Below are 461,373 nucleotides of genomic sequence, written 5' to 3'. Positions count from 1 at the left end.
CTTCGGCGCTTTCGGGTCTTTATACTTCTCGTTAACGGCGGCGGTAAGTTTGTTAAATTTATCCTGCGAGATGAGTCCCTGATCCAGCTGACGCTGATACTTCGCCTGCAGGTCATTACGGATTTGTGCGTTGGTGCGGGCGTTTTCGAGAAACTTATCCGCCTCAGTATTCGCAGCAATCTGCTCTTTATTAAATTCCCGCGCCTCTGCCCCGATTTGCTGCACAAATCCCAGGAGAGTGTTCGCGCTTTTATTAATATTCAGCCAGTTATTTTGCGTCTGCTGCGACTGGTCATTCATCTGCTGGTTGATGGTGTCAAACACCGCAGAGCCGGTTCCGAACTGAAATGCAGGCAGTTTTGCTGTGGTTGCATTATCTGCGACATGATCGGACCAGAATTTATAATCCTTAATCTTGTTAATCAGTCCCTGCCAGTAATCCGAAAGCGTATCGATATCGCCTTTTGCATTCTCGGTAAACTGCGCCTGGCTGCCGCTGAGTGAATCAATAATGAGTTTTGTTGCGCCTGCTTTATCGCCTAAATCAACCATATGCTTCACCTGCTCATACAGCGCAAGGTTGGCAAAATTATACTGGCTGTTGATGTCGATAAAGGCTTTCAGCGGATCCTGCGGAATTTTCCCGAGCTGGTTAACCAGATCCTCAACACTCTGGCCAGTGTTTTTCGACATAGTGAGCGCTGTCTGGCTCACCAGACGGATCTGCTCAATGGACAGGCCGATGCCCGTCGCCTGCGCCACCGTTGCGGCAACGGCAGACTTACTGGCGTCAGTACTTCTGGCAATCGACGACGACAGGCGGGTAAGACTGTCACTGGTCTGCCCGCTGATATTCCCGGTGCGGGCCAGCGCCTGATTATAGGCGGTGGACTGCTGGCTGCTCCGGTACAGATCCAGTGCCAGCAATCCGACGCCGGTAGCCAGCGCACCAATACCGAGCGTGACGGGGTTGATCAGGCCGACCAGCGTGCGAAGGTAATCACCGACGCCCGTCAGCGCCCCGCGCACGGAACCAAACTGGTCTTTGATCTGCCCGCCCTGCTGTAAAAGGATCAGAAAGGGCGACTGCCCGCCAGCGAGCTGCGTTGCAATGTCCGTAAACTGCGCCGGCAGGCTCCTCATGGCGGCATTATACTGCCCCACGGATACCCCGGCTTTCCTGGCTGAAATTTCCTGCCGACTGAATGCCTGCTGAACCTGCAACGCCGCATCATTAGCCGCATCGCCCGTCCCTTTTAGCTGACGGCGGGTGTAATTCACCTGCTCGGTAAATTTCGCATTATCAATATCAAGACTGACAACGAGATCACCCACTGGCTGGGCCATAACGTTTTCCTCCGGATATCCCCTCCGCAAGATGCATCATTGTTTCGTCATCCTGTTCAGGGAAAGGTTTTAGGGGGTTAAGAAGACTGAAATCAGCAGGGGTAAGACCGTGGTCTTTGCACATCATGTCGACGACAAGATGGCTCAGGCAGGCGAAGTGGTTATCGAGCAGATCATTACTGAAAAGCTGAACGCGGTAAAAATCCCCCCACTCTGCCAGTTCAGTGGAAGACATTGCAGAAAGCATCGCGCGCCAGTCCGGCCTGCCAAACTCGCGCGCCAGCTTCATCACGAAATTCAGCTCACTGGCGTGGACTTTTCCGGTGTGGCGTTTTCTTCCCCGACGGACTCATCCTCATCAGCGCCTTCCTTTGCAGGGGGAAGCATCTGCGACATCTCCAGCACAACAAGTTCTGCCTGGCTGATTGCCGGAAGCGGCCATGTGGACATCACCTGTTGCTGCAGCTCATCAACCGACGGGCCAGTGATATTGGCCTGCCAGCGTGACATGGCCACCAGCCTGGACGCGACTTTTACGCCGACAATAGAAGCCATCTGTGTGCGCAGGGCCTCATCACCATCAGCCGGGATCTCCTTTGAGACGGTGGCGAGATAGCCAATATACTCAATGCGCTGAAGTGCGGAGAGTTCATAGAGAACGGTCTCTTCGCCGTTGAACTCAAATGTTACAGTTTTCAGAAACATGGATTACTCCGTGGGCGGGGCGTATGCCCCCGTGATCAGGAAACGACAATCTGAAGCTGCGCGACAAGCTGGCCGTCATTGGTCATCACGATGATGTCCGCCATACCGGCCGATTCGCCTTTATAAGTGAGTGTTGAGCCATCTGCGGTAACCGTCACGATGGCCGGATTACTGGAAGCGACACGGAAGGATTTATCCGTGGCGCCAGCCGGTGCAACAGTAACCGTCGCGGTGCCGCTATCCCCCACATTAATGGCATCAGTGGTCTTATCCATCGTCACGCCGGTGACGGCGACAACAGGATCACGCTGGTCTTCCGCCAGAGACGGTTTACCGTTATTGGTGATTTTCGCCGTACGGGTAATAACTTCGTTGGAGGGAATAGCTTTGCCAAGGCTGCTGGCCCACCCTTTGAACACGTCAACAGTGCCGTTGGGATACTTAATTTTGTACACACGCTCTTCACCGTTGTTAAACCAGTTAACCAGATCCTGTTGTCCGGATTCTCCCGGCTTCCAGGCCAGCGTAAAACTGGTATCACCGGCTGATTTTGTTCCCTGCGCCGTGGACGACCAGTCGGCATCCTCATCATCGAGGTAACTGTCGTCGTAGGACTCTGCCGTCATATCGCCCGGTGTCAGCTCTTTAATTTTCGCCAGCCGGGTCCAGTCGATATCGGACAGCGGATTGGCGTAGGGATCGCCGATCCCGTTATAGATCCACAGCGTTGTACCGGCACCCTTAACCGGTTCAGTAGGCGATTTCGCCATAATTCAGTCCTCACATTTGGTAGGTAATTGAATATCTGAGATCAACCGATCCCCAGGTCGTGGCCTCATCATCACGCTGATAGTCATAGCCGACCGGCAATAACGTTTCGGTAAGCGAGTCAAGCGCCGGAATATCAGCCATCACAGGATGAATACGGCTTTCAACCCAAGTGTCCAGCGCGGTGTCGGGCTCTGTTGCCTTGAGAAATACCTCGATATGCAGCTCCGCACTCCACATCTCGCCATCCAGCTGCGACTCTGAGCACTCGGCACCGGAGATATACACAGCGATCGCAGGTAAATCAGTGGCGTCAATAAAGGCGGGCCGCCCGTCAAAAAACGTCGTGCCGGGTGGTGCTACCTCCCTGAGAGCGGTAATGACCGAGGAACGGATTTCGGTATGAATCATTTGAGAATGAGCCTCAGCTGGTTTTTGAGTGCGGCGGCCATCTCCTTCGGCAGATCCGATTCATGCAGTGCACGGACCTCCCTGCCAAAGGCATCAGTCAGTGGAGCCGCAAGGGGGATGCTGACCACCTCTATCGGGTAACGGTTTTTCGTTGTACGCCTCAGCACATGCCAGCGACCGTTAGCGAGTTGCTGGATAAAGGCACCCGGAAACGAATATTTCCCGATCCGGAGAATGCTGCTGGCCCCACGGGCATCCTTTTTGTTGCGGGACAAACGCACGCTGGCAGTACCCAGTTTGATGGCAGGCAAATTGCCACGGTTGACGCGGATGGTCGCCACGGGCTTCCGGACGGTGGCTTTTTTGACGCGGGCGCGTTGTTTGATCAGCTTCTGGGGAAGCTTCTCAGCTGCGGCCACGGTCCTGACACTACGGGATACAGCCCGTGAAGCAATACGGTTAACCGCCTGGGCAGATGCACGCGGAACGGCAGTTTTGCTGATGCTCTCCAGATTTTGTATCGCCTGCTCAAGCCCTCTGATGGACATTTGCGCCTCCTACTCAATCCAGATTTGCGGCTTGTTATTGAAGGCCTGGTGACGGGTAACGCGGTATTGCTCTCCTCTCCAGGTAACGACATCGTCGCGCCGGGGCTGATACTGGTCGCTGAACACAACCAGTGAAAGCCCCTCGCCCAGCACCGGCCCCATCTCAGCCATAAACTGGCTTTCAACCGCATCATAATCGTTGCCGTTGATGGTGACAGTCCGGCCCATTTGCCGGGTGGTCGCCGCATCCATGCGCGCCACCATCTGATCAAAGGGATTAGACATTAATGCTGACCAGTACGGTCGTACTGCCAGCCACGGCAGGCTCCCATGCCTTACCGGCCGGTACTGCACTGGTTTCATCAAGCTGGATCTGGCCGTCTTTCAGATAAACCGCTTTGCCCTGGGCGATATCGTCAGCCGCCAGTTTGGGCAACGCCATAACCCCCTTTGCACAGCCATCACCCGTTTCACCAGGTTTAATCGTGGTGATGGCCACAGCAACCATGTCACCAACGGTAACCGGCGCGCCACTGAGAATGGCATCCGTCCCACTGTTGGTTATCGAAATGGTGTGTCCATCCTGAATATGATTTTTCATAAAGGTCCTCCACGGCTCCGGGTGGGGCCGTATTGCAGGCATAAAAAAAGCCCTGACGGGCTGGGGAGTTTTAAACGTGGTTATTTACCGGAAGACTTCACCAGGCCGCGATAATCCAGCGGCGCCACACCGGCATCGATGCGGACCTTGTTGACGATACCGTCAGAGGTGAAGCCTTCCATCTGGTCAAGGTACGGCGTATCCACACCATTGAGATACGCCACTTCGATGGTGTCTGTACCCTGCGCAGATGCCAGATACCACGCAGCTTTATCCGCATCATCAAGACGGGGCTCGCCAACGATGTCGGCGAAATTCTGCAACGGGTTGTTTACCCCGGAGTTGGCATCGGCACCTTTAACGCTGGACGATCGAATCGTCTGGCTGGCGAGCGTTTCCAGAGCCGTCGGCACAAGCAGGAATGCCGGGCGGATATTCAGGGAATGTTTCGACTCGCTGTCTTTCTGGGTACGCATCAACTGTCGGGCCGCATCAAGGCTCGCGATACTTATAGCGCCTGTGCTCAGGTTATTGTGGTCGGCGTGGAACAGCGCAACGCCATCCGAAAGTTTCGGGTTCGACGTCAGTACCTTATAAACCAGATCACCGATGGTGGATTTCGCCGCGCGCCCCATTTTTTCCGGAATGCCCGTGAGCTGGTTCAGATCGTCATTGATAATCGCCTGGCGGGTAATGGAGAAAAGCTTACCGTAGGTCGCCAGCGCAATCGGCTCGCCCCGGTCGCTGGTCGTGCCGTATTTATATTCAGCACCTTCGCGAACCTGCGGTAGCGCAGAAATATCATTGAGGCCGACGCGGTGAGATACTTTGAAGTCGGACAAGTCCCCCTTTTTCGTCCAGAGCTGGAAGGTTTCTTCGGACGCAGCCCATCCCGCCAGCAGCGACTTGTGCGCGACATCCAGCAGGATGTTACCAAAATCAGAAGTGCTGTGAGTAAAGGCCATCCCCACCATCTGCATCGGATTCAGGGATGCAACACCCACACCACGCTCGGTCAGCGACATGCGCGCCAGCTCACGCAGTGTCATGCCGTTGAACACATTTTCATTATCACGTTTTTCGTATCCGGCGCGAACCATCAGCGCCTGACGCACGCCGTCACCCACAAAATTGCCGTTCCCGGCATAGATATGTGCGGGCGCCGTTTTGTTGGAGGGGGTGGCGGTTTTTCCCAGCTCGGCCAGCAGCAGGTCTTTGGCCTGCTCGACGGAACATTCAGGATCCGCAACACATCTGGCCTGAAGCTCCTGGTGTTTACCGCCAAACATCGCGAAAAGATCGCCGATGCCGTTAACACGGGCTTTCTGCTCCGCGAGCACCTGCGCGCGAATGGCCGTTTCGTCAGCGACCGCAGGGGCTGACGGGGCGTTTTGCGGTACCGGATTTTCGCGCTGAGTACTGTTGCGCGGCGGCACGATCATATTACGAATGCTGCTTGGCATCTTTTCAAATTCCTCGATACGTTTGGAATGGATACAGGCCATCGCCTGCAATGACGGGGTAACCTGATCGGCGAAACCGAGGGCAAGGCACTCCGTGCCATCCATCCAGGTTTCGTCTTCCAGTAAGGCGGCGATCTCTTCACTGGATTTGCCAGTTTTCTGTGCATAAGCCGGAATAAGCACGGATTCGACCTTATCAAGCAGGTCAGCGTAATCGCGCATATCGTTGGCATCACCCCCTGCAAAGCCCCAGGGCTTATGAACCATCATCATGGTGTTTTCCGGCATAATGACGGGATTGCCGACCATCGCAATGACGGAGGCCATCGATGCAGCCAGACCATCAATGTGAACAGTGATGGACGCACCGTGATGCTTCAGCGCATTAAAAATGGAGATGCCGTCAAAGACATCGCCACCCGGTGAATTGATGTGAAGATTAATGAGGCTGACGTCGCCCAGCGCCTTTAAATCGCTGACAAACTGTTTTGCCGTTACCCCCCAGTAGCCAATTTCGTCGTAAATAAAAATATCAGCTGTGCTGTTCCCACTGGCCTGCATACGGAACCAGGAGTTACTTCTTGCGCTGGCTTTCGGACGGTGGGGCGCCCGGTTCTTTGACTTCGGCACTGGTGCCTCCTTTATCGTTGGAAGGGTCTGTATCAAACACCAGCCCCAGTTCTTTGTTTTCATCGATTTCTGCCTTCCGGCGCGCTTTGACATCGTCCGGATTGCGCCCGCTGGCACGCACCCAGTCAGATTCCGTCGCCGCGCCACCCCTGATTTGTGTTTTCCAGGCGTTTGCCTCTTTGACCGGGTCAATCCACGGCATCACCGGGCCGGAATAAACCGCGTTATAAAGCGTGTCCATGTCCGTGCCGCGCGGTACCGTGATTTCGCCGGAGGCCACAGCCATTTTCAGCCAGGCCCGGTACATGGGGCGGGTTATCGCGCCAATAAACCAGTTCTGCAGGATGAGATAGCCATCTGTGGACTCCACCAGCTCCTGCCGCTGCGCGCTGTAGGTGCCGTTGTAGTTTCGTGCGGTACTCGAAAAGCTGAGGCGGGTTCCGGCGGCGACGGCACGCAGCTGCCCGTTGCGGAATGTTTCCAGGTTCGGATTGGGGCGGTCTGATTTAATCATGCCAATCTCTTCACCCGGTTGCAGGTCGTCATACAGCATGCCCGGCTGGATCATCAGCTCGCGGTCATCCTTTCCGGCGCTGTCTTCGTCGTAGCTTTGCCCGTCCCCTTTTTTGATATACATCCCCAGCGCGGCGGCAATCCGGGCGGCAATCAGCTCCGAATCCTCATACTCTTTCAGTGCGCTGAGCCGCATCAGCACGCCGGAGAGCAACGAATTGCCACGGGTCTGATGTAGACGGCGGGTATACTTCAGGTGCAGCATGTTTTCTGCATCAACGTTCTTCGTATCGAGTTGCTTCCCGGTAACGGGCAGGATTTTATAAACCTGGTACGCTTTCGGGCGTCCCCAGTCATCCAGAAAAACGCCCTGGCTCAGTTTCAGGGATTCGTCACTGGTCATCGGGACAAAATCCGCCTCAAGCGCCTCAAGCCAGAACGGGATCCGTGCAGACGGAACAAGGCTGTTGCCGGTACCGCTGACCATCTGGGCAAACACTTCACCATCCCTCAGCCAGCTGCGGAGCATGAGCCGCTCCAGCATGGGGCGGGTAAACTGGCCGGTGACCTCAGGCTTAACGGACCATTCGGCAAATTTTTTACGGATATCCACCACCAGCTTTTTGGCAATCTTCCCGTTGCTCATTTTCGGGTGAGGCTCAACAACGATCCCGTTGGCACCCACAACCCGCTCTTCGAGCTTGTCGAAGATGCCGATCACCAGATCGTTATTGTTATCCAGCCAGCGGGCCTGCTCACGCAGAGAGGCCGCCCCCATCTGGCTCAACTGGTTAGCCGAGCGATTTTCCCGGCGGGCCTTGTGTGTCCGTGACGGCCGGGCCGCCTCGTATGCCTGAATAACTGCCCTGGCCCGCAGCCGTGACGCTTTCCATGCCGGAGAAAATATGCCGATTGCATCGTCCAGAATGGTCATCCGAACCTCGCCAGTTTGTAGCCCGGATTGCCCCGGCGCTTGTTACTGATGGTGGCCAGACGACGCTCCCATTCCTGCCGCCCCTTGCGGATCTCAGCAAGATTTTCAAAGCTCATCTGTTGCCCGTTAAAGGTGATGGACTTGCCGCCCAGCACCGCCATTTCTGCGTCGGTATAACGCTGGATCATGGCCTCAATATCACTCTGGTTCACAGCCAGCCTCCTGACGTAGCCCACGGATTGTTTTCTGTTTCAGATTGCGGCTTCTTGCGCCGGGTTTTGGCTACCGGATCGGGTGTCGCAGTCGCCGGGGATGTCGCTTCGCCAGTTTCCGGCGGCGCGTCCTCCAGCCACGTTTCCCGCCGTGCCCAGTCTGGCGCATCCGGCCATTTAATCTTTTCGTAGCCGTGAAGGATCGCCAGTGCATCGGCGTAGACCAGCAGGTCAAAGGCTTCGTTCGCGCCTCGTCCGGGTTTGCTCCATTTGCCATCAGCAGAACGCTCCTCATAAGTCAGTTCGTCGTAAAACCACGCTCCCAGCCATTCAGGAAAATGGACGTAACCCGGCCCCGGCGAGTCCCGCCACAGGGCGTTATTCACACGATCCTTAAGGGAGTCGGTCTGGAGCAGATAAAGCGGAACATCACCGGCGGCTTTAGCCCGGCGCGCGGTCCTTCCGGTGTTATCCGGAAAAGTCCGGGAGATCAATTTAGCCCGGCGCTGGCTGTCCCCTTTGAACAGGAACACCCGTTTGCCAAGGCCTTCCCGGCGGCACTTACGCCAGAATTTGTACGCGTTGTCGGTAACACCATCCTCCCCACCGGAGTCAACGGCCATTGCCATAAGCCGCATGCGTTTTGTCGGGTCACTGGCAAGCGGCCAGGATTTTTCAAACACATCGCTCAAAAGCAAATCCCAGTCCTCCGGGTAACCCGACGGGTCAACCTGATAACTTTCACCGTCACCGTTAATGCGCAGTGACTGGCGGATGTTGTAGCGATCAACAATCCAGCGCTCACCCTGCGCACCGTAGCCCATGACCTGAACCACGAAACGGCGGTTTTTCCCGGCCTGCACATCGACGGTTGCCGCAATAAAACACACGCCATCCGGGACGGACCGTTTCGGTACAATCTCCGCCCGCTGCTCCAGCAGTTCGCTTTTACGCTGCTCCATGCTGGCGCGCGGGAGATAGGGCCGCCCAAAGTCGGTGTTTACCACCGTTTTTAACGTCTCTTCGCTCTGTGTTGCTTCATACTCCTGCTCTGCTGTCAGGAATTTGTAAATCATCTGCGCCCACGTCTGGTAAGCCGCTGCCGGTCCCTCCATCCAGAAGGAAGCAATACGTGAGCGACGCGGTTCGCCATACCGGTTACCGTCCCGGTCTATTTTTTCCCCGTCGCGAAGCCAGACATGCCGGATGTTCAGATCGCGCTTCATCTCTGGTGTAATTTTTCCCTGGCATGCCGGGCACTGGAGATAAGCGGCTTCACTTGCCAGAACGGGATCAGGCGATTCCCTGTAGCCGGTCATATTGGCAATTTCTGGCTGAAAATATTCGTGGCAATGCGGGCACTGCCAGTACAGGCGACGGCGATCGCCACGGTTGAACAGGGACAAGATGCCGGTTGTTGGCGGCGCTTCATGTGCGGTTGCTGGTCGCCATTTTGTGTCGCGAATGTCGCGCCCGGGTGAACTTTCCACGAGCGTCATGCCGCCGGACATAAACGTGGTCGTGCGCTTTGAACCGAGGGAAAATGCATCGCCCTCCCCGTCAATGTCTTCGGGGAAGCGGTCATAGTCGGTTAAGGCCACGCTTTTATAATCCGACGATGACATGATATTGACCGATGGCCAGCCGAGTTTCAGGTAGTTACCTGCCCGGAATGTCCGGTCATGGACATTGTTGTCATTGCGGCGGGGACTCAGCCGTGATTTAACCTCCGGGCTGCAGCGGAAGGTGCGGTCGAGGCGTTTCTTGGAGTGTTCCCGCGCTTTCTCCTCTGAAACCTGAATCACCAGCATGTCCGCCGGATCGCAGACGATGTTATATACAATCCAGCCATCAATCAGGCCGATGGTTTTGCCGGTTCGTGCAGGCCCGACAAACACCACCGCATCGTATTCCCTGGACGCAAGGCAATTCATCGGCTCGATAATATAGGGAGCAAGATTAGGATCCCACGGAACGGAGTTACCCGCGCCCATCGGCACACGCATGTATGAACTGACCGCATCAGCCACCTTCATACGACGCGGGGCACGTAAAATGCCGGAGACATCGCGGCGGATCACCCTGGCAGATGCCCGTTTGGCCATCAGTCCTCCTCTGGCTCTTCCTCCTCTGGTTCGGCGTCCATCACTTTTTGTGCCACCTGGTCGCGCAGATCATCAATCACGCTCTGCACGCGGGAGACCGCAACCGGCGTCAGCGCGCAGTCGCGTTCAAGGATGTCCGGGAGTGTTTCAAGCACCATAACGACGGCTTTCGCCATTAATGAAAACTCACGGGCAACATCTTCAGCCGGTATGAGCTGCTTTGTATCGACCTCGAATTTCAGCCGCTCGTTTTCAGCTTTCCAGTGTGCAAGCCGGTCGCCTGGCGGCATATCCTCAAGACTGGCGGATACCGTCGGGATCATCAGTTCGCACAGGATGTCAGTGACGAGATAAAGTTTTAGCTTGCTGTTACTGCCGGGGGCCGGGCTGACATTTTTCAGCCGCGCGGCGACTGTCTGGCGGTGCACGCCGGTGATACCCGCGAGCTGGTTGATGTTGAGCTTTAACGCTGCAATTTCCTGGTCCATGATGGTGAACACTTTTTGAACAATTCGACATCATTGAAAATCGGGCAGATTAAAAATCAATAACCTGCGCACATGATGATGATGACCATAGATCACGAAAACCAGCCGCTTTCCGCGACCTCGCCGCCCCGTGGCATGGACCCCCTCCGGGAGTACCTAAATGATAATTATTCGTATTTAAAGTGAGATTTGACATAAATAACACCATTTTGGACGTTTAGACGGCCAAAAAAAACACCCAACCGAGTGCGATACAGACGTCCAAATGGCAAAACCGGATTTTTTCTGTTGGATCACCAAAGTCAGGCAGGATCGTGGTTATTTCCTTTCAGATATGTGCCTGTCGCATGAGACAACCGCCCGAGAAAACAGCATTACCCAGGCTCACGGCTGAAATACTCTCGGTTGTTTAACGCATGGGAAGCGCAATAAAAAAGCCACTAACGAATGCCAGTGGCTTAGGTTCAGTTATTTTTTCAGTGCTGTCTGTATCACATCGGCTAATGCTTCAATTTTTTTTGTTACGTGATCTAAATCGTAACCAGACTTCGCTCCGCTGAATGCAGTTGCCGCTGACACAGAAGCTTTTGCAATTTCTAGTGCTGCCTGGACAGCAAGTAATCTTTGTCGTTTAGAATGGCCTTCTTCTTCGGTTGTAGCTGTACCATCAAAATAACCTTCAAGCATATGACCTCCTTTTATAAACGGAGGTTACAGATTACGCCTAAGATTTATCTCAATAAAGCATTATCACAGACACTCAGTAAATGCCTGCTGTGATCCAATTATTCTTTATTGAATTTTAGTTTATTGAAATGCGCAATCGCATTTTCCCTTTTTTCTTGTTCTAATTCCTGCCTTTTCAATTCAGCTTCTTCCGCGCGCACTTTGGCAGCTTCAATTTCTTCAGTTGCCTTTTTGCAAATTTCATTTAATGAATCGATTTGATGTTGCATTTCTTCAAAGGGGCATTGGACTACAACCCAATTATTTTGAAGCCTAACGTTACGCTTCATCATATCCATAGACTGCCTATGAAGAGCTAAGAACACATCCTGCCACCCCCTATCTGGTATACCATCCAGCTCGAAATAGCGTTCCCCCATATTAGGACTTGTACTACTAATTTCTTGATTAATTCCTATTATTTTCATAAAAACCTCTATTTAAAAAAGGAAATTATTATATTGCTTATAATCTAATGGCAGTGATCGATATCACATTTGTGAGAGTTTTTAATTACTGGCACTGCTCTCTTATATACTGCTGCAAATAACCGACCTGCTTAGTCACTACGGCGATACGCTCTCTGAGGATGAAATAATCCCGTTGAGCGGAGTCTGTAAGTCTGGGGCTGGTTGCATCGCCCACGCCGCCGGTGCCGGGCGCTCCGTCCTTTCCACAGGTGGCGTTGAGACGCAACCTACGCTTGCCATCAGCAACATCGCGTTCAAGCTGATCAATAGTGGCCTGTGCATTTGCCAGTTCTCCGGTATATTTCGCATCCAGCGCAGCAACTTCACGCTGACGCACCTGCATATCTGTGATAGTGTCCTTAACCAGCTTCAGATCGCTGGTGGATTTATCACGCTGCGCTTTGTAGGCGAGCGCGTTCTCACGGTAGTGATTAGCGAACAAGGTGAGCACTGCCACCAACGCTATGGCCGATAACTGGAGCCAGTAGCGCTTTAACAATGCCTCAATCACGATATGAACAGAGCGAACTCCGCCTCACGGCGACGGGTCAGTCCGGCAAGCTCCCTACCACCGGCTTGATTCCAGCGCGGAAATTCATCCGCTGCGCCATCGTAATCACCGGCATTTAGCTTTTTCAGGAGCGTGGACCTGGAAAGTGCGCGCGATCCAAGATTGTAGGCAAACGACACCAGCGCATCAAACTGCCCCTGAGTCAGCTTCACCTTCACCAGTTTCGACACGTCATTTTCGTAACTTACCATGCCAATTTTAAGCAGGCGCTCAGCGGTTTCAGGCTTGATGACCATCCCCTTAGAGATAGGTTTACCGTCAACCGGCTGCGTCCAGCCATAACCAATCGTCCACACGCCGACGCTGTCCTGATATGCCGTAAGCCGCAGACCTTCAAACTGCTTAATTAAGGCGATCCCTTTACTGCTGATTTGCATCATCCACCCCTGCTTTTCTGGCGGCGAAGCGTTTGATGAAGCCGCCGATAAAATCTGTTCCAACGTAGCCAATAAACACACTGGCGATATACGACAGGTTTTTAGCCAGACCGAAGAAATCCAACAGGTCACGGGCAAACCAGGCGATCATCGCGCACATGGTGGCATCGATAAGCGTTTTCATTATTGGTCCGCCGTTATAGCGTCCCCGGAGATACGCCATTGCAAACGCCAGCATCGCGCCAATACCCTGCTCTTTTGCAGCCAGTAGAGCAGCAATGAAATCTTGTTTGTAAGGCATTTTCATAGTCTCTCACCTCCGATTAGACGGGGTGCTGTGATGGTTAAATTCTTACACCCTATCTCTTCAGTAGAAGTGAGGGTTTGATATGGCTTGCTCAGTTATAATTAAAAAGTTCTCTAAACTAGCCATTTAATTAGTTATCGAAATATGGCGTCCTTTTGTGCTCTCTGTTATCTTCATTTTCATAGGGTTACTCTCCATCATCTTAGCTAGTGAGATAGCGAGTAATCCAAGAATCACACCTAAAATTACATTTCAAAACCAGCCAAATAAGGATCGATGATGAGTATGTTGACTGAGATTACTGACGGCTTACCTGAGGGCTATGTTTTAACGGCTCAAATCATTCTCAATGATGAAATTGAAGTTCTTAGCATTACTACCGAAAGCTGGAAGGAAGATTCAAACTCTGGACTTTACTACCGAGTAGACCCGGCAAACACAAATACCAATACACAAAGACATATACATATAGCAGCTAAAAAACACACTTCGTCAAAAGATAAACAAGTTTCATGGAATCAAGATGCTTCACGACACGACGCCCATAGCTTTAATGATAGTTTTACAAAAAGAAATGCTGCGGAGAGACTTGCGAAAAAAATATTAAATATTGGCCCTAATGTTTCGTTAGAAGCATACCAAGATGACGAATTAAGCTCCCTCATTTTAGAAAGCGATAACAATAATGTCGACCAAGTAAGTATTTATAGAATTAAAATTGAGTGATTTATCTTACAATAAAAAACCCGCTCAGCGGCGGGTTTTTTATATCTCGAGTTCGTGAAGAATGACCTGCAACACTCGCCGCTAATTTTAAAACGAACGGTGCTTATCACCGTTCTTAACCCTCTCGCCAAAACCTACCAAAATATAGCACTGATTTATGAAATCCCTCAGAGCCGAAGCGAGGTTTTAAAATCATTTTAAGTTCGTGTCTAAGTGACCACTCTTAACACGTTAAATCAAAAAACGCGGACCGCACTAGAACATTTTTGATTTTTTTCTATAAATACCACCTCATCCATCTCAAGCCGGATATCTAGCATAGAAAGGCACCCCTCGATAAAACCTTCAGCCAGCATCATTTCGATACGGATCTGTTTCTCGCTCTTCTTCCGGTTCTTCGCCATTTTGCGCTTCGAGATCATGTAAACGTAATATCCCACTAGCAAGTGGTAATCATAGGGGCGTTTTTTTATCAGCCTTGCCATGCAACCTTCGATAATCAACCCATCATTGTCAGAACATGTAATCCGCGTTTTACTGGTCTGTGGCAACAAACCTTTGAACCCTGCGGCAATAGGCGAATAATCCACATTGCATGAATCACTTGCTGCCCATGCCCCCCACAGTTCCAATATCTTTTGAATATCGCGCATCAATTATCTCCACTTCACGCCAGAACGCCGAGCGCGAATGCCCGGTCCAGCAATTTGATGATTAACTCCGGCTGTGTGCCGTATTTACGTTCGAACGCAGCTACTCCGGCGTTACCGTGCAGTTCATCGTGATGTTGTCTACAGAGCGGGATGGTGAACGCATCATGTGCTTTAGTGCCAGTTCCGCCCTGCCCCCAGCCAATAAGATGATGTGGATCGTCGGCAGGGTTGCCGCAGCATTCGCAGGGTTGAGTTTTTACCCATTCAAGGAATTTCGGATTTTCCCATCGACTGCGCTTGGGAAGTCTGAAAAGCGTTTTCGGAGCCACAGGATCAACAATCAGAGACACCACGGGCTTTTCGCGTACTGGTTCAAATCTGGCATCCAGAAGCTCAGTAACGCCGGGGGCAGATGCGTGTTTGGCAAGAATGCTGGTGGTCGGAACTGACGGGACAATGTCACTTTCACGCATAACATCTGGTGCGATCAGTGCCGGAAGTTGTAACGCCTTCCGAGCCATATCCCCTGGAACCGCTGACAATACATCCCGGCAAAACGCCCACCAGCAAAGCTCTGGCAGCGTTAATTCATGATCATCCCTGAAATGAAGAAAGCCACGCGCGGCGCGGATAACATATTCAGCGGCATTTTTACTGGCTATGGCAGAAAGTTGATCGAGAGACTGCTCGCGCAGCTGGTTATCGCAACTCCAGCAAAGCCGAACCGCCGCTGGTGGGTAACGCAACGTTACCATCTCAGAGTGGTGATAGTCAGAGTGCGGCCACTGGCAACCGGCACGCATTCCGCGTAACCAGTATTCAACACCGTCTACTCCACCAGCAGCAGCAATAACTTTTTCGTTGGAAAAAAAAGGGGCCAACGCAGGATCTGCAATCAAAGGCTGGTGTGCAGGTGGAACTTCACCGCTGGGTAAGTGGGCCATATTGGCTGGCTCCATCTCCACCAGCACGCGTCCGGATGCAAAGAGCGACATCAGATGTTTGCCGGGTTCCAGTAATACGATGCCCATTTCCCGTGATATGGCAGGCTTCAGGAGAATGCGCATAAAGCATCCTCCTCGATAATAATCTGGCCAGATTCACCCCATAGTTTTGTAACCCGTGAATCCCAAATGTGCGCATCGTTTTCGAACAAAGCATCAAGGAGCGCTTTCTCAAGGTTGTCTTTGTCAGGTTTCACCTGGTGTGGCTTCCCGTTCATCTCAGCACGCTTCTTTTTGCTCCAGCTCGCAGGCATCGGCAGAATAAAGGTGATGTGCGCCCCGGCAGCGGGCAAGACGACGCCACGGATCCGAACCTCATCGCGAAACGCACGATAGCGCATCACCTCCGGTCTTTTTTTCCATTTGTCAGAGCGGGTCATACGGGGTTTGCCCATCGGCACAATAGGATAAATCATGAGCGCCCCCTGAATTTTGAGTCACCGCGACGGGGCGCTTTATCTTCGGGCAAGAATGCGCTGACGATCCATGAGAGATAGTCAGGCGATAGGGATTTCTCCGTCTCGACGCCTCTGGCTGTATATCGAGCAACAAGCTCTTTAGCCTGGCTTTCTGTCAGATCGGTGTGATGAAACCAGCCTTTTTTCATGCAGCCTCCCGGTGGAGACAGCAGAAATCGCTGGCGCTGATTAGCGTCAGTTTAATGATGCAATTTTGTGGGGTTTTCTGCGCCACGGTTTTTCCTCCGGGCGCAGCAGGTTGCCAGTTGTTCAGGCTGGCGGAGGCAATATATCAGAGTTTGGGGAAACACGGTAACCAGCACGTTCAAGCATCTGAATAAACAGGTTTGGAGTACCAACTATTTCTGAAGGGGACATGGGCCTGAAGCTATATGTCTCCCCCTGCCTGTACAAAAGCGCCTTACAATTTGCAGGCATATCAAACGTAAACACCACAACCCCATCATCCCGACGTACCAGATCGTAACTGGTCAAAACATCACTTTCCACCCATTCCCCTTATGCGCCCAGTGGCGCAGACATTCCTATTGTTCTGGCTCAGCATCAGCAGCTAAACCACACCGAGGAGTCCTTGCCAATGCGATGAAGCAACCGCCAAAATACTGTTTATACATACAGTATTTAAATCAGTGGTACATTTCAACACAAATTAAGAGAATGATATTTAAGATTTTTTTATTTTGGCATTGCTACTGTTATTGTGTGAAAAGCAAACAAATTGAGATTAACTGCTTGATTTTTCAAAAGTGGTGGACAATTAACAAGTAAGTTTGCTTAACACTTAAGCAGTCAATCAGATCGATTTACCATTCGCGATTAGCAATATCTGTCCTATTCCCGGTTGATTAAGCCATGTCAACGATTCAGAGTAAGTTCGCATCATTTAAGGCGCAATCCGATTCATTAGACAGTACGGATTTTAAGGTCAGCAACTAGGAATGCTATAACCACATCCCGATGGTCGACGCGGTAGGTTGCTAAATAGCCACTCGTCTCAAAACTTGGGGGCGTCAATTCCTCGCAACCACAATATGAGAGTTGTGGCAATGTTTCATGCTCAAGCATACTCCTAACGTAATCAAGGATAGGTTTGATCTCTTCTGCATATGAATAGATAACATGAAAATAGATGAAGCAAGTCCCGTATGAAAGCAGCTTGTCAAAATGGTACTTAATGTTTGTCCGGTCAACTCCTTTACAAACGAGTGCTTCATAAATAGATATTTCTTGCCCAGAGACCCTGATGACTGCATCTCTTTCGCCGGGATTGCCTTTTGCAGTTATTCCGCCGAGAGACTGATCAGCAACATCCCACTTAGCTATTGCGAGAGATGCGCCTAGAACTTCTCTGACCGCACTATTAAGATCGTCTTCGAACTTTGCTTCATCCAGTGCATTTCCCCTGGGGCGGAGCATTCCTACCATACGTTGTAGTGAAGCAACAGCTTTGGATACTTCTCTAACAAGATATCCACTAAAACCGAGCCCTGGTGGACCTAGAACATCTCCCACTTGGGCAATCGGTAGCTGGGCTAATTGCTGTAGAGCGGTACGAATGGATGACACAGAGTCGACAGAAACAGATGCAGAAGCAACTCTTGAAGCAAGGCGGTCTTCTTGTAGCTCCTTCTTAAATTCGACAAGACGCTTGTTGTCTTTCTCAAATTCGTTAATGGCTGCATCAAGGATTGCCATCGCTTCAGCCTCATGCCCCATCTCATATTTTGCTCGTACTACTACCATTTCTAATTCTGAGTTACGCACTTCACTGCGACGTTGAGCTACGCTTTCTAAGGCCGCCGCAGGTTTTTGTAAGGCGAGCAACAGAATTGCACGGTTAGCAATTAATATATCACTTGCCAATTTGTTATTAGCATCAGCAACGCTATTAATTTCCTCAAGCAGATGTTCTCCGGCTATCTTGTCCTCCCCGATCAGCGGATGAAGGGTGGGCCCAATTATATTTTGGATAGCGACAGCAAAATAGTTATCTCTGTATGTTGTGCTTGCTCCTGGTTTTGATGAAAGACGCCTCAATGCATTCCGGGCACTGACAAGATCTCCATTCGGGCGCAAAAGCTGAGAAGTCGCTCTGTAAAACTCCAGTTGTTCATCAGCTTGCCGAGCTATCGTCTGAACTAACGTGGGAGGAAACGTCGCGTTATCCAGAGCGGTCCAATTTTCCTCTTTTAAAAATAGCCGGAGCTCAAGAACAAAAAGGGCAAGCCAAAACTGCTGTGGCGCGTTGTTTAAATCCGGCCTGATACTCTCCAGATGTTCGCGGGCGAGATCGTACTCCCCAGCAATTAATAAGGTCTCGATACGATGGTGTATCTCAGTCCAAGTCCAGTAATTGGATGCTTCACTTGGTTTGAGTTGCAGCAACCTTGCTTTGATACCTGTCTTCGCCGTAGCTGGCAGATACTGGCAAAGCTCGGCGAGAAGTACAGGATCGTCTGATTGCGCGAATACCTGTAACAAGTCTTCCTGATTGCTCTCGTCCAATTGACGCCAGGCGGAAGCAAGATCCTGGGCAGGTGACCCTTCTTCCTGAATTCGAAAGTGGTTGGGGCTATATCTGTCCGTAAGGGCACCAATTCGCCCTTTTTCATCATGCTCAATAATACTCTTCGAGATAAGTATTTTAAGGGCTTCGCAGAGAACGGGTGGTACATATTCATAAGGCCAGTCAGAGACTGCACGTGCGATCAGTCGTATATGTGTCCTCATGGTCCGAGCAACAGACGATCGCACGGTAAACTGATTATCGCTCGACGCCCCATGGATAAGCTCCATGCTGTCAAATGGAATCAGAAATGCATCACGCTCAGTTGCGACTTGTGCGCACGCAGCCGCAACGAGGCGGCTTGCCATTTTTGAGGATAACTCTGCTGCGTCTGTCCAATCCAGGTTTTGCTTACGCGCAAACGATGAATAAAGAGCAATCACTGGCGTAATTGCAGCATCCGACACCAATGGGAGACTATTTACTGCATCAAGTACGCCTGAAAAACACACTCTGGGTACATTGTTCTCATATGCCGCATGATCCACAAGGTGTTTTAGCACTTCGGACTGGACTTGTTCATTTTGCTTTGCGAACATTCTCAGGAGTTGGCGCCCAATGACTCGCCTAGGATCCGCAATAGCCCGTTCAAATCGCATGCTATCTTTGTAGCACCACATTATTAAAGATGCGCACTCCTCAAGGCTTATCGAATTGGTGTCTAAATGGTAAGCAATAAGTGACAGGGAATCCTGGACGGCAAATGTTTTAGTCTGAGCCTCACGATATCTACTAAGATCAGTGTTACGCTCAGAATGTTGCCGCCATTCCACCGTCCATTTAGCCGCCAGACAGACTGCGGGAGGGAATAAAAGCATATCCACTAACAATTTAGGTTCGGTATCGACACGGAGCTTCAATTGTAACAACGCCATGGGATGCTTTATCGCGAACGACAAAAGCGCATCCGCTGCATCCATAATCCCTTGTCCGATATCGATCTTTTCAAGTTCGGAACATAACAAAGCAAACGCAATGGAGACCATATTAGGGCCATAGCTTTGCATCATGAACCGGTCTAACATGAGGTATTCGACTTCTCGACTTGCAAGCCAATCAGCTCGTTCTATTAATGTATACGGAGGCATCTTTTCCGCAATATATGCAAACCTCAAGTGACTATCAGAAATCGTATACATCTCCCGCATTACTTTCACATAACGTGCAAGATCACGGTCCCATTCACCCCAAAGCGTCTGACGTTTTAGTACACGGTGTGCTGCTTCACGACAGAGCCGCTGATGCGAAGGCGACCAACCACTGTCCCATATCCCATAAACTCCAAAGATATGGCACCATGCAGTCCACTCAAGAAAAGCGCTGTCTAAAGCGTCTATATTTGCCTCTGTTAGTGATAGCAAAGGAGCATTATCGTCTTCTTCAGGTGCGTACATCTGTATTGAAGGCAAATGATTTTGCCGATTAATAAGATCGGTAGGGCAAATCTGCTCCCACAATCGACCCATGAACCACTCGGGATTTCCAATCGGAACGTGTTTTTCGAGTAAAGACTGATCGTTAATTCTTTCTACGAGCGTAAGAACTGCCGTAGGTTGCAGGTTAGTCTTTGGAACTAACCGAGGCTTGCTGAGCCCTTCAAGGAAATTTTTCGTGCTATTGCTTGGGTAGGTTATTTGAGAAATTGCTGTTGTGGGAGGTTGCTGCATAAGCCATCGGCCACCATCAAAGAGCACCCAACCCATACTGACGAGATCTTCGAAAATCGGCCCACCATCTGCCTTCCGGTATTCTGAATTGTTCCAGTTTTTTGCCAAGTCTTTATCTTCACCGGGATATTCCAAGCGAAAATGCTCACATAGATCGAGCAGATCCACTTCGTTTATCACTTCCCCTTCTCCAAGAACGGCGCGGGAATATATGGGGATCGTTAACCAGCGCGAGAACATTTGTTTAAGTTCACGTCGAACATTTATCGGTGCATACATGCCCTCCATCGAGGACACTTCTTCAAATCCGTCCATTATATATTTTCCTTAAGAACCGGGATTACATCCACATGCTGCAATTTAAGCCATTAAAAAAATTAAATGTAAATTGCATCCAGTCCTGCTTTAGAAAAACACTTATAATTAGTTTATAAGGCCCTTAGCTATTTTTTATATTATAAATATAATAATGAAACACAAACCAAAGAACTTCACTGTAACTTTCAAACCGCTGGATTAGCAGGAGATCGAGAGCGGTCGTCATTACTAACCAGTAGTTCTGAGCGGATATCATAAGAAGTTTTTCCTGCTCAACGTTACAACGACGGGCTCACTCATCCCAAGTAAGTTATCAATCGCCCGATTTCTCTGCCAGTTCGAAGCCTATGTTGACAAAATTTTTATAGTTCCTTTGTCATTAGTCAAACTCGTTAGTTGATTAAACCTGCCTTTTTGCGGCGTTTGTATTCTTCCCTCAGCAGTTCCGCTGGGGTTGGTCCACCAGGATTTTTAGGCCCAGCCAGTTGGCGCCGAACAGGTGGAATTGAGAATCCGTTCTGGATATGTTTCGCCCACTTCGTAAGTAATTTTTCTGCCAGTTTTATTAACTCCTTCTCGGTCATCTGACGCTCTACTCCCGTTCGCCGCATTTCGATGCAAATGTGGTACAGCACTGGTTGCGGCCAGGGATATTTATCACTGCCGGAAAAGCGGTACGACTCGTTGCGCCAGCGTTTGTATTCAGCCATCACCGCATCCGGAGTGAGACCAAACGGGTTAGCTCCGCTCTCCGAAACCAGGGCAACAAATTCAGCCAGGTCGGGTGGCCACGTGTTTCCGGCAGCACAGCGCTCCATGCACTGATTGCACACCAGAGTGATTTGCTTCTCAGTCATTGAACCGATCTGCGCAATCCACATAGCCGAAGGTTCCGTCCCGTTCTTCTGAGTCCATCGGTTCGAAAATACCTCCCCCATGACCTCCCACAGGCGCCATGCCGTCCGCGTCGCCTGCAAATCCGTTTTCTTGCTCCCAGCGTTCTCTGGCTTCTCGTATCTGCTGAACAGCTCTGGATGCTGTTGGTTCTGCTCGTACTCCCGCATGGTTTTTACCTCCGGTTTCAGGTTGTTTTTTCGATCTCACCAGCACGACGTGCCGGGCAAACTTCTGCTCCCACTGGATTTGGGCAAAAACTTTGCTTTCCGATTTCCAGTAGGCAGAGAACTCAGCCAGCTCCGTGGGCAGATAATCAGGCTCCGGCAGTTGTATTCCCCACTGGGCGGCGCGCTGACGAAAATCTCTGGAGGGCAGCCAGTGTTCGGACATCGTGAATTTTCCGATCGGCTCATTGACGCCCTCCAAGTAACGGGGTGGCGTTGTTTCTTCCTGGGGAGCAACTACTAGCTCGCCCGCGTTAAGAGAGGGGTTTTCTTTTAGATCTGTATCTGTATCTGGATCTTTATTAGTTGAATTGCCGTTACCATTCTGTTCGAACGGACTTTCAACACCCGTTGAACGCTCGTTACCGCTGCGTTGGTCCTTCGTTGATTTTTTCGCTTTTCTCGCTCTCGCTGAGGCTTTACCGGCTGCTGACTTCTGATTTACAGAGGAACGGACAGCCTCCAGATCTCTTTCAATCCGTTCCTGCACCCACTCGGTGCCGTTGTCGTTGAAAAACTCTTTTAACGAGGCTTCAACGGCGCTCCAACGCTCGTTGCTTAGCCGTGCGATTTTTGCCAGACGGTTTTTGGGGATTGCTCGCCCTGTCTGCCAGTAATTGAACATAAGGAGCAAGTAGGCCCCATGCTCCTCCGTGGACAAATGCATGGTGTCCGCCAGGTAGTCAGCAATGTAAAGTTGCATGTAAGGCAGCGCGGCCATGATTACTCCTGATGCCCGGTTTCCCGGACGTGATGGTCATTGGTAAAAACTCGAATCAAAAACATTGCGGTGCCAGAGTGCTGAGCAGCGCCAGAGCTGGCTCGGAGATTTCACGAGGAAGCATTGCATAAAGGGACGTAGCGGCTTCCCATATCTCTTTTTCCAGTCGATGCACTGGCGCGCCGAGTAGCTTTGCCTGGTGCGCTTCCCCACATTCTTTAATTGCGCTGGCCACCAGCTCCGCTTCGGTTTTACCGGATCGGAGACCAAACTGTCGGGCAATTTCGATTGGCATTGCGGCTGCAATAGCGGGTAGGAGATGCATTACGTTGCGGTTATATTTTTCAGAGCCACCATCGTTACGGAGATACCGGAACAGGTTCAGCTTGTTGACCGTGATCCCTCGCCCACCGATGCGCTGCCATTCCTCAGCCACCAGCCTGGCAATAGTTTCCTGTGCCTGCCCCGGTAAGGTTTTCTCCCATACGCGAACAGCATCAAATACGCTCAGGCGTTTCATATTGTCGCGGCGCTGCGGTTCAATCTGATTTTTTGATTTCAGAGGTGCAAAGGAGTGTTGGTTAAGATTGGATATACCGATCGTTTGCATTGCTAATCCCCTCCTACAGGCGGAAATACACTATCCAACGTGCAGGATCGCCCAAGTTCATTCAGCTTCTGCACGATCAGACGGCACTCTGGTAGCCCTGGATTTCGAGTGCCGTTTTCATAATTGGAAATACGGGATTGTCGCCAACCAAACAGTTGGGCCAGTTGCTCCTGGGTTAACCCGAGTGCTTGGCGCTCTCTGGCAATATTGTTCATGTTTTCCTCTCGTCTGATGTTTAACCGAATTAAACACAAGATGTGTTAGAAAGTCAAGACGATACGTATTTTGTTTAAAAACACGCTACGTGGTAAAAAGCAGAAATGAACATAAACACCTCGATTGCCTTAAGGCTGAAGCAAATCCGCGAACAGAAAGGAATTTCGCAAGCGAAGCTCGCTGAATTGTGTGGGTGGGTGCAGTCACGTATAGGTAACTATGAGGCTGGGCGCCGAAATATTGGTGTCGATGATGCTATTACCATTTCCAATGCTCTCGGCATTAGCCCTTCCGAATTGATTTTTGGAGAAGATCATACGGAGAGCTGGTTAACACCAAGACATCGAAAACTGCTTTCTCTTTTTGATCAACTTCCTGAAGCTGAGCAGGACAGAATGATCGATACATTTCAGATACGTTTGAAAGAGATCGACGATTATGTCGAGCGATATCTTCGCGGGCGATTTAAAGCAGCCGACGAACAATAGCTACAGCCCTAGAAATACATAAAACCAGCCTCTGAGCTGGTTTTTTTACGCCCATTTCCCCCGCATCAACTCCCTAATCGCTATCACGCGAAAATAAAACACATGACGTGTTGACTTACAAACACAATATAGGTTTAATTACTAACACAGAATGACATTATCCATCCAGGCAGGACGCCCATGTAAGTAGCTGCCGGCGGCATATGAAACACCGGATGAGATGGCTTTTTTACTAACACGCGCAGCAGGTAGTACACGTTCCGCTAGCCAGCGTTACCGGCAGAAAAAAAGCGCCCATAGGGCGCTTAGCTCTTTAAAAATCTGGATGTCCCAATCGCAACTACCAAGCACCTCGATCGTTGAAGTGATTTGCAATTGTTCTTTTTTGGGGATTCTTCGCCGCCGGTGTTTTATCCATTTTAAATTCCGCATGACAGGATGGACAAAAATGTACCCAGAAAGAAGCTTTCGCTGCTTTATCAATACCCGGCTGAAGCATAGATATTTTCTTTTGCTTAAAACAATTTGGGCATGCATTCACAGTTATTTGCGAACTACCCACAACAAGCTGCTTCGAGTACACCAAAGAACCAGCCTCCGTTTGGTGAAGTGCATAACCTTCAGACTCGGATTGAAAGTCTTCAAATTCTGTAATTTTTGCTTTGAGAAGCATTACGTCTTCGTCACGAGAGCGGATCGCATCGCCAAGAGCAAAGCATTCCGACTGAAGAGTTAGAAGCTTGCTTTGAAGTTCAATTGTTGCAGTTTTAACTTCAGCATCAGTTTTAGCGTCACTGATTAATTTGACGAGACTCGCAGTCTCCTTGATAGCGGCCATAGCCGCCGAAAGTTCAGCGATCACGTTGAATACTCTTCTTGTCGTTGGGGATGTCCAGATTAACCGAATCCTTGTCGTTGGGGAATGACCAGGAGCCACTGAGCCTGATGTGGTGAAAAGACAGGCACAACTCAACAGGAGATAACGATGATCGACTATGCACGCAGGAAAATTAGCTGTCAGGCAGTCCGGCTAAATCTGGCTGATGTATTGATCCGGAAGCTGTGCTATTTCCTAGCGCAGAAAGGAAACCCGGAGATAAAAGCGTGAACACTCTTTTTTATTTGGTGATCTCTGTCTGCTCCATTACAGGCGAATGCTTTGATGCGCCTTTAGGGCTTTATCCATCGGAAGCTGATTGTCGTAGCGCAGCTGCGGAACAGGCAGTTCAGGGGGAATGTCTTCCTTATCGCAAAATGGCTGACGACCAACAGCCAGCAGTGAAGATGTAAGCGAGTTTTGATCAGCGTCTAACCGGAGTGAATTATGGAATTTGGACTTAAACGAGTAATTGCCGCAGTCCGTGTGGTTACAGCCTTTAAGCGCATTTACAGCGGTGAACCAGTCACTATCACCACTCTTAGTTCAGAGGTGAAATTGTCCGTGTCATACCTCGAACAGATTTTCGCTAAACTTCGCGCTGCGGGAATTGTCACCAGCCAGCGCGGCCCGGGTGGCGGCTATTTTCTGGCACATCCCGATGAGGATATCAGCGTTGCGGCAGTGATCCGCGCCGTAACCAACATCCCCGAAGACAGTGATTTCCAGCCTGTACTGGAAACCCTCGAAGATATCTCCGTAACACGACTTGCTGCCCGGCAAAGAAAACGCCTGGCCGCATAAAGCACAAAACCCGCGCAAGGCGGGTTAAGTACCCGGTCAGCCGACCAAAGCTTTCCGGAAACGAGTTTTGACCAATGACCAACCGCAGGCGGCTGACATCAGCTGCCGGGTATCTTACAACCCAAAGGAACCCGAACGCAATGAACACCTATGCATTCCTTATCAAAGCTAAAGCAAAATCTGACGCGAAAAATCTGTTCTGCTGGCTATCTGCCAAAACCGACGCACGCGCGGATCGAGAAATACTCAATATCCTGGAAGATGCTGGCATAGAAGTTGGCCGGGGACACAACCACCAGTTACCTGTGCGAACAAACTGGTTTGTCGTTGACGACCTGCCGGAGGAAGGTACCCTGGATGAAACCTGGTGTGATCGTTATGAGCTTGGCGACGACGGTCTTTCATGGCGGAAAATCGTCAATATAGCAGCACCAGCACCAGCACCAGCACCAGCACCAGCACCAGCACCAGCACCAGCACCAGCACCAGAAAATTTGAATCCGGAGATGGGCGAAACGCAACCAGGAACGCTATATGAATCAGCGCAGCCCCCGGTTGCCGGAGATTCTGATATTACTCCTGACGATGACGCAAACACGGAGTACCCGGTCTCGCGCCTGCGCCTTCCTCAGCGCATTATCGCGCAGTATCTCAGTGACAAATTCCGCCACCACGTCACCATGTCACAGCGGGTTGAGATTGGTGCGATGGAACTGGACAGCGGCAATAGTCATGTTCAGAACCTGCTCCTTGCCACACGAAACATCCCCGGCATCGAGAATCTGACAACACACGAACTATGGAAGTTAACCAGCGCCATCAAGTCAGTATTCCCGGAAGAAAAACGCCATGAACTTGCTGTTATGGTTCAGTTCGTTCAGGCATGGTCTGACACCCATCATATTGATCGTGGTCTGCTTGTGAAAGAGTGGGCTGCCGGCAAGCGCATAACTGCCATTCAACGAACAGACAGCGGTACTAACGCAGGCGGCGGGAACGCAACCGACCGTAATACCAGCTATGTCCATACGCTTGACACGCTCGACGCTGAGATTGCAGCCGCTACCCTGCCGATGGATTTCGATATCTACAATATCCCGTTATCTATCCACCGCCGCGCCAAAGACATTGTCGCGGGCAAAGAAAGCCCGTTCAAAGAATGGTCGGCAGCACTGCGCAACACTCCAGGGGTGTTGGACTATTCCCGCGCAGCTATTTTTGCTGTTGTACGCTCCGCTCCTGAAAATATCACCCACTCACCGGAAAAGCTTCGCACATTCATCAATACGTATCTCACGGAGAGCGACCACGAAAAACCAACGGAAGAAATGCTTACGGCGGCGCGCCATATAGACAGCATTGCTGTCGTCGCCGACGTGATTCAGGGAGCCGAACCGATTGAAAGCCTGGATAAACTTTCTGCTGAATTCTCTGTGGTTGGAAAACAAGTGGTAGAGAAAATCATCACGCAGCAGGAATCCACATCACCAGTGGCAAACCTGGGTAACGGTATTTATTCAGTTGAATCACTCGTCAGAGAAACTCAGCCAGCGGAGAAACCAGCAGATGTGCAGATGGAAAAAACTGTCAGTGATGAAACCCCAGTTGTTGCTGAAATTCAGGAAAGCCAAACAGCAAATGTGCCAGATGAAAGCGATGTTGCAGATGGTAAACCCACAACTCCGTTAAATATGGATGCCGTTCATCAAAATGCTGAGGTTTTTTTCACCCATCTGATGGTAGATATAGAAGCGATGGGATCAGGCCCTAATTCCCCAATAGTGGCGATTGCCGCCATATTCTTCGACCCGGCCACCAGCAGAATGGGAGCCGAGTTTTATCAGGCAGTCAGTCTGTCTTCCTCCATGTCGTTCGGCGCGCAGCCGGATGCCGACACTATTATCTGGTGGCTTAAGCAATCTTCCGAAGCCCGATCTGCGATTACTACTGATGACGCGTCAGGGTTGCTTGAGTCGCTCGAATTGCTGGCAGACTTTATCGCAGAGAACTCAGCAAATGGCAGCAATACAGTCCAGATATGGGGCAATGGCGCCACATACGATAACGTGATTTTGCGCCGGGCATTTGCGTTGACCGATACCCCCTTTCCCACACCGTTCTGGAATGATCGGGACGTCAGGACAATTGTTGAACTTGGAAAGGCTGTCGGTATAAACCCTCGCTACACCATCCCCTTCGAAGGGGAGCAGCACAACGCTCTAGCCGATGCCCGCCACCAGGTTAAATACGTTTCCGCCATCTGGCAGCGCCTGACAGCAAACTGATTTTCGAAAATCACTATTAAACCAACCGGCCAGTTAATATTTTCTGGCCGGTCATTAAGAGAGATGACCGATGCATGAACTTACGCTGTCGCCTGAGGAAATTGTAGAAATCACTGGCTACTCGCGCTATACGCATCAACAACGTCAGTTACGCTGCCACGGCATTCCATTCACCACTGATGGGCGTAACCGTCCGATCGTTTTGCGCCGGAACTTAGCTCCTGGTCTTACTGAATTACCGAAGGTTGATGAATATGTTGCAACAGAACCTGACTACGACGCAATCAATGGGCCGACCACGAAAAGATCCAAAAGACAAGCACCTGCCTCCACGGGTAACAAAAAACAAATATAGCTATGTATGGAAGCCAAAAGGGACAACGCTGAGTATAACTTTGGGGAAGATCCGAGAAACGAGCATGTCCAGGCTGTGGGAAAATTACGAGAAAGCTAAAGCCGAGCGCCACGACGTAATGACATTCGAAAGGCTCTGGAGTTTATTTATTTCCAGCCCATCATTTTGCGAACTGGCTCCACGCACGCAGCTGGACTACCGGCAGTACCATAAAAATCTGATCCCTGTTTTCGGAAAAATGAGAGCCGATGACATCAAAATAGAAATGGTCCGTATTTATATGGATCGTCGCGGCCAGCGCAGTATAAATCAGGCCAATCAGGAACTGGGGGGAATGTCTCGTGTTTTTGGGTGGGGATTCGAGCGGGGTTATGTGAAAGGAAACCCATGCAGAGGGGTGAGAAAATTTACCCTTAAAGCGCGTGAGGTTTACATTACCGATGAAGAATATCAGGCAATTTATGACGAAGCGGTAACTGCAATGAAGGCTGCTATGGAAATTGCTTACCTGTGCGCCGCGCGTTCTTCTGATGTTCGCGCTCTTACCCTGGGTCAGTTGTCAGACGAGGGCATTTACATTCAGCAAGGAAAGACAGGGACAAAACAGATTAAAGCCTGGACGGAACGTCTGCGTAATGCCGTCGATCTGGCAAGAACGCTGGGAGGGGAAAAATATCTCATTTGTAGTTCCAAAAAAGAGATGTATTCCAAAAGTGGTTTTTCAGATCTCTGGGAAGATGCCCGCGCGCGCGCCGGTGAAAAGCTCGGGCGAAAACTGATCTGCACATTCCATGATCTGAAAGCAAAAGGCATTTCCGACTATGAAGGCTCGAGCAGAGACAAACAGATCTTTTCTGGTCACAAAACCGAAAGTCAGGTGCTGGTATACGATAGAAAAGTTAAAATCACTCCAAGCCTTAATGTTAAAAACCTACCCACAAAGCATCAAAAGCACTAGATGTTGTGTTTTTTTTTATTTTTTCTCAATATATTGACAATAAGTATAGCCCTTAAACATAAGGGCTTTTGTGTTTGCCAACTCCATTCCAACTAATTTGCTCATCTTTCCGCTCTTGCATTAACACGAATGGCTATCTATCTTTCTCCTTATCAAACGATTACAAAAAAGCGTGAATTTATTATTCATCAGACAGAGATTTTTTCTACAAATACTGTTGAAAATATCTCTCAATGTGGTTTAATGCTTACTAGTCCGCATTGGACCATAAGGAGTAGAGGAGATGAATGTTACCCAACTTGGCCGTTTTCTCAGAAAAGTACGTATAGATCGTGGGCAGAGACTCAACGATATGGCTGAAGAGATGGAAATGAGCGTTGCCCAACTCTCAGCAATTGAACTTGGTAAAAGGAGTATCTCAGAAAAGGTTAAGCAACGACTTATTACTTTTTACTCGGCTTTTTGTAGTGGTGAAGAAGAAGTTGCAAGGTTGGTTGATGTATCACAACCATCCTTTAAAGAGGACTTTGAAAATGCAGGTGATCTGCAGCGAGAGCTTTTTATAAGTTTCGCTAGAAGTTATAAGGCATTACCAGAGGAACAAGCCCGACAATGGCTTGATGAACTGAATGAGATAACTTTGAAGAAATAAAGAAGGATGAAGAGCATGCGGCCTCGACAAAGAATCTTAGGTAATAAAGTAGCTCCGCTGCTTAGCGAGAGCATAATGAATAAGGCATTTGAGGCCAGATCCCTCATCCAGCGTGTTCTTCAAAATAATGCACCCTATTTAGACCCTTTGCATTTTTTGGAGAAATTACACGATGCTGAGCTTATTTTTTTAGAGGTTGTTGAAAATGATGAACTTCCCAATGAGTACGCCATAACTATACCGTCTCAACGAATCATCAAATTACGATCTGATACGTACAGTTCTGCCTTTAAAGGTGAGCCACGCAGTCGTTTTACCGTTGCCCACGAACTGGGACACCTGCTATTACACGCAAATACAGTGCCTCAGTTCGCCTTCTCTCAAGCACCATCAAATCACCCTTATACAGAGGATGTAGAATGGCAAGCAAATGAATTTGCCGGGTGGTTGCTGGTTGATCCCTCATATAAAGATTTACTCAAAACACCAAGAGCTTGTAGCATTGGTTTTGGAGTAAGTCTGGATACAGCGAGGCACATGCTTGAAAAAATTAAACGGCTTTGAGGCTAATCCAAATGAATTAACCTCCTAGCCGTAACCAAGAATACTGGGGAGTAAACTGCCCTCTCCGTATCCGAAGGTGACGAGTACTTCTTGATGTGGTAATCCGGAGTGTAGTCGTTCACCTTCGGCCTGTAAAGGCAGAAGTGAGATTCAAACTTATGACCAAGAATCTGAACGAGGCCGTTCCGGAAGGAATGGTGGAAGTATTCACCCCTTACATCACCATCAAAGGTAAGCGTATCTACAAAAAAGACGGCGGGATGTTTCACTTCTACGCCCCCCCGCGAAAATGAAGGGGATAACCCCAGACCAAAAGAGAGCTTCGGCTCTCTTTTTTTGCTTTTTTAGAGTACCCTAAGGCTTGGATATACTAACCGAATATACCAACATCATACCAAGTGTGACTTGTATCGTTGAAAGGTTTTTTCGTAAGTGCTTGAATAATGGCGGAGAGAGGGGGATTTGAACCCCCGGTAGAGTTGCCCCTACTCCGGTTTTCGAGACCGGTCCGTTCAGCCGCTCCGGCATCTCTCCGTTCAGATGGTTGCCATGATGCCAGGTAATTTGGCATTTTAACAGACCCTGTCCCGTTAATTTGGTTCAAGTGGCGAGTTTGCGAGCAAAACGATGATTAAGTGGCCCTGGAAAACAAAGGACTCCGCTGATGAGGCGGCGTTCCCGTGGGAAGAAGCACTAAACGCCCCGGTATTAGCAAATTTATCGCCTGATGAGCAGGTTAAGCTTGTTCAGCTTGCGCATCGCTTTTTACAGCAAAAGCGGCTGGTTCCCTTACAAGGATTCGATTTAGATGCCTTAAAGAGCGCGCGCATCAGCCTGCTCTTTTGCCTGCCCGTGCTGGAACTGGGCCTCGAATGGCTGGATGGTTTTCACGAAGTGTTGATTTACCCGGTTCCCTTCGTGGTGGACGATGAGTGGGAAGATGATATCGGCCTCGTGCACAACCAGCGCATGGTGCAATCCGGTCAGAGCTGGCAGCAGGGGCCGATTATCCTTAACTGGCTCGATATTCAGGATTCGTTTGATGCTTCGGGTTTCAATCTGATTATCCACGAAGTTGCGCATAAGCTGGATACGCGTAATGGCGACAGAGCCAGCGGCATCCCGCTGGTCCCGCTGCGTGAAGTGGCTGGCTGGGAGCATGATTTACGCGCCGCCATGGATAACATTCAGGATGAGATCGATCTGGTGGGAGAAAGTGCAGCCAGCATCGATGCCTATGCCGCAACCGATCCTGCAGAGTGCTTCGCCGTGTTGTCGGAATATTTCTTCAGCGCTCCCGAACTCTTTGCGCCGCGTTTCCCGGCATTGTGGCAGCGCTTCTGCCACTTCTACCAGCAGGATCCGCTCAGCCGTCTGCGTGGCCAGAGCGGCGGTTACAGCGAAGGGATAAACCAGGTACATTAAAACAGCACGTTGAGCTTTAATTAGCCAATTGAATCAGCGGGTTAAATTTAGTGTTGACACACCAGTACGGGGCCAGTACTATGCGCCCCGTTCACACGATTCCTCTGTAGTTCAGTCGGTAGAACGGCGGACTGTTAATCCGTATGTCACTGGTTCGAGTCCAGTCAGAGGAGCCAAATTTAAGAAGCCTGCTTTTGAAGCAGGCTTTTTGCTTTTCAAGGCCGCATTCCTTACTTACCCGCGCTGCGTCCCACTGGTCAGGCGTTAGCCCTGCCCTTTTTTTCCTTCACAGCCGGATAATCTTCTGCGCCGCCAGCTTCCCTGAGTTAAATTCCCCTTTCATGCATCCTGCTTTCCAAAAAGGTTTTCACCTCGCGACGGGCGCTGTAGTCTCATTAGCGGCTTTTACTTTGCTGCATGCGATGTGAGTAACCTTTTCCCTATACAAAAAACTAGAAAAATTTGGAAATTTGAGGAACGGACAGGACAATTATGGATTCCACGCTCATTACAACCCGCCCCGATGAGGAGACCCCTTCTCTCAACCGTGCCCGTCGTGCTGCCTGGGGTAGCTTTGCCGGTGCGGTCGTCGACTGGTATGACTTTTTACTCTATGGCATTACTGCGGCGCTGGTGTTTAACAAAGAGTTTTTCCCACAGATCGATCCGGCAATGGGCACGCTTGCCGCCTTCGCAACCTTCGGCGTCGGCTTTTTATTCCGCCCACTGGGCGGCATTATTTTCGGCCATTTCGGCGATCGTCTGGGCCGTAAACGCATGTTGATGATGACCGTCTGGATGATGGGCATCTCCACGGCATGCATTGGTATTTTGCCTTCGTTCGCCACCATTGGCTGGTGGGCGCCCGCTTTACTGGTTACCCTGCGTGCACTCCAGGGCTTTGCCGTTGGCGGTGAATGGGGCGGCGCGGCATTGCTCGCCGTTGAAAGTGCGCCCGCAGGCAAAAAAGCGTTTTACAGCAGCGGCGTGCAGGTGGGATATGGCGTTGGTTTGCTGCTCTCCACCGGGCTGGTGTCCCTAATCAGCAGCATGACCAGCAACGCACAGTTCCTCAGTTGGGGCTGGCGTCTGCCTTTCCTGTTCAGCATTGTGCTGGTGCTCGGCGCATTGTGGGTGCGTAACGGCATGGAAGAGTCCAGCGAATTCGAACAGGCGCAGGCTCAATCCGCAAAACAGCAGAAAAAACGGCTGCCGGTATTTGAAGCGCTGGTTCGCCATCCCGGCGCGTTTTTGAAGATTATCGCCCTGCGCCTGTGCGAACTGTTGACCATGTATATCGTGACCGCTTTCGCGCTGAACTACTCCACGCAAAACCTGGGTCTGCCGCGCGAACTGTTTTTAAATATCGGCCTGCTGGTCGGCGGGATCAGTTGCCTGACAATCCCACTGTTCGCATTGCTGGCGGATCGCTACGGACGTCGCCGCATCTATATTACCGGCGCGTTACTCGGCGCACTGAGCGCGTTCCCGTTCTTTATGGCGCTGGAAGCGCGTTCGATTTTCGGCGTCGTGTTCTTTTCACTGATGCTGGCGAATATCGCCCACGATATGGTGGTTTGCGTGCAGCAGCCGATGTTCACTGAAATGTTCGGTGCAGGATACCGCTACAGCGGCGCGGGAGTGGGCTATCAGGTTGCAAGCGTGGTGGGTGGCGGTTTTACGCCTTTTATCGCCGCCGCACTGGTGACCTTCTCCGGCGGCGAATGGCATTCGGTGGCGATTTATCTGCTGGCAGGTTGCCTGCTTTCGGCGCTAACCGCGATGTTGATGAAAACACCGCAACGACATCAACAATAAGGAAGGAAAGACGCAGCCGTTTATGCGCTGCGTCTTTTTTTTAAATCTGGTAATCAATCACCGTTTCATCCGGCTCCATTACCTGGCGCTTGATATCGTCTACGGACAACCCGGCATTACACAGTTCGATAAAACGCCACACGTAATTGCGCTGTAGCTGACCGCGCTTCAGCCCCAGCCACACGGTGTTGGCGTCAAACAGATGCTGCGTATTCAGTCGTACCAGCTTACCCTCTTCATTCTCGCCGCTCGATTGTTCTGCCACCAGCCCGACACCCAGCCCCAGTTCGACATAGGTTTTAATCACGTCCGAATCTTGTGCGCTAAGCACCACATCAGGGATTAACCCCTTGCGGCCAAAGGCTTCATCGATACGTGAACGCCCGGTGATCCCCTGGCGGTAGGTAATCAACGGCCAGCGGCTGATATCTTCCAGCGTTAGCGGCGAGCACTGCACCAGCGGGTGATCCTGCGGAACCAGTAAGCTGTGATGCCAGCGGAACCACGGGAAAGCCGCCAGCGAACTGTCGTTGCTTAAGCGTTCACTGGCGATACCGATATCCGCTCCGCCGTTATGCAGTAGCGACTCGATTTCCTGCGGCGTTCCCTGAATCAATTCCAGGCGGACTTCCGGGAACAGCGCGCGGAACGCTTTGATCACCGACGGTAGGCTGTAACGCGCCTGCGTATGCGTGGTGGCGATAGTCAACACGCCGGAAGTGTCATTGGTGAAGAGATCGGCGAGCCGACGGACGTTGCTCGCCTCATTGAGGATGCGCTCGGCAATCACCAGCAGTGCTTTACCCGGTTCGGTCATTCCCAGCAGCCGTTTGCCACGACGGATGAAAATCTCAATCCCCAGCTCTTCTTCAAGCTCGCGGATATGACGGCTGACGCCTGACTGCGACGTGTAAAGCATGTTGGCGACCTCGGTCAGGTTGTAATCCCGCCGCGCCGCCTCGCGGATTATTTTTAATTGCTGGAAATTCACCCTTTCCTCCAGGCCGATCAGACATAACGCTATTGTTAAAGTCTGTGGCCTGGCAGAACAAATAATAAAAACCAGCATCTTATTCCATTAAGGAATAATCATTAGCTCACCAACTGCAACTCATGGCTTTCCATGGCCGGGCGACTGACTAAAGACATTAAAATATCTTTTACTGCCTGCGCTTGTGGTGACAGCGAGCCGCGGGCCGAAACATTCAGCGACAGCGGCAGGTTCATTGATGGTGTGGTAATACGCGCCATCCAGCCGTTGGTTGCGCTGCACAGCGAACGCGCGGCTGATTCCGGCAATACGGTAACGCCCATTCCGCTGGCGATTGCTGCGGTCAGCGTGGCAATGGATTCGATTTCGCCAATGATTTTTGCCGTCAGGCGGCGCAGAGAGAACGCTTCATCGACACGCAGACGTACAGCGCTATAGTCACGCGGCAGGAACAGATTCATTTCAGCGACCGCGGTTAAATCCACGCTCTGCCCCGGGCAATCGCGGGTACCCACCAGATAGAGGTCTTCTTTCAGCAGCGGCAGGCTATTGATCCCCGCCCCCGGCGCGCGCTCATACAGCACCGCCATATCCAGTTGACCACTCAGCAATTTATCATTCAGCACTGCGCCGCTGTTTTCATGCAGATAGACCGCCACTTCAGGCAGCTCAGTACGCACAGCCTGTAATAATGGCATGGTGACCGAAGACGCTGCCGTGCCCGGCGCAAGGCCGATGGAAACCTGGCCGCGCAGACACTGGCCAACGTTGTTCACCGCCAGTTGTGCCTGTTCGCACTGACGCAAAATCATCCGCGCATGGGTATAGAGAATTTTCCCAGCTTCCGTGGGCGTTACGCCCCGTTTAGTGCGGATCAACAACTGCTGATCCAGCTCACCTTCCAGAGTGGCGACTTGCTGACTCAGCGCGGGCTGCGCAATATGCAATACTTCGGCTGCCTGAGTCAGGCTTCCAATATCGACGATTTTTACGAAGTATTTCAGTCGTCTTAAGTTCATTTTGCCTCCTGTAAGGGATACCAATGCCAACGCCGGTTGTTATGATGTCGGAGGAGTTGCAATATGCTTGCCAGTTTTAGTTAGGGGTTAAATTAACGCTTAACAGGCTGGATAATAAGAGTTTCTAATTACAACGCAGGGTATTATCACTGAAACAACAGTTTGCGATCTGCCCCATTAGGGGTATTTTGCACCATGCCGGTGCAAATGCGGGTTTATTGAGCTGATACACGCACAGGTTGCCGAAATTGTCAGCAAACGAACGCGCTCAGGCGATCCACCCTTTGACAAGCCCGGGCGCGGCCGATAATATGCGCCCCGTTCACACGATTCCTCTGTAGTTCAGTCGGTAGAACGGCGGACTGTTAATCCGTATGTCACTGGTTCGAGTCCAGTCAGAGGAGCCAAATTTAAAAAAGCCTGCTTACGAGCAGGCTTTTTGCTTTTCATTACGGGCATTACTCTGCCTGGGGCCTTCATTAACACATTTATTCGAAGCAACGTGACGTTACTGTCCAGCGTTCGTCAGCAGCGCGATATCTTCCGCACTGAGTCTCATCTCGACGGCAGCCGTCGCAACTTGATCTGCTTCCTCTGCATCGGCAACCGCAAATGGCCCAAATATTGGTGTCGCCACGCCGGGCTGATTCATTAACCACGACAGCGCCACCGCAGCCGCAGGAACACCATATTTTGCCGCGATGGCTGCCTGCGCATCCAGGATGGCAAAGCCGCGCGGGGTAAAATAGTTGGCAATCTCAGCGGAGAGCGGGTTATCAATAAGGTCGTTAAGGGTTCGATATTTCCCGGTCAGAAACCCATCAGCCAGGCTGGTATAAGGCAATGCGGCGATATTTTCTTTCACCACCAGATCCTGCAGGGCGCCTTCGTAAACGGAACGGTCGAAAAGGTTATAATTCACGGCTAAGGCCTGATAGCCCGGGAACCCTTGCACAGCCGCTGCGCTAAGTATCTGCGACAATTGCGCCGCCGTGAGATCCATGCCGCCAAGCGCAAGGATTTTTCCCTCTTTCAGTAAGGAATCATACGCCCCCAGCGTTTCGTCAACGAGCGTCTCGCTGGTCGGCCAGGGAAAAAACGCGATGTCAATATGATCCGTTTGCAGCGCTGTCAACTGATCGTTGACGTCCTTGATGATCGCGGCTGCCGGGAAAGTATTCTTTCCTGTGGCATCCAGCGTCGCGGCCACCTGCTGTATAAATTTTAAGGGGAAACGGGCCACGGGAGGACGAACTGTTTCAATAATAGTTGATATGGAGTTTGGTAGAGCTTGCTCGTCCTGATTATCTGGCTCTGCCTGCACCAGCGTTGCATTGGCAGCAGCGATTCCCATTGCCGTACGCCCTGGATTCAGAGTTTCCATGAGTTTATTGAAGCTCGCCGCTGTCCTGCGTTGTAATTCTTTACGCTGCTCCGGCGTCATGGGCTCTTTACTGTCGACGTGCGCAACGCCATTATGGACGACTCTCCTACCGCGATAGTTCGCTGTTGAGGGAACAAAAGATTGCATAAATAGTTTCCTTATTTTTTGTGCAAAGTAATCCTGACATGCAATGGTGCTGAATACGCGCCATGCAGCCAGTCAGCATCTTCTGCACGGCCGGAAAGATGCTGCGCCGTAGCGGAACACATCACAGCAGGGATGAACGCCAAACGTTCTGCCAGTTGTCTCTGTCTCATTACGGTCTGCTCAAAAAATAGTCACCCGAATTTCCTGCATCAACGCAAAAGCCCCGGGATTCGGACGACTCACGTCTGTTTATAAGAATGCGATTTTTCAGGCTTTTCCCCTTCCGCTCAGGAGAAAAAAGGTATCCGGCTCTGCGTGATCCACGCGCCGCCTAAATAGCCAGGTCGCTCAAAAAGGCGCTGGATGCGCAGAAGCCAATGGCTTCCGATATCATTCAGCAGATCCCGCCGTTACCCTCCAACCCGGCAATAACGTGGTGTGCCCATAGACTCCTTCTGTGCTCAAACTAGAGGGTGGATTTGTCTACGGGCTCGGGGTACTCCAGTCTTGTCCGTTTCTCAGAGGCCAAAATTTTTGGTGATTAATGAAGGAAAAGGTGACTCACATCGGGCGCAGAGAGGTTAACGTCGCACCATATTGATTTGCTGCGTCACGAATGCGCTGCGGAAATACTCGCGCAACGCCGCCATCGCCGGGGTGAAGTGGGCGTCATGACGCCATGCCAGGCCGACGCTCATCGGGTGCACATGGTTCACCAGCGACCGGGTCTCAATGCGCCGCCCTTCCAGCGACCACGGGCGATAAACCAGGTCCGATAAGATAGCGATCCCCGAACCATTAGCCACCATGCTGCGCACCGCCTCGACCGAACTGGTGCGCAGGATAACGTTGGGGCTGGTTCCGGCCTCTTCCCAGTAGCGCATGGCACTGTCTGCGGCTTCATCCACCGTGAGCATAATGAAAGGTTCCCCGGCCACATCCTCCAGCGTCACGTGTGATTTTTCACATAACGGATGCCGCGATGGCAGCCACAAGCGGCGCGTAGAATTAAACAGGGTTTCGGCATAAATCGACTGATGGCGTAAATTGCCCGTCAGCACCAGCGCCATATCCAGCGTCTGGTCAACCAATCCTTGTTCAATATCCTGCCGCTCATACTCAAACAGCTGGATATCAATGTGCGGGTAATCCTGCGCCAGCCGTTGCAGATGGAACGGCAGAAAATAGCCTATCACCGTGTAACTTGCCGCCAGGCGTAGCGTGCCACGCACACCCGTGTCATTAACCGGCATGCTACGCACGGCATTCTCCACGGTCTGTAACACGGTATAGGCATGGTTAAGAAAATAGTTCCCGTAGTCGGTCAGCATCATGCCGTGCACCGAGCGGGTAAACAGCTTCTTGCCCAATAGCTGCTCCAGTTCCTGAATCGCCCCGGTGACCGCTGACTGCGAAATATTAAGATGCACGGCCGCCAGCGAGATCTGCCCCATTTCGGCGGTGGCAACAAAATAACGAATCTGGCGTAATGTCAGCATCTCTGAGCCTCTTTTTATTTAAGCAACAATGTTTGCCGGTGAGCGTTCTGTTTTTCTGATATCAGACTATCTAAAAATAATACTTTTCGGATACAAATAAATCTTCATATAGTGAATTAACCCCCAAACGTAAATAAGAAATCATTATGATGAAAACGGTCGATATCAACTCCGATATAGGAGAAAGTTTTGGCTCATGGATAATTGGCGATGATGTTGATAATGAGCTTATGACGATAATAAGCTCCGCCAATATTGCCACCGGGTTTCACGCTGGCGATCCCAATATTATGCGAAAAACCGTCGAGTCGGCCAGAAAAAATGGCGTGGCGATTGGCGCACATCCGGGATTTAATGATTTACAAGGATTTGGTCGCCGCCATTTATCTATTCCGATGGACGAACTGGTTAACGACATTATTTACCAACTGGGTGCCTTGCGGGAATTCGCACGTTTATACTCCTTGTCTTTGCAGCATATTAAACCGCACGGCGCGTTATATATGCACCTGGCGCGGGATGAAACGGCAGCGCAATGTTTTGTTGCCGCTCTGCATCAACTCGACGCCGGCCTCTATCTTTACTGCATGGCGGGTTCCGCCGTCTGGCAGGCAGCGCAGCGGCTGGAACACCCGGTAGTCACCGAGTTTTACGCCGACAGAGAGTATGACGATCAAGGGTTTATTGTCTTCACCCGCAGTACCGGGCGTCTTAGTGTGCAGGCGATCACCGAGAAAGTGTTAATGGCCTGTCTGGAGGGGAAAGTCAAAACCGTTACCGGCAATACCATCCCGATTCGTTTCGATTCTATTTGTATCCACAGTGATACGCCCGGCGCACTGGAAATTATCAGCTCGGTAAAAATGGCGCTCATTAATGCAGGTATAAACGTCTGCTCACCGGGTATGGTTTAATCATTCCCGCTTATCTGGAGAGAAATACGATGTCTGATGTTGAAATTATTTCGCCATTGCCGGGTATTTTTTATCGGCAACCCTCACCGGAGGCTGCACCTTTTGTTAAGGATGGCGATAAAGTCGAACCCGATACCATTATTGGTTTAATTGAAGTGATGAAGCAGTTCAGTGAAATATTCGCCGAAACTCGCGGCATAATAAGCGCCATCACCATACAAAATGGTGATGCCGTCGAACCCGGACAGGTGATCGCCATAATAAAAACCGATAACGAATAATCACTGCGGAGGATTTATGACGGGGAAAATAAAAAAATTATTGGTCGCCAACCGTGGGGAAATAGCGGTGCGTATTATTCGTGCTGCGCAAACACTGGGGATCCCAACGGTGGCGGCATGCAGCGAGGCGGACAGTGAAAGCCTCGCGGCAAAACTGGCCGATGAGGTGTGCATTATCGGCCCGGCACCAGCCGCGCGCAGTTATCTCAACATTAATGCCTTACTGGATGCCGCCGCGCAAACCGGTGCAAATGCGATCCACCCTGGCTACGGTTTTCTGTCGGAAAATGCCCAATTCGCCGAGCGGGTTGAACAGGCCGGGTATATTTTCGTCGGCCCCGACGCGCAAACCATTCGCGTGATGGGCGATAAAGCTGCAGCCCGTCGCACAGCAGCAGAAGCCGGTGTGCCGGTCGTTCCCGGCTCCCGGGTGCTGGAAACGGTGCAGGCAGCGCAAGTTCGCGCCAGCCAGATCGGTTATCCCTGCCTGATTAAAGCTGCAGCCGGCGGCGGCGGTCGTGGTATCCGCGTGGTAGAAAATGATGAGGCGCTGGCGCGGGAATTCCCCGTGGCCCAGAGCGAATCGAAAGCCGCTTTTGGCTCCAGCGCCGTCTACCTTGAACGTTTTATAGCCCGCGCCCGCCATGTTGAAGTGCAGATCCTCGGCGATGGCGAGCGGGTGATCCACCTGTTCGACCGCGAGTGCTCGTTACAGCGCCGTCGGCAGAAAATCTTTGAGGAAGCGCCCTCGCCTGCCCTGAGTCCTGCCCAGCGGGCCGCGCTCTGCGACAGCGCAGTGCAACTGGCGCGGCACCTACGCTACCGCGGGGCAGGCACGCTGGAATACCTGTTTGATGAAACGCGCGGCGAGTTCTGGTTCATTGAAATGAATACCCGTATTCAGGTGGAACACCCGGTAACCGAGATGGTAACGGGCATCGATCTGGTGCAGTGGATGTTACGCATCGCCAACGGTGAACCGCTAACGTTGGCGCAGTCGGATGTGCAGCTGAGCGGCAGCGCTTGCGAAATGCGCATTAACGCCGAAGACCCCGACAAGAACTTCTTCCCTTGCCCTGGCCGGATAGAGGCGGTGGTGTGGCCGGGTGGAGAAGGGATCCGTGTCGATAGCCATGTCTTCAGCGGTTACAGCATTCCCCCGTGGTATGACTCCTTGCTGGCGAAGGTGATTGCCTGGGGCACCGATCGTGCCGACGCGCTGGCCCGCGCCCGCCAGGCACTCGGCGGGCTGGAACTGCGTGGCATCAAAACCACCGCCCCGCTGCATCAATGGCTGCTGCAACACCCACAGTTGCAGGCGGGAGAATTTACCACCACCACCCTCGAGCAGTGGCTGGCGGAGCGCGACAGCGCAGCAACGCCCCCGCTACAGGAGAGCCGTCGCTATGGCCAATAATCCGATTCGCTACTCCTTTGGCGGAGATGAGCATCTTTTTGCCGAAATTGACCAGTCAATGTCGTTAAATGCTTTTTTCCACGGCCTGACGCTGACGCGAGCACTGGAGGCATGCCAGCTCCCCGGTGTGCTGGATATTTGCCTGGCGAACGCCTCTTTCCAGGTACGCTTTAACCCGGACGTGCTGGCACCGCAAACGCTGCTTGACAAGTTGCAGGCGCTGGAAGCCGATAGCGAAGCCGACGCAACGCTGGCGACACGCATTATTGAGGTGCCGGTGCTGTACAACGATCCGTGGACACACGAGACGTTAATGCGTTTTCGCGATCGCCATCAGGCACCGGAAGGCAGCGACCTCGACTATGCCGCACACATCAATGGTTATGCGGATAAAGACGACTTTATTGCCGCCCACAGCGGTACACCGTGGTTCGTGTCGATGGTGGGTTTTGTCGCTGGGTTGCCGTTTATGTATCAGATGGTCGGGCATGACAAACAGCTTCAGGTACCGAAATACCTGCGCCCGCGCACTGATACGCCCGGGTTATCCCTCGGTCATGGCGGCTGCTTCGGCTGTATCTACTCGGTGCGTGGCGCTGGCGGTTACCAGCTCTTTGGCATCACGCCAATGCCGATCTATGACCCGGCGCAACGTCTGCCGTATCTGCAAAGCGAAATGGTGTTCTTCAAAGCGGGCGACATTGTGCAGTTCCGCGCCATCGATCATCAGACTTATGACGACATCAGCGAACAGGTAAAAAAAGGCATATTTTCCCCGCGCATTCGCGATGTGACATTTGTGCTTGCAGACTTTGTCGCCGATCCGCAGGGCTATCCTCAGATGTTGAAAAGGGGGTTGTATGACCATCAATGTGATTAAGCCTGGCCTTGCCACCACGGTTCAGGATGCAGGGCGGGAAGGCTATTACCACCTGGGCATTCCCCCCTCCGGCGCGTTGGATCCGTATTCGATGCAGATGGCGAACCTGCTGGTGGGTAACGCAGCCGATGATGCGGTGCTGGAGATGACGCTGCTCGGCCCGGAGTTACATTTTTCCAGCGATGCGCTGATCGCGGTGTGTGGCGCGGCGATGACGCCGATCGTTGACAATCAACCTGCGGCTGCGCACAGCGCGCTGTATATCCGCGCCGGGCAACATCTGCGCTTTGCCCCTGCCCGCCAGGGAAGCCGTGGCTATCTGGCGATTGCTGGCGGCCTTGATGTGCCGCGCATACTGGGAAGCCGCTCGACTTATACGCTGGGGGCGCTGGGAGGCTTTCAGGGGCGGCGACTGGCAGCGGGTGATGTGTTGAACGTGCAGCCAGTAAACGCAGATCGCTTCCGCCGCGAGGGGAACACTGTTCCTGAGGTATTGCTGCCGGTGCTGGAGAAATCCGTCACTCTGCGACTGGTGCCGGGTCTCTATATCCACCGACTGACGGATGCCGCGGTCGATACCTTCTTTGCTGACGACTGGTATGTGAGTACCGAAGCCGACCGCACGGGCTACCGTCTGAAAGGCGGGCAGCCGCTGGCGTTTAACCCACGGACGCCACCGTTTGGCGCAGGCTCCGATCCCTCCAATATTGTCGATGCCTGCTACCCCATTGGTTCCGTTCAGGTACCGGGTGGGCTTGAGCCAATTGTCCTGCTGCGCGATGCGGTATCGGGCGGCGGCTATATGACGCTGGGGACCGTTATCAGCCCCGATCTGGCCATTCTTGGTCAGTTACAACCGAATCAACACGTCCGCTTTATGCCTGTGACGCTGGAAGAGGCGCTGGTTGCCCGCCGCCAGTCTCAACAGCGACTGGCGCAACTGGCGAACGTGTTGCGTTAACCTGCCCGGGGCTTCGCCCCATGGCATCAATTTGCTTGCGTGTTTCAGGAGGTTGCTATGGCTTCAGCTCCACAATCCCGCTCGGCGGAAAATGTTGGTCAGTCAGCGCTGCCGGAGCCGGCGCGCATGGGGAAATTCTCCCTCACCATGGCGTGGTGGGCGGTGTGCAGCGCCGTGTTTTACATTGTGGTTGGCGCGTCTTTGGCACTGGCCTACGGGGCGATTAACGCCATTATCGGTATGGCGTTATCCGTTATTTCCTATGGTTTGATTAATGGCGTGATCAGTCGTTTTGCCATTCGCAGCGGCTTGTCTGTCGCCCAGTTCTCACGCCGCCTGTTCGGGCGGATGGGGGCATCGCTGGCGACGCTGATCTTCTTCTCTACGGCGATTTATTACGCCGTGTTCGAAGGCTCGGTGATCGCCTTCGCCCTCAACCACCTATTCCCGGGTATGGTCTACTGGGCAGCAGCGGCACTGGTGGTGATCTACAGCGTGCCGCTTATTTTCGGTAGCGTTCAGCACTGGCTGGATAAATTCAACGGTGTACTGCTGCCGTTTTACCTGGTGGGGTTGCTGGCGACGATCGTTGTTTCCGTGATGCATTACGGCTACCAGGCAAACTGGCTTGAGTATGGCCCGGCCAACCCTTCACGGTGGGGTTGGTGGAACTGCTTCACCTATTACATGGGCGTATGGGTATTGATGATGTACACCTTCGACTACGCCCGCTTTGGCCGTGAGGAAGACAGCCAGTATCACGCACGATTTAACTTTGGTATGCCATTTTATCTGGTCACCTTTTTCCTGAATGGCGTAGCGGGAATTTACCTCGCCAGCAGTCTGCACGACAGTGGGGCGCTCAGTGAAACCGCCGTTGTAGTGGCGATATTAAATCTGCTGGGTATTGCCGGGCTGGGTTTTGTCTGGGTGACACAGACACGGATCAACACGGCCAACTATTACCTGGCTACCGTCAATATGCAGGTCTTCTTCCACAGCTTGTTTAACCTCAAATTACCGAAGCTGGTCTGGGCCTGTGTGGTCGGTGTGGTGGTGTACATTCTGATGCTGGCGGATGTGTTCGCTTGGCTATTGCAGGCGCTGGCTTATCAGGGGGTATTTGTCGTGGCATGGGTAGGCGTGGCGCTGGCCGGGATTGCCCACAATGTACCGCACGACCATGAGCATGAGGCAATTAATCCGATAGGCGTGGGCGCGTGGTTTATCAGCGTGGCGCTGGGGATTGTGCTGATGCAGGGGCCAGCGTCACTGGCCTCGTTCTCGGCGGTGGTGACCTTTGTCTCAGCCTGCGGTTTGTACACGCTGTTCAATCAGTGGGCGCGGATAAGTGAAAATAAACTGCTCAAGCCCCGGCGTTCAGCCAGCGTCCGCCGCTGACAGCAGCGGAAAGCAGAAAGCAAAAAGCTCGCTAAAAGCGGGCTTTTTGTCTGCATTTATCAGTAATATCCAGGCATCAGCTCAGAATAGACTTCCAGGCTGGCTAAACAGCAAAACCGACTTATCTCTGGCTTTTAGCGCGTGCAGTAACGTCACCAGCATACGTGCGCCTGAAGCGTCATCCGGCGTGGCGCAACCAACAGCGGATGGACTATCGCGCGTGTGGAAGATCAGACATTCCCTCTATTATCCTCTTCCACTGCCTGACTGATACGTTGCAGGATATCCGGAAAAGCGGACTGCACACGGTTCCAGCTGGGGATGAAGGGTTTCTCGTTCGGCCGTTTAATAAATGCCTCCCCTGCTTCCAGGATGGCCTGGGTGAACATTTCCACTGCCGCCTCTTCAACATGCCGGTCAAAACTGAGGCCATTCATTATGGCTTCGTGGTTGTAGATCTCCATCATATCCAGCGCATTGCGATAGTACGTCGCTTTCAGCACGCGAAATGAATCACTGGTAAGGGGTACCCCCATGGTTGCCAGCTTGCGCAGCAGCGACTGCACAATGTCATTACTCATGCGCTTTAGCCCGCCGGTGCCATCTTCCTCCGCCAATGGCTGATGCTTGTGATCGTAATTATCGGTGATTTCGACCTGACAAGTCTGACGCGTGGTGTAGTTCCTGTAGATCTCTGATAACACGCCAATCTCTAATCCCCAGTCGCCGGGGATCCTGATGCCGTTCAGTACACGCGTGCGCATGGCGAACTCACCTGACAGCGGATAACGAAAACTGGTGAGATAGTCCAGGTATTCAGAATGGCCATACACTTTTTGCAGTGAACGCAAAAGCGGACCAACGAGCAAACGACCGACGCGCCCATTCAGTTTGCCGCCCTCAGCCCGGGCGTAAAACCCCTTGCAGAACTCATACTGAAACGCCGGGTTGGCCAGCGGATACAGCAGGCGCGCCAGCATTCCGCGCTCGTAGGTGGTGATGTCGCAATCATGCAATGCTACGCAGTGCGAGCGATCGGAAGCCAGCGTATAACCCGCACAGAACCAGACGTTGCAACCTTTGCCTGGCTGCTCTGGTGCCAGCCCTTCTTTGCCCAGTTCGTCAGCCAGGCTCTTAAGGCGGGGGCCGTCATTCCACAGAATACGATGCCGCTGCGGTAGCCGGGAGAAAAATTCGCGCGCAAAGAGGAACTGCTGGCGATCGGCGCGATCAAGGCCAATCACAATCTCTTCCAGCCAGGGGACTTTCGCCAGCTCATTGACGATATTATCCATAGCCGGGCCCTCCAGCTCTGAGAATAACGCAGGCAGAATCAACCCCATTTTTCGTTTTTGGGCAAAGCGAACCATTTCCTCTTCGAGGGATTCGACACTCCGGCGGGTAAGATTGTGAAAGTTAGTCAGTACACCATTCTGGTAAAAATCACTCATTGTTTATCCTCCGCTCTGGCACCCATTGCAGGGTTTAATAAAAAATAATCCAGCCCCTCACGCCAACCTTCCGGGCCAGCAAGGGTGGTGTAATAAACGTGTTCTTCGTCAGCACGCGGCAACACCACAGGTTTTGTGCCTGCTCCCTTAATCACTACCGCATAATCGACGCGCGTCAGCATGGGTATATCGTTCGGGCCATCGCCTAAACCCATCGTGATCCGTGGTTTGCCCTCCTGCTGTTCAAGCTGTTGCTGCAACCAGATCAGTGCATGGCCTTTGTCACAACCTTCGGGCATGACATGCCAGAAACGTCCACCGCGGGTTAAGGCAAGCCCATGCCTTGCCAGCGCAATGCGGAAATCCTCGAGCCGTTGTTCATCATCTCGCCAGAGCAATACTTCCGACGCATCGCGCAGACGGCTCAGGTGTGCCTCCGCCAGCGTCAGGCCTGTAGCGTCAGCGACATCCGCATCGCTTAGCTCATGAAAACCGGTAAAACAGAACCGGCTCCTGAGCGCTTGCAGACTCCGGCATAGCGCACGGTACGCCGCAGCGGGAGCGCCGGTTCCTGTCGCCTCCCCCGCCATCACAATGCGCGCACCGTTTTCAGCAATAAATGGCGAACCCGCAATACCGAGCTGTTCCTGTAGCGGAACGATTTCCGCTGCGGTTTTGCTGGAACAGATGATGACCGGGATGCGAAATTGTTTCAGGCGTGCAAGCCACGGGCGGGCAGCATTCCAGTTGTAGTCGTGATGATCCAGTAATGAACCATCAAGGTCGCTTACAATCAGCAAGGAAGAATCAAGAGAGAGCATCATTACTCCTTCTGGCATACCCAGAGAAAACGAGTTAACGGCAAAATATCGTCTTGTGGCAGCCTGGCGGTCAGCTGCCAGCAGGTCGAGGCATAACATTCTCTGTTTCCCCCTCTTCGCCTGCGCGAATGGAGTCGGCGCGCGAGTGTGGTGACCATGAGCGCACAGGGGGATTGTTGTTTCGTTCAGGGCGCCCGTTGCGAAAACACTATCCCAGGATAACGAAATATATGACTGGAGACATCACGGAAAGTTCTCTATTCGCTTATTGAGCGCATGTTCTTCAAAAAGGGATATTTTATTGCTTTATATTTTCTGCTGAGAGCCGGCACGGCACAATCAAGCCAATCTTTTTTAGAATCAACCGATTAATGAGTGAAAAATATTGATCTCAGGTTTTCAAATAAATAATGTTGCTACCGGAAGAACAGACGATTTATTTTAACTGTGCTGATGCTAAAAAGCCCGCATATATCGCGGGCTTTTTGCTTTTCATTACGGCATTAATCTGCCTGGGGACTTCATTACACATTTATTCGAAGCAACGTGACCTTACTGTCCAGCGTTCGTCAGCAGCGCGATATCTTCCGCACTGAGTCTCATCTCGACGGCAGCCGTCGCAACTTGATCTGCTTCCTCTGCATCGGCAACCGCAAATGGCCCAAATACTGGTGTCGCCACGCCGGGCTGATTCATTAACCACGACAGCGCCACCGCAGCCGCAGGAACACCATATTTTGCCGCGATGGCTGCCTGCGCATCCAGGATGGCAAAGCCGCGCGGGGTAAAATAGTTGGCAATCTCAGCGGAGAGCGGGTTATCAATAAGGTCGTTAAGGGTTCGATATTTCCCGGTCAGAAACCCATCAGCCAGGCTGGTATAAGGCAATGCGGCGATATTTTCTTTCACCACCAGATCCTGCAGGGCGCCTTCGTAAACGGAACGGTCGAAAAGGTTATAATTGACGGCCAGCACCTGGTAGCCAGGCAGCCCTTTTGCATCTGCGACGCTGAGGATATTTGTTAATTCAGCCGCGCTGAGATCCATACCGCCAAGCGCAAGAATTTTGCCCTCTTTCTGTAAGGAATCATACGCCCCCAGCGTTTCGTCAACGAGCGTCTCGCTGGTCGGCCAGGGAAAAAACACGACATCGATATGATCAGTTTGCAATGTGCTCAGCAGGTTATTAACGCCCTGGACGATCGCGGCTGCCGGGAAAGTATTCTTTCCTGTGGCGTCCAGCTTCGCTGGCGCTTGCCGTATAAATTTTAAGTAATACTTCTTGGAGCGAATAACGGACCGCATCTTGTTTCGTACTGCTGGCGTTCGACGATCGGAAACATCAGATTCTCTTTGCCGCAAAGACATATTAGTAGAGACTAAAAGATTTGCCTTACCTGCTTCTGTACTGTCCATGTACACATCAAATCTTGGATTTGCGATGACGTTTTTGAGTTTCTCGACCACATCTTTAGTAACCACGATTTTGCCGTACACAACACCATCCCTGACATATCGTCTACCACTACGAAAAGTACTTACTTCGGGAATATCAGACATAAATAGTTTCCTTATTTTTTGTGCAAAGAAAACCTGGCTGCACGGCGCTGAATACGCGCCATGCAGCCAGACAGCATCTTCTGCACAGCCGGAAAGATGCTGCGCCGTAGCGGAACACATCACAGCAGGGATGAACGCCAAACGTTCTGCCAGTTGTCTCTGTTTCATTACGGTCTGCACCCAAAAAATAGTCATCCAGATTTCCTGCATCAACGCAAAAGCCCGGGGAATCGGACGACTCACGTCTGTTTATAAAAATGCGATTTTTCAGGCTCTTCCCCTGCCGCTCAGGAGAAAAAGGAGCATCCGGCTCTGCGTGATCCACGCACCGCCTAAAGATTCACCACCTGCTGCCGATAAATTCTGTGCAGTTATATTCACAACTGTTCTTTGGTTGTTTTTTCACAACATAGGATGATCGAAATGGACCCGATGCAAATTGCCTCGCTGGCCAGCAGCCTGGACTCTTATCAGCTTAATAGCGAGGTCAGTACGCTGGTGCTCAAAAAGGCGCTGGATGCTCAGAAGTCAATGGCTTCCGATATCATTCAGCAGATCCCGCAGTTACCATCCAACCCGGCAATTGGTCGTAATATCAATACCACGGCCTAACCCGGTCTACCTGCAGGCGCGAAAGGGAAGCCACTGCGCCGGTCGGTAAAATACCTCTGCAAGGCCCGTCATTGTGCGGGCCTTTTTCCTGCTCTTCGCTTGCTTAGCTTTCACAAACGGCGTAGCCTACAGCGAATTAAAACCGATCGGTCTAAATTATGAGTAGCGAAACGGCAGTGCTGACAAAACCCCGTCGCGGGCGGCCGCCAAAGGTAGAACGCGATTTCACGGATACCCGCCAGGAACTGATTCGTTCCGGCCTCGAAGTGATCACCGAAACCGGCTATTTGTCGGCTGGAATCGATGCGGTGATCAAAAACATCGCCGTGCCAAAAGGCTCGTTCTACCACTGCTTCAAGAGCAAGCAGGAATTTGGTACGGCGGTGATCGACGCCTATGGCCGCTTTTTCGCGCATAAACTCGACAAGTTTTTACTCGATACACAACTCGCTCCGCTGCAACGGATAGCAGCCTTCGTGCTCCATGCCGGTCAGGGGATGGCGAAATATGATTTCCGCCGCGGTTGCCTGGTCGGCAACCTGCTACAGGAAACACCGCTTTTACCGGAAACCTTCCCCGAACGCCTGCAGGCGATCCTCCTGGAATGGGAAAGCCGCGTCGCACGCTGCCTGGACGAGGCAAAACTGCGCGGAGAACTGGCGACAGATGCACCAGCCAGTGAACTGGCGCGCCAGTTCTGGTCCGGCTGGGAAGGCGCAGTGATGCGCGCCAAACTGTTCCGCTCTGTGGATCCCCTCAACCAGTTCTGGGCATTCTTCCGGCACAGTATTACAGCTAAATAACACCTGCACAGGACGGCAAAACAGCCGAATAATCAACGTTATCCGACGAGGAAAACGCAGTCATGAAAGCATTAGTTCTGGAACAGCTTGAAAATAAAACCCTGGCGGAAGTCAAAGACGTGGCGCTGCCCGCGCTGGCCGAGGGCGATGTCCGGGTCGATATTGACTGGTCCAGTCTCAACTACAAAGACGCGCTGGCCATCACCGGTAAAGGCAAAATCATTCGCCAGTTCCCGATGGTGCCGGGCATCGATTTTTCCGGCCGCGTCAGCGAAAGCCGCGACCCGCGCTTTGTGCCGGGCCAGGCGGTCATTCTCACTGGCTGGGGCGTGGGTGAAAACCACTGGGGCGGCCTTGCAGCGCAGGCCTGCGTGAAAGGCGACTGGCTGGTTCCCCTGCCGGAAAGTTTAAGCGCACGTCAGGCGATGATCATCGGTACCGCCGGTTTTACCGCCATGCTGTGCGTCATGGCATTGCAGGAAGCCGGGGTGAAACCGCAGGATGGCACGGTGCTCGTCACCGGAGCCAGCGGCGGCGTGGGTAGCACCGCCGTGGTACTGCTGAAAGCGCTGGGTTATACCGTTGCCGCCGTTACCGGCCGCGAATCGACCCACGATTTCCTGCGCCAGTTGGGTGCTGACGAGATCCTGCCGCGCAGCGAATTCGAACAGACGCGCCCGCTGGAGAAACAACTGTGGGCTGGCGCGGTTGATACCGTCGGTAGCCATGTGCTGGCAAAAGTACTGGCGCAGACTAACTATGGCGGCTGCGTGGCGGCCTGCGGCCTGGCGGGCGGTTTCGATCTACCGACCACCGTGATGCCATTTATCCTGCGCAACGTGCGTCTGCAAGGCGTAGATTCCGTTATGGTGCCGACGGCGCAACGTCCGGCGGTCTGGGAAAATCTCGCCCGTATCCTGCCGCAAAGCTACTACCAGCAGGCGGCAACTGAAATCGCGCTGGAGCAAGCCCCGGCAACTGCCGCGAATTTCCTGCAAAACAAAATCCAGGGCCGCACGCTGGTGAAAATCAGCGGCTAACCCCTTTCCCGGCGCGCACTGTTGCGCCGGGCACTTCCCCCGTTTCCTCTGAATCCCCGCCCGCGCGGCTTTTGTTTCACATTCCTGTGACATACTATCGGGAACCGCCGCAGAAGCAGACAAGGAGATAATGATGAATAAAGGTGCACACCTGACACCGGAGCAGGCGCTGGATCAACTGGAGGCGCTGTACGACCGCTCGGTCAACGCACTGCGCCACGCCATTGGCCGCTATATTGAAAACGGCGAACTCCCGGTGGCTGAAGCCCGCGCACAAGGGTTGTTCGTCTACCCATCGCTGTCGGTAAGCTGGAATGGCAGCGCGACAAAACCGCCTAAAACCCGCGCTTATGCCCGCTTCACCCACTCCGGCTGCTACACCACCACCGTCACCCGCCCTGCACTGTTTCGTGCCTATTTACTCGAACAATTAACATTACTGTGCCAGGACTACGGCGCGCAGATCGAAGTGGGCCTCTCAGCCCATGAGATCCCCTACCCGTATGTGATTGATGGTTCCGAGCTGACGCTGGATCGCTCGATGAGCGCCGGTCTGACGCGCCACTTCCCGACCACCGAGCTGGCGCAGATTGGCGATGAAACCGCGGATGGCCTGTTCCACCCGACCGAGCTGTATCCGCTATCGCACTTTGATGCCCGCCGCGTGGATTTTTCGCTGGCGCGCCTGCGCCACTACACCGGCACGCCGGTCGAGCATTTCCAGCCGTTTGTGCTGTTCACCAACTACACCCGCTATGTGGATGAGTTTGTGCGCTGGGGCTGTAACCAAATCCTCGATCCAGAAAGCCCCTATGTTGCGCTCTCCTGCGCAGGCGGGCACTGGATCACCGCCGATACCGAAGCGCCGGAGCAGGCGATTTCCGATCTGGCATGGAAAAAACATCAAATGCCGGCCTGGCACCTGGTGACCGCAGACGGCCAGGGGATCACGCTGGTGAATATTGGCGTCGGGCCGTCAAACGCCAAAACCATCTGCGATCACCTCGCCGTGCTGCGCCCGGATGTCTGGCTGATGATTGGCCACTGCGGCGGGTTGCGTGAAAGCCAGGAGATTGGCGATTACGTGCTGGCGCACGCTTATCTGCGCGACGACCATGTGCTGGATGCGGTGCTGCCGCCGGATATTCCGATCCCGAGCATCGCCGAAGTACAGCGTGCATTGTACGACGCCACCAAAGCGGTGAGCGATATGCCAGGCGAAGAGGTCAAACAGCGCCTGCGTACCGGTACTGTAGTGACCACCGACGATCGTAACTGGGAGCTGCGCTATTCTGCCTCGGCGCTGCGTTTCAACCTGAGCCGCGCCGTGGCGATTGATATGGAAAGCGCCACCATTGCCGCACAAGGTTACCGCTTCCGGGTGCCTTATGGCACGCTGCTGTGTGTGTCGGATAAACCATTGCACGGCGAGATCAAACTGCCCGGCCAGGCAAACCGTTTTTATGAAGGGGCAATTTCCGAGCACCTGCAAATTGGTATTCGCGCGATTGACCTGTTGCGGGCGGAGGGCGATCGCCTGCACTCACGTAAGCTGCGCACTTTCAACGAACCGCCGTTCAGATAAGAAAAAAGGACTCACTATGCAAACCCCAACACCGTTACAGGCGTTACGCGACCAGCTCGTCGCGCTGGAGCTTGACGGTATCATTGTGCCGCGCGCCGATGCGCATCAGAGCGAAGATTGCGCCCCGCACGATAATAAATTGCAGTGGCTCACCGGCTTTACCGGCTCGGCCGGTCTGGCGCTGGTACTGCGCGATCGCGCGTTAATGTTTGTCGATGGTCGCTACCAGGTGCAGGTGCGCAGCGAAGTGGATCTGCATGCCTTTGAAATCCATCACCTGCACAACGAGCCGCTGGAGCAGGTTCTTGCTTCGTTGCCTGCGGGCAGCCGCATCGGTTTCGAACCGCTGCTGATGGTCAACAGCCAGTTCACCGCTCTTGACGCCACGCATTGTGAACTGGTGGCGCTGGCGCACGATCCGTTCGCTGCCATCTGGCGCGATCGCCCGGCGGCACCCTGCGGCGTGATCCGTGAAATGCCCGTCGCCATCAGTGGCGAAAGCAGTGCCGATAAACGCGCGCGTATTGCACAAGTGCTGGCGGCGAAAGGGGCAGATTATCTCGCCATCACCCTACCGGATAATATTGCCTGGCTGCTGAATATCCGCGGCTCCGACATTGCGATGAACCCGGTGGCGCACTCTTTTGCCCTGCTGGGCCGTGATGGCACAGTGGAGTGGTTTGTCGATTCACGGAAAACAGCCGCGCTGTCTGCTGAACTGAAGGCCACGCTGACGCTCAGCGATTTCGACGCCTTTCTGCCGCGCTGCCAGCAGATTGCGCCGGGTAAACGCATCCTGCTCGACGGCGATTTTGCCCCCGTCGCACTGCGTTTTGCTATTGAACAACAGGGCGGCGAAGTGCTGTGGAGCGCGGATCCAATCACCTTTATCAAAGCGCATAAAAACCCGGTTGAGCTGGCGGGCTACCGCGAAAGCCACCAGCAGGATGGCGCCGCGTGGGTGAATTTCCTGGCGTGGCTGGCGCAGGAAGTTCCGGCGCGTGAAGTTGCTGGCAACCCGGTCACCGAACTGGAAGCCCAGCAGAAACAACTGGAATTTCGCCAGCAGCAGGCCGGGTTTATCGAGCAGAGTTTCAGTACCATTTCGGCCTCTGCCAGCAACGCCGCCATGTGCCACTATCACAGCAGCGAAAAAACCAACAAAGCCATTACTCGCGCGAACTTCTACCTGAACGACTCCGGCGGCCAGTACCAGAACGGCACCACTGACGCCACGCGTACCCTGTCGTTTGGCCCGCTGGACGCGCAGCAGCGCCTGCACTACACCGCCGTGCTGAAAGGCTTTCTGTCGATGTTTACCCTGCAATTCCCTGCCGGTACGCACGGCCATCAGCTTGACGCCTTTGCCCGCCGCGCGCTGTGGGATCTGGGGCTGGATTTCGATCACGGCACCGGACACGGCGTCGGCCATCAGTTGCTGATCCACGAACAGCCGCAGCGCATTGCGAAAAAGGTCAACCCCTGGCCGCTCAGCGCCGGTAATATTATGACCATTGAACCGGGTTACTATCTGGCGGATCGCTACGGTATTCGTATCGAAAATCAGGTGGAAGTGGTGGAAAGCCAGCCCGGTTTCTGTCGTTTCTCGTCCCTGACGCTGATCCCCATCGATTTGAGCCAGGTGGAGTGGAGCCTGCTGAGCGAACAGGAGAAGCAGTGGTTGGATGATTATCACCAGCAGGTGCGTGAAACGTTGTCGCCGCGGGTCAACAGTGACGCCCGCGCGTGGCTGATTGCCGCCACCGCGCCGCTGCGCGTGCAGGCAAGCTAACTCATGGCGCCGGGGCAACCCGGTGCTGATGGCTGCTGAACGCCGAAAAGCATGAGCATTGGTTCAGCGATATTGTTCACGCCAGGAATATCATTAATGACTCGCCCACATTCAGCACTGAATTATCAGACGCCGTCAGAGCTTGCGGTACAGTGGCGAAACGGGAAATTAGACAGTAATAGAGCAGATATTACTAACTGATCGTTGTATCTGATACTGGGATCTGGTCATGGGATGAGTAAAAAAATAACCCATAAATTCCATGATATTTCCCGTCATAGCCTCACCATCGATGTTTATTAACAAATAATTATCATTGGTTTTTACATATGGAACGTAGTTTGTTTCAGTCATGATAGTTTTCCATTCAGCCATAATGGCGCGCAGAAATGAGCGCTCACATCCCCCCCACATAACATCATGATAAATACATAAATTTATTAATTAAATTCAAGTGAAGATAAAACTGCACCCTCTGCATGGCTGGAATAAAGAATAATATGGCTGAAATTAATAATGCGGACAGTCTTCCAGCACTTTAAATTACCATCTCTTAAATGCTTATGATTATCATTATCACATGTGGTGATTTTTCAAGAGCTCTTGGGGTTGGAAAAATAAAAAATTGGGGAGATAGTATGAGGAAATACAGAATTTCACCTATTAGTATAAGTTTGATATGTCTGATTACACCGCTTTCTTTTTTCGTTAACGCTACAGATAATGATAATACAATTATTGTCTCAGCAAATGCCAATGGACAAGCCAATAGTACAGAACAAGCACCAGCATCAGTTACCTCAATTTCCCAAAATCAATTAGAAAAGAAACCGTATCGTGATATTGCGGATATGCTCCAGGGGATTCCGGGTGTTACGACAACCATCGGTGGAGACCATAAAGAAATAAATATACGTGGCATGGGTTCTGCATATACGCTATATCTTATCGACGGAATGAGAATTGACTCCAGAGATAGCAGTCGATTATTTGATGGTTCTGGTCAGATGAATGCCTGGATTCCTCCTGTTTCCGCTATTGATCATATAGAGGTTATTAGGGGACCGATGTCATCGCTTTATGGTTCTGATGCAATTGGTGGCGTAATTAACATTATTACAAAGAAAAACGCAAAAAAATGGCAGGGTAGTATCGGAAGTAATTTGACTGTACAGGAACATAGTGATTCCGGTGATATTTTTCAGAATGATTTTTTTGTTACAGGACCATTAGTAGATAATATCCTTTCAATGCAAGCCTATGGTAGTTATTCAAAGCGCGATGAAGACGAAATTTATAATGGTTATCGCGGCAGCAAAAGAGAAAACGTGACAGGAAAAGTTACCTATACGCCTACCGATGAACAAGAGGTTTCGCTCACTGCTAACCATACACAGCAGGATATTAGCCAGATGGTTGGAAAATCCATCAGTCCGGAGTGTACGTATTACTCTGGCTGCCCTTCTGATTTTCGTAAAAAAGCAGAGGTAAATCGGTTCTCTGTCAATCATGTGGGCTACTGGGCTATTGGTAAGACTGACTCGTATATCCAGAGTGAAGATTACTCTATTAACTCACAGGATATTGATTTGAAGAATATTAATATGCGTTCTTCACTCTCCTCAAATATAGGGAGTCATATTCTTACGTTTGGTGGTGAGCTAAGCATTAAGAAATTACATGACGGTTATTCAAACCAGATTTCTGATTTAACGAATCTAAAACGGACAGAAAAATCTCTCTTTCTCGAAGATTCATGGATGACAACCGAAGACTTTACCCTGACAACAGGGGTAAGACTGGATCACGATAATCAATTTGGTGATCACTGGAGCCCACGTATGTATGGCGTGTGGAATGTAGCTCCGGACTGGACAGTAAAAGGAGGGGTAAGCAGTGGTTTTAAAGCCCCAGGAATCACTGAAACAGATCCACATTTTGGTTCAGTCTCCTATGCGGGTGATGTTTATGGTAATCCTAACCTTAAACCTGAAAAATCAATCACGCAGGAACTTGGTCTCTTATACAACAACGACGAGGGATTATCTGGAGGTGTGACATTATTTAATAATCAATTTAAAGATAAAATAACAACAACTGCATGCCCGTCTACCCAATGCGATCCTGTTCCCAACCCATATGGGGCATATCCGCTAACATATAATAATGTAGGGAAAGCGGTTACGAGAGGGGTTGAGGCTGATCTTAATTTTCCTGTAAATGATAAAGTAACCGTTGAAAATAATTATACATATACATATTCACAACAAAAATCAGGTGAGTATAAAGGAAAACCGCTGACAAAACTTCCCAAACATCAATTTACCAGCACGATAAATTATCAATTAAATGAGTCAATTAAAACCTGGCTTACAGTGAACTTCCGCGGAAAAGATAGTGATAATGTGGGTGGAACGGAGCAAGCAATATTACCAATCAGAGCCCCATCTTTTGCATTATTCGATTTTGGTACAGATTATAGTGTGAATAAAAATATAGATGTCAAAGCTGGCATCTCGAACCTGTTGGATAAGAAAATCAGATATGATAATTACGGATATACTGAGGATGGAAGACGCTTCTGGGTTGCAGTAAACTACGCCTTCTGATGGTGAAAGAGGGTTAATAACCCTCTTTTAAATTAAATTCTGAAAGAATTATTATTTCTAATGTTAGCATCCTGGAATTCCTTATAGTAGCTTAATGGTGGTTTGCCCAAAACTTTTTTGAACATAGTTACAAAACCACTGGTATTTTCATATCCTAAATCAAGAGCAATTGTGGTTATACTATCCCCCTGAGAAATCCTTTGGAGCGCAATGACAATGTGGAGTTGCTGTTTCCATCTGCCAAAGCTCATTCCTAGTTCCTGATGGACAAGTCGGGTAAAACTTCTTTCGCTCATATTAATTTTATTTGCCCATTCCTTGAGTTTTAAGTTATCCCCTGGATTTTTTATTAACATATTGGCTAAAGAATAGAGGCGAGATTCAGAAGGCATAGGAAGGCTCACATCCATTTTTGATGATATTTTTATCTGGTCAACTAAAATATCAATAATTTTTTGCTCCGACGGCTTTATTAGTTCGTGATTAAACCCGGACGCATATATTATTAACTCACGTAAAAGTGGAGAGACAGATAATGTGCTACATTCGGAAGGTAATCCCTTAATTAAGCTGGTATCTATAAAAATACAATAACAATCTGTATTACCACTCCCTCTTGTCGAATGGAGGACATTAGTAGGTATCCATATTGCACATTGAGGCGGGATCAATCTGATACAGTTTTTCACTTCGCAAATCATCGTGCCTTTGACTGAAAAAAGAAGCTGTGCTTCGGGATGTTTGTGTGGTTTCAATTCCCAGTCATCAGAGATACTCTCTGATTTCATTGAGAAGACAGGTAATAAAGGATTTATGAATTCTGAGGGTGTATGGTCTAACGTTCTCACTGGAATTGTCTCCACCAATGGGCACTGTCTGGAATACAGATATTATGCCATTTGTTTTAATATCGAGCCAGTACAAAAGGTGTTTTTATATTTTAAATCTTAACTAAAATGACATTGTACTTAATCACTGGTAAATCTCTTGTTACTCCTGTCAGACTGCATCAGTATCATTTAGTATTTTTATTGTGAAGATTATTTTTAAAATTTGTGCACGCTGTGCATTCTTACTTACATTTGGCCGAGAAAGATAAAGACCTGGCTTGATTATAAAGTTATCATTATTACCTCTAATATATGAGGTGCAATTTTTTAGTCGTTATGTAACTCAAGCGTTAGTCTTATCGGTGTATGTTTTTTTAGGGCAAAATATTTATGACTGCTTTTTTCCATGATCTGCTTATCTGGATTGAAAATAATTTACATACCAATCTTAAAATAGAAAACATTTCAATTAAATCAGGTTACAGTAAATGGCATCTCCAGAGAATGTTTCATAAATATTTTGGAATAAGTCTTGGGAGATACATTCGAAACAGGAAAATTACAAATGCAGCCCTCCTTATAAAAATGAGCCAGCTCCCGATGGTAGAAATTTGTGTTGAAAGCGGTTTTAGTTCCCAGCAAACATTCACTCGTTTTTTTAAGAAGTACTATGGCGTAACTCCGGGTTACTACCGTAAGACTCGATTTATATCCAGCTCTTTTTTTCAGAGAAACCTCGCTATGTCCTGGAACTTAACAGTTAAACATGAGAATATTATATTTGAGCATAATATTGTTTCTTCTATTCATAATAGAAGAAATGATTTTAAAGAAGAACAGCAAGAAGTTGTCCTTTCACAAAGAAATGAAAGTATTGAATCTCTTTTCTATAAAAAATTAACTCGTTTCATTTTAGATTTATACGAAAAATTCGTAATTTCTTCCTGCAGTGAATCAAACCATTTGACTATAACTGCTGGGTTCAAGAAAACGTTGTCAGTAAAAGATCCTGTGATTTTATTTACTGCTGGAGATGCTACGCTCTCTTCGGCTGTTACATATAATGAGTTTATAAGGTTTTATTATGAAGGATATATATCTGATTTAGAAAATTTTATAAATTATGTATATTTTAATTATATGCTAGAGAACAAAATAAAAAGAAGAGACTCTGATCCTGATTTTTTCTCTGGCTGTTTTTTTGAAAAAGAGAATAAAGGTGGTTTAAAAGGATATTATTATATCCCTTTACCAGATAAGTGTTATTTAGAGGATGATAAATAAATATTATTCCTTTCTTCTATGGCTTGCTCGTTTTTATATGAAAAAGAAAATAATTATAAACTACAAGGGCAGGCCAGAAGTAAACCAAATATTTTCATTTTATAGTGTCAATTAACCTATATGTTAGACGTCCATTATATTCATCCCAACGTCGTTCAAGAACGCCTGCAGTATAGAGATCTCTTGTGACTCGATAAATTACACTCAGCGCAATTTTATGACTTTCTTTCATCAGGGAATATATTTCGGTAACCTGGAGAAATTTATTCTTGTTATTTTCCATGACATGGATAACATATTGCCTTGGTACTGTTTGTCGTAAGCGTTTTCTCGTTAACATCATTAATTACTCTGTTCTTTTTCTTTCACATGAGTGGCGAATTTGGCTAAAGTGAAAGTGCATTAATCTTGTTATTTTATATTGTTAAGTAAATTATTGGCTTTGACTATTGCACTATCCTTATCAGAAACAATTAGCATAGGATATCCCCAAAATTTTGAAAATGCTTTCACAAAACCTTTTAATATAATGCTTTGTTTGTTTTCTGGTACTATTTGAATTTGTGCGATTATATATTTCTTCACACTGACTCTGTTTTTCTTAAGCCATAATGCCAATTTCATTTTTTCTTCTTTTGAATGTTCGTGTTGTTCTTCATCCTCAAATTCTGTCGCGCTTATTATGACGAAAGGTATTTTCTTGTCTAAAATTTTTTCTAGCTGAACAAAACTGTTATCGTAAGCTTCGCTTTGAGAACTGCTATTCTCCATTTGGTCGACTTGTATCAGCCATACGAGAGGGAACTCCGATTCATCAATACGTAACATTTTTCTTGCCCTTCAGAAGTAAACATAATGAGATAGATTATCATTTCCTTTATTTGTAATATTATAAATTCCAGTCATCCTGTTACAGGATCCGGCCTTATCAATTGAAAAAAACCAGTCCCCGTTCTTGCAGGTACTGCGCTGATTTCATTATGAGTATTTCGTGATTGCTGATACAGACCGTGTGAATCAGAGGCTTTAAAAGGCTTACGAGAAGGTTTGAAATTGCGGAGCAACTGTCTGCACGCGCAGCGCGCGGTAAACGCTGAAAAGCAAAAAGCCTGCTCGAAAGCAGGCTTCTTAAATTTGGCTCCTCTGACTGGACTCGAACCAGTGACATACGGATTAACAGTCCGCCGTTCTACCGACTGAACTACAGAGGAATCGTGTGAACGGGGCGAATATTAGCGACGCCCCTGGGCCTTGTCAAAGCCTGATTTGCCTTTTTCGGCGCGTTTGCCGAATTATTCTCCAGATTGTGCAGAAATGGCGCCTTTCTGCGGCTTTGGGTACTTCCATAGCCACCGGCCGCTCGCCATGCGCCAGTAGAAAAAGACGCCGCGTACCGCCCAGTCGAGGAACATTCCGAGCCAGACACCAATCACACCCATACCGAGCATGATCCCCAGCGTATATCCTGCCACCACCCGGCAACCCCACATTCCAAGCATGGAAACCCACATGGCGAAACGGGCGTCGCGCGCGCCTTTCAGGCCCGCAGGCAGCACCCACGACGCCGCCCAAATCGGCATAAACGCCGCATTGAGCCACAGAAGCACCTTAACCACCTCTTTTACATCCTCTTCCTGGGTATAAAAGGCGGCGAACAGCCCGGCAAAAGGCGCGGTACCCCAGGCAATGGCCGTCAGCAACAGTGTTGAAAGCCAGAAGACATGGCGTAGCTGGCGTTCTGCCTGGCCGATCTGCCCTTTACCGAGGCGCTTACCGGTAATAATGGTAGATGCGGAACCGAGCGCGTTCCCAGGCAGGTTAATCAGCGCCGCCACGGAGAAGGCAATAAAGTTACCGGCGATGACGTTGGTCCCCATACCCGCGACAAACATTTGCGTTAACAGCTTGCCGCCGTTAAACAGCACCGACTCGATACTGGCCGGAATGCCGATCCCCATCACTTCCCAGATAATGGAGAAGTTGAGTTTTTCGAAGTAGCTTTTCAGCGAGATACGCAGCGACGGGTTAAAACCAATCATCAGTACCCAGATAATCGCCACCGCGCCAATATAGCGGGAGATGGTCAACCCCAACCCTGCACCGGCAAAACCCATGCCTTTCCAGCCCCAAAGGCCATAAATCAGGATGCTGCTGATGATGATGTTGAGGATATTCATCCCGCCATTAATCAACAGCGGGATTTTGGTATTGCCCGCGCCGCGCAGCGCACCGCTGCCAATCAGCGCAATGGCCGCCGCCGGGTAGCTGATAACGGTGAGTTCAAGGTAAGTTAGCGCCAGCGCTTTAACTTCGGCCGTCGCCGCACCGGCGATAAAGTCGATGATTTGCGTGCCAAAGTAGTGGATCACTGCCGCCAGTACAATGGCGAACAACGTCATGATCACCAGCGACTGCCGGGTTGCCGCCCTCGCCCGCTCACTATCCAGTTTGCCGAGGCTGAAGGCCACAACCACCGTCGTCCCTAAATCAATGGCGGCAAAAAAAGACATCACTACCATGTTGAAGCTGTCCGCCAGGCCGACGCCCGCCATCGCTTCTTTACCCAGCCAGCTCACCAGAAACGTGCTGAGCACGCCCATCAGCAAAACACAGGTGTTTTCCAGGAAGATAGGTACGGCAAGGGGGGTGATTTCTCGCCAGAATAATACACGGTAACTTTTACGTTTTCTGTACCAGGGCGTCCGCATGACGGCCTGGCGTAAGGGAGTGACAAGGTTCAAAATGGTCCTTAGCCGCGAAAGATGAAATCACATTTCAAATGATGAGGGAGAAACCCTGATCCTGCAAAGTATTTACGCCGAAATCGGTGTTTATTAGATCAATCTGACGAGGGATTCAGCAGTCAGGTGGCGATCGCTAAAATGAGGTTTGACAAAAGATTTTTCGCCGCTAAGATAAGCCTCCACACGATTCCTCTGTAGTTCAGTCGGTAGAACGGCGGACTGTTAATCCGTATGTCACTGGTTCGAGTCCAGTCAGAGGAGCCAAATTTAAAAAGCCTGCTTTCGCGCAGGCTTTTTGCTTTTCAGCGTTTACCGCGCACCGCGTGTGCAGACAGTTGCGAACCTCATCACAAAACCGTATTTTGAATACTCCTCGCCCGCTGGGTATTTATCGCTTTGATTGTTGAGGGAAAAATGGAATCGTTATTTGTCTACGGCACGCTGCGTCCTGGCTGTTCTAATGCACATATCCTGGAAAACATCGGCGGTGAATGGCTGCCGGGCTACGTCACCGGTACGTTTTACACGCATGGCTGGGGAGCCGCCGCCGATTTTCCTGGCATCGTACTGGATGAAAACGGCGCACAGGTGCACGGTTACCTGTTTTTGTCCGACAACCTGACTGCGCACTGGCCAATGCTGGATGAATTTGAAGAGGGCTACGACCGCGTTTTGGTTGAGGTCACCACTGCTGAGGGCACGCGCGTCAGCGCATGGATTTACCAGCTGCAGCCACGAGCCGAATAACCTGCTGGCTCCCGCACAGGGCCGCATCAGCGGCCCTGAACTCTCCACCTGTCAAAAAGCCACGCAGTTCGTCTGCCGCACTCACCGGCACATCCCGCTGGATAAATGTGCCAGGCTGTTAAGCGGATATAACATGCCCTTTCGAGGACGACTCAATGATCACACTATGCAACGCCTGCGGCACCGCCTATGAGAAAAACGATGCCCATCCGCAGCAGTGCAAAATCTGCGACGATGCCCGCCAGTTTGTCCCCGTAACGGGGCAAAAATGGATCGATTTCCCGGCCCTTCTTGCCGGGCACAGCAACAAGTGGCAGCAGCACAACGCCGATCTTTTCAGCATCCAGACCGTGCCGGAGTTTGCCATTGGTCAGCGCGCTTTTCTTCTGCGCACGGCAGAAGGCAACATTTTGTGGGACTGCATTGCCACGCTCGATGACGCCACAAAAACGCTGATTACCGCGCTGGGCGGGCTGAAAGCCATCGCCATATCGCACCCGCATTTTTACACCACCATGCAGGAGTGGGCTGCCTGGTTTAACGCGCCGATTTACCTGCACGCCAGCGATAGCGAGTGGATCATGCGCGATAGCCCCTTCATTCAACGCTGGGAAGGCGACGCGCTATCGCTGACCGCTGACGTCACGTTAATGCGTCTCGGCGGTCATTTTGCGGGCAGCAGCGTTCTGCACTGGGCACGCAATGACGGCATAGTGTTTACCGGCGACACCGTGCAGGTTGCGCCAGGCGCTGATGCCGTCTCCTTTATGTGGAGCTACCCCAATATGCTGCCGCTGCCGGCAGCAACGGTCAGCGAGATGACGCGCCGCCTGAGTACCGTCAAATTTACGCAACTCTATGGCGCCTTTGCAGGCAAAGAGATAACCGAGAACGCCGCCGGGATCGTGCGTCGCTCAGGGGAAAAATATCTCGCCTGCCTGCGTTAAGGCTTCAGAGCGCGTGCGTTATAAAATGCGCAATCCTCTCTGTAAGCGCTTGCGGCGCTTCGAGCGGCAGCAGATGCCCGGCGTCAGGGATGATATGCAACGTCGCCTGCGGAATCCGCGGCAAAAGTTCGGCCTCCAGCACCGGGCGGCGTTCCACCTTATCCTGCTCGCCCAAAATCACCATCGCAGGTACCTTAATTGCAGCGACGTCTGCCGTAATATCTTCCGCCATCATCACGTCCGGCCAGGCTTTTTTCGCCTGCGGGCTGCCTTTCAGGCTGTCTTCAATCACCTGCTCCCGCTGTGCGACGCTCAGTTCTTTCGCTGTCAGCACATTATCAATCACGTATCCGACCGATTCACGGGACGAATAAGCGCTGGTTAAAAGCGTGCGTTCTTGCGGCGAAAGGCGCATCGGCGAAGGGGGAGATGGCGCGACCAGGATCATCCCTGCAAGGCCGGTCGGTTGGTGCGAGGCAACAAGCTGCGCCACCTTTCCCCCCATCGAATGCCCCACCAGAATATAGCGTTGCAGGTTAAGCGCACTGATGACCGCCTGCGCATCCGCCGCCAGCGTCGCCAGCTCATAGCCGCTTTCCGGTTTTGCAGATTCCCCCCAGCCGCGATGGTCGATGGCTACCGTCCGGTAGCGCTCCGACAACGCCCCGGCAACCGTATCCCAGGTACGCGACGAACCGCCGTAATAGTGTAAAAAGACCAGTGCCAGCTCCCCGCTCCCTTGTTGCGTGACCTGAATTTGCGTGCCATTGACGTCGAGTTTCATTGCATAGCTCCTCTGTTTTACGAGTCAGCAGCGTAAACTCCATCACAGCATTTGATAATTCCCTGTAAAGTAGCGAGAGTCGATAACATGAGTATTGAATGGTAAAGAAATGGATCGGTTAACCAGCCTTGCTGTTTTTGTCGCTGCCGTTGAAGAAGGCAGTTTTGCCGCCGCTGCGAGACGTTTTGGCCTGTCTGCGGCCATGGCGGGCAAACACGTCAGCGCGCTTGAAACCGAAGTGAATGCCCGGCTTCTGCAACGTTCAACCCGGCGATTAAGTTTGACCGATGCCGGTCAAATCTATTACGAGCGCGGCAAACAGATCCTCGAAGCGTTTGAGGATGCAAACCGCGCAGCGGGCGATACCCAGGCCACCGCACGTGGCACCTTGCGCGTTACCGTTCCGGTCACTTTCGGTGAGCTTCATGTCGCACGCGTGGTGGCTCGCTATCTGGAAGATCACCCTGAAGTGGATGTGGAAGTATTGCTGGAGGATCGCTATATCGATCTGCTGGATGCACGCGTAGATGTGGCTATCCGGATTGGCAGACTTAAATCCCCGCAGCTTGTTACGCGGCAACTGGCGCCCTGTCGCATGGTTATCTGCGCTTCGCCTGGCTGGCTTTTGCGGCACGGCACTCCGCAAACGCCGGAGGATTTACGCCATGCTGCGCGGCTGGCTTTTAGTGAAGCGGTCTCAGAAGGGAACTGGACGCTTTTTGATCAACAAAAACACGCGCACGTCATTGATGGGCCATGCAGGCTGACGGCAAATAATCTGCAGTTACTGGTGGCATCTGCGCTGGCCGGAACGGGGATTGTCTATGGGCCAACCTTTGTTTTTGGCGATTATATCCGCCGCAAGGCCTTGATCCCGTTGCTGCCGGATTACACCGCCAGCGATTTAGTTATTCAGGCGGTTTATCCGAGTGCGCTACACATTCCCATGAAAGTCCGTCGTTTTGTCGATTACCTGGCCCAGGCTTTTGGCGACAATCCCCCCTGGGATCGGGCCTGATAGTTGTCAAAACGGCTTTGCCCCTCTACAAGAGACGTTTCAGGCCTGCAATAGCGCTTCAACAAAGGTGGAAAACTGGCGGGCTTTGGCGGTGGCCATCCGCCCGCCGGGAAAAACGGCCCACAGATCAATATCGGGCAGCGTCCACTCATTGACGACGCGTTCAACCTCTCCCGTCGCAATTTCCTGCGAAAACATCCAGTCTGAAGCGATGGTAATGCCCATGCTTGCCAGTACAGCGGCTCTGACACCTTCCGCTGCGCTTAAATGCAGCCGTCCTCTGAGCACCACATTTTCCACTTCATCACCCCGTCTGAAGTGCCAGCTATCATTCACCTGGCTAAACACCAGCGCCTCATGTTGGCTAAGTTCCCTCGGGTGTGTTGGATAACCGAAGCGGGATAAATAGTCCGCCGTTGCCAGTACAGAACGTCGCGACGTTGCCAGCTTACGCGCCACCGCCCCAGAATCCTGCAGGTTGCCCATGCGCAAACAGATATCAATCCCTTCAGCAATCAGATCGATTGGACGATCGTCGAGCCTGATATCAACCTGCAATTCCGGGTGCTGCTGCATAAAATGTGGCAGAAAGGGAATGACATGTAATCGGGCAAAGGTGGGCGCGGCAGCCACCCTCAGAATGCCCGACAGGCCTTTATCTGCGCTGCGTGCGGCGATTTCTGCTTCTTCTGCCTGCTGCAGGGCAATCCTTACGCGCTCGTAGAAACGCAGACCCGCTTCCGTGGGGGTCAGGCCATGCGTAGTACGCAGCAACAACCGTACATCAAGATGCTTTTCCAGTTGAGCAATCGTCTTGGATACGGCTGGCTGGCCGATATTCAAAATCCGCGCGGCGGCGGAAAAAGACCCGGCATCAACGACCTGAACATACATCTGCATCGCCTGAAAGCGGTCCATCATATTCCCCCGTGGAATAGCAATTATCACATTTAGCCATCTGCCATTACCCACCGACATTAACAGATACTCTACCTCAACGACAGCGGGCAGGAATTAACCCTCCCGTTTAAACGCCAAAGGGGATTAAACCCGCCATTCTGCCGGAGGAGCCTGAAACCCTATCTGCACGCCCCGCGGTGGTGTGCGCCGTTGCAAAACTGATTGCTTTAACCGAAAACTGATAACCGAGGAATCACTATCATGGCCCGTTTCGAAAATTACCGTCATCACTTTACTCACGCGCGCCTTACCCGCTCAGCCAGCGGAGTGCTTGAAGTTATGCTGCACACGGAAGGTGGCTCGTTGCTGTTTAACGGCCACACCCACGAAGAATTTGTCGAACTGTTTCATCAAATTGGCGCCGATCCGGATAACCGGGTGGTGATCCTGACAGGCGCAGGTGAGGCATTTATGGAAAACATCAGTCCTGATGGTTTCGATTTCTTCACCCCTCGCGGCTACGACAAGATTTATCGCGAAGGTAAAAAGGTGCTGATGAATCTGCTGGATATTGAAGTACCTGTGATAACGGCACTGAACGGCCCTGTTCGCCTGCATTCAGAATACGCTTTACTGTCTGATATCGTGCTGGCCACCCCTGATACCGTTTTCCAGGACAAGCCGCATTTCGAATTCGGTATTGTACCGGGGGACGGCGTCAATCTCTTATGGCCGGAAGTCATCGGCAGCGTGCGCGGCCGTTATTTTCTGCTGACGCGTCAGGAGCTGGATGCAGCGACGGCCAAAGAGTGGGGGGTGGTGAATGAAATTCTGCCGCGAGACAGGCTGCTGACGCGCGCGCATGAACTGGCAGAATCGCTTGCCGCATTGCCGCCGCTGACGAGCCGTTACACCCGGATCGCGCTCACGCAGAAACTTCGTCGCATCATTGATGAAGGTGCCGGTTACGGCCTGGCGCTGGAAGGCATCAGTGCTGCCGATGTGGCATTACAGGCGGCCATTGCGCCTTAATCCATCCCGATAATTTCTACTCATCCGGCGCATCATAACGCCGGATTTTGTCATTGCGTATAGCGGAGGAGTCGATGAATCAGCAAAAAACGTTTCTCATTACTGGAGCCAGTAAAGGTATCGGTTACGCATTATCTGCACGTCTGGCCAGCGCCGGACATCATGTTATCGGGATTGCCCGCCACGCTCCTGAACAGGGTTTTCCGGGGCAATTTATTAGCCTCGATCTTGCCGATACCCCGGCGGTACAACGGAAATTCAGCGAGATAAATGCGGCATTCAGAGTGGATGGCGTCATCAATAACGTCGGGCTGGTGCGCCCGCAGTGGCTGCCTGATGTCACGACAGATGCGCTTGATGAGGTCTTGCGGGTTAACCTGCATCCCGCACTGCTGGCGGTTCAGAGCGCGTTACCGGGGATGCGCGCCCGCGGCTGGGGGAGAATTGTGAACATTGCCAGCCTGACAATACTCGGCGTACCGCAGCGGACATCCTATGCCGCCGCCAAAGCAGCATTAGTCAGCTTTACACGTAGCTGGGCGCTGGAGCTGGCTACGCAGGGGATCACCGTGAATGCGGTGGCGCCCGGGCCGACAGAAACAGCGCTGTTCCGGGCCAACAACGCGCCCGGAAGTGAAGGTGAACAGCGCTACCTTGCCAGTGTGCCAATGAAACGTCTGGGCCAGCCCGAGGAGATAGCCGCAGCCGCGCAGTTCTTGCTGAGTGACGATGCCGGATTTATTACCGGGCAGACACTCTACGTTGATGGTGGCGCATCAATAGGCGTATCGCAGATATAACGCAGCGCAGACACCTCAACGTGATGTTGAAAACGAAGAGAAACCAAAATATCAGCGATGTTTAGGTGAACAGGCATATAGGAAACGACAAATCGGGCAACCATAACGTGCCCGATTTGTTATTCATCACCGCTGCCAGGCGGGGAAATCAATATAACCGCGCTCATTACCACCAAAAAACGTTTCGCGTTGATAAGGCGTTAACGGGTAACCATATTGAATACGTGCAGGCAAATCCGGGTTAGCGGTAAATAAGCGGCCAAATGCAATTAAATCGGCATCCTTCGAGGCCAGCATCTGCTCCGCTGCTTCGGGTTTGAAACCGCCAGCGGCGATAATCGTGCCGTGGTAAAACGCGCGTAACTGATGGCTGGCAACAGGTTCAGCATAATAGCCACTGTCACGATCTTCCGGGCCCACAATGCGAGGCTCAATAATATGCAGGTAAGCCAGAGCCGCATCATTCAGCTTTTCGGCCAAATAACGGAATGTAGCCGCCGGATCGCTGTCACGCATATCGCCATAAATGCCACTGGGCGAAATACGCACCGCGACGCGCCCTGCCCCCCAAACATCTGTTAGCGCAGCCACAACCTGCAGTAAAAAACGCGTTCGGTTTGCCAGGCTTCCGCCCCATTTATCCCGGCGTAAGTTAGTGCCATCCAGCAGAAATTGCTCCGGCAGATAGCCGTTCGCCGCATGGAGTTCAACGCCATCGAAACCAGCAGCTTTCGCGCGTTTCGCCGCAAGCCCGAACGCCGCAATGATGCCGACAATTTCACGCTCTTCAAGCGCCCTGGGTTCAGGGAACAGTTTCCCTTCATAGGTTCCATCTTCATTTTTGACCATGCCGTAGGTATCCCGCGCTATCAGTGCAGAGGGCGCGACCGGATCCTGCCCTTCGGAGAGTTCCGGCAAGGACTGGCGTCCTGGGTGCCAAAGTTGCAACACAACCTGCCCACCTTGTTCATGCACCGCATCAACAACACGTTTCCATCCCGCCTGTTGTGCAGGATTAAAAATACCTGGGGCATCAGCATACGCATTCGCGAAAGGTGAAATCGCCGTCGCTTCCGCAATAAGCAGGCCTCCCCGGCTGGCGCGCTGGCGATAATACTCGACCATTAAATCTCCGGGTACACCGCCATTATCCGTGCGCATCCGCGTGGTCGGCGCCATGACAACACGATGTTGAAGACGGAGTTTTCCTGCCGTAACAGGGGTAAATAATGCGTTCATTTTGTCTCTTCTCTGCTGGAATGGTGAACGAAGCATAAAGAGACACGCAGAGACCAGAAACCGCCGCGCGGGCATAACCGCTATGCTGAGCTGGAATGTAGGCTGGGAGAATTCACTGACGGTTGGAGGCTAAGCGAACCCGTTTTAGTCCCGCGCATTTTTGCGTTAGCCACCCGCCAATGCCTGGCTGCACCCGCTTCGTCAGTCTGGTATATCGCTTCCGCCCTCACCACGCGCAAGGTATCCCTGTTTGCCCTAAAGCTTTTTGCTTTCAGTCCGATAGAGATATTCAAACTCAACAAGGGCGAGATTATGAAGAAAATCATTCTGGCGGGTCTGCTGTGCTGTATTTCGCAAATGGGCCACAGTGCTTCGTTTAATTGTGAGAAAGCCGCAGGTTTTGTCGAACTTACCATTTGCTCCACGCCCGCGCTCTCCGGGATGGACAGCCAGCTTAACGCGCTCTATAACCAGCTACTTCAGCAGCAGCCGGAAAATAAAGCCCTGCTGCATAAATCCCAGTTGTCATGGCTGAAAGATATTCGCAATAAGGCAACGACCATTGAGTCACTGCAAACGGCGTATCAGTCACGCATTCAGGATCTGCAAACGCTGCTGGGTAACAACACTGCAGCCGTGCAGGCGAAACCCGATCCTGCGCCGGTTGCCCCGCAGCCCGCACCGGTTGCCGCCAAATCGGAACTTGAAACGAAAGCTGAAGCGGGCGATATCGCTGCGCAAGCCGCATGGGGAATCGAGCTCAGCAAAGGCACGGCGCAGCAAAAAAGCGAAGCCATTCACTGGCTGGAATCCGCAGCGGCGCAAAAAAATCCGGCGGCCATGCAGCGGTTGGGTTTTCTCTATACCTACGGGAAAAGCGTTACCCGGGATGTTGATAAAGGCGTGGCGTTAACCCGCGCAGCAGCCGAAGCCAACGATGCGAACGCGCAAATTGATTTGGGTTACAACTATGCCAACGGGATTGGCGTTGAAAAGGATTATCAGCAAGCGCTGGCGTGGTATGAAAAGGCAAAAGCCAATGGCAGCCCTTTAGCAGAGAGAAATATCGCGGCGATAAAATCCAATATGGAAGAAGAGGCCAAATACCGCAATGGCTATACCGCAATCGTGACCTGCGGCCCGGTTACCGCGCCGGGATACGTTGATAACTGCTTTAACGACAGCGACCTGAAAATCACCAAAGACAATATCACCACGCTTTATAACATGAGCAGCGGCAACTTCCCCAGCGCGGCCGGGGAAGCGTTCTCCGACGGATTACATATCAAATTGCCGGAAAGCTTTAGCGTCTATGCGCAAAACAGCATGGATAACGATGTGTTAATGGTGAAGATTGTCAAAAATGACAGCGGTAAAGTGGTGTTCCAGGATCAAGCGTCAAAATACGGCGTGATTAGCGTCAGAAACTAAGCGGCAAAGGGAAAATGCGACACTCCGGCCTCTTCTTGAGGCCGTTTTTTTGCCCAGCATCCTGCGAAACGCTGCGCGCTATTCCGCCAGCAGTGATTTCAACCGGTTGAGCCAGAATTCCGTGTCGTTCAGCAACTCGCAACTGAGGTTTTCAATGGTCATGTGTTGCGCCATTGAGGCGCGGCGCAGCAAGCTGTAGGCATCGTCTTCTTCCAGCCGTAGCGCGTGCATAACCCGCAGTTGCGCGGAAAACAAAAATTTACGCGCTCGCAGCCGCTCCTCCTGCCGCCTGAGTTGCGCTTCGAGCTGGTTGATGTGCGCGGCATGATTAAGCGCCAGCGTAAAGGCGGTCATCACACCATCAAAACGTACCGGTTTACGCATATAGCTGTCGATCTTCTGCTCGGCAATCCACTGTAAACGCGATGGCGTTTCAATGGCGGTAAGCGCAATCTTTGGCAGCGCGGGCCAGGGGAGCAGGTTCGTGGGGTTAAACAGGGTCGAGTTATCGCCGTCGAACACCAGCAACTGCTGCTCAGCCAGTTGGCTCTCGTCAGGAAACGCCGCACAAAACAGCCCCTCAATGCCTATGCGGCTAAACTGCTGCGCCAGATGGTGGTTATCACGATCGGAACAGCCGATCACACACACTTTTAATCCGCGCATCTGCACATTTTTTCGGCTCATGCGCTGCCTCCGCGATGCGTGAGGCTCGCGAGATCCACCCAGGCCAGCCAGGGATCGGGTTTCACCGCGGCATCGGCCTGCCAGAAACTCTCCAGCCTGCCGTTGTGACAGCGCGCCAGATGTGGAGTCAACCAGCAGTGATTATTGTCGGCGTCGAGGCGAATTTGCCCGGCTGGCGAATCCATCTCGTCCTGCAATACCGCATTGCGCACGCCTTCAACGTCGGCATTGCCGTGGCGCACAATGGCTCTTGCCAGCAAATGTCCGGCCAGCCAGGCGCTCTCACTGTCCACCGACGGCGAAACATGCTCACCAAAGCGCTGGCGGTAGCTGCTCAGAAAACGCCGGTTAGCGGCGCTGTCAATCGACTGAAACCAGCTTGCAGAGACCAGATACCCCTCTAACGCCTCTGCGCCTATTAACTGCACTTCCGGCTCACACAGTGTCAGGCTTAGCTTCAGCACCTCGTTTAACCACGGGTGCTGCTGACAGGCCTGGTGCCAGGCGCGGTAAAAACTGTAGGCGCTTTTGCCAACCATGGTGTTCAGGAGCACTTTCGGGCGGCAGGCGATAATATCAGCGATTAACGCATCCACATTTTCGTCGCCCAGCGGCAGTAATTTACTCTGCACCACGCTGCCGCCTGCAGGGATCACGGCCTCACGGGTGATGCGATCCATCTCCCAGGACCAGACATAGTTAGAGCCGATGTGATAGATCTCCGCCGCCTGCTGCTGTAACAGCCAACTGAGCATCGGCAAGATATGCTGATTGGGGGTGGCGCCAAGGTAAATCACGCTATTACTGCTCTCAAACCCTTCATAGCGCGCGGAGTGCCACAGCAGCGCATTTGCGCCTTCGATCAATGGCAGAATGGTTTTACGCGCCGCAGACGTGTAGCAGCCGATCACGTGACGCACGCCGTGGCGATAGAGCAAGTCGTGGCAATAGTCGTAGTAGAGATCCAGCGAACCCTGCGGATCGCGGATTATGGGAGCAAGGGTAAATTCATGGGCGGGATTGGCGTTTATCTCCTCAATCGCCAGCAGAATGCCGTTGAGCATCTCGCGCCCGATAACCGCATAATCGCCTGAAACAGAATAGAGAATACCGACCGGAATAACGCGTTTAGGCAGCGGCTGAGTGGCAGACATAATGGCTCCTGAATCAACGCGGCCCGCAGGCCGCGTCTGTGGTTCATCGCGGTGGTTGAGCAACCAGCGCCGTGTAGTAATGCGGCTGACGCATCAGCACCAGGTCTTTACGTCTTACCACATGATCGGGGTAGGTGGTACCGGCTGAACCCGTGGAGATATCCAGCACCGCCAGCCCTTTCGCGCCTGTGGCTTTCGCTTCTTTACGCGGAAAGGCAAAGGTATCCGGGCCGAATACCCCGCTCAGGCCAACGCTTTCTCCTTCAGCGGCTGGCCAGTTGGCAAAAGCCAGCCAGACATTATTCTCACCCGCGCGAACGCGCGGCAGCAGCCAGTGGTAAGGATCGGCACCGCGCGGAATCGGCCAGACATGGGGGATCGCCGTGCCCGCGTGCGCCAATGGCGCAGGTGTATCAAGCTGCGCCGGGCACGCGATGATGTCGCAGCCTTCCAGCGCCAGAATCCGTGCGGCTTCCGGCACCAGCAGATCTTCGCCCAGCAAAATACCGACCCGCCCGCAGGGCAGATCGCAGGTCACCCACTGATTGCCTGCGCAGGCCCATTGCCGATCCTGTTCGCTGACATGAATCTGCCGGTAGTGCGCACTCAACCCGCCACTGCTCACCAGCACCGCACTGTTATAGCACTGCTCCCCTTCCCGCTCGGCGAACCCCGCAAGCAGCGCGATATCCAGTTCCATCGCCAGCGCGATCAGCGCTTGTACAGGCGCATCATCCAGCGTCAACGCGTAGCGGCTACCGTCACCACCGGTCAGCGCGCGTTCCGGCAATACCAGCAGTTCTGCGCCGCCCAATTTCGCCTGTTCAGCCCAGTGGCGAATCTGCGACAGATTGGCATCAACATCGTTTTGCGGGCGAAACTGTGCCACCGCAATACGGGACGCTTTGCCATCGGGCAGTGGGTTACGCCCGTATAAGCCAAAAAAGTCCTTTGGATTCCACTGGAAAGTGTTGGTCATCAAACGCTGATACAGCTCAGGCCGACGCTTATTCAGTTGCGGATTCTCCTCAGGCAGGGGTAATTCAGCGCTGAGTACCCGATCGCCGCTGTCACAACTGGCCAGCAAATTCCCGTGGCTATCCACAATGCAGCTACCGCCGCTGAACTGCACGCCCCGCTCCCAGCCCCAGCGGTTACTTTCGATCAGCGCGCAGCCGTTCTCCCAACCGCGCGTGAGCCAGTAAGGCGCAGGCGTACGCTCGGCCAGCCAGTTGCTGATGTGGCAGATAATTTGCGCGCCGCCCAGCGCAACCAGCCGGGCAGTTTCAATAAAGTGAATATCCATGCAGATCAACAGCGCGATATTGCCGATCTCCGTGTGAAAGACCTGATGTCCGCTATCGCCGTTAGCCGCCCATTTCGGTTCCGAGATATAAGGGTGCGTTTTACGGTGGACGCCAATCACCCCCTGCGGCCCGACCAGAACGGCGCTGTTATAGTAAAGGTCAGTTACCGGATCCCGCTCCGGCATGCCAAAGACCAAAAAGCAGTTAAACTCGCGCGCAACGGCAGCAAATGCCTGGCTGGTGGCGCCGTCTGCCGTTTCTACATAAGGGGCGACTTCCGCGCGATCCAGCCAACAATAGCCGGTGGTCGCCATTTCCGGCATAACGATTAAGCGCGCTCCATCACGCGCGGCCTGGGTTGCTAATGCCAGCAGACGCGTGACGTTCTCCTCTTTTCTGAACTGCGTTGGTTCAAACTGGATGGTTGCAACGTTGATGCGCATTATTCTGCCTCCTTGCTCAGTAACGGATTAAATACCGGTTTCGGCCCCTGATAAGCATCAGAAGGTTTCCAGTTGGTTTGCATGTCCTCAGGGAAGGTTTTGAAGTAATAGCTGCCGCGAGTGGCCACGCTGATAGCAACGTGCAGCACCGGGCCAACCAGCATGGCGATAAACGAGGCGTACACCATCGGATACAGGCCCAACACGCCAGCCGCACCTATGGCAACCGCAACGCACAGCGCAATCACGCCGGACGGATTCCACATCCGCAGATACTCTTTGCGGAACTCCACAAAATCGGATGGCGCAAGGTGCAGCACTTTGCGGCAGATAAAGTAATCCGCAAGGATAATAAACACCCAGGTGTTGGTGAGAATGCCGGTAATGGAGAGGAAAGTGCCGGTATATTGCAAGATATTGCAGATGTAGAAAACTACGCCGAGCAACCAGACCAGCAACATCCACCACTGACGTCCCGGGCGATAGTTAAACGCCATATCCATGGTATTCGACAGTGCAATCGACCCCGAGTAGAGATTGAGCACGTTAATGCGGATCTGGGTAATCACCGCAAATAACACGCCGGTCAGACCAATAATCAGCGGGAAGACGAAGCCCGGATCGAGCGCCAGCGACCAGACATCTGCGCCCTGAATATGCGGCATCAAGGTGTAGGCCATAAACGCGCCAAACAGCATAACCACCACAATCGGGATCAGCATCCCCAGCATGATGGTGGCAGTGCCTTTATGGCTAATACCCGGACGGGCAAAACGACCGTAATCAGTAGCCATCAATCCCTGAAAGACAATCTGCCCGTTGGCCATATTCATCACCAGCCACAGGGCGTTACTGTCGATCTCCCCTTTTGGCTGCCAACCGCTGAAGCTAACCGCCGGATAGTGGTGGGTTAATTGCCAGATACAGAAGCCAAACAGCACAATGAAAATGGGAACGCCCCAGGTTTGCAGAAATTGCATGGATGACATGCCTTTCCAGACAAACCAGATGGCGGCCAGCCCCATCAGCGCAAAGATGGCGATGCCGGTAAACGAGTTGACCGGCACGCCCGCATAGTTGGCGATGGCGTGAGAAACAATGGTGCCTTCGAACAGGAAATAGAAGATGAAATTGACGGCGTAAATCAGCGACGTGAAGGCCGATCCCATATAGCCGAATCCCAACCCGCGCGTCATCAGATTGAGTGAAAGTCCCTCTTTGCTCGCCATCTTCATGATGCAGGAGCCAATGATGGTGGCGAACACCACCATATAACCAATCGGCAGCAGCAACATGGGCCAGCCGACCTGATAGCTCATGTCCGCGCCAAGGCTGAACCAGAACATGGCGGTCGAGTTGCCGAGCAGCACCAGAATAATGGCCGGAATTGGCCAGCGATAGTGCGACGGCACGCGGCCAACTGCGTAATCCTCAACGGCTTCTGCTTCAGTGATATCTTGTGGACCCTGAAACCATGCTTTTAACTTGCTCATAGATTTACTCCAAAAAAAAGCCCCGCCGACAGCATTGCCGGCAGGGCTTCTTCGCCTGAAATCGATGTACTGGAGTGGCTCATCGCCACAAGCCGCTTGCCAGGCTACGGTGCCTGTTCCTGCCATGCAGGATGCGGTATCGTTGAGAAAGCAATTGATGTGCCAGCTTTTAAAAACCGCAGAGAAAGCGGCTAAAGGGGCAGGATGGCGAGGTGAATACGCATTATGTCAGTGCAGCACGCACTATCCTGGTACAACGGCGCGTTAGTTCGGCAAGGTGCCCCGCTTTTTAAATGGATATCCCTGAATCACCAGCCAGCAACAGAAGAGTCACGCCAACAATCAGGCGGTGATTATTTCCGTGGTTTTACGTCGGTATGTAAATCATCAAAAGGCTGGCGGAAAAATGTCTTTCTGTATTTATGCGGCGGCAGTTGATATTTTTTGTGAAACGCCCGGGTTAATGATTGCTGAGAATCAAAGCCATATTTCATGGCCAGATTGATTAATGACTCATTGGAGGTAATTAATTGCTCGGCAATTAAACTTAGCTTTCTCTCCCTGATAAACTGCCCCAGATTCTGGCCCGTTTCCGCAAAAAACAGTCGCTGTAAGTGCCATTTTGAATAGCCGGATCTGGCTGCGACATCATCAATTTTCATTGGCGACTGGATATTGCGATTAATCCACGCGATTACGTTGATGATAAGTTCTTTTCTGTGATTCATAGCGTTAAACCCAAAGTGTGCACAATAGTGACCAGCAACGTTATGGCGTAATCAACACGCTCGCGGACAACCCAGCCACCAGATCAATTCCTGCCGGTAAGGTGTCGATATGAATGCGCACCGGAATACGCTGCGCGAGCCGCACCCAGCTAAATGTCGGTTCCACGTCCGGCAGGCCAAGCCCGCCCGTTTCGTCATTGCTGTCACCGATCCCGTGCCCGATACTCTCAACATGGCCGGTAATGGCAGGCTCAAACCCCATCAACGCTATCTGCGCACTGTTTCCCACACGAATATGGCGCAGTTTGGTCTCCTCGAAATAACCCACAACCCAGAAACTGTTCGCATCGACGACGGCCACTTTTGTTTCGCCAGCGGTGGCATAGTCGCCAGCGCGAAGCCGCAGATGCGTGACATAGCCGGCAACCGGCGAGCGCACGGTGGCATGGGATAAATTAAGCTGAGCCAGTTCCAGCGCGGCCAGCGCGCCATGGTAGTTCGCCACCGCAACGTTCGCCGCACTGTCTGTTTGCTGTAAATCCTCGCTGGCGATCACGCCCTTGAGGCGCGAACGTCTTGTCGCCGCATCCTGGCGCATTAACATCTCATGGCGTTTTGCCTCAACGTCAGCCTGCGCGCTGGCTACGGCCAGCTTCAACCAGCGCGGATCGATGGTATAGAGCACATCGCCACGATTAACCCACTGATTATCTTTGACTTGCACACTGCTCACCGGCCCGGAAACCTCCGGCGCAACCTGCACCACATCCGCGCGCACCCGGCCATCGCGGGTCCAGGGTATTTGCGCATAATGTTTCCACATCATAAAAGCCAGAAGTGTTGCCACCGCCACTGCGCTTAATGTCAGCGCGTAGCGTCCAAACAGAGAGAGAAACGATTTCATACGGATAACCACCCCAGCGCATTCAGCCCCTGGATAAGCAGGGAAAAGGTAACGATATAGATTGAGAACCCCATCAGCGGGCGATAAGGCAAACGCCGGTAAAGCCTGCTGAAAGAGAAAAGCGGCACGCACAGCAAGGTAAAGACCAGGGCCAGCAGCGCGACGATCAGCAGCCCGGGGAAAAAGACACCGCCAATATTCATGTCATTGATCATCGACTTGCTCCCCGTTCTGCTCCTGCAATGCACAGTACAAATCAACCAACCTGCCAATGAATTGCTGCGATTGTTGCTGCCCGGCAGGCAAACAGAGGCCAATCATTGCGGCAATACGCTGGCGCAAAATAGCGGCATCTGTTGCGTTGCCAGGCAGGTAAAACAGCTCATTGAAGGCTTTATCCGTATCGCCTCCCACCGGGGAATAACCACGGCGCAAATGCATCACGCCGAGGCCAATCCGCAGATAGTGCAGCATCTGGTTAAGCGTCTGCGCGGGCGATTGCCTGCTCCGCTGCAAGCGCGGAAGTAACAAGGCGGTCCTGTCGATCATTAAATTGGTCCAGTGCGTCTCATCGGATTTAAACGTCCCTTTCACGCAGCGTCGTATATCGCGACGGCAACGCTTCAGCAGACGGTTTATCGCCGCGTCTGCCTGCACGGTTTGCAGCAAGCTCATACCGATCACGGCAAAACCTGTCGCGGCAAATAAAGCGATGGCGGTGTTAACAGCCACGGCGAAGTCTCCGCTGTAGTGGGGACCTAACTCGCACAACACCGGCAGCGTGAGGGTGATCCCCATAGCCATAAACGTGGTGGGCGGCCGCGCCTGGAGCGATCCGGCCAGCAGATAGGCTGGTGCAAACACCGCGACCAGCACACTGAATTCAGTGACATGTGGAAGAAGGGCAAAGCTGTAGATCAGGCTTATCAATACGCCCCAGAAGGAACCAATAATGTATTTCACAATATGCGGAGCCGGCGCATCGAAACTGCCAAACAAGGTGCAGCAGACGCCAAGGATAGACACTGCCGTGCCGCCATCAGGCCAGGCTGAGAAAATCCACACCAGACAGCCGCTCACGATTATCACGAATGCCCCCAGCGCAGTGCGTGCAGCCGCAAGATGATCGCGATGGAAAACGTAGCCTTTCACCGGATGGTCTTGCACCTGCTCTGGCGCGGGTTTCGAATGATGGATGGCCCCGGCAAGCCGCTCGCATTGCTGTATAAGGAGGATCGCTTCTGTCAGATGACGGGCAAAGCTCGCTTGCATGGCATCTTGCAACGTTAGCGCGTGCTGATCCTGCTGCGCCGTTAACTGCTCGCTGCGTAGTCTTAGCGTCTCTGCCGTGATTTTTCGTTCCCGCTCATCCTGACAGGCGAGCCAGCTCTGAACATCACCCAGCAGCTTGTGCAGATCGTCCGGCATCGCCTCAATCATCTGCAGGCGATCGCGTAATTCGCAGATCACAATTAACAATCGGGCCAGCTTGTCATGCAGGGCATTTCTGGCGTGGCGGATCGGTACGGAGAGGGCGAAGTCATAGGGAATGTGGTGGCTGACGCCCTGAAGATATTGCAACGCCAGCGCCAGATGCAGGCTATTTGCCGCCTTATCGGATTTACCTGCTAACGCGTCGGCAAGCGTTTGTCGCGCCGAGCGCAGCGTTTCCGATAATTTGCTGTTGAACAGCCCGGATATCCGTTTTGGCAGCACATAGCGGTGAAGAAGTGCCGCGCAGAGGATGCCAATCATGATCTCCTGCACCCGAACGATGGCGGTGTCAAAAATCGCGCCGGGCTGCATTACCGCAGGAAAACCAATCAGGCTCGCGGTGTAACCCGCTAAAACAAAAGCGTAAGCGCGGGGTGTGCGTTCAAGCAGCGATAAGTAAAGGCAGAAAGTGATCCAGCCGGTCAGCACCACGCTGCACACGATCGGCATATTCACAAACGTGGGCACAATCAACACGGTCGCCGCAGCACCAATGACTGTTCCGGCCAGGCGATAAAGGGATCGGCTGAGTGAAGCGCCAACCGAGGTCTGCGAAACAATATAAACGGTAATGATTGCCCAGGAAGGCCTTTCAAGGCCGATCGATAAGGCGATGTAATAAGCGAGCATCGCTGCGGCAAAGCTCTTGATGGCATACAGCAACGCATTGGCGTCATTTTGCAGCGTCAATGAAGCCATTACGACGTCTGCGCGGTGGAACACGTTAGATACAGCCCGCCAAAAGCGGCAGTGACAGAAGTTTATTTTGTTCATGCCGGGATTATTACCGACTTGCACACTCGCTTAAATACTCTATTCTGTCAAAAAATCCCTAAATGTTGCCAACACGATGAAGACCAATGATGCCACGCAAGTGTTTGATCCTGACGCCACAGCCTGTCCGGCCGTTGCACGTCATCTCGAGTTCGTTGATTACGCCGCCGAAGTGCCCGTGCATACGCACCGTAAGGGGCAACTAATTATTGCGCTATATGGCGCTGTTATCTGTCGCGCAGAAAATGACATATGGATCGTGCCGCCGCACTGCGCCGTCTGGATCCCGGGCGGGATCCCGCACAGCGCTAAAGCGACCTGGAACGCGCATCTTAATTATTTATTCATTGAACCCGGTGCCGTAGCACTCCCGGAGAAGTGTTGCACGCTGGCGATCTCGCAGTTGATTAAAGAATTAGTTGACCGTTTAACCCGCGAGGGCATTGATTACCCGGCGGATAGCCACGTTGCCAGGCTCACCCGGGTGACGCTCGACGAATTAGCCACCATGCCGCAGCAGAAACTGAGCCTGCCTGTCTCTGCGAATCCCAAAATACGTACCATGGCCGATACGCTGGTAAGCCAGCCGGAAGATCGCAGCACATTTAAAGAGTGGGCGAAACGGCTGGCGATAAGCGAGCGTTCGCTGGCGCGATTGATGCTGCGTGAAACGGGGCTGACCTTTGGGCGCTGGCGTCAGCAACTCCATTTAATTATTGCGCTACAGGAGTTAGCCAGCGGCGTATCCGTGCAAAACGTGGCGGCTAAATTGGGGTATGAATCCGTGAATGCGTTCATCACTATGTTCAGGAAAACGATGGGCAGTACGCCTGCGCACTATTTTGCCGAACGGAAACTAAGCGCACGCTAATGCCGATTTCGTGCGCGAAGCGGCCGGTAAAAACAGGGGGCTGACGCGCCGATCAGAATAAACGCAACCGCTATTACACATCCAACAGCCCTCTTTCGTTAAAGGCGTCATATTTCAAAACCTCACCCGTCATTCGCCCTTCCCAACGGGCGATAAATGCCCGGGTGTGGGTTGCCGCAAGATGCGCTGTCAGTGCCTCCTGATTTTGCCAGCGTTCAGATATCAGCACGCTTCCGGTCACAGGGTCATCGACAGCGGCATCATACGAGAGGTTGCCTTCACCTTTTCGCACGCGTTGAGCCAGTAATTTTATATCGCCCATAAATTGCGGTAAGCACGCGGGTTCAATATGGATATAGCCGGAGACGATGAGCATAACGCTTTCCTTTTTCTGCCTTCTCCCGATCGCCATGCCGGGCAAATCGGGGAAGTGATTAACAGTTTGTCAGCACAATTTTGCCCTGAATACTTCCTTGTGCAGCACGCTGATGGGCAGCCGATGCCATGGCTAACGGCCAGGTGCTATCAATAACCACCCGGATAACGCCTTTTTCCAGCAGACGAGCGGCTTCTGATAACTGCGTGCCACTGGAGCGAACTTGCGTTGATGACACCGTAATATCTTTTTTGGCGGCCTCACTCCATGCAGAAAACCCCAGAGGATTAACCAGAAATAACGCACCGCCGGGCTTTATACAGCGCAGAAAGCGCTCCATATTTGCGCCACCCACCGCATCAAGCACCAGATCAACATTGCTTACTACGCTCTCCGGTGCTGTTTTGGTGTAATCGATAAACTCATCCGCCCCCAGATCGCGTAACAGCGCCTCATTGCGGGAAGAGGCCACGGCAATAACCCGCGCCCCTTTCCAGCGGGCGATCTGCACCGCAAGATGCCCCACACCGCCCCCGGCACCATTGATCAGCACGGTCCGGCCCTTTAATGGCACGGCTTTATGAGGAAAAGCCTGGAAAGGATTCGCTGCGTCATGCCCCGTTTCGACAAGAAACTGCCAGGCCGTGAGGAGTGACATCGGCGCTCCCGCCGCCTGAACATGGTCAATTCCCTGGGGTTTTAATGCCAGCTCGGATGAAGGAACGCTGACATATTGCGCGTAGCCGCCACTGCCCTCCATTAACTTTTGCGGAAAGCGCACCATCGAATAGACCTCATCACCCGTGCTGAACCCGGTCACATTTTTACCGACCGCAGCGACGACGCCTGATACGTCCGTCCCCAAAATGAGTGGAAATTTGGGCTCCGGCCACCATTCAGGCGGCAGTGCGCGATAGCCGTCACGCAGATACCAGTCTGGTGGGTTAAGGCTGGCGGCCTGCACATGCACAAGAACCTCGTCGCTGCCCGCTACCGGCCTGGGGGTCTCTTCATACAGCAGGTTTTCCGGCCCGCCAAACGCATGGAGTTGTACTGCTTTCATCATTTCAGTCATCACAATCTCGCTCTAAAAGTGCTCAGGTGTCAGAGCATACGACGAATATTCCGGATTGATAATGAGGCTGAATTTCGCTTTAATTATGCCATGAAGGAACAAATGGCTTTTGAAAGACTCACCGGTCTCATTGCATTCGCTCGTGCTGGCGCGCTGGGCAGCTATACTGCGGCTGCCCGCTCGCTTTCCGTTTCGCCTTCCGCCATCAGTAAGAGTATTCAGCGGCTGGAGAAGCACCTCGGTATCACCCTGTTCACGCGAACGACGCGTTCGCTGGTTTTAACTGCCGAAGGCCGTGAACTGCACGAACGGGCGTTGCGGTTGTTACGGGATGCGGAAGAGATCGAACAGGTAGCCAAACGCACGCGCGCGGAACCCGCAGGTACATTGCGCATCGCGGCGTCGTTACCCATTGGCATTCATTTAATTGCCCCCGTTCTGCCACAATTTTGCGCGCTTTACCCCAAAGTGAAGATTGACCTGCGCTTAAGCGACCAGATGGTAAACCTTGTTGATGAGCATATTGATATTGCCATTCGAATGGGTGAGCTTGCGGATTCCAGCCTCCTGTCGCGTCACCTCCCGCCCTATCAGATAGGTTGTTATGCCTCGCCTGAATATTTAGCCCGTTGCGCACCTCCGGAACATCCCAATGGCTTAGTCGGGCATCAAACAATTAATCTGCGTTACCAGAATACGGGGCAACTTTTTCGCTGGCCGTTCCGCGTCGGAGAGCGAGAAATTGAGATTGTGCCTTCGTCAGCGGTCATTGTTGATGCAAGCGAAGCCGTCATCGCCGCTGTTGCTGCCGGGGCCGGAATAGGCATGGCCGCGAACTTTATGGTGGCTTCCCTGGTGAGGGATAAAAAGTTAGTGCCCGTACTGGCAGGTTTTGCGGTCGAGCGAGGCAATATTTCGGCTGTCTGGCATGAAAGCCGTCGTTCTAATCCCGCGGTACGCGCCTTTCTCGATCATATGCTTAAACATGTTTAAATGATCGCAAGCCGGTTATTGCTGACTATGGCTGGCGCATGTTTTAAGCCTGCAAACAGAACAGGCGGCATGGCTTATCTCCGTTCGCTCCGGGAAAAACCGCGACGTATTTCTGCACGCCGTAAAAGATGAGCGGGAATACCATATCCACAGCGCCGATACATCGCCCGGCCGATAATATAAAAGCCTGCTATGCGCAGGCTCTGAATGTTTAAGTTATTACCACCACACTTCCGCCTGGACGCCGACGGTAAACTGGTCGCTTTTCGCATCGGCAAATTCAAACTGGCTGATGCCATTATCGTTCACCTTCAGATACGTCCCATAGAAACGAATTTCCGGGCGAGAGGTCAACAGGCTGGTATCCACTTTCAGCGCATGATAGATCGTGGTTTTATAACCGGATTCATGATATTCATTGCCGCCGGTCTTATTTTTCTGATCGAACCAGGCAAGCTCCACGCCAGTTTGATTAAAGTTATCCCAGATATACGCCGGGCGAACTACCGCACGAACGGAATTAAAATCAGTATGCGCACCGGTATTGTAGTCATAAATATCATTACCGTGCGCATAGACCAGCGCATGGGCCATAATCACATCTGGGCGTAAATAGTTCTCGCCTTGAGAAATCACGCGGAAGGCTTTGCCGTAACTATGCTCGCCATAATACTGATCGTTATAACCGTACGTCGGGTTGGAATCTGAAATTAAGGCAAAACCGCTGGCGATGGAATTATCCGCGCCCTGGAGCGTTAATTCGTTAAATCCGCCGTCGTTAAACTTATGCCGCAGAATTAAACCGCCATGCCAGGCATCTTTGACGCTGTAATAGCTGCCGTTATCTTCATTTTTATGATTGCTGTCGGTTTCATTAGGCATCGCATAGCGCGCAAACACTTCCAGCGTGGCTTTCTCCCACAGCGGAATATCTTTATAGCGCACCTCTGCGCTGTTGGCGTTAACCTGCTGCGTAGCGCCTGAGGTCGCATAATCGACCGCGTGGGCGTTAACATCTTCTCGCGTAACGGCCACATTCAGCTTGCCGGGGCCAAGCTGCCAGTTCTCGATGCCGAGGCCGGAACCGGCGTTCGTGCGATGGCTTTTCCAGTCCAGCATCTGAATTTCATATACCGGCAGGTTATGTTTACCGACCCAAAAATCCGCTTCCGGCGCAAACGGCAGGAACCCTTTGATTGTCAGGTAGATATCCGAGAATTGCAGGAGATTTTCCGAAGTGCTGTCGAACCAGCCCGCGCTGTATTGCTGGCCAACGTTGCCATCCAGCATGACCACGGCTTTTGCCACCTTGCCGCCGGCATCGTAGACTTTCTGCGACAATTGCAGGTCGAACCAGGCGCTGTTTTCCTGGCCGAATCGCCCCAGAGAACCAATGGCGTAAGACTTCGGCGCACCGCGCGTTCCGGTCGACCAGCCGGAGCGAAAGTAGCCGGTATAACTGAAGCCGAGATCGTTTTTCACATATTTACTGATGTCCGCCAGCGTCATCTCTTGTGCCGGTGTCGCGCCGGTAACCACGGCAGAATGCGCTGGCGTAGGGCCGATCGCCGCAGGCGTTTTATCGGCGGGTGTATTACTGGCGACAGCGTTCGTTTCACGGGCAGTATCCGGCTGCCTGTCGAAGCGGGCTTTATAGTGCCGCAGCTCTTGTTTCGTGGCCTGTAATTCCTGTTGGTTTTCCGCCAGTGCTTTTTCCAGTAATTCCAGACGCTGTTCAATAGTGAGTTTTGCAGCGGCAGCGCTGGCGGAAAACAGCGCAGAGGATATTAAGAGAGCAATCCATTTCAGTTGATGCTTTTTATTTATCATCTTTTTGTTCCTGTTACCCCTGGTAATAAATGGGTTGGTTAACACGAGCTGGATAGATATTCAGGCAAGACAACTCCGCCTGATGAACTGAATCGACATCGGGTAATTAATTATCTGAACCAGTAAAATGAACGGCTGGTTATTTTCCGCAAACGGCGCATCGCTAAAATCATCCATTGCGGAAATCAGAGCCGTTCGTGAAATATCCCGTAACGACTATCAGGGCATTTCACGTCTTACCTGAACTGACAGGCCATCGGTATTTTTATGCGTTCGCGCCTCCTGAGGAAAATCCGATATCATTTCAAAACTCCAAAAAAAAACCTGAATCATTTTTCCCGGCAGTCAATGCTCAGAAAAACGATTCAGGTTTTGCCCGTATTGATCAGAGAATAATACGGTAGCAATCCAGTTTGTCCTGCGACAGGATACTGGCTTTTATTTCACTGACAAGCGACGAATCACTCCGTCGCGTTATTTTGTGAACTCACGCAATATTTCACGCCTGTTTTTTCATATTAATCGCGCCAGCCCATAGCCGGGGCCACATGTTTAAGGATCGATTCGATAACATGCACGTTATAATCAACGCCCAACTGATTCGGCACGGTCAACAATAAGGTATCGGCTTCGGCAATCGCCTCGTCCTGTTTCAGCATTTCAACCAGTTTTTCCGGCTCTGCCGCGTAGCTACGGCCAAAAATCGCGCGGGTTTTCTCATCAAGGAAACCCACTTTGTCCTGATCGTTGCGGCTGCTGCCGAAATAAGCACGGTCGCGATCGTCCATCAACGCAAAAATGCTGCGGCTAACGGAAACACGCGGCGTACGCTGGTGCCCTGCTTCCGCCCAGGCCGCACGATACGCGCGGATCTGCTGCGCCTGCTGAATGTGGAACGGCTCGCCGGTTTCATCATCTTTCAGCGTCGAGCTTTGCAAATTCATCCCCAGTTTTGCTGCCCAGACCGCAGTTGCATTCGAACCTGCTCCCCACCAGACGCGTTCGCGCAGGCCCGCAGAATAGGGTTCCAGACGTAAAAGCCCCGGCGGATTCGGAAACATCGGCTGCGGATTTGGCGTGGCGAACTCTTCCCCCTTCAGGATCTCCAGCAGCGTTTCAGTGCGATGACGCGCCATGTCGGCCTCGCTTTCGCCTTCGGCGGGTTGATAACCGAAATAGCGCCAGCCATCAATCACCTGCTCCGGCGACCCCCGGCTGATCCCCAATTGCAGGCGACCGCCGGAAATGAGATCCGCCGCGCCTGCGTCTTCGGCCATATAGAGCGGGTTTTCATAGCGCATATCAATAACACCGGTGCCGATCTCGATATTACGGGTTTTGGCACCGATGGCCGCCAGCAGCGGGAAAGGAGAACTGAGCTGACGAGCAAAATGGTGGACGCGGAAATAGGCGCCGTCCGCGCCCAGCTCTTCAGCGGCAACCGCCAGATCGATGGATTGCAACAGTGCATCAGCGGCTGAGCGAGTGGCGGATTGCGCTGAAGGCGTCCAGTGACCAAAGGTCAAAAATCCGATCTTTTTCATGGCTTCGGGGGTCCTTTTAGGAAAACGTGGCAGGCGGAATATATTTACGTCGCATATCGATATATGTGCCGCTTATCCTGCCTTTGACTCCCCCTACTCTACGCACTATCTGATACAAATAAATATCATTTATTTAACATTAAGCATCAAATTAATTGATGGCCGCTGCGGGCTGGACAATTAATCCACCGCCAAGCTGTTCAATCAGCAAAATATTCTGGTCCATCATATCGGCTTGCAACTGTGCGACGCTGCGATCTGACGCCAGCAGTTGATCCTGCAATGAGAGGACGTCCAGCCACGGTCGCAATCCGGCTTTAAACTGGGCGGAAACGTCGTCCCACGCGCTGTGCGCGAGTTTATCGGCAGCTTCCGTTTGTGCAATCTGCTGCTCCAGCGATTTCAGATTCACAATAGAGGTGCTGATATCGCCCAGTGAGGAAATCAGCAGGCTGTTATAGTGAGCGACCGCCAGATCCCACTCTGCGTTGCTGCCTGCCAAATCCGCCCGCCGTTTTCCGCCGTCGAAAATCGGCAGTGAAAGCGTTGGCCCGACATTGAAAAACCGGCTCGGCGCGCCGACAAACGCATCGCCGAGAAGATTGCGCGTCCCGGCTTCGGCAACGAGGTTGATATTGGGGTAGAACTCGGTTTTCGTGGCTTTAATCTGTTTTTCCGCCGCTTCAACACGCCAGCGCGCGGCAACCACATCCGGCCTGCGCCCGACTAACTCCGCCGGAATCGTCGAGGGCAGTGTCGTTTGCATTGCCGGGTTGCTCTCAGACGGTTTCAAATGGTGCCAATAATCGGGTCCCTTGCCGACCAGCGTGGATAACTTAATTCCCGCTGCGGTGACATTTTCCTGCGCCTGTAATAATGCGGTCTGCGCATCTTTATCGTTAGCCATTGCCTGTTTATATTGATATTCCGGTGAAATACCACCGTGATAAAACTGACGCTGGATGTCACTTATTTTTGCCAGACGTTCAGCATTGGCGGCCGCTATTTTTTCCAATTTCCAGGCGACATTTAAACTATTCCATGCGCGGGCAATATTGGCCGATAAACTGAGCGCGGCGGCTTGTTTATCCAGCTCCGCTGCTTTGGCCTTGCCTAATGCCGCCTGCCAGGCCGCTTTCTTGCCGCCCCATAAATCCAGCGTGTAGCTGGTGCCGAGCGAGGCAGTACGCAGCGTGCTGTAAGTTTTGCCCACCAGCAAAGGATCATCGACGCGTGCGACGCGGGAACGGGTAATGCTGGCATCCATATTAATATCAGGCAGTTGCTCTGCTCTGGCGCTGACTACCGTGGCATTGGCCTGGTCGGCGCGGGCGTTCACTTCCTGCAGGCTGGGGCTGGACGCCAGCCCGTCGCGGATCAGCACATCAAGTTGCGGATCGTTAAAACGCGCCCACCAGTTGCCTTTGGGCCAGTTTGCCGGGCTTAACGTGACCTGCGACAGCGTATTTTTCGCCGCCAGCGAATCCGGATTTAATATTTTATTGTGCGTGTGCAGCCCTTCAGAGGTGGCGCAACTGGTTAATGCCAGAGAAGCCAGTAAGGCCATGGCTTGTTTATTTACTGCCGGAGTTCTCATTATTTTATTGCCCTGCTGCCGGAACATGAATAATCAGGATATGAAGGTCTATCCTACCGTCCGTCCGCAGCGCCCAATATTGACATTCCGTGCGTTGAAATAAAAGGAAATAACAAAATCACTATTCCCCAAAAATAAAAACATCAATAATCCGCAATCACTTCATTTTGTGGATTTTATTTTTCAGGATATTTCGCCAATAAAATAGCGCCGCTTACAGGCGCTGTTTATCGATCTGCCCGGGCTGGTTACTGATATTCACCGGCATTCCCGAACGGCGTTCAAGCTCGGCAGACGCCCGGCCGACATTGACCTCATCGCCCTTCATCAGCGCATGCAGCACCGGCGTGGCCGGTAGCGGAACTTTATTGCTGGATTCAAATTCCGTGCGATTACGCGAGAGCGGTTCGTGAACTTCCAGCCAGCGGCTGCCGTCTGGCTCGGTGGTCATTTTCACCGGTTGATCGATAACCTGCACGCGCGTCCCGAGCGGAACGTTATCAAACAGATATTTGATATCCGCATTACGCAGGCGAATACAGCCCTGGCTGACGCGTAAACCGATACCGAAGTTGGCATTAGTACCGTGAATGGCATACAGCTTACCGATATAAATGGCGTACAGCCCCATCGGGTTGTCCGGCCCGGCGGGCACAAAAGCGGGCAAGGTTTTCCCCTCGGCAGCATAGGCTTTACGGGTGTTTGGCGTTGGCGTCCAGGTCGGCCCCTCTTGTTTACGTTCCACTGCGGTAACCCAGTTGCGCGGCGTTTCGCGCCCCGCCTGACCAATGCCAATCGGCAGGATCTCCACCGTGTTGCTCTCTTTCGGGTAATAGTAGAGGCGCATCTCCGCAACGTTGATGACAATGCCTTCACGCACCGTATCGGGCAAGATGATCTGCTGCGGAATAATCAGCTGTGAACCCGCTTTCGGTAGGAACGGATCAGCATCGGGATTCGCTTCCAGCAAATTGCTCAGCCCCTGTCCGTATTTCGCGGCAAAGGCTTCCAGCGGCAACGTATTGCCCTGCTCGATAGTGATGATTTGCGGGCTTCCCACCAGCCGGCTGCCCTCGGGCGGCAGAGGGTAGCTGACCGCCAGCGCAGCGCGGGTTGAGATCAGGGCCAGCAGGCAACAAAGCAGTTTTACGCGGCGCATAGCGGCACTCCTTAAAAGCAGCGAAGATAGGATAAGCATAGCCCGTTTTGCGCATTTTCTGCTTTTTTACAGCACGTTATGACGCAGCGAGAAAACGAGTACTCCCGGTTTATCGCGCGTGGTGAATACGCTGCGCGCAATAAAAAACCCCGCCGCAGCGGGGTTTGGGTTCAGAACATCACGGTCAGGCTTTGGCGCGGCTGGCGATGATCTCGTCCGCCACATTGCGCGGCGCTTCCGCGTAGTGGTGGAACTCCATGCTGTAGGTTGCACGCCCCTGCGACATGGATCGCAGCGTGGTGGAGTAACCGAACATCTCGGCCAGCGGCACGTCGGCGCGGATGATCTGGCTGCCGAAGCGCTCTTCCATGCCCTGCACCATACCGCGACGGGAAGAGAGATCGCCCATAATGTTACCGGCGTACTCTTCCGGCGTTTCCACTTCCACATGCATCACCGGCTCCAGGATGGCTGGATCCGCTTTGCGCGCGCCCTCTTTGAAACCAAAGATCGCCGCCATGCGGAACGCCATTTCCGACGAGTCGACATCGTGGTAGGAACCGAATGTCAGCGTCGCTTTCACATCCACCACCGGATAACCGGCCAGCACGCCGCTGTTCATGGCTTCGCGCAGCCCTTTTTCCACAGATGGAATGTACTCGCGCGGCACCACGCCGCCTTTGGTGGCGTCTTCAAAAACAAAGCCGCTACCCGGCTCCAGCGGTTCAAGCGTCAGCACCACGTGGCCATACTGCCCTTTACCACCGGACTGGCGAACAAACTTGCCTTCAATGTCTTTCACGGTTTTACGCAGCGTTTCACGGTAAGTCACCTGCGGGCGACCAATGTTCGCTTCTACGCCGAATTCACGTTTCATACGGTCGACGATAATCTCCAGGTGCAGTTCGCCCATACCGGAGATGATCGTCTGGCCGGACTCTTCATCCGTGTGCAGACGGAACGACGGGTCTTCAGAAGCCAGCCGTTGCAGCGCGATACCCATTTTTTCCTGGTCCGCTTTGGTTTTCGGCTCGATAGCCAGCGAAATTACCGGCTCCGGGAATTCCATACGTTCCAGCGTGATCACCGCATCCGGATCACTTAAGGTATCGCCGGTGGTGACATCTTTCAGCCCGACACAGGCTGCGATATCGCCCGCGCGCAGTTCATCCACTTCATGACGATCGTTGGCATGCATCTGCACGATACGCCCGATACGCTCTTTCTTCCCTTTCACCGGGTTGTAAACCGCATCGCCTTTTTTCAGCACGCCGGAATAGACGCGGATAAAAGTGAGCTGGCCGACATACGGGTCGGTCATCAGTTTAAACGCCAGCGCCGAGAACGGTTCCTCATCGTTCGGGTGACGTTCTGCCGGCTGGCCTTTTTCATCCACGCCCTGAATGGCAGGAATGTCCAGCGGTGATGGCATCAGTTCGACAACCGCATCGAGCATGCGCTGCACGCCTTTGTTTTTAAAGGCGCTGCCGCACAGCATCGGCTGGATCTCCCCGGCGATCGTGCGTTTGCGCAGACCGGCAATGATGTCAGCTTCGTCCAGCGAACCGGTTTCCAGATATTTATCCATCAACTCTTCGCTGGCTTCCGCCGCCGCAGAGACCATTTTTTCCCGCCACTCCAGCGCGGTTGCCTGTAATTCTTCCGGCACTGGCGCGTAGCTGAAAACCATACCCTGCGTGGCGTCATCCCAGATGATTTCACGCATTTTGATCAGATCCACGACGCCGGTGAAATGCTCTTCAGCGCCAATCGGGATGACAATCGGCACCGGGTTGGCTTTCAGACGATCGATCATCATCTGCACCACGCGGAAGAAATCCGCGCCGGGACGGTCCATCTTGTTGACGAAGGCCAGACGCGGCACGTGATATTTATTGGCCTGGCGCCAGACGGTTTCCGATTGCGGCTGCACGCCGCCTACCGAGTCATACACCATCACTGCGCCATCGAGCACACGCATGGAACGTTCCACTTCAATGGTGAAATCCACGTGCCCGGGGGTGTCGATAATGTTGATGCGGTGCGGCTCATAACTTCTGTCCATACCGGGCCAGAAGCAGCTCACTGCCGCGGAAGTAATGGTGATCCCGCGCTCCTGCTCCTGCGCCATCCAGTCGGTTGTTGCCGCGCCATCGTGTACTTCCCCCAGCTTGTGGCTCATCCCGGTGTAAAACAGGATGCGCTCGGTGGTAGTGGTTTTACCGGCATCGATATGCGCGGAGATACCGATGTTGCGATAACGTTCGAGGGGGATGGGTCGGGGCATGATGCGTCCTTAGTCATTTGACTGTCAGTTTGCGGCCGGAATTGGCCGCGATTCATTCACGGGGTGTATCATAGTACAACTGTACGAGTATATTCGAACTATTTTTGCTATTATTACGATTGGTTGGGCCACGATTGAGGTCGTGGCTTTAAAAATCGAGTTTGCGTATAGTACCGGCCCGGCCGTGACTTTCTTAAGACAGGCCATCGCCACACAGGAATATTATGATCGCTAACCACCCAGAACGTGAGCAATTCCGCCTGGAAAATGTGCTCTTCGCCCTCGGCAATCCGCTGCGCCTGGCGATGATCAAACGGCTCGCCGATGGTGCTGAACTGAGCTGCAATACGTTGCGGCCGCAGGATGTAGCGAAATCGACCATGACGCATCACTGGCGCGTACTGCGCGACAGCGGCGTGGTCTGGCAGCGCCCGCAGGGGCGGGAAAATATGATTTCGCTGCGCCGGGAAGATCTGGACGCCTGCTTCCCGGGGCTGCTGGATACGCTGTTGCGTATAATGCTGGAATAATCCTCTGTAGTTAACAGTGTGTCTCAATGAACTTAACGCAAATATTAAGCATCATTTTCTGATGTTTGGTATTTGCATTTTTAATATATCAACGCGAGGATAGAAAATATCTCCTTAAGGGTATACTGTAATAAGGTTTATTGATCCCCCCTGTTAATATGGAAGAGCTACCATGACGGTAAACAATCATCTCATAACTAATCTTGAAGAATATTTAAAAGCGCCAAAACCAGAATATGCATTTCTTATTGATGGTAATTGGGGCGTGGGGAAAAGTTTTTTTCTCGCAGAATTCATTCGAAAATACACAACCGTCAATAAGTATAAAAAAATCATAACCATTAGTCTTTTTGGTTTTAAATCAACATCATCAATTGATGAGGCGATATTTAAAGGATTACATCCAATACTTGGTCACGAGAACACGAAACTGGCGGGGAACATATTAAAAGGCGCGTTAAAGTTAGGATTAAAAGTAGATCTCGGAGAAGGCACCAATGACAAAAAAAGCATAAATATAAACTTTGATTTTAACAAAACATCTTTTTTCGATAAATCGCTTAATAAAAAAAACGCTCAAGAAATTATTCTTGCACTCGATGATTTTGAACGTACCAATATTCCACTAAAAGAATTATTAGGTTATGTTAACCAACTGGTTGAAATTTCCAATGTGAAGGTAATACTGGTTGCAGACCAAACTAAATTAACATCCACGCAATATGTTGATGAAAGTACTATCGCTACATATCGCAACTTTAAAGAAAAGACCATTGGTAAAACATTTTATGTTCAACATGATGTAACAGAGGTTCTTAATTCTTTTTTGAAAAGCATCGAAAGCAAGACGCTAAAAAACCATATTGAAATCATAAAAAAAACACATGAACGCTCCGAATATAACAACCTCAGACTATTACGTCAGACTATCGAAGACTTCAATATTTTCTCCAAAAAAATCGATCAAAAATACTTAAAGAACACAGAGTTTACAGATATCCTTATTAATTTATTTTTCTCATTCAGTCTTGAAATAAAAAGGAATTGCCTTACTCAGGAAGAGTTTCTGGAAAAACTAAAAAATATTGATACCCATAACAAAAAATATAGCATTGATAATGCCATTCTTTATTCTCATGATATTTGGCGGGAAATTCTTTTTAATTCAAACTGTGAGGAAGTTGATAATGCTACTTCTAAACTCTATTTTTTCCAGGCAACAGAGCAAGTAACACAAGTAAAAGCAGAGCTCCCGACATGGAAAAAACTCATCCATTATAATGAACTAGAGGATGATGAATTTGATTCTTTAATACATCAAGTTAAAGAAAGTTTCCTCTCCGCAGAGGAGAAAACTCTTTTTCTATTTTTCCGCGAACTCGATCTTCTGTTGTTTTTCATAAAACTAAATTTTATAGATGATATACGTGAGCAACTAGAAGTCCATGCAAAGACAAAAATTCTTGAAATACTTGAATCAGAAACCACCAAACAGGAATTGCTGAATATGCCTGAAGGTTATGACCGTTCAGGATATAATTTCTTTAGCAGACAAGATCCATTATTCATCAAACTTTTTCAGATCTCTATTAACAAGAAAGAAGAGATAATCATAAAAGATAAGGAAAATTTAAGTAAGCTTTTTACAACCTCGGTTACCAATGCATTTACAACAATGGATAAGGAAAAACTTGAAGAGTTAATACTGAATGAATATAAATTTAAACCATTATTCCATGTTGTTCCGCCAGAATCATTTTATGACATGCTGCTAAAATGTGATAACAAGTGGCAAAACCATCTCCTTTTTTTACTCGAAACACGATATTTCTCGTGGGATACATTAAACAACCATCGTCCGGCAAGTTTTATGACCAGTGAAAAAGATTTTTGGGAAAAAATCTGCGATCTCCTGCAGTCCGGGATCGCGTCGCTAGAAGGTAACAAGATTAAGAAATATATTATTCAGGAAAAGACATTGCCCTTGTTTGAAAAAATCCGCCAGCAATTAAATTAACGTTATATTTTGCACCCTAATGATGATATTAGGGTGCTTTCTTCTGCGTAGCAAAATCACCCTTTGGTTTCCGGCAACACAATATTACTCGCCGCCAGCGTGCCCATCTTGTGGTAAATCGCGCAGGCTGCATCTACCAGTTGCATCGCCAGCGCCGCGCCGCTGCCTTCACCAAGACGCATACCCATATTGAAATAGGGCTCGAGGCCTAAATGTTCGAGCGCAATGCGCGCGCCTTTTTCCGCCGAAAGATGCGACGGAATCATATATGGCTTCACATGCGGAGCAATGCGACAGGCGGCCAGCGCCGAGGCGTAAGAGAGGAAACCATCGAGCACCACCGGCAAACCGCAGGTTGCCGCGCCGAGGATCACCCCGGTCATGCCGAGCAGATCATAACCACCCACTTTCGCCAGTACATCAAGGCCGTCGGCCGCATCCGGCTGGTTCACCGCAATGGCTCTGCGCACTACCTGTGCTTTATGCCCGAGCAGCGTTTCCGGCAGATTGGCACCGATACCGACCACCGATTCCGGCGCTTCGCCGGCCAGCACGCTGACAATCGCCGCGGCTGGCGTGGTGTTGGCCATCCCCAGTTCGCCGACACCAAACAGCGTCACACCCTGCGCTGCCAGCTCGCGGGTATAGCGCATCGTTTCCAGCAGCAGTTCCTGCGCCTGCTCGCGGCTCATCGCCGGGCCGCTGGCGATATTCCCGCTGCCGCGCGCTACCTTCATGTTGACGAGGCCCGGGATCGGATCGGCATCAATACCGACATCCAGCACGTGCACTTTCGCCCCGGCCTGCGCCGCCAGCACACAGACGCCCGTGGTGCCCTGCGTCATGTTTGCGGCCTGAATTGCGGTCACCACCTGCGGTGAAATCGCCACCCCTTCATGCCAGACGCCGTGATCGGCGCACATCACCACAATCGCTTTTTCAGCGATCTGCGGCGCGCCATTCAACCCCTGCATACCGGCCAGTTGTACCGCTAATGCTTCCAGTCGCCCCAGGCTACCAGGCGGCTTCAGTAAACCATCCAGATGAACCTGGGCCTGCGCCATCGCCACGTCATCAGGTACCGGAATGCTTGCCAGTAATGTCGTTAATGTCTGCATGCTGTTTCTCATTATGTTGTGGGCTGGTTATAACAGCGCCAGAAGAAAAATCAGTTCGCCTAACTCAATAGCTGCGCCGAGCGTATCGCCGGTCTGCCCGCCAAGCGTGCGCTTCAACATCTGCCCGAGCAGAAATACCGCCGCCAGAGTCACCAGCAGCGCCACGATCCCTTTCGCGCCCAGCACCCCGATCGTGACCAGCGCGGTAATGATGAGCGTGACTGACGTATCGCGCCCCGACACTTTGCCGATAAACAGATTGCCGAGCCCCTCTTCACGGGCGTAGCGATGACCGAACATCAGTAGCACCGCGCAGCCGCGCCCGGCGGCACAAGCTGCCGCAAGTGCTGCGATCATCGGCGCGTCACGCAGTTGCAGTTCGCTAAGAGTGAGGATTTTCGCTGCCAGCACAAACACCAGCGCCAGACCGCCATGCGTGCCGAGACGGCTGTCGCGCATGATCTCCAGCATCCGCTCGCGCCGCCGGGCGGAAAAGACACCGTCGCAGGTATCGGCAAGGCCATCAAGATGGAAGCCGCCGGTCAGCAGCGCCAGCGCCAGCACGCAGAACAGCGCTGCCAGCGGAGCGCCGCACCACGGCTGCAAGATCACCAGGACGCCGCCGCTGATGGCCCCCAGCAGCACGCCGACCAAGGGAAAAGTGACAATCCCGCGCACATAATCGGCGACATCCAGCCCCTGCACCCAGCGCTCCGGCACCGGCAGACGGCTGATAAATGACAGCGTGGCAAAGAATAATTTCATTTGATTTTGACTCCAATCCCGGAAACCACCAGCCAGACGTGATCCGCTGCCTGCGCCAGCCGCTGGTTGACGCGCCCGGCAATATCGCGGAAATGCCGCGCGAGGCGGTTTTCCGGCACAATCCCCATCCCCACTTCATTGGTGACCAGCACCACCGGCGACGGACAGGCCGCACAGGCGGCTATCAGCGCCTCAATCTCCTGCTGCACCTGCGTTTCCAGCGCGGCGTAATCCCACTGTTCCGGGTCACTCTCGCCGCCAAAGGCAAACAGCAGATTGGTCGTCAGCGTAGTGATGCACTCCAGCAGCACAGCTTCGCGGCTATCATTGTCGGGTGTAATGATCTCCGCCAGTTGCTGCCAGCGCTCTTCGGTACGCCAGTGGGCCGGACGGCTCGCCCGGTGGTGCGCAATCCGCGCTGCCATCTCCGGATCAAAGATCTGCGAAGTGGCGATATAGAGTACGCGGCTGGCGTCTGCGACCAGCGACTCGGCGTGGCGGCTCTTGCCGCTGCGCGCGCCGCCGGTAACAAGGGTTAACATGTTGGCTCCTGATGTTGCTGCATAATCTGGTAGATACGATCGATATCGACATGCTTGCGCATGGCGTCGGCGAGAATATCAAACTGCTGCGCTTTATAGTCGGCATAATTTACGGCGATATCGAGCGGCCCCAACCCTTTACGCTCACGCAGGCCGTTCAGCAACGCGCGGGTAAACGCATCGCTGTCGAACAGGCCGTGCAGATAAGTGCCAAACACCAGGCCGTCATCGCTGACCGCACCATCCGCCACACGCTGTCCGTTTTTCTCTAACCACAGCGCCGGGCGGCAACCGCTTTGCAACGTTGTTTCGCCCATATGGATCTCATATCCGCGCAGTGCCAGCCCGGCGCAGTTTGCCAGCCAGCCGGGCAGTGTCTCCTGCAAACGGGCCTCAACAAGCGTGGTGGTTTTATCCTGTGCGAAATGGGTCACGGTATTGAGCAGCCCCAGCCCCGGCTGAGTACCCAGCCCGGATTCCACCTCGTCGACGATCGTCTCGCCAAGCATCTGGTAACCACCGCAAACGCCGATCGTCGGTACGCCCGCGCGATGCCCGGCCAGCAGCGCCTTCGCCAGCCCGCTTTCGCGTAACCATTGGAGATCACTGAGAGTATTTTTACTGCCCGGTAAAATCACCAGATCCGCGCCCTGCAATGCATCGGGCGAGCGCACGTAGTGCACGCGCACATCCGGCTGCGCCGCCAGCGCGTTAAAATCGGTGAAGTTGGAAATATGCGGAAGCTGCACTACCGCAATATCCAGCGCCCGCTCGCTGGTGCTCAGGTATTTGCCACGTTGCAGCGCCACGCCGTCTTCATCTTCGAGATCGACCTCCAGCCACGGCATCACACCGATCACCGGAACGCCCGTCAGTTCTTCAATCTGTTTTATGCCCGGCGTCAGTAGCGCAACGTCGCCGCGGAATTTATTGATGATCACCCCTTTTACTCGCCAGCGTTCATGCGGCTGGAGCAGCGCCAGCGTGCCGTAAATGGCCGCAAAAACGCCGCCGCGATCGATATCCGCCACCAGGATAACCGGGCAGGCTGCCATCTCCGCCATGCCCATATTGACGATATCCCGATCGCGCAGGTTGATCTCCGCCGGGCTTCCTGCCCCTTCCAGCACCAGCGCGTCGTACTCCTGCGCCAGGCTTTGCCAGACACCCATAATCTGCGCCCGCAGGCGCGGTTTGTAGTCGTGATAACTGACGGCATCCATGTCGGTCGCCACTTTGCCCATCAACACCACCTGCGCTTTACGGTCGCTGGTAGGTTTAAGCAGTACCGGGTTCATACGCACATCCGGCACGATACCCGCCGCTTCCGCCTGGAATATTTGCGCGCGCCCCATCTCCTGGCCATCCGGCGTGATACCAGAATTGAGCGCCATATTCTGCGATTTAAAGGGGGCAGTTTTCAGCCCATCCTGATAAAAAATGCGGCACAGTCCGGCCACCAGCACACTTTTACCGACGTCTGAGGCGGTGCCCTGCAACATAATCGCCAGCGTCATGACGCCTCCTTAACCCGCATCGCCCGCATGCGGGCATAAAATTCATCTTCACTTTTACACAGCGGCAAACCCAGCTCGCTGTGCAGTTTTACCAGCCACGGCTGCGTCAGACCGGCTTTCTCAACCAGCGAACGGTGGGCAAACACCTCGCCGGGCGTTCCCTGCGTCAGGCATTCGCCATGATGCAGCACATAGACTGCATCACAAATTTCATAAATTAAATCAATATCGTGGCTGGAGATCACCACATGATTCCCCTGCGCGACAATACGGCGGATGATCGCCATCATCTGCGCGCGCCCGGCGGGATCAAGACCCGCAGTGGGCTCATCCAGCAGCAGATATTTTGCCTGCATCACCAGCGCGCCAGCGATAGCGACACGCTTTTTCTGCCCGTGGCTCAGGCACTGGATTGGCTGCTGACGGAAAGATTGCGCATCCACCAGCGTCAGGGCGTCATCGACGCGGCGCGCGATCTCCGCTTCCTCCACGCCAATGTTGCGCAGGCTAAAGGCGATGTCGCTGTCGATATCGGTATAGAAGATCTGCTGATCCGGGTCCTGAAATACAGTAGTCACTTGCTGGCGCAGCGCCAGCAGCCCGCGCTTGCTGTAATCGAGCGGTTTTCCCTGCCACAGCACCGCCCCTTTTTGCGGGCGCAGGATACCGCTCAGGTTCATAAATAGCGTCGATTTACCGCAGCCGTTCGCGCCGATCAGCCCGGTCACCGGCTGGCGGGAAAAATCGAGCGTCAGCCCTTGCAGCGTCGGCACATCCTGGTAGCTGAACCACAGATTTTCACATGCCAGCATGCCTTGTCCCTACAGGTGAAAATCACCCTGATAAAGTTTGATATCCAGCGTGGTTACCAGCGCTTTGTAGCGCAATAGCACGCGGGTAAATAACAGGCTCACCAGCATCGCCAACGAACGGTAGCTCAGCGGCAAGGTGCGATAACCAAAGCGCAGTGTCTGCGCACGATGAAGCGCCGCCGCCTCTTCGAGCAGGATAAAAATAAAGCGCCAGGTGAGCAGGATCTGTTCGGTCAGCAATCGCGGCACGCGCCCGCGTTTGAGCAAGACAATCAGTTGCGGAAAGGTCAGATTGAGCACCAACCAGAAGGTTGCCGCCAGCGCGGCGAGACTGCGCCATAACGTGCTGTTGGCTGATGCCAGCCCCTGCGGCGTTACGCCGATCCAGACGCTGCCCAGATGCACACCATACAATAACTGCTGCGGCTCACGCGTCACGCTGAACAGAATCGTCACCACGCCAACCAGCAAAAAGCCCATCGGCAGAGCCATCCAGCGCAGCCAGCGCCAGAGCGAGACGCGCAGCAGCCAGCAGGTGAACATCGCCAGCGCCACCAGCAACACGCCCTGCCCGAACGGCGGCAGAGAAAAGGCCAGCACCATCATCAATAACCAGAACAGGAATTTACGCTCCGGCGCCACGTGAAACCAGCGGCTCTGGTAGCTCAGCCGATCAAGACCGTTTGCGATCACGCTGCCTGCCTTTCATATAACCGAGGATGTAGAAAATGACCGCTGCGCCAATCGAGCCTTGCAGGGTAAAAAGCAGGCTTTCAACTTCGCCGCTCGCTGGTTCATACAGCGGCTGGAACCACGGCTGGTAATGGGGTGCAATCGCCAGGATCTGGCTTTCCGCCTGGTTATCGGAACCCGCATATTCACCGCCGTGATTGATAAAGAACGGCAGCACCATCAGGGCGATCACCATCGCCAGCAGAATCAGGGTCTTTTTCATCTTAATGCTCCCTTATGGGGATCAACTGTCGTTTGGTGAGCTGATCGTAAATCATCACCGTCAGCAACCCTTCCGCGATGGCAATCGGAATTTGCGTCAGGCAAAAAATGCCCATAAATTTCACGATCGAGCCGGTTGCCCCAGTTTGTGGATCCGGGAATGCCACGCCCAGTTGCACCGAAGTAATAAAGTAGGTCGCCAGATCCGCCAGCATGGCGCAGAGAAACACCGCCACATCGCGGCGGAAACCCGCCCGGCAGGCCAGTTTCCACACCATATAGCCGACAACGGGACCAATGACCGCCATCGACATGCCGTTGGCTCCAAGCGTGGTCAGCCCGCCGTGCGCCAGCAACAGCGCCTGAAACAGCAGCACAATCGCGCCAAGAATCGCCACCACGCCGGGGCCAAACAAAATTACCGCCAGCCCGACGCCGGTCGGGTGCGAACAGCTTCCGGTCACCGACGGAATTTTCAGCGCCGACAGGACAAAAATAAACGCGCCGCACAACGCCAGCAGCACTTTCTGATTGGTATCGTCCGCCACAATACGACCCAGGCGCACCAGCCCATACCCCAGGCACGGCAGAAACAACATCCACCACGCCAGCGCCCACATCGGCGGCAAAAAGCCCTCCATAATATGCATGGCGAAGGCCTCCTGCGGCACCATCATCAGCAGCAGCGCCGCGGCAAGCCCGCTGCAGGACAACTGTTTCAGTTGTTGCGTTTTCATCTTCTCTCCCACTGTTTATTCACCAGAATGGTCGAAAAATAGGGCAGCGGCTGGTCATCGCCAACCTCGCTAAGCTGCCGCCAGCACTGCTCGCCGGGCAGAGTGGCTTCCGCCATCATCAGGGAATGTTCCAGCAGCCCCGCTTGCGCCAGCAACGCTTTGATACGGGCAAAACGGCCATAGACTTTCATCAACACCAGACTGTCGTGTTGCTGCAATGCCTGGCGGATTTCATCTTCCGGCGCGGTGCAGGACACCACGCCCAGCGACTGTTGCTCCATCGCCAGTGGCACCTGCGCACGCGCGGCAATGGCGGCAAACGACGTGACGCCTGGTACAATCTCCAGCCACTGCGGCTGGCCAAGCCGTTGCAGCAGGAATACCCAGGTGCTGAACAACATTGCATCACCGAGGGTAATAAACCCCACCTGTTTACCGGCCTGGACTTCCGCTGCCAGCGCAGCGGCGACGTCGTCCCACACCGCCTCTTTTTCCGCGCTGTCAGCACTCATGGGAAAGTGGCAGCAGCGTACTTCGGTCTGCGCACCGAGGTACTCGCGCACAATGGAAAGCGCCAGGCTGTCGCCGCCTTTGCGCCCGGCCGGGGCATACAGCACATCGAGCGTCCCAAGAATGCGCGCGCCGCGCACGGTGATCAGATCGGTAGCACCTGGGCCGGTACTCAGCGCGTAGAGTTTGCCGCTCATGCTGCGGCCTCCATTGCCTGTGCCAGCGCCTGATGCAGATGCTGGACGAACATCGCACGCACATCGGCATTCTCGCCTAAGCCCTGTAACCACGGCGTCGCGGCAATACCGACGCGCTCAAACTGCGTCTTCCACGAATCATCGTCATCGGACGCCATGTCGTTGATCGCATGGTCGCCTGCCACCAGCATCAGCGGCATCAGGTGCACCGCTTTCACCCCTTCATGACGCAGGCCGTCGATCAGCAGATCGATTTCCGGGTAGCTCTCCACCGCGCCAACCCGCGCCGGAAAACGGTACGCTGCCATCATATGGTCGAGGCAGGCATAAGCGGCAAAAGCGTGATGGCTGGCGCCGTGGCCCATAAACACCACGCGCTCATCGGCCGCGACCTGCGGCATCTGCCGGGAGAGCGCCTGCATCAGATGCAGATAATCGTCGTGGCTGCTGAGCAGCGGCGCGCCAATCACCAGCCGTTTGAACAGCGGGCGCAGCGTCTGGACTTCACGAACGATTTTTTCGTATTCGTCGCCGTTGATAATGTGCAGCGACTGGATCGCCACATCCTGATACCCCTGCTCTGCCAGCTTTTGCAGCGCCTCCAGCGGCGTGTCGATATGCAGGTTGTCGCGCTGTTTGAGCTTGCGAATGATCATCCCGGAGGTAAAAGCGCGAAACAGCGCACGATCCGGGCAGCTCGCCGCCAGATCGCGCTCGCAGGCGACGATGTTCTTTTCACAGGTGTCGCGATAGCTGGTGCCAAAGCTCACCACCAGAAGGGCTTTCTTCATTCTGTTCTCCTCACTGTGCCGCCAGCCAGCGTTGCAAGCGTCCGGCAAAGTCATCCTGACTGTTGAGTAACTCATCGCCCACGACCTGCGGTTGCGGCCGGGCAATCACAATGCACGGGATGCCAGCATCCAGCGCAGGTTGTACTTTTTCCAGATAACCGCCTTCCGCGCCGGAGGCTTTGGTAATCATCACCTCAACGCGGTACTGGCGATAAAACGCGGCGTTAAATTCAGCGCTAAACGGGCCGCACAGCGCGAAGATCTCTCCCACGCCAAAACCCAGTTCTGCACACTGCGCCAGCACATCCGCCACGGGCAGCACCCGCGCCAGCAGCGTTTTCCCCGGCAATCCGTCGCGCCAGCGCGCCAGATCTTTGCTGCCGGTGGTCAGCAAGATGCGATCACCCAGGTTACGGGCTTTGTCGCAGGCTTCCTCCAGCGTGGAAACATTGAACAGCAGCGAATGTTGCAGCTCCGGCTGTTGTTCCGGGCGCTGATAACGGCTCAGCAATACCTGCGCCGCGTTGCAGGCGTGGGCAATATTGCGGCTGACCACGTCGGCGTAAGGGTGCGAGGCATCAATCACCCAGCGCGTACCGTTCTGTTTGAGCCAGCTAACCATCTCGCCCATCTCCAGCCGCCCGCAGCGCACCTGGCCGCGAATGTTGCCTGCCAGCTGCGCGCCGGTCGGCGTGGCAACCGACAGCGTGTAACGCACTCCGGCTTCATCCAGTTGCTGGCAAATCAGCCGCGCATCGCTGGTACCGCCAATCACCAGCACCTCGCCTGCCGTCACAGGGTGTAACCTCGTGGGGTAATCATCAGACCGTTTTGCACATAGGTGGCGCGGTTACCGACAATCACCAGGCTGGTCATATCGACGGGTGCAAAATCCATCTCGCCGAGCGTGGTCAGCCATTTTTCCTCTTTCTTGCGCCCGGCGGATTTCACCACGCCCACCGGCGTATTGGCGCTTTTGCTCGCCGCCAGCAGTTCGAATGCTCGCGCCAGATGCCCTTCGCGGCCACGGCTGCGGGGGTTGTAGAAGCAGATAACGAAATCCGCCTCGCCCGCCGCGACAATGCGTTTTTCGATAACCGGCCACGGCGTCATCAGATCGCTCAGGCTGATATGGCAGAAGTCGTGCATCAAAGGTGCGCCCAGCAGCGCAGCGGCGGCGATGCTGGCGGTCATGCCCGGCACCAGCCGCACCTCCACATCCAGTTGTTGCTTGTTGACCAGTTCGAGTACCAGCCCTGCCATGCCATAAATTCCGGCGTCGCCGCTGCTGACCAGCGCCACGTTATGCCCGGCCTGCGCCAGCTCAATTGCCGCCTGGCAGCGCTCAATCTCTTTGCACATACCGGTTTTGATCACCTGCTTATCGCCGGTGAAGGCTTTAACAAGGTGCGTGTAGGTTTTGTAACCCACCACAATTTCCGCTGCCTGTAGCGCGTCGATGGCCTCCATGGTCATCATTGCCTGTGAGCCGGGGCCAATCCCGATTACCGTTAACATCAGTGCGAAACTCCCAAAGTAATTGTCACGCCCTGCTCCCGCAGGGTCTCACCAACCAGTTGCCCCTGGCTCATCAGCCAGGCTGCCGGCCCGGAAACACTCCCCACGCCCGCGGTCTGCCGGACAAAGTCCGAGGCCGGAAAGCGATGCTCGTGCTCACGCAGCGCCTGCGCGGTAAAAATTTCAAACGGCACCCGCAAGCTTTCCGCCAGTTGCAGTAACCCTTTCTCATCCTGCTTTAAGCTGATGCTGCCAATCGCCCGCAGCGCCAGCGGATCGAAGGCCTGCGCCTGCAACTGGCGTTGCAGTAACGCCGACAGCAAGGCAAACGGCGTATCGCGCCGACAGCCAATGCCCGCGACCACGCGCTTTGGCACCAGCTTGAACACCGGCACGGGCAGCGCAGGCAGTTGCGCCCGGAGGGAGACGCAGACCAGCCCGTCCATTTCCGGCAGAGCGTCAAGGCGCGTGACGGGGATAAAACCTCGCGTGTCGCAGCGTGCCACTTCCGCACGCAGCGCCTCTTCACACCACAGGCCGATGCGTTTACCGCTGACCAGCATGTGGTTGATGGTTTTTACCGCCGCGCGAAAATCGTCCATCCGCGCATCAAGCTGACAGGCCAGCGTGTCCAGCGCCGCCAGTTCGTTTACATCGGTCGCCGTGGTAATCACCGGATCGGCATCCAGTACGCCCGCCAGATAACGCGTCAGCGCATTCCCGCCGCCATAGTGGCCGGAAAGCAGACTGATCGCATGCTGGCCGCGTTCGTCAATGACGATCACCGCCGGATCGAGAAATTTGTCGTTGACCAGTGGGGCAATCGCCCGAACGGCAATGCCCGTTGCGCCGATAAATACCACCGCCGGGTAGTGGCAAAAGGCCTCGCGCAGGGTCTGCGCAAAGCTGCCTGCAAAGGGCTGAAAGCCGTCGGTGAGCAGCTTCTCGCTGGTAAAACAGGTCATCGGCAGCGCCGCTTTCAGACGGTTCGCCAGCGCCACGCCGCCCGGCGTCAGGCAGAACAGTGCAATCGATTCAGGCTTTACGGTATTCATGGCTGAAATCCGCCGCATACAGCCGCGAGTAGTGGTACTCCTCGCCAAGAAATGCGCCAACGAGAATCAGCGCAGTTTTACGGATGCCGGCTTCACGCACTTTGTCGCCGATATCGGCCAGCGTGCCGCGTACCGTCTGGCTCTGTGGCCATGTGGCTTTGTAGATCACCGCCACCGGCGTGGTCTGCGGATAGCCGCCTTCAATTAAGCGCTCCGCCACGCGGTGGATGCGCTGCACGGAAAGGTAGATCGCCATCGATGTCTGATGGCTGGCGAAGGATTCAAGCTGCTCGCGCTCCGGCACCGGCGTACGCCCTTCCAGGCGGGTAATGATCAGGCTCTGCGACACTTCCGGTACGGTGTACTCAACGCCCAATTCTGCCGCTGCGCCGAGAAACGCGCTGACGCCCGGCACGACCTGCCAGCGGATGCCGCGCCGGGTCAGTTCCTCACCCTGCTCGCGCACCGAGCCGTAAAGCGAAACATCGCCGGTTTGCAGACGCACCACGACTTTCCCGGCTTTCACTCCGGCTTCCATCAGGTCGATAATTTGCTCAAGATGCAGTTCGGCGCTGTCATGGCATGCCGCATCAGCGCAGGCATACTCCAGCAGCTCGGTGTTAATGAGCGATCCGGCGTAAATCACCACCTGAGCCTGTTGCAACAGCCGGTAGCCTTTCAGGGTGATCAGTTCGCGATCGCCCGGCCCGGCGCCGACAAACCAGACCGTTTGTGCATCAGCGTTATCAGGCATGCTGCTTCTCCTTTTCGCAGGAAATCAAAAAGACAGGATTATTCGCTTTGAAGTAATGACCGCTGCCCAACCCGGTGAGCAGAGAGACCTGGAGCTGCTGGCAATCCAGCGCAGCAACCCGCAGGGTATGCAGGTGTGAGAGCGCGCTGTTAAGGTTCTCCTGCAAAATAAAGGTCATCACCAGCCGTCCGCCGGGGTGAAGCTGCGCCAGCGACCAGTCAATCAATTGCGCCAGGTTGCCGCCGCTGCCGCCGATAAACACCGCATCGGCGAGCCGCTCGACAAAGAGCGGCGCAACGCCGGTGACGATGGCAATATTGCGACAGCCAAAGCGCAGGCAGTTATCTTCCAGCAGGCTCAGCGCCGCCGGATTACGCTCGATGGCGGTGACCTGCAAGCCAGGGTGCGCCAGCGCTGCTTCAATGCTGACGCTGCCGGTACCCGCGCCGATATCGATCAAGTGCTGCGCGCAATGCAACTCCAGCTTCGACAGCGCCAGCGCGCGCACCGCCTCTTTGGTCATCGGCACCTTTTCACCACGGATAAACAGCTCATCTTTCATTGAGGATCACCACCACATTCATCGCATATTCGTCCTGTACTTCCGCTGGACGCAGCCGGTGGATGCGCTCATCGTCCAGGCCTAAGTTTTCACCGATCACCAGCCAGCGCTTTTCCGCGCCGCGCGCCAGCAATGCCTCTGCAATCGCTTTTGGCCCACACTTTGCGTCAGTGACCATCGCCACTTTGTGGGCGCGGGCTAACGCGTCGAAATCCACTGCCCGCCCGTGGCTGCTGGTGAGCCAGATGTCATTCATATCGATGCCCGTACGCGCGCAGAGATACTGCACGGCGCTGATACCGGGAATAATGCGCAACTGCCCGATACCGAAATGCGCCACCAGCCGGCTGCCGATGCCGTAAAACAGCGGATCGCCGGAAGCCAGCACTACCACGCGCCGCTGCTGTTGTTGCTCAAGCCACGCCAGCAGGCCGGGAATGTCGGCATCCAGTACGCGGACGTCACCGCGAAAATCGGCAAACTGCGCCAGGTGGCGTTTGCCGCCGACCAGCACGTCGGCCTGTGCCACGGCCTCCAGCGCCTGCGGCGTCATCAACGCGAGGTTCCCCGGCCCCATGCCGGCAATGGTCAACATTTCAGATCTCCGGCAATCTCTTCAACCGGGCGATTCGCGCCCAGCACTTTGTTATCAAAAGAGAACAGCACCGCATCACACTGCGGCGGGTTTTGCGTGAAACGCAGCATCTGCGCAATGCGCAGGCAGATCCGCTGCGCCAGATGCGTGTAAAGATGGCTGAACCCGGCAGCATCGATGTACTCCATTGCCGCTTCGGTGGTGTCGCAGTCGCTGACCTTCAGCAGCAGATCATGCGGCGCGCCGAGCAGCGCCAGGTGTGCGACCAGTGTCTCCATCCGCGCATCCGCGATATGGCTGTGGGTATGAAAAATACCGGCGGCGATTTTCACCAGCTTGCCGGGATGGCCGACCAGCACGATCTGCCGGTAGCCCAGACGTACCGCCTCTTCAATCATGTAGCCAACGAAGTTGCTCATCGTCACGACCAGCTCGCCGGAGACGCCAAGCTGCTCACGCACGAAGCGTTCGCCGTGGTTGCCCGGGACGAGGATAACCCGTTCCATTCCGCCCGCGCGTTTTAGCTCCAGCTCCAGCGACAGCGAGCGTTTCCAGCTCTCTTCCGACATTGGCGTCACGATACCGGTGGTACCGATAATCGAAATACCGCCAAGAATGCCAAGCCTGCCGTTGTAGGTTTTCTTCGCCCGCTCTTCGCCTTCCGGGGCGAAAATTTCCACCTGCGCGCCGCGCGTGGGGCCAATCACTTCGCGGACAGCGGCTTCGATGGTCTGGCGCGGCGTGCGGTTGATCGCCGCTTCCCCCACAGCGAGACCAATACCTTTGCGGGTGACGGTGCCCACGCCTTCACCGCCGCGCAGAACAATCTGGTCATCCTCGGTGAGCGTGACGCGGGCAAAGATCAGCATGCCGTGGGTGGCATCCACATCATCGCCGCCGTCTTTGCGAATGGCGGCAATCGCCTGCTGGCCTTCAATGTGCGGCGATTCCACATTCAGATGCAGGGTGACGCCGGAGGGGGTAACAATCGAGACCTGGTGAATAATGTGCTGGCGCAGCACCATCAACGCCGCGACTTTTGCCGCTGCGGTGGCGCAAGAGCCGGTGGTATAGCCTTTGCGCAGGGCTTTACCGTTGTGCCACACCGGATCGTCGAAGGCCTGGCTCATTGCGCCGCCTGCAAGTGATAGAGCAGCGCATTAATAATTGCCGCCGCCACATTGCTGCCGCCCTTGCGACCATGCGCGGCAATGGCGGGCAAACCGCTCTCTACCAGTGCCGCTTTCGATTCCGCAGCGCCAACAAAACCGACCGGCACGCCAACCACGCCGCTGACCGGCACCTTGTGTTCCAGCAGGCGGAACAGGGCCGTGGGCGCATTGCCGAAAACAAAGATTTTCTCTTCCGCTTCCGTCAGCGCGAGATCGACCGCCGCCATCGAACGGGTGATACCCTCCTCTTTGGCTTTTCGCACCACGCGCGGATCGGAGATGTAGCAACGCACTTCGCCGCCGAACTCCGCCAGCAACCGCTTATTAATGCCGGAAAGCGCCATTGTGGTGTCGGTATAAAGGGTGCAGCCTTGCGTTATCGCCCCGCACAGGCGTTGCAGCGCATCACTGGAAAACCACAAAATATCGAGCCAGTCGAAATCAGCGGTGGTGTGGATGACCCGTTTGGTTACCGCTTCATGCAGCGGGCTGGCAAAACGAAAATCGGGGCGGGTTTGCTGGATAATCTCGCCGATAATGACAAAACTTTTGGCTTCAATCGCCTGCGGTTGTTGCAAATAATCCATCGTCTTCATCCTTATGCGCCCGCGAGGGCAAGGTGTATCAGCGCAAACAGTGCCAGCGCCAGCGTGGCGGCAAGCCACATCATGCGAATGGTGCGGGGAATGTCATCCGGCGTGATGGCGCGGAGCTCATCGCCAATCCACGGTTTTTCGACCCGCTGGCCGAAGTAGTCATTTGGCCCGCCAAGCCGCACGCCAAGCGCCCCGGCCACGGTACCTTCCGGCCAGGCGCAGTTGGGGCTGCTGTGGTTGCGCCGATCGCGAAAACCGATACGCAGCGCATTGCCCGCGTCATTACCTGTGAGCCAGGCCGCCATACTGAGTAACAGCCAACTCAGACGCGCCGGGATAAAGTTGGCGACATCATCCAACCGCGCGCTGACCATGCCGATCGCGCGGTATTTTTCATGCTTGTAGCCCACCATCGAATCGAGGGTATTGACCGCTTTGTAGGCCATAGCCAGCGGCGCGCCGCCGAGCAGTAAAAAGAACAGCGGCGCGATAACGCCATCGACGGTGTTTTCCGCGACGGTCTCCACTACCGCGCGGGTGATTTGCGGCGGCTGGAGCTGCGCGGTATCGCGACCGACAATCCACGACAGCTTTTCGCGGCTTTCGGCAAGCGAACCGAAGCGCAGCGCCTGCTCCACTTCCCGCGCCATATCCGCAAGACAACGTGTGGCAAGTAGGGTGTAAATCATCCACACCTCTACGCACCAGCCGAACCACGGATGGATTATCTGCGCTAGCGCGAGCACACCCCAGGCAACGCTCCAGGTGATGCCCACCACCAGCAGCCACATCACACCGCCGCCGATGCGCAGCGCGGTATCGCTGCGGCACACTCGCCGGACGGCGCTTTGCACCAGGTTAATCAGTGCGCCGATCCAGCGCACCGGATGCGGCCAGTACGGCGGGTCGCCAAGTAAGCGATCGAGCAGAAATGCGACACACCAGGCCAGCAGCGTCATGACGCCCTCCTTGCGGCTGCAAACCAGTGTTCCAGCATCGTTGGACGCTGGGCGAAATGCAGGTGTAAATAGCTGGCAAAGGTATTGCCCACCTGCCAGCCGCCCTGCCAGCGCTTCAGCACTTCGCCATCGCGCGTTTTATGGCACGCCAGCACGGCATCGACGCGCGGAGTGAAATCGGAATAGTGAAACTCGTGGCCGCGCAGGGTTTCCCCTGCGCCAGCGAGTAAGGTCTGCTGCGTTGCGCGGGCTTCGCAGTAGCCAAAGCGGGTGAGCTGACTGCCCATCCGGCTGTGACCAGGGATGGCGCCGACCATCGGCCACTCCTCGCCTGCGGCATCCAACAACGTATCGCCGAGATACATCAGGCCGCCGCACTCGGCATAAATCGCCACGCCACGCCGGTGCGCGGCGAGAATGGCATCCCGCATTGGCAGGTTTGCCGACAGCGCGCGCGCGTGCAACTCAGGATAGCCGCCGCCCAGCCACAGCATCTGGCAGGTGGGCAATTCATGGTCATGCAGCGGGCTAAAACGCACGATGCGCACGCCAGCGTGTTCAAGCAGTTGCAGGTTATCGGCGTAGTAAAAGTTGAAGGCTTCGTCATCGGCCAGCGCCAGCGTTAACCCTACGCCCGCCTCTGGCGCGGGCATGGCAGGAAACTCCCCCTGCGGCAACGCGGTTGTCTGGCTCAGGGCAAGTAAGCGGTCAATATCAAGCGTCTGTTCCAGGCGTGCGGCAAACTCCTGCCATGGCTGCGCGTTAACGACCGACTCGCGGGCAGTGACCAGACCAAGATGACGTTCCGGCAGCGCCACGCCGGGAGCAACGGGAACATATCCCAGCACCGGCAAATCGCAGTAATGTTCAATGGCGTGTTTCAGCAGTTGAAAATGGCTGTCGCTGTTTACCCGGTTGACGATCGCGCCGGCAATGCGCAACTGCGGGTCAAAGTGCTGAAAACCCATCACCGTGGCGGCAATGGAGGTGGATACCGCTTTGCCATCAACCAGCAGGATCACCGGAAGCGCAAGCTGTTTTGCCAGCGCCGCGCTGCTGCAATAATTGGGGTCGGTGCCGTAGCCATCGTAAAGCCCCATCACGCCCTCAATAACAGCGACATCGGCGGCGGTGAAATGCTGGCGAAACAGCGCATTTAACACAGGCGGCGAGATCATAAAGCTGTCGAGATTGCGGGAAGCCACGCCGGTAACGGCGCTGTGCCAGGCGGTGTCGAGGTAATCCGGCCCCACTTTGAAGGGTTGCACGCGTAGACCGCGACGTTGCAGCACGGTGAGCAGCCCAAGCGTGACGGTGGTTTTCCCACAGCCGCTGCCGGTTCCGGCAAGGAGAAAGGCGCTGCGTCTGTCTGACATTCCTGTAACCCCGTAGCGGGCAGGAAGAACGGAGCCAGGATGCGTGTTGACCCGGTCTTTCGACCGCACGCTACTGAGCAACCCACTTCCCACCGAAGTTGTTGATAATGTCCATCAGGCCGGTCTTCTGGCTTAGCGTCATCCTCACCCGTCCTTCCCGATCTTACGATCAGTGGCGATTACGGGGTCGTCAGCATTACAGCAGCGGGGGCTGCGGGGGATTTACACCCCCTTCCCAGCCGCAAAATACATTTGCGGCAAACCTGACAGATTTTTAATCACGGTACGTCATTACTACCCTGATTTTTCCCTGACGTACTATATCGCAGCAGGGAAATAAAAACGGGTTCAGTTTATCTTTGAGAAAATAATAATTTGTTGCGCTATGACAATTTATTGCTCACCCTTTTCATCCACTTCCAGGATATTAAGGCTTCAGAGGGTTCTCAAGCGCATCCGGAATAACAAAATATTGCTAACGGAAATTTAATCGCCTCATAATTTGCAATATTTTGCAGACGAAATGCCTGCGACATCAGTTGCCAGGGCTGGCGAAATACATTGCAGAAATAACGGAACGGCGAGAAATCTACATTGCGCGAAATTCTGGCGTTCGCGAGGTCGAAGTGACACTATCCGGACTTTAATTATAAAGGGAGTTACAGCGTGGCGTTGGCGCACTGTCCCGCATCGTGCGGTGAAATAATCCAGGGCTGGATCCTGGGAGGTGAAAAACTGGTCTCCTGTCCGGTGGACTGGTACAGCAGTGTCGAAGTTACCCACGGCAAACCTCGGTTGGATGAACGACCACTGGTGCGTCGTATGGTTAACCAACTCCTGGCGCACTGGCAGCTACCAGCCACACTGACGCATGCATTACGCATCGAGTGCCGCTCTACCATTCCACTGGCCAAAGGCATGGCCAGCAGCACTGCGGATATTGCCGCCGCCGCCGTGGCAACGGCCCGTCATCTTGAGCAACCGCTGGACGAGAAAACCCTGGCGCAACTGTGCGTGGCACTGGAACCGACCGACAGTACGATCTTTTCGCGCCTGACGCTGTTCGATCACAATACCGCTGCAACGCAGATTACCTGCGGCGGTTTGCCGGAGTGTGACGTGCTGCTGCTTGAAAGTCCGCTAACCCTGACCACTGCCGCTTATCATCGTCTGCCACGCCAGCAGGCGCTGCTGGAAAATGCCCATACACTGGATAATGCATGGCGCCTGTTGCAGCAGGCCTGCGTGGAAAATGATGCCGCGCGGCTGGGAGAAGCCGCGACGTTAAGCGCGATTGCCAGCCAGGCGCTGCTGCCAAAACCGGCGTTTCCCGCCCTGCTCAAGCTGGTGGAGCGCTGCGATCTGTATGGACTGAATGTTGCCCACAGCGGAAGTGTGGTCGGGCTGTTGCTTAATAGCCAACGCCATGATGTGGAAAGCGTTCGTCGGGAGTTGAAAGAGACCGGGTTGACGGCGCATTGGCCGCAAAACTATCTGCTGAAAATGGTGGCAGGGGGCGTGCTGGAAGGGTGAGAGGCGCGCCTCTCACCACTCGCTGGAAGCGTTATTCCGCTTTTGGCTCAATCGGCTTCAGTTCGCCCATAGTTTTGAGTTTTTTAGAGATTTCGCGGCGCTCTTTCGACAGTTCAGCGTTTTTGATGATGTAATCATCCACGCGATCTTCGTAGTCGGTCTTCATGCTGGCGATAATGCCCTGGATCGCTTCCACGCTCATACCCGGTTTAATGTAGTCGCTCAGGTTGTCCAGCAGCAGCACGCGCTTCTGGTTATCACGGATCTTCTTCTCCACGTCCTGGATTTCACGCTGCAATTTATTTTTGCGGCGGAACAGACGCACAAACTCCAGAACATCCTGGAATGAAGGCTTACTTGTTTCCATTTTTACACCCCTGATAATGTGAGATTCGGATTCGTTAAAGCAACCACCTTAGAGGCAAACCTACCCAATGTGGTCGCATAAGACAATGATTTTTCCTGGTGGCTATCATAACCGCAAATGTAGCTGAATCGAAACAACCCAACAACGCCATCGGGTTATCTGGCCGTTATTTGCGCAACGCCCGGCAAATCAAATGTGACAGCAGCTCCAGTTGACGGGCCAGCTCCATGCTTAGCCAGACGTAACCGTGAATCGAGGTTTCAGCCAGCGCATCACCTTTATGTTCACTGCTCAATTGGCGCAATTCCGCCACAATCTCATTGAGCTTTTCAGTGTTGGCCAGAATCGGCTGCGGGTTGCCTTCATACAGCGCATGCGCAATGGTCAGCAGTGTTTGCTGGGTCATCTGCTGCGTATCCCGCAACGTATGCGCGTTGATCATCACAAAGTGGCTGGTTCGTGAGCTCCAGTGAGCATTGATTTGCAACTCCAGCATGCAGACCATATTGCGGCTGACGGTCTGGATGGCTTCGAAAATCGCCTTTTGCAGATGTGTCTCTTTGCAGGCAGGCGCGATCAGCCCGCGCATCTTCACCACGTCGTTGAGGATTTTTTGCAGATGTTTTTCCAGCCGCGGCCGTTCAACCAGGTTACGGGAGAAACCGGCCTGATAAACGCGGTTGAAGGCGGTGACGTAGTTGGCCATCTGGATACGCCAGTGCAAAAAAGCCCGCTGCGGCCAGATCCCGGTAAACAACATCGCCAGCAGTGAACCGATAATCACATCGCCGCTGCGCCACAGTGCCGTATGCATATCACCTGGCGGCGCGCCAACCACCACCGATAACGTAATGCCAATGAGCAGCGCCTGGTAAGGCTTTTTGCCCAGCGCCAGCCAGCCACAGAGAAACATCGCCACCGCGCACCACAGCAGCATCACCGGCAGCGAGAGCAGCTCCAGTTTTAGTGCCACCAGCCCCAGCGCCGCACCCAAAATTGTGCCACCAATGCGTTCAAATGCGCGCGGAACCACGTTTCCCCAAAAGGAGATCGGCCCCATCAGCACCACCAGCGTGATCAGTGGCCAGGTTCCCTCCGGCACCTCCAGCAGACGGATCAGCAAAAAGGTCAGAATAAAAGCCAGCGCGATACGCACACCATGTACGACACGATAATGGCGGTAAAGACGAATTTCGAAAGGACTGAGTGATTTGTCGCGACGCACAGTCGCTTCCCCCGATTGAACCGACAAAGGCGCAATTGTAGGATTTTTCGGACTCAGATAGCACCCTCTGCGATAAAAAAAGAGGCGACAGCGCTTCCTGTTGCCTCTTCCGGTTAATTTATCGCTTACAGAATTTTCGACTCAACCGGGATATGCATGTCGATTTCCCAGTAGCCATCCTGCTGTGCATCGTTCAGGTAGACTTCAAAGCAGGGACCCGCGGCAATTTGCACAGATTGATCGCTAAGCAGTTCATCAAAGAAGAGATCCCAGCACGCTTCAAACTCTTCGTTGTACACCCTCGCCTGCGCCACGGCGTACTGACCGCCCGGAATGTCGGTGAGGATCACCCCTTCGCTGTTTGCCGGGATTTGAAAGTCAGCATCGACGGTGATAGCAACGTCCGCGCGCAGCTTTTCCGGCGGCACTTCGTCAGGGTTATCGTAATAAGCGCACACCCACTCCAGCGGTGCGATCTTATTGCTGTCGACCCACATCATTAGCTGTTTAAAACCCTGCTTCACCGTCACATCCCAGGGCCCGACCAGATGGAACCCGGCGATACGACGTTTTTCCAGTTGCTTCACGTTGTAGCTCATGTTGACTCCCTTACCGTTACTGTGTGTTTATACAGTATAGCGCTCCGACGATCGCCTGGCATGTCGGAGTCATCAATTATGCGAGCAGACTCGCATCACCGCCACTCTGCCCGCACGCGCGTTACCCTTTGTGATGAAGCCAGTCGCTCAGACGCGAGAACAAGCCGCCTTTGCCGACACTTTCCAGCGTGACCAGCGGCCAGTGAGCGATCAGTTGGTCGCGATCGTAGAGTTGAATCTCCCCTACTTGCTGATGCGCAGCCAGCGGCGCATCCAGCTCTTTACTGCTCAGCACATACTTCGCCTTGACGTTCTGCACTTCTGCTTTTGGCAGCACCAGCCAGTAATCCTGATCCGTACCAACCGCAATTTGCTCTTTATCGCCGTACCACACGCGCTCGCTGCCGACTTTTTTGCCGTTACGCAAAATTTCGACGGTATCGAAGTTTTGTTGTCCCCAGTGCAGTAATTTACGCGCCTGCTCTTCACGGCCTTTCGGACTGTCCGCGCCCATAACCACCGCAATCAGGCGGCGTTGACCGTCAACACTGGAGGCAATCAGGTTGAAACCCGCACCCGAAGTGTGACCGGTTTTCAGCCCGTCGACGTTGAGGGTTTTGTCCCACAATAACCCGTTACGGTTTTGCTGGGTGATGCCGTTCCACGTCAGGCTTTTTTCGCTGTACATATGGTAGAAATCCGGCTCGCCGTGAATGATGGCGCGGGACAATACCGCCAGATCGTAGGCCGAACTGTGCTGTCCTGGTGCATCCAGCCCGTGGACAGTTTCGAAGTGGGTGTCGCGCAGATTCAGCTTCTGCACATAATCATTCATCATGGCGACAAACTGCGGCTGGCCGCCCGCAACATGATCGGCCAGCGCCACGCAGGCATCATTACCGGAATCGACAATCAGACCACGGCTCAGATCGCGCACGGTCAGGCGGTCGCCGGGTTTCAGAAACATCAGCGATGAACCGTCAAAAACCGGGTTGCCTTTCGCCCACGCATCCTTCCCTACCGTCACCACATCATCCGCGCTGATACGATGGCTGTCGATCGCCCGATCCACTACATAGCCGGTCATCAGTTTGGTCAAACTCGCCGGATTACGCTGCTGATGCTCGTTGCCCGCAGTTAAGATTTGCCCGGTGGTGTAATCCATCAATACCCAGGAGCCAGCCTGAATAGCTGGCGGCTGTGGGGCAAAAGGTAAGTCGTCGGCCTGCGCGTTATGTACGCAAATCGCCAGCAAAGAAGCAGCAAACAAACGGCGTTTCAATGAAATATCCTCAATAGCATCTAAAATCGCTGTCCTTTTTACGGAACTTCGCGTGTCGTTACCTGGTTAAATTGCAAAAAAATGTGACACAGATCGGTTTTAACGCGCTGTTTTTGCGAGGTTCTGCGGAACAGTGACGGGTTTTTCTTCGGCACACAGGGTGGGATGGTTTACCATAAGCGACATATTTACTGACAGGATGAGCAACTGGTGTCTGATTCCGCCGCAACGCCCACTTTTCTCTTTCACGATTACGAGACTTTCGGTACCAGCCCGGCGCTGGATCGCCCGGCGCAGTTCGCCGCGCTGCGTACTGATGCCGATTTCAATGTCATCGGCGAGCCGGAAGTTTTCTACTGTAAACCAGCGGATGATTACCTGCCGCAGCCCGAAGCAGTGCTGATCACCGGTATAACGCCGCAGATTGCGCGCGCCAAAGGCGAGAACGAGGCCGCGTTCGCCCGGCGTATTCACGATCTCTTTACCGTACCGAAAACCTGCGTACTCGGTTACAACAATGTGCGTTTTGACGACGAAGTCACGCGCAATATCTTTTATCGCAACTTTTACGATCCGTACGCCTGGAGCTGGCAGAACAACAATTCGCGTTGGGATCTGCTGGATGTAATGCGCGCCTGCTACGCCCTACGCCCGGACGGTGTCAACTGGCCGGAGAACGATGACGGCCTGCCGAGTTTTCGCCTTGAACATCTGACGAAAGCCAACGGTATCGAACACAGTAATGCCCACGATGCGATGGCCGATGTGTACGCCACCATTGCGATGGCGCAACTGGTTAAAGCAAAACAGCCGAAGCTGTTTGATTATCTCTATAGCCACCGCAACAAGCAGAAGCTGGCGGCGCTGATCGATGTTCCGCAGATGAAGCCGCTGGTGCACGTTTCCGGCATGTTCGGCGCGTGGCGCGGCAATACCAGTTGGGTTGCGCCGCTGGCCTGGCACCCGGAGAACCGCAACGCGGTGATTATGGTGGATCTCGCGGGTGATATGTCGCCGCTGCTGGAGCTGGATGCCGATGCGCTGCGCGAGCGTCTGTATACGCCAAAAGCGGATCTCGGTGAGAGCGCGGCGGTGCCAGTGAAGCTGGTGCATCTGAATAAATGCCCGGTGCTGGCGCAGGCCAATACGCTGCGTCCGCAGGATGCAGAGCGGCTGGGCATTAACCGCCAACAGTGTCTTGATAACCTGCAAATTCTGCGTGACAACCCGCAGGTGCGGGAAAAAGTGCTGGCCATTTTTGCCGAGGCAGAACCCTTCGTGCCGTCAGAGAATGTTGATGCGCAGATCTACAACGGCTTTTTTAGCGATGCCGATCGCGCAGCGATGAAAATCCTGCTCGAAACCGAGCCGCGTAACCTGCCCGCTCTCGATATTACCTTTGCCGACGGGCGCATTGAAAAGCTGCTGTTTAACTACCGGGCGCGCAACTTCCCTGGCACGCTGGATGAAAACGAGCAACAACGCTGGTTGCAGCATCGCCGTAACGTCTTTACGCCGGAGTATTTGCAACAGTACGCCGAACAGATCCAGGCGCTGTTCCAGCAGCACGACGGTAACAGTGAAAAGCAGGCTCTACTGAAGGCGCTGTGGCAGTACGCGGAAGAGATTGTCTGAGCACGAGTAGACTGTCCTTGAAGCATAAAAAAACCGGAGGCCTGGACCTCCGGTTTTTTGTCTCTGCGTAAAGCGATTTACGCGATGTCTTCGTACTGCGGCACCGGGTTGCGGAAGCTGCGGGTAACACAGGCCAGATAGACCAGGCCGATTGCGCCCCAGATGAGACCCAGAATCATTGAGCTCTGCTCAAGGTTGATCCACAGCGCCCCCACCGTCAGCGCACCGCATACCGGCAGAAGCAAGTAGTTGAAGTGATCTTTCAGCGTTTTGTTGCGTTTTTCACGGATCCAGAACTGCGAGATCACCGACAGGTTCACAAAGGTGAATGCCACCAGTGCACCAAAGTTAATCAGCGCCGTTGCCGTTACCAGATCGAATTTAATCGCCAGCAGTGCAATCGCGCCGACCAGCAGAACGTTCCACGCCGGGGTACGCCATTTCGGATGTACATAGCCGAAGAAACGGGACGGGAACACACCGTCGCGGCCCATTACATACATCAGACGGGAGACGCCCGCATGCGCCGCCATACCGGAAGCCAGGACGGTAACGCTGGAGAAGATCAATACGCCCCACTGGAAGGTTTTACCGGCAACGTACAGCATGATTTCCGGCTGCGAAGCGTCCGGATCTTTAAAGCGGGAGATGTCCGGGAAGTAGAGTTGCAGGAAGTAAGACGCTGCGATAAACACCACGCCGCCAATCAGCGCTGTGAGGAAGATAGCGCGCGGGATCACGCGTTCAGCGTCTTTGGTCTCTTCAGACAGCGAGGAGATCCCGTCAAAACCGAGGAACGAGAAGCACAGGATGGTTGCGCCAGTGATCATCGGCACAACGTGCGCACCTTCAGACCAGAACGGACGGGAGCTGACCAGCGTGCCCGCGCCTTCACCGTGTGAAACGCCGTAAATGATCAGGCCGACGATGACCGCGACGATGCCCATTTGCAGGATCACGATCAGGGTGTTGAAGTTCGCCACGGTCTTGATGCTACGCAGGTTAGAGATGGTCATGAAAGCCACCAGCGCGACCACGAAGAGCCACGACGGTACGGACGGCACCAGCGCTTCGAAGTAAATTTTCGCCAGCAGAATGTTGATCATCGGCATGAACAAATAGTCCAGCAGCGATGACCAGCCGACCATAAAGCCGACAGCCGGAGAAATAGATTTCTGTGCGTAAGTGTACGCAGAGCCTGCGGACGGGAAGCGGCGCACCAGCTTACCGTAGCTCAACGCAGTAAAGAGGATGGCGACCAGCGCAAACGCATAAGCGGTTGCGACGTGACCATCGGTCAGGCCGGAGACGATACCGAATGTATCGAACAGCGTCATCGGCTGCATATAGGCAAGGCCCATCATTACAACCGGAATTAACGTAAGCGTCTTACGTAATTCCACGCGAGAGGTTTTTGGAGTAACGTTATGCGACATGGCTATCCCCCAGAACGGTGTATACCGCCGCAAAAGCAAAAAATTGCCCCATTTGTGTTCTTTCCTCAGCGACAACGACTGTCGGTTTTTAAATGTGTATCTATCCGGTACGAAGCCCGGCCTCTTTTATTGAATGACGTTTTTGCCCGCAAAAAAAATAACCGACGGATTAAGGTCGGTTACTCTCTATTTTTGCAGCGGCACATTTTGCACCAGATTGAGGCGCGATGACAATACAGTGCAAGCCAACTCACTGCATTGGTGCATCCAGGTGCCTGATTTTTAAGCTTTCAATGAACTATTAATCATACTAATAGCATTTTTTGCACAAAAAATGTCATGACAGCGGCATATTAAACGGATCGGGGTAGAGATAGTCGAAGCCCAGCTCATTACAAATCCGGCTGCCATCAATCACTTTGCCCTTCTCGTGGGAGGTTGATTCGAGAAAATGCGGCGGAGCCAGTCCAAGCTGGCGCGCCATCTGCGGATAAAAGCTTTCCCGCGAGGGATGAGACGGCGCACAAAGGTTGTAGATGTGTCCGCCTTTTGGTGCCTGCAACAGCAGCGTGATAGCCGCAATGACATCTTCCAGATGCACCAGATTAACGCCATGCTGGCCGTCGGGCGCTGTTTTCCCGGCGAGGAATCGCCCCGGGTGGCGTGCAGGCCCGACAAGCCCGGCCAGGCGCAGAATATCAACGGAAGTCCCCGGCAAATTGTGCAGCCAGTCTTCCAGCTCTTTCAGTACCCGCCCGCTGGCCGTCACCGGCTCGCGCGGCGTACTCTCTTTCACGACACCCGTTGCATCGCCATATACCGACGTGGAACTGGTAAAGATGATGCGCGGAATACGATACGCCAGCGCGCTATCGACGATTTCCTGCACCGCCTGCAAATAGAACTCTTCGCCAGGCCCGCTGCGCCGTGCGGGAAGTGTAATCACCAGCGCATCGACATTCATCAGCGCGTCAAGATCGTCCGTATCACATACCAGTTCCGGTTCGAGATTCAGCAAATAACTTTCGATACCGCACATACGCGCAGCTTCCACACCATCGGGGCGAGTTTTGCTGCCGGTCACCTGCCAGCCCCGCGCCATTAATGATAATGCCAGCGGCATGCCCAGCCATCCTAACCCGACAATAGCGACCTTTTTCATGCTTCCTCCCCTTCCTTTCCGGCACCTGACTCTTCAAGGCTACGCCAGCCAGCGACAACTGACAATTCATACAATGTATATGAAATGAATGAATGATTAAAAAAGCCCTTGCGTTTGTCAGCTAAAGTGGTTTAGGTTAATCAACATTATGTGAATAAGCATTCATTGAGAATTTTATGACCCGCGTTCAATTTAAACACCACCATCATCACCATCATCCTGACTAGTCTTTCAGGCGATGTGTGCTGGAAGACGTTTGGATCTTCCAGTGGTGCATGAACGCAGAGAAAGCCCCCGGAAGATCTTCTTCCGGGGGCTTTTTTTTGAACCAAATTCAGCAGGATAACGAGGACAACAGAATGTTAGATAACACGCGTTTACGCATAGCTATTCAGAAATCCGGCCGCCTGAGCGATGACTCTCGCGAACTTCTGGCCCGCTGCGGCATTAAGATCAACCTGCACACGCAGCGTCTGATCGCACTGGCGGAAAATATGCCGATCGATATTCTGCGCGTACGCGATGACGACATTCCGGGGCTTATCATGGACGGTGTCGTTGACCTGGGCATTATTGGCGAGAACGTGCTGGAAGAAGAGTTGCTGACCCGCCGCGCGCAGGGCGAGGATCCGCGCTACTTCACCCTGCGCCGTCTCGATTTCGGCGGTTGCCGTCTGTCGCTGGCCACGCCGGTGGATGAGTCCTGGGATGGCCCGGCAGCGCTGGATGGTAAACGCATCGCCACTTCTTACCCGCACCTGCTGAAACGCTATCTGGATCAGAAAGGCGTCTCTTTCAAATCCTGTCTGCTGAACGGTTCTGTTGAAGTTGCCCCGCGCGCCGGTCTGGCCGACGCGATTTGCGACCTGGTATCAACCGGCGCCACGCTGGAAGCTAACGGTCTGCGCGAAGTTGAAGTGATTTACCGCTCGAAGGCGTGCCTTATCCAGCGCGACGGCGAGATGAGTGACGCCAAACAGCAACTGATCGATAAATTGCTGACCCGCATCCAGGGCGTTATCCAGGCCCGCGAATCGAAATACATCATGATGCACGCGCCGAGCGAGCGTCTGGAAGAAGTTGTCGCGCTGCTGCCAGGCGCTGAACGCCCAACCATTCTGCCACTGGCGGGTGACCAGCAGCGCGTGGCAATGCATATGGTGAGCAGCGAAACCCTGTTCTGGGAAACGATGGAAAAGCTGAAAGCGCTGGGCGCCAGCTCTATCCTGGTTCTGCCGATTGAGAAGATGATGGAGTAAGGCCATGAGCTTCAATACCGTAATTGACTGGAACAGTTGTAGCGAACAACAGCAACGCGACCTGCTGATGCGCCCGGCTATCTCAGCCTCGGAGAGCATTACCCGCACGGTGGTGGAGATCCTTGATAATGTCCGCGCGCGCGGCGATAACGCGCTGCGCGAGTACAGCGCCAAATTCGACAAAACACAGGTTGATGCGCTGAAAGTCACCGCTGACGAAATCCGCGAGGCCAGCGCCCGACTGAGTGACGAACTCAAGCAAGCGATGGCCGTGGCGGTGAAAAATATCGACACCTTCCACAATGCACAAAAATTGTCGACCGTGGATGTGGAAACACTGCCAGGGGTACGCTGCCAGCAAGTGACCCGCCCTATCGCCTCCGTCGGCCTGTATATTCCCGGCGGTTCGGCTCCACTATTCTCCACGGTACTGATGCTGGCGACACCAGCACGTATCGCCGGATGCCAGAAAGTGGTGCTCTGCTCACCGCCACCGATTGCCGATGAAATTCTCTATGCCGCACAGCTGTGCGGCGTGCAGGAGATCTTTAAAGTCGGCGGCGCGCAGGCCATTGCGGCGCTGGCTTTCGGTACTGAATCCGTACCGAAAGTTGACAAGATCTTCGGGCCGGGCAATGCCTTTGTTACCGAAGCCAAACGCCAGGTGAGCCAGCGTCTCGATGGCGCGGCCATTGATATGCCGGCTGGCCCTTCCGAAGTGCTGGTGATTGCCGACAGCGGCGCAACGCCGGATTTTGTCGCCTCCGATCTGCTGTCGCAGGCGGAACACGGCCCCGATTCTCAGGTGATCCTGCTGACGCCGGATAGCAACATGGCTTCCCGCGTTGCCGACGCCGTTGCACGTCAACTGGCGGATCTGCCGCGTGCAGAAACCGCGCGCCAGGCGCTCTCTGCCAGCCGCCTGATTGTGGCGCGCGATCTGGCGCAGTGCGTGGCGATTTCCAATCTCTACGGCCCGGAGCACCTGATTATTCAGACCCGTGACGCCCGTTCGCTTGTCGACGGCATCACCAGCGCGGGTTCGGTGTTCCTCGGCGACTGGTCGCCGGAATCGGCAGGTGATTACGCTTCCGGCACCAACCACGTTCTGCCAACCTATGGCTATACCGCAACCTGCTCCAGCCTGGGGCTGGCGGATTTCCAGAAACGCATGACAGTGCAGGAACTCTCGCGCGACGGTTTTGCGCGGCTGGCCAGCACCATCGAAACGCTGGCGGCGGCTGAACGTCTGACCGCCCATAAAAACGCCGTCACCCTGCGCGTCAAGGCGCTGAAGGAGCAAGCATGAGCATTGAAGAACTGGCGCGTAAAAACGTACGCGAACTGACGCCTTACCAGTCTGCCCGCCGCCTGGGCGGCAAAGGGGATGTCTGGCTGAACGCCAACGAGTTCCCGACGGCAGTACAATATGAACTCACGCAACAGACGCTGAACCGCTATCCGGAGTGCCAGCCGAAAGCGGTTATCGAAAATTATGCGCAGTATGCCGGAGTGAAACCGGAGCAGGTGCTGGTCAGCCGTGGCGCTGATGAAGGCATCGAACTGCTGATCCGCGCCTTCTGCGAACCAGGCCAGGATGCGGTTCTGTTCTGCCCGCCAACTTACGGCATGTACAGCGTCAGCGCCGAAACGCTGGGTGTTGAGTACCGTACCGTGCAGGCGCTGGCAGACTGGCAGCTCGATTTGCCGGCTATCGCCGACAAACTGGACGGCGTGAAAGTGGTCTATGTTTGCAGCCCGAACAACCCGACCGGACAGATTATCAAGCCGCAAGATATGCGCGTCCTGCTGGAAATGACGCGTGGTAAAGCCCTTGTGGTAGCCGATGAAGCCTATATTGAATTCTGCCCGCAGGCGACGCTGGCCGGCTGGCTGGCGGAATATCCGCATCTGGTGGTGCTGCGCACGCTGTCGAAAGCCTTTGCGCTGGCCGGTTTGCGCTGCGGTTTCACGCTTGCCAATGAAGAGGTGATTGCCCTGCTGCTGAAAGTGATCGCCCCTTACCCGCTCTCTACGCCCGTGGCCGACATCGCTGCGCAGGCGCTCAGCCCGCTCGGTATTGTGGCGATGCGTGAGCGCGTGGCGCAGATCCTCGCGGAGCGCCAGTATCTGGTTAGTGCATTAAAAGATATTCCGTGCGTTGAACAGGTATTCGACTCGGAAACGAACTATATTCTCGTGCGTCTGACAGCCTCCAGCACGGTGTTTAAATCTTTGTGGGATCAGGGCATTATCCTGAGAGACCAGAACAAACAACCTTCTTTGAGCGGCTGCCTGCGCATCACTATCGGCACCCGCGCAGAGAGCCAGCGCGTCATTGACGCCTTACGTGCGGAGCAAGTATGAGCCAGAAGTACCTGTTTATTGACCGTGACGGAACACTGATTTCCGAGCCGCCGAGCGACTTTCAGGTCGACCGATTCGACAAGCTGGCCTTTGAGCCAGAGGTAATTCCGGTGCTGCTGAAGCTGCAAAAAGCGGGTTACCAGTTGGTGATGATCACCAATCAGGATGGTCTGGGCACCAGCAGCTTCCCGCAGGCTGATTTCGATGGCCCACATAACCTGATGATGCAGATCTTCACCTCGCAGGGGGTGAATTTTGAAGAGGTACTGATCTGCCCGCATTTTCCTGAAGATGGCTGTGACTGCCGCAAACCGAAAGTGAAAATGGTGGAACGCTGGCTGGCGGAACAGGCGCTGGATCGCGCCAACAGCTATGTGATTGGCGACCGCGCAACCGATATCGAACTGGCGGATAACATGGGGATCGGCGGCCTGCGCTATCACCGCGAGACGCTGAACTGGGCGATGATCGGCGAGCAACTGACGCGCAGCGATCGTTATGCTCACGTCGAACGCACCACCAAAGAGACGCAGATTGATGTCAAAGTGTGGCTGGATCGCGAAGGCGGCAGCAAAATTCACACCGGCGTCGGTTTCTTCGATCACATGCTGGATCAGATCGCCACCCACGGCGGTTTCCGCATGGAGATCACCGTTAAAGGCGATCTCTATATTGACGATCACCACACGGTGGAAGATACCGGCCTGGCGCTGGGCGAAGCGCTGAAACTGGCGCTAGGCGATAAGCGCGGCATCAACCGTTTTGGCTTTGTACTGCCGATGGATGAGTGTCTGGCACGCTGCGCTATGGATATCTCCGGCCGTCCGCACCTGGAATATAAAGCCGAGTTCACCTATCAGCGCGTGGGCGATCTGAGCACCGAAATGGTCGAGCACTTCTTCCGTTCGCTCTCCTACACCATGGCATTGACCCTGCATCTGAAGACCAAAGGCAAAAACGACCATCATCGTGTGGAAAGCCTGTTTAAAGCCTTCGGCCGCACGTTGCGTCAGGCAATTCGCGTGGAAGGCGATACCCTTCCCTCCTCAAAAGGAGTGCTGTAATGAGTGTGGTGATCCTTGATACCGGCTGCGCCAACCTGAATTCGGTGAAATCCGCCATTGCCCGTCACGGTTATGAACCGCTGGTGAGCCGCGACCCGGATGTGGTGCTGCGCGCCGACAAACTGTTTCTTCCCGGCGTTGGTACAGCGCAGGCGGCAATGGACCAATTGCGCGATCGCGAACTTATCGATTTGGTGAAAGCCTGCACCCAGCCGGTGCTCGGCATTTGTCTTGGCATGCAGTTGCTGGGACGTTTTAGCGAAGAGAATAAGGGCGTCGATTTGCTGGGTATCATCGACCAGGATGTGCCGAAAATGAAAGATGTCGGCCTGCCGCTGCCGCATATGGGCTGGAATCAGGTCTATCCGAAAGCGGGCAATCGCCTGTTCCAGGGCATTGACGATGGCGCGTACTTCTACTTTGTTCACAGCTACGCGATGCCGGTCAATGAAAACACCATTGCCCAGTGCCAGTACGGTGAAGCATTCACCGCCGCCGTACAAAAAGATAACTTTTACGGCGTGCAGTTTCACCCGGAACGCTCTGGGCGTGCGGGTGCGCAACTGCTGAAAAACTTCCTGGAGATGTGATGATTATTCCCGCTTTAGATTTAATCGACGGCACGGTGGTGCGTCTCCATCAGGGCGATTATGCGCAGCAGCGTGACTACGGCAACGATCCGCTGCCGCGTTTGCAGGATTATGCAGCCCAAGGTGCCGAAGTTCTGCACCTGGTGGATTTAACCGGGGCGAAAGATCCAGCTAAGCGCCAGATTCCGCTGCTGAAAACGCTGGTCGCCGGGGTGAATGTTCCGGTACAGGTCGGTGGCGGCGTGCGCAGTGAAGAAGATGTTGCAGCCCTGCTTGACGCGGGCGTGGCGCGGGTGGTGATCGGTTCTACCGCCGTCAAATCTCCTGCAGTCGTAAAAGGCTGGTTCACCCGGTTTGGTGCGGACCGGCTGGTGCTGGCGCTGGATGTACGTATTGATGAGCAGGGTACGAAACAGGTGGCAATCAGCGGCTGGCAGGAGAACTCCGGCGTTACGCTGGAGACGCTGGTGGAAACCTACCTCGCCGTGGGCCTGAAACATGTGCTGTGTACGGATATTTCCCGCGACGGTACGCTGGCCGGTTCCAATGTTTCGCTGTACGAAGAGATTTGCGCACGCTGGCCGCAGGTGGCGTTCCAGTCTTCCGGCGGTATTGGCGATATAAATGATATTGCCGCCCTGCGCGGTACCGGCGTGCGCGGCGTGATTGTTGGACGCGCGTTGCTGGAAGGTAAATTCACTGTGAAGGAGGCCATTCAATGCTGGCAAAACGGATAATCCCTTGTCTCGACGTGCGTGATGGCCAGGTTGTGAAAGGCGTGCAGTTTCGCAATCACGAAATTATTGGCGATATTGTTCCGCTGGCGAAACGCTATGCAGAAGAAGGTGCAGACGAGCTGGTATTTTATGACATCACCGCCTCCAGCGATGGTCGCGTTGTGGATAAGAGCTGGGTTGCGCGCGTCGCGGAAGTGATTGATATCCCCTTCTGTGTGGCTGGCGGTATTAAATCTGCCGATGATGCCGCCAAAATTCTCTCGTTCGGCGCGGATAAAATCTCCATCAACTCTCCGGCGCTGGCCGATCCTGAGTTAATCACCCGACTGGCTGACCGCTTTGGCGTGCAGTGTATTGTGGTGGGGATTGATACCTGGTTTGATGCCGCTAGCAGCAAATACCACGTAAATCAGTATACCGGTGATGAAAGCCGTACCCGCGTGACAAAATGGGAAACGCTGGACTGGGTGCAGGAAGTGCAGAAGCGCGGCGCCGGGGAAATCGTGCTGAACATGATGAATCAGGATGGCGTGCGCAACGGTTACGATCTTGAGCAGTTGAAAAAAGTGCGTGCGGTGTGCCATGTTCCGCTGATTGCTTCCGGCGGTGCAGGCACCATGGAACACTTCCTGGAAGCGTTCCGCGATGCGGATGTTGACGGTGCGCTGGCCGCTTCTGTCTTCCACAAGCAAATTATTAATATTGGTGAATTAAAAACGTACCTGGCAGGCCAGGGCGTGGAGATTAGGGTATGTTAACAGAGCAACAACTGGCCCAACTGGACTGGGAAAAAACCGACGGACTGCTGCCCGCCGTGGTGCAACATGCGGTTTCCGGCGAAGTGCTGATGCTGGGTTATATGAATAAAGAGGCGCTGGCGAAGACGCTGGAAAGCGGTAAAGTGACCTTTTTCTCCCGCACCAAAGGACGTTTGTGGACCAAAGGGGAAACCTCTGGCCACTTCCTCAATCTTGTTAATATTGCCCCGGACTGTGACAACGATACCCTGCTGGTGCTGGTGAACCCAATTGGGCCGACCTGCCATACCGGCACCTCAAGCTGCTTTGGCGATAATAGCCATCAATGGTTGTTCCTGTATCAACTTGAAGAGCTGCTGGCATCGCGTAAAACCGCCGACCCGGCCAGTTCCTATACGGCCAGACTGTACGCCAGCGGCACCAAGCGTATCGCGCAAAAAGTCGGGGAAGAAGGTGTGGAAACGGCGCTGGCGGCGACCGTACACGACCGCGAAGAGCTGACGAACGAAGCTTCTGACCTGATGTATCACCTGCTGGTGTTATTGCAGGATCAGCAGTTGGATCTGACGACCGTGATTGAGAACCTGCGCAAGCGGCATCAGTAAGGCGTAAAAAAACCGGGCGCTGCCCGGTTTTTTATTGCCCAGTTGGATGCCGTGAAAGCTGTTTGTTTACGGCTTCACCTGATAAGCCCTGATGGCATTGCGTGCCAGTACGAACCCCGCACCAATCACCCCTCCCAGTAACGTGGCCAGCACCAGCGTCAACGCTTTTTTTGGACTGTCACGGAAGGCGGGTAGTGATGGTTTCATTACATAGCGATAGGCATGAATAGTTTTAGGATCGACAGTAATTGCCTGCAAATCCAACAAATTTTGACGGGTTTTAAAGTAATCATCAGAGAAGACCAGCGGTCGGGATGATTCATTCTTAATCATTGATTCCAGCGCCGTACTGCCAAGCAGGAACATGTTATCCTGAGAAATATTCTCCGCCTGCTGAACTTGCGGAGCCTGCACACCCGCTTCCTTGGCAACCGTGAGCGCCTGTGCAATCTGTTTAATCCGCAGATCTTTTTGTTCCTGCGCCACTTTTTCTTGTGTGGACAAAGATTCCATCAGATTTGAGGTTTGCGCATGAATATTGCTTCGCAAGTCTTCGACCAGCTCTTTACCGATTTTTTGATCGATTTGCTCAATATATTGCGCTAGTTTCTGCTGAGCTTCTTTAGCCGTTGAGCCAACGTAGGTCACTTTCAATGGTAATGGCTGCCCCTTAACCGAGGCGGCAATCGTAAGGTTTTCCGGCTCTTCCTGGTTCTTTAGCGTCTCCGTCAGGGCGGAAAATGCGGCATTAAAACGCGTGATGACACGCTGTTGAATATCGTTGATATCAAAGTTAGGTGTATTAATTATTACGCTCATGGCGTTCGTATAAGCAGCAATCTGCCCAGCGTCAGGCGAGCTGATCACCGCGACTGATGTCCATTTCTCTTTTGCAATGTTTATATAAGCAACAGCAAGGATAATGCTCACCACAACGAACATTGCCACAAGCCACTTCCCACGCCAGACTTGCAATAAAAGATCAATTAAATCAATCTGTTCCTGCGTATTATTTTGCTCAGTCTGGTGGTTATTTTTTTCGTACGTCATAGCAACCTTAAATAAGACATGCATGAAAAAATATTATAGTGCGCGAGTGTAGGCCCCCCTGTTTTTTTTTCTATAGGATAATATTTAAAAAATGTTTATCGTTCATTTTTTGTACCAGCTGATAAATTCTTTAACTTATAGCGATTAGCCTGTGAGCATCATACAATATGCGAATTGTATTAGATGTCATAAAGGATGAGAGATGAAATTTCTGGTTACCGGCGCGGCCGGCTTTATCGGCTTCCACGTCAGCGAGCGCCTTTTGCAGGCTGGCCACCAGGTTGTAGGGATTGATAATCTCAATAATTATTACGATGTGAGCCTGAAACAGGCACGCCTGGATCTGCTGGCCTCGCCCGGCTTCAGCTTCCACAAGATTGACCTCGCCGACCGCGAAAATATGGCACAGCTATTTGCGGCCGAGAAATTCGACCGGGTGATCCATTTAGCGGCGCAGGCTGGCGTACGCTACTCGCTGGAAAATCCGCATGTTTATGCCGAATCGAATCTCATTGGGCATCTGAACGTACTGGAAGGTTGCCGCCACAATAAAGTACAGCATCTGCTCTATGCCTCCTCCAGTTCCGTTTACGGCCTGAACCGTAAAATGCCCTTCTCCACAGATGATTCCGTTGATCATCCGGTTTCGCTGTATGCGGCCACCAAAAAAGCCAATGAGTTGATGTCCCACACCTACTCTCACCTTTACGGATTACCGACTACCGGTTTGCGTTTCTTCACCGTTTATGGCCCATGGGGGCGCCCGGACATGGCGCTGTTTAAATTCACCAAAGCGATGCTGGAAGGCAAAAGCATCGACGTTTATAACTACGGCAAGATGAAGCGCGACTTCACTTATATCGATGATATCGTTGAAGCGATCGTCCGTATGCAGGAGGTGATCCCGCAGGCCAACCCGGGCTGGACGGTAGAAACCGGTACACCAGCCAGCAGCTCTGCGCCTTACCATGTCTATAACATCGGCAATAGCTCGCCGGTGGAATTGATGGATTACATTACGGCGCTGGAAGAGGCGCTGGGCATTGAAGCACAGAAAAATATGCTGCCGATTCAACCGGGCGATGTGCTGGAGACCAGCGCGGACACTCAACCACTGTACGACACAATCGGTTTTAAACCGCAAACCTCGGTTAAAGAAGGGGTGAAACGCTTTGTTGAGTGGTACAGAGACTTTTATAAAGTATAAAAAAACGGCCCTTATGGGCCGTTTTTATTTTTCGTCTTTAGTCGTTACCGAATAAATCACGGGTATAGACTTTGTCCGCTACATCAGACAGTTCCTGCGCCATACGGTTGGAGATAATCACGTCAGCTTCCTGCTTAAACGCCTCCAGGTCGCGCACTACGCGGGAATGGAAGAATTCATCTTCCTGCATCACCGGTTCATAAATGATGACCTGCACACCCTTCGCTTTAATGCGCTTCATGATGCCCTGAATGGACGACGCGCGGAAGTTATCGGAACCGCTCTTCATGATCAGGCGGTAAACGCCGACCACTTTCGGTTTACGCGAGAGAATGGAATCGGCGATAAAGTCTTTACGCGTGCGGTTAGCATCAACGATGGCCGAAATAATGTTGTTCGGCACTGACTGGTAGTTTGCCAACAGCTGTTTGGTGTCTTTCGGCAGACAGTAGCCGCCGTAACCAAATGACGGGTTGTTGTAGTGGTTGCCGATGCGCGGATCGAGACAAACGCCTTCAATAATCTGGCGGCTGTTCAGCCCCAAGCTTTCCGCATAGCTGTCCAGCTCGTTGAAGTAAGCAACACGCATCGCCAGATAGGTGTTGGCGAACAGTTTGATCGCTTCGGCTTCCGTAGAGTCGGTAAACAGCACGCGAATATCTTTTTTAATCGCCCCTTCCTGCAACAGCGCGGCAAAACGCTCAGCACGTTCAGAACGCTCGCCGATGACGATACGTGACGGATGCAGGTTATCGTACAGCGCTTTCCCTTCCCGCAGGAATTCTGGTGAAAAAATGATGTTATCCACGCCGAATTTTTCGCGGATTGACTGGGTAAAGCCCACCGGAATGGTGGATTTGATAATCATCACCGCCTGCGGGTTAATGTCCAGCACATCGCGGATCACCGATTCCACGCTGCTGGTATTGAAGTAGTTGGTTTTCGGATCGTAATCCGTCGGGGTGGCGATAATCACAAAGTCGGCGCCGCGATACGCTTCCTGCTTGTCCGTGGTGGCACGGAAATTCAGCGGCTTATTCTGCAAATACTCCTGGATTTCCTTATCAACGATGGGAGAAATCTTCTGGTTAAGCATATCAACTTTGGATTGCACGATATCCAGCGCGACGACCTCATGGTTCTGCGCGATCAGAATCCCGTTTGATAGCCCAACGTAACCTGTTCCGGAGATTGTTATTTTCATTCGATAAGCAACTTTTGTGAGTGTATGAAACCGGAGATGACGAATCTGTCGCCACCCACTTAATATCAATAACTGTTGGGGTTTTTACCTCTTCTGTTGAGGGACTGTCAAGGCGACAACCAGCCTGCAACAGCGGCGTTGATGCGAAGTTTAATGTCGAAATGTCAACAAATTAAAGACGAGTGCCCTGAAAAGCCGCGCTGCGGCCGAAAAAAAGCCCGGTTACGCTAACCGGGCTTGTATTCATCAAACGAATGATTTCAGATTAATCCAGCCACTCGGTGTGGAAGACGCCATCCTTGTCAGTACGTTTATAAGTGTGCTGTAGTGGAAGCACACATTTTTTGAGATTTCCGGGCCTTGTGCCATCAGCCCATATTCTTCCGCCGTTAGGTTATTCAGGGATTCATGGGACCACTCACTGTTGTATGACAGCAGCCAGCGATCTGTGATTTCCCGTACTTCGCTCAGTGTTCTGAATAGGTGACAAGCCAGTATTTCCATGCGGTATGTCGGGTTCAAACATTCTATAAAGGCATACTGTGTTGCTTACGTGACCTGAAAAATTCCTATGTCACGTTATGGTCCTCAGCCTACTGTCCTGCACCAAGTAGACGAGTACTGGCCCGTTATCCATCCGCATCGTCATCGGATAACCCCGTTTTGCCACCACCCCGTCCAGACCCCTGAGTACGCGCCGCGTCGGGATATTCAGGTCGATCTCTGTCGCCGACGCTTCACACTCAAAATCATCCACCATAAGGAGGGTCCAGAAGTGTCTGCCGCAAACCAGTACAGCGTGCACAAAATCAACAGGCCAGATCTGGTTAAGCGTATCCGGCATCGCTAGTGGTGCCGAATTACGGACATGCAGATGTTGCTTGCCCTTGCAGCGAACATTTAGTCTCAGCAGGCAATAAATCCAGTAAACATGTTTTTGGTTGCGGATAGCACTCAGCCGCTTCAGTCAGCGCCAGGAGTACCGGCTCATCACAACAGGTATCAGGCTAATAAAAGTAGACCGTCCTGCTCAGCGATAACTTTCATTCAGATAGCAGGCAAGTTCAAACTTTATAGCTGTTTTTAAAGCTTTTTCCCGATAACGCCTTTTAACGTACGATTTCCCAGACTCATCATCGGCAATCATCTGTTTAATACGCGGCTCCCATACTCCAGAACTTTGATCTTTTTAATATCAGCGGCTTCCATCACGCCATATTTCGCTTTCCAGTTGTAATACCAGGCATCTGCTATTTCTACTTCGCGGTCAATATATTAGACAGTTCGTCCGACCTCGACGAACTGGAGAACAGCTATGATCTGGTACTCAGTAAATAGGGCTTTACGCATGGCAATGTCCTCAGCGGACATAATCAGCATATCAGGAGATGCTCCGAAAGAGAACGGTACGAATTTAAGAAATATTTACAGTTCTTCCACAAACAGATGTGACAGAAAAAGATTGTGAAAGGTCAGTTAATAAAATGAAGAATGATGTAGATCATCCTTATAAAATAAAAATTCAACTCTAATAAAATTAGTCCCTCTCATTTTTAACATACAATTTAACAATTTTTTTACCATGAAAAATAAATGGTTTCTCTATATAAAAATATGTCATTATTGATACCAAATATGTCGTAACATAGCTTACCAAAAACAAAAAAGGTATATACCTATCGGATACATTTAAATATTGAGCTATTCGCAGCAATGTAAAAATGACAACACCATGCATAATATATATGCTATAACTGGCTTCCCCCAAAAGAACAAAAATCCTAAATTTCAGTACCCCCCAAAGATCCGCTCCTTTACTGAGCAACAATAAGATCAAGAATATAAAAAAATTAATGTAACTTGAAGTATCATACACAGCCTCACCTGTCTTATATCCAAAGAAGAGTATATACCCAACAGAAAATAGCAATAACACATCAGCAACTTTTTTACTTATGATTATTTTGTTTTTAACTTCCCAGACCAACATTCCAATCACAAAATGCAAAAAAGCAAAAGGTCTCACATAGAAAGAAATTTGTTGTACTAGTCCAGGTAAGAGATAAATGATGAGAAAAATCAAACCAATAGTAAAGGCTGTAGATCTGTTTTTCCTCCCTAACATCCATAGAATAGGTAAAGAGAAATAAAAACCCCATTCATATACAAGAGTCCAATAAACCCCTGCCGTAGCTACCCAAGCACTACTAATTCCATTAAATTGCTTTTTAGTATTGTTTAAAAAATCGAACCAGTATATTAAGTCATAACTTATATGAGTATTCCTCTCTGACAGCCACGCATAGAATGAGTAAACAATAACTATACATATGACGTTGATTATTATTAATGGAACGATCCTAAAAAATCTATTTATAAACAAGGATATCCAATTAGGATTATCATCTTTACTAACCTTTCCCCAAAAGAGAAATCCTGTTATTGAGAAAAACATAGCCACACCGATCATTGCATAAAAAGAGAGTATAGGTGTGGTAGTCATCCATTTTGGCCCCCGTATATGATGATACATATAAATAGAGTGACTAAACATCACTGATGAGGCCAAAAAAAACCTAATTGAATCGAGCTGGATATTTCTTGATTCGACGTCCACATTATATTTAAAAAAAACACTAAACATAGCACTAATAAACAATATGCTTATTAAGAAAAACAAGATCTGATGTTGCTCTAAATATATCATCTTTATCGCAGCCGTATATTATATAATTATATCACCCATAATCAATCATCCCCCTCTGACAGGGAGGTTTTATTAAAACAAAATATTTTCTACAATGCCTCCTAAATTCCATGATCAATATAAAAATCATTTGTAAAATCAATTTATTAATTATAATATAATAATCTACATAGTAACAACACAGCTAAAACCATTTATAAAGCACTCATCAAAATAATATTTCACTGTCTCAGTTAACTAACTAAAAAATCCTATTTAAGAGAAAAACAAAATACTGAGCATTACTTGCATGCCGAAAATAACTGATTCACAGTGATATTAAAATTTTGTCATGTATAGGAAGAAAGTTATTGTCGATCACTATACTTTATTAGAAAGCCTTATCCAAAAAACCACAAATACCCCTAAATTGAGATTAACATCATCCCCTATTCCTAGACATAGTGTTCTCATTTAAAATAGTTATATTCCATTATTTAAATGGTATATTATATTCAGAATTCATATTTTTATCTGGATATATTTTTATTTCAATTTCTTTTTTGGTAATACCATTAATTAGTAATGTTCTTGAGATCCCCGACCCCATATATATCGGGAAAGGCCAGTTATCATTATCATCTCCTTTTGGCACATGGAGTACGACTGAAGTTTGGCCGTCCCTTTCAGCCTTAATAATTTGAGATATAATATTTTCGCCAACATCCTGAGCCGTTGCGAAAGTTAAATTAAGGTTCTGTGATTCCATTAATGTGTTTTTTGCTGAAGTTGCTTTATTAAGAAGGCACAGCACTAACAATGGTAGCAATGTTGAAATCCATTTATTCTTTTTACATGCAGATGAAATAAAAATACAGGTTACTAATAAGGGATACATATAAACCCCCCACATAGCAACTGGGCGCCCTGCATAAGATGGAGATGCTTTTGCACAAACTAAGATTAAAGCGACAAAAGAAAACACCCAGGAAATTACTGATACCCAATATGTATTCTTTATCTCAGGTAATTTCTTTCCATGTCCAAAAGAGAAAAAGTAAACACTGATAATTAAACTAAAAATTAAGAAACCACCAAATAAAAGATCAGTGCCATATAGAAAATGAATTAAATTACTTATACTTTTCCCTATTGCTAAATCACTCTCTTCAATCTGAGATGCCCTGCCACCATTCATTTCATAAACAGCAGAAATAAACCACACACCCAACACAAAAATATTAAATTGATTATCTCTGAAAATATTGGATTTACATTTAATATTTGCCAATATACTGATAAGGAATTTTGTTCCACAGTATGAGGCCAAAACGATACTAGCAAAAATACTCGAAAACACGCACAAGTAAGTCACAAGTACAAGAAACAAAGGTTCTCCATTTAACAAACGAGAGCAGAATGTATTATTTACATCCTTTCTCATAAGGTAAATCACAAATGAACCATTCATTAACGCAGGCAATACATAATGATAATAACAAGTTAAATTAATCTCCCATAGCAAGTATGGGCTATTATCCGTAGATTTGAACATCCCAAAAAAATACAAAAACACAATAGATGTTATTATCAAAGACAATCTACTATCTGTAGCTATTTTTTCCTTCAGAAAAAGGTGTAATTGTATAAGAAAAAAAGTAACTATAGAGGATGTAACAAAAGCAGTAATAACCGCAATACCAAAGAAGAAGTTAACTCCGAAGGGTTTCAAAAGGAAAGAAGAAAAATATCCAACAAATGGAAGCAATAACTCAGGGACAACTTTGATAGGATTGAAACCGTGCCACTGAGGGTATGCTGCACGTGACAAAGACAGTCCTTTCCAATCATCACCAGAAATAATAGTAATTGGGTGAATTACAGTAAAAAAGAACATTAAGAAAACAAATATAAAAATAAAAAAAACCATTACTGGATTTATTTTCACTAAATTATTACTATTCATTTAACATTACCTATAGATTTCAGGTCCATCGTGGATAAATAACTCCAGCACAGCCAGTAGGTGTCAATACTAAATTTTATATACTCGCAAATATCCCACTAGAAGCTTCAAGAAACATTAGTCATGAACTGAAAACAAAGTATTTATTTAAAATGTAGAAAACAATTGTATACGAGGCCATCGCGAAAATCTGTGAAAAATAGATATTAATCGAGGAAGACAAAAACCACAACACCAATTGATTAACCATAAAGGCTATAAAGAAACAAATGATAAATTTAATGCTCCTTTTCCTTAATTGATTCGTTTTACTGAACACAAATGTTGCACTAAGAATAAAAGAACAGACCAATCCAAATGCGTAACTTATTGCATTAGATATAGCAGGAGAAAGTTCTATAAATTTATAGCAGATAAAAAAAACAAAATATCCAACAAGTGTATTGATAATTCCTGATGTAATAAATCGCGTAAAGGTATTATTTATTTTCAAAACCATTTTTCTTTGCAAGGATATACATAGGCCTATTTTTTGTTTCATCATAAATTCTGCCGACATATTCGCCAAGAATGCCAATTGAAATTAATTGAACCCCACCCAAAAAAAGGATAGCGATGAATATCGTTGCCCATCCTTCAACCCACTCATTTGTCATTAAACGAATATATACACTATAAACAATCCCGATAAGTGCAATAAACGAACATGCAAAACCAAATAAAATTGATAATTGAAGTGGTTTTTTTGAAAATGATAGAATTCCGTCAAAGGCAAACTTAATCATTTTCCTTAATGGATATTTACTTTCGCCAGCAAAACGCTCTGATCGCCTATAATTAACTGACGTTTGTCTAAAACCGACCCAACTTACCATGCCACGTACAAATCGTGATTTTTCAGGCATGTTTTTCAACTGCTCAACAACTTTCTTATCCATCAGACGAAAATCACCCGTATCCAACGGAATAGGTACTTCTGACAGTTTATTCAACGTACGGTAGAAGTATTTCGCCGTAAGAAGTTTAAATTTTGACTCTCCATGCCTATCAGTCCTTGTGCCATAAACAACATCATAACCTTCAAGCCATTTATCAATCATCTGATCAATGACTTCAGGAGGGTCTTGTAAGTCCGCATCAATTAGAACAACTGCATCACCAGACGCAAGATCAATGCCAGCAGATACTGCTATCTGATGACCAAAATTTCTTGAGAATGAAGCTGTCTTTATGACTTGATGAATGTCGCACAATGTCGATAACTTCTCCTCTGTATGATCACTACTACCATCATTAATGAAAATAATTTCGAACTTAAATTTTTTATGTTGTTCAATAAAATCAAGTAACCTCTTAGCGGTAACCTCAATAACATCTTCTTCATTATAACATGGAACAACGATTGATATTGTTTTCACTCTCCCACCCTACATTTATATATAATTAAGACATTGAAAATTTTACTGACAATAACATTTATTATTCCCCCGCCTCAACTCCGCCATAATGAACCCTCCTCCAATATATAAAGGCAGACATAAAAAATAAAATTTTTCATATACCATCTCAAGAATTATAGATATTATTTCGTTTTCATAAATGAGTTTATCGAAAATAAATCCTGAAGAAATCCGTATAGTTTCCTTCTGCAAGTTAACTCCACACACCTATTTTCAGAAGGTATCGACATACTCTCTCATTACTATTTCTTGAGGTGTACCTAATGCTTTATTCCAAATAGGAACTTTCAATTTTTCATACAAAAAGCTGAAAGATATAATACTCTACAGCTCAGTTAAAAAATACTGTTTCATATTTCTTTATGAATAAACTTTTTTGATAAGACATAACCTGAGTCTACTACTCCACTAAACAAAACAGGAATAATCAGCATGATCGCTTTTTAGGATTGCTTTTTTATCGGCGGATAAGGTTTCAAAATATACCTAAATGCTGATATAGCTCTTTAATCCTGATTTAATGACTTCACAGATAGCAGCCTCCACACTGCAGAAAAATAATCACTATCGAATGGAAGCAGAGCATTCTTATAATTATTATCATAGTGTGCTCACCCCACGACTGAAGACATATCCTGTCCTCACGACGGAGTCTGCTCGAGGGCCTCCGGGCTGACACCGCCGAGGTAAGTGTGGTGGCGCACCCGGTAATAAAACGCTTCAATGTAATAAAGATATCGGCGCCAGCCAGATCCAGGGTTTTATAGATCCGTTTTCTGATACGTTCTTTCTTCAGTAAACTGAAAAACGATTCAGCGACTGCGTTATCCCAGCAGTTGCGACCCGGCTCATACTCGGGGCCAGATTATTGGCTCGACAGAAGCGCTGCCAGTCGTAACTACCATACTGACTGCCCTGCTCCGAATGCACAATGGTGCCACTTGTCGGTTTGTACTGCCACACGGCCATCACCAGCACCTCCAGCGCCAGTTCAAATGAGAGAGTGAGTTTCAGACCAGCGCACTATAGATCATCGCCAGATACAGCTAGCCCTGCCAGGTACGGATAAAGATAAGACCTGGTTGGCCCCCAGGGTGGTAAACTGGCGCTACACACACTTAGGGACAACACCGGAGGTCTGCCCGATTCCGTTGAGATCAGCATGAACCCGTCGGTAATCGTAAACACCTCAGCTCAATGAATATGAATCACGGATGAGCACCAGCTGACGCTGATTATATTTATCCCGCGCTCAGACCGGGTTATAGAGCCACGCTTAGTACCCGACCAGGGCGACATTTAGTATCCGACACATCGTCATGCCCCCGATAAGGCACAGTATTTATTGATAAAGCGTAAATTCAGTCTGGCGTGCCGCGCAGCCTTTTTCAGGATATCCTGTTCTTCTTCGGTGCGCTTCAGTTGCGCCCGGAGTTTCAGGATCTCGCTTTTAGCTTCCAGTAAATCCCGGGCATGCTGCTCGCTGTTATCAGGTTTGATAGCCCGTAGCCAATTGTAGAGGCTGTGCGCAGAGACGCCCAGACGGTCAGATACTTCGGCGACGGAATAACCGCGTTCCGTTATCTGACGGACGGCTTCTTCCTTAAATTCAGGTGTAAATCGTGGTGTGCCCATACGCTCCTCCTATGCTCAAACTATAGGGCAGGATCGTCTACCGGGGCGGGGTCAGTCCACAGATATGAGTGCATTTGAGCTAAGTGTAAATAATGTATCATTCGATACAACTAACAAGTTATGAAATTGTGGAGTTTCTATCTTTAATTGCTTTGCAATAGCCTGAGCCTGACTTAAAATATGCAAACGATCATTTTTTTCTGTTTGACAATTTTTTCAATAGAACTGATTGTATCTTTCAACTCATTTGTTCTGGCCTTTATATTAGCATCCAAGTCACCATCGGCATCGGTTACTATTGTTCTATCGATTTTTTTCAAATAATTATTAAGGTTGGTCTGTGTATCCTGGAAAGTTAGACCGACATAGCTAATCTTTATTCCATCGCTTTGGTCTTTGTTTATTTCTTCACTTGAGAGCTCTTCCTTTATCCTGATTCTGTAACTGCATATATAATGTAACAACTCAACTTTGAAATCATTTGAAGGAACTGTCCTGGATCTCTTTTATTGATGGGCCAGCCCTTGGATATATAAAATTTTCAATTTGTCTATGTGCAGCAACCTGCCCTGAGTCTGAAAGTGTAACGATTGCTGTTGATGTTCATTTTACCTATGCAGCAAAGGCATATAAAGATTTTACAAGCAACAACAAAAGATCGTTTTTTTAACCCATAGCTGTTTGATGATATCAGAGAGATCAAATTGAGTACGCTCGTCATTGACTAATAATACACTCTAGTCTTTGCTCATAATCACTTTCCTGCGAGCTAAAAAACATCTAATAAAGGGATTAAACTATCCAAACATCATTATAAATACCTACGATGTCAAAAGGTCTTACAGGAAAAAACTTAAACCTACTACAATCGAAATATCATAAGTATACTCTAAAAAAGCCCGGGTAACCGGGCCCATCAGTAAATATATTACCTAAAGTAGATTAATCCAGCCATTCGGTGTGAAATATGCCGTCTTTGTCAATGCGTTTGTAGGTGTGTGCACCAAAATAATCACGCTGAGCCTGAATCAGATTAGCAGGCAGCACTTCTGCACGATAGCTGTCGTAATAAGCAATAGCCGCGGAGAACGTCGGAGTTGGGATACCATTCTGCACAGCATAGGCTACAACATCGCGCAGCGCCTGCTGATAGTCATCTGCTGCCTTTTTAAAGTAAGGTGCCAGCAGCAGGTTAGCTATAGATGGGTTCTGCTCGTAGGCATCAGTGATTTTCTGCAGAAACTGAGCACGAATAATGCATCCAGCGCGGAAAATTTTCGCGATTTCACCGTAGTTAAGATCCCAGCTATATTCTTCAGAAGCAGCACGTAACTGAGAGAAGCCCTGAGCATAAGAAACGATTTTTCCCAAATACAGAGCACGACGAACTTTCTCTGCGAATTCTGCTTTATCGCCACTGAAGGTTTTCGCCTGCGGACCACTCAACACTTTAGAAGCGGCTACACGCTGCTCTTTCAGGGAAGAGATGTAACGGGCAAATACAGATTCAGTGATAAGAGACAGCGGTTCACCCAAGTCCAGAGAGCTCTGGCTGGTCCATTTGCCAGTGCCTTTGTTTGCCGCTTCATCCAGGATAACGTCTACCAGGTAGTTACCGTTCTCATCTTTTTTGGTGAATATATCTTTGGTGATATCGATCAGGTAGCTGTTCAGCTCACCTTTGTTCCAATCAGTAAAGGTGGCGGCCAGCTCTTCGTTAGTCAGGTTCAGGCCCTGTTTCAGCAGAGAATAGGCTTCTGCAATAAGCTGCATATCTCCGTATTCGATACCGTTATGAACCATTTTCACATAGTGGCCAGCGCCATCTGAACCAATATAGGTGACACAAGGCTCACCATCTTCGGCTACAGCAGCAATTTTGGTGAGTATAGGCGCAACCAGTTCATAGGCTTCTTTCTGACCGCCAGGCATAATGGACGGGCCTTTCAGCGCGCCTTCTTCCCCACCAGACACGCCAGTACCGATGAAGTTAAAGCCTTCAGCAGACAGTTCGCGGTTACGGCGAATGGTGTCCTGGAAGAAGGTGTTACCGCCATCAATAATAATGTCGCCTTTGTCAAGGAACGGTTTCAGGGATTCGATAGCTTTATCTGTGCCTTCGCCAGCTTTAACCATCAACAGGATACGACGTGGAGTTTCCAGAGATTCAACGAACTCCTGCACAGTGTAGTAAGGCACCAGTTTTTTATCCGGGTTCTGGGCAATCACTTCCTCGGTTTTTTCACGGGAGCGGTTGAAAACGGAAACGGTGTAACCACGGCTTTCAATGTTGAGCGCCAGGTTGCGCCCCATAACGGCCATACCGACCACGCCGATTTGTTGTTTGGACATTACAAACTCCTGTCTTGGTGATAATCACTGCGGTGCAATGCAGCTGAATGTATCTATGATGTTAACTCAAGCCTGCTGTTTGTGGATAGCCTTTGGTGCTCTTACCCGACGGTAGTAATAGTTCAATCGTTACCAAATAACTCTCTTGTATAAACTTTCCCCCTAACCTCACGAGGTCCTCCGAGATACGGTTACTCATGATGGAATCGAATTGTTGCCAGAATACCGCAAGGTCCCTAACAACCTGCGAACTCAAAGAACGTAGGTTCTTTGAGCTCTAGTGCGTAAACAATCACAGGAATACCTTTAGCCTTGATACACTTCATAATGCCTTGAATGGACGATGCCCGGTAATTGTCAGAACCACTTTCATGATCAGGCGATACACACTCACTAGTTTTGGATCCCGGGCAATAAATAGTATCGGCTATGAATTGTTTACGGGTGCGATTTGGATTCACAATCGCACTAATCAGGTTGTTCGGCGCAGGGTAGTAATTTGCCAGAAGCTGCCTGGTATCTTTAGTTAAGCAATAGCCACCATAACCGAAGGATGGCGGACTGCTATAATAACTTCCACTACGAGAATACTGTCCTCTCAATAAGTTGGGGAGAATTAAGCCCATGGATTCTGTGTAACTGTCCAGCTCATTCAAATATGCCCCCTCCTCACCAGATAGATGTTGGCGAACGTCTTAAGGGTTTCTGTCTCTGTGACATTGATGTACAGCACCAGCGCATCCTTTTTATTGCCTCTTCAACCAACAGCGCGGCAAAAGTCTCAACTCGTTGTAAGCATTCGTCAATCACGCCCGTATATAAATTGCAGTACAACATTTTGCCTTCGCGAAAGAATTCTGATGATACTGGTATTGAGATAGTTTGTTACTGGAACGTAATATTTGTTTCAAAGGCCAACATAGCCAGTACCTGTGATAACGATTTTCATAACTATATCAATACTCAATAAGCACCATTTCTATTGAAGACAACTTTGACTGTTTTAAACAAGATCGCTATATCATTCCAAAGTGACCAATTCTTTACATACCAAGAATCAAAGTAAACTCTGGTTTCATAATCAACATCGCTGCGTCCACTGACTTGCCATAATCCAGTCATGCCAGGCTTTGTCATTAAATAATAATCTGCGTCATCGTCATATCTTACTAACTCTTCAGAAATAATAGGTCGAGGACCAACTAAACTCATTTCACCTTTCAGTACATTAAAAAGTTGTGGCAACTCATCCAAACTTGTTTTACGGATAAAATTACCAATAGGTGTTACACGAGGGTCGTTTTTGAGTTTAAAATCTCTCTCCCACTCTAGCCTTGCATCTGTATTTGATTTTAGCAAATCATCTAAAACCTCTTGAGAATTTATTACCATCGACCGGAATTTGTAACATGGAAATTCTCTTCCATGCCTACCGACCCGCATATGCCCATAAATTGCTGGTCCACCGTCACGCGTAACTTTGTACCAAAGATAGAAAAAGAGAGGAGCACATAATATAACTATCAGCAATGAGCAAATAATATCAAAGCTTCGTTTAAGGAATCTTGATGTCCTCTTAGCAAGATTATTGTGAACCCGAAGAAGCATAACTTCATGGCTAAAAATAAAAGACATATCAGTACTATACAAAGGTAGCCCTCTAAGTGAAGGAACCACCGTAACAGCTCGGCAATCATGCTTCGATAATTCTCTAAGCCAATAGGCAGTCCGGTAACCTTCATCTACTTCAAATGCAATAATAAATTGCGTCTCCGTTACATTAGGAATCTTCCAGAGATCATGAACACTCTTAACTATAGGGGTATCAACTAATTTGCTCTCTTTGCTGTTCTCATCATAAAACGCAATAACATTAAATCCCAGCATTTCTTCACTTTGGAGGGCTAAGAATGCTTCCATCGCATTTTTACCACAACCTAGAATAATGGTGTCTTTCTGCCAAAGACCAAATTTATTTAACAAATGTTTAGTGATTGTTCTGAATAGAGGAATTAAAGTAATAGCAAAGAGCCAGCAAAAGAACCAAATGTAACGGGAAAATTGCCATTTGGAAAAGGCTATCAAGGCTAAATCAAATATCGCAAATATTGCAATAGTTCGTATAATTTCTTTCAGTTCAAACCAAAAAGGTTTTCGGTATGAATAATGACGTAATCTAACCCAAAACCACCCCACACAAATGAATGCAAGCATGTAATGAGAGGTCATTCTGGCTTGTATTTGTTCGGTAGGAATAAAACGATTAAGATCACCAAAGATCCAATGAACACAAGCAATAGATAATGTAAGTGAAATACTAAAAAAGAAGAAATCAGATAAAGCAAGACATATTTTACATATATAATTTTTCATGTGGTTAGTGAGTTTTATCATAGGGGAACCTGCATTATTGCAAAATCATCTTGCTAGAGATATTTTATATTTCCAAGAACCTGATCTACCAATTTTCGAGCATGCAAACTACTCGATGATTCAGCATAGCAGCGTAGTTCAGGCGCATTACCAGAAGGTCTCAAATGAATAATCGACCCATCGTCTAACGTTAGCCTAACACCATCAGTTTGGTCTACATTCTGGATATTTCTACCATTAATTCCCAGCCTGCGAATAAAAACCTCAGGTAAGACTAACGCTTCCTGCAGTATCCGAGAACTATTACTTTGCGGAAAATTCTGTAGACGATCAGAATGTGTATATCTCTCTGGTAAATCAAGAATAAGCTCAGAAATAGATCTATGTTGCGCAGCCGCAATAACTATAACAGCAGGAAGAACAGCATCACGAGTAGGCAATGAATCCACTGTTACATTGTTGTAAGTGATATTACTACCTAAAAGATAACCACCATTCGCCTCAAATCCTGCTACATTTACAAATTTGCTTTGAAGCTTGGATAATGCATCTATGACATAAGGAGAACCAATTCGTGTCAACTCGACTCGTTTAAAAAAATTACTCTTTTGTACTGCAGTATTACAACTCACAGGAATTGCTACTGCTTCAATATGTAATTCGCGTGAGCACAGCAAACCAAGGATATCACCTCTCAGCCACTCACCTTTTTCATCAGCTAGCATGGGGCGGTCGCCATCTCCATCAGTTGAAAAGATCGCGTCTAAATGATGCTCCTTACTCCATTGCAGTGCCTTAGATTTATCTTCTTCTGTTACCGCTTCGGTATCAATAGGAACGAATTCATCGCTACGAGCCAGTCTAATAACCTCTGCACCTAATGCGGTAAAGATTTTATGGTATATCTCACGCCCTGCACTAGAATGCTCATAAATACCAATACGCTTACCTGAAAGTAAATCTGAATTGAAAAGTGAAGTATACCTCTCAATATAAATTGCCTCTGCATCAGAACATAATTCTAATTTTGGCAATGTAGCAGGCATATTGAAATCAACAGAAGCTTTAGTGATTTCAATTTCATCTAACTTAGTAATCTCACCATCCTTTTTATAAAATTTTAACCCATTACGATCAAATGGTATATGGCTACCAGTAACCATTATGCAAGGGATTTTATTTTTTCTTGCAACAAGAGCTAAAGCAGGTGTTGGTAATACTCCATAAAATATAGGCTCTATACCAGATTCATAAAGTGCCGCTGCACATGCTTGAGCCATAGAATAACTACTGGGACGGTTATCAATACCAAGGGCAACAGTAGTAAGGGATGATTCTTTCTTGAGAAGATTTACAAAAGCATGAGTAAATGCCATACACACAGCAGGAGTAAAATCTTTTACTAACCCTCTGGCACCACTAGTACCAAATACGATACCTGAATTTGAAATCACATGTATGGTATTCATTATCAACTTCGCTCCTTGTAAAATCAGATATGAATGATGTCATCATCACCAAAGTAAGTTCCAGATTGAATTTCAATAACTTCCAATGCATATTCACCAATATTAATTAATGTATGAAGCTCACCAATTGGAATATATGTTGATTCATTTTCTGATAAAATATATGTCGTATTACCTTTCACTACTTTGGCTGTTCCAGATACAACAATCCAATGTTCTGCGCGATATTCGTGGCGTTGCGAAGAGATTTTACCACCTGGCTTTACTGTTATGCGGTTAACTTGATAACCTTCCCCATGATCGATTGATTGTATTTTACCCCATGGTTTATACTTATCATGGTGATAGATATGCTCTTTCCGGTTATTATCTTTTAAATAACTAACAACTTGCTTCACATCCTGGACACTATTTTTATCCGCAATAAGAATAGAATCTTTGGTTTGAACAACAACAAGATTATCAACACCGACTGTAGCAATAAATAAAGATTCAGAAGAGATATAATTATTTGCACTGTCAACCAGAAAAACATCCCCCTTTATAACATTATTATTTTCATTTTTTTTCGATATATCCCATAAGGAAGACCATGATCCTACATCAGACCAACCAGCATCCATCGGGATGACAACTGCTTTATTAGTTTTCTCAATGACGGCATAATCTATTGATTCGCTTGAGCACAGTTCAAACGAGTCTTTATCAACACGGATGAAATTCAAATCAAATTGAATGTTAGAGAAAGCAGCGCTACAATGTTCAAATATATCAGGGCGATATTTTTCAAGTTCTTTAAGATATTCACCTGATTTAAACATAAACATGCCACTATTCCAATAGAACTCGCCTGATTTTAGGTATTCACAAGCTGTCGAAAAATCTGGCTTCTCGACAAACTTATCTACTTTATAAACCGCGTCTGAGTCTGATAACTGGTGGCCCCGGTGCACATATCCATAGCCAGTTTCAGGATGGGAAGGTACTATACCAAATGTTACTAATTCATCATTTTCTGCATGCGAAACAGCTAATTCTATTGCATCTAAAAATGCATTGTTATTCTCAATGACATGATCCGCTGCTAAGACTAGCAAAATAGAGTCGTTACCATACTCCGTTACTGCAAAAAGAGCTGCCAACGCAATTGCTGGTGCTGTATTTTTTCCGACAGGTTCTAAAATAATATTCCTATCTAAGGCATCAATATTTAGAAGTTGCTCAGCCGCAAGAAACCGATGAGCCTCATTACATATTACTATTGGTTTTTCGACAGAAAGCCCACCTAACCGTAACACTGTATTTTGCAGCATTGAATATTGATTATTCAATGATATGAATTGCTTAGGATATAACTCTCGGGATAAAGGCCATAGACGGCTTCCTGTACCACCCGCCATGATTACTGGAATGATCTTTTTCATACCTCAAATATATCTCCTAAAAAAAGTCCTTTTTCGACTTATTGAATTCTCTCCATTTATTTTCAACATAATCGCTAAATTCAATATCAAATCTTTTCTTTGAAAATTTTTCTGCGTTTTTACGACAATGAAGCGGAATGAAACAGTCCCTGTTATTCTCGAATATGTTAACTGAATCAACTAGTGACTGCACTGATTGTTCTCGGAAAAGAACCCCCGTCGGATCTTGGATTCCTAATGGAATCACTGTTTCTAGAACCCCTCCTTTTCCAAAAGCAATAACAGGTGTTCCGCATGCTTGAGCTTCCACAGGAATGATTCCGAAATCCTCTTCTGCAGCAAATACGAATGCCCGCGCATTTTGCATATATTTTTTTAATACTTCAAATGCACAGTAACCAAGAAGTTCAACATTAGGAGTTGCTTTAGATTTTATTTTATTGAATTCAGGTCCGTCGCCAATCACAACAAGTTTTTTATCAGGCATTCTAGCAAAAGCATCAACAATGAGATCAATCCTCTTATATGGAACCATTCTTGATGCAGTAAAATAATAGTCCGATTTTTTCTCTGTAAAAGAAAACGAATCGACTGCTACTGGGGGATAAATTACATCTGCATCTCGGCCATAAACTTTTTTAATACGCCGAGCAATGAATTTTGAATTAGCAACAAAAAAATCAACCCCATTGGCAGTCCTGTAATCCCAAATTCTTAATTTATGCAACAACCATTTCGCTAGCCAGCCTTTCATTCCTGTAGATAATCCTGATTCTTTTAAATATTGATGCTGCAAATCCCATGCATATCTCATGGGTGAGTGAACATAACTTATATGAAGTTGATCTGGCCCTGTTAAAACACCTTTTGATACTGCATGTGAACTAGAAATAATAATATCGGCTGCGCTTACATCTAGTTGTTCAATTGCCAATGGCATAAGAGGGAGATATTTTTGATATGATTTTTTCGCTCTGGGAAGATGTTGAATGAATGTCGTTATTGCCTTTTTATTATGAAAATGAACTCTTTGTTCATCAGTTAAAAAATCTATTACTGAATATAATTCCGCATCGGGATAATTATCAAGTATAGCAGCTGAAACCTGCTCGGAACCGGCATAGCTTTGTAACCACTCATGCACCAATGCAATTTTTTTATCTTTGCTCATTTTATCCCCAGAGAACCTGCAACTTTATTTACCACATTAGTCCATGTATATAACGCAGCTCTAGCATAGCCTTTCGAGATTAAATCTTTCCTTAACTCTTCGTTATTAACTAATTTTTCTATCCCTGATTTAATCTCACTTACTGACTCAGGGTTGACAAGAATTGCGCAATTATCAGCAATCTCAGGTAAACATGTCGTTGTTGAAGTTAATACGGGTGTACCGCATGCCATCGACTCTATAACAGGCAAACCAAACCCTTCATAGAGACTGGGAAAAAGTAATGCCTCAGCCCCTTTATAAAGAGAAGGTAAATCCTTTTCATCAATATACCCAAGAAAAATTACTCTTTCACGAAGTCCTTTACCATTAATAAAATCTTCTAATTCATTATTACTGTGACCAGTAAAAAAAAGCTTAATATGAGCATCAATCTCAGCTAAACCAAAAGATTCAATAATTCGAAACTCATTTTTATGAATCTTCCTATTACTGACAGATAATAAATATTTACCTTCAAATGGGTATGGTATTACATTTGAATTATATCTTTCATCAACTCCATTACCAACGTTAATTACTTTATCAGGAGATACTCCGCTCCACTCCAGGATTCTCCCCCTAGAATATTCAGATACAGTAAAGATATATTTTGCTTTATGACAGCCTCTTAGGATTATTTTATCGTAAAAAAATCTCTTTAAGACAGTTTGATTTTCAAGCCTGTCTATATGATTTAAGTCATGGATTGTGAAAATGAAAGGGCAGCGTGAAAAAAATGGAGGTATATAACCAGGAAAAAAAACACAGTCATTATGGTTATATAAGAACAAACATTTCAATGTATTGATCATACATGCAAAAGGTGATGCAGGTTTCGATGTAAATTTAACTATTTTGATCTCTTTTAATCTTACAGAGATTTCATTGTAAAACCGACCAATACCACCATGCTTATCCCATGATGAATCCATTATAATCATCTATGTTTTCCTTTATCTTTACTAATTAATTCACAACTAACTAGAACTGAATTCCATTTTTGAAGAATCACTTCTTTAGAAAATTTCCTTTGGGCTAATGAAAAACTATTTTCACCAAATTTCTTTAACTTTTCATTATTCAGTATTAATTCAGACACTCTAGCTCGAAACTCATCTTTATTATCCTGTTCTATTATAAAGCCATTATAACCGTTTTCTATTATGTCTGAAATCCCAGGACTACAATTATAAGATATAAGCGGTATTCCAGAGAGAGCCCCTTCTATTAAACTCAGAGGTAATCCTTCAAACCTTGAGGTTAATATAAGCAAATCAGTTTTTTCAAGGACAGAATCGAGTGAGTTATATTTACCCATAAAATTCACTGAATCACACAACTCAAGGCTTTTAATCTTATTTTTAATTAACTCGACGTCGTTTCCTGTGCCATATAAATCGAATCGCCACCCATTGAAAACATTATCTCTGATGAGACCAGCTATTATCTCAAGTGCGTGACTTAATTGTTTCTGTGAGTTATCAATACGACCAATATATGCAATTCGTTTGTTTGAAAAATCACTTTTCATCCTGGCCGTTACATGGCAATAGTTAAATATATATTCACCATTTCCACTTTTGTAATGTGATTGATACGACCTCATATCTTCTTCTGTTAAGAATATTACCCTCTCAAATAATTTGTGATATTTATCAAGATAAAACCTAGTAACTTTTCCACTTATGAAATGAGAGAATCTAAAATGCGCCATTAAAATTGCAGGGCAAGGTAACGACGCTGTCATTAACTTGACAGAGGTAAAAATACACAGGGTTGGGTTTAAAGATTTAATTAGAGATACAGTTTTCTTTTTGTAAATCAGGTCCACCAAATTATATATAGTATCACTATATTTCAATAGTACTATTTTTTTATGAAGGAAATGTACTTTTATTTTGTCTGATATATAGTGATTAACACGATGTTCTGATTCAACTTCCTGATAGAGAGATATTATATGAACTTCATTATTGGTGCTATCGGATATTAAATTAGCCTGATCAATTGTAGCCTTTTCGGTACCACCTATCCGATAAATAGATTGCAATATAAAAACTAATTTCATAATTAAATCACCAAATTAAATTCATCTTAATTTTTAATAAATCTTCTAATGAGGAGTTTGCCGTATCGTACCAGATTCAATATTGTCAGATTTAAAAATAATTCCTTAACTGTTATTACTTTCACATAATTGTATAAGTAATTCACTTTCAGATTCTTAATATTTGATGATGTTAGCATTTCCTGATATTTACCTAAGATTATTTCAAGTGCCTTCTTAGCATTATTGCTGCGAGATACTCTTGGTAAATCATGTTCCAAATGCATTATATAAGTTAGTTCACCCGAGTTGTAACCCTGTCCGAATGCAAGCGATAATCTTATCCAGCATTCATAGTCCTGCCAGGCTGGTAATTCTTCATCAAAACCTCCTATGCTAGTCATGAATTCTGTTTTTGTTAACACCTGATTACCTATTACATTCTCATTGAACAGCATCTCTGACGTTATGACTCCAGCCTTTGTATATCCAGCGCTAACAGATTTTTTATTAAGAATTTTTACTCCAGTTGAGATAAAAGAATATTTTTCATACTTTTTATAAATAGTAACCAGTCTTTCAATACGGTCTGGAGTAAACTCATCATCATCATCAAGACCGGTAATAAACATCCCTTTTGCAACAAAAATTGCCTTGTTTCTTGCAGCACAGGCCCCTTGTGGTATATTGCTCTTTATATAAAAAACATTTAAATTTTTTTTTGATAATTCCGTAATATACTCTTCGGTAGCATCAGTCGAACCATCATCCGATACTATGATTTCTATATTTTTATACGTTTGACTTAGGACCGATTCTACCGCTCTTTTCAGCATATGGCATCTGTTGTGCGTTGGTATATAAACTGATACTAATTCATTCTCCATTTATATTGTCTCCTGATTATCATCTATGCAAAATAACTTTTACTAACTGTCTTTATTCAATAATTCGTCATTTCTTTGTGAATATATAATGTAAACCAAGAGACAACAATGAGGGGATAATATCTGCCTTTCAGTTAATGTGGTAAGTATGGTTATAACTATTATCGACATTTCTAAAAAATCAAATTTAATTCTTTGAATCCTTCTTATAATTAAATAGATTGTTAACATTGATAGTAGAATCCCATTCGTATAGAAATATGCGACATAGAAAAAATCAATCGGAGTAAATGAGTCAATGTCGATACCATAGAGTAAATCAGGAGCTCCCATGTTCACATATAATGTATTTCCCAGACTCAATCTTCCAGAAAGGAGCACATTCAAATCAGGTACACTTGGATCGTAATTTTTTATCGAATGGAACTGAAAGAATATTATTCCGACGACGAGCAATGTAATACTAAGAAAAAACAACCTCCTAAACGCTGCCCTCGGATATAAAGTACTTGAAATGACTCCCGCCAATAATATTAGCAACAGGGCTGCAGATGTTCGCGATTTTGTCATTTCAATCAAGAAAAAGCCACAAATAATAATCAAGGTAGATAATGTGAGAAATGTAATTCTCCCTCTCGACCTTTCTTTCAAAAACCAACATACTGACATGCAAATTGTGAGTATTAACATTGCAGCAATGTTGGGATTATAAAATCCAAAGGTTGCCCTTATGCCATATACCTCGTCAGGTGCGTATAATGGATATTCAGTAAAGAATGTGAATGGGAGAACAAGTAATATATTAAATATATTCCCTAATAGTACTATCCCGGCAGTTTCTTTTGAATTTAGCCTTTTACATATCACTGCAAAGTAAGATAATGCTAAAATTGAATACCCAGCTGTTGTTTTTGATTGTAGATAGGTATATATAAAAAAAACGAAAATAATTATATAAAAAACTACTTCCTTACTATCCAATCTTGTTAAAGCATAGATAAAACAACATAAAAATATCAAACTATAAAAATACTTTAGAAAATCCAAGATTGCGTCATCTAATGCTAGTTGTGTAATAAAAACCTTTGAACAAAAAGCAACATACGCCAGGAAAAATAATATTATCCATGTCATATTATCTTGTTTTACCATTATTATCCACCTGGGTGCTATAATTTAATCATCACTTATTTTTGCAAACCTTTTCAAAGTACTCATCAACATGTTTAATCATTTTATCATTATTTGAAATTGGGAAACCACAATATCCAAGCATATAGGAAGTCATCTTGTTAAATTGTCTAGAAACTACACTCTCCTGGACATGTCTAATAGTATTAGAAACATTCAGTGCTGCCGTTGTATGTTTTATTTCCTGTATCTCGGCTAAAGCTTCAGCGCAAACATATACATTACAATTCGACTTTTCAACTACCTTACTAAACCATATATCATCAGTTTTTGGTGCAATTATCTTATAATCATTAATATTTAATAAAGCCTCGTCAATATTGCTCTTAGATAAAATACAACCACCGATACCAGTAATAATAAAATTACTATTTAACAATGCATTCCGATTTTCAATCCTGCAAAGATTATAGCTTTTATTTTTACCAAAAAAATTTTTCTGTTTGATCCTTACTCTTGTGGCCACAACATTTTTCTTATTACACTTCATATATGCATCATAAAGTTTTGCTAACCAGTGTTCTCCATATATAACATCATCATCTGCATACACAATAATATCATCAATATCAGCCTCCCGCAGAACCGGTATCATTTTTCTATAGGGCCCAATATTACTAGTAAATCGTACTTTTATAATGTTTTTTATACTATTAAGCTGTGCCACCCATTCCGGCGCTTTATCAAATCCACCATCAGCTAAATAACTATCATGCGAAATCCATAAATTTATAGCATCTGGTGTAACTGACTGATTTATTAGAGACCACAGAGTTGCTGAACATAATGAAGAACGCGAAAACGTTGTGGTTATATTTACACTAATCATTTTTTATTCTCGACTTTACCCAACGACGGATATCACTAGAAAGTAAAATAATTGAAACACTAAAACTTGCAATACCACCAACAATCGATATAACTAAACTCAGCACTTCAATATTTGTAACACTGATGTTTCTTATTAAAACAAGAACTAAAATCATCAGCGCATTTGAAATAAAAATACAATAGGATTTTTTAAATAAATCCCAGAGATTTCCCCCGATAATTTTCATCAAAAAATGCATCGCGGGGATAAAATTGATGACATTAGCTATAAAATAAAGTTTCGCGAATGTAATAATGTCATACTGGACGCCAATAATGAACGCTGACACTTGCAAAATCATGCTCAGAATTCCAAGAGTCATAAGCATGTCTGTACGAGCTTTTGCCATGAAAACTGTACCAGAAGTACTAAGCACAGACTGAACTATAGCAGTTGGTGCCAACCATAGCAGAATTTCTGATGTAAGATGCCATTGTTTACCAAATACTATCGCTACAAATGATTCCCTAAGTACAGCCATTCCGCTCATTAAAGGCACAACAATTAATAGGATTATAAAGACACAGTCCAAATATGTCTTTCTTATTTTGACATTATCATCCTGATACTTACTCAATATCGGGAATAGTGATCGCCCAGCTATAAAAGTGAGACTTTGGAGAGGAAAAAGCATTACTCGATATGCAAGACTGTAAGCACCTAAGATATATTCTGACATATAACGGCCGATAATCATATTGTCAGAATTACGAGTAAAATAGTTAATGAAGTTAAAAAGAGATAAGTTCGCACTGAAACCAAATATTTTTCTCAACTCACTAAAATGAAATGCCTTTTTTATATTTGGGCGCCAAGTGGAACCAAACCACAGCTGAATCGCTGATAACAAATTTAAGACAAGAGCTTGTGCAACTAAACTGAACACACCAAAACCATAATATGCCATTAACAGTGCGATGACGACCGATGCTAGTGATGATGTAATTTCTATAATAGCTATCTTTTGGAATTTAGACTCTCTTTCCAGCAATGCCAGATGAGCAGCTGCACTACTAGAGAGTGGGAATATGAGTGATATTAGTAATAACACCGCAGATAATTTTTGTTGATGGAAGAACATTGCTATAAGCGGAGTGAATAATACTATAACAAAGGCTATACTAATTCCCATAAAAATATTAAGCCAAAACACAGCATTAATTAGGTCATCGCTTATTTCTTTACGTTGAATTATTGCTGCCGCGGTTCCAAGATCTCTAATCAGTGAGCCAAAATTGACAACAACTAATGCCATTGCCATTATTCCATATTCATCTGGTGATATTAGGCGAGCAATGTAAACTAAGTTCACTAATTGTACTAAAATTTTAAAAAGCTGCGAGAACGCCACCCATTTCGCATTATTAAATAAATTCATTGAGTATACTCAAGTGCTCAAAGATGCATAGATAAACCACGCTACCGCCCCTGGCTCAACAGCTACCAGTGCACTATCATCTTCAAATTATATTGCGCTACAAAAGGAAAATGCGAAGGTCTACATACCTACCACGTCAGTAGCCACTTCACACAATTTTATTGGTTAGCTATCAGGCTCCATATGAATCAGGAAGATTCCAAAGACAACATCTCCTCAGAGCTCTTACGGAACTTCTGCCCTTCTTTCAAGTTACGTAGGCCATAGTCCACAAATGCCTGCATATAGCCCATTTTCTTGCCGCAGTCATAGCTTTGGCCTGCCATCAGGCTAGCTTCAACAGGCTGAGTTTGGTTTGGTTCGGTTCGGCAATGGCATCAGTGAGCTGAATAGCCCCCGACCCGGAGAGCCAGAATCGGCCAGATATCGGCAGAGAGCACATAGCGACCAACGGCCATCAGACCTGAACCCAGTACCTGAAGTTCATCTGACTTCTCGATAAAGCCCACAATACGGCTGACTTTATCTTCCTTTTCAAGTGACTTTTCGGTTTTGATAATAGAATATTGCAATATATCTCCGTCCACACGTTTTGCCAGCACCAGGCTGCTGCCGTGCTCATTGAAGCGCGCAATCATGGCAGCAAGGTTGCAACGCAACGGGCCGGCACCGACTGACTGGCATTGTTAATCACTACTCCTGGCAGAACCACAATCAACGGGTTTAGCCAAAGGTTGGTTAGGTGTGTGCACGTAATGGAATAACCCAGCACCAAGCAGTTGCGCCTTGCGAACGTTTATAATAGTAACGCCTGGCGGGCCTTCAGAAAGCAATTGGCGGTTTACTCGCTGTTCCAGCAGAGCTTCAAGCTCAGAAGAAGTATCAAAGTGGTTTTCTACGGCATTCTTTGAGGAATGAGTAACCGGAACAATCTCTTTGATCCCTGTGGACACAATTTCATCGACAATACACTGAATCATGAGTTTATCGATGATAGTTAGCATTTCTTTATGAATTGCCTTTGTGGCTGACAGCATTGCCATTCCCAAACAGCTACAGGAATGATGACCTTCAGATTACTCATATTGACTCCTACCTCATCTGGTTGAGGAATTATAGCAATCTGGCACCAGCACGCATTGTTAACAGTACCAGGCTCGTAATCGTAGCGTCCGGCACCATCGAAATAAATTGAAAATTTATTTTTCAGGATTAACCGTACACGGAATAACCAGATGACAGGTTATATGAGCAAAATTAGCCAACGGCTGCGCGCCATGGCGTAGCAACGCAAAAAGTTGATGTGTTATGCAATTCCACCCTGGCCTGTTGAATATCCAGGTTAGTAATCACTACAGACGAAGTGTCGTTACCGGAAGAAATTTGAAGGCCGCTCAAGGAAGTTTTGCCTGATGATTATCCAGCCGCTCGTAATTCAATTTGAAAGTCTGTAAAATGAATAAATATTTGCTACGCACAGCGCCGTAACCCATTTATTTTTAATTACCAAAAATCTACAATTGATTGATCATTTTATTGATTATAATTAAGATATAAATATCGAAGGGATAACCAGAACAGAGAATTATAGCAGCAAGTCCGGTTTGCTGTATTATAAATAATGGAAATCTGGTTGTATTTATTGGTTACTTTTGCGAATTCGATCGGATTAATTACTTTCCCGGTTTGCAACACGGAAATCAGGCCACCATTGTAGCATCAACTTACGCTCATCCTGCGCTCCACTTTGTGTATTTGTGCTGCACGTACCGAGTTAACCTCCATATGACTCACCTGTTGTTCTACAGCTTCAATAGACCCTAATCAGGACTTGACTTGATCAATGAATTACAAGCCTTTGTAGGGCAAACATGCCCACAAACATCTCCCTTAGTGTCATAGCCCATTACCCACAACGCATTATCCGCCGTGTTCACATTCATTGGCTTATAAGGGTCATGATCGCCAATTAAAATCAGTTCGTAATTACCGCTGATCTCTTTAATCTCTGCCACAAGACTGAATACTTGACGATAAAGCGGAACCAAATTAGGTGTACGCATTTTTGAACCTCGCTGCGGATGCTTTACACCTTCCAGTGACTCACGCTCGGGGGTCACTTTGCGGATTTTATAGATGATGCAGTTATCCACTACCAGCGTACTGGCTTCCGATCGCCGGTATCTGCTGATACTCGCAATTCATATTGAATGTCGCCGTTTATTGCCATATATTTTGAGAATGATCAAGCTTACTGACTTCACTGACAGGAAAAGGATGGGCTTATTCTAAGGTTATAACGTTCTCCAGAAACGAATATGGCTTTCATCTTTAAAATGCTTAGCCATTTCCATTGTTTCATCTCAGCGCGAGAGTAAATAATGATTTTTTAGGATGATTTTCCCCCATCAACATGCGAACAAATTTATTACAGAACGCCCCAGTACCATTGGTAACAAGAATTACTTTATTATCAAAAACGTCATTATACTGTACAAAAATGTTAGACGTTATTGCCCGTCAGGTTTTCACTCAAAAAAGTGAATGTTATTCCAGAGGGGTTGTGCTTTGTCTTTTTCAGACAGATTAAACTGGCCGCTAAGCGGCCAATCAATCCCCAAAGTTGGATCATCCCATCGAATGCCACGCTCAAATTCTGGAGCATAATAGTTTGTTGTCTTATAAAAACATTCAGCGACATCACTAACGACCAGGAACCCATGGGCAAAACCTTCTGGAATCCAGATTTGCCGTTTATTTTGTGCTGATAAATTCACCCCCACCCACCGACCAAAACTCGGCGAAGTTTGGCGAAGATCCACTGCAACATCAAATATTTCACCGACCACACACTGTACTAACTTCCCCTGAGAATAAGGGGGCAATTGATAATGCAAGCCACGCAGAACGCCTTTCGATGATTTTGAATGGTTATCTTGTACGAATTCAACTTTCCTTCCGACAACCTTTTCAAAAGTTTTCTGGTTATAGCTTTCCAAAAAAAAGCCACGTTCATCACCAAAAACTTTTGGTTCAAAAATCAGCACATCGGGAATTGTAGTCTGGATAACATTCATTCTTAATGACCTTTAATCATTTTCAACAGATATTGTCCGTATGCATTTTTTTTCAATGGTTCTGCCAAAAATTTAACCTGTTCTGCATCAATGAAATTTTTGCGATAGGCTATTTCCTCAAGGCATGAAACTTTAAGTCCCTGACGCGCTTCGATCGTTTGAATAAAGTTACTGGCTTCTATCAGGCTCTGGTGCGTTCCGGTATCAAGCCAGGCATAACCGCGTCCCATCATCGCCACTGACAGGCGTCCCTGAGCCAAGTAAAGACTATTGATATCCGTTATTTCAAGTTCGCCACGCCGAGAAGGTTTTAAACTTTTTGCCATAGCCACTACGTCATTATCGTAAAAATACAGCCCCGTCACCGCATAGTTGCTTTTAGGTTCAGCAGGTTTCTCTTCCAGGCTAATTGCTGTACCCGCCGCATCAAACTCGACGACACCATAGCGTTCAGGATCGGTAACATGATAGGCAAAAACAGTCGCACCGCTTTCCTGGTTGACCGCTGTATCCATCAGTTTCGGCAAATCATGGCCATAGAAAATATTGTCGCCCAGCACCAGTGCGCAAGGATCGTTACCAATAAATTCTTCACCGAGGATAAATGCCTGCGCCAACCCGTCCGGGCTTGGCTGAACTTTATAGTGCAGGCTTAATCCCCACTGGCTTCCATCACCAAGCAACTGTTCAAAACGGGGGAGATCCTGCGGCGTGCTGATGATCAGAATATCGCGAATCCCGGCCAGCATTAGTGTAGACAGGGGATAATAAATCATTGGCTTATCGTAAATCGGCAACAGTTGTTTGCTCACAGCCATTGTTACCGGATACAAGCGGGTTCCCGAGCCGCCCGCCAGTATGATTCCTTTACGTGTTTTCATTTCGTATTCCCGCGCAAAAATGCCTGCCCAGAGGCATTAAGAAGTTAATTTGACGTTGCAGCAAAGAGCTCAGCAAGCATGCGTTTTACGCCGTTCTCCCATGGAGGCAGAACAAGACCGAATTCACGCTGGAATTTTTCTGTATTGAGGCGCGAATTACCCGGACGCTTCGCTGGAGTTGGATAAGCTTCTGTAGCTATCGGGTTAACTTTATTAAGCGCCAGCGTTAAACCTGCTTTCCGCGCCTCGTCAAACACCATTTGCGCGAAGGCGTACCATGTTGTGGTTCCCGCAGCCACCAGGTGGTAAAGCCCGGCGACCTCCGGTTTACTCATTGCAGTACGAATCGCATGCGCCGTACAGTCAGCCAGTAATTCAGCGCCGGTTGGCGCACCATACTGATCATCGATAATGGAGAGCTCTTCGCGGTCTTTCGCCAGTTTGAGCATTGTTTTGGCGAAATTATTTCCTTTGCCCGCATAGACCCAACTGGTACGGAAAATAAGATGCTGAGGGCAATGTTGCTGGACGGCGTTTTCTCCCGCCAGCTTGGTCTCGCCATAGACATTCAGCGGCGCGGGTACATCCGTTTCACGCCAGGGTTTGTCGCCGGTGCCAGGGAAAACATAATCCGTAGAATAGTGCACCAGCCAGCCACCGATTGCGCCAACTTCACGCGCAATGGCCTCGACACTGGTTGCATTCAGCAGTTGCGCAAAATCACGCTCTGATTCAGCTTTATCCACGGCAGTGTGCGCAGCGGCATTCACCACCACATCAGGGCGAATACGGCGAACGGTTTCGGCCACTTCGTCCGGCTTACTGAAATCACCGCAATACTCTGTAGAGTGAACGTCAACAGCAATCACATTGCCAAGAGGCGCCAGCGCACGTTGCAGCTCCCAACCTACCTGCCCCGTTTTACCGAATAATAAGATATTCATGATTAACGCTTCTCGTAGTTCTGTTCAATCCAGCTTTTGTACGCGCCGCTTTTAACGTTCTCAACCCAATTCTGGTTATCGAGGTACCACTGCACTGTTTTACGGATGCCTGATTCAAAGGTTTCCTGCGGTTTCCAGCCCAGTTCGCGACTGATTTTCTCTGCGTCAATAGCGTACCGTCTGTCGTGGCCTGGACGATCGGTAACATAGGTGATTTGATCGCGATAGGAACCAGTTTTCGGCACGATCTCATCGAGCAAATCGCAGATCGTATAGACGACATCAAGGTTCTGTTTTTCGTTATGGCCGCCAATATTGTAGGTTTCACCGGCCACACCCTGAGTCACCACGGTATAGAGCGCACGGGCGTGATCTTCAACGTACAGCCAGTCGCGGATTTGATCGCCTTTGCCGTAGATAGGCAACGGTTTGCCTTCAAGCGCATTAAGAATCACCAGCGGGATCAATTTTTCCGGGAAGTGGTAAGGACCATAGTTATTGGAACAGTTAGTAACAATGGTAGGCAGACCATAGGTACGTAACCAGGCGCGAACCAGATGATCGCTTGAGGCTTTTGACGCAGAGTAAGGGCTGCTCGGCGCATAGGCGGTTTTTTCAGTAAACAGCGGTAACGGCTGACCTTGCGGTTGCTCATCTAGGTGTGGCAAATCGCCGTAAACTTCATCTGTCGAGATATGATGAAAACGGAATGCTTTTTTTGCCGCATCTGTCAGCGATGACCAATACGCGCGAACCGCTTCCAGCAATACGTAGGTGCCTACAATATTGGTTTCAATGAAGGCCGCAGGCCCGGTGATAGAACGGTCAACATGGCTTTCCGCAGCCAGATGCATTACTGCATCCGGCTTGTGTTCATCCAGGATACGCGCCATTTCTGCAGCATTGCAAATATCCGCACGCTCAAAAAAATAACGGTCGCTATCCGAGACATCTGTAAGAGATTGAAGATTTCCTGCATAGGTCAATTTATCAACATTAACCACAGAATCTTGCGTGTTATTAATGATATGACGAACCACTGCAGAGCCAATAAAGCCTGCGCCACCAGTAACCAATATTTTCACGAGAATTGTCCGTACTTGCTATGCAATATTTTGAACTAGATGAACGGGCGAAAGAGAGAAGCCAAATAATTTTAGGCACGCTACCGCCCCAGGCTCTTCAGCTACCTGTTAACTGATCGAAACTACCTTCTATTTTTGCCGCTAACATGTGTCGTTAACGTAATTTCTGTTTTGCCATCCGGCACAAAATGGTAAACGGCTATTCTCTACCGAAACAGGCCCTGAAACAAGGAAAAATCTTGGTTCTGGTCGTATAATAACCCCGCAAAAACAGTATTTTACTTGTTGATTTAATAGTAAAAATAAATAAAGGCAGTAAGAATAACCTGAGAATGAAGCTCCTCATAGCGACTCTTTACTGCCTTATAAACTCGCGCTGCAACTGCAACGTTTTAATTGCTTATTGTGTAAGTAATTTCTTAATACTATCGCGGAATTTCTGACCTTCTTTCAGGTTGCGTAAGCCATACTGTACAAAGGCCTGCATATAACCCATTTTCTTACCGCAGTCGTAGCTCTCGCCGGTCATCAGCATTGCATCGACAGACTGTTTTTCCGCCAGTTTGGCAATCGCATCGGTCAACTGGATACGGCCCCAGGCACCCGGTTCAGTTTTTTCCAGCTCAGGCCAGATATCCGCAGAAAGCACATAGCGCCCCACGGCCATCAGGTCAGAATCCAGCGTTTGCGGCTGATCCGGTTTTTCGATGAACTGAACGATACGGCTAATCTTGCCTTCGGTATCCAACGGCTCTTTGGTCTGAATCACGGAGTATTCAGAAAGATCGCCTTTCATGCGTTTTGCCAGTACCTGGCTGCGGCCAGTTTCCGTGAAACGCGCCACCATGGCGGCAAGGTTGTAGCGCAGCGGATCCGCCGTGGCGTTGTCCAGCACGATATCCGGCAGCACAACTACAAACGGGTTGTCGCCAATAATCGGGTGGGCACAGAGGATAGAGTGGCCCAGGCCCAGCGGCTGCGCCTGACGCACGTTCATGATCGTTACGCCCGGCGGGCAAATTGACTGTACTTCCGCCAGCAGCTGGCGCTTAACACGCTGCTCCAGCAGCGCTTCCAGCTCATATGAGGTGTCGAAGTGGTTCTCCACAGCGTTTTTAGACGAGTGAGTAACCAGAACGATTTCTTTGATCCCTGCAGCAACAACTTCATCGACGATATACTGAATCATCGGCTTGTCGACAATCGGCAGCATCTCTTTTGGAATGGCTTTCGTGGCAGGAAGCATATGCATTCCCAGCCCTGCTACCGGAATAACTGCTTTCAAATTAACCATTATTTCTATCCACCTATAATAATTGGACGAAGTATAAACCTTTAACCTGGTTTCGCCAGCAAGTTAGCGACCAGGATCGGTAAAAAGTCTTATGTTGCGTTATGACTGTCCAGATCAGGCCAACGATGTAATCCTAACCCCCCAGTTAAATCACCAGGATTTATCGTAAAAGCCCGTAATAACCGGTTATAACCGCTTCGCCGGTAGTCGGAAGTTCAAATTATCAACATTCACCACATGCTGATCGACCCTGTCGATATCCACCGAGCTTTGCCCGTTTTCGTTAACTGCGTGAATATTCGCCAGTGACAACAGCGTGTCCTCCTTGGCCATAAAACGTCCGCGCACATCTTTGCGCAAGTCAAAATTGAGTTTCAGCGCCGGGCCATTGGCTGCATCTTGCATTACATTGATATTTCGCAAGAAAAGATGTTGCGGCTTGTTATGCAACTCGAGCGTCGCATGCTGCATTTTTAGGTTCGTGATCGCCACAAACGACGTTGCATTACCGGACGATATCTGGATACCGCGCAGTTTATATTTGCTGCTGCTGTTATCCTGCTGAATATCGTTGAGTTTAAAGTTCTGCGGAATGGATAAATAATTCCCTTTGATTACACCATAACCAATCAACATTCCGGCACTATTGACCATACTGACGTTATCAATAACAAAATTATCGCAGCCGTAAATGGCGACCGTGGCATTATCCAGGCCCGCCTTTTTGCTGAAATCGGGGGTGATATTTTCCGCTTTAACGTTGCGGATAATGAAATGTTTGCCGTTCTCGACATGTACCAGCTGGCGGCAATTACTGCCGGTAATATTGGCCACAACGAAATTTTTAACCGCCTGATCTTCCGGGTAGTTATTGTCGTAGGTGCTGCCCGCCAGCCCGATACCGATGCCCCAGTTAATCTTGCCGTTGGTACAATCAATATTTTTGATGACATGGTCGGAAATGAGGATATTGCGATCGTTGATGGCCACATTCCATTCGATGGCGTCGCCCTGCAAATCGCTGAAACGGCTATTCGTGATACGCGCGCCGTCCAGTTGATTATGATAACCCTGGCGCAGGATGCCGTAGTTAGCCTTGCTGACAGTGATATTATCTATCAGTAAGTTACGCAGCGTGCTGTTATTTTTACCGCCAATATAAATCTGCATGATCGGGCCGTAGCCGCTCATGCTGACACCCTGGATAACGCAGTTGGAACCGCGCACATCCAGCGTAATGTTATACAAGCTTCCGCCTTTCTCACCGATAACGCGGCTCCCATCCTGCAAGACAAATCGTCCGCGTCCACTGCCCTTCAGCGCGCCGCGTATTAACAGGGTTTTACCCGGTGGGATAAAGATCCCGGTATTGATATTTTCACACACCAGCCCGGCGGGAATTTCTACCGTTTGCCCCTCGTTAAAGGCTTTATTTAACGCCGCGGGCCAATCGTTGTGATCATAATCGCTGATGCTGACGGACTCATTGCCTCCCAGCGCACGCGCGGCTGGCGAATGCAGTAATGGAAGCGCTGCCAGCGCAGAGCCGGCAGCGAGAAAAGTGCGGCGTGAAAGCGGTGTTGATGCTTTTTTTGCGCTCATAAAACCTCGATTCAAAGCGCCTGCAACAGGCTGGCAAGCTGCTGATTGATGATCTTTTGATTAAAGTCGGTTTCGACTTTTTCCCGCGCACGCGTCACTACCGGCGCTAAATCCTGGCCCTGCATCGAGCCAAACGCGGCAAGCCGCTGCGCCAGCGCCTGAGCATCGTTTTCCGGCACCAGCCAGCCGGATTTACCGGCTTCAATCAGCTCCGGAATGCCGCTGTGCACCGTCGAAACCACAGGAATGCCCACTGCCATCGCTTCCATCAGGGCAACGGGGATTCCTTCCATATCGCCATCCGCGCCCGTCACCGAAGGCAGCAGAAAAACATCCGCTTCATCGAGCATGGCCTTGACTTCATGACTCGGTTTGAAGCCCGGCATTTCAATCACATCTTCCAGTTGGAACTGTTCGATCAACGTGCGCAAACGACGTTCCCACGGACCGATACCCAGAATGCGATATTTGAAATCGACGCCGCGTTCCTTCAGCAGGCGACAGGCTTCAATCGCCACATGCAGCCCTTTTTTCTCGGTAAGACGCGCCACTGAGATAATTTGCAGCGGAGTGCCCGGCGTTCTAACCGGGCGCAGGCTAAAGCGCGCCATATCGACACCCATACGCGAAACCGCGATTTTTTTCTCCGGGCATCCCATATTTTTCAGCCGGCCCGCCCACAGTTCGCTGATCGGCAGCATCAAATCCCCGCGCTGGAACAGTTGCTGATACTCCGGCGTATAGTGGTTCAGCACATCGCGATGGGAAATATCGATACCGTGGAAAACCGTAGCGATTTTGCCCTTCAGCACCCCAAGTTCGCGCAGTTTTGCCGCCGTAACGCCTGCGGGGCCAAAGTGAGCAATAAAAATGTCCGCCTTGAAGCTACGCGGCGCGAGGGCGCAAATCGCCGGCAGGATCAGGTTACGCGCCTCGTTACCATAGCGGCTGATATTCAGCGCTTTCCAGGTTGCTGATTTCCACATCCCGCGCGCCATTGCCTGCGCACGGTAGCCCAGCTTCGCCATACGTCCTTCTGGTTCCGACAGCAGCCAGCGGGTTTTCTCCGCCAGCCGGTATTCGGTGTACGCTGCGTGGGTATTGTTCATATCGCCCTTTTGCAGAGCGATGATTTCCACCTCAAACCCCATATTGATAAACGCAACAATCTGGTTGAGGACAAAGGTTTCGGAAGATAATGGAAACTTCAGCAAAAAGAAGCTGACTTTCATTTCACCCCCTGTACGCGATCAAGCACCGATTTCACCATTTTCATGCCCTGCTCGCGTTCAGCCGCGACCGCCGTTGCCAGACGCTGGTTAATGGCAGGCAACTGCCCCAGCGAATCGGCGACCATCGACGCCAGTGAACCATCCAGCAAATGACGAATATCGACCGCCATTTCTGGCATGCCCAGTTGCTGCATGATGCCCGCTGATTTGTGTTCGTAGTTGATGGCAATCGCCGGGGTGCCAAAGTTCATTGAGATGATCGCCGAGTGCAGACGCGTGCCGACAGTTAAATCGCAGGCGGCCAGCAGTTTCCCCATCTCCAGATCGCTGAGCTCATCCATCACCACATGGTATTGCGACGGATCGTTAACGTACTGGCGCAGGTTGAGCGCCACCATACGGTCATCTTTGTTGTAGCTGTCGATACCGGTACAGGTAGAAAGCGCAACCACCTGGTAGCCCGCATCGATAATGCGGTTGACCACTCCGGCAAACGCCTGTTCGTAGGCCTGCTGCGTGGTATTCAGTCGTTTGTCGAATGGCGCCAGTTCACGCAGGGTAATCGCAACGGTTTTCTGTTTTGCTGCCAGATCCAGCCAGTGTTGCACCGCATAGCTGGCAACAAAATCGTGCTGATGGTGATCCACCAGCCAGGCGGTATCCACGCCCTGCTCCACTTTCTCCGTAGTGATGCTGCTCTGCTTCATCAGATTCAGACTGACGGTTTCACGCAGGATCAGCGCATCACAGTGACCGAAAACATAATTCGCCAGTTGGTTGAACGCTTCATTCTGGAACGGACCGACGCTGTGACCAATCATATAAAGCGGCTTTTTCGCCATGAAAGTGCAGAGCGCATGTTCAAATTGCGGCACGCCATAGAGATCGACAAAGAACGAACCGCCGACCTGAATAATCGCGTCGTAATCGTTAAGCCTGCGAACAAAATCGGTAAAGCCCTGCGCGATGGCAATATTGCGCAGCTTGCCGGTGTCCGTCACGCGTGAAAGCAGCACCTGGTGCTGATAGCGACGGCGCAGCACTTTCTTCACTCGCCCCATCAGACCGGCGGCGTTATTGTGCTCTTTCATCTGGCTGTAGAGCGGATCTCCCATCACCGGGCGGTTTAATAACCACGATGAACTCACCGGATAGCGGCTCATCACGTCAACGTCTGCATCAGGATTAAGCAGGGCAATCGCATCCAGCAATCCGCGTAAAATTGCGCTGTCACCGCGGTTTCCGCAGGTGTGATTGCCAAGGATCAATAATTTCATAGCGACCTCATAGGTTCAAAAACGTTTCTTATCCTGCGCGAAGCAGCGTTTTAAGTTTCTCGCTGCGGCAAAATTGGCGCTTCATCTCCACCACCAGCGCGTTGCGCGAGACAATCAGCATCACCGCGAAAGCCAGTACGCCCGCCGCGACCTGTACAGCCAGCATGGCGGCCAGCGGCATATGCCCGTTCAGCGCCAGCCCGAGGCCATAGCTCACGACCAGCGTCGGCAGCGATAAATAGAACGGTAGCCACAAGCTGAGGATGTACTGGCGATAACTGGAACCGAGCACCGGTTTGATCATCACGAAGTAGCTCAAAATGGTGTTGATGATTTGCACCAGCAGAAAACCCAGCGTTACGCCCAGCGCGCCGGCCAGATGGCCGCCGATGATAATGGCGGGAATAAAGAGAAACGTTTTGAAGACATTAAATTTAAAACTGATATCCACCCGCGCTTTCGCCATCAGCAGCGAACCGATAGGGTTACCGACCGCGCGCAGTAGGCCAACAATACAGAGCAATTGCAGGATCGGGATAATGCTGTTCCACTTGTCGCCAAAGACCAGCGGTACAAAGTTGTTCGACACCACCATCAGCCCCAGCAGGATCGGGAAGTTGATGATCCCCACCACCGACAGCAGCTTGTAGAAGTTAACGCGCAGCTTCTCCGTATCGTCCTGAATTTTGGCGAAGGCCGGGAACAGTACGCGGGTGATAATCGGGTTGAGCTTCATTGGCGGCACCACCGCCACGTTGTACGCCAGGTTGTATCCCCCGGCGACGCTGGCGCCGAGGATACGCGCCAGCACTAACGTGGAGAGGTTGGTGTTGACATAGTTAATGATGCTGTCAGCCGTCAGCCATGCGCCAAAGCGCAGATTTGAACTGACCGACGCAAGGGAGAAATGCAAACCGGGGCGATAGATCTTGCGGCCAAAATAGCCGAACAGCAGTGTACGAACGGCGCTGTTGACCAGATAACCGAGGATAGCAGTCATCGCCAGCGGCCAGTAAAAGGCGCTGATCACCGTAAAGCAGAAGCCCGCCATTACCGACACCGTTTCAATCGCGCCAATCTTGTTGAACTCCAGCTCTTTCTGCATCAGCGCACGGAATTGCTGACCGTGCGGGATCACTACAAAAGCGAACGACAGGGTTTTGATCAGCGGTGCCAGATCCGGGTTATGCAGGACGCTGGCAATAAAGTTGCTCAGCGAAAAAACCAGCAGGCAAACCACAATCCCCAACCCAACGTTCAACCAGTACAGGGTGGTGAGTTCCAGGTAGCTTATCTCTTTGCGCTGAATAATGGAGTTAGCAATACCAAAATCCGACAGCGTATCCGCCAGCGCGATAATCACCAGCGAGACGGTCAGCAGACCGAACTGGTGATTATCGATAATGCGTGCCAGCACCGTCATCTGCACCAGCCCCAGGCCGATGATGGTTAAAGTGGCCATCGCTGACCACTTCGCACCGCTGATGGTTTTTTCTCTCAGGCTCATGACCGTTCCTTTAATACGCCGCTTTATTAATAAAGCCTTTAAAGATGGTCAGAAAAACGATTTTGATGTCGAACCACAGACTCCACTCGCGGATGTACTCCAGATCGAACTCAACGCGTTTTTCCATTTTTTCCAGCGTGTCGGTTTCGCCGCGCCAGCCGTTAATCTGCGCCCAGCCGGTAATGCCCGGTTTCACTTTATGGCGCAGCATGTAACCCTCAATCAGCGAACGGTACTGCTCGTTGTGCGCCACCGCATGCGGGCGCGGGCCAACGATAGACATGCCGCCGAGCAGCACATTAATGAACTGCGGCAGTTCGTCGAGCGAGGTACGGCGCAGGAAGCTCCCCACTTTGGTTACGCGCGGATCGTTCTGCGTTGCCTGAGTCACCACTTTGTCGTTTTCCATCACTCTCATGGAACGGAATTTCCAGACTTTGATTGGCTTACCGTCCATGCCGTAACGGGTCTGACGGAAGATAATCGGGCCGGGAGAACTGAGTTTGACCGCCACGGAAATCGCCAGCAGTACCGGGGAGATCAGCAGCAGAATCAGCGACGAGAGCACAATGTCTTCAAGGCGTTTCAGAATGCGGTTCACGCCGGAAAGCGGTGTGTCGTACAGCGGAACTACCGGCACGCCATTCATCTCTTCAATCCGCGAATGCAGAATATTGAAGGTGAAGACATCCGGGATCAGGATCACTGAACAGGTGGTGTCCGCCAACTGACGCACCAGTTTTTTGATGCTGGCCGCATCATTCATCGACATCGCGATATAGACGTTGTGAATTTTCCCCGCTTTCGCATCATCAACCAACTGGTCGAGATTACCGGCCCAGCCAGTGGTGATACCGCCCGGTTGCGGATCGTGGTACACCCCCACCACATCGAATCCCAGCCAGGGTTCATTGCGAAAACCTTCCAGCAACGCCTGGCCCATCGGCATATCCCCCGCTACCGCAACGCGGCGCGTGTTATAGCCCAGGTTCCGCAGCCAGCCTGCGCCAAAACGGATCACCGCGCGGCTCAGCATCAGCCCCATACTGGTTAACAAATACCAGGGGAGATAGATCATGAAGGTGTTATCGAAATCGTTGTTGAACGAGAGCAGGCCCGCGCTGAAAATCAGGCTGAGCGTCCAGTTCTGCAACAGTAGGGTCAGTTCAGTAGTGATTTTTACCCCTCGCCAGGAGCGATAAAAATCGGTCATCCCGCCAATCATCTGGAAGACAACGAGGGAGAGCAGAGCCATCAGCAGATGCATGTAGAAAAAGGGCAACGCATTCAATTTGCACACCAGCCACAGTCCACCGAACATAATGGTGATGTCAGAGAATCGCTGCACGATTGAGATTAACGATGCATTCGTTTTGGCCCGGTCGCGCTTTTTTAGATGAGTCATCGTTTTACCTGCCTGTATGTTGACTCTCCCCACACCCGGGGGAGAGCAACGCCGAGATTTACTGATTCAACAGCGCCAGAATTTCCTGCGTTCGTGCCTCCATCAGTGACACATCGCGACGCGACTCAACGTTCAGTCGCACTACCGGCTCGGTATTGGATGAACGGAGGTTAAAACGCCATTCAGGGAAGGCGATGCTGATGCCGTCGGTACGATCGATCTCCAGTGCGCCGGGCGTAAAGTGCTGCTCAACGCGCTGGATAGCCGTGACCGGATCGGCAAGTTTGCTGTTGATTTCACCGCTCGCCGGGAACGCAACCATTCGATCGCTGACCAGCTCGGCGAGAGTTTTACCTTTCAGGCACAGCAGCTCAGTGACCAGCAGCCACGGGATCATGCCGCTGTCGCAATAAGCGAAATCGCGGAAATAGTGGTGCGCGCTCATCTCGCCGCCATAGATGGCATCTTCAGTACGCATACGTTCTTTAATAAATGCGTGCCCGGTTTTGGACATTACCGGCGTGCCACCCGCGCGCGTCACCACATCCACCGTATTCCAGGAGAGACGGGGGTCGTGGATGATTTTGGCGCCAGGGTGTTTTTCGAGGAACGCTTCCGCCAGCAAACCAACGATGTAGTAGCCTTCAATAAAGCGCCCTTCACCATCGAAGAGGAAGCAGCGGTCGAAATCGCCGTCAAAGGCGATCCCCATGTCGGCGTGATGTTCCAGCACCGCGTTGCGGGTATCCGCGCGACACTCCGGCAGCAGCGGGTTAGGAATACCGTGTGGGAAAGTGCCGTCCGGTTCGTTATGCACCTTGATAAAGGTCACCGGCACGTTCAACGCTTTGAAACGGGCTTCAATGGCATCCACTACCGGGCCAGCCGCGCCGTTACCGGAGTTGATTACCAGTTTCAACGGCTTAAGGTTAGCCGGATTGATATAGCTCAGCAGATGATCGACATACGCATCGCGCAGGTTGATCTGTTCGTAGCTGCCGCGTTTTTCCGCATCCACCGGCGGAAAGTCATTGGCTTCCGCCAGACGCTGCACATCGCGCAGCCCGGTATCGCCGCTGATCGGGCGCGCGCCTTTGCGCACCAGTTTCATGCCGTTATAGTCCATCGGGTTGTGGCTGGCAGTCACTTCGATGCCGCCATCCACGCCGAGATGGAACGTGGCAAAATAGATCTCTTCGGTACCGGAAAGACCGATATCCAGCACGTTGACGCCCGCATCCTGCAGCCCCTTCGCCAGCGCCAGTTTCAGCGCTTCACTGGTCTGACGCACGTCGCCGCCCAGCACAATCGTTTGCGGCTTCAGGTATTCACCGTAGGCGCGGCCGATACGCCATGCGATATCTTCATTCAGTTCTTCGCCCAGCTTTCCACGGATATCGTAAGCTTTAAAACAGGTTAATTTTTCCATCATTACCTCTTCTTAAGGCAACAGTCAGCCTTGACCGTAAAATGGCCATTTGTTATTGATTCGTTTGTTTTTTCTGCCGGACGGTTAACACCGCGTCCGGCACTGGCTTTTAAACTCGCCCGTAGCGATCCGCAAAGCGTACGATGTCATCTTCTTCCAGGTACGAACCCGAACGAACTTCAATCAGATCGAGCGGAATTTTCCCGGGGTTTTCCAGACAGTGGCGCGCGCCAAGCGGGATATAGATTGATTCATTCTCACCGAGTAATTTCACTTCATCATTGATGGTCACTTTCGCCGTTCCCGCCACCACTACCCAGTGCTCTGCACGGTGATGATGCATCTGAACGGAGAGCCCCTCACCCGGCTTCACGGTGATGCGTTTCACCTGGTAGCGTTCGCCGGTATCAATGGAGTCATATTTGCCCCAGGGGCGGTAAACTTCACGATGGATATGGTGCTCGTGACGTCCGTCGGCTTTGATTTTCTCCACCACTTTTTTCACATCCTGCACCTGATTGCGATCGGCAATCAGCACCGCATCTTTGGTCTGTACCACCACCAGATCTTTAACGCCGACGGTCGTGACCAGCCCGGACTCCGCATACACGTAGCTGTTTTGGGTGTTATGGCTGATGACGTCGCCGTGATGGACGTTTCCCTCCGGCGTGTGCTGGCTGATTTCCCACAGCGAAGACCAGGAGCCGACATCGCTCCAGCCGGCATCCATCGGCACCACCACCGCATCCGCCGTGCGTTCCATTACCGCATAGTCAATCGACTCTTCCGGGCAAGCGAGGAAGGCTTCTTCGTCAACGCGGACAAAATCCATATCCGGATCGGCGGCCTGCATTGCCTGTTCGCAGGCGCACAAAATATCCGGGCGATATTTATTCAGTTCTTCAAGGAAGCGACCGGCGCGGAAGAGGAACATACCGCTGTTCCAGTAATATTCGCCGCTGGCAACGTAACCCTGCGCGGTTTCCAGATTCGGTTTTTCAACAAACTGCGCCACCTCGAAGGCAACGGAATCGGCCTGACCAGCGCAGACGCCGCCGCGGCGAATATAGCCATAGCCCGTTTCCGGCAGATCCGGCACGATGCCGAAGGTCACCAGTTTGCCGCTCTGCGCATATGGAATAGCGTCGCGAACCGAGGCGCGAAACGCCTCTTCGTTCTGGATCACATGGTCGGCCGCCAGCACCAGCATCAGCGGATCGCTGTCCGGGTTGTGGCGTTTTATCGCCAGCGCCGCCAGCGCAATCGCCGGGGCGGTATTACGGCCAGCCGGTTCGAGAATGATGTTCTCGGTCAGCTTGTGCAGTTGACGCAGCTGCTCGGCGACGATAAAGCGATGTTGTTCATTACAAATCACCACCGGGCTTTCACACTCGACACCATTCAGGCGGCAGACGGTGGTCTGCAACATGGTGAGATCGCCCTTCAGGCAGAGAAACTGTTTAGGGTAAAGCACGCGGGACAACGGCCACAGACGGCTTCCGGAGCCTCCGGCCATCACTACCGGATAGAGTTGTGTTTGACTCATGATTTATCCCCATTCCCGTCAAAATTCAGGCGGCCTTCGTGCTGCGCGCTTTCGCGGGCGTGTACGGGCTTCACGGAACTTTCCGGGCTGATATCAGCAATAAACTGGTTTAATACGCTCTCTTTTTCGAGCGTGCGTTCGGCATATTCACGTGCCACCGTGTTGTTTTTGGGCAGCGCCAGCGCGCGCTCAATGCCCCAGGTCAGCGCCTCGACCGATTCCGGTTCCACGCAGACCGCAATGCCAGGCTCTGCCCGGCAGAGTTGCCCAAGCTCAGTGCTCTCTTCGGCAGTGATGACTGCATTACCGCCCACCGCCAGAATGTTGGTCAGCTTTGACGGCAATACCGCATCGGCCGCGCCGCGTTTCTGGATAACCAGATGGCAATCGCCCATTTTCAGCAGCGCCGGCAGCGCGTCGTACGGCTGCAACGGGAAGAAAATCACGTTATTCAGGCCACGTTCACTAACCTGTTTTTCCAGCCGCGCCTTTCCACCACCCTGACCGACAATGACAAACAGCCACGGATGGGTGTGTAACTGCGCAGCGGCTTCAATGACGTTTTCCAGCCCCTGCTTCTCGCCGATGTTGCCGGAGTAAAGAATGATTTTTTTGTCATCCGGCAGACCGAGGTTGCGGCGCAGTTCTGCAACATTTGCTTCGCTGACATCGCGAAAACGCGCCACTTCCGACCAGTTCGGGAAGAAGATGATTTTGTCGGCGTCCACCCCTTTCTCGCGCGCTTTATTCATCATTGAGCGAGAGATGGTGGAGACGTTATCGACGTTATACAGATTGCTGCGTTCAAACGCGGTCGCCAGCTTCGCCACGCGGCCGCTTTTACCTTTACCCGCCATCCCCAGACCGAGCATGGCGTCCACTTCATAATCCTGAATATGCAGCACGGTTTTCGCGCCGCTCAGTTTCGCCAGCAGGCGCATCCCCGGCGTGCAAAACAGCGTTGGCACCACGCCGATAATGCGGTCCGGCTTCCAGCTACGCTGCGCCATCAGCGGGAAAAAACTGCTGAGGGCAAAACTGCCCAGATGCAGTAAACGCTTCAGGGTCGATGGCTGTTTTGGCACATACAGTGGGCAACGCCACACCGTGGCGGCACCCTGCTCTTTACGCCAGCGCCAGGCGCTGTAGTGATCGCCGACTTTCCATTCCGGATAGTAAGGCGGCGCGGTGATCACGCGCACTTCATGGCCCTGACGGGCCATCCATTCCACCATTTCGCCGGTGTACTTACCGATCCCGGTCAGCTCCGGCGAATAGTTGATGCCATAGACCAGGATCTTCATAAGCCCGGTACTCCCTGCGCGTCGAGGAAATAGGCGCGGCTGTTGTCATGCACCAGCGGGTCGGCAATCAGCGACTCCGGCGTCCCCCAGCGATAGTCATTGTGCTGATCCGGCGGCAGCGCGAGCGTCTGCTCGTCCACGCGCAGGCGGAAACCCAGCACAATGTAGTGGGTAGAAAAATCGCTACCGGAGAAATTATCGTCATAGAAGTGCTGCCAGACGCCGTAAAACTCGCCTGCAGACATCGGCAGGCGCAGCCCCAGTTCCGCCAGGGTCAGCCGCTCGAAAGCGGCCGCCAGCGGCTCGTCCTTTTGCACGCGTCCGCCCGGCACAAACCAGTATCCCTGGGCCGGACGGTTAGTGCGCTTGCCGAGCAAAAACTCGCCGCGTGAGTTTTCCACGATCAAATCGATGGAAATCAGCGGGGTGGAGCGCACCACCGTGGCAAAATCTTCCTGACTCAAAAACATGCCTACCCCCGGAACCGGTGCTGGTTTTCAAGGAACCACTGGTAGGTGCTCGCAAGCCCTGCTTCCAGTGAGATCTCGTGATACCAGCCAAGCTGATGCAGACGCGTCACATCCAGCAATTTGCGCGGCGTACCGTCCGGCTTGGTGGCGTCAAACACCACGCGGCCTTTGTAGCCGACAACGCTGGCCACGGTCTGCGCCAGTTCGCGAATCGTGCAATCCACACCGGTGCCGACGTTGATATGCGACAGCATCGGTTCGGTGTTCTCTTGCCACACTTCGCGCGCCAGCTCCTGAACATGGATGCTGGCTGCCGCCATATCGTCCACGTGCAGGAATTCACGCATCGGCGTGCCGCTTCCCCACACCACCACGTCCGGAGCGTTCTCCTGCGTCGCTTCGTGGAAGCGGCGCAGCAGCGCCGGAATCACGTGCGAATTGCTCGGGTGGAAGTTGTCGTGCGGACCATACAGGTTGGTTGGCATCACCGAGCGGTAGTCGCGGTCATACTGGCGGTTGTAGGATTCGCACAGTTTGATACCGGCGATCTTGGCAATCGCGTACGGCTCGTTGGTCGGCTCCAGCGTCCCCTGCAACAGTTCACTTTCCGCGATCGGTTGGTGCGCCAGTTTCGGGTAGATGCAGGACGAACCAAGGAACAACAGCTTGTTCACGTCATGCTTATGCGCTGCGTGAATGATGTTGCTCTCAATCATCATGTTTTCGTAGATGAAGTCCGCCGGGTAGGTATTGTTCGCCACAATACCGCCCACTTTTGCCGCCGCCAGGTAAACCTGATCGATAGCGTTGCTGGCGAAAAAAGCATCGACAGCAGCAGAATCCAGCAGGTTCAGCTCTTCACGGGAGCGCAGTACCAGTTCAACATCCGCACGTTGTTCGAGCTGGCGAACAATGGCTGATCCCACCATCCCGCGATGGCCAGCCACGAAAATACGTTGTTTGGTCATGCTTAAGACTCCAGCGCGATGGCAACCTCGTAACCGTGGGCTTTAAGCAGTGAGTGTTTTTTCGCTGCTTCCAGATCTTTCGCCACCATCTCGGAGACCATCTCCTGCAGCGTCGTTTCCGGTTTCCAGCCCAGTTTTTCGTGTGCTTTGGTCGGATCGCCCAGCAGGGTTTCCACTTCCGCAGGACGGAAGTAGCGCGGGTCAACGGCGACGATTACATCACCCGGTTTCACGCCCGGTGCGTCATGGCCGGTCACAGAAACCACAATGCCCTTCTCTTCTACGCCGGTGCCTTCAAAGCGCAGTTTGATACCCAGTTGCGCTGCCGCCATTTCGACGAACTGACGCACGGAGTACTGCACGCCGGTGGCGATAACGAAGTCTTCCGGTTTTTCCTGTTGCAGCATCATCCACTGCATTCTCACGTAGTCTTTCGCATGGCCCCAGTCACGCAGGGAGTCCATGTTGCCGAGATACAGGCAGGATTCCAGACCCTGAGCAATGTTGGCGATCGCACGAGTGATTTTACGGGTTACGAAGGTTTCGCCGCGACGCGGAGATTCATGGTTGAACAGAATGCCGTTGCAGGCATACATGCCATAAGATTCGCGGTAGTTGACGGTGATCCAGTAGGCGTAAAGTTTGGCAACTGCATACGGAGAACGCGGGTAGAACGGCGTGGTCTCTTTCTGCGGAATTTCCTGCACCAGACCATACAGTTCAGAGGTTGATGCCTGATAGAAACGGGTTTTCTTCTCAAGGCCGAGGAAGCGAATCGCTTCCAGCAGACGCAGCGTACCCATCGCATCCACGTCGGCGGTGTATTCCGGGGACTCAAACGACACGGCCACGTGGCTCATCGCGCCCAGGTTGTAGACTTCATCCGGTTGAACTTCCTGCAGAATACGGGTCAGGTTGGATGTATCCGTCAGGTCGCCGTAGTGCAGATGGAACTTCGGATTGCAGGTGTGCGGATCCTGATAGATGTGATCCACACGCTCGGTATTGAATGAGGAAGCACGGCGTTTAATACCATGAACTTCATAGCCTTTTTCCAGAAGCAGTTCTGCCAGATAAGAGCCATCTTGCCCGGTTACGCCGGTGATGAGAGCGACTTTAGACATAATTTATTTTCCTCAATAGTCCCTGTTAGGGAGTTACCTTTTCAACGCGTTCGCGCGTCACCACTGCGGGATTGCCACGGCAAATTGCATTTGCCGGAAGCGATTTAAAAACACTGCTGCGCGCACCGACTACCGTCCCGTCGCCGATGGAGACGCCTGGCGCGACAAAAACATCCGTCGCCAGCCAGCACTTCTCACCAATCACGATTGGCGTCGCATTAATATCGAAGTGCGCGCTCTGATAATCGTGACTGCCGGTGCACAAATAACATTTCTGTGAAACCACGGAATTTGCGCCGATGGTGATATCGCCAAGGGTGTACAACACCGCGTCATCACCGACCCAACTGTAATCGCCTAATGTTAATTTCCACGGGTAGGTAATCTTTACCGATGGGCGAATAACCACGCCCTTACCAACCTTTGCGCCAAATAAACGCAAGAGGAATGCACGCCAGCGATACAGCACCTGTGGAGACCAGGCAAATAATGTCGCCTGTACCGCCCACCACAGTTGAACCTTAATAGCATTGCCGCCCCGAAAGCCTTTCGGCACGGAGAATCCTTGTAAATCCTGCATCTTTTTTCCCTATATTTGAGCGTTATGCTTTGTTATATAAGGCCTTTGCTTTGCCAGTCGTCCGCAGGCGCAATATATATGACAATTGCGCCCAAAAACCCGGGACTCGTAATATCGTGCGCTGAACTTTGCGGGCATCCTGACATAATTCAACGTTATTAGAGGTAGATACGCCGCCCATCGAAAATTCAGATACCAGCCCTTTCAAACGCTTGAAAGGAAAACCGGCTTTAAACATTCTGGCCGCTAATGCGTAATCGGAAGAGACTTTAAACTGCAGATCGTAGGGGTATGTTTTAAGACCATTCACCGGGAAAAATATAGCCTGATGGCTGGCCGGCAAGCTGTGGTAAATATACCAGCCATGTTTGGCGCTACGGCGTAATTTGTTACCGTCGCCAAAATCCAGCAGCGCATCGCCAATATACATGGCGTTTTCGTTTTCTTCATCTAACTGGCGAACAACATCCACAATTTCCTCATGGAAAATATCGCCGGAATTCAAAAACAACGCATAGCGTCCCGTCGCCATGTCAATGCCTTTATTCATGGCATCATAAATGCCTTTGTCACGCTCGCTGATAAAACGTAAATTGTATTGTCCGTTGAGACTTTTCAGAAATTCCGCAGTACCATCCTGCGAGCCGCCGTCAACGACAATCCATTCGAATTCGATATTCTGCGCTTTCGCCAGGTGAGCCAGAGACTGCCAGGTCTTCATCACACCTTCATAATTGCGAAACGCGACAGTAATAACACTTAGCAGCATATGACCCACCTTTTCATGAATTCACGATATTCAGCGCTTTACGCAGAATAAACGGACAAACAATTAAAAACGCATATTCCGGGCTAAAAATTGACCCCGTAAAAAACAACGATATAGGCGTAAACAGGTAAAGCTGTACGCGAAAATTCTGATTATTGCCAAAGGCATTTACCATCATTTTCCCAACTTTGAACAAATACCATCCTGTCAGCAATACTGCGAACCATGAGAAATAAATGATCAGCAGATACAACCCATTGTCTATTGTTTTCCCGACATCTGCACCGTTAAAGATTCCGAATGATGCGACATATTCATAAAGTGAGCCAAATCTTACTACCCCATCAATATTGGTCAGTGAATATCCCACCATCACCAGCGGACCGATAATACGGTAATAAGAAGAAGAACCTTCTGTCCCTAAATCGCCGATTCGTTCTGCAATATAGGGGAAAGCAAACACCACACCGACAATAAACACAGCAAGTGAAATAATTGCCAGCGGCAACTTTTTACGTATCGCCTCTTTGTTCAGATACTGGAATGCCCACTCCAGCAAATAAAACAGGATAAAAGTCATTACCCCAGAGAACGATCCCGAAAGTACTATCCCTGCCAAAATCATAGCATCGGTCTTCGGCGTTTTGATACCAAACTGTTTGATACTGAGCCAAATTGAGATTAATGCCAGAGCGAAGAATGCCGGTTCGAAATATAACGCGGTAGTACGCTTACCGCCGAACTTGATAAAATTCAGCACGTAACTGTTGCTGTAGATGAGGTATTTAGAAATACTCTCCATCAAACTACTTCCGCCGGTGAGAATAATCTGAGCCATTTCCATCGCTGCAAGCATCACCACCATTGCCACGACCACATAGAAGAATCGCAAAATCTTGCGGTAATTATGGGGTGATATGGTTTTAAAGCGGATGCTCCACACCATGCCAACAATGACCACAATGTAAACAAACAGCATGGTTGAAGTGACATATTTGCTGGCATCCAGCGATTTACCAAAAATAAAGTTAAACAGCGTTAACCCGGCTCCTGCCCCCAGCGCAATCATCAACTTTTTCAGATTGATTTTGTCGAGGTAGAGCAACAGCAGCAGCGGCAAAAACGTCACGATAGTGATCGGGAAACTCTCACCGAGCTGCATGATCTTCACGTTAACCAGCAGGTAAATTACCGGCAGCAGCAGGTAACTACAGACTCTGATAGAACGAGACATATTCCTCCAGCATCTGTTGTCCACTGTAGGCCTGGCGGCTGCGCGCACGAAATGCGTCGAGGCTTTCGCCAAACACCGCCTGTGCAATTTCTGCTTTACGGCACTGCACCAGCGGCAGCACCTCCTGTTCGGCAAAGGTTTTACCGCCGGATTTCTGCAATACTTCGCGCGCCGCATCGCTGTGGGTGGCAATCACCGGCACGCCAATGGAGAGCGCTTCGCAGAGGATCAACGGGTAGTTATCCACCCGGGATGAGAAGACCAGCGCATCCATCTGATTGAGTTCACTCATCAATTGGCGCTTGTCAGTCAGAAAGCCGTGGTTGACAACGTTTTGCCCCTCAAACGGCGAAAACTTGCCAAAGGTATGCAGTTCTACGCGATCACCCAGCGCCATGATGTCGCGCACCAGTTGCTGGTTGGTTTTACCGTCATAGCGCAGATCATGGGCAACGACGGCGATTTTCGGTTTCCCTTCGGTAGCTTTTACCGGCGCGAGTTCAGCCAGTATCGCCTCGGTGGCGACATCGATACCGTTATTAATAATGTTGCAGCGCCCTGCGCCATAGAGGCTGTTAAAAGCGTCCGCCACATGCTGGCTTGGAGAGATAAACTGGCAGCCCAGCGCCAGCATATCGTTAAACAACTGGCGCTTGCGGTTGACCAGTTGATGCGCGCGATCCACCTTCACCGGCGGATAGTTGCTCAGCGTCGGGCATTTGCGGCAATTCTCTTTCCAGCCTTCGCAGCCGTCGGTAAAGGCGCAGCGCCCGGTTACGCTCCAGTGATCGTGCAGCGTCCAGACCAGCGTGACATCAGGTTTGTGCGCTTTCACTTTCTGGCAGAACGCCACCAGTTCATCAAGGTTCAGCCAGTAGCTGTGCATCACGTGAAAGTGCAGCACCACCGGCCCTTGCGTGCGGGTGACGGTGCGATAAAGGTTATTCAGATTGCCAAAAACATCGCGGTTAAACAGGCGGAACAGCGCGAGATTAGCGATGGAAGTCAGACGCGGCGTCTGCTTGTAAACCTGCGGATAGTTATCGTGACTGACACTTTTTTTCCCGCCTTTGCCGTAGCCATAAATAAAACGTGACTGCATGCCCTTCTGCAGCGCGCGCTGGTGCAAATCCAGCGCCACGCCCGCAGCGCCGCCTTCGGCAAGGCGGACATTGAACTGTAAAATATTCATTTGATCACCTTCACGCGCGCTTTCTCACCCACTACCAGCGCGTTATCGGGGATGCTGTCGAGTACGACGCTTCCCGCGCCGATAGTGACATTGTTGCCAATAGTAATGTCGCCAATGATCACCACATTCGCGCCCAGCTCGACATTGTTGCCAATCACCGGGCAGGCCAGATTATCGGCACCACGATTACCAATGGTAACGGCGTGGCGAATCGTGAAATCATCACCCGCGACCACATTTTTATTGATCACCACCGCGTAGCCGTGATGGATAGTGAAACGGCGCCCGATGGTCGCAGCAGCCTGGATTTCGTAGCCAAACAGACACTCGGTGACAAAGCGATAGAGCAGGATCGCAGGCGCAGCCCACAGGTTGTTGATGACATGTTTCTTGCGCCACACGGAGCAAAAGTGGGCAATACGGTAGGCCGCAACCATGCAGCAGGGGCGCAAACTCCAGTGGTTTGCGCGAAAATCTTCCAGTCGCATTATTTCCCCCGCAGCCCGTCAGCCAGTCGTTTACCGTTACGCAGCGAGAACAACGTCAGCAGCGTGCGCCAGGTCATGCGCTTATTGCGGATCTGATACAGCGTAAACAACTGATATTTTTTACTGGCGCGATCGAACTTGTTTTTATGCTTCCGATAAAAGTGGAAGTAGCCAGAGAATTTCTTCGGCGACGAGGTGATTTGCATTTCGCCGTGATTAACGTGCAGGATCTGCGTGGCTTCTTCAATCTTCCACGGTTCGCCATACTCATCCACCATGCGCAGGAAAATATCGTAATCCTGCGCCGCTTTCAGTTGCGTGTCGAACAAGCTCTCTTTGAAGCGCCAGGCCCAGGTAAAGACCTGGTTGCCGACGATGTTGCGCTTCCAGAACAGCTTGCGCGAGAACGGGGATTTCGGATACAGCGGCAGACTGGTCGGTTGCGCATAAACCTCGCCCTGGCAGAGATAATCATTGGCATAGAGAAACGCACGAGTGTTAAGCAGATGTTTGTGCGCCAGAAAAACCGACAGCCGGTTCGGCGTCCATTCATCGTCGTCGTCAATGCCGGTAATGTACTGCCCCTGCGCCTGTAAAATCGCTTGGTTACGTACCGCGCAGGCACCCGAGTTATAGGGGTTGCGCGTATAGCTCACGCGCGAATCACCCAGCTCCTCAACAAACTGCTGCAGTTGTTCATACGCGTCGGAACAGTCGTCCACCACGATCATTTCCCAGTGCGGGTAATCCTGGCGCAGCACCGATTTAATGGCGCGGATCGCCAGCTGTTGCCGGTTCCAGGTTGGCATATAGATAGAAATTAATGGGTTTGCTGTTGTGCTCATGATGCGATCCCTAATGCGTTCAACATGCCACGTTCGCCCCCACGTCTGCCCTCCCCCCGGACGGAGGGAGAGCAGTTCGTGCTAAAGATTGAAGTGAGGGACTGGTTATTTCGAATCGGACTTGTATTCGTATTCGTAGTAGCCGTAATCCTGATAGCCGGTCGCGCGGCGGAAAATCGAGTTCAGGATCACGCCCTTAACCTCAATGCCGTTCTGTTCAAAGCGACTCAGGCTGGTCTGGATCTCTTTCAGGGTGTTCACGGCGTAGCGAGCCACCATCAGCGTGGTGCCGGCATGGCGACCAACAATCGCCGCATCCGTCACCGCCAGAATTGGCGGGGTGTCGATCAGCACCAGGTCATAGTGACTGCTGGCCCATTTCACCAGTTGCGTAAAGCGTTCGCTCATCAACAATTCGGACGGATTCGGCGGCACCTGGCCGCGCGGAACCAGATCGAAGTTGCCGATGGAGGTCGGCTTGGCGCAATTCTCAACCGACCCTTTTCCGGCCAGCACATCGGATAAACCATTAATGTTATCGGTGCCCAGCAGTTCGTGGGTGTAGCCTTTGCGCATGTCACAGTCGATCAGCAGCACACGTTTGTTCGTCTGGCTGATCACTGCTGCGAGGTTGGCGCAGACAAAGGTTTTACCAATGGAGGGGCTGACCCCGGTCATCATCAGCACATTATTCGTGGACTGCATCATGGCGAAGTGCAGGCTGGTACGCAGACTGCGCACCGCTTCAATCGCCAGATCCGTCGGGTTACCCACCGCCAACAACTGGCTCTGCTTATAGCGCTTCACGCCTTTAACGGTTTTGACGCTATCCCGCGCTTTCTGCCATTCGGAAAGCGGGATGCTGGCATACACGCTGATACCGTGCTCTTCGAGGATCTGCGGGCTTTCCACGCCACGATTGAACAGCGAGCGCAGCAGAACGCCAACCACGGAAACAATCAGGCCAAGAATAATACTGCCGAGAATGATCAACGCTTTCTTCGGCTTCAGCACGCCAGGCTGGGTGATCGCCGGGTCAACAATACGCACATCGCCCACGGTACTGGCCTGGGTAATCCGCAGCTCCTGCTGTTTATTCAGCAGTTGCATATAAACCTGCTGGCCGGATTCGACATCACGCGTCAGGCGAACAATTTCCTGTTGCGTTTGCGGCATCGCGGTAATGCGGTTATTCAGCTTCGCTTTTTCATCTTCCAGCGCTTTGCGTTTTTCCAGCAGCGTGCGGTACGCCGGGTGAGCTTTGGTGTACAACTTGGAGATTTCCGCTTCGCGGAAAGTCAGTTCGTTCAACTGCGAGTCGATGTTGACCATCGAATCGAGCACCGATTTGGCTTCCAGCGGCAGATCGACAGAGTCTTTGGTCTGGCGATAGGTGTTGAGCTTATCTTCTGCGATATCCAGATTGTGGCGCACTTCCGGCAGCTGTTTATCAAGGAATACCAGGCTCTTCGCCGCTTCCTCGGATTTACGCTCGATATTTTGCTCAAGGTAATTACGGGTAATGCTGTTCAAAATAGCGCGGATCTGATCGCGGTCTTCACCGGTATACGTCAGGCTGAGCACCCCGGTATCTTTACCGTTCTCCACCACCGTCAGGTTGTTTTGCAGGTTGTTAATCATCCCCAGCGTGGAGAATTTAGTGACGGTAAACTCGGAGTCATTCGAGGCAAGAATGTCGCTGACCATCATGGTCACGCCCTGTTTGCTCAACAACTTGCCGACTTCACCTCGCGCCTCAAAACCGCCATCGCTGGTTAACTGATACTGTTTTGGGCTCAGTACTTTCAGCGTAAAGGTCTGCTGATTCATCCCGGCAGGCAACGTAAAGGTGGTGACTTTCACCGTCTCGTTCTGCCGCCCCATCAGCCGCTCCCAGCCGGTACCGAACAGCGGGAAGGTGTTTTTCACCACGGAGATGTCGAGATCCAGATCCTCAACGGTTTTGCCCAGCACCAGACGCGACTGAATAAGCTGGATTTCTGCATCTGACGCCGGTGGCTTGTTCGCCAGGGCGCTGCTGATATCCTGCACCAGTGAACTGCCGGTGTTTTGTTCGATTTGCACCAGTGAATCGGCGCTGTAAATGGGTGTCGCAAACAGGCAGTAGACAACCGCGATCAGTGCAAACACCGAGGTGATGCCCAGTACCCACCAGCGAGCTTCAATGATAGTGCCGAGCAAACGGCCAATATCGATTTCGTCATTGCCCACCACCGGGGCAGCAGAATGCGAATGGTGTGTTTTCTCTGTCATTATTATCCCTGCTGAGCTTGCAATGCCTGCGCCCACTGGCGGGCAGACTGGTCAAGTAAGGTGTAAACGGCTTCAAAAGCTTCACGACTTTTACGATACGGGTCGGGAATTTCTCGTTCGTTATCCCAGTGGCCAAATAACATGACCTTGCCGCGCATCTCCGGAGCAATCTCACACAGGCTGGCGATGTGGCGTTTTTCCATGACCAGAATCAGGTCATATTCACGACACATGGCACCGGAAACCTGCCGCGCGCAATGTCCCTCCAGAGAAAGTTGATTGTCTGCCGCTACGCTCACCGCGTTAGCATCCGCGCCACGTCCGACCAGCGCGCCCAGCCCTGCCGATGCCACTGTTAATCCGGGCTGGTATTTTTTCAGCAGTCGCTCTGCTGTTGGGGAACGACAAATGTTCCCCACACAAACCACCAGAATTTTGTTGAACATAGTCATTGCAAGTTTTGGATATCGTTGGCCGTGTTGGTCATGTAGCGAACGCCACTGATTGTCGGCAACAACTGGTTGATAAGACGATTCCAGCGCGCCACCGGCGCAGTCGTGACGTACACCACGTCATACGGCTGGAGTCGGAAATTCGTCGCCATCACCAGAGAGGTGGCGTCCGACATATCAAGCTGGTAGATATTGGCAATCTTGCCGCTGCGATCGCTCTCGCCGCCTTTCAACGGACGGATAACGAAGATGCCGCTGGCGTTGGAGGTCGTCAGGTCGATACCTTCGGCCTGGCCAAGGGCTTCCGTCAGCGTCATGCCGCTGAAGTCCATTTTGAGCGTGCTCTGTTTTTTCACTTCGCCCATCACGAATACTTTCAGATCGTCATTACGCGGTACAAAGAGGATATCGCCCGGATAAAGCAGGCGGTTCTGGCTGAGGTCGCCATTCTGCATCAGGGCCTGGAGCGAAATGCGCTGCTCTTTTCCCTCGTGCGTGAGCACTACATTGCGCCAGTCGGCGTTGTCGGTCAGCCCGCCCGCCGCGTTGATAGCGTCCAGTACGGTAAGCGGCACGTTGGTGATCGCCTGCTGGCCGGACTTGAGGACCTGGCCGGAGATATAGGCTTTTTGTGAGCGGAATGCGGCGATATTAACGTCCACCTGCGGGTCAGCAATGTACGTCGCTAAACGGCTGGTAATATCACTGCGGATCTCGGCGAGGGTTTTCCCCACCACCTTTACTTTCCCGACATAGGGATAAAACATGGTGCCATCAGGCTGCACCCAGTTGCCTGTGTCGCTGGAGCTACGATATTGACCCGCTGGCGTGGTTAATTCCGGGTGATCCCAAACGGTGACATTCAATACATCCCCTGGCCCTACACGATACTGGTAAGCCGCAATTTCACTGTCGAGGGACATATTTGGTTGAGCGACATTAACACGCGGGCGCAATTGTTCAATCAGACGTGGTGTTAAAGGATAAACATTCACCATGCGGTCTAAATCAAAGTCTGCATCCTGCTGTTTAATCACATCCTTTCCCATCGTAGTCATATTGCTACCGGGGAAAACAGTGCAGCCACTCATCATGCTTATGGACACCAATAATGGCATCAATTTCATTTTAGATTTCATCATTGATTAATTATCACTTTGGCAGAGTAATTATCCTGTGCGATTTATATAAGCGCTCAAGTTGTACACAGAATCAGAATGCAGTTAATTACAAAAGAATATAACTGGCATCAATCCTAAAAAGCGTTTATTCAACCACATGCGATTACAGAATAATCCAGGCTGATTGACATACCCACAGGCACGCTACCGCCCCTGGCTTTCAGTTACCAATTCACTGAACATCTCTAACTCATTGATAGTTATCCCTTAAAGGCCTTCAGGTTGCAATGAACCGCAGACCAGAAAAAATACGGCAGGAATCGAATTTGTAACGAATAACGATGACGAAAATAACATCGTTAGTATATTTGAGTGATGCAGGGAGAATTGTTGCAGCTAAGCGAATAGCAGGCAAGGCACCAACCCTGATAAACATATTTTTAAGAATAAGTTTAAGAACAAACTTTTCGAATTTTAAGACTAACCGTATATTGACAATCTTTGTATATGGAATTACTTATGCGAAATATCCTAATTTGCTAATTTTTCACTTATAATTAATCACAGTAACAATAAGGAAATTGAATTTATACATATTACCCATATCCAATAAATTAAGAATAATCGCAGGCTGGCATTGCAATTTCATCCAGCTTTATCCATGATCGCACTGTGACAATTGTCATATCACAGAAGGTGTTACGTTTACGATGGAATGGATTGCCGATCCATCAATCTGGGCCGGGCTGGTCACGCTGGTAGTGATCGAGCTGGTACTCGGTATTGATAACCTGGTTTTTATTGCGATTCTTGCGGAAAAATTGCCTGCGGCGCAGCGCGATCGCGCCCGTGTGACCGGGCTGCTGCTGGCGATGTTAATGCGTCTGCTTTTGCTGGCCTCAATCTCCTGGCTGGTGACACTCACCAATCCTCTGTTTACGGTGCGCGGCTTAAGCTTCAGCGCGCGCGATCTGATTATGCTGCTCGGCGGCCTGTTTCTGCTGTTTAAAGCAACGGTGGAACTGAATGAGCGCCTGGAAGGCAAAGACAGCGACAATCCAACGCAGCGGCGTGGCGCGAAATTCTGGGCCGTGGTCACCCAGATCGTGGTGCTGGATGCGGTCTTCTCGCTCGACTCGGTAATCACCGCCGTCGGCATGGTTGACCACCTGGCCGTGATGATGGCCGCCGTGGTGATTGCCATTTCCCTGATGCTGTTGGCCAGTAAATCGCTGACGCGCTTCGTCAACAGCCATCCGACGATTGTTATTCTCTGCCTCAGTTTCCTGCTGATGATCGGTTTTAGCCTGGTGGCTGATGGTTTCGGTTTTCATATTCCGAAAGGTTATCTGTACGCCGCAATTGGTTTCTCGGTGATGATTGAAGCGCTGAACCAGCTGGCTATCTTTAATCGCCGTCGTTTTCTCTCCGCCAACCAGACGCTACGCCAGCGCACAACCGAAACGGTGATGCGCCTGCTCAGCGGGCGGAAAGAGGATGCTGAACTGGATGCCGATACCGCCTCGATGCTGCGCGATAGCGACGACAGCCAGATCTTTAACCCGCAAGAGCGGCGCATGATTGAGCGGGTGCTGAACCTCAATCAGCGCTCGGTCAGCAGCATCATGACATCGCGCCACGATATTGAGCATATCGATCTCAGCGCGCCGGAAGCAGAGATCCGCGCCCTGCTGGATAAAAACCAGCATACGCGCGTGGTGGTTACGGGCGGCGATGCTGAAGAGGATCTGCTTGGCGTTGTTCATGTGCTCGATCTGCTGCAACAATCCCTGCGCGGCGAACCGCTGGATCTCAAGGCGCTAATCCGTCAGCCACTGGTGTTCCCGGAAGCGTTGCCGCTGTTGCAGGCGCTGGAGCAGTTCCGCAATGCCCGCACCCACTTCGCTTTCGTGGTCGATGAGTTTGGTTCCGTGGAAGGCATTGTCACTCTCAGTGATGTGATGGAGACCATCGCCGGGAATCTGCCGAACGAAGTGGAAGAGATCGATGCCCGCCACGATATTCAGAAAAACAGCGATGGTAGCTGGACGGCCAATGGCCATATGCCGCTGGAGGATCTGGTGCAGTACATCGCGCTGCCGCTGGATGAGAAGCGCGACTACCACACCATTGCCGGCCTGCTGATGGAGTACCTGCAGCGGATCCCCAAACCTGGCGAAGAGGTACAGGTGGGCGATGTTCTGCTAAAAACCCTGGAAGTCGAGAGCCACCGCGTGCAGAAGGTGCAAATCATTCCGCTGACGCGTGACGAAGATCCGGACTACGAAGTGTAAAGGGCTACGCTTTAACCACCGTCACCCCACGCTGGCTGAACGGGGCCAGCAGGCGATCGTCCGTCTGCGCGTCCACCACCAGCGTGTTGATAAGCGAGATATCGCCGATCACCCACGGCGATGCGCTGTTCAGTTTCTCCGGCGAGGCCAGAACCACGGTCTCTGCCGCCCTGTCGGCCAGCGCACGCTTGATACGCGACTCCTCAAAATCTCCGGTGCTGAGACCCGCTTCCACATGTACACCGGTCACCCCCATAAAAAAGAGGTCAGCGCGTATCCGGCTAATAGATTCCAGCGCGCCTGCGCCAACGTTGACGATCGAATGTTTGTAGAGATGGCCACCGATCATCACCACGTCAATCAGCGGATGCTGTGCCAGCCCAACGGCGATACTGGGGCTGTGTGTTACCACGGTAATGCGTAAATCCTGCGGGAAATGCGTAATCAGTTCAGAGGTCGTTGTACCGCCATCAATCATAACCACCTGCCCTGCTGAGACGAGCTGCGCGCCTTTCTGCGCGATCCGCCGCTTGGCGTCCGATTGCAAATGTTGCCGCTCGGCAAATGTCACCGTAGCGGCGGAAGATGGCAGTGCGCCGCCGTGCACACGCTGTAACAACCCCTCCGCAGCCAGCTCACGCAGATCCCGCCGCACGGTATCTTCCGAGATGCCAAACCGTTCACTGAGTGCCTTCGACAGTACCTGCCCTTCTTCAGCAAGCTGGCTGAGGATCAATTGCTTACGTTGTGGGGTGAGCATCGCGTTACTCCTTTTGCACGAAATATCTTGATCATGCACGAATGTGCACGCTATGCTGCTATCTTACCCGCACAGGAGCTGATATGTCATCTGAAAATGCACAAATACGCATTATTGCGTCGATGCCCCTCGCTGAAGACTGGGGAAAACTGACCAAATACACCTTTGATTACCGCCGTCATGACGGTGGGTGGCAGCGCCAGACCCGCGAGGTGTATGACCGCGGTAATGGCGCGGTGATCCTGCTATATAACCGCAGCAAGCGGAGCGTGATCCTCACCCGACAGTTTCGCTTACCGCTTTTCGTCAACCAGCACCACGGCTTTTTGCTGGAAGCGGCCGCAGGTCTTCTGGATGAGCTTGAACCTGAGGAGCGCATCCGTCACGAAGCGGAAGAAGAGACCGGCTACCGGCTGGAACAGGTGCAGAAAGTGTTCGCGGCGTGGATGAGCCCCGGCTCCGTCAGTGAAAAACTGCACTTTTTTATTGCCGAATACGATGACAGCAAACGCACCGGAAACGGTGGTGGCGTGATCGAAGAGGGAGAGGATATTGAAGTGGTGGAGATGGATTTTGCCACCGCGCTGGCAGCAATCCGTACGGGCGATATTGCCGACGGCAAGACCATTATGCTGCTGCAATATCTGGCGCTGGAAGGCATTTTATAGCCTGGCAGCGCCGTTGTTTATCCGGCCAAACTGGCCGGATAGTTACATCTTCTCAAGCAGCTTTTTCAGGTCTTTGCTGTTTTGCGAGTCTTTATTACGATCGGCCCAGTCGTTGAGACGACGTTTCGCTTCGTCCTGCAAATGTTTACGCAACACCTGGTCCACTTGCAGGCTATAGTTGAGAGCCTGCCATTTACCGTAAACGCGCAGTGGGATCGGCGTTGCTTTCAGGTAGTCGATCAGCGCGCTATCACCTTCCCACCCTTCCAGCACCCGGACATTGAAGCGTGTATCAGCCTGCTCCTGCACCAGATCCATCTTGCCTTCCCCGGTGAGCGCCAGCAGCGCGGAGCTACCCTGCATATCGCTGAAGGTCATTTGCCCGTTATCCAGCGACAGCTCGGCGCTGAAATTATCCAGCCGGGTGGCGCTATCAAAATTATCTTTCGCCTGTACATCGCTGCTGCGCGCCACCGCCTGTTGCACCAGTTGCTGGAAGTTAAGCCCTTCCATACGACTGTTTTTCAGTTCGATGTGCGCCTCCCCCTGCCAGTCGCGGCGGAAAGATGCGGCATCGATATCCGGACCGCTGAAATCGCCAGCCATGGTCAGGCTGCCGGTCAGCGCAATCGGGTAGTTAAACGCTTTCAGGATATTGCCAATCTCAATGCCCTCCAGCCGCGGCTGGAATTCAGCATGAGGCTGCTTGCCGCGCACATCCAGCGTGCCAGGCAATGATATTTGCCCGCTACCCATTTTGCCCTGCAACGTCGGGATAGCCAGCAAACCGGCATTATTGCTGAACTGGCCGCTGACATCGGCAAACTGCATACCGCGCCAGCGTACGTTTTTCGCGGTGATGCCGATTTGCGCCGTAAAATCGCGCAGTTCGTTGTACTGCGGCGTATCCGCCCCGCTGGAAATCACCGGGCGCGGCAGGCGGTTTTGTTCCTGTCCCTGTGGCGTCGCGCCGTCACCGCTCAGCGTCACTTCCGGCGGCAGCAAGTTATCCAGATTGAGATTGTCGAACTGCACATCGAGCGCCCAGACTGGCTGTGTACCAAACGTTACGCTTCCCTTGCCGGTAAAGGCGCTGTCATTCGCGCTCAGACTGACATCATTCAGCGTCAGCCGCTGCGCCACACCTTGCCACTGCGCTTGCAGCGTGCCCGCCCCGCTAATGCCCTTCGGCGGCGTATCGCCACCCTGAAGCTGCCACTGCAACTTATCGATAGCGGCGCTGACATTACGCGGATAGTCGCGCGCATCCACTTTCGCGTTAAATGAAATCGTCAGGTCGCGCTGATTGCGGTTAACCCGCCCGGAGAAATCCAGCGTTGCCTGATATTGCGCATCCTGCTCCATTTGCAGACGAATATCGCGTACCGTCACCGGTTCATCGGTGCCGCGCTGGAAGACCAGCAGGCTATCCACAACCTGTAAACGGGCAATATCCCATGACCAGCCGCGATCTGATTCTATCTGCGGCAACGAGTTGCCATGCGGCGCTACCGGCGCATTTTTTTCCGGTGCCGCTTCGCTTTGCGGAGTGAGCTGGATCACCGCACCCTTCAGCATCACCTGTTTCACCTGTAACTGGTGCGACAGCAGCGGCCACAGGTTGACATCAAGACGCATATTATCGGCTTTCACCACCGGCATTTCCGCGCCGGGGGCCGTTAACGTAACGCGGCCAGAGAGGATGCTAAGCTGCGGCCAGACGTGCCAGCGCAGCGGGCCATCAAGCTGTAGCTGATAGACGCTCCGCGCCTCCACCTGGCGCACCATGTAAGCGCGGAAATCGTTCGGATTGACCAGTAACACTAATGCCGAAAGGCCGGCAACCAGCACGACCAGCAAAATCATCAGTGTTGTTAACGCTCTTCTCATCACATCCTCAATGGAGATCAGTCAGTCTTTATCAATGCGGCTGGCAACCGCGCCTTGCTGATCGCGATACTTCGCATCTTCACGTCGATTGTATGGACGATCGGCCGGCCCGGAGAGCGGCTCAAAGCTCAGGGCACCAATCAGCATGCCCGGTCGCAGCGCCAGCGGCAGCTTGCCTGAATTATAGAACTCCAGCACGATACAGCCCGACCAGCCGGGATCAATGCGGTGCGCGGTCACGTGCACCATCAACCCCAGACGTGCGAGGGAAGAGCGCCCGTCCAGCCAGCCAACCAGATCGGCTGGCAAGGTAACAGATTCATAGGTCACCGCCAGCGCCAGTTCGCCCGGATGCAGGAAAAACGCCTCGCCTTCATCGAGCACAATCTCGTCGCTCATTACCCGATCAAGCGCCGCGCTGACTTCATGCTTCGGGCCGCTGAGATCGATAAACGCCGCCGTGTGTCCGCTGAACGTGCGGAATTTATTGCCGAGGCGGACATCCACCGTCGCCCCGTTAATCCGTTCTACCGGCGGACGCGGGTTAATAGCAAGCCGGCCATCATTCAGCCAGGCTTCAATATCGCGGTCACAAAGACGCATGGCGCATTCTCCTTAATAGTGCGACACGCCCCTGAGAAATCAGGGGCCGGACTTAACACTCAGTGCTATAGCCTAACATGTATTATTCAAAAAACTGGCTGATTTTGGCTTTCAGGATATCGATGGCGATGCGGTTTTTACCGCCGCGCGGCACGATGATGTCGGCGTACTGCTTGGAGGGTTCAATAAATTGCAGGAACATCGGACGCACGGTTTTTTGATATTGCGCCATAACCGAGTCCATTGAACGGCCACGCTCGTTAACGTCGCGCTTGATGCGGCGCATCAGGCAGATATCCAGCGGCGTATCAACGAAAATGGAGAAATTCATCTCATCGCGCAGGCGTGAATCAGTCAGCAACAGGATCCCTTCCAGGATGATCACTTTTTTCGCTTCAATGCGGATCGTTTCTTTAGTGCGCGTATGTTCCACATAGCTGTACACCGGTAACTCAATGGCTTCGCCGCGCTTGAGCGACTGCAAATGCTGGAATAACAGACTATGATCCATTGCACTGGGGTGGTCATAGTTGGTTTTTACACGCTCTTCCATCGACAGATGGCTTTGATCTTTGTAGTAGCTGTCTTCTGGAATAACGCCAATGTGTTCATCACCCACCTGCTCGCGCAGTTCACGATACAGCGTGCTGGCGATAAGACTTTTACCTGAAGCAGATGCGCCGGCGATGCCGATGATGACGCACTGATGAGACTGATCAGTCATAAATTTAGCGACCTGATTAACCTGGAGTAAAGGAAGGACGACGCCGAAGCGTCAAACGCGGCAATTATAGGGATTTCACCGTCGTGATACCAGCCGAATCCTTAGCGGAAACCGGGAAGGTAAAAAGCGGCTCGCTTTTGCCCGTCAGGCTGACCTGTCACCCATTAAAACGCGCAAAATTAACCCGGCGGATGTGTTTTTATTACTGACTAAGTAATTAATAACATTATGATGTCAAATTATGAGCGCCCGGCATAGGAATTGTAAATTGTTTGTACTAGCATAATCCAAAATTCAAATTTCACTCTCCGGGCGCGGTTCCGGGCGTCACAGGGTTGCGGATAAAGCGGTAATGAAGAAACAACACCAGCGCGTTTTGGTTACCACCCCACATCCTGGGCTGCGACTTCTCAGTTTAGGGCTGCTCTCTTTCATCTTTACGCTCTTCTCGCTGGAGCTTATCCGTTTTGGCACCGTTATCGCGCCGCTGTGGTTTCCCACCGCCATCATTATGGTGGGATTTTACCGCCACGCCGGGCGGATGTGGCCGGGCATCGCGCTGGTCTGTGTGCTGGGCAATGTCGCGGCGTCAGCCATGCTCTTATCGGCCAGCGCAGTCGATCTACGTTACACTGTCGTCAATGTTATCGAGGCCGCAATAGGCGCGGTGCTGCTGCGCAAATTGTTGCCCTGGTATAACCCACTGCAAAATCTCGGCGACTGGCTGCGTCTGGCCGTCGGCAGCGCGATTATCCCGCCGCTGGTCGGCGGCGTGCTGGTTTGTCTGCTGGTGCCTGGCGACAATATTCTGCGTACTTTTCTGGTCTGGGTGCTGTCGGAATCCATCGGCGCACTGGCGCTGGTGCCGCTCGGCCTGCTGTTTAAACCGCACTACCTGTTGCGTCACCGTAAACCTCAGCTGCTGCTGGAAACACTCGTTACGCTCTCTGTCACGCTCGGGCTAAGCTGGCTGGCGCTGCACTATCTGCCTTGGCCGTTTACTGCGGTTATTGTACTGCTGATGTGGAGCGCCGTGCGTCTACCGCGGGTTGAAGCCTTTCTCGTCTTTCTGATTACCATCATGATGGTCTCGCTGATGATTGCAGATGATCCCTCTCTCATCACCATGCCGAAAAACAACGTGATGATGAATGCGCCGTGGCTGCCGTTCCTGATGATCCTGCTGCCAGCGAACGTCATGACGATGGTGATGTATGCCTTTCGCGCCGAGCGCAAACACATTATTGAAAGCGAAGAGCGTTTTCGCAATGCGATGGAGTATTCCGCCATCGGGATGGCGCTGGTGAGCACCGAAGGACAGTGGTTACAGGCCAACAAAGCGTTATGCCAGTTCCTCGGCTACAGCCAGGAAGAACTACAGCAGATGACCTTCCAGCAGCTCACCTGCCCGGAAGATTTAAACAGCGATCTGGAACAGCTTGAGCAACTGGTACGCGGCGACATCTCTAGTTACTCCATGGAAAAACGCTATTACACGCGCAGCGGCGAGCTGGTATGGGCGCTGATGGCAGTTTCCGTTGTCCGCCACACAGATGGCACTCCGCTCTACTTTATCGCCCAGGTCGAAGATATTAACGATCTGAAGCAGACCGAGTGGGTTAACAAGCGCCTGATGGAGCGCATCACGCTGGCGAACGAAGCGGGCGGGATTGGCATCTGGGAGTGGGAGCTTGAGCCGGACATTATCAGTTGGGACAAGCGCATGTTCGAGATGTACGAAGTGCCTCCCCACACGAAACCGACATGGCAATTGTGGTTCGAGCGCGTGTTACCGGAAGACAGGCCGGAGGCCGAACGCATTATCCGCGACGGGCTGGCGGCGCGCATGGCCTTCAAACTGGAGTTCCGCATTAGCGTCAAAGGCGGTATTCGCCATATTCGCGCGCTGGCGAACCGCGTGCTGAACAAGCATGGCGAAGTCGAACGCCTGCTCGGCGTCAATATGGATATGACAGAAGTTAAGCAGTTGAACGATGCGCTGTTCCAGGAAAAAGAGCGTCTGCACATCACACTGGATTCCATCGGCGAAGCGGTGCTTTGTACCGATGTAGAGATGAACGTCACTTTTATGAACCCGGTAGCGGAAAAAATGAGCGGCTGGATGCAGGAACAGGCTATCGGCCAGCCGTTGCTGACGGTGCTGCGCATCACCTTTGGTGATAATGGTCCGCTGATGGAAAACATCCACAGCGGTGATATGTCGCGTTCGGCCATTGAACAGGATGTGGTACTGCACTGCCGCACCGGCGGCAGCTTCGACATTCACTACAGCGTAACCCCGCTCAGCACGCTGGATGGGCAACATATCGGCTCTGTGCTGGTAATTCAGGATGTCACAGAATCCCGCAAAATGCTGCGGCAGTTGAGCTACAGCGCTTCGCACGATGCGCTGACCCATCTGGCGAACCGGGTCAGTTTTGAAAACCATCTCAAACGTCTGTTGCTGACAGTACAGGAATTCCACCAGCGTCATGCGCTGGTGTTTATCGATCTTGACCGCTTTAAAGCCGTCAACGATACCGCCGGGCACGCGGCAGGTGACGCCCTGCTGCGCGAGATCGCGTCGCTGATGCTCAGCATGTTGCGCTCGACCGATATTCTTGCCCGCCTTGGCGGCGATGAGTTCGGTTTACTGCTGCCGGACTGCAATGTCGAGAGCGCACGCTATATTTCCGGGCGTATTGTTGAAGCCATCAATGACTACCACTTTACGTGGGAAGGCCGTTTGCACCGCATCGGCGCCAGCGCCGGAATTTCGCTGATAGATGAAACTAACTATCAGGCTTCCGAAGTGATGTCGCAGGCGGATATCGCCTGTTACGCCTCCAAAAATAATGGGCGCGGGATCGTGACCGTGTACGAACCGCAGCAAGACCAGATGCAGCATGAGCGCAACATGCTGTCGCTGGATGAACAGTGGCACATGATCAGAGACAATCATCTGCTGCTGATTGCCCGCGGCGTGGCGTCGCCGCGCGTGCCGGAGGCCTGCAACTTCTGGCTACTCTCCCTGCGTTTGTGGACCAGCGAAGGTGAAGTGATGGAGGAGCACGTATTCCGTTCCAACCTTAGCGAACCCGAACTGATCCGCGCGCTCGACCGCCGCGTATTCCATGAGTTTTTCCGTAACCACGCCACTGCGATTGCAGGTAAAGGGCTCGGCGTTGCTCTGCCGCTTTCCGTGGCCGGGCTCTCCAGTACAACGCTGGTGAATGAGCTGCTCGAACTGCTGGAAAGCGGCCCGCTATCGGCCCGGCTGTTGCATCTGGTGGTGCACGCCGATGCGCTGATGCGTGAAGATAACACCCTGCCCGACAATCTGAAGCGGCTGCGCCAGGCGGGTTGCCGCATTATTCTCAGCCGTATCGGGCACGATCTGGATATTTTTAACCGCCTCAGCCCGAATATGGTCGATTACCTGATGCTCGATCCGGAACTGGTGACCAACGTTCACGGTAATCTGATGGACGAGATGATGGTGACCATTATTCAGGGTCACGCCCAGCGCCTTGGCATAAAGAGCATTGCCGGGCCGACCCATCAGCCGCTGATGATGGATACCCTTTCCGGCATCGGCATTGATATGATTTATGGCGATATTATTTCGCAGGCTCAGCCGCTGGATTTGATGCTGAATACCAGTTACTTCGCTATCAACTGACAGACGGGATGGCGCCTTATCCGGCCGACAAATGCTCTGCGACCATCAGGTATCACACTTCAGGCTCCCACCCCGCCGTATACCAGATATGCAACAGCGCATAGGAGCGCCACGGCTGCCAGCGTTCTGCGTAGCGCCGCGTCTGTGCGGGCGTCATCCCGGCAAAACGCTGCTTGATCAGATAATCGTCGGGGAGAAAAATATCTTTCGCCTGCCAGCCGCGCAGGGCAAAGTAGCTGGCCGTCCAGCGGCCGATACCGGGAAACGTTTGCAAGGCTTTCACCCCCTGCTCCACATCCTCTGGTGCTGTCAGCGGCAGCAAACCGTCGCAGGCTGCCTGCGCGAGGTATATCAGCGATTCAGCGCGTTTGCGCGGCATGCCGAGCGTTTGTAAATCCCCAACTTGCGCCGCAGAGAGCTGCTGCGGCGTGGGAAAACAGAGAAAACCGCGCTCATCCAGCGCATCGCCATAACGCTGCGCAACCTTTGCCGTCAGCTTTGCTGCCATGGCCACACTGACTAACTGGCCTAAAATCGCCCGCACACCCTGCTCAAACGGATCAACGCATCCCGGCAGGCGCAACCCCGGACGCGCGGCACCCAGCGTTCCCAGCGCTGTGGTCACTTCCTGCGGATTGCAGTCGAGATCAAACAAACAGCGCATCCGTTGCAGACACAGTTCTGCAATCGGCTGCAAACCTTCGCTAAGCGTCACCTTCAGTGTCGCGCTCGCTTCATCCGGTTCGGCAATAATCAGCCCGCGATGCTCGCCAGAGGCAAAGGAACGCACATAGCCTGTTGCATCAATCTGCTCAACGCCCGCCACGGCGCGATCGCCTAAAAATCCCAACATCCAGGCCCAGTCATAGGGCGGCTGCCAACGCAGTTCGTACATAGTTGCTCCTCGTTTTCTGCTAACAGCATAAACGGCATCGGAATTTTCCGCCTTGCTTTCATATTCCGGTTGTCGCCCGCGCCGCATTCGGCTAAAGTCGCCCCCCTTCTTCACTGGCATGGGGATAAATACGTGTTTGTAGGATTTGACTACGGAACAGCAAACTGCTCGATTGCGGTAATGCGCGATGGCGCGCCACATCTGCTGACCATGGAAAATAACAGTACGCTGCTGCCATCAATGCTCTGCGCGCCAACGCGCGAAGCCGTCAGCGAATGGCTCTATCGTCACCATCAGGTTCCGGCCACGGGGAGCGAAACCCAGGCGCTGCTGCGCCGGGCGGTAAGCTTCAACCGTGAGGAAGATATTGAGGTCAGCGCCGCCAGCGTGCAATTTGGCCTCGCCTCGCTGCGTCAGTATGTGAGCGATCCGGAAGAGGTTTACTTCGTTAAATCGCCGAAATCCTTCCTCGGTGCCAGCGGCCTGAAACCGCAGCAGATCGCCCTGTTCGAAGATCTGGTGTGCGCCATGATGCTGCACATTCGTCAGCAGGCCGAAACGCAACTACCGGAAAGCATCAACCAGGCGGTCATTGGCCGACCAATCAACTTCCAGGGGCTCGGCGGCGATGAGGCCAACACCCAGGCACAGGGGATCCTTGAGCGTGCGGCAAAACGCGCCGGTTTCCGCGATGTGGTATTCCAGTATGAGCCGGTAGCGGCAGGGCTCGATTTTGAAGCCACGCTAAGCGAAGAGAAGCGCGTGCTGGTGGTGGATATTGGCGGCGGAACAACAGACTGCTCCATTCTGCTGATGGGCCCACAGTGGCGCTCCAGACAGGATCGCGCAGCCAGCCTGCTCGGCCACAGCGGCTGCCGCGTTGGCGGTAACGATCTGGATATCGCGCTGGCGTTTAAAAGCTTGATGCCTCTGCTTGGTATGGGCGGCCAGACGGAAAAAGGTATCGCCCTGCCGATTCTGCCGTGGTGGAACGCGGTGGCGATCAACGATGTGCCGGCGCAAACCGAATTTTACAGCGCAGCCAATGGCCGTCTGCTCAACGATCTGCTGCGCGACGCCCGTGATGCGGAAAAAGTGGCCCTGCTGCTAAAAGTGTGGCGGCAGCGTCTGAGCTACCGGCTGGTGCGCAGCGCCGAAGAGAGCAAAATTGCCCTCTCGGAAGAAGCGCATGTCACCGCGCCGCTGCCGTTTATCAGCGACGATCTTGCCACCGCCATCACCCAGGAGGGCCTGGAAGCGGCGCTCAATCAGCCGTTACAGCGCATTATTGAGCAGGTACAACTGGCGCTGGAAAACAGCAACGAAACGCCGGAAGTGATCTACCTGACCGGCGGGAGCGCCCGTTCGCCCATCATCAAGAAAGCGCTGGCGGAAACGCTGCCGGGGATCCCGATCGCGGGCGGCGATGATTTTGGCTCTGTCACCGCCGGGCTTGCCCGCTGGGCGCAGGTTCTGTTTCGCTAATATTTTGCCGGATGATCGCCATCCGGCATGATTTTCTTCTCCATATCATCCCTAACACAAATTTCCCTCCCCGCTCGACGTTTCTAAACAGTGTTTCATATTTCCTCCATTTTTCTGCGTTAGGGCCTCACTAAACTAGTATTATTTTGGTCATGGCCTTTCAGGACGAGATACATATAACGATGAAACGCAGTTTCACTTTTCGCCGCACACTTGTTGCGGTTGTGGTTATCGCAGCGGCAGGTGCCGCGTGGTACCACTTTAGCCATCAAGAGGCTACACCTTCTTCTTCCGCCACAGGGCACATGCAGCGTCAGGCTGGCGGTGGTCGCCACGGCATGCGCGGCGGCGCACTACCGCCGGTACAGGCTGCCACAGCGACCCGCGAATCCGTTCCGCGTTATCTCTCTGGTCTTGGTACGATTACGGCAACCAATACCGTGACCGTTCGCAGCCGCGTTTCCGGCCAATTGATGGCTCTCCACTTCCAGGAAGGGCAACAGGTTAATGCCGGCGATCTGCTGGCTGAAATCGACCCCAGCGAATTTAAAGTGGCACTGGCGCAGGCGCAGGGGCAACTGGCAAAAGATAAAGCCACGCTGGCGAATGCACGCCGCGACCTGGCCCGCTACCAGCAACTGGTGAAAACCAGTCTCGTCTCCCGCCAGGATCTCGATACCCAGCAGGCGCTGGTAACCGAATCCGAAGGCACCGTCAAAGCCGATGAAGCTTCGGTCGCCAGCGCCCAGTTGCAGCTGGACTGGAGCCGCATCACCGCGCCCATCTCCGGGCGTGTTGGCTTAAAACAGGTGGATATTGGTAACCAGATCAGCAGCAGCGACACCACCGGCATTGTGGTGCTGACGCAAACCCACCCGATTGACCTCGTCTTTACCCTGCCGGAAAGCGACATCGCCACCGTGGTGCAGGCGCAAAAAGCTGGCCAACCGCTGGTGGTGGAAGCCTGGGATCGCACGAACAAACAGAAACTGAGCAGCGGTTCGCTGCTTAGTCTTGATAACCAGATCGATGCCACCACTGGCACCATCAAACTGAAAGCACGCTTTAATAACCAGGACGACGCTCTGTTCCCCAACCAGTTCGTCAACGCGCGCATGCTGGTCGCTACGCAGCAAGATGCCGTCGTGATCCCTGCCGCCGCGCTGCAAATGGGTAATGAAGGCAACTTTGTTTGGGTGGTGAATGAGAATAACCAGGTCAGCAAACATATCGTTACGCCAGGTATTCAGGACAGCCAGAAAGTGGTGATTGCCGCCGGGCTGTCGGCGGGCGATCGCGTAGTGACGGACGGTATCGACCGTCTGACTGAAGGGGCCAAAGTGGAAGTGGTGGATGCGCAAAGCGCCCAGCAGATGCCCACAAAACGTGAGCATCCGGCGAAAGGAGCGCACTCCTGATGCAGTTGCTACCGCCAGGCCGGACGGGTGGCCCTTCCCGTCTGTTTATCTTACGCCCGGTCGCCACCACCTTATTGATGGTGGCGATTCTGCTTGCCGGGGTCATCGGCTACCGTTTTCTCCCCGTCTCGGCGCTGCCGGAAGTGGATTATCCCACTATTCAGGTTGTCACCCTTTACCCCGGCGCCAGCCCGGATGTGGTGACGTCGGCAATTACCGCGCCGCTCGAACGGCAATTTGGCCAGATGTCGGGCTTAAAACAGATGTCGTCGCAAAGCTCCGGTGGCGCATCGGTGGTGACGTTGCAGTTCCAGCTCACGCTACCGCTGGATGTTGCCGAGCAGGAAGTGCAGGCGGCAATGAACGCGGCCAACAGCTTGCTCCCTTCCGATCTGCCTAACCCGCCGGTTTACAGCAAAGTTAACCCGGCCGATCCGCCGATCATGACGCTGGCAGTCACCTCTTCCGCCATGCCGATGACGCAGGTGGAAGATATGGTCGAAACGCGCGTCGCGCAGAAAATTTCGCAAGTTTCCGGCGTCGGTCTGGTCACGCTTTCCGGCGGCCAGCGCCCGGCAGTGCGCGTCAAACTTAACGCGCAGGCCATCGCCGCGCTGGGGTTGACCAGCGAAACCATTCGCACCGCCATCGACAATGCCAACGTTAACTCGGCAAAAGGGAGCCTCGATGGCCCAACACGCGCCGTCACGCTCTCCGCCAACGATCAAATGCAATCCGCCGAAGAGTACCGCCAGTTGATTGTCGCTTACCAGAACGGTGCGCCCATTCGCCTGGGCGATGTGGCAACCGTGGAACAGGGCGCGGAAAATAGCTGGCTTGGTGCATGGGCGAATAAGCAACAGGCTATTGTGATGAACGTCCAGCGTCAGCCGGGTGCCAACATCATTAATACCGCCGACAGCATTCGTGCTCTGCTGCCGCAGTTAACGGAGAGCCTGCCGAAATCGGTCACGGTGAAAGTACTCTCCGATCGCACCAACAACATCCGCGCTTCAGTCAGTGATACCCAGTTCGAACTGATGCTGGCCATTGCGCTGGTGGTGATGATTATCTATCTGTTTCTGCGCAATATTCCGGCCACCATCATCCCTGGCGTGGCCGTGCCGCTGTCGCTTATCGGCACCTTTGCGGTGATGGTGTTTCTCGATTTCTCTATCAATAACCTGACGCTGATGGCGCTGACCATCGCCACCGGCTTTGTGGTGGATGACGCGATTGTGGTGATTGAGAACATTTCGCGCTACATCGAAAAAGGGGAAAAACCGCTGGCGGCGGCGCTGAAAGGCGCAGGCGAGATCGGCTTTACCATTATCTCCCTCACCTTCTCGCTGATTGCCGTGCTGATCCCGCTGCTGTTTATGGGCGATATTGTCGGGCGCCTGTTCCGCGAGTTCGCCGTCACGCTGGCGGTGGCCATTCTGATCTCGGCTATCGTTTCACTGACGCTGACGCCGATGATGTGCGCACGCATGCTGAGTGCAGAATCCCTGCGCAAGCAGAACCGTTTTTCCCGCGCCTCGGAGCGTTTTTTTGAGCGAGTGATTGCCGGTTACGGCCATCTGCTGGCAAAAGTGCTTAATCACCCGTGGCTGACGCTCAGCGTGGCGATAGGCACGCTGCTGCTGTCGGTGGCGCTGTGGGTTTTCATCCCGAAGGGCTTCTTCCCGGTACAGGACAACGGCATCATTCAGGGCACGCTCCAGGCACCGCAGTCGGCGTCGTTTGCCAGCATGGCGCAGCGTCAGCGGCAGGTTGCCGACGTTATCCTGCAGGATCCAGCGGTTGAAAGTCTGACTTCGTTTGTTGGCGTCGATGGTACTAACCCGTCTCTGAACAGCGCCCGTCTGCAAATCAACCTTAAGCCGCTGGATGAGCGCGACGATCGTGTACAGACAGTGAGCGCGCGCCTGCAACAGGCGGCGGCAAAAGTGCCCGGCGTGGCGCTCTATCTGCAACCGACGCAGGATCTGACCATCGACACCACGGTCAGCCGCACCCAGTACCAGTTTACCTTGCAGGCAAACTCGCTGGACGCGCTGAGCACCTGGGTGCCGCAGCTGATTGCTAAACTGGAAGCGCTGCCGCAGCTTGCTGATGTCAGCAGCGACTGGCAGGACAAAGGGTTGGTGGCCTGGGTCAACGTTGACCGCAGCACCGCCAGCCGTCTTGGTATCACCATGTCGGATGTTGATAACGCGCTGTATAACGCCTTCGGTCAGCGGCTGATCTCCACCATCTATACCCAGTCAAACCAGTATCGTGTGGTGCTGGAACACGACACCACGCAAACGCCGGGGCTGGCGGCGCTGGAGAATATCCGCCTGGCGAGCAGTAGCGGCGGCGTGGTGCCGTTGTCCTCAATTGCCAAAGTGGAACAACGCTTTGCGCCGCTGAGTATTAACCACCTCGATCAATTCCCCTCCACCACTATCTCTTTTAACGTGGCGAGCGGCTATTCGCTGGGCGATGCGGTTCAGGCGATCGCCGACAGCGAAAAAACCCTCAATTTCCCGACCGATATCCGCACCCAGTTCCAGGGCAGCACGCTGGCGTTCCAGTCTGCGCTTGGTAGCACGGTCTGGCTGATCGTCGCAGCGGTGGCGGCAATGTATATCGTGCTCGGCGTGCTGTATGAGAGTTTTATTCACCCGGTCACCATTCTCTCGACGCTGCCGACGGCGGGCGTTGGCGCGCTGCTGGCGCTGATGATTTCCGGCAGTGAGCTGGATGTGATCGCCATTATCGGCATCATTCTGCTGATTGGTATCGTCAAGAAAAACGCCATCATGATGATCGACTTCGCCCTCGCCGCCGAACGCGAAGAGGGGATGGCGCCGCGCGACGCGATTTTCCAGGCCTGCCTGCTGCGTTTTCGCCCGATCCTGATGACCACGCTGGCGGCTCTGCTCGGAGCGCTGCCGTTGATGCTCAGCACCGGCGTGGGCGCAGAACTGCGCCGCCCGCTGGGTATCGGCATGGTGGGCGGTCTGCTGGTTAGTCAGGTGCTGACGCTGTTTACCACGCCGGTGATTTATCTGCTGTTCGACCGCCTGTCACTGGCCGTAAAACAGCGCTTCCCGCGCCGTGAAGAGGAGGCGTAAGTGAAGTTTTTCGCCCTCTTCATTTACCGCCCGGTGGCGACGATTTTGATTTCGCTGGCGATAACGCTGTGCGGCATACTCGGCTTCCGGCTGTTGCCGGTAGCTCCGCTGCCGCAGGTCGATTTTCCGGTGATCATGGTCAGCGCCTCGCTGCCTGGCGCTTCGCCGGAGACGATGGCGTCGTCGGTCGCTACACCGCTGGAGCGCTCGCTGGGGCGGATTGCCGGGGTCAGTGAAATGACCTCCTCCAGCTCGCTGGGCAGTACGCGCATCATTTTAGAGTTTAATTTTGACCGCAATATCAACGGCGCAGCGCGCGATGTGCAGGCGGCGATCAACGCGGCGCAAAGCCTGCTGCCAAGCGGTATGCCAAGCCGTCCGACCTACCGCAAAGCGAACCCGTCTGACGCGCCGATCATGATCCTGACGCTGACCTCAGATACCTATTCGCAGGGCCAGTTATACGATTTTGCCTCGACGCAACTGGCACAAACCATCTCGCAGATCGATGGCGTCGGCGATGTGGATGTCGGCGGAAGTTCACTGCCCGCGGTGCGCGTCGATCTCAACCCGCAGGCGCTGTTTAATCAGGGCGTGTCACTCGATGCCGTGCGTACCGCCATCAGCAGTGCCAACGTCCGTCGCCCGCAGGGCGCAGTGGATGACGGCGCTCAACGCTGGCAAATACAAACGAATGATGAGCTGAAAACGGCGGCCGAATACCAGCCGTTGATCATTCATTACAACAACGGCGCGGCAGTACGTTTAAGCGATGTCGCCACGGTCAGCGACTCGGTGCAGGATGTGCGCAATGCCGGGATGACCAACGCAAAGCCGGCGATTTTGCTGATGATCCGCAAGCTGCCGGAAGCCAATATTATTCAGACGGTAGACAGCATCCGCGCGCGCCTGCCGGAATTACAGAAAACCATTCCTGCCGCCATCGATCTGCAAATCGCCCAGGATCGCTCGCCGACCATTCGCGCCTCGCTGGCGGAAGTGGAGCAGACGCTGGTGATCTCGGTGGCGCTGGTGATCCTGGTGGTGTTTCTGTTTTTGCGCTCCGGTCGCGCGACGCTTATCCCGGCGGTCGCCGTACCGGTTTCGCTGATCGGCACCTTTGCCGCTATGTACCTGTGCGGTTTTAGCCTGAATAACCTGTCGCTGATGGCGCTGACCATCGCTACTGGCTTTGTCGTCGATGATGCCATTGTGGTGCTGGAAAACATCTCCCGCCATCTTGAAGCGGGCGTGAAACCGTTGCAGGCGGCGTTACAAGGGACGCGGGAAGTTGGTTTTACCGTGCTGTCAATGAGCCTGTCGCTGGTAGCGGTATTCCTTCCGCTGCTGCTGATGGCCGGTCTGCCGGGCAGGCTATTGCGCGAGTTTGCCGTCACGCTGTCGGTGGCGATTGGCATCTCGCTGGTTATCTCGCTGACGCTGACGCCGATGATGTGCGGCTGGCTGCTGAAGCGCCATAAACCGCGCGAACGCACGCGGGAAAGAGGCGTTGGCCGTTTGCTGATTGCGCTTCAGCAGCAGTACGCCCGCTCGTTGAAATGGGTGCTGAACCACGCCCTGCTGGTGGGTCTGGTGCTGCTTGGCACCATCGCGTTGAATATCTGGCTCTATATCTCGATTCCGAAAACCTTCTTCCCGGAGCAGGACACCGGCGTGCTGATGGGCGGCATTCAGGCGGATCAGAGCATCTCTTTTCAGGCGATGCGCGGTAAGCTGCAGGATTTTATGAAAATCATCCGTGACGACCCGGCAGTGGATAATGTCACCGGTTTTACCGGCGGCTCACGCGTGAACAGCGGCATGATGTTTATCACCCTCAAATCCCGACATATTCGTAATGAAACGGCGCAGCAGGTGATTGACCGGTTGCGCATTAAACTGGCGAAAGAGCCTGGCGCAAGCCTGTTTTTGATGGCCGTACAGGATATTCGCGTCGGCGGACGGCAGGCCAATGCCAGCTACCAGTTTGCCCTGCTGTCGGACGATCTCAGCGCCCTGCGCGAGTGGGAGCCGAAGATCCGTAAAGCGCTGGCGGCGCTGCCGCAACTGGCAGACGTTAACTCGGACCAGCAGGACAACGGCGCGGAGATGAATCTGGTTTACGATCGCGAAACGATGTCGCGGTTGGGCATCAGCGTTGAAGCGGCCAACAGCCTGCTGAATAACGCCTTCGGTCAGCGGCAGATCTCCACTATTTACCAACCGCTTAACCAGTACAAAGTGGTGATGGAAGTGGATCCCCGCTATACCCAGGACGTGAGTGCGCTGGACAAGATGTATGTGATCAACAACGAAGGCCAGTCGATTCCGCTCTCTTACTTTGCCCACTGGCAACCAGCGAATGCGCCGCTGTCGGTGAACCATCAGGGGCTGTCGGCGGCATCGACCATCGCCTTTAACCTGCCGACAGGCACGTCGCTGTCGGAAGCCAGCGACGCTATCGATCGTGCGATGACGCAACTTGGCGTTCCTTCGAGCGTACGCGGCAGCTTCGCCGGTACAGCGCAGGTCTTCCAGGAGACGATGAATTCACAGGTGATCCTGATCCTGGCAGCGATTGCCACGGTCTATATCGTGCTGGGGATCCTCTACGAGAGCTACGTCCACCCGCTGACCATTCTCTCCACGCTGCCCTCGGCGGGCGTCGGCGCACTGCTGGCGCTGGAGCTGTTTGGCGCGCCGTTTAGCCTGATCGCACTGATTGGCATCATGTTGCTAATCGGGATAGTGAAGAAGAATGCCATAATGATGGTCGACTTCGCCCTCGAAGCCCAGCGCAAGGGGAACCTGAGCGCAGAAGAGGCCATCTTCCAGGCCTGTTTGCTGCGTTTTCGTCCGATCATGATGACCACCCTGGCGGCGCTGTTTGGCGCGCTGCCGCTGGTCATTTCCGGCGGCGACGGTTCCGAACTGCGCCAGCCGCTGGGGATCACCATTGTCGGTGGTCTGGTGATGAGCCAGCTTCTTACCCTGTATACAACGCCGGTGGTCTATCTCTTCTTTGACCGTCTGCGTATGCGTTTTAGCCAGAAAGAGAGAGAGCCTGTTAGTGAATGAATGAACTCCCCAAGAACATCCGCTGGCAACTATGGATTGTCGCCTTTGGCTTTTTTATGCAGTCGCTGGATACCACTATTGTGAATACCGCCCTCCCCTCGATGGCGCGAAGCCTGGGGGAGAGCCCGCTGCATATGCACATGGTGGTGGTCTCCTATGTTTTGACCGTGGCGGTGATGCTGCCAGCCAGCGGCTGGCTGGCGGATCGGGTCGGCGTGCGCAATATCTTTTTCGTCGCCATTGTGCTGTTCACCACCGGCTCGCTGTTTTGCGCGCAGTCCTCAACCCTTGATCAACTGGTGATGGCGCGGGTTTTACAGGGTATCGGCGGAGCGATGATGGTGCCGGTAGGCAGGCTGACGGTGATGAAAATCGTCCCGCGCGACCAGTATATGGCCGCAATGACCTTCGTCACCCTGCCGGGGCAAATCGGCCCGCTGGTCGGCCCGGCGCTCGGCGGGATTCTGGTGGAGTATGCTTCATGGCACTGGATCTTCCTGATTAACCTGCCGGTCGGGATTATCGGCGCGCTCGCCACCTTGAGCCTGATGCCGAACTATAAGCTGCAAACCCGTCGTTTCGATATGGCGGGTTTTGCGTTGCTGGCCTGCGGCATGGCGACGCTGACGCTGGCGCTCGACGGCAGCCGCGGGCTGGGGCTTTCAACTCTCCAGCTTGGCGCGTTGGTGGCGGTGGGCGCAGCGACGACGCTGTTTTATCTGCTGCACGCCAGAGGCAACGACGGCGCGCTGTTTAACCTGCGGCTGTTCCGCACGCCTTCGTTTTCACTGGGGCTGGCCGGCAGCTTTGCCGGGCGTATCGGCAGCGGCATGCTGCCGTTTATGACGCCGGTGTTTTTGCAGATTGGCCTTGGCTTTTCACCGTTCCACGCCGGGCTGATGATGATCCCGATGGTGCTGGGCAGTATGGGCATGAAGCGGATTGTCGTGCAGCTGGTTAACCGTTTTGGTTATCGCCGCGCGCTGGTCTGTTCCACCCTTGGGCTGGCGCTGGTGAGCCTGCTGTTTATGACCACCGCCCTGCTCGGTTGGTACTATCTGCTGCCGGTGGTGCTGTTCTGCCAGGGGATGATCAACTCGATGCGCTTCTCTTCGATGAACACCCTGACGCTGAAAGATCTACCCGATGAACTGGCCAGCGGCGGCAACAGCTTACTGTCGATGATCATGCAGTTGTCGATGAGTATCGGCGTTACCGTCGCCGGTTTGTTGCTCGGCCTGTTCGGCCAGCAGCATCTGTCAGCGGACAGCGGCGTGGCGCACCATGTTTTCCTTTACGCTTATCTCAGTATGGCGGTGATTATTTCACTACCGGCGTTGATCTTCGCCCGCGTCCCGAATGACGCCAGCCAGAACGTCGTGATTGCCCGTCGCAACAGGAGAGAATCATGAAATTCTGGCGGCCGGGTATTACGGCCAAACTTTTTCTGGCCATTTTGACCACCTGCATCGTACTGCTGATCATTATGCACTGGGCGGTGCGAATCAGCTTCGAGCGCGGGTTTATCGACTATATCAAGCGCGGCAACGAGCAGCGCCTGCAACTGTTGAGCGACACGCTGGCCGATCAGTACGCCCAGCACGGCGACTGGCAATTTCTGCGCAATAACGACCGGATGATTTTCGAGATCCTGCGATCTTTCGAACGCGATAACGACCATGAAGATGATCGCGGCGGTGGGCCAGAACCCGGTATGCAGCGGGATCGTGCGATGGGCGACAACCGCGGAGCAGAACGGGGAATGGAAAACGAGGAGCCACCACCGCCGCCACCCGGCCCGCCACCGCCGCACGGCTGGCGCACGCAGTTCTGGGTTGTCGATCAGAACAACACTGTGCTGGTCGGCCCGCGCGGCACGGTGCCAGACGAAGGCAACCGCCGGGCGATTGTGGTGAACCAGAAAACGGTGGGCTGGGTGATTGCCTCCCCGGTTGAGCGGTTAACGCGCAATACCGACATCAATTTTGCCCGTCAACAGCGTCGCACCAGTTGGCTGATTGTCGGCCTCGCCACGCTGCTGGCGGCGCTGGCAACCTTCCCGCTGGCGCGCGGCCTGCTGGCACCGGTGAAACGGTTGGTCGAGGGGACACATAAACTGGCCTCCGGCGATTTCTCGACACGCGTCACGACAGGCAGCCAGGATGAACTGGGCAGGCTGGCGCGCGACTTTAACCTGCTGGCCAGTACGCTGGAGAAAAACCAGCAAATGCGCCGCGATTTTATGGCTGATATCTCCCACGAACTGCGCACGCCGCTGGCGGTACTGCGCGGCGAACTGGAGGCGATTCAGGACGGCGTACGCAAATTTACGCCGGAGTCAGTGCTGTCGTTACAGGCAGAGGTCGGCACGCTCACCAAGCTGGTGGACGATTTGCATCAGTTGTCAATGTCCGATGAGGGCGCGCTGGCCTACCAGCGGACACCGGTGGATGTGGTGACGCTGCTGGAGATTGCCGCTGGCGCGTTTCATGAACGTTTTGCCAGCCGAAACCTGAACTTGTCGCTGGATTTGCAGTCCACCAGTGGCAGAGTCTTTGGCGATCCCGATCGCCTGATGCAGCTGTTTAATAATCTGCTGGAAAACAGCCTGCGCTATACGGATGGCGGCGGACAAACGCAGATTCAGGCCACCACTCGCGACGGTAAACTGATCCTGCGTTTTGCCGACAGCGCGCCTGGCGTTTCCGACGAGCAACTGACGCGCCTGTTTGAGCGTTTCTACCGCACGGAAGGATCGCGCAACCGCGCCAGCGGCGGCTCCGGACTGGGGCTGGCTATCTGTTTGAATATTGTGGAAGCCCACGGTGGCGCTATCCACGCCGGGCACTCGCCATTTGGCGGGGTTACCATTACAGTTGAACTACCGCTTGAAGGCGAACAATCGAGAGAAGTATGACTGAGCTACCCATTGATGAAAACACGCCACGCATTCTGATCGTGGAAGATGAACCGAAGCTGGGACAGTTGCTGATCGATTATCTGCGGGCGGCCAGCTACGCGCCGACGCTGATTAACCACGGCGATCAGGTGCTGGGATATGTCCGCCAGACGCCGCCGGATTTGATTCTGCTCGATCTGATGCTGCCCGGCACCGACGGCCTGACCCTGTGCCGGGAGATCCGTCGCTTCTCCAATGTGCCGGTCATTATGGTGACGGCAAAAATCGAGGAGATCGATCGTCTGCTGGGGCTGGAAATTGGCGCCGACGACTACATCTGCAAACCCTATAGCCCGCGCGAAGTGGTGGCGCGAGTCAAAACCATTCTGCGCCGCTGCAAGCCGCAGCGCGAATTGCAGGCGATGGATGCGGAAAGCCCGCTGATCGTTGATGAAGGGCGTTTCCAGGCAAGCTGGCACAACAAACTGCTGGATCTCACGCCGGCGGAATTCCGTCTGCTGAAAACCCTCTCCAGCGAGCCGGGCAAGGTCTTCTCCCGCGAACAACTGCTCAACCATCTTTATGATGACTATCGCGTGGTCACCGACCGCACCATCGATAGCCATATCAAAAACCTGCGCCGCAAACTGGAAGCGCTGGATGAGGAACAATCCTTTATCCGCGCAGTTTACGGCGTCGGCTACCGCTGGGAAGCCGACGCCTGCAAACTGGCGTAACGCTGCCGGGCTTCACGCCCGGCGGCATTTATTTACGCAACAGCCGCTGTAAACGCTGTTTGCGCCAGCGGGCGATCGGTTCAGCGAAGACAAAGAGCCGCAATCCCCGCACCAGCAGCAATCCGCCCCAAATTGCCGCTACCCACAGTGACCACAGCGGATCGGGCGCGGTACTGCGATTAAGGAAATAGAGCAGCACGCAGACAATGACTGCGGTGACAAGCGATCGCCAGAAGCGGCTTTCGGCATCGACCTTTTCCCGCGCAGCAGTGATGCGCTGATCCAGCGCCTCTTCCCCCGCCTCCGCCTGCCCGGATAACTCAGTGACGCTGACGCCAAACACCGCCGCTAACGCACTCAGCGTCTCCAGCGAAGGTTGATCGCCACTTTCAATTCGCTGTACCGTTCTGACGCTCAACGCAGCCATCTCTGCAAGCTGCTCCTGTGACCAGGCGCGGGCCAGACGGAACGCTTTCACTTTATTGCTCATGATATCTCTCCACAGGAAACTGGCTTGCAGTGTCGCTCAATCACGCGGACAGCAACACGATCGTCACCCGACAGCAACACGACACAGCCCCGACAGCGCCCGGACATGGCTCTCCGCCGAGTATAAACCGGCCGTGAATATGCTGTAATCCTCTGTAATATGGCGGGCGCTGCAGGTTGCAGCAAAGAGAGGGGTGAGGAAATACGACATTGGCGTACTGATGCTGCCGTTGGCTACGTTCAGTGGCCAGGCGGAAATAACCGACGCGGAAATGGCCATCGACCACGCGTGAACTAACGCGCAGGTTTACTCCCCCGACGCGCAGCGCTACAATTCCCGCCCTAAATTTAGGGGAACTCCCCCGCCGCCTCACCTGCTGAGGCGATCTGACCTGTCATCAGAACGAGAAAATCATGTTTAAACCGGAACTCCTCTCCCCGGCGGGAACGCTGAAAAATATGCGTTACGCCTTCGCTTACGGCGCGGACGCCGTTTACGCTGGACAGCCGCGCTACTCGCTGCGCGTGCGCAATAACGAATTCAACCACGAAAACCTGCAAATCGGCATCAATGAAGCCCACGCGCAGGGCAAAAAATTCTACGTGGTAGTGAATATCGCGCCGCACAATGCCAAGCTGAAAACGTTCATCCGCGACCTGAAACCGGTGGTGGAGATGGGGCCGGATGCGCTGATTATGTCCGATCCGGGGCTTATCATGATGGTGCGCGAAAACTTCCCGCAGATGCCGATTCATCTCTCCGTACAGGCGAACGCCGTCAACTGGGCAACGGTGAAATTCTGGCAACAGATGGGGCTGACGCGCGTGATCCTCTCCCGCGAGCTGTCACTGGAAGAGATCGCTGAAATTCGCAGCCAGGTGCCGGAGATGGAGATCGAAATCTTCGTGCACGGCGCACTGTGCATGGCTTATTCCGGCCGTTGCCTGCTTTCAGGCTATATCAACAAGCGCGATCCGAACCAGGGCACCTGCACCAACGCCTGTCGCTGGGAATATAACGTTCAGGAAGGCAAAGAAGACGCTATCGGCAATATCGTACATGTTCACGAACCGATTCCGGTGCAAAACATCGAACCTACGCTTGGCGTCGGCGCGCCGACCGACAAAGTGTTTATGATTGAGGAAGCGCAGCGTCCGGGCGAGTACATGACCGCCTTCGAAGACGAGCACGGCACCTACATCATGAACTCGAAAGATCTGCGGGCGATTGCCCACGTTGAGCGTCTGACGCAGATGGGCGTGCACTCGCTGAAAATCGAAGGCCGCACCAAATCGTTCTACTACTGCGCCCGTACCGCGCAGGTTTACCGCAAAGCGATCGACGATGCCGCCGCGGGTAAACCGTTCGACACGTCGCTGCTGGAAACGCTGGAAGGGCTGGCGCATCGCGGTTACACCGAAGGTTTCCTGCGCCGCCACACGCATGATGATTACCAGAACTATGACTATGGCTACTCGGTTTCTGAGCGCCAGCAGTTTGTCGGCGAATTCACCGGCGAGCGTAAAGGCAATCTCGCCGCCGTCGCGGTGAAAAATAAGTTTTCGGTCGGTGACAGCCTGGAGCTGATGACGCCGCAGGGCAACGTCAACTTTACGCTTGAGCAGATGGAAAACGCCAAAGGCGAAGCGATGCCGGTTGCACCTGGCGATGGTTATACTGTCTGGTTGCCGGTTCCGCAGGATATGGCGCTGGAATATGCGCTTCTGATGCGCAATTTCACCGGGCAGTCAACGCGCAATCCTCACGCGAAGTAATTTAGGCGGGTTATTTTTACGGCTGGAAAAATCTTAGAATCGGATCACATACCTCCCCGGTGGTTATGGGTATTATCCATCTCGCTGAAAAACATAACCCATAAATGCTAGCTGTACCAGGAACCACCTCCTTAGCCTGCGTAATCTCCCTTACGCAGGCTGATTTTTTTTAACGCTTTTTTCCGCTTTTTATCCCCCCTTCCCGCTCGTGAGATACACTTTCCTCATTGCATGCAATAAGGACGAAAAATATGGGCAAAATTCCTGGAAGCTTATTGATCCTCAACGGTAAAAGCGCCGGAGACGAAACGCTGCGCGCCGCCATAGCGCTGCTGCGTGACGAAGGCATGGATATTCAGGTGCGCGTCACCTGGGAAAAGGGCGATGCCGGGCGCTACGTTAAGGAAGCACAGCAGCTTGGCGTGGATACGGTGATCGCAGGCGGCGGCGACGGCACCATCAATGAAGTGGCGACAGCGCTGGTGAACTGTACGGGCGATAACATTCCGGCGCTCGGTATTTTGCCGCTCGGCACCGCCAATGATTTCGCCACCAGCGCGGGCATCCCCGATACGCTGGAGAAAGCGTTACAGCTGGCTATCGTGGGTAAAGCAGTGGCTGTCGATATCGCCCGCGTCAACGATAAAACCTGTTTTATTAATATGGCAACCGGTGGTTTTGGTACCCGCATCACCACGGAAACGCCGGAAAAACTAAAGGCCGCGCTGGGCGGGGTTTCTTATCTGATTCACGGGCTACTGCGGCTGGATAAGCTAAAGGCCGACCGCTGCGAAATTCGCGGTGAGGATTTCCAGTGGCAGGGCGATGCGCTGGTGATGGGCATTGGTAACGGTCGCCAGGCAGGCGGCGGCCAGCAGCTTTGCCCGCAGGCGCTGATTAACGATGGCTTACTGCATCTGCGTATTTTTACCGGCGAGGAGCTGTTACCGGCGCTGTTAACCACCCTGACGCAGCCGGACGATAACCCGCATATTATTGACGGTAAATCGGCGTGGTTCGAAGTCAGCGCCCCGCATGAAATTACCTTTAACCTCGACGGCGAACCGCTAAGCGGCGAGCATTTCCGCATTGAAGTGTTGCCCAATGCGTTGCAATGCCGGTTACCGCCGGATTGCCCGTTATTGCGCTGACCCACTTAAAAATACCTTTCCCTGCCATCTGCAGCGGAAGGGTTTAATCGAAATAATTGACTGATTCACAGAAAATCTCCTCCCCGAAATGGAGAGGAGATAGCGGGAAAAGTTATGCGATGGTCACTTTCTGATCGAGATAAACATCCTGCACGGCGTTAATCAGTTTCACGCCGTCGGCCATGGTTTTCTTGAACGCTTTACGACCAAGGATCAGCCCCATGCCACCTGCGCGTTTATTGATAACCGCCGTACGGACCGCATCGGCCAGATCGGTATCACCCCCGGCAGCACCGCCGGAGTTGATCAGCCCCGCACGCCCCATATAGCAGTTCGCCAGTTGGTAACGCACCAGATCGATCGGGTTATCACTGGTCAGTTTGCTGTAGACACGTTCATCGGTATAACCAAAATTGACCGCCTTATAGCCGCCATTATTTTCCGCCATTTTCTGCTTCACGATGTCCGCGCCGATAGTGGCGGCAATGTGGTTCGCCTGGCCGGTCAAATCTGCTGAAACATGGTAATCCACGCCATCTTTCTTGAAGGCAGAGTTGCGCAGGTAGGCCCACAGCACAGTCACCAGCCCCAGTTCATGAGCGCGTTCGAAGGCGGCAGAGATCTCTTCAATCTGGCGACGGGATTCCAGCGATCCAAAATAGATGGTTGCGCCAACGGCTACTGCACCCATATTGAATGCCTGCTCAACGCTGGCATACAGCGTCTGGTCATACTCCGTCGGGTAGCTGAGAGTTTCGTTGTGGTTGAGTTTGACGAGGAAGGGAATGCGGTGCGCGTAGCGGCGGGAAACCGAAGCCAGCACGCCATAGGTGGAGGCGACGCAGTTACACCCGGCTTCAATCGCCAGCTCCACAATATTCTTCGGATCGAAATAGAGCGGATTCGCTGCAAAGGATGCGCCCGCCGAGTGCTCAATCCCCTGGTCAACCGGCAAAATAGACAGATACCCGGTGCCCGCCAGCCGCCCGTGATTATACAGCGTCTGCATATTACGCAGCACCGCAGGCGGACGGTTGTTATCGACCATCACGCGATCCACATAATCGCCGCCCGGCAGATAGAGTTGGTCAGCGGGGATGGTAATACAGCGGTGTTGCAGAAGGCTGTCGGCGTCTTTGCCGAGTAACTGCACAATATCAGTCATAGCTATGCTCCCGTAAGCTTCGCGCAAAGCGAATTGGATTATCCCGACCTGCCTTACGGCAGGCAGAAATAAGCCTGGTACTCATGCGCAAGATTTTCCACCGCTGCCTTTTTTTTCAGCATAATCTGCTGGCACGTTTCGGATCCTGGTTTACCACCACTGATGGAAATGGTGTACCGGCCCGTTTCCGCTACCGACTTCCAGCGAATCCGCCTGCGCCAGCGCGGCCGTCAGCCACTGTTTGGCTTCCGCAACCGTCGAGGCCCAGTCGTTATGACGCGGGCGCAGCGCGGCTAGCGCGGCGGAGAGCGTGCAGCCTGTGCCGTGGGTATTTTTCGTCGCCACGCGCGGCGCAGTAAAGCGTAGCGCGCCTTCACGAGTGAAGAGCCAGTCCGGACTTTCGGCGTCATCCAGATGTCCGCCTTTCATCAGCACCGCCTCGCAGCCGAGCGCCAGCAGCGCTTCGCCCTGCGCATGCATCTCCTGCTCGTTGCGGGCATGTGGCGCGTCAAGCAGCGCCGCAGCCTCCGGCAGATTGGGCGTAATAAGTGAAACCTGCGGCAGTAAATGCTGACGCAGCGCCGACACAGCAGAGGGCGACAGCAGCGGGTCGCCGCTCTTGGCGAGCATTACCGTATCCAGCACCACATTGCGCACCTGATAGCGACGCAGGCGCTCCGCTACCGCTTCGACAATATCGGTTTCCGCCAGCATGCCAATTTTGCTGGTATCAATACGCACATCGCTGAGCACCGAGTCGAGCTGCGCGGCGACAAAATCCGGTTCGATACGGTACACCGACTGCACGCCGCGCGTGTTTTGCGCCACCAGCGCGGTGATCACCGAGCAGCCGTAAGCACCGAGCGCCGAGAAGGTTTTTAAATCGGCCTGAATTCCCGCGCCGCCGCTGGGATCGGTACCGGCGATGGTCAACGCGTTGATTCTCTTCATAACGCGCCCTCCCCACCAAGTGTGTAGAGCGCGTCGAGAAATGCGGGTGTAAAACTGCCCGGCCCGTTACTGTTCGCGACCGCCAGGCTGCCCGCCAGACCGAACCAGGCGCAGGCGGCGGCCACATTCACCAGGCGTTCGCCTTGCAGCGCACAACTGGCGGCGACCACGGCGGATAACGCGCAACCGGTGCCGACAACCCGCGTCATCAGTGCATCACCGCCCGGGACCATCAGCGTGCGATGACCATCAGTGACATAGTCCACTTCGCCGGTAACGGCCACCACCGCGCCGGTTTTCCGCGCCAGCGCTTGCGCTGCGGGCAACGCATTGCTGGCGGTATCGGTGGTATCGACGCCACGCCCACCTGCGCTCACTCCCGCAAGTGCCAGAATTTCAGAGGCATTGCCACGGATCGCCGCCGGATGCAGGGCAAGCAGTTGCTGACAAAATTGCGTACGGAAGGTGAGTGCCCCGACGGCAACGGGATCGAGCGTCCAGGGTTTAGCTGCCGCATTTGCGCTTTCGGCAGCCGCCAGCATCGCGTCAGCCCGCTCGCGGGTTAAGGTACCAACGTTAATCAACAGCGCATCAGCAATCGCGCTGAATTGCTGCGCCTCGTCGCGATCAATCACCATGGCCGGTGACGCGCCAAGCGCCAGCAGCACATTGGCGGTAAAGGTTTGTACAACATCGTTGGTCATACAGTGAACAAGCGGGGAATGGCGGCGGAATTGCTGTAAGGCATGTGCGGTTTGCGCACGATCGAGCAGGTCAGGTTGCATAATTTCGCTCCTGCCAGGCCGTGAAAGAAGCGATAGCCCGACAGGCATCTGACTTCCCTACGCTGGCATTATCCAGATCAGGTAATACGGGTATTTCTCAGCCTTCACAAAGAAGGGCACCCCGAGTCATTTAAAACAAATTCAACTACTTGCGATTAATGCTCTCATTAATCCCTGTTCAGAATCATGCCAGCGGGAAGACAAAGACACAACCCCTGTAAAAATGGAATCTGTCTCTCATCGCGAGCCATACAGACACATTGATTGTTATGACCCCTAAAATCACCGGTATCTTTCTCTACGCCGTAAAGAACGTTTTTTTACTGCTTGCTTATCAATCAGTTGCCGCCCCATAATTCCCATAGCATTCAAAGGGAAAAGGAGAAGGAAGATGGCATCACCGCCAGGCATCGGCCCTATAAGTGGACGGCAGATCCTACAAAACAATATGAGAGAAGCACGCAGTCACGGCTACGGACGTAATGCCGCCCTGCCGCAAACTTATTTATGGTTTTACCAGAAGGTGCGCGGCCACGGCCCCTGGGATTACAAGCAATTTAACCCCTATTGGGCGACATTCGGTAACTTCAACTTCGGCGCGGCAGGCACCGCAGCCGGTATACCGGCCAACATCCTGCTGATGGGTGCAGGCTGGGCGCAGTCACGCGCGGGAACGTCTAAACCGGACTGGGGAAGCTGGTCAGACGATGCTCCATACGGCGATGACCCTGACGACCAGCGAGCGATCCGCGAGGGCATCGAATATGCGCGCCAGAACGGTTATTAATGCGGCCCATTGGCTGTTAACTGTGTTGCTGGCCATCTTCGCCTGGCTGAGTTATCAGCCAGATCCGCGAGCAGGCGACACGCTGCAGAGCGTGCGCCAGGTCGCCCCGGGCACATGGCTTTACACCACGCAGAACAGCGAAGGCGGAGCCACCGTTCCGACCGTATACCGGTATTACCTACGCAACGCCGATGGAGCTAGCGTGCAGCAGCTTTACGGCGACTTTCCATTCCTGACTGGCAGCGGCACCCTGGCGGCGATCGCCGTTGACGGTGACACGGTTCGGGTCGATTACAGCGGCAAGGTATACAGTATCGAACAGCATACAGGCCGCTACTTTTTAACGTACAGCCTACGGTAAATTTAAGCGCGCCAGATCTGGCCCCGGACCTAAAAGGCGGGGCTTTTTCCATTTTTGAAAATTATTCGGGTACACAACGGCGGAAAACCCCGTCGTTACTGATGTGGGTATCTTACAGATCGGGTAATACAGGTATTGCTCAGCCTTTACAAGGAAGGGTACCCCGAATCATTTGAATCTAATTCAACTTTTCCGTCGTCTCAGGAGTCCAACTCTGTTCTGCTAACCTGCTCGGCCCCAGCCAGGGAGAGTGGTCTCTCTCAGTATGTACCGAACCGTAGTTGATAAAAAATATGAGCAGGAAAAGAATACGGTTATGTGGTCAGTGTCAATACAACACCCGAAACGGATTTTTATAGATATATCCTGATGTTTCCGGCTATCAATCATGTTGATTAAAGATGAATCAATTAAATTTTTTAATTATTTACTCTGCTAAGGAAATAGGTGCTGTATAACACCCAACGGGTTGATCCTGTTTTTATTTACTATTGTAAAAAGCCCGAAACTCTCGAGTGAACCCCATTTTCTGGATAGTTCACTCGGCGGGCTTATACTTTATTTATACACTGGTATTACTTTAGGTAACAAGCAACCATGCTCTTTAATTAATTTGCGAATTTTTGAATATTTTCTTTTCATTATATTCAAGAATGCTTCTTTTCGTTAAATGATAAAAAGTCGACAAAATAAACCCCATCATTAACGATAACACGATGAATATACCTTTTTTATATTTCTTACTGACGTCACCTTTACTGATAAAGATAAAATCCTTTTCCTTCGAATAGTCGAGCTTTGTAATAAAGGCTATTTTTGTATAGAGTTCAGTACCATTCATCTCATTGTTTTTATTATCATCAATTATTCTTTTATACGCTTGATAATCCTGGATATACCAGTCGCTGATTTTTTGATTTATCACTTTAATTGTAGCATCAGCAATCGGTTTTTCTGAAAGTTTACCTCTCCAGGTGAGATTAATTACTTTTGTTCTTTCATCTGACTGAATGGTAAATATGTCACTATTTTCTTTGATAATGGATTCAATGAAATTCGATTTGCAATCAAAATCAGTATTACAATTAATAATCATACTGGGAGCATCACTGTTTATTTTTACCTCATAGTTTATATCGACTTTATCTTTTTCTACCAACAAAAAAATAATTGCTAAAATCAGCGCTACCGCCATTGAGAAAATGATGCTTTTACTTTTCTTTTTTATAAAGAAAAGCAACTCCAGTAAATCTATCTCTGTCGTTTCATTTTTCATGTTTAAATCACCACATTAATCAACAAGTATGTTAAACAAACAAAAGCAACTGCTAAAAAACCGAAAAAAAGTCTGGCAGTAGTCGTATATTTCATTTCATTTTGTTATGTAATTGGGGAAAGGATAGTTTACTGTGTATTAAATTGTAGGAAAACTCCTAATTTTCATTGTTTCGCACTTTTTTCACGAAGCCTGCTTGTTGTCGCATCCAGACCCCTTTCAAACGCCTCGCGTCGCTGGAACTGGAGCGTAACATCATCTTTTTAAAAGAGAACGCCACCATAAAAAAGAGAGGCAGGCCGAAGCCTGCCTGGCACCGTTTGACATCAGTTAAGTTTGAAGACAGCCACAGCCTGTTTAAGGAGTTGCGACTGCTCTTTCAGCGAATGTGCCGCAGCCGAGGCTTCCTCAACAAGTGCAGCGTTCTGCTGGGTAACGGAATCCATTTGCGCGACAGCAATATTGATCTGCTCAATACCGCGACTTTGCTCATTGGTGGAGAGATCTATTTCCGACATCAGTTCAGACACCTGTTTAACGGAAGCGATAATGCGCTTCATGCTTTCGCCTGCGCGCTCCACTCTTTCACTGCCAAGCTGAACCTGATTACCGGACTGCTCAATCAACTCCTTAATCTCCTTCGCAGCAACCGACGAGCGCTGCGCCAGATTGCGGACTTCGCTGGCGACAACGGCAAAACCGCGTCCCTGCTCTCCAGCGCGGGCTGCCTCAACGGCCGCGTTAAGCGCCAGGATATTAGTCTGGAAAGCAATATCTTCAATCAGGCCGATAATGGTGTCGATTTTGCCGGAACTGCTTTCGATTTCCTTCATTGAAAGCACTGCTTCTTCAACGATGGTGTTGCCCTCTTGCGCAGAGTTGCGCATGTTGCTGGCAAGCTGGTTAGCCTGGTGCGTGTTTTCTGAGGTGTGTTTCACCGTGGAAGTCAGCTGTTCCATGCTGGCGGCCGTTTCACCAAGGGAAGCGGCCTGCGACTCCGTTCGTGCTGAGAGATCCATATTTCCGGCGGCAATCTCTTCGGCAGCATGAGCCACGCTTTCGCTTGAATGACGAACCTGCGCAATGATATCCACCAGAGAAAGGCGCATCTGCTCCAGCGAGCTGAGCAGCGTCCCGATTTCGTCTTTCGAGCGCGATATCACCGGGCTATGCAGTTCTCCGGCAGCCATCTGCTGACAGTGAAGCCGCGCAGCGTCAAGAGGAGAAAGGACGCGACGCCGTATCAGGACAAACATGGCGATGATAATCAGCGTAAACAGCAGCGCGAAGACAACGATAGTGACCACACTGTTGGTAAAGCGGCTCTGCGCGTCATTGTTAAGGCGCTGCGCGTTTTTCTCGCGAAACGCCAGCAAATTATCCAGCGTGATTTCGAACTGACGATCGAGTACCGGGATCGTATCGCTGACCAGTTGATTAAAGCGCGCGCTGTCATTACGGTTCGCGGCATCCATCAACGGTTTCAGACCATCATTGACATAAATATGCCAGGCATTGTTATAGGGAGTGGAAAACTGCTCTTCACCGGCAATATGTGAAGCGGCCTGGTAGGCGTCAAAAGCGGCAGACGCTTTCTGCATCACTTCTTGCGCTTTCTCAAGCGATGCCCGGGCTTTCTCGCTGTCGCCAAGGCTGGCGTTAATCATCGCTTCCATCAGCCTGACCCGCAATGTACGGCTGTGGTTGATCGGATCGATCACGGATAACACCACGCGAATTTCTTTGTTCACACTGTCCAGTGACTGGTTGCTGCGCGTAAGTGACCAAAGGTTAGAGATAGAACTAATGAGGAAGATGCAGAGTAAAAGACTGAAAATAAGAAAAGAAAACCGTCGTAATGACATATTTGTACCCTTAATAAGATAACGACACAACGATCGGCCCCACAAATAGCGGTGCGGCCTGCGACAATTATCGGCACAAGAGCGTGAATATTTAGGTTAAGGCTAAGAAGATAATTGCGAACAACACTGATACAAAATTATTGTCGTGAGCAAGGAGAAGAGATCTCTGATGTAACGCTTTGCTGGCATTCAAAAAAGCGGCCTCACGCCACCTCATCTCAACCCGAAGCCCGCCAGTTCCATTCCTGACGTCCCGGCTTTGACGGGTGACGATCCCTTGTCGCCTAAGCGCAGAAAAGGCTTATGAACACACGTTTGTTACGCCCTTAGCCTCGGCTGCCCCAACGCTAAACTGCCTGCAGCCTAATACAAGCGAGTCACGCCCGCGTGTCCCCCTAAAGGAAATTAATTATCAGGCGGCGGACTCAGGTTTTCAGCCTGCTGGCCGATATCATTACACGGCGTCTGGTAGCTCATCGGCATGATGCCGCAATAGATTCAAGAATATCAATGCATTAAAAAACTCAAAGCACGGGTTCTACCAACATGCGGTTGCGGCAGGAGAATGTACATGAATTATTTTGAGCAGATCAGCTTTGCGTCAGATGAGAGCATCAAGAACCTGCTGGACAGCCGACGCAGCGCGACGCTGACCGCGGAGCAAAAACAGATCATGTTTAAGCGTCACGTGGAAATCATTAACCTGGAGCTGTCGTATAACTGCAACCGTAAGTGCGATTACTGCCCGGTGAGTTTCTCTAACCGCCAGGCGCTTCAGCGTTATATGGATGAAGCCGTGCTGGAGAAGATCTGCGCTGAACTGGCATCGATCCGCTACGAAAATCGCATCTCGCTGAACCTTTATAACGAACCGCTGCTGGATTTAGATCTGGAGCGCAAAATCACCCTCATCAAAGAGGCGCTGCCCTATAGCCATATCGCCTTTAACAGCAACGGCGATTTTCTCGATATCGAGCGTCTGAGTACGCTCTCTGACAGCGGGTTAAATAATATCTGCGTCACGCTGCATCCCTCTTCTAATGTGACACAAACCCCTGCAGCGATCCGCCGCCGGGTAACCAAGCTGCTGGATAAGCTGGAGTGCAGCGATAAGTACCCGGATTTCAGCATCGACGATGTGGTCAACTCGACGTCGATTTTATTCCGCCATCGCGGCGTGCAAATCAAGATCCAGTGGCCGGACTGGCGCAAATATGGCACCAACCGCGCGGGCGTGCTAGCCGATCATGCCGCGTCGGCAACCATTCGCACCAGCCCCTGCGTCAAACCGTTTCGCGAATTCACCATCTTTTACGATGGTACAGTGCAGCCGTGCTGTGAGAGCTTTTTAGATGACAAGACCAACCTCGCACCGGCGGGCAACGTGGCGACATCATCCATTTTTGATATTTACGCGTCAAAAACCCTCAGCGGTTTTCGCCGCGGGCTGTTTGATTTCGGGCTGAAGCAAGGCATTTGCGCCTCCTGCGCGGTTGCGGATTACACGCCCCAGCAAGACGACGCCGAGCGTAAACGTATTTTGCAGTCATTGTGAATAAGCGCCTAACCGCACTCAGGTGATAATGAAAATGAACAACGTAGAACAATTTATTTTAGCGGAAGCAGATTACTTCCATCCGATGCTGGAACGCGCGCAGCAGTCCACGCTGGAGCAGAGAGAAAGCTGGCGTCGCGAAACCATTCGTGAGCGTCAGGAACGTATGTCATTAGAAGTCTTCGATCTGTTGCAGGGTACTGTGAAATATGGCCCGTTCAAAGGATTACATCTCGATCGCGACACCTGGTGGGGAAAACTCGATCTCGGCTCCCAGTGCCTGGGGCTGTACGAAAAAGAGATCCTGAATCTGATTGAGGCGACAGAAGCTGGCCGCTTCTCAACCTTTATCGACATTGGTGCTGCGGATGGCTACTACGCCATCGGTATGCTGGTTTCCGGCAAAATTGGCAAGACCATCTGCTTTGAGCAAACGGAAAAAGGCCGCGCCGTCATTGCGGAAAACTGGAAAAAGAACCACTCGGTCGGCGAGCTGACCATCCTCGGCGAAGCTAATGCCGCCAGTTTTGCCAGCCTGCGCGCGCAGGATCTGGAGAACGCGCTGGTGCTGGTTGACATCGAAGGCTTCGAGTTTGAGCTACTGACCGATGAGGTATTAAACCTGCTGAAGTCCTGCACGGTGATCATTGAAATTCACCACTGGATGGACGATTTCCTTGCCAAATACAATGCCTTTCTGCGCAACGCCGCGCACTATTTCGACATTGAAACCGTGCAACGCGTTGAACGCGAAACCAGTAACCTGCCTGAACTGCGCGACTTTACCGATGACAACCGCCTGCTGCTCACCTCTGAACGCCGCCCTGGCATGATGCGTTTTCTGAAACTGACGCCAAAAGCGCAGTAATCGCTATAAACCGAAGCGCTACCGGCACAATGCCGATGGCGCTTCGTATCGCTTACTTCCACAACTTATGCGCAATAGCCTGCAACTGCTGGGAGATCTCCTGCAAATTGGTCCCCTGCTCCTGCAACGCGCCGGTTGAATGGCGCACGATAAGTTTTGCAGGCAGCACCGACGAGCTGCGCGCCGCATCGCTGTGACCGCTGTCAAGCAGACGGCGCACCGCTTCTTTACCCTGCAAATCGAGATCCAGTGAAACGGTGGTCAGCGACGGATAGAAGAACGAACTTTCATAAGTGCCGTCGTAACCCACCACCGATTTCTCGCCGGGAATGGCAATCTGATGCTGATGGAAGGCGCTCAATACGCCCAGCGCCATCTGATCGTTACCGACCAGCACGGCGGTGAAATTCGGTGTTTCACGCAGCATCTGTAACGCGCCTGCGTAACCACTCTGCGCATCCCAGTTACCATGAAATACCGTTACTGGTTTCAGCCCATAGCCGCTGAGCGTATCGATCCAGCTTTTCAGCCGCAGATTCGCCGACACTGACGATTCCGGCCCGGCCAGTAGCGCAATCTCACGGTGGCCCAGCTCATACAGATGCTTAACGCTGGCGCGGGTGCCGTCCGCCGGGTTAAACGAAACGTTAAACACGGAACTGTAAGGATCGACATCGAGAAACAAGCAGACAACGTCATCGTTGTCAGAGGCGATACGCTGGGCCTCTTCGGTTTCCAGCGGCACGTTGATGATCACTTTATCGACCAGTTGCGACTTCAGTTCATTGATGGCGGACTGGATATCTTGATTGACGTTCTCATCGATCATCGAAATCAAGACCTGGTAGCCATCAAGGTTGGCGTAGCGTTTCACCGCCGCCGCCACCTGCGAAGGGGCATGCAGCGCCAGCGAAGTGGTCACCAGGCCGATGGTCTGGCTCGGCTTTCCCACTAATTGCTGCGCCAGCCGGTTCGGTACGTAACGCAATAACTCTATGGATTTCTCCACTTTTAAACGCGTGGTTTCGGATACATTGGCAGATTTGTTGAGTACCCTGGACACGGTCTGGTAGGAGACACCCGCATGGCGGGCTACGTCTTCCAGCGTTGCACTTTTAGACTTCATGGTCCGGTTCCTTATGTTGTTATGCGCCAAGTGTAACAGGGGCTTCCTAAAAAAACGCTCACCACACATTCTCCCGCTTCAATTTCACCAAATAAGTATCACGCTCACAATAACCAACATTGTGAAGAAATTCGCTATTGGTAACAAAAAAGGCTGATTTATTTGCAGTTAATCACACATTCGCAATCGTTAGTTTGCCTGTTTTTACATTTAGGCATTTTATGACATCGTTTATGTGAACGTAATACAAAACAATAAGAGGAATGATATGAACACTACGCTACGCACTCTCACTCTTGCGTTAGCCGCGGCGCTGACTTCACCTTCACTGCTGGCTGCGACATCTGTACCGATCGACTTTCACGGCTACCTGCGCGGCGGCGTAGGCGTCTCCGGCGATGGCGGGCAGGTTGAGTGGCAAAAGAACAAGCTGGGACGCCTGGGTAACGAATCCGATACCTACGGCGAGCTGGAACTGGGCTCGGAAGTGTATAAAAAAGACGAGGTGAGTTTTTACCTCGACAGCATGGTGAGCATGGTTTCCGACGGCTCTAACGACAACGAAACCACCATCGGCGACGACGCGCAGTTCGGCCTGCGCCAGTTGAATCTGCAAATCAAAGGGCTTATTCCCAACGATCCCAACGCCGTAATCTGGGGCGGTAAACGCTATTACCAGCGCCACGATCTGCACATCATCGATACCAAATACTGGAACATCTCCGGTTCTGGCGCCGGGATTGAAAACTACACCTTCGGCCCAGGCGCGGTCTCGGTGGCCTGGATCCGTGGCGACGCCAACGATGTTGATTACCGCGTCGATAACGATAACGACGTCAACATCAACTATATCGACGTTCGCTATGCGGGCTGGAAGCCGTGGTCAGGTGCGTGGACAGAGTTCGGCATCGACTATGCGATGCCAAATCCGACCAAAAAACAGAAAGAGTACGGTGGATTATACGAAGCGGATGATGGCGTGATGGTGACCGGCGAAATCAGCCAGGATATGTTTGGCGGCTACAACAAACTGGTGCTGCAATACGCCAACAAAGGGCTGGCGCAGAACATGGTGTCGCAGGGCGGCGGCTGGTATGACATGTGGCACTATGTCAACGACGCCAACGGTTACCGCGTGATTAACACCGGCCTGATTCCGCTTACCGAGAAGTTCTCGCTGAACCATGTGTTGACCTACGGTTCTGCTAACGACATTACGGAATATACCGACAAAACCCGCCTGGTTTCACTGGTTGGCCGCGCACAGTATCAGCTCACCAATTACGTACGCCTGATTGGTGAAGTCGGTGGTTTCTACCAGAAAGATGACTATAAAAACGGCACCCACTACAAACAGAGCGGCGAAAAATACACCTTCGCTGTAGGTCTGGCGGATGGCCCGGAATTTATGTCACGGCCTGAATTACGCGTATTCGCTTCGTATTTAAATGATTCGGAAGATGGGAAATCATTTGAAGACGGCACCAAAAATAATACCTGGAACTTTGGCGTACAGGTGGAAGCCTGGTGGTAAATAAACTTTATCCTTCATCTTATATCTTTATTGGCTGCATCTGTTTACTCCGCTCAATAATTTGAGCAGGAACAGGTTTATTGCCACGATATAATGCGAATGATTTTGTATATTAATTTATTGCCCTCGTTATTTATCTCCGAGAACTGCCAGGCCATTGCCTGACAGAATTGATATTGCCATTGCTTTTCTGTTAGTTATTTCGGGATACCCTTGCAGGTATCCCTTTTTTATTTATGCGCGAGAAGAGAAATGTTCATCGAGTAATTTACGCAGCGCATCCGACTGTTTACCAAATATGGCATGCACCTGCTGACCGAGAATAATCACCCCCAACGCGCCTTCATTTTGCAGCGCCTGCGAATCCACAATCGACAGATCTTTCACCGTCACACGCAAACGGGTCAGACAGGCATCAACATTTTCAATGTTCTCCACACCGCCAAATGCCTGCGCCAGCCGCTGGATCAGTTGTAGCTCGGCATCGCTGATGGGCACTGCCGCGGTATTTTTCGGTTCAGAGAAGTAGTGCAGGAAGGATTTAAGACTCACCATCATCGGCTCCTGATTTTCGACAGATAAAAAAAAGCCTGCCCGAATGGGCAGGCACATTACGTCGGCTTATGCCTGGCGGCTAACAACGCGACAATCCCACGGCGTCAGCACCAGCGAGCCGCTGACGGTCGCGGCCGACAGACAATCCTGGTAACCTGGCGGCAGCGTAATCGTCTGTTGCTGGGCGCTGAAGTTCTGGATAAAGACAAACGTAGTTTCGCCGTCGGTACGCGCGGTAGCCACCACGCCCGGCGGGAAATCCTGCTCAACGGCGCGCGGCAGCGCCAGCTCACCAATAATGCTGGCGAAGAAATCGCGCTGGAAGGCCAGATCGTTGCGTGAAGCGACATGCCACGCCTTACCTTTGCCGAACTGATTGACCGTGACCGCCGGGCGTCCGGCGTAGAAATCATCCCGGTAAGTGGCCAGCGGTTTGGCGCTCTCGGCATGGATCAGTTCACACAAATGACGCGCCTGGTACGGCCCCTGTAACCCGGCCTCGTTACCCGCCAGCCCCTGCACCAGATTGCGTTCATTGTCGTCCAGGCAGTCGATCTCCTCCGCCCAGATACCCACCAGTTTGCGCAGCGGACCAGGGAAACCGCCGAGATAGCAGAGATCGCTTTCGTTTACCACGCCGGTCCAGTAGGAAGTGACCAGATGCCCGCCCGCCGCGACAAACGCTTCGGCGCGTTCGGCAAAGCCCTCGCGCACCATATAGAGCATGGGCGCGATCACCAGTTGATAACGGCTCAGATCCGCGTCGGCGTTAATGACATCCACCGCGATGCCCTTTTCCCAGAACGGGCGATAGTGCTCATTAACCGTTTTTTCGTACTCCATCCCCTTATTGCGCGGGCCTTCGGCATCATCCAGCGCCCAGCGGTTTTGCTGGTCGAAAATGATCGCCACGCGCGCATCAGTGCGACAGCCCATTACCGGCGTGAGTATTGCCAGCATCTCGCCCAGCGCGCACACTTCGCGCCCGACGCGGGTATCCAGGTGACCAACATGGTCGATCACCGCGCCGTGGAACTTCTCAACCGAGCCGCGACTTTTCCGCCACTGGAAGTACTGCACCGAATCCGCGCCGTGCGCCACCGCCTGTAAGGACGACAGAATATGCATCCCCGGCTTTTTCACTTTGCTGGTCGGCTGCCAGTTGGTGACGCTCGGTGTGGATTCCATCAGCACAAACGGCTTGCCGCCTTTCAGCGTGCGCATCATGTCGTGATACATCGCGGTATAGCAGGCGAGCTGCGTTTCGTCTTTGTCCCGGTGCCACATCGGATAGCTATCCCAGGAGATAAAGTCGAGCGCTGGCGCGAGCTGCCAGTAGTCGTAATCGTAGAAATACTCCATAAAGTTGGTGGTCACCGGAAGCTGCGCATTCACGGCTTTCAATGGCGCGATTTCGTGGCGGCAGAAATCGGCAACTTGCGCGGTATTAAAGCGCCGCCAGTCGAGATTCAGACCGTGGATCGACACTTCGCCCTGCGGCGACGGCGACTGAATTTGCGACCAGTCGCTGTAAGTGTGGCTCCAGAAATCACTCCACCAGGCGTGATTGAGGTTTTCCAACGTCTGATAGCGGGCTTGCAGCCAGTCGCGGAATTTTTGCTGGCACAAATCGCAGTGACATTCACCGCCGTACTCGTTGGAAATATGCCAGCCGAGTACCGCCGGATGCTGCGCATAGCGCTCAGCCAGCAGCGTATTGATTTTCAGTGTTTTTTCCCGGTAGATCGGCGATGTCATGCAGTGGTTATGCCGCCCGCCGTGCAGCGCCGGCACGCGATCGCGCCCGACGCGCAGCACTTGCGGGTATTTCTGCGACATCCAGGCGGGCCGCGCGCCGCTCGGCGTAGCGAGGAAAATATGAATTCCCGCCGCATATAATTTCTCAATCACCGAATCGAGCCAGGCGAAATTAAATTCACCTTCCCGCGGCTCCAGCTTCGACCAGCTAAATATCCCGACCGACATGACATTGCAATTTGCCTGTTTCATCATGGCAATATCGCTATCAATAATGCCGGGGTAATTCTCCCATTGCTCCGGATTATAGTCCGCGCCATGCAATAGCGAGACAACCTTCGGGCTTAAAGGCGCAAATTTATTCATATTAAACGTCCTGAAATTTACAACACCAGAATTAATTAAAGACTTTCACTGAGGGCAGCACTTTTCCCTGACAATCAAACAGCGCCTGATTTTCCCGCGCGTTGCCCTCTTTCCACTTATCGTTGATATAATTCATTCCCGCCTGTGTCGCCCAGGTATTTCCCGGTACGGCAATCCAGGTTGGCTCCCAATAAAAAATACCTTTACCGCGATGGCCCTGAACATTAATCACGGACTGCATTAAATCGTGAATATAGTCATATTGCCCCTGCACCGTGCCAGGGTAGCCGCCCGCTTTCTCTTCTTTCTCCTGGAAGCTGTTTTCCGCGTTATCGCAGTTAGCCAGCGTATAGCCGTAAGCCGCTTCCACCACAATCACATCTTTGTTGTAGCGCTTGCTGATGTCGTCCATATTGGCCTGCAACGCGCTTATCGGCCCGTTCCAGTAGGTATACATCGACAGGCCAATTACGTCGAACGGCACATTGCGTTTGGTGATTTCATCAAACCACCAGCGGAAGGTATCGTTTTTGGTGCCCTCCGCCAGGTGCAGCATGATCTTCACCTGTTCGCCGTTTTTCAGGTTCTCCTTCAGCCCGTCAATCGCTGAAGTGAGCAGCCCCGCAAGACGGTCAAACTCGCCGCCGCCCTGCCCCCAGCTTTTGCCTTCCGGCCACAGTATGCCGGAGTTAATTTCGTTGCCGATTTGCACCATATCCGGCAGCACGCCCTCCTGCTTAAAGCGGGCGATGGTGTCGCGGGTATAATCGTGGATTGCCGTTTTTAGCTGCGCATAATCCATTTTTTCCCAGGCTTTCGGTTTGAACTGTTTGCCGGGATCGGTCCAGAAATCGCTGTAGTGAAAATCGAGCAGCAGTTTCATGCCCTGCGCTTTCGCCCGTTTTGCCAGCGCCAGCGTGGTCGCCAGATCGTTATCGCCGCCGCCGTAAGCCTGGCCCTGCGCATCTTTCGGATCGACCCACAAACGCAGGCGCACATAGTTAACGCCGTTGGCTTTCAGGATGGCGAGCGCATCCTGTTGCTGATTTTTGTCGTTATAAAACTTCGCCCCGTGCTTTTCGGCATCCAACAGCGTGGAAATATCAGCCCCTTTAATAAAGTCGGACGGCATGCCGCTGAACGGGCGCGTCTTTAACGCGTCGGCGGCAAACGTGCTGGCGGACAAACTACAGAGACAAACAGCAAGCAGAGCGGGTGTAAATCTTTTCATGTGGTTATCCTTTGGTGCTGCCGGAGGTCAGGCCGGAGACGAAGTATTTTTGTAAGGCAAGGTAGAGAATGGCCACCGGCACGGCGATCAATACCGCGCCCGCCGCATAGGTGGTGTAACTGGCACCCATTTTTTGCGCTACCAGGTTGTAGAGGCCAATCGGCAGCGTGTATTTGTCCGGAGTGCGCAAAATGGTGCTGGAGAGGATGAAATCCCCCAGCGGCCCGGTGAAGGAGAACAACGCCACTACCGCCACAATCGGCTTCGACAGCGGCATGATAATCTCGATAAAGATGCGGAAGTTGCTGGCGCCGTCCATGCGCGCAGACTCATCCAGATCGCGCGGGATGGCATCGAGATAGCCTTTCATCAGGTAAGTGTTCATCGGGATCATTCCGGCCACGTAGATCAGCACCAGCGCCATATGGCTGTTGATCAAACCCAGCAGTTGCGACAGCACGAAGATGGCGATCAGCGCAGAAAACTGCGGGATCATCTGCAACAGCAAAAACAGCATCAGACCATTCTGCCGCCCCTTAAAACGAAAGCGCGAAAAAGCGTAGGCGGTAAAGCTGACGCTGATTAAGGTCAGTATCATCGTCAACAGGCTGATCTTCATTGAATTCCAGTACCAGGTGAGGTAGTTCACCTGGCCGTTAAACAGATCGGCATAGTGCTGGAATGAGAGGTTCTCCGGGATGATCGAGGTGCTGAGCAGGCTGTTACCGGCATTCAGCGACGCGCCGACCGTCCACACCAGCGGGTAGATAATGATCAGCGATACCAGCGCGATAACCAGCCAGGAGAGCGACAGGCGGATCCACTTCTCGCGGCGGATACTTTGTGATTTAGCCATTTTTCTTCCCTTATGCCATGTCATCGTTTTTAAAAGATTTGGTGGCGCGGAACTGCCACAACGCCAGGCCGACAACGAAAATCGACAGCAAAATGGTGATGGTCGCCGCAATCGCGTACTGCGAAGAGGACATCGTCAGTTTGTAGATCCACGACACCAGGATATCGGTGCCGCCTGCGTTCGCGCCCGCCACCGCCGGACCGCCGTTGTTAAACAGGTAGATAATGTTGAAGTTATTAAAATTGAAGGTGTACTGAGTGATGATGATCGGCGCAATTGAGTAGAGCACCAGCGGCAGCGTAATGGTGCGCAGCCGGGTCCAGGTGCTGGCGCCGTCCATTTTCGCCGCTTCGTACAGATCGTCAGGAATCGCCTGCAACACCCCGGTGGTCATGGCAAAGACAAACGGGAAGCCGAGCCAGGTTTGCATCATGATCAGCGCGGTTTTCGTCCAGAACGGATCGGTCAGCCACGCTTTTGACGCAATACCGAAGAAAGCCAGAATGGCGTTGTTAATCACGCCAAATGAGTCGTTAAACATTCCGGCAAAGACCAGAATGGTGACAAAGCCCGGTACCGCCCACGGCAGAATAAAAATGGTGCGTACCAGCGGCTTGAAGCGCAAATCTTTCTGGTTCACCAGGATCGCCAGCAGCACGCCAACGGTGCATTGCAAAGTGGTCGCCAGCAGCGTCCAGACCACCGTCCACTGCAACACATCGAGGAAGGTCGAACGCCAGATCGACAAGGTAAAGATATTGACGAAATTCTTTAATCCCACCCAGTCCACCAGTTTGGCGGGCGGCGTGTGATAGAGGTTGTAGTTGGTGAAAGCGATAGAGAAGCCGAACAGGATCGGGAAAATCACCACAAACACCAGCAGGATGAAGCCGGGCGTGATCATCAGGTAGGGAAAACCGTCGCTGAGCAGCAGTTGATACTGTTTGCGCACGCTGTTCAGCGGCTTACCTTCGTCGCGCTTTTTGCCGTTGATCCATGCATCGCGTAGCGACAGATACCAGACCACCAGACCAAAGGCGATGATCAGCAGGCTGATGATCCCTTCCGCCAGCAAAAAGATCGAGTTATCGCGCGGGACTTCTTCGCCAAGGGTATATAACCCCCAGATCCCCTCGCGCAAAAAATCATAAAAAATACCGGTAAAACTGCTCAGCAGGACAAGGAAGATAAGGCCTTTTAGCCACTGGCGATGATAAAACTGACCAAAGCCCGGCACAATGGCCAGCAGCAGCCCGCACCACGCATGACGCCCTGCTTGCGTTTTGGCAAAATTCTCGCTGGGACTGATAATCACGTACGACTCCTTTTCGGCAACGGGAGGTTGCCCTCCCGTTCTGCTACAACAAGCGGTTACTGGTTACTGGCCTGCATGGCTTCGACTTGCATATGGATCTGTTTGGTCGCGGCATCGAGCGCGGCCTGCGGTTCCTGCTTGCCAGTCAGGCTCAGTTCCAGCGCGGCATTTGCCGGTCCCCAGACTTCGCCCATCTCTGGAATGCCCGGCATCGCCGTTGCGCGCGCGGCCTGTACCGCCACTGCGCTGGCTTTTTCGTCATTTTTAATGACCGGATCGTCAATCATTGCTTTCTGCGCCGGGATCTCGCGGGTGGCGATATAGCGCGTTTTCACGTACTGCGGCTGGTTGATAAATTCGATAAATTGCTGCGCCAGTTGCTTGTCTTTACTCCAGGTGGAGACGACATACCCTTTCACGCCGAGGAAGGAGCTCATCGGTTTGCCGTCCGGCAGGTTTGGCAGCGGCACCACGCCGTAATTAATGCCAGCGGCTTCATAAGGCTGGAAAGCCCACGGGCCGTTAATCACCGCCGCGGCTTTTTTCTCGGTAAACAGTGAATCGATGGCATTCAGCCCGTTATCGCCGAGGATCCCCGACGGAAACACCCCTTCGCTGTAGAATTTTTTCAGGAAGGTGACCGCTTCAACCGCGCCCGGTTTATTCAGGCCGATATCCTGCGGGTTGTAGCCGCCTTTGTCGTTTTTGCCGAACAGGTAACCGCCCATTGGGCCGATGGCGCCCCAGCTGTAATAGACCTGGTCAAATTTCGCGAGCAGACCGTATTTGTTCTGCTCGCGCTGTTTTTTCGAGTACTCAAGCCACTCCGGCAGGCTTTGCAGCGGCTTGTCGAGCAGATCTTTGTTGTAAATCAGCACCAGCGTTTCTACCGCTTTCGGTACGCCATACAGAGTGTTATCCAGACGAAAAGCGTTGATAGAGGCCGGGGTAAAGGCGTCAACCTTTTCTTTGTCCAGATTCAGGGGGGTCAGCAACCCTTGCACAACCGCGCCGCCCAACTGATCATTGGGGATAACCAGCACATCCGGCCCGATGCCAGCCGGGCCATCAAGGCGTAATTTTTCCAGTTGCTGTGCGTAGGGCATCTCCTGCACGTTCACTTTAACGTCGTACTTTTGCTCAAAATCTTTGACGGCATCCTGGATACCGACGGACTTTTTGATGTCTTCCCAGACGTTAAGCTGCTTTGTCGCCGCGTGCGCCGACAGGCTAATAAGCTGGCCGGCCGCCAGTGCAGAGAGGATCAGTGCGGTAAGTGTTCTCTTTTTCATTATCACCCTCATGTCAAGGTATAACATTTTAGTGGTTTTTATGGTGCAACATCCGATGAGACAGCTTAGAAATCACCTGATATTACTGGGCTTAAAACGCATTCACGCGCCTTATCGAATTTGTTATACGCTACGCTTGAGTAATGAATAAAACGAGAATTAACTGTCAGTTGTGTGACAGATGCAACAGAAATGGAAATTCGATATAGGGCGCGAAATCACTGGAAGTTATAGTCTGAGCATGAATTTTCGCGGTTGAGCAGCCCTGTCGCCTGATTGTTATACGTAAAACAAAAACATCCGACAACGCGCTTATCGCAGCACATAACGGCTACTAATTTCGGGGAACGTTGATGTCCAATATACGACTGAGGAATGTCACCAAGCGGTTTGGCGACACGGTGACGCTGAACAATGTGAATCTGTCGATTGAAGACGGCGAGTTTGCCGTATTTGTCGGCCCCTCCGGCTGCGGGAAATCGACCATGCTGCGCATGATTGCGGGACTGGAAGAGGTCAGCGAAGGGGAAGTATTGATTGGCGACGAGGTGATGAACGATGTCGCGCCCGCGCATCGCGGCGTCTCGATGGTGTTCCAGTCTTATGCGCTCTATCCGCATATGACCGTGGCGGAAAATATGGGCTACGGCCTGAAAGTGAACAAAGTGCCGAAGGAGGAGATCCGCCGCCAGGTGGAGATGGTCGCCAAAACTTTACAGCTCGGCCATCTGCTGGACAGAAAGCCGAAACAGCTCTCCGGCGGTCAGCGCCAGCGCGTGGCGATTGGTCGCGCGATTGTGCGTAACCCGCGCGTGTTTATGTTTGATGAACCGCTCTCCAACCTTGATGCCGAACTGCGCGTTGAGATGCGCTTGCATATCGCCCGTCTGCACCAGGAACTGAAAACGACCATGGTGTATGTCACGCATGACCAGGTGGAAGCGATGACGCTGGCCGATAAAATCGTGGTGATGAATTACGGCAACGTCGAGCAGATGGGCTCGCCGATGGAGCTCTATTACAACCCGAAAAACAAGTTTGTCGCCGGATTTATCGGCTCACCGAAGATGAACTTCCTGCCGGCGACGGTGAAAGCGTGGCAGCCCGGCGAGCTTACCGTCACCCTTGCGCAGGGGCATCCGTTAACGCTGGCGATCACGACTTCGCGCCTTGAGCCGGGGGCGACGGTGACGCTGGGGATCCGCCCGGAGCATCTCTCCACCGATGTCACACGCGGTACGCAGTTGGAGTTTCAGTGCGAAGTGGTAGAGCGGCTCGGCAACAATACCTATCTTTTTGGTCAGTGCTACGGCCACGACAACATCAAAATCCTGCTGCCCGGCGATGTGCACTTCCGCCCGTGGCAGAAAATCACCCTCGTCTTCGACAGCCCGCACTGCATGATTTTCGATGACCAGGATCTGCGCGTCAGCGCCGATATTCCGGTGCCGAACGTCGATTAAGGTATATCGCCGGATAGCGGCTAACGCCTTATCCGGCCAACGGGATCTCATCACCGGCAATATCAATTCCCCCTGCCCGCCCCTTTTGCCGCCTGCACAATGCTGCCCGTTGAGTGGTCGAGAATTCTCCGTTGGAGGATTTTCACTGCCAGAGGATAAGTGCTTCCCGATTCTGATGGTTTCTCATATCAATCAGCCTGACTACCATTAATCACACACTCACTCACCTCCCTTATTCAATGGAGCACATATGAAAGCAATCGCCATTACCCGCGCTGCGCAGGGTAGCAGTAATCTGGATTTCCTCAGTGATATTGAGCTGCCGCAACCGCAGGCCAGCGGCCACGATCTGCTGGTCGAAGTGAAAGCCGTATCCGTCAACCCGGTTGATACCAAAGTTCGTGCCGGGTTTAATGCCGATACCCCGCGCGTACTGGGTTGGGACGCCGTGGGCGTGGTCAAAGCCGTTGGTCAGGCGGTAACGCTGTTTCAGCCGGGCGATGAAGTGTGGTATGCGGGCGCGTTGACCCGTCCGGGCAGCAATAGCGAATATCAACTGGTTGATGAGCGCATTGTGGCGCACAAACCGAAAACACTGGATAACGCCCAGGCAGCGGCGCTACCGCTGACCGCTATCACCGCATGGGAAATGCTGTTTGACCGGCTTGGCATCAATGAAAACGGCAACGAAGGTGACGTGTTGTTGATCGTGGGTGCGGCGGGCGGCGTAGGTTCCATCATGACGCAACTGGCGCGTAAACTGACCCGCCTGACGGTTATCGGCACTGCATCGCGCCCTGCCAGCCAACAGTGGGTGAAAGAGCTGGGTGCGCATCATGTGATTGATCACAGCAAACCGCTGACCGAAGAGCTGGCGCGGATTGGCATTGCGCAGGTGACACACGTCGCCAGCCTGAACAATACCCAGGAGCACTACCAGCAGCTGATTAATGCGCTGCAACCGCAGGGTAAGCTGGCGCTGATTGACGATCCGGAAAGCCTGGATGCGTTGCCGCTGAAGGTGAAAAGCATCTCTCTGCACTGGGAATTTATGTTTACCCGTTCGATGTTCACCACCCGCGATATTATCGAGCAGCACAACCTGCTTACCCGCGTGGCGCAGTTGATTGATCAGGATGTGCTGAAAACCACGCTCGGCGAGCATTTTGGCACTATTAATGCCGCGAATTTACGTAAAGCGCATGCGTTGCTGGAAAGCCAACGTGCCGTCGGCAAGATTGTGCTGGAAGGCTTTGCTGGCTAAGCAGCCAGCCAGGATTATTCCCAAACTTTACAAGCGGATAGCGAAAATCGCTCTCCGCTTGTACAGCTATGCCCTGGGTTTGCTTACACTTTTTACCAAAGGGTTATTTTTTCCCGGTTGCTCAGCACCGCATTAACGGCAATGATGGCGTGCTACATAAGCAACTGCGTGAAATGTAAAAAGAACAACCTGGAGAAACAATGCGTAAAAAGAAAATGATGCTTCTGGGCGCGCTGTTGGTCACCGCCTCCTCGGCGTTTGCGGCTCCGCAGACGGCCACACCGGGGGCGACCGGCACGCAATCGTATGAAATTAAGGACTTTGTTGCCGACTTTACCAAATTCAGTATCGGCGATACCGTGCCAGAAATGTATCGTAGCGAAGAGTACAATATTAAACAGTGGCAGTTGCGTAACCTGCCCGCGCCAGAAGCCGGTAGTCACTGGACTTACATGGGCGGTAACTACGTGCTGATCACCGACGCTGAAGGCAAAATCCTCAAAGCCTATAACGGCGACATTTTCTACCATCGTTAAGGAGCGTCTGTGATAATCCGCCATTGGCAGGAAAATGACAGGCCGTTCCTGCGTACGCTGTTTTTACAAGCCCGCAGAGCTTGCTGGACCTGGCTCGATGGGAGTGAGTGGCAACTGGAAGACTTTGATGCCGTCACCCTCGATGAAGTGATTTGGGTCGCTGAAGAGGAGGGTCACCGGCTCGGTTTCGCCTCGGTGTACGAAAACGACAACTTCCTGCATAACTTGTTTGTTGACCCGGCCTTTCTGGGCAAAGGGGTCGGCAGCGCACTTCTCAAACATGTACAGACCACGTTTACCGGTACCGGTGCGCTGAAATGCTTGCTGCAGAATAAGGCCGCGCTGGCGTTTTATGAGCGCCACGGCTGGCACGCAGAAGCGCAGGGCACGTCACCGGAAGGGGATTACGTGCTGATGCACTATGTAAAACAGTAAGCGTGGTAAACCAGTAAAATTACAGGCCGGAATGCGGTATTACCCCATCCGGCCTGTTCTCTCTTCGAATCTGCGACGTCGCCGTCTTCAGATCCGCATCGCCATCACGCGGGTTTTACACCGCGCGGAAAGCGATATCGCCAGGAATAACTTCACCCTGCCAGTAAAGCTGCGCGGCAACACGATCCGCAAGATTGCGGTAGATTGCCGTGAATTCACTGTCCGGGCGGCTGACTACCGTCGGCGTGCCCTTATCCAGATCTTCACGCAGCGTAATGTGCAGCGGCAACTGACCAAGCAACTGGGTGTGATACTGCTCCGCCAGCTTCTCTGCGCCGCCGGTGCCGAAAATCGGTTCGTGGTGGCCGCAGTTGCTGCAAATGTGCATGCTCATGTTCTCGACGATCCCCAGAACCGGCACTTCCACTTTCTCGAACATTACGATGCCTTTTTTGGCGTCGATCAGCGCAATGTCCTGCGGCGTGGTAACCACTACTGCGCCGGTAACCGGAATGTTCTGCGCCAGCGTTAACTGGATATCCCCGGTGCCTGGCGGCATATCCAGCACCAGATAATCCAGATCCGGCCACATCGATTCCTGCAACAGTTGCAGCAGCGCTTTGCTGGCCATCGGGCCGCGCCACACCATGGCGTTATCGTCGGTGACCAGATAACCGATAGAGTTGGTCGCCAGGCCATGCGCCATGATCGGTGCCATATGCGTTCCGTCCGGCGAGGTCGGGCGTTCATGTTCTGCGCCCAGCATCAGCGGAATAGACGGGCCGTAGATGTCCGCATCCAGAATACCGACTTTCGCCCCTTCCGCCGCCAGCGCCAGCGCCAGGTTTACCGCCGTGGAGGACTTCCCTACCCCGCCTTTGCCGGAGCTGACCGCAATGATATTTTTCACGCCGTTGACGCCAGGCTGATTCTTCACGCGTTTCAGGGTGGCGATGTTGTGCGACAGCTTCCAGTCGATGGCGCGCGCTTCGGTAATGCGCAGCAGCTCCGCGCTGCACTGCGCTTTTAACTCTTCAAACGCGGTACGCCAGACGAAAGGCATCACCAGTTCGATATGCAGGGTGTCATCCAGCCACGCAACATGGTGCATGGCTTTTAACGCCGTGAGGTTATGCTTCAGGGTTGGGTGCTGAAAATTGGCCAATGTTCCCGAAACTATGGCGCGCAAAGCTTCCGGGGATTTGGCCGGGGATTGCGAACTCATCCCGACTCCTTTGTAGTTGTTCTGAAGAAACGACATTGTAGCGACCAAGTTTACCGCACAGGTAATAATTATCCATTTACGGATTCATGCCGTTAACACATAGCGTAATTATTGCGCATATTGACGCATGTGGTTTAAAACGCTCCTGCTGGCGTCGTTCAATTATTCCCATATCTGCATATATGGTTTAAAACGGCCTCGATCGCGTAGCGCGCTAATTCCCCTTTTGGTACTATCGATACCCCTTTTTCTCAAGAAGATGTAATGCCTACTATGACTCAAGTCGCGAAGAAAATTCTGGTAACGTGCGCACTGCCGTACGCCAACGGCTCTATCCACCTCGGCCATATGCTGGAGCACATCCAGGCTGATGTCTGGGTCCGTTACCAGCGAATGCGCGGCCATGAGGTGAACTTCATTTGCGCGGACGATGCCCACGGTACGCCGATCATGCTGAAAGCGCAGCAACTGGGGATCACCCCGGAGCAGATGATCACCGAAATGAGTCAGGAACATCAGACTGATTTTGCTGGCTTTAACATCAGCTACGACAACTACCACTCCACGCACAGCGACGAGAACCGCGAGCTGTCGGAGCTTATTTACACCCGCCTGAAAGAGAACGGTTTTATTAAAAACCGCACTATCTCTCAGCTCTACGATCCGGAAAAAGGCATGTTCCTGCCGGACCGTTTTGTGAAAGGCACCTGCCCGAAATGTAAATCGCCGGATCAGTACGGTGATAACTGCGAGGTGTGCGGCGCGACCTACAGCCCGACCGAGCTGATCGTGCCGAAATCGGTGGTATCCGGCGCGACGCCGGTAATGCGTGATTCCGAGCACTTCTTCTTCGATCTGCCCTCCTTCAGCGAAATGTTGCAGGCATGGACCCGCAGCGGCGCGCTGCAGGAGCAGGTGGCCAACAAAATGCAGGAGTGGTTCGAATCCGGGCTGCAACAGTGGGATATCTCCCGCGATGCGCCGTACTTCGGCTTCGAAATCCCGGGCGCGCCGGGCAAATATTTCTATGTCTGGCTGGATGCGCCGATCGGCTACATGGGCTCATTCAAAAACCTGTGCGACAAACGCGGCGATACCACCAGCTTCGACGCATACTGGAAGAAAGATTCCGACGCCGAGCTGTATCACTTTATCGGTAAAGATATCGTCTACTTCCACAGCCTGTTCTGGCCTGCGATGCTGGAAGGCAGCAATTTCCGTAAGCCGACCAACCTGTTTGTTCACGGCTATGTGACGGTGAACGGCGCGAAGATGTCCAAATCGCGTGGCACCTTCATTAAAGCCAGCACCTGGCTGAACCATTTTGACGCCGACAGCCTGCGCTATTACTACGCGGCGAAGCTCTCTTCGCGCATTGATGATATCGACCTTAACCTGGAAGACTTTATCCAGCGCGTGAACGCCGACATCGTCAACAAAGTGGTGAACCTGGCTTCCCGTAACGCGGGCTTTATCGCTAAACGCTTTGACGGCGTGCTGGCGGCAGAGCTGGCAGATCCGGCGCTGTACCAGACCTTTATTGACGCGGCGGCCAGCATTGGCGAAGCGTGGGAAAGCCGTGAATTCGGCAAAGCAGTACGCGAAATCATGGCGCTGGCCGATGTGGCTAACCGCTATGTTGATGAGCAGGCGCCGTGGGTGGTGGCAAAAGAGGAAGGCCGCGATGCCGATCTGCAGGCTATCTGCTCAATGGGCATCAACCTGTTCCGCGTTCTGCTGACATACCTGAAACCGGTTCTGCCGTCACTCGCTGAGCGCGCGGAAGCGTTCCTCAACACCACGCTGGAGTGGGATGCCATCAACCAGCCGCTGCTCGGCCATAAAGTGAATACCTTCAAAGCGTTGTACAACCGCATTGAGATGAAACAGGTGGAAGCGCTGGTTGAAGCGTCGAAAGAAGAAGTGAAAGCGGCTGCCGCGCCGGTGACCGGCGAACTGGCCGACAATCCGATTCAGGAGACCATCAGCTTTGATGATTTCGCCAAAGTCGATCTGCGCGTGGCGCTGATTGAGAACGCGGAATTCGTTGAGGGCTCTGACAAGCTGCTGCGCCTGACGCTGGATCTGGACGGCGAGAAACGCAACGTCTTCTCCGGCATTCGTTCTGCCTACCCGGATCCGAGCGCGCTGATTGGTCGTCTGACGGTGATGGTGGCGAACCTTGCGCCGCGTAAAATGCGCTTCGGCATCTCCGAAGGGATGGTGATGGCCGCAGGCCCTGGCGGCAAGGACATCTTCCTGCTCAGCCCGGACAGTGGTGCGAAAGCCGGCCAACAGGTCAAATAACAATAAAGGCGCTGATATCAGCGCCTTTTTTCTATACTGATACCAGTTTATGGAAACAGGGGAATCACCGTGAATATCCGTCATCTTTTTGCCGCCCTTTTCGCCTTTACCCTGCTCTTCAGCCTGAGCGGCTGCGGGGAGAAAGAGCAGAGCAAAACCTTTAGCTGGTCAGCGCCGGGAACGGAGCTGACGCTGACCTATTACTACAAAGACGACAAAGTGCTGCGCCAGACGGCGAAAAATAAGATCGACTACAGCGCCATTGGCGCGAGCAACAAAGAGGAAGCGATGAAAGTCCTCGGGCCGATCAGCCAGAAATACCAGAGCGTCAAAGGGATCAAAGAGAGTGTTGATTACCAGCAAACCTATGCGCAGGAGACGCTGGATGTGGATTACAGCGCGGTGAATTTCGCCGATCTGAATGCGTTGCAGGGCACCGCGTTTACCGGCACGGTGCAGGATGGCATCAGTATGCAGAAGTCCGAAGAGTTATTGAAAGCGAAAGGCTTTAAAGAGGTTCAGTAATTCTTATCTTGCCCGGTGGTGCTGCGCTTACCGGGCCAGTGAAGGTCGCAGGCCGGATAAGGCACCGCCGCCATCGGGCAGTTTTCCACTACGCTCAGGCAACATAGCGCCTGATGGCGTTTCGCCTGTCAGGCCTGTGCTTTCGGCTTTTGCACCTTGCTGGCTAAGCCGCGCAGGAAATAACGCAGGAACTGGTCGCCGCACTCGCGAAAGTTTTTATGTTCCGGCGCGCGCATCATGGCGGTGATTTCCGGCATCGACACGCGGAACTGCTGCGCGGTCAGGATCGCCAGAATATCGTCGGTCTTTAATGAGAAGGCGATACGCAACTTTTTCAGCACAATGTTGTTATTCAGTTTGCGCTCGACCACCAGCGGCGGCGCGCTGTCATCTTTGCCGCGTTTGTCGTAAATCAGCCCATTGAGAAAAGCGGATAACACAATATCCGGACACGGCTTATACCCGGCCTCATCCTCTTTACGCAGCCACGGCGCAATCTGTTCGGCGGTGACCACCGTGTCCGCCAGCGCGAGAATACGCACCAGCGCGTTATTGTCCGCTTGCAGTGTGTAACGCAGGCTGCGCAGGATATCGTTATTAAGCATCTCTTTCCCCAAAATGATAAACCAGCGCGCAGTGTAGGCATCGCACAGGAATTTACAACCCCAGCGCCTCTTTTAAATTCTTCAGATAGCGGCGGCTGACCGGCACCGTCAGCCCGTCGCGCAGCAATAGCTCCGCCTGGCCGTTATCTTCAAGTCGAATCTCTTTCAGATGCGCCATATTCACCAGATACTGACGATGGCAGCGAACCAGCGGCGTGCGGCTCTCCAGCGTACGCAACGTTAGCTCAGTAAAGCCCTCTTTGCCCTCCTGGCTGGTGACATAAACGCCGCTCATCCGGCTGCTGACAAACGCCACTTCATCCATCTGCAACAGCCAGATACGGCTGTGCCCGGTACAGGGAATAAATTTCAGCGCTTCCTGGTTCTCCGGCAGCACCGACACATCCTGCACGCTGCGCTCCTGGCGCAGGCGCGTCAACGTCTTCTCCAGACGACGCCCCTCAATGGGTTTAAGTAGATAGTCGAACGCATGTTCCTCAAACGCTTGCACCGCATACTCATCAAAGGCGGTTAGAAACACCACATAAGGGCGATTACCGGGATCAAGCATGCCGACCATCTCCAGCCCGCTGATGCGCGGCATCTGAATATCCAGAAACAGCACGTCGGGGTGCAGCTTGTGCACCGCGCCAATCGCTTCCACGGCGTTGCCACACTCGCCAACAATCTCTATGTCGCTCTCTTCCTGAAGCAGAATACGCAGGTTTTCCCGGGCCAGCGGTTCATCATCAACAATCAGCACTTTTAACATGCCTGTTCCTCCAGCGGGAGTTTTAAGGTAATGCGGGTAAACAGATCCGGTTCGCAGGCGATGCTGATACCACAGTCGTTACCGAAGCGGGCGCGCAGCCGCTTATCCACCAGGCTCATCCCCAGCCCGCTGGCATCATTTTTCGGTTGATACAGACCCGCATTATCTTCAACCGCCAGTACCAGATGATCCCCGTCCTGGCTGGCGTTGATGGAAATTTCGCCGACGCCGAGCAACTGCGATGTGCCATGCTTGATGGCATTTTCGACAATCGGTTGCAGCGTAAATGCCGGTAGCTGCAAATGCGACAGCGCCTCCGGCACGTGTAACTGCACCTGCAACCGCGACTGAAAGCGCGCTTTTTCGATTTGCAGGTAGGCATTCACATGTTCAATTTCATCCGCCAGCGTGACGATCTCTGACGGACGCTTTAAGTTTTTGCGAAAGAAAGTTGAGAGGTATTGCACCAGCAACCCGGCCTGGTCGCTGTCGCGGCGGATCACCGCTTTCAACGTATTCAGCGCATTGAACAGGAAATGCGGATTCACCTGCGCATGCAGGAGTTTAATTTCCGACTGAGTCAGCAGCGCCTTCTGCCGTTCGTACTGCCCGGCAAGAATTTGCGCCGACAGCAGTTGTGCGATCCCTTCGCCCAGCGTGCGGTTGATGGAGCTGAACAGGCGGTTTTTCGCCTCGTATAACTTAATGGTGCCTACCACGCGCTGGTTTTCGCCGCGTAGCGGAATAACTAATGTCGAACCTAATTTGCACTGCGGATGCAACGAGCAGCGATACGGTACTTCATTGCCGTCGGCGTATACCACTTCACCGGTTTCGATGGCACGTTGCGTCCAGACCGAAGAGATCGGCCGTCCCGGTAAATGGTGATCGTCGCCGATGCCGGTAAAAGCCAGCAGCTTGTCGCGATCGGTAATAGCCACCGCGCCAATCTCCAGCTCTTTATAGAGCACCTGCGCCACCTTCATGCTGTTCTCTTCGTTAAAACCCTGGCGCAAAATCCCTTCGGTGGAGGCGGCCACTTTCAGCGCGGTGGCGGAAAACGCGGAAGTGTACTTCTCGAACATGGCGCGTTTATCCAGCAGGATGCGCATAAACAGCGCGGCGCCGACGGTATTGGTGACCATCATCGGCGCGGCAATGCTCTGCACCAGGTGCAATGCGCTGTCGAACGGCCGGGCAATCAGCAGAATAATCAGCATCTGCGTCAGCTCCGCCACACAGGTGATTGCCCCGGCAGTGAACGGGCTAAAGACCCGATCGGTACGCCCGCGCTTAATCAACGCACTGTGAACCAGGCCGCCAAGCAGCCCTTCGACAATGGTGGAGATCATACAGCTCAGCGCCGTCATGCCGCCCATTGAGTAGCGGTGCAGGCCGCCGGTCAACCCGACCAGCCCCCCCACCAGCGGGCCGCCGAGCAAGCCGCCCATTACCGCGCCAATCGCCCGGGTATTCGCAATGGAGTCTTCGATATGCAGCCCGAAATAGGTGCCAAGAATGCAGAAAATAGAGAAGGTGACGTAGCACAATAATTTGTGCGGCAGACGGACGGTAACCTGCATCAGCGGGATAAACAGGCGTGTTTTACTCATCAACCAGGCGATAACCAGAAACACGCACATCTGTTGTAGCAGCAACAGCACCAGATTGAATTCGTACATACCGGCAAATACCACATCAACTAAAGCGCGTAACATACATGGAGTCGCCGTGCGTTTCTTTGAAGCGCTGCAAAAAAACACTAAATCGTGCTCTGTATCACAAAGTCTTGCCAGATGATTCAGCTTTCACCTGCCGCCCGGGCAATTTTTCGCCAATTCCTCTTCATGCGACCGCCAGAGGCTACAGTTAAAGTGGGAGCCAGTAAGCAAAGGTGAAACTATGGCGCTTTACACAATTGGTGAAGTGGCGTTGTTATGCGATGTCAATCCCGTCACGCTGCGAGCCTGGCAGCGACGTTACGGGTTATTGAAACCCCAACGCACGGATGGCGGCCACCGACTCTTTACCGAAGCGGACATCGATCGCATTCGGGAAATCAAAAGCTGGATCAGTAATGGCGTTCAGGTCAGCAAAGTGCAAACCCTGCTTTCCAGCGAACCTGACGAGGTTCGCGACGGCTGGCGTGAGCAGCAAGAGGCCGCGCTGCGCTATCTGCAACAGGGCAATCAGCAGCAGTTGCACCAGTGGATTAAAGAGCACGAACGCGACTACCCGGCCAGCACACTGACCAGCAATCTGATCATGCCCTTACGCCATCGTCTGCAGAGCCCGCAGCCCGCCCTGCAAGCGATGCTCAGCCTGCTCGATGGAATATTGATTACCCATATTTCCGCCTCTCTGGCGCTGGCGCGCAAAAAGAGCGGCCAGGACGCGCTGGTGATCGGCTGGAATATTCACGACACTCCCCGTTTATGGCTGGAAGGCTGGATAGCATGCCAGCAAGGCTGGCGAGTGGATGTGCTGGCACATTCGTTAACCCATCTGCGCCCGGAGATGTTCGACGGCCAGACGCTGCTGGTGTGGTGCGGAGAGAATCCGACAACAGCGCAACTGCATCAGTTGCTGACATGGCAGGAAAACGGCCACCGCATTGCGCTTCTCGGTATTTAATGTTTTATCAACAACCCGGCTCCCTTTATACTACTTGTCTTAACAAAAGGAACGACATATGAAGGCTGGTAAAATTATCGTCATCGCCGTTTTTCTGCTGATGGCCATCGGCGGCATCAGCGGCGTGATGCTTGCAGGTTACTCGTTTATTGTGCGTGGCGGTGCTGGCTAAGCCAGCGCGTCAACCGCTCAAATGCCTGGTCGACAATAATCGCGGCCAGCGCCACCAGAATCGCCCCCTGAATAACATAAGCCGTATTAAAACCGCTCAGCCCGATGATGATCGGCGTACCAAGCGTGCTCGCGCCCACCGTTGAGGCGATCGCCGCCGTGCCGATATTGATGATCACCGAGGTGCGCACACCGGCAATGATCACCGGTGCCGCCAGCGGCAGCTCCACTTTCACCAGCCGCTGCCACGCGCTCATTCCCATGCCCTGCGCCACGCTTTGTACGCTCTCTGGCACGGCGGCGATCCCGGCCAGCGTGCCCTGTAAAACCGGCAAAATGCCGTACAATACCAGCGCAATCACCGCCGGCTCGTTACCAAACCCCATGACCGGCACGGCAATCGCCAGCACCGCCACCGGCGGAAAAGTTTGCCCGACGGCAGCGATGGTTTCCGCCAGCGGGCGAAACTCGCGCCCGGCCGGGCGGGTCACCGCAATGCCGCCTCCCACGCCCAGCACAATAGCAATCGCGCTGGAAATCCCCACCAGCGCAAAATGCGCTGCGGCCAGCGACACAAAACTCTCCTGCAGGTAGACCGGACGCGGCAGTTGCGGAAACAGTGCGCTGAACAACGCGGCGCAGTGTGGCAGCCACAGCAAGAGCGCCACAAACAGCGCGATCAACCATAACAGGGGGTCACGCAGAAGTCTCACCGCTGGCCTCCACGCGCAATAAATCACGGAAATGCAGGCTGCCGCAGGGCTGGCCGCTGGCATCATGCACCGGCAGGATCTCGCACTGCTGGGCGACAAACGCCGACAATGCTTCGCGCAGCGTCATCTCTGCCCGCAGCGGTTCCCCCTCGTAAGCGGGTTCACGGCGCAGATAGCCTTTCACCTGGCGCAGCGACAGCAGGCGCACGCCCAGCTCACTACGACCAAAAAATTCACGAACAAAATCGTTGTGCGGCGCGGTCAGCAGCGCCAGCGGCGTCCCCTGCTGCACCACTTTGCCCTTATCCATCAACACCAGGTGATCCGCCAGTTGTAGCGCCTCATCGATATCGTGCGTCACCAGTACAATGGTGCGCCCAAGCAGACGGTGAATGCGCACCATCTCCTGCTGTAATGCCGCGCGGGTGACCGGATCCAGCGCCCCGAAAGGTTCATCCATCAACAGCACTTCCGGATCGGCCGCCAGCGCCCGAGCCACACCGACCCGCTGCTGTTGCCCGCCGGAAAGCTGATGCGGGAAACGGTCGCGCAGGGAAACATCCAGCCCCAGCAGCGCCATCAGTTCATCCACCCGTGCGTCGCGCTGGCTGCGCGACCACTTTTGCAGTTGCAGCACGGTGGCGATGTTCTGCGCCACCGTCCAGTGCGGGAACAGCCCAATCGACTGGATGGCATACCCCATGCGGCGGCGCAGCTCCAGCACCGGAAGCTGGCGAATATCCTCACCGGCAAAATAAATCGCGCCTTCATCATGCTCGATCAGCCGGTTGATCATCTTCAGCGTGGTCGATTTCCCGGAACCGGATGTACCAATCAGTACCGAAAAAGCGCCCGTTTTGACATGCAGATCGAGATGGCTGACAGCCTGCTGTCCGGCAAAGGTTTTGCTGACATTTTTAAATTCAATCATGTTGTTTTACCTTCAGCAGCGCGAGGCTTAAGCCAAACAGCGCATCCACCACGACGGCCAGCGCAATCACCGGGATCACGCCAAGCAGCACTAAATCCAGTGCGCTGCTCAATAGCCCCTGGAAGACCAGCGAACCGAAGCCTCCCGCGCCGATCAGCGCCGCGATCACCGCCATGCCGACCGTCTGCACCGCCACAACGCGCAAACTGCGTAGCAGCAGCGGCAGCGCCAGCGGAATGCGTACCTGCCAGAAACGCTGGCGCGCGCTCATGCCCATCGCCTCGGCGCTCTCCAGCACCTCCTGCGGCACCTGGTTAAGCCCGGCGACCACGCCGCGCACCAGCGGTAACAAGGCATACAAAATAAGGGCGATCAGCGCGGGCGTCATACCGGTTCCGGCAATGCCGAAACGGCTCAGAACCGGGAAGTGCAGCACCAGCCCGGCCAGCGGCGCAATCAGCAGGCCGAACAGCCCAACAGAAGGAATGGTCTGGATGATATTGAGCACCGTGAAAACCGGCCCCTGGCGTGTCGGATGACGGTAGCACCATAAACCAATGGCAAACCCCACCACCAGCGCGGGAATAAGCGTACCGAAGAGTAGCGTCAGATGCTGCGCCAGCGCATCATTGAACACCTCCTGGCGGTTGCTGTATTCATGCAGTAACGAGAGATCGTCCAGCTCGCCGCTGAGCAGTAAGAACAACGGCAGACACCAGATTTGCGCATTGAGCAGCCAGCGCCAGACTGGATGGCTGGCAAAGCGACGAATGGCGTCGCTACAGGCCAGCAGCGTCAAAGCCAGCCATAACCACAGCCCGCTTCCTGGCGAGGTTCGCGCCAGCGCGCTGCCCGATTGCGCCAGCTCCGTCGCCGCCCTGCCCGCGCTCCATACCAACAGGCAGAACAGCGCCTCGGCCAGCAGCAACGTACCGATTTGCGCCCCGCGCCCTGGCACAAAGCTGAGTATCAGCAGCAGACAGGGCGCCAGCAGCCAGAATGCCGGAAATAGCTGCCACAACGCGCGGCTTTCGCCCGATACCAGCCGGTTTGGCGCATAGTTAACAAACGGTAGCCAGGCTGCCAGCAGCCCGACGACCATTAACAGCAGCAGCACACGATTATGGCAACGTCGCGAATCCTCCATAACAGCGCTTATTTCACCAGCCCTTTTTCTTTCAAGTAGTCGGCTGCCACTTTTTTCGCATCCAGCCCTTCAACGGCAATGCTGGCGTTCAGTTTTTGCAGCGTTTTTTCATCCAGGCTGGAGAAAACCGGTTTCAGCCACGCATCCAGTTGCGGATACGCTTTTAATACCGCTTCACGCACTACCGGCGTGGGCGCATAGATGGGTTGCACACCTTTCGGATCGCTCAGCGTTTGCAGCCCCAACGCCGCAACCGGGCCATCTGTGCCGTAGGCCATCGCCGCATTCACGCCGGAAGTTTGCTGCGCGGCAGCTTTAATGGTCACCGCCGTATCGCCGCCAGCCAGCGACAGCAGTTGATCCTGTTTCAGGGTAAAGTCGTACGCTTTCTCAAAGGCCGGTAACGCATCGGTGCGTTCGATAAACTCCGCCGATGCCGCCAGTTTGAATTCACCGCCCTCTTTCAGATAACGGCTCAGATCGGCTAAGGATGTGAGCTTATTTTTCTGCGCCAGATCCTGACGCACGGCAATCGTCCACGTGTTATTCGCCGGAGCGGGCGTCAGCCAGACCAGCTTATTCTGTTCGGCATCGAGTTTTTTCACTTTCTCGTAGCCCTGCTGCGCGTTTTTCCATGCGGGGTCGCTTTCATCTTTAAAGAAAAATGCGCCGTTGCCGGTGTATTCGGGGTAGATATCCAGCTCGCCGGAAGTAATCGCTCCGCGCACCACCGGTGTGGTACCAAGCTGCACTTTATTGACTGTTTTTACGCCATGGCTTTCCAGAACCTGCAAGATGATATTGCCCAGCAGCGCCCCTTCGGTATCAATTTTGGATCCCACTTTTACCGGTTCCGCTGCCTGCAACGGCAGGCTCGCAGCCGCTACCAGCAGCAGTGAGCACGCAATCTTATGGGTGATTGTCATTGTACTTCCCTCATTTTTTACCGCCTTTTTCAGCAGGTTGAGAAAAAAGCGTAGCCGAAAAATAGCGGCTTTGTCGCGTGAAAGCCCTAAACGATAAAGGAATAAGGTATAGCAGAAAAAATCAGGCCGGTTGCCCGGCCTGGGAGGGATTAGCGCAGTTCGAACTCGCCCTGATTGACGCGTGCTGAATCGACGCCGATAAAGACATTGAATTTGCCCGGCTCCGCAGCATATTTCATCTGCTGGTTCCAGAATTTCAGCGCATTCACATCGATCGGGAAGCTGACGGTTTTGGTTTCGCCCGGTTGCAGGTTCACCTTGTCAAAGCCGCGCAGTTGTTTCACCGGACGGCTCATCGACGCGGTGACATCCTGCAAATACATCTGGATCACCGTTTCACCCGCGCGCTTACCGGTATTGGTCACCTCCACGCTGGCGGTCACTTTGCCAGTGCTCGTCATCGATGGCGCGGACATTTTCACCTCAGAGACTTTGAAAGTGGTGTAGCTAAGGCCGTAACCAAACGGATAGAGCGGCCCGTTCGCTTCATCAAAGTAACGGGAAGTGTATTTGTTCGGCTTGTTGGCATTGTACGGACGGCCGGTATTCAAGTGGCTGTAGTAAACCGGGATCTGCCCCACCGAGCGCGGGAAGGACATCGGCAACTTGCCGGACGGGTTGTAATCGCCAAACAGAATATCGGCGATGGCGTTACCGCCTTCCGTCCCGGCGAACCAGGTTTCGAGGATCGCATCAGCCTGCTGATCCTCTTTCACCAGCGCCAGCGGGCGACCATTCATCAACACCAGCACCAGCGGTTTACCGGTCGCTTTCAGCGCGGCAATCAGATCGCGCTGGCTTTGCGGAATAGTGATGTCAGTACGGCTGGACGCTTCGTGCGCCATCCCCTGCGCTTCACCCACCACAGCAACCACCACGTCGGCTTTCTTCGCCGCCGCTACCGCTTCATCAATCATCTCTTTCGGCGAACGCGGATCCACCACCACCGCCGGTTCATACAGATTGAGGAAATTGACGATGTCTTTGTCGTTGGTGATATTCGCCCCTTTGGCGTACAGCACGTTGCCTTTGCCGGCCAGCGCATTGCGGATGCCGGTCAGCACGGTAACGGACTGATCGGCCACACCCGCCGCAGACCAGCTTCCCATTGAGTCGCGCTTGCTGTCGGCCAGCGGCCCAACCACCGCCACGGTGTCGGTTTTTTTCAGCGGCAGCGTCTCAAGGCGGTTTTTCAGCAGCACCATACTTTCGCGCGCCACTTCACGCGCTTCTTTGCGATGCAGACGGCTTTCCGCATTGGTATCTTGCGGATCGCTCTCTTTCGGGCCGAGATGGCTGTACGGATCGTTAAACAACCCCATGTCGTACTTCACATTCAGCACATGACGCGTGGCATCGTCCAGCTCCTCCATCGTCACCTTGCCGGATTTCACCAGCCCCGGCAGATACTTGCTGTAGTACTCGTCGCTCATGCTCATGTTGATGCCGGACTTCAGCGCCACACGCACCGCATCTTCCGGATCGGCGGCCGTGCCATGCTTGATAAGCTCCTTGATCGCGCCGTGATCGGAAATGGTGATGCCTTTGAAGTGCCACTGATCGCGTAGCAGATCTTTTAACAACCAGGAATCCGAAGAAGCAGGCGTACCGTTCAGCGAGTTAAGCGCCACCATCACGCCGCCACTGCCAGCATCGAGCGCCGCTTTATATGGCGGCATATAGTCGTTAAACAGACGCTGCGGGCTCATATCGACGGTGTTGTACTCTTTACCGCCTTCCACTGCGCCATACGCGGCAAAGTGTTTAACGCTGGTCATCACTGAGTAGCGATCCGCCGGGCTTTTGCCCTGCATCGCTTCGACCATCGTGCGCCCCATTTCAGAGGTCAGGAAGGTGTCTTCGCCAAACCCTTCCGACACACGGCCCCAGCGCGGATCGCGGGAAACATCCACCATGGGTGCCCAGGTCATATTCAGGCCGTCATCGGCGGCTTCATAAGCGGAAATGCGCCCTACAGTGCGCACCGCGTCAAGGTTAAAACTGGAGGCCAGGCCAAGGCTAATCGGGAAAACAGTACGCTGGCCATGAACCACATCGTAGGCGAAAAAGAGAGGAATTTTCAGGCGGCTAAGCTGCATCGCCTGATCCTGCATCGCGCGGATATCCGGGCGGGTAACGGTGTTAAAAATTGCCCCTACCTGGCTCTTTTTGATCATCTCGCGGATAGCTTCCTTCGGGTTATCCGGGCCAACACTAATAAGACGCAACTGGCCAATTTTTTCATCGACCGTCATCTTTTTGAGCAACTCAGTGACAAATGCATCCCTTGCTTCAGGCGTCAGCGGATGGTTGCCAATCAACTCCTCAGCCAGCGCGGGTTGCAGCGCGAGGCTCACAGCGACACCTACAGAACATAGCCATTTCATGTCGTATTTACTCTCTTGTATTTCACCCATAACCGCGGAACGGACCGCGAAAAAAACGCAGTGTGCCATAATCCTGGCATGTCTTGCAGAGTTGGGCTCTGATTTTTCTGCGAATTCACTCCCCCGTCAGGTTTAGCAGGACTACTATTACAGGCACAAAAATGCTGACTCACCACAAGGAGTGGAATATGTCATTCGCAACTTCAAACGAGAACCGCACTTTTTTACACGAACTGAAACGGCTGGTCGGCGCCTCTCACCTGTTGACCGATCCCGCCAAAACCGCCCGCTACCGTAAAGGCTTTCGCTCCGGCCACGGCGATGCGCTGGCGGTGGTGTTTCCCGGAACGTTAGTGGAGCTGTGGCGCGTGCTGCATGCCTGCGTCAGCGCCGACAAAATCATCCTGATGCAGGCGGCGAATACCGGCCTGACCGAAGGGTCAACGCCCAGCGGTAATGATTATGACCGCGATATTGTGATTATCAGCACCCTGCGGCTTGATAAGCTGCACCTGCTGGATAACGGCGAGCAGGTGCTGGCGTATCCTGGCACCACGCTCTACTCGCTGGAAAAAGCCCTTAAACCGCTGGGCCGCGAGCCGCACTCGGTGATTGGCTCCTCCTGCATTGGCGCCTCGGTGATTGGCGGGATCTGCAATAACTCCGGTGGTTCACTGGTGCAGCGCGGCCCGGCCTATACCGAGATGTCGCTGTTCGCCCGTATCGACGAGCAGGGCAAATTGCAGTTGGTTAACCATCTGGGCATTGATTTGGGGGAAACGCCGGAGCAAATCCTCAGCGCGCTGGATGACGAACGCATCAAAGCGGATAACGTGCGCCACGATCAGCGTCACGGCCACGATCATGATTACATCACCCGCGTGCGTGATGTCGAAGCCAATACCCCGGCGCGCTACAACGCCGATCCGGATCGGCTGTTTGAATCCTCCGGCTGTGCGGGCAAACTCGCGGTTTTTGCGGTGCGTCTGGATACTTTCCCGGCAGAAAAACAGCAGCAGGTGTTCTATATCGGCACCAACCAGACCGCTGTATTAACGGAGATCCGTCGCCATATTCTGGCGAACTTCGCCCACCTGCCGGTGGCAGGCGAATATATGCACCGCGATATTTACGACATTGCTGAACGCTACGGTAAAGACACGTTCCTGATGATCGACAAACTCGGCACCGACAAAATGCCGCTGTTCTTTACTCTGAAGGGACGCACCGAAGCGCTGCTGGATAAAGCGCCGCTGTTCAAGCCGCACTTTATTGACCGTTCACTGCAAAAAATCAGCGCCGTTTTCCCGTCACATCTGCCGCCGCGGATGAAAACGTGGCGCGATAAGTACGAGCATCATCTGCTGTTGAAGATGTCCGGCGACGGCATTGCGGAAGCGCAAAACTGGCTGACGGACTATTTTGCCAGCGCCGAAGGCGGCTTTTTCGTCTGTACGCCGGAGGAAGGGAGCAAAGCCTTTTTGCACCGTTTTGCCGCCGCCGGTGCGGCGATCCGCTATCAGGCGGTACATGCCGACGAAGTGGAAGATATTCTGGCGCTCGACATCGCCCTAAGGCGCAACGACACCGAATGGTTTGAGCATCTGCCGCCGGAAATCGACAATCAACTGGTGCACAAACTCTACTACGGCCACTTTATGTGCCACGTTTTCCACCAGGATTACATCGTCAAAAAAGGCGTCGACGCCCATGCGCTGAAAGAGCAAATGCTTGAACTGCTGCGCCAGCGCGGCGCGCAATACCCTGCCGAACATAACGTGGGTCACCTGTATGAAGCCGCAGAAACGCTAAAACAGTTTTATCGGGAAAATGATCCGACAAACAGCATGAACCCCGGTATCGGAAAAACCACTAAGCGTAAATTCTGGCAAGAGGAATTAACGACAGATAATCACGCTGACGTGGCGATAAAATAGCCAGAATACAGGCTGTATTGTGTGCCCCTTTCGTAATAGAGTAGCGAAAAACGCCAGAGAAACGTTTCTCTGGCTCCCCGCTTTGAAGGAGCACACCTTTCCATGTCTGCTGTCGATATTCTCTCCGGCCCTGCTGTCGTGGTGCGCGACGCCACGCCTGACGATGTGCACGCCATTGCCTCGCTGTACGCGTGGCACGTGCTGCACGGTCGCGCCTCCTTCGAAGAAGTTCCCCCGACAATTGATGAAATGCGTGCCCGCATGAGCAAAATCGCCAGCGATGGTCTGCCGTGGATGGTTGCGCTGTATCACGGCATTATCGTTGGCTACTGCTACGCCGGTTTCTATCGCCCGCGTCAGGCTTATCGCTATACGCTGGAAGAGTCGATTTACGTCGATGCCAGCATGACCGGTCGCGGTATCGGTTCAACGCTGATGAGCGCTCTGATTGCCCGCTGTGAAGAGGGACCGTGGCGGCAACTGATTGCGGTGGTTGGCGACGGCAATAATAATTCCGGCTCCCTGCGGCTGCATAAAAAGCACGGCTTTGAGATTGTCGGGCAACTGCGTAGCGTCGGCTACAAGAAAGGGGACTGGCGGGATACGCTGATTATGCAGCGTCCACTCAACGACGGTGACTGGACGCTGCCGGAGTAATTAATCGTTCTGCGCGGTTTGCTCGCCTGCTGCGCTGTTATTCTGCGTCATCTGCGCCGCTTTCTGGCGCTTATAGCTCAGCGCCGCCGCCGGAACCGGCTGTACTTTGCCGGTTTCAATCCAGGTACGTAAACGGCTGGCATCGGCAAAGTGCGTAAATTTGCCGAATGCATCCATCACCACCAGCGCCACCGGTTTGTTGTTAATCACCGTGCGCATCACCAGGCAGTGCCCTGCCGCATTGGTAAAGCCGGTTTTGGTCAACTGAATATTCCAGTTATCGCGGTAGACCAGATGGTTGGTATTGCGAAACGGCAGCGTATAAGCCGGATTGCTGAAGGTCGCCATCTCTTCGCGCGTGGTGCTCAGTTGCCCAATCAGCGGATACTGTTTGGTGGCAATCAGCAGCTTGGTCAGATCGCGTGCGGTAGAAACGTTGTGAATCGACAGTCCGGTCGGCTCAACATAATGCGTATTGGTCATGCCCAGCGCTTTGGCTTTGGCATTCATCGCAGCGATAAACGCGTTATAACCGCCCGGATAGTGGTGCGCAAGGCTTGCGGCCGCGCGGTTTTCCGACGACATCAGCGCCAGCAGCAGCATGTTTTTACGGCTGATTTCGCTGTTCAGGCGCACGCGGGAGTAGATCCCTTTCATTTCCGGCGTCTGGCTGATATCGACGTTGAGTTTCTCATCCAGCGGCAAATGGGCATCCAGCACCACCATCGCGGTCATCAACTTGGTGATGGAGGCGATAGGACGCACCAGATCCGGATGACTGGAGTAGATCACCTGATTGGTTTGCAGATCGACAATCATCGCGCTACCCGAGGCAATTTCAGGTTGTGCGGCAGTGGTCGCGGCAGTGGTTTTCGCGACAGCAAACGGCGCCACAGGCGCAGCCAGCAATAAAGCCAAGCTTAATAAAGAGACTCGAAATTTCTGCATGGTGAGACTTCTGAAAATTATTCACGCACGTTGTTACGCACACCGCTTTCATTAATCAGGAAAATAATGAGGCTGGCCTGCGCATAATAGCCGCCATGCAGGGTTGTCGCCACAGAAGAATCATTGCGGAAGATTGCATTGCTGGCATTTACGCCAGCAATGCGTTTTATCAGAACAGGCGGTAGCCGTAGCCCCAGAGGATCACCGTCAGTGCCAGCAGCACTTCCAGCACCAGCACGCCAATCGCCAGCGTGGAACTGGAGAAGCTCAGCCCCTCTTCTTTATTGATATTCAGGAAGGTCGGAATACCGACATAGAGCAGATAACCGGTATAGAACAGTGCGACGGTACCCACCAGCGCACACAGCCATACCAGCGGATAGAGCGCCACAATACCGCTCAGAAACAGCGGCGTCGCAACATATCCGGCAAATACCATACAGCGCGCAAGACCGGGCCGCTGCGGGTAGCTTCGCGCCATCCACCAGATGACGCGACCCATCACGGCCACCCCTGCCAGCATCAGCGCATAAAACAGTACCGCCATGTAGAAACCGGTAAACAACGACAGCCTGACAACACTCTCCTCACCGAAATTCCAGCCGATTTGCGTGGTACCGATAAACGCACAAATAACCGGTATTGCTGCCATAACCAGCACGTGGTGGGTGTAGTGATGCGAAACCGTCTCGTCTTCGCTTTTGATCACCTTCATTTCACGATCGGGATGGGAAAACAGTCCCCAGACATGGTTCATAACGCCCCCTTTCGACAGCCCGAACAACGACACTGTAAGTATAATTCACTCTTGCGATTATTTTTTGCACAGTTGTAAAAATAGCGCCGCTGCACAACGTATCCTTCCGACAAGAACCCTCAGTCGGGTGTATGCTTAAAAGCGTTTTACCTGGAGGGCTTCTTTTTAATGGATATCAATTCTCTGATTAGCCAGTATGGCTACGCCGCGCTGGTTATTGGCAGTATTGCTGAAGGTGAGACCATTACGCTGCTGGGCGGAGTTGCAGCGCATCAGGGGTTATTACGCTTCCCGCTGGTGGTTATCTCCGTGGCGCTGGGCGGCATGATTGGCGACCAGTTGCTCTATCTGCTCGGCCGCCGCTACGGCATGAAAATACTGCGTCGTTTCTCACGTCACCGCGACAAAATCCATCAGGCGCAAACGCTGATCCGCCGCCATCCGTACCTGTTTGTGATTGGTTCGCGCTTTATGTACGGCTTTCGTATCGTGGGCCCGTTGCTGATCGGCACCAGCCGTCTGCGTCCGAAAATCTTTCTGCCGCTGAATATTCTTGGTGCGATCGTTTGGGCGTTACTGTTCGCCACGCTGGGCTATGTTGGCGGGGAGGTGATTGGCCCGTGGCTGCATCAGTTCGATCAGCATGTAAAACGCTGGATTTGGCTGGTCATCGCTATCGCACTGGTGGTGTGTCTGCGCTGGTGGTTCCGGCGCCGTCGTAAGAAGCGCCAGAACAGCACAAAGCACGATTAAGCTTTAGGTTTGAACTGCGGGTTAGCGAGCATAAATCCGCCGTCGATAATAAACGACTGCCCGGTGGTATAACTGGCGTGCTCTGAACAGAGCCAGGCCACCATGCTGGCTATCTCTTTGGTGGTACCGGGCCGGGCCAGCGGAATATTCGGCATCGAACCGGGTTTAGCATCATCATCGCTCATGTTATTCATCGGCGTGGCTATCGCGCCGGGCGCAACCGCATTGACGAGAATGTTGTGTTCAACCAGTTCCAGCGCCATCGACTGCGTTAATCCGCCCAGCGCATGTTTCGCCGCAGTATAGGCACTCGCTTCCGGCAGCGGCGTATGTTCATGCACCGAGGTGATGTTAATGATGCGTCCTCCCTGCCCCTGCGCCACCATTTGCCGCGCGGCAATTTGCGCACAGAGAAACGCGCCGTCAACATCGACGGTAAAAATGCTGCGCCAGTCTTCGAACGTCACCTCCAGGAACGGCGCTTTGCTCATCGCGCCGGCATTATTGACCAGCGCATCGATACGTCCGAAACGGGAAATCAGCGTTTGTATCGCCTGCGCGCCTTCCGGCAACTGGCTAAGATCAAGCTGGACAGTTTCGGCCCTGCGCCCGAAAGCCTCCACCTGCTGCGCCGTCTCTTGCGCCCCCTTCTCATCCGAATGCCAGGTAATACCAATATCAAAGCCCTGCTCTGCCAGCATCAGCGCGCATTGCTTGCCGATACCGGAATCTGCGGCAGTGACCACAGCAACGTGGGTAACAGACATTGTTCGCCCTCCGGTGATTGCAAACCATTAAGTATAGAAAAAAGGCAAAAATGCAGCAGGTTATCTAAGCTTTGTACTTCCGTATGCATGAAGGACGTTAAAAATGTTGAAGATTTTACTTTGGGTGATCCTGATTATCTTTCTGATTGGTCTGCTGGTGGTGACAGGTGTGTTTAAGATGATTTTTTAATGCCGGGCGGTTGGCGGCTGCACTTCAGCCAACCTGAAGTGCAGCGCCATCCGTCAGGTTAATTCCCCTGCGCACTGTAGTTTATCGGCACCCAGCGGTAGCCTTTATCGGCTTTTATCACTTTGCCAATGCCAGGAAACGCAATATGCGCGGCGGCTATCCAGTCCCCCTCGCGGGCAACCTGCGCCAGCACTTTCTGGCGCGTGGCAATGGCCTGTTGCTGGTTGACATCAAAATGGATCGCTACGTCAGGGTCCGGTAGCTGCACCGGATGCGCATGGATAATGTCGCCCCATAACATCAGCGTTTTACCGCCGTGGGTGACGCGATAGATCACGCTGCCCGGCGTATGTCCTGGCGCAGGTACCGCCTCAATACCGGGGATGATTTCCGTCGGTGCGCGAAATGTGCTGAGTTTACCGGCATCGATCACCGGACGCAGCGAGCGTTCGGACTCAGCAAAGGTGTGACGCTGGCTCTCTTCCACCTCTTTCAGATGCGCCGGGTTGAGCCAGAAATCCACATCACGCTGATCGACACGCACCGTGGCATTGCGAAACACCGGCTTGCCGTCGCGCTGCACGCCGCCAGAGTGATCGGCATGAATGTGAGTCAGCAGCACCGTATCTATCGCATCCGGATCGATGCCCGCCGCCCGCAGGTTATCCGGAAGATGACCGCCCGCATTGCCAAACAGCGGCCCGGCACCGGTATCAACCAGAATCAATTGCTTACCGGTATTAATGACAAAGGCGTTAATCGACGTTTCGGCCTGAACCGCCAGGTTGGCTTTTGCCATCTGCGATTGCAGCGTTGTGGGGGAAATATGCGTGAGTAACTTGTCAAATGGCACGGCGACCGTACCGTCGGAAACGGCGGTGATTTGCCAGTCGCCCATCGCCATCCGGTAATATCCCGGCGCCTGCGCCTGATGCGTACTGATCGGTTGCGCGGCGTGAGCGCTGAAGTTCAGCGTTACGCCCACCAGCGCCATCAGCAGAGGATAATGTTTCATCACTTTTCTCCTGTTGTTTTCGTTGCAACAGTATCCCGCCAGCGATACTATCACTCCAATTGATTGGAGCGATAATGACTATCAAAGAGAATGATTTCCGTAAAATCGATCTGAACCTGCTGATCGCCTTTGCCGTCCTGTTTCGCGAACAGAGCGTCTCCGCTGCGGCGGATAAGCTGCATCTGGGCCAGCCTGCGGTGAGCGGCGTGCTGTCGCGTCTGCGCACGCTGTTTGACGATCCGCTGTTTATCCGCAGCGGACATCGTATGCAGCCCACCGCCCGGGCGGAAGAGCTGCACAGCGAGCTGCTGCCGCTGCTGGAGCAGTTGCAGAGCGCGCTGTTTCAGCAGGCGGCATTTGATGCGAAAACCGTGAACGTCACGCTGACGCTCGGTATGGCCGACTGGGTAGAAATGTGGCTGATGCCGCGTCTGATCCCGGCGCTTCAGCAGGCGGCTCCCGGTATGCGTCTGAACGTGGTGGCCAGCGATCCTTTCAGCGATGCGACGCGGCTCGAAGGCGGCGAGATGGATATGGCGATCAGCGTTGCCACCGCCGGACCGCGCTGGCTTGAACGTGAGGTGCTGACCACCATGTCATATGTCACGCTCTGGCACCCGCAACAACTGACGCTCAGCGCGCCGCTGGATGTCGATACGTTTGCCGCTCAGCCCCATTTGATGGTCAGCTACCGCGAGGCGACCAGCAGCCATTTCGATACGCTGCTGGCAAAAACCGGCCACCAGCGCCGCGTGCATTACACCACGCCACATTTTGCTGCCCTGCCAGGCCTGCTGGAAACGATGCCAGCGCTGGCGACCGTACCCGCCGGGCTGGCAACGGAGTGGCAGAGAACGCGCGGTTTGCTGGCAAGCCCGCTGCCGCTGGATGCAGAACCGATCGAAGTGGCGCTACTGTGGCACCAGCGTCACAGCAGTGACCCGGCGGTGATGTGGCTGAAAGAGTTTATCCGCCATCTGATGGAGTAAAAAAAGGGCCCGCCAGCGGGCCCGTTTGCATTACTTCAGGCTTGCGCCGTTGCTGGCAATCACATCGCGATACCAGTAAAAGCTCTTCTTACGGCTACGCGCCAGCGTGCCGTTGCCGCTGTCATCGCGATCCACATAGATAAAACCGTAGCGCTTGGAGATCTCGGCTTTCGAGGCACTGACCAGGTCAATCGGCCCCCAGCTTGTGTAACCCATCACTTCGACGCCGTCATCAATTGCTTCACGCACCTGCACCAGATGGTCATTCAGATAGGTAATGCGGTAGTCGTCGTTGATGCTGCCATCGGCCTCCACCTTATCCTTCGCGCCCAGACCGTTTTCAACGATAAACAGCGGTTTTTGCCAGCGATCCCACAGCATATTCAGCAGCGTACGCAGGCCAACCGGATCGATCTGCCAGCCCCACTCGGAGCTGGCCAGATGCGGGTTTTGCACCATGCTGAGAATATTGCCGCGCGCCTGCTGATTCAGTGCGTCGTCGGTGGTCACGCAGCCGGTCATGTAGTAACTGAACGAGATAAAATCGACGGTGGATTTCAGCGCTTCGCGATCGTCGTCAGTGATCTCAACGTGGATATCGTTATCACGGAAATAACGCAACATATAGCCGGGATACGCGCCACGGCACTGCACGTCGCCAAAGAACTGCCAGCTACGATTCTCTTGCAGCGCTTCGAACACATCGTCCGGTTTGCAGGTCAGCGGATACATCAGCCCGCCCAGCAGCATATTGCCGATCTTACCGCCCGGGATAATCTCATGGCAGGCCTTCACGGCCAGCGCGCTTGCCACCAGTTGATGGTGAATCGCCTGATAAACCGCCTCTTTACTGCTGTTCGCCGGCAACCCGACACCGGTCATTGGCGCGTGCAATGACATGTTGATCTCGTTGAAAGTCAGCCACAATTTCACCTTCTCTTTGTAGCGGCTGAACACGGTACGCGCATACCGTTCAAAGAAGCCAATGGTCTGCCGGCTGCCCCAGCCGCCATACTGTTTTACCAACCCCCACGGCATCTCATAGTGGGATAAGGTGACCAGCGGCGTAATGCCGTATTTTGCCAGTTCATCAAATAGCTTGTCGTAGTAGGCAAGGCCCGCTTCATTCGGTGTGGTTTCGTCACCGTTCGGGAAAATACGCGTCCAGGCAATCGACACGCGCAGGCAGCTAAACCCCATCTCCGCAAACAGCGCGATGTCTTCCGGGTAGCGGTGGTAAAAATCGATGGCGACATCTTTCAGCGCACTGTCTCCCGCCACGCGTTCAACCACCTCGCCAAACACGCCTTTTGGCTGGACATCCGACGTTGAAAGACCTTTTCCGCCTTCCAGATACGCGCCTTCAACCTGGTTCGCAGCAATCGCGCCGCCCCACAAGAACGATTTCGGAAATGCTTTCATCACTTTCTCCTTTGATTAACCGACAACCGCAAGCAGCGGCATTCCGGCCTGTACTGAGGTTGCAGCCACGGTACGCACACCACCGGTGCTGTCGCTGTTACTGATAATAATTGGCGTGGCGAGATCGTAGCCGGCCGCAAGGATCGCGGCGCGATCGAACTCCAGCAGCAGATCGCCCACATTCACTCTGTCACCCACCTGAACATGTGCGGTAAAAGGCCCGTCTCCCAGTTTGACGGTATCGATACCGACGTGGATCAACACTTCAACTCCGCTATCGCTGAGCAGCCCGATCGCATGTTTGGTGGCAAACAGCGATGCGACTTCTCCGGCAAACGGGGCCACCACGCGCCCGTCCTGCGGAATGATCGCCACGCCCTGCCCCAGCAAACCGCTGGCGAACGTGGCATCCGGCACCTGATCCAGCGCCAGCACCGTACCGCTCATTGGCGCCAGGACCGTCTTCTCCGCCGGCATTGCCGCGCCGTCTGGCTCTGCGGCGACCGAAGCTTTTGGCAATCCGGCAAAAAAAGTCAGCACGCCGGATAAGAGCAGCGCTACGACGCTACCGATAATGCCGCCCCACAGCGTTGCATCAACGCCGCCCGGCGGGATCATCTGCGCCAGCGTAAAGATGTTGTCGAAACCAAAGGAATAGGCATGGCTGCCGCTAAAGCCGACAATGCCTCCGCCTATGGCTCCCGCTACACAACCAAAAATAAACGGACGGCGCAGCGGTAGCGTTAAACCGTACACGGCCGGTTCGGTGATGCCGAAAATCCCGGCGGCAATGGATGAACCCGCCAGCATCTTCTGGCGCGCATCGCGGGTACGCAGAAAGATCCCCATCGTTGCGCCAACCTGACCAAACACCGCAGGCAGCAGGATCGGCAGCATAGTGTCCTGTCCCAGGACGGCAATGTTGTTGATCATCAACGGTACCAGCCCCCAGTGCAGACCAAAAATCACGCAGACCTGCCACAGCGCGCCCAGCGCCGCCCCGGCCAGCCAGGGCGCCAGCGTATAGATTGTCTGATAGCCATGCGCCAGCATCTGACTCAGCCAGGTTGCGACCGGACCAATAATCAGGAACGTTAACGGGACGGTGACGGCGATGCAGATCAGCGGCGCAAAGAAATTTTTCACCGCCGCATGCAGGAAGCGATTGCCCTGTTTTTCCAGCCAGCAACTGACCCAGGCGGCAAGAATAATCGGGATCACGGAACCGCTGTAATTGAGGAACGTCACCGGGATGCCGAGGAAAGATTCGCTGGCCGCACCGGCAGCCTGGCTGGCATTGAAGGCCGAGATCATCAGTGGGTGCGTCAGCGCGCCGCCAATCACCATGGTGACAAAAGGACTGCCGCCGAATTTTTTCCCGGCGGTGTAACCCAGCACCAGCGGTAAGAAGAAAAAGAGCGCGTCGCTGGCGGCAAACCAGATTTTATAGGTACCGCTGTCGGTGGTGAGCCAGCCACAGACAATCGCCAGCGCCAGCAGCCCTTTGAGGATCCCGGATGCGGCAAGAATGCCGATAAATGGGGTAAAAATGCCGGAAACGATATCAATCAATCGCCCCAGCAGATTGCCTTTATCTTCTGCCGTCGCCGCTGGCGTTTCGTCCGTTAATCCTGCTTCCTGGCGCACGGCTTGCCACACTGCGTTCACATGGTTGCCAATCACAACCTGAAACTGGCCGCCGCTCTCCACCACCATAATCACGCCGGGGTTGGTTTTTAAACCTTCGGCGTCCGCTTTCTGGATGTCTTTGAGTTTGAAGCGCAACCGGGTAGCACAGTGTACCAGGCTGCTGATGTTCGCCTTCCCACCGACGTGGCTGAGGATCGCTTTCGCCAACGCTTGATATTCCATGTTGAATTCCCTTGCATCTGTCGCCCGAAGGCGGTGACTGAGTAAAAAAAAACCTGAGCCAGCGCCTCGCGGAGCCGGTCTCAGGTTTTGCCTGCGCAATGCAGTAACAATCCTTTTGCGTCTTGTTTTAACGCGTTTCTTTTCTCACCCGTTCAATATGAATGGCGAGGAACATAATTTCTTCGTTCGTTAGCTGACGCTGATAGCGGCTGACCAGATGGCGAGCGACTTTTTCCGCGCACTGCCATGCCAGCCGATAATTCTCTTTCACCGCCTGATGCAGAGAGAGATCGTCATCCGCCACCACCGTACGGTTCAGCAAACGCTGCGAGAAAAATTTCAGATGCGTCACAAAGCGATGATAGCTCAGCGACTCTTCATCGTATTCCAGCGTTAACTGGTACTTCACGATATGCAAAATTTCCTGCATCACCTGGGTGATATGCATCACTTCCGGCATTTCGCTGTTCAGTTGCGCCGTCACCAGATGCAGGGCGATAAACCCGGCTTCATCTTCCGGCAACTCAACATCAAGGCGTTTAGCCAGTATCGCCCGCGCCTGCTGGCCCAGCGCAAACTCTTTCGGATAGAGATGCTTGATCTCCCACAACAATACGTTGCGCACCACTGCGCCCTTTTTTTGCCGCTCAAGCGCAAAATAACAGTGGTCGGTCAGCGTAATGTAGAGGCTGTCCTGCAGCTTGCCGAGCTGGCTGCGGGCCAGTTCGATGATGCGATCGCAGGCGGTTATTACTTCCAGCGGGATCTGGCTGAGCAGCTCGCTGAGACGGCGCACCAGCTCATCGCTTTGCAGAGCAAACACCTTCTCAATACAGCGCTCATCCAGTTCATCACCGGGGCGTTTCTGGAACGCCAACCCCCGGCCCATGACAACCTGTTCGCGCTGCTGCTCATCCAGCACTACCACAACATTATTGTTTAATATTTTGGCGATTTTCATTCCGGCCCCGGAAACAAAAAAACCTGACCTCCGGCAGTTGCCGGACAATCAGGTTTCGCCTGCCTAAGCAGTAACAATCCAGGAGCCGACTCTACCAGTTTCCCGACGATGAAAAACACGTCGGGAGATTAAAATTGTGATCTTGCTCGCGCGATGCGTTAACGGAAAATCGCCTGATACGCTGATTCGTACTGCGGCGCGTTCCATTCAGCATCAAAAACCGTCAACGTGATGTAGCCGCGATTTAACCAGCCGGTATCCGTATCCGCTTCGCTCGGCGTCAGCACTTTCTCACTCATTACCTGCTTTGCCCCTCCGTATTCAAGCAACACATAGCTGTGTTGCGGCAGAGGAAAACGCTCATTGCCAATGTACTTTTCACCTTTCACGGCACTTTTCGCCAGCGGCGGGTAGTTAATGCTCACCCCGGTGCCAGCGGGCAACAGCGGCTTGCCAGGCTGCCATTTAGCGTGGAGTTTATCGACCCGCGACACCACATCATCAACGGCGTCCGGCCAGTATTTATGCGTGCTCGGCCAGCCCGCTTTCATCTCTTCAGCCGTCAATAAATAGCCAATACTGGCGGCTATGGCCGGGTAGCCATAGCGTACCGCGCGCGCCGCGGCACCGACGGTGCCGGAATTGAGCTGCGCAACGCCGGTATTCGGCCCGTCGTTGACGCCAGAAATCACCAGATCCGGCGGGTTATGCTTCAGCACGCCGAGCAGGCCAAAATCCACGGCATCCGCCGGGGTTCCGGGGAAGCAGTAACGCTTCTCCGCCACCTTTTTAACGTCGAAGATTTTGTTCGGTTTGAAGGTGATCGCCGAACCGATACCACTCTGATTCTTCGCCGGCGCCACCATCCAGACGTCATACCCTTTCTCCGCCAGCTTCTGCTGTAGCGAAAGCGTACCCACAGAATCACAACCATCATCATTGACCAGCAAAATACGCATGGCGCGTTCCGCCGCCTGAACACCGGGCGCTGCCAGTGCCGTTACCAACAACGCCATCACTGCTTTTTTCATGACTAAACTCCTTTTTAATTAAGCAGACCAAATTTGTATTCCAAGGAAACCGCGCCGCCGATGCCTTTCGCACGATGAAAAGTACGTTTATCTTCGGTGAGCCACGGTTTTCCATTGTTCAGTTTCCAGCCGTAGCTGGGACCTATTCCGGCAAACAGCGAAAAGCCTGCGAAGCGTTTCGGTGTCCAGGCGAAATATCCGCCGTACTCCCATTCAGTTAATGCGGTATTTTGATAATTGATGTTGTAACCGTAATTACCGTACAGGCCGACGGTAAATTCCGGCGAGAAGGCATATTTACCGTAGAGATAAAGCATTTGTTCGCCATCATTGACATAATCATTTCCTTCACCGTCTGCCGGACTATTAAATGCGCCCCGGGTATTTTTCCCCAGATGCCAGTAAAAACTCCCTAAGCCATTATTCAAAGACGCTTTGGTTTTTGACCAGCCGATACCTGATTCCAGATTATGATATTGATAACCCACCAGCGTAAAAAGATGCCGGGCGCTATGGCTAAAACCTCGTGCACCTTCCCAATTATCAAGCCCGCGATTGTAATACCAGGCGCCGCGTAATAAGAGATTTTGCCGTTCAGCAACCGGTATAGAAAATTGTGCTTCTACGCCATGGCGTAAAAGGTAATTATCACTTTCGCCCGACATCCAGCTTATTCGCGTATTTTTCGACGGGCTCCAGATGATTTCTCCTGTCGCAATATGATCGATCGGCTTATTACTGGCGAGGGTGTAAAAACGGCGCTTTTCCGGCTCATCGCGTTCCGAAAAACGCGTCACCCAGGCGCCGCGCGCCGAAATCGCGCCCCAGCCGCTTTCTATACTGATACCCTGCCAACTACTTGGCGCCGCGCGGCTGCGCGTCACGTTCAGTGCGCCAAATTTATAAAGCTGCCGCCAGCCCGCATATAGCCGCGCGTACGCCGCTTCATCTCCCCACTTAAGCTTTGCGTAGAGCTGCCCGACTTTATTGAAACCTTCCGCATGGCCGTGATTGTCGCGCAGCAGGTCGCGCCCGGCGAATGAGGCATTCGCCGAGAGTTTCGCCACGCTGTACCAGGAGGCGTCAATGCCCAACAGATCGCTATACCAGCCGCTTTGATAATCCAGATGCGCCGCCTGCGCCCAGGCACTCTGATCGCCCACGCCGAGCAACGCCAGTTGATCGCCGGTGTTAAACATCCAGACGTTTTTTAGCGTGAGATCGAGTTGGCTATCGGCAAGAAAAGGCGTCGCGCTAACGGGCGCGGCGTAAGCGGAAATAAAAACCAGAGGGAGTGATAATTTTAAAAGTGCCATAATATGTATTCCATTATTATATTATTGACCACTGAATAGCTATCGAACCGGTGTCGATATCGGTGACAAATGAATAGATTAATTTAAAAGAGTAACTTAGTCGTTCCATTAACACGCCAGATAAAAACAAAAAAACCTAAATCCGGAATTCGCTATAGCGAACCCTGTGAATTTAGGTTTTGCCTGTATAACAGTAACAATCCTGACGTTGTGCGAACAGAAATAACACTCTGGTTTTAAATAATCCAGCGGCTATTTTATCAATAAATAAAAAACGTGATTCAGCTAACGCAGCCATCGAGTGCTGGCGTAATTATTACATTATTCTGGATTCAGCTTAACACGCAAAATTGCCGCGGCTATCTCTTCCGATGTTTTATAAGTACGAATTTCAGCAAATAAATTACTGGCTTCGTTATATTCTTTACGCAAATAACCCAGCCACTGTTTAATACGCGCCACGTGATACAAACCGGTATCGCCCTGCTTTTCCAGCCGCGAATATTTCGCCAGCAGCGCCACCACATCAGGCCACGGCATGCGTGGTTCATTGTATTTCACCACCCGGCTCAGGTTTGGCACATTCAGCGCGCCGCGACCGATCATCACCGCATCGCAACCAGTAGCTGTCATACACGCCTGGGCGCTTTGCCAGTCCCAGATCTCGCCGTTGGCAATCACCGGGATCGACAACCGCTGCCGGATCTCGCCAATGGCCTGCCAGTTAATACACTCTGCTTTATAACCGTCTTCTTTGGTGCGCCCGTGTACCGCCAGTTCCGTCGCGCCCGCCTGCTGTACCGCATCGGCAATCTCAAACTGACGGGCGGAGCTGTCCCAGCCGAGACGCACTTTAACAGTCACGGGTAAATGCGACGGTACTGCCTCGCGCATCGCTTTTGCGCCGCGATAAATCAGCTCAGGATCTTTCAGTAACGTTGCGCCGCCGCCGCTGCCATTGACCAGTTTGGATGGACAGCCGCAATTCAGATCGACGCCCCACGAACCGAGTTCCACCGCCCGTGCGGCATTTTCCGCCAGCCATTGCGGATATTGCCCCAGCAGTTGAACACGTACCAGCGTGCCGGAAGGGGTACGGCTTTGCCGCTGCAATTCCGGGCAGATTTTATGGAATGATTTTACCGGCAGCAGTTGATCGACCACGCGCAAAAACTCGGTAATGCACAGATCGTAATCGTTAACCTCGGTCAGCAGCTCGCGCACCAGCGAATCGAGCACACCTTCCATCGGCGCCAGTAATACACGCATAGACCACCCCGGGAAAAAATGAGGCGACATAGTAGCGCCTCCGTTGCAGCGAGGAAAGTGCCTTTATTACGCGGGAAAACTACACTGAGCGAGGTTCGCGCAATAAATCTTGTAAGAATGCCTGACGTTCACAAATGGAATGTTTGGTATGCTCACAATTCATGATGTGATCAGTAGCACGTTTTAAGCTTTAATTGTATGATGAATGCGTTTCGGCAAGGGCTTTCACCATGAGTAAATCATTGAATATTATCTGGCAATATCTTCGTGCTTTCGTGCTTATCTATGCCTGTCTTTATGCAGGTATCTGGCTCTCTTCGCTGCTGCCAATCACGATTCCTGGCAGCATTATTGGCATGCTGATTATGTTTGTGCTGCTGGCACTGCAAATCCTTCCGGCGAAGTGGGTCAATCCCGGCTGCTTCCTGCTAATCCGCTATATGGCGCTGCTGTTCGTCCCGATTGGCGTGGGGGTGATGCAGTATTACGACCTGCTGCGGGCGCAGTTCGGGCCGATTATTGTTTCCTGTGCTGTCAGCACGGTGATTGTCTTTTTGGTGGTGAGCTGGAGTACGCATCTGGTACACGGCGAACGCAAAATAGCAGGACAAAAAGGTAGCAAAGAATGATGACGTATATCTGGTGGTCGTTGCCCCTGACGCTGGTGGTCTTTTTTGCCGCGCGTAAGCTGGCCGCACGTTTCAAAATGCCGCTGCTGAATCCACTGCTGGTGGCAATGATAGTGATTATCCCCATTCTCTTAATCACCGGCATTCCCTACGATCACTATTTTCAGGGCAGCAAGGTTCTGAACGATCTGCTGCAACCGGCGGTAGTCGCACTGGCCTTTCCGCTCTATGAACAGCTACACCAGATCCGCGCACGCTGGAAATCGATCATTACCATCTGTTTTGTTGGCAGCGTGGTCGCAATGACCAGCGGCGCCGTCATTGCTTTATTGATGGGTGCGACACCGCAAATCGCCGCATCGGTATTACCGAAATCGGTCACCACGCCTATTGCGATGGCCGTAGGCGGCAGCATTGGCGGTATTCCGGCAATCAGCGCCGTTTGCGTGATTTTTGTCGGCGTGCTGGGCGCGGTATTCGGCCATACCCTGCTGAATGCAATGCATATTCATACCAAATCCGCCCGTGGTCTGGCGATGGGAACCGCGTCACATGCGCTGGGCACCGCGCGCTGCGCAGAGCTGGATTACCAGGAAGGGGCGTTCAGCTCGCTGGCGCTGGTTATTTGCGGGATCATTACCTCCCTGGTAGCGCCATTTTTGTTCCCCATCATCCTGGCTGTCGTCGGTTAAAATTTGCGATACTTCGCGCATTTATTGTTTGTGGTTACATAAGTTGCAATGGCAGTGTGATTTTAATCACACATATGGGTGATTCCGCCCCGTAAACTACGATTCCAATACACTGCTATGAGGCACTGCTATGCATCCACGTTTTCACACTGCTTTTTCCGGGCTTACGGAGAACCTGCAAACCGCTCTGGCGCCGCTGCTGGCGGATGCACACTTCCCCGCGATGTTGAGCGCAGAGCAGGTGGCAACATTGCAACGTGCCAGCGGTCTGGATGAAGACGCGCTGGCGTTTGCGCTGCTGCCGCTGGCCGCAGCATGCGCCCGAACCGATCTTTCTCATTTCAATGTTGGTGCCATCGCGCGCGGTATCAGTGGTACGTGGTATTTCGGCGCGAATATGGAGTTTGCCGGCAGCACCCTGCAACAATCCGTGCACGCCGAGCAAAGTGCCATCAGCCATGCCTGGCTGCGCGGTGAAAAATCCCTCTCCGCCGTGACGGTGAACTACACGCCGTGCGGCCACTGTCGTCAGTTTATGAATGAGCTCAACAGCGGTCTGGATCTGCATATTCATCTGCCGGGTCGCGCGCCGCATACGCTGGGCCATTACCTGCCGGATGCGTTTGGTCCGAAAGATCTGGAGATCAAAACGCTACTGATGGATAACGCCGATCACGGTTTCCTGCCGGACGGCGATGAACTGGCGCAGGCGGCAATTAACGCAGCGAACCAGAGCCATGCGCCGTATACCCACTCCCCCGCCGGCGTGGCCATTTTGTGTCGTGGCGGGCAGATTTTCAGTGGTCGTTATGCCGAAAATGCCGCCTTCAACCCGTCACTGCCGCCGCTGCAGAGCGCGCTGAACCTGCTGAGCCTTAACGGCTATGATTACGCCGATATCGAACGGGCGGTGCTGGCGGAACGTGCTGACGCGCCGCTCACCCAGTGGGATGCCACCGCCGCCACGCTGCGCACCATCGGTTGTCATCAGATACAACACCTGCAACTCGCCTGATCGCCTCGCACTGCGGGCAAAACCCGCAGTGATGAAAAAGCCCGCAGTTGAGCGTCTGTTTCTTGCGCTTGCCAGACGGGTAAAGTAGCCTGAGTTAAATTTCACTCCTGTACTGAGTCTGCTGCATGCTAAAGCGTTTTTTCTACAGCCTGTTAGTCCTGATCGGCTTACTGCTGTTAACTGCGCTTGGCCTCGATCGCTGGATGAGCTGGAAAACCGCCCCCTATATTTATGACGATTTGCAGGATCTTCCCTGGCGTCAGGTTGGCGTAGTGCTCGGAACGGCAAAATATTACCGCACCGGCGTCATCAATCAGTATTACCGCTACCGGATTCAGGGCGCGCTGAACGCCTACAACAGCGGCAAGGTTAATTATCTGCTGCTGAGCGGCGATAATGCGCTGCAAAGCTACAACGAACCGGTCACCATGCGTAAAGATTTGATTGCAGCAGGCGTCGATCCAGCAGATATCGTGCTGGACTATGCCGGTTTCCGCACGCTGGACTCCATTGTCCGCACGCGTAAGGTTTTCGACACCAACGATTTCATCATTATTACGCAGCGCTTCCACTGTGAACGCGCGCTGTTTATCGCTCAGCATATGGGGATTCAGGCGCAGTGTTATGCCGTGCCTTCACCCAAAGATATGTGGAGCGTGCGGGTGCGCGAATTTGGCGCCCGGCTGGGCACTATCGCCGATCTCTATCTCTTCAAACGCGAACCGCGCTTCCTCGGCCCGCTGGTGCCAATTCCATCAATGCAGGAAGTTCCTGACGATGCGCAGGGCTATCCGGCTGTCACCGTCGGACAGTTGATGGAATTGCAGAAGAAAGCGAAAAACTGAGCGCGTTTAATTCACTGATGTGTTGCGGGTCGTATTTTTCACCGGACGAATCAGTGTAAAACGACGCGCGATAAAATCGCGGTGGTCAATCGTGGTGCGATCCAGCGTCCATAATCCGTTCAGCGCATTGAACGGTAAAGTCACCTCTCCGTCCGGCGTATTCACCAGATATTCACCGGTCTTCAGATAACCCACACTGCATACAATTCGCGCCGGTGGATGATTTTTTAAACGGAATTCTATTTTGCGAAAACCCGTTGGCACAATACAAAAATAGAAGAACGGTAACGCGGTAATTTTAATATCACCAGGGCTGGCGATAATATCGCCATCGCGCAATAACTCCACGCCTTTTAAATAGAAATTGACCTGGTGATTTTTTTCGTACGGCAAACTATCAACTTTAAAATACACAAAATTCATAAGCACCCCTGAGCTGCGTATACAACTTTCACAGATTCATTCCTTTAAGCGTAAATAGCCAGACGGATGAAGGCATTCAGAATTGACTTAATTATTATCCGGAGGGGAAAAAGCAGTTGTGTAATTTTGGAAATAATGAGCTGCCATCACGATGATATATTTGATAATACACCGCAGATGGCAGTTGAATAACACTATCAGGCCACTTTGTCCTCGCACTGATGTAAACAACGTTCCAGGTCGTAAATCAGACTTCTGACCTGGTCGGGGGATAAATCAAAGAACTGCGAATCAAACACCGATGCGCCCGGCCCGGCTGGCGATGTGCTGTAGCCAAACTTCATCACCACGCCGTGCGCGTTATCTACTGCCCCAACCTGCCAGCCGGTGACGGGGAATGCGGGAAATACACCTGCGTTGCTCATCTCAATCTCCTTATAAACGCTGTGCCTTAATTCAGCGTAGCATTGAAATGAAAATTTTAACAAGTCAGTTGTCATGAAGTTTTTTTGTGGTCATCAGACGCTATTGTCAGTGAGAAAAATCTATAACACAGTGAAAAAAAGCAAAAAAAAAGCCCGCTACGGGAAGCGGGCTTGATAAGCATATCTGAATTATTTCTTACGTGCGTATTTTAATGAGTCCAGTGCCACGGCGAAAATGATAATTCCGCCCTTGATAATATACTGCCAGTACGGGTTGATACCAATATAGGTCAGGCCATAGTTGATTACGGTGAAAATAATAACACCCGTTACAACACCGATAACTGTACCCACGCCGCCACTAAAGGAGACGCCGCCCACCACGCACGCGGCGATAGCATCCAGCTCATACATGAAGCCAAGGTTGTTGGTCGCGGAACCGATGCGACCCGCTTCCAGCATCCCACCGAACGCGTAGAACACACCGGAAAGGGCATAAATCATCAGCAGGTTCAGCGCAACGTTAACACCAGAGACTTTCGCCGCTTCCGGGTTACCGCCGATGGCGAAAATATTTTTGCCGAAGCGGGTTTTATTCCATAGCACCCAGACGAAGGCGACGGCAATCAGCGCATAGAAGGTGATGTACGACAAACGGAAACTGCCCAACGCGATAAAGCCCTGCGTAAAGGTCGAGAAGCCGCTGTCGAAGCCAGAAATGGGCGACGCGCCAACGAAGTCGTAGTACAGGGAGTTGATACCGTAAACGATGATCATCGTACCGAGCGTGGTAATAAACGGCGTCACGTTGAGGTACGCAATCACGATACCGTTCACCAGACCAATCACCGCGCCGATTGCGCAGACAATCAGAATCACCACTGGAATCGGCATGGTTGCCATATCCGGGAAGACTTTGTTGGCGTTTTCCATCGACTGCAACAAGGTTGCCGCCACCACCGCAGCAAGCCCGACCTGGCGCCCTGCGGAAAGGTCAGTCCCCTGAGTAACGATTAATCCCGCCACACCCAGCGCAATAATAATACGCACTGAAGATTGAGTCAGAATATTACTTAAGTTCAGCAGACTTAAGAAAGTGGGATCCTGAAAAATGATAATGGCCAGTAACACTAAAAGAACAACGTAAATACCGCCGTCTTTCAGATAAGTGAGAAAAGTTTTCTTATTTAACGCACTCATGAGGAGCCCCTGATCTTAAAGGTGCAAAGACGCAAGACGGAGAATTTCGTTTTGCGTTGTCGTTTTAGTATCAACAATCCCGGAGACGAGGCCATTGCTCATTACCAGAATACGGTCAGTGATGCCTAACAACTCAGGCATTTCAGAGGAAATAATAATAATCCCCTTATTTTTCTTGGCCAGTTCGGCAATCAATTGGTAGATTTCAAATTTCGCACCAACATCAATACCGCGGGTCGGCTCATCGAGCATTAAAATTTCCGGCTGAGTTAATAACCAGCGGCCAATAATAACCTTCTGCTGGTTACCACCGGATAACGAACCAATTTGTGTGCGGTGTCCTGGCGTTTTCACACGCATCGAGTCGATAACCCACTGAGTATCACTCTTCATGCGGCTATTATCCAGTAAGCCAACTTTGTTTTTATAGTTTTGAATATTAGAAATCAATGAGTTAAAACCGATATCAAGGTACGCATAAATACCGGTAGAACGGCGCTCTTCGGTCACCAGTGCGAAGCCATTATTAATCGCTTCATTGGCATTGTGATTATTAATCAGTTTGCCATGCAGCTTAATGGTCCCGGAAGATTTCTCACGAATGCCGAATAAGGTTTCAACGATGTCGGTGCGTTTCGCCCCTACCAGCCCGGCAATGCCGAGAATTTCCCCTTTGCGCAGATCAAAGCTAATATCGCGAATGGAGGGCTGGCGCAACGAGGTCAGATTACGCACTTCAAGGATGGTTTCCCCTGGTGTGTTATGTTTATCCGGGAAGCGCTGGTTCAGCGAACGTCCGACCATCATAGCGATGATCTTATCCATATCCAGCCCTTCCAGCGGCTGAGTGGCAATCCACTGGCCATCACGCAGGACGGTTATTTCATCACACAACTGAAATATCTCTTCCATTTTATGGGAGATATAAACAATACCGCAGCCGCGTTCTTTCAGCTTGCGGATAATTTTAAACAGATGATTAACTTCTTTTTCAGTTAGAGACGAAGTTGGCTCATCCATAATAACGATTTTGGCGTTATAGGAGAACGCTTTCGCAATTTCAATCATCTGCATTTGTGAAACAGACAATGTTCCCACACGCGCCCGTGGATCAATATCAATATCCAGCTCATCAAAAATAGCTTTGGTATCGCGATACATTTTTTCCTGATCGACAAACATACCTTTGGTCGGGTAGCGACCCAGCCACATATTGTCCATCACGGAACGTTGCAGCACCAGGTTAAGTTCCTGGTGAACCATCGAAATACCATTTTCCAGCGCTTCTTTTGCGGAATGGAAATCGATCTCTTGTCCCTGAAAAAGAATGCTGCCGGAATCTTTTTGATAGATCCCAAAAAGGCATTTTAATAATGTTGATTTACCTGCACCGTTTTCTCCCATTAATGCGTGAATGGAATGTGGACGGACTTTTAAATTGACATTATCGAGTGCCTTTACGCCTGGAAAAGACTTGTTGATATTGCTCATTTCCAACAAGAATTCACCTGACGACTGAGTATTATTGCTGACCATAATTATACCTTGTTGGCCTGGCATATCGTATTATTAATGGGCGTATTAATTAATACGCCCAGTGAGAACATGCTTACTTAAATATTATTTACCGGCAATTTCAGCCAGGTTGTCTTTATCTACACCAACGTAAGGAATACGAACAATTTTATTGTCGATTTTCCAGTTGGTGCCATCAGCGGCGGCTTTACCTTCAGCGAGGTTCTTCGCCAGATCAAAGCTTGCTTTCGCCTGGTTGTTGGCATCGTTCAGCACCGTACCGGCCATCGCACCGGATTTCACCAGCGCCAGCGCTTCTGGCAGCGCATCGACACCGAAGACCGGAATGGAGGTCTTGTTGTGTGCTTTCAGCGCTTCAACGGCACCCATAGCCATCGCATCGTTGTTAGCGATAACCACTTCAATTTTGTTTGCATTCGGGCCGGAGAGCCAGGCGTCCATTTTATCTTTCGCCTGAGCGGTATCCCACATGGCGGTATCCAGCGCCAACTGCTGAGTTTTGATGCCTTTGTCGTTCAGTTCTTTGATAACGTACGTGGTACGCGCTTCAGCATCCGGATGGCCCGGTTCGCCTTTCAGTAGTACGTACTGGATCTGACCGTCTTTGTTCAGGTCCCATGCCGGGTTAGCGGCCCAGTGTTTAGCAATCAGGTCGCCCTGAATTACACCGGATTCTTTAGAGTCAGTTCCCACATAGTAAGCTTTGTCGTAGCTATCCAGCGCTTTACGGGAAGGCTCTTTGTTGAAGAAAACAACCGGAACGTTCTGGCCGCGCGCTTTCTCAATTACCGTACCCGCTGCCGCCGGGTCAACCAGGTTGATGGCCAGTGCTTTCACGCCTTTCGCCAGCAGAACGTCGATCTGATCATTCTGTTTTGACTGGTCGTTCTGGGAGTCGTTCATCAGCAACTGAACATCCGGCGCTGCTTTGGCATCTTTCTCAATTGCTTTACGCACAACAGACATGAAGTTGTCGTCATACTTATAAATGGTCACACCAATGCGGGTATCGGCTGCGTGTGCGGCTGCGCCAAAAAGCATGCTTGCCATAACAGCAGAGAGGGTCAACACCTTCTTATTCATGGTATCTCCGGTTTTTTTATATGCAGGGTAGTTCTTATGAATAATGCTCGGCAGGCCGGAATGTTACTAAAACGTTACGGTCGACCGAAGTTCACTCTAAAAATTCCACTCGTCCGTGTTCGGTAACGCTCCAGAAGTTCGATTTCTTCGAAGTGTCAAAGCGACTACTCGTAGTTAAAGTGAATAATCACCGTTACATCGTGTTTCAGCTTCTAAGACGCTGACATCATAGTCAGCGCGTTGTTAAGATACTGTGAATTTACTCACAGATTGAAAACGGTTACATCACCCGATGTTATAAGTTAGTGATCGGAGCCACAGTTTGCCGGGCGGCAACAGAGTGGCGGCGCACCAGCGTAGGCATAAAGCAGTGCGACGCCTGCAAATCCAGCTTCCCTGCGGCCCCCAGCAGTGCCAGCTCAGTGGCAAGGCGCGCCATTGATGCCACCGGATAACGCACGGTCGTCAGTTGCGGATCGGTGTAACGGGCGATGGGAATATCATCGAAACCAATCAATGACAAATGCTGTGGCACCGCAATGCCGTTATCTTTCAGCGCCGTCAGCGCGCCTGCCGCCATGCTGTCGTTATAGGCGAAGACCGCAGTAAGTTGCAGATTGCGGCCAAGCAGCTCAACCATTGCCGCTTCCCCGCCCTGCATATCCGGCGAGCCGGTGCCGACCCAGCTATCCGGCGCCGTAATTCCCTGCTCTTCCAGCGCGCGGAACCAGCCCTCGCGGCGCAGATCGTTGTCTTCAATATGGTGACTGGATGCCAGATAGCCGATGCGCTGATGGCCATTATTCAGCAACATGCGGGTTGCCATTACCGCCCCGCTGACGTTATCAAGGCAGACGCAGCGGTGCGCATATCCCGGTACTAACCGATTGATCAGCACCATGCCCGGAACCTGCTCCATAAAGCCTGCCAGCTCCTCATCGCTCAGTGCTTTCGAGTGAACAATCAGGGCGTTACAGCGCTGACGGATCAGCACTTCGATAGAGTGGCGCTCTTTTTCGGCTTCATGATAACTGTTACCGATCAGCACATATTTATCGTGCTGCTGCGCGACGGTATCCACCGCTTTGACCAGCGCGCCGAAGAAGGCATCCGAAACATCCATCACCACCACGCCGATGGTATCGCTCACCTGGGTGGCCAGCGCCTGCGCGTTGGCATTTGGGCGATAACCAAGCTGGGCGACCGTTTTCATCACCGTCTCACGCGTATCCTGGCTTACCAGCGCGCTGTTATTCAGCACGCGGGAAACCGTCGCGACGGAGACGCCCGCATGACGGGCAACGTCACGAATGGTGATCATTTTCACCCACCTCTTCTGGATTGCGGCTGTTCACACTCACCCCCTGGGTTAAGTAAGGAGGCTATTCTGGCAGTCGGTGCGGGAATGCTACGTGAGTGACTTCACATGAATGGAAACGGTTACATCCATTTTGTTAATGATTGTGATCGGGATCGTTATCTGGATGTGCGTTCTAATGATGTCCCTGAAGCACGAGCGGTTAATTGCCGCCACAACCACTCCATGGGCCCCTGGCGGAAATGTTTAAGCCAGAATACGGAGAAGAGGATGTTAACCGCCCAGACCAGCGGCACAAATGCCAGCAGTTGCAAACGGTTAAACTTCATAAACAGACCAAGATGGTTAAACAGCGTGGTGCAGATCAGGGTTTGCAGCAGATAGTTACTCAGCGCCATCCTGCCAACGCAGGCAATCGCACTCACCAGTTTACTGCCGCAGATCTGCGGCCAGAATCCCCACGCCAGCGCGGCATAGCCTATCGCCTGCATCGGCCCGCCGAGTTCTCGCGGCGCCTGCAAAAAGAAAGCACACCAGCGATATGACCAGCCAAGCTGCCACTGCGCAACAATGGATGGAATGTTGATCAACATTCCAAGCGCAATCAGCAGTGCGCCAACACGCCGGTAATGACGAAGGCTGAACTGCCCTCTCAGCCAGCCGCTACGCATCAGCGCCGCCCCCAGCAGCATCATGCCGGCCAGTTGCCAGCCATATTGCGCTCCCAGCGCCAGCAGCGCATTCGACAGCATATCCGCGCGGTTACTGAGCGCCTCCGTAAAGCCGCCGCTGGTTTTCCACCACATTTCATACTGCACATTGGCGGCGTCCGGAAGCCAGGAGCGGTTAGGCGTCGTGCCGGAAATAGCGCCCAATAACAGCAGTACGGCGATGCCAATCAGATACAGCACCACGCCGGTGTTGAACATCGTCTTCACGCTGTGCGCGTCGCGGATCATCCGCCAGGCAATCAGCCCTACCAGCCCGTAAGCCAGCAGAATATCGCCATCCCAGAAAAAGAGGCCGTGTATAAACCCGAGAATAACCAGCAGCGTCAGGCGCGACTGGATCCAGCGTTTACCGCGCGGCAGCAGCATTTGCAGCCCCGCGCCAAACAGAATGGCGAACAGCGAGAGAAATTTCACCTGAGCGAACAGGTCAAGCAGCGCCCATGTCCAGGCATCGCGCGGCGTGATGTCGCCATACCAGGCGGGATTCAGGTAGGCCGCCTTCGGCAAACCGAAGGCGGTAATATTCAGCAGCAGAATACCAAGAATGGCGATGCCACGAACGAAATCCAGCGTGACATTTCTCTCCATGTCTGGCTCCCGGCGAATCAGTTGCTGTGGCGTACGGCGCGCAGGAACTCCTGGCGGGTATTCTGGCTGGACTTAAACAACCCGCCGAGCGAGGTGGTGGTGGTGGCGCTGGTGGCATCCCGAATGCCGCGTGCTTTGACGCAATAATGCACGGCATCAATGGATACTGCGACATTGTTGGTACCCAGCAGCGTTTGCAGCGCCGTCAGGATCTGCTGCGTTAAACGCTCCTGCACTTGCGGGCGTTGAGCGAAAAATTGCACGATACGGTTGATTTTCGACAGACCAATGACCGACTCTTTCGGAATGTAGGCCACCGTTGCTTTACCATCGATAGTCACAAAATGGTGCTCACAGGTGCTGGTCAGCGTGATATCGCGCACCGTTACCATTTCATCCACCTTCATTTTGTTCTCAATGACGGTGATCTTCGGGAAATTGGCGTAATCGAGGCCGGAGAAAATCTCATCGACATACATTTTGGCGATGCGATGCGGCGTTTCCATCAAGCTGTCATCATTCAGATCGAGATTAAGTAGCTGCATAATCTCGGTCATATGCCCGGAAATAAGACGTTTACGGGTTTCGTTATCCATTTCGCGCACCGGGGGGCGCAGCGGTGTTTCCAGGCCGCGGGCGACCAGAGCCTCGTGAACGAGCGCCGCTTCTTTACTGAGTGATGACATTATTTTTCTCCTGCAGGTGTGGCATGCTTCGCCAGTTACGGCGAAGTGAGCGAACATTGTGCGTGAGGTCGCGCACATAATCCAGCCCTGGTCGTGATAATTATAGAAATCGTTATTGCCTTTCAGGCGCTGGTTTCCATACCAGTAAGCCGCCAATCAGCAGCGCAATCGCCGCCACCCCGAGCGCCGGTTCAAGACGCTGCGTCAGCCAGGTGGAGAGCGCCGACGTCATCGGGCCAACCAGTTGCCCTACGGCATAGCCAGTGGTCAGCAACCCGGCCATATAACGTGTGTGATCGGGTGCAAGCTCGCGTCCATACAATAACGAAAGCTGTACCGCACAGAGAAACCCGCCGCCGACCAGTAATGCGCCGCATACCAGCCCGCTCATGCCAGGCAGCAACCAGGCGGCCAGCACGCCAGCGCCCTGCAACCACAGCACGATCGCCAGCCGTTGGTGGCTGTGACCCACATGACGCAGCAGGATACTGAGCGCAATCCCCAGCACCGCTGCCGCACCGAACACCGGCCAGACAAACTGCGCGAACAGGCTGCCGGGAAAGCGCAGCGCCGCCATTTGCGACAGAAACGTCGCGGGCAGAATATACCCGAATCCGGCAAGACTGTAGCTCCACACCAGCCGTTTGAGGTTTGCCGCCAGGTGCAGCGGCTGCGGTTGTGTTCCGGCGCGGTGCCATTCGCCAGGACGCGGCAGATAGCGGGCGATCAGCGCTACCAGCAGCAATGCCAGCACGCCATACACCTGCCAGGCGGAAGCCGCACTTAAGCCTTTCGCCTGAATCGCCACCGCCAGCAGGCCGCTGATAGCAATTCCGGCACCGGGGCCGGCAAACACTGCCGCGCTCAGTCCCGGCTTACCGGCATGCGCCAGCCGCTCATTACTCCAGGCGGCGATCAACACCATCGCCCAACCGCTCATCGCACCAATCACCAGCCGTAACGCGCCGTGAACCAGCGCGTTATCCGCCATCGCAGAGAGAAGCGTCAGCGCAACCGCGCCGCTGATACCAAGCCACAGGCGCAGCTCGATATGCCGCTGCGCGCGCATCGCATCCCAGGCGCCAAGCAGATAACCCAGGTAGTTAATCGCGGCAACCAGCCCGGCGCTGGTCAGCGTGAGCTGCCCGTCGCGGATCATCAACGGCACCTGCGGGGTAAACGCAAAGCGGCCAATCCCCATCGCCACCACTAACACAATAAAGCCGCAGAACGCTACTCGCTGCGCCATGGCCTCTCCAAATGTTAATAATAAGTTGTATTTATGATGCAACAGGTTAAATGGAGGCGAAAGTGAAAGTTACTCAGCTAAGGGAATAATCTGTATGATACCAGGATGTTACTTATTTTTAACCGTGAATACCTGAGGAGCCCCGCATGGAAATGCTCGAAGAGCACCGCTGTTTCGAAGGCTGGCAACAGCGCTGGCGTCACGACTCCGCCGTACTCAACTGTTCGATGACCTTTAGCATCTTTTTACCGCCGCCGCGCAGTGTAACGCCGCCGCCGGTGCTGTTCTGGCTCTCCGGCCTGACCTGTAATGATGAAAACTTCACCACCAAAGCGGGCGCACAGCGTGTCGCGGCAGAACTGGGGATTGTGCTGGTGATGCCGGATACCAGCCCGCGCGGCGATGCAGTGGCCGATGCTGACGGCTACGATCTGGGCAAAGGCGCTGGGTTTTATCTCAATGCCACACAGCAACCGTGGGCAGCGCACTACCGGATGTATGATTATCTGCGTGACGAATTACCGGCGCTGATTCAGGCGGAATTTAACGTCAGCCCGCGTTGCGCCATTAGCGGCCATTCAATGGGCGGTCATGGCGCATTGATTATGGCGCTGAAAAACCCGGGGCGTTATAGCAGCGTGTCGGCGTTTGCGCCGATTGTTAATCCGTTGCAGGTACCGTGGGGACAGAAAGCGTTCACGGCGTATCTGGGCAATGACGCCGCCTTGTGGCGTGAGTGGGATAGCTGCGCGCTGATGCTGGAAAGCGCAGAGGCCGATGCGATCCCGACGCTTATCGATCAGGGCGATAACGATCAGTTCCTTGCCGATCAACTGCAACCGGCGCGGCTGGCGGAAGTGGCGCGGCAAAAAGGCTGGCCGCTAACGCTGCGTATCCAGTCCGGTTACGATCACAGCTACTTCTTTATTGCCTCCTTTATTGAAGATCATCTGCGCTTCCATGCGCAGCATTTGCTGAAATAACGCCAACCCCGGCGGTAAGCGCTGCCGGGGCTTTTCTTGTCAGAAACGGTAATCAACGGCCATTAAAGTCGCGGTGGCCATCTTCGTTGCCGGACGCCTTGCATCCCTTTCAGCATATCTTTGAGATCGTCCCGCGTAATCACGCTGATACTGGCGGGCAGGAACGTTTGGCAGGCAAAAAAAAGCCCTCATAACGAGGGCTAAAAGAGTGAATCTATTTGCTAAGGCGTTCCGGGAACTCCATTTCGCTATAGCGGACGAAACGGGTACCTTTGGTCCATTTGTAACCAAACCAAATCACCAGGAACAGCGGGATACCAATATAGGTGGCCGCAACCGCGCCCCAGTCGATGGAGTCGGCCAGGAACGCCTGATAGTTCTGCCCGAGGGTGATGATCAAACAGAGCACGAAGGCGAAGATCGGCCCAAGCGGGAAGAAGCCGGAACGATACGGCAGGTTTTCCAGCGAGTGGCCCTGCGCAACGTAACCGCGACGGAAGCGGTAATGGCTGATCGCGATACCGAGCCAGGCGATAAAGCCGGTCATCCCGGAGGTGTTCAGCAGCCACAGGTAAACGGTCTGATTGCCGAACATCGAGGTCAGGAAGCACAACCCGGCGATTACCGTCGTGGCATACAGCGCGTTACGCGGCACGCCGCCCTTCGACAGTTTGGCGAAAATACGCGGTGCTTTACCGTCGCAGGCCAGCGTGTAAAGCATACGCGTGGAGGCGTACATACCGGAGTTACCCGCAGAAAGCACCGCCGTCAGGATCACCGCGTTCATTACCGCCGCCGCCGAGAGCAGACCGGCATGTTCAAACACCAGCGTGAACGGACTGACGCTGATGTCTTTTACATCATTGCGCAGCAGGCTTGGATCGGTATACGGAATGATCAGGCTGATGATCAGGATGGCAAACACATAGAACAGCAGAATACGCCAGAACACCTGGCGTACCGCGCGCGGAATGTTTTTCTCAGGATTTTCAGATTCACCCGCTGCAATACCAATCAGTTCGGTGCCCTGGAAGGAGAAACCGACAATCATCGCCACGCCAATCATCGCGGAAAAACCACCAGCAAACGGCGCATCGCCAATCGTCCAGTTGCTCCAGCCCGCCGGTTTATCCCCCTGGAAGATACCGACGATCATCATCACGCCAACCACGATAAAGATAATGACCGTGGCGACTTTGATCAGCGAGAACCAGTATTCCGCTTCACCAAAGCCTTTTACTGAGATGTAGTTAAGCAGGAAGATCACCGCCAGGAACAGTGCACTCCAGATCCAACCTGGCGTATCCGGGAACCACCAGGTCATCACCAGTTGCGAGGCCACAAGGTCAACGGCAATGGTGACCGCCCAGTTGTACCAGTAGTTCCAGCCCAGCGCGAAGCCAAAACCTTCTTCAACGTATTTTTGGCCATAAGTGGAGAAAGAACCCGAAACTGGCATAAAAGCGGCGAGTTCGCCGAGGCTGGTCATCAGGAAATAGACCATCAGGCCGATCAGAATATAGGAGAACAGCGCCCCGCCCGGGCCCGCTGAAGAAATGGTCGCCCCTGATGCAACAAACAAACCTGTACCAATGGAACCGCCAATGGCGATCATCGTCAAATGACGCGCCTTAAGTTCACGACGAAGCGTGGGCGCTTCTGTGGTTTTAATTTCGGAAACCATAAGAAAATGCTATCCATCCAAAAAATGAGGCGCGATTGTAGCAAACGAAACGCCCCCCTTCCGGTATAAAACACGTCATATTAGAGAGCTTCATGATAGGCGGCGAATTATAAGTAAAGCAGTGAATGGTTGATGTTGCGAGCCTGTCGGCAGGCTCGCTGTCATCAGAGAGAGCAATAGCTGATAAAGCGCTGCAATGCGCTGGAGAGGTGTTTCTGACGATGGTGGATACGCCATAGCGTGCGCACCAGGCGCGGCAGCGGAATGGGCACTTCCACCAGAGAACCGCTTTCCAGTTGCTCAGCAATCACGCGGCGCGACAAGCAACTGATGCCCAGCCCGTGGCGTACCGCATGTTTAATGGCTTCCGAGTTGCCCAACTCCATACCGAGTTGAAACTGCGGCAGGTGCGACAGCAGTAAATAATCCACAAGTTCCCGCGTACCCGAACCACGTTCGCGCAGGATCCACGGCGCGGCAGCCAGTTGCTCCAGCGTAACCGGCCCCTGCAATAACGGCGAGGAAGGCGGCGCGAAGACCACCAGTTCATCCTCCAGCCACGGTTCGGCAATAATCTCCGCGGTGTGGCATGGGCCTTCAATCAGGCCGATATCCACGCGGAAATCGGCTACCGCATTGATCACATCCTGGCTATTGCCGACGCTCAACTCCAGCGGCAAATCGGGGAAATCGCGACGGTAGCGGGCAATCACTTCCGGCAGAATGTAGTTACCGATGGTACTGCTGGCAAAAACGCGAATGGCACCGTTATCTTCGCGAAACAACTGCTCAATTTCCGTTGCCTGCTCCAGCGCTGCCAGCGCACGCGGATAGAGCAGCCGCCCGTGTTCGTTCACCACCAACCGCTTACCGACGCGGTCAAACAGTTGCACGCCAAGCTGCCCTTCCAGATCGGTAAGCGCTGCACTCACCGCCGACTGGGAGAGCGCCAGCATCTGCGAAGCCTGCGTGGTGGAGCCGCTTTTCAGCACTTCGGCGAAGACTTCCAACTGACGCAACGTAATATGCATAGAGGTCACTTACCACTTATAAAGATTAATTATAAATATATAATCAATTTTACCTTTAAGCCAGCGCGCCTTACCCTTTTATCCAGCAAAAGGAGAAGGTTATGACTGAAATCACACTACAGACTCATCGTCATCCAGCCTGGCGTTTTATCCCCGGCCTGTTACTCAGCGGTGTCATTACGGGATTCGCCCTGTGGCTTGGTGCAATCCCGTCGGTGGCTGGTATGGGATTAAGCGCCCTGACGCTGGCGATCCTTATCGGCATGGTTATCGGCAACACGTTCTACCCTGCCCTGCATACGCAATGCGACAGCGGCGTACTGTTTGCCAAACAGCATCTGCTGCGGCTCGGCATTATTCTGTATGGCTTTCGCCTGACGTTTTCGCAAATTGCCGATGTCGGCGTAAGCGGGATTGCCATTGATACGCTGACGCTCTCCAGTACCTTTTTGCTGGCCTGCTTCCTTGGGCAAAAAGTCTTTGGGCTGGATAAAAAAACGAGTTGGTTGATTGGCGCTGGCAGCAGTATTTGCGGGGCGGCCGCCGTGCTGGCAACGGAACCGGTGGTCAAGGCCGAGGCCAGTAAAGTCACCGTGGCCGTCGCAACCGTAGTAATCTTCGGTACGCTGGCAATCTTTATTTATCCTGCACTTTATCCGCTGTTGGGTCAGTGGTTCAGCCCGGAAACCTATGGCATCTGGATTGGCTCTACCGTGCATGAAGTGGCGCAAGTCGTTGCCGCCGGGCATGCCATCAGCCCCGATGCTGAAAATGCGGCGGTGATCGCCAAAATGCTGCGCGTCATGATGCTGGCTCCCTTCTTATTACTGCTGGCGGCTCGCATCAAACAACTCAGCCCGCAGGCAGGCGCAGAAAAAAGTAAGCTGACGATCCCGTGGTTTGCGCTTGGCTTTATCGCCGTAGCGGTGTTTAACTCGTTCCACCTGCTGCCCTCTTCCGCAGTAAATGCATTGAACACGCTGGATACACTGCTGCTGGCGATGGCAATGGCGGCGCTGGGGCTGACTACCCACATCAGCGCGCTGAAGAATGCCGGTGCGAAACCGCTGGTGATGGGATTACTGCTGTTTGTCTGGCTGATTGTCGGCGGCGGCGCGATTAATCTGGCCGTTCATCACCTGATGGCATAAACCACTACATGCCAGCCCTGGAGACCCGCTATTATTGACGCTTTCCCCTGGCGGGTTTTAACAGGAGTTTTTATGAAATACATTGGTGCGCATGTGAGCGCCTCGGGCGGCGTAGCGAATGCCGCCGTTCGCGCCGCGGAGATCGAGGCAACGGCTTTTGCGCTGTTTACCAAGAACCAGCGCCAGTGGCGTGCCGCGCCGCTGAGCACGGAGACCATCGACGAGTTCAAAGCCGCCTGCGAAAAATACCACTACACGCCCGCGCAGATCCTGCCCCATGACAGCTACCTGATTAACCTCGGACACCCGGTGGCCGATGCGCTGGAAAAATCCCGCGAGGCCTTTGTGGACGAGCTGACGCGCTGTCAGCAACTGGGACTGACGCTGCTGAACTTCCATCCTGGCAGCCATCTGATGCAGATCCCGGAGGACAAGTGCCTGGCGCTGATCGCCGAATCTATCAATATCGCACTGGCGCAAACAGAAGGGGTGACGGCGGTAATTGAGAACACCGCGGGCCAGGGCAGTAATCTTGGGTTTAAGTTTGAACATCTGGCGGCGATTATTGATGGCGTGGAAGATAAATCCCGCGTCGGCGTCTGCATTGATACCTGCCACGCTTTTGCCGCTGGTTACGATCTGCGTACCGAGCAGGCAACGGCAGAAACGTTTGCTGAATTTGAGCGCGTAGTTGGCTTCAAATACCTGCGCGGTATGCACCTGAACGATGCGAAAAGCGCGTTTGGCAGCCGCGTTGACCGTCACCACAGTCTTGGTGAAGGGAATATCGGCCACGATGCGTTTCGCTGGATTATGCGCGATGCGCGTTTCGATGGCATTCCGCTGATCCTCGAAACCGTCAACCCGGATATTTGGGCGGAAGAGATTGCCTGGCTGAAAGCGCAGCAGCAGGAAGTTAGCACCGCATAACCGTAGGCCGGATAAGTTGTCAGCCGCCAACCGGCGAAAAAAAAGGCCGCTAAGCGGCCTTTTCATTTTCTGGAACGTTATGCAACTTTCGCAACCACTTCCGTTTCCGGACGTTTCAGGAAGGCATACACCAGACCTGTCAGCAGCGTACCGGCAACGATGGAGAGCAGGTAACCGAGAACCGGCGTAATCGCCCCCGGGATCAGCAGCACAAACAGACCACCGTGCGGTGCCATCAGTTTTGCGCCAATCGCCATTGAGATAGCGCCTGTCAGTGCGCCACCGGCGATACAGCACGGGATCACACGCATCGGGTCACGAGCCGCGAACGGGATAGCCCCTTCAGAGATAAAGCACAGGCCGAGAACCAGCGCCGCTTTACCACCTTCACGTTGACCTTTATCGAACTTGTTACGCGCAACCAGCGTCGCTAAGCCCATTGCCAGCGGCGGAACCATACCGGCCGCCATAATCGCTGCCATCGGTGCGTAAGTCTGGGTACTCAGCAAGCCAACCCCAAACGCATAAGCCGCTTTGTTCACCGGGCCGCCCATGTCGGTGCACATCATTCCACCGAGGATTGCGCCCAGCAGAACAGCGTTTGCCGTGCCCATGGTTTGCAGCCAGGAAGTCAGACCGGCCAGGATTTTCGCAACCGGCGTACCGATCAGGTAAATCATCGCCAAACCGACAATCAGGCTGGAGACCAGCGGAATGATCAGAATCGGTTTCAGCGCTTCCATACTCGGCGGCAGCTTCAGACCTTTACTGATGGCTTTCGCCAGATAACCGGCGAGGAAACCGGCGATAATACCACCGATAAAACCGGAGCCAGTGCTCACCGCCAGCATCCCGCCGATCAGACCCGGTGTCAGCCCCGGACGGTCAGCGATAGAAAAGGCGATGAAGCCCGCCAGCACCGGCACCATCAGCGCGAAGGCTGAACCACCACCGATTTTCATCAGCGCAGCCGCCAGCGTGCCTTCTTCTTTAAACGCGGTGATACCGAAAGCAAAGGAGAGCGCAATCAGCAAGCCGCCCGCCACCACCATCGGCAGCATATAAGAGACGCCGGTCAGCAGGTGACGATAAGCGCCCGCACTCTCTTTTTTCCCTTCCGAACTTTCAGACTGCGCCTGACCTGACGGCTGGTAAGGCTTCGCTTCCGCGACGGCTTTATCCAGCTCCTGAGCCGTTTTCTTCAGCGCCAGGCCCGTTGTGGTGCGGTACATCGGTTTACCCGCAAATTTTGCCAGGTCAACTTCAATATCGGCGGCAACCATCACCAGATCGGCCTGCGCCACCTCTTCCGGCGTGATGGCATTGCCTGCCCCCACGGAACCACGCGTTTCTACTTTCACCCACCAGCCGCGTTTTTTCGCTTCGGTTTCAATGGCTTCAGCTGCCATAAAGGTATGCGCCACGCCGGTCGGGCACGCGGTAACCGCCACGATGCGTTTCGGGCCATTGCTGGCAACTAGCGCAGCCGCTACTGCTGTCGGCGCAGTGTAAAGCGCGGCATGGTTTTTCGCTTCGCTGAGGAACAGATCCGGGTGTGCCACTGCACGATTGATATCGCCCAGCCACACTTTTTTCCCGCTGAGCGCACTGTCGTTTGGCAGTTGGCTACCCAGCACAATCGCCAGTTCCGCTTCTCCGGGGTTTTCGATGAATTGCAGATTTGCTGTCTGCGCCGCCGCACCCAGTAAGGTCTTCGCCATATAGGCGCGGGCCTGTCCGAGTTCGGAGTCAATAATCAGCAGCGTTTTCATTATGCCTCTCCTGCTGTTAGTTAAAGGGTTTTAAGTCAACTCGCGCCATCATCGCGGCTAACTGGGTACGGTCGGTAATACCTACGTTACTCTGACTAACCGCCAGTGCAGCAACAGCGGTAGCCAGGCGTAATGTATGTTCACTGGACTCGCGCATCAGCAAGCCATAAATCAGGCCGCCAACCATCGAATCCCCTGCGCCAACGGTGCTTACCACTTCCATTGACGGCGGTTTGGCAATCCATTCCCCTGAAGCGTTAACCCACAGAGCCCCTTCTGCGCCCAGCGAGATCACCACGTGGGCGATCCCCTGTTCGCGAAGCGCGTGAGCGGCTTCAATAACATCCTTCAATTCAGGTAATTTGCGGCCAGCCCAGATTTCCAGCTCGCGGCGGTTCGGTTTCACCAACCACGGCGCGGCTTTCAGGCCAGCCACCAGCGCATCACGGCTGCTATCGAAAATAATGCACGGACACTGGCTGCGCAGGCGCGTCATCCAGTCGGTAAACGCTTCCGGGCTAACGCCGGATGGCAGGCTGCCGCTGACGCAGACCATATCGAACTGACCCAGCCAGGTCAGTGAGTCGTTGACGAAACGCTCCCAGTCGGCCGGAGTCACTTCAAAGCCGGAGAAATTGAAATCGGTTACTTCACCGTCTTTTTCCGTCAGCTTCACGTTAATGCGGGTACGCCCGGCAACCACCTGGAAACGGTTGGCGATACCCAACTCGCTGAACAGTTGCTGAAAGCCGTCCTGGTTGTCTTTACCGAGGAATCCGCCAACGGTCACGTCGATGCCAAGATCTTTCAGTACTTTCGCAACGTTGATCCCTTTGCCCGCAGCATGCAGGCCGGTAGTGCGAACCAGGTTCACTTCGCCGCGTTCAATTTCCGGGGTGAATCCCACCAGATCATAGGCCGGGTTCAGGGTAATAGTGGCAACACGTCTGCTCATTTACGCGCCCTCCCCAAGACCGGCCGCGATGGCTTCGCCAATCGCTTTCAGCGCCTGTTCAGCATCAGCGCCCTGCGCCGTGAAACGCAGGCGGTGCCCTTTTTTCACCCCCAGCGCGACCACTTTCATCAGGCTGCGGCCGTTCGCCGGTTTACCGGTGCCGTCGAGGTTGGTCACGGTGATTTCACTGTTGAATTGTTTGATGGTGTTGACCAGCATGGTGCCCGGACGGGCGTGCAGGCCGTGCTCGTTACGCACCACAAATTCATCGCTCAGCACATCGCCAACCAACGCATCATCGCTGGTCAGCAGCGCCAGCAGCGTGGCCGCATCTGCGTTCAGCAGGCTGTCAGCTTTGTTCTCTAACAGCAGATCGCTCAGGCGCTTCAGCACGGCAACAGGCTGCTCATCGGCCATGGCAACGCTGACCAGCAGCGCAGCTTGCTCACCTTCGACGTCGAACGGGGTTTCCGCGCGGCTTACCGCCACAGCGCTCAGCAGATTGCCCTCGGCGCTGTCGTTCAGCCAGATGCCCTGACCGAGGTTCAGCGGTTTCTCGTTAATCGCACGCGTAACGTAAGCCGCGTTAACCGCACCGACTTCTTTCAGACGCGCCGCATTCAACGCCTGCAGTGTCAGCAGATCGCTTGCCGCAACATCAAGGGTTAAGGTGTCGTTATCCAGCTTCAGCGCCTCGCTCTGTTTTTCGCCCATCAGCAGAGCACGCAGCTCTTCAGCCGTGGTGGCGGATTGCAGTTGCGCGGCGACATCATCATCGCTCAGCACATGCGTCAGCTGACGTAGCAGGCCAAGGTGCTCATCGGAACTTGCAGCAATCCCGATAGCAACATAGGCAACCTGACCCTCGCTCCACAGAATGCCCTGCGGGAACTGGAACACTTTGACGCCGGTTTTCAGCACCTGGTCGCGTGTGTCGGTCGTGCCGTGCGGAATGGCAATACCATTGCCAAGATAAGTTGAGGTTTGCTGCTCGCGCGCCAGCATGCCGTTGACGTAGCCATCAGCTACATTGCCTGCTGCTGCCAGCGCTGCTGCGATCTGGCGGATAGCCTCTTCTTTATTACCGGCCTGCTGGCCCGGATGGATGTCCTGAACGGATAACTGGAACATGTGACCCTCTCTCGCTGACATTGAATCGTTTCAGCTAATTTGAGAAATAAGGCGCCATCACACTGGTTGAGATATTACGCGATGACGCTGAAACGTTTCATGGAATCTTCACCTTTTTACACCAGCAATCAAGAAATCTCTGAATTTGCGTTGCAGAATTTAGAGATACTGCACATTTCAGCATCGCGTTAAGCAAATTTGCTGAAGCGGATTTGAATTTCAGCCTCTAAGTTTCAGCTTCATTCAGCTTTGATGAGAATGATTTGAAATGGCGTTTTGATTTTTCGTGGCAAATGTTGCTTAGCAGGCTGTGTTTTTTTGGCGCAGCGGCGTAAACTCCGCGTCTCACTACTGGATCTTATGAAAAATGCAAAATTCTCCCGCCGCCGCAAAACCCGGCACGTTTGATTTTACGTCGACGGCGTTCCTGATTGTCGCGTTCCTGACCGGCATTGCAGGTGCCCTGCAAACCCCCACGTTAAGCCTGTTTTTAACCAACGAAGTGCAAGTTCGCCCGGCGATGGTTGGCTTCTTTTTTACCGGCAGCGCGGTAATTGGCATTCTGGTCAGCCAGTTTCTTGCCGGGCGTTCCGATCGCAAAGGCGATCGTAAATCGCTGATTGTCTTCTGCTGCCTGTTGGGCATGCTGGCCTGTGTGCTTTTTGCCTGGAATCGCAACTACTTTGTTCTGCTGTTTGTCGGCGTATTCCTCAGCAGTTTTGGTTCTACCTCCAACCCGCAGCTTTTTGCTCTGGCGCGTGAACATGCGGATCATACTGGCCGTGAAGCCGTGATGTTCAGTTCCATCCTGCGTGCGCAGGTCTCGCTGGCGTGGGTGATTGGCCCGCCGCTCGCTTACGCGCTGGCAATGGGATTTGGTTTTACGGTGATGTATCTCTGTGCGGGCGCTGCGTTTATTGTCTGTGGCGCCATGGTGTGGCTATTTTTGCCCACGATGCGTAAAGAACCCAAACTGAAGTCGGCCGTGCTGGAAGCACCGCGCACGCATCGTCGCGATACTCTCCTGTTGTTCGTAATTTGCACGCTGATGTGGGGCACGAACAGCCTGTATATCATTAACATGCCGCTGTTTATTATCGATGAATTGCATCTGTCGGAGAAACTGGCTGGGGTGATGATGGGCACCGCCGCCGGGCTGGAAATCCCGACCATGCTGATTGCGGGTTACTACGCGAAGCGTTTTGGTAAACGTTTTTTAATGCGCGTCAGCGCGATTGCCGGGATCTTTTTCTATGCCGGGATGCTGACGGTGCATACGCCAGCCATCCTGTTAGCTTTACAAGTGCTGAACGCTATTTATATCGGTATTCTCGCCGGAATTGGCATGCTCTATTTCCAGGATCTGATGCCTGGTCAGGCGGGTTCAGCCACCACCCTTTATACTAATACCACGCGTGTCGGCTGGATTATTGCCGGCTCTTTGGGAGGGGTGGTGGCAGAAATCTGGGACTATTACACGGTGTTCTGGATTGCGCTGGCGATGACGCTGATAACGCAACTCTGTCTGACGCGTATTAAAGATATTTAGGGCGCCGTCTGGCGCTCTAAATCGAGCAGGTAAACCATCGCATCAGCACGATTCGAGCCGCACATATCGCGGCTCGGCTGCAACCCGGCGCACACTTTTGGGCGCAGCGGTGAAGCGAAGATTTTGCAACGCTGCTGTTCATCCAGTTGGACGCAGGGGGTGTTGGCCGGTTTACCGTTGGGCATGCCGGGGATTGGGCTGGTAATGGACGGTGCGGTACAACACGCTCCACAGTCCGGGCGGCATTGCATAATGGCTCTCTTTTTTAATGGCGCGCCAGGCTGGCGCGTACAGGGCGCAAACTACCATTTTTTGCAGCCCGAAGGCAAAACTCAGATTCCGCTTGCCTGGAATCCGCCTCGCGAGTAGTTTGTCGCGATATTTTTGTTATTTTAATCTCACAGGACCCTTGCAATGCCAAGAGCGAACGAAATTAAAAAAGGTATGGTGCTGAATTACAACGGCAAACTGCTGATTGTGAAAGATATTGATATCCAGGCACCGAGCGCCCGTGGCGCAGCAACGCTGTACAAGATGCGTTTTTCCGATGTCCGTACCGGGCTGAAAGTGGAAGAGCGTTTTAAAGGCGATGATATCCTCGATACCGTTACCCTGAACCGCCGCTTTGTTGACTTCTCTTACATTGATGGCAACGAATACGTGTTCATGGATAAAGAAGATTACACGCCGTATACCTTCACGAAAGATCAGATTGAAGAAGAGCTGCAGTTTATTCCGGAAGGCGGCATGCCGGATATGCAGGTTCTGCTGTGGGATGGCCAGTTGCTGGCGCTCGAACTGCCGCAGACTGTCGATCTTGAAATCGTGGAAACGGCGCCGGGCATTAAAGGTGCTTCTGCCAGCTCCCGTACCAAACCCGCCACCCTGAATACAGGTCTGGTTGTGCAGGTGCCGGAATATCTCACCACCGGTGAGAAGATCCGCATCCATATCGAAGAGCGCCGCTACATGGGCCGCGCTGACTGATCTCGTGTTGCCATGAAAAAAGCCACTTCATTGAAGTGGCTTTTTTTTGCCTGATGGCGCTTTGCTTTACATCACATTACAGCAAATCGCGGAACAGGGTTTTCTTCAGCGCCAGCTCAACACCGCGCACTTCCGCCATCCCTTTCAGACGACCAATCGCCGAGTAACCCGGATTGGTTTTCTTACGCAGATCGTCCAGCATCTGGTGACCATGATCCGGGCGGAACGGGATCGGGCGCAGATCGCCTGCTTTCTTGCGGCGCTGCTCTTCAGTCAGAATCGCGGCCACAACCGAGACCATATCCACATCGCCCTGCAAATGCGCAGCTTCGTGGAAGGTTTTCGGGTTATCTTCGCGGCACGTTGCGCGCAGGTGCGTAAAGTGGATGCGATCGCCGAAGGTTTCAATCATCCGCACCAGGTCGTTATCAGCACGCACACCGTATGAACCGGTACACATAGTGAAACCGTTATTGATGCTGTCGACAGCTTCTTTCAGCCACTGCATATCTTCAATAGTCGAAACGATACGCGGCAGGCCGAGGATTGGACGCGGCGGATCGTCCGGGTGAACCGCCAGACGTACGCCCACTTCCTGAGCAACCGGTACAATAGCGCGCAGGAAATAAGCCATGTTTTCACGCAGTTGCGCTTTATCGATACCATCATATTCCGCCAGACGCGCGCGGAACTGATCCAGCGTATAACCCTCTTCAGCGCCCGGCAGACCGGCGATGATATTGCGTGTCAGCTTTTCGACTTCCGCTTCGCTCATCGCGTTGAAGTAAGCCTGCGCCTGGCGCTGCTCTTCTTCGCTGTAGTCCGCTTCCGCGCCTGGGCGTTTGAGGATATGCAGTTCAAAAGCAGCGAAGGCGATCTGGTCGAAACGCAGCGCTTTGGAACCGTCCGGCAATTGATATTCGAGATCGGTACGCGTCCAGTCGAGGATCGGCATAAAGTTGTAGCAGACCGTATCGATACCGCAGGTTGCCAGGTTACGGATACTCTGCTGGTAATTGGCGATCCAGGTTTCATACTGGCCGGAATGAGTTTTGATATCTTCATGTACCGGGATGCTTTCCACCACCGACCAGGTCAGCCCTTTTTCCGCCAGTAACGCCTGACGCGCCTTAATCTCCTCAACTGGCCACACCTGGCCATTCGGAATATGGTGCAGCGCAGTGACCACGCCGGTTGCACCTGCCTGCCGCACATCGTCAAGAGATACCGGATCGTTCGGTCCGTACCAACGCCAGGTTTGTTCCATCGCCTTACCCTCTAAAGTTGTTATACCAATACACATCATTGCATGACGACTACCATACATGCTTAGCCGGAATGGTCAAATATTCCCACAGCAATGATTGATCCAGCTCACATTCCCCGGATATTTAAGGCATACCAATTTTTTTTGCTGTCATATAACTTTACACTGCTGTTGTTAATTATTGGTTAATCAGGTGTATACAGATGAAGACTATTGCTTCCGCATCGCTTCCCGCCACGGTACAGCAACCTCAGTATGATCGCGCACAGCTGCGCTCGCGCATCGTGCATTTCGGTTTTGGCGCGTTTCATCGCGCGCATCAGGCGCTATTGACCGACCGGGTGCTGAATGCGCAGGGCGGCGACTGGGGGATTTGTGAAATCAGCTTATTCAGCGGTGATGTACTGATGTCGCAACTGCGCGAGCAGGATCATCTGTATACCGTGCTGGAGAAAGGCGCAACCGGCAATCAGCCGATTATTGTCGGCGCAGTCAACGAGTGCCTGAATGCAAAGCTCGATTCCCTGCCAGCCATCATTGAGAAATTTTGTGAACCGCAGGTGGCGATTGTTTCGCTGACGATTACCGAAAAAGGCTACTGTATCGACCCGGCCAGCGGCCAGTTGGATCTGCGCCAGCCACGTATTGAACATGATCTTCAGTATCCACACGAGCCGCACTCGGCGCCGGGCATTCTGGTTGAAGCATTGTATCGCCGCCGCGAGCGCGGGCTGCCGCCATTTACTGTACTCTCCTGCGATAACATTCCCGATAACGGTCACATTGTGAAAAATGCGGTGTTGGGCATGGCAAAAACCCGTTCACCGGAACTGGCGCACTGGATCGCGGAGAATGTCAGTTTTCCGGCCACAATGGTCGATCGCATTGTACCGGCAGCAACAGACGAATCGCTGGCGGAAATCAGCGATGTTCTGGGCGTTTTCGACCCCTGCGCCATCAGCTGCGAGCCGTTTATCCAGTGGGTAATTGAAGATAATTTCGTCGCCGGGCGTCCGCAGTGGGAAGTCGCAGGCGTACAACTGGTGCAGGATGTGCAGCCGTGGGAACAGATGAAACTTCGAATGCTTAACGGCAGCCACTCTTTCCTTGCTTATCTGGGGTATCTGGCCGGTTTTGCGCATATTAATGACTGCATGCAGGATGAAGCATTCCGCGAAGCTGCGCGTCGTCTGATGCTGGATGAGCAAGCGCCAACCCTGCGTATCACCGGTGTCGATCTTACAGCTTATGCTGACAGCCTGCTTGAACGCTTCGCTAACCCGGCGTTGAAACACCGCACCTGGCAAATCGCCATGGATGGCAGCCAAAAACTACCGCAGCGCATGCTCGATAGCGTTCGCGTCCATTTACAGCGGGAAAGTCGCTGGCCGCTACTGGCGCTGGGCATTGCCGGCTGGATGCGTTATGTCAGCGGTGTAGATGATGCCGGGCAGCCTATTGATGTTCGCGATCCGCTGGCAGACAAAATTCACGCCATTGTCGAAACCAGTAACGAAGCTGAGCGCGTGACTGCGCTGCTGGCGCTGAAGGAGATATTCGGTAACGATCTGCCGCTTAATCCGCTGTTTGTCGATGCCGTTGGCGACGCTTGGCAAAACATTGCCGCCTATGGTGCACACGACGCGGTAAAACGCGTACTCAGCGCTTAGCAATTGCTGCGGTTTACGCGGATGGTTCGCATTTAACACCATCCGCGCCCTTCTCTTTTCTCATTTTTTTCGCCAGGATCACAGATCACCTACGTTTTATTGACGACAGGAGCTTTTGTGACCAGAACCAATCTCATTACCGGCTTTCTCGGAAGCGGCAAAACCACCTCTATTTTGCACCTGCTGGCGAATAAAGATCCGCAGGAGAAATGGGCAGTGCTGGTGAATGAATTTGGCGAAGTCGGTATCGACGGCGCATTGCTTGCCGACAGCGGCGCACTGCTTAAAGAGATCCCCGGTGGTTGCATGTGCTGCGTAAATGGTCTGCCGATGCAGGTGGGGTTGAACACCCTGCTGCGCCAGGGCAAGCCCGACCGTCTGTTGATTGAACCGACCGGGCTCGGCCACCCGAAACAGATCCTCAATATGTTGACGGACCCGGTCTACGAACCATGGATCGATCTGCGCGCCACCCTCTGTTTGCTTGATCCCCGTCAGTTGCTGGATGAGAAAGCGCTCACTAATGACAATTTCCGCGATCAACTGGCGGCGGCCGACATCATAGTCGCTAATAAACAGGATCGTGCAACCGTAGAGAGCCAGCAAGCGCTGGAAGCATGGTGGTCCCGCTTTGGCGGCGAGCGTCTACGGGTCAGCGTCACCCAGGGCGCGATTGATGGCGCGTTGCTCGATCGCCCGCGCCGTAATCTGCGGGAACTCCCTTCCAGTGCCGCGCATGACCACACGCACGGCGAGCGGAAAGGTCTTGCGGCGCTGAGCCTGCCAGCGCATCAACGCTGGCGTCGCAGTCTGAACAGCGGCCAGGGTCATCAGGCATGCGGCTGGATTTTTGATGAAGAGACGGTGTTTGACACCATTGGCCTGCTTGAATGGGTGCGTCGTGCCCCAGTTGAGCGTGTCAAAGGCGTTATGCGCATTCCGGAAGGCCTGCTGCGGGTGAATCGTCAGGGAGAGGATTTTCATCTCGAAACGCAGAATGTTGCGCCGCCGGATAGTCGAATTGAGCTAATCACTGCCTCAGAAGCCGACTGGAACACGCTTCAGTCCGCTTTGTTGAAGCTTCGTTTAAGTCCGGAACACTAACGTTCCCCCCTTGTGTTTATTAAGAATCCTTAAGTAATGAAAACTCATCTGCCCCTGATTATTTTGCTGAATGCCGCTGGGCTGGCGTTATTTATGTGCTGGTATCTGCCTGTAAATCATGGTTTTTGGTTTCCGCTGGACTCAGCCATTTTTCACTTCTTCAACCGTGGGCTGGTAGAAAACCGCGCCCTGCTTTGGCTGGTGGCGCTAACCAATAACCGCGCGTTCGATGCCTGTTCGCTGGTCGCCATGGGCTGCCTGATGCTGTCGTTCTGGCTGCCAGCCGATCGCACCGGCCGTCGCCGTGTGGTAATCATCGGTCTGACCATGTTATTGATTGCTGTAGTGGTAAACCAGCTGGCGCAGCATCTGATGCCGGTACAACGCGCGAGCCCGTCACTCTACTTTACCGATATACATCGGGTCAGCGAGCTGCTCGATTTCCCGACCAAAGACGCCTCGAAGGATAGTTTCCCCGGCGACCATGGAATGATGTTGCTTATTTTCGCTGCGGTGATGTGGCGTTATTTCGGCAAAAAAGCATTTGGCATTGCCCTGATTATTTTTGTGGTTTTCGCTTTCCCGCGCGTCATGATCGGTGCGCACTGGTTTACGGATATTGCTGTTGGTTCGTTATCCGCCGTGCTGATTGGTCTGCCGTGGTGTCTGTTAACGCCGCTAAGCGATAAAATTATCGCATTGTTTGATCATTATTTGCCTGGAAATAACAAAGTTTAAACAATCACCCAACATCAATTAATGTCATCCATTAGGGATCGTTTTCGATCCCTAATTCAAATCTGCCGCCTTTTCCCGCTATTGTCATTTTCCTGTCATGGTAAACTGCATATGAATTAGCACATTGCGTGCTTTTTACACTGCACGGGTTAATTTTTGAGCATTTCAGGAAATTCACTTTCTGTATCATAATTTCTTATAAAAAAATGCAGAAAAGCGCTCGCCATGCCCAGGATGTTCAGGTAACCTCGGTTCGTCTTGTCGCAAAGAGTGCTGTTATTCTCATTGTGCGTATTTTTGTGCGTTCTTCCACAAATCTATGCCGGAGTAATTGTCTCGATGCCTTCAGATAATTAATCTCGCTGCGTTGGCATTTTTATAACGATATTTATCGTTAAGGACTTCAAGGGAAAATAAGCAATATGGTCAAATCTCAGCCGATTTTGAGATATATCTTGCGGGCGATCCCTGCAATTGCAGTAGCGGTACTGCTCTCTGCTTGTTCTACAAATACCGCAAAAAACATGCATTCTGAGACGCTTGCTGTGGGTGAAGACAGTTCTTCACTGCAAACCTCTCAGGATGAATTTGAAAATATGGTTCGTAATCTGGACGTAAAAAGCCGCATTATGGATCAATACGCTGACTGGAAAGGCGTTCGCTACCGTCTTGGCGGCGACACCAAAAAAGGCATCGACTGTTCTGGTTTCGTGCAGCGCACCTTCCGTGAACAGTTTGGTTTAGAACTGCCGCGTTCCACATGGGAACAGCAGGAAACCGGTAAGTCCATCTCGCGCACCAGTTTGCGTACAGGCGATCTGGTTCTGTTCAGGGCGGGTTCAACGGGCCGACACGTTGGCATCTATATTGGCAACAACCAGTTTGTTCATGCTTCCACCAGCAACGGTGTGATGATTTCCAGCATGGATGAGCCTTACTGGAAGAAGCGCTACAACGAAGCGCGACGCATCCTTACACGCAGCTAATTGCTTAATGCCGGTTTACCCTTGAACTGGCATTGAGTCTAAAAACACTGCTTCGGCGGTGTTTTTTTATGCCTGTTATGTGCCATCCCCTTCTTTTCAAGTTATAGTCCGGCAACATTGCTCCCGCATCTCTGAACGCCTGGAATGGATCTCACACTATGTTCAGCCGCTATTTTTCCCTGAACCGCAAAATTATATTGATAAGCCTGATCGCGGGCGTACTCGCTGCATTGATTGTCGGTGGACTGCAATTGGGGCTGGAGCAACATAAACGCGAAGATCGCTATACCGCATTAGTGAATAACATTCAGCACTGGCTCTCAGGCTATCTCAATGAAATACGCACAACAGCAGAATCGCTGCAACCGCTCACGCTGGATGAGTGTCCTGTCGTCGTCGGCGCGCTGACCTCCAGAGCCGCATTCACGATTAACGTGCGTGCGTTTCTGCTGGTAAAAGATCAGCGGGCCTTTTGTTCATCGGCCACCGGCGAGATGAGTATGGCAATGAAAGATCTGGTACCGGATCTCAACCTGACAAAAAACCTGGATATGGTGTTACTGCCCGGCACACCGATGATGCCGAACAAACCCGCCATCGCCGTCTGGTTTCGTAGCCCGCTCCTCGAGAATCGCGGGGTGCTCGCCACGCTGAACATCAATCTGACGCCTTATATGCTCTATACCTCGCAGCGCCCCGATCTGACCGGCGTGGCGCTGGGCATCGGCAATCGTGCCGTTTCCACCTTTTCCCCCGGTTTAGTTGACCTGAGCACAATAACCCCGCCGCCGATACGAACCACGCACATTGAAGGTTCACCCATCGAATTTTATCTCTATGCGGAAAAGTGGCGGCCTGAGGATGTTCAATTCGCCGTGCTGCTTGGAGCGACTTTCGGCATGCTTTTTGGCCTGCTGACCGCCTATATTCTGCAAAACAATCTCACCCCTGGCCGCGAGATCCTGACCGGTATCAAGCGCGATCAATTCTATGTTGTTTACCAGCCGGTGGTGGAAGCGAAAAATTTGCAGGTCACCGGCGTTGAAGTTCTGATGCGCTGGAAGCATCCAACGGCAGGTGAAATCCCGCCGGATGCATTTATTCATTTTGCAGAAGCCCAGCAACTGATTGTGCCGCTGACGCAGCATCTGTTCCGCTTAATCGCCCACGATGCGCCGCGATTAAAGACGCTGCTGCCCGAAGGGGCAAAACTGGGCATTAACATTGCCCCTGGTCACCTGCAAGATGAACATTTTATGCAGGATATTCGCCAGCTATCGCGTTCGCTCCCCGCTCACCATTTCAGTATCGTACTGGAGATCACCGAGCGGGATATGTTGCGTTTTAACGAAGTGACTGCGCGGTTTGAGCAGCTCCGTGAAGAGGGCTACGAAACGGCTATTGATGATTTCGGCACCGGACACAGCGCGCTGATTTATCTGGAACGCTTCACAATGGATTATCTGAAAATCGACCGTGGCTTCGTTAATGCCATTGGCACAGAAACCGTGACGTCGCCCGTGCTTGATGCCGTGCTGACGCTGGCAAAAAAGCTGAATATGCTGACGGTCGCCGAAGGTGTTGAAACGCCAGAGCAAGCCCGATGGCTGCGCGAACATGGCGTTCACTATATGCAGGGCTACTATTTTAGCCGTCCGATGACGCTACAACAGTTTACCGAATGGCAGCCGCCGCTATTTTCCGCCCGGCTATAGGCGCGAATTATTTCACAACCTGCCGGGCCTCCCTTATTATTCAATGATTAGAGGTTAAGGCGCCTGCTGCTGCGCCGTTCACAGGAACACAGCGAATGAAGTTTTTGCGTATTTCAGCTTTCGTGCTGGCGTTTGCCACGCTGGCTTGCCAGGCCCAGATCATTAAAGAGAGCGACTCATTTGCCGTGATCGGCGAGCCTAAATACGCCATCAACTTTACCCATTTTGACTATGTGAATCCTGCCGCACCGAAAGGCGGGAATGCGATGCTGTCAGTGATTGGCACCTTCGATAACTTCAACCGTTTTGCCATGCGGGGAAACGCCGCAGTCCGCACTGAGTCGCTGTACGATTCCCTGTTTACCACCTCCGATGATGAACCCGGCAGTTACTACCCGTTGGTGGCAGAAATGGCCCGCTATGCTGACGACTTCTCCTGGATGGAGGTCTCGCTGAACCCCCGCGCGACATTTCACGACGGCTCACCCATCCGCGCCAGCGATGTGGCTTTTACCTTTCAAAAATTTATGACCGAAGGCGTGCCGCAATTTCGCCTGGTCTACAAAGGAACGACGGTGAAAGCGATTTCGCCGTTGACCGTGCGCATTGTGCTGGCGAAACCCAGTAAAGAGAGCATGCTTAGCCTGCTGACGCTGCCAGTGATGCCGGAAAAATTCTGGAAAGATCACCGGCTGGATGAACCACTCTCGCACCCACCGCTGGGCAGCGGTCCTTATCGCATCAGCGCCTGGCGCATGGGGCAGTACATTACTTATAGTCGGGTCAAGGATTACTGGGGCGCGAATCTGCCGGTTAACCGCGGGCGCTGGAATTTCGACTCGATCCGTTACGATTACTACCTCGACGATAATGTCGCGTTCGAAGCCTTTAAGGCGGGCGCATTCGATATGCGCAGCGAAAGTGATGCCAAAAACTGGGCTACGCGCTATACCGGCAGCAACTTCAGCAATGGCTATATAGTTAAAGATGAACAACCGAACGCATCAGCACAGGATACGCGCTGGCTGGCGTTTAATATTCAGCGGCCAATCTTCAGCGATCGCCGCGTCCGCGAAGCCATCTCGCTGGCCTTTGATTTTGAATGGATGAACAAAGCGCTGTTTTACGGTGCCTACAGCCGCGCTAACAGCTATTTCCAGAATACTGAATACGCCGCGCGCAGTTATCCCGATGCGGATGAATTAGTCCTGCTGGCGCCGCTGAAAGCACAAGTACCGCCAGAAGTTTTCACTTCCGTTTACACACCGGCAAAATCCGACGGCAGCGGTTATGACCGGGCAAATCTGCTCAAAGCCGACAAACTGCTGACGGAAGCGGGCTGGGTGCTAAAAAACCAGCGGCGTGTGAATGCGCAAACCGGCCAGCCTTTCACCTTTGAGCTGCTGCTGCCTTCCGGCGGCGATACCTTATGGGTGCTCCCGTTCCAGCACAGCCTCGCACGCCTGGGCATCGATATGGAAGTGCGCCAGGTCGATAACTCGCAGGCCACCAGCCGCTTGCGCAGCCGCGATTACGATATGATGCCACGCGTATGGCGGGCGCAATTGTGGCCGAGTGAGGATCTGCAAATTGCCTGGAGCTCGCAATACATTGACTCTTCCTATAACGCGCCCGGTGTCAAAAACCCGGCGGTGGATAATCTGATCGCCCAGATCGCACACTGGCAAGGCAATAAAGAGAAACTGCTGCCGCTTGGCCGCGCGCTGGATCGCGTACTGACCTGGAATTATTACATGCTGCCCATGTGGTATATGTCGGCCGATCGCATCGCCTGGTGGGATAAATTCTCGATGCCAGGCGTTCGCCCCCTCTACTCCCTGGGTTTTGATACCTGGTGGTATGACGTAAATAAAGCGGCAAAATTGCCAGCAGCCAGACGTTAAGGAGACCGAATGGGCGCCTATATCATTCGCCGCTTACTGCTGATAATTCCCACTCTCTGGGCCATTATCACCATTAACTTTTTCATTGTGCAGATTGCCCCTGGCGGCCCGGTCGATCAGGCCATTGCCGCAATTGAGTTTGGCGATCGTAACGCATTGCCCGGTAGCGGTGCAGGTGGTATGGGCGCGACCCATGCACGAACCGGCGTGGGCGATGCCCTCAGTAATGACAGCCACTATCGCGGCGGGCGCGGCCTCGATCCGCAAGTCATTGAAGAGATCAAAAAGCGCTATGGTTTTGATAAGCCGCTGTACCAGCGCTACTTCAAAATGCTGTGGGACTATATACGCTTCGACTTCGGTGACAGCCTGTTTCGCAGCGCCTCAGTGCTGCAATTGATTAAAGACAGCCTGCCGGTTTCTATCTCTGTCAGCCTGTGGGCAATGCTGATCGTCTATCTGGTGTCGATACCGCTCGGCATTCGCAAAGCAGTCTACAACGGCAGCCGTTTCGACATCTGGAGCAGTGCGGTCATCATCGTTGGCTATTCAATCCCCTCTTTCCTGTTCGCGATCCTGCTGATTATCTTTTTTTCCGGCGGCAGCTATTACGATATTTTCCCGCTTCGCGGACTGGTCTCGACAAATTTCGACACGCTGCCCTGGTATCAAAAAATTACCGACTATTTGTGGCATATCACTCTGCCGGTACTGGCCTCGGTGATTGGCGGCTTAGCCGCGCTGACGATGCTGACCAAGAACTCCTTTCTGGATGAGATCCGCAAACAGTATGTGGTTACCGCTCGCGCCAAAGGCGTCAGCGAGCGCAATATCATGCGCAAACACGTGTTTCGCAACGCCATGCTGCTGGTGATTGCCGGTTTTCCGGCCACCTTTATCAGCATGTTTTTTACCGGCTCGCTATTGATTGAAGTGATTTTTTCGCTTAACGGTCTTGGCCTGCTGGGCTATGAAGCCACGCTCTCGCGGGATTACCCGGTCATGTTTGGCACACTCTATATTTTCTCTCTGATCGGCCTGCTGCTGAATATCCTCAGTGATATCACCTATACGCTGGTGGATCCGCGAATCGATTTCGAGGGACGCTGATGTTGCAACTTAGCTATGTCAACCAGATGCGCTGGGAGCGCTTTCGCCATAACCGTCGCGGTTACTGGTCGCTGTGGATCTTTTTAACCATTTTTATTCTGAGCCTGTTTGCCGAACTGGTGGCGAATGACCGGCCACTGCTGGTGCGTTATGAAGGGCACTGGTATGTGCCACTGGTGAAAAATTACAGTGAAAGTGATTTTGGCGGCCCACTGGCCACCGCAGCGGATTATCAGGATCCGTGGCTGAAAAAGCAGCTTGAAGAGCACGGCTGGGCGTTGTGGGCGCCGGTGCGATTCGGCGCGCGCAGCATTAACTATGCGACTACTACGCCCTTTCCCTCGCCGCCTTCAGCACAGAACTGGCTTGGCACCGATGCAAATGGCGGCGACGTTCTGGCGCGGATCCTCTACGGTACGCGAATTTCGCTGTTGTTCGGCCTGATGTTGACCTTTTGTACCAGTGTGATTGGCATCCTGGCCGGCGCATTACAGGGCTATTACGGCGGTAAAATCGATCTGCTCGGCCAGCGTTTTATTGAAGTCTGGTCCGGTCTGCCAACGCTCTTTTTAATTATTTTGCTCTCCAGCGTGATCCAGCCAGGCTTCTGGTGGCTGTTGGGCATCACTGTGTTGTTCGGCTGGATGACGCTGGTCAGTGTGGTCCGCGCGGAATTTCTGCGCACGCGGAATTTTGACTATATCCGAGCCGCCCAGGCGCTAGGGGTTAGCGATCGGGCGATTATGCTGCGCCATATGTTGCCTAATGCGATGGTCGCCACCCTGACATTGCTGCCGTTCGTACTTTGCGGCTCAGTAGGAACGCTGACTTCGCTGGATTTCCTCGGCTTTGGTTTGCCGCTTGGCTCACCGTCGCTGGGCGAGTTGCTGCTACAGGGAAAAAATAACTTACAGGCGCCGTGGCTGGGGATCGCCGCGTTTGTCTCCACCGCCCTGCTGCTCTCGCTGTTGATTTTTATCGGCGAAGCGGTGCGGGACGCATTTGATCCGAACAAGGCGGTGTAACCATGGCCACTCCCCTGCTCTCCATCGATTCCCTCTCTATTGCTTTTCGTCAGCAACAGACGTTACGCACCGTCGTCAGCGATCTCTCCTTGCGTATCGAAGCCGGTGAAACGCTGGCGCTGGTGGGCGAATCCGGCTCCGGCAAAAGTGTCAGTGCACTGTCGATCCTGCGTCTGCTGCCCTCGCCGCCGGTGGTTTATCCTGCTGGTGATATTTTGTTCCACGGCGAGTCGCTGCTGCATGCCAGTGAACGCACGCTTCGCGGTGTGCGCGGCAATACCATCGCCATGATTTTCCAGGAACCGATGGTGTCGCTTAATCCGCTACATACGCTGGAAAAACAGCTTTATGAGGTGCTGTCGCTGCACCGGGGTATGCGTCGTGAAGCCGCGCGCGCGGAGATCCTCGATTGCCTGGATCGGGTCGGAATACGAAACGCACGCCAGCGTTTAGGGGATTTCCCACATCAATTTTCCGGTGGCGAACGCCAGCGCGTGATGATCGCCATGGCGCTGTTGACGCGCCCGGAGCTGCTGATTGCTGACGAACCCACCACCGCGCTGGATGTTACCGTGCAGGCGCAAATCCTGAAGCTGCTGCGCGAACTGCGCGACGAGTTGAATATGGGTCTGCTGTTTATCACCCATGATTTGGGAATCGTGCGCAAGTTGGCAGACAATGTCGCCGTGATGCAAAACGGTCGCTGCGTCGAGCAAAACAGCGCCCAGGCGTTGTTCAGCGCGCCAGCGCATCCCTACACCCAACGGTTGCTCAATAGCGAGCCATCGGGCGATCCCGTTCCGCTGCCTGACGATGCGCCGCCGTTACTGGAAGTACAAAATCTCGGTGTCAGCTTCCCGGTGCATAAAGGGATTTTTAAGCGTGTGGTTGCGCATAATCAGGTGGTGCGGAATATCAACTTTTCCCTGCGGGCGGGTGAAACGCTGGGTCTGGTAGGCGAATCGGGATCCGGTAAAAGCACAACCGGCCTTGCGTTGCTGCGTCTGGTGGCTTCGCAGGGCACGATTTTTTTTGATGGGAAGCCGCTGCATCTCTGGAATCGTCAGCAGATGCTGCCGGTGCGCCATCGCATCCAGGTGGTATTTCAGGATCCCAATTCCGCGCTCAATCCTCGCCTCAACGCACAGCAAATTATCGAAGAGGGTTTACGGGTGCATCATCCGGCATTAACGCGCAATGCCCGCGAGCAAAGAGTGATTGAGGTGATGCAGGAAGTGGGCCTGGATCCCGAAACGCGGCGGCGTTTTCCCGGCGAGTTTTCCGGCGGCCAGCGCCAGCGCATTGCGATTGCCCGCGCGCTAATCCTGAAACCGGAACTGATCATTCTGGATGAACCCACTTCATCGCTGGATCGCACCGTGCAGGCGCAGATTCTTACGTTGCTCAAGTCTTTACAGCAAACGCACCGGCTGGCGTATATCTTCATCAGCCACGATTTGCAGGTGATCCGCGCGTTATGTCATCAGGTCATTGTGCTGAAGCAGGGCGAAGTCGTTGAGCAGGGTGAATGTCAGCGTATTTTTAGCGCGCCGGAACAGGCGTATACACGTCAGCTATTGTCATTAAGCTGACGCTCAGAACGGGTTTTGGCGGGAAAAGGGTTCGGCGATGGCAACGCCAAAGTTTTTCAGGCGGCAGGTCGCGGCGAACTCATCCTGGCAGTTGACGAACAGGCACGGCTCCCCTTCGCACTCCAGAACGGAACAATCCACTTCAATATCACTTAACGCCTGGCTGAGCTTATGCATCACCGGCCAGGCATTATCACCGTCCGGACTAAGCAGTTTTAAGGCGACAAGAGTGTCTTCCGCAGACTGACCATTTTGCGGAATCGGTTCAACTTTCGCGCCTGCAAAACCATCCAGCCAGCGATAAGACTGGGGCAGACGATGGATGATGGAGAGCTGTAATGTATTCACTTTCTTTCCCCAGAAGCACTTACACTTCACAAATATTTCACATCTATATTAACACACTATTGACAATTCATCTTGTCAACTACGCAGAAAAGGCCACATCCCGCGCAGCGTATGGGCTGGCTGCTCATTTATCTGGGTTTTAATGAGTAAGCAACGAACCCTGTTTCGCGCTATATGTACCCGTTTCTGAGATCTAACTCAACCTTTTTCACTACAATGGTGTGACTTTTTACACTATTTGATTTTACATAAAATAAACAATTGCGGGCGGATGTATGTCGTTTCTGGTTGACATGCATCAAAAAAGGGAACGTTTTCACGCTCCCTTTGGCGAGGATTCAGGCAGGTTTCTTTGGACGGCTGGCGTAGAGGTAAAAGAGGATTGAGCTGGTCGCACAAAAGGTGATCGACCAAATCATTGGCCAGGCGGTGTTAAAGGTCGCCATCGACAACAATGCGCCGACAATCGCGCCAATGCCGAAACGGAACGTGCCCGCCAGCGACGAGGCCGTTCCTGCCATATGTGGGAATTCATCAAGAATGACGGCCATTGCATTCGATGCCACCAGCGATACACAGCCGACAAATGCCGCCACGCCGAGCACCAGCGTCCAGAAGCCCACGCCCAACAAGGCTGTTGCCACCATCCAGATAGCCATTGTGAACTGGATCCACAATCCGCTGCGGAACATGTTCAGCGCGCCGACACGACGCACAAAACGGCCGTTGATAATCGTCATGATAAACAGGAACACAATATTCAGCGCAAAGTAGTAACCAAAGTTCTGCGGTGAAACGTGGTTGATTTGGATATAGACAAACGGCCCGGCGCTGAGAAAGGAGAACATTCCGGCAAAGCTGAAGCCGCTCGCCAGCATATAGCTCAGCACGCGCTTGTGACGAAACAGTGAAGCAAAGTTGCCAATGGTGGTGCGCAGGTGAAACTTATGGCGTTTCTCGACGGGCAGCGTTTCGCGGATAAACAGCATTATCATCACCGACGCCAGCAGCGCGGCAATCGCCAGGATCCAGAAAATAACATGCCAGCTAAACCAGACCAGCACCGCGCCGCCGACCATTGGTGCCAGCAATGGCGCAATAGTGGTGACCAGCATGACAAACGACATCATGCGCGAGAACTCCTCACGCGGGTAGATATCGCGCATCAGGGCGTTGATCACCACGCTCGATGCCGCTGCCGCCAGACCGTGGAAAAAGCGCATGGCGATCAGTTGTTCGATGCTCTGCGCCAGTGCGCAAGCCACAGCCGCGGCGGCAAAGATCAGCGTACCACCGAGAATAACCGGCTTACGCCCGATGCTGTCGGCCATCGGCCCGTACAGCAACTGCCCCACCGCGAACCCCAGAATATAGGTGCTGAGGGTCATCTGCGCGCTGCCTGCCGGGACGCCAAACTGCTCGGCGATCACCGGCAGTGCCGGCAGATACATATCGATGGATAACGGCATCAGCATGGCCAACAGGCCAAGAATGAACACAATACTCAGTGAAGAGTGTGGCCTGCTGGTCACGAAGATCTCCTGAAATTAACGAAAAGGCATGCCAACGCTGGCGATTTCATCTGCTGTCAGCGGCCGATACTCGCCGGGAGCCAGATCCTCATCCAGCACAATCGCGCCGATCCGCTCGCGGTGCAACGCGACGACATGGTTACCGACAGCCGCAAACATGCGTTTCACCTGATGATAGCGACCTTCACTGATGGTCAGGCGCACCTGCGTCGGGGTGATGACTTCCAGCACTGCGGGTTTGGTGAGATCTTTCTCGTTATGCAACTGGATGCCATGAGCAAACTGCGCGGCCGTCTCTTCGCTGACCGGGGATTCGAGCGTCACCAGATAGGTTTTTTCGCAGTGATGGCGTGGCGAAGTAATGCGGTGCGACCACTGACCATCATCGGTCATCAGCACCAGCCCGGTTGTGTCGATATCCAGACGCCCTGCGGCATGCAGCTTGTGGGCAACCGGCTCATCAAGGAAATAGAGCACGGTGGGATGATCCGGATCGTCGGTAGAACAGACGTAACCTTCCGGTTTATGCAGCATAAAATAGCGCGGGCCATTCTGCTGAACCAGGGTATTGCCCTCGTATTCAACCTCGTGCTCGGGTTGCAGTTTAAAGGCCGCATCTCTGACGATGTCGCCATCGACGGTAACACGGCTGGCGCGGATTTCACGCCCGGCAATCGCCCGGCTGACGCTAAGCTGCTGAGCGATAAACTTATCAAGTCGCATGAATTTTTCTGGCCTGTATGGTGCTGGGTGCGGGCAAAACGCCCACAAGAAGAAATGAACCCTGACAGTATAACGAGCATCACAAACCGCTCAAAGGAAAGATTCGTGGCATACTGTGCAGCGTTACCCTGCAACTCATCGAGACCATGACTTTTACGCTACGCCCCTATCAACGCGAAGCGGTGGATGCCACCCTCGCCCATTTTCGCAAACATGCTGAACCCGCTGTGATTGTGCTGCCTACCGGCGCGGGAAAAAGCCTGGTGATCGCTGAACTGGCTCGGCTCGCGCGTGGCCGCGTACTGGTGCTGGCACACGTCAAAGAGCTGGTGGCGCAGAATCATGCGAAATATGTTGCGCTGGGGCTGGAAGCCGATATTTTCGCCGCCGGGCTGAAACGTAAGCAGAGCCACGGAAAAGTGGTGTTCGGCAGCGTACAGTCGGTAGCGCGCAACCTGGAGCAATTTCAGAGCGAGTTTTCCCTGCTGGTGATCGACGAGTGCCATCGTATCAGCGACGATGACGACAGCCAGTACCAGCAAATCCTCAGCCACTTGCGCGAAGTGAACCCCCACGTGCGTTTGCTTGGCCTTACTGCCACGCCTTTCCGGCTGGGAAAAGGCTGGATTTACCGCTTTCATTATCACGGCATGGTACGCGGCGACGAAAAAGCGCTGTTCCGCGACTGCATTTATGAACTGCCGCTGCGTTATATGATCAAGCACGGCTATTTAACGCCGCCAGAACGGCTGGATATGCCGGTCGTGCAGTACGATTTCAGCCGCTTACAGGCGCAAAGTAATGGGCTGTTCAGCGAGGCCGAACTTAACCGCGAATTGAAAAAACAGCAGCGCATTACCCCGCATATCATCAGCCAGATTATTGAATTCGCGCAAACGCGCAAAGGAGTGATGATTTTTGCGGCGACCGTCGAGCATGCGCGGGAGATCACCGGTCTGTTACCCGCAAATGATGCGGCACTCATCACCGGAGAAACGCCAGGCCCGCAACGCGATGCGTTGATTGAGGCATTCAAAAATCAGCAGTTCCGTTACCTGGTTAACGTGGCAGTGCTGACCACCGGTTTCGATGCGCCACATGTTGATTTAATTGCTATTTTACGGCCAACGGAATCCGTCAGCCTGTATCAGCAAATTGTCGGACGCGGCCTGCGGCTTGCGCCCGGTAAAACCGACTGCCTAATCCTTGATTATGCCGGGAACCCTCACGATCTCTATGCGCCGGAAATTGGTGCGCCGAAAGGCAAAAGCGATAACGTCCCGGTGCAGGTTTTCTGCCCCGGCTGCGGCTTCGCCAACACCTTCTGGGGAAAAACCACCGCCGACGGCACGCTGATTGAACACTTTGGTCGCCGCTGCCAGGGCTGGCTGGAAGATGATGAAGGCAACCGCGAGCAGTGTGATTACCGTTTTCGCTTTAAAAACTGCCCGCAGTGCAACGCGGAAAACGATATCGCGGCCCGCCGCTGCCGCGCCTGCGATACTGTGCTTGTCGATCCGGACGATATGTTGAAAGCGGCGCTGAAGTTAAAAGACGCGCTGGTGCTGCGCTGTAGCGGTATGACGTTACAACATGGTACCGATGAGAAAGGCGAATGGCTTAAAATCACCTATTACGATGAAGACGGTGCCGATGTCAGTGAGCGCTTCCGTCTACAGACACCTGCCCAGCGCACCGCTTTCGAACAGCTGTTTATCCGCCCGCATACGCGCACGCCCGGCGTGCCGCTGCGCTGGATTGTCGCCGCCGATATCGTGGCGCAGCAGGCGCTGTTGCGTCATCCCGATTTTGTGGTCGCCCGAATGAAAGGACAGTACTGGCAGGTGCGGGAAAAGGTGTTTGATTATGAGGGTCGCTTCCGGCGGGCACATGAATTGCGCGGGTAAACGTACTTTTGATTGATGTATCGAACGTTCGAGGATAGAATACCGCCCGCTTTTGCATCCGCAAAGCCGATCATCTGCCTGTTGCTGGGTCGCCTGTAACAGGATTTATTTAAGAGAGATTTAAATGTTTACTATTAACGCAGAAGTACGTAAAGAGCAGGGTAAGGGTGCGAGCCGCCGCCTGCGCGCAGCGAACAAGTTCCCGGCAATCATCTACGGTGGAACTGAAGCGCCGATCGCTATCGAACTGGATCACGACAAACTGTGGAACATGCAGGCGAAAGCTGAATTCTACAGCGACGTTCTGACCATTGTAGTTGATGGCAAAGAAGTAAAAGTAAAAGTTCAGGCTGTACAGCGTCACGCGTACAAAGTGCGCCTGAACCACATCGACTTCGTTCGCGCTTAATCGCTGACGAGTTGAAGAAAACCCCGCTCCGGCGGGGTTTTTTTATGGCTTATTAACGTCGATACGCGGCTTGCTGAGTCATATGGCGGCTCACGTCATGCGTATTAAAGAAAACCTGCCCGAATGAGCAGGTTTCAGAGGATTACTTCCCACCGGTGAATCGGCGTTGCAGTTGATCGCGCAGATTCGGCGGCGTGCCTTTGATGGTCAGCGTATCCGTAGCCGGATCCCAGAAAATACGTTCGCCCAGCAGCAAAGCATCGAAGTTGATCGTCAGACCGCCTCCGCTGCCGGCAAATTTGGTCAGCTGTCGCAGAGTACTGCGATCCGCCGGAAAACTCTCTTCCAGCTCGTAGCCCTGGCCTGCGGTAAACTCTTCGAAGCTCACTTCGCTGACGCCCGCCAGCTCTTTCGAAAGCGATGCCAGCTCAATCTCTTCGCCCGCCTGCAACTGCTCATTACAGTAGGTATAAACCTGCTGGCGCACGGTCTGGCGTTCTGATTTATCCAGTTCGGCCTGCGCGGTGAAATCGTCTACCGCCTGCAACAGACCGCGGTTTTGCGCTTTCGCATTCAGCCCTTCGCTGGCGCCGAGGAAATCCATAAAGAAGTCCGCGACTTTACGCCCTACTCGCCCTTTCAGGAAGGTCAGATAGCGGGTTGATTCCGGATTGGTTTCCCACTCGGTTAAATCAATGCGAGCCACGATATCGGCATGATTAATATCGAGATAATGCGTCGAGCTGATGTCGAGGTTTTCATTGACGCGCATGCTGCTTAAGTTGTTCAGCACCGCCACCAGCAGGTACTCCACAGCCAGGTAACGGTAGTGGCAAAACAGCACAATACCGCCATCGGCAAACGGATATTTCGCCAGTTCATCACGTAAGCGCCCGGTTGCCGCGCGGCTGAATGCAAGGAACTCTTCCTCGCCCTGACGCTGAAGACGCAGCGCCTGCGCCAGTTCGCTCTCTTCGTTAAACAGACCGTAGGCTTTATTTTTGGCGCTGTATACCCGATGCAGTTCCGCCACCATCTCTTCGACAGGCGCGGTCGGTTCCAGCAAAGAATCGCGCAGCACCAGTTCAAGGGTTTGCTCATCGCGTTTGATAAGCTGGTGCAGGGCAATCTGGTTGATGTCCAGACTCATGATAAACTCTCCTTTTAGACGGCGGTATTCAACCACCACCAACGCGACTGTGCAACTGCTGATAAAAAAGCAGAAAAAAAGCGATTGCTACGGTAATATGTTGCCCTTTCATGAGTAAACAGATTCCGATTTATGCCACAACTCTCCCGCTACAGTGATGAACACGTTGAACAGCTGCTCAGTGAGCTGGCAAACGTACTGGAAAAACACAAAGCCCCGACCGATCTCTCCCTGATGGTGCTGGGCAACATGGTGACGAACCTGATCAACACCAGCGTCGCCCCTGCACAACGTCAGGCGATCGCGAAATCATTCGCTCAGGCGTTACAATCGTCGATTGGCGACGACAAAGCGCATTAAGGGAAATATCGACAGTCTATGGTGACCAATCGTCAGCGCTACCGTGAAAAAGTCTCCCAGATGGTAAGCTGGGGGCACTGGTTTGCGTTGTTCAACATTTTGTTGTCCATCGTTCTCGGTAGCCGTTATCTGTTTGTCGCCGACTGGCCGACTACCCTATCCGGGCGTATCTATTCTTATCTCAGCGTGGTTGAGCATTTCAGCTTTCTGGTGTTCGCCACCTACTTGCTTGTGCTCTTCCCGCTGACGTTTATTGTGATGTCGCAGCGCCTGATGCGCGTGCTGTCCGCCATCCTTGCGACAGCAGGCATGACGCTGCTGCTGATCGACAGCGAAGTATTTACCCGTTTCCACCTGCATCTTAATCCCGTTGTCTGGGAGTTAGTGATTAACCCGGACCAGAACGAGATGGCGCGGGACTGGCAGCTCATGTTTATCAGCGTGCCGGTGATTCTGCTGATCGAAATGCTATTCGCCACCTGGAGCTGGCAGAAGCTGCGTAGCCTGACGCGCCGCCGCCACTACGCCAAGCCGCTGGCCGCCTTTTTCTTCGTCGCCTTTATCGCCACGCACGTGATGTATATTTGGGCCGACGCCAATTTCTATCGCCCGATTACCATGCAGCGCGCTAATCTGCCGCTCTCTTATCCGATGACCGCGCGCCGTTTTCTGGAAAAACACGGTTTGCTGGATGCGCAGGATTATCAACGCCGACTGGTGGAACAGGGCAACCCTGAAGCTGTCTCCGTACAGTACCCCTTAAGCGATCTGCGCTACGCTGATATGGGTTCCGGCCAGAACGTGCTGCTGATTACCGTTGATGGCCTCAATTATTCGCGTTATGAAAAACAGATGCCGCAACTCGCCAGCTTTGCGCAGCAGAACGTCAACTTTACGCAACATATGAGTTCCGGCAACACTGCCGACAATGGCTATTTCGGCCTGTTCTACGGCATCTCACCGGGTTACATGGATGGCGTGCTGTCGGCGCGTATTCCGGCTGCGCTGATCACCGCCTTTAACCAGCAGGGCTACCAGCTTGGTTTATTCTCTTCGGACGGTTTCAGCAGCCCGCTCTACCGCCAGGCGCTGCTCTCTGACTTCTCATTGCCAGCCGCGCAAACGCAGAGTGACGAGAAAACCGCCTCGCAGTGGATTAACTGGCTTGAACATTACGCGCAGGATGATAACCGCTGGTTCTCGTGGATTTCGCTGAACGGCACGGCATCTCTGGACAGTTCGCAGCCAAACTTCGCCCGTAAGTACAGCCGCGCGGCGGCAGATGTTGATGCGCAAATCGGGCGCGTGCTGGATGCGCTGCGCGCGACCGGCAAGCTGGACGATACAGTGGTAATTATTACCGCTGGTCACGGCGTGCCGGAAAGCAAAGCGGACGATAGTTTCGAATGGTCGCGCAGCAGGCTGCACGTTCCGCTGGTCATCCACTGGCCAGGCACACCGGCACAGCGCATCAATACGCTGACGGATCATAAAGATGTGATGGCCACGCTGATGCAGCGGTTACTGCATGTCAGCACGCCACCCAATGCCTGGTCACAGGGGCAAGATCTGTTTAACGCACCGCGCCGCCATAATTGGGTCACCGCTGCGGGCGGTGACACGCTGGCAATAACCACGCCGGAGATGACGCTGGTACTGAGTCCTAACGGCAATTACCATACCTGGAATGCGCAGGGCGAGAAGATCCGCGATCAGAAACCGCAGCTCAGTTTGTTGCTGCAAGTGTTAACGGATGAAAAACGTTTTATCGCTAACTGATTGATTAATTATGAATCACTCAGGTGCCCCTCTGCTTGCAATCAGCAACGAAAAGGGTACTATTAGCGCCACATGTCGGCACGTAGCGCAGCCTGGTAGCGCACTGTCATGGGGTGTCAGGGTCGGAGGTTCAAATCCTCTCGTGCCGACCAAAAATCCCAAAAAAACCAACCCATTGCGGTTGGTTTTTTTATGCCTGCGATTTACCGAAGGTAATACCTGGCGTCATACAAACACGCTTACCGCGCATCGACCACGGTGCAATTGATCACGCTACCGCTCTGATAAGTCAGTTTAAACCGCTGTCCGTTAGCCGGAATGGCTTTATCAGACAAAGAGAGCGCATAGCCATCAGCGAGCATTTTTGTCGATTCATCCACTTCATATGTGTTGGTATTCACCGTCCATGCAGGGCTAAATTTGTTACCCTGGGCATTAATGCAATCCGCTTTTAATGTGTAGACCCCATTTCGGGAAGTGGCAGGCTTTGGCAGCGATTCCGCTTTACGCTTATTGCCGGGCTTTACAGATGCCGTCTGTAACTGGTTTTGCAGGGCGCCGATCTGCTTATCCTTTGCCTTCATCTGCGATCGCAGTGAGTCAACATAGTCAGAGGAAGAGTGATTAGCCACAGCACCACCCGTAACATAACCGCCAACGCCCAGGACGATGCTGAATACGGACAGCTTTTTAATCCAGCCGCGCAGATTACCCAATTTTTCATCTTGTTCCTGTGAAGTACGATGCCACTTGATCGCCAGTTCTTTTGCCTCGCGCAAATCGGCAGGGTTACCTCTGGCAGTTGCTAAGGCACTTTCAAGATGTAAAGCCCTGCGCCGCTCATCAGCAAATGAACGTTGCAGTGCCGCATATTCCGATCTGAGCGCCTCCAGTTCTGCACCGTCCTGTGCATCCTCTTTGCGGACCAGAAACGCTTTAGGCTCAAGCCCTTCTTTATGCATCACAGAGGCGGCCGATTTAAGCGCTTGTGCGGCCTCACTCGCACTGGAATTATTCAGCGCTTTACCGATCATTTTTCCTATTTTTTCTATTCTATCCGTCATCCTGTTTCCCTGTTACAAGCCGCACGTTACCGTAACCCATTGTATCTAAAAGTGCAGGCTTGCCAAATATCGGGTATCCATCAACTGACAGATAAAAAAAAACCGCAACGCATCCGTTACGGTTTTATTTTTCGGGAAAGGCAATTACAGCGCGATATCCGCAACCGTCTCGCCGTCGTTGTGCGGCTGGGTCGTTGGCTTCTGCACCGGCGGCGTGACATCTGCCACCAGAGACTCGTCGCATTTCAACCCAAGGATCTCGCTGGTGTAACGCAGCTCTGCATCGGCAGCTTCAATATTGCCGTTAAGTTGCGTACCAAAAGAGGGGATAATCTCTTTCAGCTTCGCCTGCCAGGCTGCAGAAGCAAAGCGTTCAGTAAACACTTTTTCCATCAGCTCAAGCATAATCGGCGCCGCGGTAGACGCACCCGGCGAGGCTCCCAGAAGCGCAGCAATAGTCCCTTCTTTATCACTCACCACTTCGGTGCCGAGACGCAGTACACCGCCCTTTCCGGCTTCACGCTTGATGATCTGTACGCGCTGGCCCGCCTGCCACAGACGCCAGTCCTCTTTCATCGCCAGCGGATAGTATTCCCGCAGCGCATCGAAGCGGTCATCTTCATTCTGCAGTACCTGGTTAACCAGATATTTTACCAGGCTGAAATTGGTCATTCCCACCGTCAACATCGGCAGAATATTGGATGAGTTGGTCGAACGTAACAGATCCCACAGCGAACCGTTCTTCAGAAAACGTGTCGAGAAGGTCGCGAACGGCCCGAACAACAGCACGCGTTTACCATCAATAATGCGGGTATCAATATGCGGAACCGACATCGGCGGTGCGCCAACGGTCGCCTGACCATAGACTTTTGCCAGATGATGGTTGACCACATCCGGGTTCTCCGCCACCAGGAACTGGCCACCAACCGGGAAACCGGCATAGTCTGCCGCTTCCGGAATACCGGATGCCTGCAACAATTTCAGCGCTGCGCCGCCCGCGCCAATAAAAACAAACTTCGCTTTTACCACGCGTTCGCCGCCGTCTTTCAGGTTGCTGAGCGTCACACTCCAGCTATTATCGGCATTGCGTTTGAGGCTGCGAACTTCCGTGCTCAGTTGCAAAGAGAAGTTCTCTTTTTTCTGCAATGAGCCAATCATCTGGCGCGTCAGTTCACCGAAGTTAACATCAGTACCAATCTCAGTGCGGGTAGCGGCGATTTTTTGCTTCGCATCGCGCCCTTCCATCACCAGCGGTGCCCACTGCTTGATCTGCTCGGGATCTTCGGAATAGCGCATACCGCGGAACAGCGAACATTGCTGCAACGCTTTGTAACGGGCACGCAGGAAGTTCACATTGTCATCGCCCCAGACGAGGCTCATATGCGGTACGGTGTTGATAAATGAGCGCGGTTCGCGTAGCACACCGGTTTTGACCTGATGCGCCCAGAACTGGCGAGAAATACGGAACGCTTCGTTGATTTCAATCGCTTTTTTAATGCTGACGGTGCCGTCAGCCGCACGCGGCGTGTAGTTCAGTTCCATTAAAGCGGCATGGCCCGTACCGGCGTTATTCCAGCCGTTCGAGCTCTCCTCAGCCAGGGCATCCAGCCGTTCCACCATCGTAATCGACCAGTCGGGTTCGAGATCCTGAAGCCAGGTACCCAATGTGGCACTCATGATCCCACCACCGATTAAAAGCACATCTGTTTCCTGCTCTTTCGATGCGGACGCTTTCGCTGCCTTTGAGACAGCATTTAGCCCGACAGCCATCGAAAACAGCCTGGCAGTCATTTTTTTCATGGTATTAATGCCTTACTTTTAGTGCTGCTTTATTCGCATTTATTGAGGGTAAAGTAGTTAACCCTTCTAACGTAGCACTTAAGAAGTGAGATTTAAATAATGTTTAAACATTAAATATTCATTGTATAAATGTTACTAATAAGTTGATTTTCCAGATTAGATTTAACACTTATTGTTGACCCACGGCGGTTAAAATCTGCTATTCTTTTGCGCTTTGCCAAACGCACCGATGCCGTTTGCGCCCCTGTTGTTGAACGCCTCACCGGCCTGTGAACCTTTATGACTGAAAAATTACTCTCCCCGGCAAACCACAGCCTGGATGTCCTGCGTTCCCCGGCGTTATTGACCCGCGAATGCCTGGCCGGCGTAATCACTGCGCTGGCGCTGATCCCGGAAGTGATCTCTTTCTCGGTAATTGCCGGTGTCGACCCGAAAGTGAGCCTGATTGCCTCGGTTGTGCTGTGCCTGAGCATGTCTTTTCTGGGCGGGCGCCCGGCGATGGTAACGGCGGCAGCGGGGTCAGTCGCTCTGGTTATCGGTCCTATGGTTAACCAACACGGTGTGGAATACATTCTTCCGGCGGTTTTACTGGCGGGGATGATTCAAATTCTCTTCGGCCTGAGCGGTATGGCGCGGCTGATGCGCTTTATTCCTCATGCGGTGATGACCGGTTTCGTCAACGCGCTTGGTATTCTGATCTTCTTTGCACAGATCCCCCATTTCTGGAGCAAAGACCCGCTAATTCTGGCGCTGTTCGTACTAACGCTATTGATTGTGCTGTGGCTGCCGCGCTGGGTAAAAAGCATCCCTGCGCCGCTGGTCGCCATTGTGTTACTCACTGCGTTTACCCTGTTCAGCGGGCAGATCCTGCCAACCGTGGGCGATGAAGGCCCCATGCAGGGCGGGCTGCCGGGGTTAACCTCATTTCTGGTTCCGCTCAACTGGCAGACATTAAATATCGTCTGGCCCTGCGCGCTGAGTATCGCTTTTGTGGGTTTGATGGAATCCCTGCTGACCGCCAAACTGGTGGACGATTTAACCCATACGCCTTCACACAAAGGCCGCGAGAGCGCCGGGCTTGGCATCGCCAATATTCTGGCGGGGTTCTACGGTGGGATCGCTGGCTGTGCGATGATCGGTCAGACCATTGTGAATGTGGAGATGGGCAAAGGCCGCACGCGCATCTCAACGCTGGCCGCCGCGCTGGTGCTGTTGCTGCTGGTGACGGCGCTCAGCAGCGTGATGGCGAAGATTCCAATGGTTGTGCTGGCGGGCATTATGGTCATCGTTGCCTTTAAAACCTTTAACTGGGGCAGCCTGCAACCGGCAACACTTAAGCAGGTGCCAGTCATGGAAACCGTGGTGATGCTGGTCACGGTGGTCGCGACCGTCACTACCGGTAACCTGGCGATTGGTGTGCTGGGCGGGCTGATCATGATGGCGCTCACGCCACCGAAGTGGCGTAAGTCAGCAAACGTTACAGCAAAAACAGCGTCGCCAGCCCAAGAAAAATAAAGAAGCCTCCGGTATCTGTGATCGCGGTGATCATCACGCTGGAGCCAACCGCCGGGTCGCGCCCCAGCCGGGTCATGATCATCGGGATCAACACGCCCATCAACGCTGCCATCAACAAGTTCAGCACCATCGCCAATGTCATAACGCCGCCCAGCGCCGCATCGTCGTACAACCACCATGTGATGCAGCCCATAATGCCGCCCCACACCAGGCCGTTAATCAACGCGACGCCAAGTTCACGCATAATCAGGAAAGCAAAGTTGCCCGGCTGAATGTTTTGTAACGCCAGCGCGCGCACAATCATGGTAATGGTTTGATTGCCGGTGTTACCGCCAATCCCGGCGACAATCGGCATCAGCGACGCCAGCGCCACCAGTTGCGAAATGGTGTGTTCAAACCCGTCGATCACGCGCGAGGCGATAAATGCCGTGCACAAGTTGATAGCCAGCCACGCCCAGCGGGTTTTTACCGCTTTGCTTACCGGTGCAAATACGTCTTCTTCGGCGCTCAGACCGCCCATCTGGCGCAAATCGTTGTCGGTCTCTTCGTAGACCACATTAACGATCTCATCGATGGTCAGACGACCCAACAGCATTCCGTTATCATCGACCACTGCCGCGCTAAGCAGATTGTCACGCTCGAAGGTCCGCGCCACTTTTTCCGCATCCTCTTCCGGAGAAAAGGCCACCGGATCTGCATCCATCACTTCGCTGACCCGCTTCCCGGCGGCATTGAGTAAAATGGTTTGCAACGCCAGTTCGCCCATCAGCCGGTTATCGCGGCCGATAACAAACAGTTTGTCGGTGTTGTCCGGCATTTTACCGAGCCGTCGCAGATAGCGCTGAACCGCCGCCAGCGTGACTTCAGCACGCACGGTGATCACCCCGAACTCCATGATCGCGCCGACACAGTTTTTGCCGTAGCGCATCACTTCCCGCATGCGGTTACGCTCTGCACGCGGTAACGTCGCCATTAAGCGGCCGGTCAGGTTACGCGGCAGATGCTGCACCAGCCAGATTTGGTCGTCGATATCCAGCGTTTGCAGCGCATCGAGCAGCGCGCGGTCGCTCATCTCATCAATCAGGTCATCCCAGACATTTTCCGACGCTTCAAGCAGCACCTTGCCGCGTTTATCATCGCTCACCAGCCGCCATAATGCGTGGCGTTCATCTACCGGCAAGGCCTCCAGCGTATCGGCGAGATCCGGTGGCGGCAAATGGGAGACCAGCGCGTTAACCTCCGCCAGATCCTGCTCCAGCGCGGCGCTATCCACCTGCTCGGCGAGGGTGAGTTGCCCGAGCAGCGAGGCGGTAAGTGGTTTATGGGTGATCAGCAACCAAATCAGGCGCGCCCGCTCCTCGTCACGCAGTTTGACGCTGTTTTTTTTGCTTAATGACATTAGCCGTTCCCTGAATACAAAGCCCCCCGAAGCCGGGGCCGAATAGCCTTAAGCATAGCGGCAGCTTTTGTAAAAAATAATAAACAGCGGGGACGTTTGGCGAAAAAAGGAGCGAATACCCCCTTCGAACGAAGGGGGCGCATTGCTCAGGCAGTACGGGAGACGGCGTCGCGGGAAGCTTGCGCGCGCTCTTCACCTACCAGCTCAGTCAACTGACCATTGCGCATCTCCAGCAGGCGGTCGGCGTGGATAAAGTAGTGATCGTCGTGGCTAATGGCAAAAATGGTTTTCCCCATCTGTTGCATCAGCGGCAACAGCACCTGGTAGAAGTCGCGGCGGAAATGGGGATCCTGATCGGCCGCCCATTCGTCAAGCAGCAGAATATCGCGCTCTTCCGCCAGCGCCAGCAACAGTGCCACGCGTTTTTTCTGCCCTTTTGAGAGCTTCAGATTGAGGATCTTGCCGTTGTTCAGTTCCAGTTTATGCGCCATCTTCAACTGATCCAGCCACTTATCGACCAGCGCCGGATCCGCCGGTTTACCTTCCGGCCCGAGCAGATCGTCAAACAACCAGACATCGGTAAACACCGCCGAGAACAGTTTGCGATAATCTTCCGGGCGATCCTGCGCCATCGGCTTACCATCCAGCAGGATCTCGCCAGAAACCGGCTGATACAGCCCGGTCAGCAGCATCGCCAGCGTTGATTTACCGCTGCCGTTGCCACCAATCAGAAACACCAGTTCGCCCCGGTTCAACGTCATGTTGATCGGGCCGACGGAGAAATCATTCCCCTGATATTTAAAGGCCACGTTGCGCAGCTCCAGCGTTTTCCAGCCGGGGAAAGCCTGGGGACGCGGAAACGCTGGCTGATACGGCGCCAGAGCAAAATGCTTCAGTTTGTTGAAAGCAACCTGTGCGCTCAACAGCGTCGGCAATGCGCCGACCGCTGAAAGCAACGGCGTACGCAAAAACAGCAATGTCAGTGAATAAGTTGCCGCAACGTTGGTATCCGCCCACCCCAGACTGTTTGCCATCCAGAACACGAGGCCAATCGCGCCGAGCATCATAATGTTCGACCAGTTGACAGCGCTGAGATGGAAAGTGTCAGCACGAATAATATGGTGGCGGTACTCACGCGCATCCGGCAGGTACATCTTCTCGAAAATATGTTCGGCACGTTCGCGATTCAGATTCAGCTCTTTGCGCCCTTCCAGCACCGTCTGGAAATCGTTATAGAGCTTGTCTTCCGTCTCGCGCAGCGTCGCCATATGTTTATACACCCGGGAAACCAGAATAAAACCGCCCCAGATGGTCAGCGCCATCCACAGTGCAGTGATCACCAGCATTTTGCCGGATAGCATCGCCAGATAAATGCACGAACCTACAGTCAGAATAATGCCCTGCACCAGTTCCGGCAGGCGCACAAAAGCGATGGTGATGTTGCGCACATCGCTGGTTAATCCGGCCAGCAGCGACGCGCTGCCCAGTTGTTCAATGCGCTCCACCGGCGTATCAAGGATCCGTTTGATAAATTCACTACGCAGACGGTAAACGAAATGATGGCCGAGCGTGGTCAGCGCCAGTTGAGAACCAAGCGTCACCGCCATTAACAGCAGCAGCAAACCGAGAAATTCCGGCAGCACGGTCAATGAGATATCGACGGTTTCGATCAGACGCTGGTTAATAAAAGCGATCAGCCCGATTCCCAATGCGGCGCTGGCAAGGGTGAGCGCCAGTACCGCCACGAATGGCCAGCGATACTGCCGCCAGACAAGAAGAAGGAGTTCCATAACAACGGCCCGGTCAACAAAAACAGCCAGCAGTTTAAACGGCTACTGTTTTACATCAAGAATAATTCTTATTTTTATTCGCTGTTGCCTGCCTGGCGGAACGTCAGGTTGTAACGACACTCGCCGGTCACCGGGTGATAACCCGCTTTCAGCGGCGCTATGCCATGATAAAAGAGCCGCGATTCGCCGCCCCACACCACAATATCGCCATGTTCCAGCATCAATCGTTGCAGCGGATCGTTACGTTTCAATCCACCAAACTGGAAAATAGCCGGTAAGCCCAGCGAGACAGAGACGATCGGCGCGCGCAAATCAGGTTCGTCCTTATCCTGATGCAGCGATAACTTCGCACCAGGCGCGTAACGGTTGATCAGGCAGGCATCCGGGCGAAACTCAGGGTAACCCGCCGCGAGGCTGGCTTTATGACATAGCGCCGTGAACGCAGCCGGCATTTCCGGCCACGGCTGCGCCGTTTGCGGATCGACAGGTGCGTAGAGATAACCGTGCTGATTAGTCGTCCAGCCAAGCCTGCCGCAATTGGTCATCGCCACGGACATGGTATACCCGCCCGGCGTGACCATATGGCGCAGCGGCGACTGGCCAACCACCTGCGCGATGCCGCGCATTAGCGCTTCCACATGCGGTAGTGCAAAACGGCGCAGCACCACCGCGCCAGGTGCCAGCGGCTCCTGCCAGGGTTCTTCATCGGCAAACAGATCGAGCATTAATTCTCCTCTTTTTTCGCTTCCCGTTGCAGCAGTTGCGCTTTGCGCGCGATTCCCCAGCGATAACCGGAGAGCGCGCCATCACCGCGCACTACGCGATGACAAGGGATAACAATCGCCAGCTTATTCGCTGCGCAGGCGCTGGCTACTGCCCTCACCGCACCGGGTTTGCCTAGCTGCTGCGCAAGACGCTGATAGCTGATCGTTGCGCCAGCGGGGAGCTCGCGCAACGCCTGCCATACCTGGAGCTGGAAAGCCGTGCCGCGCAAATCCAGCGGTAATGTAAATGGCGCATCCGCACGATCAAGACGACGGATCACCTGTGCGACACGTTCAAGCATCGCCTCATCGCCCTGCACATTTCGGGCATGAGGAAAAATCGTATGCAGTTCTGCCAACAACTGTTCATCGCTGTCGGCCAGTAAAATGGCGCAGATGCCGCGTTCACTCTCAGCCACCAGACAGCGACCCAGTGAACAATCACTGAGGGCATAACGAATATCGGCATCGTCACCGCCGCGGCGAAACTGACGCGCCGTCATTCCCAGCGCGGCATCCGCCTGGCGATAGTAGCTGCTACTGTCGGGGAACCCCGCCGCCAGCACGGCATCGGTCACTGTGTCGCTCTCTGCCAGCATGTTGCGCAGACGACGGGCGCGGAACGCTTGTTGCCAGGCTTTCGGTGTCATCCCGGTCACGGATTTAAACAGACGATGAAAATGGTACGGACTGATACCCACCGCAGTTGCCAGTTGTTCGAGGGTGACAGGCGTATCCTGTTCCAGCAATCGACAAGCAATGGCCACTTTATCCAGCCGCTGCTGTTGCGGATGCGCTTTATCGGGCTGGCAACGTTTGCATGGGCGAAAACCCGCAGCAACAGCGCTATCGGCATCCGGGAAGAAACGCACATTCTGACGCAGGGCGTGGCGCGCGCGACAGGACGGGCGGCAGAAGATGCCGGTGGTCAGTACCGCAAAAACAAACTGACCATCCGCTTGCGGGTTGCGCGCCAGCACCGCTTGCCAGCGCTGTTCATCAAGTAAAGTCGTCTCGTTCATGTCAGGCTCCTTATTTAAGCTTAGCCCCACTGTGCACGCTCGCGCAGAGCCCGACACCCGCAATCTTGCGTTTTAATTTTTTTCGCTGACCAGGAACGAGGAAAATTGTGGCGACATCCAGGTGGTAAAACCGTCACCCTCCTTCATGATCATAAATACCGCCAATCCTTCGTGCGTCACCACTTTTTTGGCCTTATCGGTTCCCAGCACCATTAAACCGGTGTCCCAGGCATCTGCTTCCAGCGCCGTTGGGGCAATCACCGTGACCGAAACCAGGCGGTGATCGATGGGGCGCCCGGTGCGCGGATCGATAATGTGCGAAATACGTTTGCCATCCAGCTCATAATAGTTGCGATAACTTCCGGAGGTACTGATGCCATGACCGTTAATATCGACCACCGCTTGTGCGACATTTTCACGATCGGTCGGTTTCTGGATCGCCACCCGCCACGGCTGGCCCTGCGCATTCATGCCCCGGCTGGCAAGCGCGCCGCCGACGGAAACCAGATAGCGGGCAATCCCTTCCTGCTCCATAAGCCGCGCCAGATGATCCGCCGCATAGCCTTCACCGACTGTCGATAAATCGACAAACAGATCCGGCAGATCTTTTTGCAGGAATTGTTCCCCGGAGCGGTTAATCACCGTCAGATGCTGCAAGCCGGTACGGGCTTTTGCCGCATCAATTTGCGCCTGCGTTGGGCTGACGACCGGTTGTTTATCCGGGCCAAATCCCCACAGATTCACCAGCGGCCCAACGGTAATGTCCATTGCGCCGTCCGTTTTTTCCCCGACCCGCAAAGCGATGGTCACAATATCCGCCATTGCAGCGCTAACCGGCCAGGGCGCGGTACTGGCAGCGTGATTAAAGCGCATTAGCGCAGAATCGCTCTTCCAGGTGGACATTAAACGATCGTCAGCATCCAGCTGAGCCTGAATTTTTTGCTGTAACGTCTGCGCGCGCTGCGCATCCAAATCCACCAGACTAACGCGCCAGAAAGTGCCCATGGTTTTGCCTTCCAGCACGGTTGGCTGTGCCTGTTCGCTGCGATCGCAACCCGCCAATAGCAGCAGCGCGGCGGCCACCACGCTGCGAAAAAGAGTCATTGTCATTGCTTGTTATCTCCTTGATGGCGGCAAGCGTACATCAAAAACCGGACAATAAAAAAGGCGCCTTGCGGCGCCTTAGCAATCGTTGTTGCGAACTTAGAACTGGTAAACCAGGCCTAGTGCAACGATGTTGTCGGTAGAGATACCGGCAGCTCGGGTAAAGTCGTTGTCGTCCAGCAGGTTGATTTTGTAATCAACATAGGTGGACATGTTTTTGTTGAAGTAATAGGTCGCGCCAACATCGATGTATTTCAGGATATCCTGATCGCCGTAGTTAACGGTACCGGTGTTGTTGGTGATGTCCTTGCCTTTAGATTGCAGGTAAGCGATAGACGGACGCAGACCGAAGTCGAACTGGTACTGTGCAACCACTTCGAAGTTCTGCGCTTTGTTAGCAAAACCGTAAGCGTCAGACGGGGAAGAACCGTTAGAAGTACCGAAACGGGTCGCGTTATAGGTTTGAGTATACTGTGCCGCCAGGTAAATATTATTGGCATCGTATTTCAGGCCGCCGCTATATGCTTCAGCGCGATCGCCTTCACCGAACAAAGCATCATTGGTAGTCACGTTCTGATCAGCAGTACGACGAGAAGAAGACATTGCACCGCCGACGCTGAAGCCTGCGCCCAGATCGTAGGTCAGAGACGCACCATAGCCATCGCCGTTCTGTTTCAGCGTGCTGCGACCATCAGCGTTTTCACCACTGACGCTACCGTTTTTACCCTGATACTGCAGGGCAAAGTTCAGGCCATTAACCAGACCAAAGAAGTCGGTGTTACGGTAGGTGGCAAGGCCGTTAGCACGTTGTTGCATGAAGTTATCAGAACCGTAAGTGTCGCCGCCGAATTCCGGCAGAACGTCGGTCCAGGACGTTACGTCGTAAATTACGCCGTAGTTACGACCGTAGTCGAAAGAGCCCGCATCAGCCACGCGGATACCGGCGAATGCCACACGGGTCCAGGCCTGATTACCTGACGTTTCAGTGTCGTTAGCCTGAACGTTATATTCCCACTGACCATAGCCAGTAACCTGATCGTTTACCTGAGTTTCGCCTTTGAAGCCGAAACGCACGTAAGTCTGATCGCCATCAGCGCCTTTATCGTCAGAGAAATAGTGCAGACCGTCTACTTTGCCGTACAGATCTAATTTGTTGCCATCTTTGTTGTAAACTTCAGCCGCATTCGCTGCGCCTGCTACCAGCAGAGCTGGTACCAGGAGGGACAGTACTTTAACTTTCATTTTATTAACCCTCTGTTATATGCATTTTTATTTGCCACTGCTTGCTGACTAACCCTCTAATCAGCTGGCAAATTCATTGTGCTTAAAATAGGAAAATAATCCATCGAGAATATGATACGAAAATTTTGAAGATGTTTCATATTTAATGATAGATGTTTCATTTTGTAAATTCGAGGGAACTTTTTATAGCACGAATAGCTAATATATATCGCACGAATAATCAAATAAAATTAAAAAATCATTAAAAAACAACATGATAAATAAAAACAAATGACAGCACTGAATGCAAAAACGAAATCCCTAATCGTCACTAAAATACAACACGCTATCATCATTAACTTTATTTATTACCGTCATTCGAATCTGAATGTCTGTTTACCCCTCTTATGACCGAATGCCCTGCATTCGGTTTTTTTTTACTTTTCTTTACTTAACTTGAATAATAATCTACACATAATAACTATTTGTAACGACTATTAATTAATCAACAAACGTGCCAGACTTATCTTATTGACTTAGCACCTTAATTAATGTCTTGTTATTTATTGTGTTCTTTTTATTCAAGGGCGAGAAATATTTGTACAATCTCCATATTTTGTACATTTTTTGCCGCTTCGTTTAAAGGAAGGACAAAAACCCGCATCATGTGAGTAATGGCTGAAAAGAGAGTCTGGAAATTCACTCATTAACCGATATACTGCCTGCTGTACACTGCTCTGCAACACATCTATTTGTAGTCCGCGCACCACTGGCGGTAGTTACGGCATGGCAGCAACATTGTTTCAGCGGATGCTGAGCGTTACCTGCAGTGTTGTCATCACGGGTTACACACAAGAATGAGTCAATCTGACACAATGATCCCTGGCAAATTTTCCCTGATACCGGGCAACATTACCCGTTTCTTCCTCTTATTGATTATTGTCCTGCTGGTAACGATGGGGGTGATGATCCAGAGCGCGGTCAACGCCTGGCTGAAAGATAAGAGCTATCAAATTGTCGATGTTACGCACGCCATCCATAAGCGTATCGACACCTGGCGGTATGCCACCTGGCAGATCTACGACAATATTGCTGCGGCTCCGGCAACCACGCCAAGCGAAGGTTTACAGGAAACGCGCCTGAAACAGGATGTCTATTACCTCGAAAAACCGCGTCGCAAAACAGAAGCGCTGATTTTCGGTTCGCACGACAGTTCCACGCTGGAGATGACGCAGCGCATCTCAACGTATCTTGATACATTGTGGGGCGCAGAAACCGTTCCATGGTCGATGTACTATCTGAATGGCCAGGATAACAGCATGATCCTGGTTTCGACGTTGCCTCTAAAAGATCTAACCTCAGGTTTTAAAGATTCCACCATTAGCAATATCGTCGATTCCCGACGCGCAGAAATGTTGCAGCAGGCTAACGCCCTTGATGAGCGCGAAAGTTTTTCCTCCTTGCGCCGCCTGGCCTGGCAGAATGGCCACTACTTTACGCTGCGTACCACCTTCAACCAGCCGGGTCACCTGGCGACGGTGGTGGCGTTTGACTTGCCGATTAACGATCTGATCCCGCCAGGCATGTCACTGGACAGTTTCCGTCTTGACCCTGATAGCACGCAAAATACCACGCACGGGCAGGATAAAGAGACCACAGATAATGTGACCGTCAACTTTAATAGCTCGCGTATTGAGATCGCTTCTGCGTTGAACGGCACCGGGCTGCGCCTGGTGTGGCAGGTTCCTTTCGGTACGCTGCTGCTCGACACCCTGCAAAACATTCTTTTACCGCTGTTGCTGAATATTGGGCTGCTGGCGCTGGCGCTATTTGGCTACACCACCTTCCGTCAGCAACCGGGCCGTAAGACGGATAGCCTGGCGACGCCAGGAGCAAGCAACGAGCTGCGCGTGCTGCGCGCTTTCAACGAAGAGATTGTCTCGCTACTGCCGCTTGGCTTGCTGGTACACGATCAGGAAGCTAACCGCACCGTGTTGAGCAACAAAATAGCCGATCATCTGCTGCCGCACCTGAATCTGCAAAATATCACCGCCATGGCGGATCAGCACCAGGGCGTCATCCAGGCCACCATAAATAATGAACTGTATGAAATCCGCCAGTTCCGCAGCCAGGTGGCTTCACGCACGCAGATCTTTATTATTCGCGACCAGGATCGCGAAGTGCTGGTCAATAAGAAGCTGAAGCAAGCGCAGCGCCTGTATGAGAAGAACCAGCAGGGTCGCGCCGCCTTTATGAATAATCTGGCTGACTCGCTGAAACAACCCGTAAAGGCTCTCGCTGCTGAAGCTGCCGCCCTTGAAAACAAAGAGGGCAATCTCGTCGCCGATCACGCCGACAGGCTGGTACAACTGGTGGATGAAATTCAGCTGGCCAATATGCTGGAAAGCGATAGCTGGAAAGGTTCGCCTTCCGTGTTCTCTATTCAGGATCTGATTGATGAAGTGGTGCCGGAAGTTCTGCCGGTGATCAAGCGTAAAGGCCTGCAATTGTTGATCAATAACCCGCTTCCGGCTAACGAGGAGCGCCACGGCGATCGCGATGCGTTACGTCGAATCTTACTCCTTTTGATCCAGTACGCGGTGACGACCACGCAAATGGGTAAAATCACCCTTGAAGTGAATATGGATGAATCGGCAGAAGATCGTCTGACCTTCCGTATTCTGGATACGGGCACAGGTGTAAGTACCAGTGAAATTGACAATCTGCACTTCCCGTTCCTTAACGATACACAGAGCGATCAGTACGGAAAAGCAAACGCCCTCACCTTCTGGCTGTGCGATCAGTTAGCCAGAAAACTCGGTGGGCATTTGAATATTAAGGCGAGGGAAGATCTGGGCACCCGCTACTCTTTGCATGTTAGAATGGCGGCTCGCTCACCGCAGGTTGAAAGCGAAGAGAAATTGCTTGATGATGTTGTAGCGATGATTGACATCACCTCGAATGAAATCCGCAATATTGTAGTCCGCCAGTTGGAAAATTGGGGTGCAAGCTGTATTTCCCCGGATGAACGTCTTTCAAGTCAAGAATATGATCTATTTTTGACAGATAATCCGTCTAATCTTACAGCCTCTGGCTTGCTTTTAAGCGATGATGAGGTCGGTGTGCGGAAAATTGGCCCTGGCCAATTGCGCGTTAACTTTAATATGAGCAATGCAATGCAGGGAGCAATATTGCAGCTTATAGAAGAGCAACTGGCGCAGGAAGATGTACCGGAATCGCCATTGGGAGGCGATGAAAACGCGGAACTCCATGCCAGCGGCTATTATGCACTGTTTGTTGACACAGTACCCGATGATGTTAAGAGGTTGTATACTGAATCAGCGTTACGCGATTTCGCTGCGCTGGCGCAGACAGCACACCGCCTGAAAGGTGTGTTTGCTATGCTAAATCTGGTACCTGGTAAGCAGTTGTGCGAAACGCTGGAGCAATTAATTCGTGAAAGCGATGCTCCAGGCATAGAAAATTACATCAGCGACATTGACGCTTACGTCAAGAGCTTGCTGTAGCAAGGTAGCCTAATACATGAACAATATGAACGTAATTATTGCCGATGACCATCCGATTGTACTGTTCGGTATTCGCAAGTCACTGGAACAAATCGAATGGGTTAACGTAGTCGGTGAATTTGAAGACTCTACAGCGCTCATTAATAACCTGCCGAAACTCGAGGCAAATGTTCTGATCACCGATCTGTCAATGCCGGGCGATAAATACGGCGATGGTATTACGCTGATCAAATACATTAAACGCCATTTCCCTGCGCTGTCGATTATTGTTCTTACTATGAACAATAACCCGGCAATTCTGAGTGCGGTGCTGGATCTGGATATCGAAGGTATCGTACTGAAACAAGGCGCGCCAACCGACCTGCCAAAGGCTCTGGCCGCGCTGCAGAAAGGTAAGAAATTTACTCCTGAAAGCGTTTCTCGCCTGCTGGAAAAAATCAGCGCTGGCGGCTACGGCGACAAACGCCTGTCACCGAAAGAGAGCGAAGTACTGCGTCTGTTTGCAGAAGGTTTCCTGGTAACGGAAATCGCTAAAAAGCTGAACCGCAGTATCAAGACCATCAGTAGCCAGAAGAAATCTGCGATGATGAAGCTGGGCGTCGATAACGACATCGCCCTGCTGAACTACCTCTCCTCGGTCACACTGACCCAGACAGAAAAAGAGTAATCCCCACAACCCCGGCTTTCGCCGGGGTTCTTTTTTATCCCCTGCGGTTTCTGACCCGCGCCACATAAGCTGCCAGCGTTTGCTTCAGCACATCCAGCGTCACCGGTTTCGACAGGCAGCTATCCATACCGGATTCAAGGCAGCGCTGTTTTTCTTCCGCCAGTGCGTTAGCCGTTACGCCAATCACCGGCAACGTCAGGCCCAGTTGGCGGATCCGCTGCGTCAGACGATAACCGTCCATATTCGGCATATTGACGTCGCTGAGCACGATATCAATGTGGTTCTTGCTTAACACGTTCAATGCATCCACCCCATCGTTGGCTGTTTTGCATTGATAGCCCAGCGATCCCAGCTGATCGGCAAGTAAACGCCGGTTAATCGGATGATCGTCAACCACCAGGATCATCATATCGTCGTTGCGCGATACCTCATTGTCCTCTATGGCCTGCGTCGCGGTCACCTGCGGTTCCACCACCTGTACGCGATAAATGCGTCCCAGCAACGCCAGCAAATCATGCGGCGCGGCGACGCTGTGTAACCATTCGCCCGGCGCACGTTCAACTGGAATACCGATATGGCGACGGCAGAAAACAATCACCGCCCGCGCGCCCGAAGGATGTTCCAGATCATCGTCGGTAATCAACGTATCCTGAAGGCCGAGCTCTCGCCCGTCGTACTGCTTCGTGTGGATGCCATTCCAGCTCAGCAAGTTCTGCAAATAGGCCGACAACGAGGCGTTTCGCACCGCCAGCCAGCAGCAGGTCTCCGCCAGCCCATCGACATCCGCGCGCACCGGCGCGACCGCACTGTAAAGCGGAATTCGAATGGTGAACTGGCTGCCCATACCCGGTTCAGTATCCACCGCGATATCGCCGTCCATCATGCTAATCAGCTTCTCGCAAATCGCCAGCCCCAGGCCTGTGCCCTGGAAATTGCGCTGCACCCCGGTTCCGACCTGGAAGAAAGGATCAAACAACCGCACCACTTCTTTACCGGGGATCCCCACACCGGTATCGCGCACGCGTATGCTGAGATAATCCGCATCACGCTGTACATGCAGCACGATACAACCGATGTCGGTGAACTTAATCGCATTGCTCAGCAGGTTTGAGATCACCTGCTGCAAACGCATCGGATCGCCGTTGAGAACCACTGGCACATCCGGCTCGATAAAGCAGTACAGCCCCAGTTGTTTACGCACCACCAGCGGCAGATAGTTGGCGGTGATATGGCTCATCACCTCGCGCGGGGAAAACTCCCGCGGCTCGATTTTTAACTGTTCAGACTCAATTTTCGAGAAGTCGAGAATATCGCTGATAATTTTCAGCAGCAGGCTGGAAGAGTTATTCATTGCCGTCACCAGGCGGTCGACGCCCTTCGGCAGCTCTTTGGTTTGCAGCAGATCGAGGTTACCGATAATGCCGTATAGCGGCGTACGCAACTCATGGCTGACGGTCGCCAGGAACATGGATTTCGACTGGCTGGCCTGTTCTGCCGCCTGCGCCATTTCCTGCAATGACTCTTCCATTTTGACGCGCGCGGAGACATCCACCAGCACACAAATCGCCACGTTTTCATTGCGATAGCGCGAATGAACAAAGCTGATTTGCAGATTCGTGTTGTTGCTGGTCAACACATCAACAAAATTAACCTGCTGCCCGCAGATGATCTGCGTCAACCGCTGCCGATCTTCATGCGTGAGCATGTTCAGGTAATTATGCGCCAGTTCGTTACTGAGAATATTCGTCCCGTCCTGGGTGCGCAGAATACAGATCCCCACCGGCGCAGAAGCGACGATTTTACGGTTGAACTGTTCATGCTCTTCCAGCCGCTGCGCATCATTTTCCGCCGGAATAAAGATGCGTCGCTCATACATGCGCGCCAGGGTAAACAGCGCCACGCCAACCAGCACGTTCAGGAGCACGGCATTGAGGATCAGCATGCGGATGCGTTCCAGTACCATATCGACAGGAACGGAATAGACCACGCTCAATGAGGATGGCGGTAAGCTCTTTTTCAGGATCAGCTCACGGAAACCGGAGGTATAGCCGAACCACGAACGTTCCTGCATCCAGCGCGGATCGGCAACAATGCCGCTCTCCTGGCCGGTCAGCGAAATCAGCGAGTGTCCGCTTTCATCCAGAATGGTGACGCCCATCGGCAGGCTGCCCGGGGTAAAGAAATTCTCCATGCGGATCGACTGCTCGGTGCCCAGCAACGCCTGGAGACGATTGCCGAGATAAACCGGCGTCAGCGCGTAAAAGTAACCGATTCCCGGGCGCGGCCCCTGGCTCATCCAGTAGAGATTATTGCTACGCTCGTCCTGCGGCGCATTGCGATATTTTACAATCCGCTCATGCAAGCTTTTTAAGGTATCGTCACGCTCGACCGGCAGGTCGCGCAGGCCGAAATCCGCCATACACAGGTTGTCGCTGCCAATCAGAAATACGCGGTTGAGATCGTAAGCGGCTGAAAAATTGTCGCGCCAGTAGCGCATAAACCACGCCAGCGACTCCAGCGAACCGCGCCACGAGCTACTCATCGCAGAGCAGTCAGAATCGGGGAACAGCGGTAAAAACACCGGCACATCGGTTTTATCATCGCGGCTGCGCGAGGTGAGGATGCCGTTTTCCGCCGTCAGACGGTTTTCAGCAATATACTTCAGCTCTTTCATCACATCCGAGGTGCGCTGAATGTAACGCTGCGCCTGGTCGGAACTGAGGTTGAATTCCTGGCGAATTTCTGACTCTTTGTCGTGCAACGCATTGACGATGTAAAACACTGAAAAAAAGGCAATTAACAGCCACAGCAATAGCGCCAGCGCTCTGAATAAATAGCGGGAAACTTTCAGGGTGCTGCGAAAAGAGACGAGGTATTTCAACCTGGGGAAACTCCGCCACAAGGAAGTTAAAAAAGAGTGTCGTTAAGGTAGCGAGAAATCGCGAATGCCGCAATGGCAATGAAAAAGGGCCGGAAAACCGGCCCTCTGTGACGCATTACTCGTCGGCGTCATCCGCCGTATCGTCGTCAGTGTCAACTTCCGGCGCGATATCTTCGTCACCTTCCGCCACGCTGCCGTCGATGGAGTCCAGCTCTTCGTCATCCACCGGTTCGGCGACGCGTTGCAGACCCACAACGTTTTCATCTTCCGCGGTACGGATGAGGATCACGCCCTGGGTATTACGGCCCACCACGCTGATTTCCGACACGCGAGTACGCACCAGCGTACCGGCATCGGTGATCATCATGATCTGATCGCAATCGTCTACCTGCACCGCACCGACCACGGAACCATTACGTTCGGTGACCTTGATGGAGATAACGCCCTGCGTACCACGAGATTTGGTCGGGTACTCGGTTTCAGCAGTACGTTTACCGTAACCGTTCTGCGTGACCGTCAGGATGGCGCCTTCGCCACGCGGAACAATCAGCGATACCACGCTGTCTTTTTCCGCCAACTTGATGCCGCGTACACCGGTCGCCGTACGCCCCATCGCGCGCACCGCACCCTCTTTAAAGCGCACCACTTTACCGGCGGCAGAGAACAGCATCACTTCGTCGTTCCCGGAGGTCAGATCGACGCCAATCAGTTCGTCGCCTTCGTTCAGGTTAACGGCAATGATCCCGGCAGAACGCGGACGGCTGAATTCGGTAAGCGCGGTTTTCTTCACGGTACCGCTGGCGGTCGCCATAAAGACGTTAACGCCCTCTTCGTATTCGCGTACCGGCAGGATCGCCGTGATACGTTCGTCCTGCTCCAGCGGCAACAGGTTGACGATCGGACGACCACGCGCGCCACGGCTCGCTTCCGGTAGCTGGTAAACCTTCATCCAGTAGAGACGGCCACGGCTGGAGAAGCAGAGGATCGTATCGTGGGTGTTGGCCACCAGCAGGCGGTCGATAAAGTCTTCTTCTTTAATACGCGCAGCCGATTTACCTTTACCGCCACGGCGCTGGGCTTCGTAGTCGGTCAGCGGCTGATATTTCACATAGCCCTGATGCGACAGCGTAACCACAACATCTTCCTGATTGATCAGGTCTTCGATATTAATATCGGCGGTGTTGGCGGTAATTTCGGTACGACGCTCGTCACCGAACTGTTCGCGAATCAGTTCAAGCTCTTCACGAATCACTTCCATCAGGCGCTCAGCGCTGCCAAGGATGTGCAGCAGTTCAGCGATCTGCTCCAGCAGCTCTTTGTACTCGTCGAGCAGTTTTTCGTGCTCAAGGCCAGTCAGTTTCTGCAAACGCAGATCCAGAATCGCCTGTGCCTGTTGCTCGGTCAGGTAGTACTTACCGTCGCGGATACCGAACTCCGGCTCCAGCCACTCCGGACGCGCAGCGTCATCGCCCGCACGTTCCAGCATCGAGGAGACATTGCCCAGATCCCACGGCTGCGCGATCAGGCCCGCTTTCGCTTCGGCCGGCGTCGGCGCACGACGGATCAGTTCGATGATCGGATCGATGTTCGCCAGCGCCACGGCCAGCGCTTCAAGGATATGAGCACGGTCACGGGCTTTACGCAGTTCGAAAATGGTACGACGGGTCACCACTTCACGGCGGTGACGCACGAACGCGGCCAGAATCTCTTTCAGCGTCATGATCTTCGGCTGGCCATGGTGCAACGCTACCATGTTGATACCGAAGGAGACCTGCAATTGCGTCTGGGAGTAGAGGTTATTCAGCACCACTTCGCCCACGGCATCGCGTTTCACTTCAATTACGATGCGCATACCGTCTTTATCAGACTCGTCGCGCAGCGCGCTGATGCCTTCAACGCGTTTGTCTTTCACCAGTTCGGCAATCTTCTCGATCAGACGCGCTTTGTTCACCTGATACGGAATTTCATGCACGATAATGGTTTCACGGCCGCTTTTCGCATCGGTTTCTACCTCTGCGCGGGCGCGAATGTAGATCTTGCCACGCCCGGTGCGGTAGGCTTCTTCAATCCCACGGCGACCGTTAATGATGGCGGCAGTCGGAAAATCCGGCCCCGGAATGTGTTCCATCAGCCCTTCAACGCTGATGTCTTCATTGTCGATATAGGCCAGGCAACCGTTGATCACTTCCGTCAGGTTGTGTGGCGGAATGTTGGTTGCCATACCGACCGCGATCCCGGAAGAGCCGTTCACCAGCAGGTTCGGGATCTTGGTGGGCATTACATCTGGGATTCTTTCGGTGCCGTCGTAGTTATCGACGTAGTCAACCGTCTCTTTTTCCAGATCGGCCATCAATTCATGGGCGATCTTCGCCAGGCGAATTTCCGTATAACGCATCGCCGCCGCGGAGTCGCCATCGATGGAGCCGAAGTTGCCCTGCCCATCAACCAGCATGTAACGCAGCGAGAACGGCTGCGCCATACGGACAATGGTGTCATACACCGCGGAATCACCATGGGGATGGTACTTACCGATTACGTCACCAACGACACGGGCAGATTTTTTGTAGGCTTTATTCCAGTCATTGCCCAATACGTTCATGGCGTAAAGTACGCGACGGTGAACCGGTTTCAGGCCATCTCGGACATCCGGCAGCGCACGGCCAACAATGACCGACATCGCATAGTCCAGATAGGAGCTTTTCAGCTCTTCCTCGATGTTAACCGGTGTAATTTCTCTCGCAAGGTCGCTCATCTAACCGCTATCCCTCTACTGTATCCCGGATTCAAAGGTCGCAAATTATAACACAACCGCTGTGATACAGGTAAATCTATAACTCCCGCACAAAGGTTTATTCATCCCGTCGGCCTGATATACTCACACGTCTTATTGAGAGAGGAGTAAATGCGCCCATGAATGCCGAAAAAACACCGGCCGCTCAGAATGTTGACCACGCTGAAATCGCCAAATTTGAAGCTGTCGCTTCACGCTGGTGGGATAAAGAGGGTGAGTTTAAACCCCTGCACCGTATTAACCCGCTGCGTCTGGGTTACATTGGCGAACATGCCGGCGGTCTGTTCGGTAAAAAGGTGCTTGATGTCGGCTGCGGCGGCGGTATCCTGGCGGAAAGCATGGCGCAGGAAGGCGCAACCGTGACTGGTCTGGATATGGGCTTTGAACCGCTGCAGGTCGCGCGTCTGCATGCGCTGGAATCCGGCGTGCAGGTCGATTATGTTCAGGAAACCGTCGAAGAACATGCCGCGAAACACGCACAGCAGTACGACGTAGTGACCTGCATGGAGATGCTGGAGCACGTCCCCGATCCGCAATCGGTGGTAAAAGCCTGTGCGCAGCTGGTTAAACCGGGCGGCCATGTCTTCTTCTCGACAATTAACCGCAATGGCAAATCCTGGCTGATGGCCGTCGTCGGCGCAGAATATGTGCTGCGCATGGTGCCGAAAGGCACGCATGATGTGAAGAAATTTATTAAACCTGCTGAACTATTAACCTGGATCGATGAGACGGTGCTTCAGGAACGTCATATCACCGGGCTGCATTATAATCCGCTGCTGAATAAATTTAGCTTAGGTCCGGGTGTTGATGTTAATTATATGTTACACACAACAGCAAAAAACGACTAAGCCATCAGTTAAAGTTATAAATATTGCGCAGTATCAAGCTGCGCATTTGCCTTTCCCGATGAAGAAATCAGCACTCGATCAAAAATTCATTTTTTTTTGCAAAACGTTGACATCCCCGCCAGGCCTTACAGCATGAGGACTTCGCCTTTATTACGCTTTCGCAACCTCAATTTAACCTCAAAATCAACTCTTGTACTGAAAAGAATCCTTACTAGAATAATCACCATATAGCGTTTTCCTTATCGCAAACCCCCTACATATAGTATTTATCCACAGAGTTAGTCACAGCGACGAACTGTGGATAATTGGGGGATACTTTTATTTCACGGACAGGTAATCACATGAATCAGAGTCTGCTGGTGACAAAACGTGATGGTGGCACTGAGCGCATCAATCTCGACAAAATCCATCGAGTGCTGGATTGGGCGGCAGAGGGGCTGAGTAACGTCTCTATCTCTCAGGTTGAACTGCGTTCACACATTCAGTTTTACGACGGGATCAAAACCTCCGACATCCACGAGACCATCATTAAGGCCGCAGCGGATTTAATCTCCCGCGATGCGCCGGACTACCAGTACCTGGCCGCGCGTCTGGCGATTTTCCACCTGCGTAAAAAAGCTTACGGTCAGTTTGAACCGCCAGCGCTGTACGACCACGTGAAAAAAATGATCGAACTGGGCAAATACGATCATCATCTGCTGGAAGACTACACGGAAGAAGAGTTCAAGCAGATGGACGGTTTTATCGATCACTGGCGTGATATGAACTTCTCCTACGCCGCCGTGAAGCAGCTGGAAGGGAAATACCTGGTACAGAACCGCGTGACCGGCGAAATCTACGAGAGCGCGCAGTTCCTCTATATTCTGGTTGCTGCCTGCCTGTTCTCGAACTACCCGCGTGAAACGCGTCTGGATTACGTGAAGCGTTTTTATGATGCGGTATCCACGTTCAAAATTTCGCTGCCGACACCGATCATGTCCGGCGTGCGCACCCCGACGCGTCAGTTCAGCTCTTGCGTACTGATTGAGTGCGGCGACAGCCTGGATTCCATCAACGCCACTTCCAGCGCGATTGTGAAATACGTTTCCCAGCGTGCCGGTATCGGCATCAACGCCGGTCGCATCCGTGCGCTGGGCAGCCCGATCCGTGGCGGTGAAGCGTTCCACACCGGCTGTATTCCGTTCTACAAACATTTCCAGACGGCGGTGAAATCCTGCTCGCAGGGCGGCGTACGCGGTGGCGCGGCTACCCTGTTCTACCCGATGTGGCACCTGGAAGTAGAAAGCCTGCTGGTACTGAAAAACAACCGCGGCGTGGAAGGTAACCGCGTGCGTCACATGGACTACGGCGTACAGATCAACAAACTGATGTACACCCGTCTGCTGAAAGGTGAAGAGATCACCCTGTTCAGCCCGTCCGACGTCCCGGGTTTGTACGACGCGTTCTTCGCCGATCAGGACGAGTTCGAGCGTCTGTACACGCAATATGAGAAAGACGACAGCATCCGTAAGCAGCGCATCAAAGCGGTTGAGCTGTTCTCGCTGATGATGCAGGAACGTGCTTCAACGGGCCGTATCTACATCCAGAACGTTGACCACTGCAACACGCACAGCCCGTTCGACCCGCAGGTCGCGCCGGTACGTCAATCCAACCTGTGCCTGGAAATCGCGCTGCCGACCAAGCCGCTGGATGACGTTAACGACGACAACGGTGAAATCGCCCTTTGTACGCTGTCTGCTTTCAACCTCGGCGCTATCAAAAACCTCGACGAGCTGGAAGAGCTGGCAACGCTTGCGGTGCGTGCTCTCGACGCGCTGCTGGATTACCAGGATTACCCAATCCCGGCTGCAAAACGTGGCGCCATGGGCCGTCGTACGCTGGGTATCGGTGTGATCAACTTTGCTTACTGGCTGGCGAAGAACGGCAAGCGTTACTCCGACGGCAGCGCCAATAACCTGACGCATCAGACCTTCGAAGCCATTCAGTACTGGCTGCTGAAAGCCTCTAACGAGCTGGCGAAAGAGCAAGGCGCATGCCCGTGGTTCAACGAAACCACCTATTCGCAGGGTATTTTGCCGATCGACACCTACAAGAAAGATCTCGACGGAATTACCAACGAGCCGCTGCATTACGACTGGGAAGCACTTCGCGAATCCATCAAAACGCACGGTCTGCGTAACTCCACGCTCTCCGCGCTGATGCCGTCTGAAACGTCATCGCAGATCTCCAACGCCACCAACGGTATCGAACCGCCGCGCGGCCACGTGAGCATCAAAGCGTCGAAAGATGGTATTCTGCGCCAGGTAGTGCCGGACTACGAAAAACTGAGCACCGCTTACGAGCTGCTGTGGGAAATGCCGAACAATGACGGCTACCTGCAACTGGTCGGCATTATGCAGAAGTTTATCGATCAGTCGATTTCGGCGAACACCAACTACGATCCGAGCCGTTTCCCGTCGGGCAAAGTGCCGATGCAGCAATTACTGAAAGACTTGCTCACCGCGTACAAATTTGGTGTGAAAACGCTGTACTATCAGAACACCCGCGATGGAGCGGAAGATGCCCAGGATGACCTGGTGCCTTCCATCCAGGACGATGGCTGCGAAAGCGGCGCATGTAAGATCTAACGAAGGGGCGGGGAAACCCGCCCTTTTATTTCGCAAGACAGGACACTTTCATGGCTTACACCACTTTTTCACAGACGAAAAACAATCAGCTACTGGAGCCGATGTTCTTTGGCCAGCCGGTTAACGTGGCGCGCTACGATCAGCAAAAATATGACATCTTTGAAAAGCTGATTGAAAAACAACTCTCCTTCTTCTGGCGTCCGGAAGAAGTGGATGTTTCCCGCGACCGTATCGATTTCCAGGCGCTGCCGGAACACGAAAAACATATTTTTATCAGCAATCTGAAATACCAGACGCTGCTGGATTCCATCCAGGGCCGCAGCCCGAACGTCGCGCTGCTGCCGCTGATCTCCATTCCGGAGCTGGAAACCTGGGTCGAGACGTGGGCGTTTTCCGAAACCATCCACTCGCGCTCTTACACCCACATCATCCGTAACATCGTTAACGATCCGGCGGTGGTGTTTGACGATATCGTCACCAACGAGCAGATCCTCAAGCGTGCGGAAGGCATCTCGCATTTCTATGATGACCTGATTGAGATGACCAGCTACTGGCATCTACTGGGCGAAGGCACACACACCGTGAACGGCAAAACCGTTACCGTGAACCTGCGCGAGCTGAAAAAGAAACTCTACCTGTGCCTGATGAGCGTAAATGCGCTGGAAGCGATTCGCTTCTATGTCAGCTTCGCCTGCTCCTTTGCCTTTGCCGAGCGCGAATTGATGGAAGGCAATGCCAAAATCATCCGCCTGATTGCCCGCGATGAAGCGCTGCACCTGACCGGCACTCAGCATATGCTGAACCTGCTGCGTTCTGGCGCTGACGATCCGGAAATGGCGGAGATTGCCGAAGAGTGCAAACAGGCGTGCTACGACCTGTTCGTGCAGGCGGCATTGCAGGAAAAAGAGTGGGCGGAATATCTGTTCCAGGGCGGTTCGATGATCGGCCTGAACAAAGACATTCTCTGCCAGTACGTCGAGTACATCACCAACATCCGCATGCAGGCGGTTGGCCTCGATCTGCCGTTCCAGACACGTTCAAATCCGATTCCGTGGATCAACACCTGGCTGGTTTCCGATAACGTGCAGGTGGCACCGCAGGAAGTGGAAGTCAGCTCCTACCTGGTCGGTCAGATCGATTCTGAAGTCGATACCGACGATCTGAGCAGCTTCCAGCTCTGATGAGCCGCGTAACGCTGCGCCTTTCCGGCACCGAGGTGCTGTGCCGGGATGAGCACCCTTCCCTGCTGGTGGCGCTTGAGTCACAGCAGGTGGAAGTTGAGTACCAGTGTCGCGCAGGCTACTGCGGTTCCTGCCGCTGCCGTCTGGTCGCAGGCCAGGTTGACTGGATTGCCGAGCCGCTGGCCTTCGTTAACGAAGGGGAAATTTTGCCCTGCTGCTGCCGGGCGAAAGGCGATATTGAGATTGAGATGTAAAAAAGGGCCATACGGCCCTTTTTTGTTGACGGCATTGCCTGAGAAACGGCAGCGCCATCTGGCGAAGCCGCTTTTCCTACTGCGGCTTATCTTTTAAAAACTGCACCGCTTTATCCGGGAAGTCAGTAAACAAGCCATCGACATCCGCCTGCCGGTACAGCACTTCATACAGTTGATTGACATCACTGACATACGGCGGAAGCTGATCGGCACGTACGGTAAACGGATGCACCTGCAAATGGTGTTCATGCGCCTCTTTGACCATCTGTGTTAGCTTCACGTTGCCTGGTGTGGAACCCTCAGCCACCAGCATATGGTAATCCGGGCCAATCCCGTCGGCATACTGCGCAATCTGCCGCATCGCGCCAGGTTGCAGCATCCAATCATAGTTGTAATTCACCCATTTACCATCCGGCTGTTTTTGCTGGGTTTCGTGCCATTTAGTGTAAGCAATCAGTTGCACCAGATTGAGATCCATCCCCATCTTCGGCTCCAGCTCATGTTTAATGCGCTTCAGCTCGTCGGCATCAAAACATTGCAGGTAGACTTTGTCTTTTTTGCTGGTGTAACCGTACTTTTTCAGTACTTCCAGCGTCTTCGCCGCAATATCTTTGCCTTCCTGATGGTGGAACCACGGTGCTTTGATTTCCGGGTAGATACCGATATTTTTGCCGGTGGAGTGGTTTAACCCCTGCACAAACTCAATCTCTTCGGCAAAGGTATGGATGCGGAATTCCGATTTGCCCATCGGGAAGCGTCCCGGAAAGAGCTGCACTTTCTTGCCGTTTTCCACATCAAAGCCTTCGGTAAACTTCAAAGAGCGTATTTCGTCGAGCGTAAAGTCGATGGCGTAAAAGCGGCCATCTTTACGGGCGCGCTGCGGAAAACGCTCCGCCACATCGGTCACGCGATCCAGATAGTGATCGTGGAGGACAACCAGCTGGTCGTCTTTGGTCATCACCAGATCCTGCTCGAGATAATCGGCGCCCTGCGCATAGGCCATCGCTTTCGCCGGTAATGTGTGCTCCGGCAGATAGCCGCTTGCGCCGCGATGGGCAATCACGATTTTCTCCGCCGCCAGCGCCTGGCTGGCAAATAAACCGGCCAGTAACAGGCCGGTTGTGATACGGGTAAAGGTGGTTTTCATCTGCACTCCCTTTTACTGGCGGCGCGCCAGTATCTCAGCATGGTGACGTTTTTCGCCCAGCATCACGATAATCAGCAACAAAACGGCGAGAATGCTGCCGCCGATCATCACCATAAAACCGCCATCCCAGCCGAAGAAGTCAACGGTATAACCGACAATGGCGCTGGCGGCGACAGAACCGCCGAGATAGCCAAACAACCCGGTAAAGCCGGCTGCCGTACCCGCTGCTTTTTTCGGTGCCAACTCCAGCGCATGCAGACCAATCAGCATTACCGGGCCATAAATCAGGAAGCCAATGACGATCATACAGACCATATCTACCGTCGGATTGCCCGCCGGGTTCAGCCAGTAAACAATAGTCGCGATCGTCACCAGCGTCATAAAGAACACGCCGGTCGCGCCGCGATTGCCACGGAACACTTTGTCCGACATCCAGCCGCAGAGCAGCGTGCCGGGAATACCCGCATACTCATAGAGAAAATAGGCCCACGAGGATTTATCCAGCGCGAAGTGCTTCACTTCTTTCAGGTAAGTTGGCGACCAATCGAGAATGCCGTAACGCAGCAGGTAAACGAACACGTTCGCCACGGCGATGTACCACAACAGCTTGTTCGGCAGGATGTACTGCATAAAAATCTGCTTCGCCGACAGCTCTTCTTCGTGCTTGTCGCTGTAATCATCCGGGTAATCGTTTTTATACTCTTCGATCGGCGGCAAACCGCAGGATTGCGGCGTATCACGCATCAGAGCAAAGGCGATAATCGCCACCAGAATCGCGCCAAAGGCTGGCATATACAGCGCGGCATGCCAGTCGTTAAACCAGGCCATCCCCAACAAAAACAGCAGTGGCGGAATGCCGCCGCCAACGTTATGCGCGCAGTTCCACACAGAAACAACGCCGCCGCGTTCCTTCTGCGACCACCAGTGCACCATCGTACGTCCGCACGGCGGCCACCCCATCCCCTGGAACCAGCCGCATAAAAAGAGCAGCACAAACATGATCATAATGCTGGAAGTGGCCCAGGGCACAAAGCCCATAAACAGCATCACGGCAGCAGCCAGGATCAGCCCGGCAGGCAGAAACACGCGCGGATTCGAACGATCCGATACCGAGCCCATGATGAATTTCGAAAAGCCGTAGGCAATCGAGATGCCCGACAGCGCAAACCCCAGATCGCCACGGGAGAACCCTTGTTCAACGAGGTACGGCATGGCCAGGGCAAAATTTTTACGCACCAGATAATAGGCAGCGTAACCAAAAAAAATGCCGAGGAAAATTTGCCAGCGCAGCCGCCGATAAAGCGGGTCGATTTGCGCGTCCGGCAGACGCGAAAGATGGGGGGCAGGTTTAAAAATATTCAACATAGCGGCCTCCGTGGCGCGGTAAGACTCATTTCGGGCAAGAATGAGTGAAAACGAACATTACGAAAGTTATTCGCGGCGGATTGTAGAGAAAGTTTTACGTAGAGAGAACGGGTTGTCGCAATAAATGTTACAGAAATATGACAAGAGTCTAATTTCACGCATGAAAGCGCGTTCGACTTTCGTTATTTGCTCGAATATGCGCGATATCAAACAAACCACACCCATAGTGTGGCTAAATGGTTGCATCTGAAAGTCGGCCACAGGGACGCGAAGATGCATAACTCTCCTGATTACGATGTGATTATTATTGGCGGCGGAGCCACCGGTGCCGGGATAGCCCGTGACTGCGCTCTGCGCGGATTGCGCGCGGTGCTGATCGAACGTCACGATATCGCCACCGGCGCAACCGGCCGCAACCACGGCCTGCTGCACAGCGGGGCGCGCTATGCGGTCACCGATAATGAATCTGCACGCGAATGTATTGCAGAAAACCAAATCCTCAAACGCATTGCCCGCCACTGCGTTGAACCCACCGATGGTCTGTTCATTACGCTGCCGGAAGATGATTTGGTCTATCAAAGCCAGTTTATCGATTGCTGCCAGCAGGCAGGCATTCCGGCGCAGGCGATCTCGCCGCAGGAAGCGCTGCGATTAGAACCGAGCGTTAATCCAACGCTGCTCGGCGCTGTACGCGTGCCGGATGGAACGGTGGATCCTTTCCGCCTGACCGCCAGCAATATGCTGGATGCGCGTGAACACGGCGCAAAAATCCTCACCGGTCACGAAGTATGCGGGTTGATTCGCCATGGCGATCGCGTGAGCGGCGTGAATCTCTGGCATCCTGCCAGCGGCGAAAATCTGCAACTTTACGCGCCGGTGGTGGTGAACGCTGCCGGGATCTGGGGCCAGCGCATCGCGGAATATGCCGAGCTGCGCATTCGCATGTTCCCGGCCAAAGGCGCGCTGTTAATTCTCGATCACCGCATCAATCAGCGGGTCATTAACCGTTGCCGCAAACCCGCCGATGCCGATATTCTGGTGCCTGGCGACACCATTTCGCTGATCGGCACCACCTCTACGCACATTGATTACGCCGATATCGATAACGTCCGCGTGACGCCGGAAGAGGTGGATATCCTGCTGCGCGAAGGGGAAAAACTGGCGCCGGTAATGGCGCAAACGCGCATTCTGCGCGCCTATGCGGGCGTACGTCCGTTGGTAGCCAGCGATGACGATCCGAGCGGTCGCAATGTCAGCCGCGGCATTGTGCTGCTGGATCACGCGCAGCGCGACGGACTTGATGGGTTTATCACCATTACTGGCGGCAAACTGATGACCTACCGCCTGATGGCCGAATGGGCAACGGACGCGGTCTGCCAAAAACTGAATCACAGCGCGGCCTGCACCACTGCGTCCACACCGCTGCCTGGATCACGGGAATCAACCGAGCAGACGCTGAAAAAAATCATCTCACTGCCAACGCCGCTGCGCGGTTCTGCGGTTTATCGTCACGGCGATCGTACACCCAACTGGCTTGGCAGCGATCGCCACAACCGCAGCCTGGTCTGCGAATGTGAAGCCGTGACCGCGGGCGAAGTGCAGTACGCGGTGGAAAACCTGAATGTCCATTCGCTGCTCGATTTGCGCCGCCGCACGCGCGTCGGCATGGGCACCTGCCAGGGGGAATTGTGCGCCTGTCGTGCCGCCGGGCTGTTAAACCGTCTGCATATTACCAGCGAAACCGAATCGCTCAGCCAGTTGCGTGATTTCCTTAATGAACGCTGGAAAGGCGTGAAGCCGGTGGCCTGGGGCGATGCCCTGCGCGAAAGCGAGTTCACTCGTTGGGTTTACCAGGGATTATGTGGTCTGGAAAAGGAGGCAGAAGATGAGATTTGATACGGTCATCATCGGCGGCGGTCTGGCAGGACTGCTGTGCGGAATTCGCCTGAGCGAAAGCGGGCAGCGCTGCGCGATTATCAGCCGGGGCCAGAGTGCGCTAAGTTTCTCTTCCGGCTCGCTGGATCTGCTCTCTTTTCTGCCGGACGGACAACCGGTTACCGACATCAACAGCGCCATTGCTGTGCTTGAGCAACACTATGGCGCGCATCCTTACGCGCTGCTGGGCGCGAAAGCGGTGCGTCACTACGCGCAGCAGGCGCAAACCCTGCTCGCCGACTGTAATCTGGCGTTGCAGGGAGAGATTGATACGCCGCATCACCGCGTGACGCCGCTGGGCACGTTTCGCCGCGCCTGGCTTAGCCCGCAGGAAGTACCACGCAAAACAGAGGCGCAACAGCGAACTGCGGTGGTCGGCATTAGTGGCTTTCTTGATTTTCAGCCGCAACTGGCCGCAGGCGCGCTGCGTAAACGCGGCATCGATGCCCATGCCGAAGAGATTGAACTGCCAGCGCTGGACAGGCTGCGCGACAACCCCAGCGAGTTCCGCGCGGTGAATATTGCCCGCCTGCTGGATGCGCCGGAGCACTATAACGAACTGTATGACGCGCTGCTTCCGCTCAGCCAGCAATACGGGATGCTCTGGCTGCCCGCCTGCTTCGGCCTGACGGACAACCGCGTCTTTAGCCAATTGAATAAACAATTAGCCTGCCCGCTGCGCCTGCTGCCGACGCTGCCGCCATCCGTACCGGGAATGCGCATGCAGCTATTATTGCAGCAGCGTTTTATTCAACAAGGCGGGAGCTGGATGCCGGGCGATGATGTGTTGCGTGCCGACATCAGCAACCACCATGTCACACAGCTGTGGACCCGTAAGCACGAGGACATTCCGCTGCGCGCGCGCCACGTCGTGCTGGCCAGCGGCAGCTTCTTCAGCAATGGCCTGATCGCCGGGCGCGATCGCGTGCGGGAGGCGGTTTTTGATCTGGATGTCATGCAGAGCGACAAGCGCAGCGACTGGTATCGCGACGATGTGTTTGACAGCCAGCCATGGCAGCAATTCGGCGTCCGGACCGACACGCAACTGCGCGGCCTGCGCCAGGGCACTGTCGTGGAGAATCTTTATGTTATTGGTTCGGTGCTGGGCGGGTTCGATGCGGTCGCTCAGGGATGCGGCGGCGGCGTTTGCGCCGTAACGGCGCTGCATGCCGCGCAGCAGATCATTGCACAAGGAGGCGAACAATGAACAGCACACAGTTCGAAAGCTGCATTAAATGCACCGCATGCACCACCGCATGCCCGGTTAGCCGGGTCAACCCCAATTATCCCGGTCCGAAACAGGCCGGTCCCGATGGCGAACGGCTGCGTCTGAAAGATGCCGCGCTGTATGACGATGCGCTGAAGTATTGCACCAACTGTAAACGCTGTGAAACTGCCTGCCCTTCCGGGGTGAAAATTGGCGACATTATTCAGCGTGCCCGCGTCCAGTACGCGGCAAAACCGTTCTCGCTGCGTAATGCCATCCTCAGCCATACGGATTTAATGGGCTCGCTGTCAACGCCCGTTGCTCCGCTCGTCAACACCGCGACGGCGTTAAAGCCGGTACGTCAGTTGCTTGATAAAACGCTGAAAATCGATCACCACCGTACGCTGCCGAAATACTCTCACGGCACGTTTCGCCGCTGGTATCGTAGCATCGCCGCACAACAGCGAGCATTTCCTCAACAGGTAGCGTTTTTTCACGGCTGCTATGTCAATTACAACCATCCGCAGTTAGGCAAAGATCTGATCCGTCTGCTGAACGACATGGGGATTGGCGTGCAGTTATTACAGCGGGAGAAGTGTTGCGGCGTGCCGCTGATTGCCAATGGCTTCTTCGCAAAAGCGAAAAAACAGGCGCAATTCAATGTGCAATCGCTGACGCAGGCCATTGGCCAGCAAGGCTTACCGGTGATCGCCACCTCTTCTACCTGCGCTTTCACCCTGCGCGATGAGTATCCGCATCTGCTGGATGTGGATAACAGCCAGGTGCGTTCGCATATCGATCTGGCGACGCGCTGGATCTGGCGCATGCTGGATGAAGGGAAAAAGCTGACGCTGCGTGAGACACCGCTGAAGGTGGTCTATCATACCCCGTGTCATCTGGAAAAAATGGGCTGGACGCACTACACGCTGGAGCTGCTACGACGCATTCCGGGGCTCGAACTGACGGTGCTGGATTCCCGCTGCTGCGGTATCGCTGGCACGTACGGTTTTAAAAGCGAGAACTACACAACTTCGCAGGCCATCGGCGCGCCGCTGTTTGCCCAGATTGAGGCCAGCGGCGCCGACCTGGTGGTGACGGATTGCGAAACCTGTAAGTGGCAGATTGAGATGTCCACCAGCAAGCGCTGCGAACATCCCATCACTCTGCTGGCGCAAGCATTAGGGTAACGGCAATCCGTTACCCTTGCTTTCGGGATTACACCGACAGAGTTTCGACAACATTGATCCAGCCGTGATCGCTGGCCAGATCTTTACCTTCCAGCCAGCGGCGCAGGATATTGAGCGCCATCATCGCGCACACTTCCTGACGCACGACCAGATCGTGGCGATTGGTGTTGAATTTCACCCGCAGCGCCTGCGTCCCTTCCGGCGTGGCAAGCGCAAAATTGAGGTGATCCTCTTCCAGGCCAGTGACGGTCAGCGCCAGCCCGGCAAGATGCCGGTTGCGCAGTTCGGTCGTCCAGCGCGCACTTTGCGCCAGTGCTTCTGCCTGCGACGGCAACACTTCGCTGGCTAACAGCGGCGCACCGACCCGGGAAAGTTGCAGCGCGACCAGCCCACCGGTGAACTGTTCGCTCAGGGTCAGGCTAAGCTGGCGCTCGCGCAACCGCGTGGCAAGCAGCGCCGGTAAGCCGACGGTGCCTTCAAAAATCAGGCTCTCACCGGCGACACGTTTCACTTGCGGCCATACGGCTTCCATCGCCGCACGGTGCTCCGCCGGACCGGTCAGTTTCAGTTCAATAATCGGCATTGATGAGCGGTAACCCATCACCACGCCTTCAGGTAATTCGAGGTGCGCCAGGCTTTGCGCCAGATCGCTTTCCGAGCGGCCAAAGGTGGTCAGACGCAGACAAATCGGCGGCTCCGGCAGCGTAAAACGCGCGCGCAGACGCGGCAGGATTTCGTGCTCGACCATCACCCTGAACTCAGAGGGCACGCCGGGGGTAAAGAACATCAAACAGCGGTTGAGCTGAACAGCAAAGCCGCACGCGGTGCCGACCGGGTTATCCACCAGCTCCGCGCTGGCCGGGATTTCCGCCTGTTTGCGGTTGCTGGGCGCCATCACGCGGCCGCGTTCACTGAAAAAACGCTCCATTTGCGCCAGCCAGGCTTCGTGCAGCACCAGCTCTTCACCTTTAGCCGTCGCCGCCGCCAGCGCACTCAGATCGTCGCTGGTTGGCCCAAGACCGCCGTTCACAATCAGCACATCCGCGTGTTCGCTGCGTTCACGCAGAATGGCAACCAGATCATTGAGATTATCGCCGACGGTGTTGCGGCGCGTTAACGGCAGTCCCTGATTAAAGAAAAAGTCCGCCAGCCATGCCGCGTTGGTATCTACAATCTGACCATGCAGCACTTCATCGCCGGTGGACAGCATCTCCACGTTTAACATTGTTATCTCCAGCAATCGAGGTTGAAACACTATAACGCATGTGCGGGATAAAAAAGGCAATAAACTGGCGCGGACGAACGCCGCGCCGGAGGAATCAGAAGCTGGCGCTTACGCCGACATACGGGCCATCGGCCACGGCGTTATCGCGATGACCTTCTTTACCGGTCATATCGATATAGCGATAACCGGCTTCAACGGTCAGCGGGCGCATAATGGTGTAACGTGCCCCGGCGTTCGCTTCCTGGTACTCTTTCACACCGCTGGAGAGCGAATCCGGCGAGTAGTAATATTCGCCAAACAGGCTGAAGCTGCTGGCGATTTTCCATTGCAGACCGCCGCCGACCGCGATGGCGTAACCGTCGCTGCCGGAATCCGGGCTGATGTAAAGGCCTTTACCGCCGACCGTTGCCAGGAACGGCCCCAGCGGAAGGTTATAGCCCAGCCCCAGACCAGCGACTTCACCATCATCTTCGCTGTGTGCCCAGTTGCCGGTTACGGCAATACCGCTGGTTTCAGTACCAAACCCGAAACCCAGGTTGCTGTAATCTTTACCAACCTGACCATTTAAACTCACAGCCTGCGCACAGGCAGATGCCAGCAGCAGACTGGCTAACCCTAATAAAGCCACTTTTTTCATTTTTGATATCCGCACATTTCAAGCCAATTTCCCAAAGCTGCTGATTATATGCTTATTTTTCTTTTCGCATAATGGATAAAAAAGGGATGATGCGCCAGGCCGCGCACTTTCTCTGTGCCGCGGTGTGCGATAACGTTGCGCAGACTTTTCCTTATCATCACGGATTTTTCCAGCATCGCTCGGCAATACGTAACGCTTCCTGCCGTATGCCCTGGTCCCTGAGAAACTGCGCAATGTTGATTATGCTGATCGCACCGTGCCATTAACGGCGGCATTCGCCCACTGAAGCACCGCGCGCCGCGAGATTTTGATCCCGCCAGTTTTCAGCTCAGCCGGCATCGCCATCCAGTGCAGCGGCTGCTGAAAACGAGCCAGTTTATCGCTCACCCAGGCTGACAGCGCAGCCGCATCAACGCCGCCTTCACACTCCACCACCGCCACCGGACGCTGGCCGAACTCGGCATCATCAACTGGCACAACCATAACCTGCTGAACCTGGGGATGACGGGCGATCACGCGTTCCACCTCTTCCGGCTGAATCCCTTCCCCGCCGCTGAAGAAAAGGTTATCCAGCCGGCCACGAATAGTGAGGCAACCGCCGTGGAGCATCCCGCGATCGCGGGTGGCAAACCAGCCTTCACTGTTCACCAGCGGCAGAAGCTCGCCGTCGCGCCAGTACCCTGACGCCATGCTCTCCGCCCGGAGCCAGACCTCTTCATCAACAATTTTCACTTCGCGTCCTGGCAGGGCGTAACCGACATCCGGCGCGCCATCAGCTTCTTTGGCGCAGACCGTCGAGGCAAACTCTGTCAGACCATAGCCGCAAAAGCAGCGAATACCGCGCTCATGCGCCTGCTGCGTCAGCGCCACCGGGATTGCCGCGCCACCCAGCAGGACCGCTTTCAACGATACCGATGCGTTGTCGTTGAGTAAGCGCCACAGTTGCGTCGGCACCAGCGAAGCATGCGTGCAACCGGCCAGCGCCTGTGCCAAAGGTAATGCAGGCTGGACGGCGATCCGCGCCCCGGCCAGCAGCCAGCGCCACAAAATCCCCTGCCCGGAGACGTGAAACAGCGGCAGCGACAGCAGCCAGTCGTCATTGTCAGCATAGGGAATCAACGCCAGCACACCCTGGGCGCTGGCGAGGTGAGCATGAAACGTGTGAACGGCCGCTTTCGGCAGGCCGGTGGAGCCGGAAGTCAAGGTCATCGACGCCAGACGCTGCGGCTGCCACGCCACGGCATGCTCGCCAGCGAGTTCATCAAGCGCCAGCGCGTCCAGAGCAGGCCAGTCGCCGCCAGCATCTAAATCCAGCGCAAAGCGCAACGTCAGTTGCGGCAAGAGCGCATCCAGCAGCACGGCGGGCAGTTGCGGGTTCACCGGCAAGACGCGTGCGCCGCACTGCAACAGTGCCAGCCACGCCAGCAGCGTATCCGGATGATTACGCGCCCGCAGCATCACGCCATCACCGGCGTTCACCCCCTGGCGCGCAAAACCGCTCGCCAGCGCATCAATACGTGCGCACAGTTCGCGCCAGTTCAGTGTCTGTTGTTCAAGGCGGGCCGCAATCTGATCGCCGCGAACCTGCCGCCAGTGCCGCCAGGGCCAGTCCGTAAAGATCATAGTAGTGGTTCCAGTACCTCTGTCTGTAAACAGGGTAAATCGCTCTCTGGCCAGCGGCGCAGGAGCTGGCACTGCATCAGTTGTAAGGTATCCAGCCCGGGAATGGTGCCCGGCGTCAGCCAGGCGGCAATACGCGCGAGCTGCGTCAGGCCAAGGCTGGATTCAATGGATGAACTGATCACCACCGTCAGCCCGAGCGCTTTTGCTGCCGCAACCTGCTGCTGCACCCGCTGCAAACTGCCGGTCAGCGTGGGTTTAACCACCACCGCGCCCAATCCTTGCTGCGGCGTAAGCTGAAAACCCTCATCGCGCAGGCTTTCATCCCAGGCGATAGTGATTCCGCTTTCGCGGGCAAAGGCCAGCGACTCTGCGGCGGTTTTGCACGGCTCTTCGAGAAAGGCAATACGTGAGCGATATTCCGGGCTTATATATTTGGCAAACTGCTGTGCTTTCAGCGGTGTCCAGGCGCGGTTGGCGTCCAGACGCAGGCGTAAATCGGGGATCGACTCCAGCAGCAGGTTAACCACCATGCCATCGCGCACCGCTTCATATAAACCAACCTTCACTTTCGCCACTTTTTCACCCGGTAAAGCGGCCAGCGCAGCAAACAGCTCGTCCGGATCGCCAGTGCACAGCATGGCGGCGCGATAGTCCCCCTGTTGCGGTAACTCGCCGTGCAGTTCCGCCAGCGCGCAGCTCAGACCAAATGCCACTGACGGCTGCTCGGGCAACGATAATGTTTTATCTTCACGCCAGCCATGTAGCCAGTTGATGGTCGCCTGTTGCGCCTCGTCCAGCGTTTCATGGCTAAAGCCCGGTAGCGGGGAGATCTCTCCCCACCCTTCGCGCCCGTCGGCCTGTAAATGGACAAATAAGCCGTCGCGGGTTTTCAGGCGCCGCTCACGCAGCACGACACCCGCATCGAGCGGAATTTGCCAGCGGTAAAGTTGCGCCTGTCGCATTATGGGTTCCGTTTGAATTTGCTGAAATCGGGCTGACGTTTCTGGTTAAAGGCGTTGCGCCCTTCCTGACCCTCTTCGGTCATATAGAACAACATGGTGGCATTACCCGCCAGCTCTTGCAGACCCGCCTGACCATCGCAGTCAGCATTCAGCGCCGCTTTCAGGCAACGCAGCGCCATCGGGCTGTTTTGCAGCATTTCACGGCACCAGCGCACGGTCTCTTTCTCCAGATCCGCTACCGGCACCACCGTGTTCACCAGCCCCATATCCAGCGCCTGTTGCGCGTCGTATTGACGGCAAAGGAACCAGATCTCGCGGGCTTTTTTCTGCCCGACGATGCGTGCCATATAAGACGCGCCCCAGCCGCCATCAAAAGAGCCGACTTTCGGGCCAGTCTGACCGAAAATGGCATTCTCTGCCGCAATGGTCAGATCGCACATCATGTGCAGCACATGGCCGCCGCCAATGGAATAGCCAGCCACCATCGCCACTACCGGTTTCGGGCAGGTACGGATCTGGCGCTGGAAATCGAGTACGTTGAGATGATGCACGCCGGAGTCATCCTGGTAACCGCCGTAATCGCCGCGCACTTTCTGATCGCCGCCCGAGCAAAATGCTTTATCGCCTTCGCCGGTCAGAATGATAACGCCTATGCTGTCGTCATAACGCGCATCGGCCAGCGCCTGGATCATCTCTTTCACCGTCAGCGGACGGAATGCATTGCGCACCTGCGGACGGTTGATGGTGATTTTAGCAATCCCGTCGGCAGACTTCTGGTAACGAATGTCGGTGTAGCCTTCGGAACAGTCACGCCACTCAACCGGCGCGTAAAGCATGGTTTCATCTGGATAGATCATAGTGTGTCCTTTATTTCAAGACGCAGAATTCGCGCCAGGGTGTCAGCAACGGCCGCAGGATTTTCCCGGTGCGCGTTGTGCCCGGCGGCAGGAATGGCGTGACAGTGGCCGGTAACTTGCGTCGCCAGCGTCTGAAACTTACTGTCGTATTCACCGTATAAATAATGAACAGGAATGGAAAGCGCCTGTAATATGCTGCGAAGATCGGGCTGCAGCGCCAGCGATGTCGCTTCCAGCATGGCGGCAAGCGTTGCGCCATTGTTCTGGCTGCGCAATGCGACCAGCGCCGCACGCTGCGGCTCGCTGAGCGAGGCAAAAACCGGCTGCCGGTACCAGGCATCAAAGACGGCCTCCAGCGGCTGTTGACGAAAACGCGTCGCCCATTGTCGGTCCGATGCCAGACGTTCGCGGCGGCTGGTTTCATCAGACAACCCCGGATGCCCACCTTCCACCACGACACCGCACAAACCGGCAGGATGCTGGCAGGCGTGATACAGCGAAATTCGCCCGCCCAGCGAATAGCCCACCAGCCAGTAATTTTGTATGTTGTAACGAACAAGCGTTGCCCGCAGCAGCGCTTCCATCTCATCGAACGAGGTCACAGAAAGGTCGGCGGAACCGCCATGCCCGGGCAGATCGAGCAAAAGCCGGGGGAATGCAGTCAGCGTTTCACTGACCGCTTGCCACTCGCGGTTATCGCCGGAAAAACCGTGCAAAAAGACCAGCCACGGTTGCGGCCTGTTAGCGGAGATAACGCGCCCGTGCAGCGTCACAACTGGCTCACCTGCGCCAGCAGCATTTGCAATGTCTGCGCGCCATCTGTGTCGTTGACCACCAGTTCAATCAGCGTAGCGCCCGGTTTGCGCCAGGCACCGGATAACGCCAGCTCCAGCGCTTCCCAGCTTTCCGGACGATGGTAATCAAGACCGAACATTGCTGCCGCATGGTCAAAATGCACGTTCTGCGGCATCAGATAGAACTGCTCGCGCTCGGCGGGCGGCGTCGGCAACAGAGAAAAGATTTGCCCGCCGTTGTTGTTCACGACCAGCAGGACAAAAGGCGCGGACACCTGGCGCAGTAACGCCAGCGCATTCAGATCGTAGAGGGCAGAAAGATCGCCAACCATTGCCAGCGTCGGGCGGGCACTGGCGCGCTGCACGCCTGCTGAAGTCGATATCAAACCGTCGATGCCGCTGGCGCCGCGGTTGCTGAATACCGGATAACCCGCCGGGATCTGCCCGAGCGCATCCACCAGCCGAACTACCAGACTGTTGCCGAGAAAAAGCTGCCCCTGTTCCGGTAAATAATCAGCAATGCGGTGCGCAAGCTGCGCTTCGCCAAAGGTTTCACGCTGCGCCGCGACCCTGTCCCAAGCCTGTGCGGAGAGCTGTGGGAGTTCTACGCACCAGGGCGCGCGCGGCTCCGCCGGATGTAACGCCAGCCAACTGGCGACGTCCGAAACCAGCCGACGTCCGCGATGGTGCGCCGGATCCAGCCGCCCCTGTAGATTATCAATCAGCCAGTATTCTTGCGGTTCGCAGGTCGCCTGCCACTGGAGTAGCCGTTTACTGGTCAGGCTGCTGCCAAACTGCAACACAATTTGCGCCTGCGCCAGTTCTTCTGTCGCACGGCTGTTGCCGAGCCACAGATCGGCGCACGGTAACGGCTGGCCGGTCTGGGATAAAACATCGCCGATTAATGGCCAGCCAAGCGTTTTCGCCCATTCGGCCAGCAGCTTGCCTTCGCTCGCACTCATACGACCGGCCACAATGACGCCGCGTTTTTGCCGCCAGAAAAACCAGTCCTGCTGCTTTTCGCTACTGACTTTGTTCGGTGTTTGCAGCCACGGTTTATCATCCTGCCACCAGTCGCCCAGCGCCAGTTGCCAGGCAAGACCGCTTTCATCCATTTCGCCATACAGAGGTTCAGCGAACGGACAGTTAATGTGTACCGCTCCGCCATGCAGCGAGCCGAGCACGTTATCAATAGCCGACACCAGCCAGCGGGCCGGGATATCCTGCGACGGGCGCGGCAACGCGAGCGATTCTGTGGGATGCGAGGCGAACATCCCAGGCTGACGAATAGCCTGGTTTGCCCCACAATCAATCAGCTCGGGTGGACGATCGGCGGTGAGCAGCACCAGCTTTTCGCCGGTCAGACCGGCTTCGATCAGCGCAGGATAGAGATTTGCCACCGCCGTACCGGACGTCACGATAACCGCGACGGGCTCTTTGCTCGCTTTCGCCAGCCCCAGCGCAAGGTGGCCTAAACCCCGCTCATCAAAGTGCGTATGGTGAATAAAAGCGCTATTTTCCGCTGCCGCCAGCGTTAAGGGGGTGGAACGCGATCCGGGGGCAATACAAACATGCCTGACGCCATGACGAGTAAGGGCCTCAAGGATCACCGTCGCCCAGCGTCGGTTAAATGAACTGATTGACATGAGTTTGTCCGGTATCAATATTGCTGTTCAGTATAAATAATCAGAAAAAATCGAATCTTGATATGAATCGGTTATGCGTGCGTAAGTTCTAATAAAGATCGCAGGCCCGCCGCTTTATTATCGATTTCCTGCCACTCTTGCCCGGCGTCCGAGCCAGGCACAATGCCGGCTCCGGCATACAGCCGAACGGTACTGCCGCTGACTTTTGCTGAACGTAGCGCGACGCAGAATTCACTCTGCTGACGGGATAAATATCCCGCCGAACCGGCATACCATTCACGGGCGAACGGTTCGTGGCGCTGGATAAAGTCCCACGCGGCGCGGCGCGGTAACCCGGCGACAGCGGCTGTCGGCTGCAACAGTTGCAGGCATAATGCGTCGTCGGGCGTTTGTAAATCGCTCCAGATACAACGCCGAAGGTGCTGAACATTGCGCAGCCTGACGACCTGCGGCGGCAGCACATCAAGCGCCGCCATCTGCTGTTGCAAACGCTGGCAGATATCTTCCACCACCAGCATATTTTCCCGCTGATTTTTATCGTCGCCCATCAGCCAGTCGGCCAGGCGCTGCGCCTGCAGATCGTCGTCATGGCCGGCCACCGTTCCGGCCAGCGCTTCGGTACGCAGTGCATTACCGCGTCGCCGCCACAGGCGCTCTGGCGAAGATCCTAAAAAGGCATTCTGCGCATCAAAGGCCATCATAAAGTGGAAGCAGTGATAGTTAACGCGGCGGCTGGCAGCCATCAGCGAAGCCGCATCCACGGCATTGGCATAGGAGTAATCAGTTGCTCTGGCGAGTACTACTTTATCCAGCGCGGCGCTTTCCAGCGTACCCAGCGCCTGCGCGATCAGGCTGTTCCAGGCATCACGCTCCGGGTAGTGGCGCTGCGCAAGACATGGCTGCTGTTTCAGGTTGGCAAGCGGGGTGAAAGGCGAAAGCGCCTGTAAAAACTCAGCCGCGCGCTTAGCGTCGTCATACAGCGAGGTCTCGCTGTAGAGGTAAAGCCGTAACATCGCCCTTCCGCCTTCGCGACGCCACTCAAGGCGCGGCAAAAACAGCGATCCCTGCGAAGGATCAAAGGCATTCAGCCCCCAGATACGAACATCTTCTGGCAAGGCGTGTAAAAATTGTTGGGCGAGAGGTAACGATGAGAAGCGGCAGAGCGCGCCAAGCGCAGCCGTCTCCTCGTCGCCGCTACGCTGCTGCCAGTAAAATTGCGGCCAGACCGCCTGACTGGCGAGCCATGCCAGCGGATCGAAAGCGTCGTTTAACGGGAAAGGTGCATCAAAAAAGTGAAAACCAGGCGACCGCGGAAACTCTTCGGTCAGGTGGCGATACAGGTCGCCAAGCGCAGAGGAAATGGAAAGCACGCGAACCCCTCCCTGTTAAAAACCACATAGTATACGGGGTACTAAACGTAATAACAGTACCCCCTTCCAGGGAGGGGAAGTGAAGCGTTAGCGGCGGGCCAGTAGCAGGCCGAGCACCAGACCGACAGCAGCACCGGCACCGATGCCCTGCCACGGTTTTTCATGAACGTAATCGTCGGCGCGATACACCGCTTTTTTCGCCCGATAGTAGTAAGTATCCGACGCGCTGCTGACGCGGTTCTTCACGTCATGCAGCGCCTGCTCGGCGCGGGCTTTGAGTTCGATGTACTTCTGGTCTGCAGGGTCGCCCGAGGAGCGGAGGACTTCTTCCAGCGTTTCGCTCAGCAGGGTCAGGTCGTCATCAATGTTTGAATCATAAGAGTGATATGACATCGTTTGTCTCCATGTTATGCACCTGTCCGCTAACTATAGACAAACACGGCAGGTTACGCCTGGCGGATCTCCCGCGCCATTCCGATGTGCGCAATGCCATCTTCATCATAGACATCCGTCACTGGCTGAAAGCCAAAGTGCGCATAAAAAGATTGCAGATGTGCCTGCGCCCCCAGGTACAGCGCCTTCTGCGGCCAATGTTGCTCACAGGAGTTCACGGCGCGCTCCATCAACTGGTAGCCCAGTTTTTCCCCTCTGACCTGGGCGCTGACAATCACCCGGCCAATCACCACGGGTGACAAATCATCATCACTTTTCAGAATCCTCGCATACGCCACCAGCTGATCCTCTTTCCAGCCGAGGATATGCCGGTTTTCTCCTGTCAGGTCATCGCCATCTACATCCAGATAGGGACAGGTTTGCTCGACAACAAACACTTCGCAGCGCAGCTTCAGCGCGGCGTAGAGTTCAGCAACGGTGAGTTCAGAATGGTGCAGGTCTTGCCAGCGGATCATCTCTTGCTCCTTATTTGTTATCATCCCGTTATACTCAATTTTTTGTGATTTGGGCAGAGCAAAACTGTGGAACTGATTTTCCTGGGCACCTCCGCCGGGGTCCCGACGCGCACACGTAACGTAACCGCGATGTTGTTGAATTTACAACACCCGACCCGCGCAGGGCTTTGGCTGTTTGATTGCGGCGAAGGCACGCAGCACCAGATGCTGCGCACGGCGTTTCATCCTGGCAAGCTGGACAAAATTTTTATCACTCATCTGCATGGCGATCATCTGTTTGGTTTGCCTGGGTTGCTGTGCAGCCGCTCGATGGCCGGGAATGTTCAGCCGCTGGATATCTATGGCCCGCAAGGCATTCGCGAGTTTGTGGAAACAACTTTAAGGCTGAGCGGTTCATGGACCGACTACCCGCTGACCATTCATGAAGTCACTGCCGGGCTGGTGGTGGATGACGGCCTGCGCAAAGTCACGGCTTACCCGCTGGAGCACCCGGTGGAGTGCTACGGTTATCGTATTGAAGAACATGATAAGCCCGGCGCACTGGACGCGGCCGCGCTGGTCGCCGCCGGCGTAACGCCAGGGCCGCTGTTTCAGAAATTAAAAGCGGGTGAGACGGTGACGCTGGAAGATGGCCGCACGCTGTGCGGTACTGATTACCTTGCTCCGGCAGAGCCGGGTAAAAAGCTGGCGATTTTTGGCGATACATCTCCCTGCCCTGCATCGCTTGAACTGGCGCGCGGTGTGGATCTGCTGGTGCATGAAGCCACGCTGGAAAGTGCGATGGAGGAGAAAGCGAATAGCCGCGGTCACAGTTCAACGCGGCAGGCCGCACAACTGGCGCTGGACGCGGGCGCAGGCAGGCTGGTGATTACTCACCTCAGTTCACGCTATGACGAGAAAGGTAGCCTGGCATTGCTGGCCGAATGCCAGGCGCTCTTTGCGCAAACAACTCTGGCTGAGGATTTTGCGTTGGTTCACATTTGATTTTAATTTAGGCACTCTATTTTTTTCACCGCATGCCGATAATAGATATACGCAGGCATCTTCTATTGAGGGCATGATGGATAATTTCCAGAAAGACATCGATGACAGGGCGAATCTTACTCTGTCGAACCGGTTTGAGCTGTTGCTGTTTCGTCTCGGCACGTCGTTAGATTCCACGAAATCAGAGCTGTTTGGCATCAACGTGTTTAAATTGCGCGAAATAGTGCCGATGCCCACCTTCACTCGCCCTGCCGGAATGAAGCCGCCCTTAATGGGGATGGTCAATATCCGCGACCAGGTGATCCCGGTGATTGACCTGGCGGCGGTGGCGGGCTGCAAGCCCACGACCGGCCTCAATATTTTGTTGATCACAGAATATGCCCGTAGCGTGCAGGCCTTTGCGGTGGAGTCGGTAGATAACATCACTCGCCTGGACTGGAAACAAGTGCATACGGCGGAGAAAGCGATCAATGGTCGTTACATCACCAGTATTGCCTGCCTGGATGACGATAAGGACACCAACAACCTGGCGATGGTGCTGGACGTTGAGCAGATCCTGTATGACATTGTGCCTGCGGATCACGACGTGCATGGCGATCATATACCGGACAAGAAATTCCATCTGAAACCGGGCTCGGTGGCGATTGTGGCGGAAGACTCCAAAGTGGCGCGCGCCATGCTGGAAAAAGGCCTCAACTCGATGGAAATTCCGACCGACATGCATATCACCGGCAAAGATGCATGGGAGAAAATCCAGCTTCTGGCGCAGCAGGCCGACAGTGAAGGTATACCGGTTAGCGATAAGATCGCCATGGTACTGACCGATCTTGAAATGCCGGAAATGGACGGCTTTACTTTAACGCGTCTGATCAAAACCGATCCGCGCCTGAAAAACATTCCGGTGGTGATCCACTCGTCACTCTCCGGTAGCGCGAACGAAGATCACGTACGTAAAGTGCAGGCCGACGGCTATGTTGCGAAGTTCGAAATCAACGAGCTTTCGTCAGTGATTCAGGAAGTGCTCGACCGCGCGGCCAATAATATACGCGGCCCGCTGATTAGCCACCACCAGGTTGCTTCACAGCCGTTACTGGCAAAGTAATTTCTGCGCCATAAAAAAACCGCCGGGTTTGCAGCCCGGCGGTTTTTCTTTATGCGCTATACGCCATTACATCATCGGCAGCGCTAATTGTACGATACTGATCAGCGGCTGCGGGTAAATCCCCAACAGCAGTACCAGCAATGCAGAGATCAGCACCACAATCCCGCCAGCACTGTAGGCCCAGTCGGACGGCGCATCGCGGTTCAACTGCTGCGGCGCACTCAGATAGAGGCTCACCGCCACGCGCAGGTAGTAATACAAACCAATCGCCGAACCGACCACCACAGCGCCCGTCAACCACCACAGGTGCGCCTCGACGCCAACGGCGAGGATGTAGAACTTACCGATAAAGCCTAAGGTCATCGGAATACCTGCCAGCGACAGCATCATCACCGTCAGAACCGCCGAGAGAATAGGACGGTGCCAGAACAGACCACGGTAGGAGTAAAGTGATTCTGCGTCCGGGCCGCGATACGGGCTGGACATCAGGCTCACCACGCCAAACGCGCCGAGGCTGCTGAACAGGTAACCAGCCAGATAAACGCCAACGGTTTCCATCGACATCTGGCCGCTCTGCAGCGCAATCAGCGCCACCAGCAAATAGCCGAGGTGCGAGATGGAAGAGAAACCGAGCAGACGTTTGATGTTGGTCTGGCTCAGTGCCATCAGGTTACCGAAGATGATGGAAACAAAGGCGATAAGACCCAGTACCACACGAACAGCTTCACTTTCGCTGACCGGCGCATAGAGGAACAAACGCATCAGCACGCCAAAGATGGCGATTTTGCTGGCGGTCGCCAGGAAGGTGGAGACCGGCGCAGGCGCGCCTTGATAAACGTCCGGCGTCCACAGGTGGAACGGCACCAGCGAGAGTTTGAAACCGAGACCGACAATCATCAGGCCCAGACCCGCCAGCAGCAGCGGCTCGTGCAGCATGCCTTCACCGAGGCTCTTACCGATAGCAACAAATGCCAGGTTCCCGGTTTGCGCGTAAACCAGTGCGATACCGAACAGCAGGAAAGAAGAGGCTGCAGCAGACAGGATGGTGTACTTGATACTGGCTTCCAGCGAACGTTTCTGGCGGAAGGCATAACCCACCAGCCCGAACAGCGGCAGGGAGATCAGTTCAATACCAAGGAACAACGCCGCCATATGGTTGGCGTTAGCCAACAGAATGCCGCCCAGTGCAGCAATCAGTACCAGCAGATAAAACTCTTCTTTGTTGTCGCTATACCCTTCCAGCCACGGATAGGCGAAGGTGCAGGTGGCGAGGCTCGCCAGTAGCACCAGCCCGGTGTAGAGCATGGCGTAACCATCGACGCGCATCAGCGGCGTCACATCCATTGCTCCTGCCTGTCCGACAAACCACAGGGAGAGCAGCGCGACGTTCAGGCCGATGACCGACAGCGTGGCATTGAGGAAATGGTTGCGTCGCCACGCAATGGAGAGCATCACAACCACCACCGTCAATCCGACGATCAGCAGCGGCAGCAGCGCAATCAGGTGTTGTGGAGTAATTGTCATGGCGATTTACGGCCTTGTAGTAGTAATAGAGTTAACAAACCACTGCTGGATATTACCCATCGCGGCATGCGAGGTATCCAGAATCGGCTGCGGATAGAAGCCAAGCAGTACCAGAAGTACAACCAGGATCAGGATCATAAACAGCTCGCGCAGTGACAGCCCCGGCAGTTCCTTGCTGGCCAGTTCGCTTTTCGCTTTACCGAAGTAGGCGCGATGCAGCATTGCCAGTGAGTAAACCGATGCGAAAACCAGACCGAAGGTAGAAATCACCGTGATCATCGGCACAATCTGGTAGCTGCCGAAGAGGATCATGAATTCACCGACGAAGTTACCGGTACCCGGCATACCCAACGTGGCGACAGCGAAGAACATCGACAACGCCGGCAACCATTTAATCTTGCTCCACAGCCCGCCCATCATACGCATGTCACGGGTATGCAGACGTTCGTACAGCTGACCACACAGGATAAACAGACCCGCTGCAGAGAGACCGTGCGCAATCATCTGGATAACCGCCCCCTGATAGGCCAGCTGGCTGCCGGTGTAGATAGCAATCAGCACGAAGCCCATATGGGACACCGAGGTGTACGCAATCAAGCGTTTGATATCCGTCTGGGTGAACGCCATCCATGCACCGTAGAAAATACCGATGACGCCCAGCCACATGGCGATGGGGGCAAACTCTGCGGAAGCGTTCGGGAACAGCGGCAGCGAGAAACGCAGCAAACCGTAGGCCGCGGTTTTCAACAGGATCCCCGCCAGGTCAACGGAACCCGCGGTCGGTGCCTGCGAGTGCGCATCCGGTAACCAACCGTGCAGCGGCACCACCGGCATTTTCACCGCGAAGGCGATGAAGAAGCCCAGCATCAGCAGATATTCGACGTGGTCGGACATCTGTGTTTTCAGCAGGTCTTCATAGTCGAATGTCCAGACGCCGGTCGCGTTATAGTGCACCACTACCAGCGCCAGGATGGCAATCAACATCACCAGACCACTGGCCTGGGTATAGATGAAGAACTTGGTCGCAGCCGTAATACGCGTCTTCCCGTCGGAGGCTTTGTGGCCCCACAGTGCAATCAGGAAGTACATCGGCACCAGCATCATTTCCCAGAAGAAGAAGAACAGGAACATGTCGATGGCAAGGAACACGCCGATAACGCCGCCCAGAATCCACATCAGGTTGAGATGGAAGAAACCCTGATATTTCTCGATTTCACGCCAGGAGCAGAGTACCGCCAGCACACCGAGGAAACCGGTCAGCACCACCATCAGCAACGACAAACCGTCCATTGCCAGATGAATATTGATGCCGAAGCGTGGGATCCACGCCAGTTTAAACTCTTCTTGCCAGGCTGGCAGACCGGTGGATTGCGTCAGAGAGTAGCCGCCCTGCATCCAGAGTTGCAGGGAAAGCGCCAGCGTCAGTCCCATGGTGATCAGGGCTATCCAGCGCGGCACCTTCACGCCGAAGCGTTCGGTCTGCCAGCAGAGAAAGCCGCCGATAAAGGGAATCAGTATTAGCCAGGGTAATAACATGGCGATATTTGTTCCTTGTTTAAGTCCGCCTCAGGCTATCTTGCTCGTCATAGCGAACCCCGGCTGTGCTCGCAATCCTCACGTACTTTAGTACGCTCCGGTTGCTCTGCGCAGGCGGTGTCCACTCTGACTTCGCCGATAACGCCTGTCCATTCGGACCTGATTTTCAACGAATTTTCTAAAAATTCTCTTTCAGTTTGTAAGCCGGATAAGCGTAGCGTCAGCCGGCCCACAAACTCAGCGCAATACCATCAGCAACGCCAGCACTACGACAGCACCAATGCTCATTGACGCGACATACCAGCGCAGATACCCGTTCTCGCTAAACAGCAGCCCTTTGCCTGCAAAGCGCGACAGGATCGCCGGAATGTTCATCAGCGCATTCAGCGGATCGCTCTTCAGCAGCCAGGCAATGCCAAGATACGGCTTCACGAAGATGCGGTCGTACAGCGCATCGAAGCCCCAGGCATTGAACCACCAGGTCCCGAAGAAACGACCTGTCGCGCTGTTGGCAATCGAGTGCACCAGCGTACGTTTACCCAGCCACAGCCAGGCCGCCAGCAGAATACCGATGACGGCAACTGCACCGGACGCCACTTCCAGCATGACCACGCTGCTGTGCGCCAGCTCGGTGGTTTCTGGCAGCACGCCTCTCAGCGGTGGCACAATCATCGCGCCAATAAAGGTAGAGAGCACCAGCAGCACAATCAGCGGCAGATGATGGGTGATCCCCTTCCCTGCGTGAGCGTGAATCTGTTCTTTCCCGTGGAAGACAATGAAAATCAGGCGGAAGGTGTACAGCGATGTCATAAACGCGCCCACCAGACCGGCAATCATCAGATTGACATGGCCGTTTGCTACCGCACCGGCAAGGATTTCGTCCTTACTAAAGAAGCCTGCAGTCAGCAATGGCAGCGCCGACAGCGCCGCGCCGCCGACCAGGAAGCAGGCGTAGACCAGCGGAATCGACTTACGCAGGCCACCCATTTTGAAGATGTTCTGCTCGTGATGGCAGGCGAGGATCACCGAACCGGACGACAGGAACAGCAGCGCTTTAAAGAACGCATGCGTCATCAGGTGGAAAATCGCCGCGTCCCAGGCCTGCACGCCCAGCGCCAGGAACATATAACCAATCTGGCTCATGGTGGAGTAGGCAAGTACGCGTTTGATATCCGTCTGCACCAGCGCGGCGAAACCCGCCATCAGCAGCGTTACTGCACCAACGATACCGACCAGATGCAGCACTTCCGGTGTCATCAGGAACAGCCCATGCGTACGGGCAATCAGGTAAACACCGGCGGTCACCATGGTGGCGGCGTGGATCAGCGCGGAAACCGGCGTCGGGCCAGCCATCGCGTCCGCCAGCCATGTCTGCAACGGCAGCTGCGCGGATTTACCGACCGCACCGCCCAGCAGCATCAGCGTCGCCCACATCAGCATGTTATTGCCGTTGGCGAAGTGCTGCGGTGCCAGCTCAACCATTTCGCGGAAGTTCAGCGTCCCCAGTTCGTTGTAAAGGATGAACAGCGCGAAAGCGAGGAAGACGTCACCCACACGGGTAACGACGAACGCTTTCATCGCCGCTGCGCCATTCTTCGGATCGGTGTAGTAGAAACCGATCAGCAGATAGGAGCACAGGCCCACGCCTTCCCAGCCGAGGTACATCAGCAGCAGGTTATCCGCCAGCACCAGTACCACCATGCTGGCGATAAACAGGTTGGTGTAGGCGAAGAAACGGGAGTAGCCCTCTTCTCCGCGCATATACCAGGACGCGAACATGTGAATCAGGAAACCCACGCCGGTAACGACCGAAAGCATGGTCAGTGACAGGCCGTCCAGCACCAGGTTGAAACCGATGTTGAAATCACCGACCGCCATCCATGTCCACAGCGGTTGCGAAAACGCCTGCTGACCGTTGTTGAAGAAATCAACGCCGACAAGGACGGTCACCAGCGCCGCGAGGCCAATCGAGCCAACACCGACGGTTGCAGAAAGATTCTCTGACCAGCGCCCGCGGGAAAAGGCCAGTAAGACAAAGCCAATAAAAGGCAGAATAATGGTTAAGGCGAGCATGTTCATCCACGCATCTCACTTACTGAATCGATATTCAGATTCTGGCGGCGACGATGGAGTTGCAGCAGCAACGCCAGGCCAATACTCGCTTCCGCAGCCGCGAGGCTAATGGCGAGGATATACATCACCTGCCCGTCGGTCTGTCCCCAGTAGCTGCCGGCCACCACGAAGGCCAGCGCAGCAGCGTTAATCATGATTTCCAGCCCAATTAGCATAAACAGCAGGTTGCGGCGGATAACCAGACCGGTCAGACCCAAAACAAACAAAATCGCCGCGAGGATCAGTCCATGTTGTAAGGGGATCATGCTTGCTCCTCCGTTTTTCTTTTCGCGCGGTCATCGGTGCGATTGCTCAGCACTTCACCGGCCCTGTCTTCGCGCCCGAGATGGAAGGCCACAACCAGACCCGCCAGCAGCAGCATGGAGGCCAGCTCCACGGCCAGAACGTAAGGGCCAAACAGCGTAATACCAACCGCTTTCGCGCTAATCGCCGTCCCGTCGATACCCTGATCGTTGACGCCCAGAATGGCGTAAACCATCACCACCAACAGCACCGCAGAGAGCAGCGCCGGGCCGATCCAGATTTGTGGCGACAGCCAGTTGCGCTCCTGCTCGACCACGGTATTGCCAAGGTTCAGCATCATCACCACAAACACGAACAACACCATGATGGCCCCGGCGTAAACGATGATCTCCAGCGCACCGGCGAAGTAAGCGCCGAGTGAAAAGAAGACCCCGGCAATGGCCAGCAGCGACACAATCAGATACAGCAAGGCGTGCACCGGGTTGGTATGCGTTATTACGCGTACCGTCGTCAGGATGGCGACCAGGCCACAGATATAAAAAGCGAACTCCATTGCCCCTCTCCTTACGGTAACAGGCTCTTGACGTCGATAGGTTTGGCTTCGTTTTCCGCTTCACCTTTATCTTTGCCGTCGATTGCCATACCTGCCATCCGGTAGAAGTTATATTCCGGGTATTTGCCCGGACCGGAGATCAGCAGATCCTCTTTTTCGTACACCAGGTCCTGACGTTTGTATTCACCCATTTCGAAATCCGGGGTGAGCTGAATCGCCGTTGTCGGGCACGCCTCTTCGCACAGACCGCAGAAAATGCAGCGTGAGAAGTTGATACGGAAAAATTCCGGATACCAGCGACCGTCCTGCATCTCCGCTTTTTGCAGCGAGATACAGCCTACCGGGCACGCTACCGCACAAAGGTTACAGGCAACGCAACGCTCGGAACCGTCCGGGTCGCGCGTCAGCACAATACGGCCACGGTAACGCGGCGGCAGATAAACTGGCTCTTCCGGGTACATACGGGTTTCGCGTTTCGCGAAAGCATGCAGGCCAATCATCCAGATACTACGGACCTGGGTGCCGAAGCCCACGAGTAATTCTTTTAAAGTCATGGTCTTTTCACCCCTTATTGCGCCTGCCAGAGAATGACAGCCGCCGTTCCCAGCAAGTTGAGTAGCGTCAGCGGCAGACAGATTTTCCAGCCGAACGACATCACCTGATCATAACGAGGACGCGGCAGTGCGGCGCGAATCAAAATGAACATCATCATAAAGAACGCGGTTTTCAGCGCGAACCAGATGAAAGGCGGTAACAACGGCCCCTGCCAGCCACCGAAGAACAGCGTGACCATCAGCGCAGAAATGGTGACGATACCGATATATTCGCCGACGAAGAACAGACCGAATTTCATCCCGGAATATTCAATGTGGTAACCATCCGCCAGTTCCTGCTCGGCTTCCGGCTGGTCAAACGGGTGACGGTGACACACCGCCACACCGGCGATAGCGAAGGTCACAAAGCCGAAGAACTGCGGGATGACGTTCCACAAGCCCGCCTGGTTGTTGACGATATCGGTCATGTTGAATGAACCGGCCTGCGCCACCACGCCCATCAGGGAAAGCCCAAGGAACACTTCATAGCTCAGGGTTTGCGCAGAAGCACGCATCGCACCGAGCAGTGAGTATTTGTTGTTGCTTGACCAGCCCGCGAACAGCACCGCGTAAACCGCCAGCCCTGCCATCATTAAGAAGAACAGGATGCCGATGTTCAGATCCGCCACAACCCAGCTCGGGCTGACCGGCACAATAGCAAACGCTAACAGCAGCGAGGTGAAGGCGATCATCGGCGCGAGGGTGAAGATCACGCGATCGGAGAAGCGCGGGATCCAGTCCTCTTTAAAGAACATTTTGATCATGTCCGCGACCAGCTGGAGTGAGCCACCCCAGCCAACGCGGTTCGGTCCGTAACGGTTCTGGAACAGACCGAGCAGGCGACGTTCGCCAAAGCTCATGAACGCACCGCAGGTGACCACCACCAGCAGAATGACAATTGCTTTCAGGATGCTCAGCAGAATGTCGATAACATCCGGTGTTAACCAGCTCATGCTTGCGCCTCCCGCAGATTTTCAAGACGTGCTCCGGCCAGCACCGGCGCGATGCCCGGCATCCCCATCGGCAGACCAACCTGCCCTGCCGCCAGCCCTTCGGAAACCTGCAATGGCAGGCTGATGGTCTGACCTTCCCAGGTGAAGGAGATATGCGCGCCCGCGTTAACGCCAAGCTTCGCGGCGTCAGCCGGGTTCAGCTTGATGTACGGTTGTGGCATACGGCTCTGGAATACCGGAGAACGCTGCGACATTTCATCGCTGCCGAACAGGTGGTAGTACGGCGCGATACGCCATTTACCTTCCTGCGCTTCGAAGGTTCCCGGAACGGAAGTGAAGTATTCCAGCCCACTTTCGCTGGCCTCAATCAGACGAACGCCCGGATCGCCGTAACGCAGGTGACCACCCACTTCAGCCTGGAATTTGTTCCATGCCTGCGGGGAGTTCCAGCCCGGTGCCCACGCAAACGGAATTTGCGAACGCGGAGCGGACGGCTGGTTGTTCCCTTCCATCGAGAAGGCGAACATCGTGTCTTTGTCCTGCGGCTGACGCGGTTCGTGCACGCTGATATTAGCGCGCATGGCGGTACGCCCACTGTAGCGATGCGGTTCACGGGCCAGTTTCTGACCGCGGATGCGGAAGCTGGCATCCGGCGCCGCTTCTTTAATGCCCGCCAGTTGCGGCAACGCTTCAACGGCAGCGTCAATCACATGGTCAAGCTGTGTCCAGTCCACTTCACGGTTTTCAACGGTGCTGTGCAGTGAATGCAGCCAGCGCCAGCTCTCCAGCATAATGGTTTTGCTGTCGTAATAGGCCGGATCGTAAACCTGGAAGAAACGCTGGGCGCGGCCTTCGTTGTTGATTACCGTACCGTCACTTTCTGCAAAGCTGGCAGCGGAGAGCACCAGATGAGCCTGCTCCATGATTGCCGTACGCTGATGATCGATCACCAGCACCAGTGGCGCTTTCGCCAGCGCAGCATCAACGCGTGCAGCGGAAGCATGGCGGTGCAGGTCATTTTCCAACACTACGACAGCATCAGCATGGCCCGCTTCCAGCTCCGCCAGCGCATCATCAAGGCTGCCGCCGCCAATCAGGCCGAGGCCCATGCTGTTGACCGAACGGGCAATCATAGTGATGCCGACATCGGCACCGCGCCCTTTCAGCGCTTTTGCCACGTTGGCAGCCGCCTGAATCACTTCCGCACTACCGGCGTTTGTGCCGGAGATAATTAGCGGTTTCTTCGCTCCGGCCAGTGCCTGGACAATCACATCAATTTTGTTTTTCAGGTCGCTGCTCAGACCGTCAACCGCTGGCGCCGTCTCATCCAGTGCGTGGGCGATGGCGAAACCTAAACGCGCCTGATCTTCAACCGGCGCGCAATAGGTCCACGCGGCGATATCGTCCAGACGGGTGCTGTCGACGTTGGTAACAAACAGCGGATGTTTGGCGCGCTGACCAATGTTCATGATCGCCGCAATCTGCCAGTCGGCGACTTTCTGCGCCGCCGCCATTTCGCGGGCTTTGCCTTTCACGGCCTGACGCACCGCCAGCGCAACACGCGCGCCGGTCTGCGTAATGTCTTCGCCGAGAATCAGTACCGCATCGTAAGATTCAATTTCACGCAGCGTCGGGGTACGGATACCGCCTTCGCGCAGCACTTTCAGCGCCAGCTCCAGACGTTCCTGCTCGCCTTTGGCGATGCCGGTGTAGAAATTATCCGCACCGACCAGCGCGCGCAGGGCAAAGTTGCTCTCTACGCTGGCGCGAGGAGAACCGATACCAATTACTTTCTTCGACTGACGCAGAATATCCGCCGCGCCCTGCATTGCTTGCTCGGCATTCAGGGTGATTAGATCGTCGCCACGGCGTTGTACCGGCTGACGCGGTCTGTCTTTCAGGTTGACATAGCCATAACCGAAACGGCCACGGTCGCAAAGGAAGTAGTGGTTAACGGTACCGTTGTAACGGTTTTCGATGCGGCGCAGCTCGCCATAACGTTCACCCGGGCTGGTGTTGCAACCCAGCGAGCACTGCTGGCAGATGCTCGGCGCAAATTGCATGTCCCACTTACGGTTGTAACGTTCGGAGTGCGTTTTGTCGGTGAAGACGCCAGTTGGGCAGATTTCTACCAGGTTACCGGAGAACTCGCTTTCCAGCGTGCCATCTTCCGGACGCCCAAAGTAGACGTTATCGTGCGCGCCATACACGCCAAGATCCGTGCCGTCTGCGTAGTCTTTGTAATAACGCACGCAGCGATAGCAGGCAATGCAGCGGTTCATTTCGTGTGAGATGAACGGACCGAGATCCTGATTACGGTGAGTACGTTTGGTAAAACGATAGCGACGGAAGCTGTGACCGGTCATAACGGTCATATCCTGCAAGTGGCAGTTGCCGCCCTCTTCGCAGACCGGGCAATCGTGCGGGTGGTTGGTCATTAACCATTCCACTACGCTCTCACGGAACTGCTTCGCTTCATCGTCATCAATAGAAATAAAAGTACCGTCGGATGCCGGTGTCATACAGGACATCACCAGGCGGCCACGCGTGTCTTCCGCGTTTTGATATTGCTTCACCGCACACTGGCGGCACGCACCCACGCTCCCCAGCGCCGGATGCCAGCAAAAATAAGGAATATCAAGGCCTAAGGAGAGACAAGCCTCAAGAAGGTTGTCTGCTCCGTTTACCTCGTATTCTTTGCCGTCTACATGAATAGTAGCCATTAGCATGCTTCCAGTTGGCCTGAATAACCTTTGTCCTTCGCGCCGTAGCAGCGTTGTTACATCACGAAGATTGCGGGTCTTTCTCAGGTATTAATCAAAATTTGTTTCCGGCCTCGCCCAGGCGAGTGACCCCAATTACCAGCGCGCTTTCAGCAAGTTTGGCTGGATACCGCCAATCGCATGGGTATTGCTGAATTGCTGTTTAATGCCCGCTTCGAATTCTTCGCGGAAATATTTAATCGCGCTCTGTAAGGGTTCAACCGCACCCGGCGCATGCGCGCAGAAGGTTTTGCCCGGCCCAAGTTGCCGACACAGTTGCTCAAGTGTCTCGATGTCCCCAGGCTGGCCTTCTCCACGCTCCAGCGCGCGCAGAATTTTTACGCTCCACGGCAGACCGTCACGGCACGGCGTACACCAGCCGCAGGATTCGCGGGCGAAAAACTCTTCCAGGTTGCGCACCAGCGACACCATGCCAATCTCATGATCGACGGCCATCGCCAGCGCCGTTCCCAGACGGCTACCCGCTTTACCGATGCTTTCGAATTCCATTGGCAGATCAAGGTGCGCTTCGGTCAGGAAGTCTGTACCTGCACCGCCTGGCTGCCAGGCTTTGAATTTCAGGCCATCGCGCATGCCACCGGCGTAATCTTCGAGAATTTCACGCGCGGTTGTACCGAACGGCAGTTCCCACAGGCCCGGGTTTTTCACGCGGCCGGAGAAGCCCATCAGCTTGGTGCCGGCATCTTTGCTGGTCGAAATGTTCTGATACCACTCAACGCCGTTAGCCAGAATGGCTGGCACGTTGCACAGGGTTTCGACGTTGTTGACACAAGTCGGTTTACCCCATACGCCGGAGCTTGCCGGGAATGGCGGCTTGGAGCGCGGGTTCGCGCGGCGGCCTTCCAGTGAGTTAATCAGCGCCGTTTCTTCACCGCAGATATAACGCCCTGCACCGGTGTGAACAAAGAGTTCGAAATCGAAGCCGCTACCGAGGATATTTTTACCCAGCAAACCCGCTTCGGTCGCTTCGGCAATGGCGCGACGCAGATGCACCGCTGCTTCAATATATTCGCCACGCAGGAAGATGTAGCCACGGTAAGCTTTCAGCGCAAAGGCGGAAATCAGCATGCCTTCCACCAGCAGGTGCGGCAACTGCTCCATCAACAGGCGGTCTTTGTAGGTGCCAGGCTCCATTTCATCGGCGTTACACAGCAGGTAACGGATGTTCATGGATTCGTCTTTCGGCATCAGGCTCCACTTCAGACCGGTGGAGAAGCCCGCGCCGCCACGACCTTTCAGGCCGGAATCTTTTACCGCGTTGACGATTTCGTCCGGCGCCATACCGGAGAGCGCTTTACGCGCACCGGCATAACCATTTTTGCTCTGGTATTCATCGAGCCAGACCGGCTGCTTGTCGTCACGCAGCCGCCAGGTCAGCGGATGAGTTTCGGGAGTACGGATAACTGTTTTCATTTATACCGCTCCAGCAGTTCGGGAATGCCTTCCGGAGTCAGATGCGCGTGAGTGTCCTCATCGATCATCATGTTCGGCCCTTTATCGCAGTTGCCCAGACAGCAGGTCGGCAGCAGCGTAAAGCGGCCGTCGAAAGTGGTCTGGCCCGGCTTGATCTTCAGGTGGCTTTCAATCGCCGACTGAATGCCCTGATAACCGGTGATATGGCAAACCACGCTGTCGCAATAGCGGATCACGTGGCGGCCAACTGGCTGACGGAAGATCTGGCTGTAAAACGTTGCCACGCCTTCGACATCACTCGCCGGGATCCCCAGAACATCAGCAATGGCGTAAATCGCGCCGTCCGGCACCCAGCCACGCTGCTTCTGAACAATCTTCAGCGCTTCAATGGACGCCGCACGCGGGTCTTCGTAGTGGTGCTTTTCGTGCTCAATTGCCTCACGCTCTGCCGCACTCAGCTCAAAAGCCTCGGTTTGTGGTTGTTGATTCTCGTGCATAATTAGCGGTCCACATCTGACATAACAAAATCGATACTACCCAGATAGACGATCAGGTCGGATACCAGGCTACCGCGGATCGCCGACGGAATTTGCTGCAAATGCGCAAAGCTCGGCGTGCGTACGCGCGTGCGGTAGCTCATGGTGCTGCCGTCGCTGGTCAGGTAGTAACTGTTAATACCCTTGGTTGCCTCAATCATCTGGAAGGATTCGTTGGCCGGCATTACCGGGCCCCACGAAACCTGCAGGAAGTGAGTAATCAGGGTTTCGATATGTTGCAGCGTGCGCTCTTTCGGCGGCGGCGTCGTCAGCGGATGATCCGCTTTGAACGGACCTTCCGGCATATTGTTAAGACACTGCTCAAGAATACGCAGGCTCTGGCGCAGCTCTTCCACTTTCAGCATCACACGGGTATAGCAGTCGCTGACGCCACCGCCCACCGGGACTTCAAAGTCGAAGTTTTCATAGCCGGAGTATGGACGCGCTTTGCGCACGTCAAAGTTGATGCCGGTCGCACGCAGACCCGCGCCGGTAGTGCCCCACTCCAGCGCTTCTTTCGCGCCGTAAGCGGCAACACCCTGCGAGCGGCCTTTCAGAATGGTGTTACGCAGCGCTGCTTTCTCATAAGAGGCCAGACGTTTTGGCATCCAGTCGAGGAATTCGCGCAGCAAACGATCCCAGCCGCGCGGCAGATCGTGCGCTACGCCGCCAATACGGAACCAGGCCGGATGCATACGGAAACCGGTAATCGCTTCCACCAGATCGTAGATTTTCTGCCGATCGGTAAAGGCAAAGAACACCGGGGTCATTGCGCCCACGTCCTGAATAAAGGTGGAGATATAAAGCAGGTGGCTGTTGATGCGGAACAGTTCAGAGAGCATCACGCGAATCACGTTGACGCGATCCGGTACGGTGATCCCCGCCAGTTTCTCGACCGCCAGCACATACGGCATTTCGTTAACGCAGCCACCGAGGTACTCAATACGGTCGGTATAAGGAATGTAGCTGTGCCAGGATTGACGCTCGCCCATTTTTTCCGCACCGCGGTGGTGGTAACCGATATCCGGTACACAGTCGACAATTTCTTCGCCGTCGAGTTGCAGGATAATGCGGAAAGCACCGTGCGCAGACGGGTGGTTCGGACCGAGGTTGAGGAACATAAAGTCCTCATTGTCGGTGCCGCGCTTCATCCCCCAATCTTCCGGCTTAAAGGTCAGCGCTTCCATTTCTAAATCCTGCTTGGCTTTGGTCAGCTCAAACGGATCGAATTCGGTGGCGCGCGCCGGGTAATCTTTACGCAGCGGATGTCCCGTCCAGGTCTGCGGCATCATGATGCGCGTCAGGTGCGGGTGACCGTTAAAATTAACGCCAAACATTTCCCAGGTTTCACGCTCGTACCAGTTGGCGTTGGGGAAGAGTTTGGTAAACGTCGGCACGTTCAGATCGTTTTCAGAAAGCGCCACCTTGAGCATGATGTCGCGGTTGCGATCGATCGAAATCAGGTGATAGAAAACGGAAAAATCCGCGGCGGGTAAACCGGCGCGGTGTGTACGTAGACGCTCGTCCATGCCGTGCAGATCGAACAGCATGACATAAGGTTTCGGCAGCTTCTTCAGGAAATCGCCAACTTCCAGCAATTGCTCACGCTTCACCCAAACTACGGGTACCCCGGTACGGGTCGCCTGAACAGTAAAGGCATCCGGCCCAAAACGGTTGCGCAATTCGCCAATGACCGGATCATCCAGATGATCCCGAGTCTGCCATGCAGCTTCTTGCGCGGTTAAATCGGTCATATTGTTCACCATTGCAAAGGGTCCGTGGTGACTGTCGGGTATGGCTTCGCGTTATTGGATTATTGAAATGCGAAGTTCTTTTCCATTACCCACAGGCGCACATTAAATCTCGTCCGGCGTACGCAGATTGGTAACGGCAATGCGTTCTCCACGCTTACGGTCGCGTTCCGACTGCATATTGGCGCGGTAAACGCCCTGATCGCCAACCACCCAGGAGAGAGGACGACGTTCTTTACCAATCGATTCCTGTAACAACATCAGCGCCTGCATATACGCTTCAGGGCGCGGCGGGCAGCCAGGGATGTAAACATCCACCGGGATAAATTTATCGACGCCCTGCACGACAGAGTAGATGTCGTACATACCGCCAGAGTTCGCGCAGGCTCCCATCGAGATAACCCACTTTGGTTCCAGCATCTGGTCATAAAGACGCTGAATGACTGGCGCCATTTTGGTAAAGCAGGTCCCGGCGACAACCATCAGGTCCGCCTGGCGAGGAGAAGCACGCAGTACTTCCGCACCAAAACGCGCGACGTCGTGGACGGCCGTAAAGGAGGTCACCATCTCTACATAGCAGCACGACAGACCAAAGTTATATGGCCAAATTGAGTTTTTACGGCCCCAGTTCACCATATCGTGCAGGGCATTTTCGAGTTTGCCCATGTAAACGCTACGGTTGATTTCTTGTTCCAGGGGGTCGGTTACGATCTCCTGTTTTTGCAGGGGGTAACGGTCGTTCTCACCGTTAGGATCTATGCGGGTGAGCGTATAATCCATCTTATTGCCTCGCGGTTAGCGTTGACGATCAGTGTAGCTGCCAGTCTCTGGGTTGATATGCTCACGGCGCGAACGCACGGGCGTCCAATCCAGCGCGCCAATACGCACCAGATAAACCAGACCAGCCAACAGCACTAAAATAAAAATTGCAGCTTCGACAAAACCGACCCAACCACTCTCGCGAATGGAGGTTGACCATGCATAAAGGTAAAGCGCTTCCACATCGAAGATGACGAAGAACATGGCCACCAGGTAGAACTTGGCGGAGAGACGTAAGCGCGCGGAACCGACAGAATCGATACCGGATTCGAAAGGAACGTTTTTGTGCCTTGCGCGTGCGCGGCCGCCTAAAAAACGACCGCCGACCAGCATCAGGCAACAAAGCCCTATGGCGACAATAAGAAAGATAGCGAATGCCCAGTGATGAGCGATGATTTCAGTGGATGTTGACATACGCATTGCTTAACTCAAAAGGTAGCGTTAATACCTCTGCTCTTGCTGGCAGATGACGCCACATCGATTCACGGGGAGGAATAAAACCACACATTAACTGTGAAAAAGGCGAAAACAGCTAAACGATGTGGGTTTTACTCCTTTCTATAACCTTTTGTCAACTTTAACAAAGGTTTCCTCACATTAGTTTACATCGGCAGCAATTCATTAACATTTAGTGCCGTTTTCTTGATCGGCCTCAAACATACCCACGAAAAAACCAGGTGTTGAATCGTGTCCGTTGTGAGCTTTTCCGGATATTACCCGCTTATTTTGACAGGATTTTGTCCGGATTCCTCCCCCTCATTGGGAGTATTTTCTTGATCTGAGACACGCTTTTGTTAATTCATCGCAAAAAACGGCAACAATCCAGCTTGATTTTTAACATGAGCTTAAGGCATGAAAGACTATAGTTGATAAAGGGGTATATTGCTGTGAGGAGTATTAACTTCTTGAAAGGAAATGTGATTTAGTGAGTCAATAATTCATCCGGGAAATGTTCCGATATAAAACGAACCAGTGGCAGCGATTTCACTGCCAGCGGTTCATTTTTGCACTCACATTTTGTTACCAGTTTTGGCGCAAAATGTTAGCCAAAATCCCCTTCAACGATGAGCGGATCCCCGTCTTCTTCAGACCCAAGGTTCCCGTAATGCCACGGGTTCTGGTAATGCTCCATCGCCTGAAAAATAACCTGCGCCAGTTCATTCTGGCTATGGGGATTATAGCCCAGCAGATATTCCGTATCAGGTAACAACGGCAGGCCATCGGCGCGACTTAAAACCCGCAAATCCGGACTCATCATTTCAACAGGGCGCGCGGTGACACCAAGCCCGGCTTTCACTGCTGCTTTCACGGCCGAAAGCGTTGATGCCACATAAGCCATGCGCCAGGGAATATCGGCAGTATTGAGTGCATTAATCACCATGTCGCGAAACGCACTGGGTTCATCCAACAACACAAGTGGAATGGCCTCACCTTTCTGCAGAACATATTCCGCCGAACAGTACCAGTGCGTAGGGGATGTACGTAACGTCAGGCAATCAAACTGCCCGTAGCGATGCGTTGTTACCACCAGATCGAGGTCATGATCCTGAAGACGATCGTCGGATAACGGGTTGCGCTTCACGCGCACATCCAGCGCCAGTTTCGGATATACCGAGCTAATACGATTAAGCAAGAAAGGCAAAATGGTATCGGCTGATTCGTCAGAAGCGCCAATAGTTAATACGCCCTGCAAATTGCTAAACATCAGCGATGTACACGCTTCATCATTGAAACGTAAGATCTTTCGCGCATAACCCAGTAATTGAATACCGTGTTCGGTTAAAAGTTTATTACGCCCATGACGCGCAAAAAGTTCTTTTCCCACTAACTGTTCCAGCCGCTGCATTTGCTGGCTTACGGCAGACTGGGTGCGACATACCGCAGCAGCAGCCGCAGCAAAGGTGTTCAGATCAGCGACCGCAACGAAAGTTCTCAGCAGATCGAGGTCGAGATTCAGTATCGGACGATTTGCATTTATCATATTTTTTCACTTACGGGTTGCTCGCGCAGAGTGCCCCGGGTTTATGCTGTGCTCGTAAGATTAAGTAATTCCATTTAAAAAGTGCATCCAGCAACGTCATGACTCATCAAAGTCTGACAGTAAGTTCTCGTGTTTATAGTTCGCTGTCTAATGCAAGCTGAACCCATTGGCTTTATTTCGCATGCTCCATTCCTTCTGGATATATAAACCGTGGTAAACCTTGCGAATGCTTTTAAGAAAAGAACCTGTTTATGCACATCACTGGCTATACATAGCACATGTATCATATACCATAAGGCTATATAAGCGGACTGGAGTAAAACCGAATAATAACAACCAACTAAAATTAAGAAATAGCCCTTAACTAAAGCATGGCTTTTCACTTCAGCACCATTTCTTGCCCTCCGAGTTTAACCTAAAACCTTTATATTTATAAGCATTATTGCGAATAATCTTAAACCGCAATTGTCATCATGTCCGACCTCTCGTTATAATATTAGAGACGAACATAGTTCCCATTCTCAATATTAATTAGCTACTAATTGACAACCGGTCTAACTATTAATAATGCTTAACATTGTGTTTACAGCATAAACATTCCCCTCTGACGAAATGTATGATCCCATCTCGCCATCATCCAGATTTTGCGAAGAATTCTCTGTCTGTTTACGTACTTCTTTTTTAAACCCGCACTAACCAAGAGGTCTTTATTAGCTATAAATTACAATTTTTTATGTATTTGTGATATTAAAAACTGAAAATTAACGTAAAGGCAGTTTAAGATCAAAGAAAAAATAAAAGAAAACAGTTAAAAAAACGTTAACTAATAAGAAAGTTACCGCGAAATCTTCTTCTGCTAACCCTTCAAAACTGACGGGCGTGGGAGTACATTATTCCGTGCTCACTCCACGGCAGGCAGTGGCTCCCATAGCTAAAAGGTCAAAAGGTTCATGTCCTCCATCGAAAAATCCAGCAAATTAGATAATGTCTGTTACGACATTCGTGGCCCAGTTCTGAAAGAAGCAAAGCGTCTGGAAGAAGAAGGCAATAAAGTTCTTAAACTTAACATCGGCAACCCTGCTCCATTCGGCTTCGAAGCGCCGGATGAAATTTTGGTCGATGTGATTCGTAACCTGCCAGGCGCGCAGGGCTATTGCGATTCCAAAGGGCTTTATTCAGCCCGCAAAGCGATCATGCAGCACTATCAGGCGCGCGGTATGCGCGAAGTGACCGTTGAAGATATCTATATTGGTAACGGTGTTTCTGAATTGATCGTTCAGTCGATGCAGGCGCTGCTTAACAGCGGTGACGAAATGCTGGTTCCCGCCCCGGATTACCCGCTGTGGACAGCGGCCGTGTCGCTTTCCGGTGGTAAAGCCGTGCATTATCTGTGTGATGAATCTGCTGGCTGGTTCCCGGATCTTGACGATATTCGCGCCAAAATCACACCGCGCACCCGGGGTATTGTAATTATCAACCCGAACAACCCTACCGGCGCGGTTTATTCAAAAGAACTGTTGATGGAAGTGGTTGAAATTGCGCGTCAGCACAACCTGATCATCTTCGCCGATGAGATCTACGACAAAATTCTTTACGATGCGGCCGAGCACCACTCTATCGCCGCACTGGCACCGGATCTGTTCACTATTACCTTTAATGGTCTGTCTAAAACCTACCGCGTAGCAGGTTTCCGTCAGGGCTGGATGGTGCTGAGCGGGCCGAAAAAACACGCGAAAGGTTATATCGAAGGGCTGGAAATGCTGGCCTCGATGCGCCTTTGCGCCAACGTTCCGGCACAGCATGCGATTCAGACTGCGCTCGGCGGTTACCAGAGTATCAGTGAATTTATTGTGCCGGGCGGGCGTCTGTATGAACAGCGCAACCGCGCATGGGAACTGATTAATGAAATTCCCGGGGTTTCCTGCGTGAAGCCAAGCGGCGCACTCTATATGTTCCCGAAAATTGACGCGAAACGCTTTAATATTCACGACGATCAAAAGATGGTGCTCGACTTCCTGCTACAGGAAAAAGTGCTGTTGGTGCAGGGTTCCGCGTTCAACTGGCCGTGGCCGGATCACGTACGTATCGTGACGCTGCCGCGCGAAGACGATCTGGAGATGGCGATTAGCCGTTTTGGCCGTTTCCTCTCGGGTTATCATCAATGATCTCCCTCGGGGGAGGATTTGCATCTTCCCCCACTCTCTGCGCACAATGACTCAGGTCGCAGTCACAGACAAGGTTAACTATGAGTCAGAGTCATTTCTTCGCCCACCTTTCCCGCCTTAAACTGATCAATCGTTGGCCGCTGATGCGCAACGTACGCACCGAAAATGTGTCCGAGCACAGCCTGCAAGTGGCGATGGTCGCCCATGCGCTGGCGGCAATAAAAAACCGCAAATTCAATGGTCAGCTCAATGCCGAACGTATTGCGTTACTGGCTATGTATCATGACGCATCGGAAGTTCTGACCGGCGATCTGCCCACCCCGGTCAAGTATTTCAATTCGCAAATTGCGCAGGAATATAAAGCGATCGAAAAGATTGCCCAGCAAAAGCTGGTCGAAATGGTGCCGGAAGAGTTACAGGACATTTTTGCGCCGCTGATTGATGAACGTCACTACACCGCAGAAGAAAAAGCAATCGTGAAACAGGCAGATGCACTATGCGCCTATCTGAAATGTCTGGAAGAGTTATCCGCCGGCAATAATGAATTCGGGCTGGCAAAATCTCGCCTCGAAAAAACGCTTGATGCCCGGCGCAGCCCGGAAATGGACTACTTTATGCAAATCTTTGTGCCCAGTTTCCATTTATCGCTGGATGAAATCAGCCAGGATTCACCGCTGTAAGTATTCTTTGCCGGGTGAACGCCACCCGGCAAACGCGTCAAAACGGAAACAGCACTGGGATCAGCACCGCACAAACCACCATCACCAGCAGCGTAAACGGCACGCCGATCTTAACAAAATCACTAAACTGGTAATTGCCAGGCCCGAGCACCAGTGTGTTGACCGGTGATGAAACAGGCGTCATGAATGCCGCTGATGCCGCCATTGCCACCATCATGACAAATGGGTACGGCGAAACGCCCATCGATTTTGCCGCCGCCAACGCAATCGGCGCCATTAGCACCGCAGTCGCGGTGTTCGAGATAAACAGCCCGATGACCGCGCACATGATAAACAGGCAGATCAGCATCACGTGCGGCCCATAACCGCCGCCGATATCCATCAACCCCTTAACCACCAGATCCACGCCGCCGGTTTTTTGCAGCGCCAGCGCAAACGGCATCATCCCGACGATCAGAATAATGCTCGGCCAGTGAATAGCCTTATAGGCGCTTTCAGCATCGATACAACGGAATTTCCCCATTAGTATGCAGGCGATAATCGCGGCGATCGGATTGGGAATTTCATCGGTAAGCATCAGGGCAACCATCAGCACCAGGCAAAAAATCGCATGCGGTGCCTGGCTGTGAGCGGGCGAAGCGGCGCTCTCTTCAACCGGTAAATTGAGCACCACAAAGTCGCGTCCGTGAGAACCCAACTGGCGGATCAGTTTCCAGTTACCGACGACCAGAAAAATATCGCCCAGTTCAAGTGTGATATCCGTAATCACGCCGTCAACCGCTTCGCCGTTGCGCTTCAGGCCAACCACGTTTAAGCCGTAACGGGTACGAAACCCGATTTCGCGAACCGTCTTACCTATCAGTTCAGAATCCGGAATTAACGACACTTCCGCCATCCCTACATCCAGCGCTTGATCGGAAAAATATTCACCGCGCAGCACCATGGGTTCCAGCAACTGCTCGGCGCAGAATTCGCGCAAATCCACCTCGGCAGCAGACATATCAATCAGCAGAACGTCGCGGGCACGGAACTCGGAGACACCGTTGACGTTGACAATTACCCGCCGAAAACGCCTCCAGCGTTCAACGCCAATAACATTCGCGCCATAGCGTTCGCGAAGCCGCAAATCATCAAGGCGCTGGCCGATCAAAGGAGAACCGGGACGAATAGCAAGGCGACGCGCCCGCCCGGTAAGGCGGTACTCTTTAATCAGCTCGCGAAACGAACGGCGTTTCCAACCGTCACGCTGCGCTTGCTCATCATCCCCTTTCAACATAAAACGCATCAGCAGCATATAGATGATCCCCAGCAGCAGGATCACCAGGCCCAGCGGCGTCACGCTAAAAAAGCCGAACCCTTTCATGCCTTCTCGTAAAAGCTCGCTGTTCACTACCAGGTTAGGCGGCGTTGCCACCAGCGTCATCATACCGCTGATAAGCCCGGCGAAACTGAGCGGCATCATCAGACGCGAAGGCGAAATCTGCATGCGTAGCGAAACGCTCATGACTACCGGTATAAAAATCGCTACTACACCCGTAGAACTCATAAAAGCGCCCAGCCCGGCAACGGTAAACATGAGCAGCACCAGCATTTTCACTTCGCTGCTGCCGGCCATATCAACCAGCCATGCGCCCATATTCGTCGCCACGCCGGTGCGCACCAGGCCATCGCCGATAATAAACAGTGCGGCAATCAGGATCACATTGGGATCGCTAAAACCTGAAAAGGCTTCGGGCAGAGTGAGTGTGCCACTTAAAACAAAGGCGACAATCACAAACAGCGCCACCGCATCCATGCGGACTTTACCCGTTGCGAAAAGCACAACGGTAATCGCCAGCAGACACAGCACCCAAATCAGTTCACCGTTCACAACATATCCTTGTCAGTTGATGGAGGGGAAATAGTGCCATAAAAAACCCCACAAATGTGGGGTTAAATCATGGATTCAGGCATTTAGCGTGACAATCGCCGTTCCGTCTGACTGCTTCGCAACACTCAGCGCTTCGAGGCTGGTAAGCACGAAATCGGCTTCATCAAGCCGGGGAGAATCGGCCGGAACATTTACCGCAATGACGTGGCATCCTGCTGCCAACCCGGACAAAACGCCCGCAGCAGCATCTTCAACCACCACGCAATCCTGTGGTGCCAGCCCCAGCCGCTCTGCGCCAAGCAGATAAGCATCCGGAGCAGGTTTACCATGCTTAACCTGCTCGGCGGTGATAAACACTTCCGGCGCAGGCAGACCGGCTGCGCGGTGACGGGCGTGAGCAACCGGCACGGAACCGGAAGTAACAATCGCCCAAGGAATCCCTGCCGAATCAAGGTGCTCCAGTAATGCGATAGCGCCCGGCAACGGGGCGATCCCGTCGGTATCCGCCGCCTCGATGGCTTCCAGCCAGGTAAACTCGGCGGCAATTTCCTCTTCCGTTTTTCCCGGCATAAAGTGACGCAGCGAGGTAATCGCCTGTTTGCCATGGATGAAATTCAGCACTTCATCATGCGCGATGCCAAACCTGTCTGCCCAGCTACACCATGCCCGCTCAACAACGGGCAGAGAATTAACCAACGTGCCATCAAGATCAAACAGAAATCCTTTGCACTGCACACTCACCTCCTCAGGCGTTGATAATCTGATTAATTTCGTTGCTGCTCAGATGATACTGACGCGGGCAGGAGTGCCATACGCTCAGCATGCGCTGATATTTTTCCCACATTGGCGTTTGCGCATTAAAGCCGTGCGTACCCGCATCGAAATGGGTGTAGCGGCCTTCAATATTCACCATAAAACGCACATAGCCGAGGTAACGCGCTTCCGTTGCCGCGTCAAAGCCAAGGAAAGTCACGCGGCGTTCATCGATGGTGTTGGCGTCTTTCAGGTTGGTCCAGGAGACATGGAGCGCGTGATACATCTCCATGATATCGATAACAATGCGGCAGGTTTCTTCTTTCAGCTCGCCGAACTCGCGATCCAGTTCGCGCATTTGCAGCCCATAGCCACGCTCAATAATGGTCTGTAAACGGCGGTAGCGTTCTGCATTCGCCGGATCCATCATGGTCATCATTTTATACTGATTGGATAAGATCAGACGTTGGGCATTAGTCATTTCCATCTTTCGACTCCTGTGGCTCATCGGCGCTTTAAATAAGATGTTTCGAGTTTACATGCTGAAAACGATGGCTTTCTTGATTTGCCGGGGGTGTTGCGTAGATCCAAATGAAAATAAAAAAGAAGCCACCGCAAAGATGCCTTCTTTTATACAGACTGCGATTCCTGATGGCGTCACAGATCATCAAGAAATGTTTTATCCAACTGCTTGAAAGCACGCTTAAGGGTGTCCGCCAGCGCCTGATAATCAGGTTTGCCTTCGACCGGCGCCAGCGCCTGTCCCGCTTCCTGGAGTTTGCCGCGCACTTCGTAAAACCAGTGCAAAATGGAAGGCGGTAGCGGCGTGACGGAGCGTTTACCCAGCCACCATAGCCCCTGCATTGGCAGGCTGAGGGCAAACAGCGCGGTCGCCACTGCCGGGCCAAGTTGACCGCCAAGCGCGATTTGCCAGCACAGAGTGAAGACCGCGAGCGGCGGCATAAAGCGGATAGCGTGACGCGTTGCGCGGATCACGCGATTCTCAACAAACATCGGAGCGAGGCGTTTTTCCATGGGCCAGGTCTTCGCATAGCGCTGACCCCGACGAAACAAACTGAAGAAACTGACGGGTCGATTCTCAGAAGTGGACATGGGCTTACCTCAACTTCACATATAAAAATTAAAAAATTTGTGCAAAACAACAACTACGGATGACAACGTTAAAATTTTTTGTCAATCCCGCCTGGTATCAGGTATCCTGTGGCAGCCTGACCAGGGCCTATAGACGACAATCGTTAAGTCGTCAAATGTAAAGCTTATTATGCCACTGTCTGAAATTTGCGCAAAATAGCTTAAAATCTTATGTATTCTTCCATCATGCCAAAAAATATATTCAGCATGATGTTAATCATAAATGTCAGCGTCAACCTGCGCTACGCTGTGCGACTCACTGACCTTTTTTTTAGCCACGTATCATAAATAGGTACTTCCATGTCGAGTAAGTTAGTACTGGTTCTGAACTGCGGTAGTTCCTCGCTGAAATTTGCCATCATCGATGCATCTAACGGTGACGAATACCTTTCTGGTTTAGCCGAATGTTTCCATCTCCCTGAAGCACGCATCAAGTGGAAAATCGATGGCGGTAAACAAGAAGCGGCTTTAGGTGCAGGTGCCGCTCACAGTGAAGCGCTGAACTTTATCGTTAACACTATTCTGGCACAAAAACCAGAACTGTCTGCACAGTTGACTGCTATTGGTCACCGTATCGTGCACGGTGGTGAAAAATACACCAGCTCCGTTGTGATCGACGAATCTGTTATTCAGGGCATCAAAGATGCAGCCTCTTTCGCACCGCTGCATAACCCGGCTCACCTGATTGGTATCGCTGAAGCGCTGAAATCCTTCCCGAAACTGAAGGACAAAAACGTCGCTGTCTTTGACACCGCGTTCCACACCACGATGCCGGAAGAGTCCTACCTGTACGCGCTGCCGTACAAACTGTATAAAGAGCACGGCGTACGTCGTTACGGCGCGCACGGCACCAGCCACTTCTATGTTACTCAGGAAGCGGCCAAAATGCTGAACAAACCGGTTGAAGAGCTGAACATCATCACTTGCCACCTCGGCAACGGTGGTTCTGTTTCCGCAATTCGCAACGGTAAATGTGTTGATACTTCCATGGGTCTGACACCGCTGGAAGGTCTGGTAATGGGTACCCGTTCCGGTGATATCGATCCGGCTATCGTGTTCCATCTGCATGACACTCTGGGCATGAGCGTTGAAGCGATCAACAAAATGCTGACCAAAGAGTCCGGCCTGCTGGGTCTGACCGAAGTCACCAGCGACTGCCGTTATGTAGAAGACAACTACAAAGAGAAAGAAGACGCCAAACGTGCGATGGATGTTTACTGCCACCGCCTGGCAAAATACATCGGTTCTTACACTGCGCTGATGGATGGCCGTCTGGACGCCGTTGTCTTCACCGGTGGTATCGGTGAAAACGCCGCAATGGTACGTGAACTTTCCCTGGGCCGTCTGGGCGTACTGGGCTTTGAAGTTGACCACGAACGTAACCTGGCTGCCCGTTTCGGCAAGTCTGGTTTTATCAACAAAGAAGGCACCCGTCCTGCCGTTGTTATCCCGACCAACGAAGAACTGGTTATCGCGCAAGACGCGAGCCGCCTGACTGCCTGATTACCCACACCGCCAGCCAACGCTGGCGGTGCTGTTTTGTAACCCGTCTGCAATGACGGTAACGAAAGAGGATTAACCGTGTCCCGTATTATTATGCTGATCCCTACCGGAACCAGCGTCGGCCTGACCAGCGTCAGCCTTGGCGTTATCCGTGCTATGGAACGCAAAGGCGTTCGTCTGAGCGTCTTTAAACCGATCGCCCAGCCGCGTGCTGGCGGCGATGCTCCGGACCAGACCACCACCATCGTGCGTGCGACTTCTGGCCTGCCAGCGGCTGAACCGCTGAAAATGAGCCATGTTGAGTCTCTGCTCTCCAGCAACCAGAAAGACGTGCTGATGGAAGAGATCATCGCGCGCTATCACGAAAGCAGCAAAGACGCTGAAGTCGTGCTGGTAGAAGGTCTGGTTCCGACCCGCAAACACCAGTTTGCCGATTCACTGAACTTTGAAATCGCGAAAACGCTGAACGCAGAAATTGTGTTTGTTATGTCTCAGGGCACTGACACACAGGAACAGCTGAAAGAGCGTATCGAACTGACCCGTAACAGCTTCGGCGGCGCAAAAAATACCAATATCACCGGCGTTATCGTTAACAAACTGAACGCACCGGTTGACGATCAGGGCCGTACTCGCCCGGATCTGTCAGAAATTTTTGATGACTCTTCCAAAGCGAAAGTCGTACATGTTGATGCGGCAAAACTGCAGGAAACCAGCCCGCTGCCGGTACTCGGCGCGATTCCATGGAGTTTCGATCTGATTGCCACGCGTGCAATCGATATGGCACGTCACCTGAATGCGACCATCGTCAACGAAGGCGACATCAAAACCCGCCGCGTGAAATCCGTGACTTTCTGTGCGCGCAGCATTCCGCACATGCTGGAACACTTCCGCCCGGGTTCTCTGCTGGTGACTTCCGCAGATCGTCCGGACGTGCTGGTTGCTGCCTGCCTGGCGGCAATGAACGGCGTAGAAATCGGTGCTCTGCTGCTGACTGGCGGCTACGAAATGGATGCCAGCGTTCGCAAACTGTGTGAACGTGCATTCGCTACCGGCCTGCCGGTATTTATGGTGAACACCAACACCTGGCAGACCTCCCTGAGCCTGCAAAGCTTCAACCTGGAAGTTCCGACTGACGATAGCGAACGTGTTGAAAACGTTCAGGAATACGTTGCCCGCTACATCAACGCACAGTGGATTGACTCCCTGACCGCGACTTCCGAGCGCAGCCGTCGTCTTTCTCCGCCAGCCTTCCGTTACCAGCTCACCGAGCTGGCGCGCAAAGCGGGCAAACGCGTTGTTCTGCCGGAAGGCGACGAGCCGCGTACCGTTAAAGCCGCTGCGATTTGTGCCGAACGCGGCATCGCGACCTGTGTCCTGCTGGGCAACCCGGAAGAGATCAACCGCGTTGCGGCGGCTCAGGGCGTTGAACTGGGTACTGGTATCGAAATCGTTGACCCTGAAGTGGTTCGCGAAAGCTACGTTGCCCGTCTGGTTGAGCTGCGTAAGAGCAAGGGTATGACCGAAGCCGTTGCCCGCGAACAGTTGGAAGATAACGTCGTTCTCGGCACGCTGATGCTGGAACAGGATGAAGTTGATGGTCTGGTTTCCGGTGCTGTTCACACCACCGCAAACACCATTCGTCCGCCGCTGCAGCTGATCAAAACCGCACCGGGTAGCTCGCTGGTTTCTTCCGTGTTCTTCATGCTGCTGCCGGAACAGGTTTACGTTTACGGCGACTGCGCGATCAACCCGGATCCGACCGCTGAACAACTGGCTGAAATCGCGATTCAGTCTGCTGATTCTGCTACCGCTTTCGGTATTGAGCCGCGCGTAGCAATGCTCTCCTACTCCACCGGTAACTCAGGTGCAGGTAGCGATGTAGAGAAAGTGCGTGAAGCGACCCGTCTGGCGCAGGAAAAACGTCCTGACCTGGTTATCGATGGTCCGTTGCAGTACGACGCCGCAGTTATGGCTGACGTTGCGAAGTCCAAAGCGCCGAACTCTCCGGTTGCCGGTCGCGCTACCGTGTTCATCTTCCCGGATCTGAACACCGGTAACACCACCTACAAAGCGGTACAGCGTTCTGCCGATCTGATCTCCATCGGGCCGATGCTGCAGGGCATGCGCAAACCGGTTAACGACCTGTCCCGTGGCGCGCTGGTTGACGATATCGTCTACACCATCGCTCTGACCGCCATTCAGGCGTCTCAGCAGCAGTAATTGTATCGGATGGCGTTAGCGCTATCCGGTAAAAATCAAAAGGCGACCTCCGGGTCGCCTTTCTTATTTACCGCTTTATTTACAGCAGTTCTCGCGCGGCAGAAACAATATCCTGCGCGGTCAGCCCATACTCTTTTTGCAGAAAATCCTGTGTCCCCACCTGGCCGTAACGCTCCTTCACGCCCACGCGCCGCATCGGCACCGGGCAGCTTTCCACTAATACTTCCGCCACGGCCGAACCCAGCCCGTTATGAATGCTGTGGTTCTCACAGGTGACAATCCGCCCGGTCTTCTCGGCGTAGTTCTTCACCAGCATGCGGTCGATAGGTTTTAAGGTAAACATATCGATTACCGCCGCACTAACGCCTTCCTGCGCCAGTTGCTGCGCCGCAGCCAGCGCTTCAGCCACCATAATACCGTTGGCAATCAGCGTAATATCCGAACCGTCACGCAGGACATTGCCTTTGCCGATGGTGAAATGTGAACCCGGTTGATAAATGGTCGGTGCCTGTTTACGAATGGTGCGCACCCAGTAGAACCCTTCCAGGTGAGCCAGTTGGTTCAGGATATCGGCGAACATCACCGCATCCGTCACCTCCAGTACCACCGAATGAGCCAGACCGCGCACAATCCCCATATCCTCAAAGGACATGTGTGTTCCGCCATTGTGACAGGCGGTCACACCGGCGTCGGAGGCAATGACTTTGACATTGTTGCGCTGGTAATCGAGCGACATAAACAATTGGTCGAAACAGCGGCGGCTGGCAAACGCAGTAAAGGTATGCACAAAGGGTTTGCGCCCGGTCAACGACAGCCCCGCTGCCGTACCAATGACGTTAGCCTCCATGATGCCGCAGTTGATTACATGCTGCGGATACTTTTTCTGCACACCGTCCATAGCCATCGAACTCATCAGATCGGCTTCCAGCGCGATAATGTCGCTGCCCGCTTCAATCTGATCGCTGATAAAACCGGCATAAACTTTGCGCATCTCGATGCTGTCTTTACCGCCGACTTCAGCCACCTTAATCATGCGCCGCCTCCAGTTGTTCGATAGTTTCGTTAAGCGCCTGCTTCATCTCTTCGGTCAGGCGTAAATGGTGCGAGTTGCTCAGCTTTTCGAGATATGGCACCCCCTGTCCTTTAATGCTGTCGAGGATCACCAGCCGTGGCCGGGCATCGGCAGCCGGAACCGGCTTCACCACCTCCAGAAGTGCGGCAATGTCGTCGCCCTTCACCGTACAGACATCGAAACCGAAGGCGCGGAATTTCCCCTCCAGATCGAAAGCGCAAATAATCTCATCCAGCTCGCCGTCCAGTTGCTGCTTATTCCAGTCCACAAACACCGTCAGGTTGTTGAGCTTGTGATGCGCAATAAACTGGAACGCTTCCCAGCATTGACCTTCATTCAATTCGCCATCACCGACAATGCAAAACACACGGTTGGGCCTGCCCGCCAGTTTATGTCCCAGCGCCATTCCTCCGGCGATAGAAATGCCCTGGCCAAGCGATCCGGTGGTCGCATCCACGCCGCGGGTTTTTAAGCGATCCGGATGACTCGGCAAGCGGGTGCCGTTCTCATTGAGAGTTTGCAGCATCTCCTGCGGGAAATAACCTTTCAGCGCCAGCGTGCTGTAGAGCGCCGGGCCCGCGTGGCCTTTCGACAGCACGAAGTAATCGCGCTCCGGCCAGTCCGGATCGGCAGGATCAATCCGCATGACCTCGCCATACAGTACGGCAAGCGTTTCCACCACCGACATGCTACCGCCATAGTGTCCAAAGCCCAGGTGCGTCAACGCTTTCAGGGTTGCTATGCGGATATCCCGCGCAAACTGTTTCACTTCTGCAATTGAACTCATGACTTCGCCCCACTCTTTTCTTCTGTGCCACTGGCAGCAGGTTTGCCCTTCGACATCAGATTCCAGATGACTAATGCGATAAACACCGCCACCACCAATCCGGTAATCGCCAGCGGCGACAGGTAACGCGCCAGATTGCCCAACACAATGCCGATAAAGCCAAAGTCAGCGTCCGAAAAGGTGGTATTGGCAAAGCCCAGCGCGCCGAGCACCGGCAACAGCAAAACTGGCAGGAAAGTGATGAGTAGTCCGTTAGCGAACGCGCCGAGCATCGCACCACGTCGTCCGCCGGTAGCGTTACCAAACACACCCGCCGTCGCACCGGTGAAGAAGTGCGGCACCACGCCAGGCAGGATCAGCACCAATTTCATCTGGCCGAGCAGGAATAGCCCCACCAGCCCACCGAGGAAACTGAACAGGAAGCCGACCAGCACCGCATTTGGCGCATAGGGATAAACCACCGGGCAATCCAGCGCCGGGCGAGCATTCGGCACCAGTTTTTCGGAAAAGCCGGTAAAGGCAGGAACAATTTCCGCCAGAATCAGGCGTACGCCTTGCAGGATAATGAATACCCCTGCGGCAAAGGTGATGGCCTGAATAATCGCGTAGACGAGGAAGTTCTGCCCGGCGCTGAGTTGGCTCTCAACGTACTCACGCCCGGCGCAAACAGCTAAGATCATGTAAATAATGATCATCGTCAGCGAGATGGAGATTGAGCTGTCACGCAGAAAGCTCAGGTTTTTCGGCAGGTTCATCTCTTCCGTTGAGCGTGAGCCCTTGCCGCATTTACTGCCGATCCAGCCTGACAACACGTAGCCAAGCGTACCGAAATGGCCGAACGCGATGTCATCGTTGCCGGTGATCCGTTTCATATAACGCTGCGCGATCGCCGGGAAGAACGCCATCACCAGGCCAAGGATCAGCGAACCGGTAAATACCAGTCCGACGCCTTCAAAACCAGCGACAGTGAGGATCACCCCAATCATGCAGGCCATATAGAAGGTGTGATGTCCGGTCAGAAAAATGTATTTCAGACGCGTAAAGCGCGCGACAATAATATTCGCTACCATGCCGAATGCCATGATCAGCGCCGTTGATGCACCATATTTCTCCAGCGCAATTGAAACAATTGCCTCGTTATTTGGAATGATCCCCTGAATATTAAAAGCATGTTCAAACATGCCACCCAGCGGATTTAATGAGCCGACCAATACTGTCGCCCCGCCGCCCAATACGATAAAACCGAGAATCGTTTTAACCGTCCCTTTCACAACATCGGAAAAGGATTTTTTCTGCGCCAGCAGACCAATCAGCGCAATTAACCCCACCAGTACAGAAGGGACTTTCAATATATCAACAACAAAGTTTAGCGTTTCAAGGATAAACATATCCACCTCGCTTTATGCATGCCGCACCGTTGTGCAGCGCATCCGGTTGATGTTAACGGTTGGCGAAGAAAGCGCTGATTTTCGCTTCCAGTTCATTGATATCAATGATGTTGCTGAGAACAACTAACTGGTTTTCCGGCACGCTGGCGCTGGCGGCAATATCTTTTGCCATGACAAACACATCGGCGGCACCTGGCGTGGCGGAAGAGAGGTCGGAATGCTCGACCTCCGCTTCGATATTCAGTTTTTTGAGGACCTTCTTAATATTCATTTCGACCATAAAACTACTGCCCAGGCCGGATCCGCAAATTGCCATTATTTTCATTGTATTTACCTTTTTTGAGTAGAGTACGACCTCATCGCCCATAGCAGGCAATGTATTATCACTGGTGACAAAATAAAAAATCAGAAACGCTGAATAATGTTTTTAATTTCCTCCAGACTGTTTGCACGATGTAATTGCGACATATCTTCATCGCTGGAAAATAGTTCCGCCAGCGCGGCAATCATTTCGATATGGCTGTGTTTATCCGGTGCGGCCAACATAATAATGGTGTCAACCGGATCCGCATCCTCTGCGCCGAAATCAACTCCACGAGACAATTTTAACAACGATAATCCTAACCCTTTTGCCCCCTCTTCCGGCCTGGCATGTGGCATTGCCAGCCCCGGCGCCAGCACATAGTACGGCCCCAGTTTCTGGTGCTGGGCGACAATGGCTGTCACATAATCCGGCGCGATCGTGCCGGATGCGAGCAGCGGTCTGGCACAAATTTCCAGCGCCTGCGGCCAATTCTCTACGCCATCAAGCACCTGAATCGTCTTGTCGTTAAGCCATTGGTCTAACACTTCACACTCCTTATCAAGGATAAGATGGGCAAACTTTATGCAAGTCAGCGACGCTTATCCGTGATGATAGTCGCAAAGATAGCGCTACCAACAGGAATGATCGAAAAATGTGATAGCGCTATCAGATATGAAAACGCAGGGGAATTCGCAGAAAAAGCAGGGCTTTCCGGCGTATACTGCCTTGAGATGACTCATAACTCAGCGCCTGAGATATCAGGGCTGTCAGGAAACGGAATGGCAATTACCCGAAAACGTCGGAGCACAGGAAAAGTCACCCTTGCCGATGTCGCGCAGCTTGCTGGCGTTGGCACCATGACCGTCTCGCGGGCGTTACGTACCCCGGAACAGGTTTCAGATAAATTGCGTGAGAAGATAGAGGCTGCCGTGCAGGAGTTGGGGTATATGCCCAATCTGGCGGCCAGCGCGCTGGCTTCGGCATCATCCTGGACTATCGCGATGGTAGTGCCAAGCCTTGCCGAATCCGGCTGCTCGGAGATGTTCGCCGGTTTACAGCAGGTATTGCAGCCTGCTGGCTACCAGATCATGCTTGCCGAGTCGCAACATCGGCTGGAGCAGGAAGAAAAATTACTGGAAACGCTGCTTGCATCCAATCTGGCCGCCGCCATCCTGCTCAGCGTCGAGCATAGCGATATGGTGCGCCACTGGCTGAAAAACGCCTCCATTCCGGTGATGGAAATTGGCGCGGTGCGCGCCGATCCGATTGATATGAATATCGGCATCGATAACGTTGCGGCGATGTTCGAGCTGACGCAAATGCTGGTGCAGCGCGGTTATCAGAATATCGGCCTGCTGTGCGCCAACCAGGAGCAGTGGATTTTCCAGCAGCATTTGCAGGGCTGGTACAAAGCGATGCTGCGCCACCATATGTCGCCGAACCGGGTGATTAACGCCGCCGCGCCGCCGGTTTTCTCCACGGGCGCGGCGCAACTGCCGGAATTTTTGCTGGCGTGGCCGGAACTGGATGCGCTGGTGTGTGTCTCGGATGAACTGGCCTGCGGCGCGCTGTACGAATGCCAGCGGCGGCGTATTAAGGTTCCGGATGATTTAGCGATAGTCGGCTTTGGCGACAGCGATGTCAGCCGGGTATGCCAGCCGCCGTTGACCACCATGTCCGTGCCGCACCGTAAGATTGGTATTGAAGCAGGACGCGCGCTGCTGGCGCGCCTGAATGATGAAACCTGGGAGAACAAAACGCCGATAGCACCGACGTTTTGCCTGCGGGATAGCTGCTAATCGGCTTCGGGGGCTTTTTCCGCATCGTTGCTGGCATTGCGGCTCATCCACAACGCAAGCGCTTTCAGGGAGTCAGGGGTGAATTCATCGCAGCGCGCGGTGATCTCTTCCGGCGTCATCCAGAAGACCTCGCTCACCTCTTCTTCCTGCAAAGCAAAAGGCCCGTGGGAAACACAGCTGAACAATCCGCCCCAGACGCGGCAATGTTCATCTTCAAAGTAGAACTGGCCATGTTCGGCGAAGGGAACACCGGCAATCCCCAGCTCTTCTTCGGCTTCACGGCGTGCGGAATCCAGCAAAATTTCACCGGCCTGCACCACGCCACCGGCGGTGGCATCCAGCATCCCGGGCATAAAATCTTTGATTTCGGTACGACGCTGCACCAGAATTTTGCCCATCCCATCATGCACCACAATGTAGGTTGCGCGATGACGCAAACACTGCGCCCGCATCTGTTGCCGGCTTGATTGCGCGATCACCTCATTGTCTTCGTTGACAATATCCACCCACTCCATGCCTGCAAAATGACTCTGTTCCACCATCGGGAAATCTTCTCTTTGTGGCGCTCTTTTGGCGCGTTTCGGTTGAAAGGTAAATTACGGATTAATCGCGACCTGCGCAATAACCCGCTGATCATTAAGTGCGACAACGCGCAGTACGCCCTCTTCCAGCATGCCGTAACTGGCGGCAAACCCACCTTTGGGAATACTCACCGAGCCGGGGTTGAAGTGGAAAATGTCGCCCCGCTGCTCCGCTACCGGAATGTGCGTGTGACCATAAACCAGCACATCGCCTGCCGCCAGCGGCGGTACATCATCCGGGCCAAACACATGTCCATGCGTCAGAAACAGACGACGTTCTGCCAGCAGCACTTGCTGCCAGGGCGCGGTGATCGGGAAATGCAGCAGCATTTGATCCACTTCGCTGTCACAGTTGCCGCGTACGGCGATGATGCGGCTGGCCTGCTCGTTCAACCGCTCAGCAACTTGCGCTGGCGCATAGCCCTGTGGCAGTGCGTTGCGCGGCCCGTGATTCAGTACATCGCCAAGGATCACCAACCAGCGCGCGTCGCTTTGGGCAAACAGTTCCAGTACGCGTTCCGTCGCGGGCAACGACCCATGAATGTCCGATGCAAACATCAGTTTCATCACTACACCTCATGCGGAAGAAAACAGCCCATGATAACGGAAGTCAGCGGGCTTATCAGCCTGCACGCTTAGCGGAAAGTGCAACATAGCGCTGAACGGATGAGCGCTGCCACTGGAAGGTGGCATACTCCGCCAGCCGCTCCGGCACCGTATCGCCATTCATCACCAGTCGGTTGAGCATCAACGCCAGATCGGCATCCGCAATACACCACTCGCCAAACAGGTTCGGCTTACCATGCGCCAGCAGATCGCCGGCGATAGCAAAAAGTTTTTCCGCACTCGCCTGCCCGGCTGCGCTGAGCGGCGCTTTTTTCTCGCCTGCAAAAACGACCTCTGTCGGGCGTTCTTCGCGGATGGGCATTAAATCGCTGCGCAGCCAGGCCTGGATTTGCCGGGCGCGGGCGCGTTTTTGCAAATCGTGTGGGTAGATGCGCTCCCATTCCGGCGGCGCGAAGCGCTCTTCGAGATATTCTGCAATCGCCGTCGATTCGCTGAGTTCGAAACCCTCAATCGCCAGAACCGGCACGCGCTGCGTCAGATGATAACCCGGCCAGCCAGGCGTATGTTGAGCGCCGCTGGCCAGATCGACGGTTTTAAGCGAGAAAGGCAGAGCTTTTTCATGCAGAGCAACATAGGCCGACAGTACATACGGGGAGAAATAATTGGCATCGGACCATAACGTGATAGCCGGTTCGTTCATAACATCCTCGTTTAACGGTGAGTTTTTCCTTCAAAATATAACGTCCTGACCAGGCTGTCACTTAATGAAAACTCAGCAGCCAGAGGGAACACCTATACTCTGAGAGTGACGATTATTCTTATATCTGGAGTATTGATGATAGACCTCTATTACGCGCCCACACCAAACGGTCATAAAGTAACGCTATTTCTGGAAGAGAGCGGGCTGGAATACCGCCTGATCCGCGTCGATATCAGCAAAGGTGAGCAGTTTCGTCCGGATTTTCTGATTATCTCTCCGAACAATAAAATCCCGGCCATTGTCGATCACCTGCCCGCCGATGGCGGCGCGCCGCTGAGCGTGTTTGAATCTGGCGCAATTCTGCTGTATCTGGCGGAAAAAACGGGGAAATTGCTCAGCGGCGAATTGCGTGAACGCCATGTCACTTTGCAGTGGCTTTTCTGGCAGGTTGCCGGTTTGGGGCCGATGCTCGGGCAAAATCATCACTTTAACCACTTTGCGCCGCAGCCGGTGCCGTATGCTATTGAACGCTATCAGGTCGAAACCCAGCGTCTGTATCAGGTATTGAATAAACGGCTGGAGCGGGTGCCGTGGCTGGCAGGTGAGCATTACAGCATTGCGGATATCGCCGCCTGGCCGTGGATCCACTCACACCCGCGTCAGCGCGTGAATCTTGAGGATTATCCCGCGGTGTTTAACTGGTATGAGCGCATCCGTACCCGTCCGGCCACTGAGCAGGCGCTGCAAAAAGCACAGCAGCTATGAAAGCCAGGTAACCTGTTCTGATAATTAAAAAATCCGTGAAATGTGTTCGGTATCGCACGCGGATTTGAGCCGCTCACTTATGCTGAAATGGAACATTACCAAAGGAGGGAAACATGCAGATACTGATTACCGGCGGGACTGGCCTGATTGGTCGTCATCTCATCCCTCGGCTGCTGGAGCTTGGGCATGCCGTTACCGTTGTGACGCGCAGCCCGGCCAAAGCGCAACAGCGACTTGATGCCCGCGTAACGCTGTGGAAAGGGCTCAACGATCGCACTCACCTCAATGAGTTTGATGCGGTGATCAACCTGGCAGGTGAGCCGATCGCCGATAAACGCTGGAGCGAAGAGCAGAAGCAGCGTCTGTGCAACAGTCGCTGGCAGATAACGCAACAGCTGGTGGATTTGATTAAGGCCAGCGACACACCGCCACAGGTGCTGATTTCCGGATCGGCAGCGGGCTACTACGGCGATCTCGGTGAAGTAGTGGTCACCGAAGAGGAGCCGCCGCACAACGAGTTTACCCACAAACTTTGCGCCCGCTGGGAGCAAATTGCCTGCGAAGCGCAAAGCGATCGCACCCGCGTTTGCCTGCTGCGTACCGGCGTGGTGTTCGCGCCGCAGGGCGGGATCCTCGGCAAGCTGTTGCCGCTGTTCCGTCTCGGTCTTGGCGGCCCGATTGGCAATGGCCGTCAGTATCTGGCGTGGATCCACATCGACGATATGCTGAACGGCATTCTCTGGCTGCTGGATAACGATCTGCGCGGGCCGTTCAATATGGTTTCGCCCTACCCGGTGCGCAACGAGCAGTTTGCTCACACGCTCGGCCATGTGCTGCACCGCCCGGCCATTATGCGCGCGCCCGCTTTTGCCGTACGCCTGATGATGGGCGAATCCTCTGTTCTGGTGCTTGGCGGCCAGCGCGCGCTGCCGAAACGCCTCGAAGCTGCCGGTTTTGCTTTCCGCTGGTACGATCTGGAAGAGGCGCTGGGGGATGTTGTGACCTCTTAATTTTCGTGGCTCCGCCAGCGCGTTTGCAGTGGTAAGCTAAGACGCTTTACCACCGTAAGGGCGCTGGCATGACGTTGTACACTTCCCGCTTGACTCTCTCCCCGTTTGAACCTTCCGACTGGCCATTTTTCCTGCATCTGCGCCGCAATGGCAGCGTGATGCGCTATATGGGCGAGATCGCCTCTGAAGATCAGATCCGCACCCTGTTCGACGATCGTCTTGCCGATCGTCACGCCTTTGTTATTCGCAACGCTCAGCATGCTTCGGTGGGTGATATCGGTCTGCGTATCAGCCAGCACAACCCGCAGGAAGCCGATGTCGGCTACTCGATTGCGCCCGCAGCGCAGGGACAAGGCATTGCATCAGAAGCGCTGCAGGCCCTGTGCGATTACGCGTTTGATAGCGAAGTGCAGGCACTGAACGCCTGGGTGCTGGCAGAGAATCAGGGGTCAGTGAGGGTGCTGGAAAAAAGTGGTTTTCAGCGCGTGCAGGTGCTGGAAAAAGCCTATCTGCTGCGCGGCGAATATCATGACGACTGGATTTACCGGCGGGAAAAAGCCTGGATTTAGGCCGCCTGTACGGCGGCCTTATATCACTTCAGCGAACCTTTGAGGAACTGCTGCAAACGCGTGCTTTTCGGGTTGCCGAACAGCTCATCCGGTGCGCCCTCTTCTTCAATTTTGCCCTGATGCAGGAAAATAACGTGGGTGGAAACATGGCGGGCAAAGCCCATTTCATGCGTCACCACCACCATGGTTTTCCCCTCTTCCGCCAGTTTCTGCATGATGCGCAGTACTTCGCCCACCAGTTCAGGATCGAGCGCCGAAGTCGGTTCATCAAACAGCAATACTTCCGGCTCCATCGCCAGCGCGCGGGCAATGGAAACACGCTGCTGCTGACCGCCGGACAAATGCACCGGGTACTTTTGCTGCTGCATCTCATCAATGCCGACTTTCGCCAGATATTTCACCGCGCGCTCGCGGGCTTCCTGCTTGCTCAAGCCCAGCACCTGAATCGGCGCTTCCATGACGTTCTCCAGCACCGTCATATGGCTCCACAAGTTGAAATGCTGGAACACCATCGTCAGACGCGTACGCAGCAGACGCAACTGGTGTTTATCCGCAACGCGCAACTGACCATCTTTATCGCGTACCAGATTGATATTCTGGCCGCTGACCACGATGGTGCCTTCGCTCGGTTTTTCGAGGAAGTTAATACAGCGCAAAAAGGTACTTTTGCCGGAACCGGAGGAACCGATGATACTAATCACATCGCCCGCGTTGGCCTGCAACGAGACGCCCTTCAGCACTTCATGTTCGCCGTAGCGTTTGTGCAGATCGATAACGTTTAATTTATTCTCAGACATCGTGTTCTCAGTGCGTCGAAGAAGGTTTCATATGCTGCAACCAGCGCTTTTCCGCCTTGCGGAATAAGCTAATCAGCACATAAGAGATAATCAGATACAGCACCGCAGCGATACCAAACGCAGTAAACGGCTGGTAAGTTGCGGAGTTGATATCACGGGCAATTTTCAGCAGATCCGGCACCGTAGCGGTAAAGGCCAGCGCCGTTGAGTGCAGCATCAAAATCACTTCGTTGCTGTACGCAGGCAGCGCAATGCGCAGCGCCGACGGCAGAATAATGCTGCGGTACATTTTGAACGACGAGAAACCATAGGCTCGCGCCGCCTCAATTTCGCCGTGCGGCACCGAACGGATCGCTCCGGCGAAAATCTCAGTGGTGTAGGCACAGGTATTGAGCGTCAACGCCAGAATCGTACAGTTCAGGCCGCTTCGGAAGAAGGCATTCAACAGCTCGGTGCCCTTGACGATCTCCAGCGTGTACATGCCGGAGTAGAACACCAGCAGTTGAACATAGAGCGGTGTGCCGCGAAACACGTAGGTAAATAGCCAGATCGGGAAGCAGATAAATTTATTACTGGAAACACGCCCGATAGCCAGAAACACCGCCAGCACGCCGCCCATCGCCACCGATGAAATCAACAACCACAGAGTAATTGCCACGCCCGTCAGGCGATAACCGTCACTCCACAACAGTGATTGCCAGTACTCCTGAATGATCTCGATCACAGGTCAGCCCTCTTCACACCCACGGAGTAGCGACGTTCGAGAAGAAGCAGCACACCATTGGAAACCGTTGTAAAAACGAGGTAAATCACCCCGCAGACGATAGCAAAATAGAAGGGCTCCCAGGTACTTTTCCCGGCAAGCTGAGTCGCTTTGACCACATCTTCCAGCCCCAGCAGCGAAACCAGCGCAGTCGCTTTCAGGATCACCTGCCAGTTGTTGCCAATACCCGGCAGCGCGTAACGCATCATCGCCGGAAACAGGATGCGGCGGAAGATTTGCCGACCGGTAAAACCAAACGCTGTTGCCGCTTCAATATGCCCTTTCGGCACCGCCATAAAGGCGCCGCGGAAGGTTTCCGTAAAATAGGCGCCGTAAATAAAACCGAGGGTAATAATACCAGCGACCATCGGATCAATATCCAGTTGGTCCATACCCAGCGCATCCGTGATGCTGTTGAGGGCGATTTGCAGGCCGTAAAAAATCAGCAGCATCAACACCAGATCAGGGACACCGCGAATAAGCGTGGTATAGCCTTCAAAGATCAGCGCCAGTGCCCGGTTTTTCGACAGTTTCGCCCCTGCGCCTGCCAGACCAATAATTACCGCCAGCACCACCGAACTGATAGCCAGCTCCAGGGTGACTAACGCACCGTGTAATATAACTTGAGAAAACCCGTACAGCATGCAGCCTGTCCTGTCGTATGTGGTGTTTTGCCGTGTCTCTTCCCCTCCCAAGGTGAGAGGGGCTGCACGTTAAGCACGGGTGGGATTAGCCACCATAAACATCAAAATCAAAGTATTTCTTCGCCAGCTTTTCGTAAGTGCCGTCCGCGCGCATTTCAGCAAACGCTTTGTTCAGCGCATCTCGTAGCTCGGTGTCACCTTTGCGTACGCCCATGCCGGTGCCGACGCCAAACAATTTCTCATCTTTGATGGACGGGCCACCAAATTTGTAATCTTTGCCGACTGGCGTTTTCAGGAAACCTTCGCTGGCTGCTACTTCGTCCTGGAACGCGGCATCAATGCGGCCGGCAGTCAGGTCAGAGTAGATATTGTCCTGGCCCTGATAGGAGACGATTTCTACCCCTTTTGGCGCCCAGTTTACGTTGCCGTAAGTTTCCTGCGTGGTGCCCTGCAACACGCCAATGCGTTTACCTTTCAGCTTGTCCAGATCCGGCTGAACGTCAGAATTTTTCGCCACTACCAGTCGGGAATCCGCCGCGTAAAGCTTGTCGGTGAAATCAATTTCCTGCTGACGTTTTTCAGTAATAGAGAGCGATGACATGATGGCGTCGATTTTTTTCGCTTTCAGCGAGGGGATCAGTGCATCCAGTGGGTTCTCAACAAACACACACTGGGTTTTGATGCGTTTGCACAGCTCTTTTGCCAAATCGATGTCAAAACCGATCAATTCCCCCTGCGCATTCTTCGATTCGAAAGGCGCATAAGTGGGATCGGTACCAATACGTAATTTTTGCGGAATGGCTGCGAACACAGTAGAAACGCTGGAAAACGCAAGCACCAGCGAAAGAGAGAGCACCAATTTTTTCATCATTATCCTCAACAGACTGTCTTTCCTAAGGGAATTCTCATAACAATACGGTGCCGTTATCGTGCCATCATATGCCCCGGCAAGGCAAAAAATTATGCCCGCGCGCTGGCTTTTTTTGCAGTATGAATGCGTAACTATGCATTCATGCACCAAGGCAGTGCACAATGCGCACCGCAATGAGACATTTACCGTATAAATGCACCACGCCAGTTATTTAACGTGGTGCATATTTCCCTCATCCCGGATGGCCGGGTTATGCAGCCTTAATCGCCGTAAACGTTAAAGTCGAAGTATTTTTTGGCGAGTTTGTCGTAGGTACCATCTTTACGCATTTCAGCAAACGCTTTGTCGAATGCGGCTTTCAGCTCAGTATCATCTTTGCGCAGGCCGATACCGGTGCCGTCGCCGAAGTATTTCTTATCTTTCACTGACGGACCAGCAAAAGCGAAGTCTTTCCCGGCAGGTTGTTTCAGGAAGCCTTCGCTGGCAGCGACTTCATCCTGGAATGCCGCGTCCAGACGGCCCGCAGCGAGGTCAGAGTAAATCAGATCCTGGTTCTGGTAGGCCACCACATCGATGCCCTTGGTGCGCCAGTTGTCGTTCGCATAACCTTCCTGAGTGGAGCCCTGCAGCACGCCAACGTGCTTGCCTTTCAGCGAATCCAGCGTCGGCTGAATCGGTGAACCTTTGGCGGCAATCAGGCGGGAATCAGCGGCGTAGAGCTTGTCAGAGAAGGCAATTTCCTGCTGACGTTTTTCCGTAATCGACAGAGAAGAGATGATGGCGTCGATTTTCTTCGCTTTCAGCGACGGGATCAGCGAATCAAAATCGCTGCCGACCCAGGTGCATTTCACATGAATGCGTTTGCACATTTCATTGCCGAGATCGATATCAAAACCCACGAAGTCCCCTTTCGCATCTTTCGATGAGAACGGCGCATAGGTTGCATCAGTACCGATGCGCACCGTGTGGGGAAGCGCTGCATAAACGCTGGCTGTCGCTGACAGGCCCAACAGTAAAGACAGAGCGAGAACCGTCTTCTTCATACATTACCCTCAAGTGTTCTGTTTTTATTCTGTATTACGTTGTGTTGTGTGTTGCTGGCAGTTACCTTGCACGTCTTATGCCAGTTTCCCGCAGCCGGAAAAAGACCGCGTTAAATTTGTTAATAAAACGTTGCAAACTTACTTAATGATGAAAGATAGCAGGTCTATTGAACGAACCGGAGTGTTAGCACGGGGAAAAGAGGATTAAATGTTGAGGATATGATCGCGCTTGCAGAATTGCCCCAAAAAAGCGCACGCCGGGTAGCAGTGCACTATTTTGCGGCATCGCTCCCTTGCCAGCGGGTAAACAGATCTTCCGGCAACTCAATGTCAAACTGATCAAGAACGCGATTAACGGTCTGATCAATTACCGCATCCAGGCTTTGCGGGCGGTGATAAAACGCCGGTACCGGCGGCATAATTACCGCGCCCAGTTCCGCCGCCTGAGTCATCAAGCGCAAATGCCCAAGGTGCAGCGGCGTTTCACGCACGCACAGCACCAGCGGCCTGCGTTCTTTCAGCACCACATCTGCCGCGCGCGTCAGCAGGCTGTCGGTGTAGCTGTGCACAATGCCGGAGAGGGTTTTGATCGAGCAAGGAAGAATCACCATGCCTGCGGTTTTAAACGAACCGGACGAAATGCTGGCAGCAATATCACGCGCATCGTGCACCACATTCGCCAGCGCCTGTACATCGCGCAGAGAAAAATCAGTTTCCAGCGCCAGCGTCTGGCGGGCCGCCTGACTCATCACCAGATGGGTTTCAACCTCTGCCACGTCGCGCAGCACCTGCAACAGGCGAATGCCGTAGATTGCGCCGCTGGCACCAGAGATCCCCACAATGAGTCGTTTCATGATTGTTGCCCCTTTTTTATCGGACGAACTTTGCCTGATTATAGAGGGCGTTGCAACAGATTGCGCCCCTCACGATGGAGGGGCGCGGCAGGATTAACCTTCGTTATGCATCTCTAAGCTTTCCACTTCGTTCTGGCGCTGTACCGCTTTGGCATCGTCATTACGCAGGGAGTCGAGATAATCAAGGTACTGCTGATCTACATCTTTGGTGACATACACGCCGTTGAACACCGAGCATTCAAACTGCTGGATATCCGGGTTTTCAGAGCGTACAGCCTCGATAAGATCGTTGAGATCCTGGAAAATCAGGCCGTCAGCACCGATGATCTGGCGGATTTCATCCACTTCGCGCCCGTGAGCGATCAGCTCATTGGCCGTCGGCATATCGATACCGTAAACGTTCGGGAAGCGAATTTCCGGTGCCGCGGAAACGAGGTACACTTTTTTCGCCCCGGCTTCGCGAGCCATCTCGATAATCTGCTCGGAAGTGGTGCCGCGCACGATGGAGTCATCCACCAGCAGCACGTTTTTATCGCGGAACTCAGCGCGGTTCGCGTTCAGCTTACGACGTACAGATTTACGGCGCAGTTGCTGGCCCGGCATGATAAAGGTACGGCCGACATAGCGGTTTTTTACAAAACCCTGGCGGTACGGTTTACCAAGGATACGCGCAATTTCCAGCGCGATATCGCAGGAGGTTTCCGGGATAGGAATGACCACGTCGATATCCAGATCTTCCCACTCGCGCGCGATTTTCTCGCCAAGCTTAGTGCCCATATTGACGCGGGCGCTGTAGACGGAAATTTTGTCGATGAAGGAGTCCGGACGCGCGAAATAAACGTATTCGAACAGGCACGGGTTGCTGACCGGGTTATCCGCACATTGACGGCTGAACAACTGGCCTTTTTCGGTGATATACACCGCTTCGCCCGGCGCGACATCACGCAGGAACTCGAAGCCCAGCGTATCCAGCGCCACGCTTTCAGACGCCACCATATATTCAGTGCGGCCATCGCCGATTTCACGTTTGCCCAGCACCAGCGGGCGAATGCCATTCGGATCGCGGAAAGCCACCATACCGTGACCGATAATCATCGCCACGCAGGCATAAGCACCGCGGATCTGGCGGTTAGTACCGGCAATGGCGGCAAAAATGTTGTCAGCTTCCAGCGGGTAGTGGCGGAAGTTATCCAGCTCGCTGGCAAACACATTGAGCAGGATTTCAGAATCAGAAGTGGTGTTAATGTGGCGGCGCTTCTCTTCGAACAGCTTTTTACGCAGCTCATGCGCATTGGTCAGATTGCCGTTGTGCGCCAGCGTGATGCCGTAGGGGGAGTTAACGTAAAACGGCTGCGCTTCAGAGGCGCTGGAACTACCCGCAGTAGGATAACGTACGTGGCCAATCCCCATATTGCCTTGCAGGCGCTGCATATGGCGGGCCTCGAATACATCATTCACCAGACCGTTCGCCTTACGCAGACGGAAACAGTTGTTTTCGTCGATGGTGATGATGCCTGCGGCATCCTGCCCACGGTGCTGAAGCACCGACAACGCGTCATAAATCGACTGGTTTACCGGCATAAAACCGGCGATACCGACAATACCGCACATACGTCTTTTCCTCGTTAAGCCACATCTCAGGGCCTATGCCCTGGGCAAGAAACTCGACGAACTTTGCAGATAGTCAAAGAACCATCTGATGATGAAGCTGAATTGCGGGATAAGCTGCGACTTCTGCCAGTCTTCACTTTTCGACAGCCCGGTAAAGGTATCGAGAAAGAACAGAATGGCGGCGACGATCAGTACGCCGCGTAGCGCGCCAAAACAGATCCCCAGTACTCTGTCTGTACCCGACAAGCCAGTCTTCTCGACCAGCGCACCGATCACATAGTTAACGATAGCACCGACAATCAGCGTCGCGATGAACAGTACTGCGATGGCTATCCCATTGCGCACCAGTTCGTCTTCAAAGCCCGTGAACCAGACAGACAGGTAAGTGTAGTAATGACTGGCGACAAAGAAAGCACAGCCCCATGTCACCAGCGATAACGCTTCACGAACAAAGCCGCGGATCAGGCTTACCAGACAAGAAAAACCAATCACCGCAATGATGGCGTAATCAATCCAGACCATATGTGTCCCACGATTTTACGCCCTGTCGTCCAGTTCGGGGCGCATTCTAACAGAAAAAGAAAACGTTTGCGTAGGGATTTCCTTCCCGCGCGGAAATAAAAATGGCGCTGAAAAAATATTCAACGCCACGGTTCCGGTTGCCTGTTGTCAGGGCTTTATTTACCCCTCATCCCTGCCCTCCTTGCCGTACAGAGAGGGATGAGAAGTGGCGCCGTTTTTTCTCTTCAGCCTTTAGTTCGGCGTGTAACCCATCACCACGCCGCTCAGCCCGGAGAGCTGTTTCAACTCCTCCAGTGAACCTTTTAGCTTATCCCGTGACGCATCCGGCCCCACCAGAATACGGGTGATTTTACCCTGAACCGGCGTCGTCGGCGACGTGTAAACGCGATAACCTGCGCCACGTAATTTACCAACGATTTCATTCACTTTATCCGCATTCTTCAGCGCGCCAAGCTGCACTACATACGCTTTACCGGTCGGCACCGTTTTGTCGTCCTGAGTTTTCGCTGGCGGCGCTGATGTTTCATTTGCCACCGCCAGTTGCTCGCTGGCTTTATCACGCGTTGCAGGCGGCGCGGTTTGTTGCTGTGCCTGCGGTTTTGGCTGTGGTTTAGGTTTCGGTTGTTCAACCGGCGTGCTGGTGACTTCCGGTTGCGGAGTGGCGTTCGCCGCCAGCCTTGAAGCATCCAGCGATGGTGCTTCTGCATCGCCAGCGCGCACCTCTTCCGCCGCGCCTTCCGGCGGTTGCGCCGGAAGTGCCTGCGTCGCAGCCGGCATCATGTCCGGCTCATCGCGATCGCCAGGTTTCGGCACCAGCGGAATCGCGGCAAACTCATCCTGATAATGTTTTTTCTGCCCGTCGAGCAGCCCGGGAAGAATAATCACCCCGAGCGCAACCAGCACAATGGTCCCCATCAAACGGTTCTGAAACTTACTTGCCACCGGTTCTCCCCGCCTCCATCGCTTCCATGACATGTGCCACCGTGTGGAACGATCCACACACCAGAACAGTATCACAGGCATTAGCATCGGCCATCGCGGCCTGCCAGGCCTGCGCAACATCCGGCCACGCGCGGCCAGAATTGAGATGCTCCAGCAGTTGTTCTGCCGTTGCGCCGCGCGGCCCTTCCAGTGGGGCACAATACCAGCTATCGACCACCGGCTCCAGACAGGCAAGCGTCCCGGCGATGTCTTTGTCATGCAACATGCCAATCACCGCCAGTACACGCCCGTTTTTCGGCAACGCAGCAAGGCGGCTGGCAAGGTAGCTGGCAGCGTGAGGATTGTGGGCAACATCGAGGATCAGGCGCGGCGACTCGCTGACAATCTGGAAACGTCCCGGCAAAATTGCTGTTGCAATACCGTCGCGGATCGCCTGCTCGCTGACCGTAAGCTTACTGGCACGCAGCGCAGCCAGTGCGGTTGCCGCATTTGGCTGCGGTACCTGTGGCAGCGGCAGATCGGTCAGCTCGCCCTGGGCATCACGAAAATGCCAGCCCTGCGCGTTGACGTCATAATTCCAGTCAACGCCCCGGCGCAGCAGCAGCGCGCCCTTCTCCTGCGCTACATCGGCAATAGACTGCGGCATATCCGGTTCGCCGACCACAGCCGGTTTACCACTGCGGAAGACGCCCGCTTTTTCGCGGCCAATGCTTTCACGATCCGGGCCGAGCCAGTCGGTATGATCCAGCGCAATGCTGGTGACCACAGCGACATCCGCATCCACCATATTGGTGGCATCCAGGCGACCGCCCAGCCCCACTTCAAGGATCACCACATCGAGCTGCGCCTGCTTAAACAACCACAGCGCCGACAAAGTGCCATATTCAAAATAGCTCAGTGAGATCTCGCCGCGAACGGCTTCAATCTCCGCAAAAGAGCGGGTATGTTCGCTTTCAACCAGCTCTCCGCCCTGGATGCGCACGCGTTCGGTATAGCGCACCAGATGCGGTGAACTGTAGACGCCAACCCGATAGCCCGCCGCCAGCAGAATCGACTCCAGCGTACGGCAAGTAGTGCCTTTACCATTGGTTCCGGCGACGGTAAAGACAAACGGTGCAGGGCGGAGCACATCAAGGCGCGCCGCCACCTGGCTTACGCGCTCAAGCCCCAGATCGATGGTTTTACTGTGCAGGTTTTCCAGATAAGAAAGCCACGCGGCCAGGGGCGACGTGGCTTGCGGAATGCGTTTAGTTTCCATGATGCCCGTTGATAATTTACGGTTTGAAAAGCAAAAGGGCAGCGCCTGGTGGCCCTGCCCTTCGGTATTATCAGGCTTCGCCTTCCTGACCGGCCGGTGACGGAGCCACCGAGCCAACATGCGATTCATCCGGATCCGGCGCAGGCAGATTCATCAGCTTCGCCAGGATACGCGCCAGCTTCAGACGCAGTTCCGGACGGCGGATAATCATATCAATCGCGCCTTTTTCGATCAGGAACTCACTGCGCTGGAAGCCCGGCGGCAGTTTCTCACGCACGGTCTGCTCGATAACGCGCGGGCCGGCAAAACCGATCAGCGCTTTCGGTTCAGCGATGTTCAGATCGCCCAGCATCGCAAAGCTTGCGGAAACGCCGCCCATGGTCGGGTCGGTCAGCACGGAGATATATGGCAGACCGCGCTCCTGCATTTTCGCCAGCGCAGCGGAAGTTTTCGCCATCTGCATCAGCGACATCAGCGCTTCCTGCATACGTGCGCCGCCGGAAGCGGAGAAGCAGATCAGCGGGCAGTTGTCTTCCAGCGCCTGCTCGACGGCACGCACAAAGCGTGCGCCAACGACGGAGCCCATAGAGCCGCCCATAAAGGAGAACTCAAATGCCGCAGCCACAACCGGCATACCGTGCAGCGTGCCTTTCATTACCACCAGCGCGTCTTTCTCGCCGGTTTCTTTCTGGGCTGTCGCCAGACGGTCTTTGTATTTTTTTGAATCGCGGAACTTAAGCACATCTTTCGGCTCAAGCTCGCTACCCAGTTCTACCAGCGAACCTTCATCCAGCAAGCTATGCAGGCGATTACGCGCTGACATCCGCATGTGGTGATCGCATTTCGGGCAGACCTCAAGGTTACGCTCCAGCTCGGCGCGGTACAGCACCTGGCCGCAACTATCGCATTTTGTCCACACCCCTTCAGGGATACTTGCCTTGCGGGTGGGGGTGATATTGCTCTTAATTCTTTCAATCCAGCTCATTGATAACCTTTATACATGAACCTGGTAGCCCATAAATGGTGCACATTAAAACATAACAGTTCGCAACTTGGGATAAAAAAGTGGTCGAACCGCCATTGCGCCCTTATTTTATCTGCTTTGCCGCAGCGCGTCGGTGACGAATAATCTCAATCACACCCGGAAGTATAGACACCACGATGATTGCCACAATCAACAGCTTAAGATTTTCCTGAACCATCGGCAGGGTGCCAAAGAAATACCCGGCGTAGGTAAACAGCAGTACCCATAACAGCGCGCCCGCTACGTTGAAAAGGGCGAAATGGCGATAAGACATATGCCCCATCCCGGCGACAAACGGTGCGAATGTCCGCACAATCGGTACAAAACGCGCCAGAATAATCGTTTTGCCGCCATGCCGTTCATAAAACTGATGGGTTTTATCAAGATAGCTGCGACGGAAAATCTTCGAATCCGGGTTACTGAATAATCGATCGCCAAAGAGTCGCCCGATGGTGTAGTTCACTGCGTCACCGGCAATTGCGGCAATAAGCATTAATACAACCATCAGATGCACATTCAGATCGTTCGTGCCGAGAGAAGCCAGCGCACCGGCAACAAACAGCAGCGAATCCCCCGGCAGGAAAGGCGTGACCACCAGCCCGGTTTCGCAAAAGAGGATCACAAACAGGATCGCATAAACCCAGATGCCATACTGTGCCACCAGCTCCGCCAGATGCACATCGATATGCAGGACGAAATCAATAAGGAAGCGTATTAAGTCCATATTTACTTATGCCTTTTATGAATTGCGACTAGTCCGCCAGGAACAGCGGGCCCATTGGCGCAACCGGAAGGTCGAAGCGCGCTGGATAATCCACCGCCACCAGATATAACCCTTCCGCTTTCGCCGTTGCTGCCGCCAGCGTGCGATCCTTGACCGCCAGCAACTCTGCTATCCAGCTCTCCGGCTGGTTGTGGGCACCTACTTCCATCAGGCTGCCGACAATATTCCTGACCATATGATGTACAAAGGCATTGGCTTTGATATCAACCACAATGTAATTGCCGTAGCGACTGACGTTGATATGCATCAGATTGCGCCACGGCGTGCGCGACTGGCACTGCACCGCGCGAAACGAGGTAAAATCATTTTCGCCAAGCAGGCACTGCGCGGCGCGATGCATCCGCCCGGCATCCAGCGGCTGGTGATAGTGTGTAACACCGTGCCCTAACACCGCCGGACGTAAACGATGGTTGTAAATAATGTAGCGGTAACGGCGAGCCGTAGCGCTGAAACGAGCGTGAAAATCATCGGCAACAGTTTTTACCCAGCGCACCGCGATGTCACCAGGCAAATTCGCATTTACCCCTAACGTCCAGGCGGCATCTTTGCGCAGCGCAGTCGTTTCGAAATGCACTACCTGCCCTGTCGCATGCACACCGGCATCAGTTCTTCCGGCGCAGAACACATTAATCGGCTCATTGGCGACCTGCGAAAGGGCTTTTTCCAGCTTCTCCTGTACACTGCGCACTTCTTGCTGACGCTGCCAGCCGTAATACTTGCTGCCGTCATACTCAATACCCAGCGCAATTTTGTAGACTGGCGCTTTGACTTCGTCCTGCATCAGTACAGATACTCCTGCACCAGTTTCTCGGCGGTTTTAACTGCCATCAGCGCGCCACCGAAGCGAACATTATCGGCCACCGACCAGAACTGGATCTGCTCCGGCATGCCGTAATCATTACGGATGCAGCCCACAGAAAGATGCGCCTGACCGGAAGCGTCGCCCACCTGGGTAGGAAATTCGTTCTCTTCAGACAGCACAATTTCGTCAAAACGGGCAAATGCATCGCGCGCTTCTTCGGCGGCCAGCGGACGCAGCGCTTCAAAACTGACCATCTGCGCGTGGCCGTAAAATACCGGCGACTGTACGCAGCTCGCGGAGATCATCAGACCGTCATCCTGCAAAATTTTGCGCATCTGATCGATAATCACCCGCTCTTCACGCACGCTACCTTCACTATCCGGCAGCAGCGGTAGCATGTTGAACGCAAGCTGACGGCCAAAATAGTCATCTTCATCAATCGGGATGCCGTTCAGCAGCTTGGCGCTCTGCCCGGCCAACGCATCGACCGCCTGCTTGCCGCTGCGCGAAACAGACAGCATGCTGGTGACAGCGACGCGTGAAAAACCGCCCTCGTCGATCAGCGGCTTAATACTGGCCAGCAGCTGGCTGGTCAGACTGTCTGGCACGGCAATAATATTGCGGTTGCGGTAATCCGCGAGCACAAAGGGGTTAACGTCCGGCATGACCAACGGCACATCCGGCTCCAGCGCAAACAGACCGCTGGTATCGATCACCAGGCAACCAGCATTGGTGGCCTCTTCAATCCAGGCCGCAGATGCCTGCGCACCGGCGACGAAAAACGCCAGTTGCGCCTGCGTCCAGTCAAAACTGGCAACGTCTTCAACGCGCACGGTTTTACCCGCGAAACGCAGGTTTTCGCCCGCGCTCTCTTCTCTGGCCAGCGCGTACAGTTCGCCTACCGGGAACTGACGTTCCTCCAGCGTTTCGATCAAGGCTTCTCCGACAGCGCCAGTTGCGCCAAGAACGGCAATATTCCAGCCTTCAGACATGGTGATTTACTCCAGGAAATAAAGCGTCCCTGCGGCATTTTTCCGCAGGGAGCATTAAGAAGACATTAACGGGCCGGGGTATGCGTGGCGTTAAAACCCAGTTGCTGCAACAGTGCGGCGGCACTGGCATCATCACACTGCACATACAGTGATGACCATTCGCGACGCTCAAGATAGTTTTTACGTAACTTGTCGAATTCACCCGGCGTGCCTGCCACTTTTCGCAGCAACGCATCGTCACGGCGCACATCATACACCAAATGCACCAGCCTTTTTAGCGTTGACTGATCGAGAGGACCGTGCAGCGTTATGCGGCCAAATTCCGGCGCAGGCAGCAGCGTATCGAGCGCTATTTGTGTATGTTTACCGATGAATTCACTATAAGCCTCAAACACTTGCGTTGTGCCGCGCGCTTTACCTTCAAGGGTATATCCGGCGATATGCGCGGTGCCAATGTCGACGTGTTGCAGCAGTTCCACGTTGAGATCAGGTTCCGGCTCCCAGACGTCCAGCACCACATGCAGCGCCTGTCCCGCCTGCAAACGCTGCAGCAGCGCCGCATTATCCACCACCGGCCCACGGCAAGCATTAATCAGAATAGTGCCAGGCTTCAGACGCGCCAGCAGAGCATCATCCGCCAGGTGCAGCGTTTTATACGGACCCTCTTTAAACAACGGCGTATGGAAGGTCAGCACATCGGCTTCCCGCACCAGCTCATCAAGCGAGCGGAAATCACCGTCATCGCCACGATCGGCGCGCGGCGGATCGCATAGCAGCGTGCGGATCCCCAACGCTTCGAGGCGCGCCTGTAAGCGCCCGCCCACATTGCCCACGCCGACAATCCCGACCGTACGGTCTTTGAGAGCAAAGCCTTCACGTTCCGCCAGCATTAATAGCGAAGAGAAAACATACTCGACGACCGCAATGGCGTTGCAGCCTGGCGCTGCGGAAAAACCAATCCCCGCTTGCTGCAAATACGCTTCATCAACATGGTCAGTTCCCGCGGTTGCCGTACCGACAAATTTGATCCCCGTCCCCTGTAATAATGCCTCGTTGACTTTCGTCACGGAGCGCACCATTAACGCATCAGCATCGGCCAGTTCCGAAAGCGGGATTGGACGACCGGGAACCGCTTTCACTTCGCCCAGACGGCTAAAAAGATCGCGGGCATAAGGCATATTTTCATCAACAAGGATTTTCACGCTACAGTACCTGTTTGAGAACGGGAGTTGAGCGCGCAAGTGTGCCATAATCTCGCCGCCAGGCATACCTGCAATGCCGACCACCGCCATGCGAGAGTAAGAGGAAATCCATGATGCAACCCATTCAGGGGACGCCTGCGCGCCCTCCCGGGCAAGAGCCGACACAAGCCGCGAATAATGCTGGCGAACAGCCCTTATCCACCCTGCAACGTACCGTGCTGGAGCGACTGGTTATTCGCTTGATCGCGTTAACGCAGCAGCAAAGCGCGGAAGTATGGGCTGGCATGAAACACGATTTAGGGCTGAAGAATGACGCCCCGCTACTCTCGCGTCACTTTCCGGCTGCTGAGCAGAACCTCAACCAGCGCGTGGAAACTGCAACGCAGAACCACACCACCCGCCAGGTGGTTTCGCAACTGACGGAGCTGTTAAGCCAGGGGAATAATCGCCAGGCGGTGAGCGATTTTATTCGCCAGCAGTTTGGTCAGACGGCGCTCAGCCAGTTGACGCCTCAGCAGTTAAAAACCGTGTTGACCATGTTGCAGAATAACCAGATTACCATTCCGCAGCCGCAGCAACGCCCGGCCACCGAGCGCCCGCTGCTGCCTGCCGAGCACAACTCGCTGAACCAGGCGGTCACGAAACTGGCGGCAGCGACAGGTGAATCCGGTAAATTGATCTGGCAGTCGATGATGGAGCTTTCCGGCGTCAAAACCGGTGAGCTGATCCCGGCGAAACATTTCGCGCCGCTGATGACCTGGCTGCAGGCGCGCCAGACGTTAAGCACGCACAGCGCGCCCACGCTGCACACTATCCAGACCGCCCTGAAACAGCCGCTGGATGATACGGAAATGCGCGCGATTACCGAGTATGCCCAGCAGACATGGCAGGCCACACCGCAGACGATCCTGACGACGGCGCAGGTTCAGGACATTCTTAATCATGTCTTTTTACGCCGCACAGAACGTGCGACGGGCACCCCGGAGGTTCGCGATATTCAGCCCATTTACAGCCCGTTTGTCGCCCCCATTGTCGACACAATAAAATCGATTTCCACGCGTCCGGGATTCTTTTTTATCGCCCTGCTTATCGCATTAGCGCTTTTCTGGCTGGTGAGTTAAAAAATTCCCCTCCGTGTGGAGGGGAAGTGATCGTCAAATATTCTCGCCGTTGTGTTTGATAACGTCCTGATACCACCAGAACGATTTTTTACGGCTGCGCGCCAGCGTGCCGTTACCCTCGTTATCTTTATCTACGTAGATTAAGCCGTAGCGTTTTTTCATTTCGCCAGTGCCTGCAGAGACCAGATCAATACAGCCCCACGGGGTATACCCCATTAAATCGACGCCATCTTCCACCACCGCTTTTTTCATTTCGCGGATATGGTTGTGCATATATTCAATGCGGTACTGATCGTTCACTACGCCGTCGCTTTCAGGCTGATCAATCGCGCCAAAACCATTTTCCACAACAAACAGCGGCAACTGATAGAGATCGTAGAAATAGTTCAGAGAGTAGCGCAGCCCAACCGGATCAATTTGCCAGCCCCAGTCGGAGGCTTTCACGTACGGGTTTTTCACCAGGCTTTTCGTCTCGTCGTAATCGAGGTGCGGGTTGTTTTCCTGAGCTTTAGTGACAAACGACATGTAATAACTGAAGCCAATATAGTCAACGCGTCCGCGCGTCAGGATCTGCAAATCCTCTTCGGTAATATCAAGTTTGAACTGGCGGCGAGCAAAATAATTGAGCAGGTGTTTCGGGTAATAACCGCGTACGTGAACATCGGTAAACCAGTAGCGCCGGTGCATCGCGGCGACCGACATCATCATATCATCCGGCGCGCAGGTGAGTGGATAAATCGGGCACATGGCGATCATGCAGCCGATTTTAAAATCCGGGTTAATTTTATGTCCGGCTTCCACCGCCAGCGCGCTGGCCACTAATTCATAGTGGGCGGCCTGATACATGATCACTTCGCGATCTTCACCTGCTTTATATTTCACGCCAGAGTTGGTGAAGGGCGCAAAATCTTCGTGATAGTTGGCCTGGTTGTTAATTTCGTTGAAGGTCATCCAGTATTTCACCTTGCTGCGATAGCGGGTGAACACGGCATTGGCAAAACGGACAAAAAAATCGATCAGTTTGCGATTACGCCAGCCACCATATTCGGTGACAAGGTGATAAGGCATTTCGAAATGGGAAAGGGTAATAACGGGTTCAATGTTGTATTTCAGGCATTCATCAAAAAGATCATCGTAGAATTGCAACCCGGCTTCATTCGGCTCCAGTTCATCCCCCTGAGGAAAAATACGCGTCCAGGCAATGGAGGTGCGAAAACATTTAAACCCCATTTCGGCAAACAGCTTAATATCGTCCTTATAGCGGTGATAAAAGTCGATGGCTTCATGGTTAGGGTAATTTTTACCAGGCAGCACGCCGTCGGTAATTTCACGCGGAACACCATGCGCCCCTGCGGTCATGACATCAGCAACGCTGATCCCCTTACCTCCTTCCTGCCAGCCGCCTTCCAGTTGATGCGCCGCCACCGCGCCGCCCCATAAGAAATCCGCTTTAAACCCAGCCATTGTTTTCTCCTTTCGCGTAATGATGGCAAAAGAATAAACAAGCCCGCAGGGAGATGACATCACTGCGGGCTCATTCTGTGAAACCGGTTGCAAAGAGTTTTATCGGACGATCATTTCCGCGCGCGGAAGGCCACCAGGGTGATCACAATACCGGTAACGGCGGCAATTGCTCCCGCAAGAAAAACCGACGGGTATCCCGCAGACGTTGCTAACAGCCCGGTTAACGGTCCGCTAAACGCGTAGGAGATGTCCTGAAATGCCGCATAGCCGCCAAGCGCCGTGCCACGCACCTGCGGCGGCGCGCGCTTGACGACTTCAACGCCCAGCGCCGGGAAGATAAGCGAGCAGCCACTGCCGGTCAGCGCTGCGCCCAGCAGCGCCATCCACGCGCCATGCGCCTGCCATAACAGCAGTAGCCCAACGGTTTCGATCACCAGCGAAGCAATTGCTACCCGCACACCGCCAAAACGGTCCGGCATCCAGCCAAACAAAATGCGCATCAGCACAAATGCGCCGCCGAAAGCCGTCAGGGTAAAGCCCGCCATTGACCAGCCCTGGCTGGCAAAGTAGAGCGAAACAAAGGTGCCGATCACCGCAAAGCCAACCCCCTGAAGCGCCAGCCCCAGCCCCGGCTGCCAGATAAGCCCGACCACACTCCACAGTGAAGGGCGATCGCCCGGATGCGCTGGCGTTTTGCGCACGCCGCCGTTAAATGCAAAGGCCAGCAGCGGCAATACCATGGTGATCGCTGCCAGGGCGGCGAAACCAAAGTGGCTGTGAACCAGCAACCCAAGCGGCGCACCAGCGGCCAGCGCACCGTAAATCGCCATTCCGTTCCATGACATCACTTTGCCAGAACGCGCGGGGCCAACCAGCCCCATTCCCCAGGTGAGCGTGCCGGTAAGAAGCTGGCTTTCACCGAAACCGAGGATCAGGCGTCCCAGAACCAACAGCGCAAATTTGGCAGCGGGCGCAACCGGCAACAGCGCCGCCAGCAGCCATGCTGCTCCGGCCAGAACACAGGCGATCATGCCCTGTATCACCGAACGTTTCGCGCCATATTGATCGGCAAGACGGCCGGCATAGCCGCGTGTTAAGACAGTGGCCAGAAACTGAATACCAACGGCAATTCCCACCATGGTATTACCGTAGCCCAACTCATTGTGGACAAACAGCGGGATCACCGGTAGCGGCAGGCCAACGGTCAGATAGGTCAGAAACACCGCAAAGGCGATACGAAACAGCGACATATTCGCTGACGAGGTTTTAACAGATTGAACGTCTACAGACATGCATTACTCCATAACGCAGAGTAAGGCGGGATTTGGAAGAACCACGCCCCCTCTACCTGAGTGCCAGGATTAAGGTGCGTTGGTTAACGTTAAACGCTTACGGATTATCGTGTTGATAATGTTGCGCCGAGGAGTTTGCCTGCCGCAACGGCAGTTTGTCAATGCATAAAAAAAGAGAGCCAGTGGCTCTCTTTTTCTGCTTACAGACAAACTTATTTCAGTTTGCGCATCACCAGCGTGGCGTTAGTACCGCCAAAACCGAAGCTGTTGGACATTACCGTTGTCAACGAGGCTTCCATCGGTTTTGTCACGATATTCAGGCCAACAGCCTGCTCGTCCAGCTCTTCCACGTTGATGCTCGGCGCGATAAAGCCGTGTTCCAGCATCAGCAGCGAGTAGATCGCTTCCTGTACGCCAGCAGCGCCCAGAGAGTGACCGGTCATCGCTTTGGTTGCGGAGATAGCCGGGCTATTGTCGCCGAACACTTCGCGAATAGCGCCCAGTTCTTTCACGTCGCCAACCGGCGTGGAAGTACCGTGGGAGTTCAGGTAGTCGATCGGTGTATCAACGTCTTGCATTGCCATCTTCATGCAACGCACTGCGCCTTCGCCTGACGGCGCTACCATGTCCGCACCATCAGAAGTCGCGCCGTAGCCAACGATCTCTGCATAGATGTGCGCGCCACGCGCCAGTGCATGCTCCAGCTCTTCAACAACAACCATGCCGCCGCCGCCCGCGATAACGAAACCGTCACGGTGTTTGTCATAGGTACGGGAAGCTTTTTCTGGCGTTTCATTGTATTTGGTGGACAGCGCGCCCATCGCGTCAAATTCGCAGGCCATTTCCCAGCACAGCTCTTCGCCGCCGCCAGCAAAAACGATGTCCTGTTTGCCCAGTTGAATCTGTTCTACTGCGTTACCGATGCAGTGCGCGGAAGTGGCGCAAGCAGAGCTGATAGAGTAGTTAACGCCGTGGATTTTAAAGGGTGTTGCGAGGCAAGCGGACACCGCCGACGCCATCGCTTTGGTCACCACATAAGGCCCCACAGCTTTCAGACCACGCGGGCTACGCATCGCATCAGCGCCGAAAACCTGAGATTTAGAAGAACCGCCAGAACCTGCAATCAGGCCCACGCGCGGGTTGTTCTGATAAACCTCGTCTTTCAGGCCAGCATCTTCGATCGCCTGCTGCATGGAAAGATAGGAATAGATAGAGGCATCGTTCATGAAACGAACCACTTTACGGTCGATCAAACCAGTGGTGTCCAGTTTAACGTTACCCCATACGTGGCTGCGCATGCCGGAATCTTTAAATTCCTGAGAGAATGTGATCCCTGAGCGTCCTTCACGCAGAGATGCCAGGACTTCCTGCTGGTTATTACCAATGCTGGAAACGATGCCCAGGCCAGTAATCACTGCACGTTTCATTCAATACCCCTAAGTCACACTAATTAAGTTTCGTGTCGCAAGATAGCGTACACTTGTACGCCGAACAAGTCCGATCAGACATTTTCGGCGGAAATTTGCGCCTTTCTTTGTCCCTCGTTAAGATCGGGACACTGCCTGATGGACGAGTAACTTACGTGAAACAAACCGCTATACAATCTGCCAACCTTGAATTCAACGCTGAGGGTACACCTGTTTCCCGAGATTTCGACGACGTCTACTTCTCTAATGATAACGGACTGGAAGAGACGCGTTATGTTTTTCTCGGCGGCAACCAACTGGAACAGCGTTTTCCTGAACACCCGCGCCCGCTGTTTGTGGTTGCGGAGAGCGGGTTTGGCACCGGTCTGAATTTTCTCACGTTGTGGCAGGCATTCGCGGCCTTTCGCGCAGCCAACCCTGACGCTACCCTGGAAAGATTACATTTCATCAGTTTTGAAAAATTTCCTCTCACCCAGGACGATCTGCGCAAAGCCCACGCGCACTGGCCGGAACTGGCACCCTGGGCGGAACAGTTACAGGCGCAGTGGCCGCTGCCCTTTGGCGGCTGCCACCGATTGCTGCTCGATGAAGGCCGTGTGACGCTGGATTTATGGTTTGGCGATATCAATCAACTCACCGATACGCTTGATGATTCCTTAAACCAGCGCGTCGATGCCTGGTTTCTGGATGGCTTTGCACCGGCGAAAAACCCGGATATGTGGACGCCAAACCTGTTTGCCGCAATGGCTCGCCTGGCAAGACCGGGCGGCACGCTGGCGACTTTTACCTCGGCAGGTTTTGTCCGTCGGGGTTTGCAGGAAGCGGGCTTTACCATGCGCAAAAGCAAAGGTTTTGGCCGCAAACGCGAAATGTTGACCGGCGTAATGGAGAACAGCGTTGCGCCTGCACCGCGTGCGCCGTGGTTTGCCCGCAGCGGAACCGAGGTACGCGATGTGGCGCTGATTGGCGGCGGTGTCGCCAGCGCGCTGTTATCGCTGGCTTTGTTGCGACGCGGCTGGCAGGTGACGCTTTACTGCGCCGACGACGCGCCCGCCGAGGGCGCATCCGGCAACCGCCAGGGAGCGCTTTATCCGCTGCTCAGCGCTCACGATCCGGCGCTGGCCCGCTTCTTCCCTGCGGCGTTTACCTTTGCCCGCCGTCTGTACGATGCGTTACCCGTGACGTTTGACCATCAATGGTGCGGCGTCACACAGCTTGGTTGGGATGAAAAAAGCCAACAAAAAATCGCGCAAATGCTGACGCTGGATCTGCCGCCGGAGATTGCCCGTGCGGTTGATGCACAAGCGGTGAAAGCCGAAACCGGCGTGGAAACGGAATGTGGCGGCGTGAATTACCCGCTCGGCGGCTGGCTCTGCCCGGCGCAGTTAACGGCCACCGTGATTCAGCTTGCCTGCGAGCAGGGTTTGCAGGTGCATTATGGACATGAAGTCGAACAATTAACCCGTGACGGACAACACTGGCAATTGCATTTCCGTGATGGCAGTGCGCGGGAACATGCGGCGGTCGTGCTGGCCAACGGGCATCGCATTCACCATTTCCCGCAAACGGAGAAACTGCCCGTCTACCCTGTTGCCGGCCAGGTCAGCCATATTCCGACCAGCAATATGCTCTCTGCGCTTCGCCAGGTGCTGTGCTATGACGGCTATCTGACGCCGCAGAACCCGCATAACCAGCAGCACTGCATCGGTGCCAGCTATCATCGCGGGCAACAGGAGGCAGATTACAGCGCGGCGGATCAGCAGCAGAATCGCCAGCGGCTTATCGACTGTTTCCCGCATGCAGCCTGGGCTAAAGAGGTGGATGTCAGCGATGGCGACGCGCGTTGCGGCGTGCGCTGCGCAACGCGGGATCATCTGCCGATGGTCGGGAATGTCGCCGACTTTGACGCCACGCTGGCAGCTTATGCCCAACTGGCGGAACGGCCGGAAGAAGCGGTCAGCGCACCGGTCTACGAAGATTTATTCATGCTTGGCGCGCTCGGTTCGCGCGGTTTGTGCAGCGCGCCGCTGGCGGCGGAGATTCTGGCTTCGCAGATGAGTGACGAGCCGATTCCGCTGGATGGCGAAACACTGGCAGCGCTTAATCCGAATCGTTTGTGGGTCAGAAAGTTATTGAAAGGCAGAGCGGTGAAGTGAATTTGCCGGATGTTGTTTTATCCGGCCTACAAATCCGCAGGCCCGGATATTGGCCGGATAAGCGTCAACATTACCCCGCCAAACGCCACTTAATGCGACTTCGCCTGCTGATAGAGGTTTTCCCACATGCCCATCACCAGCGCCTGATCGCGCGGCGACAGTTCTCCAGCCTGAATGGCGGTTTCCACGCTACTGGTGACTTTCTGGTACAGATTTTCCGGCGAATGGTTGTCATCGCCTTCCAGTTCAGCCACTGCCAGCGTCAAATGGCCGCGCAGATAACCGCCCGCAAACAACTCATCATCACTGGCGTGATCCACCATACTATCGATTAACGCCAGAATGCGTGATTCAAACTCCGCGATCATCTATCTTCCTCTTTTGACAACATGGCTTCAAAGATCTTCCGGCCATGGGAACTGTTCTGCCGCTAAAGGCGGCGTTTGATAATAATCCTGTAATGCCTTGATAAAACGCGCCGGGCGCGGGGGAATGCCCTGCTCCAGATAAGCCATGACCTGCGCGTGAACGCGGCGCTGGAACACGATACGATCTGGCTCGACATCGCCTTCCAGGTTGTCGCAACTGACATTAAACGGGAAACCCGCCGCCACGCAAAACAACCAGTCAAACGCCTGCGGTTTTACTTCAACATCCTCGAACTGCCCCTGCGTTACGGCATCGCGGCCGTCAGGGCAATACCAGTAGCCAAAATCCACCTGCTTGCGACGCTCGGCACCGGCGATACACCAGTGCGAAATCTCATGTAACGCGCTGGCATAAAAACCGTGAGCAAAAACAATGCGGTTATACGGCGCGTCCGCATCAGCAGGAAGATAGATCGGTTCGTCATCGCCTTTAATCAGACGGGTATTAAAATCGTCGGCAAAGCAGCCGTCAAAAATATCAATCAATTGTTGGTAGTGATGTGTCATACGTTCACCCCCAGAAAATGGAGGATCTCCTGGCCGTGACTGTCATAAAGAAGTTTTGCACTCATCACCGCCGAGACAATCACAATCATCGGACGAATGAGTTTTTGCCCTTTGCTGAGCACCAGACGCGAGCCCATCCGCGCGCCGAGAAACTGCCCGGCCAGCATAATGAAACCCGTGCCCCACACAACTTTGCCGCCAATAATAAACAGCAGCAGACCGCCGACATTCGAGGTGGCATTCAGCACTTTGGCATGCGCGGTGGATTTCGCCAGGTTGAACCCTGCGAGCGTCACAAAAGCCAGCGCGTAAAATGAACCGGCGCCGGGGCCGAAGAAACCGTCGTAAAAACCGACACAGCCGCCAGACACCAGCGCAAACGGCAGCCCGTACAAACGACGCTGACGATCTTCCTCACCCAGCTTCGGCATCAATAGAAAGTAGAGACCGATACAGATCACCAGAACCGGCAGGATTTGACGCAGCACATCCGATTGCACGTGCTGCACCAATAGCGCACCGGTGGTTGAGCCGATAAAGGTCATCAGGATATTGAGTTTCTGATCGGCAAGATTCACCACTTTGCGGCGGATAAAATACAGCGTCGCAGAAATCGAACCGCCGCAGGCCTGTAATTTATTCGTTGCCAGCGCCTGGGCTGGCGTCATACCTGCCGCCAGTAACGCAGGCACCGTTAACAGCCCGCCGCCGCCCGCCAGCGCGTCAATAAAACCGGCCAGCAGCGCGACAAAAAAAAGCACCACCAGCAGTAATGGCGATACCATAAACAGTTGTTGAAAGAGTTCCATCAGAGTGCGTGTTCATCCAGTAAAGCCTGACAAGACGGCGGCAATGGCGGCGGCGTCTTTTTCTCAGGGATTGTGCTGCCGGGTTTCGCCGGTTCAAACCAGCTTTGCAGTTCTGCGCCGCAACCGTCGCCAGGCGGCGGCAGAGGTTGATCCTGGCACTCCAGGCTATCGGCCGGGCAGCGCAAACGCACGTGCATATGCGCACGATGCTGGAACCACGGACGCACTTTACGCAGCCAGTCGCGATCGGTTCCGGCATCGAGGCAAAGCTGCTGTTTGATCGCCGGATTAACGAAAATGCGCGTCACATCGTTATCTTGTGCCGCCAGCTTGATCATGCTACTGATTTCCGGCTTCCACAGCGCGGGCACGACCTGCTTACCATCGCGTGAGACAAGATCCAGCGCCTGTGGTTTCAGCAACTGCGCGGCGCTCCAGCGCGTTTTCGGCAGTTGCAGGAAGATATCAACATCCAGCCCGGATTGATGGCTGGCGTGGCCGCCGTTGAAACGTCCACCGGCCGGCATTCCCATATCGCCTACCAGCACCGTACCCAGCCCCAGATTGTGCACCTGAGTGCTCAGACGCTGAATAAACAGCACCAGATCGGGATGGCCAAAATAGCGCCGCTGGTCAGTACGCATCACCTGATAGTTGTCCGATTGCAGCGGCAGCGCATGCGCACCAACAATACAACCATTGGCGAACGCGCCAATGGATTGCGGGCTACCGGCGACCGGATGCGTCAATTTTTGCCACGGAGTCGCCGCCGTCGCGGCGGCGCACACCAGCAGAGTTAACAGCGCAATTGCCGTTTTTTTCATTGTTTACCAGCGTGGAATATCAGTGGTGACATCAGCGTTTTGCGCGCGCTGACGCAGGAAATGATCCATCAGTACGATCGCCAGCATCGCTTCGGCGATCGGCACGGCGCGAATGCCCACGCACGGATCGTGACGACCTTTGGTGATCATCTCCACTTCTTCGCCAAAACGATTAATCGTACGCCCCGGAACGGTAATGCTCGAGGTGGGTTTCAGCGCGATATTGGCAATAATTTGCTGCCCGCTGCTGATGCCGCCAAGAATGCCGCCCGCGTGGTTGCTCTGAAAACCCTGCCGCGTGATTTCGTCGCGGTTTTCGCTGCCGCGCAGCTTCACGACTTCAAAGCCGTCGCCAATTTCCACGCCTTTCACCGCGTTGATGCTCATCAGCGCGTGCGCGATATCAGCATCCAGACGGTCAAACACCGGCTCGCCAAAACCGGCCGGAACGCCATCCGCCACCACGGTCACTTTCGCGCCGATGGAATCGCCCTCTTTTTTCAGAGCACGCATCAGTTCGTCCAGCGCCTCGATTTTGTCCGGATCCGGGCAGAAAAACGGGTTCTGTTCAACCTGCGTCCAGTCTTTGATCTCCAGTGGGATCTCGCCCATCTGCGTCAGGCAGCCGCGAATCACAATGCCAAATTTCTGCGCCAGATATTTCTTGGCGATCGCGCCAGCGGCCACGCGCATTGCGGTTTCACGCGCAGAAGAACGACCGCCGCCGCGATAGTCACGCAGGCCATATTTTTGTTCGTAGGTGTAATCCGCATGGCCCGGACGGAACAGATCTTTAATCGCACCGTAATCCTGAGAGCGCTGATCGGTGTTTTCAATCAGCAGGCCAATGCTGGTACCGGTGGTGACGCCTTCGAAGACGCCGGACAGAATCTTCACCTGATCCGGTTCGCGACGCTGGGTGGTATAGCGCGATGTTCCCGGGCGTCGTCTGTCGAGATCGTGTTGTAAATCGGCTTCGGTCAGCGGAATACCCGGAGGTACGCCGTCAACGATGCAACCCAGCGCCAGGCCATGCGATTCGCCAAACGTGGTTACGCGGAAAAGCTGTCCAATTGTGTTACCTGCCATCACGGCTCCGTTGTCGTTGTTGGTGTTGAGCGTCGTTTTGTCGTTTTAATCTTTATAGATGCTGAAGTGTTCGCGAGCGGCAATCAGCTGCGCTTTGGTGAGCATAAAGACGCCGTCCCCACCGTTATCAAACTCCAGCCAGGTGAACGGGACGTCCGGATATTGTTCCATCAGATGTACCATGCTGTTGCCGACTTCACAAATCAGGATGCCGTGGTCAGCAAGGTAATCCGGGGCGCAGGCCAGAATACGGCGCGTCAGTTTCAGGCCGTCGCTGCCTGATGCCAGGCCCAGCTCCGGCTCATGACGGTATTCCGACGGCAGATCGGACATATCTTCTTCATCAACGTACGGCGGGTTGGTGACAATCAGGTCGTACTGCACTTTCGGCAGCTCGCGGAACAGATCAGAACGGATCGGCGTGACGTGGTGAATCAGACCGTGCTCTTCAATATTGTGTTCGGTTACCGCCAGCGCATCCGCGGAGATATCGACCGCATCCACTTCGGCTTCCGGGAAGGCATACGCCGTCGCAATAGCGATACAGCCGCTGCCGGTACACATATCCAGAATATGCTGCGGCTGTTGATCAATCAGCCCGGCAAAGCGGTTGTTGATAAGCTCGCCAATCGGGGAACGCGGCACCAGCACGCGCTCATCGACATAAAATTCGTGGCCGCAGAACCACGCTTTGTTGGTCAGGTAAGCGACCGGAATACGCTCGTTAACGCGACGGATCACGCGCTCAACAATGCGGTGACGCTCGCTGGAAGTCAGGCGCGCGCTGCGCATATATTCCGGGATATCGAGCGGCAAATAGAGCGTCGGCAGCACCAGTTGCACCGCTTCGTCCCACGGATTATCCGTGCCGTGACCGTACCAGATATTCGCGGCGCTAAAGCGGCTGACCGCCCAACGCAGCATGTCCTGAATGGTATGCAGCTCATTCACTGCTTCATCGACAAAAATTTTATCCATAGTATCCCCCAGGCACATGCTCGCATTAAATTCGGCGGCTAGTTTGCCATGAAGACGGCGATAAATCAGCACCTCACGCGCCAGCCAGAGGGAAAAATGCATTTTGCTTCACCGGAGCCGCGGTGAGTCGGGTACACTGAGGAAAAGAAAAGATGAGACGCACTGATGAAAAAGAAACCATCGCTTAGCGAGGAGGAACAGGCGTTGTTCCGGCAACTGATGACCGGTACGCGCCAGCTTAAGCAGGATACCGTAGTACATCGCCCGGCGCGGAAAAAAATCAGCGAAGTGCCGGTGAAACGGTTATTACAGGAACAAGCCGACAACAGTCACTACTTTTCCGACGAGTTTCAGCCGCTGCTCAATACCGAAGGTCCGGTCAAATATGTGCGTGAAGATGTCAGCCATTTTGAGCTGAAAAAGATCCGCCGGGGCGACTACTCGCCGGAGTTGTTTCTCGATCTGCACGGTTTAACACAGCAACAGGCGAAGCAAGAACTGGGCGCGCTGATTGCCGCCTGTCGCCGTGAACATGTGTTCTGCGCCTGCGTGATGCACGGCCACGGTAAACACATTCTGAAGCAACAGACACCGCTCTGGCTGGCGCAGCACCCGCATGTGATGGCGTTTCACCAGGCGCCGAAAGAGTATGGCGGCGACGCAGCAATTCTGGTGCTGATTGAAGTGGAAGAGTGGCAGCCGCCGGAGCTGCCCTGATGCCAGAAACGTCAAGAGCCGCATAATGCGGCTCTTCGTTTTTTCAGTGTCCGGCGAATTCAGATGGCTTTACGCATCTTCAGGTTGCAGGGACTCATTTGCCAGTCAAAAACCCCTTTACCGTCTTCACCCAGCGTAACGCAGGCGATGGCGGAAGTGGTAAACATCGGCGGTGCTTCACCCGGGCAAAGCTCGGACACCAGGTACCCCACCAGCGGCAGGTGAGATATCACCAGCACAGAGGAGGTTCCTTCATTCGCCAGCGCCTGCAAATAGGCACTGACAAGGCCGATATCGCCGCAAGGCGTTAGTTCCGGCAGGACCTCCACGTTGTCAGGCAGGTTCATACACTCCCCTACCTTTTCCAGCGTCTGTTCAGCACGTAAAAAAGGGCTGATCAGAACACGTTCAATATCCACTTTTTGGCCTTTCAACCATGTTGCCATTTGACGGGATTCGTCACAGCCACAAGGGGTTAAGGGACGAACCGAGTCACTGGCTGCATCGAGGGCAGCGTCGCCGTGACGCATGATAAAAACTTGCATATTGCACCGCTTTTGTTAACCAGAATCATCGACACCTTCACTGCGAAATCATTTCGCGACGACGGAAAAATATCGATGGCCGGGCATTGTGCCTGATCCATTCCATGAATGAAACGCTGTTTTTTACCTCAATGGTGTAAGTATAGTCAATCACTGTTTACAAAATAACCGCGAACGCCATGAGGAATAACAGAATTAAATTTTTAGACCTTAATTCACATCTTCAGTTTCTTTTTGCGACCAAAAAATTACCCCCTGCTCCGCCATACGCAACAGCGCTTCACAAGGCGCAAAACGCGCGCCGTATTGCGCTTCCAGCCGCTGCAACCTCGCCACGATATCGACCGCTCCTGATGCCGCTATATAATGGAACGGCCCGCCTAAAAACGGCGGAAAACCGATGCCGAATACCGCGCCAATATCGCCATCTCGCGCGCTGCGAATCACTTGCTCATCCAGGCAACGCACCGCCTCATTCAGCATCAGCAGCACACAGCGTTCCGCCATCTGCTCTGCCGATAATCGCCCGCCGCCGGAGACGCCAATCAGGGGATAAATCGCCGGATCGGGCTGTTTTTTGCTTTTACGCCCTTTCGCAGGGTAAAGATAGAAACCACGACCATTTTTTCGCCCTTTGCGATCGTCGTTCAGAATTGCGCTAACAATACTTGCAGGCGCGCCAAACCGTTCACCATAAGCCTTTTCCAGCACCGGGATAATTTTTGTACCGGTATCGATGCCCACTTCATCCAGTAACTGGATTGGCCCAACCGGGAAGCCAAATTTCACCAGCGCGCGATCAATATCGTCGATGCGCTCGCCTTCACTCAGCAGTCGGATGGCTTCATTAATATAGGGAGCAAGAATGCGGTTCACGTAAAACCCGGCTTTATCCGCCACCACAATCGGCGTTTTGCCTTGCTTTTTCGCCAGTTTCACCGTGGTAGCGATGGTCTGCTCATCCGTTCCGGCGTGTGGGATCACCTCCACTAATGGCATTTTTTCCACCGGGCTGAAAAAATGTAATCCGATGACCTTTTCTGGTCGCGCGGCCTGGGCTGCAATATCGCCGATTGGTAAAGAAGAGGTATTGGAGGCAAAAATAGTATGAGCAGAACAATGCGCTTCTACTTCAGCGACCATTTTCTGTTTCAAAGCCAGATCTTCAAACACCGCCTCAATGACCAAGTCACGCTGAGCAAAGCCGCTAAAATCCAGGGTGCCGGATATTTTCGCCAACTGCTTATCGCGCTCGCCCGCTTTCAGGTAGCGACGACGCACTTTTTTATCCAGCTCTTCCCAACTGTATTTCAGCGCGTGGTTGATCCCTTTCGCATTAATATCTTTTATGCGAACCGGCAACCCTGCTTTGCTTGCCGTGACGAAAGCGATCCCGCCGCCCATTAATCCGCCGCCCAGCACACCGATCGTGTTCAACGGGCCAGCCTGCACCTCGCTGCCTGGATCTTTTTTAACGCTGGTACTGGCGAAGAACAGGTGGCGTAACGCCTGCGATTGCGGCGTCATCGCCAGTTGGCCAAATGCGCGCGCCTCCGCGTCGTAACCGCTACTGCGCCCCTGCGTCAGCCCGGTTTCAATGACCGATAAAATGCGCATAGCCGCAGGATAATTCCCCTGGGTTTTTTGTTCGGTTTTCTTACTCACCATACGGAACAGCAACGCGCGGCCTAACGGCCCGGCCAGAACCCGTTCACGAACCGGCAAATGACGGCTGGTCGGCCGCCCCTGTTTGGCCAGATCAACAGCGGCCTCAAGGAGAATTGACTGCGGTACGACCTCATCCACCAGCCCGACTTTTAATGCCTGGCGCGGACGAAGCTGCTTTCCGGTGAGGATCATTTCCAGCGCCGTACTGACGCCAATCAGACGCGGCAATCGCTGTGTCCCGCCGGAACCGGGCAGCAGCCCTAACTGAACCTCCGGCAATCCCAGCACTGTTTTCCCGTCGTCGGTACAAATCCGGCGATGGCACGCCAGCGCCAGTTCCAGCCCGCCGCCCAGGCAAGCGCCATGAATGGCGGCTACCACCGGAATCGACAGCGCATGGATCTCTGCCATCACTTGCTGCCCCTGACGAGCCAGATCCTCGGCCTCTTTTGCCGTCTGGCAACGGGCGATCATATTGATATCCGCGCCAGCGATGAAATTGTCAGCCTTGGCCGAGATAAACACCACGCCACGCAGCGCCTTGTTGTCGCGGATCTGTTTCAGCATGGCGCGAACTTCACCTGCAAACTCCGCTTTCAGGGTGTTCATTTTTTCATTCGGTACATCAATGGTAACGACCGCGATATTGTCGGGACGCACATTAAGCGTAAATGCGGACATCATTGTCATTATTCAGTCTCCAGAACCATTGCCGCGCCCAGACCGCCCGCAGCACAGGCCGTGACCAGACCAAAGCCTCCGCCCCGGCGGCGCAGTTCGTGTAACGTTTGGGTGATCATGCGCGCGCCGGTGGCGGCAAACGGATGACCGTAAGCGATGGACCCACCCAGCACGTTAAACTTGCTGTCATCCACCTCGCCGGTCGCCTGCGAGCGCCCGAGTACCTCCCGGGCAAAACGCTCGCTGGCCATCAGTTTCAGGTTGGTTAAGGTCTGCGCGGCAAAGGCTTCGTGCATATCAAGAAGCGTCAAATCAGCCATCGTCAGCCCGGCCCTTTCCAGCGCCAGCGGCGTTGCCCAGGCCGGGCCAAGCAGCATGTCCTGTTGCACATCAATGGCGGTGAAAGCGTAGCTGCGCAAATAACCCAGCGGTGATAATCCCAACTCCCGGGCGCGGGATTCGGTCATTAAAATGACAGCCGCCGCCCCGTCGGTTAGCGGCGTACTGTTCGCCGCCGTCACCGTGCCATGTTGGCGATCGAAGGCGGGACGCAGCTTCGCGTAATCGGCCAGGCTGGAGTTATGACGAACGTTATTATCCTGTTCAACCGGATCGCGAAACGGCGGCGCATACGCGGTCATCACTTCATCACGCAGTTTGCCTTCAGCCCAGGCCTGCGCGGCTAACTGGTGTGAGCGGTGGGCCAGCGCATCCTGCTGTTCACGGCTGATACCGTATGTTTTCGCCATCTGCTCAGCCGTATCGCCCATTCTCAGCCCGGTGGAATACTCCGCGACGGCGGGAGGAACCGGCAACAGGTCGCGCAAGCGCAAGCGGGAGAAGAGTTTCAGTTTTTGCCCCACAGTGCGGGCTTTGTTGGCATCCACCAGCGCGCGCGCCAGCCTTTTACTGACACCAATCGGTAAAACAGAGGAGGAATCCGCCCCGCCAGCAATACCGGCGCGAATAGTGCCCGCCAGCAAACTTTCGGCGACGTTAGCCACGGCCTGGAAACTGGTTGCGCAGGCACGGCTGACACTGTAAGCATCGGTATGGACGCTCATGCCGGTGCCGAGCACAATTTCGCGTGCGATATTAGGCGCTTCCGGCATCTGCACAACCTGGCCAAATACCAGTTGTTCAATCACTTCCGGGGGAATTTCGCTGCGTGCCAGCATCTCTCCCACTACCATTTTGCCGAGATCGATCGCCGGAATGCCGTGAAAAGCGGTGGCCTGGCGGGCAAACGGAGTACGTAACCCACTGACAATGGCAATGCGGTCGCCCTGGCGGGTGACAAGCGGTAATGCCTTCATAACACTCCCCTGTTAACAGCGTATGCTTAAAGTGGTCTGACCTGATAACAGTCTTAACCAATTTTTTACATATAGCCAATGGGAGCGAGAGAAAAATGCGAGCTAAGGCACAGAGATACTTAGCAAAACGCCTCCGTGAAAGGAGGCGTTGGCGGGAAGATTAACGCAGACCAAGCTGGAAAATCAGGGTTTCCGCTTCGCAGGCGAAAACAAAATCGATATCAAGACGCACGCCGTCCGCCACTTCGGTGAAGGTGGAGGTGATTTGGCAAGGCTCGGATTCCACGCTGCGGGCTTTTGCACTCAACGCAGCCAGCGTTTCGTCGGCATCAGCACGGTTGGTGAATACGCGACTGTAAGAGGCGGTGCAGTCGGAGTTGTCCATAATGGTGCCAACATCCATACAGCAGCAAACCGGGGTTTCATCAGCACTGCATTTGCTCATTGTTGATTCCTCTGAATTAGCACCCTGGGTGCCAGATAAACGATGGACATATTTTACGCCGCCGCTCGTGGCGTCTCCAGTTGATAATCTTCCGAAAGTGGATAAGTGACCGAAATCACACTTAAAAATGATCTAAAACAAAAATCACCCAATTGACTGATTACCAACCCCGGCGATTTTGCCACGCAGATCCCGTTTCGAAGATCACAATTGAAAAAACTTATATACAAACTTGCAACATTCCCTCTGGTCGGACCTATACTTCCGCCACTGGTCTGATTTCTCTGCTGTAACACAGACCCTACACTTCGCGCTCCTGTTACAACACGTAACATAGTTTGAATAAAAATAAATCGATCGAATGAGGTTATGGTCATGAGCCAGAAAACCCGTTTTACCAAGTCTGCTCTGGCAGTCGCAGTGGCAATTGTCTCTACCCAGGCCTGGTCCGCAGGCTTTCAACTCAATGAATTTTCGGCTTCTGGTCTTGGCCGCGCCTATTCCGGCGAAGGTGCAATTGCGGATGATGCAGGTAACGTCAGCCGCAACCCTGCATTGATTACCATGTTTGACCGCCCGACGTTCTCCGGCGGCGCGGTGTTTGTTGATCCGGATGTTGATGTCTCCGGTCGTTCCGCGATTGGTAATGATGCAAGCCAGAAAAACATTGCGCCGACAGCGTGGGTACCAAACCTGCACTTTGTCGCGCCGATTAACGATCAGTTCGGCTGGGGGGCTTCGCTGACCTCCAACTTCGGGCTGGCAACAGAGTTTAATAATGACTACGCAGCGGGATCGATGGGCGGTAAAACCGATCTCGAAACACTGAACCTGAACCTTAGCGGCGCGTATCGTCTGGATACCCACTGGAGCTTCGGTCTGGGTTTTGATGCTGTGTATGCGCGTGCGAAGGTTGAACGTTACGCCGGCGATCTGCCACAGATCATCGGCACCAGCCTGCCGGGCATGGTGCAATCCGGCCAGCTTAGCGCCCAGCAGGCTGCCGCTATTGGCGCACAGGCGGGCGGTATCAGCCGTGATACGCAAATCGCGCATCTGAAAGGCGATGAATGGGGCTTTGGCTGGAACGCCGGTATCCTTTACGAGCTGGATAAAAACAACCGTTACTCCTTAACTTACCGCTCAGAAGTGAAAGTCGACTTCGACGGCGATTATAAGAGCAACCTGCCGACAACGCTTAACCCGATTAACACAGCACTGGGTCTTGGCTTGCCATACGGTACAGGCGGCTCGACCACCAATGGTTCGCTGTCGCTCCATCTGCCAGAGATGTGGGAAGTTTCGGGTTATAACCGCGTCGATCCGCAGTGGGCCATTCACTACAGCCTGACCTATACCAGCTGGAGCCAGTTCCAGGAGCTGAAAGCGACCGGTGATAATGGTCAAACGCTGTTCTATAAAGATGAAGGCTTTAAAGATGCTTATCGCATCGCGCTGGGTACCACTTATTATATGGACGATAACTGGACCTTCCGCGCCGGTATCGCCTTTGATGACAGCCCGGTTCCGGCTAACAAACGCACGATCTCCATCCCTGACCAGGACCGTCTGTGGCTGAGCACGGGTGCGACCTATGCCTTTAATAAGGACGCTTCCGTCGATGTTGGCTTCTCTTATATGCATGGTCAGAAAGTGAAGTTCACCGAAGGCCCGTATACGTTCCAGTCTGAAGGCCGCGCGTTCCTCTACGGCGCTAACTTCAACTACGCCTTCTGATAACGCATAGATAAGAAAAAAGGTGAGCCTGGCTCACCTTTTTTATTGGCTGCGACCGGATTTATTCCGAATCGATATCTTTCAAATCGCCCTGAATCGCCTGCGCGTTCGGGTTTTCCTGCGGCTTCAGTTTGCCGCCGTTGGCGATAAAATCGTGACGCTGGAAATAGGCTTCCCGCACGAGGATATAAGGATCGGAAGACTGGCGCAGCAAGCCGTCGGAATCGAGCAGTTGCGCGCGGGATTCGACACCTTCAAGGGTCCATTTACCGACAGAAAGCGGCCATGTCAGCCACGAGAGCACCGGATAGAGCGTATCCGCCATATCGCCGCCATCTTCACGCAGGGTGAAACTGCCGTAGAACGGCAGCTGCATATACGGGCCGTAACCAACGCCATAGTGTCCCAGCGTACTGCCGAAACGGTGCGGATCTTCACGCTGCAATTTGCTGTTCGACATACCGGCGACATCCATAAAGCCGCCCATCCCCAGCAGGGTATTCAGGAAGAAACGCGTAAAATGCACCATGCCCTGATAGGGATCGCCCTGCAGGAAGTAGTTCACCATCTGCGCAGGCTCTTCAAGGTTGCTGGTGAAGTTGCTCAGACCATTGCGCGCAGGTTGTGGCACATAATCACGCCATGCTACCGCCACAGGGCGAACAACGTACGGATCCAGCACGTTGAAGTTGAAGTTGTACATAGTCCGGTTGAACCCTTCCAGCGGGTCCGAACGTCCCTGCGTCTGCTGAGAACTGGCGCAGCCGACCAGTACAGTGGTTGCCAACGCAAGCGCCGACAGGCGGTATTTCATAGGTGTCTCCCTGAAGAAAATGACCCGTGCTGAAGGCCATCCATAATAACGCGAACGCGACGCCGGGTTTGCGTCGAAGTTATGCAACGCATTGTATCAGCGCATATTATGATGTCCACGCAGTGAACGAGACTCAAACCAGCATAGCCGACATTATCTATACGGCTCATTAACAATTCTATACAAACTTTGCTTGAACCGTATCGCCATTGTTGCTTTTCCCGGCACTTTAAGACGATGCCGCCGTGGAAAGCAGCGTAAAACCGCTACGCTTTAGACATCAATGCAGCAGAAGCGAGGTAAGTATGGAGAAAATCGATAAACACAGTGATGAAATCGAGGTCAAGAGCGACGAAAAAAAGCGCGGCGAAAAAATCGAACTTGATGAGGATCGCCTCCCCTCGCGGGCCATGGCTATTCATGAACATATTCGCCAGGACGGTGAAAAAGAGCTGGAACGAGATGCAATGGCGCTGTTCTGGTCGGCCATCGCCGCCGGGCTGTCGATGGGGTCATCATTGCTGGCAAAAGGGATTTTTCATGTGCAACTGGAGGGCGTTCCGGGCGGTTTTCTGCTGGAGAATCTGGGTTATACCTTCGGTTTCATTATTGTCATCATGGCCCGCCAGCAACTCTTTACTGAAAACACCGTAACTGCCGTGTTGCCGGTGATGCAAAACCCGGGCTGGGGAAATTTTGCCCTGATGGCGCGGTTATGGGGCGTGGTACTGCTGGGAAATCTGCTCGGTACCGCTATTGCCGCCTGGGCGTTTGAATATATGCCGGTCTTTGACGAAGAGACCCGCGATGCCTTTGTCAAAATCGGCATGGATGTGATGAAAAATACGCCGCTGGAGATGTTTTCTAATGCCATTCTTTCCGGCTGGATCATCGCGACAATGGTGTGGATGTTTCCGTCTGCGGGCTCCGCGAAAATTGTGGTGATCGTGTTGATGACGTGGCTGATTGCGCTGGCAGATACCACGCATATTGTGGTCGGCGCGGTAGAGATTTTTTATCTGGTATTTAACGGCACCGTGCACTGGAGCGAATTTATTTGGCCGTTTGCCCTGCCAACGCTCGCCGGGAATATCTGCGGCGGTACCTTTATTTTCGCCCTGCTCAGCCATGCGCAAATCCGTAACGACATGATCAACAAACGCAAGGCTGAAGCAAAAGCCCGGGCAGAAGCAGAGATAAACTCCGATGAAGGCGCAGAAAAAAAAGCGTAAACGGTGACTGTTTAACCACTTGGCGGCAAACACGCTTAACGCAGCAGGTAAATGACGTTATACTCCTGCCGCCTTGTCCCCTTAGTTAAATGGATATAACGAGCCCCTCCTAAGGGCTAATTGCAGGTTCGATTCCTGCAGGGGACGCCATATATCCATCTCCTGACGTCTACAATAAACGCCCTTATATTCAGCAATAAAACTTCAACTTTGGCTATGCGATATCAGCCAATATCTGCCCGCTTCGCTGTAAATCAATGAGTGTTTGAGGCATGAGGGAGGCTTATTTTTTTCAATGAAAAGTGAAGCCCCCAAAATGCCGCTGAAAGCGCACCTGATCCAGCCACCACCCTGACGAAAACCAGCAGATCACAGCCGGATAAGATGCGCTTTTTTAGCCCGGCAGATTAATCGGCCGGGAATACTTAACGCGTCAGGCGGGATAGCCAATCTGTTCCGGCTGGCGCTGCATAATGATTTCACCATGACGAATTGACGTCAGCACTTTGGCCTGGCGGCATACCGCATCATAGTCATTTTCCGCATCAAGGATCAGGAGGTTAGCCGGGCGTCCTTCGACAATGCCGTAATTGTCACCCAGGCACAGCGCCCGGGCGCTGTTATCGGTAATCAGATCGAGGCAGCGCTGCAAATCTTTATACCCCAGCATATGGCAGATATGCAGACCGGCGTCGAGGATGCGCATAATATTGCCGTTGCCCAGCGGATACCACGGGTCCTGGATGGAATCCTGAGCAAAACAGACATTGATCCCGGCGCGATCCAGCTCCGCCACCCGCGTAACGCCGCGCCGTTTCGGCCAGGTGTCGAAGCGCCCCTGCAAATGAATACTCTCGGTCGGACAGGAGATAAAGTTAATGCCCGACACTTTTAGCAGCCGGAACAGCTTCGAACAGTAAGCGTTATCGTAGGATCCCATAGCGCAGGTATGGCTGGCGGTAACCTGCGCGCCCATGCCGCGTACCCGGGCTTCTTCCGCCAGCACCTCCAGGAAGCGCGACTGCGGATCGTCGATTTCATCGCAGTGCACGTCAACCAGGCAACCGTGGCGCTGGGCCAGATCCATAAGAAAAACCAGTGAACTGACGCCCTTGTCACGGGTGTTTTCGTAGTGCGGAATGCCGCCCACCACGTCGGCCCCCATCTCAATGGCGCGGGTCATCAACTCTCGTCCGCCGGGGAAGGATTCGATGCCCTCTTGTGGGAAGGCAACGATCTGCAGGTCGATAAGATGGGCCGCCTCTTTTTTCACCATCAGCATGGCTTCAAGCGCCGTCAGGGAGGGATCGGTCACATCAATATGGGTGCGTACGTGCTGCACACCATTATCACGCAGCATACCGATGGTTTTCAGCGCGCGTTGACGTGTATCTTCAATCGTTACGCTCTCTTTTCGCTGGCTCCAGCGGGAGATCCCCTCAAACAGGGTCCCGCTCATATTCCACTCCGGCTCGCCCGCCGTCAGGGTGGCATCGAGATGAATATGTGGCTCGACGAACGGCGGGATAACCAGCTTTTGTTGCGCGTCGATATCGCAGGCCTCAGCCACCTGCGCGGAGGTCTGCACAGTGATGCTTTTAATCACACCGTCCTGTAATTCAAGGGTATAGAGCGCTTCTTTATGGCGCAGGCGCGCGTTGATAATTTTCATGGATGTTCCCGTAAATGGTTTTGCGACATACGCCAGATCGTTAAAGCGACCGAGGCGTTGAGATGGAATTGCGGATGGCTGATCGTATAGCTGGTCAGCTTTTCAATTCGTTGAATACGTTGATGTAATGTGTTGCGGTGAATGCCAAGCCGCTCGGCGGCTCTGACCACGTTACCGTTCTCCTGGAGCAGCGTTTCCAGCGTCTCCATTAACAGCCATGGGCTTTTACGATCGCGCTCTATCAGGCAGCCGAGGGTGTCATGCATAAAATCGCTCAGCAGCGCAGGGTCGCCGATGGCAGAGAGTAGTTTGATAAAGCCCAGTTGTTGATAGTCGCTAATGCGCTGGGCCGGGCGCAGATTATCGCTGAGGTCCAGCGCCTGACGCGCCTGCGACAGCGCGCGCTGATAATCCTGTAATTGCTGCACCCTTGCGGAAAGGCCACACAGTAGCGACAGCCCATCGTCGCCTTCCGCCAGCGCGAGCAGCCACTGCTGTAACCACTTTTTCTGCTGATAAAACTCACCTTCCTCATCCGGAAGCAGGAAGATAAACATATTGCTGCGTTCTACCAGCGGAAAGGGGTTGCCCTGCTGATTAAGTTGCTGCTGCAACCGCTGGCGTACGATACGGCGAGCCTGCTGTAACCAGGCTTCGGCCTGCTCGGGTGGAAACTGGCGAAACAGGTTCTGTATTCCCTCAAGGCGCAGCGCCGCCACCCGCAGCGGGCGGGTAAAATCCAGCCGCTGGTGGATCGCGCGTTGCTGCAGAATTTGCAGATCGGGATAATCCCCGGTTAATAGCTGCATCAGAATATCGCGTTGCGACTGCAGGGCGTTTTCACTGCGCACCAGCGCGGTGCCAATGCGTTCGGTAACCATCACCATCTTCAGCAGATAGGGCTGTTCGATCAGTGGAATACCCAGTTCATCGGCGAGGGTGATCAAGCGCGGCGGGATTGACTGGATATAGTCGCCACCGGTCAGGATCACCATTCCGGCGATCCCGCGCTGCTTGCCTTCCATCAGCAACTGGATCAGGTTGTCTTCATCGCGGGGATGGTTGATCCCGGTGATAAACACCAGCTCCCCGCCCATGATCCATTCGGCGATATTTTCATTTTCTGCGACGTAGTACCAGCGAACCGCCAGTTGCAGCCCCTGCTTGCCAGCACGTAGGCGCATGGCGGAGAGCTCGTCGAGAGCGAGGATTTCTCTGACCGTCAGGCCCATGGTTACTGCTCCGCGACCGAATCAGCGGCAGGCTGACGTTTACTCAGGCGAGTCAGGGCAATGTAGATCAGCGCGGAAACGGTAATGCCCACCAGTGGCGCGATCCATGGCGACAGATAAGCCACCACGGCTCCCACGGCGTAGGCGCAAAGCCCCGACCAGTTAAAGCGTGGCAGACGGGCGGCTTGCAACAGCTGATAGCGGCCGCCGCGATAAAACCAGTAATCGGCGAGGATAACGCCGCCAATGGGCGGAATGATGCTGCCCAGCAAGACCAGGAAAGGGATCAGCATTTCATACATACCGCCAATGGCCAGCAGAATGCCAACGCCAGCGGCGACAACAGTCAGGGTGCGACGGCGCTCACTGCGCAGCAGATGGCAGGCGGCAGCCGAGACGTTATAAATCGTCGGCCCCTGAATCGTCAGCAGATTGAGACACAGCATCACTACCGCAGCGACAGACAGCCCCTGCAAAATCAGCACTTCCACGATATCGGCCTGCTGGTAGACGATAGCGCACCAGGCTCCGGCAACAATCATCAGCCCATTACCGATGAGGAAGCTACCCATGCTGGCGATGATGGCGGTGCGGCTGGAGTTGGCCAGACGCGTCCAGTTTGTCGCCTGGGTCGCACCGCTGGCGAAAGTGCCGAACACCATGGTGATAGCCGCCGACCAGGCCATGGTTTCGCTTCCGCCCGGCTCAATTTTGGTCATCGCCTGCCAGCCGCCAGCGTGATGGGCAGCAATATACATAGAAATCACCAGCAGAATGAACATCAGCGGCACCGACACGCGCGACAGCGCATCCAACCCCTTGTAGCCGACCAGCGCGGTCACGCAGAACAAGATACCGAACAGGATCATCAGCGGAATGGTCATGGCTTCGGGTATGGCGAGGATTTTGACCAGTGAAATGGCGACGGTCGCCGTCCCCCAGGCGTACCATCCCAGTTCAGCGAAACCGAGAATAAAATCGGCGAGCTTGCTGCCTATTTCACCGAAGCAGAAACGCCCCATCAGTACGGTATTCAGGCCGCTACGGGCAGCAATCCAGCCGAGCGACGCGGCATAGAGAGCCAGCAGAAAGTTACCGATAACGGCAATCCACAGCAGGTTAACGATGGAAAAAGAGACGCCGAGCTTACCGCCCGCGAACATCGTGCCGGTAAAGAAAGTAAAACTGAACAGAACCATGGAAATCGAAAATATACCCTTGCGCCCCGATGCAGGCGCTTCGACGAGCGGAAAATCATTGTTGTTTGACATAATTGAACCTCTGAGTGGCTATCTGAATGGCTATGCAAAAAAGAGCAAGAGATATGCCAAAAATATCTGGGCAGAGGCCACACAATGAAGTGGGCACATTGCACATAATCATTCGTAAATCAGCAGGTAATTGTCAGGATATTGTGCATGGTGCAAACTTTCGCACCATGACGGGGCAGCGGCGGATACACATCGATATGTGTACATACACAATAGAAGGGATATATGAGGCCCCCCCGGAAAACGCAAAATATCCCCAGCCGGGGCTACTCTTCAGGCCGGGAACGTTGGGTCAGAAGGGGAAATTGCTTTCATGCTTACCGTAAAAGGGGAAGGCCTCATTGGCGATCCCCGCACTTGTTAGCTTTGACAGAAGCGGAGCCGGTTGCCAAACGGATCATGAACTTCCATGACCTCTCCCCAATCTTGCTTAACAATTTCCGGGCGACCGTATCCATAATGTTTGCCGTGTAGTTCATTTCTGAGCAACGCAATATTCTTCACAGGAATAAAAATTGTTGCGCCCGGGCTGGCGTCACCGTGATGTTCAGAAAGATGTAATTGCAAACCCTCACGGGTAATACCCATATACAGGGGCAAGTTGGGTTCGAACCGGTGTTCAAACTCAACGCTGAAAGACAGAAATTCAAGGTAGAACTCCTGCGCTTTTCGGACATCAAAAATTCGCAGTATGGGGATCGGTTTACTGAAATGAATTTGAGATTGGGAAATCTGCGGGGGCAGCGTTGCTGCAGCGGTGTTCCAGTCTCTGAAGCCTAACTGGTGGGAAACGGTTTCGAGTGCGGTGGAGTAAGAAATCTTGTGATCGCGCAACGCTAAAGAGGCTTTTAATTTTGCAGCCATTTGTTTGGCTTGCTCGATAGAAAACATATTATCTCCTGTCGTCAGGACATGATGGCGCTCGCATTACCCTATCCCGACCATCAAGAGTTGTTAAATTAATGAGGTTGAGAATAAACATGCTTTCACCTTTTCCCTCCAGGAAGCGAGCGGCGGGCAGCACGAGCCCCGAATGAGAATACCCAGGCCCGGGAAATTCCACAATGTTTCAGGCTTGAATGACCAGTAAGGTTGCATGTTTTGCGCAATAAGCCGCACAGAGGAGATTAACCATAAAACACGATACCAGATCGCTGCGCTGACGCTGGCAAGGCATATCCGGTTTATGTTGAAAAACCCAATCGACAAAAACGTTTCCAGGCGCTGATATCCGTCGCCGGGAGCGATAGTGCATGTTGGAACAGAAGTGATGAAACTGCGTCAGGGGGAGCCTGAAACTATGCACCGATTACAGCTGGGTTTACCGTAGTTTGAGTCGTAACCGGATAGCAGCAATAATTGCCCACTCTCTGGCAGCAGATCAGATTGTGGAAACCCGCCGCCACCAGAAATTGACGGCTGCAGTCAGTGCAACTCACGCTGCGCAAGCTGCATTGCAAGCGTTTCGATACGCTCGGCCATTTGCCGGGTCAGCTCGGTCAGATGGGTATTTTGTTTCAGTAATTCCAGCAGTTGTGCCGACTGCTCCTCGGCCAGCATCTGGCGTTTCGCCATGGCGTCATCCAGATCTTCGCGGTGTTGCGCATCCGCCAGCGCATGCGCCTGATCGCGCTCCGCCTGTCGGGTTTGCGCTAACAGGATCAGCGGGGCTGCATAAGCAGCCTGAATACTGAACGCCAGGTTAAGCAAAATAAAGGGATAGGGGTCAAATTTCACGACGCCCGCAACGTTCAGTGTAATCCACACGATCACTGCGATAGTCTGCCCAATAAGGAATGTCGGCGTACCGAAAAAACGTGCGAAGGCCTCTGCTTTCAACGCAAACCACTCTTCGCCGAAAGTATGCGTAATATCCTTCAAGGGGCGATATAAACGAAACTCTTTATCTTTGTGCATATCAAAAACTTCCTGCTGCGGAGCATTGTCGGCATCGACGAAAACTGAAGCACCAGTGGAAGCTGATGCCCAACCGTACGAAAATATACGTTAAATAAGTTATACATTAGCTCTCGCGACTGCATAAATCCCATCGCCCCACGTAACTACGTCCTTATTATTCCATCACCAACAGCAGGATTCGGGGTTATCGGAGAAGTTTTCGGAACAAAGTCACCAGGGATTGCCCATTATCCGCAAGCGGCATAAAAAATTTTTTATCGGTGGCTTCTACAACCTGCACGGCTTGTCCTGCCAGCTCCCGACCCGTTGTTGTTACCCTAATCACTTTGGAACGCGTGTCTTTTTGATGCGGAATACGCTCCAGATAGCCTGCTTTTTCAAGGACACGAACGACCTGAGAAATCGTCATCGTATCGCTCCCGGTTAGCTGTGATAACCGAACTTGTGTCAGCGCCTCCTTTTCCTCAAACCAACTGGCTACAGCCAGAACGACAAACTGTGTATGTGTCAGGCCTAAGTGTTGCAGGGCATTTCGTTGTTCGCGTTGCCAGCTATTTGACACTCGCCACAGTAAATAGCCGGGGCTATCGTCCGGCCCTGCGAAAGCGCTGGGAAGAGGCTTATGTTCAGAGGTCATTTACATTGAACCCGTTTCAGCAAGGTATTTTGCCAGCCCCGCCATCACCTCAGGGAAGTCCGAGCTTATTCCTTCGCCGAAAGCCTGAGCCTGCGGACCTTGCGTGCTGATAGCATAAATCAGCATGCAGTGACCGGTAGCTAATGCTTCGATACGATGTTCAACTTTGACCAGCGTTTCATCCACCCTGGTCTCATCAATGAAATACTTTTCTTCAGAAACATCGATAAGTCGGCTACGAATAATATCACCGTCAGGTAACTCCATCGTGAACCATGTTCCCGTATGAAATGGCCCCTCGATAGTGATTGACTTTACGCCAGGGTTCCATCGTTTCCAGTTATCTGTGTCGATAAATGCCTGCCATATTGCTTTCGGCTTGCTGTTTACAGTGAGCGTAAAGGACTTACTCCAGACGTTATCTTTGTTCATAACATTTCCCATTGGATGCTGTAAGTAAACATATAATAAGTGCACTTATGATAGTGCGATGCCAATTTTTTATACAACTCCGATGAGTCTATATTTCACTGTGTGGCATGATTGTTTGGCGCTCGCGCGGGTGACATATCTATCCGGCCTCCACATCAGAATAGAGGCAGCCAAAATACCTTCCTATAAAACACCAGCAAGGCTATCGAAGGAGCAGAGAAAGAAGAAGTCCTCTGGCTATCGATACCCCTCTGTCCCCTGCACCCTGGACGCCTGTTTTAGACTTCCGCGCCTGCTCAGCGTTACGTTTTTTATCACCAGAGTTCCCTTCCCTGTAAATGATGTTCACTCTTCCGACGCAGTCTGCTTTATTTCTGCATAACGGGTAATCAACTGCTTCAGACGTATCTCCAGTTGGGTCTTATCGGCCAAAGACAAAGCCTGACCAGCCGGGGTCAGCGACAGTGCCCGCAATTGTTCTTCGGCCGGTATGGTTTGATTAAAGGATTGCATGGCAGAAAATACAGCTGACTTCAGTTCGCTGACCGTCATGTATCTTCCCTTCTGCTCGTCCAGCCGGTTCAGTCGCTCGCTAAGTTGTTTTAGCTTTGTCATTCCCTGATGCCAGCCGTCCAGATTTTCTTTTGGCAGCGCGCTGGCATTAAGCTGTTGATGCCATTGTAAAACCAGGGGTTTAGTCTGCTCCGGCCACAGCGCCTGAGCCTGCTCAATTAACTGCCGACTGTAGGCAATGTTCCAGTCAGGGGGAAGTTTATCCAGACGGGTCAGTTGCTGCTGTGTTTGCGTTATGAAGGCTTGATCAGGGGCCTGCTGTCTCAGCAAATCCCGCTGTACAGGGGTGAGAATGACAGGCAACGGTGCCAGAGATGCTGCAAGCTGAGCCTGTAGCGGATCCGGTCGTTGCAAAACGTGCCAGCCCCATAGCATTGCAGCGCCGATCGCCAGCATGGTACACATCCCCGCAGTGAAAAATTTCCATTTTTTAGTGGGTGCCAATCTTACTGACAGAACGTCCACATTCGGTTGATGCTCCGTTTGGGGAACATATACCCACCTCGTCGTGTTTTCCTGTGGAAGAGGCAGCGCAGAAGGCGTTTTTGCCGTTATTTTCGCCTCATCCATGATCCCTGCGGGCAACAGGATGCCGCGCTGAACGACAGCGTCGGAACCCGATGCGCCGTCGCTGTTTTCCAGCCTGACAGCATTATTGTGCATCAGCGTCCGTAAGGTATCGAACTGGCTCAGGTGCTTAAGCTCCAGGCGCTCAAGGATCGCTCCAAGGCTGGTAAGTTGCTGTTCTGCTGTGTAAAGCTGGCTCAGGTCACTGTAGTTAAGTGGCAGAGTACGCATCACTTGCTGTAGGCGCAGGCTCAGGTTACTGAGGATCTCCATCCGCGCATGGACCGGCTGTGGCCAGAGCGCTCCCCACTGGTGGCTTATAAGAGCCTCCAGTATTGCCAGACCTTCATTAAGCCCGGACACTCCTGCCTGTTGGGTTCGTGCAAGCGTATACCAGGCCGCAGTTTGCAGTTCCACACCGTTCTGCTCAAACAGTGAGAGGCAGAGTTTTTCTACATGTTGCCAACTGACATCCGGGCGGGCCGGATGAGTCAATTTGCTCAGCTCATCGCGCAGGGCGGCATAATCCGCCAACGTACGTGGATCACCGCCAGTTTTAATTTTACGGTAGGAAATGTCATTCATGACCAGTTGTCCATTCAATTAATATGCAGCACAGGAGGGTTATTATTTATGCGGCTTAGCTTTCTACTTTGCCGATGCATATCCTGGATTTTTTGTTCCAGTTTAAAGTGCTCTCTTTGCAGATATTCCCTGGGTGCACTTTCAGCAGTAAGCAGGGTCTCTTTCAGTAATTGCTGATATTAGCGAGATTTTACTGAGAGGATATTCTCTGGCTTTACATACGGGTTGTCGTGTCGAGATATTGCTGTTGCTTAAGATGCCGCAACAGAACCCGTCCTTCGGGCATAAACTCCGTGCCATAGCGCACCAGGCCAATACCTTTAAGTTCAGCATCAATGGCATAGCGCAGCTCACCGGGGATTTTCTGTTCCAACAGGACAACGGCGATTTTGTTCAGGCGTGGCTCATATTTGAGCAGTACGGCTGATAAGGTACCCATCAGTTCATGGGCTGTCCCCGGCATGCCCTGGAGGATTTTGCTCATATCCGGCAGGCCATAGTCAGGCAGGTGCGCCAGCGTACCTGCGCGACAGTTGAGGATCCGTTGCATGTTATCGAGTACGGACAAAATGACCTGGTTTTGCTCGTTTACCTGATGGAGGCCGAGGCCACCGGTAAAGTTACCGTAAAGAATTTCACAGAGGGAGGGAGTATTATGTAGCATCTTTTTCTATTGTTTAATAATCGTGATTAATAAATACAATTGCAAAAAATTAGCTCCACCATAAAGACAAACTTTATGGGCTAATATGGTTGTACCTGAATCGATAGTGACTTAAATTACTATAACGAACAGCCTGGCGTGCTTACTAATTCTATGGAATCTACCCCCTCATTTGTCGGAAAGAATAATTCATTCCGATTACGCTTAGAAAAATTAAATCCACCATAAACTACAGATTGGCTGGCACCGAACCATAATGAAGGTTTAAATACAACATTCGCGCATTTATCATAAACCACAAAGAAATAGTCTTCATTATTCATGTATTTGTATAATGAGTAAATATTGTATACCCCTATTTTATACACTGCCACTTTAAATGAATTACCGGGACTTACATTTTCAAACAACTTATTATACTCACCATAAAAAACAGTAGTAGGAAAAATCAAGTAAATAACGACGAACACCAATACAATAATTCTGGTTTGAAGTTTATTTTTCATTAACTTCATAAATAAATTACCATATCTGACTCCAGGGGTTTGATCCAATGCACGTCAGATAGAATGATATAATCCCCACCGGAACCATGCTTTTCTCGCCAAAATCTGAAATCGTCATTGAACACAGGAACAAAACCAGAGTAACTCCGAGCAAGCCGACCAAATACCCCTTGAGTATACGAAGATATGTATATCGCAGACTCTGTCTTATCTAAGATACGGTCTTTACTCCAGATGCCTAACGGTTCCGGTTTTATCCCCTCATCAACGAAATCATATGTATCCTTTAGATAAAAGCCTAATGCATCAACAATGAATACGTCTCTCTCTTCTATTTTTTTCGTATCCCCGCGAACACAAACCTTTAAGGTGCTGTTTCCCATTGCTCCATACCATGCATTAATGGTATCGAGCTTGCTCCCTATCGACTTAAAATTAACCTGGGCGGTAGAATCCAGGTTAATGATATTATTGGAATAACCAATGGATATACTCTTTTTAGAATAGTCGCCAATGTCTAATAGACGCTCAATTAGTAGTTTTTTGCCATTTGGGCTGCACCATGTTTTTTTAAGTGCATCCATCCCATTTTTAACCTGTTCAAATTGTAGGGCCCATAACATTTTAACTATATCAACATTTATCTGAGATGGAGGTAGGTTATTAAGATCCCCATTAACAGCTTGATCCTTGCTGGCAATATCGAAGGCAAAAGCTGGTTTTATACTAAACCAGTGCCGCATTAACTTTGCAGCAACATGCCAATTCATTTTATCCATCGCATCAGGGATCATATCTATATGGAAAAATTCCACACTGACTTTCTTTTCTTGCTGTTCCTGTTCTTTAGTTGTAGTCGTTGATGAAACTGCCATTACCTTGTCCCTGCTCTTAGCTGATATATATAATCCAGTGAAACGTTTTCTTCTGTATCTGAATTCACCGTATGTGTCAGGGCAGTGTCCGTTCTTCCCTGAACCGCACCTGTTGGAGTTTGCATTTGGTAGGCGAACTCCATATCTTCGGCACCTGTCAGTGCATCAGAAACGCGGAAGCACGCAGCATATGGGCCATAAGATAATGCAGGCAAGACAGCTGGCATTTCTGGTAGATTTGCTTCCTGAGCAGCACTTCCTGTTGTGGTCGTCCGCTTGGTCTTACGCGTGTACGTCGTATCCGTGCCGTATTCGATTTTCCCGCCTTCGATTTTCAGATAGCTGCCGCCGCCGATTAGCGTCACTTTCTTCTTGCCCGCAAACAACATGTCGCTTGCGGATATCAGGCTCAGTTTTTGTTCTGCAGATAAGTGCATCGCGCCGTTCTGCGCCTGGATTTGCACCGGACCTTCGCTGGCGTTTAGGGTCAGAGAACCCGTACGTGCGAACAGGCCTATCTTTTCACCGGCAAGAATTGCCGTGTTGCCTGATGCTCCACTGCTAAAATCCCCACCCGCATTCATCGTCACGCTCTTGCTGGCGGTCATTTGCATATGTTCGCCGCTGGCGAAGGCCACTCCTTGCGGACCATGGAAGTGAATCATTTCGTTCAGGGGTTTCAGCCGCTGCTCGAACATTGCTTTCTGACTTTCGATATCAGCTTCCAGCGCCTGCGCCTGTTCTGCGGCGGCGGCGAGGGCTTTGATTTGCCGCTGGCAGACTTCGATTTCATTCAGCGCCGTTTCCATATCTAACACATCACCTGCGGCTTTCTGCTGACCATCGGCGGTAATGAACAACCCTTTGGCCACGCGGATGACGCCATATTCATCGGTACGCAATTCGAAGCCCGAGCCCCGCAGCTTATTTTGCTCATCAACAATATGGCCCTGATTCAACTGCGTGCCGCCGAATGGTGTGACGAGCGCAATATGCTCCTGCCTGCGCTGGTCTTCCATCCGTAGTTCGTTACCGGCTGCAGTTCGCAGAATGTTCTGGCTACGGTTGTCGCGAGTGACGATATCCTGATGTTCTGAATCATGAAATGCGTGGGCGATATACGGGCGGTCAATATCGCCGTCGTCATACGCAATACCAACTTCCGTACCGTCAGTCAGCGGCATATGCCAACCGTATGTGTCACCGGAATACGGCTTCGCCTGGCGAATCCACAGAGAGTTGTAGCCCGGTTCTGCATCTTCGCGGCTGAAGTCCATCTTCACCCGGTAACGGCCCTGATTGTCCAGCCAGGCATAGATATCACTTTTATCCCGGCTTTCAATACGGGCCGGGAGCGTGCCATTTATTTTCGGACGCGGCTCTTCCGTTGGACGGAAGGAGAATTGTTCGCTGTACGGTATGCCCCAAACTGACACATGCAGGCGGCTGTCGCGCGCGGCCCGGTATGTGGTGAGTGTAATCAGCATGCCCTCTTTCAGATCGTTAAGGTTGCTGCCGTCCGCTTCCAGCACCATGCCCGGCGTCAGATATGCGGCGTTGCTGAATAGGTGCAGTCTGGCCACCTTATTCAATTCACGCTCGTGGTGAATACGGGCATAAAACGCCCCACTTTCGGTTTCCGGCTCAGACGTGCCGTCATCACCGGCGACCAGAAAAGGAGCGGCGTAGCGGTAATGTTCTCCCGTGGTGGTGGCATTGTTTCTGACGGTGACAGCAGAATCCATCGGGGTGGTCGCAGTGCGATAGTTGTAGTCCCGAGTGCGGACCAGCCCGGTCACCGTGTTGTGCCAGACTCGCAGCCCCCATACAGATTCGGCTACACCGTCATACAACGCAGACGGTTCTTCGTATGGCAGATACTCACCAAACTGGTAGAACTGCTGACTGTCGGCAAAGGTCACTACATCCAGCCCGGTGACATCATTCACCCCGGTACGGAACCAGATGCCGACGTCTGAAAGAATTCGCCGGATAAACTGCAGGTCACTTTCACGCCACTGGGTGATGCGTTCGCGCTGCGGGTAGCCCTTCTCCAGACAAAACTCAAAATCCACACCTTCCAGACCATGCCTGCGCAGCACCTGTTCCACCAGTTCCGGCACAGAAAGGCTCTGGTACACTGCACAGCGCCGGGTATGCGAGAGCAGCGCCAGCCGGGATGAGAGCGTCACGCTGTAGTGCGTCTGGTCACCGGTCGAGCCCAGCCATTCAAACGCCGTAATCACGCCATGAACCTCCCGTCCACTGAGCATGCGCAGCGTGGCGTATTTCAGCAGTACATCTTCTGCCGCCACATCGCTTTGCCGCGTGGTGAACTCAATGCACCACTTCGATGGCTGGCTCAGCGCCTCACGCCCATGAAAATTCAGCACGTCCGGTTTTACCCGACTGTCGTTTATTTCAAGTGTGAAGTGAGTCTGGCCGTCAAACAGGGCCAACCTGTTATCCATCACCATTGCCGTTACTCCTTGACAGGAAGCAGCATCAGGAAACCATTACCGAGTTCGATGGTACGCGGTTTGTCCGGGTCGAGGTCATCGCGGCTCAGCACCAGCCGCCAGGTGTTGTTTTTCATATCCGGACGGTTGAACAATCCGATAACCGCGACATATTGCGCTTCTTCATCCATCGGCATATTGAGCATCACGCTGCCTTTGGGCATCACCAGCAGGGATTTGCTCGCCACAATATCCTCTTTCAGTACCGTATCGGCTTCACGCAGCAGTTCCAGGTAGTCTGCGGCATCTACCTTCTGACGGTCCTTCAGTTGATAGACGCGAACCATGGTCGCCAGCGGCGTCTGCGCTTCATCAGCATTGACCGCCGAGCGCGGTTCAAAATCGAGGCGCAGCACTTTTATTTTTTTGTAGAAAATCGATTTGGTCATGCTGACCGCGCCATCGGAGACGGACTGGCTCAGGCCGCAACCAGAGAGCAGGACGCAGAGGGCGAACAGAACAATCTGTCGCAGGGAAACGGATGTCATGCAGAGATTCCTTTCAGAATATTAGTCAAAGCGGTAACCGCCATCCTGGGCCGGTTGTAGGAATTTGCACTCCAGCCCTTCATAGCAGCCCAGGCTGACAGTCAGATAGCGGCGCTTACAAGGTTTGCCGCTTTTCAACCCCAGAATAGCGGTACGGCCAAGCTGGATGCGGCGCTGTTGCCCAAGACGCGGCTCAGGCAGCAAACTCACCGGTACGGTCAGGCGCAGGCGAACATCTGATCGATAGCCCAGATACACGCGCAGCAACACCATCAGGTCAGTGTGTAGCTGACCACCGGGAAACCAGCCTTCGGCCTCGATCGGGTCACTGGTCGCCAGCCCCAGCAGAATACGGCTGCAGGCCTCTTTGCCGGTTTTACCCAGCGTGGCGCGCTGCGACAGGTAAACACGATTTTCTTTCCCCAGCCCACTGCGCTGAGCCACCTGCACGTTGACCGGATCCGGGCTGATAATCGTTGCGCTGGTATGCGGAGCCAGCAAACTAACCAGTTGGCGAATACCTTCAGCATTTCGGGTCGGCAGGCGCATAGCACCCAGTAGTGCCAGAAAACGGGAAACCGGGGTTGCCACATTTTCAGCAGTACCGGGAATACCCAGGCCTACCAGCCCCAGCAGACATTGCGAGGTCTCATCGGCGCCGCCCGCTGCAAACGTCGCCGGGTAAGCGTATTTACGCCAGATACGGTAGTACTGCGTAGTGATGCGGTGGCTAAAGATATCGAGAAAAGCCGTTGTGGCTTCATATCCTTCCCGCCGCTGGGCGATATCGTCCAGATAAGCGGTCGGTAGCGGCGAATCGACGCCGTACATTCCAAGGAATGTAGTGCGGACCGTGGGTGGCAGCTCCGGATGCTCTTCATCCGTTTCAACGGTGCGTAATTCACTGGACGGAAACCCCATCCCCGGCCAGGGGCGAAAGCGCACCGGATCGGCAGTTGGTTTCTCAGCAGTTCCCAGCAATGGCGCGTCGGGATTCTCCTGCTCAAGCAACTGGCAAAACCGGTAAAAGTTAATCCGCCAGATATCTTTGCCAAGCTGTTCTGTCAGCCCGGCACGTGCTGGCTGTGACTCTCTTTCCATCGCAGTCGTTTCCCTGTCGGTTGCAGTACCAGCGTGAGCTGATTGAAGAGGTGAATATCGGCATACAGCGCAAAGAAGCGGTGCAGCATTTCGCCAAAGAGATTCACATCACCCTCTCCGGCAAAGTTGTCAGCATTGAGCGTAACTTCAATCTCAACCCCGCGCAGCATGAAGCCACGTTCAAAGCGGCGCACCAGCGTGTGCTTCACCGCCACAATGGCTTCCAGGCGGCGGCGATTCATCTCATCGTCGGTCCAGTCATACAGCGCCAGCGTGCCGCGCAACACTTCCGGGTTATCCATCATGCTTAAAAAGCTGGAGCCCAGATGACTCATGACGCGCCAGTGAAAACGATCGTTTGCTGGCGGGTAAAGTGGCAGGCTCGGCGCACTGAGATTCAGGACCTTCACCGCCACCTTACCCGCCTTCACCACCCGATCGAGCAGCGTACTTTCGAGCGCCTTGCGGGGTATTTGCCCGTTGGTGCAGGTGATACGCATGGACAGCGATTCCGGTTTTTCAGAGAGCTGATCCATCTCAAACGAACGGCCACCGAGGATAAGCCAGGTGTCATACAACCCGGACGGGCCACGCTTCACGCGGGTGTGAAAATAACGTTCCGGCGCGTCGTGGCGCATCATGCCGCCACGATGGCGGAAGCTGGTGAACGGTACGTAAGGGTGCTTACCGTTTTTCACCGCGCCGTGGATGTTATCGACGCTGTAGATTTCCGTGTGACCGTCCTGAACGCGCAGCGGACGCAGCAAGTATTCATTTTCCAGAGGGTCGATGGTCAGCGGGTCCGCTTCCAGGGTGAAGAGGTTAATGACCGGCGAGCAGTGCAGGCGGAAGTTTTCGGTGGCAAACGGCATATCAGACGGCCAGCCGCCATCAAGCACGATGTCGATTTCAAACCAGGTGGTATTCGGGTTGAGCCCGGCCAACTCCAGCCCGCGCAGTTCAACAAACATAAACTTCTGCCGGAAGCTGAAATACTCCAGCAGCAACTGATAGCCGCTGAACGCAGCATCGCCTTTCGGCCACAGACGTTCGTTATCTTCAAAGCCCATCGGCTTGCACCAGCCGTTAAAGCGGATACGCCCGGTGTGAGTCGCTGCGTGCCGGGCATACATTGCATGCACCCGACGGGTCAGCGCCAGATGCAGGGCAGACGCCACCGGTCTTTCGGCATCCAGGTAGAGAGCGACTTTATCAATGCCGCTTTTGGCCCAGTCCACCTTGCTGCCGCACTCAAAGCGCAGGCGAATGGCGGCACGCCCGTCAGTCTCGGTCTGCAAACGGGCATCTGCCAGATAAATTGGCTGCAGGGTGATATCGCGGGTCGTGCGGTACTGGCAGACGGTCTTGTCCGGACCAACCGGACGCGATAGCACCGCGAAGCCTTCTGGCAGAATTTCAGCCTGCTTCAGGTGCTGCCATTCCGGATCAAACGCCACCACGGAGAGTGACGGAATGGTGCGCATATAGTGTGGCCAGAGCAGGCTTACCAGCCCTTCGGTCAGCTCCGGCAGGTCATCGTCGAGCTTTTCACGCAGGCGCCCCATCAGAAAGGCGAACCCTTCAAACAGGCGCTCGACGTACGGATCGCGGGCGCCGGTTTTATCCAGATTGAGCATGGCCGCGCGGTCGGGGTGGGCGCGGGCAAATTCTTTACCGGCTTCGCGCAGGTAGCGCATCTCTGCTTCGTAATAGCGCAGGGTTAAATCATCCATGCACGGTTTTCCTGAATGTCGTGGGTCAAAAAGAGAAAATCAGGTGCGGCCTTATCAACCGCATAACACCATCGCCCGGGCGGGATCGATGGCAATCAGGCCAGCCAGCAGCGCGTCCATTTCAGGGGCGAGGCGGGTTTTATCGCTTTCGCTGCGGCCTGCTTTCAGGCGCAACAGCTTCAGACGGCGGGCCTGCACTTCAAAAAACAGCGCAGGTTCCCAATCGTTGAGGGTCAGTTGTGGTGCACTACTCGTGAGTTCACCGAGCAGGTGGAGCGCCATTTCATTGCGTCCGAACTGCTCGGCAACGCGGGCCATCAGCAGACGAAGTAACCAGCGCCTGCGGGGAGAATCCATACCCGGACGACTCTGAAGCCAGCCAAGTGCTGCTTCCGGGCCGTCGCTATCGCCCTTTTCCATCGCCTCGACTTCCAGCGCGAGAATGTCGTCCGTTTGTCCTCCGCCAGCAACCGCGGCAGATTCATTGCCAAACCCCGACATATCTTCGTTCACCTTTTCAGCAATCCAGGTCAGCGTCACTTCATCGGCAAACGGCGTACCATCGCTCCAGGATAGCTGTTCGAGACCATGCAGACGGGCCAGCAGCAGTTTAAGATCGCTGAGAATGTAGTCCGCCCAGCCATCCCAGGGGTGTCCGGCTCGGGCCAGCCCTTGCCAGAGATACCACTGCAGATCGAGCCAGAAGCGGTTGCCGCCTTCGCAGAACATAGAGCTGGCCTGCTCCACCAGCTCCATCCAGTTCTGCTGCAGGTACAGACGCTTAAGCTGAGCACGATAATCCGGTTTAGGCGGTGAGAGACGAGTGCGGCCGCTGGCATCCAGCGCCGGGATTTGACCAACAGTATCCCAGCGAATCACTTTCATCAGCCGGTGCGACGCCAGCCAGCCATCCTGCCGATCGGCCAGCCAACGGGAGAGCATTTTCGACTGACTTAAAAATTCACCCTCGGACTTCACCACGGTGTCCGGGGAGAACGGCCTGACCGTTGAAACAGGCAAACTGTCGGCTGTACTGGTGTTTTGCGGCGTCAAACCATCCAGCCCGCCGGAGCCTGCCAGACGGATTTCCAGCGCGCGGGATAAACCGTCGAGAGAGGGGCGTTCGCGTTCCGGCCAGCTTTCCAGTTGGGTATCCAGCAAACTCAGCGCGGCTGCCGTCCGTGAGGTCTGCTCCCGGTTAGCATCCGGCCACAGTGAAAGGGTGTCCTGCATCTTTGTACTGTTCAGCCACTCAAGCGCGGACTTGCGTGCATTCGGGCGGCGCGGATGACATTGCTCACCGTAGCGGGTCAGCATGGCCGCCAGCAGTTGCAGCCCTTCACACAGCCCGGGCTCGCCCTCACGCTGCAGTCGGGCGAAGATATACCAGGTAACCACCCTTACGTCCCGGGCTGTGCGACAAAGAATTTTTTCAGCCAGCTGACAAAGCTTTTCTGGATCGGTGCCGGAAAGTTTGTTGATCTCCTCACGCATCAACTGGAAATCGTCGTCATAGGCTGGGTCTTCCCCTGCTCCGTCACCGTCCGCTAATGGTTTGAGCCAGTTATCCCATTGTGACAGGCTGCCCTGCTGACGAGCGAGCAGCGCTGACTGTTTCGCTTCATCGGGCATACACAGAGCCAGTAGCGCTTTTGCAGTAGCCATATTATTTCCCCGCCGTAGAGGTAAAGGTGTTATTCATGGCATCTGTGCTAACTGAGAAGATAGATTCCGGTAAGCGAAAGCCCTGCAGTTTCAGTAGCGCCAGCGGGCCATCACCCAGTTCGCTACGCATGATAAATTTCAGCGAGTTGCCGTCCGGGGTGATCCACATTAATTGAGTGCGGCTGCTGTCAAGCGGCGCGATCAGCGCTTTGTCGAGCAGGCGAATCAAGCCCCAGTTGCCCTGATGGTGTTCATAGAGGCGCATTTCTGCCGTATTGCTGCGCCAGCTCAAATCCACGCCTGGATAATAAGTGTTCCCGGGCCAGGTAAAGCTCTGCCAGCTTTCCATCTGGTTGAAGTAATCCAGATTCTGACCGTCCAGCGTCAGTTGCATCCGCGCAACCCCACGTGAAGGGCGGGCCATCAGTTCAAAATGAACGCCCGCATCACCCTGCGCGAAAATAATGTCGGAGATATCTGCCAGTTGGTTGATGGCCGCCAGAAACGCCGGGTTAACGGTCATGCCCTGGCTTGCAGAAGGATCAACCATCCAGTGGCTACCTTCCTGATGCAGAATGCCGCCCAGGTTGGTTTTGAGGAATGCCGCAATACGACCGGAATCACCACGCAGGAACTGAGCCAGAAGAGCAAGTGAGGCATCACTTCCCGTGGCTTTAAACGGATAGCGCCCGGCAAACGCCGTGTTCCACTGAGAGACAATCGTGCGCTGCCAACGAGCGTTCAGGCTGCCCGTTGCCGGGGCCAGCACCTGACGCCAGGCCAGATCCAGTGGCTGAACAAACAGCGCCTGAGCAAAGCCGTTCCACTCCAGTCCGAGACTTGCAGCGACCAGACTGCCATAGTCGCGAGTCTCGGTCAGATCGATAGCTTTGCCCTGGAAGACCGTCTGGGCCATCATCTGCGCCATTGCCTGTGGATCCGGGGCACTGGTAACCTGTTGAAGCTTGAGGCGCGCCTGCGTCACACGCGCCAGCCACGACTGGAAACTCAGGTTGCCATTGCTACCCGTGCCGTCTTTCCCGGCCATCAGGCTATTCAGCGGACCAAATACGCTATCCAGTGGGCCTTCTGGCCCCTTTGCCTGTACGATGAACTGCTGTGCGTTCTTATTGCTGCCCACCAGCTTTTTCGCAGAATCCATCAGCGAATCGGCGAGTGCCTCACCTTTGACCCCGGTCTGCCCCTGCCAGGCCAGCGTATTCATCAGCGCCACCAGCGGTGACTGACGCACATCCGCCAGCAGGCTGAGCTGGGCAATCGCTTCAGGCAGAGATTCTGCCTCATGCCACTGAATGCTGTTGACCATGTTCAGCCAGGCATTGCCAAAGTCGGTGAAATAGCGCCCGGTCAGACGCAGCCTTAGCGCTTGTGGTGATATATCACTGTCTGCCTGATGGGAGTTATCGGTCAGTACCCAGTCGATTTCATCGCGGCGGGTTTTCACTACCTCATCAATAGCGTTCTCGACCTGCTCTTCCCACGCCTGGCGAGTGAACATTCCCGGAACCACTTCTTCGGTGCTGAAAATGGTCGACGCGTCGGTATCACCGGTCATATCAGCGAGGGTTAAGTCTGGCCAGTTGCGGGCGATGCGCAGCAGCATCTCCTGATAGAGGCCTGACTCAGCATTACGCTGTCCAATCTGCTTGAGCAAAATCTGACGCACACTGCCAACCAGGTCGGTATCTGGCTTAATTTTCCATTCCAGGTGCGCAGGCAGGTTCTGAGCATAGAATCCGAGCAGTTTCGGGGCCAGGGTCTGCCAGGCGCTGTCGGCAACGCCAGATCGGGACGGCCAGACTTTCACCATATTTCCGGCAAACCAGATTGCCTCCGCTTTGTCCGGGCGCGCCAGCATCAGATAGCCCTTGAGCAGGTTATAAGCCTTTTGAAAGCCCGCAGTCCGTGCTGCACTGGCTGGAGGGAGTTCCACAAATACGCTCAATTGACGATGGAGCTCATCAACCAGCGCATCGCGCATCAGTATCTGGTTATTACGGGCATACAGTGGCCAGAGTGCATTCAGGGTCTCACGGTCCTGATTCAGGCCAAAGCGCGTATACCACGGCGCGCCGTGCGTTTCCCTGTCCTGCAGGCGGGCAACGGCCTGCTGCAGAACGAGCTGATTGCGCAGGCGCTCCGTCAACGGTTGCGTTGTATCGGCGGCAGCACGGGCAGTTTGCTGAGCCTGATAAATCTGAGCACGGTTAACCATCAGAGAAAGCAGTACTCCCGCGCCCCACAGCAAAACCAGCGCCAGCATCATCAGGCGCAGAACGCGCCGCCAGTGGAAACCGATTTTGCGGGCGTGAACATGCAAACAATCATCTTCCACAGCCTGCCAGGCCGGGTGACTCAGACGCGCGTGCGGCAGCGTGGAGGTTGCTGGCAGCACAGGGCTGAACATCAAGCCACGCAAGCGGTAAGGTACCGGACCGGTCATCAGGCTGGTCAACAATGGGATTAACTGTTGTTTAAGGCGGCCACATAATTGATTAGATAACTGCAGCAGCCAGCCGTGGCGGGTATCGCTCAGTAACATTGGCATACCCGCGCGACGCAGACGTGAGGAAAGCGTCGACAGTGACTCAACCGCAGCGTCCGGTGACGCCCCCGGTCCAAACAATGTGCCTGTCGCCGGAACGCCCTCACCTTCCTGACGCCAGGCTTCCTCGCGGATAAACCACAGCCAGACCGGCGCCTGCCAGCCAAACAGCGAATCACTTTTCTGTCGACTGCGAACCATCGTATCCAGCGCGGCGGCATCCGGGAGTTGTTTGCAGTCCATAACCTGCACAATACCGTCCACCGGGCGCTGAGGGCGCACCTCATTCAGCACGTCAACAAATTCCGGGTCCGGCGTGGTTTTTGCTGATCCGGCATGGATCAGGACAATACCGTCGTTTTCCTGCCAGTGATCACGCTTGAGCCCCGGAACCACGTTTTCGATATGGTCATCAGTACCCTGCACCAGCAGCAGGCGGACTTTCGATTTCCAGCGGTAGCCATAGCGCAGGCGGAGGTGGTCGATGATCGGGCCGGAAGTAAAGCACGTTATGTACTCGTCGGTGTGAAGAGGCGCTTCCGGCTGGGAAGAATTCCCGACGTTGTTACCCGCATCCTCGTTCTGATTGCCCCCCTTTTCCCCGGCGGTCACCGTCAACATTTGTGCAAACCACCCAGCGACCAGAATGACGATGACCAGCGCCAGGCAGAAAATAATCACACCGGGGTGACTGAAAGGACCTATGCGCACCGTAGCGGCTGTCTCTTCCGGGTAAATCCAGAGAAAACAGCCGACTATGCCGGTAATACAGAGCGCCAGGAAAATAATGGATGTGAGTGCGGACGGTCTTTTCATAACGAGCGGTAACAATCCCTGATTATTATTCTGAAGTGACAGCGCAGAGCTGTGTGTAGTCTGGTGATGATTCGGTCACAACAAGTTGTGCTTCTCGGTCGGCGATGCACTGGCGGGTCGCAAGAATTAAGGCTTGCCAGGGTGCCGTCACACCGGCGAAACCTGCCACGCTGTCGATATTGACGTAACGCTGTACCGTCAGTTCTGGCGCATAAATATCGCAGGCCGTGCTCAGCGTACCGCTGGTAGCCAGGGTTCCACCGGTAATCCAGCCACGCAGCTTCGCGTCTTTTTCAAGCCCAGCCCATAGCAACGCGTGGCGTAATGCATGGTTCATATCACCCGAGTAATTAATTTGCGGACGATGAATGCGTGCTGATTCAGGTGGAGTGTCTTTAAGGCGGCAGTTGGTCATCAGCACCACGGAAATGGCTTCCCCGGAATCATTCACAGGAACATCATTCAGTTGTGCGCTGAGGACCAGCAGCGCAGACGGTTTTGCATAGTGGTAGTCAAGCCAGTAATCAACGATCCGCAGACCAGAGAGGTCGCGGATGCGGATCACTCGCCGGGTTATCCCTGATAACCAACTGAGCGAGATATCCTGCGAACCTTCGGCAAGATCCAGTGCCAGATAACAGGTCAGGGATTCAGGTAAAGCCTCCAGTAATAAGTTGATGCGTTCCACCGCTTCGTGCCGATAAACATTCAACACATCAGACGCGTTACCTTCTTCAGCTAAACGGGAGTGCCTGACGGGCTTTCCCGCCCCACGGGGCATTACCGGTTGTAGTATCGGCACTTTAGCAAGTGCTGCGTTTTGCGTTGCCACATGCTGGCATTCCAGAGCATTCACCAGATACTCCCCCGCAAACCAGGCAAAACGCTGCCCACGTGCTTTATCATTATCGAAACGGGCTTCGATCCTTCGGTTCGCCGCATCCTGCCCAACGCTCTTGTATTTGTAGCCCGCCCGACGGGCCGAGAACAGAGCCCCCCAAAGTAGCGCGGGCAATACGGCAGCAAAAAGCCAGAAACCGGGGCCGGAACGCTCACCCTCCCAGAACAGAAACGTCAGCCCCATCCCCACAGCCAAAACCACGACGCCGAAAATCAACCAGCGACTGGTTGCCGGACGCGGCGGTTTGGCTTTTTTCTCCGGGATCTGTTCCAGAATGACTGGCATGGCTTACCCCACCAGTGCATCAGGCAGAGAAGTGATTAGTGTGCAACCACAGGCACATTTATGACCATGAAATGCCACCGGGACCCCGTTATCGAGATAGTCCGGGTTGCCTCCGGTAATAACGGTTGACCCATGCCCTGGCTGTGGGCAAAAGACTTTATCGCCTTTACGGGCGACACCAATACCACCAAAAACCATGGTGGAGGAGCCTGACTGAACTGTGCCGCCGTGGGTAGTTTTATCGCCGATTCGAACGATTCCTTGCATAGCATTTCCTTAATAAACCGTTATATATACAAAATGAGCAATAGCCGTATTTGTTACATTCATAAACTCTATGCAGAGGACCTGATAATAATCCTCGCTGTTGAGATACTTTTGTAACTGTCGTGTCCGTGAATTTATTTATGTGATCATGCAGAATAACCAAAAGGCCTCAGCATGCGGATCGTCCAAATTACATTCAGCGTCCGTATTTTCATTACTGAATCAAAAGATGAATCCTGACATGTATGTTTCTATAGCGTTTAAATGACATTATTTGGCACAGACTATTTTCTAAATCACCTTTATTTCTATAAAACTGATATATATCCTCTTTATTTTGGAGTGTCATTAATGGGAGGTATCCAATTTTCACATTAATAAAATGGGGCATGTTTATTTTGACCTGCTCCCCATTGGTTAACACACGACGATGTTAGTAATGTCTTCATTAGCAACGTGAGGACATCCCCATGAAGAAGCGTTTTTCTGACGAACAGAGCATCAGTATTCTCCGCGAGGCCGAGGCTGGTATTTTCGCCCGTGAGCTTTGCTGTAAGCATGCTATTTCTGACGCAACCTTTTACACCTGGCGTAAGAAGTTTGGTGGCATGGAAACCCCTGAAGTAAAACACCTTAAGTCGCTTAAAGAAGAGAATGCCCTTCTCAAGAAGTTGCTTGCAGAAGCCAAGCTGGATAAGGAAGCATTACAGGCAGCGTTGGGCCGAAAGTACTGACGACAGACCACAAGCGGGAAGCTATTGTAGTGATGTGTAAAACGACGGGTCTGTCGCAACATCGAGCCTGCAGGCTGGCTGGTTTGTCCCTGTCGACGTGCCACCATCAGGCGAAGCGTCCGGAGGTTGATACGTATTTATCCGGGCGCATCACTCAGCTGGCGCTTGAGCGTCGGCGTTTTGGTTACCGTCGTATATGGCCCCTACTGCGACGAGAGAGCCTGCGTGTTAATCACAAGCGCGTGTACCGACTTTATCATCTCAGCGGCCTGGGTGTTTAGCGCAGACGACGTCGTAAAGGCCTGGCAACAGAACGTCTTCCATTGCTCCTTCCTGCTGCTCCTAACCTGACGTGGTCGATGGATTTCGTCATGGACGCACTGGCTACCGGACGCAGGATCAAGTACCTGACCTGCGTCGATGATTTCACGAAGGAATGCCTGACAGTCACTGCTGCCTTCGGTCTGTCGGCATTCAGGTCACATGTATTCTGGACAGCATTGCGTTATTTCGTGGCTATCCGGCAACGATCAGAACAGATCAGGGACCAGAGTTTACCTGCCGGGCACTGGACCAGTGGGCCTTTGAACATGGCGTTGAACTTCGGCTTATTCAACCGGGCAAGCCGGCACAGAACGGGTTTATCGAAAGCTTTAATGGTCGATTTCGAGATGAGTGTCTGAATGAGCACTGATTCAGCGATATTGTTCACGCCAGAAACATCATTAATGACTGACGGCAGGACTATAACGAGTGTCGGCCTCATTCCTTACTGAATTATCTGACGCCAGCGGAGTTTGCAGCAGGCTGGCGAAATGGAAAAAACGAAGATAAACAAACCGACATCACTAACTGATTATTATGTTTAATGCTGGGGGAAGGTCAGCAATATTCCAGGTAACACTTACCCTCTGCCCATCTATAAGTTCTTCGCCCTGTTGCGTCTATGAATATGTGCCGAAACGCATATTTATTCCTCTTCACAATCGTCACGACTGGTTTTAGCAACAAACTTTTCGATGCTGATTAATCGGATTACTTCCTACAAAAAATAACTACCAATGACAATCTGTGCCATCACTATTGTATGCATTGGTGTTATCTTCAAAACGAGTAATCGCATTGGTTCTGGATTTATACTCAAATTGATAGAACCGAGCACCTTGCGACATTACGGTATAATAACCATTAATTTTACCATTTATAAACTCAGCCCATTTTATAGTGAACTGATCAGGGCCGCCTTCTTCATTTTTCTCGGTAGTGCTACTTACATAAATCAATGGTATGGCTACTTTTGATTTCTGATATTTAACGTAACCTAAGCTAATCCCATCTTGATCAATCTGCACAAACTTCACATTAGTTTTACCTGATGTAAAACATCCAACAGACTGCCCCCCCTCAGCAAAAACAGCACAGGAAGCGGTAGCCAGAACCAATCCTAAGGCTAATAATTTCATTGCAACATCCCTATTCTTTGATTGATATACTCGAGCACATTTACATATTCAATACCATATATTTTCTTATGTGGAGTGCTTGTTGGAAAAGGTGACGAGGCCAACAATTCTTTTGCTCTTTTATAGCCTTTAAGAGCCTCTTCAGCATTTTTGTCTGTTCCACTTCTATGACCAGAAGGATCGTGCCAGAGGCCCCAGGCTAATGAATATACTTTACTTTGATAAATGGAACTCGTCTCAAATGAGAATACGCCATTGTCACATTGTTTATTTAAATGCTCACCACCTAAACTTTTAACTGCTGAGCTAAAAATTGACAGCCTATCGTTATAACCATTAAATCCACCGTTAATTACAGCAGTAACCTTATTAAAATCATCATTTTTAGCGAACTCACTCAACTTTCTACTCACATCATAATACCAAAATGCAGACAAAACACTGTGAGGAAGTCTGGTTAGCTTATCTCTGGCACTATCTCCTGACGTTACATCTTCACCAATATACTCACCATACTTTTCATAGTTTGCGCGCAATGTTATTTGAATTAAACCTCTACCATACCATGGTTGATATGATGCTCGCTCTCCATGTATTTCTTTAGTGAATCTGAAATTTCCACTTTCATGCAGCACTTGTGCTAAAAAATGAGCCTTTTCTCTACATGTTGTAATTCCAAATTTTTTAAACCCGTTGTTCATTTCGGTGAGATAAGAGCTTAAAGTATCAGCACCTACTCCAACAATGAATTTCTGAAGCTCTTCTAAAGTTATGTCCCGATCGCAAGCACACGAACTTCCATTTAAAGTATTCAAAAACATCACCGGATGCATATGCCAGACCGCTTTACCCGATGTAAAGGGTTCTACCTGGCTCATCCACTCCATATCATCCAGCCATTTCTTCGTGAATCCTATCCGAAGCGGATCGTAGGTCTCAAAAAACTTTTCCCATTTTGGAGCGCTACTGCCTCCAAACCACTCGCTTTCATGTTTCACTATCAAACGGGCAGCGATATCGCGGATCCCCATTTCGGGGTGGTGAACTGCGTTATACAGCTCCTGTCCGGACAACTCTCCGTCTTTATCATTGTCTAGTTTATCTGCCATGGCTTTGTAAAAGTCAGCCATCTGCTGTTGTTGAATACCACGCTCAGGACCCACCCGCCTTGAGAAAGTCTCAAAAGTGGATTGAACCCACTGTTCGTTCAACGACTTCGACATATCTGGTGTGGATTCCTGGGAAAAAGCAGAAAAACCAAGCTTATTTAAATCATATTGAGTGATTTCTTCTATGTCATTCTGGCTCAGCCAGCTCTGGTCACTAATCTGATAATATTTCTTCCCGCCACTCTCTTTCGAATTACACGTATCTGCCGGGAGAATGCTATGGATATCTTTCCCGACCTTAGCCGATGTCTGTGTAAAGGTATCGTCTGTATTCGTATACAGCAGGCCCTCTGGCTTGATACGGATATATTTACGCCCGGCCGTTATCTCTCCGGGATTATTCAGAAATGCCGGCATACGGCTATCTGCACTGAGCATTTCGATATGTGCATAGGTACTGCGACTGACCTGCCCCATCCCCGCCGGTACAATATCGTTACCCAAAAAGCCGATCGCATCCCCGGCACTGATGTTCAGTGTTGCCTCCGGTTTTGCAACTGCATCGAAGATTCCCTTAGCTACCGCTCTCCGCATCCAGACAGGCAAGTGTGCATACTGTTCGCCATCTTCAGCCATATATTCAGGCAAAAGAGTCACCCAAAATAATTTTCCGCTTACATTCCCGTCTTTATCAAGTTGCTGCGCCAGCCCAAACGGTTGTGCTACTGACTGATTTAAAAAGGTTGCTTCTTTAAGAATAAGAACCCGGCTCCCTTTTACCAGCTTCCCATCCTTACCAGGGGCAAGTGCCGGAGTATCTGCATTTTGTCCACTCTCATACCCTCCAGACTTGCGCTTCGTTACTGTACTTTTCGCTTTCAGACATCTGCATTTCTGAAATGCCGAGAGCGGAGCCAGCCCCATATATAGTGAGTAAAACTCAAACCAGGTATTTTCTTTTTCAGGGTCTGGCTTGCAGATTGATTTCACGAGTACAAATGTCGTCGAGTATTGCAATGTTTGTCTGTTGTAGATGTCTGTTTTATAGTCCTGATTCAGTCGCCAGGCCACTACTTCCCCGTCAGCCATACATTGAACCGGAACAACTGAATCCATCGTGCCAGGTTTCAGGGCTGAGCCTGGCGCGGAAATTTCCGTAAGGTGAATACCGCCATGCCACATACGATTTGTACCGGCGAGCCATGATCCATGAGGCTCTCGCCCGATAAGGCCCATCATTTCATCCAGCGTGGCGTAGTTTTCTCCGTTTTTCTTTCGGGCAGGAAAACATGTTTTCATTCGGGCAGTCCTTAGCGTGACATAATGCCGTCTGACTCAGGTGGCACAAGTTCAAGAGTGGATTTATCGAAAACGGGCGGTTCGCACTGCATATTTGCACCCGTCATCGGGACCTGATAGCGCGAAGCTTTGGTAATAAAGTCCCCGTTCGTCCCGTGCTCAATCCCGCTTTCACTCAGCTTCAGGTAGGAACCACCGCCGTTCAGGGTCAGGGTTTTCGGGGTGCTGATGGTGATTTCATCTTTACTGCTGGTGATCGTGAACTGCTGGTCGGAGCTCATCTCAAGCGTGCTGTGCTGGGCGCGTACTTCTATGCTTCCCTGATTGGCAATGACCTTCGCCCCGCCTTTATGGGCAAACAGCCCCAGCGATTGTTCTGCACTCACCGTGACACTCTTCATTGCCCCGATATCAACATGCTGGCCTGCGGTTACCATGGTGTTTTTCGTGCTGGTCAGTTGCAGATGTTCCCCGGAGGTAAGGGCAACTCCCTGAGGGGCTGAAGCCAGCACCACGGCGGCCTGCAGATCTTTCAGGCGGTTCTGGATCAGGTTGTTTTGTGTCTGAATATCGCAGGTCAGGGCTTTCGCCTGTTCGGCAGCACCGTTCAGCGCCAGCATCTCGCTGTTGGCCTGAGTTATCAGCCTGACCGCTGGATTCATCTCCAGCACTTGCCCCTGGCCTTTAGCCTGAGCATCTGCTGTCAGGTAAACCCCACGGGCAGCACGCATGGCTCCAAACTCATCGGTGCGCAGTTCAAAACCCGTACCGCGCTTTTCGCGCTGGAAATCAACAAGATGGCCAATGTTGAGTTGGGTCTTGCCAAACTCCGTCGCGAGCTTGATGTGCTCTTCCTGCCGCTTATCTTCCAGGCGGAGTTTGTTGTTCGCCGGGGTACGCAGGACGTTGCGCGTGTGATTATCGTCAGTGACGTGATCCGGGTGTTCAGAATCGTGTTGGGCATAGGCGATGTACGGACGGTCAGGGTCTCCAGCATCGAACATCACTGAGACTTCAGTACCGTCGAGCAGTGGCGCATGGAAGCCGTAATTATCTCCGGCATACGGCTTCGCCATACGCAGCCACAGATAGGCATAACCCTGCTCGCTGTCGCTACGGTCGAAATCCAGCTTCGTGCGGTAGCGACCCTGATTGTCCAGCCAGGCATAGGTATCGCCTTTCTCGGTGCTTTCCACCCGTGCAGGTAGTGTACCGGCAATCACCGGGCGATGATGTAACGGTGGGCGATAGCACACGGCTTCGCTATAAGGGATCCCGGTAAAGGTCATCTTAAAGCTTTGCTTACGCGAACCACTACTTTGCACACCTGTAATGACGATACCGTTTTTCAGGCTGGCAGGGAGCGAACCCTGCGGCTCAAGCACCTCGCCCGGTGCCAGCACCGGGCTGGTTGTTTTACCAATGACCGTCTGCTGCATATTCAGAATACGTTCATGGCGCAAGCGGGCATAATACGCCCCACTCTCCGGGGTTTCGGTATCCCCTGCGCTCAGAAACGGTTCTGCGTAGTGGTACACCTCACCCGTGGTGATGCCATCGGCAGTGCTGACAGAGACAGAACTGTCCTGTGGCGTCAGCGCCTCGCGGTAGTTGTAATCGCGGTTGGTTACGCTTTCTGACACCACCTGATAGCAGGTTTTAATATCCCAAACGCTGAGCTGCCCGTTATCGCTGGTGCGTGACGGCTGAATCAGAGGCAGAGTCACGCCAAACTGATAGTGCTCCTGGCTGTCCTGGAAAATCACCACATCCTTTTCGAGGCGACTATCCATTTCAAAGCGCCAGAAGATGCCGACTTCGGCAAGAAGGCGCTGCACGAATTCCAGATCGGTTTCGCGCCACTGGGTGATCAGTTCGCGTGCCGGATAACTCTGCGACAGACGGAATTCAAAATCAGCGCCTTCCAGCCCATGAGAGCGCAGGATCTTCTCCACCACTTCAACAATGGACTGATTGAGGTAAATCTCGCTGCGCTTTGTGTGTTGCAGCAGCGCGATGCGCGGCACAATCTTCAGCATGTACCAGGTTTCATCTGCTGAAGTCGAGAGGCGCTGGAATGTCTGAACCACGCCATAAATGGTACGTACTGGTGTGGTGGGTATACCGTTATATAACGGAACCTGGAGCGTGAACGACGCCGGTTTAAGCAACATACTGTCACTGGCAATATCGCTTTCGGTACAGGTCACTTTGACGGTGTAGTGCCACGGTTCGCTGAGTTTTTCTTCCGCCTGAAAATTGAAAACATCCAGAAAGTGCGGGCACTCGTGAACGTCCAGCCTGTAGCGGGACATTCCCCGAAGTTCGTCGATTTCTTCCTTCGCAAGGGTAATCACGAAATCACTCATCCTTTTATTCCTCTCTCCCGCACTTTCTCTGTAATCAACCTCTATTTAGATAAATAACGAAATGTAGATAGTCAGGAATTATTGCCCGTTAAATAGGAAATTCTTTCGTGCGTCATTTTTGTCTGGCACTGGTAAATAGTAATCTGCTGCTGCGCATTAATCGTCTCTGATTTACCATCTGGAAGTTTTCCACATTTCGCCACTTTATTATTAACCCATGCAATCTGCTCTTTCTTCATTGAATTTCGTGCTGAGTCGGGTAATTCCTTCCATACTGCATTCAGCTCACGATCTGCGCTTACATAAGTGGACCTTGCGGAATTCAACGAGTTCTGCGAAAGAGTACTAATAATCTGGTCTTTATTTACAGCCAGTACGCTCATGTTGAACAAAGCAGCAGAAGCATCAATCCTGCTGAAGTTGCTAAATAAAACATCCTTATTATTATCAGCTAGTTTGGCATTATAGGTAACACCGTTCCAGGTTACGCCGCTGTTGTTTACCTTTCCATACCCGCCAGTAACATAGCGCAAATAATCTGGAACCTTACTTATCACATCCAGCGTATCTTGCGGGATTTTAATTGAAACAGTAGCGCTACAATCCAGACCATAGCTTCCTTCACTGGAAGTTGATATATTCGCAACGATGACTTCCATGCTATTCAGCATATTCTCATAAACTGAAACTGGTTTATCGTAATTAAACCTGGACTTTACAAGGAAGTCACTTTGCAACATACCCGACGCATCATTTTTTATATAATCAGCAAGCGCTTTTACTGCATCATCTCTGCCACACTTAAAATTGTTTGAATCAAATAATCCGGCATTTGCCGCACCAGAAAACGCTACGATTACGCTTAATAAGGCCATCTTTTTGAACATTTTTTATTTCCCTTTTTAGATATTGATTTAATTCCGTAGTTTGTTTACTGCTTACTCAGCCCCAAACACCAGCGCAACCCCCTCTTCGTCACTCCACCCCAACGTCAGCGTGGTCGGCTTCTGTTTTGCAGCCATATAAGCCAACAACTGCTGGCTCAGCACCGGCAGAATTTGCTGGTTGAGCAGGCTGTCGATGTTGCGAGCGCCAGTATCCGGCAGCAGGCAGGCGGCAGTCAGGGCGTCAAACAGAATCTCGTCGATATGCGTGACCAGTCCGTAATGTCGATGTAAGCGCTTGCTGACCTGTAACAGCTTCATTTCTAAAATAGTGCGCATCGCTGCTTCCGACAGCGGACGGTAAATCACCGTCTGGAAGCGGGCGAGCAGCGCAGGCTGGAAATGATCACGCAAAATCGGACGCAGCAGTTCGTGCAAATCGCCTTCCGTTGCCTGCGGTTTTGCATCCAGTTGTTGCATCAGGTGGTCGCTGCCGAGGTTGGAGGTCATCAGAATGACGGTGTTGCGGAAGTCAATTTCGCGTCCTTCGCCGTCGCGCATAAACCCGCGGTCGAAAACCTGATAGAACAGGTTCATCACATCGCGGTGGGCTTTTTCTACTTCATCAAGCAGTACCACGCTGTACGGACGCTTGCGCACCGCTTCAGTCAGAATACCGCCCTGACCGTAACCGACGTAGCCGGGAGGTGAGCCTTTCAGTTGGGAAACGGTGTGCGGCTCCTGGTACTCCGACAGGTTGATGGTAATCAACGCTTTATCACCGCCGAACATCACATCTGCCAGCGCCAGTGCGGTTTCGGTTTTCCCCACGCCGCTTGGGCCAACCAGCAGGAACACGCCCTGCGGACCGTTCCCGGAAGTGAGGCCGGTTTTCGCCGCTCGCAGACACCGGGCGATGGCTTCAAGCGCGACATCCTGTCCGACCACACGTTTGCCGATTTCATTTTCCAGGCTTAGCAGTTCGGTCTGCTCGTCTTTCATCAGTGAGGACAGCGGCACACCGGTCCAGTCGGCAACCACATTGGCGACGGTGCGTACATCCACATCCACAGAGAGCAGCGGGTTGCTGTGCTGCATGCCGTTCAGTGCCTGTTGCAGCTGGTAAGTCTCACTCTGGCGGGTGATATCCTGGCGGCTCTCCAGCAGTTGTTCGGTAAGCGTGAGCTCCTGACTGTACCGGGTCTCCAGTTCGTCGAGTTCCATAGTCAGGCGCACTTCTTCCTGCTCAATCGCCGCCAGGCGTTCACCATGTGTCTGATTACCGACGGCAATGTCTTCCAGCAGCGCCTGCTTCTCCATGGCAAGGGAGGTAATTTGCGCGCGGATGCGGGTCAGCGGTTCCGGTACGGTATCAAGACTCATGCGTACGCGGGCGGCGGCAGTGTCGAGCAAATCGACAGCTTTGTCCGGTAGTTGGCGCCCCGTCAGATAACGTCGCGAAAGCGTGACGGCAGCGCGAACCGCGTCATCGGTGATATGGACGTTATGGTGTTCGGCGTAACGAGATTTCAGGCCGCGCAGCATCAGGCAGGCGGTGTCATCGCCCGGCTCGTCCACTTTTACCATCTGGAAGCGGCGCTCCAGAGCGGCGTCGCGCTCGAAGTATTGTTTATATTCAGACCAGGTAGTGGCAGCAATGGTACGTAACTCGCCACGCGCCAGCGCAGGTTTCAGCAGGTTGGCCGCATCTGCACCACCCGCCTGGTTGCCCGCGCCAATGATGGTGTGCGCTTCATCGATAAACAGCAGAATCGGCACCGGCGACTGTTGCACGGCGTCGATAACATTTTTCAGACGCTGTTCAAATTCGCCCTTCACGCCAGCTCCAGCCTGCAACAGGCCGAGGTCGAGAGTGCGCAGAGCAACAGCTTTGAGTGATTGCGGGACATTGCCTTCGGCAATACGCAGCGCGAGGCCTTCGACCAGCGCAGTTTTCCCCACGCCCGGCTCGCCCACCAGGATGGGGTTGTTCTTGCGACGACGGGAGAGAATGTCCACCATCTGGCGGATTTCCGTATCGCGGCCAAACACCGGGTCGATTTCACCTTCTTTCGCTCTGGCGGTGACGTCGAGGGTGAATTTATCCAGCGCATTTTGCAACGCCGGGCTCAGTTCGCCCTCTTTCACTTCGGCATTTACCGGGCGGCCGACTATTTCAGCATCGCCACTGTAGCTCTGGGCCAGCCCGGCGTGCTGTTGTACTTCCGG

At 53.1% G+C, this 461,373-nt stretch carries 405 protein-coding genes, 7 tRNA genes, 8 pseudogenes, 2 riboswitches and 1 other annotated feature (2 of these 423 only partly in view); of the genes and pseudogenes, 131 read left to right on the top strand and 289 right to left on the bottom strand.

All coding sequences use genetic code 11. The features are described from left to right. From AWR26_RS09845 to AWR26_RS09760, 18 genes are all read right to left on the bottom strand, one after another. Nucleotides 1–1,347, bottom strand: the 5' portion of a protein-coding gene (locus AWR26_RS09845) for a phage tail tape measure protein (protein ID WP_064565451.1). It extends 1,155 nt beyond the left edge of the window; 1,347 of the gene's 2,502 nt are visible here — the first part of the coding sequence; its start codon is at nucleotides 1,345–1,347; its stop codon lies off the left edge, out of view. Then, nucleotides 1,328–1,636, bottom strand: a complete 309-nt coding sequence (locus AWR26_RS09840; protein ID WP_064565449.1) for a phage tail assembly protein T — start codon at nucleotides 1,634–1,636, stop codon at nucleotides 1,328–1,330. Before AWR26_RS09840 ends, AWR26_RS09845 begins: the two co-directional genes overlap by 20 nt. A gap of 8 nt (nucleotides 1,637–1,644) precedes the next feature. Then, nucleotides 1,645–2,052, bottom strand: a complete 408-nt coding sequence (gene gpG, locus AWR26_RS09835) for a phage tail assembly chaperone G (protein WP_064565444.1) — start codon at nucleotides 2,050–2,052, stop codon at nucleotides 1,645–1,647. 35 nt (nucleotides 2,053–2,087) lie between these two features. Then, nucleotides 2,088–2,825 (bottom strand): phage tail protein, encoded by a 738-nt coding sequence (locus AWR26_RS09830; RefSeq protein WP_390883940.1) that lies wholly within the window; start codon nucleotides 2,823–2,825, stop codon nucleotides 2,088–2,090. 7 nt (nucleotides 2,826–2,832) lie between these two features. After that, nucleotides 2,833–3,231, bottom strand: a complete 399-nt coding sequence (gpU, locus tag AWR26_RS09825) for a phage tail terminator protein (RefSeq protein WP_064565438.1) — start codon at nucleotides 3,229–3,231, stop codon at nucleotides 2,833–2,835. Continuing rightward, nucleotides 3,228–3,779, bottom strand: a complete 552-nt coding sequence (locus AWR26_RS09820; RefSeq protein WP_064565435.1) for a phage tail protein — start codon at nucleotides 3,777–3,779, stop codon at nucleotides 3,228–3,230. The genes gpU and AWR26_RS09820 overlap by 4 nt, the downstream gene beginning before the upstream one ends. Before the next feature lie 9 nt (nucleotides 3,780–3,788). After that, nucleotides 3,789–4,064, bottom strand: coding sequence for a DNA breaking-rejoining protein (locus AWR26_RS09815; RefSeq protein WP_007371434.1), 276 nt, complete (start codon nucleotides 4,062–4,064; stop codon nucleotides 3,789–3,791). Further along, a complete protein-coding gene (locus AWR26_RS09810) occupies nucleotides 4,057–4,380 on the bottom strand; it encodes a DUF2190 family protein (RefSeq protein WP_064565432.1) in 324 nt (107 codons plus the stop codon). Before AWR26_RS09810 ends, AWR26_RS09815 begins: the two co-directional genes overlap by 8 nt. Nucleotides 4,381–4,460: 80 nt before the next feature. Continuing rightward, entirely contained in the window at nucleotides 4,461–6,473 is a 2,013-nt protein-coding gene (locus tag AWR26_RS09805) for a ClpP-like prohead protease/major capsid protein fusion protein (RefSeq protein ID WP_071892668.1), read from the bottom strand. Next, nucleotides 6,418–7,920 (bottom strand): phage portal protein, encoded by a 1,503-nt coding sequence (locus AWR26_RS09800; protein WP_064565427.1) that lies wholly within the window; start codon nucleotides 7,918–7,920, stop codon nucleotides 6,418–6,420. Before AWR26_RS09800 ends, AWR26_RS09805 begins: the two co-directional genes overlap by 56 nt. Then, entirely contained in the window at nucleotides 7,917–8,132 is a 216-nt protein-coding gene (locus tag AWR26_RS09795) for a hypothetical protein (protein ID WP_064565424.1), read from the bottom strand. Before AWR26_RS09795 ends, AWR26_RS09800 begins: the two co-directional genes overlap by 4 nt. Beyond that, a complete protein-coding gene (locus AWR26_RS09790) occupies nucleotides 8,129–10,237 on the bottom strand; it encodes a phage terminase large subunit family protein (RefSeq protein WP_064565421.1) in 2,109 nt (702 codons plus the stop codon). The genes AWR26_RS09795 and AWR26_RS09790 overlap by 4 nt, the downstream gene beginning before the upstream one ends. After that, complete coding sequence (locus tag AWR26_RS09785) at nucleotides 10,237–10,725, bottom strand: DUF1441 family protein (RefSeq protein ID WP_007371428.1); 489 nt, start codon at nucleotides 10,723–10,725, stop codon at nucleotides 10,237–10,239. The genes AWR26_RS09790 and AWR26_RS09785 overlap by 1 nt, the downstream gene beginning before the upstream one ends. Before the next feature lie 468 nt (nucleotides 10,726–11,193). After that, nucleotides 11,194–11,412, bottom strand: coding sequence for a hypothetical protein (locus AWR26_RS09780; protein ID WP_064565418.1), 219 nt, complete (start codon nucleotides 11,410–11,412; stop codon nucleotides 11,194–11,196). 98 nt (nucleotides 11,413–11,510) lie between these two features. Then, entirely contained in the window at nucleotides 11,511–11,879 is a 369-nt protein-coding gene (locus tag AWR26_RS09775; protein WP_064565416.1) for a hypothetical protein, read from the bottom strand. 85 nt (nucleotides 11,880–11,964) lie between these two features. Further along, nucleotides 11,965–12,432: a lysis protein gene (locus AWR26_RS09770; protein WP_064565413.1), complete on the bottom strand. Its 468-nt coding sequence runs from the start codon at nucleotides 12,430–12,432 to the stop codon at nucleotides 11,965–11,967. Next, complete coding sequence (locus AWR26_RS09765; RefSeq protein WP_064565410.1) at nucleotides 12,429–12,869, bottom strand: lysozyme; 441 nt, start codon at nucleotides 12,867–12,869, stop codon at nucleotides 12,429–12,431. The genes AWR26_RS09770 and AWR26_RS09765 overlap by 4 nt, the downstream gene beginning before the upstream one ends. Next, nucleotides 12,853–13,176 carry a phage holin, lambda family gene (locus tag AWR26_RS09760; protein WP_007371424.1) on the bottom strand — a complete coding sequence of 108 codons (324 nt, stop codon included), beginning with the start codon at nucleotides 13,174–13,176 and terminating at the stop codon, nucleotides 12,853–12,855. The genes AWR26_RS09765 and AWR26_RS09760 overlap by 17 nt, the downstream gene beginning before the upstream one ends. Before the next feature lie 285 nt (nucleotides 13,177–13,461). Between AWR26_RS09760 and AWR26_RS09755 the strand changes: the two genes are divergently transcribed. Then, complete coding sequence (locus AWR26_RS09755; RefSeq protein WP_139227910.1) at nucleotides 13,462–13,902, top strand: DUF6367 family protein; 441 nt, start codon at nucleotides 13,462–13,464, stop codon at nucleotides 13,900–13,902. 236 nt (nucleotides 13,903–14,138) lie between these two features. Here AWR26_RS09755 and AWR26_RS09750 read toward each other — a convergent pair whose 3' ends face one another. The 9 genes from AWR26_RS09750 to AWR26_RS09710 form a co-directional block, all read right to left on the bottom strand. After that, nucleotides 14,139–14,555, bottom strand: coding sequence for an antiterminator Q family protein (locus tag AWR26_RS09750; protein WP_064565404.1), 417 nt, complete (start codon nucleotides 14,553–14,555; stop codon nucleotides 14,139–14,141). Nucleotides 14,556–14,569: 14 nt separating this feature from the next. Next, entirely contained in the window at nucleotides 14,570–15,622 is a 1,053-nt protein-coding gene (locus AWR26_RS09745; RefSeq protein WP_064565401.1) for a DUF968 domain-containing protein, read from the bottom strand. Next, nucleotides 15,607–15,975: a RusA family crossover junction endodeoxyribonuclease gene (locus AWR26_RS09740; protein WP_064565397.1), complete on the bottom strand. Its 369-nt coding sequence runs from the start codon at nucleotides 15,973–15,975 to the stop codon at nucleotides 15,607–15,609. Before AWR26_RS09740 ends, AWR26_RS09745 begins: the two co-directional genes overlap by 16 nt. Then, nucleotides 15,972–16,166, bottom strand: a complete 195-nt coding sequence (locus AWR26_RS09735) for a hypothetical protein (RefSeq protein ID WP_064565394.1) — start codon at nucleotides 16,164–16,166, stop codon at nucleotides 15,972–15,974. The genes AWR26_RS09740 and AWR26_RS09735 overlap by 4 nt, the downstream gene beginning before the upstream one ends. 775 nt (nucleotides 16,167–16,941) lie before the next feature. Beyond that, a complete protein-coding gene (locus AWR26_RS09730) occupies nucleotides 16,942–20,586 on the bottom strand; it encodes a hypothetical protein (RefSeq protein WP_064565391.1) in 3,645 nt (1,214 codons plus the stop codon). 395 nt (nucleotides 20,587–20,981) lie between these two features. Continuing rightward, nucleotides 20,982–21,527 carry a replication protein P gene (locus AWR26_RS09725; RefSeq protein WP_074922516.1) on the bottom strand — a complete coding sequence of 182 codons (546 nt, stop codon included), beginning with the start codon at nucleotides 21,525–21,527 and terminating at the stop codon, nucleotides 20,982–20,984. Further along, nucleotides 21,439–22,431 carry a DUF1376 domain-containing protein gene (locus AWR26_RS09720; protein WP_064565388.1) on the bottom strand — a complete coding sequence of 331 codons (993 nt, stop codon included), beginning with the start codon at nucleotides 22,429–22,431 and terminating at the stop codon, nucleotides 21,439–21,441. Before AWR26_RS09720 ends, AWR26_RS09725 begins: the two co-directional genes overlap by 89 nt. 55 nt (nucleotides 22,432–22,486) lie before the next feature. Next, nucleotides 22,487–23,041: a toxin YdaT family protein gene (locus AWR26_RS09715; protein WP_064565383.1), complete on the bottom strand. Its 555-nt coding sequence runs from the start codon at nucleotides 23,039–23,041 to the stop codon at nucleotides 22,487–22,489. A gap of 2 nt (nucleotides 23,042–23,043) precedes the next feature. Next, nucleotides 23,044–23,256, bottom strand: coding sequence for a helix-turn-helix transcriptional regulator (locus AWR26_RS09710; protein ID WP_071892659.1), 213 nt, complete (start codon nucleotides 23,254–23,256; stop codon nucleotides 23,044–23,046). 105 nt (nucleotides 23,257–23,361) lie between these two features. Between AWR26_RS09710 and AWR26_RS09705 the strand changes: the two genes are divergently transcribed. Beyond that, a complete protein-coding gene (locus AWR26_RS09705) occupies nucleotides 23,362–23,745 on the top strand; it encodes a helix-turn-helix domain-containing protein (RefSeq protein ID WP_035886338.1) in 384 nt (127 codons plus the stop codon). A gap of 340 nt (nucleotides 23,746–24,085) precedes the next feature. On the opposite strand, the gene AWR26_RS09700 is transcribed toward AWR26_RS09705, so the two are convergent. After that, nucleotides 24,086–24,607 (bottom strand): hypothetical protein, encoded by a 522-nt coding sequence (locus tag AWR26_RS09700; protein WP_074922514.1) that lies wholly within the window; start codon nucleotides 24,605–24,607, stop codon nucleotides 24,086–24,088. Nucleotides 24,608–24,849: 242 nt separating this feature from the next. Between AWR26_RS09700 and AWR26_RS09695 the strand changes: the two genes are divergently transcribed. The 8 genes from AWR26_RS09695 to AWR26_RS25840 all read left to right on the top strand — a co-directional run bounded on the left by AWR26_RS09695 (nucleotide 24,850) and on the right by AWR26_RS25840 (nucleotide 30,533). Continuing rightward, nucleotides 24,850–25,035, top strand: a complete 186-nt coding sequence (locus tag AWR26_RS09695) for a DUF1482 family protein (RefSeq protein ID WP_007371408.1) — start codon at nucleotides 24,850–24,852, stop codon at nucleotides 25,033–25,035. A 34-nt stretch (nucleotides 25,036–25,069) separates the two neighbouring features. After that, the gene (locus AWR26_RS09690; RefSeq protein ID WP_064565380.1) at nucleotides 25,070–25,426 is read left to right on the top strand and encodes an RrF2 family transcriptional regulator; all 357 of its coding nucleotides are present in this window, start codon (nucleotides 25,070–25,072) and stop codon (nucleotides 25,424–25,426) included. 140 nt (nucleotides 25,427–25,566) lie between these two features. Next, nucleotides 25,567–27,711, top strand: coding sequence for an exonuclease (locus AWR26_RS09685; RefSeq protein ID WP_064565377.1), 2,145 nt, complete (start codon nucleotides 25,567–25,569; stop codon nucleotides 27,709–27,711). Between the two features lie 70 nt (nucleotides 27,712–27,781). Beyond that, a complete protein-coding gene (locus tag AWR26_RS09680) occupies nucleotides 27,782–28,066 on the top strand; it encodes a DUF4224 domain-containing protein (RefSeq protein ID WP_071892656.1) in 285 nt (94 codons plus the stop codon). Further along, a complete protein-coding gene (locus AWR26_RS09675; protein ID WP_064568987.1) occupies nucleotides 27,999–29,024 on the top strand; it encodes a tyrosine-type recombinase/integrase in 1,026 nt (341 codons plus the stop codon). Before AWR26_RS09680 ends, AWR26_RS09675 begins: the two co-directional genes overlap by 68 nt. 283 nt (nucleotides 29,025–29,307) lie before the next feature. After that, on the top strand, nucleotides 29,308–29,676 hold the full coding sequence (locus AWR26_RS09670; protein WP_064565374.1) for a helix-turn-helix domain-containing protein: 369 nt from the start codon (nucleotides 29,308–29,310) through the stop codon (nucleotides 29,674–29,676). 75 nt (nucleotides 29,677–29,751) lie between these two features. After that, nucleotides 29,752–30,240: an ImmA/IrrE family metallo-endopeptidase gene (locus AWR26_RS09665; protein WP_167351146.1), complete on the top strand. Its 489-nt coding sequence runs from the start codon at nucleotides 29,752–29,754 to the stop codon at nucleotides 30,238–30,240. A gap of 158 nt (nucleotides 30,241–30,398) precedes the next feature. Further along, nucleotides 30,399–30,533, top strand: a complete 135-nt coding sequence (locus AWR26_RS25840) for a hypothetical protein (RefSeq protein WP_256440856.1) — start codon at nucleotides 30,399–30,401, stop codon at nucleotides 30,531–30,533. 151 nt (nucleotides 30,534–30,684) lie between these two features. On the opposite strand, the gene AWR26_RS09660 is transcribed toward AWR26_RS25840, so the two are convergent. After that, nucleotides 30,685–30,774 (bottom strand) — tRNA-Ser (locus tag AWR26_RS09660). Nucleotides 30,775–30,867: 93 nt separating this feature from the next. Here AWR26_RS09660 and mtfA point away from each other — a divergent pair. The 3 genes from mtfA to shiA all read left to right on the top strand — a co-directional run bounded on the left by mtfA (nucleotide 30,868) and on the right by shiA (nucleotide 33,483). After that, entirely contained in the window at nucleotides 30,868–31,665 is a 798-nt protein-coding gene (gene mtfA / locus AWR26_RS09655) for a DgsA anti-repressor MtfA (protein ID WP_064565368.1), read from the top strand. Nucleotides 31,666–31,765: 100 nt separating this feature from the next. Continuing rightward, a tRNA-Asn gene (locus AWR26_RS09650) sits at nucleotides 31,766–31,841 on the top strand. 316 nt (nucleotides 31,842–32,157) lie between these two features. Then, nucleotides 32,158–33,483 (top strand): shikimate transporter, encoded by a 1,326-nt coding sequence (gene shiA / locus AWR26_RS09645; protein ID WP_064565365.1) that lies wholly within the window; start codon nucleotides 32,158–32,160, stop codon nucleotides 33,481–33,483. Nucleotides 33,484–33,523: 40 nt separating this feature from the next. Here shiA and cbl read toward each other — a convergent pair whose 3' ends face one another. Both cbl and nac read right to left on the bottom strand, forming a co-directional pair. Further along, entirely contained in the window at nucleotides 33,524–34,474 is a 951-nt protein-coding gene (gene cbl, locus AWR26_RS09640; RefSeq protein WP_064565362.1) for an HTH-type transcriptional regulator Cbl, read from the bottom strand. Nucleotides 34,475–34,575: 101 nt separating this feature from the next. After that, the gene (nac, locus tag AWR26_RS09635) at nucleotides 34,576–35,493 is read right to left on the bottom strand and encodes a nitrogen assimilation transcriptional regulator NAC (protein WP_007371389.1); all 918 of its coding nucleotides are present in this window, start codon (nucleotides 35,491–35,493) and stop codon (nucleotides 34,576–34,578) included. A 331-nt stretch (nucleotides 35,494–35,824) separates the two neighbouring features. On the opposite strand from nac, the gene AWR26_RS09630 reads away from it, so the two are divergent. After that, nucleotides 35,825–35,900: transfer RNA gene (locus AWR26_RS09630), tRNA-Asn, on the top strand. Between the two features lie 101 nt (nucleotides 35,901–36,001). Here AWR26_RS09630 and AWR26_RS09625 read toward each other — a convergent pair. Continuing rightward, nucleotides 36,002–37,024, bottom strand: coding sequence for an aldo/keto reductase (locus AWR26_RS09625; RefSeq protein ID WP_082934092.1), 1,023 nt, complete (start codon nucleotides 37,022–37,024; stop codon nucleotides 36,002–36,004). Between the two features lie 581 nt (nucleotides 37,025–37,605). Beyond that, nucleotides 37,606–38,523 carry a LysR family transcriptional regulator gene (locus AWR26_RS09620; RefSeq protein WP_064565356.1) on the bottom strand — a complete coding sequence of 306 codons (918 nt, stop codon included), beginning with the start codon at nucleotides 38,521–38,523 and terminating at the stop codon, nucleotides 37,606–37,608. 146 nt (nucleotides 38,524–38,669) lie between these two features. Here AWR26_RS09620 and AWR26_RS09615 point away from each other — a divergent pair, with 146 nt between their 5' ends. The 6 genes from AWR26_RS09615 to AWR26_RS09590 are packed head-to-tail and all read left to right on the top strand — an operon-like array spanning nucleotide 38,670 to nucleotide 44,377. Next, nucleotides 38,670–39,437: a 5-oxoprolinase subunit PxpA gene (locus AWR26_RS09615; protein ID WP_206062524.1), complete on the top strand. Its 768-nt coding sequence runs from the start codon at nucleotides 38,670–38,672 to the stop codon at nucleotides 39,435–39,437. A gap of 29 nt (nucleotides 39,438–39,466) precedes the next feature. After that, nucleotides 39,467–39,718: an acetyl-CoA carboxylase gene (locus AWR26_RS09610; RefSeq protein ID WP_064565354.1), complete on the top strand. Its 252-nt coding sequence runs from the start codon at nucleotides 39,467–39,469 to the stop codon at nucleotides 39,716–39,718. Between the two features lie 16 nt (nucleotides 39,719–39,734). Then, complete coding sequence (locus AWR26_RS09605; RefSeq protein WP_064565351.1) at nucleotides 39,735–41,135, top strand: acetyl-CoA carboxylase biotin carboxylase subunit; 1,401 nt, start codon at nucleotides 39,735–39,737, stop codon at nucleotides 41,133–41,135. Then, nucleotides 41,125–42,015: a 5-oxoprolinase subunit B family protein gene (locus tag AWR26_RS09600; protein WP_064565348.1), complete on the top strand. Its 891-nt coding sequence runs from the start codon at nucleotides 41,125–41,127 to the stop codon at nucleotides 42,013–42,015. Before AWR26_RS09605 ends, AWR26_RS09600 begins: the two co-directional genes overlap by 11 nt. Beyond that, the gene (locus tag AWR26_RS09595; RefSeq protein WP_064565345.1) at nucleotides 41,996–42,976 is read left to right on the top strand and encodes a 5-oxoprolinase subunit C family protein; all 981 of its coding nucleotides are present in this window, start codon (nucleotides 41,996–41,998) and stop codon (nucleotides 42,974–42,976) included. The genes AWR26_RS09600 and AWR26_RS09595 overlap by 20 nt, the downstream gene beginning before the upstream one ends. Nucleotides 42,977–43,033: 57 nt before the next feature. Next, entirely contained in the window at nucleotides 43,034–44,377 is a 1,344-nt protein-coding gene (locus tag AWR26_RS09590; RefSeq protein WP_064565342.1) for a purine-cytosine permease family protein, read from the top strand. 230 nt (nucleotides 44,378–44,607) lie between these two features. Here the strand turns inward: AWR26_RS09590 and AWR26_RS09585 are convergent, their stop codons facing one another. The 3 genes from AWR26_RS09585 to AWR26_RS09575 all read right to left on the bottom strand — a co-directional run bounded on the left by AWR26_RS09585 (nucleotide 44,608) and on the right by AWR26_RS09575 (nucleotide 48,404). Beyond that, nucleotides 44,608–45,828, bottom strand: a complete 1,221-nt coding sequence (locus tag AWR26_RS09585; protein WP_064565339.1) for a glycosyltransferase family protein — start codon at nucleotides 45,826–45,828, stop codon at nucleotides 44,608–44,610. Beyond that, entirely contained in the window at nucleotides 45,825–46,649 is an 825-nt protein-coding gene (locus AWR26_RS09580; RefSeq protein WP_064565336.1) for a mannosyl-3-phosphoglycerate phosphatase-related protein, read from the bottom strand. The genes AWR26_RS09585 and AWR26_RS09580 overlap by 4 nt, the downstream gene beginning before the upstream one ends. 552 nt (nucleotides 46,650–47,201) lie before the next feature. Further along, nucleotides 47,202–48,404 (bottom strand): aldo/keto reductase, encoded by a 1,203-nt coding sequence (locus AWR26_RS09575; protein ID WP_167351145.1) that lies wholly within the window; start codon nucleotides 48,402–48,404, stop codon nucleotides 47,202–47,204. Nucleotides 48,405–48,632: 228 nt separating this feature from the next. On the opposite strand from AWR26_RS09575, the gene AWR26_RS09570 reads away from it, so the two are divergent. From AWR26_RS09570 to AWR26_RS09540, 7 genes and pseudogenes are all read left to right on the top strand, one after another. Further along, nucleotides 48,633–48,821 (top strand): YjfB family protein, encoded by a 189-nt coding sequence (locus AWR26_RS09570; protein ID WP_064565330.1) that lies wholly within the window; start codon nucleotides 48,633–48,635, stop codon nucleotides 48,819–48,821. 158 nt (nucleotides 48,822–48,979) lie between these two features. Then, nucleotides 48,980–49,656: pseudogene (gene acuR / locus AWR26_RS09565) on the top strand (acrylate utilization transcriptional regulator AcuR). A 30-nt stretch (nucleotides 49,657–49,686) separates the two neighbouring features. Further along, the gene (gene acuI / locus AWR26_RS09560; protein WP_064565324.1) at nucleotides 49,687–50,664 is read left to right on the top strand and encodes an acrylyl-CoA reductase (NADPH); all 978 of its coding nucleotides are present in this window, start codon (nucleotides 49,687–49,689) and stop codon (nucleotides 50,662–50,664) included. Between the two features lie 130 nt (nucleotides 50,665–50,794). Further along, nucleotides 50,795–52,249, top strand: coding sequence for an AMP nucleosidase (locus AWR26_RS09555; RefSeq protein ID WP_064565321.1), 1,455 nt, complete (start codon nucleotides 50,795–50,797; stop codon nucleotides 52,247–52,249). A gap of 16 nt (nucleotides 52,250–52,265) precedes the next feature. Continuing rightward, nucleotides 52,266–54,041, top strand: a complete 1,776-nt coding sequence (locus AWR26_RS09550; RefSeq protein ID WP_064565318.1) for an aminopeptidase P family protein — start codon at nucleotides 52,266–52,268, stop codon at nucleotides 54,039–54,041. A 50-nt stretch (nucleotides 54,042–54,091) separates the two neighbouring features. Then, nucleotides 54,092–54,242 (top strand): annotated as a pseudogene (locus AWR26_RS09545) (IS3 family transposase); the annotation flags it as partial. 362 nt (nucleotides 54,243–54,604) lie between these two features. Then, nucleotides 54,605–56,650: a TonB-dependent receptor domain-containing protein gene (locus tag AWR26_RS09540; RefSeq protein ID WP_167351144.1), complete on the top strand. Its 2,046-nt coding sequence runs from the start codon at nucleotides 54,605–54,607 to the stop codon at nucleotides 56,648–56,650. 32 nt (nucleotides 56,651–56,682) lie between these two features. Here the strand turns inward: AWR26_RS09540 and AWR26_RS09535 are convergent, their stop codons facing one another. Further along, nucleotides 56,683–57,498: an AraC family transcriptional regulator gene (locus AWR26_RS09535; protein ID WP_064565312.1), complete on the bottom strand. Its 816-nt coding sequence runs from the start codon at nucleotides 57,496–57,498 to the stop codon at nucleotides 56,683–56,685. Nucleotides 57,499–57,870: 372 nt separating this feature from the next. Here AWR26_RS09535 and AWR26_RS09530 point away from each other — a divergent pair, with 372 nt between their 5' ends. Next, nucleotides 57,871–58,764: a helix-turn-helix domain-containing protein gene (locus tag AWR26_RS09530; protein WP_064565308.1), complete on the top strand. Its 894-nt coding sequence runs from the start codon at nucleotides 57,871–57,873 to the stop codon at nucleotides 58,762–58,764. Between the two features lie 94 nt (nucleotides 58,765–58,858). Here the strand turns inward: AWR26_RS09530 and AWR26_RS25895 are convergent, their stop codons facing one another. The 4 genes from AWR26_RS25895 to AWR26_RS09510 form a co-directional block, all read right to left on the bottom strand. Beyond that, nucleotides 58,859–59,104 carry a transcriptional repressor gene (locus AWR26_RS25895; RefSeq protein WP_407658793.1) on the bottom strand — a complete coding sequence of 82 codons (246 nt, stop codon included), beginning with the start codon at nucleotides 59,102–59,104 and terminating at the stop codon, nucleotides 58,859–58,861. Nucleotides 59,105–59,175: 71 nt separating this feature from the next. Further along, the gene (locus tag AWR26_RS09520; protein ID WP_064565305.1) at nucleotides 59,176–59,592 is read right to left on the bottom strand and encodes a hypothetical protein; all 417 of its coding nucleotides are present in this window, start codon (nucleotides 59,590–59,592) and stop codon (nucleotides 59,176–59,178) included. Nucleotides 59,593–59,899: 307 nt separating this feature from the next. Continuing rightward, nucleotides 59,900–59,975, bottom strand: a tRNA-Asn gene (locus AWR26_RS09515). An 81-nt stretch (nucleotides 59,976–60,056) separates the two neighbouring features. Next, complete coding sequence (locus tag AWR26_RS09510) at nucleotides 60,057–61,508, bottom strand: EmmdR/YeeO family multidrug/toxin efflux MATE transporter (RefSeq protein WP_227123150.1); 1,452 nt, start codon at nucleotides 61,506–61,508, stop codon at nucleotides 60,057–60,059. A 188-nt stretch (nucleotides 61,509–61,696) separates the two neighbouring features. Here AWR26_RS09510 and AWR26_RS09505 point away from each other — a divergent pair. The 3 genes from AWR26_RS09505 to AWR26_RS09495 all read left to right on the top strand — a co-directional run bounded on the left by AWR26_RS09505 (nucleotide 61,697) and on the right by AWR26_RS09495 (nucleotide 63,202). Further along, nucleotides 61,697–61,772: transfer RNA gene (locus tag AWR26_RS09505), tRNA-Asn, on the top strand. Between the two features lie 150 nt (nucleotides 61,773–61,922). After that, entirely contained in the window at nucleotides 61,923–62,255 is a 333-nt protein-coding gene (locus AWR26_RS09500; RefSeq protein ID WP_064565300.1) for a gamma-glutamylcyclotransferase family protein, read from the top strand. Between the two features lie 155 nt (nucleotides 62,256–62,410). Then, complete coding sequence (locus AWR26_RS09495) at nucleotides 62,411–63,202, top strand: MBL fold metallo-hydrolase (RefSeq protein ID WP_064565298.1); 792 nt, start codon at nucleotides 62,411–62,413, stop codon at nucleotides 63,200–63,202. Between the two features lie 4 nt (nucleotides 63,203–63,206). On the opposite strand, the gene AWR26_RS09490 is transcribed toward AWR26_RS09495, so the two are convergent. Further along, nucleotides 63,207–63,986 (bottom strand): alpha/beta fold hydrolase, encoded by a 780-nt coding sequence (locus AWR26_RS09490; RefSeq protein WP_064565295.1) that lies wholly within the window; start codon nucleotides 63,984–63,986, stop codon nucleotides 63,207–63,209. Nucleotides 63,987–64,095: 109 nt separating this feature from the next. On the opposite strand from AWR26_RS09490, the gene AWR26_RS09485 reads away from it, so the two are divergent. Continuing rightward, entirely contained in the window at nucleotides 64,096–65,004 is a 909-nt protein-coding gene (locus AWR26_RS09485; RefSeq protein WP_064565292.1) for a LysR family transcriptional regulator, read from the top strand. A gap of 39 nt (nucleotides 65,005–65,043) precedes the next feature. On the opposite strand, the gene AWR26_RS09480 is transcribed toward AWR26_RS09485, so the two are convergent. Continuing rightward, nucleotides 65,044–65,925 carry a LysR family transcriptional regulator gene (locus AWR26_RS09480; RefSeq protein ID WP_322788457.1) on the bottom strand — a complete coding sequence of 294 codons (882 nt, stop codon included), beginning with the start codon at nucleotides 65,923–65,925 and terminating at the stop codon, nucleotides 65,044–65,046. A gap of 240 nt (nucleotides 65,926–66,165) precedes the next feature. On the opposite strand from AWR26_RS09480, the gene AWR26_RS09475 reads away from it, so the two are divergent. Beyond that, entirely contained in the window at nucleotides 66,166–66,936 is a 771-nt protein-coding gene (locus AWR26_RS09475; RefSeq protein ID WP_064565285.1) for an enoyl-CoA hydratase/isomerase family protein, read from the top strand. A gap of 74 nt (nucleotides 66,937–67,010) precedes the next feature. After that, on the top strand, nucleotides 67,011–67,736 hold the full coding sequence (locus AWR26_RS09470; protein WP_064565282.1) for an SDR family oxidoreductase: 726 nt from the start codon (nucleotides 67,011–67,013) through the stop codon (nucleotides 67,734–67,736). 126 nt (nucleotides 67,737–67,862) lie between these two features. Here AWR26_RS09470 and AWR26_RS09465 read toward each other — a convergent pair whose 3' ends face one another. Then, nucleotides 67,863–68,975, bottom strand: a complete 1,113-nt coding sequence (locus AWR26_RS09465; protein ID WP_064565279.1) for an alkene reductase — start codon at nucleotides 68,973–68,975, stop codon at nucleotides 67,863–67,865. A 312-nt stretch (nucleotides 68,976–69,287) separates the two neighbouring features. Between AWR26_RS09465 and AWR26_RS09460 the strand changes: the two genes are divergently transcribed. Beyond that, nucleotides 69,288–70,406 carry a lysozyme inhibitor LprI family protein gene (locus AWR26_RS09460; RefSeq protein ID WP_064565277.1) on the top strand — a complete coding sequence of 373 codons (1,119 nt, stop codon included), beginning with the start codon at nucleotides 69,288–69,290 and terminating at the stop codon, nucleotides 70,404–70,406. 78 nt (nucleotides 70,407–70,484) lie between these two features. On the opposite strand, the gene AWR26_RS09455 is transcribed toward AWR26_RS09460, so the two are convergent. From AWR26_RS09455 to AWR26_RS09420, 8 genes are all read right to left on the bottom strand, one after another. After that, nucleotides 70,485–71,093 (bottom strand): ANTAR domain-containing response regulator, encoded by a 609-nt coding sequence (locus tag AWR26_RS09455; RefSeq protein ID WP_064565275.1) that lies wholly within the window; start codon nucleotides 71,091–71,093, stop codon nucleotides 70,485–70,487. Continuing rightward, entirely contained in the window at nucleotides 71,090–72,247 is a 1,158-nt protein-coding gene (locus AWR26_RS09450) for a transporter substrate-binding domain-containing protein (protein ID WP_082934090.1), read from the bottom strand. Before AWR26_RS09450 ends, AWR26_RS09455 begins: the two co-directional genes overlap by 4 nt. A gap of 43 nt (nucleotides 72,248–72,290) precedes the next feature. Then, on the bottom strand, nucleotides 72,291–73,997 hold the full coding sequence (locus AWR26_RS09445) for a nitrilase-related carbon-nitrogen hydrolase (RefSeq protein WP_064565273.1): 1,707 nt from the start codon (nucleotides 73,995–73,997) through the stop codon (nucleotides 72,291–72,293). Then, nucleotides 73,997–75,490, bottom strand: coding sequence for a purine-cytosine permease family protein (locus AWR26_RS09440; protein WP_064565271.1), 1,494 nt, complete (start codon nucleotides 75,488–75,490; stop codon nucleotides 73,997–73,999). The genes AWR26_RS09445 and AWR26_RS09440 overlap by 1 nt, the downstream gene beginning before the upstream one ends. Before the next feature lie 353 nt (nucleotides 75,491–75,843). Beyond that, the gene (locus AWR26_RS09435) at nucleotides 75,844–76,218 is read right to left on the bottom strand and encodes a helix-turn-helix domain-containing protein (RefSeq protein WP_064565269.1); all 375 of its coding nucleotides are present in this window, start codon (nucleotides 76,216–76,218) and stop codon (nucleotides 75,844–75,846) included. A 40-nt stretch (nucleotides 76,219–76,258) separates the two neighbouring features. After that, nucleotides 76,259–77,122: an efflux RND transporter periplasmic adaptor subunit gene (locus AWR26_RS09430; protein WP_064565267.1), complete on the bottom strand. Its 864-nt coding sequence runs from the start codon at nucleotides 77,120–77,122 to the stop codon at nucleotides 76,259–76,261. Continuing rightward, on the bottom strand, nucleotides 77,119–77,337 hold the full coding sequence (locus AWR26_RS09425) for a DUF1656 domain-containing protein (RefSeq protein ID WP_064565265.1): 219 nt from the start codon (nucleotides 77,335–77,337) through the stop codon (nucleotides 77,119–77,121). Before AWR26_RS09425 ends, AWR26_RS09430 begins: the two co-directional genes overlap by 4 nt. Continuing rightward, entirely contained in the window at nucleotides 77,327–79,390 is a 2,064-nt protein-coding gene (locus AWR26_RS09420) for an FUSC family protein (RefSeq protein WP_064565263.1), read from the bottom strand. Before AWR26_RS09420 ends, AWR26_RS09425 begins: the two co-directional genes overlap by 11 nt. Before the next feature lie 76 nt (nucleotides 79,391–79,466). Here AWR26_RS09420 and AWR26_RS09415 point away from each other — a divergent pair, with 76 nt between their 5' ends. After that, the gene (locus tag AWR26_RS09415) at nucleotides 79,467–80,261 is read left to right on the top strand and encodes an AraC family transcriptional regulator (protein ID WP_064565261.1); all 795 of its coding nucleotides are present in this window, start codon (nucleotides 79,467–79,469) and stop codon (nucleotides 80,259–80,261) included. A gap of 73 nt (nucleotides 80,262–80,334) precedes the next feature. On the opposite strand, the gene AWR26_RS09410 is transcribed toward AWR26_RS09415, so the two are convergent. Both AWR26_RS09410 and AWR26_RS09405 read right to left on the bottom strand, forming a co-directional pair. Continuing rightward, complete coding sequence (locus AWR26_RS09410) at nucleotides 80,335–80,637, bottom strand: putative quinol monooxygenase (protein ID WP_064565259.1); 303 nt, start codon at nucleotides 80,635–80,637, stop codon at nucleotides 80,335–80,337. Nucleotides 80,638–80,695: 58 nt separating this feature from the next. Next, the gene (locus tag AWR26_RS09405; RefSeq protein WP_064565257.1) at nucleotides 80,696–81,712 is read right to left on the bottom strand and encodes an NADP-dependent oxidoreductase; all 1,017 of its coding nucleotides are present in this window, start codon (nucleotides 81,710–81,712) and stop codon (nucleotides 80,696–80,698) included. Between the two features lie 90 nt (nucleotides 81,713–81,802). Here AWR26_RS09405 and AWR26_RS09400 point away from each other — a divergent pair, with 90 nt between their 5' ends. After that, nucleotides 81,803–82,705, top strand: a complete 903-nt coding sequence (locus AWR26_RS09400; RefSeq protein WP_064565255.1) for a LysR family transcriptional regulator — start codon at nucleotides 81,803–81,805, stop codon at nucleotides 82,703–82,705. Between the two features lie 219 nt (nucleotides 82,706–82,924). On the opposite strand, the gene AWR26_RS09395 is transcribed toward AWR26_RS09400, so the two are convergent. The 5 genes from AWR26_RS09395 to fusA all read right to left on the bottom strand — a co-directional run bounded on the left by AWR26_RS09395 (nucleotide 82,925) and on the right by fusA (nucleotide 91,122). Next, on the bottom strand, nucleotides 82,925–84,535 hold the full coding sequence (locus tag AWR26_RS09395; RefSeq protein ID WP_082934089.1) for a carbohydrate porin: 1,611 nt from the start codon (nucleotides 84,533–84,535) through the stop codon (nucleotides 82,925–82,927). A gap of 518 nt (nucleotides 84,536–85,053) precedes the next feature. Beyond that, nucleotides 85,054–86,079: an LLM class flavin-dependent oxidoreductase gene (locus tag AWR26_RS09390; protein WP_064565253.1), complete on the bottom strand. Its 1,026-nt coding sequence runs from the start codon at nucleotides 86,077–86,079 to the stop codon at nucleotides 85,054–85,056. Between the two features lie 151 nt (nucleotides 86,080–86,230). Continuing rightward, nucleotides 86,231–87,676, bottom strand: a complete 1,446-nt coding sequence (locus tag AWR26_RS09385) for an efflux transporter outer membrane subunit (RefSeq protein ID WP_064568983.1) — start codon at nucleotides 87,674–87,676, stop codon at nucleotides 86,231–86,233. A 214-nt stretch (nucleotides 87,677–87,890) separates the two neighbouring features. Then, nucleotides 87,891–88,835: a L,D-transpeptidase gene (gene ldtA, locus AWR26_RS09380; RefSeq protein ID WP_064565251.1), complete on the bottom strand. Its 945-nt coding sequence runs from the start codon at nucleotides 88,833–88,835 to the stop codon at nucleotides 87,891–87,893. 184 nt (nucleotides 88,836–89,019) lie between these two features. Beyond that, nucleotides 89,020–91,122, bottom strand: a complete 2,103-nt coding sequence (gene fusA, locus AWR26_RS09375; protein ID WP_064565249.1) for an elongation factor G — start codon at nucleotides 91,120–91,122, stop codon at nucleotides 89,020–89,022. A gap of 224 nt (nucleotides 91,123–91,346) precedes the next feature. On the opposite strand from fusA, the gene AWR26_RS09370 reads away from it, so the two are divergent. Further along, nucleotides 91,347–91,652, top strand: a complete 306-nt coding sequence (locus AWR26_RS09370) for an ArsR/SmtB family transcription factor (protein WP_064565247.1) — start codon at nucleotides 91,347–91,349, stop codon at nucleotides 91,650–91,652. 172 nt (nucleotides 91,653–91,824) lie between these two features. Next, the gene (locus tag AWR26_RS09365; RefSeq protein WP_064565245.1) at nucleotides 91,825–93,669 is read left to right on the top strand and encodes a P-loop NTPase fold protein; all 1,845 of its coding nucleotides are present in this window, start codon (nucleotides 91,825–91,827) and stop codon (nucleotides 93,667–93,669) included. A 56-nt stretch (nucleotides 93,670–93,725) separates the two neighbouring features. On the opposite strand, the gene cobT is transcribed toward AWR26_RS09365, so the two are convergent. The 20 genes from cobT to AWR26_RS09265 are packed head-to-tail and all read right to left on the bottom strand — an operon-like array spanning nucleotide 93,726 to nucleotide 110,199. Further along, complete coding sequence (gene cobT, locus AWR26_RS09360) at nucleotides 93,726–94,787, bottom strand: nicotinate-nucleotide--dimethylbenzimidazole phosphoribosyltransferase (protein ID WP_064565243.1); 1,062 nt, start codon at nucleotides 94,785–94,787, stop codon at nucleotides 93,726–93,728. A gap of 27 nt (nucleotides 94,788–94,814) precedes the next feature. Beyond that, the gene (gene cobS / locus AWR26_RS09355) at nucleotides 94,815–95,552 is read right to left on the bottom strand and encodes an adenosylcobinamide-GDP ribazoletransferase (RefSeq protein ID WP_064565241.1); all 738 of its coding nucleotides are present in this window, start codon (nucleotides 95,550–95,552) and stop codon (nucleotides 94,815–94,817) included. Continuing rightward, the gene (cobU, locus tag AWR26_RS09350) at nucleotides 95,549–96,094 is read right to left on the bottom strand and encodes a bifunctional adenosylcobinamide kinase/adenosylcobinamide-phosphate guanylyltransferase (protein ID WP_064565239.1); all 546 of its coding nucleotides are present in this window, start codon (nucleotides 96,092–96,094) and stop codon (nucleotides 95,549–95,551) included. The genes cobS and cobU overlap by 4 nt, the downstream gene beginning before the upstream one ends. Next, nucleotides 96,088–97,611, bottom strand: coding sequence for a cobyric acid synthase (locus tag AWR26_RS09345; RefSeq protein ID WP_064565237.1), 1,524 nt, complete (start codon nucleotides 97,609–97,611; stop codon nucleotides 96,088–96,090). The genes cobU and AWR26_RS09345 overlap by 7 nt, the downstream gene beginning before the upstream one ends. Then, nucleotides 97,608–98,423, bottom strand: coding sequence for an energy-coupling factor ABC transporter ATP-binding protein (locus tag AWR26_RS09340; RefSeq protein WP_064565232.1), 816 nt, complete (start codon nucleotides 98,421–98,423; stop codon nucleotides 97,608–97,610). Before AWR26_RS09340 ends, AWR26_RS09345 begins: the two co-directional genes overlap by 4 nt. Before the next feature lie 9 nt (nucleotides 98,424–98,432). After that, complete coding sequence (locus tag AWR26_RS09335) at nucleotides 98,433–99,113, bottom strand: energy-coupling factor ABC transporter transmembrane protein (RefSeq protein ID WP_167351166.1); 681 nt, start codon at nucleotides 99,111–99,113, stop codon at nucleotides 98,433–98,435. After that, nucleotides 99,097–99,378, bottom strand: a complete 282-nt coding sequence (locus AWR26_RS09330) for an energy-coupling factor ABC transporter substrate-binding protein (protein ID WP_064565230.1) — start codon at nucleotides 99,376–99,378, stop codon at nucleotides 99,097–99,099. Before AWR26_RS09330 ends, AWR26_RS09335 begins: the two co-directional genes overlap by 17 nt. 1 nt (nucleotide 99,379) lies before the next feature. Further along, a complete protein-coding gene (gene cbiM / locus AWR26_RS09325; RefSeq protein ID WP_064565229.1) occupies nucleotides 99,380–100,114 on the bottom strand; it encodes a cobalt ECF transporter S component CbiM in 735 nt (244 codons plus the stop codon). Then, on the bottom strand, nucleotides 100,111–100,821 hold the full coding sequence (locus AWR26_RS09320) for a cobalt-factor II C(20)-methyltransferase (RefSeq protein WP_064565228.1): 711 nt from the start codon (nucleotides 100,819–100,821) through the stop codon (nucleotides 100,111–100,113). Before AWR26_RS09320 ends, cbiM begins: the two co-directional genes overlap by 4 nt. Then, on the bottom strand, nucleotides 100,818–101,612 hold the full coding sequence (gene cbiK / locus AWR26_RS09315) for a sirohydrochlorin cobaltochelatase (RefSeq protein ID WP_064565225.1): 795 nt from the start codon (nucleotides 101,610–101,612) through the stop codon (nucleotides 100,818–100,820). Before cbiK ends, AWR26_RS09320 begins: the two co-directional genes overlap by 4 nt. 10 nt (nucleotides 101,613–101,622) lie before the next feature. After that, nucleotides 101,623–102,408: a cobalt-precorrin-6A reductase gene (locus AWR26_RS09310; RefSeq protein ID WP_064565222.1), complete on the bottom strand. Its 786-nt coding sequence runs from the start codon at nucleotides 102,406–102,408 to the stop codon at nucleotides 101,623–101,625. Continuing rightward, a complete protein-coding gene (locus tag AWR26_RS09305; protein WP_064565220.1) occupies nucleotides 102,405–103,130 on the bottom strand; it encodes a precorrin-3B C(17)-methyltransferase in 726 nt (241 codons plus the stop codon). The genes AWR26_RS09310 and AWR26_RS09305 overlap by 4 nt, the downstream gene beginning before the upstream one ends. After that, a complete protein-coding gene (cbiG, locus tag AWR26_RS09300; protein ID WP_064565219.1) occupies nucleotides 103,130–104,185 on the bottom strand; it encodes a cobalt-precorrin 5A hydrolase in 1,056 nt (351 codons plus the stop codon). The genes AWR26_RS09305 and cbiG overlap by 1 nt, the downstream gene beginning before the upstream one ends. Then, nucleotides 104,166–104,939: a cobalt-precorrin-4 methyltransferase gene (locus AWR26_RS09295; RefSeq protein ID WP_064565217.1), complete on the bottom strand. Its 774-nt coding sequence runs from the start codon at nucleotides 104,937–104,939 to the stop codon at nucleotides 104,166–104,168. Before AWR26_RS09295 ends, cbiG begins: the two co-directional genes overlap by 20 nt. Continuing rightward, nucleotides 104,932–105,501, bottom strand: a complete 570-nt coding sequence (locus AWR26_RS09290) for a decarboxylating cobalt-precorrin-6B (C(15))-methyltransferase (protein WP_064565216.1) — start codon at nucleotides 105,499–105,501, stop codon at nucleotides 104,932–104,934. The genes AWR26_RS09295 and AWR26_RS09290 overlap by 8 nt, the downstream gene beginning before the upstream one ends. After that, entirely contained in the window at nucleotides 105,491–106,096 is a 606-nt protein-coding gene (locus AWR26_RS09285) for a cobalt-precorrin-7 (C(5))-methyltransferase (RefSeq protein WP_064565208.1), read from the bottom strand. Before AWR26_RS09285 ends, AWR26_RS09290 begins: the two co-directional genes overlap by 11 nt. Then, entirely contained in the window at nucleotides 106,090–107,226 is a 1,137-nt protein-coding gene (gene cbiD / locus AWR26_RS09280; RefSeq protein WP_007371318.1) for a cobalt-precorrin-5B (C(1))-methyltransferase CbiD, read from the bottom strand. The genes AWR26_RS09285 and cbiD overlap by 7 nt, the downstream gene beginning before the upstream one ends. Then, entirely contained in the window at nucleotides 107,223–107,855 is a 633-nt protein-coding gene (locus AWR26_RS09275; RefSeq protein WP_064565206.1) for a cobalt-precorrin-8 methylmutase, read from the bottom strand. Before AWR26_RS09275 ends, cbiD begins: the two co-directional genes overlap by 4 nt. 11 nt (nucleotides 107,856–107,866) lie before the next feature. Further along, a complete protein-coding gene (gene cbiB, locus AWR26_RS09270) occupies nucleotides 107,867–108,823 on the bottom strand; it encodes an adenosylcobinamide-phosphate synthase CbiB (RefSeq protein ID WP_064565202.1) in 957 nt (318 codons plus the stop codon). After that, nucleotides 108,820–110,199, bottom strand: coding sequence for a cobyrinate a,c-diamide synthase (locus tag AWR26_RS09265; protein WP_064565201.1), 1,380 nt, complete (start codon nucleotides 110,197–110,199; stop codon nucleotides 108,820–108,822). The genes cbiB and AWR26_RS09265 overlap by 4 nt, the downstream gene beginning before the upstream one ends. Before the next feature lie 100 nt (nucleotides 110,200–110,299). Beyond that, nucleotides 110,300–110,481, bottom strand: a riboswitch (cobalamin riboswitch). A 384-nt stretch (nucleotides 110,482–110,865) separates the two neighbouring features. Here AWR26_RS09265 and AWR26_RS09260 point away from each other — a divergent pair. After that, a complete protein-coding gene (locus AWR26_RS09260) occupies nucleotides 110,866–111,732 on the top strand; it encodes a GHMP family kinase ATP-binding protein (protein WP_064565199.1) in 867 nt (288 codons plus the stop codon). A 31-nt stretch (nucleotides 111,733–111,763) separates the two neighbouring features. Here AWR26_RS09260 and AWR26_RS09255 read toward each other — a convergent pair whose 3' ends face one another. The 4 genes from AWR26_RS09255 to dacD all read right to left on the bottom strand — a co-directional run bounded on the left by AWR26_RS09255 (nucleotide 111,764) and on the right by dacD (nucleotide 115,205). Beyond that, complete coding sequence (locus tag AWR26_RS09255; protein ID WP_007371313.1) at nucleotides 111,764–112,099, bottom strand: DUF496 family protein; 336 nt, start codon at nucleotides 112,097–112,099, stop codon at nucleotides 111,764–111,766. Between the two features lie 166 nt (nucleotides 112,100–112,265). Then, a complete protein-coding gene (locus AWR26_RS09250) occupies nucleotides 112,266–113,324 on the bottom strand; it encodes an FUSC family protein (protein ID WP_064565197.1) in 1,059 nt (352 codons plus the stop codon). Between the two features lie 125 nt (nucleotides 113,325–113,449). After that, nucleotides 113,450–113,923: a DNA gyrase inhibitor SbmC gene (sbmC, locus tag AWR26_RS09245; protein ID WP_064565195.1), complete on the bottom strand. Its 474-nt coding sequence runs from the start codon at nucleotides 113,921–113,923 to the stop codon at nucleotides 113,450–113,452. A gap of 121 nt (nucleotides 113,924–114,044) precedes the next feature. Continuing rightward, a complete protein-coding gene (dacD, locus tag AWR26_RS09240) occupies nucleotides 114,045–115,205 on the bottom strand; it encodes a serine-type D-Ala-D-Ala carboxypeptidase DacD (RefSeq protein ID WP_064565193.1) in 1,161 nt (386 codons plus the stop codon). Nucleotides 115,206–115,415: 210 nt separating this feature from the next. On the opposite strand from dacD, the gene sbcB reads away from it, so the two are divergent. Continuing rightward, on the top strand, nucleotides 115,416–116,840 hold the full coding sequence (gene sbcB / locus AWR26_RS09235) for an exodeoxyribonuclease I (RefSeq protein ID WP_064565186.1): 1,425 nt from the start codon (nucleotides 115,416–115,418) through the stop codon (nucleotides 116,838–116,840). A gap of 77 nt (nucleotides 116,841–116,917) precedes the next feature. Here sbcB and AWR26_RS09230 read toward each other — a convergent pair whose 3' ends face one another. Further along, nucleotides 116,918–118,276: an APC family permease gene (locus tag AWR26_RS09230; protein ID WP_064565185.1), complete on the bottom strand. Its 1,359-nt coding sequence runs from the start codon at nucleotides 118,274–118,276 to the stop codon at nucleotides 116,918–116,920. A gap of 337 nt (nucleotides 118,277–118,613) precedes the next feature. Beyond that, the gene (locus AWR26_RS09225; RefSeq protein ID WP_064565183.1) at nucleotides 118,614–119,438 is read right to left on the bottom strand and encodes an SDR family oxidoreductase; all 825 of its coding nucleotides are present in this window, start codon (nucleotides 119,436–119,438) and stop codon (nucleotides 118,614–118,616) included. Between the two features lie 176 nt (nucleotides 119,439–119,614). Here AWR26_RS09225 and hisL point away from each other — a divergent pair, with 176 nt between their 5' ends. From hisL to hisIE, 9 genes are all read left to right on the top strand, one after another. Next, nucleotides 119,615–119,665, top strand: coding sequence for a his operon leader peptide (hisL, locus tag AWR26_RS09220; RefSeq protein WP_001364200.1), 51 nt, complete (start codon nucleotides 119,615–119,617; stop codon nucleotides 119,663–119,665). After that, nucleotides 119,641–119,763, top strand: a sequence feature (His leader region). It overlaps the preceding gene by 25 nt. A gap of 34 nt (nucleotides 119,764–119,797) precedes the next feature. Then, entirely contained in the window at nucleotides 119,798–120,697 is a 900-nt protein-coding gene (gene hisG / locus AWR26_RS09215; protein ID WP_007371305.1) for an ATP phosphoribosyltransferase, read from the top strand. 4 nt (nucleotides 120,698–120,701) lie between these two features. Beyond that, nucleotides 120,702–122,006, top strand: coding sequence for a histidinol dehydrogenase (gene hisD / locus AWR26_RS09210; protein WP_064565180.1), 1,305 nt, complete (start codon nucleotides 120,702–120,704; stop codon nucleotides 122,004–122,006). Further along, complete coding sequence (gene hisC, locus AWR26_RS09205; protein WP_064565179.1) at nucleotides 122,003–123,064, top strand: histidinol-phosphate transaminase; 1,062 nt, start codon at nucleotides 122,003–122,005, stop codon at nucleotides 123,062–123,064. The genes hisD and hisC overlap by 4 nt, the downstream gene beginning before the upstream one ends. Further along, entirely contained in the window at nucleotides 123,061–124,128 is a 1,068-nt protein-coding gene (hisB, locus tag AWR26_RS09200; protein ID WP_064565177.1) for a bifunctional histidinol-phosphatase/imidazoleglycerol-phosphate dehydratase HisB, read from the top strand. The genes hisC and hisB overlap by 4 nt, the downstream gene beginning before the upstream one ends. Then, the gene (gene hisH / locus AWR26_RS09195) at nucleotides 124,128–124,718 is read left to right on the top strand and encodes an imidazole glycerol phosphate synthase subunit HisH (RefSeq protein WP_064565176.1); all 591 of its coding nucleotides are present in this window, start codon (nucleotides 124,128–124,130) and stop codon (nucleotides 124,716–124,718) included. The genes hisB and hisH overlap by 1 nt, the downstream gene beginning before the upstream one ends. Continuing rightward, nucleotides 124,718–125,455 carry a 1-(5-phosphoribosyl)-5-[(5-phosphoribosylamino)methylideneamino]imidazole-4-carboxamide isomerase gene (gene hisA / locus AWR26_RS09190; RefSeq protein WP_064565174.1) on the top strand — a complete coding sequence of 246 codons (738 nt, stop codon included), beginning with the start codon at nucleotides 124,718–124,720 and terminating at the stop codon, nucleotides 125,453–125,455. The genes hisH and hisA overlap by 1 nt, the downstream gene beginning before the upstream one ends. Then, on the top strand, nucleotides 125,437–126,213 hold the full coding sequence (gene hisF, locus AWR26_RS09185; protein WP_064565172.1) for an imidazole glycerol phosphate synthase subunit HisF: 777 nt from the start codon (nucleotides 125,437–125,439) through the stop codon (nucleotides 126,211–126,213). The genes hisA and hisF overlap by 19 nt, the downstream gene beginning before the upstream one ends. Further along, nucleotides 126,207–126,818 carry a bifunctional phosphoribosyl-AMP cyclohydrolase/phosphoribosyl-ATP diphosphatase HisIE gene (gene hisIE / locus AWR26_RS09180; RefSeq protein ID WP_007371298.1) on the top strand — a complete coding sequence of 204 codons (612 nt, stop codon included), beginning with the start codon at nucleotides 126,207–126,209 and terminating at the stop codon, nucleotides 126,816–126,818. The genes hisF and hisIE overlap by 7 nt, the downstream gene beginning before the upstream one ends. A 66-nt stretch (nucleotides 126,819–126,884) precedes the next feature. Here the strand turns inward: hisIE and wzzB are convergent, their stop codons facing one another. Next, nucleotides 126,885–127,868 (bottom strand): LPS O-antigen chain length determinant protein WzzB, encoded by a 984-nt coding sequence (gene wzzB / locus AWR26_RS09175; RefSeq protein ID WP_064568982.1) that lies wholly within the window; start codon nucleotides 127,866–127,868, stop codon nucleotides 126,885–126,887. 202 nt (nucleotides 127,869–128,070) lie between these two features. Between wzzB and AWR26_RS09170 the strand changes: the two genes are divergently transcribed. After that, complete coding sequence (locus AWR26_RS09170; RefSeq protein WP_064565171.1) at nucleotides 128,071–129,075, top strand: NAD-dependent epimerase; 1,005 nt, start codon at nucleotides 128,071–128,073, stop codon at nucleotides 129,073–129,075. A 37-nt stretch (nucleotides 129,076–129,112) separates the two neighbouring features. Here AWR26_RS09170 and ugd read toward each other — a convergent pair whose 3' ends face one another. The 46 genes and pseudogenes from ugd to AWR26_RS08940 all read right to left on the bottom strand — a co-directional run bounded on the left by ugd (nucleotide 129,113) and on the right by AWR26_RS08940 (nucleotide 183,352). Continuing rightward, complete coding sequence (ugd, locus tag AWR26_RS09165) at nucleotides 129,113–130,279, bottom strand: UDP-glucose 6-dehydrogenase (RefSeq protein ID WP_064565166.1); 1,167 nt, start codon at nucleotides 130,277–130,279, stop codon at nucleotides 129,113–129,115. A 336-nt stretch (nucleotides 130,280–130,615) separates the two neighbouring features. Continuing rightward, nucleotides 130,616–131,629: pseudogene (locus AWR26_RS09160) on the bottom strand (integrase core domain-containing protein); the annotation flags it as partial. 187 nt (nucleotides 131,630–131,816) lie between these two features. Beyond that, complete coding sequence (locus tag AWR26_RS09155) at nucleotides 131,817–132,833, bottom strand: acyltransferase family protein (protein WP_407658792.1); 1,017 nt, start codon at nucleotides 132,831–132,833, stop codon at nucleotides 131,817–131,819. 625 nt (nucleotides 132,834–133,458) lie between these two features. After that, nucleotides 133,459–134,931 carry a hypothetical protein gene (locus AWR26_RS09150; RefSeq protein WP_139227908.1) on the bottom strand — a complete coding sequence of 491 codons (1,473 nt, stop codon included), beginning with the start codon at nucleotides 134,929–134,931 and terminating at the stop codon, nucleotides 133,459–133,461. A gap of 121 nt (nucleotides 134,932–135,052) precedes the next feature. After that, a complete protein-coding gene (locus tag AWR26_RS25890) occupies nucleotides 135,053–135,430 on the bottom strand; it encodes a GtrA family protein (RefSeq protein WP_064565157.1) in 378 nt (125 codons plus the stop codon). Beyond that, on the bottom strand, nucleotides 135,411–136,349 hold the full coding sequence (locus tag AWR26_RS09140) for a glycosyltransferase family 2 protein (protein ID WP_064565155.1): 939 nt from the start codon (nucleotides 136,347–136,349) through the stop codon (nucleotides 135,411–135,413). Before AWR26_RS09140 ends, AWR26_RS25890 begins: the two co-directional genes overlap by 20 nt. A gap of 683 nt (nucleotides 136,350–137,032) precedes the next feature. After that, nucleotides 137,033–138,026: pseudogene (locus AWR26_RS09135) on the bottom strand (transposase). Nucleotides 138,027–138,968: 942 nt separating this feature from the next. Further along, nucleotides 138,969–140,378, bottom strand: coding sequence for an NADP-dependent phosphogluconate dehydrogenase (gndA, locus tag AWR26_RS09130; RefSeq protein WP_064565146.1), 1,410 nt, complete (start codon nucleotides 140,376–140,378; stop codon nucleotides 138,969–138,971). 122 nt (nucleotides 140,379–140,500) lie between these two features. Further along, nucleotides 140,501–141,242: pseudogene (locus AWR26_RS09125) on the bottom strand (UDP-glucose 6-dehydrogenase); the annotation flags it as partial. 99 nt (nucleotides 141,243–141,341) lie between these two features. Next, nucleotides 141,342–142,772 carry an undecaprenyl-phosphate galactose phosphotransferase WbaP gene (gene wbaP, locus AWR26_RS09120; protein WP_064565144.1) on the bottom strand — a complete coding sequence of 477 codons (1,431 nt, stop codon included), beginning with the start codon at nucleotides 142,770–142,772 and terminating at the stop codon, nucleotides 141,342–141,344. Between the two features lie 32 nt (nucleotides 142,773–142,804). Next, nucleotides 142,805–144,220, bottom strand: coding sequence for a phosphomannomutase (locus AWR26_RS09115; protein WP_064565142.1), 1,416 nt, complete (start codon nucleotides 144,218–144,220; stop codon nucleotides 142,805–142,807). A gap of 23 nt (nucleotides 144,221–144,243) precedes the next feature. Continuing rightward, a complete protein-coding gene (locus AWR26_RS09110; RefSeq protein ID WP_064565140.1) occupies nucleotides 144,244–145,644 on the bottom strand; it encodes a mannose-1-phosphate guanylyltransferase/mannose-6-phosphate isomerase in 1,401 nt (466 codons plus the stop codon). 16 nt (nucleotides 145,645–145,660) lie between these two features. Continuing rightward, complete coding sequence (locus AWR26_RS09105; protein WP_064565138.1) at nucleotides 145,661–146,815, bottom strand: glycosyltransferase family 4 protein; 1,155 nt, start codon at nucleotides 146,813–146,815, stop codon at nucleotides 145,661–145,663. Beyond that, nucleotides 146,812–147,798 carry a glycosyltransferase family 4 protein gene (locus tag AWR26_RS09100; protein ID WP_064565136.1) on the bottom strand — a complete coding sequence of 329 codons (987 nt, stop codon included), beginning with the start codon at nucleotides 147,796–147,798 and terminating at the stop codon, nucleotides 146,812–146,814. The genes AWR26_RS09105 and AWR26_RS09100 overlap by 4 nt, the downstream gene beginning before the upstream one ends. Next, nucleotides 147,795–148,925, bottom strand: a complete 1,131-nt coding sequence (locus tag AWR26_RS09095) for a glycosyltransferase (protein WP_064565134.1) — start codon at nucleotides 148,923–148,925, stop codon at nucleotides 147,795–147,797. The genes AWR26_RS09100 and AWR26_RS09095 overlap by 4 nt, the downstream gene beginning before the upstream one ends. 26 nt (nucleotides 148,926–148,951) lie before the next feature. Then, nucleotides 148,952–149,791: a glycosyltransferase gene (locus AWR26_RS09090; RefSeq protein WP_064565132.1), complete on the bottom strand. Its 840-nt coding sequence runs from the start codon at nucleotides 149,789–149,791 to the stop codon at nucleotides 148,952–148,954. Between the two features lie 42 nt (nucleotides 149,792–149,833). Next, on the bottom strand, nucleotides 149,834–150,943 hold the full coding sequence (locus AWR26_RS09085) for a hypothetical protein (protein ID WP_064565129.1): 1,110 nt from the start codon (nucleotides 150,941–150,943) through the stop codon (nucleotides 149,834–149,836). 31 nt (nucleotides 150,944–150,974) lie between these two features. Next, a complete protein-coding gene (locus AWR26_RS09080; RefSeq protein WP_071892641.1) occupies nucleotides 150,975–151,811 on the bottom strand; it encodes a glycosyltransferase family 2 protein in 837 nt (278 codons plus the stop codon). Next, nucleotides 151,804–153,231 (bottom strand): lipopolysaccharide biosynthesis protein, encoded by a 1,428-nt coding sequence (locus tag AWR26_RS09075; RefSeq protein ID WP_064565126.1) that lies wholly within the window; start codon nucleotides 153,229–153,231, stop codon nucleotides 151,804–151,806. The genes AWR26_RS09080 and AWR26_RS09075 overlap by 8 nt, the downstream gene beginning before the upstream one ends. Nucleotides 153,232–153,419: 188 nt before the next feature. Further along, nucleotides 153,420–154,315, bottom strand: a pseudogene (locus tag AWR26_RS09070) (sugar phosphate nucleotidyltransferase). A 563-nt stretch (nucleotides 154,316–154,878) separates the two neighbouring features. Further along, a pseudogene (locus AWR26_RS25700) lies at nucleotides 154,879–155,351 on the bottom strand (tyrosine-type recombinase/integrase); the annotation flags it as partial. Between the two features lie 408 nt (nucleotides 155,352–155,759). Then, a complete protein-coding gene (gene rfbC, locus AWR26_RS09060; protein WP_064565124.1) occupies nucleotides 155,760–156,308 on the bottom strand; it encodes a dTDP-4-dehydrorhamnose 3,5-epimerase in 549 nt (182 codons plus the stop codon). A gap of 2 nt (nucleotides 156,309–156,310) precedes the next feature. After that, nucleotides 156,311–157,189, bottom strand: coding sequence for a glucose-1-phosphate thymidylyltransferase RfbA (rfbA, locus tag AWR26_RS09055; protein ID WP_064565122.1), 879 nt, complete (start codon nucleotides 157,187–157,189; stop codon nucleotides 156,311–156,313). 44 nt (nucleotides 157,190–157,233) lie between these two features. Further along, complete coding sequence (rfbD, locus tag AWR26_RS09050) at nucleotides 157,234–158,133, bottom strand: dTDP-4-dehydrorhamnose reductase (protein ID WP_064565120.1); 900 nt, start codon at nucleotides 158,131–158,133, stop codon at nucleotides 157,234–157,236. A gap of 2 nt (nucleotides 158,134–158,135) precedes the next feature. Beyond that, nucleotides 158,136–159,218 (bottom strand): dTDP-glucose 4,6-dehydratase, encoded by a 1,083-nt coding sequence (rfbB, locus tag AWR26_RS09045; RefSeq protein ID WP_064565118.1) that lies wholly within the window; start codon nucleotides 159,216–159,218, stop codon nucleotides 158,136–158,138. A 400-nt stretch (nucleotides 159,219–159,618) separates the two neighbouring features. Continuing rightward, complete coding sequence (gene galF, locus AWR26_RS09040) at nucleotides 159,619–160,512, bottom strand: GalU regulator GalF (RefSeq protein ID WP_007371272.1); 894 nt, start codon at nucleotides 160,510–160,512, stop codon at nucleotides 159,619–159,621. 186 nt (nucleotides 160,513–160,698) lie between these two features. Beyond that, on the bottom strand, nucleotides 160,699–162,114 hold the full coding sequence (gene wcaM / locus AWR26_RS09035; RefSeq protein ID WP_064565115.1) for a colanic acid biosynthesis protein WcaM: 1,416 nt from the start codon (nucleotides 162,112–162,114) through the stop codon (nucleotides 160,699–160,701). Between the two features lie 11 nt (nucleotides 162,115–162,125). Beyond that, nucleotides 162,126–163,346 (bottom strand): colanic acid biosynthesis glycosyltransferase WcaL, encoded by a 1,221-nt coding sequence (gene wcaL / locus AWR26_RS09030; protein ID WP_064565113.1) that lies wholly within the window; start codon nucleotides 163,344–163,346, stop codon nucleotides 162,126–162,128. Then, a complete protein-coding gene (gene wcaK / locus AWR26_RS09025) occupies nucleotides 163,343–164,623 on the bottom strand; it encodes a colanic acid biosynthesis pyruvyl transferase WcaK (protein WP_064565111.1) in 1,281 nt (426 codons plus the stop codon). Before wcaK ends, wcaL begins: the two co-directional genes overlap by 4 nt. Nucleotides 164,624–164,651: 28 nt before the next feature. Continuing rightward, the gene (wzxC, locus tag AWR26_RS09020) at nucleotides 164,652–166,130 is read right to left on the bottom strand and encodes a colanic acid undecaprenyl disphosphate flippase WzxC (protein WP_064565109.1); all 1,479 of its coding nucleotides are present in this window, start codon (nucleotides 166,128–166,130) and stop codon (nucleotides 164,652–164,654) included. Nucleotides 166,131–166,140: 10 nt separating this feature from the next. Continuing rightward, nucleotides 166,141–167,535 carry an undecaprenyl-phosphate glucose phosphotransferase gene (gene wcaJ / locus AWR26_RS09015; RefSeq protein WP_043953041.1) on the bottom strand — a complete coding sequence of 465 codons (1,395 nt, stop codon included), beginning with the start codon at nucleotides 167,533–167,535 and terminating at the stop codon, nucleotides 166,141–166,143. Between the two features lie 58 nt (nucleotides 167,536–167,593). Next, nucleotides 167,594–168,964, bottom strand: coding sequence for a colanic acid biosynthesis phosphomannomutase CpsG (cpsG, locus tag AWR26_RS09010; RefSeq protein WP_064568980.1), 1,371 nt, complete (start codon nucleotides 168,962–168,964; stop codon nucleotides 167,594–167,596). 109 nt (nucleotides 168,965–169,073) lie between these two features. Beyond that, nucleotides 169,074–170,510, bottom strand: a complete 1,437-nt coding sequence (cpsB, locus tag AWR26_RS09005) for a mannose-1-phosphate guanyltransferase (protein ID WP_064565107.1) — start codon at nucleotides 170,508–170,510, stop codon at nucleotides 169,074–169,076. Continuing rightward, nucleotides 170,507–171,814 carry a colanic acid biosynthesis fucosyltransferase WcaI gene (gene wcaI, locus AWR26_RS09000; protein WP_064565105.1) on the bottom strand — a complete coding sequence of 436 codons (1,308 nt, stop codon included), beginning with the start codon at nucleotides 171,812–171,814 and terminating at the stop codon, nucleotides 170,507–170,509. The genes cpsB and wcaI overlap by 4 nt, the downstream gene beginning before the upstream one ends. After that, nucleotides 171,811–172,284 carry a GDP-mannose mannosyl hydrolase gene (locus AWR26_RS08995; RefSeq protein WP_007371263.1) on the bottom strand — a complete coding sequence of 158 codons (474 nt, stop codon included), beginning with the start codon at nucleotides 172,282–172,284 and terminating at the stop codon, nucleotides 171,811–171,813. Before AWR26_RS08995 ends, wcaI begins: the two co-directional genes overlap by 4 nt. Before the next feature lie 2 nt (nucleotides 172,285–172,286). Continuing rightward, nucleotides 172,287–173,252 (bottom strand): GDP-L-fucose synthase, encoded by a 966-nt coding sequence (gene fcl, locus AWR26_RS08990; RefSeq protein WP_064565103.1) that lies wholly within the window; start codon nucleotides 173,250–173,252, stop codon nucleotides 172,287–172,289. 2 nt (nucleotides 173,253–173,254) lie between these two features. Beyond that, complete coding sequence (gmd, locus tag AWR26_RS08985; protein ID WP_007371261.1) at nucleotides 173,255–174,376, bottom strand: GDP-mannose 4,6-dehydratase; 1,122 nt, start codon at nucleotides 174,374–174,376, stop codon at nucleotides 173,255–173,257. A 25-nt stretch (nucleotides 174,377–174,401) separates the two neighbouring features. Continuing rightward, nucleotides 174,402–174,956: a colanic acid biosynthesis acetyltransferase WcaF gene (gene wcaF, locus AWR26_RS08980; RefSeq protein WP_007371260.1), complete on the bottom strand. Its 555-nt coding sequence runs from the start codon at nucleotides 174,954–174,956 to the stop codon at nucleotides 174,402–174,404. A gap of 22 nt (nucleotides 174,957–174,978) precedes the next feature. Then, a complete protein-coding gene (wcaE, locus tag AWR26_RS08975; protein WP_064565101.1) occupies nucleotides 174,979–175,725 on the bottom strand; it encodes a colanic acid biosynthesis glycosyltransferase WcaE in 747 nt (248 codons plus the stop codon). Between the two features lie 13 nt (nucleotides 175,726–175,738). After that, a complete protein-coding gene (gene wcaD, locus AWR26_RS08970) occupies nucleotides 175,739–176,959 on the bottom strand; it encodes a colanic acid polymerase WcaD (RefSeq protein WP_043953036.1) in 1,221 nt (406 codons plus the stop codon). Further along, on the bottom strand, nucleotides 176,934–178,151 hold the full coding sequence (wcaC, locus tag AWR26_RS08965; RefSeq protein ID WP_064565099.1) for a colanic acid biosynthesis glycosyltransferase WcaC: 1,218 nt from the start codon (nucleotides 178,149–178,151) through the stop codon (nucleotides 176,934–176,936). Before wcaC ends, wcaD begins: the two co-directional genes overlap by 26 nt. Further along, nucleotides 178,148–178,639: a colanic acid biosynthesis acetyltransferase WcaB gene (gene wcaB / locus AWR26_RS08960; protein ID WP_007371256.1), complete on the bottom strand. Its 492-nt coding sequence runs from the start codon at nucleotides 178,637–178,639 to the stop codon at nucleotides 178,148–178,150. The genes wcaC and wcaB overlap by 4 nt, the downstream gene beginning before the upstream one ends. After that, nucleotides 178,639–179,484: a colanic acid biosynthesis glycosyltransferase WcaA gene (gene wcaA / locus AWR26_RS08955; RefSeq protein ID WP_007371255.1), complete on the bottom strand. Its 846-nt coding sequence runs from the start codon at nucleotides 179,482–179,484 to the stop codon at nucleotides 178,639–178,641. Before wcaA ends, wcaB begins: the two co-directional genes overlap by 1 nt. A 105-nt stretch (nucleotides 179,485–179,589) precedes the next feature. Then, a complete protein-coding gene (wzc, locus tag AWR26_RS08950) occupies nucleotides 179,590–181,758 on the bottom strand; it encodes a tyrosine-protein kinase Wzc (RefSeq protein ID WP_064565097.1) in 2,169 nt (722 codons plus the stop codon). A 2-nt stretch (nucleotides 181,759–181,760) separates the two neighbouring features. Then, complete coding sequence (gene wzb, locus AWR26_RS08945; protein WP_043953033.1) at nucleotides 181,761–182,204, bottom strand: low molecular weight protein-tyrosine-phosphatase Wzb; 444 nt, start codon at nucleotides 182,202–182,204, stop codon at nucleotides 181,761–181,763. Between the two features lie 2 nt (nucleotides 182,205–182,206). Then, nucleotides 182,207–183,352, bottom strand: coding sequence for a polysaccharide export protein (locus AWR26_RS08940; RefSeq protein ID WP_064565095.1), 1,146 nt, complete (start codon nucleotides 183,350–183,352; stop codon nucleotides 182,207–182,209). A 689-nt stretch (nucleotides 183,353–184,041) separates the two neighbouring features. On the opposite strand from AWR26_RS08940, the gene AWR26_RS08935 reads away from it, so the two are divergent. Further along, nucleotides 184,042–185,625, top strand: a complete 1,584-nt coding sequence (locus AWR26_RS08935) for a TerC family protein (RefSeq protein WP_064565093.1) — start codon at nucleotides 184,042–184,044, stop codon at nucleotides 185,623–185,625. A gap of 4 nt (nucleotides 185,626–185,629) precedes the next feature. On the opposite strand, the gene AWR26_RS08930 is transcribed toward AWR26_RS08935, so the two are convergent. Next, nucleotides 185,630–186,385 (bottom strand): DeoR/GlpR family DNA-binding transcription regulator, encoded by a 756-nt coding sequence (locus AWR26_RS08930; RefSeq protein WP_064565091.1) that lies wholly within the window; start codon nucleotides 186,383–186,385, stop codon nucleotides 185,630–185,632. An 83-nt stretch (nucleotides 186,386–186,468) separates the two neighbouring features. Here AWR26_RS08930 and AWR26_RS08925 point away from each other — a divergent pair, with 83 nt between their 5' ends. Next, entirely contained in the window at nucleotides 186,469–187,053 is a 585-nt protein-coding gene (locus tag AWR26_RS08925) for an NUDIX domain-containing protein (protein WP_064565089.1), read from the top strand. Nucleotides 187,054–187,095: 42 nt separating this feature from the next. On the opposite strand, the gene asmA is transcribed toward AWR26_RS08925, so the two are convergent. The 3 genes from asmA to udk all read right to left on the bottom strand — a co-directional run bounded on the left by asmA (nucleotide 187,096) and on the right by udk (nucleotide 190,270). After that, nucleotides 187,096–188,943 carry an outer membrane assembly protein AsmA gene (gene asmA / locus AWR26_RS08920; protein WP_064565088.1) on the bottom strand — a complete coding sequence of 616 codons (1,848 nt, stop codon included), beginning with the start codon at nucleotides 188,941–188,943 and terminating at the stop codon, nucleotides 187,096–187,098. Nucleotides 188,944–188,964: 21 nt separating this feature from the next. After that, nucleotides 188,965–189,546, bottom strand: a complete 582-nt coding sequence (gene dcd / locus AWR26_RS08915) for a dCTP deaminase (protein ID WP_007371246.1) — start codon at nucleotides 189,544–189,546, stop codon at nucleotides 188,965–188,967. An 82-nt stretch (nucleotides 189,547–189,628) separates the two neighbouring features. Further along, nucleotides 189,629–190,270, bottom strand: coding sequence for a uridine kinase (gene udk / locus AWR26_RS08910; protein ID WP_007371245.1), 642 nt, complete (start codon nucleotides 190,268–190,270; stop codon nucleotides 189,629–189,631). A gap of 352 nt (nucleotides 190,271–190,622) precedes the next feature. Here udk and AWR26_RS08905 point away from each other — a divergent pair, with 352 nt between their 5' ends. After that, the gene (locus AWR26_RS08905) at nucleotides 190,623–193,952 is read left to right on the top strand and encodes a diguanylate cyclase (RefSeq protein ID WP_064565085.1); all 3,330 of its coding nucleotides are present in this window, start codon (nucleotides 190,623–190,625) and stop codon (nucleotides 193,950–193,952) included. A 52-nt stretch (nucleotides 193,953–194,004) separates the two neighbouring features. Here the strand turns inward: AWR26_RS08905 and alkA are convergent, their stop codons facing one another. Further along, a complete protein-coding gene (gene alkA, locus AWR26_RS08900; RefSeq protein WP_064565084.1) occupies nucleotides 194,005–194,847 on the bottom strand; it encodes a DNA-3-methyladenine glycosylase 2 in 843 nt (280 codons plus the stop codon). Nucleotides 194,848–194,979: 132 nt separating this feature from the next. On the opposite strand from alkA, the gene yegD reads away from it, so the two are divergent. From yegD to baeR, 7 genes are all read left to right on the top strand, one after another. Further along, nucleotides 194,980–196,332, top strand: coding sequence for a molecular chaperone (gene yegD, locus AWR26_RS08895; RefSeq protein ID WP_064565082.1), 1,353 nt, complete (start codon nucleotides 194,980–194,982; stop codon nucleotides 196,330–196,332). A gap of 182 nt (nucleotides 196,333–196,514) precedes the next feature. After that, entirely contained in the window at nucleotides 196,515–197,750 is a 1,236-nt protein-coding gene (locus tag AWR26_RS08890) for an MdtA/MuxA family multidrug efflux RND transporter periplasmic adaptor subunit (RefSeq protein WP_064565079.1), read from the top strand. Further along, nucleotides 197,750–200,872, top strand: coding sequence for an MdtB/MuxB family multidrug efflux RND transporter permease subunit (locus AWR26_RS08885; protein ID WP_064565077.1), 3,123 nt, complete (start codon nucleotides 197,750–197,752; stop codon nucleotides 200,870–200,872). The genes AWR26_RS08890 and AWR26_RS08885 overlap by 1 nt, the downstream gene beginning before the upstream one ends. Beyond that, on the top strand, nucleotides 200,873–203,950 hold the full coding sequence (gene mdtC, locus AWR26_RS08880) for a multidrug efflux RND transporter permease subunit MdtC (RefSeq protein WP_064565074.1): 3,078 nt from the start codon (nucleotides 200,873–200,875) through the stop codon (nucleotides 203,948–203,950). Next, entirely contained in the window at nucleotides 203,947–205,362 is a 1,416-nt protein-coding gene (mdtD, locus tag AWR26_RS08875; RefSeq protein WP_064565072.1) for an MFS transporter, read from the top strand. Before mdtC ends, mdtD begins: the two co-directional genes overlap by 4 nt. Beyond that, entirely contained in the window at nucleotides 205,359–206,867 is a 1,509-nt protein-coding gene (baeS, locus tag AWR26_RS08870; RefSeq protein ID WP_064565070.1) for an envelope stress sensor histidine kinase BaeS, read from the top strand. Before mdtD ends, baeS begins: the two co-directional genes overlap by 4 nt. Next, nucleotides 206,864–207,586, top strand: a complete 723-nt coding sequence (gene baeR / locus AWR26_RS08865; RefSeq protein WP_064565068.1) for an envelope stress response regulator BaeR — start codon at nucleotides 206,864–206,866, stop codon at nucleotides 207,584–207,586. The genes baeS and baeR overlap by 4 nt, the downstream gene beginning before the upstream one ends. Nucleotides 207,587–207,614: 28 nt before the next feature. Here baeR and AWR26_RS08860 read toward each other — a convergent pair whose 3' ends face one another. Beyond that, a complete protein-coding gene (locus tag AWR26_RS08860; RefSeq protein ID WP_064565066.1) occupies nucleotides 207,615–208,076 on the bottom strand; it encodes a helix-turn-helix domain-containing protein in 462 nt (153 codons plus the stop codon). A gap of 413 nt (nucleotides 208,077–208,489) precedes the next feature. Between AWR26_RS08860 and trhP the strand changes: the two genes are divergently transcribed. Together trhP and yegS are read left to right on the top strand one after the other, a co-directional pair. Then, entirely contained in the window at nucleotides 208,490–209,851 is a 1,362-nt protein-coding gene (gene trhP, locus AWR26_RS08855) for a prephenate-dependent tRNA uridine(34) hydroxylase TrhP (protein ID WP_007371231.1), read from the top strand. Nucleotides 209,852–210,102: 251 nt separating this feature from the next. Next, complete coding sequence (gene yegS / locus AWR26_RS08850) at nucleotides 210,103–211,002, top strand: lipid kinase YegS (RefSeq protein WP_064565064.1); 900 nt, start codon at nucleotides 210,103–210,105, stop codon at nucleotides 211,000–211,002. Between the two features lie 112 nt (nucleotides 211,003–211,114). On the opposite strand, the gene fbaB is transcribed toward yegS, so the two are convergent. From fbaB to thiM, 3 genes are all read right to left on the bottom strand, one after another. Then, entirely contained in the window at nucleotides 211,115–212,167 is a 1,053-nt protein-coding gene (fbaB, locus tag AWR26_RS08845) for a class I fructose-bisphosphate aldolase (protein ID WP_064565062.1), read from the bottom strand. Between the two features lie 150 nt (nucleotides 212,168–212,317). Next, complete coding sequence (thiD, locus tag AWR26_RS08840; protein ID WP_064565060.1) at nucleotides 212,318–213,118, bottom strand: bifunctional hydroxymethylpyrimidine kinase/phosphomethylpyrimidine kinase; 801 nt, start codon at nucleotides 213,116–213,118, stop codon at nucleotides 212,318–212,320. Then, complete coding sequence (thiM, locus tag AWR26_RS08835; RefSeq protein ID WP_064565058.1) at nucleotides 213,115–213,903, bottom strand: hydroxyethylthiazole kinase; 789 nt, start codon at nucleotides 213,901–213,903, stop codon at nucleotides 213,115–213,117. Before thiM ends, thiD begins: the two co-directional genes overlap by 4 nt. A gap of 37 nt (nucleotides 213,904–213,940) precedes the next feature. Next, nucleotides 213,941–214,037, bottom strand: a riboswitch (TPP riboswitch). Between the two features lie 314 nt (nucleotides 214,038–214,351). Here thiM and AWR26_RS08830 point away from each other — a divergent pair. Together AWR26_RS08830 and AWR26_RS08825 are read left to right on the top strand one after the other, a co-directional pair. Next, a complete protein-coding gene (locus AWR26_RS08830; RefSeq protein WP_227122731.1) occupies nucleotides 214,352–214,690 on the top strand; it encodes a polymorphic toxin type 44 domain-containing protein in 339 nt (112 codons plus the stop codon). Next, nucleotides 214,668–215,051 (top strand): hypothetical protein, encoded by a 384-nt coding sequence (locus AWR26_RS08825; protein WP_064565054.1) that lies wholly within the window; start codon nucleotides 214,668–214,670, stop codon nucleotides 215,049–215,051. The genes AWR26_RS08830 and AWR26_RS08825 overlap by 23 nt, the downstream gene beginning before the upstream one ends. A 604-nt stretch (nucleotides 215,052–215,655) precedes the next feature. On the opposite strand, the gene AWR26_RS08820 is transcribed toward AWR26_RS08825, so the two are convergent. Next, nucleotides 215,656–216,327, bottom strand: a complete 672-nt coding sequence (locus tag AWR26_RS08820; protein WP_064565052.1) for a hypothetical protein — start codon at nucleotides 216,325–216,327, stop codon at nucleotides 215,656–215,658. 326 nt (nucleotides 216,328–216,653) lie between these two features. Continuing rightward, complete coding sequence (locus AWR26_RS08815) at nucleotides 216,654–218,192, bottom strand: methyl-accepting chemotaxis protein (protein WP_064565051.1); 1,539 nt, start codon at nucleotides 218,190–218,192, stop codon at nucleotides 216,654–216,656. Between the two features lie 571 nt (nucleotides 218,193–218,763). Between AWR26_RS08815 and AWR26_RS08810 the strand changes: the two genes are divergently transcribed. Both AWR26_RS08810 and AWR26_RS08805 read left to right on the top strand, forming a co-directional pair. Next, nucleotides 218,764–219,747: a radical SAM/SPASM domain-containing protein gene (locus tag AWR26_RS08810; RefSeq protein ID WP_064565049.1), complete on the top strand. Its 984-nt coding sequence runs from the start codon at nucleotides 218,764–218,766 to the stop codon at nucleotides 219,745–219,747. A 34-nt stretch (nucleotides 219,748–219,781) separates the two neighbouring features. Continuing rightward, nucleotides 219,782–220,615, top strand: coding sequence for a class I SAM-dependent methyltransferase (locus tag AWR26_RS08805; protein ID WP_227122728.1), 834 nt, complete (start codon nucleotides 219,782–219,784; stop codon nucleotides 220,613–220,615). Between the two features lie 52 nt (nucleotides 220,616–220,667). Here the strand turns inward: AWR26_RS08805 and AWR26_RS08800 are convergent, their stop codons facing one another. Continuing rightward, nucleotides 220,668–221,741: a LacI family DNA-binding transcriptional regulator gene (locus AWR26_RS08800; protein ID WP_064565047.1), complete on the bottom strand. Its 1,074-nt coding sequence runs from the start codon at nucleotides 221,739–221,741 to the stop codon at nucleotides 220,668–220,670. Between the two features lie 268 nt (nucleotides 221,742–222,009). On the opposite strand from AWR26_RS08800, the gene AWR26_RS08795 reads away from it, so the two are divergent. Further along, the gene (locus tag AWR26_RS08795) at nucleotides 222,010–223,275 is read left to right on the top strand and encodes a maltoporin (RefSeq protein WP_064565045.1); all 1,266 of its coding nucleotides are present in this window, start codon (nucleotides 222,010–222,012) and stop codon (nucleotides 223,273–223,275) included. Between the two features lie 234 nt (nucleotides 223,276–223,509). Here the strand turns inward: AWR26_RS08795 and AWR26_RS08790 are convergent, their stop codons facing one another. The 6 genes from AWR26_RS08790 to AWR26_RS08765 all read right to left on the bottom strand — a co-directional run bounded on the left by AWR26_RS08790 (nucleotide 223,510) and on the right by AWR26_RS08765 (nucleotide 230,648). Beyond that, the gene (locus AWR26_RS08790; protein ID WP_064565043.1) at nucleotides 223,510–223,830 is read right to left on the bottom strand and encodes a glucose PTS transporter subunit EIIB; all 321 of its coding nucleotides are present in this window, start codon (nucleotides 223,828–223,830) and stop codon (nucleotides 223,510–223,512) included. Between the two features lie 66 nt (nucleotides 223,831–223,896). Continuing rightward, nucleotides 223,897–225,954: a beta-galactosidase gene (locus tag AWR26_RS08785; RefSeq protein ID WP_064565041.1), complete on the bottom strand. Its 2,058-nt coding sequence runs from the start codon at nucleotides 225,952–225,954 to the stop codon at nucleotides 223,897–223,899. Nucleotides 225,955–225,985: 31 nt separating this feature from the next. Continuing rightward, a complete protein-coding gene (locus AWR26_RS08780; RefSeq protein ID WP_064565039.1) occupies nucleotides 225,986–227,185 on the bottom strand; it encodes a glycoside hydrolase family 53 protein in 1,200 nt (399 codons plus the stop codon). A gap of 4 nt (nucleotides 227,186–227,189) precedes the next feature. Next, nucleotides 227,190–228,041 carry a sugar ABC transporter permease gene (locus AWR26_RS08775; RefSeq protein WP_064565037.1) on the bottom strand — a complete coding sequence of 284 codons (852 nt, stop codon included), beginning with the start codon at nucleotides 228,039–228,041 and terminating at the stop codon, nucleotides 227,190–227,192. Between the two features lie 10 nt (nucleotides 228,042–228,051). Beyond that, nucleotides 228,052–229,356 carry a carbohydrate ABC transporter permease gene (locus AWR26_RS08770; protein ID WP_064565036.1) on the bottom strand — a complete coding sequence of 435 codons (1,305 nt, stop codon included), beginning with the start codon at nucleotides 229,354–229,356 and terminating at the stop codon, nucleotides 228,052–228,054. A 56-nt stretch (nucleotides 229,357–229,412) separates the two neighbouring features. Then, nucleotides 229,413–230,648, bottom strand: coding sequence for an extracellular solute-binding protein (locus tag AWR26_RS08765; protein WP_064565034.1), 1,236 nt, complete (start codon nucleotides 230,646–230,648; stop codon nucleotides 229,413–229,415). A 353-nt stretch (nucleotides 230,649–231,001) separates the two neighbouring features. Here AWR26_RS08765 and AWR26_RS08760 point away from each other — a divergent pair, with 353 nt between their 5' ends. From AWR26_RS08760 to AWR26_RS08745, 4 genes are all read left to right on the top strand, one after another. After that, nucleotides 231,002–232,111, top strand: coding sequence for an ABC transporter ATP-binding protein (locus tag AWR26_RS08760; RefSeq protein ID WP_064565032.1), 1,110 nt, complete (start codon nucleotides 231,002–231,004; stop codon nucleotides 232,109–232,111). Nucleotides 232,112–232,361: 250 nt separating this feature from the next. After that, the gene (locus AWR26_RS08755) at nucleotides 232,362–233,375 is read left to right on the top strand and encodes a zinc-binding alcohol dehydrogenase family protein (protein ID WP_064565030.1); all 1,014 of its coding nucleotides are present in this window, start codon (nucleotides 232,362–232,364) and stop codon (nucleotides 233,373–233,375) included. A 200-nt stretch (nucleotides 233,376–233,575) separates the two neighbouring features. After that, the gene (locus AWR26_RS08750) at nucleotides 233,576–233,911 is read left to right on the top strand and encodes an RcnB family protein (protein WP_064565027.1); all 336 of its coding nucleotides are present in this window, start codon (nucleotides 233,576–233,578) and stop codon (nucleotides 233,909–233,911) included. A 9-nt stretch (nucleotides 233,912–233,920) separates the two neighbouring features. Beyond that, nucleotides 233,921–234,346 carry a GNAT family N-acetyltransferase gene (locus AWR26_RS08745; protein ID WP_064565025.1) on the top strand — a complete coding sequence of 142 codons (426 nt, stop codon included), beginning with the start codon at nucleotides 233,921–233,923 and terminating at the stop codon, nucleotides 234,344–234,346. A 115-nt stretch (nucleotides 234,347–234,461) separates the two neighbouring features. On the opposite strand, the gene apbC is transcribed toward AWR26_RS08745, so the two are convergent. Further along, nucleotides 234,462–235,571: an iron-sulfur cluster carrier protein ApbC gene (gene apbC / locus AWR26_RS08740; protein ID WP_064565023.1), complete on the bottom strand. Its 1,110-nt coding sequence runs from the start codon at nucleotides 235,569–235,571 to the stop codon at nucleotides 234,462–234,464. A gap of 273 nt (nucleotides 235,572–235,844) precedes the next feature. Between apbC and metG the strand changes: the two genes are divergently transcribed. Then, nucleotides 235,845–237,878, top strand: a complete 2,034-nt coding sequence (gene metG / locus AWR26_RS08735) for a methionine--tRNA ligase (protein ID WP_064565021.1) — start codon at nucleotides 235,845–235,847, stop codon at nucleotides 237,876–237,878. A 69-nt stretch (nucleotides 237,879–237,947) separates the two neighbouring features. Further along, nucleotides 237,948–238,403 carry a YehR family lipoprotein gene (locus tag AWR26_RS08730; RefSeq protein WP_052502010.1) on the top strand — a complete coding sequence of 152 codons (456 nt, stop codon included), beginning with the start codon at nucleotides 237,948–237,950 and terminating at the stop codon, nucleotides 238,401–238,403. Between the two features lie 128 nt (nucleotides 238,404–238,531). Here the strand turns inward: AWR26_RS08730 and AWR26_RS08725 are convergent, their stop codons facing one another. The 3 genes from AWR26_RS08725 to AWR26_RS08715 are packed head-to-tail and all read right to left on the bottom strand — an operon-like array spanning nucleotide 238,532 to nucleotide 241,462. Next, the gene (locus AWR26_RS08725; protein ID WP_064565019.1) at nucleotides 238,532–239,008 is read right to left on the bottom strand and encodes a YehS family protein; all 477 of its coding nucleotides are present in this window, start codon (nucleotides 239,006–239,008) and stop codon (nucleotides 238,532–238,534) included. Between the two features lie 52 nt (nucleotides 239,009–239,060). Beyond that, on the bottom strand, nucleotides 239,061–239,780 hold the full coding sequence (btsR, locus tag AWR26_RS08720; RefSeq protein ID WP_064565017.1) for a two-component system response regulator BtsR: 720 nt from the start codon (nucleotides 239,778–239,780) through the stop codon (nucleotides 239,061–239,063). After that, nucleotides 239,774–241,462, bottom strand: coding sequence for a sensor histidine kinase (locus AWR26_RS08715; RefSeq protein WP_043956827.1), 1,689 nt, complete (start codon nucleotides 241,460–241,462; stop codon nucleotides 239,774–239,776). The genes btsR and AWR26_RS08715 overlap by 7 nt, the downstream gene beginning before the upstream one ends. 220 nt (nucleotides 241,463–241,682) lie before the next feature. Between AWR26_RS08715 and mlrA the strand changes: the two genes are divergently transcribed. Next, on the top strand, nucleotides 241,683–242,414 hold the full coding sequence (gene mlrA / locus AWR26_RS08710) for an HTH-type transcriptional regulator MlrA (RefSeq protein WP_064565015.1): 732 nt from the start codon (nucleotides 241,683–241,685) through the stop codon (nucleotides 242,412–242,414). A 58-nt stretch (nucleotides 242,415–242,472) separates the two neighbouring features. After that, entirely contained in the window at nucleotides 242,473–242,586 is a 114-nt protein-coding gene (locus AWR26_RS08705) for a protein YohO (protein ID WP_007371202.1), read from the top strand. Here the strand turns inward: AWR26_RS08705 and AWR26_RS08700 are convergent. The 5 genes from AWR26_RS08700 to bglX form a co-directional block, all read right to left on the bottom strand. Continuing rightward, the gene (locus AWR26_RS08700; protein WP_064565013.1) at nucleotides 242,561–243,298 is read right to left on the bottom strand and encodes an ABC transporter permease; all 738 of its coding nucleotides are present in this window, start codon (nucleotides 243,296–243,298) and stop codon (nucleotides 242,561–242,563) included. The two genes, AWR26_RS08705 and AWR26_RS08700, sit on opposite strands and share 26 nt — an antisense overlap. Further along, the gene (locus AWR26_RS08695; RefSeq protein ID WP_064565011.1) at nucleotides 243,282–244,229 is read right to left on the bottom strand and encodes an ABC transporter ATP-binding protein; all 948 of its coding nucleotides are present in this window, start codon (nucleotides 244,227–244,229) and stop codon (nucleotides 243,282–243,284) included. The genes AWR26_RS08700 and AWR26_RS08695 overlap by 17 nt, the downstream gene beginning before the upstream one ends. After that, a complete protein-coding gene (locus AWR26_RS08690; protein WP_064565009.1) occupies nucleotides 244,222–245,376 on the bottom strand; it encodes an ABC transporter permease in 1,155 nt (384 codons plus the stop codon). The genes AWR26_RS08695 and AWR26_RS08690 overlap by 8 nt, the downstream gene beginning before the upstream one ends. Nucleotides 245,377–245,384: 8 nt before the next feature. Further along, a complete protein-coding gene (gene osmF / locus AWR26_RS08685; RefSeq protein WP_064565007.1) occupies nucleotides 245,385–246,302 on the bottom strand; it encodes a glycine betaine ABC transporter substrate-binding protein OsmF in 918 nt (305 codons plus the stop codon). Between the two features lie 149 nt (nucleotides 246,303–246,451). Continuing rightward, nucleotides 246,452–248,749, bottom strand: a complete 2,298-nt coding sequence (gene bglX / locus AWR26_RS08680) for a beta-glucosidase BglX (RefSeq protein WP_064568979.1) — start codon at nucleotides 248,747–248,749, stop codon at nucleotides 246,452–246,454. A 188-nt stretch (nucleotides 248,750–248,937) separates the two neighbouring features. Here bglX and dld point away from each other — a divergent pair, with 188 nt between their 5' ends. Next, a complete protein-coding gene (dld, locus tag AWR26_RS08675; RefSeq protein WP_064565005.1) occupies nucleotides 248,938–250,686 on the top strand; it encodes a D-lactate dehydrogenase in 1,749 nt (582 codons plus the stop codon). Nucleotides 250,687–250,788: 102 nt separating this feature from the next. Then, entirely contained in the window at nucleotides 250,789–251,343 is a 555-nt protein-coding gene (locus tag AWR26_RS08670; RefSeq protein ID WP_064565003.1) for a GNAT family N-acetyltransferase, read from the top strand. On the opposite strand, the gene pbpG is transcribed toward AWR26_RS08670, so the two are convergent. Together pbpG and AWR26_RS08660 are read right to left on the bottom strand one after the other, a co-directional pair. Beyond that, nucleotides 251,344–252,291 (bottom strand): D-alanyl-D-alanine endopeptidase, encoded by a 948-nt coding sequence (gene pbpG / locus AWR26_RS08665; protein WP_007371194.1) that lies wholly within the window; start codon nucleotides 252,289–252,291, stop codon nucleotides 251,344–251,346. Between the two features lie 169 nt (nucleotides 252,292–252,460). Further along, nucleotides 252,461–253,048: a Yip1 family protein gene (locus AWR26_RS08660; protein ID WP_064565001.1), complete on the bottom strand. Its 588-nt coding sequence runs from the start codon at nucleotides 253,046–253,048 to the stop codon at nucleotides 252,461–252,463. Between the two features lie 168 nt (nucleotides 253,049–253,216). Between AWR26_RS08660 and AWR26_RS08655 the strand changes: the two genes are divergently transcribed. Continuing rightward, a complete protein-coding gene (locus AWR26_RS08655) occupies nucleotides 253,217–253,801 on the top strand; it encodes a DedA family protein (RefSeq protein ID WP_064564999.1) in 585 nt (194 codons plus the stop codon). On the opposite strand, the gene AWR26_RS08650 is transcribed toward AWR26_RS08655, so the two are convergent. Next, a complete protein-coding gene (locus tag AWR26_RS08650) occupies nucleotides 253,798–254,568 on the bottom strand; it encodes an SDR family oxidoreductase (RefSeq protein ID WP_064564997.1) in 771 nt (256 codons plus the stop codon). The two genes, AWR26_RS08655 and AWR26_RS08650, sit on opposite strands and share 4 nt — an antisense overlap. A gap of 106 nt (nucleotides 254,569–254,674) precedes the next feature. On the opposite strand from AWR26_RS08650, the gene yohP reads away from it, so the two are divergent. Beyond that, complete coding sequence (gene yohP / locus AWR26_RS25945; protein WP_015572324.1) at nucleotides 254,675–254,758, top strand: small membrane protein YohP; 84 nt, start codon at nucleotides 254,675–254,677, stop codon at nucleotides 254,756–254,758. Nucleotides 254,759–254,816: 58 nt separating this feature from the next. Here yohP and AWR26_RS08645 read toward each other — a convergent pair whose 3' ends face one another. Next, the gene (locus tag AWR26_RS08645; protein WP_064564995.1) at nucleotides 254,817–255,773 is read right to left on the bottom strand and encodes an MBL fold metallo-hydrolase; all 957 of its coding nucleotides are present in this window, start codon (nucleotides 255,771–255,773) and stop codon (nucleotides 254,817–254,819) included. Nucleotides 255,774–255,847: 74 nt separating this feature from the next. On the opposite strand from AWR26_RS08645, the gene AWR26_RS08640 reads away from it, so the two are divergent. After that, nucleotides 255,848–256,762: a LysR family transcriptional regulator gene (locus AWR26_RS08640; RefSeq protein ID WP_064564994.1), complete on the top strand. Its 915-nt coding sequence runs from the start codon at nucleotides 255,848–255,850 to the stop codon at nucleotides 256,760–256,762. A gap of 30 nt (nucleotides 256,763–256,792) precedes the next feature. Here the strand turns inward: AWR26_RS08640 and AWR26_RS08635 are convergent, their stop codons facing one another. The 6 genes from AWR26_RS08635 to dusC all read right to left on the bottom strand — a co-directional run bounded on the left by AWR26_RS08635 (nucleotide 256,793) and on the right by dusC (nucleotide 264,633). Then, a complete protein-coding gene (locus AWR26_RS08635) occupies nucleotides 256,793–258,184 on the bottom strand; it encodes a glycoside hydrolase family 1 protein (protein WP_064564993.1) in 1,392 nt (463 codons plus the stop codon). A gap of 15 nt (nucleotides 258,185–258,199) precedes the next feature. Next, a complete protein-coding gene (gene bglF / locus AWR26_RS08630) occupies nucleotides 258,200–260,056 on the bottom strand; it encodes a PTS beta-glucoside transporter subunit IIABC (RefSeq protein WP_064564991.1) in 1,857 nt (618 codons plus the stop codon). Nucleotides 260,057–260,183: 127 nt separating this feature from the next. Further along, entirely contained in the window at nucleotides 260,184–261,017 is an 834-nt protein-coding gene (gene bglG / locus AWR26_RS08625; protein WP_064564989.1) for a transcriptional antiterminator BglG, read from the bottom strand. Between the two features lie 158 nt (nucleotides 261,018–261,175). After that, a complete protein-coding gene (gene surE / locus AWR26_RS08620) occupies nucleotides 261,176–262,048 on the bottom strand; it encodes a 5'/3'-nucleotidase SurE (protein ID WP_064564988.1) in 873 nt (290 codons plus the stop codon). A 14-nt stretch (nucleotides 262,049–262,062) separates the two neighbouring features. Continuing rightward, complete coding sequence (locus AWR26_RS08615) at nucleotides 262,063–263,364, bottom strand: OprD family outer membrane porin (RefSeq protein ID WP_064564986.1); 1,302 nt, start codon at nucleotides 263,362–263,364, stop codon at nucleotides 262,063–262,065. A 321-nt stretch (nucleotides 263,365–263,685) separates the two neighbouring features. Then, nucleotides 263,686–264,633: a tRNA dihydrouridine(16) synthase DusC gene (dusC, locus tag AWR26_RS08610; RefSeq protein WP_064564984.1), complete on the bottom strand. Its 948-nt coding sequence runs from the start codon at nucleotides 264,631–264,633 to the stop codon at nucleotides 263,686–263,688. A gap of 230 nt (nucleotides 264,634–264,863) precedes the next feature. On the opposite strand from dusC, the gene AWR26_RS08605 reads away from it, so the two are divergent. The 4 genes from AWR26_RS08605 to sanA all read left to right on the top strand — a co-directional run bounded on the left by AWR26_RS08605 (nucleotide 264,864) and on the right by sanA (nucleotide 267,814). Beyond that, nucleotides 264,864–265,262: a CidA/LrgA family protein gene (locus AWR26_RS08605; protein ID WP_064564983.1), complete on the top strand. Its 399-nt coding sequence runs from the start codon at nucleotides 264,864–264,866 to the stop codon at nucleotides 265,260–265,262. Then, the gene (locus tag AWR26_RS08600; RefSeq protein ID WP_007371181.1) at nucleotides 265,259–265,954 is read left to right on the top strand and encodes a CidB/LrgB family autolysis modulator; all 696 of its coding nucleotides are present in this window, start codon (nucleotides 265,259–265,261) and stop codon (nucleotides 265,952–265,954) included. Before AWR26_RS08605 ends, AWR26_RS08600 begins: the two co-directional genes overlap by 4 nt. A gap of 130 nt (nucleotides 265,955–266,084) precedes the next feature. Continuing rightward, nucleotides 266,085–266,969, top strand: coding sequence for a cytidine deaminase (gene cdd, locus AWR26_RS08595; protein WP_064564982.1), 885 nt, complete (start codon nucleotides 266,085–266,087; stop codon nucleotides 266,967–266,969). Nucleotides 266,970–267,094: 125 nt separating this feature from the next. Continuing rightward, nucleotides 267,095–267,814 (top strand): outer membrane permeability protein SanA, encoded by a 720-nt coding sequence (sanA, locus tag AWR26_RS08590; RefSeq protein ID WP_043952971.1) that lies wholly within the window; start codon nucleotides 267,095–267,097, stop codon nucleotides 267,812–267,814. Between the two features lie 6 nt (nucleotides 267,815–267,820). On the opposite strand, the gene AWR26_RS08585 is transcribed toward sanA, so the two are convergent. From AWR26_RS08585 to AWR26_RS08545, 9 genes are all read right to left on the bottom strand, one after another. Beyond that, the gene (locus tag AWR26_RS08585) at nucleotides 267,821–268,237 is read right to left on the bottom strand and encodes a hypothetical protein (RefSeq protein ID WP_064564980.1); all 417 of its coding nucleotides are present in this window, start codon (nucleotides 268,235–268,237) and stop codon (nucleotides 267,821–267,823) included. A gap of 197 nt (nucleotides 268,238–268,434) precedes the next feature. Next, a complete protein-coding gene (locus AWR26_RS08580; protein ID WP_043952969.1) occupies nucleotides 268,435–268,662 on the bottom strand; it encodes a phage domain protein in 228 nt (75 codons plus the stop codon). A 189-nt stretch (nucleotides 268,663–268,851) separates the two neighbouring features. Next, on the bottom strand, nucleotides 268,852–269,862 hold the full coding sequence (gene mglC, locus AWR26_RS08575) for a galactose/methyl galactoside ABC transporter permease MglC (RefSeq protein WP_043952968.1): 1,011 nt from the start codon (nucleotides 269,860–269,862) through the stop codon (nucleotides 268,852–268,854). Between the two features lie 15 nt (nucleotides 269,863–269,877). Continuing rightward, entirely contained in the window at nucleotides 269,878–271,398 is a 1,521-nt protein-coding gene (gene mglA, locus AWR26_RS08570; RefSeq protein ID WP_064564978.1) for a galactose/methyl galactoside ABC transporter ATP-binding protein MglA, read from the bottom strand. An 84-nt stretch (nucleotides 271,399–271,482) separates the two neighbouring features. Beyond that, a complete protein-coding gene (mglB, locus tag AWR26_RS08565) occupies nucleotides 271,483–272,481 on the bottom strand; it encodes a galactose/glucose ABC transporter substrate-binding protein MglB (protein WP_064564976.1) in 999 nt (332 codons plus the stop codon). A gap of 295 nt (nucleotides 272,482–272,776) precedes the next feature. Beyond that, nucleotides 272,777–273,802, bottom strand: a complete 1,026-nt coding sequence (galS, locus tag AWR26_RS08560) for an HTH-type transcriptional regulator GalS (RefSeq protein WP_064564973.1) — start codon at nucleotides 273,800–273,802, stop codon at nucleotides 272,777–272,779. A 155-nt stretch (nucleotides 273,803–273,957) separates the two neighbouring features. Continuing rightward, on the bottom strand, nucleotides 273,958–275,118 hold the full coding sequence (gene yeiB / locus AWR26_RS08555; RefSeq protein WP_064564971.1) for a DUF418 domain-containing protein YeiB: 1,161 nt from the start codon (nucleotides 275,116–275,118) through the stop codon (nucleotides 273,958–273,960). A 17-nt stretch (nucleotides 275,119–275,135) separates the two neighbouring features. Then, complete coding sequence (gene folE / locus AWR26_RS08550) at nucleotides 275,136–275,804, bottom strand: GTP cyclohydrolase I FolE (protein ID WP_007371170.1); 669 nt, start codon at nucleotides 275,802–275,804, stop codon at nucleotides 275,136–275,138. 112 nt (nucleotides 275,805–275,916) lie between these two features. Next, entirely contained in the window at nucleotides 275,917–277,053 is a 1,137-nt protein-coding gene (locus AWR26_RS08545; protein WP_064564969.1) for a YbfB/YjiJ family MFS transporter, read from the bottom strand. A 146-nt stretch (nucleotides 277,054–277,199) separates the two neighbouring features. On the opposite strand from AWR26_RS08545, the gene fghA reads away from it, so the two are divergent. Next, entirely contained in the window at nucleotides 277,200–278,036 is an 837-nt protein-coding gene (gene fghA, locus AWR26_RS08540; RefSeq protein ID WP_064564967.1) for an S-formylglutathione hydrolase, read from the top strand. Nucleotides 278,037–278,250: 214 nt separating this feature from the next. Here fghA and AWR26_RS08535 read toward each other — a convergent pair whose 3' ends face one another. Both AWR26_RS08535 and yieE read right to left on the bottom strand, forming a co-directional pair. Continuing rightward, nucleotides 278,251–279,720: an amino acid permease gene (locus AWR26_RS08535; protein WP_064564965.1), complete on the bottom strand. Its 1,470-nt coding sequence runs from the start codon at nucleotides 279,718–279,720 to the stop codon at nucleotides 278,251–278,253. Nucleotides 279,721–279,884: 164 nt separating this feature from the next. Beyond that, nucleotides 279,885–280,751 (bottom strand): DNA-binding transcriptional regulator YeiE, encoded by an 867-nt coding sequence (gene yieE, locus AWR26_RS08530; protein ID WP_043952960.1) that lies wholly within the window; start codon nucleotides 280,749–280,751, stop codon nucleotides 279,885–279,887. A 101-nt stretch (nucleotides 280,752–280,852) separates the two neighbouring features. Here yieE and AWR26_RS08525 point away from each other — a divergent pair, with 101 nt between their 5' ends. Further along, nucleotides 280,853–281,902, top strand: a complete 1,050-nt coding sequence (locus AWR26_RS08525) for a YeiH family putative sulfate export transporter (RefSeq protein ID WP_064564963.1) — start codon at nucleotides 280,853–280,855, stop codon at nucleotides 281,900–281,902. A gap of 72 nt (nucleotides 281,903–281,974) precedes the next feature. Next, on the top strand, nucleotides 281,975–282,832 hold the full coding sequence (nfo, locus tag AWR26_RS08520; protein ID WP_064564961.1) for a deoxyribonuclease IV: 858 nt from the start codon (nucleotides 281,975–281,977) through the stop codon (nucleotides 282,830–282,832). Nucleotides 282,833–282,909: 77 nt separating this feature from the next. Here nfo and fruA read toward each other — a convergent pair whose 3' ends face one another. The 3 genes from fruA to fruB are packed head-to-tail and all read right to left on the bottom strand — an operon-like array spanning nucleotide 282,910 to nucleotide 286,690. Further along, nucleotides 282,910–284,604: a PTS fructose transporter subunit IIBC gene (fruA, locus tag AWR26_RS08515; RefSeq protein WP_064564959.1), complete on the bottom strand. Its 1,695-nt coding sequence runs from the start codon at nucleotides 284,602–284,604 to the stop codon at nucleotides 282,910–282,912. A 16-nt stretch (nucleotides 284,605–284,620) separates the two neighbouring features. Continuing rightward, complete coding sequence (fruK, locus tag AWR26_RS08510; RefSeq protein ID WP_007371162.1) at nucleotides 284,621–285,559, bottom strand: 1-phosphofructokinase; 939 nt, start codon at nucleotides 285,557–285,559, stop codon at nucleotides 284,621–284,623. Continuing rightward, nucleotides 285,560–286,690 (bottom strand): fused PTS fructose transporter subunit IIA/HPr protein, encoded by a 1,131-nt coding sequence (gene fruB, locus AWR26_RS08505; protein ID WP_043952955.1) that lies wholly within the window; start codon nucleotides 286,688–286,690, stop codon nucleotides 285,560–285,562. A gap of 367 nt (nucleotides 286,691–287,057) precedes the next feature. Here fruB and setB point away from each other — a divergent pair, with 367 nt between their 5' ends. Further along, entirely contained in the window at nucleotides 287,058–288,239 is a 1,182-nt protein-coding gene (gene setB / locus AWR26_RS08500) for a sugar efflux transporter SetB (protein ID WP_064564957.1), read from the top strand. Here the strand turns inward: setB and AWR26_RS08495 are convergent. Continuing rightward, nucleotides 288,236–288,490: a YkgJ family cysteine cluster protein gene (locus tag AWR26_RS08495; protein ID WP_043952953.1), complete on the bottom strand. Its 255-nt coding sequence runs from the start codon at nucleotides 288,488–288,490 to the stop codon at nucleotides 288,236–288,238. The genes setB and AWR26_RS08495 overlap by 4 nt on opposite strands. Nucleotides 288,491–288,653: 163 nt before the next feature. On the opposite strand from AWR26_RS08495, the gene yeiP reads away from it, so the two are divergent. After that, a complete protein-coding gene (gene yeiP / locus AWR26_RS08490) occupies nucleotides 288,654–289,226 on the top strand; it encodes an elongation factor P-like protein YeiP (protein ID WP_007371156.1) in 573 nt (190 codons plus the stop codon). A 76-nt stretch (nucleotides 289,227–289,302) separates the two neighbouring features. On the opposite strand, the gene uxuA is transcribed toward yeiP, so the two are convergent. Next, nucleotides 289,303–290,493 carry a mannonate dehydratase gene (uxuA, locus tag AWR26_RS08485; RefSeq protein ID WP_064564955.1) on the bottom strand — a complete coding sequence of 397 codons (1,191 nt, stop codon included), beginning with the start codon at nucleotides 290,491–290,493 and terminating at the stop codon, nucleotides 289,303–289,305. Nucleotides 290,494–290,696: 203 nt separating this feature from the next. On the opposite strand from uxuA, the gene AWR26_RS08480 reads away from it, so the two are divergent. The 9 genes from AWR26_RS08480 to yejF all read left to right on the top strand — a co-directional run bounded on the left by AWR26_RS08480 (nucleotide 290,697) and on the right by yejF (nucleotide 302,337). Continuing rightward, entirely contained in the window at nucleotides 290,697–292,163 is a 1,467-nt protein-coding gene (locus AWR26_RS08480; protein ID WP_064564953.1) for a mannitol dehydrogenase family protein, read from the top strand. 117 nt (nucleotides 292,164–292,280) lie between these two features. Continuing rightward, entirely contained in the window at nucleotides 292,281–293,267 is a 987-nt protein-coding gene (locus AWR26_RS08475; RefSeq protein WP_064564951.1) for a CobW family GTP-binding protein, read from the top strand. Nucleotides 293,268–293,303: 36 nt separating this feature from the next. Beyond that, nucleotides 293,304–294,005: a phosphatase PAP2 family protein gene (locus tag AWR26_RS08470; protein WP_043952949.1), complete on the top strand. Its 702-nt coding sequence runs from the start codon at nucleotides 293,304–293,306 to the stop codon at nucleotides 294,003–294,005. A gap of 422 nt (nucleotides 294,006–294,427) precedes the next feature. Beyond that, nucleotides 294,428–294,991, top strand: a complete 564-nt coding sequence (gene mepS / locus AWR26_RS08465) for a bifunctional murein DD-endopeptidase/murein LD-carboxypeptidase (protein ID WP_007371151.1) — start codon at nucleotides 294,428–294,430, stop codon at nucleotides 294,989–294,991. 158 nt (nucleotides 294,992–295,149) lie between these two features. Further along, nucleotides 295,150–296,706, top strand: a complete 1,557-nt coding sequence (locus AWR26_RS08460) for a cyclic di-GMP phosphodiesterase (protein WP_064564950.1) — start codon at nucleotides 295,150–295,152, stop codon at nucleotides 296,704–296,706. 95 nt (nucleotides 296,707–296,801) lie between these two features. Continuing rightward, nucleotides 296,802–298,610 carry an extracellular solute-binding protein gene (locus AWR26_RS08455; protein ID WP_064564948.1) on the top strand — a complete coding sequence of 603 codons (1,809 nt, stop codon included), beginning with the start codon at nucleotides 296,802–296,804 and terminating at the stop codon, nucleotides 298,608–298,610. Between the two features lie 9 nt (nucleotides 298,611–298,619). After that, complete coding sequence (locus tag AWR26_RS08450) at nucleotides 298,620–299,720, top strand: microcin C ABC transporter permease YejB (protein ID WP_064564946.1); 1,101 nt, start codon at nucleotides 298,620–298,622, stop codon at nucleotides 299,718–299,720. Further along, entirely contained in the window at nucleotides 299,720–300,745 is a 1,026-nt protein-coding gene (locus tag AWR26_RS08445) for a microcin C ABC transporter permease (protein WP_064564943.1), read from the top strand. The genes AWR26_RS08450 and AWR26_RS08445 overlap by 1 nt, the downstream gene beginning before the upstream one ends. Before the next feature lie 2 nt (nucleotides 300,746–300,747). Further along, the gene (gene yejF, locus AWR26_RS08440) at nucleotides 300,748–302,337 is read left to right on the top strand and encodes a microcin C ABC transporter ATP-binding protein YejF (protein WP_043952944.1); all 1,590 of its coding nucleotides are present in this window, start codon (nucleotides 300,748–300,750) and stop codon (nucleotides 302,335–302,337) included. A 3-nt stretch (nucleotides 302,338–302,340) separates the two neighbouring features. On the opposite strand, the gene AWR26_RS08435 is transcribed toward yejF, so the two are convergent. The 3 genes from AWR26_RS08435 to rsuA form a co-directional block, all read right to left on the bottom strand. Then, the gene (locus tag AWR26_RS08435; RefSeq protein ID WP_064564941.1) at nucleotides 302,341–302,685 is read right to left on the bottom strand and encodes a YejG family protein; all 345 of its coding nucleotides are present in this window, start codon (nucleotides 302,683–302,685) and stop codon (nucleotides 302,341–302,343) included. A gap of 338 nt (nucleotides 302,686–303,023) precedes the next feature. Next, nucleotides 303,024–304,217, bottom strand: coding sequence for a Bcr/CflA family multidrug efflux MFS transporter (locus AWR26_RS08430; protein WP_064564939.1), 1,194 nt, complete (start codon nucleotides 304,215–304,217; stop codon nucleotides 303,024–303,026). Between the two features lie 15 nt (nucleotides 304,218–304,232). Then, nucleotides 304,233–304,940: a 16S rRNA pseudouridine(516) synthase RsuA gene (gene rsuA / locus AWR26_RS08425; RefSeq protein WP_043952941.1), complete on the bottom strand. Its 708-nt coding sequence runs from the start codon at nucleotides 304,938–304,940 to the stop codon at nucleotides 304,233–304,235. 146 nt (nucleotides 304,941–305,086) lie between these two features. Between rsuA and AWR26_RS08420 the strand changes: the two genes are divergently transcribed. Together AWR26_RS08420 and rplY are read left to right on the top strand one after the other, a co-directional pair. Next, nucleotides 305,087–306,847 (top strand): DEAD/DEAH box helicase, encoded by a 1,761-nt coding sequence (locus tag AWR26_RS08420; RefSeq protein ID WP_064564938.1) that lies wholly within the window; start codon nucleotides 305,087–305,089, stop codon nucleotides 306,845–306,847. Nucleotides 306,848–306,971: 124 nt separating this feature from the next. Next, on the top strand, nucleotides 306,972–307,256 hold the full coding sequence (gene rplY, locus AWR26_RS08415) for a 50S ribosomal protein L25 (RefSeq protein ID WP_064564936.1): 285 nt from the start codon (nucleotides 306,972–306,974) through the stop codon (nucleotides 307,254–307,256). 142 nt (nucleotides 307,257–307,398) lie between these two features. Here the strand turns inward: rplY and yejK are convergent, their stop codons facing one another. Then, nucleotides 307,399–308,406, bottom strand: a complete 1,008-nt coding sequence (gene yejK, locus AWR26_RS08410; RefSeq protein ID WP_043952938.1) for a nucleoid-associated protein YejK — start codon at nucleotides 308,404–308,406, stop codon at nucleotides 307,399–307,401. 132 nt (nucleotides 308,407–308,538) lie between these two features. Here yejK and AWR26_RS08405 point away from each other — a divergent pair, with 132 nt between their 5' ends. From AWR26_RS08405 to AWR26_RS08395, 3 genes are all read left to right on the top strand, one after another. Further along, nucleotides 308,539–308,766 (top strand): YejL family protein, encoded by a 228-nt coding sequence (locus tag AWR26_RS08405; RefSeq protein ID WP_064564934.1) that lies wholly within the window; start codon nucleotides 308,539–308,541, stop codon nucleotides 308,764–308,766. Between the two features lie 18 nt (nucleotides 308,767–308,784). Continuing rightward, on the top strand, nucleotides 308,785–310,545 hold the full coding sequence (yejM, locus tag AWR26_RS08400; protein ID WP_064564932.1) for an LPS biosynthesis-modulating metalloenzyme YejM: 1,761 nt from the start codon (nucleotides 308,785–308,787) through the stop codon (nucleotides 310,543–310,545). 76 nt (nucleotides 310,546–310,621) lie between these two features. Then, nucleotides 310,622–310,697: transfer RNA gene (locus AWR26_RS08395), tRNA-Pro, on the top strand. Between the two features lie 87 nt (nucleotides 310,698–310,784). On the opposite strand, the gene AWR26_RS08390 is transcribed toward AWR26_RS08395, so the two are convergent. Further along, the gene (locus AWR26_RS08390) at nucleotides 310,785–311,609 is read right to left on the bottom strand and encodes a hypothetical protein (RefSeq protein ID WP_139227905.1); all 825 of its coding nucleotides are present in this window, start codon (nucleotides 311,607–311,609) and stop codon (nucleotides 310,785–310,787) included. A 144-nt stretch (nucleotides 311,610–311,753) separates the two neighbouring features. Further along, entirely contained in the window at nucleotides 311,754–313,409 is a 1,656-nt protein-coding gene (gene mqo, locus AWR26_RS08385) for a malate dehydrogenase (quinone) (RefSeq protein WP_064564928.1), read from the bottom strand. A gap of 279 nt (nucleotides 313,410–313,688) precedes the next feature. On the opposite strand from mqo, the gene AWR26_RS08380 reads away from it, so the two are divergent. Next, complete coding sequence (locus tag AWR26_RS08380; protein WP_064564926.1) at nucleotides 313,689–314,924, top strand: SulP family inorganic anion transporter; 1,236 nt, start codon at nucleotides 313,689–313,691, stop codon at nucleotides 314,922–314,924. On the opposite strand, the gene mgtE is transcribed toward AWR26_RS08380, so the two are convergent. The 6 genes from mgtE to AWR26_RS08350 all read right to left on the bottom strand — a co-directional run bounded on the left by mgtE (nucleotide 314,887) and on the right by AWR26_RS08350 (nucleotide 322,245). Next, nucleotides 314,887–316,323 (bottom strand): magnesium transporter, encoded by a 1,437-nt coding sequence (mgtE, locus tag AWR26_RS08375; RefSeq protein ID WP_064564924.1) that lies wholly within the window; start codon nucleotides 316,321–316,323, stop codon nucleotides 314,887–314,889. The two genes, AWR26_RS08380 and mgtE, sit on opposite strands and share 38 nt — an antisense overlap. Before the next feature lie 146 nt (nucleotides 316,324–316,469). Further along, nucleotides 316,470–318,113 (bottom strand): multidrug ABC transporter permease/ATP-binding protein, encoded by a 1,644-nt coding sequence (locus AWR26_RS08370; protein ID WP_064564922.1) that lies wholly within the window; start codon nucleotides 318,111–318,113, stop codon nucleotides 316,470–316,472. Between the two features lie 74 nt (nucleotides 318,114–318,187). Continuing rightward, a complete protein-coding gene (gene alkB / locus AWR26_RS08365) occupies nucleotides 318,188–318,838 on the bottom strand; it encodes a DNA oxidative demethylase AlkB (protein ID WP_064564921.1) in 651 nt (216 codons plus the stop codon). Then, on the bottom strand, nucleotides 318,838–319,899 hold the full coding sequence (gene ada, locus AWR26_RS08360) for a bifunctional DNA-binding transcriptional regulator/O6-methylguanine-DNA methyltransferase Ada (RefSeq protein ID WP_064564919.1): 1,062 nt from the start codon (nucleotides 319,897–319,899) through the stop codon (nucleotides 318,838–318,840). Before ada ends, alkB begins: the two co-directional genes overlap by 1 nt. A 72-nt stretch (nucleotides 319,900–319,971) precedes the next feature. Next, a complete protein-coding gene (gene apbE, locus AWR26_RS08355) occupies nucleotides 319,972–321,009 on the bottom strand; it encodes an FAD:protein FMN transferase ApbE (protein WP_064564917.1) in 1,038 nt (345 codons plus the stop codon). A gap of 93 nt (nucleotides 321,010–321,102) precedes the next feature. After that, nucleotides 321,103–322,245, bottom strand: coding sequence for a porin OmpC (locus tag AWR26_RS08350; protein WP_064564915.1), 1,143 nt, complete (start codon nucleotides 322,243–322,245; stop codon nucleotides 321,103–321,105). Nucleotides 322,246–323,081: 836 nt separating this feature from the next. Here AWR26_RS08350 and rcsD point away from each other — a divergent pair. Beyond that, complete coding sequence (gene rcsD, locus AWR26_RS08345) at nucleotides 323,082–325,751, top strand: phosphotransferase RcsD (RefSeq protein WP_082934086.1); 2,670 nt, start codon at nucleotides 323,082–323,084, stop codon at nucleotides 325,749–325,751. Between the two features lie 16 nt (nucleotides 325,752–325,767). Further along, nucleotides 325,768–326,418, top strand: coding sequence for a response regulator transcription factor RcsB (rcsB, locus tag AWR26_RS08340; RefSeq protein WP_007371125.1), 651 nt, complete (start codon nucleotides 325,768–325,770; stop codon nucleotides 326,416–326,418). Between the two features lie 34 nt (nucleotides 326,419–326,452). Here the strand turns inward: rcsB and rcsC are convergent, their stop codons facing one another. Beyond that, entirely contained in the window at nucleotides 326,453–329,299 is a 2,847-nt protein-coding gene (gene rcsC, locus AWR26_RS08335; protein WP_064564912.1) for a two-component system sensor histidine kinase RcsC, read from the bottom strand. Nucleotides 329,300–329,414: 115 nt separating this feature from the next. Then, complete coding sequence (gene gyrA, locus AWR26_RS08330) at nucleotides 329,415–332,051, bottom strand: DNA topoisomerase (ATP-hydrolyzing) subunit A (protein WP_043952925.1); 2,637 nt, start codon at nucleotides 332,049–332,051, stop codon at nucleotides 329,415–329,417. Between the two features lie 158 nt (nucleotides 332,052–332,209). On the opposite strand from gyrA, the gene ubiG reads away from it, so the two are divergent. The 4 genes from ubiG (at nucleotide 332,210) to yfaE (ending at nucleotide 337,000) form a co-directional block, all read left to right on the top strand. Continuing rightward, a complete protein-coding gene (ubiG, locus tag AWR26_RS08325) occupies nucleotides 332,210–332,938 on the top strand; it encodes a bifunctional 2-polyprenyl-6-hydroxyphenol methylase/3-demethylubiquinol 3-O-methyltransferase UbiG (RefSeq protein WP_043952924.1) in 729 nt (242 codons plus the stop codon). 341 nt (nucleotides 332,939–333,279) lie between these two features. After that, the gene (gene nrdA, locus AWR26_RS08320) at nucleotides 333,280–335,565 is read left to right on the top strand and encodes a class 1a ribonucleoside-diphosphate reductase subunit alpha (RefSeq protein ID WP_064564909.1); all 2,286 of its coding nucleotides are present in this window, start codon (nucleotides 333,280–333,282) and stop codon (nucleotides 335,563–335,565) included. 50 nt (nucleotides 335,566–335,615) lie between these two features. After that, nucleotides 335,616–336,746 (top strand): class Ia ribonucleoside-diphosphate reductase subunit beta, encoded by a 1,131-nt coding sequence (gene nrdB, locus AWR26_RS08315; protein ID WP_064564907.1) that lies wholly within the window; start codon nucleotides 335,616–335,618, stop codon nucleotides 336,744–336,746. Further along, a complete protein-coding gene (yfaE, locus tag AWR26_RS08310) occupies nucleotides 336,746–337,000 on the top strand; it encodes a class I ribonucleotide reductase maintenance protein YfaE (protein ID WP_007371119.1) in 255 nt (84 codons plus the stop codon). The genes nrdB and yfaE overlap by 1 nt, the downstream gene beginning before the upstream one ends. A gap of 76 nt (nucleotides 337,001–337,076) precedes the next feature. Here yfaE and glpQ read toward each other — a convergent pair whose 3' ends face one another. Beyond that, on the bottom strand, nucleotides 337,077–338,147 hold the full coding sequence (gene glpQ / locus AWR26_RS08305; protein ID WP_064564905.1) for a glycerophosphodiester phosphodiesterase: 1,071 nt from the start codon (nucleotides 338,145–338,147) through the stop codon (nucleotides 337,077–337,079). 12 nt (nucleotides 338,148–338,159) lie between these two features. Then, nucleotides 338,160–339,512: a glycerol-3-phosphate transporter gene (gene glpT / locus AWR26_RS08300; protein WP_064564903.1), complete on the bottom strand. Its 1,353-nt coding sequence runs from the start codon at nucleotides 339,510–339,512 to the stop codon at nucleotides 338,160–338,162. 273 nt (nucleotides 339,513–339,785) lie between these two features. Here glpT and glpA point away from each other — a divergent pair, with 273 nt between their 5' ends. Genes glpA through glpC form a run of 3 tightly spaced genes read left to right on the top strand, consistent with a single transcriptional unit; the run spans nucleotide 339,786 to nucleotide 343,841 of the window. Continuing rightward, nucleotides 339,786–341,408 carry an anaerobic glycerol-3-phosphate dehydrogenase subunit A gene (gene glpA, locus AWR26_RS08295; RefSeq protein ID WP_064564899.1) on the top strand — a complete coding sequence of 541 codons (1,623 nt, stop codon included), beginning with the start codon at nucleotides 339,786–339,788 and terminating at the stop codon, nucleotides 341,406–341,408. Then, on the top strand, nucleotides 341,398–342,654 hold the full coding sequence (glpB, locus tag AWR26_RS08290) for a glycerol-3-phosphate dehydrogenase subunit GlpB (protein ID WP_064564897.1): 1,257 nt from the start codon (nucleotides 341,398–341,400) through the stop codon (nucleotides 342,652–342,654). Before glpA ends, glpB begins: the two co-directional genes overlap by 11 nt. Next, a complete protein-coding gene (glpC, locus tag AWR26_RS08285; protein ID WP_064564895.1) occupies nucleotides 342,651–343,841 on the top strand; it encodes an anaerobic glycerol-3-phosphate dehydrogenase subunit GlpC in 1,191 nt (396 codons plus the stop codon). The genes glpB and glpC overlap by 4 nt, the downstream gene beginning before the upstream one ends. 28 nt (nucleotides 343,842–343,869) lie before the next feature. Here the strand turns inward: glpC and AWR26_RS08280 are convergent, their stop codons facing one another. The 10 genes from AWR26_RS08280 to AWR26_RS08235 form a co-directional block, all read right to left on the bottom strand. Beyond that, on the bottom strand, nucleotides 343,870–345,066 hold the full coding sequence (locus AWR26_RS08280) for a nicotinamide mononucleotide deamidase-related protein YfaY (protein WP_064564893.1): 1,197 nt from the start codon (nucleotides 345,064–345,066) through the stop codon (nucleotides 343,870–343,872). A gap of 94 nt (nucleotides 345,067–345,160) precedes the next feature. Next, the gene (locus AWR26_RS08275) at nucleotides 345,161–345,703 is read right to left on the bottom strand and encodes a YfaZ family outer membrane protein (protein ID WP_064564891.1); all 543 of its coding nucleotides are present in this window, start codon (nucleotides 345,701–345,703) and stop codon (nucleotides 345,161–345,163) included. 240 nt (nucleotides 345,704–345,943) lie between these two features. Continuing rightward, the gene (gene menE, locus AWR26_RS08270) at nucleotides 345,944–347,326 is read right to left on the bottom strand and encodes an o-succinylbenzoate--CoA ligase (RefSeq protein WP_064564889.1); all 1,383 of its coding nucleotides are present in this window, start codon (nucleotides 347,324–347,326) and stop codon (nucleotides 345,944–345,946) included. After that, nucleotides 347,323–348,288, bottom strand: a complete 966-nt coding sequence (gene menC, locus AWR26_RS08265) for an o-succinylbenzoate synthase (RefSeq protein WP_064564887.1) — start codon at nucleotides 348,286–348,288, stop codon at nucleotides 347,323–347,325. Before menC ends, menE begins: the two co-directional genes overlap by 4 nt. Next, nucleotides 348,288–349,145 (bottom strand): 1,4-dihydroxy-2-naphthoyl-CoA synthase, encoded by an 858-nt coding sequence (gene menB, locus AWR26_RS08260; RefSeq protein ID WP_064564885.1) that lies wholly within the window; start codon nucleotides 349,143–349,145, stop codon nucleotides 348,288–348,290. The genes menC and menB overlap by 1 nt, the downstream gene beginning before the upstream one ends. Next, on the bottom strand, nucleotides 349,142–349,918 hold the full coding sequence (gene menH / locus AWR26_RS08255; protein WP_064564883.1) for a 2-succinyl-6-hydroxy-2,4-cyclohexadiene-1-carboxylate synthase: 777 nt from the start codon (nucleotides 349,916–349,918) through the stop codon (nucleotides 349,142–349,144). Before menH ends, menB begins: the two co-directional genes overlap by 4 nt. After that, nucleotides 349,915–351,585, bottom strand: a complete 1,671-nt coding sequence (gene menD, locus AWR26_RS08250) for a 2-succinyl-5-enolpyruvyl-6-hydroxy-3-cyclohexene-1-carboxylic-acid synthase (RefSeq protein WP_064564882.1) — start codon at nucleotides 351,583–351,585, stop codon at nucleotides 349,915–349,917. Before menD ends, menH begins: the two co-directional genes overlap by 4 nt. Nucleotides 351,586–351,656: 71 nt before the next feature. Beyond that, on the bottom strand, nucleotides 351,657–352,955 hold the full coding sequence (gene menF / locus AWR26_RS08245; protein WP_064564879.1) for an isochorismate synthase MenF: 1,299 nt from the start codon (nucleotides 352,953–352,955) through the stop codon (nucleotides 351,657–351,659). 87 nt (nucleotides 352,956–353,042) lie between these two features. Then, nucleotides 353,043–353,348, bottom strand: coding sequence for a stress response protein ElaB (gene elaB, locus AWR26_RS08240; RefSeq protein WP_043952908.1), 306 nt, complete (start codon nucleotides 353,346–353,348; stop codon nucleotides 353,043–353,045). A 53-nt stretch (nucleotides 353,349–353,401) separates the two neighbouring features. Beyond that, entirely contained in the window at nucleotides 353,402–353,863 is a 462-nt protein-coding gene (locus AWR26_RS08235; RefSeq protein ID WP_064564877.1) for a GNAT family N-acetyltransferase, read from the bottom strand. 66 nt (nucleotides 353,864–353,929) lie between these two features. Between AWR26_RS08235 and rbn the strand changes: the two genes are divergently transcribed. Next, a complete protein-coding gene (gene rbn, locus AWR26_RS08230) occupies nucleotides 353,930–354,847 on the top strand; it encodes a ribonuclease BN (RefSeq protein ID WP_064564876.1) in 918 nt (305 codons plus the stop codon). A 76-nt stretch (nucleotides 354,848–354,923) separates the two neighbouring features. After that, nucleotides 354,924–355,949, top strand: a complete 1,026-nt coding sequence (locus AWR26_RS08225) for a chemotaxis protein (RefSeq protein WP_064564874.1) — start codon at nucleotides 354,924–354,926, stop codon at nucleotides 355,947–355,949. Nucleotides 355,950–356,015: 66 nt separating this feature from the next. On the opposite strand, the gene nuoN is transcribed toward AWR26_RS08225, so the two are convergent. From nuoN to lrhA, 14 genes are all read right to left on the bottom strand, one after another. After that, nucleotides 356,016–357,473: an NADH-quinone oxidoreductase subunit NuoN gene (nuoN, locus tag AWR26_RS08220; RefSeq protein WP_043952905.1), complete on the bottom strand. Its 1,458-nt coding sequence runs from the start codon at nucleotides 357,471–357,473 to the stop codon at nucleotides 356,016–356,018. Between the two features lie 6 nt (nucleotides 357,474–357,479). Beyond that, complete coding sequence (nuoM, locus tag AWR26_RS08215) at nucleotides 357,480–359,009, bottom strand: NADH-quinone oxidoreductase subunit M (RefSeq protein ID WP_064564872.1); 1,530 nt, start codon at nucleotides 359,007–359,009, stop codon at nucleotides 357,480–357,482. Nucleotides 359,010–359,246: 237 nt separating this feature from the next. Continuing rightward, nucleotides 359,247–361,088: an NADH-quinone oxidoreductase subunit L gene (nuoL, locus tag AWR26_RS08210; protein ID WP_043952903.1), complete on the bottom strand. Its 1,842-nt coding sequence runs from the start codon at nucleotides 361,086–361,088 to the stop codon at nucleotides 359,247–359,249. Then, complete coding sequence (gene nuoK / locus AWR26_RS08205) at nucleotides 361,085–361,387, bottom strand: NADH-quinone oxidoreductase subunit NuoK (protein ID WP_002463445.1); 303 nt, start codon at nucleotides 361,385–361,387, stop codon at nucleotides 361,085–361,087. The genes nuoL and nuoK overlap by 4 nt, the downstream gene beginning before the upstream one ends. After that, nucleotides 361,384–361,938, bottom strand: coding sequence for an NADH-quinone oxidoreductase subunit J (nuoJ, locus tag AWR26_RS08200; RefSeq protein WP_007371095.1), 555 nt, complete (start codon nucleotides 361,936–361,938; stop codon nucleotides 361,384–361,386). The genes nuoK and nuoJ overlap by 4 nt, the downstream gene beginning before the upstream one ends. Nucleotides 361,939–361,949: 11 nt before the next feature. Then, nucleotides 361,950–362,492 carry an NADH-quinone oxidoreductase subunit NuoI gene (nuoI, locus tag AWR26_RS08195; protein ID WP_035942165.1) on the bottom strand — a complete coding sequence of 181 codons (543 nt, stop codon included), beginning with the start codon at nucleotides 362,490–362,492 and terminating at the stop codon, nucleotides 361,950–361,952. Between the two features lie 14 nt (nucleotides 362,493–362,506). Next, complete coding sequence (gene nuoH, locus AWR26_RS08190; protein ID WP_043952902.1) at nucleotides 362,507–363,484, bottom strand: NADH-quinone oxidoreductase subunit NuoH; 978 nt, start codon at nucleotides 363,482–363,484, stop codon at nucleotides 362,507–362,509. Next, nucleotides 363,481–366,207: an NADH-quinone oxidoreductase subunit NuoG gene (nuoG, locus tag AWR26_RS08185; RefSeq protein WP_064564870.1), complete on the bottom strand. Its 2,727-nt coding sequence runs from the start codon at nucleotides 366,205–366,207 to the stop codon at nucleotides 363,481–363,483. Before nuoG ends, nuoH begins: the two co-directional genes overlap by 4 nt. Nucleotides 366,208–366,342: 135 nt before the next feature. Continuing rightward, nucleotides 366,343–367,680: an NADH-quinone oxidoreductase subunit NuoF gene (gene nuoF / locus AWR26_RS08180; protein WP_064564868.1), complete on the bottom strand. Its 1,338-nt coding sequence runs from the start codon at nucleotides 367,678–367,680 to the stop codon at nucleotides 366,343–366,345. Beyond that, complete coding sequence (gene nuoE / locus AWR26_RS08175; RefSeq protein WP_007371090.1) at nucleotides 367,677–368,177, bottom strand: NADH-quinone oxidoreductase subunit NuoE; 501 nt, start codon at nucleotides 368,175–368,177, stop codon at nucleotides 367,677–367,679. Before nuoE ends, nuoF begins: the two co-directional genes overlap by 4 nt. Before the next feature lie 2 nt (nucleotides 368,178–368,179). Beyond that, nucleotides 368,180–369,982, bottom strand: a complete 1,803-nt coding sequence (nuoC, locus tag AWR26_RS08170) for an NADH-quinone oxidoreductase subunit C/D (protein WP_074922510.1) — start codon at nucleotides 369,980–369,982, stop codon at nucleotides 368,180–368,182. A gap of 90 nt (nucleotides 369,983–370,072) precedes the next feature. Further along, complete coding sequence (nuoB, locus tag AWR26_RS08165) at nucleotides 370,073–370,747, bottom strand: NADH-quinone oxidoreductase subunit NuoB (RefSeq protein WP_007371088.1); 675 nt, start codon at nucleotides 370,745–370,747, stop codon at nucleotides 370,073–370,075. 15 nt (nucleotides 370,748–370,762) lie between these two features. Then, nucleotides 370,763–371,206, bottom strand: coding sequence for an NADH-quinone oxidoreductase subunit NuoA (nuoA, locus tag AWR26_RS08160; RefSeq protein WP_035889801.1), 444 nt, complete (start codon nucleotides 371,204–371,206; stop codon nucleotides 370,763–370,765). A 622-nt stretch (nucleotides 371,207–371,828) separates the two neighbouring features. Then, nucleotides 371,829–372,767, bottom strand: a complete 939-nt coding sequence (gene lrhA, locus AWR26_RS08155) for a transcriptional regulator LrhA (protein WP_064564866.1) — start codon at nucleotides 372,765–372,767, stop codon at nucleotides 371,829–371,831. Nucleotides 372,768–373,717: 950 nt separating this feature from the next. Between lrhA and AWR26_RS08150 the strand changes: the two genes are divergently transcribed. Together AWR26_RS08150 and yfbR are read left to right on the top strand one after the other, a co-directional pair. Continuing rightward, nucleotides 373,718–374,932, top strand: a complete 1,215-nt coding sequence (locus AWR26_RS08150) for a pyridoxal phosphate-dependent aminotransferase (RefSeq protein ID WP_007371084.1) — start codon at nucleotides 373,718–373,720, stop codon at nucleotides 374,930–374,932. 80 nt (nucleotides 374,933–375,012) lie between these two features. Continuing rightward, nucleotides 375,013–375,612, top strand: a complete 600-nt coding sequence (gene yfbR, locus AWR26_RS08145) for a 5'-deoxynucleotidase (RefSeq protein ID WP_064564864.1) — start codon at nucleotides 375,013–375,015, stop codon at nucleotides 375,610–375,612. A 37-nt stretch (nucleotides 375,613–375,649) separates the two neighbouring features. Here the strand turns inward: yfbR and AWR26_RS08140 are convergent, their stop codons facing one another. From AWR26_RS08140 to yfbV, 4 genes are all read right to left on the bottom strand, one after another. Further along, nucleotides 375,650–377,482, bottom strand: coding sequence for an SLC13 family permease (locus AWR26_RS08140; protein ID WP_064564863.1), 1,833 nt, complete (start codon nucleotides 377,480–377,482; stop codon nucleotides 375,650–375,652). A 75-nt stretch (nucleotides 377,483–377,557) separates the two neighbouring features. Further along, nucleotides 377,558–378,217, bottom strand: a complete 660-nt coding sequence (locus tag AWR26_RS08135; RefSeq protein WP_064564860.1) for a sugar phosphatase — start codon at nucleotides 378,215–378,217, stop codon at nucleotides 377,558–377,560. Between the two features lie 10 nt (nucleotides 378,218–378,227). Continuing rightward, entirely contained in the window at nucleotides 378,228–378,722 is a 495-nt protein-coding gene (locus AWR26_RS08130) for a YfbU family protein (RefSeq protein WP_043952895.1), read from the bottom strand. Nucleotides 378,723–378,892: 170 nt separating this feature from the next. Beyond that, nucleotides 378,893–379,348 carry a terminus macrodomain insulation protein YfbV gene (gene yfbV, locus AWR26_RS08125; RefSeq protein ID WP_043952894.1) on the bottom strand — a complete coding sequence of 152 codons (456 nt, stop codon included), beginning with the start codon at nucleotides 379,346–379,348 and terminating at the stop codon, nucleotides 378,893–378,895. 339 nt (nucleotides 379,349–379,687) lie between these two features. Between yfbV and ackA the strand changes: the two genes are divergently transcribed. Next, nucleotides 379,688–380,890 (top strand): acetate kinase, encoded by a 1,203-nt coding sequence (gene ackA, locus AWR26_RS08120; RefSeq protein WP_064564859.1) that lies wholly within the window; start codon nucleotides 379,688–379,690, stop codon nucleotides 380,888–380,890. A gap of 78 nt (nucleotides 380,891–380,968) precedes the next feature. Further along, complete coding sequence (pta, locus tag AWR26_RS08115; protein ID WP_064564857.1) at nucleotides 380,969–383,110, top strand: phosphate acetyltransferase; 2,142 nt, start codon at nucleotides 380,969–380,971, stop codon at nucleotides 383,108–383,110. A gap of 79 nt (nucleotides 383,111–383,189) precedes the next feature. On the opposite strand, the gene AWR26_RS08110 is transcribed toward pta, so the two are convergent. From AWR26_RS08110 to AWR26_RS08090, 5 genes are all read right to left on the bottom strand, one after another. Next, nucleotides 383,190–384,143 (bottom strand): transketolase family protein, encoded by a 954-nt coding sequence (locus tag AWR26_RS08110; protein ID WP_064564855.1) that lies wholly within the window; start codon nucleotides 384,141–384,143, stop codon nucleotides 383,190–383,192. Further along, nucleotides 384,136–384,969, bottom strand: a complete 834-nt coding sequence (locus tag AWR26_RS08105; RefSeq protein ID WP_064564853.1) for a transketolase — start codon at nucleotides 384,967–384,969, stop codon at nucleotides 384,136–384,138. The genes AWR26_RS08110 and AWR26_RS08105 overlap by 8 nt, the downstream gene beginning before the upstream one ends. Next, nucleotides 384,966–386,357: a PTS ascorbate transporter subunit IIC gene (locus AWR26_RS08100; RefSeq protein ID WP_064564851.1), complete on the bottom strand. Its 1,392-nt coding sequence runs from the start codon at nucleotides 386,355–386,357 to the stop codon at nucleotides 384,966–384,968. Before AWR26_RS08100 ends, AWR26_RS08105 begins: the two co-directional genes overlap by 4 nt. Nucleotides 386,358–386,409: 52 nt before the next feature. Next, nucleotides 386,410–386,682 (bottom strand): PTS sugar transporter subunit IIB, encoded by a 273-nt coding sequence (locus tag AWR26_RS08095; RefSeq protein ID WP_007371072.1) that lies wholly within the window; start codon nucleotides 386,680–386,682, stop codon nucleotides 386,410–386,412. Nucleotides 386,683–386,762: 80 nt separating this feature from the next. Then, the gene (locus tag AWR26_RS08090) at nucleotides 386,763–387,206 is read right to left on the bottom strand and encodes a PTS sugar transporter subunit IIA (RefSeq protein WP_064564849.1); all 444 of its coding nucleotides are present in this window, start codon (nucleotides 387,204–387,206) and stop codon (nucleotides 386,763–386,765) included. A 234-nt stretch (nucleotides 387,207–387,440) separates the two neighbouring features. Here AWR26_RS08090 and AWR26_RS08085 point away from each other — a divergent pair, with 234 nt between their 5' ends. Next, nucleotides 387,441–388,460: a LacI family DNA-binding transcriptional regulator gene (locus tag AWR26_RS08085; protein ID WP_064564848.1), complete on the top strand. Its 1,020-nt coding sequence runs from the start codon at nucleotides 387,441–387,443 to the stop codon at nucleotides 388,458–388,460. On the opposite strand, the gene yfcD is transcribed toward AWR26_RS08085, so the two are convergent. Genes yfcD through yfcF form a run of 3 tightly spaced genes read right to left on the bottom strand, consistent with a single transcriptional unit; the run spans nucleotide 388,457 to nucleotide 390,308 of the window. Beyond that, nucleotides 388,457–389,002: an NUDIX hydrolase YfcD gene (yfcD, locus tag AWR26_RS08080; RefSeq protein ID WP_007371069.1), complete on the bottom strand. Its 546-nt coding sequence runs from the start codon at nucleotides 389,000–389,002 to the stop codon at nucleotides 388,457–388,459. The genes AWR26_RS08085 and yfcD overlap by 4 nt on opposite strands. Before the next feature lie 54 nt (nucleotides 389,003–389,056). Continuing rightward, a complete protein-coding gene (yfcE, locus tag AWR26_RS08075; protein ID WP_064564846.1) occupies nucleotides 389,057–389,608 on the bottom strand; it encodes a phosphodiesterase in 552 nt (183 codons plus the stop codon). A 55-nt stretch (nucleotides 389,609–389,663) separates the two neighbouring features. Continuing rightward, nucleotides 389,664–390,308 carry a glutathione transferase gene (gene yfcF / locus AWR26_RS08070; RefSeq protein ID WP_064564844.1) on the bottom strand — a complete coding sequence of 215 codons (645 nt, stop codon included), beginning with the start codon at nucleotides 390,306–390,308 and terminating at the stop codon, nucleotides 389,664–389,666. A gap of 135 nt (nucleotides 390,309–390,443) precedes the next feature. On the opposite strand from yfcF, the gene yfcG reads away from it, so the two are divergent. The 3 genes from yfcG to AWR26_RS08055 all read left to right on the top strand — a co-directional run bounded on the left by yfcG (nucleotide 390,444) and on the right by AWR26_RS08055 (nucleotide 392,652). Continuing rightward, nucleotides 390,444–391,073 carry a GSH-dependent disulfide bond oxidoreductase gene (gene yfcG / locus AWR26_RS08065; RefSeq protein WP_064564842.1) on the top strand — a complete coding sequence of 210 codons (630 nt, stop codon included), beginning with the start codon at nucleotides 390,444–390,446 and terminating at the stop codon, nucleotides 391,071–391,073. 113 nt (nucleotides 391,074–391,186) lie between these two features. Further along, on the top strand, nucleotides 391,187–392,083 hold the full coding sequence (locus AWR26_RS08060) for a TIGR01777 family oxidoreductase (RefSeq protein ID WP_043952884.1): 897 nt from the start codon (nucleotides 391,187–391,189) through the stop codon (nucleotides 392,081–392,083). Nucleotides 392,084–392,151: 68 nt separating this feature from the next. After that, on the top strand, nucleotides 392,152–392,652 hold the full coding sequence (locus AWR26_RS08055) for a GNAT family N-acetyltransferase (protein WP_064564840.1): 501 nt from the start codon (nucleotides 392,152–392,154) through the stop codon (nucleotides 392,650–392,652). Between the two features lie 23 nt (nucleotides 392,653–392,675). Here the strand turns inward: AWR26_RS08055 and hisP are convergent, their stop codons facing one another. The 15 genes from hisP to pdxB all read right to left on the bottom strand — a co-directional run bounded on the left by hisP (nucleotide 392,676) and on the right by pdxB (nucleotide 406,761). After that, a complete protein-coding gene (gene hisP / locus AWR26_RS08050) occupies nucleotides 392,676–393,449 on the bottom strand; it encodes a histidine ABC transporter ATP-binding protein HisP (RefSeq protein ID WP_043952882.1) in 774 nt (257 codons plus the stop codon). A 7-nt stretch (nucleotides 393,450–393,456) separates the two neighbouring features. After that, complete coding sequence (locus AWR26_RS08045) at nucleotides 393,457–394,173, bottom strand: ABC transporter permease (protein ID WP_064564837.1); 717 nt, start codon at nucleotides 394,171–394,173, stop codon at nucleotides 393,457–393,459. Continuing rightward, nucleotides 394,170–394,856, bottom strand: coding sequence for a histidine ABC transporter permease HisQ (locus AWR26_RS08040; RefSeq protein ID WP_064564834.1), 687 nt, complete (start codon nucleotides 394,854–394,856; stop codon nucleotides 394,170–394,172). Before AWR26_RS08040 ends, AWR26_RS08045 begins: the two co-directional genes overlap by 4 nt. An 85-nt stretch (nucleotides 394,857–394,941) precedes the next feature. After that, on the bottom strand, nucleotides 394,942–395,724 hold the full coding sequence (gene hisJ, locus AWR26_RS08035) for a histidine ABC transporter substrate-binding protein HisJ (RefSeq protein ID WP_043952880.1): 783 nt from the start codon (nucleotides 395,722–395,724) through the stop codon (nucleotides 394,942–394,944). A gap of 263 nt (nucleotides 395,725–395,987) precedes the next feature. Beyond that, nucleotides 395,988–396,770 (bottom strand): lysine/arginine/ornithine ABC transporter substrate-binding protein ArgT, encoded by a 783-nt coding sequence (argT, locus tag AWR26_RS08030; protein WP_043952879.1) that lies wholly within the window; start codon nucleotides 396,768–396,770, stop codon nucleotides 395,988–395,990. 272 nt (nucleotides 396,771–397,042) lie between these two features. After that, the gene (locus AWR26_RS08025) at nucleotides 397,043–397,624 is read right to left on the bottom strand and encodes a UbiX family flavin prenyltransferase (RefSeq protein WP_064564832.1); all 582 of its coding nucleotides are present in this window, start codon (nucleotides 397,622–397,624) and stop codon (nucleotides 397,043–397,045) included. A 93-nt stretch (nucleotides 397,625–397,717) separates the two neighbouring features. Beyond that, nucleotides 397,718–399,235 carry an amidophosphoribosyltransferase gene (gene purF / locus AWR26_RS08020; RefSeq protein ID WP_043952877.1) on the bottom strand — a complete coding sequence of 506 codons (1,518 nt, stop codon included), beginning with the start codon at nucleotides 399,233–399,235 and terminating at the stop codon, nucleotides 397,718–397,720. A 33-nt stretch (nucleotides 399,236–399,268) separates the two neighbouring features. After that, on the bottom strand, nucleotides 399,269–399,757 hold the full coding sequence (gene cvpA / locus AWR26_RS08015; protein WP_007371056.1) for a colicin V production protein: 489 nt from the start codon (nucleotides 399,755–399,757) through the stop codon (nucleotides 399,269–399,271). Nucleotides 399,758–399,988: 231 nt separating this feature from the next. Next, nucleotides 399,989–400,699 carry a cell division protein DedD gene (gene dedD / locus AWR26_RS08010; RefSeq protein WP_043952876.1) on the bottom strand — a complete coding sequence of 237 codons (711 nt, stop codon included), beginning with the start codon at nucleotides 400,697–400,699 and terminating at the stop codon, nucleotides 399,989–399,991. Beyond that, nucleotides 400,689–401,957 carry a bifunctional tetrahydrofolate synthase/dihydrofolate synthase gene (gene folC, locus AWR26_RS08005; RefSeq protein WP_064568978.1) on the bottom strand — a complete coding sequence of 423 codons (1,269 nt, stop codon included), beginning with the start codon at nucleotides 401,955–401,957 and terminating at the stop codon, nucleotides 400,689–400,691. The genes dedD and folC overlap by 11 nt, the downstream gene beginning before the upstream one ends. A gap of 70 nt (nucleotides 401,958–402,027) precedes the next feature. Continuing rightward, the gene (accD, locus tag AWR26_RS08000) at nucleotides 402,028–402,942 is read right to left on the bottom strand and encodes an acetyl-CoA carboxylase, carboxyltransferase subunit beta (protein WP_043952874.1); all 915 of its coding nucleotides are present in this window, start codon (nucleotides 402,940–402,942) and stop codon (nucleotides 402,028–402,030) included. 103 nt (nucleotides 402,943–403,045) lie between these two features. Further along, entirely contained in the window at nucleotides 403,046–403,705 is a 660-nt protein-coding gene (locus AWR26_RS07995; protein ID WP_064564830.1) for a DedA family protein, read from the bottom strand. 28 nt (nucleotides 403,706–403,733) lie between these two features. After that, nucleotides 403,734–404,546: a tRNA pseudouridine(38-40) synthase TruA gene (gene truA, locus AWR26_RS07990; protein WP_043952873.1), complete on the bottom strand. Its 813-nt coding sequence runs from the start codon at nucleotides 404,544–404,546 to the stop codon at nucleotides 403,734–403,736. Continuing rightward, nucleotides 404,546–405,559 (bottom strand): aspartate-semialdehyde dehydrogenase, encoded by a 1,014-nt coding sequence (locus AWR26_RS07985; RefSeq protein ID WP_064564828.1) that lies wholly within the window; start codon nucleotides 405,557–405,559, stop codon nucleotides 404,546–404,548. The genes truA and AWR26_RS07985 overlap by 1 nt, the downstream gene beginning before the upstream one ends. A gap of 65 nt (nucleotides 405,560–405,624) precedes the next feature. After that, nucleotides 405,625–406,761: a 4-phosphoerythronate dehydrogenase PdxB gene (pdxB, locus tag AWR26_RS07980; protein ID WP_064568977.1), complete on the bottom strand. Its 1,137-nt coding sequence runs from the start codon at nucleotides 406,759–406,761 to the stop codon at nucleotides 405,625–405,627. 113 nt (nucleotides 406,762–406,874) lie between these two features. Here pdxB and flk point away from each other — a divergent pair, with 113 nt between their 5' ends. Next, nucleotides 406,875–407,882 (top strand): flagella biosynthesis regulator Flk, encoded by a 1,008-nt coding sequence (gene flk, locus AWR26_RS07975; RefSeq protein ID WP_064564826.1) that lies wholly within the window; start codon nucleotides 406,875–406,877, stop codon nucleotides 407,880–407,882. A gap of 33 nt (nucleotides 407,883–407,915) precedes the next feature. Here the strand turns inward: flk and AWR26_RS07970 are convergent, their stop codons facing one another. The 3 genes from AWR26_RS07970 to fabB all read right to left on the bottom strand — a co-directional run bounded on the left by AWR26_RS07970 (nucleotide 407,916) and on the right by fabB (nucleotide 412,065). Continuing rightward, entirely contained in the window at nucleotides 407,916–409,346 is a 1,431-nt protein-coding gene (locus AWR26_RS07970) for a 6-phospho-beta-glucosidase (RefSeq protein ID WP_043952870.1), read from the bottom strand. A 110-nt stretch (nucleotides 409,347–409,456) separates the two neighbouring features. Continuing rightward, complete coding sequence (locus tag AWR26_RS07965; protein WP_064564825.1) at nucleotides 409,457–410,638, bottom strand: MFS transporter; 1,182 nt, start codon at nucleotides 410,636–410,638, stop codon at nucleotides 409,457–409,459. Nucleotides 410,639–410,850: 212 nt separating this feature from the next. Continuing rightward, nucleotides 410,851–412,065, bottom strand: coding sequence for a beta-ketoacyl-ACP synthase I (gene fabB, locus AWR26_RS07960; RefSeq protein ID WP_064564823.1), 1,215 nt, complete (start codon nucleotides 412,063–412,065; stop codon nucleotides 410,851–410,853). Between the two features lie 155 nt (nucleotides 412,066–412,220). Here fabB and mnmC point away from each other — a divergent pair, with 155 nt between their 5' ends. After that, on the top strand, nucleotides 412,221–414,221 hold the full coding sequence (gene mnmC, locus AWR26_RS07955; RefSeq protein ID WP_064564820.1) for a bifunctional tRNA (5-methylaminomethyl-2-thiouridine)(34)-methyltransferase MnmD/FAD-dependent 5-carboxymethylaminomethyl-2-thiouridine(34) oxidoreductase MnmC: 2,001 nt from the start codon (nucleotides 412,221–412,223) through the stop codon (nucleotides 414,219–414,221). A gap of 89 nt (nucleotides 414,222–414,310) precedes the next feature. Here mnmC and AWR26_RS07950 read toward each other — a convergent pair whose 3' ends face one another. The 6 genes from AWR26_RS07950 to prmB are packed head-to-tail and all read right to left on the bottom strand — an operon-like array spanning nucleotide 414,311 to nucleotide 418,856. After that, nucleotides 414,311–414,589, bottom strand: coding sequence for a YfcL family protein (locus AWR26_RS07950; RefSeq protein ID WP_064564818.1), 279 nt, complete (start codon nucleotides 414,587–414,589; stop codon nucleotides 414,311–414,313). Nucleotides 414,590–414,616: 27 nt separating this feature from the next. Further along, a complete protein-coding gene (locus AWR26_RS07945; RefSeq protein WP_007371042.1) occupies nucleotides 414,617–415,156 on the bottom strand; it encodes an elongation factor P hydroxylase in 540 nt (179 codons plus the stop codon). Next, nucleotides 415,153–415,965 carry a sulfite exporter TauE/SafE family protein gene (locus AWR26_RS07940; protein ID WP_064564816.1) on the bottom strand — a complete coding sequence of 271 codons (813 nt, stop codon included), beginning with the start codon at nucleotides 415,963–415,965 and terminating at the stop codon, nucleotides 415,153–415,155. Before AWR26_RS07940 ends, AWR26_RS07945 begins: the two co-directional genes overlap by 4 nt. Further along, entirely contained in the window at nucleotides 415,965–416,789 is an 825-nt protein-coding gene (gene mepA, locus AWR26_RS07935) for a penicillin-insensitive murein endopeptidase (RefSeq protein WP_064564814.1), read from the bottom strand. The genes AWR26_RS07940 and mepA overlap by 1 nt, the downstream gene beginning before the upstream one ends. A gap of 3 nt (nucleotides 416,790–416,792) precedes the next feature. Beyond that, nucleotides 416,793–417,878 carry a chorismate synthase gene (gene aroC / locus AWR26_RS07930; protein WP_064564812.1) on the bottom strand — a complete coding sequence of 362 codons (1,086 nt, stop codon included), beginning with the start codon at nucleotides 417,876–417,878 and terminating at the stop codon, nucleotides 416,793–416,795. Between the two features lie 45 nt (nucleotides 417,879–417,923). Next, nucleotides 417,924–418,856 (bottom strand): 50S ribosomal protein L3 N(5)-glutamine methyltransferase, encoded by a 933-nt coding sequence (prmB, locus tag AWR26_RS07925; protein WP_064568976.1) that lies wholly within the window; start codon nucleotides 418,854–418,856, stop codon nucleotides 417,924–417,926. 165 nt (nucleotides 418,857–419,021) lie between these two features. On the opposite strand from prmB, the gene smrB reads away from it, so the two are divergent. Beyond that, the gene (gene smrB, locus AWR26_RS07920) at nucleotides 419,022–419,573 is read left to right on the top strand and encodes an endonuclease SmrB (RefSeq protein ID WP_043952862.1); all 552 of its coding nucleotides are present in this window, start codon (nucleotides 419,022–419,024) and stop codon (nucleotides 419,571–419,573) included. A 59-nt stretch (nucleotides 419,574–419,632) separates the two neighbouring features. Here smrB and sixA read toward each other — a convergent pair whose 3' ends face one another. The 4 genes from sixA to AWR26_RS07900 form a co-directional block, all read right to left on the bottom strand. After that, entirely contained in the window at nucleotides 419,633–420,118 is a 486-nt protein-coding gene (gene sixA / locus AWR26_RS07915) for a phosphohistidine phosphatase SixA (RefSeq protein ID WP_064564811.1), read from the bottom strand. Nucleotides 420,119–420,328: 210 nt separating this feature from the next. Further along, a complete protein-coding gene (fadJ, locus tag AWR26_RS07910) occupies nucleotides 420,329–422,476 on the bottom strand; it encodes a fatty acid oxidation complex subunit alpha FadJ (RefSeq protein ID WP_064564809.1) in 2,148 nt (715 codons plus the stop codon). Next, on the bottom strand, nucleotides 422,476–423,783 hold the full coding sequence (fadI, locus tag AWR26_RS07905; RefSeq protein ID WP_064564807.1) for an acetyl-CoA C-acyltransferase FadI: 1,308 nt from the start codon (nucleotides 423,781–423,783) through the stop codon (nucleotides 422,476–422,478). Before fadI ends, fadJ begins: the two co-directional genes overlap by 1 nt. A 160-nt stretch (nucleotides 423,784–423,943) precedes the next feature. Continuing rightward, nucleotides 423,944–424,228, bottom strand: coding sequence for a YfcZ/YiiS family protein (locus tag AWR26_RS07900; protein WP_064564805.1), 285 nt, complete (start codon nucleotides 424,226–424,228; stop codon nucleotides 423,944–423,946). 375 nt (nucleotides 424,229–424,603) lie between these two features. Here AWR26_RS07900 and fadL point away from each other — a divergent pair, with 375 nt between their 5' ends. Further along, nucleotides 424,604–425,965, top strand: coding sequence for a long-chain fatty acid transporter FadL (fadL, locus tag AWR26_RS07895; RefSeq protein WP_064564803.1), 1,362 nt, complete (start codon nucleotides 424,604–424,606; stop codon nucleotides 425,963–425,965). 61 nt (nucleotides 425,966–426,026) lie between these two features. Here fadL and mlaA read toward each other — a convergent pair whose 3' ends face one another. Beyond that, nucleotides 426,027–426,779 (bottom strand): phospholipid-binding lipoprotein MlaA, encoded by a 753-nt coding sequence (gene mlaA / locus AWR26_RS07890; RefSeq protein ID WP_043952856.1) that lies wholly within the window; start codon nucleotides 426,777–426,779, stop codon nucleotides 426,027–426,029. A 305-nt stretch (nucleotides 426,780–427,084) separates the two neighbouring features. Here mlaA and AWR26_RS07885 point away from each other — a divergent pair, with 305 nt between their 5' ends. Together AWR26_RS07885 and AWR26_RS07880 are read left to right on the top strand one after the other, a co-directional pair. Continuing rightward, nucleotides 427,085–428,011 carry a formate/nitrite transporter family protein gene (locus tag AWR26_RS07885; protein ID WP_064564801.1) on the top strand — a complete coding sequence of 309 codons (927 nt, stop codon included), beginning with the start codon at nucleotides 427,085–427,087 and terminating at the stop codon, nucleotides 428,009–428,011. 75 nt (nucleotides 428,012–428,086) lie between these two features. Continuing rightward, a tRNA-Arg gene (locus AWR26_RS07880) sits at nucleotides 428,087–428,161 on the top strand. Nucleotides 428,162–428,444: 283 nt separating this feature from the next. On the opposite strand, the gene codA is transcribed toward AWR26_RS07880, so the two are convergent. The 18 genes from codA to AWR26_RS07790 all read right to left on the bottom strand — a co-directional run bounded on the left by codA (nucleotide 428,445) and on the right by AWR26_RS07790 (nucleotide 451,286). Continuing rightward, on the bottom strand, nucleotides 428,445–429,683 hold the full coding sequence (gene codA, locus AWR26_RS07875) for a cytosine deaminase (protein WP_064564799.1): 1,239 nt from the start codon (nucleotides 429,681–429,683) through the stop codon (nucleotides 428,445–428,447). Continuing rightward, a complete protein-coding gene (locus AWR26_RS07870; protein ID WP_064564798.1) occupies nucleotides 429,680–430,915 on the bottom strand; it encodes a PucR family transcriptional regulator in 1,236 nt (411 codons plus the stop codon). The genes codA and AWR26_RS07870 overlap by 4 nt, the downstream gene beginning before the upstream one ends. Nucleotides 430,916–430,917: 2 nt before the next feature. Beyond that, entirely contained in the window at nucleotides 430,918–432,186 is a 1,269-nt protein-coding gene (codB, locus tag AWR26_RS07865) for a cytosine permease (RefSeq protein WP_064564796.1), read from the bottom strand. 360 nt (nucleotides 432,187–432,546) lie between these two features. Next, nucleotides 432,547–433,077, bottom strand: a complete 531-nt coding sequence (locus AWR26_RS07860) for a glyoxalase superfamily protein (RefSeq protein ID WP_064564794.1) — start codon at nucleotides 433,075–433,077, stop codon at nucleotides 432,547–432,549. A 534-nt stretch (nucleotides 433,078–433,611) separates the two neighbouring features. Next, nucleotides 433,612–434,103: a DUF1003 domain-containing protein gene (locus tag AWR26_RS07855; protein WP_064564792.1), complete on the bottom strand. Its 492-nt coding sequence runs from the start codon at nucleotides 434,101–434,103 to the stop codon at nucleotides 433,612–433,614. Nucleotides 434,104–434,290: 187 nt separating this feature from the next. Continuing rightward, nucleotides 434,291–434,743 (bottom strand): MarR family winged helix-turn-helix transcriptional regulator, encoded by a 453-nt coding sequence (locus AWR26_RS07850; RefSeq protein WP_064564790.1) that lies wholly within the window; start codon nucleotides 434,741–434,743, stop codon nucleotides 434,291–434,293. Beyond that, complete coding sequence (locus AWR26_RS07845) at nucleotides 434,744–435,175, bottom strand: SRPBCC family protein (protein WP_064564788.1); 432 nt, start codon at nucleotides 435,173–435,175, stop codon at nucleotides 434,744–434,746. It lies immediately after the preceding gene. 345 nt (nucleotides 435,176–435,520) lie between these two features. Then, nucleotides 435,521–436,900: a VasL domain-containing protein gene (locus tag AWR26_RS07840; RefSeq protein WP_064564786.1), complete on the bottom strand. Its 1,380-nt coding sequence runs from the start codon at nucleotides 436,898–436,900 to the stop codon at nucleotides 435,521–435,523. Between the two features lie 214 nt (nucleotides 436,901–437,114). Continuing rightward, the gene (gene tssE, locus AWR26_RS07835) at nucleotides 437,115–437,564 is read right to left on the bottom strand and encodes a type VI secretion system baseplate subunit TssE (RefSeq protein WP_064564784.1); all 450 of its coding nucleotides are present in this window, start codon (nucleotides 437,562–437,564) and stop codon (nucleotides 437,115–437,117) included. A 511-nt stretch (nucleotides 437,565–438,075) separates the two neighbouring features. Beyond that, complete coding sequence (locus tag AWR26_RS07830) at nucleotides 438,076–438,945, bottom strand: DUF6402 family protein (RefSeq protein ID WP_064564780.1); 870 nt, start codon at nucleotides 438,943–438,945, stop codon at nucleotides 438,076–438,078. Beyond that, the gene (locus AWR26_RS07825; protein WP_082934140.1) at nucleotides 438,945–441,416 is read right to left on the bottom strand and encodes a type VI secretion system Vgr family protein; all 2,472 of its coding nucleotides are present in this window, start codon (nucleotides 441,414–441,416) and stop codon (nucleotides 438,945–438,947) included. Before AWR26_RS07825 ends, AWR26_RS07830 begins: the two co-directional genes overlap by 1 nt. Before the next feature lie 11 nt (nucleotides 441,417–441,427). Further along, the gene (tssJ, locus tag AWR26_RS07820; RefSeq protein WP_064564778.1) at nucleotides 441,428–441,952 is read right to left on the bottom strand and encodes a type VI secretion system lipoprotein TssJ; all 525 of its coding nucleotides are present in this window, start codon (nucleotides 441,950–441,952) and stop codon (nucleotides 441,428–441,430) included. Nucleotides 441,953–441,973: 21 nt separating this feature from the next. Beyond that, complete coding sequence (gene tssG, locus AWR26_RS07815; RefSeq protein ID WP_064564776.1) at nucleotides 441,974–443,053, bottom strand: type VI secretion system baseplate subunit TssG; 1,080 nt, start codon at nucleotides 443,051–443,053, stop codon at nucleotides 441,974–441,976. Further along, the gene (gene tssF, locus AWR26_RS07810; protein ID WP_064564774.1) at nucleotides 443,017–444,786 is read right to left on the bottom strand and encodes a type VI secretion system baseplate subunit TssF; all 1,770 of its coding nucleotides are present in this window, start codon (nucleotides 444,784–444,786) and stop codon (nucleotides 443,017–443,019) included. The genes tssG and tssF overlap by 37 nt, the downstream gene beginning before the upstream one ends. Before the next feature lie 54 nt (nucleotides 444,787–444,840). Beyond that, on the bottom strand, nucleotides 444,841–446,451 hold the full coding sequence (gene tssA / locus AWR26_RS07805; RefSeq protein WP_064564772.1) for a type VI secretion system protein TssA: 1,611 nt from the start codon (nucleotides 446,449–446,451) through the stop codon (nucleotides 444,841–444,843). Nucleotide 446,452: 1 nt separating this feature from the next. Further along, on the bottom strand, nucleotides 446,453–449,833 hold the full coding sequence (locus AWR26_RS07800) for an ImcF-related family protein (RefSeq protein ID WP_064564770.1): 3,381 nt from the start codon (nucleotides 449,831–449,833) through the stop codon (nucleotides 446,453–446,455). Nucleotides 449,834–449,858: 25 nt separating this feature from the next. Beyond that, nucleotides 449,859–451,019: a hypothetical protein gene (locus AWR26_RS07795; protein ID WP_064564768.1), complete on the bottom strand. Its 1,161-nt coding sequence runs from the start codon at nucleotides 451,017–451,019 to the stop codon at nucleotides 449,859–449,861. Between the two features lie 3 nt (nucleotides 451,020–451,022). Continuing rightward, the gene (locus AWR26_RS07790; protein WP_071892638.1) at nucleotides 451,023–451,286 is read right to left on the bottom strand and encodes a PAAR domain-containing protein; all 264 of its coding nucleotides are present in this window, start codon (nucleotides 451,284–451,286) and stop codon (nucleotides 451,023–451,025) included. A gap of 470 nt (nucleotides 451,287–451,756) precedes the next feature. Here AWR26_RS07790 and AWR26_RS07785 point away from each other — a divergent pair. Further along, nucleotides 451,757–452,876 (top strand): annotated as a pseudogene (locus AWR26_RS07785) (IS3 family transposase). Nucleotides 452,877–453,075: 199 nt separating this feature from the next. On the opposite strand, the gene AWR26_RS07780 reads toward AWR26_RS07785, so the two are convergent. The 5 genes from AWR26_RS07780 to tssH all read right to left on the bottom strand — a co-directional run. After that, nucleotides 453,076–453,483, bottom strand: a complete 408-nt coding sequence (locus AWR26_RS07780; RefSeq protein ID WP_064564764.1) for a hypothetical protein — start codon at nucleotides 453,481–453,483, stop codon at nucleotides 453,076–453,078. Then, on the bottom strand, nucleotides 453,480–455,891 hold the full coding sequence (locus AWR26_RS07775) for a glycoside hydrolase family 19 protein (protein ID WP_064564762.1): 2,412 nt from the start codon (nucleotides 455,889–455,891) through the stop codon (nucleotides 453,480–453,482). Before AWR26_RS07775 ends, AWR26_RS07780 begins: the two co-directional genes overlap by 4 nt. 11 nt (nucleotides 455,892–455,902) lie before the next feature. Further along, the gene (locus AWR26_RS07770) at nucleotides 455,903–458,260 is read right to left on the bottom strand and encodes a type VI secretion system Vgr family protein (RefSeq protein ID WP_064564760.1); all 2,358 of its coding nucleotides are present in this window, start codon (nucleotides 458,258–458,260) and stop codon (nucleotides 455,903–455,905) included. Between the two features lie 71 nt (nucleotides 458,261–458,331). After that, nucleotides 458,332–459,147: a lysozyme inhibitor LprI family protein gene (locus AWR26_RS07765; protein ID WP_064564758.1), complete on the bottom strand. Its 816-nt coding sequence runs from the start codon at nucleotides 459,145–459,147 to the stop codon at nucleotides 458,332–458,334. Between the two features lie 51 nt (nucleotides 459,148–459,198). Next, nucleotides 459,199–461,373, bottom strand: partial view of a type VI secretion system ATPase TssH gene (gene tssH / locus AWR26_RS07760; protein ID WP_064564756.1) — the 3' portion only. Its footprint extends 465 nt past the window's final position; the window shows 2,175 of its 2,640 coding nt (coding positions 466–2,640); its start codon lies off the right edge, out of view — the gene reads right to left on this strand; its stop codon occupies nucleotides 459,199–459,201.

The sequence above is a fragment of the Kosakonia oryzae genome, from assembly GCF_001658025.2.
Classification (GTDB): domain Bacteria; phylum Pseudomonadota; class Gammaproteobacteria; order Enterobacterales; family Enterobacteriaceae; genus Kosakonia; species Kosakonia oryzae.
This window is presented reverse-complemented; position numbering and strand designations above follow the sequence as displayed.

Excerpts from the sequence above, each read along its gene's own strand:
- AWR26_RS08935 (WP_064565093.1), top strand. The coding sequence starts at position 184,042 with ATGGAATGGATTGCCGATCCATCAATCTGGGCCGGGCTGGTCACGCTG.
- fadJ (WP_064564809.1), bottom strand. The coding sequence starts at position 422,476 with ATGACAATGATGTCCGCATTTACGCTTAATGTGCGTCCCGACAATATC.
- accD (WP_043952874.1), bottom strand. The coding sequence starts at position 402,942 with ATGAGCTGGATTGAAAGAATTAAGAGCAATATCACCCCCACCCGCAAG.
- AWR26_RS09750 (WP_064565404.1), bottom strand. The coding sequence starts at position 14,555 with ATGCGCGATATTCAAAAGATATTGGAACTGTGGGGGGCATGGGCAGCA.
- folE (WP_007371170.1), bottom strand. The coding sequence starts at position 275,804 with ATGTCATCACTCAGTAAAGAAGCGGCGCTCGTTCACGAGGCTCTGGTC.
- AWR26_RS09605 (WP_064565351.1), top strand. The coding sequence starts at position 39,735 with ATGACGGGGAAAATAAAAAAATTATTGGTCGCCAACCGTGGGGAAATA.
- mgtE (WP_064564924.1), bottom strand. The coding sequence starts at position 316,323 with ATGTCATTAAGCAAAAAAAACAGCGTCAAACTGCGTGACGAGGAGCGG.
- AWR26_RS09405 (WP_064565257.1), bottom strand. The coding sequence starts at position 81,712 with ATGACTGAAATGATGAAAGCAGTACAACTCCATGCGTTTGGCGGGCCG.
- nuoB (WP_007371088.1), bottom strand. The coding sequence starts at position 370,747 with ATGGATTATACGCTCACCCGCATAGATCCTAACGGTGAGAACGACCGT.
- AWR26_RS08705 (WP_007371202.1), top strand. The coding sequence starts at position 242,473 with ATGAAGGCTGGTAAAATTATCGTCATCGCCGTTTTTCTGCTGATGGCC.
- AWR26_RS09480 (WP_322788457.1), bottom strand. The coding sequence starts at position 65,925 with ATGATGGACCGCTTTCAGGCGATGCAGATGTATGTTCAGGTCGTTGAT.
- AWR26_RS09475 (WP_064565285.1), top strand. The coding sequence starts at position 66,166 with ATGGCCCGTTTCGAAAATTACCGTCATCACTTTACTCACGCGCGCCTT.
- AWR26_RS09075 (WP_064565126.1), bottom strand. The coding sequence starts at position 153,231 with ATGAATTTATTTAATAATGCGAAATGGGTGGCGTTCTCGCAGCTTTTT.
- AWR26_RS08640 (WP_064564994.1), top strand. The coding sequence starts at position 255,848 with ATGACTATCAAAGAGAATGATTTCCGTAAAATCGATCTGAACCTGCTG.
- AWR26_RS09740 (WP_064565397.1), bottom strand. The coding sequence starts at position 15,975 with ATGATTTATCCTATTGTGCCGATGGGCAAACCCCGTATGACCCGCTCT.
- truA (WP_043952873.1), bottom strand. The coding sequence starts at position 404,546 with ATGCAGGACGAAGTCAAAGCGCCAGTCTACAAAATTGCGCTGGGTATT.
- hisA (WP_064565174.1), top strand. The coding sequence starts at position 124,718 with ATGATTATTCCCGCTTTAGATTTAATCGACGGCACGGTGGTGCGTCTC.
- AWR26_RS08715 (WP_043956827.1), bottom strand. The coding sequence starts at position 241,462 with ATGTACGAATTCAATCTGGTGCTGTTGCTGCTACAACAGATGTGCGTG.
- wbaP (WP_064565144.1), bottom strand. The coding sequence starts at position 142,772 with ATGATAAAACTCACTAACCACATGAAAAATTATATATGTAAAATATGT.
- AWR26_RS07970 (WP_043952870.1), bottom strand. The coding sequence starts at position 409,346 with ATGGCTGGGTTTAAAGCGGATTTCTTATGGGGCGGCGCGGTGGCGGCG.
- AWR26_RS09465 (WP_064565279.1), bottom strand. The coding sequence starts at position 68,975 with ATGAACGCATTATTTACCCCTGTTACGGCAGGAAAACTCCGTCTTCAA.
- rfbC (WP_064565124.1), bottom strand. The coding sequence starts at position 156,308 with ATGAATGTTATCCAGACTACAATTCCCGATGTGCTGATTTTTGAACCA.
- AWR26_RS09330 (WP_064565230.1), bottom strand. The coding sequence starts at position 99,378 with ATGAAAAAGACCCTGATTCTGCTGGCGATGGTGATCGCCCTGATGGTG.
- AWR26_RS09265 (WP_064565201.1), bottom strand. The coding sequence starts at position 110,199 with ATGTCAGACAGACGCAGCGCCTTTCTCCTTGCCGGAACCGGCAGCGGC.
- hisJ (WP_043952880.1), bottom strand. The coding sequence starts at position 395,724 with ATGAAAAAATTGGTGCTCTCTCTTTCGCTGGTGCTTGCGTTTTCCAGC.
- AWR26_RS09800 (WP_064565427.1), bottom strand. The coding sequence starts at position 7,920 with ATGACCATTCTGGACGATGCAATCGGCATATTTTCTCCGGCATGGAAA.
- AWR26_RS09470 (WP_064565282.1), top strand. The coding sequence starts at position 67,011 with ATGAATCAGCAAAAAACGTTTCTCATTACTGGAGCCAGTAAAGGTATC.
- AWR26_RS08600 (WP_007371181.1), top strand. The coding sequence starts at position 265,259 with ATGATGACGTATATCTGGTGGTCGTTGCCCCTGACGCTGGTGGTCTTT.
- AWR26_RS09440 (WP_064565271.1), bottom strand. The coding sequence starts at position 75,490 with ATGAGCAAGTTAAAAGCATGGTTTCAGGGTCCACAAGATATCACTGAA.
- AWR26_RS08040 (WP_064564834.1), bottom strand. The coding sequence starts at position 394,856 with ATGCTGTACGGGTTTTCTCAAGTTATATTACACGGTGCGTTAGTCACC.
- AWR26_RS09590 (WP_064565342.1), top strand. The coding sequence starts at position 43,034 with ATGGCTTCAGCTCCACAATCCCGCTCGGCGGAAAATGTTGGTCAGTCA.
- glpC (WP_064564895.1), top strand. The coding sequence starts at position 342,651 with ATGAACAGCACACAGTTCGAAAGCTGCATTAAATGCACCGCATGCACC.
- AWR26_RS08810 (WP_064565049.1), top strand. The coding sequence starts at position 218,764 with ATGAATTATTTTGAGCAGATCAGCTTTGCGTCAGATGAGAGCATCAAG.
- AWR26_RS09395 (WP_082934089.1), bottom strand. The coding sequence starts at position 84,535 with ATGATAAATAAAAAGCATCAACTGAAATGGATTGCTCTCTTAATATCC.
- AWR26_RS09670 (WP_064565374.1), top strand. The coding sequence starts at position 29,308 with ATGAATGTTACCCAACTTGGCCGTTTTCTCAGAAAAGTACGTATAGAT.
- AWR26_RS09815 (WP_007371434.1), bottom strand. The coding sequence starts at position 4,064 with ATGTCTAATCCCTTTGATCAGATGGTGGCGCGCATGGATGCGGCGACC.
- gpG (WP_064565444.1), bottom strand. The coding sequence starts at position 2,052 with ATGTTTCTGAAAACTGTAACATTTGAGTTCAACGGCGAAGAGACCGTT.
- yeiP (WP_007371156.1), top strand. The coding sequence starts at position 288,654 with ATGCCAAGAGCGAACGAAATTAAAAAAGGTATGGTGCTGAATTACAAC.
- bglF (WP_064564991.1), bottom strand. The coding sequence starts at position 260,056 with ATGGAATATCAAGCGTTGGCGAAAGCGATCCTCAGCCACGTCGGTGGG.
- mglA (WP_064564978.1), bottom strand. The coding sequence starts at position 271,398 with ATGGTCAGCAATAATACTCAGTCGTCAGGTGAATTCTTGTTGGAAATG.
- AWR26_RS09275 (WP_064565206.1), bottom strand. The coding sequence starts at position 107,855 with ATGGATTATTTGCAACAACCGCAGGCGATTGAAGCCAAAAGTTTTGTC.
- menE (WP_064564889.1), bottom strand. The coding sequence starts at position 347,326 with ATGATCTTTACGGACTGGCCCTGGCGGCACTGGCGGCAGGTTCGCGGC.
- cbiD (WP_007371318.1), bottom strand. The coding sequence starts at position 107,226 with ATGAGCCAGGCCTTCGACGATCCGGTGTGGCACAACGGTAAAGCCCTG.
- AWR26_RS09530 (WP_064565308.1), top strand. The coding sequence starts at position 57,871 with ATGACTGCTTTTTTCCATGATCTGCTTATCTGGATTGAAAATAATTTA.
- AWR26_RS07825 (WP_082934140.1), bottom strand. The coding sequence starts at position 441,416 with ATGGATAACAGGTTGGCCCTGTTTGACGGCCAGACTCACTTCACACTT.
- nuoH (WP_043952902.1), bottom strand. The coding sequence starts at position 363,484 with ATGAGCTGGTTAACACCGGATGTTATCGACATTCTGCTGAGCATCCTG.
- AWR26_RS07945 (WP_007371042.1), bottom strand. The coding sequence starts at position 415,156 with ATGACACATCACTACCAACAATTGATTGATATTTTTGACGGCTGCTTT.
- sbmC (WP_064565195.1), bottom strand. The coding sequence starts at position 113,923 with ATGAGCTACAACGTGAAGCAACTGGAAAAACGTCGTATCGCCGGGTTC.
- yegS (WP_064565064.1), top strand. The coding sequence starts at position 210,103 with ATGGGCAAAATTCCTGGAAGCTTATTGATCCTCAACGGTAAAAGCGCC.
- AWR26_RS08450 (WP_064564946.1), top strand. The coding sequence starts at position 298,620 with ATGGGCGCCTATATCATTCGCCGCTTACTGCTGATAATTCCCACTCTC.
- glpT (WP_064564903.1), bottom strand. The coding sequence starts at position 339,512 with ATGTTGAATATTTTTAAACCTGCCCCCCATCTTTCGCGTCTGCCGGAC.
- AWR26_RS09735 (WP_064565394.1), bottom strand. The coding sequence starts at position 16,166 with ATGAAAAAAGGCTGGTTTCATCACACCGATCTGACAGAAAGCCAGGCT.
- AWR26_RS09290 (WP_064565216.1), bottom strand. The coding sequence starts at position 105,501 with ATGAAAGATGAGCTGTTTATCCGTGGTGAAAAGGTGCCGATGACCAAA.
- AWR26_RS25890 (WP_064565157.1), bottom strand. The coding sequence starts at position 135,430 with ATGGTTTTGAAAATAAATAATACCTTTACGCGATTTATTACATCAGGA.
- AWR26_RS09295 (WP_064565217.1), bottom strand. The coding sequence starts at position 104,939 with ATGCCTGATAACGCTGATGCACAAACGGTCTGGTTTGTCGGCGCCGGG.
- AWR26_RS09500 (WP_064565300.1), top strand. The coding sequence starts at position 61,923 with ATGGAATCGTTATTTGTCTACGGCACGCTGCGTCCTGGCTGTTCTAAT.
- gmd (WP_007371261.1), bottom strand. The coding sequence starts at position 174,376 with ATGTCTAAAGTCGCTCTCATCACCGGCGTAACCGGGCAAGATGGCTCT.
- cpsB (WP_064565107.1), bottom strand. The coding sequence starts at position 170,510 with ATGAGTCAAACACAACTCTATCCGGTAGTGATGGCCGGAGGCTCCGGA.
- AWR26_RS08905 (WP_064565085.1), top strand. The coding sequence starts at position 190,623 with ATGAAGAAACAACACCAGCGCGTTTTGGTTACCACCCCACATCCTGGG.
- AWR26_RS07830 (WP_064564780.1), bottom strand. The coding sequence starts at position 438,945 with ATGGCAGTTTCATCAACGACTACAACTAAAGAACAGGAACAGCAAGAA.
- AWR26_RS07965 (WP_064564825.1), bottom strand. The coding sequence starts at position 410,638 with ATGTCTGTAGACGTTCAATCTGTTAAAACCTCGTCAGCGAATATGTCG.
- AWR26_RS09425 (WP_064565265.1), bottom strand. The coding sequence starts at position 77,337 with ATGATCAATGACATGAATATTGGCGGTGTCTTTTTCCCCGGGCTGCTG.
- AWR26_RS09455 (WP_064565275.1), bottom strand. The coding sequence starts at position 71,093 with ATGAGCCGAAAAAATGTGCAGATGCGCGGATTAAAAGTGTGTGTGATC.
- AWR26_RS08860 (WP_064565066.1), bottom strand. The coding sequence starts at position 208,076 with ATGAGCAATAAAGTGAAAGCGTTCCGTCTGGCCCGCGCCTGGTCACAG.
- AWR26_RS09705 (WP_035886338.1), top strand. The coding sequence starts at position 23,362 with ATGAACATAAACACCTCGATTGCCTTAAGGCTGAAGCAAATCCGCGAA.
- AWR26_RS08585 (WP_064564980.1), bottom strand. The coding sequence starts at position 268,237 with ATGAATTTTGTGTATTTTAAAGTTGATAGTTTGCCGTACGAAAAAAAT.
- AWR26_RS08885 (WP_064565077.1), top strand. The coding sequence starts at position 197,750 with ATGCAGTTGCTACCGCCAGGCCGGACGGGTGGCCCTTCCCGTCTGTTT.
- hisIE (WP_007371298.1), top strand. The coding sequence starts at position 126,207 with ATGTTAACAGAGCAACAACTGGCCCAACTGGACTGGGAAAAAACCGAC.
- ada (WP_064564919.1), bottom strand. The coding sequence starts at position 319,899 with ATGAACGAGACGACTTTACTTGATGAACAGCGCTGGCAAGCGGTGCTG.
- AWR26_RS09085 (WP_064565129.1), bottom strand. The coding sequence starts at position 150,943 with ATGGTAAAACAAGATAATATGACATGGATAATATTATTTTTCCTGGCG.
- AWR26_RS09345 (WP_064565237.1), bottom strand. The coding sequence starts at position 97,611 with ATGACGCTGGCGATTATGTTGCAGGGCACCGCCTCAGACGTCGGTAAA.
- glpB (WP_064564897.1), top strand. The coding sequence starts at position 341,398 with ATGAGATTTGATACGGTCATCATCGGCGGCGGTCTGGCAGGACTGCTG.
- nuoM (WP_064564872.1), bottom strand. The coding sequence starts at position 359,009 with ATGTTATTACCCTGGCTAATACTGATTCCCTTTATCGGCGGCTTTCTC.
- yfaE (WP_007371119.1), top strand. The coding sequence starts at position 336,746 with ATGAGCCGCGTAACGCTGCGCCTTTCCGGCACCGAGGTGCTGTGCCGG.
- baeR (WP_064565068.1), top strand. The coding sequence starts at position 206,864 with ATGACTGAGCTACCCATTGATGAAAACACGCCACGCATTCTGATCGTG.
- nuoJ (WP_007371095.1), bottom strand. The coding sequence starts at position 361,938 with ATGGAGTTCGCTTTTTATATCTGTGGCCTGGTCGCCATCCTGACGACG.
- AWR26_RS09760 (WP_007371424.1), bottom strand. The coding sequence starts at position 13,176 with ATGAAAATGCCTTACAAACAAGATTTCATTGCTGCTCTACTGGCTGCA.
- AWR26_RS08420 (WP_064564938.1), top strand. The coding sequence starts at position 305,087 with ATGACTTTTACGCTACGCCCCTATCAACGCGAAGCGGTGGATGCCACC.
- AWR26_RS08455 (WP_064564948.1), top strand. The coding sequence starts at position 296,802 with ATGAAGTTTTTGCGTATTTCAGCTTTCGTGCTGGCGTTTGCCACGCTG.
- thiM (WP_064565058.1), bottom strand. The coding sequence starts at position 213,903 with ATGCAACCTGACCTGCTCGATCGTGCGCAAACCGCACATGCCTTACAG.
- nuoN (WP_043952905.1), bottom strand. The coding sequence starts at position 357,473 with ATGACAATTACTCCACAACACCTGATTGCGCTGCTGCCGCTGCTGATC.
- AWR26_RS25895 (WP_407658793.1), bottom strand. The coding sequence starts at position 59,104 with ATGTTAACGAGAAAACGCTTACGACAAACAGTACCAAGGCAATATGTT.
- AWR26_RS08795 (WP_064565045.1), top strand. The coding sequence starts at position 222,010 with ATGAACACTACGCTACGCACTCTCACTCTTGCGTTAGCCGCGGCGCTG.
- yfbR (WP_064564864.1), top strand. The coding sequence starts at position 375,013 with ATGAGTCAGAGTCATTTCTTCGCCCACCTTTCCCGCCTTAAACTGATC.
- AWR26_RS09775 (WP_064565416.1), bottom strand. The coding sequence starts at position 11,879 with ATGAAAATAATAGGAATTAATCAAGAAATTAGTAGTACAAGTCCTAAT.
- ackA (WP_064564859.1), top strand. The coding sequence starts at position 379,688 with ATGTCGAGTAAGTTAGTACTGGTTCTGAACTGCGGTAGTTCCTCGCTG.
- AWR26_RS08790 (WP_064565043.1), bottom strand. The coding sequence starts at position 223,830 with ATGGTGAGTCTTAAATCCTTCCTGCACTACTTCTCTGAACCGAAAAAT.
- wzc (WP_064565097.1), bottom strand. The coding sequence starts at position 181,758 with ATGACAGAGAAAACACACCATTCGCATTCTGCTGCCCCGGTGGTGGGC.
- AWR26_RS09305 (WP_064565220.1), bottom strand. The coding sequence starts at position 103,130 with ATGTTAACGGTAATCGGGATTGGCCCCGGCTCACAGGCAATGATGACC.
- AWR26_RS08995 (WP_007371263.1), bottom strand. The coding sequence starts at position 172,284 with ATGTTTTTGAGTCAGGAAGATTTTGCCACGGTGGTGCGCTCCACCCCG.
- AWR26_RS07940 (WP_064564816.1), bottom strand. The coding sequence starts at position 415,965 with ATGGAACTCTTTCAACAACTGTTTATGGTATCGCCATTACTGCTGGTG.
- cdd (WP_064564982.1), top strand. The coding sequence starts at position 266,085 with ATGCATCCACGTTTTCACACTGCTTTTTCCGGGCTTACGGAGAACCTG.
- AWR26_RS08055 (WP_064564840.1), top strand. The coding sequence starts at position 392,152 with ATGACGTTGTACACTTCCCGCTTGACTCTCTCCCCGTTTGAACCTTCC.
- wcaM (WP_064565115.1), bottom strand. The coding sequence starts at position 162,114 with ATGAGCGCAAAAAAAGCATCAACACCGCTTTCACGCCGCACTTTTCTC.
- wcaK (WP_064565111.1), bottom strand. The coding sequence starts at position 164,623 with ATGAAATTATTGATCCTTGGCAATCACACCTGCGGAAACCGCGGTGAC.
- flk (WP_064564826.1), top strand. The coding sequence starts at position 406,875 with ATGCAACCCATTCAGGGGACGCCTGCGCGCCCTCCCGGGCAAGAGCCG.
- nuoA (WP_035889801.1), bottom strand. The coding sequence starts at position 371,206 with ATGCGTATGTCAACATCCACTGAAATCATCGCTCATCACTGGGCATTC.
- mlrA (WP_064565015.1), top strand. The coding sequence starts at position 241,683 with ATGGCGCTTTACACAATTGGTGAAGTGGCGTTGTTATGCGATGTCAAT.
- metG (WP_064565021.1), top strand. The coding sequence starts at position 235,845 with ATGACTCAAGTCGCGAAGAAAATTCTGGTAACGTGCGCACTGCCGTAC.
- gpU (WP_064565438.1), bottom strand. The coding sequence starts at position 3,231 with ATGATTCATACCGAAATCCGTTCCTCGGTCATTACCGCTCTCAGGGAG.
- AWR26_RS09685 (WP_064565377.1), top strand. The coding sequence starts at position 25,567 with ATGAACACCTATGCATTCCTTATCAAAGCTAAAGCAAAATCTGACGCG.
- menD (WP_064564882.1), bottom strand. The coding sequence starts at position 351,585 with ATGTCAATCAGTTCATTTAACCGACGCTGGGCGACGGTGATCCTTGAG.
- yfcE (WP_064564846.1), bottom strand. The coding sequence starts at position 389,608 with ATGAAACTGATGTTTGCATCGGACATTCATGGGTCGTTGCCCGCGACG.
- AWR26_RS09225 (WP_064565183.1), bottom strand. The coding sequence starts at position 119,438 with ATGAAAAAGGTCGCTATTGTCGGGTTAGGATGGCTGGGCATGCCGCTG.
- hisP (WP_043952882.1), bottom strand. The coding sequence starts at position 393,449 with ATGTCTGAGAATAAATTAAACGTTATCGATCTGCACAAACGCTACGGC.
- apbE (WP_064564917.1), bottom strand. The coding sequence starts at position 321,009 with ATGACAATGACTCTTTTTCGCAGCGTGGTGGCCGCCGCGCTGCTGCTA.
- AWR26_RS08690 (WP_064565009.1), bottom strand. The coding sequence starts at position 245,376 with ATGGAGGATTCGCGACGTTGCCATAATCGTGTGCTGCTGCTGTTAATG.
- udk (WP_007371245.1), bottom strand. The coding sequence starts at position 190,270 with ATGACTGATCAGTCTCATCAGTGCGTCATCATCGGCATCGCCGGCGCA.
- AWR26_RS09665 (WP_167351146.1), top strand. The coding sequence starts at position 29,752 with ATGAATAAGGCATTTGAGGCCAGATCCCTCATCCAGCGTGTTCTTCAA.
- rcsD (WP_082934086.1), top strand. The coding sequence starts at position 323,082 with ATGAGTCAATCTGACACAATGATCCCTGGCAAATTTTCCCTGATACCG.
- gndA (WP_064565146.1), bottom strand. The coding sequence starts at position 140,378 with ATGTCCAAACAACAAATCGGCGTGGTCGGTATGGCCGTTATGGGGCGC.
- AWR26_RS08095 (WP_007371072.1), bottom strand. The coding sequence starts at position 386,682 with ATGAAAATAATGGCAATTTGCGGATCCGGCCTGGGCAGTAGTTTTATG.
- AWR26_RS09420 (WP_064565263.1), bottom strand. The coding sequence starts at position 79,390 with ATGAACAAAATAAACTTCTGTCACTGCCGCTTTTGGCGGGCTGTATCT.
- nfo (WP_064564961.1), top strand. The coding sequence starts at position 281,975 with ATGAAATACATTGGTGCGCATGTGAGCGCCTCGGGCGGCGTAGCGAAT.
- asmA (WP_064565088.1), bottom strand. The coding sequence starts at position 188,943 with ATGAGAAGAGCGTTAACAACACTGATGATTTTGCTGGTCGTGCTGGTT.
- thiD (WP_064565060.1), bottom strand. The coding sequence starts at position 213,118 with ATGAAGAGAATCAACGCGTTGACCATCGCCGGTACCGATCCCAGCGGC.
- AWR26_RS08480 (WP_064564953.1), top strand. The coding sequence starts at position 290,697 with ATGAAGACTATTGCTTCCGCATCGCTTCCCGCCACGGTACAGCAACCT.
- fusA (WP_064565249.1), bottom strand. The coding sequence starts at position 91,122 with ATGCCCCGACCCATCCCCCTCGAACGTTATCGCAACATCGGTATCTCC.
- AWR26_RS07855 (WP_064564792.1), bottom strand. The coding sequence starts at position 434,103 with ATGCACAAAGATAAAGAGTTTCGTTTATATCGCCCCTTGAAGGATATT.
- uxuA (WP_064564955.1), bottom strand. The coding sequence starts at position 290,493 with ATGGAACAAACCTGGCGTTGGTACGGACCGAACGATCCGGTATCTCTT.
- AWR26_RS08760 (WP_064565032.1), top strand. The coding sequence starts at position 231,002 with ATGTCCAATATACGACTGAGGAATGTCACCAAGCGGTTTGGCGACACG.
- wcaL (WP_064565113.1), bottom strand. The coding sequence starts at position 163,346 with ATGAAAGTCAGCTTCTTTTTGCTGAAGTTTCCATTATCTTCCGAAACC.
- AWR26_RS08060 (WP_043952884.1), top strand. The coding sequence starts at position 391,187 with ATGCAGATACTGATTACCGGCGGGACTGGCCTGATTGGTCGTCATCTC.
- yfcD (WP_007371069.1), bottom strand. The coding sequence starts at position 389,002 with ATGGTGGAACAGAGTCATTTTGCAGGCATGGAGTGGGTGGATATTGTC.
- AWR26_RS08785 (WP_064565041.1), bottom strand. The coding sequence starts at position 225,954 with ATGAATAAATTTGCGCCTTTAAGCCCGAAGGTTGTCTCGCTATTGCAT.
- yieE (WP_043952960.1), bottom strand. The coding sequence starts at position 280,751 with ATGCATATTACGTTGCGTCAGTTGGAAGTCTTCGCCGAAGTGCTGAAA.
- dusC (WP_064564984.1), bottom strand. The coding sequence starts at position 264,633 with ATGCGTGTATTACTGGCGCCGATGGAAGGTGTGCTCGATTCGCTGGTG.
- mlaA (WP_043952856.1), bottom strand. The coding sequence starts at position 426,779 with ATGAAATACCGCCTGTCGGCGCTTGCGTTGGCAACCACTGTACTGGTC.
- AWR26_RS09400 (WP_064565255.1), top strand. The coding sequence starts at position 81,803 with ATGAAGGAACAAATGGCTTTTGAAAGACTCACCGGTCTCATTGCATTC.
- nrdB (WP_064564907.1), top strand. The coding sequence starts at position 335,616 with ATGGCTTACACCACTTTTTCACAGACGAAAAACAATCAGCTACTGGAG.
- AWR26_RS08280 (WP_064564893.1), bottom strand. The coding sequence starts at position 345,066 with ATGTTAAACGTGGAGATGCTGTCCACCGGCGATGAAGTGCTGCATGGT.
- AWR26_RS08925 (WP_064565089.1), top strand. The coding sequence starts at position 186,469 with ATGTCATCTGAAAATGCACAAATACGCATTATTGCGTCGATGCCCCTC.
- bglX (WP_064568979.1), bottom strand. The coding sequence starts at position 248,749 with ATGAAATGGCTATGTTCTGTAGGTGTCGCTGTGAGCCTCGCGCTGCAA.
- yfbV (WP_043952894.1), bottom strand. The coding sequence starts at position 379,348 with ATGTCCACTTCTGAGAATCGACCCGTCAGTTTCTTCAGTTTGTTTCGT.
- AWR26_RS09675 (WP_064568987.1), top strand. The coding sequence starts at position 27,999 with ATGGGCCGACCACGAAAAGATCCAAAAGACAAGCACCTGCCTCCACGG.
- AWR26_RS07870 (WP_064564798.1), bottom strand. The coding sequence starts at position 430,915 with ATGGGCCTGACGGTCAGAGAAATCCTCGCTCTCGACGAGCTCTCCGCC.
- AWR26_RS08670 (WP_064565003.1), top strand. The coding sequence starts at position 250,789 with ATGTCTGCTGTCGATATTCTCTCCGGCCCTGCTGTCGTGGTGCGCGAC.
- ldtA (WP_064565251.1), bottom strand. The coding sequence starts at position 88,835 with ATGCGCCGCGTAAAACTGCTTTGTTGCCTGCTGGCCCTGATCTCAACC.
- AWR26_RS08110 (WP_064564855.1), bottom strand. The coding sequence starts at position 384,143 with ATGATTAAGGTGGCTGAAGTCGGCGGTAAAGACAGCATCGAGATGCGC.
- AWR26_RS08235 (WP_064564877.1), bottom strand. The coding sequence starts at position 353,863 with ATGATCCGCTGGCAAGACCTGCACCATTCTGAACTCACCGTTGCTGAA.
- AWR26_RS09320 (WP_064565228.1), bottom strand. The coding sequence starts at position 100,821 with ATGAGCGGCAAACTCTACGCGCTGAGTACCGGCCCAGGTGCTACCGAT.
- AWR26_RS09450 (WP_082934090.1), bottom strand. The coding sequence starts at position 72,247 with ATGTCTGCCACTCAGCCGCTGCCTAAACGCGTTATTCCGGTCGGTATT.
- AWR26_RS09585 (WP_064565339.1), bottom strand. The coding sequence starts at position 45,828 with ATGAGTGATTTTTACCAGAATGGTGTACTGACTAACTTTCACAATCTT.
- AWR26_RS07800 (WP_064564770.1), bottom strand. The coding sequence starts at position 449,833 with ATGAAAAGACCGTCCGCACTCACATCCATTATTTTCCTGGCGCTCTGT.
- AWR26_RS08825 (WP_064565054.1), top strand. The coding sequence starts at position 214,668 with ATGCGCGCCAGAACGGTTATTAATGCGGCCCATTGGCTGTTAACTGTG.
- tssE (WP_064564784.1), bottom strand. The coding sequence starts at position 437,564 with ATGCTACATAATACTCCCTCCCTCTGTGAAATTCTTTACGGTAACTTT.
- AWR26_RS08940 (WP_064565095.1), bottom strand. The coding sequence starts at position 183,352 with ATGATGAAATCTAAAATGAAATTGATGCCATTATTGGTGTCCATAAGC.
- AWR26_RS07775 (WP_064564762.1), bottom strand. The coding sequence starts at position 455,891 with ATGAAAACATGTTTTCCTGCCCGAAAGAAAAACGGAGAAAACTACGCC.
- AWR26_RS09340 (WP_064565232.1), bottom strand. The coding sequence starts at position 98,423 with ATGCTGGCATGTGAAAATCTGTGGTTCAGCTACCAGGATGTGCCGACG.
- AWR26_RS09625 (WP_082934092.1), bottom strand. The coding sequence starts at position 37,024 with ATGCAATCTTTTGTTCCCTCAACAGCGAACTATCGCGGTAGGAGAGTC.
- AWR26_RS09435 (WP_064565269.1), bottom strand. The coding sequence starts at position 76,218 with ATGAATCACAGAAAAGAACTTATCATCAACGTAATCGCGTGGATTAAT.
- mglB (WP_064564976.1), bottom strand. The coding sequence starts at position 272,481 with ATGAATAAGAAGGTGTTGACCCTCTCTGCTGTTATGGCAAGCATGCTT.
- AWR26_RS09575 (WP_167351145.1), bottom strand. The coding sequence starts at position 48,404 with ATGACTATTTTTTGGGTGCAGACCGTAATGAAACAGAGACAACTGGCA.
- AWR26_RS08755 (WP_064565030.1), top strand. The coding sequence starts at position 232,362 with ATGAAAGCAATCGCCATTACCCGCGCTGCGCAGGGTAGCAGTAATCTG.
- AWR26_RS08830 (WP_227122731.1), top strand. The coding sequence starts at position 214,352 with ATGAGAGAAGCACGCAGTCACGGCTACGGACGTAATGCCGCCCTGCCG.
- AWR26_RS08605 (WP_064564983.1), top strand. The coding sequence starts at position 264,864 with ATGAGTAAATCATTGAATATTATCTGGCAATATCTTCGTGCTTTCGTG.
- ugd (WP_064565166.1), bottom strand. The coding sequence starts at position 130,279 with ATGAAAATAACAATCTCCGGAACAGGTTACGTTGGGCTATCAAACGGG.
- AWR26_RS08805 (WP_227122728.1), top strand. The coding sequence starts at position 219,782 with ATGAACAACGTAGAACAATTTATTTTAGCGGAAGCAGATTACTTCCAT.
- hisD (WP_064565180.1), top strand. The coding sequence starts at position 120,702 with ATGAGCTTCAATACCGTAATTGACTGGAACAGTTGTAGCGAACAACAG.
- AWR26_RS09485 (WP_064565292.1), top strand. The coding sequence starts at position 64,096 with ATGGATCGGTTAACCAGCCTTGCTGTTTTTGTCGCTGCCGTTGAAGAA.
- rcsB (WP_007371125.1), top strand. The coding sequence starts at position 325,768 with ATGAACAATATGAACGTAATTATTGCCGATGACCATCCGATTGTACTG.
- dld (WP_064565005.1), top strand. The coding sequence starts at position 248,938 with ATGTCATTCGCAACTTCAAACGAGAACCGCACTTTTTTACACGAACTG.
- AWR26_RS09615 (WP_206062524.1), top strand. The coding sequence starts at position 38,670 with ATGATGAAAACGGTCGATATCAACTCCGATATAGGAGAAAGTTTTGGC.
- shiA (WP_064565365.1), top strand. The coding sequence starts at position 32,158 with ATGGATTCCACGCTCATTACAACCCGCCCCGATGAGGAGACCCCTTCT.
- rfbD (WP_064565120.1), bottom strand. The coding sequence starts at position 158,133 with ATGAATATCTTATTATTCGGTAAAACGGGGCAGGTAGGTTGGGAGCTG.
- fghA (WP_064564967.1), top strand. The coding sequence starts at position 277,200 with ATGGAAATGCTCGAAGAGCACCGCTGTTTCGAAGGCTGGCAACAGCGC.
- trhP (WP_007371231.1), top strand. The coding sequence starts at position 208,490 with ATGTTTAAACCGGAACTCCTCTCCCCGGCGGGAACGCTGAAAAATATG.
- wcaE (WP_064565101.1), bottom strand. The coding sequence starts at position 175,725 with ATGCTGCTAAGTGTTATTACTGTCGCGTTTCGCAATTATGAAGGTGTG.
- nac (WP_007371389.1), bottom strand. The coding sequence starts at position 35,493 with ATGAACTTAAGACGACTGAAATACTTCGTAAAAATCGTCGATATTGGA.
- AWR26_RS08635 (WP_064564993.1), bottom strand. The coding sequence starts at position 258,184 with ATGAAAGCATTTCCGAAATCGTTCTTGTGGGGCGGCGCGATTGCTGCG.
- AWR26_RS09595 (WP_064565345.1), top strand. The coding sequence starts at position 41,996 with ATGACCATCAATGTGATTAAGCCTGGCCTTGCCACCACGGTTCAGGAT.
- AWR26_RS08815 (WP_064565051.1), bottom strand. The coding sequence starts at position 218,192 with ATGTCATTACGACGGTTTTCTTTTCTTATTTTCAGTCTTTTACTCTGC.
- AWR26_RS09150 (WP_139227908.1), bottom strand. The coding sequence starts at position 134,931 with ATGAATAGTAATAATTTAGTGAAAATAAATCCAGTAATGGTTTTTTTT.
- AWR26_RS09570 (WP_064565330.1), top strand. The coding sequence starts at position 48,633 with ATGGACCCGATGCAAATTGCCTCGCTGGCCAGCAGCCTGGACTCTTAT.
- AWR26_RS09285 (WP_064565208.1), bottom strand. The coding sequence starts at position 106,096 with ATGTTGACCATTGCCGGCATGGGGCCGGGGAACCTCGCGTTGATGACG.
- AWR26_RS08525 (WP_064564963.1), top strand. The coding sequence starts at position 280,853 with ATGACTGAAATCACACTACAGACTCATCGTCATCCAGCCTGGCGTTTT.
- fabB (WP_064564823.1), bottom strand. The coding sequence starts at position 412,065 with ATGAAACGTGCAGTGATTACTGGCCTGGGCATCGTTTCCAGCATTGGT.
- btsR (WP_064565017.1), bottom strand. The coding sequence starts at position 239,780 with ATGTTAAAAGTGCTGATTGTTGATGATGAACCGCTGGCCCGGGAAAAC.
- AWR26_RS09715 (WP_064565383.1), bottom strand. The coding sequence starts at position 23,041 with ATGCAAACGATCGGTATATCCAATCTTAACCAACACTCCTTTGCACCT.
- AWR26_RS09415 (WP_064565261.1), top strand. The coding sequence starts at position 79,467 with ATGAAGACCAATGATGCCACGCAAGTGTTTGATCCTGACGCCACAGCC.
- galS (WP_064564973.1), bottom strand. The coding sequence starts at position 273,802 with ATGATCACCATTCGTGACGTTGCCCGTCATGCGGGCGTCTCCGTCGCG.
- fadI (WP_064564807.1), bottom strand. The coding sequence starts at position 423,783 with ATGAAGGCATTACCGCTTGTCACCCGCCAGGGCGACCGCATTGCCATT.
- mtfA (WP_064565368.1), top strand. The coding sequence starts at position 30,868 with ATGATTAAGTGGCCCTGGAAAACAAAGGACTCCGCTGATGAGGCGGCG.
- AWR26_RS07790 (WP_071892638.1), bottom strand. The coding sequence starts at position 451,286 with ATGCAAGGAATCGTTCGAATCGGCGATAAAACTACCCACGGCGGCACA.
- AWR26_RS09620 (WP_064565356.1), bottom strand. The coding sequence starts at position 38,523 with ATGCTGACATTACGCCAGATTCGTTATTTTGTTGCCACCGCCGAAATG.
- AWR26_RS07985 (WP_064564828.1), bottom strand. The coding sequence starts at position 405,559 with ATGTCTGAAGGCTGGAATATTGCCGTTCTTGGCGCAACTGGCGCTGTC.
- AWR26_RS09690 (WP_064565380.1), top strand. The coding sequence starts at position 25,070 with ATGGAATTTGGACTTAAACGAGTAATTGCCGCAGTCCGTGTGGTTACA.
- hisF (WP_064565172.1), top strand. The coding sequence starts at position 125,437 with ATGCTGGCAAAACGGATAATCCCTTGTCTCGACGTGCGTGATGGCCAG.
- AWR26_RS08580 (WP_043952969.1), bottom strand. The coding sequence starts at position 268,662 with ATGAGCAACGCAGGTGTATTTCCCGCATTCCCCGTCACCGGCTGGCAG.
- pbpG (WP_007371194.1), bottom strand. The coding sequence starts at position 252,291 with ATGCAGAAATTTCGAGTCTCTTTATTAAGCTTGGCTTTATTGCTGGCT.
- mqo (WP_064564928.1), bottom strand. The coding sequence starts at position 313,409 with ATGAAAAAAATGACTGCCAGGCTGTTTTCGATGGCTGTCGGGCTAAAT.
- aroC (WP_064564812.1), bottom strand. The coding sequence starts at position 417,878 with ATGGCAGGTAACACAATTGGACAGCTTTTCCGCGTAACCACGTTTGGC.
- cbiG (WP_064565219.1), bottom strand. The coding sequence starts at position 104,185 with ATGAATACCGTAAAGCCTGAATCGATTGCACTGTTCTGCCTGACGCCG.
- cvpA (WP_007371056.1), bottom strand. The coding sequence starts at position 399,757 with ATGGTCTGGATTGATTACGCCATCATTGCGGTGATTGGTTTTTCTTGT.
- AWR26_RS07845 (WP_064564788.1), bottom strand. The coding sequence starts at position 435,175 with ATGAACAAAGATAACGTCTGGAGTAAGTCCTTTACGCTCACTGTAAAC.
- nuoE (WP_007371090.1), bottom strand. The coding sequence starts at position 368,177 with ATGCACGAGAATCAACAACCACAAACCGAGGCTTTTGAGCTGAGTGCG.
- codA (WP_064564799.1), bottom strand. The coding sequence starts at position 429,683 with ATGAAAATTATCAACGCGCGCCTGCGCCATAAAGAAGCGCTCTATACC.
- tssJ (WP_064564778.1), bottom strand. The coding sequence starts at position 441,952 with ATGACATCCGTTTCCCTGCGACAGATTGTTCTGTTCGCCCTCTGCGTC.
- wzxC (WP_064565109.1), bottom strand. The coding sequence starts at position 166,130 with ATGAGCCTGAGAGAAAAAACCATCAGCGGTGCGAAGTGGTCAGCGATG.
- rfbA (WP_064565122.1), bottom strand. The coding sequence starts at position 157,189 with ATGAAAACACGTAAAGGAATCATACTGGCGGGCGGCTCGGGAACCCGC.
- yeiB (WP_064564971.1), bottom strand. The coding sequence starts at position 275,118 with ATGGAGAGAAATGTCACGCTGGATTTCGTTCGTGGCATCGCCATTCTT.
- nrdA (WP_064564909.1), top strand. The coding sequence starts at position 333,280 with ATGAATCAGAGTCTGCTGGTGACAAAACGTGATGGTGGCACTGAGCGC.
- folC (WP_064568978.1), bottom strand. The coding sequence starts at position 401,957 with ATGGAAACTAAACGCATTCCGCAAGCCACGTCGCCCCTGGCCGCGTGG.
- mepA (WP_064564814.1), bottom strand. The coding sequence starts at position 416,789 with ATGAAAAAAACGGCAATTGCGCTGTTAACTCTGCTGGTGTGCGCCGCC.
- wcaA (WP_007371255.1), bottom strand. The coding sequence starts at position 179,484 with ATGAGCACAACAGCAAACCCATTAATTTCTATCTATATGCCAACCTGG.
- AWR26_RS09610 (WP_064565354.1), top strand. The coding sequence starts at position 39,467 with ATGTCTGATGTTGAAATTATTTCGCCATTGCCGGGTATTTTTTATCGG.
- AWR26_RS09785 (WP_007371428.1), bottom strand. The coding sequence starts at position 10,725 with ATGGACCAGGAAATTGCAGCGTTAAAGCTCAACATCAACCAGCTCGCG.
- AWR26_RS07770 (WP_064564760.1), bottom strand. The coding sequence starts at position 458,260 with ATGAGTGATTTCGTGATTACCCTTGCGAAGGAAGAAATCGACGAACTT.
- hisB (WP_064565177.1), top strand. The coding sequence starts at position 123,061 with ATGAGCCAGAAGTACCTGTTTATTGACCGTGACGGAACACTGATTTCC.
- fcl (WP_064565103.1), bottom strand. The coding sequence starts at position 173,252 with ATGACCAAACAACGTATTTTCGTGGCTGGCCATCGCGGGATGGTGGGA.
- AWR26_RS08100 (WP_064564851.1), bottom strand. The coding sequence starts at position 386,357 with ATGTTTATCCTTGAAACGCTAAACTTTGTTGTTGATATATTGAAAGTC.
- AWR26_RS09230 (WP_064565185.1), bottom strand. The coding sequence starts at position 118,276 with ATGTCGCATAACGTTACTCCAAAAACCTCTCGCGTGGAATTACGTAAG.
- lrhA (WP_064564866.1), bottom strand. The coding sequence starts at position 372,767 with ATGATAAATGCAAATCGTCCGATACTGAATCTCGACCTCGATCTGCTG.
- AWR26_RS08820 (WP_064565052.1), bottom strand. The coding sequence starts at position 216,327 with ATGAAAAATGAAACGACAGAGATAGATTTACTGGAGTTGCTTTTCTTT.
- AWR26_RS08930 (WP_064565091.1), bottom strand. The coding sequence starts at position 186,385 with ATGCTCACCCCACAACGTAAGCAATTGATCCTCAGCCAGCTTGCTGAA.
- wcaB (WP_007371256.1), bottom strand. The coding sequence starts at position 178,639 with ATGCGACTGGAAGATTTTCGCGCAAACCACTGGAGTTTGCGCCCCTGC.
- AWR26_RS08725 (WP_064565019.1), bottom strand. The coding sequence starts at position 239,008 with ATGCTTAATAACGATATCCTGCGCAGCCTGCGTTACACACTGCAAGCG.
- sanA (WP_043952971.1), top strand. The coding sequence starts at position 267,095 with ATGCTAAAGCGTTTTTTCTACAGCCTGTTAGTCCTGATCGGCTTACTG.
- wcaC (WP_064565099.1), bottom strand. The coding sequence starts at position 178,151 with ATGAATATTTTACAGTTCAATGTCCGCCTTGCCGAAGGCGGCGCTGCG.
- AWR26_RS09580 (WP_064565336.1), bottom strand. The coding sequence starts at position 46,649 with ATGCTCTCTCTTGATTCTTCCTTGCTGATTGTAAGCGACCTTGATGGT.
- AWR26_RS09370 (WP_064565247.1), top strand. The coding sequence starts at position 91,347 with ATGATCGCTAACCACCCAGAACGTGAGCAATTCCGCCTGGAAAATGTG.
- fruK (WP_007371162.1), bottom strand. The coding sequence starts at position 285,559 with ATGAGCAGACGTGTTGCCACTATTACCCTGAACCCGGCCTATGATCTG.
- AWR26_RS09430 (WP_064565267.1), bottom strand. The coding sequence starts at position 77,122 with ATGAAATCGTTTCTCTCTCTGTTTGGACGCTACGCGCTGACATTAAGC.
- fbaB (WP_064565062.1), bottom strand. The coding sequence starts at position 212,167 with ATGACTGATATTGTGCAGTTACTCGGCAAAGACGCCGACAGCCTTCTG.
- AWR26_RS07860 (WP_064564794.1), bottom strand. The coding sequence starts at position 433,077 with ATGTTTTCTATCGAGCAAGCCAAACAAATGGCTGCAAAATTAAAAGCC.
- purF (WP_043952877.1), bottom strand. The coding sequence starts at position 399,235 with ATGTGCGGTATTGTCGGTATCGCCGGTTTTATGCCGGTAAACCAGTCG.
- AWR26_RS09765 (WP_064565410.1), bottom strand. The coding sequence starts at position 12,869 with ATGCAAATCAGCAGTAAAGGGATCGCCTTAATTAAGCAGTTTGAAGGT.
- AWR26_RS09780 (WP_064565418.1), bottom strand. The coding sequence starts at position 11,412 with ATGCTTGAAGGTTATTTTGATGGTACAGCTACAACCGAAGAAGAAGGC.
- AWR26_RS08775 (WP_064565037.1), bottom strand. The coding sequence starts at position 228,041 with ATGGCTAAATCACAAAGTATCCGCCGCGAGAAGTGGATCCGCCTGTCG.
- AWR26_RS07840 (WP_064564786.1), bottom strand. The coding sequence starts at position 436,900 with ATGAATGACATTTCCTACCGTAAAATTAAAACTGGCGGTGATCCACGT.
- alkA (WP_064565084.1), bottom strand. The coding sequence starts at position 194,847 with ATGTACGAACTGCGTTGGCAGCCGCCCTATGACTGGGCCTGGATGTTG.
- AWR26_RS08890 (WP_064565079.1), top strand. The coding sequence starts at position 196,515 with ATGAAACGCAGTTTCACTTTTCGCCGCACACTTGTTGCGGTTGTGGTT.
- AWR26_RS09100 (WP_064565136.1), bottom strand. The coding sequence starts at position 147,798 with ATGATTATAATGGATTCATCATGGGATAAGCATGGTGGTATTGGTCGG.
- codB (WP_064564796.1), bottom strand. The coding sequence starts at position 432,186 with ATGTCAAACAACAATGATTTTCCGCTCGTCGAAGCGCCTGCATCGGGG.
- AWR26_RS09155 (WP_407658792.1), bottom strand. The coding sequence starts at position 132,833 with ATGTTTAGTCACTCTATTTATATGTATCATCATATACGGGGGCCAAAA.
- cpsG (WP_064568980.1), bottom strand. The coding sequence starts at position 168,964 with ATGGAAAAATTAACCTGTTTTAAAGCTTACGATATCCGTGGAAAGCTG.
- elaB (WP_043952908.1), bottom strand. The coding sequence starts at position 353,348 with ATGTCATATCACTCTTATGATTCAAACATTGATGACGACCTGACCCTG.
- AWR26_RS09745 (WP_064565401.1), bottom strand. The coding sequence starts at position 15,622 with ATGCGCATTCTCCTGAAGCCTGCCATATCACGGGAAATGGGCATCGTA.
- AWR26_RS08655 (WP_064564999.1), top strand. The coding sequence starts at position 253,217 with ATGGATATCAATTCTCTGATTAGCCAGTATGGCTACGCCGCGCTGGTT.
- surE (WP_064564988.1), bottom strand. The coding sequence starts at position 262,048 with ATGAAAAAAGCAGTGATGGCGTTGTTGGTAACGGCACTGGCAGCGCCC.
- AWR26_RS08495 (WP_043952953.1), bottom strand. The coding sequence starts at position 288,490 with ATGCAATGCCGCCCGGACTGTGGAGCGTGTTGTACCGCACCGTCCATT.
- yejF (WP_043952944.1), top strand. The coding sequence starts at position 300,748 with ATGGCCACTCCCCTGCTCTCCATCGATTCCCTCTCTATTGCTTTTCGT.
- AWR26_RS08390 (WP_139227905.1), bottom strand. The coding sequence starts at position 311,609 with ATGACGGATAGAATAGAAAAAATAGGAAAAATGATCGGTAAAGCGCTG.
- AWR26_RS09115 (WP_064565142.1), bottom strand. The coding sequence starts at position 144,220 with ATGAATACCATACATGTGATTTCAAATTCAGGTATCGTATTTGGTACT.
- sixA (WP_064564811.1), bottom strand. The coding sequence starts at position 420,118 with ATGCAAGTTTTTATCATGCGTCACGGCGACGCTGCCCTCGATGCAGCC.
- AWR26_RS08645 (WP_064564995.1), bottom strand. The coding sequence starts at position 255,773 with ATGAAACATTATCCTCTGCTGATGGCGCTGGTGGGCGTAACGCTGAAC.
- cobU (WP_064565239.1), bottom strand. The coding sequence starts at position 96,094 with ATGTTAACCCTTGTTACCGGCGGCGCGCGCAGCGGCAAGAGCCGCCAC.
- AWR26_RS09490 (WP_064565295.1), bottom strand. The coding sequence starts at position 63,986 with ATGAAACTCGACGTCAATGGCACGCAAATTCAGGTCACGCAACAAGGG.
- AWR26_RS09385 (WP_064568983.1), bottom strand. The coding sequence starts at position 87,676 with ATGAGAACTCCGGCAGTAAATAAACAAGCCATGGCCTTACTGGCTTCT.
- alkB (WP_064564921.1), bottom strand. The coding sequence starts at position 318,838 with ATGCTCGATCTGTTTGCCGATGAAGAACCCTGGCAGGAGCCGCTGGCA.
- AWR26_RS08750 (WP_064565027.1), top strand. The coding sequence starts at position 233,576 with ATGCGTAAAAAGAAAATGATGCTTCTGGGCGCGCTGTTGGTCACCGCC.
- wzzB (WP_064568982.1), bottom strand. The coding sequence starts at position 127,868 with ATGACGTACGAAAAAAATAACCACCAGACTGAGCAAAATAATACGCAG.
- hisH (WP_064565176.1), top strand. The coding sequence starts at position 124,128 with ATGAGTGTGGTGATCCTTGATACCGGCTGCGCCAACCTGAATTCGGTG.
- AWR26_RS09540 (WP_167351144.1), top strand. The coding sequence starts at position 54,605 with ATGATTATCATTATCACATGTGGTGATTTTTCAAGAGCTCTTGGGGTT.
- AWR26_RS08105 (WP_064564853.1), bottom strand. The coding sequence starts at position 384,969 with ATGAGTTCAATTGCAGAAGTGAAACAGTTTGCGCGGGATATCCGCATA.
- AWR26_RS09170 (WP_064565171.1), top strand. The coding sequence starts at position 128,071 with ATGAAATTTCTGGTTACCGGCGCGGCCGGCTTTATCGGCTTCCACGTC.
- AWR26_RS09365 (WP_064565245.1), top strand. The coding sequence starts at position 91,825 with ATGACGGTAAACAATCATCTCATAACTAATCTTGAAGAATATTTAAAA.
- AWR26_RS08225 (WP_064564874.1), top strand. The coding sequence starts at position 354,924 with ATGGATAATTTCCAGAAAGACATCGATGACAGGGCGAATCTTACTCTG.
- AWR26_RS08695 (WP_064565011.1), bottom strand. The coding sequence starts at position 244,229 with ATGATTGAATTTAAAAATGTCAGCAAAACCTTTGCCGGACAGCAGGCT.
- AWR26_RS09810 (WP_064565432.1), bottom strand. The coding sequence starts at position 4,380 with ATGAAAAATCATATTCAGGATGGACACACCATTTCGATAACCAACAGT.
- AWR26_RS08800 (WP_064565047.1), bottom strand. The coding sequence starts at position 221,741 with ATGAAGTCTAAAAGTGCAACGCTGGAAGACGTAGCCCGCCATGCGGGT.
- AWR26_RS08350 (WP_064564915.1), bottom strand. The coding sequence starts at position 322,245 with ATGAAAGTTAAAGTACTGTCCCTCCTGGTACCAGCTCTGCTGGTAGCA.
- AWR26_RS09730 (WP_064565391.1), bottom strand. The coding sequence starts at position 20,586 with ATGGACGGATTTGAAGAAGTGTCCTCGATGGAGGGCATGTATGCACCG.
- AWR26_RS08545 (WP_064564969.1), bottom strand. The coding sequence starts at position 277,053 with ATGGCGCAGCGAGTAGCGTTCTGCGGCTTTATTGTGTTAGTGGTGGCG.
- AWR26_RS08130 (WP_043952895.1), bottom strand. The coding sequence starts at position 378,722 with ATGGAAATGACTAATGCCCAACGTCTGATCTTATCCAATCAGTATAAA.
- acuI (WP_064565324.1), top strand. The coding sequence starts at position 49,687 with ATGAAAGCATTAGTTCTGGAACAGCTTGAAAATAAAACCCTGGCGGAA.
- glpA (WP_064564899.1), top strand. The coding sequence starts at position 339,786 with ATGCATAACTCTCCTGATTACGATGTGATTATTATTGGCGGCGGAGCC.
- ubiG (WP_043952924.1), top strand. The coding sequence starts at position 332,210 with ATGAATGCCGAAAAAACACCGGCCGCTCAGAATGTTGACCACGCTGAA.
- bglG (WP_064564989.1), bottom strand. The coding sequence starts at position 261,017 with ATGAAAATCGCCAAAATATTAAACAATAATGTTGTGGTAGTGCTGGAT.
- argT (WP_043952879.1), bottom strand. The coding sequence starts at position 396,770 with ATGAAGAAGACGGTTCTCGCTCTGTCTTTACTGTTGGGCCTGTCAGCG.
- AWR26_RS07885 (WP_064564801.1), top strand. The coding sequence starts at position 427,085 with ATGGAGAAAATCGATAAACACAGTGATGAAATCGAGGTCAAGAGCGAC.
- AWR26_RS08380 (WP_064564926.1), top strand. The coding sequence starts at position 313,689 with ATGACTGAAAAATTACTCTCCCCGGCAAACCACAGCCTGGATGTCCTG.
- wcaJ (WP_043953041.1), bottom strand. The coding sequence starts at position 167,535 with ATGACTCATCTAAAAAAGCGCGACCGGGCCAAAACGAATGCATCGTTA.
- AWR26_RS07765 (WP_064564758.1), bottom strand. The coding sequence starts at position 459,147 with ATGTTCAAAAAGATGGCCTTATTAAGCGTAATCGTAGCGTTTTCTGGT.
- nuoF (WP_064564868.1), bottom strand. The coding sequence starts at position 367,680 with ATGAAAACAGTTATCCGTACTCCCGAAACTCATCCGCTGACCTGGCGG.
- AWR26_RS09790 (WP_064565421.1), bottom strand. The coding sequence starts at position 10,237 with ATGGCCAAACGGGCATCTGCCAGGGTGATCCGCCGCGATGTCTCCGGC.
- fadL (WP_064564803.1), top strand. The coding sequence starts at position 424,604 with ATGAGCCAGAAAACCCGTTTTACCAAGTCTGCTCTGGCAGTCGCAGTG.
- baeS (WP_064565070.1), top strand. The coding sequence starts at position 205,359 with ATGAAATTCTGGCGGCCGGGTATTACGGCCAAACTTTTTCTGGCCATT.
- AWR26_RS09105 (WP_064565138.1), bottom strand. The coding sequence starts at position 146,815 with ATGAGCAAAGATAAAAAAATTGCATTGGTGCATGAGTGGTTACAAAGC.
- AWR26_RS09110 (WP_064565140.1), bottom strand. The coding sequence starts at position 145,644 with ATGAAAAAGATCATTCCAGTAATCATGGCGGGTGGTACAGGAAGCCGT.
- yfcG (WP_064564842.1), top strand. The coding sequence starts at position 390,444 with ATGATAGACCTCTATTACGCGCCCACACCAAACGGTCATAAAGTAACG.
- AWR26_RS09095 (WP_064565134.1), bottom strand. The coding sequence starts at position 148,925 with ATGAAATTAGTTTTTATATTGCAATCTATTTATCGGATAGGTGGTACC.
- yejM (WP_064564932.1), top strand. The coding sequence starts at position 308,785 with ATGGTGACCAATCGTCAGCGCTACCGTGAAAAAGTCTCCCAGATGGTA.
- rsuA (WP_043952941.1), bottom strand. The coding sequence starts at position 304,940 with ATGCGACTTGATAAGTTTATCGCTCAGCAGCTTAGCGTCAGCCGGGCG.
- nuoI (WP_035942165.1), bottom strand. The coding sequence starts at position 362,492 with ATGACTTTAAAAGAATTACTCGTGGGCTTCGGCACCCAGGTCCGTAGT.
- AWR26_RS07950 (WP_064564818.1), bottom strand. The coding sequence starts at position 414,589 with ATGATCGCGGAGTTTGAATCACGCATTCTGGCGTTAATCGATAGTATG.
- AWR26_RS09255 (WP_007371313.1), bottom strand. The coding sequence starts at position 112,099 with ATGGAAACAAGTAAGCCTTCATTCCAGGATGTTCTGGAGTTTGTGCGT.
- tssF (WP_064564774.1), bottom strand. The coding sequence starts at position 444,786 with ATGGATGATTTAACCCTGCGCTATTACGAAGCAGAGATGCGCTACCTG.
- AWR26_RS09720 (WP_064565388.1), bottom strand. The coding sequence starts at position 22,431 with ATGGCCGCGCTGCCTTACATGCAACTTTACATTGCTGACTACCTGGCG.
- AWR26_RS25840 (WP_256440856.1), top strand. The coding sequence starts at position 30,399 with ATGACCAAGAATCTGAACGAGGCCGTTCCGGAAGGAATGGTGGAAGTA.
- tssG (WP_064564776.1), bottom strand. The coding sequence starts at position 443,053 with ATGGAAAGAGAGTCACAGCCAGCACGTGCCGGGCTGACAGAACAGCTT.
- galF (WP_007371272.1), bottom strand. The coding sequence starts at position 160,512 with ATGGTTAATTTGAAAGCAGTTATTCCGGTAGCAGGGCTGGGAATGCAT.
- AWR26_RS08615 (WP_064564986.1), bottom strand. The coding sequence starts at position 263,364 with ATGGCACTTTTAAAATTATCACTCCCTCTGGTTTTTATTTCCGCTTAC.
- AWR26_RS09680 (WP_071892656.1), top strand. The coding sequence starts at position 27,782 with ATGCATGAACTTACGCTGTCGCCTGAGGAAATTGTAGAAATCACTGGC.
- AWR26_RS08660 (WP_064565001.1), bottom strand. The coding sequence starts at position 253,048 with ATGAACCATGTCTGGGGACTGTTTTCCCATCCCGATCGTGAAATGAAG.
- AWR26_RS07900 (WP_064564805.1), bottom strand. The coding sequence starts at position 424,228 with ATGAGCAAATGCAGTGCTGATGAAACCCCGGTTTGCTGCTGTATGGAT.
- AWR26_RS08780 (WP_064565039.1), bottom strand. The coding sequence starts at position 227,185 with ATGAAAAGATTTACACCCGCTCTGCTTGCTGTTTGTCTCTGTAGTTTG.
- AWR26_RS09460 (WP_064565277.1), top strand. The coding sequence starts at position 69,288 with ATGAAGAAAATCATTCTGGCGGGTCTGCTGTGCTGTATTTCGCAAATG.
- AWR26_RS09390 (WP_064565253.1), bottom strand. The coding sequence starts at position 86,079 with ATGAAAAAGATCGGATTTTTGACCTTTGGTCACTGGACGCCTTCAGCG.
- cobS (WP_064565241.1), bottom strand. The coding sequence starts at position 95,552 with ATGAAATTATTCTTTGCCACGCTGTCATTTATCAGCCGTCTGCCGGTG.
- fruB (WP_043952955.1), bottom strand. The coding sequence starts at position 286,690 with ATGTTCCAGTTATCCGTTCAGGACATCCATCCGGGCCAGCAGGCCGGT.
- nuoC (WP_074922510.1), bottom strand. The coding sequence starts at position 369,982 with ATGGTGAACAATATGACCGATTTAACCGCGCAAGAAGCTGCATGGCAG.
- hisG (WP_007371305.1), top strand. The coding sequence starts at position 119,798 with ATGTTAGATAACACGCGTTTACGCATAGCTATTCAGAAATCCGGCCGC.
- wzb (WP_043953033.1), bottom strand. The coding sequence starts at position 182,204 with ATGTTCAACAAAATTCTGGTGGTTTGTGTGGGGAACATTTGTCGTTCC.
- cobT (WP_064565243.1), bottom strand. The coding sequence starts at position 94,787 with ATGCAGACATTAACGACATTACTGGCAAGCATTCCGGTACCTGATGAC.
- AWR26_RS09555 (WP_064565321.1), top strand. The coding sequence starts at position 50,795 with ATGATGAATAAAGGTGCACACCTGACACCGGAGCAGGCGCTGGATCAA.
- yfcF (WP_064564844.1), bottom strand. The coding sequence starts at position 390,308 with ATGAACGAACCGGCTATCACGTTATGGTCCGATGCCAATTATTTCTCC.
- prmB (WP_064568976.1), bottom strand. The coding sequence starts at position 418,856 with ATGGATAAAATTTTTGTCGATGAAGCAGTGAATGAGCTGCATACCATT.
- AWR26_RS08085 (WP_064564848.1), top strand. The coding sequence starts at position 387,441 with ATGGCAATTACCCGAAAACGTCGGAGCACAGGAAAAGTCACCCTTGCC.
- AWR26_RS08275 (WP_064564891.1), bottom strand. The coding sequence starts at position 345,703 with ATGAAAAAAGTGGCTTTATTAGGGTTAGCCAGTCTGCTGCTGGCATCT.
- AWR26_RS08470 (WP_043952949.1), top strand. The coding sequence starts at position 293,304 with ATGAAAACTCATCTGCCCCTGATTATTTTGCTGAATGCCGCTGGGCTG.
- AWR26_RS09090 (WP_064565132.1), bottom strand. The coding sequence starts at position 149,791 with ATGGAGAATGAATTAGTATCAGTTTATATACCAACGCACAACAGATGC.
- nuoK (WP_002463445.1), bottom strand. The coding sequence starts at position 361,387 with ATGATCCCCTTACAACATGGACTGATCCTCGCGGCGATTTTGTTTGTT.
- wcaI (WP_064565105.1), bottom strand. The coding sequence starts at position 171,814 with ATGAAGATCCTGGTCTATGGCATCAACTATTCGCCGGAGCTGACCGGG.
- cbiK (WP_064565225.1), bottom strand. The coding sequence starts at position 101,612 with ATGAAGAAAGCCCTTCTGGTGGTGAGCTTTGGCACCAGCTATCGCGAC.
- cbiM (WP_064565229.1), bottom strand. The coding sequence starts at position 100,114 with ATGAAAACGCAACAACTGAAACAGTTGTCCTGCAGCGGGCTTGCCGCG.
- cbiB (WP_064565202.1), bottom strand. The coding sequence starts at position 108,823 with ATGACGCTGCTGGCCTGGTGTGTCGCATTTCTGCTCGATCGCTTACTT.
- AWR26_RS09600 (WP_064565348.1), top strand. The coding sequence starts at position 41,125 with ATGGCCAATAATCCGATTCGCTACTCCTTTGGCGGAGATGAGCATCTT.
- yejK (WP_043952938.1), bottom strand. The coding sequence starts at position 308,406 with ATGAGTCTGGACATCAACCAGATTGCCCTGCACCAGCTTATCAAACGC.
- glpQ (WP_064564905.1), bottom strand. The coding sequence starts at position 338,147 with ATGAAAACCACCTTTACCCGTATCACAACCGGCCTGTTACTGGCCGGT.
- tssA (WP_064564772.1), bottom strand. The coding sequence starts at position 446,451 with ATGGCTACTGCAAAAGCGCTACTGGCTCTGTGTATGCCCGATGAAGCG.
- mepS (WP_007371151.1), top strand. The coding sequence starts at position 294,428 with ATGGTCAAATCTCAGCCGATTTTGAGATATATCTTGCGGGCGATCCCT.
- smrB (WP_043952862.1), top strand. The coding sequence starts at position 419,022 with ATGAAAAAGAAACCATCGCTTAGCGAGGAGGAACAGGCGTTGTTCCGG.
- mglC (WP_043952968.1), bottom strand. The coding sequence starts at position 269,862 with ATGAGTGCGTTAAATAAGAAAACTTTTCTCACTTATCTGAAAGACGGC.
- AWR26_RS08650 (WP_064564997.1), bottom strand. The coding sequence starts at position 254,568 with ATGTCTGTTACCCACGTTGCTGTGGTCACTGCCGCAGATTCCGGTATC.
- AWR26_RS07795 (WP_064564768.1), bottom strand. The coding sequence starts at position 451,019 with ATGCCAGTCATTCTGGAACAGATCCCGGAGAAAAAAGCCAAACCGCCG.
- wcaD (WP_043953036.1), bottom strand. The coding sequence starts at position 176,959 with ATGTCTCGTTCTATCAGAGTCTGTAGTTACCTGCTGCTGCCGGTAATT.
- AWR26_RS08405 (WP_064564934.1), top strand. The coding sequence starts at position 308,539 with ATGCCACAACTCTCCCGCTACAGTGATGAACACGTTGAACAGCTGCTC.
- mdtD (WP_064565072.1), top strand. The coding sequence starts at position 203,947 with ATGAATGAACTCCCCAAGAACATCCGCTGGCAACTATGGATTGTCGCC.
- menC (WP_064564887.1), bottom strand. The coding sequence starts at position 348,288 with ATGCGACAGGCGCAACTTTACCGCTGGCAAATTCCGCTCGATGCGGGT.
- AWR26_RS09710 (WP_071892659.1), bottom strand. The coding sequence starts at position 23,256 with ATGAACAATATTGCCAGAGAGCGCCAAGCACTCGGGTTAACCCAGGAG.
- AWR26_RS08765 (WP_064565034.1), bottom strand. The coding sequence starts at position 230,648 with ATGAAAAAGAGAACACTTACCGCACTGATCCTCTCTGCACTGGCGGCC.
- AWR26_RS08150 (WP_007371084.1), top strand. The coding sequence starts at position 373,718 with ATGTCCTCCATCGAAAAATCCAGCAAATTAGATAATGTCTGTTACGAC.
- AWR26_RS09520 (WP_064565305.1), bottom strand. The coding sequence starts at position 59,592 with ATGTTACGTATTGATGAATCGGAGTTCCCTCTCGTATGGCTGATACAA.
- AWR26_RS07995 (WP_064564830.1), bottom strand. The coding sequence starts at position 403,705 with ATGGACTTAATACGCTTCCTTATTGATTTCGTCCTGCATATCGATGTG.
- AWR26_RS09755 (WP_139227910.1), top strand. The coding sequence starts at position 13,462 with ATGTTGACTGAGATTACTGACGGCTTACCTGAGGGCTATGTTTTAACG.
- AWR26_RS09840 (WP_064565449.1), bottom strand. The coding sequence starts at position 1,636 with ATGAAGCTGGCGCGCGAGTTTGGCAGGCCGGACTGGCGCGCGATGCTT.
- nuoG (WP_064564870.1), bottom strand. The coding sequence starts at position 366,207 with ATGGCTACTATTCATGTAGACGGCAAAGAATACGAGGTAAACGGAGCA.
- AWR26_RS09725 (WP_074922516.1), bottom strand. The coding sequence starts at position 21,527 with ATGGGGGAGGTATTTTCGAACCGATGGACTCAGAAGAACGGGACGGAA.
- AWR26_RS08535 (WP_064564965.1), bottom strand. The coding sequence starts at position 279,720 with ATGGTTTCCGAAATTAAAACCACAGAAGCGCCCACGCTTCGTCGTGAA.
- rplY (WP_064564936.1), top strand. The coding sequence starts at position 306,972 with ATGTTTACTATTAACGCAGAAGTACGTAAAGAGCAGGGTAAGGGTGCG.
- AWR26_RS07850 (WP_064564790.1), bottom strand. The coding sequence starts at position 434,743 with ATGACCTCTGAACATAAGCCTCTTCCCAGCGCTTTCGCAGGGCCGGAC.
- osmF (WP_064565007.1), bottom strand. The coding sequence starts at position 246,302 with ATGACAATCACCCATAAGATTGCGTGCTCACTGCTGCTGGTAGCGGCT.
- fruA (WP_064564959.1), bottom strand. The coding sequence starts at position 284,604 with ATGAAAACGCTGCTGATTATTGACTCCGAACTCGGACAGGCCCGCGCC.
- apbC (WP_064565023.1), bottom strand. The coding sequence starts at position 235,571 with ATGAGTTCGCAATCCCCGGCCAAATCCCCGGAAGCTTTGCGCGCCATA.
- hisC (WP_064565179.1), top strand. The coding sequence starts at position 122,003 with ATGAGCATTGAAGAACTGGCGCGTAAAAACGTACGCGAACTGACGCCT.
- AWR26_RS09495 (WP_064565298.1), top strand. The coding sequence starts at position 62,411 with ATGATCACACTATGCAACGCCTGCGGCACCGCCTATGAGAAAAACGAT.
- AWR26_RS08445 (WP_064564943.1), top strand. The coding sequence starts at position 299,720 with ATGTTGCAACTTAGCTATGTCAACCAGATGCGCTGGGAGCGCTTTCGC.
- menB (WP_064564885.1), bottom strand. The coding sequence starts at position 349,145 with ATGATCTATCCAGATGAAACCATGCTTTACGCGCCGGTTGAGTGGCGT.
- nuoL (WP_043952903.1), bottom strand. The coding sequence starts at position 361,088 with ATGAACATGCTCGCCTTAACCATTATTCTGCCTTTTATTGGCTTTGTC.
- gyrA (WP_043952925.1), bottom strand. The coding sequence starts at position 332,051 with ATGAGCGACCTTGCGAGAGAAATTACACCGGTTAACATCGAGGAAGAG.
- AWR26_RS09550 (WP_064565318.1), top strand. The coding sequence starts at position 52,266 with ATGCAAACCCCAACACCGTTACAGGCGTTACGCGACCAGCTCGTCGCG.
- AWR26_RS08460 (WP_064564950.1), top strand. The coding sequence starts at position 295,150 with ATGTTCAGCCGCTATTTTTCCCTGAACCGCAAAATTATATTGATAAGC.
- AWR26_RS09445 (WP_064565273.1), bottom strand. The coding sequence starts at position 73,997 with ATGCGCATCAACGTTGCAACCATCCAGTTTGAACCAACGCAGTTCAGA.
- AWR26_RS09410 (WP_064565259.1), bottom strand. The coding sequence starts at position 80,637 with ATGCTCATCGTCTCCGGCTATATCCATATTGAACCCGCGTGCTTACCG.
- AWR26_RS08025 (WP_064564832.1), bottom strand. The coding sequence starts at position 397,624 with ATGAAACGACTCATTGTGGGGATCTCTGGTGCCAGCGGCGCAATCTAC.
- AWR26_RS07780 (WP_064564764.1), bottom strand. The coding sequence starts at position 453,483 with ATGAAATTATTAGCCTTAGGATTGGTTCTGGCTACCGCTTCCTGTGCT.
- dcd (WP_007371246.1), bottom strand. The coding sequence starts at position 189,546 with ATGCGTCTTTGTGACCGCGATATTGAAGCCTGGCTGAATGATGGCCGG.
- AWR26_RS09080 (WP_071892641.1), bottom strand. The coding sequence starts at position 151,811 with ATGATTAGTGTAAATATAACCACAACGTTTTCGCGTTCTTCATTATGT.
- setB (WP_064564957.1), top strand. The coding sequence starts at position 287,058 with ATGCAAAATTCTCCCGCCGCCGCAAAACCCGGCACGTTTGATTTTACG.
- AWR26_RS08370 (WP_064564922.1), bottom strand. The coding sequence starts at position 318,113 with ATGGAACTCCTTCTTCTTGTCTGGCGGCAGTATCGCTGGCCATTCGTG.
- AWR26_RS09820 (WP_064565435.1), bottom strand. The coding sequence starts at position 3,779 with ATGTCCATCAGAGGGCTTGAGCAGGCGATACAAAATCTGGAGAGCATC.
- wcaF (WP_007371260.1), bottom strand. The coding sequence starts at position 174,956 with ATGCAGGATTTACAAGGATTCTCCGTGCCGAAAGGCTTTCGGGGCGGC.